Consider the following 456,033-nt stretch of genomic DNA (forward strand, 5'->3'; position numbering starts at 1 on the left):
TCGCCGTCCCGCACCCGGCGCCGCAGATCTTTCGCCTCGATCCGAATAGTCACCGGCATGACCGCGCTCGCAACATGGCTCAGGCGGCGCGAGATGGATTCGCGATCCGTCGCCAGCATCAGCCGCGGGTGATTGACGACCGGCCTTTCCAGGGAATCTGCGACATCGATAGCCGAAGCTATCACATCGAGCCCAAAGTCGGTTTCCGAAACGAGATTGACGACGACATCAACTCGATCGCTGCGAACTTGCGGGTCATTGCGATAACCACGCAAGATAAAGATCACCTCCGTGTCGAAGTAACTGTCTCTGATCAGATCCTCATAAGGCGTGTTGCCAGCTTCGGGTGAGAAGAGCAGGAGCACTCGAAACTTTGCGGGCTTCCTTGCCGCAGGATAGTTGCGGACCACGCCCATCTCGGCGACTGTCAGAAAACAAACATGCGCAGCCGCCGGATTTCCAAGCTTGAGCTCAAACTTTCCGCAAAGTATCAGTGCTTCGCGATCAGTCGGCTCGACACGCAGCGCCCGTTGAGCAGTGGCTAGGCCCTCGCGCCAACGCCCGGTCGCCTCCAGCGCTTGCGCCTTGTTGCAGAGGCAGTGGAAATCCTCCGGAAAGCGAGACAATCCTCTGTCATAGGCTGCTATTGCCCTGTCGAAATCGCCGGATTTCTGGAGAAGATCTCCAAGCCGCGACCACGATGTCGCGTCCTCGGGCGACTGATGGCAGTTGCGCAAAGCTTCCTGTATGGCATCTGGCACATTCCGCAGCGACTCGATGACTTGGCTGCGCTTGGAAAGAGCCTGGCTATAGTCGCTCTTGAGAGCGATTGCCCGCTCGAGACTCGAAAGCGCTTCGACCGATCGCCTCAGCTCCTGAAGCACAGCCCCCTGGTGGTACCAGGACGCCGCGTCGTCCGGCTGCGCGGCAACCACGCTCTCGTAGCACAGCAGCGCCCGTGTAAAATCGCCGGCATTTTGACATGCCATGCCAAGGCCGGACATCGCATGCACGTAATCGGGTTTGAGGCTGAGCGCTGTTTCGAACCACAAGATGGCATCCTGCGGCCTGCCGACATTCAGCAGCAAAAAACCCAGTGTGTTGCATGCAAGCGGTTCGCGGCTGACAAGCTCGCCAGCCGATAGAAACACATTGATAGCGTCCTCGTAACGACCGGCCCCCATCAAGGTCGCAGCCTGGACCAGGATGGAGGGAAGCGCTGATGCGTCGGGCGAAGGATAGGCTGGAGACTGGCTCATCTGGATCGATTTTCAAACAGAGAATCGGTTGGGCGATTGTTCCAGCCTCTCAGACGAGCCTTACCCGAGGATGACCCCTATTCGATCAGTTCCAGATCTCGCGTCTCACGATCCGCACAAACGGCCTCACAGCGCTGCTGCAGCCTTGATCAGGTTCTTTGCATCGTCGCTGTCCCACGCGGCTGGACCGTTCATCGCCGAGACGAGGCAGCCCTTGTCATCGATCAACAACGTCACCGGCAGACCGAAGGCGAGGCCCTGTTTCTTCAGTGCGTTGAAGACCCCCATGGTGCTGTCGCGATAATAACCGAGCTTGTCGATGCCGTAATCGGCGCGAAACGCCTTCGGCTTTTCGTCGTCGCCGGTGTCGATATTGACGGCAACGACCTCGAATTTGTCATTGCCCATACTTTTCTGCAGCGCATTCAGCGCCGGCATTTCCTCGCGACAGGGCACGCACCATGTCGCCCAGACGTTCAGCAGCAGCGTCTTGCCGGAGAAATTGCTGAGCGACAGCGGCTGGCCGTCCGGTCCTTTGAAGGAAACATTCTGCAGCGAGATCGGCGCTTGCGGCGCAGCCATTGCGGCGACCTGCCCCTTGGTGAACGGTGTCAGAGCCGCAGCGCGCTCCTTTGCCGTCTCACACTGTCCGGACGAGGCCATTTCACCGACGCCATTGCCATACCCCGCCTCCTTCACGTATACCGCTGCCGCACCGGCGACGATCCCGGCGACGGCGGCAAGCAGAACGAGTTTCACGGACGGCAGACCGAACGGCTTCTTTGCTGTCATTTCATTCTCCAGGTAGGCATCTCATGGCTGACGGCACGGACACCAAATCCTCCAACCAGATGTGGGGCGGACGCTTCGCCTCCGGCCCCGCGGCAATCATGGAGGAGATAAATGCATCGATCGGTTTCGACAAGAAGCTGTTTGCGCAGGATATCCGTGGCTCGATCGCCCATGCCGCCATGCTTGCTCATCAAGGCATTATTTCGACAGAGGATAAAGACAAGATCGTTCACGGGCTGAACACGATCCTGTCAGAAATCGAAGCCGGCAATTTCGAATTTTCCCGCCGCCTCGAAGACATCCACATGAATGTCGAAGCGCGGCTCGCGACCCTGATCGGTCCCGCTGCCGGACGGCTGCACACGGCCCGTTCGCGCAACGACCAGGTGGCGCTCGATTTCCGCCTTTGGGTCAAGGAAGAGCTGCAGAAATGCGAACAGGCGCTGACCGAGCTGATATCAGCTTTCCTCGACCGCGCCGAAGAGCACGCTGAAACCGTGATGCCCGGCTTCACCCATCTGCAGACCGCACAGCCGGTCACTTTCGGCCATCACTGCATGGCCTATGTGGAAATGTTCGGCCGCGACCGCTCGCGCGTGCGCCATGCCATCGAACATATGGATGAGTCACCCATCGGCGCCGCGGCACTCGCAGGCACTGGCTTCCCGATCGACCGCCACATGACGGCCAAGGCGCTCGGCTTCCGCGAGCCGACCCGCAACTCGATCGACACCGTCTCCGACCGCGATTTCGCCATCGAATTTCTGTCGATCGCCGCCATCGCCGGCATGCACCTGTCGCGGCTCGCGGAAGAGATCGTCATCTGGTCGACGCCGCAGTTCGGCTTCGTGCGCCTGTCCGACGCCTTCTCGACCGGCTCCTCCATCATGCCGCAGAAGAAGAACCCGGATGCGGCCGAACTGGTGCGCGCCAAGACCGGCCGCATCAACGGTTCACTGGTCGCGCTTTTGACCATCATGAAAGGCCTGCCGCTCGCCTATTCCAAGGACATGCAGGAAGACAAGGAACAGGTGTTCGACGCGGCCGAAAGCCTGGAGCTGGCAATTGCGGCCATGACCGGCATGGTGCGCGACATGACGATCAATACCGCCCGCATGAAGGCCGCCGCCGGCTCCGGTTATTCGACAGCGACCGACCTCGCCGATTGGCTGGTGCGCGAAGCGGGCCTGCCTTTCCGCGATGCTCACCACGTCACCGGCCGCGCCGTTGCGCTCGCCGAGAGCAAATCCTGCGATCTCGCCGAACTCTCGCTCGAAGAACTGCAGGCGATCAACCCGGCAATCACGGCCAAGATCTTCGACGTTCTGACCGTCGAAGCTTCCGTCGCCAGCCGCAAAAGTTACGGCGGTACGGCGCCGTCGGAAGTGCGCAAGCAGATCGCCTTCTGGCGCGCCCGCAACTGAGCAAATAGCGCAAAACACAATCAAACAATCAGGGTGCACAAGCCCCGGAAACTTCGCTATGAAGGACTGCTTCAGCGTTTGTCGCCCAAGAGGATTTCGATGCAGATCAACATGCCGCACATCATCCGCCTGACCGTCGTGCTTTCGGTCATCGGCCTTGCCGTCGTCGGATGTGGCCGCAAAGGCGAACTCGATCCGCCGAGCGCGGCAGCGACCAAGGGCGGCGACGTCAACAAGCCGGCAAAACAGCCGGGCACCGAAGACAAGAAGTTCTTCCTCGACCCACTTCTGTAAGGCCTCGACCGTGAATCACTTTCAATACCGCGACGGCATTCTCTATGCCGAGGACGTTCCCGTTCCCGAGATCGCCAAGGCTGTCGGCACGCCTTTCTATGTCTATTCGACGGCAACGCTCGAACGTCATTATCGTGTCTTCTCCGAAGCCTTCGGTGATGTCGATGCCATGGTCTGCTACGCGATGAAGGCCAATTCCAACCAGGCGGTGCTGAAGACGCTCGGCCGACTCGGCGCCGGCGTCGACGTCGTTTCCGTCGGCGAACTGCATCGCGCCCTGGCCGCTGGCATCCCCGCAAACCGCATCATGTTCTCCGGCGTCGGCAAGACCGCTCAGGAGATGGATGTCGCCCTCGAAGCCGGCATCTACTGCTTCAACGTCGAATCCGAACCAGAACTGGAAGTGCTGAACCAGCGCGCCATTCGCGCCGGCAAAATCGCTCCCGTCTCGTTCCGTATCAATCCGGACGTCGATGCCCGTACGCACGCAAAGATTTCGACCGGCAAGAAGGAAAACAAGTTCGGTATTTCCTGGGAGCGTGCCCGCGCCGTCTATGGCCGCGCCGCCAGCCTGCCGGGCATCAAGGTCACCGGCATCGACATGCACATCGGCAGCCAGATCACCGAGCTGCAGCCCTTCGAGGATGCCTTCAAGCTGTTGCGCGATCTCGTCGAGACGCTGCGCGGCGATGGTCACGATATTCATCACGTCGATATCGGCGGCGGCCTTGGCATTCCCTACCGCGACGACAACAACCCGCCGCCGGTCCCGGAAGCCTATGCCCATATCGTCAAAAACCAGCTGCGCGATCTCAATTGCAAGATCGTCACCGAGCCCGGCCGCCTGATCGTCGGCAATGCCGGCATCCTCGTGACGGAAGTCATCTATGTGAAGGACGGAGGCCATAAGACCTTCGTCATCGTCGACGCCGCCATGAACGACTTGATCCGCCCGACGCTATACGAGGCGTATCACGAAATTCGTGCCGTCGAGATCACCGCTGCCAATGCCCCACGCATCAAGGCCGATGTCGTCGGCCCGGTCTGCGAAACCGGTGACTATTTGGCCCTCGACCGCGAAATGGCGATGCCGAAGCCCGGCGATCTCCTGGCCATCAGCTCCGGCGGCGCTTACGGTGCGGTACAGGCCGGCACCTATAACAGCCGACTTCTGGTGCCTGAGGTGCTGGTTAAAGGCGGCGACTTCCACGTCATTCGGCCGCGCAAGACCTATGAAGAGCTGATCGGCCTCGATTCGATCCCGGCCTGGCTCAGCGCATAATTTCGGAAATCGGAACCGATTATCAGATGGAATTTGTCCATCACGCCCAGCCAACCGGCTTGATCACGTTTCGGCGAAATCCGATGAAAAACTGGCCTTGCCCTCGTCTTCGCCACAAAGAATGTTATCTTCTTGTGACGGGCGTCTCGCCGGGCGCCGTGATTGCGGGCGCATCGGACGCCCTATCGTCTCCAACGGGCAGATAGCCATCAACGTCAGATCGGGGAGAAAACCGGACCGATGATCAGCCCCAGCAGTCCAAAGAAGGGCGCTTTCGCCACCCGTCCGGCGCTGGCGCGGCTGGTTGCGGTCAAGCGTCTCTTTGCGCGGCTGGTATTGATCTCGGAACAGATCCTACCCCTGCTGTTGGTGCCGCTTTCCATCCTTGCCCTTTTCGTCTCGGCTGCCTGGTTCGGTATTTTCCGCATCGCGCCGGATGCGCTACGCTACGCCCTGCTCGCCGTTTTCGCCGTCGCCTTCGCCGTCTCCGTCTTCCCGTTCCGCCGCCTGCGCTGGCCAACGGTTGGTGAAGCCGACCGGATGCTCGAGGAGCGCAATGGCCTCGCTCACCAGCCAGTCACCGTGCAGGAAGACGAGCCGGCTGTCGACACGCCCTTCGGCCGGGCGCTGTGGCAGGAGCACCAGACCCGCATGGCGGCACGGATCGCGGCTCTGGACGCCGGCTTGCCGCGCCCTGACATCGCCCGCTACGATCGCTTCGCGTTGCGCACCATCCCGGCACTGCTGCTAGTGACGGCTTTCAGCTTCTCCATGTCCAACGGCGGCGGCTCGCTGAGCGATGCTTTCACCGCTCCAGCCGCGACGTCGAGCAATCCCGACGTTCGCGTCGATGCCTGGGTGACGCCGCCTTACTATACCGGCGAAGCACCGGTGTATTTGACCGGCAGTGCTGCAAACACGGGCGATAGCGTCAACGTACCGCAATTCTCCGAACTCACCGTGCGCGTCACGGGCGTCTCGACGGATGAAAAAGTACTGTTCCAGGCCGCTGGCAGCGACACGGACGCCGAGATCCCCGAGCAAGTCGCGGATGCCGGCAAGCAGACGCCGGCAAACGGCAATGCCGCCCCGCCGCCGGCCGTGCAGCCGGTGTCCGCTACCGGCACCGCTTCGGCCGGCGCCGACGCGATGATTGCCCGCACTCATGTGCTGAAACTCGAAAAAGGCGGCAAACTGACCGTCAACGGCAAGTCCTGGTCTTTCAAAGTGGTCACCGACAAGCCGCCGGAAATAACCTTCGACGGCATCCCGCACGCAATGCCCAACGGCGCACTCGAAATCGGCTTCAAAGTCAAGGACGACTACGGCGTTGAGGAAGCCCATGCCGAAATCGTGCCCGTCGACACCGATCCCAAGGCCACGCCGCTTTACGGTTTACCGGAATATAAGCTCGAAATTTCGCGTCGCGACCGCCGCAACGGCAAGGGGCTGGCAAACCACGACCTGACGCAGGACCCGCTTGCCGGCCAGCAGGTGCGCATCACCCTCGTCGCGCGCGACGGCGCCGGCCAGACCGGGCGCAGCGCGCCCTATGAAATGACCCTGCCCTCGCGCAATTTCAGCGAGCCTCTTGCCGCAGCCGTTGCCGAAGAACGCCAGGTTTTCGCGCTGGACACCCGCAAGATGCCGGAGGCGATCGAACTCAATCAGTCGCTGGCGATCCGGCCGGATGAAACGATCCCGGATCTCGGCAACTACCTGCTGATCCAATCGGCGCTGACACGCATGAAGCTCGCCAGCGGCGATGTCGCTCTGAAGGATACTGCCGACTACCTCTGGCAGATCGCGCTCGGCATGGAAGACGCGCAACTGACCGATGCGGAGAAGGCCCTGCGCGACGCGCAACAGAAGCTCTCCGACGCCCTGCAGCGCAATGCGCCCGACGCGGAAGTCAAGAAGCTGATGGACGAGCTGCGCAAGGCGATGAACAACTATATGAAGGAACTCGCCGAGCGCATGAAGAACATGCCGGCGCAGCCCAACCAGAGGTCGGCCAATATCCTGCGCCAGCAGGACTTGCAGCGGATGATGGACCAGATCGAGAATCTGGCCCGCTCCGGCAATCGCCAGGCGGCGCAGCAGATGCTGTCTGAGCTGCAGCAGATGATGAACAGCCTCCAGGCCGGCAGGCCGCAGCGCGGCCAGAACCAGCAGCAGAACGAAGCAAACGACAAGATGCGCCAGCAGATGGATAAGCTCGGCCGCATCCTGCGCGACCAGCAGAAGCTGATGGAGCAGACCTTCAAGCTGGACCAGGCCATGCGCGACCGCATGCAGCGCGGCGATCCCAACGAGGATGGTGACGACGCGCTGAACCAGCCGATGCCTGGCCTGAACGATCCGACACAGCCGGACATGGGGCAGCAGGATCAGGGCCAACAGGATCGGCAGCAAGGCCAGAATCAGCAGGGCCAGAATCAGCAAGGTCAACAACAGGGTCAAAAGCAGCAGGGCGACAATCAGACGGATAACATGACTGCCGATCAGCTACGCGATGCGCTGAAGCAATTGCGCCAGCAGCAGGATGAACTCGGCAAGCAGCTCGGCGAACTGCAAAAAAACCTGGGCTCAATGGGCATGAAGCCGAATCAGAATTACGGCAAGGCCCAACAGGAAATGAAAGGCGCCTCCGGAGATCTCGCCCAGGGTAATGGCGAAGCCGCCGTGCAGGGCCAAGGCCGCGCGCTCGACGCGCTGCGCAAGGGCACGCGCGATATGATGAACCAGCTTATGGCGCAGATGCAACAGCAGCAGGGACAAGGCCAGGGCCAGCAGCAAGGTCAGGCCGGCCAGGGTAATCAGAACGGCCGTGATCCGTTGGGCCGGCAACGCAGCGATGGCAATTTCTTTGATGAGACCAACGAAAACAAAATACCGGACACCATAGATCCACAGCGCGCTCGCGAAATCCTTGACGCCATCCGCGAGCGACTGAGCAACAATCCGTCTCTATCCGAAGAACGGCGCTATCTGGAGCGCCTGCTGGATACCGGGCAGTAAAAACCCACACCACCTCCGCCGATCCGGCGAAGGTTCTTTCCTGCCATTTGCGATCAGGCAGCCAGCGCGCGGGCAACCGCCTTGCGGATATCCGGCAGGGCGAAGGGCTTGGCGACGACATCGACGATCTTTTCCATGAGGTCGTCGGCGCGTTCGCGCTGCTCGGCATAGCCGGTCATCAGCAGGATCTTCATACCGGGGCAAGTCGAGGCAGCCTGATGCGCCAGTTCGATACCGTCCATAACCGGCATGCGGATATCGGAGAGCAGCAGGTCGTAAGCTCCCTGCTTCAGTTTTTCCAGACCTTCGGCGCCATCGGCCGCCTCTTCGGTTTCGTGGCCGTCCAGGCGCAACGCGCGGGCGACAAAGGTGCGAAGAGAGTCCTCGTCTTCCGTAATCAAAATTTTTGCCATGGTCTTGCTCCGTGGTCCGTCATGTTCCGCGACCGAAATCACCAGAATTCCGTTTGCGATCGGTAAACGACGGCGGTGCGATCCGGCTCCGTGGTTAATGAGTCGTCATCGCTGGAGCAAATTGGGACAGCTTGCGCAGGCATTGAATTGTCCCAAAACCGGCGGCCATTTTTGGGGGCCGATGCCTCATGCGTCCCCGGTAACGACACCCACGAAGGGCAGCTCGCGGAAGGCGTAAGCAACGTCCATGCCGTAGCCGACGACGAAATAGTCGGGGCATTCGAAACCGACATAATCGGCCTCCAGCTCTTCCTGGCGCTTGACGCTCTTGTCGAGCAACACCGCGAGCGTGACGTTGCGGGCGCCGCGCTCGTAGAGCAACTCCTTGGCGAACCGCAGCGTGCGGCCGGATTCCAGAATGTCGTCGATCAACAGCACATCGCGATCCCTGACATCGCTGTCGATGTCCTTGACGATGCGTACACCCTGAGAGACCGTTCCTGCCCCGTAGCTCGAGAGCGTAATGAATTCGACTTCCGGCGCCAGCCCCGTCTCATGCAGCGCGCGTAGCAGGTCGGCGGCGAAAATGAAGGAGCCCTTGAGGATCGCGATGACAAGGAGATCCTTCGTCGGCCCGCTGGCGATTTCCTTCGCCATGGCGCGATTGCGCTCCGCAATCTGCTCGGCGGTGAAAAGCGGCTCGATATTTTTCCCGCGTACGACAGGCATTGATTGGCATGCTCCATGGCTGTTGCGGCGCTTGTCCGCTGATCAAGCTTTAGCCCGTAGCACAATCACGAAGGCCGACACACCCCCTAAGGCATAAAGGAAAGGCGAACATCCGGCATTTTTCCACCGGGATGCTGTAATCGCGTGGAAAATCCGCGGCTTTCATGCGGTCCGATGCGGTTCACCGGCGGGTTCACCACAACACTTGTCAGCAATTGACCGCCGGAGAAGATATCCGCGCGGACAGGCGGCACTGAGAGTGTGGCGCCTGTTTCGTTCTCGATGATGCCGTTGACGGTGAGCACCCGCATGCCGTTTTCGTCGCGCGGTGTCAGCGTCACATGGGAGAACTGCAGCGGCTCCAACGTCGCCTGTGCCTGTGTGCCGGACAGCCCCGAGAAACCTCCGGCAAGACCGAAGACCAGGATGGCGAGAGCAGCGATGAGTGCCACGAAGCTGCGGCGCGAGGCCTGCTGCAGCCAGTCCTCGGCAAGACGCAGACCGACGAGTGCATGAAGGAGGGTACCTTTGGGAGCCGGCGACGGCTGCTGTCCGGATCGAGAAGCACCCTCGCCGGCGATGTTGGCCGAGGCATTCTTGATGCGGCTGGGGATGACCGTCACGAACTCGGCATCCACAACATCCGGCTTCGGCCCGAGGCGGCGTGACAGTCCCGAACCCAATCCGCGCTCGGGCGGCAGCAGGTCATAGATCAATCCCGCCTGTTGGCGGTGGCGAAAAGCGCCCATGACGATCTCCCTTTCCGGTGATCCACATGGTTTCCACGCCCACCTAAATTCTGGGCATTGAAACGAATCCTGCCCAGTCGTAAATTTTATTAGTTAATGCTTCGCAAAGATCGCCATGAATCGGGCGCCTTTCCAGCAAAATTTACCGGCTGTTAACGCCGTTGGTTAACAAGTCACCTGATTGAACACTGCGGAAGACTGGACACCCGTTGATTCATTTTGAGAACGTCGGTTTGCGTTATGGTATGGGTCCGGAAATCCTCCGCGACCTGACCTTCGACATTCCGAAGAAATCGTTCCAGTTCCTGACGGGCCCCTCGGGCGCCGGCAAGACAACGTTGCTTCGGCTGCTCTTCATGTCGCTGCAGCCGACCCGCGGGCTGATCCGCATGTTCGATCGCGAGATTTCTTCGATCCCGCGCAACGAACTGCCACTGCTGCGCCGCCGCGTCGGCATCGTCTTTCAGGATTTCCGGCTGCTGGAGCATCTCACGACATACGAAAACGTCGCCCTGCCGCTCCGCGTGCGTGGCAAGGAGGAAAGTTCCTATCGCACCGACGTATTGGAACTATTGAAATGGGTCGGCCTCGGCGAACGCATCAATGTGTTGCCGCCAGTGCTGTCGGGCGGCGAGAAGCAGCGCGCCGCCATCGCCCGCGCGCTGATCGACCGTCCGGAGATCCTGCTTGCCGACGAACCGACCGGCAATGTCGATCCACCCATGGCCAGACGACTGCTCAACCTGTTCCTCGAACTCAATCGCCTTGGTACGGCGGTCGTCATCGCCACGCACGACCTCACCCTCATGGATCAGATCGAGGCGCGGCGCATGATTTTATCGGGAGGGCATCTCGATATCTATGACTGAGCCCGCCCCCCGCAGGAGAGCCCCGAACGCCGGGGCCACCAACAACAAGGAAAGACCCGTCGCAACTGCGCCGGAGAGGAGACGGCCGGAAATGCGCGTGCGCCCGACCGGGCCGATCGTGCCCTCCTCCAATATCCAGGGCAACGCCCTGATCGTCGTCATCGCCATCATGGCTTTCCTGGCCTGTCTGACACTCGGCGCCGTCAGCATGGTGCGTTCGACGGCGGCAAGCTGGGAAAGCCAGATTTCCCGCGAAATCACCATCCAGATCAAGCCGGACGACAATCTCGACATGGACAAGGCGCTCGCCAGCGCCCGCGACATCGCGCTCGGTTTCGTCGGCACCAAAAGCGGCCAAATCGTCGACGAGGCGGCGACGGCTCGCCTGCTCGAACCCTGGCTTGGCGCCGGCCTCGACCTCAAGGAACTGCCCGTCCCGCGATTGGTGATCATTACTATCGACGAGACGCATCCCCCTGATTTTGAGGCGATGCGCAACCTTCTCAAGGATCAGATTCCGCAGGCGTCACTCGATGATCACCGCACCTGGGTCGATCGGCTGGTTTCGATGGCGCACACCACCGTCCTCATCGGCACCGGCGTCCTGCTGCTGGTGTTCACCGCCATGGTACTGACCGTGGTTTTCGCCACGCGCGGCGCGCTCTCCAGCAACCGCCACATCGTCGAAGTGCTGCATTTCGTCGGCGCCGAGAGTACCTTCGTCGCCACGGAATTCCAGAAGCATTTCCTGAAGATCAGCCTGAAGGGCTCGGCCGCGGGCAGTGCGCTTGCCGCCCTTTTCTTTGCCAGTGCCGGCTTTCTGCAAAGCCGCACGATCGCCACGCCGCAGACCGACCAGGCGACGGCCCTGTTCGGCACATTTTCGGTCGGCGCACTCGGCTATCTCGGCATTCTCGCCACCATGATCATCATCGCCCTGCTCACCACGGTCACGGCTCGTTTCACCGTCATGCGCACCATCTACGAGATCGATTTGATCCGCTCGGACCCGGGGAGGAGCGAAAGTGTGCAGAACTGACGCTACGGCAATGATTTTTTTCGATTTAGTGGCCCGTTCCTTGCCGCAATTTGCGGATAATGACGAATCATGAGCATGGAAATGACGACTCGCAAGACCGTGAGTTCGCAGACACTGCAGGAAGGCTCCTGCGGCGTCAGGCCCGTGCGGCGCAGTCTTTTCCGTCGCCTTCTGCGCTGGGGCGGCTTCGGCTTTATCTTCCTCGTCGCCATCGTTTTCGGCGGCTTCCTGCATTTCGCCGATTCGATCACTACACTGAAGCCGCCTCCGGAACCGAAGGCGGATGCCATCGTCGTGCTGACCGGCGGCTATCAGCGCATCGACCAGGCGGTGGAACTGCTGCGCACCGGCGCCGGCAACCGGCTGTTGATCTCAGGCGTCCATCCGACCACCACGCCGTCGCAAATCCGCAAGCTGACCCAAAGTCCCGTCAGTCTCTTCAATTGCTGCGTCGATATCGGCTACGATGCCATCGACACGATCGGCAATGCCCGTGAGGCCGCGAAGTGGATCCACGCCAAGGGTTACAAGAGCATATTGGTGGTGACCAACAACTATCATATGCCGCGCAGCCTGGCTGAGCTGAAATATGTCGATCCAGCCACGGATTTCATTCCCTACCCGGTGGTCAATTCCGATCTCAAGACCAAGAACTGGTTCACCGATCCCAATGCGCTGCGCACCATGGTCTCCGAATATGCCAAGGTTCTCCTCGCCGGCGCCCGCAATCTCACGGGCCTTGGACGCCCGCTCGGCCTGCGCTCTCGCGAACCGGGCGATGATCCGGGCTGAGATATTCGACGGCACGTGAGACTGACTTTTTATTGACAGCGTAATCGTGTAGGCAAGGCTTAGATGCCGGCGAAAGCCTGCGTGTTGGGAAAGCCTTGATGATTACCTTGCGTTCGATCCTGTTCAATACGATCTTCTATGCCAACCTGATCATTCGCATGATCGTGCTCTCACCCATCTATTTCCTGATGCCGCGCAAGGCCGCCTATGCGATCCCCAAAGCCTGGGCGAAATCCAGCGTCTGGCTGATGAAGAAAATCGTCGGCACCACCTGCGAAATCGAGGGCCTGGAAAATATTCCCGCCGGCAGCTACATCTTCGCCCCGAAGCATCAATCCTTCTGGGATACCTTCGCACTGCTGCCTTATCTCGACGATCCCGTATACATTCTGAAGCGGGAGCTGATGTGGATTCCGCTGTTCGGCTGGTACGCCAAGAAACAGCGCATGATCCCGGTCGACCGCAGCGCCCGCGGCAAGGTGATGTTCGATGTGTTGAAGCGCACGCGGGAAGAGCTTTCCAGCGGCCGCCAGTTGATTATCTATCCCGAGGGTACCCGCCGTCCCCCGGGCGCCGAGCCGGTTTACAAATATGGCATCGCCCGGATGTATCGCGATCTGAACATTCCCGTGGTCGCGGTGGCCATGCATCCCGGCCTCTTCTGGCCGCGCCGCACCTTCCGTAAATATCCCGGCCATTTCAAAGTCCGCATCCTGCCGCCGATCCCGCCGGGCTTGGACCCGGACGCATTCTTCGCACGATTGATGGAGGAGACAGAAAAGGCGAGCGACGAATTGCTGGTCGAAACCATCGCCAACAATCCGCATCTGCCGGTCCCGCCGACGGCGGCGCAGCGCCTGGCGGAGATTGCCAAGGCGAAGGTGGCAGCCACGGTTTAAGACGCTTCCCGCATCCGCTCGATCTCGCCCGCCACCTGCTCAAGCCATTGATCGCGAATCCTCATTTCGCGGAGATGCGTCAGCGTGTTGAAGACATAGGCATCGTTTGGCCCGGATTGGCCGATGGCGGATTCGACGATGCGCGCGGCCGCCGTAGCATCGAGCGCTCCGGCATATTGCTGGTGGTTGCGGTCAACGACATAAGCGACGGCGGTCACCCTCCGGCCATCCACAAGGCGAATCGGCAGCCTCTTTTCCAAATAGACGTTGGTGACTAGCTCTCTTTCGCGTAGATAAGCCAGCACGTCATCCCGCTCGGCAGCGGCTATGCTGAATGCCATGCCGCGGCAGGAGCCGCCGCGATCGAGGCCAAGCACCAGACCGGGCTTGCCTCCGTGCCGCGATGGACCCAGGAATGGACGCAAAGGGAGCGGCGATAGCCGAAAATCAGCGCCTCTGCTTTTTCAACATAGCTAAACCCCGGATTCCACATGAGCGATCCGTAGCCAAACACCCAAAATTCGTCCATATCCAACGCCAAATCACTGTGAACACCTCGGTTCAACCATTGGAGAACAACATGGCAGCGTCAAGCCAGAGCGTGGCGTCCGGCAAAGGCAAACGCATGTGGCTCATCGGGCTGGGGCTGATCGTAGTCCTCGCCGCGCTTTACACCGGCGGCTGGTTTTATGCGACCACCGTGGTGAAGGCGACCGTGTTGAAGGCGCTTGGCCAGCAGAACGCCGCAGGCATCTCGGGCGAATGCACCGACATGGGTTTCAGCGGCTTTCCCTTCGCCATTGGCCTCTCCTGCGCCAAGGTGACGGTTGACGATCATGTGAAGGGCGTTTCCGCCTCTTTCGACAATCTGCATGCGTCGGCGCCAGTCTATCAGCCGAACCATGTCGGATGGAACCTGAAGTCGCCGGCGGAATTCCGCACCGCGCAAGGCCTGACGGTGTCGGCCGAATGGACCAACCTGCAATCCAATCTCGTTGCCAAGGGCCGCGGCATCTCGCAGAGCGAGACCGTCATCGATGGGCTGAAGGCCAGCATCCTCTCCTCCTTCACCGGACAGAGCGCCGATGTGACCGCTGCCCACACAGAAATGCACGCACGCCAGAACGGCGACGACCTGGAGCTTGCGATCGGCATCCAAAACGCCAATGCAGTGATCAAGGATTTTCCGCAGACGCTGCCGACAGCATCGACAAGTGCCGATATCACCTTGACCGGCAAGGCCGGCTTGCTCGACGGCACCGATGGGCACGGCCTCTATGGTACAGCTGGCGTTCTCCGTCAGGTAACGATCGATATCGGCGACGGCCGCGTCATGACCCTTACCGGCCCCTTCAATTTCGACGATCAGGGCTTTCTCTCCGGCAAGTTCAAGCTGGAGATCAATCAGATCGAGCCGTGGGGAGAAAGCTTGAAAGCAACGATCCCGTCAGCCAAAAACATGATCGACACCGCCACTAAGCTCCTGAAATCGCTCGCAGCTGGCGGCGACAAAGTCTCCGTCGACCTCACCGCCGATCGTGGACGCCTGTCGCTGAGCGGCTTCATCCCGCTTGGGAAGATTCCGCCCCTTTGAGAATCAACACCTTCGCCCCAGCGGGGAGAAGGTGGACATGAACGGCGGAGTGAAACGAGGCCGAGAGTGGCCGGATGAGGGGGCTTCGGAGCAAAGCTTCGAAGGCCTTGAACGGACGTGAAGGGCAATTCTCTCCCAGTAACGCCCCCTCACCCCGCGCGTGCCGCGCGACCCTCTCCCCATTGGGGCGAGGGTATATAGATACTTACTTCTTGGCATCCAGTGCGTGACGGCCAAAATCCGGGGCGTCGACATCCTGGCCGGCCTCGACGATCGAGCGGCGGATGGCGCGGGTGCGGGTGAAGAGATCGAAGATCTTGTCACCCTCGCCCCAGCGGATGGCGCGCTGCAGATAGGCGAGGTCTTCCGAGAAACGCGCCAGCATTTCCAGAATGGCATCGCGATTGTGCAGGCAGACGTCACGCCACATGGTCGGGTCGGAAGCGGCAAGACGGGTGAAATCGCGGAAACCGGAGGCGGAATATTTGATCACTTCCGATTCCGTCACCGTCTCCAGATCATCAGCAGTGCCGACGATGTTATAGGCGATAAGATGCGGCAGATGCGAGACGATCGCCAGCACCTTGTCGTGATGGGCGGCATCCATTTCGTCGACACGCGAACCGAGCGTCTCCCAGAAATGGCGAAGCCGCTTGATTGCCTGTTCATCCGTGCCGGGGATCGGCGTGAAGATGCACCAGCGGCCCTCGAACAGCCCGGCAAAACCGGCGTCCGGCCCGGACTTTTCCGTGCCTGCGATGGGATGGCCGGGAATGAAATGCACATTGCTTGGCATATGCGGCTGCATCTGCGCGATGACGGAGGCCTTGGTCGAGCCGACATCGGTGACGATGGCGCCGGGCTTCAGATGCGCAGAGATTTCGGCAGCGACACTTCCCGAAGCGCCGACCGGCACCGAAACGACGACAAGATCGGCATCCTTGACCGCCTCGGCTGACGACGGCGTATAACGATCGCCGAGCTTGAGTTCCTCGGCGCGCTTCAACGTTTCCACGCTGCGCGTCGAGATCACCACTTCCTTGGCGAGGTCGAGCCGCTTGATATCATGGGCGATCGACGAACCGATCAGGCCGATGCCGATCAGCGCGATACGGTCGAACTGAACACTGCTCATGCCTTGCGTCCCATAAATTCGGTCAGCGCATCGATGACGCCCAGATTGGCCTCTTCCGTGCCGATGCTCATGCGCAACGAATTCGGGAAGCCGTAAGCACGCACCGCGCGCAGAATATAGCCGCGGTTGGTCAGGAACTCGTCGGCATCGGCGGCGCGCTTGCCATCGGTATCGGGAAAGTGGACGAGCACGAAATTGGCGACCGACGGCGTCACCTCGAGGCCGATCGATTCGAAGGCCCTCGTCACCTTCTCGATCCACAGCGTATTGTGCGCAACCGCCTGTGCAATGAAGGCCTGATCGCGCATCGCAGCGGCACCAGCGGCAATGGCGGCGCCATTCATGTTGAACGGCATGCGGACACGGCTCAGCGCATCGACGATATCGGCCGGCCCATACATCCAGCCGACGCGCAACGCCGCAAGACCATAGATCTTCGAAAAGGTGCGGGTCATGACAACATTGGGATTCGAAGAAACGAGCTCGAGGCCGGCCTCATAGTCGTTGCGGCGGACATATTCGGCATAGGCAGCGTCGAGCACGAGGATGACGTGTTTCGGCAAACCCGCCTGGAGACGACGGATTTCGCTGACCGGCACATAGGTGCCTGTCGGATTGGCCGGATTGGCAATGAAGACGATCTTGGTCTTGTCGGTAACGGCGGCGAGGATCGCGTCGACATCGACCGTGCGGTCCTTCTCCTTCACCGTGACCGGCGTAGCACCCGCGGCCATGATCTGGATCTTGTAGATCAGGAAGCCGTGCTCGGTGACGATGCCTTCATCGCCGGCGCCGAGATAGACGTGGCAGAGCAGAGCGAGCAACTCGTCGGAACCATTGCCGCAAAGGATATTGGCGGTATTCAGTCCGTGGACGTCGGCGATCGCCTGGCGAAGCTCCTTGGCCTGCCCGTCCGGATAGCGTTCCAAATGCTCGCCGGCAGCGCGGAAAGCTTCGATGGCCTTGGGGCTTGCGCCGAACGGGGTCTCGTTGGAGGAGAGCTTGAACACCCGCGCCACGCCTGGCGCATGTTCCTTGCCCGGCACATAGGCGGCGATATCGAGAATGCCGGGGCGCGGGACAGGTTTGCTCATTTCCATGCTCATGGGATCGACCTTGGGAAGGGCCGGAAAATTCCGGCTTTAGACACCCCGTGGCATTAATGCGGATTGACGAATTTGTCGAGTGTTTGCCGGTCCGCTAGAGCATCCCACCTTCAGGTAGAATCACCTGCAGGCGGATAAGATGCTCTAGATTCAAAAGATCAGAGCGACCTTTGTGCGTTCAAATGAACGCATGGCGCTCTGGTCAGATCACGCACCGTCGCGTGTCGTCGGTATGCCGCGCGGCGCCAGCACCGGTACGAAGACGCGGCGCGAGGCGCGGACGGCGACCGGCAGGCCCTGATAAAGCCGCTTCTGCGCCTCGACGATGATGACGCCGGAAAAAGCCGGCCAGAGGGTACGCCCGACCCGCTCGAAGGCACGTCTGAGCCGCAAGACGGCGCGCAGCTTTGAGGGAGGAAAGAACAGCGCCTCCGCCGTCGCCCCCGGCGTGAAATTGGTCTCGCGCAGCAGCGAGGTGAGCTGCCCGCGCGAATAGGGACGACCAGAACCGAAGGGCGTGTGCTCCATGCGCGCCCACACGCCTCTGCGGTTCGGCACGACGATGACGAGCCGACCGCCGGGCGCCAGAACGCGCCAAAGCTCCTTCAGCGTCTCGCGCGGGCTCTCGGCAAATTCCAACGAATGCACCATCAACACCCTGTCGATGGAACTGTCAGGCAACGGCAATTCCTCATCGAAGATCAGCGCCGTCGCCGACACCGAATCCACTGGCCAGTTCACCGCCCCCTGCCCCGCCGGCATGAAGGCGAAGGTGCGCTCGGTGTCGGCGCGGAAACGATCGAGATAGGGAACGACATAGCCCAGGCCAACAAGGCGCTCTTCCGGCAGCCGCGACCAGATCGAGGAAAGTGCCATAGCGATAGACTGCTCCGCCAAGCGACCGAGCTCGGAATGATAGAATTGGCGGAGATCGACGATATCGGCGTGCATCGCCATAAATGTTATCAGCCGCCCGTTGGACTTCAAGGCCGAACCGCCTACATTCCGACTCATCCCCGGAAGACAAGGACCACCCCCAATTATGAAGCCTTTGGAATTAGAGGTATTTCTGTGCCGCTCCGACAATTTCGGCGTACTCGTGCACGACCCTGAAACCGGCTATACGGCCTCCATCGATGCACCCGAAGCTGCGCCTATTCTAGCGGCCGCGAATCGGCGTGGCTGGACGATCACCCACATCCTCACCACCCACCATCACACCGATCATGTCGAGGCCAATCTGGCGCTGAAGGAGCAATTTGGCTGCGAGATCATCGGTCCGATCAACGAGGCCGTCGCCATTCCCGGCCTCGATCGTGCCTACGGCGACGGCGACACGTTCGAATTTGGCGATCACACCGTCGATGTCATCGAGACACCAGGCCATACGGCCGGCCATATCTGCTACCATTTCGTCGACGACAAGCTGCTTTTTGCCGCCGACACGCTGTTTGCGCTCGGCTGTGGCCGGCTGTTCGAACGGCCGGCGGCGGACATGTGGGCATCCCTGCAGAAGCTTGCCGTATTGCCGGACGAGACGGCCATCTATTTCGGCCACGAATATACCCTCTCCAACGCCCGCTTTGCCGTTACCATCGATCCCGGCAATGAAAGGCTGAAAGCGCGCGCCGCCGACATCGAGGCACTAAGGGCCCAAGGTAAATTCACCATCCCGACGACGCTCGCGCTGGAGAAGGAAACCAATCCCTTCCTGCGCGCCGCCGATCCGTCGATCCGCCGAAATCTACTGATGGAAAGCCGCAGCAACGAGGAAGTCTTTGCCGAAATCCGCAAGCGCAAGGATAATTTCTGATGCAGCCGAAGGAGATCATCGAGGCGCTTTCCATGCAGCCGCATCCGGAAGGCGGCTGGTATGTGCAGACATTCCGCGATGAGCATGGCGGCGCACGCGGCCACTCGACCGCGATCTACTATCTCCTACAGGCGGGCCAACGCTCGCATTGGCATCGGGTGCGCGATGCCGCGGAGGTCTGGCACTATTATGCCGGTGCGCCGCTGGCGCTCTATCGTTCCGCCGACGGCAAGACGAGCGAGACAATCGTTCTCGGCACCGATCTGCTAAGGGGCGAACGTCCCCAGGCGATCATTCCTGCAGACTGGTGGCAGGCGGCCGAAAGTCTCGGCGAATATACGCTCGTCGGCTGCACGGTCGCACCCGGCTTCGAGTTTTCGAGCTTCGAAATGGCAGCGCCGGGCTGGAAGCCCACTGCCTGAACCGAACGTCTATTCCGCCGCTTCCGCCTGCGCCGCTCTGCCGTCGCGACGCAGGATCATCCGGTGCGCCGCCAGCACGGCGCCGCCGGTCACCAGGAGGCAGGCAAGCGCGATGCCCCAACTCGGTTCGGCAAAGCCGAAGACGGTCAGGATCAGCGTCGAGAGCAACGGCGCGGCATAGCTGGCAGCGCCGAGAATCTGGATATCCCCATTCTTGACGCCGTAGTCCCAGGCATAGAAGGCAGCCCCCACTGGAAAAAGGCCAAGCCCGAGGACGGCGATCCATTGCGATGTCGTCTCCGGCCAGATCGTATCCTCCAGCCCGAGATGGCAAACCAGGGAAAGGGCTGACGTCACCAGGCAGAATATGGTGACGACATCGGTCGACACCGCCTCGAACCGGCGCGTGATCAGCGAATAGCCGGACCAGGTGAAAGCGCAGAGGAACGCCGCGCCATAGCCGACGGCATAGGCTCCCTCGAAGTGAAACCCGTTGCGTCCGACGATCAGCACCGTGCCGGCGAGCCCCATGAGCGCGCCGACGATGTGGTACCAGCGCAGCCGCTCGCTCGGCAAAAGCGCCGATCCGACCACGATCAGCAACGGCCAGAGATAGGCGATCAATCCCGCCTCGACCGCCGGCGCATGACGCAGCGCGGTGAAATAGAGGAAATGATAGCCGAACAGCCCGGCAATGCCCGTGATCCAGACCTTGGTCGGCTGACGCAGCAACCGCACGCGCTCCGGTCTCAATGCGAGAACAACGATGCCGGGGATGCTGCCGATGGCGAAACAGATGGCGAGCAATTGAAATGGCGGCATCTTACCCGACGCCACGGTCAATAAGGCCAGAAACGACCACATCACGATGGCCGCAAACCCTGTCAATGTTGCGCGAAACTTCACGTTAGCCCCCAGTCTGTCGCTGCGGGCTTTTCTGTAGTGGAAGCCCGTCTAGCTGCCGTATTTCACGGCGGTAATCGTCACTGTTCCATATTGCGTCGGGATACGGACGTAGACAGGTGCATATACATTCATGGTGTCGGCCTTGGCAAACCAGATCTCCATGCCGTCGCTCTTGGCGAGATAGAGATAATCCTTGCGCGTTCCCTTGTAACCGCTCTTCGGCGTGAAGCGTACGCCGCAGGCGATCGTCTTGCCCTTGAAACCATCCGTCGAAAACGGGTGCGATCCCTTCGGCGACAGTTTCAGATCCATGCGCATCTCGCCGTCGAAGACAGCCAGGTTCTGATTGCAGAGATTGAGATTGGGAGTAATCGGAAAGATCATGCCGGAAATCGGGTCGAGCACCGAATGCAGATCTCCGGCGCTGATCGGTATCCAGTTCTGCGGCCGCTTCGGCTCCGGCGTGATCGTATTCGACGTCACATTGCCATTGGCATAGGCGACATCATAGGTCCGTTCCTTTTTGCCGCTCTTGTAAAAGAGCCTGTAATGCGTCGCCTGCAGCTTGTTGTCGCCGACCGTGCCCGTCACGTCGGTCTTCGCATCGATCGACGTGACAAGATCCGCGAGGCCAGCCGACGTAATATCGCCGCGGATAGTAAACTGCTTGTCCTTGACCTCGGTCTTGAAATCCGCCCTCGCGATCGGAAAGCCCGCGAGCGCCACGCGGTATTGCGTTTCATGCCGCAGCTCCTCGGCCGATGCCGCAAGAGGCATCGACGTCATCAGGACCGAAATAAAAAGCCACCTTCGAAATTGAACCATGACCAGAGCCTTCAACAACAGCAGGCAGCATATATAGGCGCTTTATACGCCTGCTGCGACAGTCAGAAAACAGCAGCTTTTTGACGGAATTGCGGGAAAGCTCAAGGATTGGCTTGACGTAGCCGGCGGGGCTGACTATAGAACCGCAACTTTCCAATTATGGCCTGTTGGATTGCGCGCTGGGTTTTGCCCGGGATGACTATCCGATGGCCAAGAAAAACAAAAGTAGGTGTTTCATGTCCCGCATGTGCGAATTGACCGGCAAGGCCGTCCTCGTGGGCAACAATGTCAGCCACGCCAACAACAAGACCAAGCGTCGGTTCCTGCCGAACCTCTGCCAGGTCACGCTGATCTCCGACGTTCTTGGCCAGCGTTATCGTCTGCGCGTTTCCGCTGCAGCGCTTCGCTCGGTCGAACATCGTGGCGGCCTCGACGCTTTCCTGCTGAAGGCCAGCGAAAACGAACTCAGCATGCGTGCCCGCCTGCTGCGTCGTCAGATCGTCAAGAAGTCCGCTGAAGCTGCCGTAGCCGCCTAAGCTACAGCACTTTACGATATCATACGGGCTAAAAGGCTTGCACGGATAACCTCCGGACAGGCCTTTTTCCATGCCCGGTTTTCCCCTCCAACTGGTGGCATCACCCAGGATAAAAAAATGCTGACAGCACGCCATACCCTTATCTACGTTACGCTGATGACGCTGGTCGTCGTCGCCTCCAACATCCTCGTGCAGTATCCGCTGCAGGCGACTCTCGCCGGCATCAATCTTGCGGACATTCTGACCTGGGGCGCCTTCATCTATCCTGTCGCCTTCCTGATCACCGACCTGACCAACCGCCAGTTCGGCCCCAAGGCCGCGCGCAAGGTAGTGTTCGCCGGCTTCGTGGTCGGTGTCACCCTGTCCTTCTTCACTGCGCAGCCGCGCATCGCGATCGCCTCCGGCTCAGCCTATCTCGCCGGCCAGCTTCTCGATATCTCCGTGTTCAACCGCCTTCGCCGCATGGCCTGGTGGCGCGCGCCGCTGTTCGGTTCGCTGATCGGCTCGATGTTGGACACGGCGATGTTCTTCTCCTTCGCCTTCGCGCCGTTCTTCGTCTTCTTCGGCCCGAACGAGCCCTTCGCGATCGACTGGGCGCCCATCCTCGGTGTCTTCCAGACGTCGGCGCCGCGCTGGATTTCCTGGGCTATCGGCGATTTCTCGGTGAAGATGACCGTCGGCCTCGTCATGCTGCTGCCCTACGGCGCGCTGATGAACGTGCTGAAGCCGATGCAGCCGGTCCGCGCCGCCTAAACGGCGACCGGCAACAATTTCATGAAAGCCCGCACGTCGCGGGCTTTCTCATTTTTGGCTGACGAGACTGTCGTCCCTCAGCCGGAATTCCAGCATCAAGCTCCGCTGCAAGATCGAATGGTTATCATCCGACACCATGATCAGATGGATCGTGCCATCTTCGGCGCTGAAGGCGTCCAGCCCCTCCATATTGTCGATCTGATCGTCGGCATTGGCCTCGAAGATCACCTTGCCGTCCGCGACCGCGTCAGGCCGGATATCGGTGCCTGCAATGCGACGGATGCGCACGCCGATTCCGTGCGCCAGATCGAAACGCCGCTCCAACAGCAGCAGATCGCCATCGGGTAGAAAAACGCCGTCGCTGACGTCGAAGTCGTCATAGTGGCGCACGGTGAAGCGGCCCCTCAACGGTCCGTCCAGAATCGCCGCCAGCATGTTCCCTTGATCGTCCAGGCTGCGCTCCGCGACAGTCACCGTCGCCCCCGCCAGCGGGCTCGATTGCGGCGCGATCATCAGGGCTTCCAGGCTGCGGTTGGCACGCAATTGCTTCTTCGGGATCAGGATCGGAATGCTGCCATCGGGCGGCGACGTCTCGAAACCGGGATCGGGATAGGAGTCGACGCGATGATTCTGCTCATAGCTGACGAGCACGTGGTTGCCCCGTAGCACCAGCCCCTCCGCATCCATCGCGCCTGTGCCGGCGTCCGTCTCGCCGAAACGATCGATCATCGGCATGATGCGGGCGTCGACGACGCCCTTCAGCCTACCGTCCTCATCGCGCTCGATAGAGCCGGTCAGCCAATGGCCGGTGTCCAGGACCGAAACGAAATGACGCTGATCCGGACGGAAGCGGATGGCAGAGAGGGCGCCCAGGAGCGCATTGCTGGAGCTGAGTTCGAGGCCGCCGAGAAATTCAAGCGCCCCGAACCGTGTCTGCTCGGAACGAGGCTTGAACGCCGAAATCGCCGTTGCATGGATATCCGCAGACCCACCCTCCGGGGTATCCACAGGGCCACAGCCAGCGAGCAGCATTACAACAAGCATGGTCGCGCGGCAAAGGCGTTTCATGGGCTCTCACGCGGCCTTACAACTGACGGAAAAGCGACGGACGCAGCGGCCGCGGGGACCGATGCGCGTTTGATTATAGGATATTCAGCTTGCGCGACGCATGCGCGGCAGGCTCGCCTGATCCTCGAACAGCGATGCGAGCTGCTCGGTCATGGCGCCGGCCAGCTCGTCGGCATCGACGATCGTGACGGCGCGGCGATAATAGCGCGTCACATCATGGCCAATGCCGATGGCCAGCAGCTCCACCGGCGAGCGCGTCTCGATCTGTTCGATAACGGCGCGCAGGTGCCGCTCCAGATAATTGCCCGGATTGACCGACAGTGTTGAATCGTCGACCGGCGCGCCGTCCGAGATCATCATCAGGATGCGGCGCTGCTCACGGCGGCCGAGCAGGCGGTTATGCGCCCAGATCAGCGCCTCGCCGTCGATATTTTCCTTGAGCAGGCCTTCGCGCATCATCAGACCGAGGTTGGTGCGCGCGCGTCGATAGGGCTCGTCGGCGGATTTATAGATGATGTGGCGGAGATCGTTGAGCCGGCCCGGCGTCTGCGGCTTGCCGTTGGCCAGCCATTTCTCACGTGCCTGACCGCCCTTCCACGCCTTGGTGGTGAAGCCGAGGATCTCGACCTTGACGCCGCAGCGTTCCAGCGTGCGCGCCAGAATATCGGCGCAGGTGGCCGCAACGGTGATCGGCCGGCCACGCATCGAGCCGGAATTGTCGATCAGCAGCGTTACGACCGTGTCGCGGAACTGCGTGTCGCGCTCCATCTTGAAGGAAAGCGCTTGCATGGGATCGATGATCAGGCGCGTCAACCGTGCAGGGTCAAGATAACCTTCTTCCAGATCGAAATCCCAGGCGCGATTCTGCTGCGCCATCAGCCTGCGCTGCAGGCGGTTGGCAAGCCGCCCGACGGCACCTTGCAGATGCGCAAGCTGCTTGTCGAGGAAGGCGCGCAGGCGCTCGAGCTCCACCGTGTCGCAAAGTTCCTGCGCCGTGGTCGTCTCATCGAATTCCTCGGTGAAGACGTGATAATCGACCTTTTCGTTGAAGTCGGCGAAGGGCGTGTTCGGACGGCGGGTCTCGCCCGGCGTCTCCGAATCCTCTTCGCCCTCTTCGCTCATGTCGTCGTCGGAGATTTCGGCGCCATCCATCTCGCCGTCGTCCATTTGCTCGTCGGAGGCTTCGCTGTCCTCAGCAGGCGCGGAGTCGGAACCGTCATCGCTCTCGACATCCTGGTCGTCCTGGTCTTCGCCGCTCGGCTTGTCCTCTTCCGCAGACTCCTCGTCGGAATCCGGCTCCATTTCCTCGTCGCCGTATTCCTCGGCCATATCCATGGCCGTCAGCATATTGCGGACCACGCGGGCAAAAGCCTGCTGGTCGTTGATGGTGGAAAGCAGATGGTCGAGCTCGCCGCCGGTCTTGTCCTCGATGAAGGAACGCCAGAGGTCGAGCACCTTCCCGGCGCTGGCCGGCGGCTGCTGGCCAGTCAGCTTCTCGCGCACGATCATCGCCATGGCCTCGCCGAGGGGCGCGTCCTCCCGCCGCTCGATACCGGAGAAATTCGCCTTGGCATATTTCTCGGCATTCATCGAGTTGAGGTTGGCGGCCATACCGCTCATCCGCAGTGCACCGATCGATTCCACGCGCGCCTGCTCGACGGCATCGAAGACAGAGCGTGCATCGGCACCCTGCGGCGCCATGGTGGCATGCACGCGGGCGTCGTGGCAGGCAAGCCTCAGTGCCATCGAATCGCCGAGACCGCGAGTCACGGCCAGCTCATGCGCCGTCGGCCGCCTCGAAAGCTCCGGCAGACGAATGCGCTCGCCCGTCATCCCCGGGCGTTCGTTGGCAAAGGCTACCTCGACCTCGGCATCGCCGGCGATCGAACGCACGCAGCCGGTAATTGCCCGACGCAACGGCTCCATGTCCACCGGAGCGCCCGGCTTCGCTTTGGAATTGTCTCCGCGACCTGCCATGACTTGCTGGCTCTTCTTCTCTTAAGCTTCGAGCACGATGTTGGCGGCGCTTTCCTTCAGCTCGACGCCGAAAGCGCGCTGATATTGCTCGGCGACCAGCGGCCGCTCCAGCTCATCGCACTTGTTGAGGAAGGTCACGCGGAAGGCAAAGGCGACATCGCCGAAGATTTCCGCGTTTTCCGCCCAGGTGATGACCGTACGCGGGCTCATGACGGTGGAAAGATCGCCGTTCATGAAGGCCGCACGCGTCAGATCGGCAACGCGCACCATCTTGGACACGGTGTCGCGGCCTTTCTCCGTACGGAACGACTTCACCTTCGCCAGCACGATATCGACTTCGTTGTTATGCGGCAGATAGTTCAGCGTCGTCACGATAGACCAGCGGTCCATCTGCGCCTGGTTGATCTGCTGCGTGCCGTGATAGAGGCCGGTCGTGTCGCCGAGACCGATCGTGTTGGCCGTCGCGAACAGGCGGAAGGCGGGGTGGGGACGGATGACGCGGCTCTGGTCGAGCAGCGTCAGGCGGCCCGAGGATTCCAGCACGCGCTGAATGACGAACATCACGTCCGGGCGGCCGGCGTCGTATTCGTCGAAGACGAGGGCGACGTTGTGCTGGTAGGCCCAGGGCAGGATGCCGTCCTTGAATTCGGTAACCTGCAGCCCATCCTTGACGACGATGGCATCCTTGCCGACGAGGTCGATACGGCTGACATGGCTGTCGAGGTTGATACGCACGCAAGGCCAGTTGAGGCGGGCTGCGACCTGCTCGATATGCGAGGACTTGCCGGTGCCGTGATAGCCGGAGATCATCACGCGGCGGTTATGGGCAAAGCCCGCGAGAATGGCGAGCGTCGTCTCGCGGTCGAACAGATAGTCGGTGTCGAGGTCGGGCACATAGGCATCGCCCTTGCTGTATGCCGGAACGCGAATATCGGAATCGATGCCAAAGACTTCGCGGACCGAAACAGTGGTGTCGGGAAGCTCGGAAATATCAAGGTCAATCTTGCTCATCATGTCTCCAAGGCGGGTGACTGTCACCCAGCCATATCAATCTCAGCCATTTGTGTCCGTGACGCCGCAGCTTGTTGCCCGCATCCGTCCGGTCGGACATCGGCGATACTTCTCCGGGACTGAAGCGAAACCTCGGCGCGATGAAATGACCGCTTGCGAGCATTCTTGAACAGAGTCCCGGACAAGAAACGCCGCGTCCGGAAATTTGGCCGAGGTGCAGCCAGCCAAAAGCGCACCTTGCCGCAGTCGCCTGCGGCCTCAGCCGATTTGGACCATACCTGATTGAAGGCGGAGAGCAAGGACAGGAATTAACAAAAACCGTTCTGCTTCAACAATTGATAGGCCTGGATGACGGCGCGAAACCGTTCCTCCGACCCGCGATCGCCTCCGTTGGCGTCCGGATGGTGCTTTTTCACCAATTCCTTGTAACGGCTCTTGATCTCCGGCCCGGAGGCATTCGCACCCAGCCCCATCGTGTCGAAGGCCTTCGCCTCGAGCGTCTTCAGCTTGCGCTCCTGCGGGAAACGCGGGCCACGTCCCGGGCCCTGCCCTTCCTTGACGAAGCCGAAGGGATCGCGCACCCGGGCATAGGAACCAGAGCGGACGTCAGAATGCAGCGGACTGTTGCGCGCCGCCTTATTGACGCCGACGGTCCAGGTCGGACGATGGCCGGTGATGGCCTCCTTCTGGTACCGCGCGATCTCACCGTCCGAGAGGCCGGAGAAATAATTGTAGCCCTTATTGTATTCCTTGACGTGCTCGAAGCAGAACAAAAAGAACTGCCCTTCCGCATTGCGTCCGACAGGAGCGCGATGCGTGCCCTTTTTGTCGCAGCCGTCCCACTGGCACGTCGGCGGGGCCTGTTCGGCCTCCGGCTCGCGTTTGCGGCGGGTTCGAATGCGATCGAAGTATTTTGAATCGAGTCTCATGGCGGCCTAATTATGGGCCCTCAGCTACCCCACAACAAGAATTGACAAATCGGAATGTTGCAGGCTTTGTGGGAACCTTTTTCGCGAACAAGGTGATGGCGGGAAAATGGAAACGACACTTCAATCCCGCATTGAGAAAAAGCTTACCGACGCCTTCGCGCCCGAGCGTCTCATTGTCATCAACGAAAGTCACATGCACGCCGGCCATCAGCCCGGCATGACCGGAACGGGCGAAACTCATATAAGAGTTCGGATCGTCTCCGCCAAGTTCACCGGCATGCCGCGTCTTGCCCGCCACAGGGCGATATCAGAGCTTTTGAAGCCGGAACTGGATGCAGGGCTGCATGCGCTGGCCATCGAGCCGGCCGCACCGGGCGAAGCCGTGCGGTGGTAAGCCGCTATTGCGGCTTCCCTTCTTCCGTCTCCGCCGGCCTGATCCTGAGCTTGGTGATACGGTTCTTTTCCCGCTTCATGACGATGAAGCGCTTGCCGTAGAAGGTGAAGGCTTGGCGCTCTTCCGGAATGGTCATTGATTCGTGAATGACGAGGCCGGCGATCGTCGTCGCCTCCTCGTCGGGCAGATCCCAATCGAGAGCGCGGTTCAAGTCGCGAATCGGCACGACGCCGTCGACGACGATCGAACCATCGGCCTCCTGCCGCACGCCCTGGATATCGAGATCGTGCTCGTCGGCAATATCGCCGACGATCTCTTCCAGAATGTCTTCCAGAGTGACGATGCCCTGCACCTCGCCATATTCGTCGACCACGACGGCGAAATGCTGCTTGCGCCGCAGGAAGGCATTGAGCTGATCTTCAAGATTGGTGCTGTCGGGCACGAACCAGGGCTTTTGCGCGATCTTGGAGATATCCAGATTTTCCGGCTCGACATTCGGCTCAGCCAGCGCCCGCAGCAGATCCTTGGCGTGGACGACGCCGATGATGTTGTCGATCGTGCCGCGCCAGAGCGGCATGCGCGTATACGGACTGTCGAGAATGGCGCGCACGACGACCTCCGGCGGATCGTCGGAATTGATGGCGCGCATCGCCGTGCGATGCACCATGATGTCGGATAGCTCCAGCTCGCCAAGATCGAGTACGCCGCCCAGCCGATCCCGGTCGGCCTTGACCACCGAACCTTCGCGATGCAGCAGGTCGACGGCGCCGCGCAGCTCGTCATAGGCCGACAGCATCGACACCTCCTTGGAGAGATTGATGCCGAAGATGCCGAGAATCCGCCGGACAATGGCGTTGACAAAGCTCGATATCGGCCCGACTACGGCCACGAAGAGACGCACGGTACCGGCGACGCTGAGAGCAAAACGATCCGGCGACGAGATCGCCCAGCTCTTCGGCAGGACTTCCGCGAAGATGACGAGGATGACGGTCATGGCCGCCGTCGCCAGTGCGACGCCGGAACTGCCGAACAGGCCGAGGAACAGGCTGGTCGCAATCGACGAGGACAGGATGTTGGCGAGGTTGTTGCCGATCAGCAGCGCCCCGATCAGCCGGTCACGGCGCTCGATAAGTTGCCGCACGATCCCCGCCTGCTTGTCGCCATTCGCCTCCAGCGTATGGATGCGGCTGCGCGAGGCCGCCGTCAACGCGGTTTCCGAACCGGAGAAAAACGCCGAAAGCAGCACGAGCACGATGATCGAGATGATCTCAGGCCAATATTCCCACAGAACAGCCAGCGTGCCTTGAAGCGTCATTACGGATGTTTTTCCCTTAGGAAACTGAGAACTTCGGAGGAAGGAACGTCATCGGCGACGAAGGATTGCCCGATGCCGCGGGTGAGGATGAAGGTCAGCTTGCCGCTCTTGACCTTCTTGTCCTGCGCGATCGCGTCCATCAGCACCTCGGCCGGCGGCAGCTCACCCGGGATGTCGCCCATCCGCGTCGGCAGGCCGACTGCCTTCAGATGTGTCTCGACGCGCTTGGCATCATCCGGGCTTGCCAGATTGAGGCGCGAGGAAAACTCATGTGCCAGCACCATGCCGATCGAAACACCCTCGCCGTGCACCAGCCGGCGGCTGTCATAAGCGGTGGCGGCTTCTAACGCGTGGCCAAATGTATGGCCGAGATTGAGCAGCGCCCGCGGCCCGTTTTCACGCTCGTCAGCAACGACGACATCGGATTTCGCTTGGCAACTCGCGGCAATCGCCTCGATGCGCTGAGCACCACCGGAGAACACCTCTTTCCAGTTGGCCTCCAGCCATGCAAAGAAATCTGGCTTGTCGATCAGGCCGTATTTGGCGACCTCGGCGTAGCCGGCGCGAAATTCACGCTCGCTGAGCGTATTCAACACGTCGGTATCGGCAAGCACGAGATCGGGTTGATGGAAGACGCCGATCAGATTCTTGCCGTGATGGGTATTGATACCCGTCTTGCCGCCAACGGACGAATCCACCTGCGACAGCAGCGAGGTCGGCACCTGCACGAAACGGACGCCGCGGCGCACGATTCCGGCAGCAAAGCCAGAGAGATCGCCGATCACGCCGCCCCCGAGCGCGATGACGGCGTCGTTGCGCTCGACACGGGCTGTGAGCACGGCATCGCAGACGGCCATCAAATGCTCGAAGCTCTTGGTTTTCTCGCCGGCCGGCAGCACCAGCTTGGAAGGCTGAATACCGGCCTCTTGGAGGCTCGCAATCAGCGCATCGAGGTAGAGCGGGGCGACATTTTCGTCCGTAATGACTGCAGCCCGGCGACCTTTCAGTCTTGCTGCGATTTCCTTGCCGGCGCGCGCAATCAGGCCGGGGCCGATCAGAATGTCATAGGCGCGCTCGCCGAGGGGCACGCGGACGAGGCGCTCCGACGCCGGTGTGATCGCATTCATGGTGTCTTGCTTTCTTCTTTCCCCTCGACGATGGCGGCAAGGACTTCCTTGACCATGACATCTTTGCCCACATCGCGGGATAAGACCGTGAGATCGGCTTCCGCATAGATCGGATAGCGCGCGTTCATCAGATTTTCGAGGGTCTGTTTCGGATTCTCGGTTTTGAGCAGCGGCCGGGTGTCGCGCTTGCTGACGCGATCCCAGAGCACGTCGAGATCGGCCTTCAGCCAGATCGACAGGCCGCTCCGTTTGACGTGTCGGCGCGTACGCTCGTTGATGAAGGCGCCGCCGCCGGTGGAAACAACACGGGGGCCGCCCTTGAGCAACCGCTTGATCACCCGCGTTTCCAGCGCCCGGAACTCCGCTTCACCGTAAGCCTCGAACAGCTCGGCAATCGTCATGCGCGACACGCGTTCGATCTCGATATCCGTATCGACGAAGGGAATGCCGAGCTGATGCGCGACCAACCGGCCGATCGAGGATTTTCCCGCCCCCATCAACCCGACGAGGACAAGATTGCGCGTGCCCAAAACGACGCGCGCTCTGTCTCTAAGGCTTTCTGCAAGGGTCAGCACTTGTTCACTCATCGGGCCATTCACAATTTGTTTGGAAACGGTATCGTCAAATGCGCCTGTAGCGTCAAGACGCCGCAACATAAACATGTCTGCAATATCCTTCCGCTAACGGTTGGCAGATAGGATTACAATATATCGCCGGACCAATGATTGGGACGAGGAGAGTTTCTAAATGCCGACCCTGTTTCGCTTCCTTGTCATCTGTGCGGTGATCGCCGGATCGGTCTATGGAGCAATGTGGGCGCTCGTGCTCTTCGTCGACCCGCAGCCGCGCGATGTGACGATCCGCATACCATCGGAACGCATCAACCCGCCGTCTACCGGCTCTGTGAAGCCGTAAGCGCGGAGATCATGGTGAAGGATCTGAGCCGCGTCCATATGGAAGCCTTCCTGGAAATGATGAGCGCCGAACGTGGCGCGGCGGTCAACACGCTGCAGTCCTACGAGCGCGACCTCGACGATCTCCATTCCTTTTTGTCCGAGCGGAAGGTCCGCCTGACGGAAGCGGGATCGAACGATCTTGGCGCCTACCTCTCCGGCCTCTCGCGCCAGGGCTTCAAGCCATCGTCGCAGGCGCGGCGGCTGTCGGCCATGCGCCAGTTCTACAAATTCCTCTATGCCGAAGGTCTGCGCACGGATGATCCGACCGGCATTCTCGACGCGCCGAAGAAGGGGCGCGCATTGCCGAAAACCATGGGGATGGACGAGGTGACGCGTCTTCTCGCCCAGGCCGAACAGGAAGCGGCCGTGGAAGGCCCCGATCAGTTACAGCATCTGCGCATGCTGGTTCTGCTGGAGCTGCTCTATGCCACCGGCATGCGTGTCAGCGAGCTCGTTTCCTTGCCGGCCAAAGTGCTCGACCAGCAAGGGCGTTTCCTGATGATCCGCGGCAAAGGCAACAAGGAGCGGCTGGTGCCGCTGTCGCAGTCGGCCATCGCTGCACTGAAGATATACGGCCGGCGGCAGGCAGAGGTAGCGGCGAACGCCAAACAGCCGGTTCCGGAAAGCCCGTGGCTCTTCCCCGCAGCCTCCAAGCAGGGCTATCTGCCGCGGCAGGTTTTTGCGCGCGACCTGAAGGATCTCGCCATTCGTGCCGGGCTGACGCCCTCGATGATCTCGCCGCATGTCATGCGCCACGCCTTCGCCAGCCACTTGCTTGCCAATGGCGCGGACTTGCGCGTGGTGCAGGAACTTCTCGGCCATTCCGACATTTCGACCACACAAATCTACACACATGTGCTGGAAGAACGGCTTCACCAACTGGTGCAAACGCATCACCCCCTTGCCAAACAGGCCAAAAAACAGGAATAGGACCGGCACACAGGCTATACGTGCCGTCTCTCGTCACGGGCAAAAGGATCGGAAACGCACCTCATGCACAATTATCTCGACTTCGAAAAACCCATCTCGGATCTCGAAGGCAAGATTCACGAGCTGAAGAAGCTGGCAAGCGAAGACGAGAGCATCGACACGTCCGATGAAGTCGGCCGGCTCGAGATCCGCGTCCGCGAGGCCATGGCCGATATCTATTCCAAGCTCAACGCCTGGCAGAAGACGCAGGTTGCCCGCCATCCGCAGCGCCCGCATTTCGTCGACTATGCCGGAGCGCTGTTTACGGAATTCACGCCGCTGGCCGGCGACCGCAAATTTTCCGAGGATGCCGCCATCCAGGCGGGCTTCGCCCGCTTCCGCGGCCAGCCCATCGCCGTCATCGGCCAGGAAAAAGGCAACGACACCAAGACGCGCCTGAAGCACAATTTCGGGAGTGCCCGTCCCGAGGGCTATCGCAAGGCGATCCGCATTCTGGAAATGGCCGATCGCTTCGGGCTGCCTGTCGTCACGCTGGTCGATACGGCAGGCGCCTACCCCGGCGTCGGCGCCGAAGAGCGCGGCCAGGCGGAAGCGATTGCCCGCTCCACGGAAATGTGCCTGGGCGCCAAGGTGCCGATCATCTCCGTCGTCATCGGCGAAGGCGGCTCGGGCGGCGCGATCGCGATCGCCACCGGCAATCGCGTCTATATGCTCGAACATTCGATCTACAGCGTGATTTCACCCGAAGGTGCCGCCTCGATCCTCTGGCGCGATTCCACCCGCGCCAAGGAAGCGGCCACCAACATGAAGATCACCGCCGACGACCTGAAGGGGCTCGGCATTATCGACGGCATTATTCCCGAACCGCTCGGCGGCGCCCATCGCGATCCGCAGGCGGTGATTGCGGCAACCGGCGACGTGATTTCCAACGCGCTCGGCGAACTCTCCAGCCGTTCGGGCGAACAGTTGCGCAGCGACCGCCGTCAGAAATTCCTCAACATGGGTCGCAATCTGTAACTTAAGTTCGAGAATCGTGACCACCCAAAACGGGAATGAGGCCAAATCTTGGCCACATTCTTGTTATCGAAACGATTATGGCAAAGAAAAGCTTGCGGGTGCGCCGCGGGCGCGTCATAGGCTGGTAAGGAATTCTCAAGTATAAGCCGTCTATGATTCTGTTTCATGTTTCGATTGGGGCGGCGAAACAGTTCGTGCGGCCGCTCTTCGCATCTATGGGCTAAGTCAGAATGCGCATCCGTCACCTCGCCTACATATCCCTGATGGCGCTGGCTCTCGCTGGCTGTAACGACACGCTGGAATCGGCGTCGGTCGACCTGTCGACGGTTAAAAACAAGGTCGAGCAGCCGCTTCCTGCCCATATCATCGCCGACATGGCAAAAAAGGGGATGGACCGCAATTCGCCGATCATGATCCGCATCTTCAAGGAAGAGGGCGTGATGGAGATCCTCAAGGCGAACCAGAGCAATCGCTTCGAGGTGATCGCCAGCTACAATATCTGCGCCTGGTCCGGCCGCCTTGGCCCGAAGGTAAAGGAAGGCGACCGGCAAGCGCCGGAAGGCTTCTACATGCTGACACCGGCCAACCTCAACCCGAACTCCAAATATTATCTCGCCATCAACACCGGTTTTCCGAACCGCTATGACGCGGCCAATGGCCGCACGGGTGCCAATCTGATGATCCATGGCGCCTGCTCGTCGTCGGGCTGCTATTCGATGACCGACCAGGAGGTGTTGGAAATCTATGCCTTCGCACGCGACGCCTTCAAGGGCGGCCAGAAGGCAGTCCAGCTCGAGGCATTTCCTTTCCGCATGACGGCGGAAAACATGGTCAAGCATCGCCTCAGCCCCAACATCGAATTCTGGAAGATGCTGAAGATCGGCTACGACAATTTCGAAGTGACGAAGCGTCCGCCGGAAGTCGAGGTCTGCGAGAAGAAATACGTCTTCAACCAGGAGGCCAGTGGCCCCTTCAACGCCGGCGGCAAATGCCCTGTCATGACCACCCCACCGGCATTGCAGACTGCGCTTCTGACCCACGACAAGCAGTATGACGCCGACTACGCCACAGCGCTGAAGAAATATGACGGCATGGCGTGGTACGATCCGACCGAAGCCGAACGCAAGGCCGTCGTCGCCAAAACCCGCAAGGGCCACGATATCGCCTACGCTCCGACTGGTACCGCACTTGCCGCCGGCAAGATGATGAAGGTGGCCGATCTGGAGTCGATGGTGGCGAACCAGTCGGGCCAGCAGCTCGCCCGCGGCGCCACCGTCGCCAATCCGACCACTGCAAGCGTCCGTATGGCGACAGCCGCTCCGGGTCTCGCTGGACAACAGGGGGCTCAACCTGCCGGCATCGCCGTGGCAGCCAACGTCCCCGCGAATGTGCCGATCCCGATGGCAAACCCCATGGTCAATCCGCTCGCCTATGCAGTCCCGCCCGTGGAAACAGCAGAGACAGAGCCGGCCAAGAAGCCGCCCTTCTGGAAGTTCTGGGCCAAGAGTGAATAGCCTGACCGACGAGGTTTACGATCTGCGCGGGCTGAAATGCCCGCTCCCCGTGCTGAAAACGGAAAAGCGCCTGCGCGGCCTGCCGTCCGGGGCAATACTCACGGTCGAGACCAGCGATCCGCTGGCTATAATCGACATTCCACATTTCTGCAGTGAAAACGGCCACATCCTAGTCGCAAGCGAGAAGACCGAGACAGGCCATCGGTTCGTGATGCGCAAGGGTTGATCGGCTGCGGCCAACGGGCCATCCTCGTGGTTCGAGGGTCGCCCTTCGACAAGCTCAGTCCTCCCACCTCGCCATGAGGATGGCGCGAGCCTGGCTTTCCTTGGGCACACCTGACACTGCACTCTGATTATGGGCGGCAATGCACAAAGATCAGCCTCACCCTGAGGTGGCTCGCAGAGCCCTCGAAGGGCGAGGCGGGTTGCTTGATGTCGCCAGCCTCAGGACGTCAGCGTCTCAAAACCTCATCCCAGGCACAGCCAGCGGATTGTCCTCAAGTGCGGCGCGATCCGGCGTATCGACACGCGGCTTGCTGAGGAACGCGTCGAACAGGCCCTTCACGAAATCTTCGGTCAGGTCCTTGGTAATGATCACCATGCGCGTGCGCCGGTCATCAGGATTGGGCCAAGCGGGCAGGCGCATGGGCGGATGGAAGATATTCTGCACGCCATGCAGCACGACCGGACGCTCCGGCCTGTCGGACATGGCAACGATCGCCTTCATCCGTAGTAGCTTCTCGCCATGCGCGGAACGCAGGAGGTCGATGAACATTTCCAGCGCGATCGGATCGATTGGTTGGTTTTCGACAATCGAGAACGAGCGGATCGACTCGTCGTGACGGTTCACGTCATGGGCATGTTGATGCCGATGGCCATGATGATGGTGGCCGTGGCCGTGGTGGCCATGCCCGTCATGGTGATGATCGTGATCGTGCCCGTGTTCCTGCTCGTGATGCCCATGGTCGTCATGATGATGATCGTGATCATCCGCCTCCAGTTCGTCCCGCAGCCAGCGGCCGACATCGGCGATCTTGGAGGCCGGATCATAGAGGCCGTTGACGAGAATGGCGGCGCGGCCGGCCTCATCGCTGTCGGCATTCAGCATCTGCGCCCGCGGATTAAGCGACCTCAGCCGGCTTTCCAGCATACCGATGGAAGCCGCACCTTCCAGGCCGGTCTTGGATACGATCAACCGGTCGGCGACCGCCACCTGCTTGCGCGCCTCTTCGTGATTATCGAGCGTCTGCAGCCCATTCACCGCATCGACGACGGTGATCACGCCGTCCAGGTCGAAATTGGTGGCGATGATCGGATTGCCCATGATCGACTGCATCACTGGCGCCGGATCGGCAAGGCCGGTAGTCTCGATGACGACGCGCTTCAGCGGCCGAATACGGCCGGTCTGCATGGCGTCCATCAGGTTCGCCAGCGTATCCACCAGCTCGCCGCGCACTGTGCAGCAGAGGCAGCCATCCGAGAGCTCAATGATGGCATCGCCGGAGCTTTCGACCAGCAGGTGGTCGATGCCGACATCGCCGAACTCGTTGATGATAACAGCCGCATCCCGCATCTCTGCATCCTTGAGGATGCGGTTCAGCAATGTCGATTTGCCGGCTCCGAGAAAGCCTGTGAGGATCGAAACCGGCACTCTCTGCTGCGGAACGCTCATGGTTCAGGTCCGATCAGAAAGTGGGACGTGGCATTGGGATAGGTATGCCGACGACATCGCTCCTGGCGACAATTTTGTCTGCCTTTGTGGCCTTGTCGCCTTTCGCGGTCGTATCGTCCTGGTCGCCCTTGCTTGCAGTTGCGACGTCCTGGCCGCCGATCAGGCCGGCATAGACGAAATTTGGATCGTGATCCATTTCGTGGATATAGGGCGACAGCACTTTCGTGCGGCCCGTGGGGTCGCGTGTCTCGCTGCGAGCCTTTGCGCCCTTGGCGCTGCAGATATCGGCAGTGACGTCGGCGACCTCGTCCTGCGCCGGCCCATCCGGCTGCAGGCTTGCCAGCGTGTCCCGCCCTGGGAACTGGTTCTCGAAACCCTTTTCGAGGAAATTCGCGGAATCGTCGGCGCGTGCCGCAAGGCTATCCGTGCCGAGAACGACGGAGATCAGCGTGCGGCCGTTGCGGGTGGCCGAGGCGATCTGATTGAAGCCGGAAGCGCAGATGAAACCGGTCTTCATGCCGTCGGCGCCGTCGAAGCGGCCAATGAGCATGTTGATGTTCGGCACCTGCTTGACACCGTTGGTAAAGCCTTCCAGCGAGAAATAGCTGGCATATTGCGGGAACTCGCGGCGCAGCGCGACGCTCACGACCGCAAGATCTCGCGCCGTGGTGTACTGACCCTTGCCGGGCAAGCCGTTCGGATTGATGTAGTGCGTATCATGCATGCCGAGGCGAGCTGCTTCGGCATTCATGCGTGCCACGAAGCCCTGCTCGGAACCGCCGACCGTCTCGGCGATCGCCATGGCGAGGTCATTGGCGGATTTGACCAGCATCATCTTCAAGGCATTGTCGAGCGTCATCTTCTGGCCCGGCTTGAAATACATCTTCGCCGGCGGCTGCGACGAGGAAAGCTTGGACATGACGACGGGCGTATCGAGCGAGATCTGGCCGGATTGGATGGCGCGGAAGGTGACATAGACCGTCATCAGCTTCGTCAGCGAGGCCGGATACCACTTGCGAAAGGCTTCTTCATGATCGAGTACGCGGCCGGTGCTGACATCGACGAGAATATGCGGATTGGCTTCCGCCACATGCGCGGTCGACAGGAGAAGCATGGATGCGGCTGCGGCCATGGGAACAAGCCGCATGGCGGCATACAAACGATTTTGCTTCGTCGGCACGGTCTATCCTTCAGAAGTCCGGAATTTTCTCGAAAGCTCCGCCTATTTAACCTATATGGCTAGGAGAAGGCAAAGGCGATTGACGAGTTTATTACGAATGCATCACGGCCTTGTGATCGCGCGCACGGCATCAAAAGGTGCGATGTGACGTCCGAGGTTGTGCCAAACCAAATTGCTAGACCCGAATCCGATATTGAGCAGCAGGAAAAATCAGCATGCCGATTTTGAACAGAGCCGCCGAACTTCAGGACGAAGTGACCGAATGGCGCCGCCATATCCACACCAGGCCCGAGCTGATGTATGCGGTGGAAAACACCGCCGCCTTCGTCGCCGAGAAGCTCAGGGCGTTCGGTGTCGACGAAGTCGTCACCCGCATCGGCCGCACCGGCGTCGTCGGCCTGATCCGTGGCAAGGGTGAAGGCCGCACGGTCGGCCTGCGCGCCGACATGGACGCTTTGCCGCTCACCGAAATCACCGGCAAGCCCTGGGCTTCCACCACGCCCGGCAAGATGCATGCCTGCGGCCATGACGGCCACACTGCCATGCTGCTCGGGGCCGCGAAATATCTCGCCGAGACCCGCAATTTCAACGGCAATATCGCCGTGATCTTCCAGCCGGCCGAAGAGGGCGGCGCCGGCGGCGATGCCATGGTCAAGGACGGCATGATGGAGCGCTTCCGGATCGAGGAAGTCTACGGCATGCATAATCTGCCGGGCTTGCCGGTCGGCCAGTTCGCCATCCGCAAGGGCGCGATCATGGCGGCGACCGATGAGTTCACCATCACCATCAGGGGCCGCGGCGGCCATGCCGCCATGCCGCACAAGACCATCGACCCCATCGCCATCGGCGCACAGATCATCACCAATCTGCAGCTCATCGCCTCGCGCAGCGCCAACCCGCTGAAGTCGGTGGTCGTCTCCGTCACCAAGTTCAATGCCGGCAACGCATATAATGTCATTCCGAATGACGCCAGCTTCGCCGGCACCGTGCGGACCCTCGACCCGGAGATCCGCGATCTCGCCGAGCAGCGCTTCAGGCAGATCGTCAGCGGCATTGCCGCCAGTCATGACGCCGAAGCGGATATTCAGTTCCACCGAAACTATCCGGTTACCGTCAACCACGCCGAGGAGACCGAGCACGCGCTTGCCGCCGCGCGCGACATCGCCGGCCCGGCCAACGTCATCCCAGACGTCGATCCCATGATGGGAGGCGAGGATTTCTCCTATATGCTGAACGCCCGCCCCGGCGCCTTCATCTTCGTCGGCAACGGCGACACCGCCGGCCTGCACAACCCGGCCTATGACTTCAACGACGAAGCCATCGCCCACGGCATCTCCTACTGGGTGCGGCTCGCCGAGCAACGCCTGAACAACTGAGGCGTGACCATCTTCCCGTGCGCCTGATCATGGCGCACGGAGCATGCAAAAGCAGATTGTCTCCAAGACGCAAAAGGGCTTGGCTTCCGGCCCTTGCTTTTGTATGGATCAATGCGAGTGGTCCCGTAGCTCAGCAGGATAGAGCATCAGATTCCTAATCTGAGGGTCACGCGTTCGAATCGCGTCGGGATCACCATTAAATTCAGGAGCTTAACATTCATATTTCGCTCGTGACGTGTTGCATCTTGTTGCAATGCGCTTCCGTCGGTTTCCAGGCATCGCAATACGATGATGGTAAATCCAGCGACATGGACTGCAACACGTTGTCAGACCAAAGTCCGGCTGAGCTTCGGGCTTCAGTCCGATTTCATCCGCCCCAATAACAATTAATGTTCTGACTGATCTGAGTCGCAGAACCGCCCCATCCTGCGGCAAAGATTAAGGGCTTTCCTGGTCCGCCAACTAGGAAAGCCCTTTTTGCGTATGAGCATCGGCCTGGGCTTCCCAAGCGCGCGCGCATACATGTCGCGAAAAATGAAGGCATCGAAGCGAAGCCGCCCTTTGGCACAGGAAGCATATACAAGGCCATCAATTTGTTGCGCCCTCAATGCTCAACGACTCCACGCTGCGCTCGACCCAATTGGTACTCGCACTGGCATCATAAGAACCTGAAGGATACATAACCGCCTGACCCACTTAGCTTCCGCTTATGAGCGGAAAGCCCGACAAACCACTTCAGAGCTTTCCAAAGACAACGAGCAGCCAAACGGCCTTGCAGACAATATGAAGGGTCTGATCAAGGGCTAACGCCGTTTTACCCCTCACTTTCAGCTCATCGATGACGGTATGGGCCAGCCATTCCGCTAGGCCGAGCCAGACGTTACCGGTCACCAACGCCACTGCCGCCCCATGAATGCCGGCATGAGCGACGAGATGATAGAACCGCAGCGGTCCCTTGACCTTTGCTGTAGCAAGGAATTCACCTTGCAGCGGGTAATCGCAAACCCAATGCGCGCCGAGCAACATCAGCGCCGTGGTCAATATTTGTTCCATGCAAGGCCTACCTGCTTATTTCGCGAACCACCGTTTCGTCTGCCCCCAAGTACCATCAAGTAACAAATGAGAGAGGAACGCGTATAACGCGCATCATTGATTGAATATAACACTGTTATGTGCCTGATTGCTGCCAATGCTTAAACCTAAGCAGATCTGCCAGATCACTCGCTAATCGGAGGATTGCAAATGTCGAGAGTACCAGGCAGAGCTAGATTAAACAGTCCTTTTTTCGCCGGAGCCACGAGACCAACGCCACCGGCAAAACATTCGCAGGCGCATCCAGGTGTTAGCCCCCTTCATCCCGTAAGCCATCGCAATACCAGCTTTCAACCGCTTCCACGTCCCCTTGGCCTAGTTCCATACCATTATGATATCGCTGACCATTTCCCGGAAATTCAACAGGAGTGCACAAAAGCGGGCCGAATTATCTTTCATGTGGTAGGAGATAGTGGCGGCGTTCAGGACGGCGAGTTCCAAAACAATGTCGCAGCCTTGATGATTCGTGACCTCGCCAACCCCGCCGATGAAAGACCGCATTTCTGTTATCACGCCGGTGATCTTGTTTATTTTACCGGCGCAAGAGATGACTATTATGCTCAGTTTTACGAACCATATGCCCACTACGACATACCAATATTCTCCATTCCCGGAAATCATGACGGTGAGGTCGACGATCCCAGCACTGGGGCGTCACTGAACGGCTGGGTAAACTATTTCATGCAGGCTCAGCCAGACGTGGACCCGATCTCCAAGGATTGTCCACGGGTGCAAATGAACCTCCCAAACGTCTATTGGACCTTGATAACGCCCTTTGCGACGATCATCGGAATGTACACGAACGTACCTGAGGGCGGCTCGATCGACTCAGTTCAACAGCAATGGGTCACTCACGAATTCGCAACAGCTCCGCAAGATCGCGCTCTTATTCTTGCCCTGCATCACCCAATATATTCATTCGACGCCTATCACAGCGGCAGCTCGAAGATGGCTGACGTGCTCGAGAATGCTATTCGAGACACTGGCCGTGTGCCAAACCTGGTTCTTTCCGGTCACGTTCACGACTATCAGCGAATTGAGCAAAAAATCTCCGATGACGGGCCTACTCCTTTCATCGTCTGCGGCAATGGGGGATATCACAATCTCCATTCGGTCCATTCCAATGTGGGCGATGTTGCGCCAGATACAGGTGCCGTTCTTCGATATGCTGCCGACAAGAAATGGGGATTTTTGACGTTGACTGTCGACAAGGACAAGATCGCCGGCCAGACAACAGAAGTCGACCGGCACGATCAAGTCGTTGCTGGGGACAGTTTCAGTTACCCCACCGCGCCCGTGGTGCTGCCAAACCCAAAATCTGTTCCGACATTGTAGAAGCACAAAGCGTTGCGTGGTCGGCACTGTAGCGGGTGCCGGCCACCCCACTTCGACCTATCCATCAAGCAGCAGCGGTGGCTGAGCAAGCACGTCAAGCGCAGTAAAACACTTGAGCAGGCGCTCAACCCGGCTGATGCCTTCATTGCAGGACTGCGAAAAACGCGAAGTTCTTGGCATCGCTATGGAAAATGGTCGCCTCGACGGTTGGGAAATTTAATAAGCTCACCCCACCTCGATCCTATTCCACACCAGCCTCACCCCCGGGACCGCCTCGGCAACTGCGGTCGCGCGTTCGACTTCTTCCGGTGTCGCCACCGTCCCATGGAGCCGGATTTCCTGGCCTGCGGCGACGACTGTGACGTCGGACGCGTCGAGGCCGCCGGCGACGGCGAGAGCATTCGCGACGGCGGATTCCAGCGCCGAGCGCCTGGCATTTTCGCTTTCTATTTTGGGCTCGACACCATGAAACGTTGCCGCTTTGAAAACCATCGCCCCATCTCCAGGCACTTCTGCAGGACGGGGAAACGCGGTATCCGCCTATTGGTTCATAAGATGCCTGTAAATTACTGTTAAAATCAGTAATTTCGGGAGTGATGGACCGCGAGCGGAGCCTCGCCGTCGTGCCTGCGGACTTGCCGCCTTTTGCGATCCCCTGTAGAGCCATAGGCGAAGACAGCAAGATGCGGATACTTGGAAATGACAACCGGGAGCAAAGCGCCGCGGCGCCTGACGATATTGGGTTCGACCGGCTCGATCGGCCAAAACACGCTCGACGTCGTCGCCCAACTGGGCGGACGAGAAGCGTTCGATATCGCCGCAATCACCGGACACGACAATATCGATCTCTTGGCAAGCCAGGCGAAGGCCTGTGGCGCAGCACTTGCCGTGACCGCCAATGAAGACCGCTATCTGGCGCTCAAGGACGCGCTTGCCGGCACCGGCATCGCCGTGGCCGCCGGCAGAAATGCCCTAATCGAAGCCGCCTCCATTCCTTCCGACTGGGTGATGGCGGCGATCGTCGGCACGGCGGGGCTCGCGCCGACGCTGGAGGCTGCACGCCGGGGCGCCGACATCGCGCTCGCCAACAAGGAATGCCTGGTTTCCGCCGGCGATCTTTTCGTTCGTGCAGTCAGCGAAGGCGGCGGGCGATTGATCCCGGTGGACAGCGAACACAGCGCGATTTTCCAGGCACTGGAAGACGACCAGCAGCATGCGGTGGAGCGCATCATCCTGACTGCTTCGGGTGGCCCCTTCCGCACATGGACGCGAGAGCAGATGGCCAATGTCACGGCGGCGACCGCGCGCGCCCATCCAAACTGGTCCATGGGCCTGAAGGTCTCCATCGGCAGCGCTTCGATGTTCAACAAGGCACTGGAGATGATCGAGGCCAAGCATCTGTTCAATGTCGGTCCGGATCAGATCGAGGTTATCGTCCATCCGCAATCCGTGGTTCATTCGATGGTCGGCTATACGGACGGCTCGGTGCTGGCGCAGCTCGGCTGTCCGGACATGCGCACCGCTATCGGCTATGCGCTGACCTATCCGTCTCGGACAAAACTCAATGTCGACCGGCTGGATTTTGCGAAATTGGCCCGGCTGGATTTCGAAGCGCCGGACGAGGTTCGTTTCCCCGCACTGCGTCTTGCGCGCACCGCGCTGGAGCGCGGCGGGCTGCAGGGCGCCGTCATGAATGCCGCCGAAGAGATTGCCTTTCAGGCCTTCGTGGACGAACGCATCGGTTTCCTGGACATGGCCGACATCGCCGAAGCGGTCATGGACCAGATGATCGCTATCGGCAGCGCCGAAACGATGGATGCGGTCTTTGCCGCCGATGACGAAGCCCGCCGCCGCGCCGCCGCGTTTGTAAAGCAAAGGGAAAGGGCTGCGTAAGCCGGCCGCGAAAAGGTGCAAAGTCGGAAGCAGATGACCGCTCTCACCAGCAGCGGCGAATGTGTTGTTGGCGGGAAGCTTTCAACATATTCGGTAGGCCATCACCAACGTCGCATTCTGGACAGGGCCTCCTATGGCACTTCATCTCGAAACTCCGCTGCTCGAATCCCGTCCCCTAGCTAAGGTTCTGATCTGTCAAGAAGATAACGGCGGATCGGGCCAGCGAGCGATCTATCCGCCGAGCCCTTCCAGCACTTTAGTAAATCTCAAGCCGGTATGTTCGTATCCACAACGTTTATAGAGGCGATGCGCGTCGTCGCGGCGGGCGCTGGGTTTCACTGTCACGAGGCGGGCACCGCGGTCATAGAGCCAGCGCTCGCCGTGATCGATCAATAGTCCGCCGATCCCTCTGCCTCGGAAATTCGAGGAAACGACGAGGGCTACGATGGCGCCATCGAGATCATCTCGGTACAGCGTTGGAGAGAGAGATAGGCCAATCATACCCGCAAGCGAACCATTCTCATCGGCGACAAACGTGGCATACTCCTCCCGGCCACTTAGTCGCTCGAGTCGGGCAGCCATCTCGCCCGGCGAAGTCGGATAGCCCAGCTCGGCCATCAGCCGCGCCAACGCCACGACATCCGCTCCCGTTGCCACCTTGATTTCGATCCCGCCCATGGCCTATCCCTCAACCTGTTAAACGGACAGGACAATGCAAGAGGGAACGAGTCGGAGCAACCAAGCTTTTTATCTGGCACGTAACGGCCTTCAAAATATTTCAATCATCGCCGCCGAAACCGAGGGCGCAGCTTCCCTGGCCGTCTCCGTGAAAGCCGGCAAGATAACCGAATTACCCGCCATCACCAGCATCGCGACGTCGCTTGGCGCCCGAAAGGTCCGCCAGCGGGCCTTCGAGATTACGCAGACGCTGCCCGTTGATTGCGTAGTCGTGGATGACCAAGCTGCAGTCAACGCATGCATGCGCTTCCTTGACGATCATTGCGTGGTCGTGGAACCGGCCTGCGGCGCAGCTTGGCCGTCGCATATGCACATGCCTATCGATTGGCGCGTTATGAGCGAGTCCTGATCGTTGTTTGCGGCGGGGCGACGGCTCCCGTCGCTCAATTACAGGCCTGGCAAACATCCTGATCGTCGCCCGAAGTTTAAAAAGTCAGGGCGCGGAAACAGCATTTCCGCGCCCTGACTAAAATATGAAAACGTAAGCCGTGACTTATGCCACCGCGCGGGCCAGCGCGCAGCGCGACCAGAGCGCATGCAGCGCACCGACGAGATGCTCGATATCGGCATCGGAGTGCAGCGGCGTCGGTGTGATGCGCAGGCGCTCGGTCTTTTTCGGCACGGTCGGATAGTTGATCGGCTGAACGTAGACACCGCAATCGAGCAGCAGATCCGAGATCCACTTGCACTTGGCGGCATCGCCGACCATGACCGGCACGACATGGCTCGGGTTCGGCATATGCGGAATGCCGGACGCATCGAGCTGGGCGCGCAGCCTGCGGACGCGATCCTGATGTCGGGCGCGTTCGAACTGGCTGACCTTCAGATGCTGGATGGAGGCGACGGCGCCCGCAGCCAATGCCGGCGGCAGCGATGTCGTGAAGATGAAGCCGGATGCAAAGGACCGGATGAAGTCGCAAAGTGCGGCCGAGGCGGCGATATAGCCGCCCATGACGCCGAAGGCCTTCCCGAGCGTGCCTTCGATGATGGTCAGCCGGTCCATCAGCCCTTCGCGCTCGGCGATGCCCCCGCCGCGCGGGCCGTACATGCCGACGGCATGCACTTCATCAAGATAGGTCATCGCGCCATATTTGTCGGCGAGATCACAGATCTCCTTGATCGGGGCGATATCGCCATCCATCGAATAGACGCTTTCGAAAGCGATCAGCTTCGGCGCCTTGGGATCGGCCGCCTTGAGCTTGGCTTCGAGATCATGCAAATCGTTGTGCTTCCAGATGACCTTGTCGCACTTTGCGTAGCGGATACCCTCGATCATCGACGCATGGTTCAGCGCGTCGGAGAAGATGATCAAGCCGGGAATCTTCGCGCCGAGCGTACCGAGCGTCGCCCAGTTGGAGATGTAGCCGGAGGTGAAGATCAGCGCCGCTTCCTTGCCGTGCAGATCGGCGAGTTCCTGCTCGAGCAGAACATGGTAGTGGCTGGTGCCAGAAATATTCCGGGTGCCTCCCGCACCCGCGCCACAGTGATCGATGGCTTCTTTCATCGCCTCGATCACTTTCGGATGCTGCCCCATGCCGAGATAGTCGTTGGAGCACCAGACCGTTACATCCTTGGGGCCTTCGGGCGTATGCCAGGTCGCGCGCGGAAAGCTGCCACGCTGACGCTCCAGATCGGCGAACACGCGGTATCGGCCTTCGTTGTGTAGACCGTCCAGTTCACCTTTGAAAAATGCTTCGAAATCCATCATCTGCTCCAGAACCGTGCGACCGTTTTTTCATGATTGCCGGTCTGCACGTCAACCCCTCCGCATCGCTTTCGCACCTGCTGCGGCAAATGGCCCATAATTTTGAACAATTCCAGACAAGAATAGCCAATCACCGAGAATTGACAATCAAGTCTATGTCCAGAACGCACGAAACCGGAAGAGCGGGCGGCCCGCCCTTCCGGCCTTTTTGTGCGAGATTTATGCGACGGCCACAGCGCGCTTGGCCATGACTTTTATCAAATTGGCGCGGTATTCCGCCGTGGCATGCAGGTCGGACATCAGTGCCGACGAATCGACGACTGCATTGGCGAGCGCATCCGGCGACCAGTTCGCAGCAAGCGCCTGCTCCATGCCGGCATGACGGAACACCCCATCCGCACCCGCGCCGGTGACTGCAACCCGGGCGCCACCCGCTCCGCCGGTGGCGAAAACGCCGGTCATGGCATAACGCGAGGCAGGATTGGGGAATTTGGCGTAGCCCGCCTTTTCCGGCGCCTCGAAGGTGATGGCGGTGATCAACTCACCGTCTTCCAGCGCCGTCTCGAAAAGGCCGGTGAAGAAATCATCGGCCGCGATCTGACGCTTGTCGGTGACGATGGTGGCGCCCAAGCCCAGCATGGCCGAAGGATAGTCCGCCGCCGGGTCGTTGTTGGCGACCGAGCCGCCGATCGTGCCCATATGGCGGACATGCGGATCGCCGATCATGCCCGCGAGATCGCAGAGTGCTGGACAGACGGCGCGGATCGCCGCCGAAGAGGCGACCTCCGCATGCGTGGTTGCAGCCCCGATCGTCACTCTGCGGCCGTCGACGCGGATGCCTTTCAACGTCGGGATATGCCGGAGATCGACGAGATCGCTCGGCGAGGCCAGACGCTGCTTCATGGTGGCGATCAGCGTCATGCCGCCGGCGACATATTTGCCTTCAGGCGAGTCCGACAGAAGCTTGACGGCTTCGTCGACCGAGGAGGCGCGATGATAGTTGGTTGCATACATGGTTTTCTCCTCCTCTTGTCTCAGGCCACGGCCCGCGCCGCTTCCCACACCTTCAGCGGCGTGGCCGGCATGGTCAGGGCATTGTTACCGATCGCATCGGTGATCGCGTTGATCAGCGCCGGCGGCGAGCCGATGGCACCAGCCTCGCCACAGCCTTTGACCCCGAGCGGATTGTTCGGGCAAGGCGTGTTTTGGTGCGACAGGTTGAAGGATGGCAGGTCGTCGGCGCGCGGCATGGCGTAATCCATGAAGCTCGCCGTCAGCAACTGGCCATTGGCATCGTAATGCACGCCTTCCAGCAGCGCCTGACCGACCCCTTGAGCAATGCCGCCATGCACCTGACCTTCGACGATCATCGGATTGATAATATTGCCGAAATCGTCGGCGGCGACGAACTGGATGATTTCGGTCTTGCCGGTTTCCGGATCGACCTCGACTTCGCAGATGTAGCAGCCGGCCGGGAAGGTGAAGTTGGACGGATCGTAGAAGGCGGTTTCCTTCAGGCCCGGCTCTATGCCGGCGGGCAGGTTATGAGCGGTATAGGCAGCCAGCGCCACCTGGAACCAGGGCAGCGACTTGTCGGTGCCCGCCACCTTCACTTCGCCGTTTTCGATGACGATATCGCTTTCGTCGGCCTCCATAAGATGTGCGGCGATTTTCTTCGCCTTGGCCTCCACCTTGTCCAGCGCCTTGACCACCGCCGACATGCCGACGGCACCCGAGCGCGAGCCATAAGTGCCCATGCCCATCTGTACCTTGTCGGTATCGCCATGCACGACGGAAACCGTGTCGATCGACACGCCGAGCCGGTCGGCGACAAGTTGCGCGAAGGTGGTCTCATGACCCTGGCCATGGCTGTGCGAACCGGTCAGGACCTCGACCGTTCCGACCGCATTGACCCGAACCTCGGCCGATTCCCACAGGCCGACACCCGCGCCGAGAGATCCGACCGCCTGAGAGGGCGCAAGCCCGCAGGCCTCGATGTAGCAGCTCATGCCGATGCCGCGCTTCATGCCGCGCGCCGCTGCTTCCACCTTGCGGGCCGGGAAACCGTTCCAATCGGCCTGCTGCATGGCGGCGTTGAGGGAGGCCTCATAGTCACCCGCGTCATAATTCATGATCACCGGCGTCTGATGAGGGAAGGAGCGGACGAAGTTGCTTCGCCGCAGTTCCGCGGGCGAAACGCCGAGCTCGCGCGCCGCCGTTTCCATCGTGCGCTCGAGAAGATAGGTCGCCTCCGGACGCCCGGCGCCGCGATAAGCATCGACGGGCACGGTGTTGGTATAAACGGTGCGGACATTGGCGTGGATCGCCGGGATCGCATACTGGCCCGAAAGCAGTGTCGCGTAGAGATAGGTCGGCACGCATGAGGAGAAGAGTGACATGTAGGCGCCGAGATTGGCGATAGTGTCGACCTTGAGCGCCGTGATGCGGTTTTGTGCGTCGAAAGCCATCTTCACTTTCGAGACATGATCGCGGCCGTGGGCGTCGGTCAGGAAGGCCTCAGTACGGTCGGCGGTCCACTTGACCGGTACGCCCGTCTTTTTCGACGCCCAAAGACAGACGATCTCCTCGGGGTAGATATAGATCTTGGAGCCAAAACCGCCGCCGACATCCGGCGCAATGACGCGCAGCTTGTTTTCCGGCGCGACATTGTAGAAGGCGCTCATTACCAGCCGCGCCACATGCGGGTTCTGGCTGGTGGTGTAGCAGGTGTAATGATCGTCGCCGGCATCATAGATGCCGAGGGTCGCGCGCGGCTCCATGGCGTTGGGCGACAGCCGGTTGTTATGAAGCTCTATCTCGGTGACGTGCGCTGCCTCGGCAATCGCCTTGTCGGTCGCGGCGCCGTCGCCGAGCTCCCAGTCGAAAATCAGATTATCGGCAGCTTCCGGATGAATCTGCGGCGCGCCGGGCTTCAGCGCCTCGACCGCCTCGGTGACGGCGGGAAGCTCTTCATAATCCACCATGACCGCCTCGGCCGCATCGCGAGCCTCGCCAAGCGAATCTGCAACGACGATCGCCACGGCATCGCCGACATAGCGCACGGTATCGACCGCCAACGGCCGCCAGGCTCCCATTTTCATCGGCGAACCATCCTTGGAATGGATCATCCAGCCGCAGATTATGTTGCCGATGCCATCGGCCAGCAGTTGCTTGCCATCCAGCACGCCAATGACGCCCGGCATGGCCAGCGCCGCCGACACGTCGATGCCCGTGATCTTCGCATGCGCATGCGGGCTGCGGACGAAATAGGCATATTTCATGCCCGGCGCCACCATATCGTCGGTGTAGCGCCCCTTGCCCGTCAGAAATCGCTTGTCTTCCTTGCGCGCAACGCGCGCACCAATGCCTTCAACGCCCATGATATCCTCCCATTGGGGTTCCGGGCCTGGCAATCCGCCAAGATAAGCAGTCGTTGGCGTTCGCCAGACAATCTCGGTGAAATCTTATTCGGCCGCCTGCTTGGCAGCGTGCATCTCGGCATTGGCAGAAAGAACTGCCTTGACGATGTTGTGGTAGCCGGTGCAACGACAGATATTGCCGTCAAGTTCAGCCCGCACGGTCTTTTCGTCCAACGCGCCGCCGTGGCGGTTGATCATGTCGACGGCCGTCATCACCATGCCGGGTGTGCAGAAGCCGCACTGCAGGCCGTGATGCTCCTTGAAAGCGGCCTGAACGGGATGCAGTTCGCCATTGGCGGCCAAACCCTCGATGGTTGTAATATCGGAGCCGGATGCTTGCACGGCAAGGATCGAACAGCTCTTGACCGATTTGCCATCCATGTGAATCACGCAGGCGCCGCATTGGGTGGTGTCACAGCCGACATGGGTTCCCGTCAGACCGAGATTTTCCCTGATGAAATGGACGAGCAGCGTGCGATCCTCGCATTCGCGGCTGACCGTCCGGCCGTTCACCGTCAACGTCACTTTTGCCATATTTTCCTCCTCGCCTCTCCTCCAGAGGCAACAGCCATCATTTGACTTTTTGAAGTGCGATCAACCTCTACTTTAGGAAGAAGCTGGATTTTTCTCTCCGCCTCGTTTCTTTGTTTACCGAATGTAGACGCCGCCAGTTTAGCACCAAAAAAACCGCAAGTGCCCAATGGACAAACATATTTTGCACTGTATTTCTTCGTAGCTGCAGGACTGCAAGGACAGCCCATCGTGGTGGAGCTGAAAAATTTGGGACGGCGTTGGCCGGAGTGCCGGCTTAACTAACGTTGGAGAGAGTAAATGAAGAAAGCTCTTATGCTCGCATTGGTCGGCTTGTCTATCGCAAGCTGCACCCCGACTGAACAGGGCGCCGGCATCGGCGCTGCCTCCGGCGCCATCATCGGCGGCGCCGTCACCGGCAATGTCCGTGGTGCAGCCGTCGGCGCCGCGATTGGCGGTGTTTCGGGTGCTGTCATCGGCAGCGTCGCCGAACAGCCTGGCCAGTGCTACTACCGTGACCGCTATGGCCGTCGCTACATCGACGATTGCCCGCGCGGTGGCTATCGTCGCGGTGGTTACTACGGTGGCGGTTACTGATCGAGCACGCATCGACATGTCGGAGTCCCGGGCCTGAGGTCCGGGACTTTTTGATTCCAGCCATCGTTTTCTCATCTCTAAGACGATGCAAATCTGCCTTCGATCGGGCGGAAATGACGCAAATTTCAACGCTGGATCGAACGCGGCGATGATGGAAATGGCGACCATCACCTCCTCTGATTAGATCGCTGAGATAGCCCTAAGTCCCGGATGAAAATCCGGGATTTTTCGTTTCGGAAGCGGTCCCTTGTACGTTTTTTGACTCTAAAGTGGTACACGCGGGACGCTTTTGCCTCTATGGTGGCCGCGCGTTAACCCGGGGGAAACGCCAAACTGAGAAAATTCTTACATAACCGTAAAGCGGCGTATGCGTAAAAGAACGGGCCCGAGGAAGAGTATTGCGTATCGGCGAGCAGGCACCGTAGTGGCGGTTGCGGCAATGATTGCGCTCGGCCCGCTCTATGCTGGAAACGCACTTGCTTTCAAGCTGTTCGGCATGAGGCTCTGGGGCGAAGACGAGACGGTTAATGAGGTTTCTGACCCGGTTCATTACACCGTCGACTTCAAGACGGACAATCTCGATAAGGATCTCAAAGAGGCTCTGACCGAAAGCTCGATGCTGGTCTCCGACCAGAAGAAGCCCGTCTCCGGCGACCTCGGCGTCGTCATCAAGGCGCGCGACGATCGCGACCGGCTGATCGCCACCCTCTACGAAAAAGCGCGCTATGGTGGCGTGGTTACCATCACCGTTAACGGCACCAATATCGACGCGCTGCCGCCGAACCCCAGCTTCAGCCGTTCGCAGCCGGTGGCCGTGACCGTCTCGGTCGATCCCGGCCCGATCTTTACGCTTGGCAAGATCAGCCTGCTCGGCGATGCGAAAAGCCTCGACCCCGCACAATACGGGCTCGTGCCCGGCGGCGATGCCGGCTCGCTGACCATTCTCAAGGCCGGCGACAAGATCGTTGCCGACTTCAAGAATCAAGGCCATCCGCTTACAAAATTGACCAAGCGCGATGTCATCGCCGACCACGACACCCATCGGGTCGATGTGATGCTGAAGATCGACAGTGGCCCGATGGCGCCTATCGGCAATGTCGGCGTAACCGGCCAGAAGTCGGTCGATCCGGATTTCATCAAGCGCTATGCCCGCATCAACGAGGGCAAGCCCTATTCACCGGACGAACTGAAGAAAGCCTCCGACCGCCTTCGCAAGCTCGGTGTCTTTTCCAGCGTCACCATCCGCGAGGCCGACAAGCTGGCGCCGGACGGCAGCATCCCGATGACCATCGAAGTATCGGAGGGCAAGCAGCGCTTTTTCGGCTTCGGCGCACAATATTCCACCATCGACGGCTTTGGCTTGCAGGGCTATTGGGGCCATCGCAACTTGACGGGCAGGGCGGACTCGCTACGCATCGAAGGATCGGTCTCCCGCATCGGCGAAACGACCGATGTCGGCAAGCTCGACTATAGCGCCGGCATCACCTATGTCCGACCCGCGACCTTCTATCCCTCGGCAACCCTGACCGCCGGCCTGAAGATGCAAAGCCTGCATCCGGATGCCTACGATGCCGATACCATTACCGCGAGCGGCAGTCTTGCCTACGAGCTATCCGATCAGGATACCGTCTCCGGCGGCGGCGAAGTAAGCTATGAGAAAGACACCACCGACGCCTATGGCAAACAAACCTTTCTGACGCTGGCGATCCCGCTCGAATATGTCAGGGACACGCGCGACAACAAACTGGACCCGACCCAGGGCTACCGCGCCTCGATCGGCGCCACGCCTAGCTACGAAACTATGGGCGGCTCGGTGTTCAGTTCTTTCGAGGGTTCGATTTCTGGCTATCAGGGCATCGGCGCCAACAACAATGTCGTCTTCGCGGGCAAGCTTTCTCTGGGCTCGCTGATCGGCGCCAACAGCATCGCGGACATTCCAGCGACCCGGCGTTTCTATGCCGGCGGCGGCGGTTCGGTACGCGGCTACGCCTATCAGGAAATTACACCCTACGACGCCAGCGGCAACGCACTCGGTGGCCGCTCTTACGCCACCGCCTCTCTTGAAGCCCGCGTCAAGATCACCGATACGATCGGCATCGTGCCTTTCGTCGACATGGGCAGCGTCACCGGCAGCACTTTTCCTGACTTTTCCGATGTTCGCATTGGCGCGGGCGTCGGTGTGCGTTACGCTACGCCCTTCGGCCCAATCAGGCTCGACGTTGCCGTCCCACTCAACAAATATCCAAATGGCACGGCATACGGCATCTACGCCGGCATAGGCCAAGCCTTCTGACAAGCCGTACAGTCGGAGACGGTTCAGCACGCGGTTACAAAATTGAGGTTACTGTCGCTCTCATGAGCACGTTGATTCGAATTCTCGGCAGATTGGTGCGCCTCATCGCCTATGCGGTTGTGGCAATCCTCGCGCTTGCGATCGCCGCCGTGCTCATCGTCGGCTTCGTGCCCGCCGCGACCGATTATGCCGTCAATCAGGTGGCGAAACTCGTTTCGACGCCCGACCACACCATCACGATCACCGAGCCGTCGGGGCTCCTGACCGGCAACCTGCGGGTCGGCTCGATCGCGATTGCCGATACCAAGGGCACCTGCGCGAAGGTTCGGGATATCGCCATCGACTGGTCGCCGATCTCACTGCTGACGGGCACTTTCCGTGCCGATCGTGTTGCCGCCAGCGCCGTGGATTTTCAACGCTTGCCCGTCACGACCGCCAACGCCGCGCCCCAAGCAACGACGACTGAGAGCAAAGGCTTCTCGCTGCCCATCGCGGTCGATATCGGCGCCATCGCCTTGCCGAATCTGCGTATCGGGCAAGCCGTGGCCGGCCAGGATTTCGCGCTTGCCGCCAACGGCAGTGTCAAGGCCAACAGCAGCAGCATCGACCTTATCCTCGATGCCAATCGCCGGGACGTCCCTGACGCCAAGCTTTCCACCAATATTGCTTTCGCACCCGCGGAAAACCGGCTGAACCTGAAAGCCGAAATCGCCGAACCGCGAGACGGCATGCTCGCCGGCATGCTGCATCTGCCGGGCGGCCCAGCGATCAATATCAACCTTTCCGGCGAAGGCCCCTTGTCGAACTGGGCCGGCAAGCTACAAGCCGCGCTCGACGGCAAGCCGACGGTGTCGATCGAGGGCCATCACGCCATTTCCGCGGACGGGCTGCACCATATCGACGTCAAAGGCGGAGGCGACGTCGACTCGCTGTTGCCGCCGACCTTTCGCCCCCTCTTCACCGGCCAGACGACGATAGACCTTGCCGCCACCTTCGACGGCAAGGGCAAGATCGACATCCAGACCGGCAATCTCGCCACCGGCAGCGTCGTCATCGCCGCTTCCGGCACGCTTGATCCCTCAGGCAATAACAGCCTCAACGCCAACCTGCTCGGCACATCCGGTCCTGTCGATTTCCGCTGGCCGATGGAAAGCGGCGAAGTGCGGGCGATGATTTCGCGTGTCGATGTTGCGCTGACGGGCGCCGCGCAGTCCGTGAAGATCGATGCCAAGGCCTCGCTCGACAGCGCCAGCATGCCGCAAGGCCAGATCAGCCAGGTGAACCTCAGCGCCAAGAGCGACGCCTTCAACCTGACCAGTGGGTCCGGCCCGCTGCAGCTTCGCCTCGTCATCGGCCAGACCGCCTTCACCAGCCCCGATCTCAACCGCCTGATCCGTGCGCCGATCGCGCTGACTGCGCCTCTGCAGCTCTCGCCCGACACGATCGGCTTCAACAACACGACGCTGGAGAGCGCCAGCATCGGCGGCACCATCAACGGCAAATATACGCTGTCATCGAAGGCGCTGACCGGCAACTTCAAGATCTTCGCGCTGCCGGCCGTGCTGCCGGACGGCGTATCGGATAAATTCGAGGGGACGATCTCGCTGGAAGGTCAGGTTGCCGGTACCGTGCCGACGAAGATGAACCTCTCCAACCTGGCTCTGAAATCCAATGTTGGCGAGATCAGCGGCAATGCGGCACTCGATGGCCAGACGTTGACATCGAACATCACCGGCAGACTGCTCGATCTTTCCAAGCTTGTCCCGAATGCAGAGGGACAGGCGGATATCGGTCTGAAGACCAAGGGGCAGCTGAGCGCGCTCGGCATCGAAGCGACGGTGAAGGCTGTCAACGTCAAGCTCGCCGGCCGCCTGCTGGACACGCTCGATGTGGCGCTCACCGGAACGGCCGATCCGAATGCGCCCCAGGCAAGCATACAGGCAAACGGCGCAATCGAAGGCAAACCGATCAGCATTAACGCCAACGCCGCGTCTCAGAACGGCCGCACGAGCATCCCCGCCCTTGCCGTCGAAGTCGGCCCCAACAAGCTGCAGGGCAAGCTGGATTTATCACCGAGTTTCGAACCGTCAGGCGCGTTGAATTTCGATCTTCCCGACCTCAGCCTGCTCGCCGCCCTGGCCGGGCAGAAAGCTGAGGGTGATCTCAAGGGCTCGGTCGATCTCTCCAGCGCTAACAGCAAGATCGGCCTGAAGGTAGATGCCAACGGCAGCGGCATCCGCCGTGACGATCTTTCGATCAACAAGCCTTCCATCGCGCTGACGGTCGACGATCTCAAGGCCTTTTCCGCCAATGGCAGCATCCGCGCCGATGCCATCGCCTCGGGCGCCAACCGCATTGCCAATCTCGCGCTGACCTTCACGCAGCAGGGCAGCCGCACGGTTTTCGATCTCAAGTCCAACTATGACAACGCTCCGCTGACCGCCAGCGGCAATGTCGAGACCGGAGGTGGCCAGACGGTCGTCAGCCTCGACAATTTCGCCGGCGCACCGCGCACCATCCCGGTCAAACTGGCCTCGCCGACCAAAATCACCATCAAGGACGGCACGGCATCGCTGAACGGCCTAACTATTCAGACCGGCGGCGGTTCGGTGACGGTCAACGGCACGGCTGGGCAAGCGCTAAACATCACCGCCGAGATCGCCAACCTGCCCACCAGCCTCGCCAATGTCTTCGCACCGACGCTTGCCGCCGAAGGCACGATCTCCGGTAAGGTGACGGTGACCGGTAAGCCGGCCGCACCCGTTGTCGGCTTTCAGGCCAATTGGTCAGGGGCGGCGACCAGCCAGACGAAATCGGCCGGCCTCGGCCCGCTCGGCATCAAGGCAAATGGCCAGTTCGCCAACAATATCGTCACCATCGACACCAACTTGACCGGCCAGAATGGCTTGGCGCTCAATGGCGGCGGCACGGTTGCCGTTGCCGGCAACAAGGCCTTGGCGATGAAGTTCTCCGGCACTCTGCCTTTCGATGCGATGGCCGGACAACTCGCTGCCCAGGGGCTGAGCATGACAGGCGCAGCGAGGATCGACCTGCAGATCGCTGGTACGACCACGGCACCCGTCATCACAGGCTCGGTCTCCACCGACGGCGCGAAGCTCGTCGATGTCCGTCGCAACCTCACTCTCAACGGCCTTGCCGTCACCGTCACCCTCGACGGCAGGCAGGCGGTGATCTCGCGGCTCAACGGCAATCTCGCCAGCGGCGGCAGCGTATCTGCAAGCGGCACGGTCGGCATCGCTCCGAACAGCGGCTTTCCCGCCGATATCCAGTTGAGATTCAACAACGCCACCTATGTCGACGGCACGCTGGTGACCGCAACCATCAACGGCACGCTCAGCATCAGGGGACCGCTTCTGACCGCCCCGGTGCTCACGGGCAATCTGACGCTCGCGAAGGCGTCCATTACCGTGCCGGAAAAGCTGCCGGCCTCGCTCTCCGAGATCAACATCAGACACAGGAATGCGCCGGCCGCCGTCAGCGCCCAGTTCAAGGGCCGGCAGCCGCAAGGCCCGCGCAATAAGTCCACTACCCTCGGCATCGATCTGCAACTCGATGCACCTTCGCAGATCTTCGTTCGTGGCCGCGGCATCGATGCAGAACTCGGCGGCAGCATCACTGTCCGAGGCACCGCGGCCGATCCTATCGTCTCCGGCGGTTTCACCATGAGGCGCGGGCGCTTGACTATCCTCAGCCGCCGCCTGGATTTCACCAATACCAGCAAGATCACCTTCGGTGGCGACCTGACGCCTGCCCTCGACATGGAAGCCACGTCGAGCGTGAACTCCACTACCATTACCGTCGATGTCACCGGTTTGGCCACCGACCCGAAGATCAGTTTCTCCTCTTCCCCTGCCCTGCCGCAGGACGAGGTGCTGGCACAACTGATCTTCGGACAATCGATGTCGAAGCTCTCTGCCCTGCAGATCGCTCAGCTCGCCGATGCCGTAAGCCAGCTCGCCGGCGGCCGCTCCACCTCGTTGTTCGAAGGCCTGCGCAGCCATCTCGGCGTCGACGATCTCGACATCACGACGGACGCAAAGGGCCAGGCGCAAGTGGGCGCCGGAAAATATCTGAACAAGCGCACCTACATCGAGCTGCAGCAGGGTGCTTCCAACAACACCAAGGCGATCATCAATTTCGACGTCGGGCGCGGCGTCAAGCTGCGGGGAGCGGCCGGTTCGGACGGCGCGGGCGAAGCCGGCATCGTCTATGAGCATGAGTATTGACGAGATCACGCGACTTTCTACGCAAGCCAATACGCGGCTACCTCACCCTTCGAGGCCTTGCCGCTTCGCCGACGCTCAAGCATCAAAGCACCTCAGAGTGAGGTGGAGAGAGTTTTAGAACGCGTAAGAGATCAGCCCTCACCTGAGGTGCGGAAGCCTCTAGAGCTTGTCGAATGGGGCTGGAGCGTCGAAGGGCAAGCGCGGGTGGTGTCTCGCTGGAAGGGATGATCAAAATCCCATCTTGCTCGTCTTCAGCAAGATATTAGATTCAGTCGTGTTGATGCCATTGATCAGCCGGATACGACGCAGCGTTTCGTCAAAGGATGCGAGGTCGCGATCTTCCAGTTCAGCGATGAAATCCCATTTGCCGTTGGTGCTGTGCAGCGCCCTCACCTGAGGCAGGCCGCGAAGCTGTTCGGCAACCTTGTCCGCCATCTTGCCGAGCACCTCGATCATAACGATGGCGCGCACGCCGGCAGAACGGGCTTCATGGCCGGTTCTGATGGTGAAGGCGGTGATGGTGCCGTTGTCGACCAGCCGTTCGATGCGCGCGGTAACAGTGGCGCGCGAGGCGCCGGTTGCCGCCGCCAGCGATGAGACGGAAGTGCGGGCATTGTGGCGCAGCGCGCTCAGGAGGTCGCGATCGAGATCGTCCATGGACTTATCATTCTGCTAAATGGCACTATTCAATCTGTAAAAGACTAGTCAATTTTCGACAATTTTCCATCTTTTTGCTGTCATCTCCCCAGATGATAATTGAGATCGACAGCCGATTTGTATCTTGAGCCTTTCCGAAAAACATTTCGCATTTTTCAGGGGTTATACACCGATGGGAGCGCCGCCGATGAACGTAGAATCCACATCCATTACGCTGATTGGCGTACCGCTTGAGGAAGGCTCCGGCCGCCGTGGTGCCGGCATGGGCCCGACGGCCCTGCGTATCGCCGGCATCGAGACGATGCTGACCGAGCTCGACCACCGCGTCACCGACAGCGGCGACCTGCATCCGGCTCCCGCCGCCGATTTGCCGGATCATCCGAAGGCGCATAATTTGAAGATCGTCGGCGCCTTCACCCGTGCTCTGGAAGCCAAAGTCTACGAAGTCGCCTCATCCGGCAGCTTCCCGCTGATCCTCGGCGGCGATCACAGCCTCTCCATGGGCAGCGTCTCCGGCATGGCACGCTATGCGGCTGAGGTCGGCCGGCCGCTGTTCGTGCTATGGCTGGACGCGCATTCGGACTTCAATTCCCCGGCCACATCGCCCTCAGGCAATATTCACGGCATGCCCGTCGCCTTCTTCTGCGGCGAAGCCGAGATTGCCGATATCCTGCCAGCCAACCGGCCGCTGGTCGATCCGACGAAGGTTTTCCAGGTCGGCATACGCTCCGTCGATCCGCACGAACGCCGGGAAATCCAGGAGCACGGCGTCAATGTCTTCGACATGCGCTCCCTCGATGAACAGGGTGTGGCGGCCATCATGCGCCGGGTGCTCGACACGATCAGCGCCGCCAACGGCCTGCTGCATGTCAGCTTCGATGTCGATTTCCTCGATCCGGATATAGCGCCGGGTGTCGGAACGACCGTACCGGGCGGCGCGACCTTCCGGGAGGCCCATCTCATCATGGAAATGCTGTCCGACAGCGGCCTCGTCTCGTCGCTCGATCTGGTCGAGCTCAATCCGTTCCTCGATGACCGCGGCAAGAGCGCCCGCGTCCTGGTGGAGATGGCGGCGAGCCTGTTCGGGCGGCGCATTTTCGATCGTCCGACAAGGGCAGCATAGTTCTGGGGGGAAATTATCATGAGCGAACCAAGCGATCTCATTGCGACCGAGCAGCGCCTCGGCGCCCACAATTACAAGCCGCTCGACGTCGTGCTGACACGCGGCGAAGGCGTCTATGTCTGGGACACCGACGGCAAGCGCTACCTCGATTGCCTGTCGGCCTATTCGGCTGTCAACCAGGGCCATTGCCACCCGAAGATTCGCGAAGCGATGATCGAGCAGGCCGGCAAGCTGACGCTGACCTCACGCGCCTTCCGCAACGACCAGCTCGCCTACCTCTATGAGGAGCTGGCGGCACTGACCGGTTCGCACAAGATCCTGCCAATGAACTCCGGCGCCGAAGCCGTCGAGACGGCGATCAAAGCCGTGCGCAAATGGGGCTATGAGGTGAAGGGCGTCCCCGAAAACCAGGCGGAGATCATCGTCTGCTCTAATAATTTCCACGGCCGGACGCTCAGCATCATCAGCTTCTCCACCGATCCGGATGCCCGTACCGGCTTCGGTCCTTATACGCCGGGTTTCCGCATCATCCCCTTCGGCGATGCCGACGCTTTTGCCGCCGCAATCAACGGAAATACAGTCGCCGCGCTGATCGAGCCGATCCAGGGCGAGGCCGGCGTCATCATTCCCGCGCCCGGCTATTTCACCCGTGTGCGCGAGCTATGCACGGGCAATAACGTCGCCCTCATCCTCGATGAGATTCAGACCGGCCTCGGCCGCACTGGCAAGCTGCTCGCCGAAGAGCACGAGGGCATCGAGGCCGACGTGACGCTGATCGGCAAGGCGCTGTCCGGTGGCTTCTATCCGGTCTCCGCCGTGCTCTCCAATTCTGAAGTGCTCGGCGTCCTGAAGCCCGGCCAGCACGGCTCCACCTTCGGCGGCAATCCGCTTGCTTGCGCCGTCGCTCGCGCCGCACTGCGCGTCCTGACCGACGAAGGCATGATCGAGAACGCTGCCGTCATGGGCGATTATTTCCTCGAAGGCCTGCGCTCGATCCGCTCGAATATCGTCAAGGAGGTTCGCGGCCGTGGCCTGATGATGGCGGTGGAGCTGGTGCCGGAGGCAGGCGGCGCGCGGCAATATTGCTACCAGCTCAAGGATCTCGGCCTGCTCGCCAAGGACACGCACGACCACACGATCCGCCTCGCCCCGCCGCTGGTCATCACCCATAATCAGGTCGATTGGGCGCTGGAACAGATCGACAAGGTTCTGGCCAAATAAGCCGGAACCTTGGAAGTGGCCAAAGCAATTTCAGGAAAAGTGCTCAGCGGTTTTCCGTCCGAAATTGCGAAAAAACAAAAGGACAGAGCGGTTCTGAGATTCCGCCAAAAGCTGAACCGCTCTGAAGCGTATCGTGGCGAAATCTCTTTCCGGGGTTTAGGTTTGAGCAACATTCTTGCGCTATCGTCATCATAGCGCGCCAGTTTTGGCGCCATGCTCCAATGGGAAGAATGTTCATGGCCACGATCAATTCCACCAGCTTCAGCGGCGACACTTTGGAGATCATTGCCTTCCGGCTTCATGATCAGGAGTTCTGCGTTAAGACCACCACGATCCGCGAAATCCGCGGCTGGGCGCCGTCGACGCCGATCCCGCATGCGCCGGCCGATGTCATCGGCGTCATGAACCTGCGCGGCTCAGTCATCCCAATCATCGATCTCGCCTACAAGCTTGGCATGAAGAGCACGGTCGCCAATGAACGCAGCGCCATCGTCGTCGCCGAAGTTCATAATATGGTCATCGGCATGCTGGTCGACCGCGTCTCCGACATCCTGACGATTTCCTCGAGCCAAGTCCAGCCAGTCCCCGAAGTCACCGCTTCCTTCGATCGCGCCTATTGCGAAGGCATCATTGCCACCGAAAGCGGCATGATCTGCTTCCTGAACCTCGCCAAGATGTTCAAGGAAAACGAAGCGGAAGAACTCGCCGCTTAAGCGCCTGTTTTTCAATCCACTCTCCATGAATAAAACCGCCCGGTTTTCCCGGGCGGTTTTATTCATGCAAGCAGCATGCCATGAACGGCGCCGTAATTTAAGACCGGATCAGTCTTGCTTGACTGGCTCCGGCCTATGGATCAAGGACGCTGCCTCCAGCACCAGCGGATTCAACCCGCTGTCTCCATGATCGATCAGCTCGAAAAGCTGCCGCCGCATACGCGGTTCCCAGAATTTGTTGATATGCGTCGCAACGCCCGGCACCGCTTCATTGGCCGGCTGCGTCTTGAAGAAGGTGGCGATCTGGTTCGCCATGTAGACGAGCTTGGTCGCGGTCTTGCCATGAGGTGTGTCGTCAGGCGACATCGGCGATGCTCCCCGGAATAATACGCTGCGGATGGGTGAAAATCTCGAAATCGTCGCCGCGCACCAGCGCTACCAGCGTCATGCCCGCCTCCTCGGCCGTGCGGATGGCGAGTGCTGTCGGCGCGGAAATGGCGACGAGGACGGAGCTGCCCAATATCGCCGCCTTCTGCACCATCTCGACCGACAACCGGCTGGTGACTGCTACAAAGCCCTCTCCACCTTTGTGACCGGAGCGGATGACGGCGCCGCAGAGCTTGTCCAGCGCATTGTGCCGCCCGACATCCTCGCGCACGGCAAGCAGACCTTTGCTTGGAATATAAAGGCCCGCGCCATGTACGGCCCGCGTCTCGCGGTTCAATAGCTGTGCATCGGTCAGCAGCGCCACGGCTTTGATGATATCCTCATGCGCAACCGTCAGCGAAACGCCCGAAACATCGGGCACCTTGCGCACCGCCTGCTCGATCGATTCGATGCCGCAGAGGCCGCAGCCAACCGGCCCGGCCATATGCCGCCGCCGGACACGCAGCGCATCGGCGGCGTCATCGATCAAGGCAATCTGTACGTCGATCCCCCGCTCGTCCTCGACGGGCTCAACCGCCACGATCTGGTCGATATCGGTGATGATGCCCTCGGTCAGGCTGAAGCCGATGGCGAAATCCTCGATATCGGCAGGCGTTCCCATCATCACCGCATGCGAAGTGCCGCCATAGGAAAAAGCGATCGGTACTTCCTCGGGGACGATGCGTGATCCGGAGCGGACAATGCCGTTGCGACGGGCGGTTTCGGAGACGGTCACAGTGGGTTTGAAGTGGGTCATATGGCAACCCTTCCTTCTCCCCGACGGGGAGAAGGTGGCGCGAAGCGTCGGATGAGGGGGGCGAGGAGCGGTAGCTCCGAGCGGCCTGAGCGCAAGCGAAGGACAGTTCCTCCCGCGCGGAGAGCCCCCCTCATCCGCCCTACGGGCACCTTCTCCCCGAGGGGAGAAGGGATCAACCCATCCGCCATCACTCCGCAGCCTCCATCTTCCCCGCAATCCGGCGAGACTGCCGTGCCTGTTCGTCATAGTCGATCTGCCATTGCGACGGCCCATTGGAGGGCGAGACCTGCACGGCCGTTACCTTGTATTCCGGGCAGTTGGTCGCCCAGTCGGAATAGTCAGTGGTGATGACATTCGCTTGCGTGTCGGGATGGTGGAAGGTCGTGTAGACGACACCAGGGGCAACGCGGTCGGTAATCAATGCCCTAAGCGTCGTATCGCCGGAGCGGCTGGCGAGCTTGATCCAATCGCCATCGCGGATGCCGCGCTGCTCGGCATCGTGCGGATGGATCTCCAACCGGTCTTCGGCATGCCAGACGACATTGTCCGTGCGGCGTGTCTGTGCACCGACATTGTACTGGCTGAGAATACGCCCGGTGGTGAGCAGCAGCGGAAAGCGCGGCCCGGTGCGTTCATCGGTCGCGACATATTCAGTGCGGATGAATTTACCCTTGCCGCGCACGAAACCATCGACGTGCATGATTGGCGAGCCAAGCGGCGTCTTCTCATTGCAAGGCCACTGCACCGAGCCCATCTTTTCCAGATAGTCGTAGGAGACGAGGGCGAAGGTCGGCGTCGTCGCGGCAATCTCGTCCATGATCTCGGACGGATGCGTGTAGTTCCAGGCAAGCCCCATGGCTTGCGCCATCTTCTGCGTTACTTCCCAATCGGCATAGCCATTGCGAGGACTCATGACCTTGCGGACGCGGTTGATGCGTCGCTCGGCATTGGTGAAGGTGCCGTCCTTCTCCAGGAAGGTCGAGCCGGGCAGGAAGACATGCGCATAATTGGCGGTCTCGTTCAGGAAGAGATCGTGGACGACGACGCATTCCATCGCGGCAAGGCCGGCTGCGACATGTTTGGTATCTGGATCGGATTGCAGGATATCCTCGCCCTGGATGTAGAGGCCCTTGAACGTGCCCTCGACGGCGGCATCGAGCATATTCGGGATGCGCAGGCCTGGCTCCTTGTCGAGCTTAACACCCCAAAGCTTCTCGAAGATATCGCGCGTCGCATCGTCGGAGATGTGGCGATAGCCTGTCAGTTCGTGCGGGAAGGAGCCCATGTCACAGGAACCCTGCACGTTGTTCTGGCCGCGCAGCGGATTCACGCCGACGCCCGGACGGCCGATATTGCCTGTCGCCATGGCAAGATTGGCGATCGCCATGACCGTCGTCGAGCCCTGGCTGTGCTCGGTGACACCGAGGCCATAATAGATCGCGCCATTGCCGCCCTTGGCATAGAGACGGGCAGCGCCGCGCACGAGATCGGCGGGCACGCCGGTGTATTTTTCCGTTTCCTCAGGGCTGTGCTGCGGCTCGGCGACGAACGCGGCCCAATCTTCGAATTCGGACCAGTCGCAGCGCTCACGGATGAACTTTTCGTCGAACAGACCTTCGGTGACGATGACATGAGCCAGCGCCGTCAGCATGGCGACGTTGGTGCCCGGCTGCAGCGGCAAATGATAGCTCGCCTCCACATGCGGCGTGCGCACCAGATCGATGCGGCGGGGGTCTATGACGATCAGCTTCGCGCCCTGGCGCAACCGCTTCTTCAGACGCGAGGCAAAGACCGGATGGCCGTCTGTCGGGTTTGCGCCGATGACGACGACGACATCCGAATGCTCGACGCTGTCGAAATTCTGCGTGCCGGCCGAGGTGCCGAACGCCTGGCCAAGGCCATAGCCGGTCGGCGAATGGCAGACGCGGGCGCAGGTATCGACATTGTTGTTGCCGAAGCCGGCGCGCACCAGCTTCTGCACCAGGAACGTCTCTTCATTGGTGCAGCGCGAAGAAGTGATACCGCCTACGGAATCCCGACCATATTGATATTGGAGGCGCTTGAATTCGGTGGCGATATGCGCAAACGCCTCATCCCAGGTAACCTCCCGCCAGGGATCGCTGATCTTCTCGCGGACCATCGGATTGAGGATGCGGTCCTTATGGTTCGAATAGCCATAGGCGAAGCGGCCCTTGACGCAGGAATGGCCGCGATTGGCCTGGCCATCTTTCCACGGCACCATGCGCACTAGTTCCTCGCCGCGCATTTCTGCCTTGAAGGAGCAGCCGACACCGCAATAGGCGCAGGTGGTGACGACCGAATGCTCCGGCTGGCCGATCGATATCACCGATTTTTCGGTCAGCGTCGCCGTCGGGCAGGCCTGCACGCAGGCGCCACAGGAGACGCATTCCGAATTAATGAATTGCTCGTGCATGCCCGCGGAGACGCGCGAGCCGAAGCCGCGGCCCTCGATGGTCAGCGCAAAGGTGCCCTGCACCTCCTCACAGGCATTCACGCAACGAGAGCAGACGATGCATTTGGACGGATCATAGGTGAAATAGGGATTGGACTCGTCCTTCGGCATCCATTTCAGATTGATCTCGCCATTGTTGCGCGCCGTAACGTGATTGTCGCCGTCATAGCCGTAGCGGACGTCGCGCAGACCAACGGCGCCCGCCATGTCCTGCAATTCGCAATCGCCATTGGCGGCGCAGGTCAGGCAGTCGAGCGGATGGTCGGAGATATAGAGCTCCATCACGCCGCGCCGGATATCCTTCAACCGCCCAGTCTGTGTGTGCACCACCATGCCCGGCGCCACCGGCGTCGTGCAGGAAGCCGGCGTGCCCGCCCTTCCCTCGATCTCGACCAGACAGAGGCGGCAAGAGCCGAAGGCATCGATCATGTCGGTAGCGCAAAGCTTCGGCACCATGATCCCCGCTTCTCTCGAAGCGCGCATGACCGAAGTGCCTTCCGGCACGGTGATCTGCTGCCCGTCGATGGTCAGGGTCACCATGCTTTCGGAGCGGGAGGCGGGCGTGCCGTAGTCGATTTCGGAAACAAGGGACATCTGGTCTTACTCCGCCGCTTCAATCAAGGGAGCCGGAGAAAAGTCCTCCGGGAAATGGGTCATCGCGCTCATGACGGGATAGGGCGTGAACCCGCCGAGTGCGCAGAGCGAGCCGAATTTCATCGTGTTGCAGAGATCGGCAAGCAGCACCCGGTTCTTTTCCGGCTCGATGCCACGCGCGATCTTGTCTGCCGTCTCGACGCCGCGGATCGAACCGATGCGGCAGGGCGTGCACTTGCCGCAGCTTTCCACCGCACAGAATTCCATGGCAAAACGCGCCTGCTTCAACATGTCGGCGGTGTCATCGAAGACGACGATGCCGGCATGGCCGATCAGCCCATCCTTGGCCGCAAAGGCCTCATAATCGAAGGGCGTGTCGAAGAGCTTGCGTGGGAAATAAGCTCCCAACGGCCCGCCGACCTGCACCGCCTTCACCGGCCTGCCAGTCCTCGTGCCGCCACCAATCCTGTCGACGATATCTCCGAGCGACAGGCCGAAGGCCGTTTCATAGAGGCCGCCATATTTGACGTTGCCCGCGATCTGGAGGGGAATGGTGCCGCGCGAACGGCCCATGCCGAAATCGCGGTAGAAGGCAGCCCCCTTGTCCATGATGACGGGGACGGAGGCGAGCGAGATGACGTTGTTGATGACGGTCGGACAGTCGAACAGGCCCTTGTGCGCCGGCAACGGCGGCTTGGCGCGCACGACGCCGCGCTTGCCTTCCAGGCTGTTGAGCAGCGATGTTTCTTCGCCGCAGACATAGGCGCCGGCGCCGCTGCGGATCTCCATATCGAAAGCCTTGCCGGAGCCGAGAACGGAAGATCCGAGAATGCCGGCGGCTCTGGCAATCTCGACCGCTTCCGTCATCACGGCAATCGCATGCGGATATTCCGAGCGCGTATAGACGAAGCCCTTGGTGGCGCCAGTCGCCAGACCGGCAATCGCCATGCCTTCGATCAAGACGAAGGGATCGCCTTCCATGATCATGCGGTCGGCAAAGGTGCCGCTGTCGCCTTCATCGGCATTGCAGACGATGTATTTGCGGTCGCCCGGCGCGTCGAGCACCGTCTTCCATTTGATACCGGTCGGAAAGCCCGCACCGCCGCGACCGCGCAGGCCGGAGTCGGTAACCTCTTTCACGACGTCTGCCGCAGCCATACCAATGGCGCGGCGCAGCCCCTTGAGGCCGCCATGAGCTTCGTAGTCTTCGAGTGAAAGCGGATCGATGATGCCACAGCGAGCGAAGGTAAGGCGGGTCTGTTCCTTGAGGAATGGGAGGTTTTCAATCTCCCCAAGACAGAGCGCATGATCGCCGCCGGTGATCAGCCCGGCACCGAAGATATCAGCCACATCATTGGCCTTCACCGGCCCGTAACCGATACGCTTGCCTTCGACTTCGACCTCGACCAACGGCTCCAGCCAGAACATGCCGCGCGAGCCGTTGCGCACGATCCGCGCATCGAGGCCGCGGTTGGCGATCTCCTGCGCGACGGCCTTCGCCACTTTCTCGGCACCGAGGGAAAGAGCGGCCGCATCGCGTGGAATGTAAATCTTCACCGTCATCGGCGCGCCTCCATCACGAGCTCTTCGGCTGCCTCATTGTCCAGACGGCCATAGAGTTCGCCGTCCAGCATCGCAGCCGGCGAGCAGGCGCAGAGGCCGAGGCAATAGACCGGCTCCAGCGTCACGCTGCCATCCGGTGTCGTCTGGTGGAAATCAATGCCGAGCAGCCGCTTGATGCGCTCCGCCAGCTGGTCGCCGCCCATCGACTGACAGGATTCGGCACGACAGAGCTTAAGGACATGGCGGCCGGCGGGATGATCGCGGTAATCATGGTAGAAGGTCATGACGCCGTGAACCTCCGCGCGCGACAGGTTCAGGGCTTTGGCGATCAGTGGCAGCGTATCCTGCGGCACATAACCGAATTCCGCCTGGATCCCATGTAGGATCGGCAGGAGCGGGCCTTCCATCGACTTCATGCTGTCGATGATGACGCCGGCGCGGGCCACGATCTCGCCCGAGCCAAGATGCAAACTCATAAGCAGCCTCCCAAGCTTCTCCTCTGCGAACACGCCTCAATGCATGTTCACTCAGCAAAAATCGCAGGGAAGAACCGAGGGATCAATAATGCAGTCCCGTCACCCGATAGAAAATTTCTATCGATCTTTATCGCTTTCCGCGAGTAATCGCGCCTCATGCAACAAAGCCGATACTAATGGCGTAAAAGGTTCGCGGTGAGTGGCCACCAGGCCGACGAGATGTACGGCATCCGGCTCGGTGATCGGGATCTTGTGAATATCGGCGGGAAAGCCGAAGGAATCGGCAACATTTTTCGGCATGATGCTCGCCCAGCGCCCAGTCAAGACATGGGAGAACAGCACGATCATCGAGTTGGATTCCAGCGTCGGCCGGGCCGTTGCGCCGGCTTCGGAGAGATGCCGGTTGATGATCCGGCGGTTCTGCATGTCGGCAGTCAATAGACAAAGCCGAAGATTACCGACTTCCTTCCAGGTCACGCTTGTGCGCTCGGCCAGCGGACTGCCGGCCGCCGTAATCAAATGATAGCGCTCGGCGTAAAGCGGCACGCTGGTGACGCGGCCCAGCGGTTCGTTTTCCAGATAGGTGATACCGGCATCGATCTCGAGATTTTCAAGCAGACTCAGCACCTGCAGCGAATTGCGCGAAGTGATGGAGAAGGTGACGTCGGGATGCCGCTCCTGAAACGGCGCGGTGATCTTCGGCACCATGGCGAGCGCCGTCGGAATGGCGGCAATCCGAATATGGCCGGCAAGCCCCTTGCGCGCCGCCCGCATTTCTTCGCGCATGGTCCTGGTATCGCCGACGATGCGCCGCGCCCATTCCAGCACGCGCTGGCCCTCCGGCGTCAGCCCCTGAAAGCGCGAGCCGCGGCTGACGAGCATGACGCCGAGCTGATCCTCCAACTGCCTGATCGCCGCCGACAACGTCGGCTGCGTCACCCCGCATTCTTCGGCGGCACGGCCGAAATGCTTCTGGTTGGCAAGCGCGATAAAGAATTCCAGCTTGTCGATCATTCAACTCTCCCAAAAGAGACAGTTAAATGGGCGGGGGCATCAGCGCAACATTCGAGTTTCCTGTTCCTCTGACTGTATCCGCAGAAGATGGCGAGGCTGGTGGCGATCGACGGTGATGGTGAGCCGAAAGGGCTTGGTGGTCGAGGGTGATTGCACGCCGATGGATAAAATCACCACGGGATGAAGTTGCAGATCAGAATGTTGACGCAAATCAATTTGTGTCTTCTTGGGTCGGATATACTTGTTGTTGCTTTGGCGCTTAATGCGCAGAGCGGGAAAGGGGGTATATCATGATCAGATCATCTCAGATTGCGCCCGTTGTTATTGCGTTCTTCCTCAACCTTGCGATTCCGGTCCACGCCTCTGGCTTGACCGTCATTAAGGCGGAGCTATGGAACAAACCAGACGGTTCGCAAGGTGTCACACTAAGCACTGATCACGTCAAACCAGGCAAAGTTCAGTTCCAGGTAAAGAACGTGTCCACCGACGAAGATCACGAACTTCTGCTCGTCAAGACAGACCTTGCCCCAGCGGATTTTCCAACGGATGCAAGCGGCGCCCGCGTCGACGAGGACAAGTTCAAGGGTCTCAAAGAACTTGGCGATGTGCATCCGGGCAAGTCGCGTAATACCACCTTGACCCTCAAACCCGGTAAATACGTGCTGTTCTGCAACGAACAGGGGCACTTCAATGCGGGAATGTACATCGCGTTCACAGTCGAACCTTAGATGCATCGTTGCCTGCAATGACACGGCATCAGCCGACCGTAGCGACGACGGCTAGGACATAGAGTTCCGGTGTGAGCTTCATGGTTGGAGGCAGTGATCGTTCCGGCGCTGAGTACCGGCACGCCGGAGCAGTTGATTCCGGCTCTAGGACGGCTGGATATGGAGCTGGTCAAAGCGCAGTTGTTGAAATGGCATGCGGAAGGCGCGCAGATCGTCGCGTCCTGCATCGGGACGTTCTTTCTGGCGGAAGCCGGACTTCTCGATTATCGCGAGACGACGACGACTTGGTGGCTCGCACCGCTCTGTCCGCTTGGTACCTCAGAAAGACTCAGTGACCCACTTCGCCGCCAACAGATGGATGCTCGACGAAAACGCGAGGGATAAACGGTATTGCATTCTCTTCGACAGAGACTGCATTTCTTGCGTGGGCCGTTTTTTCCAGAAGCTTCGCAAATTCGCTCAACGATACCCGATCGGCACGGAGCATCTGCCGGATCATCGGATCGCGCAAAACTTCCGACATGGTCATTTCCCTGTGATACACGAGCTTATCCTCCTTCTTATCTTATGCCAGGAGTATTAGCGCCATTGCATAACACTGTCGTGTCAAGCAATTGACGATACGATGATGAATTGAAGGCTAAATCGAGGCTTCAGAAAATTCCGGACCTCCATTAGACCGAAAAGGCCCGGATGGGAGTATCCGAGCCTTTCCAGCGATCCTAGAACTGGATTTTTGAAGCAACGGGATTGCCATCCCGAGCATTCTGCCAGCATAGACGCGACTTCAGCTGTCCACGCAAAGGGCGTGTATTCGGTCAGTCGCCTTAGTGGTTTTTATTCGGCCCTTTTCCAGTGGCGAAGACGCAGGTCTTCACCTTGCAGTTCGGGTCATCTTTGGTCGGAACGCTGACACCTGCCATCGCCCCTTGCCCGATGCATGCCACCGAATTCGTGACATACCGATCGTACATCATCATATCGGGATGGATGTGCGAGGGATGTCGCAACACAATTGAGCCCTCTTGGGCCAACTTGTCATGAACGGATGAACAGGTAAGCGATTGGGAGTCGTACCTGGGCATCGCCACGGCGCTTGTGGAAAACAATCCAATTGCCGCGAGTAAAATGATCTTCTTCATGGGGGTTTCCTTTATTCAACCCTCCGACATCGCTGTCGGAGGAACCCCATCCTTAATCCCTCTGTGACATCGCGTTTGTGACAAAAAGCTAACTTACTGTCCACGTTTATTGAAATGACTGTTCGCATTTCAGAATAAACGGAAAGTCAGCCGACGGCCGCGGATGACGGATTCGCCGGCCTGGAACGAGCCTGCGGCAAAACGCATGTCCCGTTTATGACGGACATCTTGACCGACATGACCGATAAGGATCAGCAATTGGCCTTGCAGAAGACTTCCTGCAACGAATTGACCACGGAACAGATTTCGGAACTGGCGACGGCATAATAGACGAGCCGACCCTCACGGCGCGTATCGACCAGCTTTTCCAGCCGCAACCGCGCCAGGTGCTGCGAAACCACCGCCTGCTGCAAACCGAGCAGCTCCTCGATCTCGGTCACGGTCTTTTCGCGCTTGGCCAGCATGAAGAGAATGATCAGACGCGTCTCGTGCGACAGAGCCTTCAACAGGATGCTAGCCCTTTGAGCCTTCGCACTCAGTTCCTCAACATTATGCTCGGCAGCACCGCCAAGCGGTGAAGACAACGACATATGATAGCCTCTGGCGATAAACTCACATAGAGATATGCCTATAATATTATGGGTCCAGAAGCTGGTTCAAAAAGTCGCGGAGCACCAAAAAAGGTCCGATTTATCAGCAGATAAGCTGCCCGCCATTGATCTCGATCACCTGGCCGGTGATGTAGCCGGAAAGCGTGGGCGCGGCGAGGAAGAGATAGGCGGGTGCGCAGTCTTCCGGTGCGCCCAGACGTTGCAGCGGGATGGAACGGCGAGTCTGTTCAAGCTTTTCCTTCGACGAATAGCGCTCGTGGAAATCGGTGGCGATGGTTCCCGGCGATACGCAATTCACCCGGATACCGTCCGGCGCCAGCTCGCGCGCCAAAGCCTTCGAATAGGTGGCGACAAAGGCTTTCGAGGCGGAATAGATCGCCGATCCCGGACTGCCGCCGGTCAGAGCCGAAATCGAAACCGTGTTGACGATCGCCGCCTGACCCGCCGCCCGTAGCATCGGCAACAGCGCCCTCGTCACCTCGACGACGGAAGTCTGGTTGAGCTGGACGATCCGGTCATACCACTCGTCGGTCAATTCGCCGGCCGGAAAGCGGCCGACCATCGTGCCGGCATTGTTGACCAGCACATCGATGCGGTCGAACACGTCGGCAGCGGCGAGAGCAAAGTCCCTCGTGCCGCTCTCGCTCGTGAAATCAGCTGGAACGAGAAAGGCGCGGCGATCGAGTTCCGCCTCCATTAGAAAATCGGGCAGCTCACGCCCGGGGTCGCGGCCGACATGGACGAGAACGCGCGCGCTGCAGTCAAGGAACTGCCGCGCCACCTCCAGCCCGATGCCACGGCTGGCGCCGGTGACCACGACATTGCGATTTTCGAATAGCTTCGGATGAAACACGCTGACCTCCCCAAATCGCAGAATTCGCGCACCGGCAATTGCGGAATTTTCACTTTATCATATGATGACAGAAAAACGAAAGAAAGGGAGCGTCGACAATGTTCCTATCCGGACGCCAGACCGAGATTCTGGAAATCGCCAAGGCTGAAGGGCGCGTGCTGGTGGAGGAACTGGCGCTTCGCTTTTCGGTCACGCCACAGACCATCCGCAAGGACCTGAACGACCTCTGCGACGGCCGCGTTCTATCGCGCGTGCACGGCGGCGCGATCTTTCCGGGCGGTACGGAAAACGTCAAATACGAAGCGCGCCGCTCCATCGCCGCCCCCGAAAAGCAGGCTATCGGCCGTGCCGCCGCCGGCTTGATCCCCAACAATACCTCCCTTTTCATCAATATCGGCACGACGACCGAAGCGGTCGGCGAGGCCCTTCTCGGCCACCACGAATTGATGGTCATCACCAATAATATCAACGTTGCCAACAAGCTACGTATCTTTCCGTCGATCGAGGTCGTCATCGCCGGCGGTGTCGTGCGCGGCTCGGATGGTGGCATCGTCGGAGAGGCGGCGGTCGACTTCATCAAGCAATTCAAAGTGGACTACGCCATCATCGGCACCTCGGCCGTCGATGCCGACGGCGCGCTTTTGGATTTCGATTTCCGCGAAGTGAAAGTGGCACAGGCGATCATTGCCAACGCCCGCCATGTCATCCTGGTGGCCGACAGCACCAAGTTCGAACGCACCGCCCCAGTGCGCATCGGCCATCTCTCGCAAGTCCACACCTTCGTTACCGACGAATGTCGCGTCGAGTCCGTTCGCGCCACTGCGGCGGAGCATGGCGTTCGTTTGGTGGAAACCTCGCGCCGGCAGAATTGATCATCTCATTGCTTTCGTCACGAAACGTTCGTTTGACATTCGTATTGATTTCACTTTAGATGAATTAATTTTCGAATTTTCCATTTCCCAAAATGGCAATCCTTTCCAGAGAGGCGTGCGTGAGCGAGCAGATCTACGATATCTTCGTTATCGGCGGCGGCATCAATGGCTGCGGCATCGCTCGTGACGCTGCCGGGCGCGGTTACAAAGTTGCGCTTGCGGAAATGAATGATTTTGCATCCGGCACGTCTTCCGGCGCCACCAAGCTCATCCATGGCGGCCTGCGCTACCTCGAACATTACGAATTCCGCCTTGTGCGAGAGTCGCTGATGGAGCGCGAAGTGCTCTGGGCGATGGCGCCGCACATCATCTGGCCGTTGCGTTTCGTCCTGCCCTATCACAAGGGCGGCATCCGCCCGGCCTGGCTCATACGTCTGGGCCTCTTCCTCTATGATCACCTCGGCGGCCGCAAGCTGCTGCCGCCGACGGCGGTGCTGAACATGAAAACCGACCCAGCGGGAAAACCGTTGAAGGCGCTGTTCACCAAAGCCTTCGAATATTCCGACGGCTGGGTGGACGATGCGCGCATGGTCGTGCTCAACGCCAGGGACGCTGCCGATCGCGGCGCGACCATCATGCCGCGGACCAAGGTAATTTCCGCCCGTCGCGAGCGCGCCGCCTGGACAATTGAAACCCAGGACACCATTACTGGCGAAAAACGCGCGTTCCAGTCGCGCATGCTGGTCAACGCTGCCGGCCCCTGGGTTGACCATGTTCTGTCCGACGCCTTCGGCAAGAACCAGGTGCACAATGTCCGCCTGGTGCAGGGCAGCCACATTATCGTCCGCAAGAAGTTCGACGACCCACGGGCCTATTTCTTCCAGAATCCGGATAACCGCATCATCTTCGCCATCCCCTACGAACAGGATTTCACCCTGATCGGCACGACGGACCGCGACTACAAGGATGATCCGAAGGATGTGAAGATCTCCGAGGATGAGACCACCTATCTTTGCAATGCCGCCAGCGAATATTTCAAAGAGCCGGTTCGGCGCGAGGATATCGTCTGGACCTACTCGGCCGTACGTCCGCTCTATGATGACGGCGCCTCCAAGGCGCAGGAAGCGACGCGCGATTATGTGCTGAAGGTCGAAGGGGCTGAGGGGCAGGCACCGTTGCTCAACGTCTTCGGCGGCAAACTCACTACCTATCGTCGCTTAAGCGAACATGCGCTGGAAAAGATCGGGGAGGCCATCGGCCTCAAGGGCATGCCCTGGACAGCCAAGAGTTCCCTTCCAGGCGGCGATTTTCCGGTCCGGGGCTATGAGGCGGAGGTCGCCAAGCTGAAGGGGCGCTATCCTTTCCTCGCCGATCCGCATGCGCGCAGGCTCGTGCGCCGTTATGGCACCCGCGCCGCCATGATCCTTGGAGAAGCGAAGATGGCGGCCGATCTCGGCCGCAGTTTCGGCAGCGATCTCTACGAAGCGGAAGTCCGCTATCTCATGGCACATGAATGGGCCTACACCGCCGCCGACGTCCTCTGGCGCCGTTCGAAAAAGGGTCTCTATCTCTCCAAGGACGAAGCCGCCGCACTTGATGACTATATGGCTGGCACGCGCGTTCATGCCTGAGCAGGTGGGCGCGGTCCAGCCGGCTTCCTCGCAAGCGCGGCTGGCGCGGACCAACGGAAGTCATTAAAAGAGACCATCGCCCCCGATTTGCTGATAGGTTCGCCCGCATGACTGGCTCCGGCGCGGTAATCGACTGGCTTCTCAACTCTGACCCATCGATCCGATGGCAGGTGATGCGCGACCTGCTCGACGCCCCGGAAGCAGAGTGGATGGCGGAGCGGGCCAAAGTGGAGACCGAGGGCTGGGGAGCCAGGCTTCTTTCTTATCAGGACGCAGACGGGCAATGGGCAGGCGGCGCCTTCTTGCCACGCAACTTCGACTCTCGGGAGTGGCATGAACATGGTCAGCCGTGGACAGCCACGAGCTTCTCGTTGTCGCAGCTTCGGGAGTTTGGTCTCGATCCATCATCGGAGCGGGCAAAACGAACTGTCCAATTGATCGGTGCAAACTCGCGGTGGGATGAAGGCGGCCAGCCTTACTGGGACGGCGAAGTCGAAGAATGCATCAATGGCCGGACCGTTGCCGACGGTGCCTATTTCGGGATCGATGTCTCATCCATCGTCGACAGGCTCGTGGGCGAACGTCTCGAAGACGGCGGCTGGAATTGTGAGAGGATCAACGGCTCGGCTCGCTCGTCCTTCGCCAGCACCGTCAATGTGCTGGAAGGGCTCCTGGAATACGAGAAGGCGACCGGGGGCACCCCTGAATCCCGAGAGGCCCGCAGATCGGGCGAAGAATATCTCTTGGAACGCAACCTCTTCCGCCGTCTCGGCACCGGCGAGCCCGCAGACGAGCGCTTTCTGCGCTTCGTGCACCCCAACCGTTGGCGCTACGACATCCTGCGTGCGCTCGACTATTTTCGCTTGGCAGCGATACGGACTAGCGCCGCTCCGGATTCGCGACTCGGCGAGGCAATCGACCATGTTCGTTCCAGACGCCTGGAAAGCGGCAGATGGCCGCTCGACTGGAGCCCGACAGGGCGAGTTTGGTTCGAGGTCGACGACGGGCGGGGCAAGCCCTCACGCTGGGTCACCCTCCGGGCGATGCGGGTGCTCAGATGGTGGGAGCTTTGGCACTGAACCGGGCTAGGAGGACCGACGCGGCCCGCGGGCGCTCTTCCTTGACGAGCGCGTCGAGACGCGCGGCGATCCCCTCACCCGCCATGGCGGAAAGCAGCATAGGGCAGCCGCGACACCAGCCACGGCGCGGACACTCGGCCGGGATGCCAGCCTCGCCCTTCGGCTTGCACATGTTTCTTCTCCGGAAATTCTTGGGCGATGCTGCAGACGGAGATTCGATCCTCCGTCCGCAGTCGCTTTCTCAGGCCACCAGCTTCAGCGCGTCGGCAAGCTGGGCGAAGTCGATGGCCGAAAGACCCGGACGGACGGCGAAATCGATGACTGCCTGGAAGATTTCCGGCGGAGCATCCTTCTTCATGGCGCCCAAGAGTGCCGCGCGCTCCGCCGGATTAATCGCCGGGATCATGATGCGCATGAAGGCCATGCTCTTTTCCGGCGGCAGGGAGGCGATGATGTCCATCTCGATGCCGAGGATTTCGTTGTCGGTGAAGTTGCGCCACAGTAGAGGGCCGGTCACAGTCTCCTCCTCGTGCATATGCGCGAAGTCGTCGGCGATATAGGCGGCAAAGGCGAGATAAAGCTTGCGGCCGCAAGCGGCCTTGTGCAGCGGCCAGGCCTTTTCCCAGGCGACGATCAGCTCTTCCAGTTCGCGGAAGGCGGTGCGATGGTCGTCGTGCTGCTCGTCCAGCGTGACGGTCGAGACCCCCTTGGCGGCGAGCGCGACATGGATGTGGTCGTCCTCGTGACTGACGTGGGAAGCGGCGAGCATCAGGTAGTTGCGCAGGTCGCCGATCAGGAAGACCGCCTCCTCAGCATTGTGAAAATCGGCGGTGGCGAGGCGTCCGAGCAGGTCGCAGCCGGCCTTGCGCAGGCCCTTGTGTATCGCGCCGTAGATGTCGTAACGGCCGTTGAGATCGGGAATGCTGGTAAGCGAGAATTCGTGGCTCATGATGGTTTCCTCTCGGTTGGCCGGCGCCTCTCCCTGTGCGCCGGGCTGATCGCCGAGAGATAGCCGAGGCCTTTCCGAGGCGCTTCCTAAAACCATCCTAAGCAATTGGGACGATTGCTAAGAATATCCTAAGTAATTATCATCCTCGCATTTCAGGGGGAAAAGCATTGCTGGGGCGGGAACTCGCAGAATTTATAGAAAGTCCCGTCATGATCTTGTTCGCGACGCGCGACGAGGCCGGCCGGCCGATGATTGGCCGCGGTTCCGGCGTACGCTTCGACCGGCAGAGCGGACGTCTACGCTTTCTCGCGTCCCGCTGCCAATGGCCGAGGGCCGTGGGCGAGGCGCTGGCCGGCCGGCCGATTGCCACGACCTACGTGCGGGCAGCCGACTACAAGGCCTGCCAGATCAAGGGGCGGATCCTGGAGGCGGGGCCGGCGGATGCCGCTTGTCGGGCGTTGGGCCAGGCCTATGTCGCAGAACAGCTCGCGCGGATGCTGGCGCTCGGCGTTACCCGGATGCAACTCTCCAGCACGCTCTCTGACCGGGAACTCGTCTGCCTGACGATCGAGCCACAAGAAATCTTCGAGCAGACGCCGGGGCCAGGCGCAGGACGCAGGCTGACGCCGGAAGCCGTCGCATGATTCCGCTCGAAAGTCTGCGGGACAGTTTCGAGGGCGTCATTCCCTCCGTCATCGCCACGACCGATGCGGACGGAATACCCAATATCTCCTATCTATCGCATGTGCATTACGTCGACGGGACGCATGTCGCGCTCTCCAATCAGTTCTTCTCCAAGACCGCCGCCAATGTGGCGCGCAACGGGTTCGCGACCGTGATGGTGGTCGACGGTTATAGCGGTCAGCAGCACGTGCTCGACCTGGTGTTCGCGCGCTCCGAGACGGAGGGCGAGATCTTCGAGCGGGTGGCGATCCATCTGGCGATCCTGGAAGCCCGGATGAGCGGGATCATGAAGCTGCGTGCCGTCGACATCTACCGGGTGGATGACTGTCGGGCCGTGCCGGCCGCCAATCCGCTGGTCGAGCCGGAGCCGCTCGTGCTGCCCGACCTGATGGGCAAGGTGGCGAGGTTGACGGCGCGGATGTCGGACTGCGGCGATCCAGAAACGCTGCTCGACGCGACGCTTGAGGGCCTCGGCGAGCTCTTCGGCTACCGGCATTCCATGGTGCTGGTGCCGGACGGCGAACGCGGCGGGCTGACGACGATCGCCAGCCGCGGCTACGACCAGTTTGGCTTTGGCGCCGAGGTTCCGCTCGGGCGCGGCATTATCGGTGTCGCAGCCGAGCGACGGCGCAATGTGCGGATCACTGACCTCAGTCGCGGCCAGCGCTACATCCAGGCGGTGCGGGCCATGGCTGGGGTCGAGGATGCGACGCCGATCCCGCTTCCGGCGCTTGACAAGCCACTCAGCCAAATCGCACTGCCGCTTGCCTCGCGAGGAAGGCTCGTCGGCGTGCTGTTTTCGGAATCGACGGAGCGGTTCACCTTCCGCCATCGCGACGAGGAGGCGCTGACCGTCATCACCGCGCATCTCGCCACCGCGCTCTCCTTCCTTTCCGAGGAACGCGAGCGGGCGGAAACAGACCGGCGCGAGAAGACGGAGGCGTCGACCGACAAGGCCGGGAGCGTGTCCGAGGGTCGCCGCATCGCCGTGCGCTTCTATCCGCGCGACGGTTCGCTGTTCGTCGACGACGACTATCTCATCCGCGGCGTGCCGGGGCGGCTGCTCCTGCATTTCCTCGAAGACTATGTGCGCACCGGCAAGCAGGACTTTCTGAACCGCGAGATCCGCCGCGACCGGCGCCTGCAACTGCCGGATTTCAAGGACAATCTGGAGACCCGCCTGATCTTGCTGCGCCGGCGACTGGAGGAAAAGGCGGGCCCGATCATGCTTGAGCGCGCCGACCGCGGCCGCCTGCGGCTCACCCTTGCCGGTTATCCCGAGATTGAGGTGATGGAAGACTGACCGCGCCCCTTTACGCCACAAATGGCCATGGGGAGTCCATGAAACTTCACTGCAACCGAGGTTTTCACACCAAAAAGTGATCGCTTCCTCGCTGGGAGCCACCCTAAAGGATAATATCGCTTTCGGAGATTCATCATTATGATGCAACCTGGGGAAATGCGATGGCGCGTAGTCATTGCTCCCGGCGGCCTTGGACCAGCTTTGCAGGGCAGTTTTCGCGGAAGCTAAAGGTGTTGTGCTAGCCCCCGCGCTTGCTTCGGTCCGATTTAGTAGTCCCACTTCCCATGCCGCTCGAACTGGGCTGACCCAATAACTTTAAGGCCGTCCTGAGGGCGAGGACCGATGACATGCAAGCAGTGACGGATGAGCAAATTGCTGCAATTTACTGAGGATGGTCACCCCGGCACTGCTTGATCCTGTTGAAGAACCGTTCGGCCAGGATTGATCGTGAAGTTCGACCCCGTTGACCGAACTGCGTCACCGAAAAACGGGAGGACCCGATCGATGAAATTCGGACACACACACTAGCGCGTGGGCTGTTGGCGGGCTTGGCCGTCACGGCGCTGTCAAACATGCCGGCTTGGGCGCAGGAGCAGAAGCGACCCAACATCATTATGTTGATGACGGACGATACCGGCTGGAACGATTTCGGCGCATATTCAGGAGGAGGCGCCGCCCTCGGCCATCCAACCCCCAACGTTGACCGCATCGCCAAGGAGGGTGCGCTGTTCACCTCCTGGTACGGCCAGGCAAGCTGCACTGCGGGCCGCTCCTCCTTTATAACCGGCCGTATTCCGATCCGCTCAGCCCTCTCGATCGTGGTGGCTCCCGGCGATGAAAATGCCATCAAGAAAGAAACCCCGACCATCGCCGAGTTCTTCAAGAAGAACGGTTACTTGACCTACTTTTCGGGCAAGTGGCATCTCGGCGACAAGCCGGAGGCCTACCCGATCGAGCACGGCTTCGATGAGATGAAGGAGTTTGCCGCCTACTATCCTGGCGTCTACACCTACGCCGACACCACCAGATACTTTCATCCCTGGTTCCCGTCCTACAATCCAGAGTTCAAGAACGCCTATTTCGACGTCGTGAACATGTATGAGTGGGAGGGTACGGCCGGTCAGCCGGCAAGGAAAGTCAGCGAAATCACCTACGACTATCTGGCGACATTCGACACAAGGCAGACAGATTCCGCGATCGATTACATCAAGGAGCACGCCAAGGACGACAAGCCCTTCTTCATGGATGTGAATTTCATGAAGATGCACAATCCAACCAATCCCAACCCGAAATTTGCCGGCAAGTCGCACCTCGGCGATTACTCGGACGCGCTGTTGGAGCTTGACGACGATATTGGGCGCGTGATGGATGAAATCCGCCTTGAGGCGCCCAACACGATCGTCATCGTGACCGCAGACAACGGTGCGTGGCAGGACGCCTATCCCGACGGAGGCACCACGCCGTTCCGTGGTGAGAAAGGCACTGCTTTTGAGGCGGGTTGGCGCGTACCGGGGCTGATGTGGTGGCCCGGACACATCCCGGCCGGCGCGAAGTACGACGAAATGATGTCGCATATCGATTGCTGGGCAACGCTCGCCAAGATGGCGGGGTTGACCCCGCCGCCGCATGGCGCATGGACCGACAACGACGGCAAGCCGATCTATTTCGACAGCATCGACAATAGCGACTACATCCTCGGGAATGCAAAGCACTCGGCCCGACGGTCGTGGGTCTACATTGACGGCGAAAACTTCATGGGCGCACGCGCGGATGTCGCAGGCGATCCAAGCAACCCCGACCTCAACATCGCGTGGAAATATTTGTGGACGGCCAAGGACACTTGGCTTGGTGCAGAGCAGGATCTCGGCGCGACTGGCGCTGTCTACAATTTAACCATGGACCCGTTCGAGAGGTATGACATGTTGTTCAACGGTGCGGTTGCATCGCGCCTTGCCGGACCCTCGCCCGGAAAATGGGCGGGACAGGACAACGGCTGGGCCGCCGCGCTGATCGTTCCTGTCGTCATGGAGTTCAACAAATCAATTGTTGATTTCCCGAGTATCAAGCGCGTGCCCGGAGGAGCTTCGACCGACTGGCGGCCCGATCTCCAGCGGCCGGACAATCCAGTGCCCTTGATCGATATGAAGCGTCCGCCCAGGGTGTCGGTCACCGGCGACTAGCGGCCGCGCTTTAAGGCACATGTAGTTGAATAGATCTGTCGCCGCTCTACTACTCGGCGGGGCAAGCTGCAGGTGGGTCGATAGCTCGACCCACCTGCAGCTTGCCGACACCTGAATATTTGTCATTGCGTTGTCAAAAGACCGGTGCTAGCTTCCGCGCCGTTCACAGGGGAGCTCCGTAAAGCCGGGGCTGAGATGTGAGGCGACATGCCTCCGGACCCTTCAAAGCTGATCTGGGTAATGCCAGCGGAGCGAGGTTAAAATGTTCTCAGGCGCGCAAGTATCCCTGTATCCCATGTCCGGCAATTTCGCCGGCATCATTTTCGACGCCATCAAGGCGCTCGACCCCTACCGTGATGCGCTTCGTATCGAAACCGACGATATTTCCACGCTTCTGGTCGGCCCGCCCGATGTGCTGCTCGCGGCCATGCGCGATCTCTTCGTCTTTGCCGCACGCTCCGGCGAACATTGCGTGCTCTCGGCCGCCGTCTCGCGCGGCTGCCCCGGCGAACCGGACGATCCGATTTGCGGCGTCAATCTCGGGGACGGCATCAAGGCGTCGCTTGCCGAGCGTATTGATGCGGCGCTGACCGCCGTTGCCACGACACCGGTCACAGATCAGCCGTCAGCTGCGCAATTCTCGCTGTATGTCATGGGCACCGGCGACCATATGGACGAGATCTATGGCTGCATCGACTTCCTGAAACGGTCGGGCACCTTCGATAAGGCCAAGAACTTCTCCACCAAGCTGCGGGGCGATGCCGGCGCCATCTTCGCCACCCTGCAGCAGGCCTTCGTCAATTTCGGTCCGCCCGAAGGCCATGTCACCCTGGACGTCACGGTATCCGCAAACAGCCCGACCAGAGCCTGATCAGAGCTTATCGGTCATGTCACGACGCCTGCCCGCATTTGCGCCATCTGCGCTTCCCACTGCCATTATCGGCGCCTTGTCGGCGATTGCCGCTGCCGTGGGTTTCCTGGCCCTTTGGGAACTCTATGCCGATTTCTCCGGCATCCGCCCGTCGATCCTGCCGGCGCCCTCGCGCGTTCTGGCGCAAGGCTGGATCAACCGGCAGGCGCTGATCGACAACACATGGCCAACGCTCAGCGCCACGCTCGCAGGCTTCGGCTGCTCGCTCGGCGTCGCCTTCGTCTTTTCGGTGCTAATGGACTTCGCCCGGCCGGTGCGCCGCGCGCTGTTTCCGCTCTTCGTCGTCAGCCAAACCTTGCCGTTGGTGGCGATTGCGCCACTCATCGTGCTCTGGTTCGGCTTCGGCCTAGTGCCGAAGATCCTGCTCGTCGCCCTCGTCACCTTCTTCCCGATGCTGGTGGCGTTGCTTCAGGGCTATGAGGCGACGGACAAGGATATCCACGAGTTGCTGATCTCGATGAAGGCCTCGCGCTGGCGGATATTCTTCCTGGCCCGTCTGCCTTCGGCGCTGCCCTATTTCTTCGCGGGCTTGAGGATCGCGATCACCTATGCCGTCGTCGGCGCCATCTTCGCAGAATATGCCGGCGCCGCCAAAGGGCTGGGCATCTACATTCTCAACGCAAAGAACAATTTTCGCCCCGATCTCGTGCTCGCCGCGGTCTTCGTCAGCGCCGGCCTGACGCTCGCACTATTTGCGATCACCGTTCTGCTCGGCCATCTGGCGATGCCCTGGCGCCATAGCGAAAGGCCGACATCGCCATGACACTACAAGCAATGGCCTTACAGGCAATGACCGCGCACAGATTGGAATTCCGTGGGATATCCAAATCCTTCGGCACCATGACCGTACTGGACGACATCTCGCTCACCGTCAACGACGGCGAATTCGTTACCATCGTCGGCCCCTCCGGCGCCGGCAAATCCACCATCCTGCGGCTCTTGACCGGCACTGAGAAGGCGAGCAGTGGCGACATTGTCTTCGATCGCCAGCCGCTCTCCGAAAGCGCCGCCACCTTCGCCTTCATGCCGCAGCGCGACGCACTGATGCCCTGGAGCCGGATCATCGACAATGCCACGCTCGGCCTTCGCGTTCAGGGCATGGACAGGAAGGCGGCGCGGGCCATCGTCAAGCCATTATTCGAGCCCTTCGGTCTTGCAGGTTTCGAAAATTATTATCCGGCTCAGCTTTCCGGTGGCATGCGCCAGCGCGTCGCTCTACTGCGCACCGTCGTGCAGAAGCACGACATGCTGCTGCTCGACGAGCCCCTTGGTGCCCTCGATGCGCTGACGCGCACGCAGATGCAGGAATGGTTGCAGACCATGTGGGCCGATCACCGTTGGACCGCGCTGCTGATCACCCATGACGTCCGCGAGGCCGTATTCCTCTCCGACCGCATCTATGTGCTTTCACCGCGCCCCGCGCGGATCATCCGCGAAATCCACGTGCCCGTGCCGCGCCCGCGCAAGCTGGCCGATCTTGCCGACGCCTCCGTCCGCGATATCGAGGCCGACATTCTCGAAACCTTGCTTCATCGACCCTCTTGAAGGAGACCGCCATGCCGCTTCTGACGCGCCGCCAAGCCCTTGCCCTGACGCTTGCCTCCGCCACCCTGCCGTTCGCCCGCACAGCATTTGCGGCCGCCGAGCCGGCCCAGGTAAAGATCGCCCTCGACTGGACGCCGAACACCAATCACATCGGCCTCTATGTCGCCCAGGCGAAGAATTTCTACAAGGATGCCGGGCTCGATGTACAGATCCTGCCCTATACCGATACCGAGGCCGGTACGCTGGTTGCCAACGGCGTTGCCGATTTCGGCATCACCGGGCCGATCGGGGTCTTTACCCAACGCGCCGCCGGCGCCGACATCAAGGGTGTCTATGCCGTCGTGCAGACCGAGACCGGCCGCGTCATCTTCAACGACAGCCGTAAGGATATCCAGCACCCGAAAGATCTTGATGGCAAAACCTATGGCGGTTTCGGCAGCGCCTGGGAAAACGCCCTGATCTCCGCCATCATCCGCAATGACGGCGGAGAAGGCAAATTCAATACGGTCACGCTCGGCACCTCGGCCTACGAGGCGCTCGCCAACGGCTCGGTCGACTTCACGCTCGAGGTCTACACGTGGGAAGGGATCGAGGCTCAGCTCGAGAAGAAGGCGGTGCGCCGCTTCCGCTATAGCGACTATGGCGTTCCGGACGAGCAGACGACATTGATCGCCTCGAGTGACGCCTATATCGCCAAGAACCCCGAGGCGGCCAAAGCTTTCATCCAGGCGACGAAACGCGGGTTCGATTACTCTGTCGATCATCCCGACGAATCCGCAGATCTGTTGATCGCGGGCGCCAACGGTGCGCTCACCAACACGGATCTCGTCAAGGCATCCCTCAAGGAGCTCATCGCCGGCCACTACCTCAAGACTGCCGACGGCAAAAGCGGCGTCATCGATCCCGCCAAGACGCTGGCGCTCGGCGATTTCCTCTTCGCTCACGGCATCCTGCTGGACGGCCAGGGCGCAGTTCTCAAGGATAAGCCGGATTTCAGCACCTATTACACAAACGCGCTGTTCGGCTAAACTCACCCATACTTGCCGACACCTTCGCGATGCCCTAACCAAGTATCGAGGAAGGTGTCTGCGGGATGAGGATCGGGAAAGAGACACGTCTGGGAGGAGCGGATTTCATGCGCGCCGTGGCGTGCCTGATGGTGCTCGTCCATCATCTCGCGCTCCGGATGGATTTCAACAAAATCCCCCCGACGTTGGACCTAACCTTCATATTGGCGCGCTTCGGCAATCACGGCGTCTCGGTCTTTTTCGTTCTCAGCGGCTTTCTTCTCTCGCGCCCCTTCTGGCTGGCGTTGGATAGAGCCCAGCCGTTACCTTCATTGAAGATCTACACCATGCGCCGCGCCGCGCGCATCCTGCCGGGCTTCTGGGTCGCCCTCACAGTCGGCTTCGTGCTTAGTTTCACGATCTATGGATTTCCGCTCGATGGAGAGTTGACCGGCCGTTACATCGCCGGCTTCTTCCTGATGAGCCAATGGCATTGGCGCACCTTTTTTCCGGTACAGGGCGACGGGCCGCTATGGTCGATCCCTTTCGAGACAACCTGCTACATCCTTTTGCCGATCGGCTTCCTGCTGCTGTTCAATGCGATGCCGAGATCGCGCTCCGCTCTCCTCAGCCGCCTCCTCTGGATCGGCATTATCGCGGCCTCGCTGGTCGGCCATTGGCTGGTAGTGACTTATCTCCCGACAGACAGAGGCGGGCGGGGATGGCAATTTGGCTTCCAAGGCGGCGCCAAGGAATGGATGCCACGCTACAACCCCATCGGCTTCTTCGCGATATTTGCGATCGGCGCGCTGGCGGCCGGAATCCAGACGATTATCCCACCCCGCCGCTCGGTTATCTATGATGTCATCGGAGTGCTCGCGATGGTCATGGGCGCATGGCAGTTGCCGCAGTCCATCGGCGGCGCGGCGGAAGGCTATGCCTGGCTTGGCATTCCCTATCAATTCCCGCTGTTTCCCCTGGCGGTCGCCATCGCCCTCTGCGTTCTGCCGCAGTCGGCCTTTTTGGGAAGAGTCCTCGACAACCGTGTCACCCGCTATGTCGCCACCGTCTCCTTCGGTGTCTATATCTGGCAGGATATCGTGCTGACGCTGATGAAGACGATCTTCCCGTCGACCTTCGGCACCGGCTCTGACGACGTGCTTGGCGGATGGATCACATCGAGCCTCGTCGCAACCGTCATCATCTTCGCGATCGGCACCATCAGCTATTTTTTACTGGAACGCCCGGTCATTTACTGGGCCCGCGCCCGCGAGCGGGCGACACCGATAAAGCCTATATCCGACAAAAAAGCCGCCCAAGGGAAACCATTGGGCGGCAGATAAGGTGGGAAACGAAACTCGACCACGATGGCCGAGCATCAGGTCAGATGCGGGTGGCTTTCAGACGCTCTTCATCGAGAACAACGCCGAGGCCGGGAGATAGCCCCAAATCCAGCCAGCCCTCATCGTGCTTGAGCGGCATCGCCATCGGATAGTCACGACGGGCCTCGCTCCATTCCGGATTGTCATACGGATATTCAAGCCAAGGCGCGTCGCCGACACCCGCGGTCAAATGCGCGTTCGCCAGCACACCGATACCATTCGTCCATGAGTGCGGCGTAAATTGGACACCCGCCTCGCGCGCCTGGTAGGCGAGCCGCCGGCAACCGGTAATGCCGCCGACCAGCGCAACATCGGGCTGGACGACGTCAAAGGCGCGCTCTTCGATGATGTCCCGGAATTCATAGAGCTCGCGCGTCATCTCGCCGCCGGCGATACGCACTGAAGTCGCCTGCTTTAGCTCCTTCATGCCCTTGCGGTCGGAGCGGTGCAGCGGCTCCTCCATCCAGTAGATGCCGAGCCGCTCCAGCTCTTTCGCAACCGCCAGCGCGTCCTTGAAGGTCCAGGGCAATGTCGTGTCCCAGGGCATGCGCCAACCCTGGTTGCAGTCGACCATCAGCTCCAGCTTGTTGCCGACGCGGGCGCGGATCGCCTCCAGAGCCTTCACATCATCCCGCCAGCTGATGCGCCCGCCTGAGGATGAAGAAAAGCGAACCTTCATCGCCGGAAAGCCTTCTTCGAGATAACGTTCCGCCTGCTCCGCCATCGCAGCCGGCTCGCGCAGCACGCCGGAGGAAGCATAGAGCCGCACACGGCCGGCACGACCGCCGAGCATCCGCCAGACGGGCTCGCCGGTGATCTTGCCGGAGAGATCCCAGAGCGCCAGGTCCATCGGCCAGCAGCGGCCATAGTGGAAATTGATATGCGACAGGACTTCGTAGTGACGCTCCAGATGCCGCGGGTCCTCGCCGATGAATAGGTCCTCGTGCCCCTCGAAACCCTTCATGAGATCGCCGGAGCCGATGCCCTCGCGGCCCTCATCGTCTCTGACACGAACGATCGTCGCATCGAAATGCCGGCGCGGCCGCCCGTCCCAGCTCGCCTTGAACGGCGGATCGAGCGGCAGCCGATGGTGGGTGATCTCAATGGAAACGATCTTGCTCATGGTCGTGCCTCCCCGCAAACCTCAGCCGAACTGCTGCCAGATGGTCTTGTAGTCGCAATATTTGTCGATCGCATGCACCGAGCGGTCGCGGCCGAAACCGGATTGCTTGAAGCCGCCGAAGGGTGTCGCGAAATTCGACATATCGTACGTGTTGATCCACACCGTCCCCGCGTGGATCGCCTCGGAAAAGCGATGGGCGCGATCCATGTCCTTGGTGAAGACGGCGCCGGCCAGGCCGTAGATCGTGTCGTTGGCGATCTTGAGCGCCTCCTCCTCGGTTTCGAAGGGGATGGCGGCGAGCACCGGCCCAAAAATCTCCTGACGCGCCAGGCTCATATCGTTGGTCACATCGACGAAGACGCCGGGAGAGACATAGTAACCGCCGGTTTCGCTCAGCACCCGCTCGGCGCCGAACGCGCGTCGAGCCCCCTCCTTCTCACCTGCAGCGATCATGCCGAGCACCTTGTTCATATGCTCTTCCTCGATCAGCGCACCGATCTGGGCGGACGGATCGAGCGGGTGCTTGAGCGCGATATCGGACCGCGTCACCGCCTCGATCTTCGCAATCAGCTTTTCCTGCACCGAGCGCTGTACGATCAGCCGCGTCGAGGCATGGCAGGTTTCGCCGGAATTGTAGAAGCAACCCCAGGCGGCGGCACTCGCTGCCGCATCGAGATCGGCGTCTTCAAAGACGACCAGCGGCGACTTGCCGCCGAGTTCGAGCGCCACACGCTTGACGTTCGACTGTGCCGCATAGCCCATGATCAGCTTTCCAACCTCGGTCGAGCCGGTGAAGGCGATCATGTCGACATCCATGTGCAGTGCCAAGGGCTTGCCGGTTTCTTCGCCGTAACCGGTGACGACGTTGAGAACGCCGGCGGGCAGGCCAGCTTCGAAGGCGAGTTCAGCCAGGCGGATGGCCGAGAGCGAGGATTGTTCCGCCGGCTTCAGCACCACGGAGTTACCGGCCGCGATGGCCGGACCAAGCTTCCAGGCATCGATGATCATCGGATAATTCCACGGCGTAATTGCCCCGACGACGCCAATCGGCACCTTGCGCACCAAAGCACGGGCATTCGGCCCGGTCGGCGCGATCTCGTCATACATTTTGTCGATCATCTCGCCGTAGAACTGGATGCCGTCGGCGCAAAGGCGCACGTCGACGGTGAGCGAGGCCATGACCGGTTTGCCGACGTCAAGCGTTTCCAGCATGGCGAGTTCTTCGCCATGGGCGCGGATGAGCTCGGCCCAACGGAGCATAATCTTCTTCTTTTCCAGCGGCTCCTTTCTACGCCAAACACCGCTTTCGAAGGCGGCACGCGCGGCAGCAACGGCTGCGTCGACGTCAGCAGCATTGCCGCGAGCCAATTCCGCCCCCCGCTCGCCATCCATTGGACGGATGCGAGTGAAGGTCGCTCCGGAAGACGAGGCGCGATAGGCACCGTCGACGAAATGCCGTCCCTCGAGCTTGAGGCCGGACAGAACGTCTTCCCAATAGTCGCGTGTGTAAGTCTTGGTCATCTCAAATTCCTTTCGGCAGTGCCATGACGGCAGCGGCGAAGCGGTCGATATCGGCATCCGTCACATCGCGGATGGTCGAACGCCGCATTGGCTGGTTTTCCGGAGCGCGCATTTCTCGGGCGAGATCCGTCGTATCAAAGGGTTTGAAAGCTGCCGGCAAGGCGCGGACGACGCCGCAACGGTCCATCCAATCGGAGAAGAAGGCAGGCAGCGCCGCTGCGTTTTCGAGGCCGCAAGCTTTGGCGGCAGCGTTGAGGTCAACCGTATCCACCTCGGCCAGCCAGGGCAGCGCGGCTTCGAAACCGAGGGCGGTTGCGAGCCCATGGTGAACCGGTGCAAGACCCGCCAGCGCATGACTGATATTATGGGCAATTGCCGTGCCGCAATTGTCGATGGCGATGCCAGCGAGGCAGGACCCGAACAGGACATCGCCCCGCGCTTCGATATTGCCGGGCTCCTTCACGGCCGTTTCCAGCGCGCCGGTGATCAGCCGTAGCGCCTGATGTGCGTAGAGCTGCCCACCGCGATGCGTGTTGCGGTTCGTCGCCGCCTCGAAGGCATGGATGAAGGCGTCGAGGCCGCACCAGGCGGTGAGATCGGCCGGCAGCGTTGTCGTCAGAGCCGGATCAAGAATGACGAGATCGGCCTTGGTCTCTGCCCCCCAGATCCAGAGTTTCTTGCCCTCCGGGCCCGCGAAAATATTGGTGGCCGAGGTCTCCGAGCCGGTGCCGGCCGTCGTCGGCACCATGATCTTCTTCAGAGGACTCTTGGGTAGGGGATTGGCGGCGAGTGCGTAGAACATCGGGTCTTCGCCCGACGCCGCGCAACAGGCGACAATCTTGGCGATGTCCAGCGCCGAGCCGCCGCCAACGCCGATCACCATATCCGCGTCCTTCGCCGCCTCTATCGCCGCGCGGACATGCGCGAGCTTTGGCTCGCCGGAGAAATCGGAGAAGATCTGCGCGGTGATGCCAGCTTCCGCCAGATCGCCCTTGATCCTATCCGCAAGGCCCGACCGGGCCAGGAACGCGTCGATCACCAGGAGAGCGGCGGAAACGCCGTCGAAGGATTTAGCGGCTGCGGCGAGGCCGGACAGCGCGCCGCTGCCAAAGCGGATGTCTGGAATGGCGGAAATGGAAAAGGACATGAGGATCATCCTGGAAAGCGTAGCAAAATCGATGCCGTAATCCTGCATCACAATTTCAACTCTTCAAATCTGGCCATTTATCGGGAATATTGATGATCTGATATTATGGAGAGGCGATGCTCGAAAAAATACCGTTGGAGGCCTTCCGCGTGTTCGACGCCGCAGCCCGCGCGATGAACTTTTCCCGCGCCGGCCGCGAGCTCAACATCACCCAGGCCGCCGTCAGCCGGCGCATCAAGGGGCTGGAGGATCATCTGGGCGCCGCGCTCTTTACCCGGCGCGGCCGGAATCTCGCGCTGACGGCAGACGGCGAGCGCCTGTTCCAGCGCGTCCGCGCCACGCTCGAATATCTCGAAGAGAGCCTGGAACCTTTCCGCACCGGCACGGGCGAGATCATTTCGATCGCCGCTAGTGGCTCGGTCTCGCATCTCTGGCTCGGGCAGCGGCTCAAGGATTTCGGCAAGGAGAGCCCCGGCATCTCTGTGCGCCTGCTGACGACGGACTCGCCTTCGGAACTCGCTTCGGAGACCAACGACCTCGTCATCCTCTATTCTACCGGTGAGCATCCGCGATGGAACCTGACGCTGCTGATGAAGGAGGTGCTGGTGCCGATCGCCTCGCCGGATTATCTGGCGAGCCGCGGCCTGGAATCACGAGCGCTGACGTCGGCTGACATTGCCGGGCTGGATCTGATCGACTACGAGCGCTTCAACGCCCACTGGATCAGCTTCCGCCAATGGTTCGGCCGCATCGGCAACCCACTGAAGGGCAAGCTGCCACGACCGCGGCTTTCGTTCTCCACCTATATCATGGCAGTCGAGGCGGCCTTGCGCGGCGAAGGCATCGCACTCGGCAGCCTCGGGCTCATCGAGGAACACCTGCGCTCAGGTGCCTTGGTCACCATCGGCAACGATCGGGTCGAAAGTGGATTCGGCTACTACCTCGGCACCCCCCGCTTCCGCGCACTCTCGCCGGAAGCGGGCCAATTGCACCGGCATCTACTGGGCGGCTATCAAGGCTGATACAGACCAACGGTGCAATAAAGTCATAACCTCCACCAAAGGTGGAGGTTTGAAACGCTGCGCTTGAACCGCTAGAAGCGGTTTTGTTAGCGCTTAGTAGCTACGATTGAAGAGGTCGGCAAAGTCGGAAGCTTTGTCGGCCTTTTCCTGATTACGGATATATTGTCTGACGACCTGCTCGTTGTAGCCCGTCGTCGATACGAAATACCCGCGCGCCCAAAAGTGATAACCCTTGTAGCGGCGCTTGCGCGCATATTTGTTGGCAACGTAAAGGGCTGTCTTGCCCTTCAAAAAGCCGACAATATGCGCAACCGAGTATTTCGGCGGGATCGATATCAACATATGCACATGGTCGGGCATCAAATGACCCTCTTCGATCTGGCAGCCTTTCTGCTGTGCCAGCCGACGTAAGAGTTCTCCCAACTCACGCCGTACGTCCCCGTAGAGTCTTTTCGTTCGGTATTTGCTGCCAAAAACAACGTGATACTTGCAGTCCCACGTCGCATGCGAGAGCGTTTGCTCATCCATAGAACCTCCTTGTTCGAAGTCTGGGCCGCGCCAGCGGTTCAAGCAGGAGGTCTCTCAACTACCGTGTAGAACTCGTCCAGTCCTCCACCATAGGTGGAGGTTTATTTATGGGTATAAAAAAGCGGCCCCAAAAGGCCGCTCTCATTCGAAACCCAAACTACGTCTACCGGATTAATCTTGCCCGATTGCGCCGCGCAAACGCGTCATTTCCATGATGAAATGCTCAAGCCGCGACTTGTGCTCGTGATGTTCGACATTTTCGAGTTCTGCCTTGGCGGCATCGATACGACGCGTCAACTCGTCCTGTCTAAGGTCTTCAACCGGAATTGCGGATTCGGCAAGCAGCGTGCAGCCGGTCGGCAGGATGTCGGCGAAACCACCGAACACGACGTAGTCCTGCTTCTTGCCCGACGCCGCATGCACCTTGACGATGCCCGGCTTGATCGTGGTCATCGTCGGCGCATGATGGGCCATGACGGTCATCTCGCCTTCGCTGGCGGGGATGACGACATCGATGACGGATTCCGACAGAAGCAGACGCTCCGGAGACACGAGTTCGAAATTGAAATTGTCAGCCATGACCGGTCACTTCTCGATTGTCTTTATTTTAAGGCAACGGCGCACGAAGCCTCGCGCGCCGTTCGATTGGCCTTATCAGGCAGCCAGCTTCTTGGCCTTTTCGACCGCTTCTTCGATCGAGCCAACCATGTAGAAAGCAGCTTCCGGCAGATGGTCGTAGTCGCCGTTGACCAGGCCCTTGAAGCCCTTGATCGTGTCTTCGAGAGCGACGAGCTTGCCCGGCGAACCCGTGAACACTTCAGCGACGAAGAACGGCTGCGACAGGAAGCGCTCGATCTTGCGGGCGCGGGCAACGGCCAGCTTGTCGTCTTCGGAAAGTTCGTCCATGCCGAGGATGGCGATGATGTCTTGCAGGGCCTTGTAGCGCTGCAGCGTCGACTGAACCTTACGAGCAACTTCGTAGTGCTCTTCGCCGACGACCATCGGGTCGAGCATGCGCGAGGTGGAGTCGAGCGGGTCGACGGCCGGATAGATACCCTTTTCGGCGATCGAACGCGACAGAACCGTCGTAGCGTCCAGGTGGGCGAACGAGGTTGCCGGTGCCGGGTCGGTCAAGTCGTCGGCCGGAACGTAAATAGCCTGAACCGAGGTGATCGAGCCCGTCGTCGTCGTGGTGATGCGTTCCTGCATCTGGCCCATGTCGGTGGCCAGCGTCGGCTGATAGCCCACGGCCGAAGGAATACGGCCGAGCAGAGCCGACACTTCCGAACCTGCCTGGGTGAAGCGGAAGATGTTGTCGACGAAGAACAGAACGTCCTGACCTTCATTGCGGAAGTTTTCAGCAACCGTCAGACCGGTCAGAGCGACGCGTGCGCGTGCGCCCGGGGGCTCGTTCATCTGGCCGTAAACCAGGGCTGCCTTGGAGCCTTCACCGCCGCCATGCTTGTTGACGCCGGATTCGATCATTTCGTGATAGAGGTCGTTGCCTTCGCGGGTACGCTCACCGACGCCTGCGAACACCGAGTAACCGCCGTGCGCCTTAGCAACGTTGTTGATCAGTTCCATGATCAGAACGGTCTTGCCGACGCCCGCGCCGCCGAACAGGCCGATCTTGCCGCCCTTTGCGTAAGGTGCCAGGAGGTCAACGACCTTGATGCCCGTAACCAGGATCTGACCTTCGGTTGACTGCTCGACGTAAGCCGGAGCGTCTTGGTGGATGGCACGCTTATGGGCGGTCACCAGCGGACCGGCTTCATCGACCGGCTCGCCGATGACGTTCATGATACGGCCGAGCGTTTCGGGACCGACCGGAACCGAGATCGGCGCACCGGTGTCGGAAACCGACTGGCCGCGGACCAGACCTTCGGTGGAGTCCATGGCGATCGTGCGGACCGAATTTTCGCCAAGGTGCTGTGCGACTTCCAGAACAAGGCGGTTGCCGTTGTTGTCGGTTTCGAGAGCATTCAGGATCTTCGGCAGATCGCCATCGAAAGAAACGTCTACGACGGCGCCGATAACCTGCGTAACCTTGCCGACCGAACCTGCGGCCATAGCTGCGTCAGCCATAATCTTACCCTCTTTCCCTAACCTCAGAGCGCTTCCGCGCCCGAAATGATTTCAATCAGTTCCTTGGTGATCTGCGCCTGACGCTGACGGTTGTAATTCAGCGTCAGCTTGTTGATCATCTCACCAGCATTTCGCGTCGCATTGTCCATCGCGCTCATCTTCGCGCCCATCTCGCCGGCAACGTTCTCGAGGAGCGCGCGGAAGATCTGAACGGAGATATTGCGCGGGATCAGGTCCGCGAGGATCGAAGCCGCATCCGGCTCGTATTCATAAATAGCGCCCTTATGAGCGGTATCTTCTTCGACAACGTCCGGAGCCGAAGCCGGAATGAGCTGCTGCGCCGTCGGCACCTGGCTGATGACCGACTTGAATTCGGAATAGAACAGCGTGCAGACGTCGAACTCGCCGTTTTCGAACATCTCGATGACGCGCGTGCCGATGGCGTCCGCATTATCGAAGCCGATGCGCTTGACGTCGCGCAGCTCCTTGCGCTCGACGATCAGCGAGGCGAACTCACGACGCAGAATGTCGTAGCCCTTCTTGCCCACCGTGAAAATCTTCACGGTCTTGCCTTCGGCGATCAGCTTGCGGACGTGATCGCGGGCAAAGCGCGCGATCTGCGAGTTGAAACCGCCGCAAAGGCCGCGTTCAGCGGTGCAGACGATCAGCAAGTGTACATCGCTCTTGCCCGTACCGGTCATCAGCAGCGGCGCGGCGTCCGCGTCGCTGACAGCAGCCGTGATGTTGGCAAGAACGGCACCCATGCGTTGCGAATAAGGCCGTGCGGCCTCAGCCGCCTCCTGGGCACGCCGAAGCTTCGCCGCGGCGACCATTTTCATCGCCTTGGTGATCTTCTGTGTCGCCTTGACGGAGGCGATCCGGTTTTTCAGATCCTTAAGTGAAGGCATCCGGTATCCGTCCTAGAAGTGAGGCCCGATCAGGCGAAAGACTTGGCGTAGCTGTCGAGAGCAGCGATGAGCTTGCCCTTGGTCGCATCGCTGATGGTCTTTTCGGTGCGGATCGCGTCCAGGATGTCCTTGCCTTCCGACCGCAGGTACGAAAGCAGCCCCTGTTCGAATTTGCCGATCTGCGGAACGGTGATCTTGTCGAGATAACCGTTGACACCGGCAAAGATCACCGCAACCTGCTCCTCCGTCTTCAGCGGCGAGAACTGCGGCTGCTTCAGGAGCTCGGTGAGGCGGGCGCCGCGGTTCAGCAGGCGCTGCGTTGCGGCATCGAGATCCGAACCGAACTGAGCGAAGGCTGCCATTTCGCGATACTGGGCGAGCTCGCCCTTGATCGAACCGGCAACCTGCTTCATCGCCTTGATCTGCGCGGACGAACCGACGCGCGAAACCGAGAGACCGACGTTAACGGCCGGACGGATGCCCTGATAGAACAGATCGGTTTCAAGGAAGATCTGGCCGTCGGTGATCGAGATGACGTTGGTCGGAATGAAGGCCGAAACGTCGTTGCCCTGCGTTTCGATGACCGGCAGAGCGGTTAGCGAACCAGCGCCCTGCTCATCGTTCATCTTGGCGGCGCGCTCGAGGAGGCGCGAGTGCAGGTAGAAAACGTCGCCCGGATAAGCTTCGCGGCCAGGCGGGCGGCGCAGCAACAGCGACATCTGACGATAGGAAACAGCCTGCTTCGACAGATCGTCGTAGCCGATCAGGGCGTGCATGCCGTTGTCACGGAAATATTCGCCCATGGCGCAACCGGCGAACGGCGCCAGGTACTGCATCGGGGCCGGATCCGAAGCCGTTGCAGCGATGATGATCGAGTACTTCAGCGCACCGCGCTCTTCGAGCACCTTGACGAACTGGGCGACGGTCGAACGCTTCTGGCCGACAGCGACGTAGACGCAGAACAGCTTTTCGCTCTCCGGACCTTCATCGTGGATAGGCTTCTGGTTCAAGATCGTGTCGAGGATGATGGCGGTCTTGCCGGTCTGGCGGTCGCCGATGACCAACTCGCGCTGGCCGCGGCCGACCGGGATCAGCGCATCGATGGCCTTGAGGCCGGTCGACATCGGCTCATGAACCGACTTGCGCGGAATAATGCCCGGAGCTTTGATGTCAACGCGCGAGCGGCGAGTCGCATTGATCGGACCCTTGCCGTCGATCGGATTGCCAAGCGCGTCGACAACGCGGCCGAGCAGTTCCGGACCGACCGGAACGTCAACGATCGCACCGGTGCGCTTGACGGTGTCGCCTTCCTTGATGTCGCGGTCGGAGCCGAAGATAACCACGCCGACATTGTCGGATTCGAGGTTCAGCGCCATACCACGGATGCCGCCGGGGAACTCGACCATTTCGCCGGCCTGAACATTATCCAGACCGTAAACGCGGGCAATACCGTCACCGACGGAAAGAACCTGGCCGACTTCGGAGACTTCAGCTTCCTTGCCGAAGTTTTTGATCTGATCTTTCAGAATTGCGGAAATTTCCGCGGCGCGGATATCCATCAGCCGACCTCTTTCAATGCAAGCTTAAGGGTGGAGAGTTTGGTGCGAAGGGACGTATCGATCTGGCGGGAGCCGACCTTGACGATCAGGCCGCCGAGGATCGACGGATCGACAGTGACGACAATCGCCACGTCCTTGCCGGTGACGCCCTTCAGCGCCGCCTTCAGTTCATCTTCCTGCGCCGGTGTCAGCGCATGTGCCGAGGTGATCTCGGCGGAAACTTCGCCGCGATGCTGGGCAGCAATGACGCGGAAAGCCTTGATCATGCCCGGCAGCGCAAAAAGGCGCCGGTTGCCTGCCACGACCTTGAGGAAATTGGTGACGTAATTGCCGAAGCCCGCCTTTGTTGCCAGCGCCTGGACGGCACCGACTTGCTCTTCAGCCGAAAAGACCGGGCTCAGGACGAGACGCTTCAAATCATCGCTGTCATCCAGCATGGCTTGGAACCGATCGAGATCGGCGGTCACCGCCGGGACGGCGCCCTCCTCCAGAGCCAGCTCGAACAATGACGAGGCATATCGCTCTGCAACACCAGAAATATGCTGGGATGTGTCTGCCACGGGCAAAAAATTCCCTGATTTCAACCCAAGAATTAAGCTTCCGAAATACGGAAGCACATGCTCTTGAATTCGTTTTGATTTCCCCCAGAAATCAGCAGGGGCTTCCCCCTACCTCATCCGAAATTCGGGGTTCGTCTAACATAGGATATTGAGACTCGCAACACGCGTATTCGCCGAATACGCTATTCGGGCGAATTTATGATGGCAAAAATTGAAAACCATGGGGATAGAGCCGGCAATAGTTGCCGTAGTAAGAGCATTTTCGGCTCAAATATAGCCCAATCCGTAAAGAAGCGGTAGAGCCGCCAAGATCGCCTGGACAACCAGAAGTAACATGCTCACGATCACGCTCCCCCGATCCGACATCATGGAGAGGATTCGGCCAAAGGCGGCAACTGCGAAGGATGCCCCGAGCGCCAGATAGATCATCGGCTGGGCCAGCAGAATCGCGACCAATCCGAAACCAAGATAGAAGCCGCCTACCGAGCGCCCTTCGGCATAGGCTTCCGGCCGCCCTTCACGCACCTGCAGCTTGAGGAAACGATAGGTATATCCCGGTGCGAACATCGCGATGAGGCCGATGAGTGCCGTGAATGCCGCCGAGCAATAGGCAAGCCGCTCGCCGAGGTCAGTCGGAAAATAAAGCTCCATCGGTCGTCCCCAAATCACTTTTAATATTGTTGGCGTCTTATGACATGAAGCGGCGGAACAGGGGAAGACGCCGGGAAGGCATCGTTCTCGCGAAACTACAAGAAACTCTGCGGATCGATATCCAATTGCACATGCACGGACCCGCGCTCCTTCGGCGCCTGCGCCAGCATGGCTCTCAAAAAACCTTGCATGTCGGAATTGCGCTTGCCGTGTACCAGCAGACGGAAACGATGCCGGCCGCGCACCAGGGCAAGCGGCGCTTCGGCTGGCCCAAGAACGGAAATGCCCTGCACCTGCGGCGCAGCACTGCGCATGCCGCGGGCATGCGTCTCGGCATCCTGGCGCGTTTCGGCAGAAACGATGATCGAGGCGAGGCGCCCAAAGGGCGGCAACACAGCCCTCTCCCGCTCCGAAATCTCGCGCTCGTAAAATGCGCCGGCATCGCCGGAGACGATCGCCTGCATGACCGGATGCTGAGGCTGATAAGTCTGCAGCAATCCGTGGCTCTTCAGCCCCGTTCGCCCCGCGCGCCCGGTCACCTGCGACAGAAGCTGGAACGTTCGTTCGGCGGCACGGGGATCGCCATTGGCAAGGCCGAGGTCGGCGTCGACAATGCCGACCAGCGTCATCAGTGGGAAATTATGACCCTTGGCGACGAGCTGCGTACCGATAACGATATCCGCTTCACCCTTGGCGATCGCATCGAGCTCCAGCCGCAGCCGCTTGACGCCGCCCATGATGTCGGAAGAGAGCACGATCGTCCGTGCGTCCGGGAAATGCCGCTCCACCTCCTCGGCGATGCGTTCGACGCCCGGTCCGCAGGCGACGAGATGGTCGAACGTGCCGCATTCCGGGCAGGCTTCCGGCGTCCGCTCTGCATAGCCGCATTGATGGCACTGGATCTGGCCGCGGAAACGGTGTTCCACCAGCCAGCTCGAACATTGCGGACATTGGAAACGATGCCCGCAAACGCGGCAGAGTGTCAGTGGCGCATAACCGCGCCTGTTGAGGAAGAGGAGCGACTGCTCTCCCTTCTCCACCGTCTTGCCGATCGCCCGGATCAGCAGCGGCGACAGAAAGCCGCCGCGCTCGGGCGCATGCCGGCGCATGTCGATCAAATGCAGGTCCGGGAGAGCCGCATCGCCGAAGCGGGTCGGCAGATGGATGGTGCTGTAGCGCCCGCTCTGGCCGTTGACCTGGCTCTCGACAGAAGGTGTGGCCGAGACCAGCACCACCGGGAAATCGCCGATCCGGCCGCGCACGACCGCCATGTCGCGGGCATTGTAGTAGACCCGATCCTCCTGCTTGTAGGCGGGATCATGTTCTTCGTCGACGATGATCAGGCCGAGATCTTCGAAAGGCAGGAACAGTGCCGAGCGTGCGCCGGCAACGACGCGGACCTCGCCGGTCACCGCCTGCCGCCAGACCTTTTCGCGCATGCGCGGTGCCAGATCCGAGTGCCATTCGGCGGGCTTGGTGCCAAAACGATCCTGGAAGCGCTCGAGGAAACTGGCGGTCAGCGCAATTTCCGGCAACAGGATCAACACTTGCTTCCCGCGCTTCAGCGTCTCGGCGATCGCCTCGAAATAGACTTCGGTCTTGCCTGAGCCGGTGACGCCGTCGATCAGCGATACCGAGAATTCGCCCTTGCGCACCTCTGCAAGGATTTCATCTGCCGCTTCGCGCTGCGGACCTTCGAGTCGCGAGGCGATATAGTCCGGATCGGGCTTGGCGACGACGGGCGGCGGCGGCAGGAACACGGTTTCGAAAATGCCTTGCGTGATCAGTCCGTCGACTACACTGGTCGAAACACCAGCCGCGTGCGCCAAGCCAATGCGCGTCCAGGACAGCCGATCGGCGGCCGTCTCCATGACCCTTATGCGTGCTGGCGTCAGCCGCTCCGGCTGGCCACCGACTAAGCGCAATCCCTCGACCATCGGTTCGGGATCGAAGGCCGCCGGCGCGCGCAACGCCATGCGCGCCACCAGCCCTGGCGGCGACAGCGTATAGGCGGCAACCCAATCGACGAAGTCGCGCATTTCCTTCGTGAGCGGCGGGCAATCGAAGACATGGCTGATCGGCCGCAGCTTCTTCGGATCGACGCCGCCTTCGTCGTCGCCATCCCAAACGACGCCGATCACTTGCCTCGGCCCGAGTGGCACCTGCACGACCGAGCCGGGCTCGACTGCCATGCCTTCCGGCACCGCATAGGAATAGGCCTTCGGCGCCGGCATCGGCACCAAGACCGGGACCGCGCGGGTCATGGTCGGGTTTGCGGGCGCAGCCTCAAGAAGCGCGCCAAACAGATCGGACGAATCTTTACTCATCGCGCCAGACCATGCCCCGAGCGGTCGCAAAAAGAAACCCACGTTGCCATGTTGTTCCCGTTCTTCATTTCCGCTGTCGCTCGCTCCGCAACTGAACCGGTTACCCTCCATTTTCACCGATGAGCAGGTTCACGCCGACAATATCCATGCGGATCGAACTCAATCGAGCCGAAGGATATGTGAATAGCCATCACTACAAGCCTGCTGAAAGCCAAGTGCTTCCCAGAATGCCGGCGCGTCCTCAGTCGCGGCGTAAACAGTCAGCAAAGACGTCGCCGGCCGGGCCCGATCAATTAGGCTGCTTGCCAGCATTCGACCAATGCCCCGCCGCCGCATCGACGGATGGATATAAAAGCGGCGCATGCGCAGCGCACCGGCAATCCCGGGCTCAAAAGTCACACCGCCGACGCCCGCAAGCTTGTCGCCCGCATAAGCCGTCAACAGGCATTCGCCGCTCCGATCGAAGCGATTTCGACCATCGGACCACTCATCGATCAATCGATCGAGAAAGCGAAAGCCCTCGCTCCTCGCCTCGATTGCCAATGAATGGATTGCCTGCGGCAGGGAACCGAAGACTGGACGAATATCGATCTCACTTGCCATCGACATGCCGCGAAGGATGCTCGTCAAACGGAATGTTCCGCAACGACAGCGGCCATATCCTGGCCAGTAGCCGGAGTACTGACGGGCGTAAAAGTCGCATTGCCGTCCGCAGCCAGATCGAACACCGTGTGCTTTTCCAGCGCCTTCGTCACGTCGTTGACGTCGCCGTCCAGATGCTCGACCGGGATGAGATTGCCGATAAGGAAATCGAAGCGGTCACCGCGCTTGTTGAGGAGCTCGTGGAACACCGTCATGTCCCGCAGTTCCGTCGACCATTTCGCGAACCAATAGAACAGCCCGGAATTGCGCGCCGTCAGATGCACCGGCAGGATCGGTAGGTTGTATTTGCGCGCCAGCCCCACGGCCGATGTCTTCCAGGGTCGCTCGTTCAGCTTGCCGTTTGCCCAATAAGCGATGCGGCCGGAAGGGAAGAGCACGGTGACCTTGCGATCGGCAACGGCACGATTGGTGAGCTGCAGCGTTTCGCGCGTCTTCAGCTTGCTCTTATGTTCCTCGCGCCATTCGACCGGGATGATCATCTCTGCGAATCGCGGATTGACGCGAACGGCGTCGCGATTGGCGAAAACCATCATATCGGGCCGGCGCGTCTTCAGGAGATCGAAAACGGCGACGCCGTCGGCAATGCCGGTCGGATGGTTGCTGACCAGGATAAACCCGCCGGAAGCGGGTATGCGCTCAGCATTGGTAACCCCGATATCGAGTTTCAGCAGATCGCTCATATATTCGAAGCACTGGAAACCCGGCAGATTGGCGACATCGTTGGCAAATTCGATGGCCTTGCTGTAGCGCAGCAGCGTGTAGAGAAAGGGCCGCATCAGCGGCCAGAGCGGGTTGCGAACGATCTTCTGGCCACGCTCGGCGATCAGCGTATCGACAATATGTCCGGGCTGGCCCTGGGACACCAAAGCGATCGCTTCTGCAAGTTGTCCCAATGCAGTTATCGAACCGCGGCGTGCCATGAAATGTCCTGGGTGATTGGGTTATACTCTATCGCAATCGAATATGATCGAAGCATGACAAGCGCCTCGCGTATAACCCGCTTAAATCGAATTTTATTTAAGCAATGTCTTATACGCAGTTGAAAAGTACTACTGCGGTCTTTCCGCACGCAAAGGAGGCACGGCGCAGTAGGAATGTTAGCGATTCCATAACCTTCCCTCCTTCAAAGTGGCAGAAGGAATTTGAATTTCAAGGGGTTTTCCACTGAACGAGTTGCTGATTATCGCCGATCCCAAGCTGATGGCCGAACGCAGCCGCTGGTTGGATGCACTCGGCCAGGAGCGGCGGCTCTCCGCCCACACCCTGGATGCCTATGAACGCGACACGCGACAGTTCCTGACCTTTCTGACCGGCCATCTCGGCGGTCCGACGACGATCAAGGATATTCACGCGTTACGCCCCGCCGACTTCCGCGCCTTTCTAGCTGCGCGCCGCAAGGATGGCGCGGGCGCGCGATCGCTCGGGCGCAACCTCGCCGGCCTTCGTTCACTGTTGCGTTATCTCGAAAAGAAGGGTCTGGTAAATGCGGCCGGCGCCGGCGCCGTGCGATCGCCGAAGCAACCGAAATCGCTCCCGAAGCCGCTATCGGACACCCAGGCGATCACCGTCGTCAGCGATGAGGCGCAGATGCATGACGAACCATGGATCGCCGCGCGCGACACGGCCGTACTGACCCTGCTCTACGGCTGCGGCCTGCGCATTTCCGAAGCGCTCAATCTGACGCCGGAAGATGTGCGCCCCGGCGCGACGGCGCTGCGGATCACCGGCAAGGGCAACAAGACCCGGCTGGTGCCGCTGCTGCCCATCGTCGTCGAGGCGGTTGAGAAATACCGCGCCCTCTGCCCCTATCATCTCGACGCAGGCACTCCGCTCTTTCGTGGCGCGCGCGGCAACAAGCTGCAGGCCGGCATCATTCAGCGCGGCATGCAGAAGCTGCGCAGCGCCTTCGGCCTGCCGGACTCGGCGACACCGCATGCACTACGGCATTCTTTCGCCACGCATCTGCTCGCTGGTGGCGGCGACCTGCGCACGATCCAGGAATTGCTTGGCCATGCCTCCCTTTCGACGACGCAAGTCTATACCGGTGTCGATTCATCGCGGCTGCTGGAGGTCTATGATCGGGCGCATCCGCGGGCGTAAGAAAACATTAACCCCTCGTGTTAAGGGAATATGCGTGTCCGAAAGGTAGAGCAGAAGCATGTGTCGGCATATCTCGCGAAAGCCACGTTCGCGCTTTAGGAGTCGTGCCCTCTGCCAGCGGAAGGTTTAGATGATTTCTGCCCTCGAACCCAAGACGATGCGGTCGATGAAACCGGCAATCGGCGATCTCCTCCTTTGGCTCGCCACAGCTTTGCCGTTGATGCTGGCAGTCCTGTTGATCGCAACCATACTCAGCTTGCAGTTGGCGCATGCCGACGAGACACCATCCGACAGCTGCGGCGGCAAGAATCTGATGGCTGAACTGCAGAAAAGCGATCCCGTCAAATATGTTTCCATCATCGCAGCCGGCGACAAAGTGAAAAACGGTAAGGGTATCTTCTGGAAGATCGAAAAGCCCGGCCTGAAACCGTCCTGGCTGCTCGGCACCATGCATGTCAGCGATGTGCGCATACTGACCATGCCGAAGGGCGCAGCCGAAGCAAGTGCTGCCGCAGACACGATCGTCGTCGAATCCGATGAAATCCTGGACGATAAAAAAGCGGCGGCGGCTCTCTTCGTCAATCCGTCGTTGACCATGCTGACCGACGGCTCGACCATCAGTCAGCATTTGTCGCCCGAAGACAATGCCAAGCTGGAAGCGGGCCTGAAACAGCGCGGCGTGCCGCTTGCCGCCGTATCCCATATGCAGCCCTGGTTGATCTCGAGTTCCTTCGAACTGACCGCTTGCGAAGTCCGCCGCAAGGCGGCCGGCATGAAATTCCTCGATCAAAAACTAGCAACCGACGCCTCCGCCGCCGGCAAGCAGGTCAAGGGCCTGGAAACTCTGGCTGAACAAGCCAAAGCCATGAGCGATCTGCCGATCGAACTGCATCTGAAATCGCTGATCCAGACACTGGAACTTGGCGACAAGATCAATGACGTCAACGAAACGATGACCGATCTCTATCTTGCCGGCAATGTCGGAGCGATCGTACCGATGCTGAAAACTATCGAACCTGACGAGACCCTGTCCGACGAAGACACCGCCACCTTCGAACAGCGAATCATTCTCGACCGCAACAAGGTGATGGCGGAGCGCGCAGCGCCGATCCTCGCCAAGGGCAACACCTTCATCGCCGTCGGCGCGCTGCATCTGGTCGGCGATCAGGGTCTCGTGGAACTGCTGCGCAAGCAGGGTTTCACGATGACGGCGGTCGATTGAGCGAGTTTGGCGACGCCGGATAGGGTTGTTTCGAGGAGAATTTGTGCCCTGCCCCTCACCCTAACCCTCTCCCCGCCTTGCGGGGAGAGGGAACAGGCTCAACATTTGCCGTTCTCTCAAAGCGCTGATCTTGCACAGTAAATCCCCTCGCCCCGCAGAAGCGGGGAGAGGGTTAGGGTGAGGGGCCAGGCGTGAAATTGCCGCATCGGCGCACTCGCCTGACCTGCCCCCAATCCTCACATATGGATCGGCTTGAAGAAGGTCGCGAGCGCTGCTTCCTTCACGGCTTCCGACATGGTCGGATGCGCGTGGCAGGTGCGGCCGAGATCTTCCGACGAGCCGCCAAATTCCATCAGTACGGCAATCTCGTGGATCATTTCGCCGGCGCCGAAGCCGACGATGTGGCCGCCGAGAACGCGGTCGGTTTGCTTGTCCGCCAGGATCTTGACGAAGCCATCCGCCGCCAGCATGGCGCGGGCGCGGCCGTTGGCGGTGAAGGGGAATTTGCCGACCTTATAGGCGATACCCGCGGCCTTCAGCTCTTCCTCGGTCTTGCCGACAGAGGCGACTTCCGGCTGCGTGTAGACCACGCTCGGAATGACGTCGTAGTTCACATGGCCAGCCTGGCCGGCGAGGATCTCGGCGAGCGCCACGCCCTCGTCTTCCGCCTTGTGCGCCAGCATCGGGCCTTTTACTACATCGCCGATGGCATAGATGCCTGCGACATTGGTCCTGAAGTGGCCATCGATTTCGACGCGGCCGCGATTGTCGAGAACAACGCCTGCCTCTTCCAGGCCGAGACCGGCGGTGTAAGGCTTACGGCCGGTCGACACCAGCACGACATCGGCATCGAGCACCACCTTGTCGCCGCCCTTGACCGGTTCGAAGGTGACCTTGGCGCCATCACCGACCTTTTCGACGCCGGTGACCTTGGCGCTGAGATGGAAATCGATGCCCTGCTTGGCCAGCATGCGCTGGAACTGCTTGGAGACTTCGCCGTCCATGCCGCCTAAAATGGTGTCGAGATATTCGACGACGGTGACCTTGGCGCCGAGGCGCGACCAGACCGAACCGAGTTCGAGGCCGATGACGCCGCCGCCAACGACGATCATGTTGGCGGGAATCTTGTCGAGTGCGATGCCGCCGGTGGACGAAATGATCACTTTCTCATCGATTTCGAGGGATACGCCCGGAATGCCGGCAACGTCGGAGCCGGTGGCGATGACGATGTTCTTGCCTTCGATCTCGGTCACCTTGCCATCGTCGGTCGTGACGGAGACCTTGCCGGCAGCAACGATCTTGCCGGTACCCTGGAAGGCATCGATCTTGTTCTTCTTGAAGAGGAAGGCGACGCCGTCGACGTTCGCTTTCACCGTCGCATCCTTGTGCGCCATCATCTTTGAAAGATTGAGCGTGGGTGCGGCGACTTCGACGCCAAGCGCGTCCATGCCATGGCCGGCATGATGGAACATTTCGGAGGCGTGCAGCAGCGCCTTGGACGGGATGCAGCCGATGTTGAGGCATGTGCCGCCGAACGTGGCACGCTTTTCGACGACGGCCACCTTGAGGCCGAGCTGCGCGGCTTTGATGGCGCAGACATAGCCGCCGGGGCCGGTTCCGATAATGATCACATCGTAGGACATGGTTTTAATTTCCTTGTTTTCTATCTTTGTTAGTCAGTCGCCCGCGCCAATGCGAGGCGGATGCCGAAGCCGACAAGAGCTGCTCCGGTGATGCGGTTGAACCATTTGCCGCTGGCGATGAAGCGATCGCGGACCGGCTTGACGGTGAAGAAGATGGAAACGCCGGCGAACCAGGCGACGAGCGCCGTCGCCATGCCGATGCCGTAGCTGAACTGGATCAGTGCCGGTGTGTCGTGATGCACCAGCGTCGAAAACAGCGACAGGAAAAACAGCACCGGTTTCGGGTTGAGCGCATTGGTGATGAAACCCGTCGCCAGGCAGCGCCAGACGGAAACCGGCTTGCGGTCCTCATCGCCGATCTCGATCTCCTTCACCTTGAAGCCAGGTTGCCGGAAGGATTTGATGCCGAGATAGACGAGATAAAGGACGCCGGCCCATTTGATCAGGCTGAAAAGCATCAGCGATTTCGACACGATCAGGCCGAGGCCGAGAATGGTGTAGCTCACATGAAAGAGCAGCGAGAAGCCCATGCCGAGGCCAGTCATGACTGCCGCGCGGCGGCCATGCACAATGCTCTGGCGCAGGATGACGGCGAAATCAGCGCCCGGTGCAACGATGAAAATCGAAAACACCGCCATCAGGCCGAGGAATTCCAAAACATATTGCATGGTCACTGCCTTCTCAGATCAACGGCCGCCGCTCACATCGAGGATGGCGCCCGTTATATAGGATGCCTGAGCCCCCAACAGGTAGAGGATGGCGTCAGCGACTTCTTCCGCCGTCCCAGCCCTCTTCATCGGCAGTTGTGGAGCGATCTCGCGCGCCCGTTCAGGCAGGCCGGCGGCAGCGTGGATTTCCGTATCGATAATACCCGGCCGCACGGCGTTGACCCTTATCCCCTCGGCCGCCACCTCCCGCGCTAAGCCGAGCGTGAACGTATCGATCGCACCCTTGGACGCCGCATAGTCCACATATTGGCCGCCACCGCCGAGAGTGGCCGCCACGGAGGAGACGTTGACGATCGCACCGCCCTTGCCGCCATGGCGGGTGGACATGCGGCGGATAGCTTCAGCGGCTGCAAGCATCGAGCCGGTGATGTTGATGCGAAACATGCGGTCGAGCCGCTCCGGCGTCATTTCGTCCAGCCGCTGCACACGATCGACGATGCCTGCATTGTTGACGAGACCATCCAGCCGGCCAAAATGCTGGTCGACAGCGGAAAAGATGGATCCGATATCGTCGGCTGAGCCGACATCGCCCGCGATGGCAATCGCCTCGCCACCGGCATCACGGATCGCAGAGACGACCGTTTCCGCAGCCGCTTTGTTCGAAGCATAATTGACCGCCACGGCCCAGCCCTGCCGGGCAGCGGCGATCGAAACCGCCGCCCCGATACCGCGGCTGCCGCCGGTGACGAGAAGAACAGGAGATTTGCCAGTCATTCGCCGCATCCTTTCAAGGTCAAGACATCCCAGGGGGCGACGGTCGCTTTGCCTTTGCCCCAGATAGAGGACTCACGGATCGAAGGGCCGAGCGCCGGCAGGAACAACCGTTCCGCAGCCCCGGCACCCTCCGCCGGCAGGGCACTGATGTTGCCCGTCAGATCGGAGGCATAGATCATCCCCTGCCAGACGGTACAGGCGCGAAGATCGGCGCCCGTCACATCGCCTTCCGGGCAATTGAACATGATCATGCCATTAGCATGCAGCAGATCGTCCGAGCGCATCACGACGCCATCCGCCACGATCGGTGTGTTGCGCACGGTGAATTTGAACTGGTTGCTGACCGCCATCTGGGAACCGACTGGCTCGAAGCGCAGCTCATAGGCATCGTCCATGTCGCCATAAACAGCCTTTTCCTGCACGCATTCGTCCGCCAGCGCCGGCGCGGGAATGGCTGTAAACGCCATCATCGCCCAGTGAACGGGGGCCAATCGTGCCATCGCGCGGTTTGCCGGCATGATCACCCTTCCCCCGGTTCGTGCCGACCGTCTGCATTTTCGGTCACCCCGAAATCCGTGAACAGAACAAGCGGACGATCATTCGCATCGCAACCCCAGAACACCGGGTAGAAGCCATCCCCCCAGCCGCTCCAGAACACCGCGACATTGCCGCGTTTGCCGGCCACCGGCCGATGCATGACATATTTGTCGTCGTTTATCTTGATCTCGGGGGCCAGCACATCATCGTAATAGTTGATGTCTGAAGAGGACTTCTGGGTACGGACCTGCTGTTCTCGCTCCTGGATCAATGGGTAGGTATCCACATCCATGTAGCAACCGAGGCCGGCATCGACTGGATAGCCGAAGAATTCGTCGCCCTTCAACGACGCGATATCCTGGTCGGGAACGAGCGCCAGCTCCCAACGCGCGGGCTTGCCATCGGCAAAGCGCAGACTGGCGGCGGCGATGCGGCCGAAGGCTTCATAGAGCGTCACGGGGTAATTGCCAGGTGGAACGGTCCTAACGAAGGCCGAGCGATCCGGTCCGACCAGCGGATCGCTGGCAACGATGCGGCCAGACGTCAGTTCGAGATCGCCCATATGAAAGACGGTGATCGACCGGGCAGAGAGATCGGCGTCACTGAGCGACGCCAGATCGAGATTGCTGCTGAGCTTTGCTACGTCGAAGTCATCCGCGACGGCGGAAGATGGAATCCACGCGGCGACGGCGCACAAGAGTCCGCGCATCGTCCGCATGGGCCATTTCGACATGAGCCAACGCTCCCTTAGAGATCGAGAACCAGACGTTCCGGATCTTCCAGGCTTTCCTTGACGCGCACGAGGAACGTCACGGCTTCCTTGCCGTCAACCATGCGGTGGTCGTAGGAGAGCGCCAGATACATCATCGGGCGGATGACGACTTGGCCGCCGATGGCGACCGGGCGCTCCTGGATCTTGTGCATGCCGAGAATGCCCGACTGCGGCGCGTTGAGGATCGGCGAGGACATCAGCGAACCGTAGACACCGCCATTGGTAATGGTGAAGGTGCCGCCCTGCATGTCAGCCATCGACAGCGTGCCGTCGCGGGCAGCCTTTGCCAGACGGCCAAGCTCCTTCTCGACCTCCGCGATCGACATCTGGTCTGCATCGCGAATGACGGGAACAACGAGGCCCTTGTCGGTGCCGACAGCCATGCCGATGTGGCAGTAGTTCTTGTAGATAATGTCGGTACCGTCGATTTCGGCGTTGACGGCCGGCAGTTCCTTCAGCGCATGCGTGACGGCCTTGGTGAAGAAGCCCATGAAACCGAGCTTCACGCCATGCTTCTTCTCGAAGATGTCCTTGTACTTGTTGCGCAGGTCCATGACGGCCTTCATGTCCACCTCGTTGTAGGTGGTAAGCATGGCGGCGGTGTTCTGCGCATCCTTGAGGCGCTTGGCGATCGTCTGGCGCAGACGGGTCATCTTGACGCGTTCTTCGCGGCCGGCGTCTTCGACCGGCGTCGGTGCACGGGCGCTGACCGGAGCGGCGGGGACAGAGGCCGGAGCCGAAGCAGCCCTGGCGACGGCGGCAATGACATCACCCTTCAGGACCTGGCCGCGCTTGCCGCTGCCATCGACCTGATCGGCGGAGAGATTGTTTTCGGCGAGCAGCTTGGCGGCAGCAGGTGCCGGCGGCATGGCGGAAGCCGGAGCCGCAACGGCCGGAGCGGCAACCGGGGCTGCCACTGCCGGAGCAGCAGCAACGGCGGCCGGCGCGGCAGCCTGGCTCGGAGCAGCCGCAGCACCGTTACCGGCGGAGATCTGACCGAGCAGCGCGCCGAGGCCGACCGTTTCACCGGCCTGAGCAACGATTTCGGACAAGGTGCCGGCTGCCGGCGCGGGAACTTCGATCGTCACCTTGTCGGTTTCCAGCTCGAGAATCGGCTCATCGACCTTGATGGCATCGCCGACCTTCTTGAACCAGGTGCCGACGGTCGCCTCGCTGACGGACTCGCCGAGGGTAGGAACGCGGATTTCTGTGGCCATTGTTCAAATCCTGATTTTTCGTCGTTATTTGAGTTAGATAGAATTTCCGGCGGCGGACGGCCGCAGAATGATCGAGGGCATCGGCGAGATTTCGGTACGGAAACCGAGCTCGGCGAGAAGGACGGGATCGGCATCACCAAGCGCCTTGGCGGCATCGGCGTCTTCCGCGTCGACGATGGCTATGCCGAAAGCGCCATCGGCTGCGAAGACCGGACCGACGACAATTGCCGTTCCGGCGCTCGCGTGTTGGCGCCAATAGGTGGCATGTTGCTGCATGGCGGCCATCTCCTCCCCTGTGGCGTCATGCGGGAAGCTGGGGCGCGGCGGCACGAGTTTCAAATGAAAATAGGCCATCGCGCACCCCCTTTCCGGATCATGCCTTAACCGCCGAGCGCATCCTCAAGGAATGCAGCGAGCTGCGCCAGATGCTTGGACATCAGGCCGGTCGCCGGAGAGGCAGCAGCCGGGCGGCCGGTATAACGAACCCGCTGATACTTGGCATCGATATGGGCAAGCACCCATTCCAGATAGGGATCGATGAACGACCATGCGCCCATGTTCTTCGGCTCTTCCTGGCACCAGACCATTTCCGCATTGCGGAAGCGGCTGAGCTCGTTGATGAGCGCCTTGGCCGGGAACGGGTAGAGCTGTTCGATACGCAGCAGGTAGATATCGTCGATGCCGCGCTTCTCGCGCTCTTCGAGCAGGTCGTAATAGACCTTGCCCGAGCAGATGACGACGCGACGGATCTTGTTGTCCTTCTGCAGCTTGATCGGGCCGTCCTTGATGACTTCCGCATCGTCCCAGAGCAGGCGATGGAAGGAGGTTTCCCCCGCCATTTCCGGCAGGCCCGACACTGCACGCTTGTGACGCAGCAGCGACTTCGGGGTCATCAGGATCAGCGGCTTGCGGAAGTCGCGCTTCAACTGACGGCGCAGGATATGGAAGTAGTTTGCCGGCGTCGTGACGTTGGCAACCTGCATGTTGTCTTCGGCGCAGAGCTGCAGATAGCGTTCAAGGCGGGCCGAGGAGTGTTCCGGGCCCTGACCTTCATAGCCGTGCGGCAGCAGGCAGACGAGGCCCGACATGCGCAGCCACTTGCGTTCGCCCGATGAGATGAACTGGTCGAAGACGACCTGCGCACCGTTGGCGAAGTCGCCGAACTGAGCTTCCCACAGGGTCAGCGCATTCGGACGTGCGAGCGAATAACCGTATTCGAAGCCGAGAACTGCCTCTTCCGAAAGCATCGAGTTGATGACTTCGTAGCGGGCCTGGGTCGGCGACAGGTTGGCGAGCGGGATGTAGCGCTCCTCGGTTTCCTGATCGTAGAGAACCGAATGACGCTGCGAGAAGGTGCCGCGTTCGCAATCCTGTCCAGACAGACGGATCTTGTGGCCCTCGACCACGAGCGAACCGAAAGCGAGCGCTTCCGCCATCGCCCAGTCGATGCCCTCGCCTGTCTGTACCATGCTGGCGCGGTTTTCCATGAAGCGCTGGATGGTGCGATGCGCATGGAACCCGGCCGGGATTTCCGAAAGCTTCCGGCCGATGTCCTTCAACGTCTTCATCGGCACAGCAGTTTTGCCGCGGCGCTGCTCGTCGGCATTGTCGGCCGTGTGCAGGCCCGACCATTCGCCGTCCAGCCAATCGGCCTTGTTCGGCTTGTAGGACTGGCCGGCATCGAACTCCTGTTCGAGATGGGCGCGCCAATCGGCCTTCATCTTCTCGACTTCGCCCTCGGTCAACACGCCTTCGCCGACCAGCCGGTCGGAGTAAAGCTGCAGCACCGTCTTGTGGGCACGAATGACCTTGTACATCTTCGGCTGCGTGAAGGACGGCTCATCGCCTTCATTGTGGCCGTAGCGACGATAGCAGAACAAGTCGAGGACGACAGGCTTGTGAAACTTCATGCGGAATTCGGTAGCGATCTTGGCCGCATAGACCACAGCTTCCGGATCGTCGCCGTTGACGTGGAAGATCGGCGCTTCGATCATCTTGGCGACGTCGGACGGATAGGGCGACGAACGCGAGAAGGCCGGATTGGTGGTGAAACCGATCTGGTTGTTGATGATGACGTGCATCGTGCCGGCGACGCGGTGGCCGCGCAGGCCCGACAGGCCAAGGATTTCAGCAACCACACCCTGGCCGGCGAAAGCGGCATCGCCATGGATCAGCAGCGGCACGACCTTGGCGCGCTCGGTGAGCGGAATGATGTCGCCGTCCCAGACGGTGGCGCTCATGTCCTGCTTGGCGCGGGCCTTGCCCATGACGACCGGGTTGACAATCTCGAGATGCGACGGATTGGCCGTCAGCGAGACGTGCACCTTGGTGCCGTCGAAATCGCGATCCGAGGAGGCGCCGAGATGGTACTTGACGTCGCCCGAACCTTCGACCTCGTCCGGCGCGTAGGAACCGCCCTTGAACTCGTGGAAGATCGCGCGATGCGGCTTGCCCATGACCTGGGACAGCACGTTGAGGCGGCCGCGGTGGGCCATGCCGAACACGGCTTCCTTGAGGCCAAGCTGGCTGCCGCTCTTCAGAATCTGCTCCAGCGCCGGGATCAGCGATTCACCGCCGTCGAGGCCGAAACGCTTGGTGCCCTTGAACTTGACGTCGAGGAACTGCTCATAGCCTTCAGATTCGACGACCTTCTGCAGGATTGCCTTTTTGCGTTCCGCGCTGAAGGCAATACCCTTGTCGACGCCCTCGATGCGCTCCTGAATCCAGGCCTTTTCCTCCGGGTTGGAGATATGCATGAATTCGACGCCGAGGGTCGAGCAATAGGTGCGCTCAAGGATTTCCATCATTTCGCGCACGCTCGCATATTCGAGGCCGAGCACGTTGTCGATGAAGATCTTGCGGTCGAGGTCGGCCTCGGTGAAGCCATAGGCTTCCGGCGACAGCTCCTTGTAGTCCTCGACCGGGGCGGCGATGCCGAGCGGATCGAGCTTGGCGTGCAAATGGCCACGCATGCGATAGGCGCGGATCATCATGATGGCGCGGACGGAATCGCGCGTCGCCTGCAGGATGTCGGCTGTGTCTGTCGGCTTGCCAGCGGCTTCGGCCTTGGCTTTCACCTTGGTCTCGATAACCTTCTCGACGACGCCCCAGTTGCCGTCGAGTGCGGAGACAAGCTCGCCGTTCGCCTGGATCGGCCAGTTCTTGCGCTGCCAGGAGGCTCCCTTGGCCGCCCTCTTCACATCATCCGGACTGTCTTCCAACGCCTTGAAGAACGACCGCCACTCGTCGGATACCGACGACGGGTCGTCCTCGTAGCGCGCATAAAGCTGCTCGATGTAAGCAGCGTTGGCGCCGTCCAGGAACGAGGTAATCTGAAACTGCTCGTTGGCTTCTTGCCTTGCCATGGTGATATGCGGACGCTCTTGTCCGCCTCCCGACTTGTTTGCTTTGCCGGCTTATGGAAATCCGGCGACCATATTTGCTCGCGATCCTCGGACCGCATGTCTGCTTCTAAAATTCGAAAGCCGGACGGGATATGCGGATGCCGCTGCCCGTCCGGATCTTGCTACAGGTAGGATCAGCCCTTCAGGACTTCCACCAGCGTCTTGCCGAGACGCGCCGGCGACGGCGACACGCGGATGCCTGCCGATTCCATCGCAGCGATCTTGTCTTCAGCACCGCCCTTGCCGCCGGAGATCACGGCGCCGGCATGGCCCATGGTGCGGCCGGGAGGCGCCGTGCGGCCGGCGATGAAGCCGACCATCGGCTTCTTGCGGCCCTTCTTGGCTTCGTCCTTGAGGAACTGTGCGGCGTCTTCTTCCGCCGAACCGCCGATTTCGCCGATCATGATGATCGACTTGGTCTCGTCGTCGGCGAGGAACATTTCCAAGATGTCGATGAATTCCGTGCCCTTGACCGGGTCGCCGCCGATGCCGACAGCCGTGGTCTGGCCGAGGCCTTCATTGGAGGTCTGGAACACGGCTTCGTAGGTCAGCGTGCCCGAACGCGAGAGAACGCCGACCGAGCCCTTCTTGAAGATGGAGCCCGGCATGATGCCGATCTTGCATTCGTTCGGCGTCAGGACGCCCGGGCAGTTTGGTCCGATCAGGCGCGACTTCGACTTCTGAAGGCGATCCTTGACCTTGACCATGTCGGCAACCGGAATGCCTTCCGTGATGCAGACGATCAGCGGGATCTCGGCTTCGATCGCTTCGAGGATCGCAGCCGCAGCACCTGCCGGCGGCACGTAGATGACCGAGGCGTTGGCGCCGGTCGCGTCCTTGCCTTCGGCGACGGACTTGAAGATCGGCAGCTTTTCGCCGTCCTTGCCGGTCCAGGTTTCACCGCCCTTGGAGGGGTGGATACCGCCGACCATCTTCGTGCCGTGATAGGCGAGCGCCTGTTCGGTGTGGAAGGTGCCGGTCTTGCCGGTCAGGCCCTGAACGAGAACCTTGGTGTCTTTGTTGATGAGGATCGACATCTTGCCTCAGGCTCCCTTGACTGCCTTGACGATCTTCTGGGCGGCATCGTCCAGGTCATCGGCCGAGATGACATTGAGACCGGATTCGTTGATGATCTTCTTGCCGAGCTCGACGTTGGTGCCTTCGAGGCGAACGACGAGCGGAACCTTCAGACCGACTTCCTTGACGGCTGCGAGTACGCCTTCGGCGATGACGTCGCACTTCATGATGCCGCCGAAGATGTTGACCAGGATGCCCTGGACAGCCGGATCGGCAGTGATGATCTTGAAGGCGGCAGTAACCTTTTCCTTGGAAGCGCCACCGCCGACATCGAGGAAGTTCGCCGGCTCTGCGCCGTAGAGCTTGATGATGTCCATGGTCGCCATGGCAAGACCGGCGCCGTTGACCATGCAGCCGATGTTGCCGTCGAGCGCGACGTAGGCCAGGTCGTGTTCGTGAGCCTGGATTTCCTTCTCGTCTTCTTCCGTCGTGTCGCGCAGTGCGCGGATGTCGTCATGACGGAACAGCGCGTTGCCGTCGAAGGAGACCTTGGCGTCGAGAACGCGCAGGTGACCGTTGGTCATGACGATCAACGGGTTGACCTCGAGCAGGGCCATGTCCTTTTCGACGAAGGCCTTGTAGAGGATCGGGAAGAGCTTGGCGGCGTCTTCGCGGGCAGCGCCTTCGAGCTTCAGCGCATCGGAAAGGGCAGCCGAATTGGCAGCCGTGACACCGGCCGACGGGTCGATGTCGACGGTGATGATCTTTTCCGGCGTGTCGTGCGCGACGGTCTCGATGTCCATGCCGCCTTCCGTCGAAACGACGAAGGCAACCTGGCCGACAGTACGGTCAACCAGGATCGAGAGGTAGAGTTCGCGATCGATATCGGCGCCGTCTTCGATGTAGAGGCGGTTGACCTGCTTGCCGGCCGGGCCGGTCTGCTTGGTCACCAGCGTATGGCCGAGCATTTCCTTGGCGTTGGCAGCGACGTCCTCGATCGACTTGGCGAGGCGAACGCCGCCCTTGGCGTCGGGGCCGAGTTCCTTGAACTTGCCCTTGCCGCGACCGCCGGCATGGATCTGGCTCTTGACCACATAAAGCGGGCCTGGAAGCTGTTTTGCGGCGGCTTCGGCTTCATCGGCGGAGAAGATGGCAACGCCGTCCGCGACGGGTGCGCCATAGGTCTTCAGCAGCGCCTTGGCCTGATATTCATGAATGTTCATGGATTTATCCCTATTGGAACGCGGAAATTACTTCAGCGACGGCGCGATGGTCGCGCAGGCTTCGCAGAGGCCAGCGACGGCTGCGACCGACTTGTCGAAGGCTTCCTTCTCGGCCTTGTTCAGGTCGATCTCGATGACGCGCTCGATGCCGCCGGCGCCGATGACCGTGGGAACGCCGACATACATGTCCTTCACGCCGTACTGGCCGGAAAGGTAGGCGGCGCAGGGCAGAACGCGCTTCTTGTCCTTGAGGTAGGATTCAGCCATCGCGATAGCGGAAGCGGCCGGAGCGTAGTAAGCCGAACCGGTCTTCAGGAGACCGACGATCTCGGCACCGCCGTCACGGGTGCGCTGGATGATTTCTTCGAGGCGTTCCTTGGTGACCCAGCCCATGGTGACGAGGTCGGTCAGCGGAATGCCTGCAACGGTGGAGTAGCGAGCGAGCGGCACCATCGAGTCGCCGTGGCCGCCGAGAACGAAAGCCGAAACGTCTTCGACCGATACGTTGAATTCCTTGGCAAGGAAGAGGCGGAAGCGCGACGAGTCGAGCACGCCGGCCATGCCGACGACCTTGTTGGTCGGAAGGCCCGAAAACTTCTGCAGAGCCCAGACCATGGCGTCGAGCGGGTTGGTGATGCAGATCACGAAAGCGTCGGGGGCATATTTCTTGATGCCGGCACCGACCTGTTCCATGACCTTGAGGTTGATACCGAGAAGATCGTCGCGGCTCATGCCCGGCTTGCGGGGAACGCCGGCGGTGACGATGCAGACGTCAGCGCCTTCGATCGCGGAATAGTCGCTGGCGCCGGTGAGATTGGCGTCGAAGCCTTCGACCGGCGAAGACTGAGCGATGTCGAGACCCTTGCCCTGGGGGATGCCGTCCGCGATGTCGAACAGGACGATGTCGCCCAGTTCCTTCAGGCCGGCGAGATGCGCCAGCGTGCCACCAATCATGCCAGAACCAATAAGTGCGATCTTGTTGCGCGCCATTTCGGTGTATCCTTTGCGATCAAAATCCGTGGCGGGACACCTTGCAAGGCATCCACCATTGCCGCCAATCGCATAGACCCAAAGGCCGAAATTGGCAATTGATTATTTTGAGATCAGGAATTTCAATCGGTTAGATCAATAATGTCTTACGTAAACGTAAGACATTATGTCACCAAATTGTTACTCGGCGGCGCGCTTTCCGTGAGTCTGGGCAAGATATTCCGCACTGCGCATTTCGAAAAGTCGCGATGCCGTGCGGTCGAACTCGAAGCCTTCCGTACCGCGCCGTTCGATCAGAAGATCCTCCGGCATCGCCTCAGCCGAAACATAAAGCCGGACGGCATGATCGTAAAGCGTGTCGATGAGGATGATGAAGCGCTTGGTTTGGTTGCGCTTTTCCGGCCCGAGCTTCGGCACGCGATCGATAAAGATCGTATCGAACCGGTTGGCGATGGCCAGGAAATCGGCCGCACCCAGTGGTGCCTCGCAGAGATCGGCAAAGGAGAACCGCGCCATGCGATCGACGGCGAGTGGCACGTGGATAGAACGTCCCTTCATCGGAATGTCCAGCGGCTGTGCCTTGCGCCCATGCAGAACCTGTGTCCACGACGCATCCATCGCCATATCGGTGCGCTCGTTGATCGGTATCAGATAGACCGGCTGGCTGTTCAATTTCTCCAGGCGGTAGTCTGTCGGTGAATCCAGCGTGACGATATCGACATACCGCTTCAGGAGATCGATGAAGGGCAGGAACAGGCCGCGATTGAGGCCGTCGCGATAGAGATTGTCGGGCTCGACATTCGATGTGGCGACCAATACGCAGCCCAACGAAAACAGCTCGGAAAACAGCCGCGACAGGATCATCGCATCGGCGATATCGGTCACGGTGAATTCGTCGAAGCAAAGCAGTTCCGCCTGGCTATAAAGGTCGGCTGCAACCGGTGGCACCGGATCGGCCTGCTTGGTCTCGCCGTTCTTGAACTTCAGCCGGTGCGCGGCGATGCGGTTATGCACATCGGCCATGAACTCATGGAAATGCGCTCGGCGCTTCCTGCTGCATGGCGCCATCGCGAAGAACATATCCATCAGCATGGTCTTGCCGCGCCCGACACTGCCATGGATATAGAGGCCACGGACGATCTCGGCCGGCTTCTTGCGCGCGGCAAACATCCAACCGAGCGCGCTCGATTTGGTCGCCGGCCGCTTCCGCTTAAGAGCGGCAAGCACATGATCGAGGGATTTCGCCACATCCATCTGCGCCGAATCCACTTGAAGTGATCCGGAAGCCGTCAGCGCCTTCAAATGTTCGACGACGCTGATGGAATAGTCGGGCATGGGCTGCATGGGGAGATACCCGCCTGTGCAAGAGGGAAGCAACCAGATGGCCCAACCGCTTCAAAAAGGCTTTTATCGGCTGAGGCTCAGCGGCTGGCCGGACGCCGTGGAGCCGTCGAAACGCGAATCGGCCGTCTTGTAGAGCGAGCCGATCTGGCTGCCGTCACGGTTCTTGAGGATGACCTGCTTGCCGGAAACTTCCCACGAGCCCATGGTCGTCAGCTCACCCGCACAACCACGCGTCCCGCCGCGCGAGCCGCTGCCGAGATTGGTGAGCGTCAGGAACATGTCGCAGCTCGATCCGCCGTTGCTGACCTTCCAGCTGCCGACCATGGATTCCTTGGTCACGTCCTGCGCCGAAGCGGCCATCGCCTGCTGTTGCTGCGGATTGGCCGCATTGGGCGTATTCGTCGGTGCCGCCGGAAACTGCGAAGCGCCGGCGGTGGGCGGAAGCTGGCTGGATTGGACAGAGGGAACGGGCTGAGCCTGCAGTGGCGGGGGAGAATAATCGTCGTTGTATGCTGTGCGCTGGCAACCGGCAAGCGACAGACCTATCGCCGCAGCCGTCACTGCATATCTGAACTGCATCATCACACTCCTAATTATTTGTCCACCGCTGACATTTGCAAAGTGATGCTCAATGATGAGGGAATTAGCGTATTTCACTTTGGTTAATCAAGTCGATACCGCCACAAATTGGCGGAAGCCATTGCTGGACAAGAATCGGGTAGTTTCAAGGCGTCACCCGGCGAACCTCATCCAGATAGAAATGATCGGCAAATTCCTGCACCCGCTCATCGCACTCTCCGCCCTAACGGGGGCTTGTTTGAGAAATCGCAATAGCGTGCAAGCGAGGCCAATAAAAATTCCGTGAGCTGCAGCGGCGGCAGGCGTTTGCCTATCTCGCGAGTCTGCTTCTTAACCGCGAGCATTTTGAGGCATGATCCCGCTCCGGTCTGATATGAACGAAGCGGCGATCACTATGGTCAGGTCCTTATGACCCGCGGCACAGACGAACGATCGTCGGCGGGTCAGATCCGCCGCTCGACCATCATCTTCTTGATTTCGGCGATCGCTTTGGCCGGGTTCAGACCCTTGGGGCATGTCTGGGCGCAGTTCATGATCGTGTGGCAGCGGTAGAGGCGGAACGGGTCCTCGAGATTGTCGAGACGCTCGCCCTTGGCCTCGTCGCGGCTGTCGATCAGCCAGCGATAGGCCTGCAGAAGAACGGCCGGGCCGAGATAACGGTCGCCGTTCCACCAGTAGCTCGGACAGGAGGTCGAGCAGCAGGCGCAGAGAATGCACTCGTAGAGGCCGTCGAGCTTCAGACGATCCTCGTGGCTCTGCTTCCATTCCTTCGCAGGCGGCGGCGAAACCGTCTTCAGCCAGGGCTCGATCGAGCGGTGCTGCGCGTAAAAATTCGTCAGATCCGGCACGAGATCCTTGACGACGGGCAAATGCGGCAACGGATAGATCTTCACCGTACCGTTAATCTCATCCATGCCTTTGGTGCAGGCGAGCGTGTTGGTGCCGTCGATGTTCATCGCGCAGGAGCCGCAAATGCCTTCGCGGCAGGAACGGCGCAGCGTCAGCGTCGGATCGATCTTGTTCTTGATGTAGAGCAGCCCGTCGAGCACCATCGGGCCGCAATCGTCGACGTCGATATAATATGTGTCGATGCTCGGGTTCAGGCCGTCATCCGGACTCCAGCGATAGACGCGGAATTCGCGCGTATTCTTCGCGCCCGCCGGCTTCGGCCAGACCTTGCCTTCGCGCATCTGAGAGTTCTTGGGGAGAGCGAGTTCAACCATAGTCAGTTCCTCTCAGATCAATACACGCGTGCCTTCGGCTCGATCTTGTGCGGATCGATGCCTTCAGCAATCAGTTCGGTATGAACGGGGCGATAGTCCAGCTTGACGTCGCCCGCTTCGTTGATCCAGGCGAGCGTGTGTTTGCGCCAGTTTTCGTCGTCGCGGCCGCCGAACTTGCCTTCGGTGTAGTCCTCGCGGGCGTGCGAGCCGCGGCTTTCTTTGCGGGCTTCGGCGCCGTAGATCGTCGTGATGGCGTTGGCCATCAGGTTGTGCAGTTCCAGCGTTTCGACGAGATCGGAATTCCAGATCAGCGAACGGTCGGTGACCTTGACGTCAGGCAGTTCCTTCCAGATTGCCGAGAGGCGGCGGCAACCGGATTCGAGCGATTCCTGCGTGCGGAACACGGCGGCGTCTTCCTGCATTGCGCGCTGCATCTTTTCGCGCAGGGCCGCCGTCGGCGTTCCACCGCTAGCATGGCGCAGACGGTCGAAGCGCTCCATGATTTTGTCGCAGGCAGCAACATTGAGGGCCGGAACCGGGCTCGCCCGGTCGATAACCTGACCGGCACGGATGGCGGCGGCGCGGCCGAAGACCACAAGGTCGATCAGCGAGTTGGAACCGAGGCGATTGGCGCCGTGCACCGAGGCGCAACCGGCTTCGCCGACGGCCATCAGGCCCGGCAGAATGCGCTCCGGATTGTTGCCGTCGGCGTTCAATACCTCACCCCAATAGTTCGTGGGGATGCCGCCCATATTGTAGTGGACGGTCGGCAGGACTGGGATCGGCTCGCGGGTCACATCGACGCCGGCGAAGATGCGCGCGCTCTCGGAAATGCCCGGCAAACGCTCGTGCAGCACGGCCGGATCGAGATGGTCGAGGTGCAGGAAGATGTGGTCCTTGTTCTTGCCGACGCCGCGACCTTCGCGGATTTCCAGCGTCATGCAGCGCGAAACGACGTCGCGCGATGCAAGGTCCTTGGCGGACGGCGCATAGCGCTCCATGAAGCGCTCGCCTTCGGAGTTGACGAGATATCCGCCCTCGCCGCGCGCGCCTTCGGTGATCAGACAGCCGGAACCGTAAATCCCGGTCGGATGGAACTGCACGAATTCCATGTCCTGGAGCGGCAGCCCGGCGCGGGCAACCATGCCGCCACCGTCGCCGGTGCAGGTATGGGCCGAGGTCGCCGAGAAATAGGCGCGGCCGTAGCCGCCGGTCGCCAGCACCACCATCTTGGCGGCGAAGCGATGGATCGTGCCGTCGTCCAGGCACCAGGCGACGACACCGGTGCAGCGGCTGCCGTCATCGGACATGATCAGGTCGAGCGCGAAATATTCGATGAAGAATTCGGCGTTGTTGCGCAGCGACTGGCCGTAAAGCGTATGCAGGATAGCGTGGCCGGTGCGGTCGGCGGCGGCGCAAGTGCGCTGCACCGGCGGGCCTTCGCCGTAATTCTGCATGTGGCCGCCGAACGGGCGCTGATAGATCTTGCCTTCTTCGTTGCGCGAGAATGGCACGCCATAATGCTCGAGCTCATAGACCGCCTTCGGCGCTTCCATGGTGAGATACTGCATGGCGTCGACGTCGCCGAGCCAGTCGGAACCCTTGACGGTGTCGTAGAGATGCCACTGCCAGCTATCCGGCGTCATGTTCTGCAACGAGGCGGCGATGCCGCCCTGGGCTGCGACCGTATGCGAGCGGGTTGGGAATACCTTAGTGATGCAGGCGGTGCGGAAACCCTGCTCGGCCATGCCAAGCGTGGCACGCAGGCCCGCGCCACCGGCGCCGACGACGATCACGTCATAGGAGTGATCGACATATTTGTAGGCTTTCCCGTTCTGAGCGGGCCCATTCTGAGCGGATGAATTCGGTGCCATCTTACAATTATCCTACGAACGCGATCTTCAGAATGGCGAAGAGACAGAGCCCGGCCACGAAGATCGCGAAGAATGTGTTGAGCATGAGAAGGACGATTTTGCCGATCTCGCTGTGGACATAGTCCTCGATGATGACCTGCATGCCGATCCGCATGTGAATGACGCCGGAGATCACCATCAGACCCATGATGACGGCGACGAGCGGATTCGACAGTGCATGCACGACATCCGTATAGGGAGCGCCGGCATAGATCATCAGGAAGATGACGAAGAAGATGATGAGCGGAACATTGGCGACGGCGGTCAGACGCTGACGCCAGAAATGCTCGGTGCCTTCCTTGGCGGAGCCGAGGCCGCGGACTTTGCCCAAAGGGGTGCGCATATCCATGAGAAATATCCTCTAAAGCGATGATCTCGAACCGAAGGACCGCGAAACGAAAAATGGGAAGCGGCTTTCGGACAAGACCATGCCAATCAAATCAGCCGGATGACGATGCCGACGATCCAGACCAGCGCGGTAAGACAGAGCGAACCGACGAGCGTCGCCTTGGCCATCTTGGTCGAGACGGCGGGGTCGAAGCCGTATCCGAGGTCCCAAATGAAATGGCGGAAGCCGCCGAGCATATGGTGCAGCAGCGCCCAGGTGTAGCCGAGCAGAACGAGCCGGCCGATGATCGAACCCATGATCCAGTTGACCAGCTCGAAATAGCCCTGGCCGGTCGCCGCCGCGATCAGCCACCAGGCGACCAGCAACGTGCCGAAATAGAGCGCACCGCCGGTGATGCGGTGAACGATCGACATGACCATGGTGGGAATGAGCTTGTAGACTTGCAGATGCGGCGACAAGGGCCGGTTTTGTGTGACGTTCGCCATCAGAACCTCGCGGCGTTACGATACGCTTCGATCCCGGATCTCTCCGGGGCAACACACCTGGAGAAATGCAGTGTGCGTTGCATCAATTGCGACCATTAATCACGGAAAGGCATGTCGACAAGCACAATTGCAGTCTGCCTCGAATTTAATCGATTCGGATCGCGCAACACCTTTAGCGAGTGCGCAGAAACGACATTCTCCGATTGGCCGCCCCATACGATTTTCCCGTCCACCGAGTGGACTTAACGCCTTTCTTGCGGCACTCTGCTCTTCATATTTTGTTAAGGATTTAGAGCGCGAGGCGAACCCATGGGACGGCATCTTTTCACGGCAACAACGCTCGTTTTGGCGGCAGCCGCCGCTCTTTCGTCGGTATCGGCCTCGGCGGACGACTTTCGCCGCGGACACCGGCCGTTCCTCCCGTCGGGCCCCGTTTCGTTCCACCACTCCCGCCTTGTCGCATTCAATCATTCCCGCCTTGTTCCGTTCCACCATTCCCGCTTTGTTCGGTTGCAGGAAATCTCCTGGCCGCAGCGCTACGGGCAGCCGCAGCCAGCCAGAATCATTCTGATGGATCCGCAATATGCGGCAAGTGCGGGTACCTATGCCGGCACGACCAGTGTCTATCAGGCCGACGGCGGGACCTATGTCCTAGGCTATGGCGGAAATGGAGGCTATGGCGGATATCAGAGCCAACCCGCTACGCCGTTGAAGCCGCGGGCCAAAGTCATCAATGTCAGACTCGCCCGCAATGCCTGCTCCTATGAAGCAGGCGTCTGCGTGATTCGTCCCTGACGGTCGTTAACCGGCGAGAAATCGCCAGACCGTCGTCTTCTTCACTTCGCTATCCTCCAGTGCCCGCGTCACCGGCACCTGATACGTGGCACGGGCCTCCAAATGATCCTTGGGGAGGTAGGCTCTTCCCGGATCGCCCACCAGAACAAGATGGCCCTCTCTTGCCAGTTGCCGGAACCAGGGAATCAGGCGGTCGGTGAAATCGCGATCGTAAAAGACATCACCGGCAAGAATGACGTCGGCATTCGGCGTCCGGCCAATGAGATCGTCACCGGTGAAATCGAGCGTGACCCCGTTCTCCACGGCGTTCAACCGTATCGCCGTCTCCGCCCAGGGATCGATATCGGCGGCGAGCGCATGGCTGGCACCTGCAAGCTTCGCCGCAATCGCGACGAGGCCGGAGCCGCTGGCGAAATCCAAAACCCTTTTTCCGGCGACCTCATCGGGATGATCGAGGATATAGCGTGCAAGCCCCTGTCCGCCGGCCCAGGCAAAAGCCCAGAAGGGTGGCGGCAGGCCGATCTCTTCGAGTTCCTCCTCCGTTTTCAACCAAAGATCATGGGCTTCGCTCGCCAGGTGCAGCCGAATTTCCGGCACATGCGGCGGCGCCATGAGACTGGTGTTTGCACGGATGAAACTCTCAGGATCCGTCTTCAAATCGTCCTCGAGTCAGAGGTTTCAGACAGGAGGATTGTCGAGTTCGCCCATGCGGCAGACTTCAAGATATTCCTCCTCGGTCACCGGCTGCACGGAAAGCCGCATCGAGGTGACAAGCGCCATCTGCGAAAGCTTCGGATTGGCCTTGATGTCCTTCAGAGACACCGGCTTCGGCATATCGCGCACGGCACGAATATCCACGCAGTCCCAGCGCGGGTCGTCCTTGGCAGTCGAATCGGGATGCGACAACGCGCAGACCTCAACGATGCCGACAATCTCCAAACCCTCATTGGAATGATAAAAGAATCCCTTGTCGCCGAGCTGCATCGCCCGCATGTTGTTGCGGGCGAGATAGTTGCGCACGCCGGTCCACTCCGTGCCCTTTTCGCCGGCTCTTTTCTGCGCTTCCCAGGACCACGAGGCCGGTTCGGATTTATACAGCCAATGCGCCATGCTCATGCCTCCGGATTGTTGAAGACCCAGTTGAACGGCTTGATCTCGACGCTCTCGAACAAGCCGGCCTTTGTATAGGGATCGGAATCGGCAATCGCCTGTGCTGCTTCGATCGTTTCGACGCTGACGATGACCAGGCTGCCGTTGGGCTTGCCTTCGGCATCGAGGAAAGGACCCGCCATCTTCAAAATACCTTCGGCATTGAGCTTGTCCAAATGCGCAAGATGCGTGGGGCGGGTGTCCATACGGACATTCAGATGGCCGGGCTTGTCCTTGCAGACAAAAGCAAACAGCATGATTTTATTCTCCTATGCAAATCAGCAGATTATTGGGGACGATGGATAAAGCCTCATCCACCGAAGGTCATCTTGTTTCTGCGCGAATCGGATTGATAATATCGAGACCCCAAAAATCAGCCTCATTATGCGTGACGATGACGCATTCATTCGCGATTGCGACAGATGCGATCAACATATCCATCGGGTCACGCTGTCGCCCCGCCGTCCGCCCATCCGCCATAAGTTGCGCCCACATTAAGGCAGCACTCTCGTCGAAGGGAAGAATTCGCCCGGCAAAATACGCCAGCGGTCCTTGTGCGCCGAGAAACCAGGTTTCGAGGTCTTCGCGTTTACGCCCTGCCGGCATGATCAGAATACCGCGCCGAATCTCGGCGATCGTGGACGCTGCAATGAAGAGATCGTCATCCATTTGAACTTGAAGCCATTTGGCAAGATCAGGTGACGGCTCTGGTTTGATCGTATTGCTTATAATGTTGGTATCGAGCAAATAACGGGTCAAAGATCGATCTCGCGCACTTTGCCACGAACCCGTTCAAGATCGATATCCGCGCCGACGAGAGGCGAGCTGCGCAGCCAGGCATAAACGCCACCTGTCTTCGGCGGCTCGCCGGAGATCGTCCTGGTCACCACATCGCGGATGCGAGCCGACTCAGCCCCTCCTTCCGCCAAACGCCGCGCCAGCGAGCGAATGAGGGCGCGGTCGCCGTCAAGGCCAAGCACCTCGAAGCGAGCCAAACCACGCTCACCAAGACGGGAACGGTAATTCTGGATCGCGCGCTTTTGTGAGCTGCTCATCGTGGCCTCCGGTTATATCCAGTAATATATCCAGCGCGCCACAGATGTTCAAGTTTCCTATTCCGTCGTGATCGGCCGCGTCATCAATTGCTCGATTGCCGTTGGGATATCCAGCTTGCCGTCGATGATGGCCGAGACCGCTTCGGTGATCGGCATATCGACGCCGAGCCCCCGCGCCAGGCGTGCGGCGATGGAGGCGGCATAAGCGCCCTCGACCAGCTCTCCATGCGATGGATCGGCCGTCTCGCCGTGGCCGAGCGCGATACCGAAGCGCAGGTTGCGGGACTGGTGGCTGGTCGCGGTCAATACGAGGTCGCCGAGGCCGGAAAGCCCGCGCACCGTCTCCGCCTTGCCGCCCTTGGCGGAAACGAATCGCGACATTTCCGCCAAGCCGCGACTGATCAGCGCCGCGCGTGCCGAATCGCCGATGCCACATCCTTCGACAATACCGCAGGCGATCGCGAGCACATTCTTCAGCGCGCCGCCGAGCTGCACGCCGACGCGATCCGAAGACGCATAGAGACGGAATGTCGGCCCTGAAATCGCCTGTGCCAACCGTTCCGCCACCGCCATATCCGCAGCCGCGATCGCCATTGCCGTCGGCAAGCCCTTCGCAATGTCGCTGGCAAAGCCCGGTCCGGAGAGAACAGCGATGGCGTGGCGCGGCAATTCCCGCTCCAACATGTCGGTCAAGAGATCGCCGGAAACCTTGTCGATACCCTTGGCGCAGGTGACGACCACGGCATCCTGCGCGAGATAAGGCCCATAATGACGTGCCGCATCCGCCTGGGCTTGCGATGGCATGGCAAAGAGCACGATGCCGGCGCTTGAAATCGCGTCAGGCTCGGCGGAAAATTGCAGCGAATCCGGCAAATCGATGCCCGGCAACGCCGTGTCGTGCATCCGATCAGCCCTGAGATCGGCCATCAGCGCAGCATTGCGCCCGACCAGCGTCACCTGGCTCTTGCCGGTCAAGGTGATGACGGCGGCGAGCGCCGTGCCGAAGGCACCGGCGCCGACCACCGCGATGCGTTCATTATCGCTCATGCCTTCGCTCCTCGTTTGCCGTGCCCTAAAAGAGTTTCCGCCTTCTGATCGAGCGGCCAGCGCGAGCGCGGCTGCACATCAAGACCATCAGGCGCTGCACCCGTCGCCATGCGCTCCAGCCCCGCCCAGGCAATCATTACCGCATTGTCGGTGCAGAGCCTCAGCGGCGGCGCGATGAAGCGGAAACTATTGTGGTCGCAGAGTTCCTGCAGCGTGCGGCGCAGCTCGAGATTGGCAGCGACGCCGCCGGCAACCACCAGCGCCGGCTTGTCCGCCGTCTTCGGAAATTCCTTTTTGAAGCGCTGCAGGCCGCGCCCGATCCGGTCCTTCAACGTGCGCGAGATCGCCCTCTGAAAGGAGGCGCAGATATCGGCGATGTCCTGCTCGGTGACCGGCGCTATCGCCGTTGCCGCCTGTCGCACAGCAGTCTTAAGGCCGGAAAAGGAAAAATCGAGCCGAGTCTCGCCGACCAGCGGCCGCGGAAAATCGAACCGATCCGGATCGCCGTTCTTCGCGGCCTCTTCGACCGCCGGGCCGCCGGGATAGGGCAGACCGAGCAGCTTCGCCGTCTTGTCGAAGGCTTCACCCAGCGCGTCGTCGATGGTTGTACCCCAGCGCTCATATTCGCCGACACCGCGCACCAAAATCAGTTGCGTGTGACCTCCGGAGACGAGCAGCATGAGATAAGGAAAGGTGAGACCATCCGTCAGCCTTGCCGTCAGTGCATGGCCCTCTAAATGGTTGATTGCGTATAGCGGCTTGCCGGTTGCCCTCGATATCGCCTTGCCGGTCATCAGCCCGACGAGCAGGCCGCCGATCAGACCGGGACCGGATGTGGCGGCGATGGCATCGACATTGGAGAGCGACACATTGGCGCGCTTCAGGGCTTCGTCGATCAATGTATCCAGCGCCTCGACATGCGCCCGCGCAGCAATTTCCGGCACCACGCCGCCATAGGCGCTATGCTCGTCCAACTGGCTCAAAACCACGTCGGAGGCGACTGTGGCGGTGCCGTCATCCCGGCGTTCGACGATGGCCGCGGCGGTTTCGTCGCAGCTTGTTTCGATGCCGAGAATGCGAAGAAAGGGCGCCATGGAAGCTGTTCGTTGCCTGTTGGTCGATTGCGATGAAGCGAAAATATGGTTACGGGAACTGTCGGTAACAACGGATCAAAGCGGATGCAAACAAAACCTTTCCGGATTGGCACGCGCGGCAGCCCACTTGCCTTGGCGCAGGTGCACGAGGTCCGCGACCGCCTGATGGCCGCGCATGGCCTGCCTGAGGAAATGTTCGAGATCGTCGTTCTGACCACCAAGGGCGACCGCATCACCGATCGTTCCCTGGCGGCGATCGGCGGCAAGGGCCTGTTCACCGAGGAGCTGGAGCAGAGGCTGAGTTCGGGCGAACTCGATTTCGCCGTCCATTCCGCCAAGGATATGGCGACGAAGCTGCCGGAAGGACTAGCGCTATCGGCGTATCTTCCGCGGGAGGATATCCGCGACACCGTCATCGGTCGTACGGCGCCGAGACTGATCGATCTGCCGCACGGCGCAACCGTTGGTTCCGCGTCGCTGCGCCGCCAGGCGCTCATCCGCCGCCTGCGTCCCGATATCAACGTCATCACCTTTCGCGGCTCGGTCGAAACCCGCCTGCGCAAGCTGGAGGAAGGCCAGGCCGACGCGACGCTATTGGCGCTTGCCGGCCTGAAGCGGCTCGGCAAGGTGGATGTGATTACCGACATTCTCGATCCCGACGAATTCCCGCCGGCGCCGGCCCAGGGTGCGATCTGCACCGAAAGCCGCACGAGCGATGACAGGGTCAACGACCTGCTCTCCGCCATCAATGATGGTCCGACCTTCGACACCGTCTCCTGCGAACGCGGTTTCCTGGCGGCGCTCGATGGCTCCTGCCGCACGCCGATCGCCGGCTATGCCGTCTGCGAGGGGGACCATATCAGGTTCTTCGGCATGATCCTGACGCCCGATGGCCGGCAGGTGCACACCACCACCATCGAAGGCCATCGCCGGGACGCCGAGGCGCTTGGCACAAATGCTGGCCAGGCGATCCGTGCCGAGGCCGGCAGCACCTTCTTCGAAGATTGGACCTGACATCCAATGCGCGTCGTCGTCACCCGTCCCGCACATTCGGGTGAACGTACCGCCCGGCGGCTTGCGGAGATGGGTCATGAGCCGGTGCTTTTGCCGCTGGCAGAACCGGTGCACGATGCCGAGGCGGCTCTCAAGGCGTTGGAAGAAACAAACGGCTCTATCGTCATCACCAGCGCCGAAGTCACGCGTGTCCTGAAACATGTACAGCAGTCGTTAAAGCTGCTTTTCCACCGGCCGGTTTTTGCGGTCGGCGCCGCGACAGCACGGGCCGCCCGGGAGATCGGCTTCGAGGTCGTGGTGGGCGTTAGCGGCGGCAACGGTGCGCAACTAGCAGATCTGATTATCGAACACCCGCCCGAATTCAGAGAGTCGCCACTTCTCTATCTCGCAGGCTCCCCGCGCGCAGCCGGCTTCGAGACACAACTGACAGAGTTGGGGATCGCATTCCGAACAGTCGAGTGTTACCGGATGAAGGAAATCATACCCGACGCTGGGATGCTTACCCGTCTCCTTGTCGAGATTCCGGCGGACGCGATTCTCTTTTATTCCCGCGAAACCGCGCGCCGCTTTTTCGCCCTGCCCTTTCTGCACGAGCAGACCGATAGCTTGGCGCAGACGCGGATACTCTGCCTCAGCGAAGCGATTGCCGAAGTGGTGCCGGCGGCCCTGCGGTCTCTTGTGGAAATCGCCGCCGTGCCGGACGAAGACAGCCTTCTGGCGCTTCTGGCTGCGAAGTGAGGTCGCAATTTTGATCTAAGCTCTTTCCATAATCGACTTGTCTGTCTACTTTCGCTGCAGCGCATGAAAAGAGGACCTCATGGTATCGGGAAACCCGCCAAACCATTCGAAGCCCAACGACGAGCCGATCACGATCGACCTGGAAGCTGAGGAAACCACTCGGGCCGCGGCGTCCAAGGAGATGACGGAGCGCAATCATAGCGAGCCCGGCAACAGCCCGCCCGCCGATGAGGCAGAAGTGCCGCTGGAAGCCGAGAAGGAGCCGGCGAAGGAAGACATCGACGAGCCCGTCGCAGACGCTGCGGCAGATGAGCCCAAAGCCGCGGCCGAGCGGGAGCCCGAGCCTTCCCGCACCGAGCAAACCTCCGTTTCCCCGCGACAGCAGGGCACAACGTCAGGTCTGATCGCCGCAGGCATTGTCGGCGGCCTGATTTCCCTCATCTGCGTCGGCGCCATCCAGTATGCGGGCCTCTTGCCTGGTGGCAGGGCTGCGAAGGACAATGGGGCCAATATAGCCGCGCTCACAGCCGAAATCGACGGGCTGAAGCAGACGGTCTCCAATCTCGCTGCCGCCCCCGCGGCAACACCTGACGCCGCCCTTACCGCCCGCGTCGCCGCACTCGAAGCGGCGGCCACAAACAACACCGCCGCCGCAGGCGGATCGTCCAGTACCGGCAGTGCCGATACCGACCAGAAGCTCGCCGCACTCAGCGCCGAAGTGGAACAACTGAAGGCGAGCCTCGCTCAGGCGGTGCAAAGTCAGGCTTCGTCCGACGCCGATGTCAGCAAGCGCCTTGACGATGCCGAGAAGAAGCTGAACGCGCCGAGCCAGGAAAGCGCTGTCGCCCGCGCCATCGCGGCCGCGGCGCTGAAGGCGGCGATCGATCGCGGCGGTCCTTTTCAGCCTGAACTCGATACCTTCGCCAACGTCGCGCCCAATGACCCCGCCGTCGCCGATCTGAAAGCTTTCGCGCAGACCGGCATTCCCTCGCGCGCCGATCTCATTCGCCGCGTATCCGACGTCGCAACAGCCATCGTCGGTTCGGCACAGCAGGACGACCCGAACCAGAGCTGGAGCGACCGCTTGCTCACGAGCGCCAAATCCTTGGTGCAGGTGCGCCCGGTCGGCAATGTCTCCGGCGACAGTGTCGCGGCCATCGCCGCCCGCTTCGAGGACAAGGTCAAGAACGGCGATCTGCCCGGTGCCGTGACCGAGTGGAACAGCCTGCCGGATGCAGCCAAATCGGCCTCGGCCGCCTTCAAGCAATCGTTGGAAGCTCGTATCCGCGTCGAGGATCTGGTCGGCGAAGCGCTGTCGAAAGCTATCGCCGACACGGGAAAACAGAGCTGAGGACGGGGTGAGAGAATGTTCAGACTGCTTATTTTCGCCGTTCTCGTCCTAGCACTCGGCTATGGCTTTTCCTGGCTGGCGGATCGCCCCGGCGATCTTTCGCTGGTCTGGGGCGGCGAACTTTACCAGACCAAGCTCATCGTCGCAGCCGCCATCCTGATCGCGCTCATCGCCGCCGCCATGGTGGTCTGGTGGTTCATCCGGTTGATCTGGACCTCGCCCCAATCCGTCACCCGCTATTTCCGCGCCCGTAAGCGCGACCGCGGCTATCAGGCGCTGTCGACCGGGCTGATCGCTGCCGGGGCCGGCAATGCGCTGCTGGCCCGCAAGATGGCGGCGCGCACGCGCGGCCTCATCCGTGCCGACCAGGAGCCGCTGATCAACCTGCTTGAAGCCCAGGCAGCGTTGATCGAGGGCAAGCATGACGAGGCCCGCCAAAAATTCGAGTTGATGGCCAACGATCCGGAAACCCGCGAACTCGGCCTGCGCGGCCTCTATCTCGAAGCCAAGCGGCTTGGCGCTCACGAGGCAGCACGGCAATATGCCGAAAAAGCGGCCGACAAGGCCCCCTATCTGCCTTGGGCAGCGCAGGCGACGATGGAATACCGCAGTCAGGCCGGTGATTGGGACGAGGCCATCAAGCTTCTCGACCAGCAGAAGATTGCTCGTGTCATCGATAAGGACACCGCCAACCGCCAGCGCGCCGTGCTGCTGACGGCGCGCGCCAACGACAAGCTCGAAGGCGATCCGTCCGGTGCCCGAGACGATGCGCTGGCAGCGCTGAAACTGTCTCCCGATTTCGTGCCGGCCGCGCTGACGGCCGCCAAGGCATTGTTTCGCGAAGATAAAGTCCGCAAGGCCGCATCCATTCTCGAGCAGGTCTGGAAGACAGGGGCAAATCCGGAGATCGGCAAGGCCTATGTCCGCGCCCGCAGCGGCGATTCCGTTGGCGATCGCCTGAAGCGCGCCGAACGGCTGGAGTCGATCCGCCCGAACAATGTCGAAGCGCTGCTGATCACGGCAAAGGCGGCGCTCGACGCCCGCGACTTCGCCAAGGCCCGCGCCAAGGCCGAGGCCGCGGCCCGCATCGATGCCCGCGAAGGCGCCTTCCTGCTGCTGGCCGATATTGAAGAGGCCGAGACCGGAGATCAGGGCCGCGTTCGCCATTGGATGGCACAAGCACTGCGCGCGCCGCGCGATCCGGCCTGGGTCGCCGATGGCTTCATTTCCGACAAATGGCTGCCGCTGTCGCCGATCACAAGCAGGCTCGACGCCTTCGAATGGAAGGCGCCTTTTGGCCAGCTTGAGGGGCCGGTGGAAGAGGGTACGGCCGTCTCGGTCGATGCCGCGCTGAGATCGCTGCCCCCGGTGCGCGAGGCGGTATCTGCAACCACCGCGACAAAATCGGCCTCACCAACAGTTGCTTCGCCGGCTGCTGGTGCATCTGTTATAGAATTGGAACAGATCGTGACGAGGCCGGCGCCAGCCGCATCCGCCGCCAAATTCGAGCCGGCCAAGGAGCCGGAACCACGACCCTTCTTCGGCGGTGCGCCGGATGATCCGGGCGTGAAAGATCCCAAGTTTGAACCGGAACCCAAGACACGGCTCAAACTCTTCTAAGAATGGAACCGAATGTTCGAACGCTTTCAGGAATTCTTTCAGAACCTTACCAAGGACCACCCCAAATCCGGTTTTGCTCCAGACGATCCCCGCATCGCGGTTGCGGCGCTCTGTTTCCAGGTCATGGAGGCGGACGGCAAGATCGAGGAAAGCGAGAAGAAGCGGCTACGCAAGCTGCTGAAGACCCAATACGGTCTCGATGGCCGCCAGCTCGATGCGCTGATCGCGGCGGGCCAGCGGGCCGAGAGCGAGGCGGTCGATTATTATCGCTTCACCTCCGACCTGAAGCGTCACCTCAATAGCGAACAGCGCCTCGAGCTTCTCGGTATCCTCTGGGACATCGTCTATGCCGATGGCGAACGCAGCGAAATGGAGGACCATGCCATCTGGCGCATTGCCGATCTCATGGGCATCTCCGACCGCGAACGCGTTATGAAACGCCAGGAGGCAGCCGCCCGTGCGCCGGGGCGCAAGGTGGAGACCGGGGATGATGATTGAGGCCCCCGAGGGGAGCAGGCATCGCCCCGTATTGATCGTCTTGCACCAGGAGCGCTCCAGCGCCGGCCGCGTCGGCCAGATGCTGCTGGACAAGGGCTACAATCTCGACATCCGCCGGCCGGTGCTCGGCGACGGACTGCCGACGACGCTGGAAGGTCATGCCGGCGCGGTGGTCTTCGGCGGGCCGATGAGCGCCAATGATCCCGACGATTTCGTGAAGGCTGAGATCAATTGGCTCGACGTGCCGCTGAAGGAAAACCGCCCCTATCTCGGCATCTGTCTCGGCGCACAGATGCTCGCCCGCCACCTCGGCGCCAAGGTCAAGGCCCGTGACGACGGCAAGACCGAAATCGGGTGGTATCCGCTGCAGCCGACGGAAAAGGGGCGGCTTTTGATGCGCCACTGGCCACAGATGGTCTACCATTTTCATCGCGAAGGTTTCGACCTGCCGCACGGCGCCGATCTGCTGGCGACAGGCGAGACCTATCCCAACCAAGCCTATCGCTATGGCGCCAATGCCTGGGGTCTGCAGTTCCACGCGGAGCTCACCCGCGCCATGATGCAGCGCTGGGTGGTGCACGGCGAGCACCGCTTCTGCATGCCGAACGCCCAGAAGGGCCGCGAGCATCTGGAGGGCCGCATGATCTTCGATCCGCCGCTCAAAGCCTGGCTATCCGAATTCCTCGATTTTGTTTTCGAGGGCAAACAGGCGATGGCAGCCTGATCGGCAGGGTCTTAACCGGCCGCAAGAGCAAGGTCGAATTGATCGATCACATGGCGAACAGCCGCTGCATACCGCTTCGGCTTTTCCGCGTCAGCCACGAAAACATCCCTCATGTATCTCGGGATCTCAAGCTGGACGCCGACCTGCCACTTGCCACGATTGCAGATGTTGCCGATGGAAGTTCCCGCAAGCGCCTCGCCTTTCGCTCTCGCAGCGGCCGCAAAACCATCACGACGCAATGCCTCCACAATCCGGTCGCGAAGCAATATGTCGAGACCGCCAACCCAAGTTGTCTCCGGATCGTCACGATCAGTTCGGCCATGAATGGCAACGACAATCAATGACTTGAACACCAGGCCATCAGCTATCGGCTCGTCGAAACTCTCGGAAGTGACGTGCAGTTCGTGATGCAGCCTGTTCGCGTCCAATCCCTCGAAGCAATAGGACGAAAAGCTCCTGCCCGCGATCTCCAGAGCAATCTCGGAAGTGGCGGGCTCGATGAAGCCACCGTGGGGAGCGATGATGGCAACATGTGACGATCGATCCTCGATGCGGATTCGATAGTCGACGCCCTCGGTCTCGCGCTCGCTAAGCGCAGAAAACGAACTGTATCGATCCGCCTGCCTTGCCATTTCGCAACCCTCACGCCAGCTGCGGCTCGCCCTCGCGGTCCGGCGCGTTCAGACTGTCGATCTGGCGCAATTGCGGGAAGCCGCTCGCCCAGATGATGGCCACGGCCAAGGTGCCGATGCCGCCGATGACCACGGCAGGGACGGCGCCAAAATAATGCGCCATAGTGCCCGCACGGAACTCGCCGAGTTCGTTCGATGCGCCGACGAAGACCATGTTCACGGCATTGACGCGGCCGCGCACATGATCCGGCGTCCAGAGCGTGATCAGCGTTTCGCGGACATAGACCGAGATCAGATCCGACGCGCCCATGATGGCGAGCGCCGCAATCGACAACCACGGCGTATGCGAGATGCCGAAAATCAATGTTCCCAGCCCAAACATCCCGACGCCGATGAACATGCAAATCCCTGCCCGGTGCCGGATAGGATAGGTCGCCAGAAACAGGCCCATGGCAATGGCGCCGAAGCTCGGAGCAGCGCGCAACAGGCCAAGACCCCAAGGACCGAGCGTCAGGATATCGCGTGCGTAGACCGGCATCAGTGCCACCGCACCGCCGAGCAACACGGCAAAGAGATCGAGTGAAACGGCGCCGAGCACGACTTTTTCCGACCAGATGAAACGGAAGCCGGCGAGGATTTCGTTCAGGCTCCGCGCTTCATGGGCGGTGCGCTGCTGCGGTTTCGGAATGAGGAAAGTCAGCAGCGAGCCGGCGGCAAAGAACAGAACGGCAACGCTGTAAGAAATAGTGGGACCGATACCGTAGAGCAGGCCGCCTGCGACAGGGCCGAGAATGGCGGCCGCATCCCAGGACATGGAATTCCAGGTCACCGCGTTCGACAGGTCTTTGGGCGGAATGAGATTCGGCGCCAGCGATTGCGTCGCCGGCGTCATGAAGGCGCGCTCGACACCGAAGACGGCGAGGATCAGGAAAACCGGAAGCGGCGCGAAGGTGCCGGAAACAGTCAGAAACAGCAAAGCCGCCGTACAGATCGTGCCGACGAGAATGCAGACGGCCGCCACCATACGCCTGTTATAGCGGTCGGCGACCGTGCCGGTCACCAGGATCAAAAGGAGTGAGGGGAGGAACTGCACCAGACCGATCAGGCCGAGATAGATCGGATTGCCGGTGTGGTCATACATCTGCCAGCCGACGGAGACGCTGACAACCTGGGTGGCGAAAGCTGTCAGAAAACGGGCAAAGAAGAAATAGGTGTAGGCGATATGCCTGAATGCGGCAAACCGGTCTCCCCTGGCAACCAACGACATGAGATGAGACTCTCCGGCCAGGGTAAATGCGCAGAACGCGCGCCCGGCCTGTTAAACATGATTCAGCGTGCTTCAAAGCATGGGACTTGCCCGTTAAGTCGCCAATGTCTACATGTCTGTCAACCGCGAAATGGAGACGGATATGCTTGCCTTATTTCAAACCATTGATCTGGCTTTGAATCTTTATACCTGGGTGCTGATCGCGAGTGCCATTTTCTCGTGGCTCTATGCTTTCAACGTCATCAATTCGAGCAATCAGTTCGTCAACTCGGTTGGAAGTTTTCTCTACGCGGTCACGGAGCCTGCGCTGCGCCCGATCCGCCGCATATTGCCCGATCTCGGTGGCATCGACATTTCGCCCATCATCCTGCTGCTGATCATCTTCTTCTTCCGCTCCCTGATGTGGAACACGCTTTACCCGATCTTTGGCCGGTGAGTGGGGCTTGGCAGGTTTTTACCGACCACGTGCGGCTGTCCGTCCGGCTCACGCCCAATGGCGGGCGTGACGCGATCGATGGCGTCGAGACCGGCGCCGACGACGAGTCCTATCTCAAGGTACGCGTTTCCGCGGTGCCGGAAAAGGGCAAGGCCAACAAGGCGCTGATCGTGCTGCTTGCCAAGAAACTCGGCATTGCCAAATCCGCAGTCAGCCTGATTTCCGGCGATACGGCGCGTAAAAAAATCCTCCGGATCGACGGGGACCCGGAGGATTTGATCGGCAGACTAAAAGCTGTGCTGCAGAACTGATCAGGCCTTCGCCTTCTTGGCGCGCTCGATAGCTTCAAGAATGAGCTCACCGGCTTCCTTTGAGCCCTTCCAACCGTAGATCTTCACCCACTTGCCGGGCTCCAGATCCTTGTAGTGCTCGAAGAAATGCTCGATCTGCTTCAGCGTGATTTCCGGCAGGTCGGTGTGTTCCTTGACCTTCTCGTAGCGCAGCGTCAGCTTCGGCGAGGGAACGGCGATGATCTTTTCGTCCTTGCCGGAATTGTCTTCCATCATCAGCACGCCGATCGGGCGCACGTTGATGACGCAGCCCGGGACCAGCGGACGGGTGCTTGCGATGAGGACGTCGATCGGATCGCCGTCTTCGGAGAGCGTGTGCGGGACGAAGCCGTAATTGCCCGGATAGGTCATCGGCGTATAGAGGAAACGGTCGACGACCAGCGTACCGGCCTCCTTGTCCATTTCATACTTGATCGGATGACCGCCGACCGGAACTTCAACGATGACGTTGACGTCTTCGGGCGGGTTCTTGCCAATGGAAATCGCGTCGATGCGCATGCGTCTCCCCTAATAAGGATGGTTGCTGCAGCCAGATAATCGGATTCATGACGCAACGCAACAAGGCATTGGCGCGACGCGGGATTTTAATCGACCGTCGCGGAGAACGTCGCCGCAGGTGGCCTTAGCGCATGTCGCGCAAAAGTGCGCAGCGATTTTGCGATAACGACATGCGCAAAATCAAGAGCCTAAAGCGCAAGGAGCGAGTCTGAAAGACCGCGACACGCTTTAGGGCCAGACGAAGCCGATCTTCTTGAGCTGCTTGCGGTCGAAGGTCTCGATGCCCTCGCAGAAATCTACTCCACCCTGACCGCGATAGAAGTGGTCGGCATTCTCGTTTTCCTCAAGGCACCAGACGACCAGCCCCTTGCAGCCGAGCGATTTCAACAGCCGGCGCGCTTCGCCGAAGAGAAGCCGGCCAAGGCCGATGCCCTGATATTCCGGGCGAAGATAGAGTTCGTAGATCTCGCCTTCCTGCGGCAATGCGCGAGCGCGGTTGAGACCGAGCGTGGCGTAGCCGGCGATCTCGCCAGCAACATCGAGAACCAGAAGTGTGGCCGGGCCGCTGGTCGCCTTGCGCCACCAAGCTTCGCCGCGGCGCTCGATCATGTGGCTGAGCGCGCGATGCGGAATGATGCCGGTATAGGTGTACTGCCACGACAGGCGATGCACCTCGGAAATGGCCCGGGCATCATGCGGTTCAGCCCGCCGAACATCAATCGACAACGTCTTCATAACGGCTACTCTGGTCCCGCCAGCGAAAATTAACCATCCACGAATCATGCGGATCAGCAACTTGCCCACAATCTTTATCCGTGGACGGCTGCTGAAAATTAACGCATTTTTAACCTTTGCCACAAGGGCTCAAAAATCGAACACACAAAATAAAACCCCGGCACAATGGCCGGGGTCAATTCGTCCGAAGCGGTACAAGTCGCTCAATTATGCGTAGCGAGCCTTCTCGAAACGCTTACGCTCGTTCGGATCGAGGTACATCTTGCGCAGGCGGATCGACTTTGGCGTAACTTCGACCAGTTCGTCGTCTTGAATCCAGGAGAGCGCGCGATCGAGCGTCATGCGGATCGGCGGGGTCAGCTTTACGGCTTCGTCCTTGCCGGCGGCGCGGATGTTGGTGAGCTTCTTGCCCTTCAGAACGTTGACTTCGAGGTCGTTGTCTCTGGAGTGGATGCCGATGATCATGCCGGCATAGACCTTCTCGCCGGCGTCGATGATCATCGGGCCGCGATCTTCCAGGTTGAACAGGGCGTAGGCCACGGCTTCGCCGGCTTCGTTGGCGAGCAGCACGCCGTTCACACGGCCACCGATTTCGCCCTTGTATGGCTGATAGTCATGGAACAGACGGTTCATGACGGCCGTGCCGCGCGTATCCGTCAGAAGTTCCGACTGGTAGCCGATCAGGCCGCGGGTTGGGGCCAGGAAGACGAGACGAACGCGGTTGCCGCCCGAAGGACGCAGCTCGGACATTTCAGCCTTACGCTCGGACATCTTCTGCACGACGATGCCGGAATGCTCTTCATCGACGTCAATGACGACTTCTTCGATCGGCTCGAGAAGCTCACCGCTCTCGTCCTTGTGCATGACGACGCGCGGACGCGACACGGCAAGTTCGAAGCCTTCGCGGCGCATGGTTTCGATCAGAACGGCAAGCTGCAATTCGCCGCGGCCGGAAACGTAGAACGAATCCTTGCCTTCGGCTTCTTCGATTTTCAGCGCGACGTTGCCTTCGGCTTCCTTGAACAGGCGGTCGCGGATGACGCGCGAGGTGACCTTGTCGCCCTCGGTGCCGGCATAGGGGCTGTCGTTGACGATGAAGGACATGGTGACGGTTGGCGGATCGATCGGCTGGGCGATCAGCGGCTCGCTGACCTGCGGATCGCAGAAGGTGTCGGCAACCGTGCCTTTGGAAAGGCCCGCGATGGCGACGATATCGCCTGCCTGCGCTTCTTCGATCGGCTGGCGCTCGATGCCGCGGAAGGCGAGGATCTTCGAGATACGGCCGTTTTCGATGAGGTTGCCGTCAGCACCCAGAACCTTGACGGCCTGGTTCGGCTTGATGGAACCTGAATGGATGCGGCCGGTAATGATGCGACCAAGGAAGGGGTTGGCTTCCAGGATGGTGCCGATCATGCGGAACGGACCTTCGCCGACAGTCGGCTCCGGAACGTGCTTGACGACGAGATCGAGAAGCGGTCCGAGACCTTCGTCCTTCGGGCCTTCCGGCGAATAGTTCATCCAGCCGTTACGGCCGGAACCGTAAAGGATCGGGAAATCGAGCTGCTCGTCAGTTGCGTCGAGATTGGCGAAGAGATCGAAAACCTCGTTGATCACTTCGTCGGCACGGGCGTCCGGACGATCGATCTTGTTGATCGCGACGATCGGACGAAGACCGACCTTCAGCGCTTTGCCGACGACGAACTTGGTCTGCGGCATCGGGCCTTCGGCGGCGTCGACGAGAACGATCGCGCCATCCACCATCGACAGGATACGCTCGACCTCACCGCCGAAGTCGGCGTGGCCGGGGGTGTCGACGATGTTGATGCGGGTATCCTTCCAGACAACCGAGGTCGCCTTGGCGAGAATGGTGATGCCGCGTTCCTTTTCCAGGTCGTTCGAGTCCATGACGCGTTCGGCAACGCGCTGGTTCTCGCGGAAGGAGCCGGACTGCTTCAGAAGCTCGTCGACAAGGGTGGTTTTCCCATGGTCAACGTGCGCGATGATCGCGATGTTGCGAAGTGCCATATGTCTTAATCTCTGAGGCTGGGGCGCTGTATAAAGCAAACAGGCCAATTACATTTGGCGCGCTCATACCCTTTTTTTCGCGTTTGCGAAAGGGGGGAGGCGCGAAAGCGGCAGCAAGCTTGCCTTCAGCCTCTGCCAGCGGCTGAATTTCGCGTTGTTCAACAGCAAATGTCATCAACAGGAATCTCGGCAGCTACCCCATGCCCGCTGTTACGGTCACGCCGCTGCAATATTCTCCATCTGCTTGCGCACGCCGTTAAATACCTGCGCCGGCACGCGCAAACTGACATCCTCCTGATAGAGTGCCCGGACTTCGCCGAAACGTTCGTCCACTTCGATTGTCAGCGCAGCGAGTCGATCGAACAATGCCAAGCGAACCGGAGATATCTCTTCCTCAGGCCGCGGCATCGGCCCCCAGTTGTCCCAGGGAAGCATCTCCATTTTGTTGAGCGCGGCGAAGTCTCGGACAAGATTCATCGCAATGAACCAGAAGCCCGACTCGTCGAAGATGCCAAAGATGCCGGGATCTGCATTGCCGGCTCGGCAGCGTTGCCAGGCTTCGCCGGCCCTGAGGAATTTGCCCGGCGGCAGGTCAAGCGGCTCGAAATCGAGCTTCAATGCGGCACGCTGGAGATCGTCAATCTGGAAATCTGCAGACACCCAGCGTCGCCCGTCCCAATATTCCGTGATCCAGTGATCGATGCCCTTGCCAGCCTCGAAATACATTCCGAAGCCGCAGCGGGCGCGCGCTGGCACGCCCTGAGCCCGTAGCGCTGCGCACGCGAGCACCGCGAAATGGCGGCAAACGCCGATGCGCCGTTTGGCGGGCGGACGCGGGACGCCAAGCGGCGCGGGATCGATCTCCATGATAGCATCCAGTATCTCCCGCGCGGGCCTCGTGTGAGATTGCGCCCTCCGCGCCGGCGTGAGCTCCTGATGATATCGCGGCGCCCAGGCATCATGCAGCAGCACGCCGTGCACAGCCGCAGCAACGCCCTCGACTCCGTCGAGCGCCGCAAGGGCTTGAGCATGCGGCCCACCGGAGGTCATCTGGCCGGGCCGCATATAGTACTCGAAAAGGCCATCGGATCCGCTCATATCGCGCACCATGATTAAATTGCCGCATCGAGAGCAGGGGTCTATCGCCCAGGTCCTGCAGACGTATTTACCACCGAACAGCGCAATTTCGCAGGCCGGACATTCAGGCCGCCAGCCCCTTCTTGCGTAGCATCGCGTCCGGGCTCGGCAGCTTGCCGCGGAAAGCCTTGTAAGCATCTTCCGGGTCGATGGAGCCGCCCACGGAATAGATATTAGCCTTCAGCTTCGCGGCCGTCTCGGGATCAAAGGCGTGGCCGGTTTCCTCAAAGGCAGAGAAGGCATCCGCATCCAGCACCTCCGACCACATGTAGGAATAATAGCCGGCCGAATAACCGTCACCGGCAAAGACGTGCTGGAAGTGCGGTGTGGCGTGGCGCATGACGATCGATTTCGGCATGCCGATCTCCGACAGCACCTCGGCCTGCACGGCCATCGGGTCTTCGACGGGACCGCGGGTGTGGAACGCCATATCGACGAGCGCCGACGACGTGAATTCGACAGTGTTGAAACCGGCATTGAAGGTGCGGGCGGCGAGAACCTTGTCGAGCAGAGCTTGCGGCATCGGCGCGCCGGTCTCGTAGTGCACGGCATATTCCCTAAGGATCGCCGGTACCGTCAGCCAGTGTTCATAAAGCTGCGACGGCAATTCAACGAAATCGCGGGAAACGCCGGTGCCCGAAACCGAGGGATAGGTGACGTTGGAAAGCATGCCATGCAGCGCATGGCCGAATTCGTGGAACAATGTTCGCGCGTCGTCGAGCGACAGCAACGCCGGTTTGCCTTCGGCGGGCTTGGCGAAATTGCAGACGTTATAGATGATCGGCAGTTCGCCGATATGGCCGTTCTTCAGCGGCAATTTATGCTGCGACTGAAACGAGCTCATCCAGGCGCCGGAGCGTTTCGAGCTGCGGGCGAAATAGTCACCGAGGAACAGCGCCACCAGCTTGTCGGAGCGATCGCGGATCTCGAAGACCCGGACATCGGGGTGATAGGCTGGAACACCCTTCTGCTCGACGGCGCGGATACCGAAAAGGCGGCCGGCGACATCAAAGCAGGCGGCGATGATCTTTTCGAGCTGCAGATAGGGCTTCAGCTCCGTTTCCGAAAAATCGAATTTCCGCGTCCTGATTTTCTCGGCATAGTGCCGCCAGTCCCAGGGCATAACCTCATGATTGCGGCCCTCCTCGGCGATCAATGCGGCAATATCGCCCTCTTCCTCACGAGCACGTTCCGCCGCCTTTGCCCAAACCGCCATCAGGAGCTGGTTTACCGCCTCCGGCGTCTTGGCCATGGTGTTGTCGAGCTTCAGTTCGGCATAATTGCCATAGCCGAGCAGCTTGGCCTTCTCGGCCCTCAGCGCCAGCGTTTCCTTGATGATGTTGCGATTGTCGGTCCCGCTGCCATTCGCACCCCGCGCCACCCATACCTTGAAGGCCTGCTCGCGCAGATCGCGACGCTCGGACGACGTCAGGAACGGCTCTATGATCGAGCGCGAAAGGGTAACGGCATATTTGCCCTCTTCGCCACGTTCTCGTGCCGCCGCCGCCATCGCATCCCTCAGAAAATCTGGAAGGCCGGCAAGATCGGCCTCTTCGGAGAGGATCAGCGCCCAGCCCTTTTCATCGGCAAGAACGTTCTGCCCGAACTGCGCGCCGAGGCCTGCCAGCGTCTCGTTGATCTTCGCAAGCCGCTCCTGTTCCGCCTTCGGCAGCTTGGCGCCCGACTTCACGAAGCCCTTCCAATGCCGTTCCAGCACGCGGGTCTCTTCCAGCGTGAGGCCGAGGTCCTCGCGCGCTTCCCATAGCGCATCGATGCGGGCGAAAAGCGCAGCATTCATACCGATCTTCGAATAATGCCGCGACATCTTCGGTGCGATCTCACGCTCCAGGGCCTGGATGACCTCGTTGGTATGCGCCCCCGCCCGGTTCCAGAACAGAGAAGACACCCGCGACAGCTCGTCACCAGCGATTTCGAGCGCGGTGACGGTGTTGGCAAAGGTCGGCGCCTCGCCGTTGTCAGCGATCGCATCGATCTCCGCGTCATGGGCCGCAAGAGCGGCGTCAAACGCAGGCGCAAAATCGGAGTCTTTCACGGCGTCGAAACGCGGCAGGCCCTGATGTCCGGTCCATTCGACGAGCGCGGGGTTGACGGCGGTTTGGGAAGACATGCGAGAGGTCCTTTCGGCAGGCATCTGATCGAAGCACGATATAAGACCCTCGCCGCCAAATTGGTATGGCGAGGGCGGAACAAGTGATGAGGAATGGTCAGGCTTTACGCCAACCGAGCAAGCCGGGCGTCGCATGCCATAGCGCCTGCGCCGCAAAGCCCATAAACAGCACCCCAGAGCAGCGCACAATCAGTCGCTCGTGAGCTCTATAGAAACGCCGGACCGCGCCCGCGCCGATAATGCCGATAAGGATGATATCGGCGGTGATGAAGCCGACTAATGAAATGGCGAGCAACAGCGGCAGCGCGCTAAACGTCAATGCACCGGCCGAACCCGCCACCAGCGCGGTAAACGTCGCCAGCGCCACGGGATATCCTTTCGGATTGGTGACGCCGAAGATCAGGCCACGTCGGAAGGGGCGGTCGACATTAAGCAACGCCTTGCCATCCTTCTTCGGCTTGGCGGTGAAAGCACTCCAGCCGATCCAGGCGAGATAGAAACCACAGAGTAAGCCGAGCACGTCGAACACGACGGTGCCGATAGTTTTCGCGCCGACGATTGCAACCAACGCGAGCGATGACCAAATGATGTCCCCGACCAAATGACCGCACATGAAGAAAGCACCGGCCTTGCGCCCCTGCCCCGCACCGATGCCGAGCAGCGCCAGGAAAGCCGGGCCGGGAATGAGCACATAGAACAGCGCCGCCAGGAAGGCGCCGACGATAAGTGATTGTGTCATATTGGAAGTTCCCGCTGGTGATCGGGACAGATTAGCAACGCATCGAATCGGGTCAAGCTAAACAAGTCTCTTGAAAAAGGAAGAATCCGTTGAATTTGGGGGGCGAAATCACTAAAGATTGATCGGGGACCAAAAACAAGCGTAGGTAGGGAAGCGCTTATGAGCAGCAGGATAGATACGGATTCACTTGCCTTTCTTGTGGCGGATTGCGCCCGACTAATGCGAGCTGCATTCGAACGGCGCATTATGGCTGCCGGACTCGGTTTGACGGCAGGTGAAGCGCGCACGCTTATCCAGGTCGCCGCCGTCAACGGCAGCCGTCAGCTCGACATCGCCACACGCATGGGGCTGGAGCCGATGACGGTCAGCGCCTTTCTCGACAAATTGCAGGCGCGCGGCCTGATCGAGCGTCAGCCCGATCCGCTCGACCGTCGTGCCAAGCGCATCGTGTTGTCGGAAGCGGCGGGCGCCAAGCTGAAGCAGATCGGTTGCGAGATTTGCGCGGTGGAAAAGGATGCAATGCAAGGCTTCGACCACTGCCTGCAGGATGATTTGCATCATGCGCTCCGCACCTTCCGCAGCAATCTGCAGAACGCGGAGGTGCCGGCAGAGATGGAACGGGAATTGAGGGCCGTCGAGTAGTTCCGGCACTTCTCGAATCCATAAAAAAACCCGCCTCCGGCAATCGGAAGCGGGTCGTTTATTGCTGGAAATCTGATTATTTCAACAGATTGCGTTTGCCGAGCGTGCGCAGACGCAGAGCATTGAGCTTAATGAAGCCAGCCGCATCCTTCTGGTCGTAGGCACCCTGATCGTCTTCGAAGGTCACCAGCTTGTCGGAATAAAGCGACTTCGGGCTTTCGCGGCCAATGACCATGACGTTGCCCTTGTAGAGCTTCAGCGTCACTTCGCCTTCGACATGCTCCTGGCTCTTGTCGATCAGCGCCTGCAGCATTTCGCGTTCCGGCGAGAACCAGAAGCCGTAGTAGATCAGCTCGGCGTAACGCGGCATCAGCTCATCCTTGAGGTGAGCGGCGCCGCGATCGAGCGTGATGGATTCGATGGCGCGGTGGGCGGCGAGCAGGATCGTGCCGCCGGGGGTTTCGTAGACGCCGCGCGATTTCATGCCGACATAGCGGTTCTCGACGAGATCGAGGCGGCCGATGCCGTTGTCACGGCCGTAATCGTTGAGCGTCGCAAGCAGCGTTGCCGGGCTCATGCGCTGACCATTGATCGAAACCGCATCACCCTTTTCGAAGCCGACCTTGATGACGGTTGCCTTGTCGGGAGCGGCCTCCGGTGAAATCGTGCGCATGTGTACATATTCCGGCGCTTCCTGCGACGGATCTTCCAGAACCTTGCCCTCAGACGAGGAGTGCAGCAGGTTGGCATCGACCGAGAACGGCGCTTCGCCCTTCTTGTCCTTCGCGACCGGGATCTGGTGTTTCTCAGCGAATTCGAGCAGGTCGGTGCGGCTCTTGAACGACCAATCGCGCCACGGGGCGATGATCTTGATGTCGGGGTTCAGCGCGTAGGCCGACAGCTCGAAGCGAACCTGGTCGTTACCCTTGCCGGTCGCACCATGGGCGATCGCATCGGCCCCGGTCTTGCGGGCAATATCGATCAGATGCTTGGAGATCAGCGGGCGCGCGATGGACGTGCCGAGCAAATAGACGCCTTCATAAACGGCATTGGCACGGAACATCGGGAAGACGAAATCGCGCACGAATTCCTCGCGCACGTCCTCGATATAGATCTCCTTGATGCCGAGCATCTCGGCCTTCTTGCGCGCTGGCTCCAGCTCTTCGCCCTGACCGAGATCGGCGGTGAAGGTGACGACTTCGGCGCCGAGCTCCGTCTGCAGCCACTTCAGGATAATCGAGGTGTCGAGACCGCCGGAATAGGCGAGAACGACTTTCTTCACGTCTTTATGTGATGCCATGGTGATGAGGTCCGTTTCAATGCGAGCCCGCGGAGAGGCCCGCTAACCCTGTATCGCGGCACTTTTAGCGAGATTATCGCGAGGCGCAAGGGGAACGACAGTCGGTTCGTGTCGCCTTTATGACGAGGAAGGCGAGTGGGACCGATTTGGTTCTGGAACAGGCGATTTCGATTTGACACATCAAATCGAGGGATCATATCTCCAGTATGCAGACAACACTTTTGGGGAAGGCGACGCTCGTGACTGATATTCAAGAGATTTTCAAGAAGGCCAACGTTGCCGTCATCACCGGCGGCGCCTCCGGCATCGGGCTTGCGGCGGCGAAATATTTCGCAAAGCTCGGCATGAGCGTCGCCATCGCCGATCTCGGCCGCGATCGGCTAGCCGCCGCACGCGCCGAGCTCGTAGCGATCGCCGGCGACGACCAGGTCATGGCCGTGGAGACTGACGTTGCTCATAAGGAACAGTTGGAAGCCCTCGAACGTGCCGTCCTGCAGCATTTCGGCCGGGTGCATGTGCTGATGAACAATGCCGGCATCGGGCCGGAAACCTCGATCTTCAGCTCGCAGCCCGGCTGGGACAACATTCTTGGTGTCAATCTTTTGGGGGTCATCAACGGTACGCGCGTTTTCGGACCGGGCATGCTGGCCCATGGGAAGCCGGGCCTGATTATCAACACCGGTTCGAAGCAGGGCATTACCACGCCGCCCGGCAACCCGGCCTATAACGTCTCAAAGGCGGGTGTGAAGGTCTTCACCGAGGCGCTGCAGCACGAGCTGCGCAACACCGCAGGCGCCAAGATTTCCGCGCATCTCCTGATCCCCGGCTTCGTCTTCACCGGCCTCACCAAGGGCGATCGCCAGGAAAAGCCGGCGGGAGCCTGGACGCCGGAACAGACGGTCGATTTCATGGTGGAGAGCCTCAAGCGCGGCGACTTCTACATCCTCTGCCCGGACAATGATGTTGCGCGGCCGACGGACGAGCGCCGCATGCTCTGGGCCGCCGGCGATATCATCGAAAACCGCCCGCCGCTGTCGCGCTGGCATCCCGACTATGCCGACAAGTTCAAGGCATTCCTGGAAAAGAAGGATTGATTTGCAAAGTACAGAAAGCCGGATAAAAACGTTGATCCTTTTATCCGGCTTTCGGAGCATGTCATGGACTTCATTCCCAGCCTGCCGACCCTTCTCGCCTTTTCGGCAGCAAGCCTGCTGCTGGCGATGACGCCCGGCCCCGATATGACCCTGTCGATCAGCCGTGCCTTGGCGCAGGGCAAGAAGGCAGCACTTTTCGTGGTCCTCGGCACCAGTCTCGGCATCGTCGTCCACACATTCCTGGTGGCTTTCGGCGTTTCAGCGTTGATTACCGCATCGCCGCTTGCCTTCACCATTCTGAAAACCGGCGGCGCCGCCTACCTGCTGTGGCTGGCGATCCAGGCGATCCGTTTCGGTTCCAGCCTATCGGTCAAGAAGGTCGACGAGGCCAGGGGCACGCCGCTCACCAACGTCTCGACCGGCTTCTGGGTTAATCTGCTGAATCCGAAAGTCATCATCTTCTTCATGACCTTCCTGCCGCAGTTCGTCACGGCGGGCGATCCGGCCGTCACGCACAAGCTCCTGTTCCTGGGCTTCTTCTTCATCCTGATCGGCATGCCGGTCAACACGATCGTCGTCCTCGCCGCTGATGGCCTGGCTTCCTGGCTGCAGAAGAACCGCAGCGTGATGCGTGGCCTCGACTATACCTTTGCCAGCGTCTTTTCGATCTTCGCGGTGAAGATCTTCCTCACCCATTCCCGTTGAGAGCAGGGTTGTGTCCCGCAAACCGGCCAGCGATCCACCAATAGACAGTGGCACTGATGGCTCCAACAAAAGCAAAACAAACGACGACGGTGATCAGGTTCAGGGTCTGCGGCCCTTCCAGATTGCCCGAGATGAGAACCGACGCCACCGCCGACAGCAAGGCGCCATAGATGGCGTAGCCGTACCAACGGCGCATGCCGCGCCATTCGAAAATCGCAATGACGACGAGCGATGGCAGGATGCTGACTATGATTGCCAGCTTGGTCATCGCGACTGTCAGCGCGAACAATTCAGGAGCGGCCATCCCTGGCATCGTCCAGGCCGCAACGCAGGCCAGCACGAAGCCCATCAGAACACAGGCTCCGAGATAGCCCCAAAGGAGCCGCATCGGCCTGCGCAATCCGAGAAGCATCGATCTCAATCCTCGCCGTGGTTGGCGATCATCATCGCTTCGAAGGCCAGGCGTTCGGTCTTGCGCATGCGCTCCGATTCCGACTTCAACTGGCCGCAGGCGGCGAGGATATCGCGGCCGCGCGGTGTGCGGATCGGCGAGGCGTAGCCGGCCGCATTGATGAAATCGGCAAACTTCTCTATTTGCTCCCAGTCGGAGCATTGGTAATTCGTGCCCGGCCACGGATTGAACGGGATGAGATTGATCTTGGCCGGAATGCCTTTCAGAAGCTGGACCAGGCCCTTGGCATCTTCGAGGCTGTCGTTGACACCCTTCAGCATCACATATTCGAAGGTGATGCGCCGGGCATTCGAAAGGCCGGGATAGGCGCGGCAGGCATCCATCAGCTCCTTCAGCGGATATTTCTTGTTGATCGGCACCAGCATATCGCGCAGGTCATCACGCACCGCGTGCAGCGAGATTGCCAACATAACGCCGATCTCGTCGCCGGTGCGGTAGATTTCGGGCACGACGCCGGATGTGGAAAGCGTGATGCGGCGCTTGGAGAGCGACAGGCCATCGCCATCGGAGGCGATCAGCAGCGCCGTCTTGACGCTCTCGAAATTGTAGAGCGGTTCGCCCATACCCATCATCACGATGTTGCTGACCTTGCGGCCCTCGGCGGGCATGACCGTCCCTTGCGGCGCCTCACGGTCCGGAAAATCGCCAAGCCGGTCACGCGCGAGAAGCAATTGCGACAGAATCTCCTCCGCCGTCAGGTTACGGACGAGGCGCTGCGTACCGGTGTGACAGAACGAACAGGTGAGCGAACAGCCGACCTGGCTGGAAATGCAGAGCGTGCCGCGGCCCTCTTCCGGAATGTAGACCGTTTCCACTTCGACCGGCCGGCCGGCTCCGCGCGGCGGGAAGCGCAGCAGCCATTTGCGGGTGCCGTCGTTGGAAACCTGTTCCTCGACGATCTCCGGGCGAGCGATGGTGAAATGCGTCTTCAGCATTTCGCGCATGTCCTTGGAGACATTCGCCATGGCATCGAAATCGGAGACGCCGCGCACATAGATCCAGTTCCAAAGCTGGCTGACGCGCATCTTGATCTGCTTGTCGGCGACGCCCTTTTCCTTGAGTGCCGCACCCATTTCCTCGCGCGTCATGCCGATCAGCGACGGTTTCGGCGAAAGCTCGACCGGCTGCGACACGGGCATCGGCTTCAGCTTGGGTGAGGTCATGACATCGATCGCGGACATAGGATCATTCCAATGGTTGATATCGGCGATGCCGCCAAAAGCTGGAAAGCTGCGGGCGCGGACAAGGCACTGAGATCAGAAGGTTCATTTGGTGCGGAGCAAGGAAATTGCGAATACACCCGCTCATTGGCGCGGCCTTTAGCATTAATTTCAGCCCGCGTCATCCCTCCCAAGAAAAAGCAGAAGGCCAGCCACGCGGGCCGGCCTCATCGTTTCGGTCTCCAAAAAGCCTGCAATCACTTTGCCGTGATCAGACCCTATCGATCTTACTTGCAGCTTTCGATTTGCTTCAGGGCAGCGGTAACGCCCTTCAGCGAGTAGGTGTAGGAGGTGCCGGTGCCCTTCTTCGAGGTCGCGGTGACCTTCAGCGAATGGCCCGACTTGAGCGCTGCGACCAGCGCCGGCTCCTGTGCGGCATTCTCGACCCAAGCGGCCTTGTCCTTGGTGAACATCACGAAGGTCTTGTTGTCGATGACCACGTCGACCTTGGAATTCTCCTTGAGCGGATAGCCCATCATCGCCTGCGGTTCGTAGGAGATGTTCTGACCCGGACGCTGGGAAACGATGAAGAAGTTGTCGCCATGATCGATACCGGAGGCCGGCAACTTGGCTGTCGGCACGGAGAGAACGTAGCAGACCTTGCCGGCCCCGGACTGGTAGGAATAGGCGCCCCAGGCATCGAACTGCTGGATGCGCGTCGGAGCCGCCGGTGCCGCCGCCTGCGCCTGCGGTGCGGGCGCTGCCTGCTTCTTGGTCTTGGTCTGCGCGGATGCGATGCCGGTACCAGCCAGAACGAGCGAGAGGGCGATTGCGAAGCTTTTTACAAACATGGTTTCCTGCCGATTTCTTGCGGTCCAGAGCTCGAGGCGATTTGAGTAACGCACACCTATGCTCATGAGCTGCCCTATTTTGACTTTATTTAGGTTACCAAACCGTCAACGGGGCGGTGACTGCCCCTGGTCTGTGTCATTTCGATTCAAGGTGCCGCGCCAGGCCCGAAATACATCAGGAAGAATTGGAAAACCCGGATGGTGAAACACCACCCTACGGGATCGATTTAAGACAAAAAGATTCAGGCAAGAGTTTGACCTCTCTAAAATCAGGAAGACCTCATAAAAGTCTGGAAACCCGGCAAGAATCCGTCGCGGCTGATCGGACGGGAATTAAGCCGTCTTTGCGGCCTCGTGCTCGTTGGCCAAGGCCCGGTCGGCGGCGTCATAATGCTCCTGGCGGATGTGGCCTTTGACCATGCCGAACGCGAGCGTCAGCACCGCGACATCATCCGAATAGCCGATGACAGCAAAAAAATCCGGGATGATGTCGATCGGCATAACGAAATAGCCGAGCGCGGCCAGCAGAATGCCGCGAACACGTGTCGGCGTCTGTGGATCGAGCGCGCAATAGAAGGCTGCGACGACATCGCGGGAAAACGGAATATAGCGCGCAGCCTTGCGCAAGGTCGGCCAGAACTTGCTGCGCACCGTCTTCTCCTGCCGTTCCTGTGCCTCTTCGTCACCAGGCATCAGGATTTCCCCATACTTGATGTCATCCATTCCGCTCATCCCTATAGGAAGCCCTTCCCGGGCCGCATCAAACATATGGTGATAGGTACCAGCGATTCAATCGGCGCGCCGCGCCGCCGCCTTTTCCATCGCTTTGGCGAGTTTGATGTCCTGCTCCGTCAGGCCATTGGCGTCATGCGTCGTCAATGTCACGTCGACGCGGGAGTAGACGTTGAACCATTCGGGATGATGATTGAACTTCTCCGCCGCCAGGGCTGCCTCGGTCATAAAGCCGAAGGCTTCGACGAAATTGCGGAATTTGAAGCTCTTCGAAATCGACAGCCGGTCGGCCGCCAAAGTCCAGCCGCTGAGCCCAGCGACGTTTTCATCGATTGCCGCCGGTTCCAGCTTTTCGTATTTCATGACAAGATCACTCCTCTCAACCGGTTGAACGATACCATGGACCGTCACAGGATTCTTTTTGTTTGCGCTGGCAATATCTGCCGTTCACCGCTCGCTGAAGGCATCTTCCGGCATCTTGCCGCTGAAGCCCGCCGCAGCTCCGAGTTCGAGATCGATTCGGCCGGCACCGGCGGCTGGCATCAGGGCGAAAGGCCGGACCGCCGCTCCATAGCCGCCGCCGCAGATCATGGCGTCGACATTTCCGGCCAACGCGCTCGCCGTATCGAAGTCGCCGACTTCGATCGGTTCGACCTGATCCTGGCAATGGATCAAGACAATTTGAAGAATTTGCGCAAAATCGCGCCTGCCGATGCGCTCGGCAAGCTCTACCTCTTCAACGCCTTCACGCTTGGCAGCAACAAAGACATTCCCGACCCCTACTACGGAGGCCATGAGGATTTCGAAGCGGTCTACACCAAGCTCTTGGCTGGCTGCATTGCACTGTTGCCCATGGCGGGAAAAGCGCTACGAGCCTCGTGAAGCGGAAAGATCTCTTCGGTGAGATAGGGACCGCCGCCGACCGATTCGCGCGATGACAGCAGCACGAAGCGCCCTACGGTGAACGGTGCGGTGTGAAAGTTGCCGCGGCCGGAGAGATAATGCACGACATCGTCGACACGCGAAGACTTCAGCCGCGCGAGGGTGACATGCGGCGTGAACTTGCGCGGGTCCGGCGGCAAGCCGATGCGCTGGCAAATGCGTTCGATTTCGCCTTGCAGCGCGTACATATCAGGCGTCTGCGTAACGCCGGCCCAGACCGAATGCGGTTTCTTCGAGCCGAAGGAGCCGATACCTTCCAGCCGGAGCTGGAATTCCGGCCGATCGATGCGATCCAACCGCTCGACGATTTCATCCGCCGTGCGACCATCGACATCGCCGATGAAACGAAGAGTAATGTGGTAATTTTCAACGTCGATCCACCGGGCTCCGGGAAGACCGCCGCGCAACAACGAAAGGCTCATAGCCGCGTTGCGCGGAATTTCGAGGGCGGTAAAAAGTCTCGGCATAACGAGCACTCCCCGAATCTCTTGCAGATATCAATAGGGAATCATGCAATTGCAGCCGGTGCAAGCTCCTATTTCGCGCCTGCGGCAATCGTCCCTATGAAACTCGTCGCCACGGGCTGGAAGCGCTGCACCATGACATCGACACCCTGCGGGTTCGGATGCATACCGTCCTTCAACTGTAAGTCCGCATGCGTGGCAACGCCATCGAGAAAAAATGGATAGAGCGTGAGTTGGTACTTGTCGGCAAGTCGCTTGTACATCGCGTTGAATTTCACTGCAAAATCCGGACCCATATTCGGCGGCGCCAGCATGCCGGCGAGCAGGACGGGAATGTTACGCTCCTTCAGCCGGCTGATGATGGCCTCAAGGTTCTTTTCCGTTTGTTCGGGCGGAATGCCGCGCAATGCGTCGTTGGCGCCGAGCTCGAGGATAACGCCGTCGGTTCCATCCGGCACCGACCAGTCGACGCGCGACAAGCCGGCAGAGCTGGTGTCGCCGGACACACCGGCATCGGCAATCGCCACATCCAGCCCCTTGGCCTTCAGCGCCGCCTCGAGCTTGGCGGGAAATCCGTCGCCCGGCGGTAGCTGGAAACCGGCCATCAGGCTGTCACCGAGGCCGACCAATTGGATCGTCCGAGCATCGGCTGCATCGACAGCGCCAAACAAAAGACCGAAAGCAATGACAGCGAAGTGAAACGCGGCAACTTTAAAACTCATGATCTATTCCCTAAATTCGCCGTAAGGGCCAATTCGAGCCCGCCATGGTCTCTGATGTATATAGGGCGTTCGCTTTGGCAAAAACCATCATCGAGCTAAAGAAGGCGGATTTAACGCTCGGCAACGCCGCCGCCTCAGTCCATGTGCTGAAAGGCATCGACCTCACCGTCGGCGAAGGCGAATCCGTCGGCATTGTCGGTCCCTCCGGCTCCGGCAAGTCGACGCTGCTGATGGTGCTCGCCGGCCTCGAAAAGCTCGACAGTGGCGAACTGTTGATCCGTGATACTCCGCTGCATAGCCTGAGCGAGGACCGTGTTGCCGATTTCCGCGGCCGCAATATCGGCATTGTCTTCCAGTCGTTCCATCTCATTGCCAATATGACGGCGCTGGAAAATGTCGCCGTACCGCTGGAGCTGGCCAATGTCCGCGACGCCTTCGACATCGCCCGGCGCGAATTGCAGGCTGTCGGCCTCGGCGAGCGGCTGAGCCATTATCCCGGTCAGCTTTCGGGCGGCGAACAGCAACGCGTGGCGATCGCCCGTGCACTCGCCCCATCACCCGCCCTTTTGATAGCCGACGAGCCGACCGGTAATCTCGATACCGACACCGGCAGACAGATCGCCGACCTGCTTTTCGCCCAGCAGGCCGAACGCGGCACGACGCTGTTACTCGTCACCCATGATCCGGTGCTCGCCGCCCGCTGCTCGCGCCAAATCCACGTTCGCTCCGGCGAAATAGAGGGCGATAGCGCCCGCGCTCGGACCAATCAGGCGGCGATGGCATGACCGCGGCGGGAGCGCGTCTCACGCTTGCCTTTCGCCTGGCGCTGCGTGAATTGCGCGGCGGCCTCAGCGGCTTCTACATCTTTCTCGCCTGCATCGCTCTTGGCACCGGCGCGATCGCCGCAGTCAACTCCGTCTCACGCTCGATTACCGACGCTATCTCGACGCAGGGCCAGTCGCTGCTCGCCGGTGACGTCCGCGTCGAACTCACCAATCGCGAGGCGACGCCGGACGAACTGAGCTATCTAAACAGCCTCGGCCAGCTCTCGCAGTCCACCGGCATGCGCTCCATGGCCCGCCTGCCCGATGGCTCCGACCAAGCACTGGTCGAGGTCAAGGCAGTCGACGGCGCCTACCCGCTCTACGGCACCTTCGAGGCCGATCCGGATCAGCCGCTATCAACCCTGCTCGCCGCCAAGGACGGGACCTGGGGCGCAGTCGTCGCTCCCCTGCTGCTCGAGCGGCTGAATCTCAAAATCGGCAGCGAGCTGCTACTCGGCAATACCAGGCTTCGAATCACCGGCACCGTGAAGACCGAGCCGGATTCGGTGTCGGAGGGTTTCGGCTTTGCTCCGCGATTGCTCACCAGCCGCGACGCTCTGGTCGCCTCGGGCCTGATCACGACCGGAAGTCTCGTCGAGCAGGTCTACAAAATCCGCATGGACGATCCCTCCGGCAGCCTGAGCAACATCGCCGCCCGCGCCAATACCGCGTTTCCGCAGGCCGGCTGGTCGATCCGAACGAGCGACCGGGCAGCACCCGCCCTCGCCGACAATATCACCCGCTTCTCGCAATTCCTGACATTGGTCGGACTAACGGCTCTAATCGTCGGCGGCGTCGGCGTCGCCAACGCCGTACGCGCCTTCCTCGATTCCAAGCGGACCACCATCGCCACCTTCAAATGCCTTGGCGCACCGGCCCTAGTCGTGGTGATGATCTATCTCATTCAGATCAGCCTGATTGCGCTGGCCGGCATCGCCGTGGGTCTCGTCCTCGGCGCCATCGCGCCGTTGCTTGCCTCGCAGTTCATGGCCGAATTTCTGCCGATCTCGACCGCGCCGCAGCTCTACCCCGGTCCGCTGACGCTTGCGGCCCTTTTTGGCCTGCTGACAACGCTCGCCTTCGCCATCCTGCCGCTCGGCCATGCCCGCGAAGTACCGGCAACCGCACTCTTCCGGGAACAAGGTTTCGAGACCCGCCGCCTGCCGAGCTGGCCATACCTGCTCGCCGCCTGCCTGCTGATGGCGGCGCTTGCAGGGCTCGCGATCTTCACCGCCTATGACCGCTTCATCGCCGTCGTCTTCGTCGTCTCCATCGCCGCCGCCTTCGTCGTGCTGCGTGCCGTCGCCGCCCTGCTGTCGTGGCTTGCTCGCCGCAGCCCTCGCGTTCACTCTCCCGCCCTGCGATTGGCGATCGGCAACATCCATCGGCCGGGTGCGCTCACCGCCTCCGTCGTCCTCTCGCTTGGCCTTGGCCTGGCGCTCCTGGTGACCTTGACCTTAATCGACGGCAATATGCGCCAGGAGCTGACAGGACGCATGAGCGAGCAAGCGCCGAACTTCTTCTTCGTCGATATCCAGGGCTCGGAACTCGACGGCTTCCGCAAGGTCGTGCAGGCGCAAGCGCCAGAGGGCAAACTCGTCGAAGTCCCGATGCTGCGCGGTCGCATCGTCGCCTTCAATGGTCAAGACGTGACCCAGATGACGGTGCCCCCGGCCGGTCAATGGGTGTTGCGCGGCGATCGCGGCATCACCTATGCCGAAACCATCCCGGAGAACGCCGTCCTGACGGAAGGGCAATGGTGGGGCAAGGACTATAGCGGCGAGCCTCTGGTCTCCTTCTCCGACGAAGAAGGCAAGGCGCTTGGCCTGAAGCTCGGCGACGCCGTGACCGTTAACGTGCTCGGCCGCAACGTGACGGCCAAGATCGCAAGCTTCCGCAAGGTCCAATGGCAGTCGCTGTCGATCAATTTCGTCATGATCTTTTCGCCCAACACCTTCAAGGGTGCACCGCACGCGTGGCTTGCGACCCTCACCGATCCCACCGCTACGTCGGCGCAGGAAGCCGCGATCCTGAAGAAGGTCACCAACACCTATCCGACGATTACCAGCGTCCGCGTCAAGGATGCGCTCGACATCGTCAACACACTGGTCGGACAGCTTGCCGCCGCTATCCGGGCCGCTGCCTCCGTTGCGCTCATCGCATCCATACTGGTGCTTGCGGGCGCGCTCGCGGCTGGAAATCGCGCACGCACGCATGACGCGGTCGTGCTGAAGACGCTCGGCGCGACGCGGGCCATGCTGATCCGCGCCTTCAGTTACGAATATCTGATCCTGGGGGCAGCAACCGCCGTCTTCGCACTGCTGGCCGGTTCCGTGGCCGCCTGGTATATCGTCAGCCGCATCATGCACCTGCCCTCAACCTTCCTTCCCGACGTTGCCTTTTCTACCCTCATCATCGCGCTACTATTGACGGTCGGGATCGGACTCGTCGGCACCTGGCGTGTCCTCGGCCAGAAGGCAGCGCCTGTCCTGCGTGAACTCTGAGCCCGTGAAAGCCGGCGTGATTTTCGACAAGGCCTGTGCGCCCCCAGGATGCATCGAGCGTTAACCGAGCGTCCGGAAATTACCCGATATTACACCGATTTAACCCTGCCGCCGCCGCTTAGCCCTTGTGCACCCGGCTTGAAAGCCTCATATTCTCTGCAGGCATGCTGGAGCTCCGCAGCGGCGCCCGGGACCAAAGCGCCCGACACCGTACTCACATCGGAGCTTAAAAGAGGAAAACATGGCTGACTTTCGCAACTATCAAAACCGGACGCCGCAAGCAGGCGCGCAGACCGGCGCGATGATCGATGAGGGCCTTCGAGCCTACATGCTCAAGGTCTACAACCTGATGGCGCTGGGTCTGGCGATCACAGGTCTTGCTGCTTACGGCGCCTTCTCGCTCGCATTCGCTGACGGACAGCTTACGGCTTTCGGCCAAGCTATCTACGTGAGCCCGCTGAAGTGGGTCGTTATTTTCGCGCCGCTGGCGATGGTGTTCTTCCTGAGTTTCAGGATCAATCGCATGAGTGTGGCCGCCGCGACGACAACCTTCTGGGTATACGCCGCGCTGGTTGGCCTGTCGCTGTCGTCGATTTTCATCATCTACACCGGCCAGAGCATCGTGCAGGCCTTCTTCGTGACCGCTGCGTCTTTCGGCGCGCTGTCGCTTTACGGCTACACGACGAAGCGTAGCCTCTCGGCTATGGGCTCGTTCATGATGATGGGTCTCTTCGGCCTGATTATCGCCATGCTCGTCAACATCTTCCTGCAGTCTTCTGCGGTGCACTTCGCCATCAACGTTCTTGGCGTTGTGATCTTCGCAGGTCTCACCGCCTGGGATACGCAGCGGATCAAGGAAATGTACTATGAAGCCGACGACGTAGCCGTTGCTGGCCGCAAGGCGATCATGGGCGCACTGACGCTCTACCTGGACTTCATCAACCTGTTCATGTTCCTGCTGCAGTTCATGGGCGACCGCAAATAACTGCAGCGACATGATTGATCGTTCGAAAAGGCGGCTTTGGCCGCCTTTTCTGTTTGCCTTGCTCCCTCGCACACGGCTTTATATCTGCTTCTTGAAATCGCAGATCAGGCAATAAAAAGCAGATGTCCTTCCGCCTTCGCAACGCCATCCCGAGCGACCTTCCCTTCATCACCTCGATCTATCGCGACTCCGTCCTGAACGGCACGGCAAGCTATGAAATCATCCCGCCGAACGAGGAGGAGATGACAGGCCGCTTCCAGGCGATCCGCGACAAAGGCTATCCCTATATCGCCGCTGAAGACGAAGACGGAGCCTTCCTGGGCTATGCCTATGCCTCGGCCTTCCGCACGCGGCCGGCCTATCGCTGGATGGTGGAGGATTCGATCTATCTTGCGCCCGCGGCTCGCGGCCGGGGCATCGGCAAAGCGCTGCTGGCAACTCTGGTGGAAACCTGCCAGACCCTCGGCTTCCGCCAGATGATCGCCGTTATCGGCGGCGCCCACCCGGCCTCCGTCGCCCTCCACCGCGCTACAGGTTTTACAGAAACGGGCCTGCTGAAAGGCACCGGCTACAAGCACGGCCGCTGGCTGGACACGATGCTGATGCAGAAATCACTCGGCGAGGGCGCGCAGACCGACCCCGATCCATCGGTCTATCCGGGGACGTTGTTCAGCGAATAACGCGGCAGGAGGAGATCACTTCTCCACCAGCTTCAGCTGCTTATCGAAGACCTTCAGCACCTGGTTCAGGTCGTGGCCGCGCTTCAGGATCATGCCGTTGGTATTGATCACGGAAAACGAGCCCTGCTTGGCAGCGAGCTTGGGATTTTTCTCGATGCGGAAGAGCGGCAGTTCACCGGACCGTTTGAAGACCGAGAAAACCGCCTTTTCCCTCAAGTGGTCGATGGCGTAATCCCGCCACTCGCCCTCGCCGACCATGCGGCCGTAGATCCACAGGATCGCGTCCAACTCCCTGCGATGGAAGGTTACCGGCAGCGGGTCCTTGCTCTGCTTGTATTCTCTGAGATCAACGACGACGGAAGAAGTGGTGTCGACGGAACGGCTTTCGCCGTGTCGCAATTCCGGCTGATCAGTCATCAATCCCCCAGGGGTTGTGTCATGACAAGAAAGTGACAGTTTGCCTCAGCCACGCCAAATTGCAAGACCGGGGGCCACTCACAATTTCTTGCGCTCGGGGGAAAGCGTCTTTGCAGCGCCGTATTTCAGTCAAAACGACGCCCCATTTTCCGGAACTATAGACAGCTGTTTGGCGCCGCCGCGCCAAACAGCCCGGCCGGGGCGTATCGACCGAACCCCAGCCCCGAATGCGCCCTTGCCGGGCACCCCCCTCTTTTTGGCGGTAGCCAAAATAGAGGTCTTTTCGGCGCTAGCCGAAATAATGCTCGATCAGCCATCCGTGCCGATCGTCAGTACGGTCGCACCGATGATCGCCGCCGGGTCGCCCGACGGCGTCGAGGACTGCAGCAGAACCGCCAGGCCGCGCCGGCCAGCCTTGTCCATGACATTGGCAGGCAGCACAATATTCATTCCCTTGCCATCCCACATGCCAACGGTTTCAATGTCCGAAACCGCGTGCAGATAGGTGATCTGCTGGCCGTTGTTCTCGCCGGCCTTCGGAGAAACCTGCTGTTCCTTATCGAAATAGGCGACGACCACGTTGGCCCGGCCCTGGCCGGCGCCGATCTTGATCTCCAGCTCGTCACCTTTCATGGCGGCATTGACGGGAACCGTCAGGCCTTTGCCTTGGCGCTGGAAGTCGTCGATCTTCAAATTGATGGCGTCGAGATTAGCGCCGTTCAGATGGTCGCGGCCGTTGATGATCGCCTGCGGCGTATAGACCCCGCTGCGGCCGAGCGTACGGGCATAGGCATATTGCCGAGCTGTATTCTCCTTGGACCCCATCGTGTCGTTCCAGCCGAGATAGTTCCAATAGTCGACGTGATAAGCGAGCGCGACGACATCGCCCTGGCGGATCAGCTTCTCAAATGCAGCATCAGCCGGCGGACAAGAAGCACAGCCCTGAGACGTGAAAAGCTCGACGACACCCTTGATCTTGGCAAGCTCCTGCGCATGCAGCGAACTTGCCAGCGCGATGCCTGCTAGAAGTGAAACCAAAAACCGTAGGCGCATGCCCTTATACCTCTTTCTCAGACCTTGAAAGCCATGTACTGGCGCGGCCCCCGAAACCGCTCTGCGCTTCTCAGGGTATCCGTAAGGCCCTCATCAAGCCTGATAAATCTAAAACAAGAGATAATCGCTAAGCACGATGACGCAAAGTCACGAAGGGGTGAGACGAAGGCCCGGAGACGATAGCGTCGTACACATCGGCGTGAAAAACAAGACGCCGCCGGAGAGTATGCTCCGGCGGCGTGTATCAGCGGTTTTGGCACCAATTAGGCCGCGAGATCGCGCAGAACCGTCTGCAGGATGCCGCCATTGTTAACGTAGGCAACTTCATCCAGCGTGTCGATACGGCAGATGATCGGAATGTCCTTCACCGTGCCGTCGCCATAGGTAACCTTGGCGATTTTGCGCTCGCGCGGCTTGATGTTTTCCAGGCCCTCGATCGTCACTGTCTCGTCGCCCTTGAGGCCGAGGCTGGCCCAGGTCGTGCCGTCCTCGAAGACGAAGGGGATGACGCCCATGCCGACCAGGTTCGAGCGGTGGATGCGCTCGAAGGACTGGGCAACGACGGCGCGCACGCCGAGCAGGTTGGTGCCCTTGGCAGCCCAGTCGCGCGACGAGCCGTTGCCGTATTCGACGCCGGCGAAGATGACGAGCGGAACGCCTTCGGCCTTGTACTGCATGGCCGCATCATAGATCGACATCTCTTCCTTGGACGGATAGTGGATGGTGTAGCCACCTTCCTTGCCGTTCGGGCCGAGCATGTGATTGCGGATGCGGATATTGGCGAAGGTGCCGCGCATCATGACTTCATGATTGCCGCGGCGCGTGCCGTACTGGTTGAAGTCGGCAACGCCGACGCCATGGCCGATAAGGTAGGAACCGGCCGGTGAAGCAGCCTTGATCGAACCGGCCGGAGAAATGTGGTCGGTGGTGATCTTGTCGCCGAACAGACCGAGGACGCGGGCGCCCTTGATGTCGGAAACGCCAGCGCCGGTCTTGCCCATGCCGACGAAATAAGGCGGGTTCTGCACATAGGTCGAGTCGTCGTCCCAGGCATAGGTCTGGCCCGGAGGAACCTGCACGGCTTGCCAATTGGCGTCGCCCTTGAAGACGTCGGCGTACTTGGTCTCGTAGAGCTCGCGGGTGACGTATTTCAGGATGAATTCCTGCACTTGCTGTGCACTCGGCCAGATGTCCTTGAGGAAGACCGGCTTGCCATTCTGATCTTCGCCGATCGGCTCCTTGGTCAGGTCCATCTGCACCGTGCCGGCGAGCGCATAGGCGACGACGAGCGGCGGAGACGCCAGATAGTTCGCCTGGACGTCCGGCGAGATGCGGCCTTCGAAGTTGCGGTTGCCGGAGAGAACGCCGGAAACAATCAGGCCCTTGTCGTTGATCGTCTTCGAGATCGGCGCCGGCAGCGGGCCAGAATTGCCGATGCAAGTGGTGCAGCCGAAGCCGACCAGGTTGAAGCCGAGCTTATCGAGATCGGCCTGCAGGCCGGACTTGGCGAGGTACTCGCCGACAACCTGCGATCCGGGCGCCAGCGACGTCTTGACCCACGGCTTGGTCTTCAGGCCCTTGGCGACGGCGTTGCGGGCGAGCAGGCCGGCTGCGATCAGCACCGACGGGTTCGAGGTGTTGGTGCACGATGTGATGGCGGCGATCGCCACGTCACCATGGCCGAGATCGAAATCCGTGCCTTCGACGGCATAGTGGTTCGAAAGCTGGCCCGGCTTCTTGTATTCGGTGTCCATCGAAGTGGCGAAACCGGAAGCGATGTTTTCCAGCGAGATACGGCCTTCCGGACGCTTCGGGCCGGCCATGGACGGTACGACGTCGCCGAGGTCGAGTTCGAGCGTGTCGGTGAAGACGAGATCGGAACCATCGCCTTCGCGCCACATGCCCTGAGCCTTCGAATAGGCTTCGACCAGCGCGATACGATCCTTCGCACGGCCGGACATGTTGAGATAGTTCAGTGTTTCCTTGTCGACCGGGAAGAAGCCGCAGGTCGCGCCATATTCCGGACCCATATTGCCGATGGTGGCGCGGTCGGCGAGCGGCATATTGTCGAGGCCGGGGCCGAAGAATTCGACGAACTTGGAAACGACGCCCTTCTTGCGCAGCATCTGTACGACGGTCAGCACCAGGTCGGTCGCCGTGACGCCTTCCTTGAGCTTGCCGGTGAGCTTGAAGCCGATGACTTCTGGCAGCAGCATGGAGACCGGCTGGCCGAGCATCGCAGCTTCAGCTTCGATACCGCCGACGCCCCAACCGAGAACGCCGAGGCCGTTGATCATGGTCGTGTGCGAATCGGTGCCGACGCAGGTATCCGGATAAGCGATGGTTTCGCCGTCTTCTTCCTTCGTCCAGACGGTCTGGCCGAGATATTCGAGGTTCACCTGGTGACAGATGCCGGTGCCGGGGGGAACGACGCGGAAGTTCTTGAACGCCTGCTGGCCCCACTTCAGGAAACGGTAGCGCTCGCCGTTACGCTGATATTCGAGCTCGACGTTGCGGGCGAAGGCCTGCGGCGTGCCGAATTCATCGACGATGACCGAGTGGTCGATGACAAGATCGACGGGAACGAGCGGATTGATCTTTTCCGGATCGCCGCCGAGCGACACCATCGCGTCACGCATGGCGGCGAGGTCAACCACAGCCGGAACGCCGGTGAAGTCCTGCATCAGCACGCGCGCCGGGCGATAGGCGATTTCGTTCTCGACGGTACCCTTGTTGGTCAGCCATTCGGCGACCGCAACGATATGTTCCTTGGTGACCGACTGCCCGTCTTCGAAGCGCAGCAGGTTCTCAAGCAGCACCTTCATCGAATAGGGAAGCTTGGAAACACCGGCCAGACCATTGGCCTCAGCCTTGGGCAGGCTGAAATAGACATAGTCTTTCCCGTTCACGGTCAGCGTGGAACGACAATTGAAACTGTCAAGAGATTTAGACACGAGAGACCCCGTTTCTGATAGCCAACACAGTCGTGCGAACGCCTATGCACTTTATGCACATCAGGATGCGGGTACGGCCATTTCCGCTGTCCGCACGTAAGGCAGAAAACCTTATGTTCGGCGCAAGGATGAAATTCACGCCGACCGCTGGCGTGGTTGCGGGTCTTATAGATAATTTCGTAAAGACTTGCCAGAGTGACAGGGCGCAAATTTGGACAATTTTTTTGAGCCTGCGACGACGAAAACGGGCCGAAAACGGGGAAAGCCTGAGCGAATGCATCTATACGCTGAAAATCTGGCGGCGAGGCGGGGCGAAGACCTGATTTTCTCGAATGTTTCCTTTAACTTGGCGGGCGGCGACGCCCTCGTTCTGACCGGCCGCAACGGTTCCGGAAAATCAACACTTTTACGTGTTGTCGCGGGCCTTCTCAGGCAAGAAAAAGGCCGTGTCGTATTCACCGATTCCAAAGGCGAATCGGACCACCCGGCAGGCGAAGCCAGCCACTATCTCGGCCATCGCAACGCGATGAAATCCGAACTGACCGTAGTCGAAAATCTGGCCTTCTGGAAAACCTTTCTCGGCGACATGGCAGGCGGCCTCGGCTTGGATGTCGATGAAACCGCCGAAGCCGTCGGCCTCGCCGGCATCACCCATCTGCCCTTCGGCTATCTCTCCGCCGGCCAGCAGCGGCGAATCGCTTTCGCAAAACTCCTGGTTGCCTATCGCCCGATCTGGATCCTCGATGAACCGACAGCAGCATTGGATGCGGGGGCGGAACGGCTGTTTGTGGATCTGATCACGGCCCATCAGAAAAATGGCGGGATCGTGTTGGCGGCGACGCATCAACCTCTAGGCTTGGAGAACGTGCAGGAAATGCGGATGACTGGATTTGCCGGCATGAGTGCGGGGGTTTGGGGATGATCGGAATGACGATCCACTTCTTCTCCCCTCGGGGAGAAGATGCCCGAAGGGCAGATGAGGGGGGTGAGGAGCGGAGCGACGAGCACCTTGAGCGTGAGCGAAAGGTCAATTCTTTCGCTGAAAGAAGCCCCCTCATCCGACCCTTCGGGCCACCTTCTCCCCGAGGGGAGAAGGAGATTGGTGCCACATCATGACCGCCCTCTTCCTCCGCGACCTGAAACTTTCAGTCCGCGCCGGCGGCGGCGCTCTCATTGGCATTCTCTTCTTTCTCACCGTCGTCGCCGTCATCCCGTTCGGCGTCGGCCCCGACCTCAAGCTTCTCTCGCGAATCGGCCCGGCCATCGTCTGGATCGGCGCGCTGCTGTCCGCGCTACTCGGCCTCGACCGCCTCTTCCAGGCCGAACGGGATGACGGATCGCTTGATCTGCTGGTGATGCAGGAAACGCCCCTTGTACTGACCGTGCTCACCAAATGTGCTGCCCACTGGACGGCAACCGGCCTGCCGCTGGTCATTGCCTCGCCGCTGCTCGGCCTCTTCATGAATATGAACGAGACGGCAATCGGCGCCACGGCCCTGACTTTGCTCGTCGGCTCGCCGGCAATCACCTTCATCGGTGCGGTCGGCGCCGCGGTCGCAGTTGCGTTGCCGCGCGGCGGGCTGCTGGTATCGATCCTGGTGCTGCCGCTGACCATTCCCGTACTGATCTTCGGCGTCAGTGCCACCTATGCCGTGGTCGAAGGTCCGCAGCCCTTCCTGCCGCCCTTCCTGATCCTGATCGCGCTCACCTTGTTCTTCGCCGTGCTTGGCCCGGCAGCGGCGGCGCTCGCTTTGCGCAACACGACGGATTGAACGGCCTGAGACAATGCGATCGATTGCCGTAAACGGGATATCGGGGTAAACAAGCCGCATGAGCGATATCAGCCCCGCTATCAGCCGATTTTCCGACCTCGCCAACCCGACGCGGTTCCTGGCGCTTTCGGCGCGTCTGATCCCCTGGCTGGCGGCGATTTCTGCCGTGCTTTTCGCAATCGGCCTTTATCTCGCCTTCTCGACCGAGGGCGACTACCAGCAGGGCGACACCGTCCGCATCATGTATATCCACGTGCCGGCGGCCTGGCTGTCGATGATGTGCTATACGATCATGAGCATGTCGGCGATCGGCACCTTGGTCTGGCGCCATCCGCTTGCCGATGTCTCAGCCAAGGCTGCCGCTCCCCTCGGCGCTGCCTTCACGCTGGTCGCCCTCGTTACCGGCTCGCTTTGGGGCAAGCCGATGTGGGGAACCTATTGGGTCTGGGACGCGAGGCTCACTTCGGTTTTCATTCTCTTCCTGATGTATCTCGGCCTGATCGCGCTGAACCGTGCCATGGACGATCCGTCCAAGGCAGCGCGTCTCACCGCCGTGCTGATCCTTGTCGGCTTCGTCAACATTCCGATCATCAAGTTCTCCGTCGACTGGTGGAACACGCTGCATCAATCGGAAAGCATCATGCGCCTGGACGGCCCGACCATCGATGCGCAGTTCCTCTGGCCGCTTTTCACCATGGCGCTTGCCTTTACGCTGCTGTTCTTCACGCTGCATCTGATGGCGATCCGCAACGAGATCTGGCGTCGCCGCATTGCCGCGCAGCGCCGTCTCGCCGCCCGCATGGCTGCCCGAGAGGAATAGCATGACGCATCCTTTCTACGTCTACGGCTCCTATGGCTTTGCCGCCGGCATGATCATCGCTGTCATCGCCTGGACATGGATCGACGGCCGTCTGCGCCGCCGGGAAATGGCCGCGCTCGAAGCCTCCGGCATCCGCCGCCGGTCGCAGCGCGCGCCGGAAGGCAAGGCGAAATGAGCTTGGGAACGGAAGAAGGCAACAAACAGAAATCGGCTAGCACCGGTCGCTATCTGCTGGCGCTCATTCCTCTGATCGTCTTTGCCTGCATCGCTTTTGCCGTCGGCAAGGTGATGTACGATCAGGAAGTTCACGGCACCGATGTTTCCGCCATCCCCTCGGCCCTGATCGGTACGAAAGCCCCAACGCTGGCGCTGGCGCCGCTCGAAGGCTCCAATCTGCCGGCGCTGACCGACGATGCCATCCGGGGCAAGCTGACGCTCGTCAACGTCTTCGCCTCCTGGTGCCTCCCCTGCCGCGAAGAACATCCGCTCCTGAAAGAACTCGCCAGGGACGGACGGCTGAACATCGTCGCCATCAACTACAAGGACACGGGTGAAAACGCCCTGCGTTTCCTCGGTGAACTCGGCAATCCCTTTAGTGCCATCGGCATCGATCCGAACGGTACGGCCGCGATCGACTGGGGCGTCTACGGCATCCCCGAATCCTACCTTGTTTCCCCCGACGGTACGATCCTCTACAAGCAGGTCGGCCCGTTCACCGCCACCAGCCTCAAAGAAGGGCTGTATCCGGCGATCGAGAAGGCGTTGGCGAAGCCGGTATCTTGAATCCCTTCTCACCCTCGGGGAGAAGGTGCCCGAAGGGCGGATGAGGGGGCCGAGAAGCGAAGCGACGAGGGTCTTGAGCGGCAAGCGAAAGGCAATTTCCCGCAAGCGGCGCCATTATTCACTTTCCGCCGGCGGATTGACCGTGTGTTTCATGATCAACGGCATCTGCGACAAGGTGAAGATGATGGTGATCGGCATCGTGCCCCAGACCTTGAAGAGCACCCAAAGATTGTCCGCCGCCTTGACGTCGGGCAGGTAATACCAATTCGACCCGCGCCAGACGACTTCATTGAGCACGGCGAGAAACAGGAAGAAGATGCCCCAGCGCAGCGTAAGCTTGCGCCAGCCCTCGCTATCCAGCTGGAAAGCCGCGTTGAAGACATAACCGAGCAGCGATCTGCCGAAGGCAAGCCCGCCGAGCAGCACCACGCCGAACAGGGCATTGATGATGGTCGGCTTCATCTTGATGAAGGTCTCGTTCTGCAGATAGATGCCGAGCGCGCCGAACGTGACGACGACGATGCCGGAGACGAAGGGCATCAGCGGCAGATGGCCGAGCATGACCTTCGAGACGACAAGCGAGGCCACCGTCGCTGCCATGAACAAAGCCGTTGCAACGAAGAGCGGACCGCCGAGCGCCGCCAGCGCCGGAAAATGCTGTACCAGCCAGTCGCCACGCAAATTGCCGAAGAAGAAAACCAGCAGCGGCCCGAGTTCCAGCACCAGCTTCAAAAGCGGATGATGCTTGTCGGCAGCACTTGGGGTGAGATCACTGTCGCTGGTCGTCATCGCGGCACTTTCATTGTCATCGATTTTGGCATTGTCATCGAATTTGGTCTTGTCGTTCATTGACCGATCCCGGCGATGGCATGGGCAAAATCCTCGGCCTCGAACGGCTCGAGATCGTCTACACCCTCGCCGACGCCGATGAAATAGACCGGCAGCTTGTGCTTGGCCGAGATGGCCACCAGAATGCCGCCCCGCGCCGTGCCGTCAAGCTTGGTCATGATCAGCCCGTTCACTCCTGCGACATTACGGAAGATTTCCACTTGGTTGAGCGCATTCTGGCCCGTGGTCGCATCCAGCGTCTGCAGGACGGTATGCGGCGCATCCGGATCGAGCTTGCCGAGCACGCGGACGATCTTTTCCAGCTCCGCCATCAGCTCCGCCTTGTTCTGCAGCCGGCCGGCGGTGTCGATGATCAGCACGTCGCTCTTGCTGGCCTTGGCCTGCTGAAAGGCATCGAAGGCAAGGCCAGCGGCGTCGGCGCCGAGCTTGGTGCCGATGAATTCCGACTTGGTGCGGTCGGCCCAGATCTTCAACTGCTCGATGGCTGCGGCGCGGAAGGTGTCGCCGGCTGCGACCATGACCTTCAGCCCGGCGCCGGACAATTTCGCCGCCAGCTTGCCGATCGTCGTGGTCTTGCCGGTGCCGTTGACGCCGACGATGAGAATGACATGCGGCTTGTGGCTGAGATCGAGCTGCAACGGCTTGGCGACCGGCTTCAATACCTTCGCGATTTCCTGTGCCATGATCCGGCTGACATCCTCGCCGGTCACATCCTTGCCGTAGCGTTCCGAAGCCAGCGTATCGGTGACCCGCATTGCCGTCTCGACGCCAAGATCGGCCTGGATCAGCAGATCCTCCAGATCCTGCAGCGTCTGATCGTCAAGCTTGCGCTTGGTGAAAAGCGCCGTGATCTGCCCGGTGAGCTGCGACGAGGTGCGCGCGAGACCGGCGCGCAGGCGCTGGAACCATGAAAGCTTCTGCTTCGGCGCTTCCGGAGCAGGTGCTGGCGCGGAGACGGCCGTGGAGAAACCCTTGGGGAGCATGGGAGCGACGGCTGGGGTTTCGGTGTTTTCCGATGAAGGTTCTGAGTCTGTCGGAGCTTCGGTGATTTCCGACGAGAACTCCGAGCCAACCGAAGCTTCGTCACCCCCCTCTGTCCTATCGGACATCTCCCCCACAAGGGGGGAGATCGGTTCGATCGCGGTTGCGTCTGGCTCACCGCTAACTTCGATCGCCAAAGGATGCTCTGACGAAGAAGCCTCCTCGGCCTCGATCTCCTGAGCATTCAACTCAGCGCGAAGATCGTCTTCTGCTTGCTCATCGGCCTGCTCTTTTTGCGCAGCCGGCGCCTCGCTCTCCAAACGATCTCCCCCCTCGTGGGGGAGATGTCCCGAACGGACGGAGGGGGGTGACGCAGGCTCGGCAAATTCGGAGCCAACGGAAGACTCCGCAACAGGCGCTTCCTGCTCCGGAACAGCGGCCTCAACCGGCGTAGTCTCTTCCGGCGCCTGCTCTTCCACCGGCTTTTCGCGGCCGAAGGTGAAGACTTTCTTGATGAAACTGAGCGCCATGAAAATTCCGTGAGCGAGTAGGATCAGGCCGCGTCGGCGGCCGCAAGTTGCATATCGAGATGTTTGCCATTGTGGCCGGTGATCGTCACCTGCACAAGGTCGCGCGGCCCGAGGCCCGGCGCTGCGACAAGCGTGAAGTTTTCCGTATGCGCCAGCCCGTTGTTCTCCACAAGCAGCCACTGCCGCGTGCCGACCATCGTGTCGAGATGGGACTGATGCAGTTTTTGTCCAGCCAAACGCAGCCGTGCAGCGCGTTCCTTGATCAGCGTCCGGTCGAGCTGCGGCATCCTCGCGGCCGGCGTGCCGGGACGCGGGCTATAGGGAAAGACATGTAGATGCGCAATGCCCGTCTCTTCCGCAAGGTTTACGGCGTTTTCGAACATTGCTTCCGTTTCGGTCGGAAAACCGGCGATCATATCGGCGCCAAAGCTCATCTCCGGCCGAAGACGACGAACGTCCTCGACGAAACTGATAGCATCGGCGCGTGAGTGCCGCCGCTTCATCCGCTTCAGGATCATGTCGTCGCCATGTTGCAGCGACAGATGCAGATGCGGCATGAAGCGCGGCTCGTCGGCGATCAGATTCATCAGATGTTGGTCGGCCTCGATGCTGTCGATCGAGGACAGCCGCAGCCGGCGGATCTCGGGGATCTGCTTCAGCAGCGTCTTCGCCAGAAGGCCGAGCGTCGGCTGACCCGGCAGGTCGGAGCCGTAGCTGGTGGCATCGACGCCGGTCAAGACGATCTCGCGGTAACCGCTTTCGACGAGGCTGCGCGCCTGGCTCACCACGGCGCCCATCGGCACGGAGCGCGAATTGCCTCGGCCATAGGGAATGATGCAGAAGGTGCAGCGATGGTCGCAGCCGTTCTGTACTTGGATGAAAGCGCGCACGTGCCCGTCGATATGCCGGATCATCTGCGGCGCGGTCGCCCGCACGCTCATGATATCGTTGACGCGCAGCTTCTCTTCGGCCGATACGCCGAAATCCGGTAGCGAGCGATAGGAGGCGCTCGTCAGCTTCTCCTCGTTGCCGAGCACGGCATCCACTTCCGCCATTTCGGCGAAAGTCTGCTTTTCCGTCTGCGCGGCACAGCCGGTGACGATGATGCGGGCATGCGGATTGTCGCGCCGCGCGCGGCGGATTGCCTGGCGCGCCTGACGCACGGCCTCGCCAGTGACCGCACAGGTGTTGACCAGGATGGCATTGTTGAGCCCGGCGGTTTCTGCTTGCGACCTCATCACTTCTGATTCATAGGTGTTGAGACGGCAGCCGAAGGTGATGACCTCGACCCCGCTCACCGCGCCTGAGCCCCCTGCTCCTGATCGCGCGTCCAGCGACCCGTCGTGGGATCGACGGAGCCGGACCATTCCCATTCCGCCGGACCTGTCATCACGACGTGATCGTCGCTTTCCCGCCATTCTATGGTGAGCAAGCTCGGTGCCGGCGCCGAAGCAACATCGATCGTCACCTTGCGGCCGGTTCGACCTGTGCGCGCCGCGCTGACAGCAGCCGAACAGGCGGCCGAGCCACAGGCAAGCGTCAGCCCCGCGCCACGCTCCCAGGTGCGCGTGCGCAGCGTGGTCGGCGAAAGCACCTGTGCCAGCGTGATATTGGCACGCTCGGGAAACATCGGATGATTTTCGAGTAGCGGCCCGAAGCGGGCGAGATCGTAAGACATCGGGTCCTTGTCGACCCAGAAGATTGCATGCGGATTGCCCATGGACATGACTGAGGGCGAATGCAGCACAGGATTGTCGATCGGCCCGATCTGCAGCTCGATACGGCGCGTGTCGGCGAATTCCTCCGCGAGCGGAATCTTGTCCCACGCGAAGACCGGCTTGCCCATATCGACCGAAATCGCGCCATCCTCGTGCTCGACGGCATTCAGAATGCCGGCGACGGTCTGGAAGGTGAACATCTTCCTGCCGGTCTCGGCCGCAAGCGCCTGCACGACGCAGCGCGTGCCGTTGCCGCAGGCCTGCGCCTTCGTGCCGTCTGAATTCAGGATATCGATCCAGGCGTCGGTGCCTTGCGCCTTGGGATCGTGGATCGCCATGATCTGATCGAACTCAGTGGCCGGATCGGCATTCAGCGCAATCGCCGCCGCCGCCGTCACCACATCTTTCCGGCCGCGCATGTCGACGACCAGGATCTTGTTGCCAAGCCCGTTCATCCGCGCGAATTCGACCGTATTGCTCATCAGACCTTCCTGTTGTTGAGCTGTATATGGCGGAAATGCGGGGGAATTACCAGTGGGGCATGAACGACGCGTCGTTCAAGGCAAGCGCCGCTCATTCCGGGCCGCCCCGATCCTTCGAGGCTTCGCCCTAAGGGCTCGCACCTCAGGATGAGGCGGAGTTGGCCTCCCTGCCGCGGCCATAATCTTTCTTGCAACGGGATAAATGTCAGAAATGCGCGGCAGCCACAAAAAATTAACTCTCATGGTGAGGAGGCCCGCAGGGCCATCTCGAACCACGAGGGCGGGTGGCTCGCCTTTCTGTTGAATGTCTTGATATGATCTTGGGACAAATCCGACCGCGTGAGACTTGACGCAATTATTTCGGAAAAAATCGATCCAATGTCGGATTGCCGAAAGCTCGCTCGTCCTAGGCTCGTCCACTCCGTCAAATCAGAAGGATCATGACCATGCCGAATACCATACGTCTGCACCGCGTCCTGGCAACCAGCCCGGAGAAGGTCTATCGCGCATTCATCGAGGCGGACGCGCTCGCCAAATGGCTTCCGCCCAACGGCTTTGCCTGCACCGTGCATCACCTGGAACCGAGCGTCGGCGGTACGTTCAGAATGTCCTTCCGCAATTTCACCACGGGCCAAAGCCATGCGTTCGGCGGTGAATTTCGCGAGCTCGTCCCCGGCGAGCTGGTGCGCTACACCGACAAGTTCGACGACCCGAACCTGCCGGGCGAAATGGAAGTGACCGTGACGTTGAAGAAGGTCCTCGTCGGGACCGAAGTGAATATCACGCAGGCGGGCGTACCCGATCTCATTCCGCCAGAAGCCTGCTATCTCGGCTGGCAGGAATCGCTGATCAATCTGGCAAAGCTCGTCGAGCCTGAGATAAATCAGTAAGGCTCCAGACGCGACAAGACTTCCGGATACACCTTCTCCCCCCGGGGAGAAGGAGCTTTCGGCCCGGACGGCGGCGCTAAACCACCGGCACATCAAACACTTCCCCTGCCCTGAGCGGCCTGAAGCGATCCGCCTCCACGCCTTCCTGTCGAAGCGCCGCATCCAGAGCTTTGACCGGCGCATCGATCGCCTCGTCGGTGAGCTGGAAGGTCGCGAAATGGTGGCCAGCGACGTGCGCCGCGTTGCAGAGTTTCATACCTTGAACCGCTTCTTCCGGGTTCTGATGCTGTCCTTTCATGAACCAACGCGGTTCGTAAGCACCGAAAGGCAGGATGCCGAGACGGAAGCCGCCATGTTTTTGCCGCGCCGCTTCATAATTCAAGCCGCCATGAAAGCCGGTATCGCCGATATGGTAGATCTTGCCGGCGGGAGTCGTGATGACGAACGCGGCCCAGAGCGCCATGCGGCGGTCGCCGGCGCCACGCGCCGACCAGTGATGGCAGGGCTCGGCATCGACGGTCACCCCGTTGGTGACGGCGATGCGATCGCCCCAATCCATCGTCGCGATCCGAGCGTCAGGCACCCCACGGCGGATAATGGCATCGTTACCGAGAGGCGTGAGCATTTTCGGCGCATGCCTCTCGTGCAGCCGCGTCAGCGTTGCGAGGTCGAGATGGTCATAATGATTGTGCGAGACCAGCACGAGATCGATCGGCGGCAGATCTTCGAACCGGATGCCGGGCGGAACCGCCCGCTTCGGCCCGATGAAGGTGAACGGGCTCACGCGTTCCGACCATACCGGATCGGTCAATATATTGAGCCCGGCCGCCTGGATCAGCATCGAGGCATGACCGATCATGGTCACCCGCAAGGCGTCGCCGAAAACATGCTTGTCGGGCCTCGCCGGCGGAAACAGGCTGACGACCGGATTCGGCCAACGGGCGCGGCCACCGCTAAGTTTCCATTTCAACAGGTCACTGAGCCCGCCCGGCTCCACGCCGTCGGGATTGAAGAAGCGTAGCCCGTCGAAATGATCGGAGATTGGACCTTGATAATAACGGTTCGATGCCTTCCGGGAGCCGGATCTATCTGTCATGAATGCGCCGATGGATTTGTCTCTCGGCTCAGATGTGGGCCAAACATCGAGCTTTTGAAAGCCTTTCCGCCCGCTTGGCTTGACTTTCCCACCCGTTTCCTGTTTATCCCCGCCAATCTGCGACGAGCACAAGCCTCCGAGCCACCGACTGGGACCCGTTAAGGTATAAAGAGATCCCGGAGGTCAACACCCGACAGCGCGATGCGCCCTCGGGTGCTTTTTGGCTTTGCGTCTTGTTTTCGTCATGGAAAAGCACGACGTTTTCGGGCGAGGAGCCGCGCGGTTGCGCACGTCCAAATCCCGAGCGATCGATAAGGAAGAACTGATGTTTGAAAACCTCCAGGACCGTCTTGGTTCCATTTTGAATGGACTGACAGGCCGCGGCGCACTTTCGGAAGCCGATGTATCGGCTGCGCTGCGCGAGGTTCGCCGCGCGCTTTTGGAAGCCGACGTGGCGCTGGATGTCGTGCGCTCCTTTACCGACCGCGTCCGTGAAAAGGCCGTCGGCGCCGAGATCCTGAAGTCGATCAAGCCCGGCCAGATGGTCGTCAAGATCGTCCACGACGAGCTGATCGAGATGCTCGGCGGCGAGGGCGTCGGCATCGACCTCAACGCGCCGGCCCCGGTCGTCGTCATGATGGTCGGCCTGCAGGGTTCCGGTAAGACGACCACCACGGCGAAGATCGCCGGCCGCCTGACGAGCCGCGACCGCAAGAAGGTCCTGATGGCCTCGCTCGACACGCGCCGCCCGGCCGCGCAGGAGCAGTTGCGCCAGCTCGGCGTCCAGACCGGCGTCGACACGCTGCCGATCATCGCCGGCCAGTCGCCGACCGATATCGCCGCGCGCGCCGTACAGGCCGCCAAGCTCGGTGGCCATGACGTCGTCATCCTCGACACCGCCGGCCGTACGCATATCGACGAGCCGCTCATGGTCGAGATGGCGGACATCAAGAAGAAGTCCAATCCGCACGAAATCCTGCTGGTCGCGGACTCGCTGACCGGTCAGGACGCCGTAAATCTCGCCCGTAATTTCGATGAGCGCGTCGGCATCACCGGCCTCGTGCTGACCCGTATGGACGGCGACGGCCGTGGCGGCGCTGCCCTTTCGATGCGCGCCGTCACCGGCAAGCCGATTAAGCTGATCGGCGTTGGCGAAAGGATGGGCGAGCTGGAGGAATTCCATCCCCGCCGCATCGCCGACCGCATCCTTGGCATGGGCGACATCGTCTCGCTCGTCGAAAAGGCGGCTGAGAATATCGACGCCGAGAAGGCGGCCGCCATGGCCGCCAAGATGGCCAAGGGCAAGTTCGACCTGAACGATCTGGCCGACCAGCTCAAGCAGATGCAGAAGATGGGCGGCATGGGCGGCATCATGGGTCTGATGCCCGGCATGGCCGGCATGAAGGACAAGATGGCCGCTGCCGGCCTCAACGACAAGCTTTTCGGCCGCCAGCTCGCCATCATCTCCTCGATGACCAAGGCAGAGCGCGCCAATCCGGACCTCTTGAAGCATTCCCGCAAGAAGCGCATCGCCGCCGGCTCCGGTACCGATGCCGCCGACATCAACAAGCTTCTGAAGATGCACCGCCAGATGGCGGACATGATGAAGATGATGGGCGGCAAGGGCAAAGGCGGCATGATGAAGCAGCTGATGGGCGGCCTTGCCGGCAAGATGGGCCTTGGCGGCGGCATGGGTGGAATGGGTGGGATGCCCGATCTGTCCAATATCGATCCCAAGCAGCTTGAAGCCCTGCAGAAGCAGGCCGAAGCCGCCGGCCTCAAGCCGGGTGGCCTGCCGGGCCTTGGCGGCGGTGGTTTGCCGGGTCTGGGAGGCGCCAAGCTGCCCGGCCTCGGCGGTGGTTTCCCGGGGCTTCCCGGTTTGCCGAAGAAGAAGTGAGAAGGATCGTTGACCCCCCATGATTGATCCAGACGTCAAAGCCCAACTGGGCAACTACCGCCAGTCGATCGACAATATCGATGCCGCACTGGTGCATATGCTGGCCGAACGCTTCCGCTGCACGAAGGAAGTCGGTGTGCTGAAGGCCAAATACAATCTGCCGCCGGCCGACCCGGCGCGCGAGGAATACCAGATCGAACGCCTGCGCCGTCTGGCAAAGGATGCTCACCTGGACCCGGATTTCGCCGAGAAGTTCCTGAACTTCGTCATCAAGGAAGTCATCCGGCATCATGAACAGATCGCTGCTGATCTCAAAGCATGATCGCGAGCAGTGTGACGCGGTTTTCGCAAGAGATCATGCGGCACACAAAATCAGCAGCAGCAAATGAACATACCGCCAAAACGAAGCGGTCAAGAAAAGCCTAAGGAGTAGAAACATGGCACTGAAAATTCGTCTCGCCCGCGGTGGCTCCAAGAAGCGCCCGTATTATCACGTCGTCGTAGCCGACGCCCGTTCGCCCCGCGACGGCCGTTTCCTGGAAAAGCTCGGTTCCTGGAACCCGATGCTCGCCAAGGACGATGCCAAGCGCGTTGAACTCGACGCCGACCGCATCAAGCATTGGCTCGACAACGGCGCTCAGCCGACCGACCGCGTTCTGCGCTTCCTCGCCGAAGCCGGCATTGCTACGCGCGAAGCCAAGAACAACCCGGAAAAGGCAAAGCCGGGCAAGCGCGCCCAGGAACGCGCAGCTGAAAAGGCACAGAAGGCTGCTGACGCCGCCGCTTCTGCTGAATAATCGGCCACAGCGGCTATTTGAAACGGGTGGCATGGCGACATGCCACCCGTTTTTTGTTCCCATCGGCGAGCGTTCATCTTATGAGAGAACGCAATCGATCCTCTGGCAGTCGGCACAGGACCATGACGAAACTTGAAAACCCGGTATTGATGGCCACCATCGGCGCCGCGCAGGGCCTGCGAGGCGAAGTGCGCGCCCGCGCATTTACCTCCGATCCCTCAGCGCTCGGCGATTACGGCCATCTGCACAGTCTCGACGGCCGCAGCTTCGAGGTCCTGGAAATCCGCGAAGCCAAGAACGTAGTGATCGTCCGTTTTCGCGGCATCAACGACCGGAACGCCGCCGAGGCGCTGAACGGGCTCGAACTCTATATCGAGCGCGACAACCTGCCCGATGACGAGCTGGAGGACGACGAGTTCTTTTATGCCGATCTCGAAGGCCTGGAAGCGGTCGATGACAAGGGCACCGGCTACGGCACCGTCAGCGGCATCTATGATTTCGGCGCCGGAGACCTCCTGGAGCTGAAGGGGCCGGGCAAGCGCCCGGTGCTCATCCCCTTTTCAGAAGCCGCCGTGCTGGAAATCGATTTGGAAGGCGGCAAGATCCTGATCGACCCGATGGCGGCGGGCCTCATCGACAGCCCTGAGGATTTTCCCGGCAAGCCACCGAAGCGGCCCGGCAAAGCGAAGAAGTGATCCGCTCATGAGTTTCCGGGCGACCATACTGACGCTGTACCCCGAGATGTTTCCCGGCCATCTCGGCACTTCGCTCGCCGGCAAGGCGATGGAGCGCGGGCAATGGTCGCTGGACACCGTGCAGATCCGCGATTTCGCCACCGACAGGCATCGCACCGTGGATGACACACCGGCCGGCGGTGGCGCCGGCATGGTGCTGAAGCCGGACGTGCTTGCCCGCGCCATCGACCACGCCAGCGAAAACGACGACCGCCCCCGCCTGCTGATGAGCCCGCGTGGGATACCGCTGACGCAGAAGCGCGTTCGGGAACTCGCTGACGGCGACGGCGTTATCATCGTCTGCGGCCGTTTCGAAGGCGTCGACCAGCGGGTGATCGACGGACGTAATCTCGAAGAGGTCTCGATCGGCGACTACATCCTCTCCGGCGGTGAGCCTGCTGCCCTGATCCTGCTCGACGCCATCGTCCGCATCCTGCCCGGCGTCATGGGCAACGATCTTTCCGGCCTGCACGAGAGTTTTGAAGGCGGCCTGCTGGAGCATCCGCAATACACACGGCCGCAAGTCTGGGAAGATCGCGAAATCCCCACGGTCCTGACCTCCGGCAATCACGGTGCCATCGCTAAATGGCACCGGCAGGAGGCAGAGAAGCTGACGAAGGAGCGTCGGCCGGATTTGTTGGGAAAGCCGCAGACAAAATAGCGCATCGCGTTTTCCACTGACTGAGGCCGTATGAACGTTCAAAAGCGACGCCGAGCTCATGAAATTCCCCCGGCAAGGGGTGACAAAGCCGCAACAATAGGGTATGTGCGCGCCCGGAATGGGAAATTTCCCATCAACCAGCAAAGAAGAGCAGACGTATTCGCTCCTGCCTGAACGGGCATATATCCGAGGCGAGATCTCAGGGTCCGACCAAAGATAGATGGATGAGCGCTCTGGCTGTTGAACCAACAACGAGGTTGATAACATGAACATCATTCAGCAGTTGGAAGCCGAACAGGCCGCCAAGATCGAAGCCAAGCGCACCCTTCCCGAATTTTCCGCCGGCGACACCGTCCGCGTCAACGTGAAGGTCACGGAAGGCAACCGTACTCGCGTTCAAGCCTATGAAGGCGTCTGCATCGCCCGCTCCGGCGGCGGTCTGCAGGAAAACTTCACCGTTCGCAAGATCTCTTACGGAGAAGGCGTCGAGCGCGTATTCCCGGTTTATTCGCCGATGATCGAAAGCGTCGAAGTCGTTCGCCGCGGTAAGGTCCGTCGCGCCAAGCTCTACTACCTGCGCGACCTGCGCGGCAAGGCTGCCCGTATCGTCGAAAACACCGGCACCCGCGCCCGCAAGCTCAACGATTCCGAGCGCCAGGCTATTGCCGATGAGAAGGCTCGCATCGAAGCTGAAAAGGTTGCCGCAGCCCAGGCCCTCGCAGCCGAAAAGGCAGCAGCAGAAGCCGCCGAAGCAAAGGCAGCAGCCGAAGCCGCTGCAGCCGCCGCGGAACCGGCAGCAGAATAAGCTTTCCTCGCGGATTGCAGAGATCAAGGCGGCCCTCGGGTCGCCTTTTTTGTTGCGGCGCCCAAAAGGCGACATCGCACCTCTAAACTCTGAAACGCAATTGGTATAATCTGCCACCAGAGCCTGCTAGCGGTACACGCCGAATTTCCGCGAAATCGATGGCAGCGGTAATGCCTCCGGCAGGCGAGCGAATCCGAAACCTACCTGGTTCGGAATTCTTCCGCTTTTGCGGAAGGACCTTAAGCTCATGAGGCAACACCATGCACATCAGGCAATTCTTCCATCCAATGCCAGTGACCCTGGATGTCCGGGCAGGGCTTGTCGCCGGCTTCACCGCTGCTGTCGTCCTTTCCATCTTGATGATAGCCAAGAGTTCGGCAGGCTTGCTGCCGCAGCTCAATCCAATCGAAGATATCGCGCATGTAGCGGGCCTGCCGACAGGCACGATCTTAGCCCTATCGTTTGGGTGGATTGGCCACTTCGTCCTCGGGACAATCGCATGGGGCACCATCTATGCGGCACTACAGGCAAGCCTTCCAGGCACTCCGGTCGTCAGAGGCCTCATTTTCGGAGCTTTAGCCTGGCTCGCGATGATGATCATCTTCATGCCCCTGGCCGGCCATGGCTTATTCGCGCTGTCGCTCGGGGCTCCGGCGACGGTGGCGACGCTTGTTCTTCACCTCATCTACGGTGCGGTGCTGGGTGAGGCTTACACCAAAGTCGCCCATGAATAGCGTCCGCTAGGCTGAAGTCCACTGCCCGGTGCTGGCAGTAACTGACACTCACTCACGTTCTCATGGAGGCATTCATGGAAACGCAGATCAGCGAAGTCGCAGACGGTATCTATCGACTGTCGACCTATGTTCTGGACATCGCTCCCCCGGCAGGCTTCACTTTTAACGAATTCCTCGTCATCGGCGATGAACCGCTGATGTTCCATGCCGGCCTCAGGAAGATGTTTCCAATCAACTGCGAGGCTCTCAGCCGCATCATCCCGCCCGCGCGTCTGCGCTGGATCGCCTTCGGCCATTTCGAGGCCGACGAGTGTGGGGCGATGAACGAATGGCTCGCGGTCGCACCGGAGGCGACGCCTGCGCATGGACGCACGGGTTGCATGGTGTCGCTCAACGATTTCGCGGACCGCGCGCCGCGGGTTCTCTCGGACGGTGAGGTCATCGATCTTGGCGGCGGCAAGCGCGTCCGCTTCATCGACACGCCGCACACCCCGCATGGATGGGATGCGGGCGTGCTGTACGAGGAGTCGACGCAAACGTTGCTGTGCGGAGATCTGTTCAGTCAACTCGGCAACGACCGCGCGCTGACCGACCGGGACGTCGTCGGGCCGGCGATCGCAGCGGAGGACATGTTCCGCTATTCGAGCCTCAACCCCCACATGGGCGCGACGATCCGCAGCCTAAGTGCTTTTGCGCCGCGCACGCTCGCATTGATGCACGGGCCAACGTTCACGGGAGACGGCGCCGCCGCCCTGAATGCCCTCGCAGACGACTACGATCGCCGCGTTTTGAAGGATGCCGACGCTTTGCGGACGCTGTAGCTAGCAGACGTCACCGCATCACGCTGCGGCGAAACGCGGCGGCAAAATGCATCGGAAACAACACGAGAAACGCAGCGATCATCATTGCCGCAACGATGTTGAGCGACAGCGCGCTGCCGCCGCTGGCAACCTACGCCCCTAGGAGCTAGGCATAGGGTCCGGCCTAGTGGCAGTAGCTATTTAATTGCGGAAAATTCTCCGCAGGCCATTAGTTTTGGTGCGGCTTTTCTGTTTTTATCGTCATGGCGACGGCAATGGCCTTGCAATCCGCTTTCCAAATATGACAATTTTCCGTTGCGCTATTCGGGGAGATTTCCATGGCATTCCGTCGTTCGTTCCTTCTGGGCCTCACCGCCCTCGTGCTTGCACCATTTGCTTCCTTTGCCGGCGACCTGCCGAATCTCAACGGCAAGACCGTCGTCGTCGTCACCGAGAATGCCTATCCGCCGCTGCAATTCGTCGATCCCAAAACCGGCAAGGCGATCGGCTGGGAATATGACGCGATGAACGAGATCGCCAAGCGGTTGAACTTCAAGGTCGAGTATCAGAATACGAGCTGGGATGCGATGATCCAGGCCGTCTCCGATGGCCAGTATAACATCGGTATGACCGGCATCACCATCAAGGAAGACCGCAAGCAAAAGGTCGATTTCTCCGATCCCTACATGCGTTCGCAGCAGTTCATGCTGGTGCGCGGCGATGAAAAACGCTTCACCGATGCCAAGAGCTTTGCTGCCTTCAAGGATGGTTTGGTCGGCGCGCAGCCGGGTACGACTCCCTTCTACACCGCCGTCTACGAAGTGCTTGACGGCAACGAACAGAACCCGCGCATCAAGCTCTTCGAAACCTTCGGTGCCACCGTACAGGCTCTGAAGACCGGCGATGTGGACGTGGTTCTGACCGACGGTACGGCCGGCAAAGGCTATGTCGACGCCTCGAACGGTGCATTGAAGCTGATCGGCGATCCGCTCGGCACAGAGGATTTCGGCTTCATCTTTCAGAAGGGCTCCGATCTTGTCGCTCCGATCAACGCCGCCATCGCCAGTCTGAAGGCCGACGGCACGTTCGACGCGCTGAACAAGAAGTGGTTCCTCGACTACAAGATGGGCCAGTAAGCCTTATGCCACTACAGCCGGAAATGCCGTTCTGATGGCTCAGAACGGACAGCATATCAAAGACGACTATCCCTGGTGGCTAGTCGTCTTCATTTTGTTAGGCATCGCGATCGCTGTCGCCATTATCGTCAGCGATCTTTACACCCAGGTCTTCTTCACCGTCGTGCAGGGCGTCTACGTCACCGTCTTCGTGACGCTGGTCGCCTTCGCATTGGCTGTCATACTCGGCCTTTGCATTGCGCTGCTCGGCCTCTCCGACAATATCGTCCTGCGCCAGACAGCACGCTTTTATATCGAAGTCATTCGCGGCATCCCGATGCTGGTGCTGCTCTTCTACGTTGCCTTCGTGGGAGCCCCGGCGATCGTCGCGCTCTATAACACCGTGGCGGCCCCGCTGGTCGATGCCGGCTGGGCAAAGCCGATGCTGGTGCGCGATCTCTCCTTGATGTGGCGCGCCATCATCGCGTTGATGATCGGCTATGCCTCCTTCATTGCCGAAATTTTTCGCGCCGGCATCCAGGCTGTCGACCACGGCCAGATCGAAGCGGCGAAGGCACTCGGTCTGTCGCGCTACCGCCGCTTCCGCCACGTTATCGCGCCGCAGGCGATCCGCGTCATTTTCCCGCCGCTCTCCAACGATTTCGTCTCGATGGTGAAGGACAGCTCGCTGGTTTCGGTCCTCGGCGTCGCCGACATCACGCAGATGGGCAAGGTCTATGCCTCCGGCTCATTCCGCTTCTTTGAAACCTACTCGATCGTCACCTACATCTACCTCATCCTGACGGTCGGTTTGTCGCTATTGCTGCGCCGGGTTGAAAAACGGATGCGCAAGACCCACGAACGCTGAGAGACTAATCCGCGGCAATGTTGGCCAATGGCCACCATTGCCGAAGGTTTTGAAAATTGGTATGAGCATCGGCATGACTAGGATCATGAGCAAAGACGGGCAATTCGTCACGGCTTTCGTGCTGCAGGACCATAAGCGCCTGCCGGCCCGTTTCTTTGCGATGATTTCGGGCGCGCTCAACAGCCGACTTCGCTGATCACTCCCGAGGCCGGCGGTCCTGATCCGCCACCCCCATTTTCGACAATGCCAATATGGATCTGTAGCCATGAGCGCTCCACGCACCCTTTACGACAAAATCTGGGATGACCATCTCGTCGACGCCCAGGACGATGGTACCTGTCTTCTCTACATCGACCGTCACCTCGTTCACGAAGTGACGTCGCCGCAAGCCTTCGAAGGCCTGCGCATGACCGGCCGCAAGGTCCGCGCGCCGGAAAAGACCCTGGCCGTCGTCGACCATAACGTCCCAACCTCGGCCGACCGCCATCTCGGCATCAAGAACGAGGAAAGCCGCATCCAGGTCGAGGCGCTTGCCCATAACGCTGCCGAATTCGGCGTCGAATACTACTCCGAAAATGACAAGCGCCAGGGCATCGTCCACATCATCGGCCCCGAGCAGGGCTTCACGCTGCCCGGCATGACCATCGTCTGCGGCGACAGCCACACTTCGACGCACGGCGCCTTCGGCTCGCTGGCGCACGGCATCGGCACATCCGAAGTGGAACACGTTCTGGCGACCCAGACGCTGATCCAGAAGAAGGCGAAGAACATGCTGGTTCAGGTCGACGGCCAGCTTCCGCCCGGCGTCACCGCCAAGGACATCATCCTCGCCATCATCGGCGAGATCGGCACTGCCGGCGGCACCGGCTACGTCATCGAATATGCCGGCGAAGCCATCCGCGCGCTGTCGATGGAAGGCCGCATGACCATCTGCAACATGTCGATCGAAGGCGGTGCCCGCGCCGGCCTGATCGCGCCCGATGAAACCACCTTCGAATACATCAAGGGCAAGCCGCGCGCGCCGAAGGGCGAGGCGCTGGAGCAGGCAATATCCTACTGGAAAACGCTCAAGTCAGACGAAGGCGCGCATTACGATCGCATCGTCAAACTCGACGCCGCCAACCTGCCGCCGATCGTCTCCTGGGGCTCCTCGCCGGAAGACGTTGTCTCCATCCAGGGCATCGTTCCGAACCCGGACGATATCCGGGACGAGACCAAGCGCACGTCCAAATGGCGTGCGCTCGACTATATGGGCCTGAAGCCGGGCACGCCGATGACCGAGATCAACATCGACCGCGTCTTCATCGGTTCCTGCACCAACGGCCGCATCGAAGATCTGCGCGCCGTTGCCAAGGTCGTCGAAGGTAAGACGGTGGCATCCACCGTCGATGCGATGATCGTTCCGGGTTCCGGCCTGGTAAAGGAACAGGCGGAAGCCGAAGGCCTCGACAAGATCTTCAAGGCCGCCGGCTTCGACTGGCGCGAGCCGGGCTGTTCCATGTGTCTGGCCATGAACGACGACCGCCTGAAGCCCGGCGAACGCTGCGCTTCGACCTCGAACCGCAACTTCGAAGGCCGCCAGGGTTTCAAGGGCCGCACGCATCTGGTATCGCCCGCCATGGCCGCAGCCGCCGCAATCGCGGGGCACTTCGTCGATATTCGCGAATGGAATTGATCGGCTTCGATTGATTGAATGCGAAAGGCGGCTTGCGGGCCGCCTTTTTTGTCTGCTCCGAAAATTTCCCTCGGCTCGACCTTCTATCCTCTCGACGCGATTGCCGGGCGATCGGCTGGCGCTGATTTTCCTGCGGAGGGAACCTGCTGCGCGCGCTGGCTGAGCCAGACGCTGCCAAGCACGATGGCAATGCCCAGGAACTGTACCGGGCTGAGTTTCTGGTCCAACACCCACCAGCCAAGGATCACTGCGGTCGTCGGGCTCAAGAAGCCGAGCGGCGAGACGACGGACGGTTCCAGGCGCGACAGGCCACGAAACCAGAGAATATAGGTGAGCGCTGCTCCGATCAGGCCAAGATAGGCAAAACCCAGAAGATTGGCGGCGGTCGGAAAGGGAAGCGGCGGCTCCATCGCCAGGGTGAAGGGCAGCAACAACAAGCCTCCGGCCGTCAGTTGCCAGGCAGTGAAGGTGAGCGGCGAGACATCTGGCCGCCAGCGGCGGCTAAGCACGGTGCCGGTCGCCATGGAGACAGCGCCGCCGATACCAGCCCCAATGCCGACCGGATCAAGCGCTGCCTGCGGCGTGAGGATGAGAAGCGCGACGCCGACGATACCGGCCATCGCCGCGACGATGGAAAGGCCGCGGATCGGCGAGCCAAGCAAGAGCCGGGCCAGCACGATGACGATGAGCGGTTGGATCGCACCGACAGTGGCCGCTACTCCGCCCGGCAACCGGTATGCGGATATGAACAGCATCCACCAGAAAATCGAGAAATTCAGCGCGCCGAGGACGAGTGATCTCGCCCACCAGATGCCGCGCGGCAATCGCCGGACGATGGCAAGCAGAAGCAGTCCCGCAGGCAATGCGCGCAGCATGGCGACCGTCAGAGGATAGCCGGCCGGCAGAAGCTCGGTCGTCACCAGATAGGTGCTGCCCCATATCGTCGGCGCGATTGCCGTCACCAACAGATCGAAATTGCGCCTCACCTCACACCTCCGGAATTTATCTCGACCTCAAGGTAACTCAAAATATCTTGACGTCAAGATAAATTCATGGCGATGTCTCTGCATGGATCGCATCGACAAAATTCTCGCTCAGTGGAATAGGGAACGGCCCGATCTTAACACCGGCCCGATGGGCTTGATCGGCCGCATCAGGAACCTCGCGCACCACCTCAGCCGAGAAATGGACCGGACTTTCGCGCAGTTCGGATTGAACGGCGCAACCTTCGACGTGCTGGCCACCCTCCGCCGCTCGGGAGCGCCCTATGCCCTCTCCCCCAGCGATCTGATGGCCACCATGATGGTCGCCTCGGGCACCATGACCAATCGCATCGATCAACTGGAAAAGGCTGGTCTCGTCGCCCGCAGCACCAATCCGGAGGACGGCCGCAGCTTTCTGGTGTCGTTGACCGAAAAGGGGTTTGCACTGATCGATAGCGCGGTCGCCGCCCATGTCGAGACGCAGGCCCGTCTTGTGTCAGGCCTGTCGGAAGAGGAGAAAGCGGCATTGAACGCGTTGCTTGGCAAGTATTTAGCCGGCTTAGAGGCGTCGATGCTGGGGAAGTCTGCCCCGGTCTGAGCGACCGAAAATAGCCCGCAGATGACGGGCTATTTTCACGTTCAGTATTCCTGTTGGGTCGGCCTGAACAGGATCTCGTTGATGTCAACGTCTTCAGGCTGGCTCATCGCAAATGCAACCATGCTCGCGAAGGAGTCGGCGGGAATGGCGAGCTCATAGACCTTCCGGACACGCTCGGCGACGTCGGGTTCGGTGATGCTGTCGGGAAGCTCGGTCGCGACCGCACCGGGCGAGATGATGGTGGTCCGGATATTGTAAGGTTTGACCTCCTGCCGCAGCCCCTCGGAGATCACCCGCACACCATGCTTGGTCGCGGCATAGACCGCTCCTCCGGGATTGACCTTGTGGCCGGCCACCGAGGAGACGTTGATGATGTGACCGCTCTTCTGCTCCTTCATGTAGGGCAGCGCGGCGCCGATGCCGTAGAGCACGCCCTTCAGGTTCACATCGATCGTGCGATCCCAATCTTCGACCTTGCAGCGCTCCAGAGGGGAATGCGGCATCAGCCCGGCATTGTTGATGATGACATCGATACGGCCGTGCAGCTTTACCGCCTGATCCACGAGACGCTTGACCTGCTCGAACTGCGTCACATCTGTCTCCAGAACGGCTTGTTGATCCAGCGATAGCTCCTTGGCGAGAGCCTGCAGGCGGTCGAGACGACGCGCTCCGAGCACCAATTTTGCCCCGTCCTTCGCAAGGCGACGGGCAGCAGCCTCCCCGAGGCCGCTGCTTGCTCCGGTTATGACAACCACCTTGTCCTTGATACCTTGCGTCATGTCCTTTTCCTTTCCGGCTTGTATGCCGCCTATCGGTTGACCCTTGCTTGCAGGTGCGGAGGATAACGGTCCCCTTGGACAGCGATCTGGGAAAGTGCATCCTCGATAGTGCCGACATCCTCGGCGGTCAGCACGACGTTGGCCGCGCCGACGTTCTCTTCAAGCCTGTGCATCTTGGTGGTGCCGGGGATCGGCACGATCCAGGGCTTTCGAGCAAGCAGCCAGGCAAGAGCGACCTGAGCCGACGTCGCCTGTTTCTGCGCCGCGATTGCGCCAAGCAGATCGACAAGAACCTGGTTGGCTTTTCTGGCCTCCGGGGTAAAGCGCGGGACGATGTTGCGGAAGTCCTTGCTGTCGAATGTGGTGTTTTCGCTGATTGCACCAGTGAGGAAGCCTTTCCCCAACGGGCTGAAAGGAACGAAACCGATGCCAAGTTCTTCGAGGGTCGGCAGGACGTCCTGCTCAGGCTCCCTCGACCAGAGTGAATATTCGCTCTGAAGGGCTGCGACCGGCTGGACTGCATGGGCACGCCGGATCGTCTGCGCGCCAGCCTCCGACAATCCGAAATGCTTGACCTTGCCCTCCTGGATCAGGTCCCTCACTGTGCCGGCAACATCCTCGATCGGGACGTCCGGATCGACGCGATGCTGATAGAACAGGTCGATGACATCGGTCTTCAGACGCTTCAAGGCGGCCTCGGCGACTTCACGGATGTGTTCCGGTCGGCTGTTCATGCCGCTCTGGCCGCCGTTCGCATCGAATTCAAAGCCGAACTTCGTTGCGATCACCACCTTTTCTCGAATGGGCGCCAGAGCTTCTCCCAAAAGCTCCTCATTCTGATAAGGGCCATAGGCCTCAGCGGTGTCGAAGAATATAACGCCGCGCTCGAAGGCCGAACGGATCAGCTTGATCGCCTCTTGCGTGTCCGTTGCAGGCCCGTAGCCATAGCTCAGGCCCATGCATCCGAGACCAAGGGCTGAGACTTCGAGACCGCTGTTTCCAAGTTTACGCGTCTGCATGGTTTCTTCTCCCTCAGGCTTGATATTGCTCGTCGTTGACATGCTCCATCCAGTCGACGACCTTGCCGTCGAGATGTTCCTGGATGGCAATATGGGTCATGGCCGTCGTAGGCGAAGCGCCATGCCAATGTTTCTCACCCGGAGCGAAGCGGACAACGTCCCCTGGCCTTATTTCTTCGATCGGGCCGTCCTCACGCTGCACACGGCCCAAACCAGCCGTCACGATCAGCGTTTGGCCAACTGGATGCGTGTGCCACGCCGTGCGGGCACCCGGCTCGAATGTGACGCTGGCGCCGGCCGCGCGGGTCGGCCCGTTGGCTTGAAACAGTGGGTCCACACGGACCGTTCCGGTGAACCAGTCTGCCGGTCCTTTGCCCGACGGCTGCGAACCGTTTCGTTTGATTTCCATGATCTTCGTCCTCTACCCGAAAGGCAGCACGATGAATTCGGCCGCTGATGGGCGAAATTTAGCGCGTGTGATTGATCGCGATTAGATGGTAGAACTGGTAAAGGCCTATGAGAAAGATTCATGAATGCCACGTCAGCCCGTGAATGACCTGATTGCCTTCCTTGCCGTGGCGCGGGAACAGAGCTTCACCAAAGCGGCCGCAAAACTCGGGGTTTCGCAATCGGCGCTCAGCCATACCATCCGGGGGCTTGAGGCTCGTCTTGGGCTTAGGCTGCTGATGCGCACCACGCGCAGCGTCTCGCCGACCGAAGCGGGAGAGCGACTGCTCGTGACCATAGGTCCCCGGTTTGACGAGATCGAAAATGAATTGGCCGCGCTGAGCGAGTTTCGCGAAAAGCCTGCTGGCACCATTCGCATCACAGCCGGCGAGCACTCAGCCGAAACCATCCTCTGGCCAGCCCTGGAGACGCTGCTGCCGCAATATCCGGACGTCAATGTGGAGATTATCGTCGACTACGGACTGACCGACATAGTCGCCGAACGATACGATGCGGGCGTGCGACTGGGTGAACAGGTCGCGAGAGACATGATCGCGGTTCGCATCGGCCCAGATATGCGCATGGCTGTCGTCGGTAAGCCAGCGTATTTTGAGAATCGGCCGAAACCACAGACACCTCAGGACCTGACCGACCACAATTGCATCAACCTGCGTCTGCCGACCTACGGCGGCGTCTACGCCTGGGAGTTCGAAAAGGACGGACGGGAACTGAAGGTGCGGGTCGAGGGTCAGCTAGTGTTCAACAACATTGCACTCAGGCTGAATGCCGCCTTGGTCGGTTTGGGACTGGCTTACCTTCCGGAAGATGTCGTGCAGCCCTATCTTCGCGACGGCCGGCTCGTCAGGATTCTCGAGGATTGGTGTCCGCCATTTACGGGATACCATCTCTACTATCCGAGCCGACGGCAGGCCTCGCCGGCCTTCGCTCTGGTCGTCAACGCCCTTCGCCGCCGTGTTTGAGGAGATTTCAATTTTAGAGCCGCTATTGCCGATGCAATCTGTGCGGCCCTGCACGCGCGCTTTAATCCTAAAGAGGCCCGGAGTGTCAGCTCCGAGCCCCTGAACACCGCGCGGAGGGTGCCCCTTTGCAACTCCAACTATCAGAAGCTTGCCTTCAGCGGATCCGGCCCGATGCGCGCACCGGCGGAATCGAGCTTGGCAATTTCGGCGAGATCGTCGGCGTCGAGCTCGAAGTCGAACACCTTGAAGTTCTCCTCGATGCGGCTCGGCGTCACCGACTTCGGGATGACGATCAGGCCGTTGTCCATGTGCCAGCGGATGACGACCTGGGCCGGTGTGCGGCCATGCTTGGCGGCAACCTTGCCAATGACGGCATTGTCGAGGAGCTTGCCCTGGCCGAGCGGGCTCCAGGACTGCGTCTTGATGCCGAGCTTGTCGTGGACTTCGCGCAGGCCCTTCTGCTGGAAGGTCGGATGCAGCTCGATCTGGTTCAGCACCGGGGTGACGCCGGTTTCGCCGATGATGCGGTCCAGATGCTCCTTGGCGAAGTTGGAGACGCCGATCGAGCGTGCACGGCCTTCTTCCTTGATACGCAGAAACGCCTTCCACGTGTCGAGATAGCGGCCGCGATGCGGCGACGGCCAGTGGATGAGGTAGAGGTCGACATAGTCGGTCCCCAGTCGCTTGAGGCTTTCGTCGAACGCCTTCAGGGTCGAGTCGAAACCTTGGGCTTCGTTCCAGAGCTTAGTGGTCAGGAAGATGTCCTTGCGGGCGACGCCAGACTGGCGCAGGCCTTCGCCCACGCCGTCTTCATTAGCATAGATGGCAGCCGTGTCGACATGACGATAGCCGGCCTTCAAAGCCGTGCTGACGGCCATCGGTGCGACGTTTTCCGGCGTCTGCCAGACACCGAGGCCGACCTGCGGGATGGAATTGCCGTCGTTGAAAGTGATTGTCGGTTGAGTGGTCACAATATGTCTCCAAAAGACTTGGGAGTGGATGGAGTGAAGGCGTGAATTGAACCCGGGCGAAAGCCCCGGATTTCCCTGCGCGCATCGCAGCAGCTCGCGCCGGTCGCAAACCTATATAATATAGGATTGCAGGATTATCACCCCAGCACACCTATCAGATGACGCGAACTGTTGTTCCCCTGCGGAAAAAGCGGATGAGCCGCCGCATGTCCTTGAGGCTGACGGCCACACAGCCGGCGGTCGGCTCGTAGCCGGGTTTGATCAGGTGGAAGAAGATCGCGGAGCCGCGATGGCGGCGGCGCGAACTGATATTCCAGTCGAGCACGAGGCAGATGTCATAGAGCCCGTCACGCCGCAGCATCTCCTCATGGCTTGGCTTGAACGGTGCTTTGACGAGCCTATTGTAGTTGGCGTCCTCCGGCTGGTCGCACCAGAGCATGTCCTTTCGAATACGCCGCATCTGCAAAGGCGTCTGAATAAAGGGAACATGATCGCCGCGAACAAAGCCGTAAAGCAGTTTCATTGCAGCGATCGGCGTCGCACCATCCCCTTCCCGCTTTAGCACGCTGCGCCCCGACCGGCCGATTGCCGCCGGCATCGTCAGGGAGCCAATCTGCACGAGCGCGCGCGTCGATTTTCCCGGCGCGGGACGAACGACGATTGTCGAAACGGCCCGCCTGCCGCCCGGCCTTGCTTTTTCCATTATCCTCACATGTTTTTGCTTTGCGCGTGATTTCGTTTGAAATCATAGCAGTTTCAATTGGACGACCAAGCCTGAGCAGCCTCATGACTTGCTAAAAATGCAATTTGGCGTAGGACTTAGAGCTAGAGAACACGAGGACCGCAACGGCATGACCGCACGCACCATTCTGCTGGTGGACGATGACAACGACCTGCGCGAAATGCTGGTCGAGCAACTGTCGCTTTATGAGGAATTCACGGTTCTGCAGGAGGCGACCGCCGGCAAAGGCGTGCAAGCCGCCCGTGCTACCGCCGTCGATCTTCTGATCATGGACGTCGGGCTGCCCGATATGGACGGCCGCGAAGCGGTGAAGCTGCTGCGCAAGAATGGTTTCAAGGCACCGATCATCATGCTGACGGGTCACGACACCGATTCCGATACCATCCTCGGCCTGGAAGCCGGAGCCAACGACTATGTCACCAAGCCGTTCCGTTTTGCCGTGCTGCTGGCCCGCATCCGTGCGCAGTTGCGCCAGCACGAGCAGAGCGAAGACGCGACCTTCACCGTCGGCCGCTATCTCTTCAAGCCGAGCCAGAAGCTGCTGACCACCGACGACGGCCAGAAGATCCGCTTGACGGAGAAGGAAGCGGCGATCATCCGTTATCTCTACCGCGCCGACCAGAAGGTCGTCACCCGCGACATCCTTCTCGAAGAGGTCTGGGGCTACAATTCCGGCGTCACCACCCATACGCTGGAAACCCATGTCTACCGCCTGCGCCAGAAGATCGAGCGCGATCCCTCCAACGCCGAAATCCTGGTCACGGAAAACGGCGGCTACAAGATCATTCCATAGGCGACGAGATGGCGCTCAATGACGATATCCGTCTGCTGTCGCAACTGCCGCTGTTCCACGGCATGGGCGACGAGCCGTTGCGGCTGATCGCCTTCGGCGCCGACCGCCGGCATGTCGCGGCTGGCCTGACCCTCTTCCGGGAAAAATCGCCGGCCGAATGTGCCTATGTCGTCACTCGCGGCAGTTTCGAGCTGAGCACCGTCGACGCTGCGGGGCAACCGCATGTCGAAGCCACCGTGCAGGCTGGCACCATGCTCTCAGAGCTGGCGCTGGTGACGCTGGTGGAGCGCAAATATACCGCGGTGGCGCTGGAGGATTCCGATGTCATGCGCATTACGCGCGCGCTGTTTCTCCGGCTGATCGAGGAATATCCCGACGCCGGCCTTCTCATCCAAAACCGCGTCCGCGAAAATTTCGCCGTCCTCGCCAAGCAGGCAGCCGCCTTGCTTCACCGGTTTTCTTGAGAATCCGGCCTCGTAGCCCCGTGGCCGACGGCAGCTCTTGAACTCACCCGAATGTCTCAGAGATTGAAATGTGCCGTTACCGGCACATGGTCGGACGGGCGGTCCCAGCCGCGTGCGGCCTTCAGGATATCGATGCGCTGCAGGAGCGGGCCGATATCGGATGATGACCAGATATGGTCGAGACGCCGGCCGCGGTCGGCTGCTTCCCAATCCTTGGCGCGATAGCTCCACCAAGTATAGAGCTTTTCGTTTTCCGGCACCTGCTGGCGCATCAGATCGAGCCAGGCGCCGCGTTTCATCACCTCGATCAACCCGTCGGTTTCGACCGGCGTGTGGCTGACGATCTTCAGCAATTGCTTGTGCGACCAGACGTCATGTTCGAGCGGTGCGATGTTGAGATCGCCGACGAGGATTGCCGAGGTATTCAGCTCGGCATTGGCATGCAGCCTCTTCATCTCGTCGATGAAGTCGAGCTTGTGACCGAACTTGGGGTTGATCGTCCGATCCGGCTCGTCGCCGCCGGCCGGAACGTAGAAATTATGCAGCCGGATACGCCGGTTGCCACGATGGAAGATCGCCGAGATATGCCGGGCATCGCCGACGTTGCAATAATCCTGCCGATGATCCTCGGTCAACGGAATGCGCGAGACGATCGCGACGCCATGATAGCCCTTCTGTCCATGGACAATGATGTGCTCGTAGCCCAGCGCCCTCAAAGGCGGCAGCGGGAAAAGCTCGTTCGGGACCTTGGTCTCCTGCAGGCAGAGAATATCGGGCCGGTGCTGCATCACGAATTGCTCGATGATCGGCATGCGCAGCCGCACCGAATTGATGTTCCAAGTCGCAATCGAAAATCCCATGCCCAAACCCTTATCTTCAATCCCGCCAAAGCGTCCCGCTTTCAGGTGGAATCACCTGCAAGCGGATAAGATGCTCTAGATTCAAAAGATTAGAGCGACCTTTGTGCGTTCAAATGAACGCACAACGCTCTATGGGTTTAGCCCGGCAGGAAAGGAAAAGGAAGATCATTCAACCTCTTCTCCCCGCTCGTCATGGCCGGCGGGAGATCACCGGCTCGTGCCGGAATAATCGATCCGGAAGACGCTGTCGTCGAAGGAAAGATTGGTCTTCACATTGTTGACGATGACATCGGTCGTCTTGCCCTGAGGGTCGATGACCGTCCATTGGCGCAGATCGTAAGTCTTGGAATCGAAGATCATGGCGATGGTCGCATCACCGAAGACGGTGCGGTTGCCGAGTGTGATCTTGGTAAGGTCGGGCTGCGCATCGACATTGCGCACCATGTCGGCGGAGAGGTCGATCTTGTTGGCGAGCAACAGGCTCAGCGGCGTCTTCGAGAGCTGATACATGTTGTTCGTGTGCGTCTGGTCGTTGATGACCTGGACGTTGTTGCCGTCGCAGATGACGCGCATGCGTGACGGCGGATCATAGTTGAAGCGCAGCTTGCCGGGACGCTGGATGAAAAAGCTGCCGCTCAGCTGGTCACCGCGCGGTCCGATCTGCAGGAAGCCGCCCTTCATGGTCTTGATGGACGAGAAATGATCGGCGATCGCCTGTGCAATGTCGGGATTGAGAGCAACCGACTGCTGCGCGAAGGCCGCCGCGACGGGTGCCACGCTTGCCGCGCCCGCCACCACCATAGCGCCGAGGAAATGACGGCGAGTGAGGCTCAGGTGGGTCGAGGGCTGCGCATCAAACTTTTTCATCGAATTCTCCTTCATGCCTTGTCCATGGCGCGCAAAATCAGGCGTCTTCATGGCGCGGCGCCCCATGCTCTGTCACGAGCCGCGATCAAATCTCCGAAAGCATATTCGGGATATGTGACACGGGCTCATGACCGTCAGCGATCGAGAACGTCCGCTTCCGTCGGCACGAGAATCTCGCGCTTGCCGGCGTGGTTGGCCGGGCCGATCAGACCTTCCTGTTCCATGCGCTCGATCAGCGAGGCGGCGCGGTTATAGCCGATGCCGAGCCGGCGCTGGATGTAGGAGGTCGATGCCTTGCCATCACGCAGCACGATCGCCACCGCCTGATCGTACGGATCCTCCGAATCGGAGAGGTTGGCCGCACCTGCCGGACCGTGACCATCGTCGTCGTCCTCGTCGGCAGTGATCGCATCGAGATATTGGGGCGAACCCTGCGTTTTCAAGTAGGAGACGATATCTTCCACTTCGCCATCGGCGACGAACGGGCCGTGGACGCGCTGGATGCGTCCGCCACCGGCCATGTAAAGCATGTCGCCCATGCCGAGGAGCTGTTCGGCACCCTGCTCGCCGAGGATCGTACGGCTGTCGATCTTCGAGGTCACCTGGAAAGAGATGCGCGTCGGGAAGTTCGCCTTGATCGTGCCGGTGATAACGTCGACCGACGGGCGCTGTGTCGCCATGATGACGTGGATGCCGGCCGCACGTGCCATCTGTGCCAGACGCTGCACAGCGCCTTCGATATCCTTGCCTGCCACCATCATCAGATCGGCCATTTCGTCGATGATGACGACGATATAGGGCATGGGCTTCAGATCGAATTCCTCGGTCTCGTAGATCGCCTCGCCCGTCTGGCGGTCGAAGCCGGTCTGGACGGTACGGCTGATCGCCTCACCCTTGGCGACCGCCTGCTCGACGCGGGTATTGAAGCCGTCGATGTTGCGAACGCCGATCTTCGACATCTTCTTGTAGCGCTCTTCCATCTCGCGGACGGTCCATTTGAGAGCAACCACAGCCTTCTTCGGATCGGTGACCACGGGCGAGAGCAGGTGCGGAATGCCGTCATAGACGGAGAGTTCGAGCATCTTCGGATCGATCATGATCAAGCGGCATTGCTCCGGGGTCATGCGGTAGAGTAGCGACAGGATCATGGTGTTGATGGCGACGGATTTACCCGAACCGGTGGTGCCGGCGACGAGCAGATGCGGCATCTTGGCGAGATCTGCGATGACCGGCTCGCCGCCGATCGTCTTGCCGAGCGACATGGCGAGCTTGGCCTTCGAGCTTTCAAAATCCCGGCTGGCGATGAGCTCGCGCAAATAGACCGTCTCGCGGGTGGAATTCGGCAGTTCGATGCCGATGGCATTACGGCCGGGAACGACGGCGACACGGGCCGCGATCGCGCTCATCGAGCGGGCGATGTCGTCGGCTAGCCCGATGACCCGGGAAGACTTGATGCCCGGCGCGGGCTCCAACTCGTACAACGTCACGACCGGGCCGGGACGGACATGGATAATCTCTCCCTTGACGCCGAAATCCTCGAGCACGCCCTCGAGCATGCGGGCATTCTGCTCCAAGGCATCGGAAGAGAGCGTTGCGTCCCTGACGATCGTCTTCGGTTCGGCGAGCAGGTGGACGGCCGGAAGCTGGAAGCCATAGGGACGAATGAAGGAGGTCTGCGCCTCACGCTCGGCGCGGACGCTGGGCTTCGGCCGGGCGGCAGCGGGAACGACACGGTGGCCGGGAACCTTTGGCGAAGCAGGACGCAGCGCCCATTCGTCCTCCTCGTCATCCGGCAGGATGCCAGCGGGACGCGGCAACTCGCGCTCATAGGAGGGATCGTCGTCCTCATCCTCGTCATCGTCACCGATATTCATGGACGGAGGAGAAACGGCACGGCGCGGCGCCGGGCCGTCCAGCGACGGCTCGACGCGCTCGCCACGGACAACAGGCGCCTTGGCGCGCACCGGCTCGTTCAGCGTACCGAACTCATCATCATTGAAATCGTAGGGCGCATCGAAGGCCTGGTCGCGACGCTTACGCGGCCCCATGCCGAACAGGCGGCGAAGCCGCGCCTGTGTATTATACCAGGCGTGCATGAGGGCGCCGAAGGCCAGGAAGCCGCCGCGATCGTCATCCTCGTCGTCATCTCCGACATTGCGCGCGCGGCTCTGCGTGTTTTCATAGTCCTCTTCATCCTCCTCCTCGTCTTCCAGCAGGCTGCGGCCGACAATGCCGGCGGCAAACAGCATGAGCCAGGCGGCCGGGATCGCGAGAACGGAGCCGAACACGGTCGCGAAAACGCCGCTCGGATAGGTGCCGATGAAAAGAGCGGGAAAGCGCAGAAGGATGTCGCCGATGACGCCGCCGATACCGTTCGGAATCGGCCAGGTCGGAGGTGCGGGGAAACAGGCAATGGAACCGGCAGCGACGATGGAGCCACCGACCCAGGCACCGAGACGGGCCGGCACCCGATGAACCTTGCGGTTGGAAATCAACGCGAAAGCCCAGGCGACGACCGGTAGCAGCGCGACGACCGAGGCAAGACCAAGTGCCTGCATCATTATGTCTGCAAAGGCAGCGCCTGGAAAACCGAGTATGTTCGTCGGCGCGTTGCTGGTGGCGTAGGAATAGCTGGGGTCCATGACGTTCCATGTCGCCAGTGCCGCGACCGCGAGCGCCAGCAGGAACAGCAGCGCGAAGCCGCTGAGGCCCCTCACCTGCCGCCAAACGACCACCGAAAGCGAGAAGCGGTCGGGACGACCGCCCAACGCTGCCGAATTGCTTCTGCCCATAATATCCAGCCCGTTCGTTATCGAAAGCACAAGCGAATCGGCGTCATGCCACTCACCCAGTACGTCAGGTCTACCTAATCAGAGGAGGGTTAATGGCATGTTAACCATGCGAGCGAGGCAGGCGAATCAGTGAATTTATGGGCATGACGCGAGCGGTTGCGGGCATAAAAAAGGCCCGAACCAAGGTCCGGGCCAAGAGCGGCTTATTTTTGAATAAAATAGGCCGCGACGGGATGTTCAGCAGCGCCGGGAGCTTTGTCTCGGCGCCGCAATCTCCGGATTTAGGAGCTGTGGTAAGCGGCTTCGCCATGGGAGGCGAGGTCGAGACCTTCGCGCTCGGCTTCCGGCGTTACGCGCAGGCCGACGATGATGTCGACGATCTTGTAGAGGATCGCCGAACCGATGCCGGACCACAGCAGCGTCGTCAGCACACCCTTGAACTGGGCCAGCAACTGCGTTGCGGTGCCCGGATAGGAGGCTGCGAAGTCTGCCGTCGAATAATCGACGATGCCTGCGCCGCCGAGGGCCGGGTTGACCAGGATGCCGGTCATCAGGGCGCCGAAGATACCACCGATGCAGTGTACGCCGAAGACGTCGAGGCTGTCGTCGTAGTTGAACTTGTTCTTCACGACATCGACGAAGAAGTAGCAGATCGGCGAAACCAGAATGCCGAGGACGATGGAGCCCATCGGGCCGGCATAGCCGGCAGCCGGCGTGACGGCGACGAGGCCTGCGACGGCACCCGAAGCTGCACCGAGCATCGAAGCTTTGCCACGGGCGAAGGTTTCAACAACGCACCAGGAGAGAGCCGCAGCGGCGGTCGCAACGAAGGTGTTGATCATGGCGAGCGAAGCGTAGGCATTGGCTTCAAGGTTCGAGCCGGCGTTGAAGCCAAACCAGCCGACCCACAGCAGCGATGCGCCGACCATGGTGAGCGTCATCGAATGCGGCGCCATGATCTCCTTCTTGTAGCCGGTGCGCTTGCCAAGCATGATAGCGCCGACCAGACCGGCAATACCGGCATTGATGTGAACGACCGTGCCGCCGGCGAAGTCGATGGCGCCGAAGCCGAAGACCATGCCCGACGCAGCCGTGTAAGAGCTCGGACCACCCCAGTACCAAACCATGTGGGCGATCGGGAAGTAGACGAAAGTGACCCACAGGAAGACGAAGAGCATGACGGCCGAGAACTTGATGCGCTCGGCGAAGGCGCCGACGATCAGAGCCGGCGTGATGCAGGCGAAGGTCATCTGGAAGCAGACATAGGTAAGCTCAGGAATGCCGACACCCTTTGTGAAGGTTTCAACGAGATCCTTCGAATCGGTGCTGACGCCGGCCAGGAAAGCCTTGGAGAAGCCGCCGACGAAGCTGTTCAGCGAGCCGCCGTCGGTGAAGGCGAGCGAATAGCCGTAGACGCACCAGATGATCATGACCATCGCGGTGATCATGAAGACCTGCATGAGAACGGACAGCATGTTCTTGGCGCGGACGAGGCCGCCGTAGAACAAGGCCAGGCCCGGAATGGTCATCAGAAGAACGAGAACCGTGGAGACCAGCATCCAGGTATTGTCACCCTTGTCCATGGTGATCGCCGGAGCTGCGGCAGCGGCTGCCGGAGCTGCGGCCGGTGCGGCTTGCTGCGCAAAGGCAATCGCCGGCGCGAGCAAGGCCGCAGAAAGCGAACCTACCCGTGCAAGAGTGGAGGAAAGCTTAGTAGATGTCATCGCAAATAACTCCCTGATCGGCCGTGTCTTACAGCGCTTCTGAATCGGTTTCGCCCGTACGGATGCGCACGGCATGGTCAATCGAGTAGACGAAAATTTTGCCGTCGCCGATCTGGCCAGTCTTGGCGGACGACGCGATGGCTTCGACAGCCTTGTCGACAATTTCGGATGCGACCGCGACTTCGATCTTCAGCTTCGGCAGGAAGCTGACAGCGTATTCGGTACCACGATAGATTTCGGTATGCCCCTTCTGGCGCCCGTAGCCCTTCACTTCGGTCACAGTCAGGCCCTGGATGCCGACAGCCGTGAGGGCCTCACGGACCTCATCGAGCTTGAACGGCTTGATAATGGCCATCACAATTTTCATCTGGTTTCCCATCCTTTGTTTACCCTCGGCGCGGAGCCGATCTCCTTGCCGCTGACGAGTGTTTCAGCAGCGACCGGCCATACACATTCAAGGGGCGTGCCAGATTCATGACACACTTATAACAAATTGAATTTTAAGGGATTTAAGGAAGGCAGCTAATAAAGAGGCACGCCTCGGCGCGCCAGGCGCCCAAATTAATAGCAATTTTATAAATTTGCACAGTGTTTAGGCATTTGCCTTTTTACGAATCAACCCCTCCTGCGCAACCGACGCAATCAGGACACCGGATCTCGTAAAAAGACTGCCGCGGGCCAACCCTCGCGCGCCAGAAGCACTCGGACTATCCTGGGTGTAAAGCAGCCAGTCGTCGAGCTTGAACGGCCGGTGGAACCACATGGCATGGTCGAGGCTCGCCACCTGCAGCGCCGGGTCGAAGACCGACGTGCCATGCGCATGCAGCGCCGCATCGATGAGCGTCATGTCCGAGAGATAGGCAAGCACGGCATTCTGGTAGAGCCGGTCGTCCGGTACCGGTCCCGTTAGCCGAACCCAGATATCCTGCCGCTGGCTAGGCTGCGAACGGGAGAAATAATCATCGAGAGACACCGGACGGATTTCGATGGCCCGCTTCCGTTCCCAGTAGCGGCGGACATTCTCCGGCGCGTTGGCGATATAGCGTTCCTTGATTTGCTGTTCGTCCATCAGCTCTTCCGGAGCCGGCACATCAGGCATCTCGCCCTGATGCTCGAAGCCGGGCTCATCAATCTGGAACGAAGCCGTCATCGCAAAGATCGCCTTGCCATGCTGGATTGCCAGCACGCGGCGCGTATTGAAACTCGAGCCGTCCCGCAGGCGGTCGACCTGATAGAGAATCGGCACAGTGGGATCGCCGGGAAGCATGAAATAGGCGTGCAGCGAATGCACGAAGCGATCGTCCGCCACCGTTCGCTGCGCCGCGATCAGTGCCTGGCCGATAACCTGCCCGCCGAAGACGCGCTGCCAGCCGACCTGCGGACTGTTGCCGCGAAAGAGGTTCATCTCGATCGTTTCCAGATCCAGTGTCGCGAGCGTGACTTGCATGGCGGTCCGTTTCTCGTTTTCGCGCGACATTTTGAATGAACTCCGACGGTAGGAACGGCGAATGGGATGCTCTATATAGAACAGGAAATGATAGTCGGACACGGGGAAGCGCTATGTTGGACATGCTGGTAGTGGGTGGCGGTTATGTGGGTCTTGCCGCTGCGGTCGCCGTCAAGCAGGCAGCACCCCATCTTGACGTCATGGTCATAGAGGCAGCCCCGGAAACTGCCTGGAAAAAAGATATGCGTGCTTCGGCGATCATTGCCGCCGCCACGAAGATGCTGGAGGTGTTCGGCGTCTGGGAGGAGATCAAACCCGAAGCCGAGCCGATCACCAAGATGATCGTCACCGATTCGCGCACCGGCGACCCCGTGCGCCCGGTATTTCTCACCTTCGACGGCGAAGTGGCGGAGGGCCAGCCCTTCGCTCACATGGTCCCGAACCTTGCCATGGTCGGCGCGCTGCGTGGCGCCTGCGAACGCCTCGGCATCACGATTCGCCACGGTGTCAGCGCAACGGACTTCAAGACGGGGGACGCCAACGTCGCGCTGACGCTTTCGGACGGCAGCGTGCTGGAAGCACGGCTGCTGGTCGCCTGCGACGGCGTGCGTTCCAAGCTGCGCGATATGGCTGGAATCAAGACCGTGATCTGGGACTACGGCCAGTCCGGTATCGTCGTGACGGTCGAGCATGAGCGGCCGCACAATGGCTGCGCCGAAGAACATTTCCTGCCCTCCGGCCCCTTCGCCATCCTGCCGCTGAAGAATAATCGCGCCTCGCTCGTATGGACCGAGCGCACGCCCGATGCCGACCGGCTCGTCGCCTCCGACGACCTGGTGTTCGAAGAGGAACTGGAGCGCCGTTTCGGCCATAAGCTCGGCGCGCTGCACACGGTCGGGGACCGCCGCGCCTTCCCGCTCGGCCTGACGCTTGCCCGCGCCTTTGTCGCACCGCGCTTTGCGCTCGCCGGCGACGCGGCCCACGGCATCCACCCGATCTCCGGCCAGGGGCTCAATCTCGGCTTCAAGGATGTTGCGGCGCTGGCCGAAACCGTGGTCGAAGCCGACCGCCTTGGGCTCGATATCGGCTCGATCAACATTCTCGAACGCTACCAGACTTGGCGGCGTTTCGACACCTTCCGCATGGGTGTCACGACCGACGTGCTGAACCGGCTGTTCTCCAACGACATCACGCCGGTACGCATCGCCCGCGATTTCGGTCTCGGCCTCGTCGACCGGCTGCCGCAACTCAAATCCTTCTTCATCGGCCAGGCTGCGGGCACGGCTGCCAGGGACAATCCGCGGCTTCTCGCCGGAGAGGCGATCTGAGCCCGCGAGACCGAAATGAAGCATGACTGGCCGGGCACCTCTGCCATCGGCCTAGACGACGGAAATCACCGTTAAGTCAAAACTGCCGATTCCCACAACGGAAGCGTCTTATTCGAAGTTCCGCATTTCGATGTCCATCCAGCCGCAGAATTGCCGGACCGCTCTTTATTCCGAGCGTCGCTGGTAGCGATAGGTTCCGGCCTCGACCGGCTTACATCCGGGCAGGGTCACCAACGCGCCCGACTTCGTTTCCCTTCCGGTGAGAATCGTCGGCGCGAGCACCGTCCCGAGACCGGCAACACAGGCGTGAATGGCAGCGTCGTCCGTGTCGAATGCATGGGCGAAGGAAAGGCTCGCTAGCGAAATATTGAACGTCTCGCACCAGAGCTTCCAGTCCCAGTTGCCCACACAGCATTGAAGAGCCGGTACGTCCCGAACGGCAATCTCCTGACTATTGGCATCTCTTGCCAGCAAGCTCGGAGAAATGACCGGACGGCGCAGGTCGTGAGCAAGGAATTCCCATCCCTCGGCCGTCTCGCCTGTTCGGAAATGACGGATGCTGACATCGGAGTCGAGGGCGGTGGGAAAACCTCGCGCAGAACTCGTTTCCACGCGAACGCGCACTTGCGGACAGAGAGCGCGAAAACGATCCAGTGACGGGATAAGCCAACGCAGCGCAAGCGATGTCGTCGCATGGACGCTGATTTCGTTTTCGTCGCGATAGAGGGCATCGGCCGAACGCTCGATGAGCCTGATCGCCGGCGCGACCTCCTGATAGAACCGCCGCCCCACCTCGGTGAGAGAAACCGTGTTATTTCCTCGGCGGAAGAAGCTGACCCCAAGCTCGTCCTCAAGCTTTTTGAGCTGGTGGCTCACTGCACCGGAGGTAACGCCGAGTTCAGCGCCGGCGGCTGTCAGGCTTCCGGTGCGTGCCACGATCGCGAACACCCGAACGGCGTTGAGAGAGACGCGGTGTCTTTCCTGCATGAATTTTTCTCAATATCCCCTCAAATTACTCGTTTGAGTGTCATACGGAAATCGAGCACAAGCGAAGGCGAGAAGGCTGCCAAAGCACGCGATACGATCAAACCAATATCACACCAGCACCGGAGCCATAGCACGAGTAGTCGCTGGATCAGCATTATTTTCTCTAATCTTAGCTCGCTTAGGAAAGCGTCGACCTTTCCTCAATTCGGCAGAAACCAAAAGCTACTCCTGTCCAAAGGTCTTTGATGCTTTCCTTTCCACATCGCTACCGCGAATTGATCGTGCCTTCCGCGCCAATTGTCAGGATGTCCTTCCGCTCGCCCACAGTCCGTGCCGTCGCCGCCCTGTCGCTGACCCAGCTCATCGGCTGGGGCGCCACGTTCTGGTTGCCCGCGGTAACAGGACCTGCCATGGCCGGCGAGCTGGGCATGGCTCTGCCGATGGTCATGGCAGGACCGACGGTCATGCTTGTCGTCATGGCCACGGCGTCCTGGCCGATGAGCGGCATATTCGAGCGCCACGGCGCGCGCCCGATTATGGTCTTGGGATCGCTTTTGGGCGCAGCCGGCCTGCTGGTCATGGGCCTGGCCAACGATCCGATGTCCTATGTGCTGTCTTGGATTATGCTCGGCCTCGCCGGTACCTGCATGTTGACGACACCGGCGCAGATCGCGGTGACCGAGATCGCCGGCGAGAAAGCACGTCAGGCGCTCGGTGTGCTGATCCTGGCTGGCGGGCTGACATCAACGATCGTCTGGCCGCTGACGGGGCTTCTGCAGGCTCAGTGGGGCTGGCGCACGACGACGCTGGCCTATGCCACCCTCATGCTGCTTGTCTGCATGCCACTGCATTGGACCGCTCTTGCTCGGCGGCCCGGAAAAAAATTGTCTGTGAAGGCGACGGGCGAGCCCACCCCCATCGACAGGCCCAGCTTCGCCCTGCTGGCCACGAGCTTTGCCGCCAACGGCTTCGTAACCTGGGGCTTTGCCCTTACTATCATCATCCTGTTCGAGGCTGCCGGCCTTGATCACGCCAGCGCGCTGGCGGCCGCGGCCTTCATCGGAATTGCCCAATGGGCGGGGCGAATGGTCGATTTCCTCGGTGGCCGGCGCTGGTCGGGCTTCGTCACCGGACTTGCTGCCTCGGCCTTGTTTCCGTTGAGCTTCATCGCTCTTCTACTGACCAGTAACTTCGTCGGCGCCATGCTTTTCGCTACGCTCTACGGCATAGCCAGCGGTATCACCGCCGTCACCCGCACCACGCTGCCGTTGCAGATTTTCCCCACCGGCACCTATGCCCGCGCATCGGCGCAGCTGGCGATGCCGCTCAACCTGTCCTTTGCCGCCGCACCGCCGGTATTCGCCGCCATCATGACGTCTGCCGGTCCCCGCGCGGCCTTATGGCTGGCCTTTGCGATCTCGATCTTCGCCTTCTGCGCGCTTTGGCTGCTGCACCGCCGAATGAAGCGCGCGTCACAACAGAACTGAATCCAGAATGTCGATTGAACGCAACACCATCTCCATCATGGCGCAAAGTTGCCATCCCATCGATCTTTGAGAAACCTGGACAGCCTATGCCTCACAATTCTGGAAGAAAACCCGCCTCAGTCCTCTATACGACGCGCTTCCGAGATCAGCATGATCGGAATGCCATCGCGGATAGGATAGGCGAGCCTTGCTTTTTCCGACACCAGCTCGTTCTTCTCGCGATCGTAACTCAGGCGCCCCTTGGTGAGAGGGCAGACGAGCAGATCAAGCAGTTTCGGGTCCACCTTGCTGACCGTGATGTCCATCGCAAATCCCCTACTGCATTACGGAATCGGTATCACCGAAGCGGGCGAGCACGATCTCGATGATGGCGATGAAGGTTTCCGCCCTTGTCTTCAGGTCGGGCGCCTCAAGGAGCGCCTGTTTCTCGGCCGGATCAAAGGGCGCCATCATTGCCAGTGAATTCACCAGCGTCATATTGCTGGCGCGTTCGACACTTTCCCAATCCGCCTCCAGCTTGTTGGCGTCGAGATAGGCCCGGAAGGCGGACAGGAGCGACGAACGATCGACGCTGTCTTCCTCGTCGCGCGACTTGAGGTCGGAAATGAAGGGCGTGATCCGGAAGGTGCGGTAGGGATGATGGGTGATGATCTCGTCCATCAGCCGGAAGCGGCAGATACCCGTCAGCGAAGTGATATAACGGCCATCTCCGGTCTCGGCAAAAGACGTGATGCGCCCGAGGCAGCCGACACGCGAAAGATGCGCCGCTTCCTGCGACTCGCTGAGCGCCGGCTGCACGATGCCGACCAGCCGGTTGCCGGCGATCGCCGCATCGAACATGGAGAGATAGCGCGGCTCGAAGATGTTGAGCGGCAATTGGCCGGTAGGTAAAAGCAGAGCGCCTGAGAGGGGGAACACAACCACCGATTCCGGCAGATCGCTTGGCTTCAGATATCTGGCATTGCCGACTTGCATGATTTCCGTCCCGCTAGATCACTGCGTCGTGCATCTCGATTAGACACGCAGGAACGATACCTCCGCGGCGATTATCCCGTCACACGCCGCGCCAAAGGACAATGTGGACCGCTCTCCTGAAAACACAAGAGCATTTCCGGGCGAAACTTGGAAGCATTTTACCTTCAACTACATTAGAGGCAGGCGCGATTCTCCAAACGGAACAACCGCGCCGACTTCCGCCCCTCGAATGCGCCACGCCTCAAGAAAACAGGATCGATGAAAGCTTGCGACGCGCGGCGATGGTCGCCGGATCCTTCGGACCCCAAACCTCGAAGAATTGCAGCAACTGACGGCGCGCACCATCGTCGTCGAAGGCGCGGTCGCGGCGCATGATCGTCAGCAGATGCTCGGCCGCCTCGTCGCGCTTACCTTCGACATTGCGGATCTTGGCGAGTTTGACGCGCTGCTCGTGGTTGTCCGGATTGAGCGCCAGCTCATGCTCGAGCGCTACCGGATCGCCGAGCTTGCGAGCTTCTTCGATCTGATCGAGCTTCTTCACCACGGCCTGGATGCCGGCATCGTTGGCAAGCGTTTCCGGCAGATCCGTCAGCGCCTCGCGCGCCCGCTGGCTCTGGCCGGCGGCAATCATACATTCGGCCATGCCGGCAAGCGCCTTGGCATTTTCCGGGTCGGCCTGCAGCACCGCACCGAACAGCTCGGCGGCGCCATTGATATCGCCGCCCGCAAGAAGACCGGCTGCTTCTTCCAAAATCGCTTCGATTTCCGCCGCCTGATCGCCGGCTCCGTCAGCCGGGCCGCCCAGGCGATCGACGAACTGGCGAACCTGGCTTTCCGGAATGGCGCCCATGAAACCGTCGGCCGGACGGCCATTGACGAAGGCGATAACGGCCGGAATCGATTGGATGCCGAGCTGACCGGGAATGGCCGGATGATCGTCGATATTCATCTTGACCAGCTTGACGCGGCCCTTGCCTTCATTGACGACCTTTTCCAGAACCGGCGTCAGTTGCTTGCATGGGCCACACCAAGGCGCCCAGAAATCCACCAGCACCGGCTGGTTGCGGGATTCCTCGATAACGTCCCGGGCAAAATTCGCCGTCGTCGTGTCCTTGATGGGTGAGGGGCCGCCGGATGACACAGGTGCAGCACCGTATGATGCCGAGGCCGACATCTGGCCGCCGAAAGAAGCGTTATAGGGATTGTTTGAACCACTCATGAGTATCTCCCGCTTACCGGCACTCTGGACCTTTAAAGCATGATTCCAAAAAGAACGAAGCGAATCTTGGATAAAATCATGCTCAATGAAATAGCCTGAGCGACAGGACAATTCGAAGATAAGTCATCTCGCTCTAATCGCAGCGTTAAAATCGTATGTCAGCCCGTCACTTTCAAGACTAGCGGCGTATGACCGGTCGCTTCCATGAAGCGCAGGAGATCGCTGCTGGCAATCGAGGTCGTCGCATCGTTCGACAATGGATGGCAATTAACGACGTCGTGTTCCATCAACTCGGCATCGAGGATGAAGGTAACGTTCTTGCCGGTATCGTTGATCGCGCCGAATGCAGTCACCGAGCCCGGAATGACGCCCAGATATTCTAACAGTTTTTCGGGCTTGCCAAAGGAGACTTTGCTGGCCGCACCGATCAGCGTGTGCACTGTCTTCAAATCGACGGTGGCATTCTCCTCGACCGTCAGCAGGAAGAAATTATCCTTCTTGTCCTTCACGAACAGGTTCTTCGTATGGCCGCCGGGGATCTCGTCACGCAAGGACACCGATTCGGCAACGGTGAACACCGGCGCATGATCTTTGGTGCTATGGAAAATGCCGAGCCCATCCAGAAAACGGAAAAGATCGTCGCGGTTTTTCGAGCTGTTCTCTGTCATGGCGGTCTCGCGATAAAAAATGACCCGCCCCTGATACGTCGCTCGCAAATCCTTTGCAATCTTCGAAGCGACAAAGCCAAGCGTTCTCGGGCTTTCCGGCGGACGATTAAAAAAATGCGGACTTTTCTTCGCGACCTCGTCATTTCCCTGTTGCATTTGAAAAATGGTTAGGCCATATAGCGCCCGTCGCCGCAAGACGACGCCCAGCGGTCCAACACACTACCCCGGACTGTTGCGGATATGAGCGGGTGTAGCTCAGGGGTAGAGCACAACCTTGCCAAGGTTGGGGTCGAGGGTTCGAATCCCTTCGCCCGCTCCAGTTTTCCTCAAGGAAATCAGCATATTGCGGACACGACGCCTTTTGGGAAGCCCGAAGGGTTTTTCGCGTGTCGCCACCAGCGGAAAGCCATTTTGGGCTGCGTCACCACCGACTTGCGGAGTCGTGCGTGCCGGCCACGGCATTCGACTCGACTCCACATCTTTCCCGTTCAAATCGCCGGCCGCGTCCTGCCAATGGGCCATCGCTTGCCCGAATGGATGACGTGTATCAAATTACCTCGAGTGCTACTTTAAGCATGGGGTGGTGGCGGTGCTGGGAACAGCAGCGTCGATGGAGGAGGCGCGCGATGACTGCATTTAACGTCGTGAGATTTCAAACCAAAGTCGGTTTTGAAGAAGAGTTCGAGGAGCAGTATCGAAAACTTTCGCGCGAATTCGAAGGGCTTAGAAGAATAGTTTTAATCAAAACGGGGCCGCAGGCATATTGTGGAATCGGCGAGTGGGACGGTCTGGAGCACATGATAGCCGCACGGCCGTTGATGATCGGCAATTTGGATAACTTTCGGCACACGCTTCAGGAACTTGGGGGCGATATCGGTGTTACCGATGCGATTTCCGGTGAGGCGATTTATGAAAAGGCGCCCGCCAAACGAGAACGGTAAAGGGATTCGGCCGACACTTCTTCCGCCGCCACATTCTCGTAATCTGTTGAGAAACAGAAATTATTGGAGCATATTTTCTGTCTTGCATCTTTGGTTGCGCCTCGTCCGGCTGGCGCACGCCTTGCGCGCACCCCAATACGGCTTGTCCTTCTTGAGCCGCACGATCATCGCCTCGATCGGCTCAGGCAACTGATTGGCGTAGCGCACCGGTCGCCTGGAGCGATGCGTCAGGGCAGGCAATCGCGACGTCCGCATTTCTCGGCCAATGATCTGCGCATTCGCGACAACAGGTTCCCGCTCCATTCGGCCTTGATGCAGGATTTTGCGCTGCTCCGGTCCCTCCCCTATTCGTTCGGCGACAGCGTCTGACAGCAGGCAGCGGATTGACATTGGTTGCAAGCGCGAGCCTTCTTCTCGTGTGACGATCGTTTGGGAGGAGCGGTCAATGGCTCGGCAAGAAATAATAGACGCCATGAGGAAATACACGGATCCGTTCCGTGTCACCAACGGCAATGACTTTCGCCTGCTGGATTTCGATCCCGGCGACACGCTCGGGCTCAAAATGGGCAAGGAAGAAGCGGCGCAGCTTCTCGATCGCGGTTCGAAATGGCTCGCGATGGAGCAAGACATTCTCTATGCGCAGGATTCCTGGTCCGTGCTGCTGGTGTTCCAAGCGCTGGATGCGGCTGGAAAGGACGGTACGATCAAGCACGTCATGTCGCGGGTCAATCCGCAGGGGTGCGATGTGTCCTCGTTCAAACAGCCCTCCAGCAAGGAGATCTCGCACGATTTCCTCTGGCGCTATGCCAAGAAAATTCCGGAGCGGGGGCGAATCGGCATCTTCAACCGCTCCTATTACGAGGAAGTGCTGGTGGTGCGTGTGCACCGGGAGTTGCTCGACGCGCAAAAGATCCCAGCGTGCTTTGTCGGCAAGAACGTGTGGGAAGAGCGACTTGCCGACATCGCGCGTTTTGAGAACTACCTGACGCGCCAGGGCGTGGTGGTCCTCAAGTTCTACCTGAACCTCTCCCACGAGGAGCAGAAAAAGCGGTTCATGAGCCGCCTCGACAAGCCGGAGAAGAACTGGAAGTTCTCAGCGTCCGACGTTCGCGAGCGACGATACTGGAAAGACTACATGCAGGCCTATGACGACGCGATCCGCGCCACGGCCTCCGAGGGCGCACCGTGGTTCGTCGTGCCCGCGGACAACAAATGGTTTACGCGCCTCGTCGTCGCGGCTGCGATCGTGGAGGCGGTGGAGAAGCTAGACCTCGCATATCCCAAGGTCACGCCGGAGAAGATGAAGAATCTCGCGGCGGCGCGCCAGGAACTCGAGGCGGAAGGGACACACACTAGAAAGCACCGGGAGGAACAAAAATGAGATCGGATGAGACCTCAGGTTTGGGTACGGATCCGGTGTCGTGGCATGCGATGCCGGCGGATCAGGTGGAAAGCCAGCTTCGCGTGGATCCCGGGCGCGGCCTCGATGCGGCGGGGGCCGCCGAGCGGCTAAAGACCCACGGGCCGAACCGCCTGCCGCAAGGCAGGAAGAAGGGGCCGTTGATGCGGTTTCTCGCCCAGTTCAACAATATTCTCATCTATGTCCTGTTGGCGGCTGGCTTCGTCAAACTGATGCTGAGCCTATGGCTCGACGCCTCGATCATCTTTGCTGTCGTCATTCTCAACTCGCTCCTAGGCTTTCTACAGGAGGGACGGGCGGAAAAGGCGCTCGATTCGATCCGCGGCATGCTGTCGGCGGAGGCGCGCGTTTTGCGTGGCGGGGCGACGCGCCTCATTTCGGCCGAGGAGCTCGTTCCGGGCGACATCGTACTCCTGGAATCGGGCGACAAGATCCCGGCGGACCTGCGCCTTATCGATGCCAAGAACCTGCGTACCGAGGAGGCTGCCCTCACGGGCGAATCCGTCCCGGCCGAGAAGACCACGGCTGTGGTATCAGCCAAGGCCACGGTCGGCGACCGAGAGAATATGGCGTTCTCCGGCACCATGGTGGTGTCGGGGCGCGCGACCGGCATCGTTGTGGCGACCGGTAGCCAGACGGAACTCGGCCGCATCAACCAGATGCTCGCAGAAGTCAGTGCGCTCGAGACGCCGCTGCTGCGCCAGATCAAGAGGTTCGGTTACGTCATCACGGCAGCCATCGGCGTCATCAGCGTGTTGCTGTTCTCCTGGGGCCACTGGCTCGGACACATGTCCTTTGTCGAGCTGTTTCAGGCCGTTGTCGGCATCGCAGTGTCGCTGATTCCTGAAGGTCTGCCAGCTCTGATCACGATAACGCTCGCCATCGGCGTGCAGCGCATGGCTCAGCGCAATGCGATCATCCGCCGCCTCCCCGCGGTCGAGACGCTGGGGTCCGTCTCGCGCATCTGCTCGGACAAGACCGGAACGCTGACCCTCATGGAAATGATGGTGGCCTCCGTCGTGACTGCGGATGCAGCCTATGAGGTCAGCGGCGACGGCTACGCGCCTGAAGGAGAGGTCAAGACCGCCGGCAAGCCGGTCAGCGCCCTACCGGAAGCGCTCGCGCTGATGGGTCGCGTATCCGCACTGTGCAACGACGCTGAACTCTTCAAGGAGGAGGGAAAGTGGAAAGTGGAAGGAGACCCGACCGAGGGCGCGCTTTATCCCTTCGCGACCAAGCTTGGCATTGACCGTGCCGCGGAGACGACAGCCGCTCCCCGCATCGATGCGATCCCTTTCGAGTCCGAGCACAAGTTCATGGCAACCCTGAACCGTTCAGCGGACGGCGAAATGCTGCTGGTCAAGGGTGCGCCCGAAGTGATCCTCGATCATTGTGACCGGCAGCAGGCGGCGACCGGTCCGGCACCGCTCGATCGTGACCGCTTTGTTCGGGAGGGTGACCGGCTAGCGGCGCAGGGGGAGCGCGTTCTGGGCTTGGCATGGCTGCCGAACCCGGACCTCCGGGCCGGCAGCCTCCGGCCGGCGGACTTGCCGAAGACCCTAATTTTGATCGGTTTCGTGGGCCTCATGGACCCTCCCCGCAAGGAGGCCATCGAAGCCGTGCAGGAATGCCATGGCGGCGGGATCCGCGTGACGATGATCACGGGCGACCACAAGATCACGGCGGCGGCGATCGCCAAGATGCTCGGCATCGGCGATGGCAAGACTGCCATGGCGGGCACCGAGATCGAGGCAATGAACGATGCGGCACTGCAGGAATGCGTGCGCGACGTCGATGTCTTCGCCCGCGCCAGCCCCGAGCACAAGCTCAGGCTCGTGAAGGCGATCCAAGCCAATGGTCAAATTGTCGCCATGACCGGAGACGGCGTCAACGACGCGCCGGCGCTCAAAAAGGCCGATATTGGCGTTGCAATGGGTATCAAGGGCACCGAGGTGACGAAAGAGGCGGCGGGGATGATTCTCGCCGACGACAATTTTGCCTCGATCTCAGCGGCCGTGAAGGAGGGCCGCACGGTCTACAACAACATCGAGAAGGCGATGCTTTTCCTGCTGCCCACCAATATCGGCCAAGGCGCAGTGATCGCGATTGCGATCCTGTTCGCCTTCACGCTGCCGATCACGGCACCGCAGGTGCTGTGGGTGAACATGGTCACCTCCGTCGCGCTCGGCCTTGTCATTTCGTTCGAGCCCCATGAGGCGGACGTGATGGGGCGCCCGCCCCGCTCGGTCGACCGGCCGATCGTCACCGGCTTCGGTATCTGGCGCATTCTCTTCGTGGGTGCGGCGCTCGTCCTTTATACGCTGGCAGCCTTCTTCTGGATGAAGGGGCAAGGCGCTTCGGACCAGATGGCGCGCACGGCTGCCGTCAACGCCATCACGCTCGGACAGGTCTACTACCTTCTGAACAGCCGCTACCTGCTCGAGTCGTCTCTGTCCGTAAGCGCCCATTTGGGCAATCCCTATCTCTGGTACGGCATAGGCGGGGTCGTGGTGCTGCAACTCCTCTTTACCTATGCGCCCCCGCTCCACGCCGTCTTCGACACCGAAGCCTTGCCTCCTTCGGTCTGGCTCTGGCTCATCGCGGGCGGGCTTCTGTTTTTCCTCGTTGTCGAGATCGAAAAGCTCATCATTCGCTCCACGCCCGTGTTGAAAGACGCAGCGACCCGCCGGTAAAGGGAAATTGCGGCCGAGCGGCGATCATCGCCGCTACCTGACCACTCTCATGTTCGCCCTTACAAGATGCAGGAATAGAAAAATCGTCGCCCTGTCGTCAGGGCGTTTCGTTTGGTGTGGATGCATCCTGGGGAAAGCAGGAAGCACGGTCATATAACGACGGTTGATCATGCTCTGATGCGCGGGTTGGTTACCGCCGGACCTGATGCGTCGCGGAGCTTCCTCTGTCTAGTTCGCAGCGTCGGAATGTAACCGGCTGATAGTGGAATCGAGGGTTCTCCTGCCGTGACCGTGCCCCCAGCCTTGCCCAGGCGCATATGGCTTTTTGACTCTTCTGTCCTCCTTGTTGAGTTCAGGATTGAGCTATACTCAACGCGGTGAGACCTGGCATGCAATCGCCCAGACGAATCCGGATAATTCGCGAGCGATCGCCGTGGTTACGGTCGTTGCCGGCTTTCCGGCCTTCGTGAGCTTGCGATAGCGGCCGCACAGCCGCTCCTGCGCCTTCCATGCCGTGTCGCGGATCGCTTTTGGGAGCTGCTCCTGGCGGATCAACTGATCACGGCTGATCTTTGCGGGAAACCGATAACTCCAAGCGGCTTCAATCAGCATTCGACGCGCCGTTGTATTGCCTGCTTTTGTAATGCCGCCCTGCCGCCGAGTTCCACCGCTTGAATGCTCCGATGGTACCAGCCCGAGATAGGCCATTAATTGGCGCGGGTTTGTGAAGCGGCTGAGATCGCCCAATTCGGCAATCATCGTAGCGGCCGTCACCAGAGCCATGCCGCGCAGTGATTGCAGCGCGACGACCACCGGAGCCAATGACCAGTCACTCAACATGGTCTCGATCTGCTTCGTCAGCCGATCCCGCCGCTCAGTTGCCGCCTCGATTGTGGCGATGTGATCCTGGAGAACGATTTGGTGGATTGGCTGTTCAAAGCAAAGACCGGCCAACCAACGGCGGTGCATCTGCGTCCAGGCCGGCCGGCTGTAGTGAAAGCCATGACGAAGCAGAAATCCGCTGAGCTGCTGGCGCGCTTGCCGCAAGCTGCGCACAGCGGCAAGCCGTGCCCGAACCAGATCACGCATCGCCTCATGGGCTGTATCTGGTATCCAAACAGCGCTCAGTTCTCTAGCGCGATGAAGTCTTGCCAGATTGTTGGCATCCCGACGGTCTGTCTTGATGCGATCGCCTGGTTTGTGCGGGATCAAAGAAGGGGCGACGACCACGCAATCATGACCTGCGGCAGACAGTTGCCGCTGAATGCCGTAGCCGCAAGGTCCCGCTTCGTAGCAAAACTTCAATGTCCGACCCGGCTGCGAAAGCTTGGCCAGCATGCGGGTCAAGGCCGTTGGCGTATTGACGATCTGGCCAAACGCGCGCGCGTCACCGCGCCCACCGCCGTCAGCGAGCGCCACCGCGATCGTCTCTTTGTGAACATCCAATCCGACATATGTGATAGTCTCGTCCATGGCCCGTCTCCTATGCATGAGGCTCTACGAGGGCATCGCTCTCGCAACCCTCGATACCTGCATATTGTGAGACGGGTCACCCGGTCCCAGGCGAACATTTAGTCTAGATAATAGCAGGCGAGAAGATGACCGGCTCCGACCGCTTCGCCTAGTCCGGATCGTGCTCGCGCTTGAGAACTGCGACGATGGCAATCCTGAGACAATCGAAGCAGGGCTCGTAACGAAAGCGGCCGTGGCTGCACTTGTCGAAATTGTCCTTCACCCCGAGCACAGCTTCCTCGAAGCCGTCGCGCGGCCCGCCCTGCTTGTCCAGAAAGTCCAGCACCATCCTCAGGCCCGCGTCGAAACCGGCCTCAAACCTCTCGTCCTCGCTCATACCGCTTCCTCCTCGCGCTCTTCTGGCCAGCCGAGCACCCGGCTGACCGCCTCGCCTTCGCTGACGTCGGCGCGACCGGTGGTAGTTCCCTCTCGTTCAGCCCTTCGGCAACGGCTTCAGTGTAAACCCCAGCGGCCACATCGGCAGGATATCTTCGCGAATTTTTCGGCGCCAGCGTCTTCGCCCGCTTGGCCCTGGACAGGTCCACTGGTCACTCGCATCGACGTTATCTATCTTGCAACTGATCGTGGCGGCCTTTGCAATCTTCGGAGTCTCAAATCGGTCTCAATTGACGTTCAGGCCTTGGCGAGCTGCGGGACGAATCACGGTAGAGGCTGAATGAAACGACAAACGATTTCGTTGATCGCGATGCTGTCGCTCCTGCCTCTCCCGGCTCTTGCCCACCCGCATATATTCATCGACGCGAAATTCGAGGTGGTCGCGGCGCCCGATGGCTCCATCGCCGAGCTTCGCAACGTCTGGCGCTTCGATGAGGTCTTCTCCTCGTCGGTGCTGCTGGATTTCGACAAGAACGGCAACATGACGCTGGATCCCGGCGAGCTTAAGGCTGTGGGCAAGACGGTCAGGAATTCGCTTGCGCAGTACGATTATTATACGAACGTCACCAGCAACGGCAAAGCGGTTGCGATGGCGAAGCCAGAGGAAATACGGGCGGACTATAAAGACGACGCCCTGATACTCACCTTCTCGCTGAAGCCGCTGCAGAAGACATCTCTCAAGGGAACCACGATTTTCGGAATTTACGACAAGACGCTTTATACGGCGGTCGATTTCGCCGCCGACAGCGATATGGCAACCTCCGGTGAGGCATTTGCCCGCTGCAAGCGCAAGGTGGTGAGGCCCAATTCCGACGAGATCATCGCGCAGAACCAGGCAACGCTCACCAGCATGTTCTTCAACGACCCGATGGGAACGAATTATTCGCAGCTCGTAGCGACGAGGCTGGAAGTCCAGTGCTGAGATCGCAGTCGATCCAAGGAACCATCCCTCGCGCCCGATAGCACACCCCGATATGCAACCCTTGGGGACTGTGCTCGCCTGAACATCGTATGTCCTACATCACGGGATGGATGCTTGACACCGTCGTTCTGCCGGCTTTCGTCGTGGAATAATTGACCCTAACCTTCTCGCCTGCCTTGAAGCGTTCCACTTCAATCTTCTCCGGCAGCTTGAAAACCCTTCCGTTCATCAGCGTAATCGAATCGCCTTTTCTGTCGACGCTCCTGATCGTATCGGTAATTGCCTTTGCAAAGGCCCCGGTCGACGAAACGATTGCAAATATTGCCGCTGCGATGATGACAGATCTTTTCATCGTCTTGATCCTTTTCGAGTTGATTATTTCACCAAGGACCTCGCCGGCACCAGAACGGCCGAGCTGAAACCCATCGCCTTCAACCTCAATGGGCATCCGCACCGTGTGAGGCGACAAATCCAACGTGAACTCGCAATTTTGCAGCGAGATTGCCCGGAACATACGGATACGTAACTTCGCGGGCAGAAGCCGTTTGACGAGACCGAAATGAGTGGCGACCGCGCCAACCTTACGAAACCGTATTCTTGCGGCAAGGACGCTGTAGAGGCGCTGCGCTAGATCGCTTGCTCACCGGCGGAGAAACATTTTGCCGGTCCATCAATTTGGGCCTGCCGGCCCGCAGAAGCAAAGGAATCTTCCATGAAAAAGATTATCGCCGTCACCACTCTCACCGTCATTGCAAGCCTCGGCCTCGTCGCATCCCAAGCACACGCCGCCGCCGCACCCTGCGAAGAGATGTTGAAGAACATGCGCGCAGCCAAGACGACAGCCAAGCTCAGCGACGCCGACATGGCAAAGGTCAACGACCTCGAAGCCAAGGCCATCGAGCGCTGCAATGCCGACGACGACACCCGCTCCGACAAGTTTCTGGCCGACGCCATGAAGATCATGGGCAAATAAGCCGCAAACACCTGGAGAAATCCGATGACACATACTTACACGGCGACGGTTCAACAGAACCGGGTTCCCGAGGTCACTATCGATTTCTGGCTGATCAAGCTGATGGCCGTAACCATGGGTGAGACGGCTGCCGATTATCTCGCTGTCAATCTCGGTCTCGGCCTGACTGTCACCTCTCTGCTGATGACCGCAGTGCTGATTGTCGCCCTGGTATTTCAGTTTGCACAAAAGCGCTACGTTCCGCCCTTCTATTGGGCAGCCGTCGTCCTCATCAGCATCGTCGGCACGCTCGTTTCCGACAATCTCGTCGACAATCTCGGGGTTGCACTTCAGACCACGGCCATCGCCTTCACGATCGCGCTCGCTGTGACCTTTGCGGTCTGGTTTGCGGTCGAGAGGACATTGTCGATCCATTCCATCTTCACGACGCGCCGGGAAGCCTTCTACTGGCTGGCCATCCTGTTTACCTTCGCTCTCGGAACGGCGGTGGGCGATCTGGTGGCGGAAGTCTTCGCGCTTGGCTATCTCACCACCGGCATCCTCTTCGGAGGCATCATCGCCGCGATTGCGATTGCCTATTATGTCTTCAAGCTGGACGCCATCCTGGCCTTCTGGCTCGCTTATATCCTGACGCGGCCGCTCGGCGCCTCGTTCGGCGATCTGCTGTCGCAGCCGCAGGAATATGGCGGACTGGGCTTCGGCACGATCATTACCAGCCTGCTTTTCCTCGCCGTGATCGTTTGCCTGGTGATCTACATGACGATTGTTCAAAGACCTGCAGCTCAGGAGCCTATGGAGGCGGAACTCGGGGAGTCCCAGGAGACATGACCTCCTGCGCTTCAGGTTGGTGAAATGAGTTTGCAGTAATCGATATATTCGCACTCGCTTGACGCAATGGGGCGTCGGCGCGCGGCGGATGAGCTCCCTTCAACACGGCCGCCTCACTGCCGGAATAGGAACAGATCGTTTCATGCGCATACTGCTCATAGAAGACGACATCAAAATCGGGGAATTCGTCTCACGCGGTCTGCGGGAAGCCGGACACATATGCGACATACTGTCGGATGGGCAGGACGGACTTTTCCACGCCATCCGCGAGACCTATGACATCTTTATCATCGACCGAATGTTACCCGGTCTCGACGGCCTGTCGATCATGCGCTCGATGCGCGCCGCCGGCGTCAAGACGCCCGCGCTTTTTCTAACCGCGATCGCAGGCATCGACGACCGGGTTGAAGGTCTCGAGGCGGGCGCCGACGACTACCTCGTCAAGCCGTTTGCGTTCTCCGAACTTCTAGCGCGGGTCAACGCGCTCGCCCGGCGCCCGCCTGCCGTTTCCGAGAAAACCATGCTGCAAGTCGCCGACCTGACGATGGACGTGATGAAACGCCGCGTCACCAGGGCCGGAGTCGAGATCGAGCTGCAGCCGCGGGAATTCACGCTTCTGGAGGTGCTCGCCCGCAACGAAGGCAGGGTTCTCACCCGAACGATGCTTCTCGAGCGCGTATGGGATTTCCATTTCGATCCGAAGACAAGCGTGGTCGAAACGCACATCAGCAGGCTGCGCAGCAAGATCGATAAACCGTTCGACGTGCCGCTCCTTCATACGATCAGAAACACCGGTTATTCCTTGCATGCGCCGCGATAACATTCTGCGCAGCACATCATTTCGTCTGGCGCTGATCTTCTCGCTGATGTTCATCAGCGCGTTCATAGTGACGGGCTTGATCGTCTATCAGCTTGTCAAATGGGAGTTTCAGCAGCGTCAGGACCAGACCATCCAGGAGACCTTTGCCGTCATTGCCGCGGCCTACGGCGATCAGGACATCCAGGATCTGTTGGATACAGTTGAGACCTATACCAGGGCAAGCGGCGACCGCCAGCGCGTATTTTTGCTCGTCGATCCCTCCGGAAAGGTTCTTGGCGGCAATATCCCCGACCTCAAATTTCCGGATGGCTGGAGCGACGTCGATGGCGATGAGATGCAATTGACCGACGACGAGCAATACCGGATTTTTTCGGGCGCAGTTGACGGAAATCGCCTGACAGTCGGCCTCAGTCAGAGGGAAACCAAAAACATTGAAGCGATCATGCTGCAAAGCTTTGGTTGGGCCTCCATCATCGTGCTGCTGCTTGCAATTTGCGGCGGCGGATTGATTACCCTGCGTGTGCAAAGGCGTTTTGGTGCCGTTCGTGGCACGATGGAACATGTAGCGCGTGGAAACCTGGATGCGCGCGTCCCAATCGTCGGACGCGGCGATGACGTCGATTTGCTGTCCCATGACATCAATGACGCCCTTGCCCGCCTCGCGGCGACCGTCGATGGAATGCGGCAAGTCAGCACCGATATAGCCCATGATCTGAAATCCCCGCTCAACCGCCTCAAGATGACAATCGACGAAGCACTCGCGAAACAGGAAACCGGCCTGACGGTCATTCAGGAACTCGAGGCGGCAAGTTCGGAAGCCGACCGCATCAACGAAACTTTCGAGGCTTTGTTACGGATCGCGCAGATCGAAGCGGGAGCCCGCAAGTCCAGATTCGGCAAGGTCGACCTCGGCGATATGCTGCAGTCCCTTGACGACATCTATTCCAGCGTCGCTGAGGACAATGGCCAACGGCTCAAAACCAGCCTTGGCAAGCCCAACCAGGTCATTTTGGGAGATCGGGAGCTCCTGACGCAAATGTATGCCAACCTCATCGAGAACGCCATTTGCCATTGTCCGGCCGGAACCGATATCGTCGTCCGGAGTGCAGCAGATGCCGAGACGATAACGACGAGTGTCGAAGACAACGGCCCCGGCATTCCCGAGCAGGAACACGACAGCGTCTTCCGCCGTCTCTACCGGCTGGAAAAAAGCCGCACATCCCCAGGCAGCGGACTCGGACTCAGCCTGGTAAAGGCTATCGCCGACCTCCATGGCGCTGGGATACTGGTGGAAAACTCCCAGCCTGGTTTGCGGATAAAGGTCGTCTTTCCAAGGATCGGTCAATGAAGCTTCAAAGGCGCTACACCGTGTCTTCCGCGAAACACCTGCCGAGTACAGTGATAGCCTCTCAAGTTTTTTCTGTTTTTAAAACCGCAGGACGTGTTAGTAATGCCGCGGGGGCGATCTGCCTGTGAATCAGTGTCGGCGATCAGGGATGGGTATTGGCATAGTGTTCGGCGTCAAAACATCTTTCTTCACCAGGTTTCTGGTGCTTGCGGGGGCGGTTCTGCCTGCAACATCTGCGATCATCGCGGTTCCGGCATTGGCGGCGGATGCGGCGAAACCTGCTTCAACGACCTGGGTCGTTACGCTTGGCGGCACGGTGGAATACGGGCCTTCCTACGAGGGATCGAAGCATCTCTCCTTCAGCGGCATGCCATCTTTCGACGTTTATCGCCTCGGCGAAACTCCGGAGAATAGCGCCCCGGACGATAGCATCGACTATACCCTGTTCGAGTCCGGCGGTTTCGAAGCCGGCCCGGTCGTCGGCCTGAGGGGCGGGCGCTCGGCATTCGACGACTCCAATCTGAATGGCCTGCACAGGGTTCATTGGAATTTCGATGCGGGCGCGTTTGGACAATATTGGCTGATGGAAAATCAATTGCGGCTGCGGGCGGAGGTGCGCCAAGCGCTGTGGGGTGGCGATGGTCTTCTCGCCGACATATCGCTCGATTGGTTCCAGCCCGTCGGAGACAGATGGCTCCTGTCTGCCGGGCCGCGCATCGAGCTGGCAAACTCCACCTACATGAGCAACAATTTCGGGATATCCGCGAGCGAGTCGGCGAAGAACGGCCATCTCGCCGCCTTTGACGCCAGTGGCGGCCTGAAATCCGTCGGCTTCGCGGTGGCCGCAACCTATACCATCTCGCCGGCCTGGAGCGTGCAGCTCTACGACAAGTACAGCCGTCTGGTGAGCGACGCCGCCGACAGCCCGATCACTTCGCAGATCGGCTCACCCAACCAGAACATCATTGGCCTTACCCTCACCAGAAAGTTCAACATCCGGTTTTGAAGCTCGGCGGGCTTCGTTCCGAGCGATGTAATCTCGGGTAACCGGGACGACGTCGTTGCGCTTGCTCATCTGGATTTGGAAGACAACGAGGTCTTCGTAGCGGAACGCAGCCTCCGCAGTCGAAAGATAATATTCCCACATGCGGCAGAAGCGTTCGTCATAGAGCTTCGCCACCTCCGCCCAGCGTGCCATGAAACGCTCGCGCCAGTTGGCGAGCGTCCAGGCATAGTGCAGCCGCAGCACCTCGACATCGGTAACCGACAATCCCGCAGCCTCGATTTCCGGAACGATCTCCGAAAGTGCCGGAATATAGCCTCCTGGGAAGATGTATTTGTCGAGCCAGGGGGTGGTGAAGCCTGGCGTCGCCGCACAGCCGATGGTGTGCAGCACCATGATGCCGTCATCCTCCAGCAACTCGGCGCATTTGCGGAAGAAGGTTCGATAGGATGCCAGGCCGACATGCTCGAACATGCCGACAGAGACGATCCTGTCGAAATGACCCGTCAGGCTGCGGTAATCCCTGAGCGCAAACTGAACCTCCCCCTTCGATCGGTCGATGTTGGCCGGCACCCGTTTCGACGCATACTCGTGCTGTTCTTCCGACAGGGTGACGCCGAGCACATAGCCGCCCGGTGCCTGCTCGGCCAGATGCAGCGCAAGGCCACCCCAGCCGCAGCCGATGTCGAGAATGCTGTGGTCCGGTTCGATCAACAGCTTGGCCGCAAGGTGCCTTTTCTTGGCCAGCTGCGCCTCTTCGAGGGACTGATCGGGATGCTCGAAATAGGCGCAGGAATATTGCCGGTCCGCGTCCAGAAAAAGTTCGTAGAGCCGGCCGTCGAGATCGTAGTGATGCGCGACGTTGGTCTTCGAGCGCCCCGGCAGATTGCGGTGACGGAAAGTCCGCAGCCGGGTGCGAATATGGTCGATCACGCGGGCAATGAGCGGATGCGTGCTGTTCTGCGCCTCCCGCAGCATCATCGCGACGAAATCGTAGAGCGAGCCCTGCTCGACAAGGAAACGGTCATCCATGTAGAGTTCGCCGAGCCTCAGATCGGCGTCGACCAGAAAGGCCCATTGCGCGCGCGTATCGGTAAAGCGGACATGAACCGGCTGGCCGCTGCCATCGCCGAATGTCAGAACGCGACCACTTGCAGTCGTCACTGTCAGCGCCCCCCGCGTCACGATATGCGAGAGCGCACGCTTCAGGCTCCAGTCCGCAATGCCGGACGTGGCGGCAGCGCCCTTGTTTTGGCGACGATCTTCAGCTTGCAATCGGGACATTACCTATCCTTACCTGTGTCGACGCGTAGCGAATTGTGCTTCGTGTCCCAGCCATCCTGGCGTGATGCTTCACCGGCAGCGCTTGCGATCAGCCAGACGCCGGTCAGGATCAGCCCGCTTCCGACCACCTGCAGGCCGACGATCGGTTCGCCGAAGACGAACCAGCCGGTGGCGATGATCAACACATAGCTGATGCCGGAAAGGGGAAAGGCCCGGCTCAGGTCAAGTTCGGCGAGCACGTTCATCCATATGAAGAAGCAAGCGATTTCGGCGGCGATCGCCGCCAGAATCCAGTGCGATGCGAGCGCCTGCCAAAGCCAGTCCGCGCCGGCCGCGCCGTCCAATTGAGCGGCCCCGTGCTTGATGAAGAATTGGTACAGCGTGTTCAACACCGGCACGGCCAGCCACGATAAGCGCATGGACATCATTAGCCCGCCTCGTCTGCCGAAAACAGCGGCGAAGCCAACCGCAGTATTTTCTGGAGGATGGAATTGCGATGGCGGAAGAACATGGCGTTGGCGGTCAGCTTGCTGCCAAGCCGTACCTTGTTCTCATAATAGGCCTGGCCGCTCTGGTAACGGCCTATGCCGTGTTCCAGGCAATAGCGCAGATTGGTGAACCAGCTAAGGAAATAGAGATTGTATGGCCGCCCCTCTTCGCCATCCATGCAGAAGAATTTGTCGACGGCGACACGTCCGTCATGGACGATCAAATTGGCGGCGAGCAGCCTGTCCTCGACGAAATAGAAGGCGCAGTACGAGCGGCCGCGCATGCGGGCGAGGATTCCCTCGAAGTATTCGGCCGTGAGCTCCTCGAACTGCCATTCGCTGCGATTGCGGGTATCGTGGTAGAGCCTCATGACCTCGGGCAGGAAATCGCCAAAATCCGTGCGGATCTCGACCCTGACCTCGGCAAAGGATTTCAACTTGCGGCGCATGTCCTTGCGCGTGCCGGAGGAGAGCCTGGCGAGATATTCGTCGATCGTCTTGAAATCGATATCGAGCCAGGCGGTTGGCAAGCCGCCGATCATGGCGTAACGGCGAGCCGAGAGCGGGCCATCGAGCGCTGGTGCAACCGGCTGAGGAATGTCCTTGAGGCCCATCAGCGCGCAATCTTCCGTTACCGCAAGCTGTTCGAAGAACGCCAGCAGCTCGGCAAACAGCACTTCGCGACGCTCCGGCGAAACATCAGGATGAAAACCGACCGCGCCCGTTTCCGTGCAGGGCGAACCGAGACAGGCAAGGCGTAGCGTCAGGAAGCCTGGGAAGCGTTGCCGCACGCGACGCACCGCCCTGCGCAGCGCGCCTTCTTCCAGCGTCGTATCCAGGGCGTAAGGGCAGAGGAACGCCGGCATGGCGGCGCTGACCCGTCCGTCTTCAACGACCGTGATGTAACGCCATTCAAAGCCTTCGATGCCGGCCTCCTCGATGGCCAGCAAGCAATCATAGTCCTCGACCTCATCCTGAAAGCACGCATTCCAGGCATCGCGTCCAATGGCGCGGATGCTGAAATGCACCTCGGCAACCGGATCGCGGGCTGGCGCCGGCGAAGGACTAGGCGACAGCTGCAGCATGGCTCGCCTCGAAGAAATCCGCGGTGAAATTCGCGACCTGCCGATGCTGACGGTCGACATGGATCATGTGATAACTGTCCTTGATCCATCTGAGCTCGTGCGGGGCACCGATGTGGTCGGAAATGTAGCGTGCATGCCTGGGGTGGCTAAGATCGTCGTCCTCGGCGTGCAGGATCAGCGTGGGCGTCCTCATCTGCGGCAACCTATTCCTGAGGGTCTTGCCCAGCCGATGCATCTCGACGAGCCCTCTGCCGGGGAATTTCTCTAGAACGCCCTCCCCGCCCATGGCCTCTACCAGCCGGCGCAGCCGCTCATCCTTGATCCCGAGGGATGCCGTCTCTCGAAAATTGAGACGGTCGATTAAAGGAATGCGGCAAAGCCAGCCGATCTGCGACGACAGCAGCGGATAGTAGAAGGGGACGTCCCAGCCGTCATAATGAAAGCAGGGGGAATAGATGGCCACGGCACGGATCGTCTCCGGGCGCCTTTCGGCCGCCAGCATGGAAAGCTTGCCGCCGACGCAGATACCGGCTGCAAAGACCTGCTGCGTCCGCGCCGCAAGGAAATCCGAAGCCCGCTCGACGCTCTCCAGCCAGTCCTCCCACCGCGACCGCCGGAGGGTCCTGGCGTCGACCCCATGGCCGGCCAGCAACGGTGCATAGACGCTGTAGCCCTTGCGATGGAGATTACGGGCGACCAGCTTCATCTCGGCCGGAGCCCCGGTCAGCCCATGGATCAACAGGACGCCTTTTCCGTTTGAGCCTTCCCAAAAGAAGCTCAACCCATCATCTAGCTTCATGAGACAGCTCCGCCTGCCGGTTTTCCTTGGCCATGAAGCCAAGCGCGTGGCAGGTGCTGATGACGTGCGTGCCGCCCTTTTCCTGCTCTTCCTTGATCTGTTCGTGCAGCGTGTGCAGCTTCGTCCAGTGAGTCCGTGGCCGATAGTGATGCTCGGCATGATAGCCGTTGCCGAACCACAGCCAGTTGTAGAATGACTTGTAGCTGCTGACGCCCCAGGCGATCGGCTCCTCCGGGTCGCCATTCAGATGTTCGTAATAGCCGTTGAGCGACGACAAGCAGTTGCCGAAATAGTAGAAGGGCACGAAGAACAGCACGGCCTTCCAGTCGTAGATCAGCGCGATCGCGGCAAGCCCCAGGAAGAAGAAGAGTTCGAACCGGCCCCATTTCGCGTCGAATGGGCGGTTACGGGCAATGGCCTTGTGAATGTCGCCAAGGCTGTCGCGAAAGAAGCTCAGAAGCGTATAGGACCATACATTCTCCGGCTCGCCGTTGCGGCCGTGGCGATAGATCGACAGCAGATCGATCGTATCGCCCTTTTCGTCCGGCCGGTCGCTGTTGCCGGAATGATGGCGCATATGCACCCAATGATAGTAGGTCTGCGAAAAACCGATCGCGACCGATTCCAGCAGGCTGAACGCATAATTCATCCAGCGCGGCTTGAAATAGGGCGTATGGATGAAATTATGGGATATGCTGTTGATGTTCCACGAGATCGATACGGCGTACAGGCAGCCGAGGACAGCGGAAAGCCACAATGGCCGGCTCTCGAAACCCACGATCAGATAGACGTCGAAAACGAGATGTGCGACAGCGGCCAGAACCGGTGCCACATCCCATCTGGTATGAGCAAAGATTTTCATAGTCCGGTTACTCCCACGCAGGCCACGCCGGCGGTCACGAGAAAGACGCCCGTTGCGTGGCGGAGGTTAATGTTTTCCTTGAAGATTAAGGCTCCGGCGAAGACGATGACGACATAGCTCAACGCCATGAGCGGAAAGGCTATGGACAGAGGAACGTGCTCGAGCACGGCGGTCCAGGCCAAAAGCTCCACCGCCCAAAAGACGATACCCAGCCATGTGACAGGCTTGGTCAGCGCCGAGAGCAATGCGTTTTCGCTTGCCGCTTGCTTGAAGCAGACCTCGCGCGCCGTTTCCGCCAGCACGCAGAAAAGGATCAGCGCAAGCATGGGAAGGGTCAGGCTGCCGCTCATGCCATGTACTCCGCCAGGACCTCCAGCAACGCGTGATTTGCGGCACTGTTGATGTTCCTGGTTGTTTCGGGCTTCGGCCGGATATGTGGCTGGTCGATAAAAATCTCGGCCTTTTTCAAAAGCCGGGTTCTGAAATCGCCGGCATAGTTCGGGGCGGAATAGTCACCGATGACATCGGCGCCGATGATGCGATGGCGGCTGCCGATCTCGCTGATCAGCGCCAGCAGATAGGGCAGTCGCATCCGACCCTGGTCCCAGTTCGTCACGGCGTCGTCTGCGGCCAACACGTCCTTGTCGATCGTCACGTAGACGGCCTCGGTGCGAATTCGGCTCAGCATCCGGTCAATGAAATTTTCCTCGCCGATCTCGGAAATGGATCGCCAGTGCAGTGCCCCCTTCTCCTGTCGGTAGCTGGCGCCGCTGCCATAATCGGCCAGCACACGGCTCGGCGGGTGTTGGTAAGGGTAGAGTTCGAGCTTGCCGTCGCCGAGCCAATGTAGATTGGCTCCCTTGCGCTCGGGGCTGCGAAGGTCCCGGCTGCAAACGCCGATGGTGATGACCTTTTGGATATTGCGATGAGCAAGCGCGCTGTTGACCCAGGAGCCGCAATGCATGCCGCCGTTGAAGGTAACCCAGTCCGGATGATTGTCGAAATGAATGAGCGTCGCCGCAACGGACTGCCGCTCCAGAGCCCCGTCAAGAAGCAGCGCCGTCACATGATGAAAGTCGCCCGACCCCATGAAACAGAGCTGCGGATCCTTGCCAGCTGCGGGAGTGCTCTTGACAATATTGCGGCCGAGTTCGGCAAGCGCCTTCTGGTTGCTCCAGAGTCGTACCGCTGTGCCCGTTTCCTTGTCGACGTGCTGGCACGCGCCCGCAAGTTTGCAGGCGCGCACGAAATCCGGCTGCAACTCCAACGCATCATCGAGATGAAGAAGAAGGAGTTGCACCGCCTTATCTCCGAGCTGCGCGCGTGAGAAGCTGATCGAGCAGAGCGATCGCCAGATCGATCTCCTCGCGGGTGATCAGCAGGTTGGGCGCGAAGGTAATGACGTTCTTGTGGTAGCCGCCGACGTCGAGCACGAGGCCGTACATCTTGGAACCGACCTGGATGTCGCCCTTCATGCCCTCGTCGCAGAGCCAATCCATCGTAGCCTTGTCCGGCGTGTAGCTGTCGTCCTTGCAGATCTCCATTCGCAGGGCCAAGCCCAGCCCGTCGACTTCGCCGACGATGGCATGGCGCTTCTGCAATTGTTTCAGCCCATCGAGGAAATAGGCACCCTTGGCCATGATGGCCGCGCCGAAATCCTCCTCTTCCAACATCTTCATGGTTTCGAGAGCCACGGCGGTCCCCATCGGGTTGCTGGCGAAGGTGGAATGTGTCGAGCCGGGCGGGAAGATCTCCGGATTGATCATCTCTTCCCTTGCCCAGACGCCTGAAAGCGGGTTGAGTCCGTTGGTGATGGCCTTGCCAAAGACGAGAGCATCGGGCGAAACGCCGAAATGCTCGATGGACCAGAGCTTGCCGGTACGGTAGACGCCCATCTGGATTTCGTCGACGACGAGCAGAATGCCGTGATCGTCCAGCACCTTCTTGAGTTCGACGAAGAAATTCATCGGCGGAATGACGTAGCCGCCGGTGCCCTGGATCGGCTCGATATAGAAGGCGGCATATTCGGACTTGCCGGCCTTCGGATCCCAGACGCCGTTATATTCGCTCTCGAACAGGCGCGCGAACTTCTGGACGCAATGGTGTCCGTATTCCTCTTTCGACATGCCCTTCGGGCCGCGGAAATGATAGGGGAACTCGATGAACTGCGCCCGATCGCCGAAGTGGCCGTAGCGGCGGCGATAGCGATAGCTCGAGGTAATGGCCGAGGCGCCGAGGGTACGGCCGTGATAACCGCCCTCGAAGGCGAACATCAGACTCTTGCCGCCGGTGTAGTTACGTACGAGCTTCAGCGAATCCTCGACGGCCTGCGAGCCGCCGACATTGAAATGAACCCGACCCTTGCGCCCAAACTTGCGCTCTGCATCCTGGGCGATCATCGCTGCCAGTTCCACCTTTTCGCGATGCAGATATTGCGAGGCGACCTGCGGCAGCCGGTCGAGCTGCCGGTGTGCGGCGGCGTTCAGGCGTTCGTTGCGATAGCCGAAATTGACGGCGGAATACCACATCTGCAGATCGAGAAACGGCGTTCCGGCCTGGTCGTAGACGTAGGAACCGTCGCATTCCTCGAAGAATTTCGGTTTTGCCGCGTAGTGGACCGTATCACCATGGGAGCAATAGGCTTCCTCAAGGATACGCAACTCTGCCTCGGATCTGACGGGCAACTGCGTCTCGCCACTAAAGGCTTCGGCTACATTGGTTTTCATTAAATGCCTCTCGGTCTGTTTATGCGGTCTTGCAATTCAGCAGCGCGCGGCGCTCCTGTGCGACGCTGGGAAGGATGGCTTCCATTTTTGGAAGCAGGTCGGCGAAATTTTCGAAGCCGACAAAGGGAATGCCGCGGTCGTCGCAATAATCGGCGAGCTTGTCTTTTGCGAAGACAAGGTCGACCTTGTCGGCAACACAGAAATCGCTTCGCCCATCACCGATGTAGATCTGCAGTTCGGCGCTTTTGACAACCAGGCATTTGCAGACGCCTGAACCGGACATGCAGCCGGCTGCCGTGGGCGACGGAGAAAGAGAATACGAGTCTCGGCCAAGGGCGAAGCGATGGGTGAGGACGTTGGCGACAATCCGCAGGTCTTCGATGCCGTGGCGCGCCAGAATATGACGAATGAAATAGTCGACACCATCGCTGACGATCGTCACGGGCAGATCACTGCGGTCGCAGTAGGACAGGAAGTCCTCAAAGCCGGGGTCGATGGACACCGTGTTCAGGAGCGTGTCGAGGTCCGCCCGGCTCGCCTGGACGAGAGCGATCTGTCGGCGCATGCACTCCGCCGACCCGATCAACCCCTGCTTCCACTGCTGTTCTATGTCTTCCCACTCGGAACCGGCAAAACGAGACAACACCATATCCGTCGCGTCTTCGATGGATATGGTTCCATCAAAATCGCAAAACACCTGCATGAAAATGCCCTTTCGCCTTATCCCTGAGTTGCATCTAACAACTTCGGATGAGCCGGGCATGAGGGGAAGATGATGCGAAAATGAAAAACACGCGGAGTTGATTATCTGCTTTTGGGCAGTCGCAGATCAACCCGCAGACCCCCGCCCCAACGCGGCGTCGATAGCTCGATCGTCGCGGCGAGCCGGTCCGCGGTATCGGCGACAATTGCAAGACCAAGGCCTGCGCCATCGGTATGAAGCGTATCGAGCCGATAGAACCGCTGAAAGACTGCCGCACGCTCATCGGGTGGAATACCTGGCCCGCTGTCGCTGATCGATACCCGCCAAAGATCGCTTTCGGATGTGATCACCACTTCGATCCTGCCGGCGACGGGCGTGTATTTGATGGCGTTGTCCAACAGATTGCTGATCATCATGCGCAGCAGCGATTCATCGGTTTTGACCTGCGCCGTTTCACCACCGTCCAGCGAGACATCAAGCTGCCGGCTGGTGATGATGTTGCCGAATTCCGCCAGTACCGAGGCCACCAGATGGTGAAGCTGGACAGGGATCGGATTAAGGGGATGATGGCTTACTCGGGCCAGTCGCAACAATTGCTCGATCAGATGTATGGCGCGATTGTTGCTGGCCACGAGATCGGCGATGATCGTCTGTCGTTCCTGCTCGCTGTCGCTATTGCCCAGCATCTGCAGCAACAGCTTCACGCTGGCTTGCGGGGTACGCAACTGATGTGCGGCAAGATCGGAGAAGCGCCGCTCGAGCGTCAATGAGTGACCTAGTTTCTCGAGAAGCTGGTTGATCGAGCGGCCGAGCGGCAACAAGTCTCGCGGCAAACCTTCGACGGGGATGGCGGAGAGATCGTCGGGCGACCGGGTGCGGATCTGGCGCACCAGCCCGTGGATCGTCCGCAAGCCGCTGTTGATGCCGAGCCAGATGAGAAAGCCTATGACCGGCACGAGCACGAGCAGTGGAAAGAAGAGATTGAGCACGATGTTGGAAACCAGCGTTTCCCGAAGAGCGATCTTCTCGCCGATCTCCATGACCATGGTGGTGTTCGGTATCGGCAGGGAGTAGACCCGCCATTCCTCTCCGTTATAGGTGAGCGTGGTGAAGCCTTCCTTCTGTTGCGGCACGTCGGACGGGAACGCCGTGCTGCTGTAGAAGCGAATATGGCCGTCCGCCCAGGCACGAAACATGTGGGCATCGGCGTAGTCGTCGGCGTCCTCATTGAAGGCCAGCTGGTTGTCCATGTTGAAGTCGATGTCTTCGATCTGCTTGGGAGAGCGGTCCGGCGCTCTTTCCATCGGGCGGCGCAGCAGATTCCAGATAACGTTCGCATCGTCGATAAGCTGGGCATCGTAAATATTGTTGATTTCGCGCGTTGCGCTGTTGAACGCGAAGGCGCCGATCACGACGATCGTCACCACCACGACCGGCGCGATCCTGAAGAAGAGTTTGCGGGTTAGCGTGGAGTTGTTCATCGCTCGATCATATATCCAACGCCGCGGATCGATTTGATGAAATCTGTGCCCAGCTTCTTGCGCAGATTGTAGATCGTCACTTCGATCGCGTTGCTCTCGACGGTGTTCTCAGCATCATAAAGCGCATATTCGATATCGTTCTTGGTCACGTATCGGCCGCTGCGCTCCATCAGCAGCTTCAGCAGATGAAATTCCTTCGCGGTGGTATGAACCTGCGCATTCCCTTTGCGGGCGACCATCGCCGACGGATCGATCTCGACATCGCCGCATCGTATGAGGCTTTCGGTTCGCCCGTCGCGGCGACGGATCAGCGCGCGCAGGCGGGCCAGTAGCTCGTCGAGATCGAACGGCTTGACCAGATAGTCGTCGGCACCCTCGTCGAGCCCTTCCACTTTCTGGCGTACGGCGTCGAGCGCGGTCAGCAACAGGATGGGCACGGAATTGCCCCTCTGCCGAACGCGCCTCAATACCTCCATGCCGTTGAGCTGCGGCAGGTTGATATCGAGGATAACAGCCGCGAAATGCGAATGCTGCGCAGCTTCCAGGCCAGACTCGCCATCCCGCATCCAATCGACGCCGTAAGCATGCTTCTCCAAAGCCTTCTTGAGGGATGATCCAAGAATATTATCGTCTTCAACAAGCAGAACACGCACGGTCGATCTCATTCGTCAATAGGGATTGTGAAGCCGATGTGAACCGTAATTGAAGCGGCCTTGTGGCAGAGGTATAATACAATGTTTCGGTCCAACAAGACCTGCAAGAGCGTATCCGAGCTTCAGAGTGTCCGATTGTCTTTCCCATCTCTCTCCCGGCATTCGACCATATCCCGAAACGTTTGGCTTACACATTTTGTCCGCGAACTGCGAACCGGGCTGAGGGATGAAGGGACATGAAAACGCTCGCTCTTGTCGTTCCATCGCTTATATCAATCACTTTCGCCCTTTCCTTCAACGCCTTGGCCGCGAACACCGCAACCACCGGAAACAGCAATTCCGGACAATGCGCGAAAATGGTGAACAGCATCAATGACGGATTGAAGTCATCGTCGATTAGCGCCGCCGACAGAAAGCGAGCGCAAGCATTGGTGACCGAAGCTCTTAAGCGCTGCAAGGCCGACGACTATTCCGGCGCCGACAGTTATTTCATCGAGGCCTTGAAGTTGCTGCATAAGTAATGCCCCGGACGCATCACGTAAAATGTTTTCACTTGACATAGATAGGTTGAATGATAAGTATAGATTTTACAATCTATGCATGATTTTAATGATCAAAATTATCTAATCAAAAATTTATTTTGTAATCATTATGTATTATTTCTTTATTTATTGAGCCGACTTACCAAGACATAACACGAATAAATCGTTTCTGTTCATACTGGCAGGAAAGTTCTGAATGGAGGCGGTCGTTAAGCGGAAACGCAACTGGCGCGGCAAATAGAGGATTATGCGCCGCCGGGGATTGGTGGCTTTGATGGCGACGGTTTGGGAGAGGATCAAGCAATTTACAGTGAACCGGATTGTCTGGCGCAGCCTGCTCGCGATCTGTTGTATCGCGCTATTTATTCTTTTTGTCGTTCGCCCGTGGGAAGATGATACATCCGATATCGAAAGCAACGTCGCCTTGGCCTGGAACAAGGCCATCGATCGCCTCGGCATGGAGCCGCTCTATCCTCCTCAAGAAGATTTCTTCGTGGGCGACATCTACATCGTAGCGACACGATCCAAGGAAGCGCCCGTTCCCGATTATCCGTCCGAGGTTTTCGAAGGCAAGGGTTTCAAGATCGGCCATCTCGATCTTCGTGCGAAAATCAATGGCCGCGACCAGACCCCTCGTTTCGCCGTGACCAAGCTGGTGGCGACGGGTAACGCCGATAGTGATCAATCGAACGTCGAAATCTCAAGCTCGCCCGATGCCAACCTCGTTTCTCTGTCGGAAATCTCGTTTCCCGGCGTTTCGATCCGGCGCAGGCTGAACAGCGGTACGAGCTATAATCTCTTTGCGCTCGGACGCGATACCTCCATGGTTGAGGACATCACGATCTCAAAGGCCGAGACCTATTCGGTTCCGGTTCTCGACGCCTTATCCGCTCTGGGGCAATACTGCACGGATGAGGCGACCGAAAAATTGTGCGGTGACCGCTATGCGCGAAAAATATTCGAATTCGTGTTCGGCCGCGACATCAATGCCAAATATCAGGAAAAATTCATTTTCAACCTGAACATCAAGCTGATCAGCCAGGTTTACCTGACGCGACAGATTGACGTCGCGACCGGAGCAGCCGACGACGTGCGCTATTCGATTTCAAACGCAACCCCGCACAAAAAAGCTGCCAAGGACAGTGGAGAGGATCAAAGCGCGACTAACGATACCTCAGCCAAATCGGATTCCATCAGCGATGTCGGCAAGGATCCGCCACCGATCCCCCTCCCCTTGGAATTTATCCGCTACGCGGCGCAAAATGGCGCCTCAATCGCAAACAGGCAGACATTCGCGAAACCGCTCGCCTTCGGTTTCCGCTCCGTATCTTTCGCAATCGACCCCACTCCTTGAGGAGAGATGCCATGGTTACGCGTCTTGTTTTGGTGACGTTTCTGCTAATGAGCGGATCCATGATGGTGATGGCTCAGACGCAGGTGCCGGCCCCGGAAAAGCAGCCAGACACGCCGAAGCCAAAGCCAGCAGATTGCAAGCCGAAAGACTATTTGTGTCTGATCATTAGTAACAAAAACGGGACTTTTACGCCGGGCGCCGGAATTACCGCTGCGGAACGTCGGGACAATCTCGGCCTCGACAAATACGATCTCAACAAGAAACTGGAAACCCATATAGACCGGAGCCCAGGAGTTATGTGATCGCAACCACCGGCCATGAGGGAGCGCACGCCCGATCTTCTCTGCGTCACGCCTCGCCTAGGGGTTAGATCCTCACACCCAATGTCCGCATGGACGCCGCCAGCACGTCAAAAATCCGCGCATCCGTTGATTGCGCGACGTTGAAGCGCATGAAGCTACCTGCCGTATCCCTCTGGCTGAAGGCATTGCCGGGAGCGAGGATGACGCCTTTGGTCAGACAGGCACGGGCGACTTCGGCCGCGTCGAGACCTTCCGGCAGCCGGCACCAGAGGAACATACCGGCCTGCGGCTTCAGTCAAGGTGTGATGCCGATTGTCTCCAGTCGCGAAATGGTTTCGCTCATCGCCTTCGCAAGCCGGACCTGCAGCGCGTCGATATGCTTCCGATAGCCGCCGTCCTTCAGCGCCGAGAACAATAGCTCGGCCGTCAGTTGGCCGCCGCTGAAGTTGGTGGCGATCTTCAGATCGACAAGGCCGTCGATCCAGTCCCGCCGAGCGGCGACGAAGCCGCAGCGTATCGAGGCCGACAACGTCTTCGAGAAGCTGCCGATATGGATCACGCGGTCGAGCCCGTCATAAGCGGCGAGCCGCGGCGCCGGCGTGTACTCGAAATCGGCAAAAATGTCGTCTTCGACAATGATCAGGTTGGAGGCATCCGCCAGCTTCAGCAAGCGATGCGCCGTCATAGGCGACAATACGGCGCCAGTCGGGTTGTGAACGGCGGAATTGGTGATGTAGAGGCGTGGAGCATGTCTTTCTAGCGCTTGGCCGAACAGCTCGATGTCCGGTCCCGTCGGCGTGAAGGGCACGCCGACAATATTGGCCCGGTGCGCTCGCAAGAGGGCATGGAAATTGAAATAGCAGGGATCGTCCACCAATACGGTATCGCCGGGTTCGAGCAAGAACCGGCAGAGAAGATCGATCGCCTGCGTGCCGGATTCCGTCAACATGATCTGATCGGGCGATGCAGCGATACCGTGTTCGCCCATGCGCCTTGCCAGAAGCTGCCGCAACGGCGGCAGACCGAGCGGCGTTCCATAATTGGTGAGAACGCCGCTCCCCCCGCCCCGCGCCAGGCTTCGCATCGCGCGACTCAGCGCCGCTTCCGGCATCCAGGAGGGCGGAAGCCAGCCGCAACCGGGTATCAGCGCGTCGCCTCCCACCTCCAGAGATTGCCGCGAAATCCAGAGCGGATCGACCTCGCGCTCCAGCCTGGGGCCGATCTCCGACAGGGAAAGCGGCGCGAGCGGACCGCAGACATAAAAACCGGAACCGGGCCGCGAGCGGATCACGCCCTCGGCCGCCAGCCGCTCATAGGCTTCGACCACGGTGGAAACCGACACCTGCATGGTCTTAGCGAAGCTGCGTACCGAGGGAAGCCGCGCTCCCGGCGCCAGACTGCGCGCCGCGATGCGATCGGCAATCGCCGCCATCACACCTTCGATACGGGTGCCGCCGATCCCGCGGGTTGCGGTCACATCATCCATCCGTACTGCACCTCATACCATAACAGTTCTTAGAAATTGTACTGCACTGTCTCTGGAATGACCAGCCGGCTTTGCCGATACCGGCCGGCAAACCAGGAGCATGGACATGGACAAGACAATGGGCGGGTGGATCAATGGACTGATGGGCGTGCTGATCTTCAGCGGCTCGCTGCCGGCAACACGGGTGGCGGTGATGGATTTCGATCCTGTCTTCCTGACGGTCGCCCGTGCAGCGATCGCCGGCATCCTGGCGCTGTGCCTGCTGTTCGCCTTTCAGGAGAAACGGCCCGTCCGCGGCGATATCATTCCGCTTGCCATCGTCGCGCTCGGCTGCGTCGTCGGCTTTCCTCTGCTGACGGCGCTGGCGCTCAAGCATGTTACCTCGGCCCATTCGATCGTCTTCATCGGATTGCTGCCGCTTGCCACCGCCATATTCGGCGTATTGCGCGGCGGCGAACGGCCGCGACCGGCCTTCTGGATCTTTTCCGCCATTGGTAGCGCCTTCGTCTGCGGCTATGCCCTCGCACAGGGCATCTCGGCCTCGCCGGTCGGCGACCTGCTGATGCTGACGGCAATTCTCGCCTGCGGCCTTGGCTACGCCGAGGGAGCGGTGCTGTCGCGCCGGCTGGGCGGCTGGCAGGTTATTTCCTGGGCCCTGGTGCTATCGTTGCCGGTTATGATCGCGCTTTGCCTCTACACTATGCCGCAGGCGATCGGCGGCATCGGAGAGCCGGCCTGGATCGGCCTGATCTATGTCTCGCTCTTCAGCATGCTGATCGGCTTCATCTTCTGGTACCGCGGACTGGCGCAAGGCGGCATTGCCGCAGTCGGACAATTGCAGTTGCTGCAGCCCTTCTTTGGCCTCGCCCTCGCCGCGACATTGCTGAAAGAGAGCGTCAGCTGGTCCATGCTTTCGGTGACCCTTGGCGTTGTCGCCTGCGTGGTGGGTGCGAAAAAATTTGCGCGATAGCGGCTCTGCGATAGCGGCTCTTAAAAAAATATAAACGCCCTTGCTCTGATAGACCGATTGGTCTAGTTTGAACTTATTGGTATACAAAGGAGCAAATCATGACTACCCCACTCGTACCGCCGTTTACCCGCGAAACCGCTATCGCCAAAGTTCGACTGGCCGAAGACGGCTGGAACAGCCGCGATCCGGAGCGTGTCTCGAAGGCCTATACCGAAGACAGCCAGTGGCGGAACCGCGCCGAATTCCCGCGTGGCCGCAAGGAAATCGTCGAATTCCTCACTCGCAAATGGGCCAGAGAGCTGGACTATCGGTTGATCAAGGAGCTATGGGCCTTCGACGGCAACCACATCGCCGTGCGTTTCGCCTATGAATGGCGCGACGACAGCGGTCACTGGTTCCGCTCCTATGGCAACGAGAATTGGGAATTCGATGCTGAAGGAGTGATGCAGCGCCGCTTCGCCTCGATCAACGACATGCCGATCAAGGAAGAAGACCGGAAATTCCATTGGCCGCTCGGCCGCCGTCCGGACGATTATCCGGGGCTCTCCGATCTCGGACTCTAAAACAAGAGAGACCATGACGCGCACCATCTTCGAAAAATCGGATGCCATAACCCTCGTCGCCGAGGTCTTTCGCGAGCTCGGCTACGAGGGCGCGTCGATGAGCAACATCACGGCGCGCACCAAACTGTCGAAAGGCAGCCTCTATCATTTCTTCCCCGGCGGAAAGGAAGAGATGGCGGCAGAGATCATGGCCAATATCGATGCCTGGTTCGTCGATGAAATGTTCAAGCCGCTCGAAGAGGGCGAACCGCGTGCAGCCATTGCCCGAATGTGGGAGACGACGGACACTTATTTCCGCTCCGGCCGCCGCGTCTGCCTCATCGGTGCCTTTGCACTGGACGAAACGCGCGACCGTTTCGCGAGCGCGATCGAGGACTATTTCAAACGTTGGATCGAAGCGCTCGCTGGCGCATTGACAAGAGCCGGCGTCGAAGCGTCAGAGGCGAATGAGCTCGCCGAGGAAGCGGTTGTCGGCATTCAGGGCGCGCTGACACTTGCCAGAGCGCTCCAGGACGATGGGATTTTTGGGCGGACGCTTTTAAGGTTGAGAGAGCGGCTGGAGTTCAGGTTGAAGTGAGCCGACGGCTCTTATTGCTCTGCCGCCTGCTGGCGTATTTTTTCCGGATACCAACCCGTAAACCTGATCGCGCCGACAAGGGCCACGATGGTTGCGATGATTCCCACCGTGGCCGGCACATCAGGCGCATAGAGCAAGACCACATCCGCGGCTGCCATCACTGCCAAGGCGAATGCCCAGACCCAGGTGATCACATAGTTCGTCCTGATGAAGACCGGGCTGTCCCATAGTTCGCGTGCCACCTGTTCGCGGGCATATTGCAGCGTGAACGGGCGGCGGATGGCGACGGAAATCAGGACGATTGCAAACAGCCCCGCATCGACGGCCAGTCGGACAGCGAAAATTGATCCCATCAGACCGCCGAGCAGAGCATAAAGGGCAAGGCCGCTGAAGAGGATCGTCGTGCCGATGTCCAGAATTTTCGGTGCCTTGCCGAGCATGAGCCAATCACGAAGCAAGAGAATGAATGAGACGACGGCAGCCAGCAGCAGCGCCTCGGTTGGTCCGACGAACCGATCCACGACCGCAAAAACGATGAAAGGCAGAAATGCCAGGAGCAGGCCCATTGGTTTTTCCGTTCGCTGAAATGGGTGAAGCGAGACGAAAACCTCGTCCGTGCCCAAATATTGACAATGACAATATCTGGCAGGCCCCACTTGTCAACGGAAATGTTTCCATCGTAAACATTTGACATGAATCATGAAGCAATCGATGCCGCCCGTCGCCCCTATCACCATGGCGACCTGAAAGCGGCCCTGCTCGCCGAGGCGGAGGCAATTCTGGAAAAGCAGGGCATTCAAGCCCTTACGCTGCGCGCCGCGGCGCGAGCAGCCGGTGTCTCACATGCCGCACCCAAGAATCATTTCGGCGATCTGACGGGCCTGCTGAGTGAGCTGGCAGCGCTCGGTTTTGTCCGCTTCGGCGCCGCACTTGCCGATGCGATGGCTGCAGCCGGCGACGATCCGCGCCGGCGAATCAAGGCGATGGGCCGCGGCTATGTCGGCTTCGCTATCACTCATCCTGGCCTCTTCGCCCTGATGTTCCGCAGTGAAGTGCTCGACTACGACCGACCGGCACTGCGCGATGCTACCCTCGCCGCCCGCCAGGCGCTTGCCGCCGCCGTTCGGGCCCGCGCGCCCGACATGTCGGCGTCGCCACTGCAGATGGCGGCACAAGCGGCGGCGCTTTGGTCGCTGGTGCATGGCTTCGCCACGCTGCGGCTCGAGGGACGCTTGAACGGCATGATCGGATCGCTTCCCGGCAGCGAAACGGCGGATACATTGCTCGATGCGGTGCTGGCGGCCGTCCGTGTTGGAAGCGATTAGGCCAGGATATGCCACCGCGGAAATTGCCGGGACCGCCGTCTTCCTTGGAAGCGCCGACTGGTAAATCCGGCCTGCGCTCCCATCTTAAACAATCGTCCACAAAAACGTGGCAGTATCAATCATCTTTGATTTGCTACTGTCCAAGCTCCTGTGCTCCAGCAGAAACGGGAGCGTCGAGGAGATGGATAGACCATGCTGCAACAGACCAACGAAACCGACGATGCGCTGATCGACAGACTGCAACGTTCCGCTTTCGAGTATTTCATGCTGCACACCAACCCGGAAAACGGGCTGGTGGCCGATACCTCGATCAAGACGAGCCACTGCAGTATCGCGGCCGTCGGTTTCGCGCTGTCGAGCTATCCGGTCGCCGTAGAACGCGGCTGGATCAGCCGCGCCGACGCGGCACGGCGCGTGTTAACCGCACTCAATTTCTTTGCCGAAAGCCAGCAAGGCGACGAGCGCGGCGCCACCGGTCATCGCGGCTTCTACTACCACTTCCTCTACATGGCGACCGGCAACCGCGCCTGGAACAGCGAACTCTCGACCATCGATACCGGCCTGCTCCTCATCGGCGTGTTAACGGCAGCCGCCTATTTCAGCGGGTCCAGCCGGGACGAAAAGGACATCCGCAAGCAGGCGCAGTTTCTCTATGAGCGTTGCGATTGGCACTGGGCGCTGAACAAGGGCCAGACGATCAGCATGGGCTGGAAGCCGAGCAGCGGTTTCCTGCGCTGGCGCTATCAGGGCTACGACGAGGCGATCTTCCTCTATGTGCTGGCGCTCGCGTCACCCACCCATCCCGTGCCGTCATCGAGCTACGACGCCTTCGCCTCGACCTATACCTGGATGATGTTCAAGGACAGGCCCTATCTCTATGCCGGCCCGTTGTTCATCCATCTGTTCTCCCACGCCTGGATCGATTTTCGCGGCATCAGCGACCGGCATGTGGCCGACAAGGAAACCGATTATTTCCGCAACACCCAGACGGCGATTGCCGTTCAGCGCGATTACACCGACCGTAATCCCGGCCACTTCGTCGGATATGCCAAGGACATCTGGGGCCTGTCGGCCTGCGACGGCCCGAATCCGACCGGCACCAAGCACAGCCGTCGCTACAGCCCGAAAGTTCTCGGCTATGCCGCGCGCGGCGCCCCCCTCGGTCCCGATGACGGCACTATCGCGCCCTGGGGGCCGCTCTCCTGCCTGCCGTTCGACCGCCAAGCCGCGCTCGACGGCACCAAGGCCCTGCTCGCCACCTATCCGAACCTGTTGCTGGATGGCCGCTTTCCCGGCGGCTTCAACCCCAGCGTCAAAGGTCCCGGCCCGGAAGGCTGGATCGACGACCGCTCCGTCGCCATCGACCAGGGCCTGCTCGTCATGATGATCGAAAACGAGCGTACTGGCCTGATCTGGGATCTGATGCGGCAATCACCGATCCTGCGCCGTGGCCTGGAACGCGCCGGATTCACCGGCGGCTGGCTGGACGAAAAGCAGGCCACACCGGCGATCGCCTGATCTGTGGATCGCGGGTGACCGTCAGGTATCCTCGTCCAACAATGTGCCTAGCCCCTCACCCTAACCCTCTCCCCGCAATGCGGGGCGAGGGGACGACGAAGCCAAACATTGCGGGGAGAGGGGCCATGCGCGAGGCATGACAAACACATTCACCCGACCGTCATCTTCAGCGGCTCAAAGCCTCTCTATCGCAGCGATTACTTCATCCTCGACGATGAGGCCCTCACTCAGCGCAAGATGCCGTGAGCTCTGTCCGCGCCGACCCGGCAGGCGGACATTGGGATCGCGAGTGATCTCGCTTGCCAGCAACGCCAGCCGCTGCGCCGTGTCGACGGCGCTCGTCGCTGCCGGATTGATCGCGATGATCGTATGGCCGAGCGCCGGAGGCGGGCCCTTGTCGTCGAAGAGTGAAGAGGACTCGAAGGCATAGTTGGCACCGGTCAAACCAGCCGCCAATATTTCGACCATGAGGGCGAGTGCGGCGCCCTTCGATTCGCCGGCGGGGATCATCGTGCCAGCCAAGGCCTCTTCGGCATTGGTGGTTGGCCTTCCCTCGCTGTCGAAGGCCCAGTCGGATGGGATCGGCGCTCCCTTCTGCCGGGCGGCCATGACCTTGCCGCGCGCCACTTTCGAGAGCGCAAGATCGATAACGATGGGATCGGCATCCGGCAGCGGCGCGGCGAAGGCGATCGGATTGGTGCCGAAGACCGGCCTCTTGCCGCCCCAGGGCGCCATCGCGGCCGGCGCATTGGCGACCATCAACGCCACCAGCCCCTGATCGGCAAACCGCTCCACTGTCAGGCCCATCACGCCGGCATGATGCGAACGATTGATGGCGACGAGTGCAATCCCCTGTTCGCGGGCGACGACGGAAAGCTCGGCAACGGCAAGATCAAGAGCCGGATAGGCATAACCGTTGCCGGCATCGATACGCAGCACGGCAGGATAGGGCCGTGTCAGCTGCGGTTTGGCAAAGCCGTCGGTCTTGCCGATCTTCGCCTGCCCGGCATAAGCGGGCGCACGGCGCAGACCATGGCCAGCCTGCCCGGCAGCTTCCGCCGCAACGAGGGCAACGGCCACCGAGCGGGCATTTTCCGGACTGACCCGATTTCGCCCCAGCGCTTCCACAACCAGCGTTTCAGCTTCGGCGAGCGACAGATGCATGATGAAGGACCTTGGAATGAATAGGGAGGGCGAAGACGTTTCTACGCCCTCGCCCTCCCCATCGCAATGCAACAATTGTTCCGCTCGCCCTAGGCTACGTCGAACTTGACACCCTGGGCCAGTGGCAGCGTTCTGCCGTAGTTGATGGTGTTGGTCGCCCGCCGCATGTAGGCCTTCCAGGCATCAGAGCCCGACTCGCGCCCGCCGCCGGTCTCCTTCTCGCCACCGAAGGCACCGCCGATTTCAGCGCCGGAAGGGCCGAGATTGACATTGGCTATGCCGCAGTCCGAACCGCGCGCCGAGACGAAGGCTTCCGCCTCGCGCATGTCATTGGTGAAGATCGACGACGAAAGGCCTTGCGGCACGGCGTTATGCAGCGCCAATACCTCGTCGAAATCGCTGTACTTCATCACGTAGAGGATCGGCGCGAAGGTCTCGTTCTCGACCGGACCGGTCTGCGCGGGCATCTCCACCAAGGCGGGACGAACGTAGAAGGCATCGACCGAACCGTTTTCGACCCGCTCACCGCCGGTAACCTTGCCGCCAGCCGACTGCGCCTGGCCGAGAGCCGCCTGCATCTTGTCGAAGGCCTGCTTGTCGATCAGCGGGCCGACGAGTGTGCCCGTTTCCAGCGGATTGCCGATGGCGACCGAGCCGTAGGCCTTTTGCAGGCGCGGCACGAGCTGATCATAGACGCTTTCATGCACGAAGAGGCGACGCAGCGTCGTGCAGCGCTGGCCGGCCGTGCCCATGGCGGAAAAGGCAACGCCGCGCAGCGTCAGGTCGAGATCGGCCGTCGGGCAAACGATCGCGGCATTGTTGCCGCCAAGTTCGAGGATGGCGCGGGCGAAGCGACCGGCGAGACGCGGGCCGACAGCCCGGCCCATGGCGGTCGAGCCGGTCGCCGAAACCAACGGAATCTTCGGATGATCGACCAGCACTTCGCCGACATCACGGCCGCCGATGATCAGGGTCGAGAGATTGGCCGGCGCCTCACCGCCCTCGGCGACATAACGCTTCAGCGCTTTTTCGAACAAGGCCTGTACGGCAAGCGCCGTCAGTGGCGTCTTTTCCGATGGCTTCCAGACGGTGGAATTGCCGCAAACGATGGCGAGCGCCGCGTTCCACGACCAGACGGCGACCGGGAAATTGAAGGCGGAGATGATGCCGATCGGCCCCAGCGGATGCCAGCTTTCCATCATCCGGTGTTCGGAACGCTCGGTGGCAATCGTCAGGCCGTAGAGCTGGCGCGACAGGCCGACCGCGAAATCGCAGATGTCGATCATTTCCTGCACTTCGCCAAGACCTTCGGAGGTGATCTTGCCGACTTCGATGGAGACGAGACGGCCGAGCGCCGCCTTGCCGGCGCGCAACTCTTCGCCGAGCAGGCGTATCAGCTCGCCGCGCTTCGGCGCCGGCACGGCGCGCCAGGAAAGAAACGCCTCATGTGCTTTGTCGATCGCGGCTTTCGCTTCGGCAGCCGAGTGTTCTCTGAGCCGGCCGATTTCAGCGCCGGTTACGGGTGAGGTGACGGCAAGTGTTCCGCCCGTATAGCGATCGGCGGCAACGCCAAGTTCGGTCAGAATTGCCTTGGTCTCGGTGGCGAGATCGAGTGTGGCGGTCATGTCATCTTCCTCTTCTTGTTATGATGGTTCAGTTCCCGTCCCAGAACATCTAGACCCTTACGCCGATAAAATGCGCAGCCTGGGCGCCGGCTTCGTACCACATTTCCTTCAGCGCACGAAAGCTGGCCTCGCGAGGATCGGTCAGCGGCAGCGGCAAGTCGGCTTCGGAGAGCCGGCCGAGAATATGGTCCGACAATATCTTCCCGAACACCGTCCCCGGCGCGATGCCGCGTCCGTTATAGCCGGAAAAGCCAACGACATTCGGCGCGAACCTGTGGAAGCGCGGCAGGGCATTGTCGGTCATGCCGATTTTGCCGTACCACTCACTTTCAAAGGCGATGTCTCCGAGCTGCGGAAACAGCTTTTTCAGCGAACGCCGCGCCCAGCTCTTGTGGATGGTGAGCCCGGTATTGCGTAACGCCCCGACGCTGCCGAAGACAAGGCGGCCGGCCTGATCCATGCGGAAGGACGACAGGATCTCCTTCGTATCCCATGCACCCTCGCGGCCGGGCAGGATCGACTTGCGCAGGTTGTCGCCAAGCGGCACTGTGGCAAAATTGAAATAGGGCAGATGCACCTGCTCATTGCGCACCTGCTCCCAGGGACCGGTGCTGTAGGCATCCGTCGCGACGACGATCCAATCCGCACTGACGCTGCCGCCGGCCGTCCTGACGATCCATCGCCCGGTATTTTTCTCAGCTGCCGTCACGCGACTTCCGGTATGGATTACAACGCCGGCCTTGGCCGCCGCATGCGCCAGACCGCGGACATAAGCCAGCGGCTGCAGCGTGCCGGCGCGCATATCAAGCAGCGCCCCCGCATAAGCAGAACTTCCCACCCGCCGCGCCGTTTCGGTGGTGTCGAGCACGGTGACCGGGGCGCCGCGTTTGCCCCATTGACGGGCGCGCTCCTCGATCTCCTTCAGCCCCTCGGACCCGACGGCGCAGTGAAGCGTGCCGTTGCGCTCGAGCTCGCAGGCGATGCCGTGCTTCTCGATCAGCGCCATGACCAGCTTCGGCGCATTGCCCAAGAGGTCCAGCAGCCGTTCGCCATGGACCGGACCAAGCACGCCGGGCAGGTCGTCGGGCATGACCCACATACCGGCATTGATCAGGCCGACATTTCGTCCCGCGCCGCCAAAGCCGATTTCATTGGCTTCCAGCAGCACGACCCTGGTTCCGGATTCGGCCAGATGCAGCGCCGAGGACAGCCCGGTATAGCCGCCGCCGACCACCACCACATCAGCGGACACATCACCGACAAGCGGCTCCGTCGCAGGCGGCGCCGGTGCGGTTTTCTCCCAGAGTCCGTGAGAGCGAGGGTCATTCAGCATAGGGTCGATCCAATTGCGTAAAAGAATCCGGTCAATCTAGCGCCACCTTTCAACTTGCGGAAGCGGGCAGAGCGACATCCAGTGGACAGAGAAAAACTTGCATGCCCACGTCGGTTTCGACCATTATAGAGCGAAGCGCCGGCCGCCATCGCGGCCGCGACAGAGTCAGGACAGTCTCATGAAGCCCATTTTCGTTCAGCTCCAATGTGCTCCCGGCAAGACCTATGAGGTCGCCGACGCCATCTACCAGACGGAGCTGGTCTCGGAACTCTATTCCACCAGCGGCGATTACGACCTGCTGCTGAAAGTCTACATCAAGGACGAACAGGATATCGGCAAGTTCATCAACGACAATATCGCCAATATCCCCGGCATCGTCCGCTCGTTGACGACATTGACGTTCCGGGCGTTTTGAGAGGTCTGATTGATGGATAGGCATCGGCTTTGATGCCGCGCTTTCCGACATGGCCCCTCACCCCAACCCTCTCCCCGCTCATGCGGAGAGAGGGCGCTGACTGAGTTTTCTGATGGGGCCACGATGGGGCGGCGAACGCCGGAATAGTCCCCTCTCCCCGCCTGCGGGGAGAGGGCTAGGGTGAGGGGCTAAGCACAAACCCGAGGCGTCAAAATACTCGCCTGCCATGCCCAGCCTTCCCTAACGGAACGCTCGGATATTAACCCTCTTGCATGAAACCGCTTGGCCTTTCGCCCGCAATTAAGCTCATTTTAACCGGCAAAATGGTCAGGTTTGTGCGCTGATCAACGGACGGCGCTTTCGCGCGCCTGATCGCTGCGGCGTTGCGCGGCCCAAAGATCGAGGGCGGATCGATGACATCGGCTATTTCGGATATTCAGGCACAGAACCCGGCGGGACCGCTGATCGTTCATGTCGTGCGCCAGTTCCTGCCCAACAAGGGCGGTCTGGAGGATGTGGTTGCCAATCTCTGTCGGCAGTTGATTGGCCGCGGCTATCGTGTCCGCGTCGTCACCTGCAACAGCCTGTTCTCCGATCCCACTCGCGAACTTGCGCCGACCGAAACGATCGACGACATCGAAATCGTTCGCGTCCCCTGGTCCGGCTCCAGCCGCTATCCATTGGCGCCGCAGGTATTCAAGCACATCGCCGACGCCGACCTCATCCATGTCCATGCCGTCGACTTCTTCTTCGACGCGCTCGCCTGGGGTAAACTGTTTCACGGCCGTCCGATGGTCGCCACCACCCATGGCGGCTTCTTCCACACGCCGAAATATGCCGCAATCAAAAAGGTCTGGTTCAAGACGGCAACACGCCTTTCCGCCCTCGCCTACGCTGAACTGATCTGCTGCAGCCAGTCGGACGAACGATTGTTTTCCGGCATCGCCGCCCGCCGCACCCGCCTGATCGAGAACGGCGCTGATGTCGGCAAATTCGCCAATTGCGCCGCGCTCGAGGCTCGCCGCCGCATCGTCACCATCAGCCGCTTCTCCGTCAATAAGCGGCTCGACCGCATGCTTGATGTCATGAAGGTGCTCGCCGCCCGCGATCCGGATTGGCATCTCGATATTATCGGCGCTGTGTCCGACCTCGACCAACAGACGCTAGAGAGAGAGGTCGCCGCCCGCGATCTTGGCCGCCATGTGTCGCTGCATGTGTCGATCGACAATTGCGCCATCCGCAACGTCATCGCCCGCGCCTCGCTTTTCGCCTCGGCCTCCGAATATGAAGGTTTCGGACTGGTGGCGATCGAAGCGATGAGCGCCGGCCTCCTGCCGGTACTGCACACGAACGACGCCTATAAAGCGCTCGCCGAGACTCATCCGACGCTGATGCTTGCCGACTTTTCCAATCCGGAAGCCGCCGCCAACGCACTGACCGCGGCTTTCCTACGCCTGGAGGCCAAGGGCCTCACCCTAAGGGAAGAGCTCATTCACGATGCGCGCGCCTATGCGTGGGATGAGGTCGCGCAGCGTTATATCGACGTCTATGCCGAAGCCATGACGCCGAGAGGTAAACGGCATCAACCCCTGCCCCAACGCGGCCAGGTGGCATAACCTTCCAGAATGCCCACGAGCCAGGCGCGCTTGTAGCGCGCCGTATCGCCCTTGCGCCGCACCACCGCCGCCAGCCAACTGGCGACAGGCCTGCTCAGGCGGTAGCCGACATAGGCGAGCGGAAAGCGCTGCTTACGCATCAGCGCGCCGAAGCCGCGACCATATTTGCGCGCCCGTTCGATCTGCCGCGGGCCGTATTCGCTGGTGACCTGGTCGTGATGGACGATCAATTCCGGAAAGAACATCAGCCGCTTGCCCGCAGTGAGGGCACGCAGCAGGAAATCCGCCTCCTCACCGCTTTGGAACGGCGAGTCCGAGCCGACCCCAAGATTCTCGTCGAAGCCGCCAATGCCAGACAACGCCGCGCGACGGACGAAAATACTGTTGGAGTTGCCGCACTTCAGATAGTTCCAGCGTGTCACCGCCAGCGGCGCCTCACCCGTCGGGCTGACGGAGGTCACGCCGCCGGCATCCAGCGTGCGGCCGGTGACTATCGCAAGCTCCGGATGATCGGCAAACAGCCGCTCCGCCGTCTCCAGCGTATCGGGTTCATACCAGCAGTCATCATCGGGAAAGCAGACATAATCGCCGATCGCCGCGGCCATTCCATTGTTACGTGCCCGTGAAAGACCCTTGGCCGAGCGGATATGGCGGATCACGAAGAAGGGCGAAAAGCTTCCGATCAATTCCAACAGTCGATCGTCCGGATTCTGGTCGACGAGGATCACCTCGAAATCCCTGTGACGCTGATTCATCAGCGACAGAAACAGCCGTTCCAATTGATCGAAGCGGTCGATCGTACAGACGACGAGGCTGAACAAAGAAGACCCTCCGAACAAACGGCAAGACAGCCAACATCAGAAGGATTGAATATTAGCTGAAGTAAAAACGAAATTTACATTAGGAATAAGCGGTAAATATTAAGGCATATGAAATAGAGCACGCGCTATCTCCATGATGAGCCGGATATTTGCGGCCACTTTCTACGACCTGGGGAAACGGTAGTCTTCATGACGAAGAGCATCATGGCCAATTCGGCGTTGAACGCAGTGGCGGGATTGACTCTGTTGGCGACCGGCTTTGCCTGTTCGATCATCGCCGCCCGCCTGCTCGGGCCGGAGGCCAACGGCATCATCGCCTTCTCATTCTGGCTGACGACGACGGGAGCACTCGTCGCCGAACTCGGCACCGGGGTGACGCTGCTGCGCATCCTGCCGCAGTTGAAGGTGCAGGGCTACTCGACGGAGGAACGGCGCGGCTTCGCCGCCTATATGCTGCATCCGACCATCGTGTCGACGCTGATCCTGCTTGCCGGCTATACCGCCTATTACTGGGAGGCGGAGCGGATGCATTGGGCCAAGGACTCGTCGTCCATCATCGTCATCACCGGCGCGTTTTTCGTCCTTCAGTCGCTCGGCGCCTATAGCAAGAACTATCTGATCGGCGAACAGCAGCTCGGCGCTTTCCTCCGCCTAACCTTGACGAGCTCGGCGCTGCAGCTCGTCACCGTGCTCCTCGGCGCCATCTTCTTCGGCGTCAGCGGCGCACTTGCCGGCTATGCCATCGGCCAGCTCCCGATGTTCGTCTCGAGCCTGAGGATCGCGGTCGCTCGGCGAAACAGTTGCGGCATCGGCCTTGGCTATCTCGTCAGTTCCTCACTTATCCTCTCGGCCGAATTCATCAACAGTTCGATCTTCCTGAACCGCATCGAGCTGGTCTTCCTGCAGCACTACTGGGGCATCGAAGCAGTCGGCTTCTATGCCGTCGGCCTGTCGCTTGCCAACCTCGCGCTGCAGCTTCCAGTGCAGTTGAGCGGCAGCCTGCTGCCCTATTATTCCGAGCAGATGCATTCGCAGGCATCGGGCAAACTCCCGGTCCACCTCTTCGAAGGCGTCGTGCGCAGCATTTCCTATATCACCCTGCCGATGAGCTTCGGCCTTGCGGCCATCGCCCCCGAGCTGGTGGTGACGATTTTCGGTAAGCCCTTTGGCCCCAGCGGCGGCATGGTGGCGCTGCTGTCGCTGACGGCGGCTCCTTACGTCTTCATGCAGATCTGCACGCAATATCTCTATTCCATCGATCGCATGCGCGAGCGCACCATCATCGGCGGCGTCGCCAGTGCCATCATGGTCGTGGGTTGCCTGATCGCGGTGCCCTCTTATGGCGGCGAGGGTGCCGCCCTAGTGCGGCTGCTCGCCTTCACCGTCATGTGCGTGCTGATGGTGCGCCGCATGGAATTCGAAGGCTCGATGCGCAGCATGTTCGTCAACCTTGCCAAAGTGACCGCTGCGGGCATATTTTGTGCCGCCGCAGCTTATGGTTTTATTCACCTCCTGCCTGGTATTCCTGGCCTCGCCAGCGCCGTTATTGCCGGCGTTCTGGTCTATGGGTTGGCGCTCCGGCTGCTGAATGCGGTACCGCCGGAGGATATCGCCGTCCTGCAACAAATTGCTGCACGCCTGCCCGGGCGCGCCCATCCAATTGCCTTTCACGCGCTGGCATGGCTGGCGCCGCGCCGAATTTGAGGAGAATGCCATGGCTGCGTTGGGAGCCGCCGAAAACCAGGGCCCGCTTAAGGATGTCACCCCCTCCGCCACGCCGGTGACCTTCTCCGGAACTGTCGGTCTGTTCATGCCATCAGCCACGCCGTCGAGCCAGACGGCGGTATTGTTCCTCAGCCCCTGGGGTTTCGAGGAAATGTGCGCCCGCAAATTCTGGCGCATCCTTGCTGAGGATTTTGCCAAGGCGGGCATCGCCAGCCTGCGCTTCGATTATGCCGGCACAGGCGATGCGCTCGACGTTGAGGATCCAGGCGAAGGGCTGGCGCTCTGGGAAGGTACGGCACTCGATGCCGCCGCCATGCTGCGGTCGCTCTCCGGATGCGAGCGGCTTATCCTGGTGAGCCAGGGACTCGGAAGCGTCGTGGCCCTTGATATTGCCGCGCACCTCTCCGTCGTCGACGGTATCGCGTTGCTGGCCCCGACCATCTCCGGCCGCGCCTATCTGCGTGAATTGACCGTCTGGTCGAAGATGATCGACGAGGGCATGGGGCTCACCGAAGCGCAGCGCCGGACTGAGGGTGTCACTATCGCGAGTCTACGCATGCCGGACACCATTGCGGCTGCGGTCAAAAAACTCAACCTGATGACGCTTGCCCATGTTAACGCGCCGGACTGCCTTGTCCTGACGCGACCCGGCCGCCCTAGTGATGCCGATTTCGCTGCCCATCTCGAAACCCTCGGCCCGCGCGTCGAACGTGCGGCTTACGATGGCTATGACGAGCTGGTATCGAACCCGACCATCGCCACCATGCCGCTAGAGGCTGGCCGGAAAATTCTGGATTGGGTTCAGTCGATCGCGACGGAGCCCGCGACGGCACCGCGCAAGATCCTCCGCGCGCCCCGCGCCGAAGCGCTTGATGGCGACGGTTTTCGCGAAACGCCGCTGCGTTTCGGTGAAGGTGGTCGCCTCTTCGGCATTCTCTGCGAGCCCTCGGGCGCCCGTATGGGCGCGACGGCACTGCTCTTGACCACGGCCTATGACCGCCATGCCGGCTGGGGCCGGATGTCGGTGACCATGGCGCGGGCACTCGCCTGCGACGGCATTCCCTCGCTGCGTTTCGATACCGCCAACGTGGCCGACAGCCCGCCGCTTCCGGACGCACGGGAGCAGGTACTTTATTCCCGCGATCAGCATCAGGATGTCAGCGCCGCACTCGACTTCCTGGAAACCCAGAAGCTTCTGCCGGCCTTTGCCGTCGGCCGCTGCAGCGGTGGTTATCTCGCCTTTCAGAGCGCTATCCGTGACAGCAGGTGCAGCGGCCTGATCACCGTCAATCCCTATGCGTTCTTCTGGGACGAAACCCAGTCGGTCGACGAAGCCCTGCGCTTTGTGCCGCGATCGCTCGAGACCTATGGCCAGAAACTCCTCCAGTTTGAGACGCTGAAGCGGCTCTATGGCGGCCAGATCGACGCCAAGAGCGCGGCGCGTAACATCGTCGTGGCGCTCGCGCGGCGCGCCGTACGGCTTGGCCGCCCTCTGCTCGGCGTTCTCCCCTTCTTCGCCGGTGAGCACGAAACGGTCATCAACGGCTTCCGAGCGCTCGCCAAACGCCGGGTCGATATTTCGTTGATCTACAGTGCTCACGACATCGGTCTGGATCACTTTCGCGAACATTTCGGCGAGGACGCCGCCGGCCTGAAGAATTTCCCCGACATCCGCCTCACCATCATCCCTGACGCCGACCACAATCTAACGCCACCCTATGCGCGGAAAGTGTATTTGCGGGAGGTAAGAGAGATGGCATTGAGATTGGGAGAATAAAGGGCTCGCCCTTTGCGGGTGAGATGTCGGATATTGTCACGTGCCATCGAGAATTGGTTGTCGCGAGCGACAGAACCGCGCATTCCATCCGTAGTTTGGCAAGTTTTCATCGCAGCCGCCGAATAGAGCATCGCCGCACCGTCGGTGGATGTCTTCACGCGTCTTGTTTGTTCCTGGCTTGTAAGCCGAACACAAAATCGTGACCAGTAATGGACGCATCGGGCTGAACTTCAGTTCAAACATGAAGCAGCACAATAACTCCAAGACAATTCATCAGGCACAATGACAAATCCCTCAAAATCGAATGTATTCACTACCAGAATAATTCGACAAAGCGGCCAAGGCATTCAAATTATATTAAAGTTTTAAGCGACTATTAACCATAAAAGTAAGCCTTACTTACATAGTACGAGGCCTTGGTGTAGATCACAACCAGAGCGTTATTGCACATTCATTAGCCTGGTAAATTTTACAACCTAAATAAACAAAGACGCAATGTGATTGCGTTCATTGACGGATTTAGAAATGACACCGCTTCATACAGATGATTTTCCTGATCGACGCTGCTCCGTTATCACCGATATAAATCAGATGGCTGAGTTGGAAAGCGAGTGGAACGCGCTGTGGCTTAAAGCCAAAGGTTCCTTTATCAAAGCTATTCGGTTTCATATCATAGCTGGAACGAAATTTCCCGCCCAGCCGGACGTTCGCTCTTCTGCGTCGTCATTCGCGAAATGGGCAAGCTGGTTCTTGTCTTTCCTTTGGTAAGATATCGCAACGGTCCATGCTCGATGGTTCGCCCTCTCGGGCCAGATGCCGCGCAAACCACCGATGTACTGGTTGATCCACAGTCGGACTACCGACGGAACATCAGCTTGGCATGGCGGACGATCGAACGATCGTCCAAGGTCGACATCATCCGCATGCCATTCGTTAAGGTTGGATCAGCTCTTGATCAATTGATCAACAATAGGCGAAACCTTGCCAGCGAGGCCGGCATTGCGCCCTTTGCCGATTTGCGGGATCAGACGAGCTGGGACGCGTATGCCAAGATAATTGGTGCGAACTCCCGCCAGCAGCTTAGCCGGAAGCGGAAAAGGCTTTCCGAACTCGGCAACTTCGAGTTTGTCGAAGTCGATCCGGTTATCGATCCAACCCATGCAATCGAACTCATGGAGTGGATGTTCGCTCAGAAGAAGATATGGTCAGAGCGGGTCGGCAAGCAGGGACCCTGGATAACCTCCAAAGACTATCGAAACTTCATGGACAAGTGGATCACGGATCCCAACAATATCCAGAGGATGCGCATCTATGCCATCTTGATCGACAAAGCCCCGATCGCCATGAAACTGGCAGCTTATGGCCTATCCCATATGGATCTGATTATCGCCGCGTTCCATTCGGATCCGCAATACGCGAAATATTCGCCGGGGTTTGTGCTGGACGAGTTCTGGATGAAGATAGTCTTTGAAAAGCGTCTGAACGTTGATTTTGGCGCAGGCAATGAGCCCTACAAATTGTTCTGGTCGAGAAACGTCAAAAATGATCTCGCAAGCTATCATATCCCGCGAACGTTAATCGGAAACACGGCCACGCGATTGTGGCGCCTGAAGCGCGGGACCATGGCGCACCTCACCGAGCGCCGGAAGCGGCAAACTGAACTGCTAAAAGCAGCTTAGCTGATAGGTTTGCTATCATATTCCAAGATATTTGGGCGAGTGCGTCCGCCCCTGCCCCTCCGGCGCCTAATCCAGCGGCCAAGTGCTGGTTTTGGCGTCCCGCCCACGAGGGTGAAATAGACTTCAGGCAACCCAAAACGCTCGCAATATCCGGCACTTGCTATATACTCGCGGCCATGAGACTCCTGATCGTCGAAGACAACCGCGAACTGGCGTCCTGGCTCGGCAAAGCGCTGCGTCAGGCGCAATATGCCGTCGACATCGCCTATGACGGCGAGGATGCCGAACACATGTTGAAGGTGGCGACTTACGCAGTCGTCATCCTCGATCTGTCATTGCCGAAAATGGATGGGTTGACGTTGCTGAAGCGGTTGCGCCAGGGCGGCAACAAGGTGCCGGTTATCATCCTGACGGCCAATGCCAGCCTCGACGGACGGGTCGCCGGGCTCGATAGCGGCGCCGACGATTATCTCGCCAAACCCTTCGAAATCGCCGAGCTGGAAGCCCGCATCCGCGCCGCCGTCCGTCGCGGCCATGACCAGGCCGCGCCGGAGATCGCCGTCGGCAACCTGCTGTTCGACGGCGGGACACGGCAATTCTTTCTCGACGGCGAGATCCTGGCGCTCACCCCGCGCGAACATGCCGTGCTCGAACATCTCGTCATGAAAGCCGGTACGACGGTGACGAAGGCCGCGCTGTCGGAAAGCGTCTTCGGCTTCGATGATCTCGCCGATACCAGCGCCATCGAAATCTACGTGCACCGCGTCCGCAAAAAACTCGAAGGCAGCGCCGTGCAGATCGCGACGCTGCGCGGCCTCGGTTATCTCCTTCGCCATGCGCAATAATGACGTCCGCCCACGCAAAGGACGACTGCGCCGTGCCATCACGGGGCTGACCACCAGCCTGCGGGCGCAACTGTTTGCCTGGGTGGTGCTGACGCTGATCGGTGCGATTTGCATCAATCTCTATCTCAGTTTCCGCTCGGCGAATGCCACCTCGGACCTCGTCACTGACCACACGCTGCTTGCCTCGGCCCGCGTCATCGCCGAGGCCGTGCATGTCGACGCGAATGGCACCGTCCAGGTCGACATTCCCCCCGCCGCACTCGAGATGTTCGACACCGGCTATGGTGATCGCGTCTACTATCAGGTGGTGACCGCCTGGGGAAATCTCGTCGCCGGCTATCCTGATCTGCCGCAGCCGAAGAAACCGCAGGTCGGCGAAGACACAGCATTTCGCGCCGATCCGGTGCGGGTGATGATGCTGAACCATCCGATCGTCGGCCTCGGAGAGGAGAGCACGATTTCGGTCACCGTCGCCGTCACCCACAACAGCCAATATGCCATGCGCAGCAGGCTGTGGCTGTCGGATTTCACCAAGCAGCTCGTGCTCGTGCTGCTTGCCGGTCTCGTAACCATTATCGGTCTGCAGCGCGGTCTGACGCCGGTGCTGCGGCTGCGCGATGCTGTCCGCGAACGCGGCCGCCAGCGGCTGGATCCGCTGGAACCGGACATGGTGCAGAGCGAGCTGCGTCCCCTGGTCCATGCCCTCAACGATCATATGGAGCGGGTGCAGAACCAGATGGCGGCGCAGCGCCGCTTCGTCTCCAACGCCGCCCATCAATTACGCACGCCGCTCGCGCTGATCTCGACGCAGGCGAGCGTGGCGGCACGTGAGAATGATAATGCCAAGCGGGACGAAGCGCTGACAGCGCTGCGCTCCAGCACGAGGCAGGTGACACGGTTGGCAAGCCAGCTTCTCACCCTGTCGCGGGCCGAACCCGGCAGCCGCCGGCCGCGCAGCGACACGATCGACCTTGTCGCCACCGCCCGGCAAGTCCTGGAGAACCTGGCGGAAGAAGCCCTGAGACACAATATCGACTTGGGCCTGGAAGCCGATGACACACCGGTCAATGTCGAGGGCGACGGCACCATGCTGCGCGAGATGCTGGTCAATCTCGTCGACAATGCGCTGCGTTATACCCCTGCGAATGGCCGGGTCACGGTCGGCGTGCGGCACGACGACGGCGAGGCCATGCTGTGGGTGGAGGACAACGGCCCGGGCATTCCCGAGGCCGAGCGCGGCCAGGTATTCGAGCGCTTCTATCGTATCATCGGCACGGAGCCGGAGGGCAGCGGCCTCGGGCTTGCCATCGTCCGCGAAGTCGTCGACGGCGCCGGCGGCACGGTCGCGCTCGGCGATGCGGCCGGCGGCGGACTGCTCGTGACCGTAAGGCTGCCGGCGGTTTGACGGCTTCCCAACCGCCGGCAACTGAGAACAGGCGGGACCGCTATCCTCCCGCCCGAAGCTGGACTTCGCCCTTGTTCAGGAAAAATGTCTTGTCGAACAGCGCCAGATCCAGCGGATTGGGCAAGCGGACATCCCCCAGATCGGGATAGGCCTTCATCGACGGATCGTAGGATCGGTCGATCTGCGAAATGAAGACGATGATCAAACCTCTGTCACGCGCGAAGGATTTCAACGCCCTGACCTGCACCATCAATTCCGGCTTCCGCCGGTTCTGATCGAGTATTTGCAGGTAATCGATGACCACCAGCGTTCCCTTAGGCGCCGATGCCAGCTTCTCGACGATATAGTCGGCGCTGATCGCGTCCGAACTGTCGAATTCGAACAAGCCTTTGAAATGCTCGAACTCCGCACCGATCATCCGGAACCGGTCGAGAACGACTCTTTCGGTATCTTCCAGCGTGAAGAAGGCACCCCGATTGCCGGATTTCATCGCCTCGACCGCCAGCCTGAGGCTCATCAATGTTTTGCCGTGGCCGCGACGGGCGCCCATAAGCACCAGGTCGCCAGGGTCCAAATGTGCGAACATCTCTTCGGCGGGGGTCACCGCCTCCGCACGAGCTGCGAGCAAGCTCCAGCCGCGGAAACCTTCCTCTGCTGCGATTCGGTCCAGTGCTTCGTGCAAGGGGATATTCTCCCCGCGCGACATGAGCCGGGCTTTACGCTTCAAACGATAAACTGGGCCAGTAAGCCTCATGTGAAAAACCTCCTATTGCGAGCAACGACCGCAACCCCTCCTTATGCTTGGCGCTCGAACAGTCGGTTCGATGATCGATCAGCCCTGCATGAATGGATACTTTCCCGGATGGAGGGGGGAGGCATGGGCTTTGCCGTAACCGGACCATAAGCTGATTCGCGTCCGCAGAAAATTGCGCGATTGGGTAGCAACTGCCACCCGGCGGTTCCGGCGTATATGGACGGCAACTTCGCGCCCAAAGCGGCCTTGCCCCGATCCAATATCTGTCGTCGCCCTCATTCGACATCGTGCAGCAACGCTGGCAGACAGTTCGCTGCAGGTTAGCGTCCAAGGCCGCCCGCGGCGGCGATGATCTCCGCCGCGGTCGGGAAGATGGAGAGGCTGTTCGGTCCATCGAGCGACTCAATTTGTGCCCAGCCGATGGTGCCGTTCGCATCGACCAGGAAGTGCCCGACGAGTTGGGTAGCGTGGTTCGCGAAGATCGCATTATCGGCTTCATCAAGCTCGAAGCGGTCCTTGGCGTTGAGTACCGTGTTGGCTTCCATCGGGTGCAGCGGTTTCGGCAGCTCGCCCGTGGGGTTGATGCGTGCCGCCTGGAACTGCGCCATCGTTGCGCTATAAGGCCATTCTGGCTGCTCGCTGCTCCCATCGGGCAGGAACTCGGCATGCGGCACACCGTAGGCCCGATGCGTGTGGCAGTCCGGATCGCATAGGACCGTTACTGGCGTCGGACGGTGGCGGAAATACAGGCGGGCGCGTTCCACCGGGGTGTTGATAACAGCCACGGTCTCCACCCCGGCGGCACGCAGGGTGGGCTGTACGCCGGCAAGCTGTTCTACCTGACGCCGGCAGAACGGGCAGTGCAACCCGCGAAAGAAGCCGATCAAGAACGGGCGACCGCTCAAGTCGGCGAAGGAGACCGTCCCCTCGAAGTTGGCCGTGGCTAGTGCGAACGCGGGCGCAGCTTCTCCAGGTTGCAGCGGGCGCTTCTGGTCTCCCATGGAATAATTCCTTTCTCGTATCGTCTGGGTGAACGACCGGCATTTAACTATATCATTTGTCGCAAGAAGGCCCAGCGCTCGACGTTGAGATCACTGAGTGCGGTTCGGCATGCCATGCGCCGCTCTGACCGGCGTCAAAGCTGACTCCGCTTCTTGCCTCTCCGGCTGGTAGAAAGTCCAATAGCCCGCGAGGGGCCAAAATCGGTCCCCTCGCCCGTCTCGAATGCGCCAAAAGCCGCCATTCCGCCCCATGCGGGTGATTAGATCACGAATTCCTCCTCGTACGTCTGTGGCTCGGGAACGACCGTAACCTCCACCGGAACGATCCAATTGGCCGCGTAGCTCTCGCAGTCGGAACGCGGGAGGTCGGGCTGCACGCACCCCGCCCCATCGATCGCGCGACATCGCAGTTTATATCGCCCCACTTCTTCAGGGGTCCACATGTACTCCCACAAGCGCCATGCAAAGGGACGTTCTGTTTCGAGGAGCCTTCCCTCGCGCCAGCCCCTGCCATCTCCGGTGCAAACCTGCACCTGCCGGATAACAGCCTCTCCGCTCCAGGCGGCTCCGAAAATCCGATACGGTTGGCCGGCGATGAGATGCGCCCCTTGCACGGGACGCGCGATCTGCGCTTTGACCTCCATCTCCGCAAGGGGGACCAGCCTGGGTTCCCCGAGGCTGCGCTCCCAACGGAAATAGTCGCGCGCCTGCCAGTAGCCAAGGAACGGTTGCTCCACAACCGTGATATGCGTGATCCACTTGACCCAAGCCATGCCGAACCAGCCACCCACGACCGCACGTAGCGGGTAGCCGTGATCGCGCGTCAACGGCTCCTCGTTCATCGAATAGGCAAGGATCGTGCTGTGAGCGATGGCCTTCTCAAGCGGTAAACTGCGCGCAAAAGCGATGGGGCCTGGAGAAGCCGTTTTCTTGTTCGTGTCGACGACGCCGCTGTCGGCGCCTGCGAGCAGAACCTCACATGCGGTTCGCTTAACGCCCGCCATTTCCAAAATCTCGCGCAGAAGAACACCTGTCCACGTGGCATTGCCGACGGCTCCGTTCTGCCACTGCAACCCCTCCTTCGGCGGCACATAGTAGACGCGCCCGTTCCCTGCGCACTCGACCACGGCGGTGAAAGTCGTGCTCCGCATCGCCTTGATGCTGTCGAGGTCAAGTTCGATCGGCCGCTCCACCGCCCCGCCAACGCGCAATCTCCAGTCTCGCGCATCGAGGTCCGGCGACGGGAAATGGTTTCGCACGAAGAACAGCTCGGTTGGGATCAGCCAATCGGATAGCGACGCAAACGGAAACTCGATGTTCTGTGGGGATTTCTGTCGAACTATTAGACTGGGTTGCTCTGGTGTCGGCATCGTCCTCGTCTCCCCTTCCAAGACCACAACGTTGGCACTCGGTCGCGCGAATTCCGGTTCGATCACACCGCCCCTCGCAGTGCGTCTGTCGCGTTCCGCCTTCGGCCGCATTCTAGCACATACCGCACGTTCCTCGGATCGACATCGAACGGCAGCAAAGGGCCGCAAGCTGCCGTGAGAAGGCGTCTCCTTCACGCCAAGTTTTATCTTGGTGGCAGCTGCTACAGATTCCGGAAAATTGTCTCCGTAAGCGTCTCCGCATAGCCGTCGTCAACACCGTCGAGACGGCGGAGCAGCTCCTGACTGACGACAAAAAAAGAGGCCGGGTGGAGGTGCCCGGCCTTGGGAGTTACCGGGTGGGGGCACCCGGCCTTGGGAGTCAGAAATCTTGGCGGCTTATTGCACATCCATGTGCTGCTGCGGACGCCATCTGGTGATGCGATTTTCGACGAGCGTCATCACGTATTCGGCGCCAAGCGTCACCACCATCACCAGGATGATCGCAGCATAGAGGCCGGCTGCATCATAGGTGCCTTTGGCGATCGAGATCAGGTAGCCGATGCCGGCGAGCGAGCCGACGAATTCGCCGACGATTGCACCGATGATGGCGAACGAGAAGGAGATGTGCAGGCTTGCAAAAATCCAGCTCATCGCCGACGGCAGGATCACATTGCGGGTAACCTGCCAGTTCGAAGCGCCGAGGATGCGGGCATTGGCGATCATGTTGCGGTCGGCTTCACGCACGCCCTGGAACGCGTTGGCGAAAACGACGAAGAACACCATGATGAAGGCAAGCGCGACCTTGGAGGCAAGGCCGAGACCCATGATCATCACGAAGATCGGCGCAAGAACGACACGTGGGATCGAGTTGATCGCCTTGATGTAGATCGACAGGATATCGGAAGCCAGCCTGTTGCGGCCAAGCGCCACGCCGACGAGCACGCCGGTCACTGAGCCGATGACGAAGCCGATCAGCGCTTCTTCCATCGTGACGCCGAGATGATACCAGAGCGAACCGCTATCGGTGCCTTCTGTGATCCAGTCACGAAGGCGCAGCCCGATTGCATAGGGGCTGGAATAGAAGAATGGGTCGATCCAGTGCAAGTCCGAGGAAAGCTGCCACAGGCCGAGGATCGCCGCGAGGACCGCGATCTGCCAGAAGAGGACGACGTATTTGCGGCGCTTGATCGCTTTCAGTGCTGCCGCTTCGATTTCCGCGTCCGAGGTGCCGGCGCGAAAGATCGGAGCATTGCCTGCTTCAAGGGCTGTATTTGCCATGATCAATCCTCCCTTATGCCGCTTCGGCGGCGCGACGGTAGCTGGTTTCGACCTCTTCGCGCAGGTCGTCCCAGATCGTCTTGCAATAATCGATGAAGTTCTGCTCGTAGCGGATCTCCGAGACGACGCGCGGGCGCGGCAGGTCGATCGTATAGACCGACTTCACCGTTGCCGGCCCAGCCGTCAGCACATAGACCTTGTCGGCGAGCGCTACGGCCTCTTCGAGATCGTGCGTGACGAACACCACTGAAGCCTGTCGTTCGGCCCAAAGCTTCAGGAGTTCTTCGTGCATCACCGTGCGGGTCTGCACGTCGAGGGCCGAGAAAGGTTCGTCCATCAGCAGGATTTCCGGCTCGTTGATGAAGGTCTGGGCCAGTGAGACGCGCTTGCGCATGCCGCCCGAGAGCTGATGCGGATAGTGATGCAGGAATTTCGTGAGGCCGACGCGGGCGAGCCAGTCCGTGGCGCTCTTTTCCGCTTCCGCCTTGGACTTGCCGCGAAACAGCGGGCCGGACATGACGTTGTCGATGACGTTTTTCCAGGGAAAAAGCGCATCCGTCTGGAAGACGAAGCCGACGCGCGGATCGATGCCGCTGACGGGACCACCCATCAGGCGGACTTCGCCCGCACTCGGCCTCGCCAGGCCGGTGACGAGATTGAGCGTCGTCGACTTGCCGCACCCCGTCGGGCCGACGACGGCGACGAATTCGCCGCGCTCAACGGTCATGTTGAAATCGCGCAGCGCCGTCAGCGATTTGCCGGTCGGAGATACGAAACGGCGGCTGACATTAATGAGTTCGATCGCCGGCGTCCGGCGTTCATCCTGTTGCATGGTGCTGATCCTAACGCGTGCCTTTGGGCGTGCACGCAAAGCCCGGTGAACTGCCGCTTCCGGAACCGGCCGGAAGCGGCGTTATGACTGCTTACTTGACGTTCTTGACGAATTCCGTCGTGTAGGTCTTCGACAGGTCGATCGTCTTGCCCTTGACGTTCTTGGAGAACTGAGAGAGCACGGCGAGAACCGTCTTCGGACCATCTTCCGGCATCACGCCGTCGGCGGTGAACATCTCTTTGCCGGCATCGAGAGCCTTGATGTAGCCCTCCTTGTCGCCGACGTAGAAATCCTTCGGCATCTTCTCGGCGATCTCGGCACCGGAATGGGTATTGATGAAGCGCAGCGTCTTGACGAAGGCGTTTGCAAGCTTCTGCACATCTTCCTTGTGAGCAGCGACCCAGGCGGCGTCCATATAGAGCGAGGCTGCCGGATAGGTACCTCCGAGCGCGGCTTCAGTACCCTTCAGGGTTCTGAGATCGACGAGAACCGTAGCTTCTCCGGTCTTCAGCATGCGCGAGATCGTCGGTTCGGTGGTCATGCCGGCCTGGATGGCGTCCTGTTGCATGGCGGCGATGAAGGTCTGGCCGGCGCCGACCGGAACCGGGGTGACATCAGCTGGCGACAGTCCAGCCTTGGACGCCATATAGAGCGTCAGAAAGTTGGTGGAAGAACCGAGGCCGGTAACGCCGACGCTCTTGCCCTTCAAATCGGCGAAGGACTTAATTTCCGGATGCTTGGTCGACACCAGCTCGACTTCGCCCGGCGCCTGGCTGAATTGTACGACGGACTCAATGAACTTGCCCTTGGCCTGCAGGTCGACGCAGTGATCGTAGAAACCGACAACGCCCTGGACGGCGCCTGCGAGAAGCTGGTTTTCGGCGTCGACACCGGCTGATTCATTCAGAAGCTCGACATCGAGACCTTCATCCTTGAAGTAGCCGAGAGATTCAGCGAGCTTGGCCGGCAGATAGATCTGCTTTTCGTAGCCACCCACCATGATGGAGATCTTGTCGGCAGCATGAGCTGCCGTGGCGCCGAGGGAAGCGGCGGTCATGACGAGAGAAAGGGCTACGGTATGAAAAAGCGTGCGCGATGAACGCATAAATGTCTCCTCCTACTAAGGTGCCTGCGTCGCATTATCGTCGCATGGCAAATGCTTCCTCCAAGAAGCTAGGCGAACCTAGCGCGGGCAACCTTTCAGTCAGCTTTCATTGGGAAATCTCACAGGTTGTTATCGCGATTTTATTCACGCCGCCACCGGCAAGATCGCGTCGACCCCGCTGGGCCGAAATGGAAATTCCGAAACAAGACCGCCTCCGGCATTTGCCGGAAGCGGCGTGCTGAATCGCCCTACTTGGCGTTCTTGACGAACGCGGTCGTATAGGTCTTCGAAAGGTCGATTGTCTTGCCCTGGACGTTCTTGGAGAACTCGGAGAGTACGGCAAGAACGGTCTTCGGACCATCTTCCGGCATTACGCCATCAGCCGTAAACATCGCCTTGCCGTTTTCGAGCGCCTTCACGTAACCCTCCTTGTCGCCGACATAAAAGTCTTTCGGCATCTTGTCGGCGATTTCGGCGGCGGAATGGGTATTGATGAAGTGCAGCGTCTTGACGAAGGCATTCGCGAGCTTTTGCGTCTCCTCCTTATGGTCATCGACCCAGGAGGTCTGCATATAGAGCGAAGCGGCCGGATAGGTGCCGCCGAGAACGGCCTTGGTCCCGTCCATGCTGCGCATATCGATGAGTACCTTGGCTTCGCCGGTCTTCAACAGACGCGAGATCGTAGGCTCGGTGGTCATGCCGGCCTGAATGGCATCCTGCTGCATGGCGGCAATGAAGGTCTGACCGGCTCCGACCGGGACGGATGTGAAGTCACCAAGCTTCAAACCGTTTTTGACCGCCAGATATTGCGTCAGGAAATTGGTGGACGAGCCCAGCCCCGTCACGCCAAGGCTTTTGCCCTTGAAATCGGCAGGCGACTTGATCTCGGGATGTTTGCTGGACACCAGTTCCACTTCGCCAGGCGCCTGGCTGAACTGTACGACGGATTCGACGAATTTACCCTTGCCTTGAAGGTCGATGCAATGATCGTAAAAGCCGACGACGCCCTGAACGGCGCCGGCAAGCATTTCGTTTTCCGCATCGACGCCGGCCGGCTCGTTGAGAAGTTCGACATCAAGACCTTCATCCTTGAAGTAACCAAGGGATTCCGCGAGCTTGGCCGGTAAATAGATCTGCTTTTCATAGCCGCCCACCATGATGGAGATCTTGTCGGCAGCATGTGCCGCTGTGGCGCCGAGCGAGGCGGCAGTCATGACGAGAGAAAGGGCTGCGGTATGAAAAAGCGTGCGCGATGAACGCATTGGTGTCTCCTCCTGTTTGGATGCCGCGGCGGCATTTGATCACCGCGTCGGCATAGGCTTCCTCCACGAAGCCGAGCAAGCCTAACGTGGCCAACCTTTCAGCCAGCTTTCAGTAGGAAGCTCTCACAAGACAGTATTGCAGTTTTATTTCACCGCCGCCAACCACCAGCGCTTGATCGCCGTTTCGACCCATGCCTCTCCCGAAGCCGAGTAGATTTGCACCAACAACCATCCAGTGAACTGAAGGGCTATCGGCCACCTAGTTAAGCTGTAAATGAGCGTCCGCTCCCAATGCAAATTTTTGCACGCACAGGTATTTTGCAATGCTTGTGCGAGTTGCATCGATGGCAATTAACGCAGTGGTTTGTGGACGAGGGCAAAGTTCTGGTTGATCGTCTTGCGGCCGTGCTTGGACGGCCGGGGCTCGCTGACCCCCCTGCTTTGTAGGCATGGCGGGCCCCGCAGGAAATGAGAAGAAATGAAAAGAAAAAAGGACCCGCCGTTCTTGGTCCAGCGGGCCTAAAGATTCCAGCAACTTGTCCGGGCGCGGGCACGACCGAACAGGTGGCATTAAGACCATCTAATATAACAGGGTCAAGACGCGAATTCGACCAATTTTGGTTAGGTTTATCAACCAGGAATAGAGTTGGCGCCTGCGTAATACGCTAATCCGTTGATTTCACGATAATAAATATAACCAAGCCTTGTCAAAAAGAATGATGTCCCGAATAAAAAAATTTCTGCTTTCAGAATAGTTTGGCACCTCCAAACAATAATCAGTTTCCTTATCCACCTCGCGGAAAAGACTAACGTTACGTTAACTTAAGAAAATATTAATATGCAACGCACTGAGCGCAACAGGCTCACCTGGTAATAGTGCGAAAACGATCGTCGCCTGCTAAGTCGGCTAACGTGCACGTAATACGCTAATGTGCTATCAGTTTCCTCCGGCACTTGCGGGGTACCCGCCTTAGTGGGATCAGCTATTTTCAGCGAGGGGACAATCCATGAAAACCGTAGCCGTAGCCCTGCTTTTGTTGGCGATTGGTACCGCCGGTCCGGCGTTGGCAATCTCCCGCTACGATTCACTCAACCGAAGCTGCGCGTCGGTGCAGCAGATAATTTCGAGGGAGCGCTCAGTGCTGCTTCGTTATCCCTCGAGAAGCGGCAATATAGTCCTCTATGACCGTTACGTAGCTGGCGACGGGCAGTGCGGAAGCGGCTACTATGCGGCTTCCAGCAGCGTACCCACCAAGGACAATCCAAGGTGCCCTGTGTACAATTGCAGATCGTCTTCAGTCTTTAATCCACATTGACGCGAAGCTTCTTTTCTGCCGTTAATCTCCCTGCCGTGGGAGGGAAAAACGCCACTGTCAAGACTTTTGGTTGAAAATTACCGATATTTAATACACACTGAACGGGCAGATCGGGGACATGTTCTTGCCTCCTCCCCAGGCATCTGTAAGGTGGCGCCCGCTGGGTACCCCCGTTCGAATGAGGAGATTGCGCAGTGAGTGCAAAAGTACCAAATCCGATTGACGCCTATGTCGGCTCACGCGTGCGCATGCGCCGGCTCATGCTCGGTATGAGCCAGGAACGGCTTGCCGAACAGATCGGCGTCACCTTTCAGCAGGTGCAAAAATACGAAAAAGGCACCAATCGCATCGGCGCCAGCCGATTGCAGGCGATCGCGGGAGTTTTGGCGGTTCCGGTCGCTTTCTTCTTCCAACAAGACAACACACAGCCACTGACGACGGAAGGTCTGGGCGCAATCAGCGGCCTTGAGGACCTGTCCGAATTTCTGACGTCCAAGGAAGGTCTCAGCCTCAACAAGGCCTTCATGAAGATCAACGACCCCAACGTTCGCCAATCCGTGCTGACGCTCATCAAATCGCTGGCCAACGCTTCCGAGCCGGCGGTCACGCATGCGCCGCCTGCGGCCGAAGTTCCTTTCGGCCTCAGAAACTGATCTCCACGCCTCGCCCTATAAAATTGGGTGAGGCGCGGATCACGATCGAATGATAGGTTTGCCCCCACATCGACGATCGCGGCATCCGCAATCGCTGGAGAGACGAAAGCGCCATGCGTTCATTTGAGCGCGAAGCGGTTCCGGCTCTTTGGATCTAGAGCATCTTATCCCCCTGCGGGTTGATTCACCTCAATGCGGGATGTTCTAGCGATTGCGATAGGATAGCAGTCATCGTAGTATAAAATTCTTGATCGCAAATAACAGCTGCGATCACCAATGACACAGGTCATCGCAAGCGACACCGGACATCGAGATACCGGCAAGCTGCTGGATGCAGTGGGGACGCATGGATTTCAGGCTGCTGACATTCGGAGACCTGCGTCTCGTGGACGGAACAGGTACAACCGTGCCTTTTCCCGAAAAGGGCCTGCTATCGGTCTGCTTCCTGCTGACGAGTTCCTCGACGCAAAAGCCCCGTGCCGAGCTTGCTGAATTTCTCTGGGGCGATATCCCCATGGACAAGGCGCTGGCCAATTTGCGGCAGACGCTGTCGCGCGTCAAAAGCCGGCAAGACGAACTCGGAATCGAGCTGCTACGGATCGAGCAGGCGGCTGTCGGCGTGAATGTCCAAGCCTTCACCAACGATCTCGCATTCTTGAACGCAGTTTCGCAGACCGACCCTCACGCCGCGCTCAAGGAATTGCTGCAACTTGGCCGCTGGGATTTTCTTGCCCGTACCGAAGTCATCGGCGGCTTGGCTCGCATGTGGCTGCGCGCGCAGCGGGATCGTATCAAGGCACAGATGCTGGCGACGCTCCGCGATGCCATTGCGGCCATGAGCGAAGATGCGGACGCGACCATCGTCAAAGAGGCGGCGCTGCGGCTGTTCGAAGCCCATCCAGAAGATGAGGCGATCTACCAGTTACTGGGTGAGACCTATGCTGGCGAACCCCAACTCGAAAGCGCCCGTCACATTTTCGAGAGCCGCAGAAAATATAGATGGGGCGAATTGCCGGTTGATCCCGACCCGCAGACGCTCAGCGTCGCGCGGCGGCTGTTCGAACGCCAGCGCAGCGTCCCGGCACAGCCTCGGGAAGAAGCGGCCCAGCAGGTGGAAATCGCTCCGCCCGTGCTCCGCGGGCCGCCCAAGCTCGTATTGCTGCCGCCGGTGAACCTAACGAGAAATCATGAGCCGGCTATCTTCCTCGCCGCGGCGCTCCTGGAAGATATCACCGTCGGCCTTTGCGTGTTGAAGACCGTGACGATGGTGGCGCACTATACGGCGGAAAAGATCGCCCTTCATCTTGATCGGGCGGCAATGCTGGAAAAATACGCCATCAATTACGTGCTGGACACCAGGCTCAGCTTCGATGGCAGCGCCTATTGGCTTTTCGCGCAGTTGATTTACGCCGGCAATGATGAAGTCATCTGGGCGGAGCGCTTCGGCATGGAGGCGCGGGATCTGCCGCGTCAACATCGCGAAATTGCCCAGCGCATCGTCGCGTCGGCGGCCGGCCATATCGAGCGCAACGAATTCTCCCGCGACTATTTCGAGCGGAATCCGGAAGCCTATCGCCAATATCTGCTCGGCCAGCGCCACCTGAAGCATCTCGATCTTCCGGACATTCGCCGAGCCCGCAAGGCGTTCCAGACCGCCCTGAAGGAAAACCCCTATTTCTCGCCCGCCCTAAGCGGCATGGCCCGCACCTATCATCTCGAATGGCTGGTTACCGCGCAGGGCGACACAAAGCTGTTGAAGCTGGCCGAGGAAGAGGCCGGCAAGGCGATCGCCACCGGCCAGGACATCGTGGGAGGCTATCATCAATTCGGTGTCGCAAAGCTTTACCAGGGGGCCTTCGACGAAAGTATCGAAACCTTCGAGCTCGCTGAGACCATCAGCCCGCACTATGCCGATGTCATCGCCGATTATGCAGACACGCTGATTCACGCTTCGAAACCGGCCGAAGCTCTGGAAAAGGTCGAGCGCGCTATCAAGCTCAACCCACTGAGCCCCGATCTATATTTCTGGACCGCCGCCGGGGCCAACTACTGCCTAGAGCGTTACGACGACGCCAATGCCTATATCGAGCGGATGGCCGACCCCACTCAGGCGGCACGCCTTGCCGCGGCCAGTGCAGCCATGGCCGGCGACACACGAAAGGCCAAGACGCTGGCGCGCCGGGTCAAGGAAACCTATCCCGATTTTGAGATTGATACATGGCTCTCGATCGTTCCATTTCGTGAGCAATGGCAGAAGGACCTATATCGGGAAGGACTTAAACGGGCAGGATTTTAGATAACGTCACGTCGAAACAGTGCATGGCTTCCAAAATCTTGCTCTCGGGGTCATGCACAACTGGGGAAAGAAATTGAAGATGGGAAATTTCATAGTTTTCGGCATTCCTGGCGATACCCAACTTTACCTCGCCGATCTCGGCGCGGGAACCATATCTCCGCTCAATGTACCGACGGGCAGTGGCCTCGGTATGGCGGATCAACTGCGCAATTCTGGGGCAACGATCACCAAGGGCGTTAATCTTGCCGTTATGGTCGGCAGTACCGCCAGCGCCGGCGCAGGCAGAATGGATGAAGCTGCTGCGGGCATCAGGATGGATGAAGGCCCTGCAAGCGGCAGGATGGATGAAAGCCCCGCAGGCGGCAGGATGGATGAAGGCGCAGCAAGTGGCAGGATGGACGAGGATCCGACCAAACGATAACTGACACCGCTGTGGTGACAATCGCACCATTGATAGCCGCATCCCTGTCGGAATTCCTGGAGGGAAATTCCCACAGGGAGCGGATTGCAGCCGCCTCATCGCCTTATTCGGACCGCGCCTGTTCCGCCGAGGAGACCTTCCGGCGGATCGAGCCTTGCCTTGCCGCTCACGGCATCACTCGCCTCGGCCGCCTGACCGGGCTCGACAAAATCGGCATACCCGTCTGGCAGGCGGTCAGTCCGAATGCGCACTCGATCGTCATCAACAATGGCAAAGGCATCACCGATCTCGATGCCAAGGTCTCCGCAGCCATGGAAGCGCTGGAGCGGACCGTTGCCGGCGCGCCCGCCGTCAAAACCGTAACCACCAGTCGCCGGCAACTGATGGCTGAAGGACATGACGCCGATCCTCTGCCCTCACTGATTGCCAAAGGACAGGCGGATATTGCCGATGACGAGGACATTGCCTGGGCCGAGGGTTATGATCTCATCGCCGGCAGAAAAGCCTGGATTCCCTTCAATGCCGTGACGCTCGACCGCACCATCCGCAATCCGCGCTTCTGGCAATCCTCCGATGGTCTTGCCTCTGGCAATGTACTGGCCGAGGCCATCCTGCACGGCCTGCTCGAACGCATCGAACGCGACGCGGAAGTCCTCTGGGATATTTCCGAGCCGAAGTTGCGCATGGGGGCCTGTATCGATCCCGCCTGTTTCGCCGATCCGGTGCTGGACGAACTCATCATGAAGATCACGGCTGCCGGCCTGACGCTGCGGCTCTTCGATATCACCAGCAACATAGGCATACCGGTGATCGTGGCTCTCCTCGGTCCCGGGAAAATCGCACAAGCGCGGCGTATCCGCTACCTCGATGTCACTATCGGCAGCGGCGCGCATCCATCGCCGGTGCGGGCGGCTATCCGCGCCGTGACGGAAGCGGCGCAATCGCGCCTGACCTTCATCAGCGGCGCCCGCGACGACATCCGTCCGGAGAATTTCACGCGCGAACTGCCGGACAGCATCCGCCGCTGTTTCGATGCCATTCCCAAAACCGTCGTCGGATTGAATGCGATCCTGCCGGATGGCGCCGAGGCACTACTGCACTTTACTGTCGATCGATTGCGCCAGGCCGGCATCACTTCGGCCATCGCGCTTTCCCTCGGCCACGCCTCGCTTCCTTTTGCCGTCGCCAAACTCGCGGTGCCACAATTGGAAAATCCGGCCGGGGACCGCAAGCGCCGCTTCGGCTACCGCGCCATCTCGAAAACGTTGCAGCTGCTATGAAGATCCTGTTCGTTGGCCCCACGCTTCCCGACGCCGCCGAGATCGCCGATCCCGGTATTACCCTGCGCCCACCGGCGCAGAAGGGCGATATCGTCGAAGCCCTCGAAAATGGCGCGAACGTCATTGGCCTGATCGACGGACTTTTCGAAAATGTCGCGCCCGTCTGGCACAAGGAAATCCTCTTTGCCCTGTCGAAAGGGGTCCATGTCTATGGCGCGGCCAGCATGGGAGCGCTACGCGCCGCCGAATGCGCCGCTTTCGGCATGGTCGGCATCGGGCGCGTTTTTGAGGCCTATGCTTCCGGTACGGTTGTAGACGATTCCGCCGTCGCGCAGATTCATGGCCCGGCTGAACTCGGACACCTTCCGCTCAGCGAGCCGCTGGTCAACGTGCAGGCGACCTTGCGCGCTCTGGCCGAGACCGGCGCAATCAGTGAAGCCGAGCAAGCTGTCCTGCGGGCACGTGCAGAAGCTATGTTCTTCAAATCACTGACCTATCGCGCTCTGGCGAACACTGCGGATCTGCCGGATCCGGCGCGACGACAGGAAATTTCCGCTCTCCTGCGGGCCAATGCGGTCAATCAGAAACGCATTGACGCCCTGGAATTGCTTCACGCCGTTGCCGACTGCCCGAACGAGCGGCAGCAACCGCCGCGCGATTGGACCTTCAAAGCCAATAGTTTATGGCATTTCGCCTTCCACCGCCTTGAAATTGCATCGTAAAACCCGTTCGCAATCTCACCTCGTGTCACGCTGTATGTCACGCGCCAATGTGCGCGACTTAGGTTAAGCTCTTCTCATGTTCCTGGCGATGAGTATCTAGTTCTCCAGGAACTGTGGGCAAAGGGGCATGACATGACCGCAATTCTTCCTATCGAAATAGCAAGCCAGGATTCAGAGTCGTTGAAAGAACTGGCGTCGATTGCACGATTGATTACCTATGCGCGCCAGAGCGCAAAGAGTTTGAACGCCGATTTCCCGGTCTGGTGCCTGGATCTCGCACTCGGCGCCGTGTTGCAGGAAATGTACGCAAACGGCCTGCAGATGCCGCTTTTCGAAGAGGGCGCAGACAAAGTGAATAGGGCTGTCGCACACTAAGCGCAGTTTCTCGGATTTCTGGCGGGGGGCCGGAGAAAGATGCCGGTGTGGTTCTTCGGAGCCATGCCGGCATTGCTCTTTCTGGCCTACGGACTGAAGCCTACCGAACCCTCTCACGCACCTGCACGCCCGCCACAAAGATTGCGATGCATTGACGCAGGTGTCTCAGGCGGGTTTCGCGATCGGGCCAGTCGTTCGGCTTGCCGGGATGCGAAATCATCGCGCCAAAGATCATGTTCATCAGCATGCGTGCGCCGCTTGATGCATCGGCAATTTCGATCAGACCGCGTTTCTGCTGGAGGCTGAGCCAATCGGCCAGCAATTGCCTGGACTGCTCGGCGCCGTAGGTTCGCAACAGCGTTGCAATCTCCGGAAATCGCTGCGCTTCACTCATGATGAGATGAATGAAAGCCTCGCGGTCACGTTCCGCCGCTTCACCGATATTGATCATGAAAATCTGCTCCAGCGCCTCGTCGAGCGGCAGATTTTCTTTGGGATCGCGCGGCAGGGCCAGCATCGAGGCGCGATGCTTGGCGATAATCGCCATGAAAAGTTCCGTCTTGCTCGAAAACAAGCGATAGAGAGTTTGCTTGGAAATCCTGCACCGTGCCGCTACGAGATCCATGGTCGTACCGCCGTAGCCGAGCTCATGAAATGTCGCGCGAGCCTCGATGATGATCTCCACCCGCCTTGCATCGTCACTCACCGATTTTGGGCGGCCGCGCGGGCGGCGAGCGACAATTTCTTCTGCGTCCCTTCTCCTCCCCTCCGTCTGCACTTCCATCCTCACCTCAAAAAAGCCAAATGAGATTGACATTTACAACGGTACAAATATTTCTTGTACTACTTGGTACTGTAATTAAGACAATGGGAAATAGCAACGTGGCAAAGCGAGCCCCCTCCACCCCTGTAATCGTGCGTCCGGCGGCATTCAAACGCCTCCCAGCCGCACGCATGTCGTTGGTCGCAGCAGGGGTCGCCGCGACGTTGCTGCTAGCAAGCTGCAACGAGCAGAAGGCCGCTCAAAACAATGCGCCTGCCGTCAAGACCGAAGTCAGCGCCATGACGTTGCACCCGCAATCGGTTGCGATCACGGCAGAGCTGCCCGGCCGCACCAGCGCCTATCTTGTCGCCGAAGTCAGGCCACAGGTCGGCGGCATCATCCGCAGCCGCAATTTCAAGGAAGGCAGCGAAGTCAAAGCCGGCGACGTGCTCTACGAAATCGACCCCGCCACCTATCAGGCCGCCTATGACAGCGCCGCCGCCGCTCTGCAGAAGGCAGAAGGCGCTATACCGAGCGCGCAGGCCAAGATGGACCGTTACAAGGGCCTGAGCGCCCAGAACGCTGTCAGCCAGCAGGATTACGACAGTGCGCAGGCAACCCTCGTCCAGGCGCAGGCCGACGTCGCCTCCGCCAAGGCCGCGCTCGAAACTGCGCGCATCAATCTCGACTACACCAAGATGCGCGCTCCGATCGGCGGCCGCGTCGACGCCTCGGCGGTAACCGTCGGCGCTCTCGTCACCGCCGACCAGACGACGGCGCTGACCACCATCCGCCAGCTCGATCCGATCAATGTCGACGTCACGCAGTCGAGCACCAATCTGCTTGAGTTCCGTCGCGCCATTGCGCAAGGCCGTTTGAAGACCACCGGCGACAATGTCTCCGTCCACCTGACGCTGGAAGACGGTTCCGACTACAAGCAGACTGGCAAACTCCAATTTTCGGAGGCCTCTGTCGCCGAGACCGTCGGAACGATCACTGTGCGCGCCGTCTTCCCCAATCCGGAACGCGTGTTGCTGCCCGGCATGTATGTTCGGGCCAGCATTGAGGAAGCCGTCGCGGAAAACAGCTTCCTCGTGCCGCAGCGAGCGGTTACCCGCAATACGAAGGGCGAACCGGTCGCAATGTTCGTCAGCGACGACAACAAGGTTCAGCAGCGGGTGCTGAAGGTGCAGAGAAGCATCGGCAATAGTTGGCTGGTCAACGAAGGTATGAAGGATGGCGACCGGATAATCGTCGAAGGCGGCCAGCGCGTCCGTGCCGGCCAGGATGTCAATGTCGCTGCCGTGACCATCGACGATGCGACCGGCGAGCTGAAGCAAGCGGCCGCCGATATCAAGCCCGCCGAACAGGTCGAGCTGGAAAAGACCGATGGCAAAGCCGCCTCCGGCGCCCAGAAGTAAGGTGGTTTGATGTCTCGTTTCTTCATTGACCGGCCGATCTTCGCCTGGGTCATCGCCATTATTATCATGCTGGCGGGCGCGCTGTCGATCTTCACGCTGTCGATATCGCAATATCCGCAGATCGCGCCGACGACAGTGCGCATCAGCGCAACCTATTCAGGCGCCGATGCCCAGACGGTCGAAAACTCAGTGACAAAGGTCATCGAGCAGGGCATGACCGGCATCGACAATCTCGATTACATGGCCTCCACGTCGACGTCGACGGGCCAAGCCTCGATCTCGCTGACCTTCACCAACAAGGCCAATGCGGACGTGGCCCAGATGCAGGTGCAGAACAAGCTGCAGCTCGTCACCGCGCAATTGCCGCAGTCGGTCCAGAATACCGGTATCACGGTGTCGAAATCGACCTCGAACTTCCTGATGGTCATCGGCTTCGTCTCGACCGACGGCAAGCTCAATTCCAACGACCTTGCCGACTACGTCAACAGCACCCTGAACGACACGCTGAAGCGCGTCCCGGGTGTCGGTGACACGCAGCTCTTTGGCGCCGGTTACGCCATGCGCATCTGGATCGATCCTGACAAGCTTGCGAAATACCAGTTGATGACATCAGATGTCGTCTCGGCAATCCAGGCACAGAACACGCAGGTTTCGACCGGCCAGCTCGGTGCATTGCCACAAATGCCGGGCCAGCAGCTCAATGCGACGGTGACGGCCAAAAGCCGTCTGCAGACGCCCGAACAATTCAACAACATCATCCTGAAGAGCCAGTCCAACGGTTCGCTGGTACGCCTCAACGACGTAGCTCGCGTCGAACTGGGCGCCGACAGCTATACCAGCTCGAGTGCCTTCAACAATCAGCCGTCGGCCGGTCTCGCGGTGATGCTTGCCTCCGGAGCCAACGCCATCAACACGGCCGAGGCGGTGCAGTCGACGATCAACGGCCTGAAGCAGACGCTGCCGCCGAATGTGGAAGTCGTTTATCCCTATGACACGACGCCCTTCGTCAAGCTGTCGATCGAGGACGTGGTCAAGACGCTGTTCGAAGCCATCGTGCTCGTCTTCATCGTCATGTTCGTCTTCCTGCAGAACATCCGCGCCACCTTGATTCCGACACTTGCCGTTCCGATCGTTCTGCTCGGCACGTTCGGCGTGCTCTCGGCCTTCGGCTACTCCATCAATACGCTCACTATGTTCGGCATGGTGCTGGCGATCGGCCTATTGGTGGACGACGCGATCGTTGTGGTCGAAAACGTCGAGCGCGTGATGGAGGAGGAGGGTCTGTCGCCGCGCGAGGCAACGATCAAGTCGATGCAGGAAATCACCGGCGCCTTGATCGGCATCGCCACGGTTCTGTCGGCGGTGTTCATCCCGATGGCCTTCTTCTCCGGCTCGGTCGGCGTCATCTACCGTCAGTTCTCGGTGACGATCGTCTCGGCCATGATCCTGTCGGTCATTGTCGCACTCATCCTGACCCCCGCGCTTTGCGCCACCATTCTCAAGAGACCCGAGCACGGCGCCAAGGAGCGGGGCGTCTTTGGCTTGTTCAACCGGAACTTCGATCGCGGCGTCCGTGGATATCAGCGCAGCGTGCGCGGCATCATCAAGGGAGCGCCCTTCTTCCTTGTCCTGTTTGTGCTGATCGCCGGCGCCGTTGGTTACCTGTTCAACCATCTTTCCAGCTCGTTCCTGCCGGACGAAGACCAGGGCATCCTCATCACCAGCGTGCAACTGCCGCCCGGTGCAACGGACTACCGCACCAAAGACGTGCTGACGCAGGTCAGAAAGTACTATCTCGAAAAGGAAAAGCCCTATGTCGACGCTGTCTTCACCGTCGCCGGATTCGGCTTTAACGGACAGGGACAAAACGTCGGCCTTGCCTTTATCAAGCTGAAGGATTTCGCTGAGCGTCAGACAAAGGAAAGCAAGGCGCAGGCGATCGCCGGACGTGCCATGGGGGCCTTTTCGAAGATCAAGGATGGCAGCGTCTTCGCACTCGCGCCGCCGGCGATCCCGGGCTTTGGCAGCTCCTCAGGCTTCGACTTCTTCATCAAGGACATCAACAGCGCGGGGCATGATCAGCTCATTGCCGCCCGCAACCAATTGTTGGGCGCCGCCGGGAAAAACCCCAAACTGTTCGGCACGCGCCCGAACGGCCAGGAAGATACACCGCAATATTCGGTTGTGATCGACCAGGAAAAGGCAAGCGCCCTCAACATCAGCCTTTCCAATATCGACTCGACACTGTCGACGGCCTGGGGTGGCACCTATGTCAACGACTTCATCGACCGAGGTCGCGTCAAGAAAGTCTACGTACAGGCCGACGCCAGGTTCCGTATGCAGCCGGAGGATTTCGACCGCTGGTACGTGCGCAACTCCGATGGCGCCATGGTGCCCTTCTCGGCTTTTGCCACCGGCAAATGGACCTATGGTTCGCCACGCCTGGAACGCTATAACGGCTCGTCGGCCGTCGAAATTCAGGGTGCTGCCGCCCCAGGCGTTTCGTCCGGCGACGCCATGAACCAGATCGACCAGATCATGGCGAGCCTGCCACCGGGCTTCAGCCATGAATGGACGAGCCTCTCGGCCCAGGAAAAACTCTCCGGAAACCAGGCGAGCCAGCTTTACGCGATCTCCATCCTGGTCGTATTCCTGGCGCTGGCCGCCCTTTACGAGAGCTGGTCGATCCCGCTCGCCGTCATGCTGTCGGTTCCGATCGGCATCTTCGGGGCGCTGCTGGCGGCCACCCTCTTCGGACAGTCGAACGACGTCTACTTTAAGGTCGGCCTGCTCACCACGATCGGTCTGGCCGCCAAGAACGCCATCCTGATCGTCGAATTCGCCATCGAGCAGCAGAACAACGGCAAGGACCTGATCCCTGCGACGCTGGAAGCAGCCCGCCAGCGCCTGCGGCCGATTCTGATGACATCGCTCGCCTTCATCCTCGGCGTCATGCCGCTGGCTATCGCGAACGGTGCTGGCTCCGGCAGCCAGAATTCGATCGGCATCGGCGTCATGGGCGGCATGATCTCGGCGACCGTGCTCGGCATCTTCTTCATCCCGCTGCTCTTCGTCTCCGTCCGCCGCATCTTCAAGGGCGGAAAGCGACCGACAAGCACCACGGCATCGGAGCCAGCTCCAGACACGGCGCACTAAGAAGCATCACCTGTATGGTTTAAGGGAGGAGAATGCTGTGATCAGAGCTTTGATGATCGAGGCGGAAAACGTCACGCGCTTCCACGACATCGCGGAAGCGCCGCTCGCCGCCGGCCAGGTCCGCATCGGCGTCCGGCACATTGGCCTCTGCGGCAGCGATCTCAACACCTTCAAGGGCCTCAACCCGCTGGTGAAGCTGCCACGCGTCCCCGGCCATGAAATCGGCGGCGAGATCATTGCCGTCGGCCCCAGTGTCGATCCCGCCTATGCGCCCGGCCGCCGCGTCATCGTGATGCCCTATACCAATTGCGGCGAGTGCACCTCCTGCCGCAAGGGCCGGCTCAACGCCTGCCGCTACAACAAGACGCTTGGTGTGCAACAGGATGGCGGATTAGCCGAGGAGATCGTACTGCCGGCCGAAAAGCTGATCCTCAACGATACGTTGCCGCCACGCCATCTGGCTCTGGTCGAGCCGCTGTCGGTCGGCTTTCACGCCGTCGAGCGCGGCCGGGTGGCGAAAGGCGATCGCGTCGTCGTGCTTGGCTGCGGCATGATCGGCATGGGTGTCTTGATCGCTGCCGTCGCCCGTGGTGCGGAGGTCATCGCCGTCGATCTCAGCGAGGAAAAACGCGCGCTCGCCCGGCAGTTCGGCGCGGTCGAGACGATCGATGCGGGCAGCGAAGATACTGTCGCCAAGGTAAGCCAATTGACCGGCGATGATGGTGTCGATATCGCTTTCGAGGCCGTCGGTCTGCCTGCGACCTTTACGCAAGCCATCGATCTCGCCTGCTTTGGCGGCCGCGTCGTCTATGTCGGCTATTCCAAGGCGCCGGTCACCTACCAGACGCAGTTCTTCAATCTGAAGGAACTCGACATCATGGGCTCCCGCAACGCCCTGATGCGCGATTTTCAAAACGTCATCAGCCATCTCGAGGAAATCGGCGACAAGGCCGACGCGCTGATCTCGAAGGTTTTCCCCTTTGAAGAGGCCGAAAATGCGCTGCCCTACTGGGACAGCCACCGGAATGCGCTGAAGATCGTGATTGAGCGCGGCGCCTAGCGTTACGACATTTGTGTAGCGAGCCGCTCAAGTCGGCAGCGAAGATACCGGCGGCGTTGGCTGTTGCTTCGTCGACCATCTGCTGTGCAGCTTGGCCAGCATCAGGTAGATGATCGGCGTCGTGTAGAGCGTCAGCACCTGTGAGACGATAAGCCCGCCGACGATGGTAATGCCGAGGGGGCGGCGGAGTTCTGCGCCGGGGCCGGTGGCGATGATCAGCGGAATGGCGCCCATCAAGGCGGCGAGCGTGGTCATCAGGATCGGGCGGAAACGCTTCAGACAGGCTTCATAGATCGCCTCTTCCGATGGCAATCCAAGCATGCGTTCGCCCTGCAGCGCGAAATCCACCATCATGATGCCGTTCTTCTTGACGATGCCGATCAACAGGATGATGCCGATAAAGGCGATGATCGTCAGCTCCGTGCCGCTGATGACCAACGCCAGCAGCGCGCCGAGACCAGCTGATGGCAGCGTCGAAATGATCGTCAGCGGATGCGCCAGGCTCTCATATAGAATACCGAGGACGATATAGACCGTCAGCAGTGCCGCGAGAAGCAACAGCGGCTGGCTGCTCGCGGATTGGGTCACGTTGGCTGCATCGCCGGCAAAATCCGCATGCAGCGTATCCGGCAGATGCATTTCGAGCACCGCCTTCTGAATGGCATCATTTGCTGCTTCCAGCACGGTGTTGAGCGCCAGATTGTAGGAGATGGTCACCGACGGATATTGCCCCTGATGGTTGACCACCAGCGGCGCCAGCGTCCGATCGACCGACGCCACGGCACTCAGCGGAATCTGGATACCGCCCGATGCCGGCACGTAGAGCTTGGAGATATCGTTGGGATCGCGGGCGTAGCTGGGATCGGCCTCCAGCACGACGCGATATTGATTGCGCTGCGTATAGATGGTCGACACCTGCCGCTGCGCAAAGGCGTTGTTGAGCGCCGCGTCGATCGACTGGATGCTGACGCCGAGCCGCGAGGCTTCGCTGCGGTTGATATTGACCGTCGCTTGCAGGCCGTTGGGTTGCCGATCCGTGGCGACATCAGTCAGTTCCGGCAGGGTCTGCAGACGTTGGAGCACTTTCGGCGCCCATTCCACCAGCTCATCATAATTCGCGCCCCAAAGCGTGAACTGATATTGCGACTGAGACTGGCGCGCCCCGGCGCGGATATCGCCCGGCGAAAACAGGAAGGTGCTGAGCCCGGGCACGGCCGTCAGTTGCTTGCGCAACCGGTCTATCACCTCGTTGGTCGATACGCGCTCCGATGCGGGCTTCAGGGAAATGAACAATTGCCCGCGATTGATCGAACTCGAAAAGCCGCCGCCACCCACGGACGACCCGACACCGGAGACAGCCGGATCCTTGGCAACCATATCGGCCGCCTGCTGCTGCAGCTTGACCATAGCTGGATAGGAAATATCGGTTGCCGCCTCCGTGCCGCCCTGGATGTAGCCGGTATCATCCTGCGGAATGAAACCCTTCGGGACCTTGACATAGAGATAGCCGGACAGAACGACGCAGGCGAAGACGACGAGGACGGAGAGCACACGATGATGCAACACCGCTTTCAGCGTCCGGCCGTAGAAATTGGTGACCGCACTGAGCGTCCCTTCGATGATCCGGCCGAATAGGCCCGGCCGCGCGTCCTTGTCGTACGACCGCAGCCGATGGCCGCAGATCATCGGGGTCAGCGTCAGCGACACCAGAGTCGAGACGACGATGGTGAAGCCGAGCGTCAGCGAGAAGGTCTGAAAGAACCGTCCGACGATGCCGCCCATGAAGAACAGGGGAATGAAAGCCGCGAGCAGCGACAGGCTGATCGAAACAACGGTGAAACCGATCTGCTTCGCGCCCTCGAGCGCCGCCTTCATCGGCTTCATGCCGGTTTCGAGATTCGCGTAGATGTTCTCGATCATCACGATAGCGTCGTCGACGACAAAGCCGACGGAGACCGCAAGCGCCATCAGCGACAGATTGTCGATCGACAGCCCGAAGAGCCACATGGCGGCAAAGGTGCCGCAGAGCGACAATGGCACGGTGACACCGGCCGCAAAGGTCGTCGTGGCGCGCCGGAGGAAGATGAAGACAACGGCCATGACCAGGCAAATCGTGGCGAGCAGCGTCCATTGCATGTCGGTGACGCTGGCATGGATCGTCGTGGTGCGGTCCGAGAGAACCGCGATGTGGACGCCGGACGGGATCAGGCGCTGCAGTTCCGGGATCAACGCCTTCACGCCATCGACAGTGGCGATGACATTGGCGTCCGCTGCTCTGGTGATGTTGAGTAGCACCGACGGCTTGCCGTCATACCAGGCATCCGAGCGGCTGTTGCGGACGCCAGGCTCAACGGTGGCGATATCGGAAAGGCGTACAGCCGTGCCATCGCCGCTGCGCACGACAATCCGCCCATAAGCCTCAGGCGTCCGCAGCTGACTATTCAGGGAAATGGAAAAGGCGGCGCTGTTGCCGTCGATCGAGCCGATCGGGCCGAGCACATTGGCATTCACGATCGCCGTACGGATGTTGTCCAGCGACAGACCCATTGCGGAAAGACGGTCGGGATCGAGCCGGACACGCACGGCTGGCTGGTCGGCGCCGCTAACCGTGACACCGCCGACGCCATCCACTTGGGAGATGCGCTGCACCACCACCGTATCGGCAGCGTCATAGATGGCGCTCGGCGACACATTGTCCGATGTCAGCGCTAGGATCAGGACCGGCGCGGCCGCCGGGTTGATCTTGCGGAAGGAGGGCAATGTCGGTAGGTCGCCGGGCAGATCGGTTGCGGCAGCGTTCAGCGCTGCCTGCACGTCCTCCGCTGCGCCGTCCACGCTGCGCGACAGATCGAATTGCGCGACGATGCTGCTCGATCCGAGCGAGCTGACCGAGGTCAACTGCGTGATGCCGGCGATGGTGCCGAGATGTCGCTCGAGGGGTGCTGCGACGCTCGCCGCCATGCTGGCAGGGTCCGCGCCCGGGCGACTGGCGGATACGACGATCGTCGGCAGATCGACGGTCGGCAGGCTGGCGACCGGCAGGAAGCGGTAAGCGACGATGCCGAGGATCATCAACCCGATCGCCAGAAGCGTCGTTCCAACAGGACGTTTGATGAACGGCTCGGAGAGGCTCATGTCCCGCCACCTACAACTTCATCCAGTTCCGGAGCCGGTACGCCGGTCGGCCGTCCGACGACGCGGGCGCGCAGGCTTTCGAAGGCAAGATAGATCACCGGGGTCGTATAGAGCGTCAGAAGCTGCGACAGCACAAGGCCGCCGATGATGGTGATGCCGAGCGGAATGCGCAGCTCCGCGCCGGTACCATGCGCCAACGCCAGCGGCAGCGCACCGAAGAGCGCGGCAAGGGTCGTCATCATGATCGGACGGAAGCGGAGGATCGACGCTTTCAGGATCGCCTCCCGTGGCGCCAACCCTTCCTTGCGTTCGGCCTCCAGCGCGAAGTCGATCATCATGATCGCATTCTTCTTGACGATGCCCATCAGCAGCACGATGCCGATGAGGGCGATGATCGACAGATCCTGGCCGAACAGCATCAGCGCCAGCAGCGCGCCGACGCCCGCCGACGGCAAGGTCGAGAGGATCGTCACAGGATGCACGGCGCTTTCATAAAGCAGACCGAGGACGATATAGATCGTCACGACAGCCGCCAGGATCAGCCAGGGCTCACCCGCAAGCGAAGAGGCGAACTCCTGAGCATCGCCGGAATAATTGCGCCGAATCGAACTCGGCATGCCGATATCGCGTTCGGCCGTCTGGATCTCGGTGACGGCTTCGCTGAGCGACGCGCCCTTGGCAAGATCGAAACTGAGGGTCACGGCCGGGAACTGTTCGTCGTGGCTGATGACCAACGGCGCCGTCGTGAACGAAGCGGTCGTAAAGGCATTAAGCGGCACCTGCGTGTCGCCGGCGCCTGCGACGTAGAGCTTGTCGAGCGATTTCGGGTCCGACTGATATTGCGGCGCAGCCTCGAGGATGACGCGATACTGATTGGCCTGGCCGTAAATGGTGGCGATCTGGCGCTGGCCGAAAGCATCGTTCAGCGTGTCGCTGACGGCCTGCATCGAGACGCCGAGGCGCGAGGCAGTTTCGCGATCGACTTGGACGAAGATGCGGCCGCCGCCCATTTCGACCTCCGAAGCGACATCGATCAGCTTCGGGCTCTGCTGCAGCCGCTGCACCAGCTTCTCCGCCCAGTCCACCACCGTCGCCGTATCCGTGCCGGTCAGCGTGTATTGATAGGGCGCACGGCTGGCGCGCGTGCTGATCGAGATGCCGCGCACGCTCTGGAAGGTGACGTGGATGCCGGGCAGATCGGCCACTTCACCACGCATGCGGTCGATGATTTCGATCGCCGAAGCCGCGCGCTCGCTCCTCGGCTTCAATATGAGGCTGAGATTGCCGGTGTTGAGCGTCAGGTTGCTGGCGCTTGCACCGATGACCGAGACGATACCTGTTACATCAGGATCTTTGCGCAGTCGGTCGGCCACGGTCTCCTGCGTCTGCTTCATCGCTTCGAAGGAGGTGGTGGGCTCCGTCTCGACGACGGCGGTGATCAGGCCGGTATCCTGCGCCGGCAAGAAGCCTTTGGGAATGACGATGTAAAGAGCGATCGTGGCGGCAAGCGTCACCACCGTGACCAGCAGCATGAACGCGCTACGGTCCACCGCCCAGACGAGACTACGGCGATAGCCCTCGATCAGCCGGCCCATGACGCGGTCGGTGCCCGCCAGCAAACCGCCCCGATGCTCCTTCGGCTTGCGCAGGATGCGGGCGCTCATCATCGGCGTCAATGTCAGCGAGATCGCCGCGGACACCACAACCGCGATGGTCAGCGTCAACGCGAACTCGCGGAACATGCGCCCGACGATGCCGGTCATGAACAGCAGCGGGATGAAGACGGCGATCAGCGAGAAAGTCAGCGAGATGATGGTGAACCCGATTTCGCCGGCACCTTTCAGAGCCGCCTGCATAGGGTTCTCGCCCTCCTCGATATGGCGGGCGATGTTCTCGATCATCACAATGGCGTCGTCGACGACGAAGCCGGTGCCGATGGTGAGCGCCATGAGCGACAGATTGTCGAGGCTGAAACCGGCGAACCACATGACGCCGAAGGTCGCGATCAGCGACAGCGGCAGCGCCACGCCGGCGATGAAAGTCGCCGTCACGGTGCGCAGGAACAGCAAAACGACGAGGATGACCAGCCCGATGCTGACGACGAGCGTCCATTGCACGTCATGGATCGAAGCGCGGATCGTCTCGGTGCGGTCGTTGACAATGTCGAGCGAGATACCGGCCGGCAGCGCTTGCTTCAGCCGCGGGATCTGCTTCAGCACGCTCTCGACCGTTTGGATGACGTTGGCTCCCGGCTGGCGCATGATGTCGAGAATGACGGCTGGCTGGCCCTGGTACCAGGCGCCGACACGGTTGTTTTCCAGCCCTTCGACGACGGTGGCGACGTCCTTCAACTGCACCGGCGCATTGTTGCGGTAGGCGACGATGACAGATTTGTAGATGTTCGGATCGATGATCTGGTCGTTGGCAGCAAGCGTGAAGCTTTGCTGCGTGCCGTCGAGCGCGCCCTTGGCACCGGCAACACTGGCATTGGTGATCGCCGTGCGCAGATCCTCCAGCGCCAGACCATAGGAGGCAAGCCGCGGCAGGTCGGCCTGGATGCGAATGGCGGGTTTGACGCCGCCCTGGATGTTGACATTGCCGACCCCTGAGACTTCGCTGAGCCGCTGCGCCATCATCGTATCGGCGAAATCGCTGAGTTCACGGATCGAATAGCTGTTGGAGCGCAGAGCCAGCGTGACGATCGGCGTATCGGCCGGGTTCACCTTCGAATAGGTCGGTGGATAGGGCAGCGTGCGCGGCAGCGTCGAGCCGGCGGCATTGATCGCCGCCTGTACGTCCTGAGCCGCCCCGTCTATATCGCGGCCAAGATCGAACTGCAGGGTAATCTGGCTGATGCCGAAGGCGCTGGATGAGGTCATCGACGCCAATGACGGAATCTGGCCGAGCGGCCGCTCCAGCGGCGCGGTCACCAATGCCGCCATCGTATCCGGATCGGCGCCCGGCAACTGCGTCGTCACCTGGATCGTTGGAAAATCCACCTGCGGCAGCGGTGCGACCGGCAGGAACAGATAGCCGAGAATGCCGCCCAACAGAACGGCCACCCCGAGAAGCGAAGTGGCGATCGGCCTGGAAATGAAGAGCGACGAGACGTTCATTGCTGTCGTGTCGTTGAACTGGTGGCGGCAGCATCGCTGCCATCTCTATTGGTGTTGGAATTGGCGTTATTGCCGCCGGCACCGTCTGCGTTCTGTCGCCGGTGACCGCCGTTGCCGCCGCCCTGGCCGTTATGCTGACGGTGCGGCCGTTGGCCGTCACTGGCCGCATTGCCATTGGTTTGAGCCTGATTGTTTTGAGTTGCGTTTTCGGCAACCGGCTGCCCCTCGGTGACGGGGGTCGTCACAGCGGGTGCGGCCGTGCCGGCCGCGGCGGAAATCTGCACTTTCGAACCATCCTGCAGGCGGGCAAAGCCCGTCGTCACCACCTTGTCGCCGGGGACCACGCCATCGGCAATGACGGCCTGCACGTCGTCCTGCTGGCGCACCTTCACCGGCTTCATGGCAACAGTCTGATCCTGTCGGATGATGTAAACGAAGGTGCCGTTCGGTCCGCGCTGCACGGCGGCTGTCGGAATAACCGTCACGCCCTTCAGCGTCTCGACCAGCAAGCGGGCATTGACGAAGGCGCCCGGCCACAGCGCCAGCTTGTCGTTCGGGAAATTGGCCTTCAATCTCACCGTGCCTGTAGTCGGATCGACCTGATTGTCGACCACCGCCAGTGTGCCGTTGTCGATCACCGTCTGACCGTCGCTCGCTATCGCCTGGACGGAAAGGGCTCCCGTAGCACTTGCTGCGTTGACGCGGGCAAGCTGCTGCTGCGGAATGGAAAACAGGACGGAAATCGGCTTGATTTGCGACAGCGTCACGATGCCCGTCGCATCCGACGCGCTGACGAGATTGCCGACATCGACATTGCGAATGCCGGTGCGCCCGTCGATCGGCGCCTTGATCGTCGTATAATCGAGCGTCGCCTGCGCACTTTCAATGGCTGCCTGGTCGGACTGGAGCTGCGCCGTATATTGCGCGACAAGGGATGTCGAGGTATCGACCTGCTGTTGGGTACCGGAAGCGGTCGCCACCATGCGCTGAAAACGTTCGAGATCGCGTTTCGCGCCGGCCAACAACGCCTCGTCCTGCGCCTTCTTGCCGATGGCCTGGTCGAGCTGAGCCTTATAGACGGCATCGTCAATGCGGGCGATGACATCGCCCTTCTTGATGTCCTGGCCTTCGCCGAAACCGATTTCGACCACCTTGCCGCTGACCTGGGCGCGCACCGTCACCGTGTTCAGCGCCTTCACGGAGCCGACGCCGTCGATATAGACCGGCACATCGGCAGATTTTGCATCCGCCGCCAGCACCGGAACAGGACCGGAAAATTGCGAAAGGCCACCGCGCCGCCTTCCGCCGGCCTGGCTTGCACCCTGCCCTTGATTGCCACGGCGTTCACCCTGGGCCTGCTCATTGGGCGCAGCCGCGCTCTGATAGCCGAGCAGGCGCTCGGCGCTTCCAAGCCAGAGATCACGTGTCACATAGGCGCCATAGCCCACGGCGCCAATCACTGCTACCGACATCAGGACCCGAAATGTCCGAGCCATCAACATACCTTCCTTTACAGCTCCGGCCACAACGGTCTGCCGGCGCGATATTGGCGCGACTTTAGCTTGCAGCGGGTCGCTTAGGAATTTGGTATGCCCATTAAATTTTGTCCATTTTTGTGTGGCTTAGCGCAACAAACTGTTACATTGGACGAAAACTGGGATTGTGGTTGCAATTGAATGATCAGCAACGCACGCCCTCGCTGTCCTGCCCCGAGATCGGTCGAACGCATGGCCTTGAAAGACTACATCCGCACGATCAGGCGGCCGCGAACTTGCCCTGCCAGAATGGCCTTGGCCGCCGTCGGCAATTCGTGCAGCGTAATTTCCCTGACGAAACTGTCATAGGCCGAAAAATCGAACAATTCGGCGATACGTGCCCAGGCGGCGACACGCCGCTCATAAGGCTGCATGACACTGTCGATGCCGAGAAGCGCCACACCGCGCAGGATGAAGGGCAGGACATTGGTCTCAAACGTCACGCCACCGGCATTACCGATGGCAGCGACGGCGCCGTGATATCTGACCTGCTTCAGGAGTTTGCCGAGCATTGCCCCGCCCACCGAATCGACGGCTGCAGCCCAGCGAGCACTTTCGAGCGGCTTGTCGGCGGCAGCGAAGAACTCTTCGCGGCTGATGATCGTCTTTGCCCCGAGCGCCTTCAATTCCTCCGACAAATGCGGGCGGCCGGAGATTGCCGCGACTTCATAACCGAGCTTCGAAAGCAGATGGATCGCGACCGTGCCGACGCCACCGCCCGCGCCGGTGACCAGCACTTCGCCATCGCCGGGTTTCAGGCCGTTGGCCTCCAGCCGATCGACCGCCAGCATCGCCGTCAGCCCTGCGGTTCCCATGACCATGGCATCGCGTGTGGAAAGTCCTTCGGCAAGCGGCACCAGCCAATCGCCATAGATCCTGGCCTTCTCGGCATAGCCGCCCCAATGGCTCTCGCCGACACGCCAGCCCGTGAGCACGACCTTCTGGCCGGCGCGATAGCGCAGATCGGCGCTCTCGATCACCGTCCCGGAAAAGTCGACGCCGGCGATATGCGGATAGGTGCGGACGAGACCGCCGGCACCTGTCAGGCACAGGCCGTCCTTGTAGTTGACGTCGGCCCATTCCACCGCGACCGTGACATTGCCCTCAGGCAGGCGACCTTCGTCGAGCGACTGCACGGACGAGGAGACAACGCCCGCAGCATCGCGCTCGGTGACAAGAGCCTTGAAACTCATCCGACGATCCTTGTGTTCATAGGCGTAAAGTTAGGGCAGAACGACGACAAGTCATCCCACTCTGCCTCAAGCGGTCGCCGGCGTGGCGCTCCGCGGCGCAACCGGTATCGGATTGGGCTTTGCGAAGTGGCAAGCGGCAAAATGGCCGAGCACGGTCTGCGCGAGAGGCGGCCGTTGGGTCTTGCAGATCGCTTCGGCAATCGGGCAGCGCGTATGAAAGCTGCAGCCGGGCGGCACGTTGGCCGGGCTCGGCACGTCGCCCTTCAGGATGATACGGGTCTTCGGCGCGTCTGGATCGGGCTCGGGCACGGCCGAGAGCAGCGCTTGCGTATAGGGATGGCTCGGATGGTCGTAGACGCGATCCTTAGGCCCGATCTCAACGATGCGGCCGAGATACATCACCGCCACGCGATCAGCGATGTGACGCACAACGGAGAGATCGTGCGCGATGAACAGATAGGAGAACTTGCGCTGCTCCTGCAGGTCCTGCATCAGGTTGACGATCTGTGCCTGCACCGAGACGTCCAGTGCCGAAACCGGCTCGTCGGCGACGATGAACTGCGGATTGACCGATATCGCCCGCGCAATGCCGATGCGCTGGCGCTGGCCGCCGGAGAACTGCCGGGGGTAGCGATCCATGAAGGTCGGCGACAGCCCGACCCGGGTCAGAAGTTCTGCTACGCGATCGCGGGCCTGTTGTCGCGACTTGACCAGACCGAAGACTTCCAATGGCTCGGCAACGATCTGGGCGATTGAGCGGCGCGGGCTGAGCGACCCATACGGGTCCTGGAAGATCATCTGCATCTTTTCGCGCATCGCCCGCATGTCGCCGCGGCTGAATCCGGTGAGATCGACACCGTCCATCAGCACCTGGCCCTCGGTCGGCTCGATCAGCCTCAGAAGCAGCCGCCCCAGTGTGGACTTGCCGCAACCGGATTCGCCGACCAGCGCCAGGGTCTCGGCGCGCTTGACGGTGAAGGAGACGCCGTCGACGGCGCGCACGCCGGACGGCGTCTTGCCGAGCGTCAACCCGCCGGCATCGGAAAAGGTCTTGCCCAAATCCCTGACAGTAATCAGGTCGTCTCGTGCGTTCGTCTCGTTCATGAGGTCGCTCCCGCGCTGACCCAGCATGCTGTCTTCTGGCGGGTGGCCAGGGTGAACATCGGCGGCATCATTTGCGCGCATTTGTCGATCCGGTCCCCGCAGCGGGCATAGAAGGGACAGCCCTGCTTGACGGTACCGGCCAGCGGCACCGAGCCCGGAATCTGGTAGAGCCGCTTGCGGTCGTCCTTCAGCTTCGGCACGGATTGCAAAAGCCCGCGCGTATAGGGATGGCCGGGATTGCGGAAGATGGTGCGCACATCGCCGTCCTCCACCACGCGGCCGGCATACATGACGATCACCCGCTCGGCGATATCGGCGACGACGCCGAGATCGTGCGAGATCAGCAGCACGGCGGTGTTCAGCTCCCGCCGCACCTTCTTCATCAGCTCCAGCACCTGCGCTTGGATGGTGACGTCGAGCGCCGTTGTCGGTTCGTCGGCGATCAGGAGTTTCGGATTGCAGGCAACGGCCATGGCGATCATCACGCGCTGGCGCATGCCGCCCGAGAACTGGTGCGGATAGGCCTCGATACGCTTTTCCGGATCGGGCATGCCCACGAGCTTCAAAAGCTCGATGATGCGGGCGCGCCGCTCCTCGCGGCTCGATTTTTGATGCAGCTTGATCGCCTCGCCGATCTGGTCGCCGATGGTCATGACCGGATTGAGCGAACTCATCGGCTCCTGGAAGATCATTGCGATGTCACGGCCGCGAATCTCGGGCATTTTCGAGCGCGGCAGTTCCAGAAGATTGACGCCTTCCAGCTCGACCCGACCCTCCGCAATGCGGCCGGGTGGCATGGGGATCAGGCCCATGGTAGCGAGAGAGGTGATCGACTTGCCGGACCCGGATTCGCCGACGATGCCGACTGCGCCACCGGCGGCGATTTCGAAACTGACGCCGTTGACGACGCGGATTGGCCGGTCCTTGGGACCGAATTCGACCGAAAGGTTCTCCACCTTGAGAAGAGGCACCTGCTTGCCGGATCGGGATTGAGACTGGGACTGCCCCTGGCTTTGCTTGGACGATGTTTCTGTCATCATGATGCGGTCTCCGGATCGAGCATGTCGCGCACCGCGTCACCGGCAAGGTTGAACGAGAGCACCACGCAGGTAATGGCGAAGCCGGCGGCGATGATCGGCCATGGCGAACCGAAAAGATTGTTCAGGCCGTCGCGGATGATATTGCCCCAGCTCGGGTTCGGTGGGCGCGTGCCGATGCCGAGGAAGCTCAGCGACGCCTCGAGACGAATGGCGGAGGCGACCCAGAGCGTCATCAGCACGACGATGGGGGCGGCGATGTTCGGAATGATGTGGCGGAAGATGATGACCGGCGTGCTGAGCCCGATAGCGACGGAGGCTTCCACATAAGGCTCCTGCTTGACCGCCAGCGTAGAAGCGCGGGCGACGCGGGCAAAACCGGGCACGAAGGCGACCGTGATGACTGCGACAATATTCCAGAAGGCGCCGCCGAGCACCGCAGCGATCATAATCGCCAGCAGCAGCTCCGGAAAGGAAAGGAGCAGATCGATGACGCGGCTGATCAGGCGATCGACGATACCGCCGAAATAACCGGCGACGACGCCGAGCGCCGTGCCGCAAATGGCGGCGAGCGCGGGCGAGATGAGGCCGAACAGCAGCGAGTTGCGCGAGCCATAGATCATGCGCGACAGCACGTCGCGGCCGAACTGGTCGGTGCCGAGCCAATGCGCTGCCGACGGCGGCTTGTTGACGGCGAGAATGCTCTGCTGCAGCGGATCGTAAGGGGCAAGCAGCGGCGCGAAAACGGCGATCAAAAAGAAGGCCAACACGATGGCGAAGGCTAAGATGGTAGAGGGCCGGCCAAATATCATCTGGCGAAGCAAGATGCCGAAGCCCGGTGCGGGCGCCAGATGCGGCGTATCGGCCTGCGACCCGATGGGAGCGGTGATCGTGTTCATTATTTCACCCGAATGCGAGGATCGATGACGATATAGAGCAGGTCCATCATCAGGTTGATCAGCACGACGACTATGGCAAAGACGATGACGCCGCCCTGAATGACACCGTAATCACGCTCATTGATCGCCTGGATCAAAAGCCTGCCGATGCCGGGCCGGTTGAAGACCAGCTCGATAGCCACCGATCCGGAGAAAGTGGCGAGCAGACTGAGGCCCATGCCAGTCGACAGCGGCAAGAGCGCATTGCGCAGGCCGTGGCAATAGATGACCCTCGGCTCGCGCGCACCCTTGGCTCGCGCCGTGCGGACATAGTCCTTGCCAAGCACTTCCAGAAGCGACGCGCGCGTCAGCCGGCCGATGAAGGCCGCCTTGACCATTGCCAGCGTCAAGGCCGGCAGGAAGACATGATACATGCGGTCGGCAAAGCCGTTGCCGGCCCCATTGATCGGGAACCAGCGCAGATTGAGCGCGAAGATGATCAAGAGCAGCGCGCCGAGATAGAAATCAGGAACGGCATGACCGAACAGCGAGAAGGCGCGCACGCCATTGTCCGGCAGCTTGTCGCGATTGGTCGCCGCCATCACGCCGATCGGCACACCGGCACCGACACCCATGATCATCGCTACCGCAGTCAGTTCGATCGTATAGGGCAGGTTCCGGCCGATAAGGTCGAGCACCGAAGCGCCGTTCATGTAGGAGGTGCCGAGATTGAAGGTCACGACCCCGTACAGGAAGTTGAGGTATTGATGCCAGAGGGGCACATCGAGGCCCATCTTAGCGCGGAACTGGGCGAGCTGCTCCGGGAGAGCGGTGTCCCCCAGAGCAGCTATCGCCGGATCGCCGGGCAGAATGCGCATCGCAATGAAGACGAGCGTCAGCACCAGCCAGATCGTCGGTATGGCGTCTACGAGCCTTAGGAAGAGATATCTGCCCATTGCTTACTACCTGTATGACTACGCGGTCTTGGTGGCGCGATGGAAACGCCAGCGGGCGTAACCACTCTTGACGTCGTAGCCGAGATTGACGCGGGCATTGCGCGCCACGGTGAAGGACAGCGTCGACATGCCGATCAATGGCAAATCACGAAGCACCTGTAGTTCGATCTGTTTGCAATAATCGACGTAGCTCTTGAAGTCGGTGGACTGCAGCGCCTTGTCGAGCAACCCGTCGATGCCGGGCATGGCAACGCCATAGTGGCTGTAGTTGATGCCGCCCTTGCCGTCGGCCTTGACCTCGGACTTGGTCGAAAGCTGCTGGAAATAAAGCTGCGTCGGGATCGGCGGATAGCTCGACGAATGTAGCGCGAGCGTGTTCTTGTCCATGTGGTTGTCGGCATGATAGGCGGTGTGGTCGCCAATATGCAGGTTCATGCGCATGCCGACCGCGCGCAACTGTTCCTGTACGATCAGCATGATCGAGGAATAGTCCTCGCGCTGGCTGCAATTGCTGTCGAAATCGAAGCCGTTCGGGAAACCGGCTTCGGCAAGCAGCGCCTTCGCCTTGTCCGGATCGTAATTGTATTGCAGTTCGGGCGGCAGGTCCTCAGTCTTGAAGCCGGCCGGGAAGAAATCCGGCTGCAGGCCGGCCGTAAAACCGCCCATCGGCTTCAATGCATCGGCAACCGCGTGACGGTCGACGGCATACATGATCGCCTGGCGTACCTTGAGGTTGTCAAAGGGCTTGCGGTTGAGGTTGACGTGGAGCGTGTTGAACGAGCCCGGTGCAGTCATGTCGAATTTCAGCGTCGAGTCGCGCTGCAGCATGGAATCGACCCAGCCCGGCGCACGTACCGCCTCGATCATGTCGACATCGCCCGATAGCAGCGCCAGCGTACGCGCGGTGGTGTCGGCGATGTAGACACATTCGGCGCTGGCGATCTTGGCCTTGTTTTTCGTGTCCCAATAGCCCTCGTGGCGCTTCATCGCGACACCCCACTGATTGTCAAAGCGGGTGAGTTCGTAGGGACCGGTGCCGACGGCATCGGTGGCGAATTTTTCTGCGCCGATCTTGTCGAAGGCTTTCTTCGAGACGATCGAAGTGTTGTTGCAGAAGATCGACGTGCCAAGCAGGTTGACGTCAGGCGTCTTCAACTGGATATCGACCTCATAAGGACCCTTGGCAACGACATCGGCGATATTGGACAAGATCGTCGTGTTCGTGCCTTCCTTGATCGCGCGCTTGAAGGAGAAGACCACGTCGTCGGAGGTCATCTCGCCATAGCCTTTGTGGAACTGCACGCCCTGGCGCAGCTTGAACGTCCAGGTCTTGGCGTCCGGCGACGTCGTCCACTCGGTGGCGAGCGTCGGAACATACTGATCCGGCGTCGTGGCGAAAGTGCCGTCTTCAGGGCGGACAAGCTGTTCGTACATCTGCTCGGTCGCCCAGTTGTCGCCACCCTGCGTCGTCTGGTTCGGATCGCTGGTGCGCGGGCCCGTGGCGGCGATGCCGACGCGGATCACATCTGCACTCTGCGCGCGAGCCGCCCTTAGCCCGACCATGCTCATCGCCGCCGTCGCAGCCGCCAGCTCAAGGAATTCACGTCTTTTCAGGCTCATAAACTACCCTCCCAGGATATCAGCTGCGACGCTTGTTCAGTTCGGCGTCGTTGATTGAAAGGCCCAGCCCCGGGCCAGAAGGCACCACAAACTTTCCGTTCTGAGGCTTCGGCAGATTGTCGAAAGCGACATGCATGCGTGTCGACGGATCGGCGAATTCAGCCGGCTTGGTCAGGTGCATGATGGCGGAAAGGATATGCAGGTTGGCAACATGGCCGATCGTCGGTTGCGTCTGGTGCGGCACCAATTCGACGCCATGGGCGTGGCAGATCGCCATGCACTGCATCAGGCCGGTAATGCCGCCCATCTTTATGAGGTCGGGCTGCACCATGCGCACGCCGGCATTGATCATGTCGACGAGGGCTTGCGTCGTATAGGTCTGCTCGCCGGCCGAAACCGTGATGCTGAGGCGCTGGGCGATCTCGCCCATGGCGCGGACGTTGTAATGCTGCACCGGCTCCTCGAACCAGATGTAGCCTTCCTCCTCCAGTACGCGGCCGACGCGCATCGCTGTGCCGACGGAGTAAAGATTGCTGGCATCGAAAGCGAGCGGGAAACCATCGCCGACCAGTTTGCGCACCGCCTTGATCTTGGCGATATCACCGGGAACGTCGACATCCTGGCGCGACCGGTCGCCGTCCTGACGGAACTTGATCAGTGCCGGCGTTTCCGACTTGAAGCGTTCCTCGACCGCACGCAGCGTCTCGTCGAGAGTGCGGAAGGCGTTGTTGCCGACAGAGGAATAGAAGGGAATTTCCTTGCGCCAGGCACCGCCGAGCAATTGATGGATCGGCTGGTTGAAGAACTTGCCCTTGATATCCCAGAGCGCGATATCGAGTGCGGCGAGCGCACCGGTAACCGCGCCTTCCGGCCCGAGCTTGATATATTTGTGCATCAGCCGGTCGAAGATGATGGCGTGGTCGAGCGCGTCGAGGCCAACCAGGGATTCGGCGAAATCCCTGACGACGCCGAGCGAGTGCTCGCCGCCCATCATCGGTGATGCCTCACCATGGCCGACGATGCCGTCTGTGGTAGTGACGCGAATGAAGGCCGTACGGCGGCCCGGCGGCTCGTTGGGCTCCCAGCTTACTTGGAAAGCCTCGACGGATTTGATGGTTGTAGAAGTCGGCACGCCCAAAATCCTTACTGCAACGAAATGTTGAATGGCGGTCCGGCCTGGTGGCCGGAAAATGTGGGTCGGAGCTGGCGATACGCGGCAAATGGATCAATTTCTGTGCCTGCCACCCCGCTGAAAGGCACAGGTCTCCGTTCAGCCCAAACGGGCTGCCTTGCTCAGAAAATCCCCATTAACCTCCTGCGACCCTCGCCATACCTGCCACGTTCACCGGGCAGTCACTCTCTCCACGGAACGCACCATTACGCATTTTGCATCCGTATGCAATATCGCAAAACGGGCAAATTCGGAAAAACTATGCTGATTGGTAGGATGAATAAGCTAGCACGGGTCCATAGAGCCGCAAAGCCGCCTTTGCTGGCATGTTGTGGCAATACAGATATTCCCTAATGGAAAAAGCAGTTCAGGCGTAAGCGTAGATCGAAGTCCGAAGGAACCGGGCAACGAGCACACCATCGGCCATCATGAACTCCTCGCTCTCGAAATAATATTTACCTTTGCGCAGCGACGCATCGGTTATGCGTCCGGCTGTGGTCAGGCGCTGGCCGGGACGGACAAGGCCGAAATGCTGCGCCTCGGCACTGGTCAAAACCACCGGCGCCGGAAAGGCGAAGCTGTTGTTGGTGTCGCCCATGGCGAGCCGCATCAGGCAGCCGGAATGCACGAAACCGGAATTGCTGTAGAGCGGATGCCGCTCACTGAAAGCCGAAAGCGATTTGCGGAAATCCGTTTCGGTCAACACCCTGTCGGCTGTCGTCACCGGCATGCCCGGCCGCAACGCACCAGCTGCGACACGCGGCGGCGTCTCCGGCCGCGGCAATATCGCGAAGCCTGAAATATCCGGCGCGACAGGTTGCGCATCCCGCAACCCGACCCAGCCGGACGCGACCTCTTCGCCCTCCTCGTTGACGGCGCGGATCTCGGCCCGACGCATCTGAGGATCGTCCGTAAGTTCGCCGGCCTTGATGGTCAGCACATCGCCATTGTAGACGGGCCGGCGAAAGCGGGCACTCATGCCACCGCGCTCCGCCCATGCCTGCCCCCAGGCTTCGATCGCCACACGACTGATATGGCCATAGACGAAGGCCCCAGGCACCAGAGCCGCCTTATAACCTCGAGCCCGAGCCACATCGTCGTCATGGATCGACCCCCTGTAGCGGGGGTCATCATCGAGCTGAACATGAACAGCCAAACTGCGCGGGAAGAGTGCTTTATCGGTAGAGAGGGGCATATCAGGCTCACCCATCGGCAAATGGCACGGTCGCCGTCGCGGCGCTGGCCTGGAGTTGATCGATCTCTTCGTCTGACAGAGTCAGGATATCCCGGAGCACGCGCATATTGTCGCCGCCGAATTGCGGAGCCGCACTGCGCTGTGTGCCGGGCGTGCGGCTCAGGTGGATCGGCAGGCCCGGATACGGATGCCGCCCGGCATCGGGATGATTGAGTTCGGTGAAGAAACCGCGATGGGCGAGATAGTCGCTGCCGGCAAGATCGGCAGCGGTTGCGACCGGCGCCGCAGCAACACCAGCCTCCTGTAGCCGCCGCGCTACCTCATGCTTGCTGCGTCCACGCGTCCAATCCGCGATGATTCCGGTCAGCAGATCCTCATTGGCACGTCGCGCTGCCAGCGTCGCAAAGCGGCTGTCTTCGGCCAGATCGGGTCTTTCCATGACTGCACAGAGCGCCCGCCACTGCGTCTCGTCTTCCGCGGCAATCACCACCCATTGGTCTTCGCCGATAGCCGGAAACGCATCGTGCGGAGCCATATGGGCGACGTGATTGCCGTCGGGCACCGGATCGAGGCCGGTTTCGGTCGCAAGCAGCAGCTCCGCGCCGATGAGCTGCATCGCCGCCTCCACCTGCGGTACCTCGATATATTGACCCTCGCCGGTTCGCTGCCGGTAGTGCAGCGCGGTCAGAATAGCAGCCGCGGCATTGAAGCCGCCGATCGGATCGAGATAGGAAGGACCGGTATTCTCCGGCTGGCCATTGCGATAGCCCATCATTGCGGACATGCCGGTCGCCATTTCCATGGTCGGGCCCAGCGCCGCATAGCCGGACATTGGTCCATGCCGCCCGAACGCCGGCAGTTCCGCAACGATGATATCCGGCTTGATCTTAGTGAGATTGTCATAATCGAGCCCGAGCTTGGCAAGCGTTCCCGGCCGAAAATTACAGATCAGTACGTCAGCCACGGCCACCAGCCGCCGCAATGTCTGCCGCCCCTCCTCCGTCTTCAGATTGAGAATGCAGGAGAGCTTGTTGACGTTCTGCGAGTTGAACAGAAAAGATCGGTCGAAGAACCGCTCGCCCGGCTCGCCGTCCGGAAAATTGATCGGATTGGGCTTCTCCTTGTTCAATCGCCAGGAATTGACCCGGTTCGGCGACTCCACGTGGATCGATTCGGCCCCGAAATAGCAGAGCACCCGCCCTGCCATCGGCCCGGCCCAGGCTGTGGTGATCTCGATGACCCGGATGCCTTGCAGAGGGAGATGTGGAACTTCTGTCCCTTGCCTGCCCTCGTCCTTCGAGGCTCCGGCCTGCGGCCTCTGCGCCTCAGGATGAGGGCTATTCCCGAGCTTGGCCGTTGCTTCAATTCCTTTGATGGTTTGCCCTGACGCAACAGCGCCCTGTTTGCTTCTGCCTCCAGGCACAAAACCGGCTCCATCCTCATTCTGAGGTGGGAGCGCAGCGACCCTCGAAGGACGAGGGTGGCCCATAAATCCGTCCAGATCACGGTTCGCCTCACCCAGATCGGGCGCACCCGCCCGCACGCGGCGCGGCGTCTCGCTCATGCGAAACGGCGGCCCGAGGATGACCCGGCCGTCGACGCTTTCCCAATAATTGCGGCTGTTAAGATGGGCATTGCCGAATTGTTCGGACGGACGATAGGCTTTGGCGGCGATCACCTGCGCTTGCTGCAACCGTTCCACTAGGTCTTCGGCGGCAAGATCCGCAACCTTCTCTTGGATGATGGCAAACATGGCGTCCCAGTTTCGCCGCCGGATGGCCGGATCGGCGAAACGCGCATCGCGCTCCATTTCCGGCAGATCGAGAGCCGTACACACCGCATACCAGCGGTGATTATAGATCCAGATGCACACCCAGCCGTCGCGGCATTTCACCTGGCCTGCCGGGATGGTCTGATCATTGCGGCGATGGACCGAGCTATTGTAGATGTGCCGGAGCACATAGGGAAAACACATGGCAGCCGCCGTTTCCTCGATATCGACGCTGACCGCTTGCCCCTTGCCATCGGCGGAGCGCGCAGAAAGCGCCGCCATGATGCCGATATAGGCCGCCACGCCGGCGGCAAACGAAGCGCGGTCGCCGACGCCATACAACGGCTCGCGCCCGAATTCCCCGTTGTTGTTCATCATGCCCGACAGCGCCTGCAGCACGATTTCCGGTGCCTTCCAATCCTTCAGCGGCCCATCCTTGCCGAAGGGACTGACGGTGACGGCGACACATTGTGGATTGATCTTCTCCACCTCGGCCGCATCGAAATCCTCCGGCAGGATCGCGACGTCGGCACTTGCGAGCAGCGCGTCCAACCGGGCTCGACCTTCGCTGCCTTGGCGGTCGAGGCTGACGGAACGTTTGCCTGTGTTGAGATGCCAGAAGCGCTGCGAAAGCCCGCTGTCCTTCACCGGGAAGGGCGGCATGCGCCGGATCCGCGACCCGGCTTCCGGCTCCACCAGGATTACCTCCGCGCCGAAGTCGGCAAACAGGCGCGCGCAATATTGACCGCCCAAATTGTCCGAGAAATCGACGACTCTGAGATCGTCCAATGCACCGGGCATTCGAATTGCCTCCACCCATCATCATATCATTCGGCGCCCGATCTCCTCCCGAACGCCAGCACACACTAATATGACTTGCATACGCATGCAATATGAACTTCAATCCGAATGAACCGATTGAATGAAATCCATCGGAACGGTATTGACGGTGCAGGGGCGAGTAAAACCGCGAGACAAGCAATTCGGGGACGCAGATGGCGCGTGGCGTGGGACCGTCAGATGGAAAGAGAAGGCCGATCACCGCGCGCGAGCTGGCGCGAATGATCGGGGTCAGTCAGTCGGCTGTCTCACGCGCCTTCACGCCGGGCGCCAGCATTGCGCCGGAGCTGCGCGAAAAAATCCTGAAATTCGCCGAGGAGCAGGATTACCATCCGAACGCCATCGCCAGCATGCTGTCGAAGAGCCGCACCAACATCGTCGGCATCGTCGTTTCCGACATGAGTAACCCCTTCTATCCCGCGCTCATCCAGAAGCTCTCGCAGGGCCTGCAGCGCATCGGCCTGCAAAGCCTGCTGTTCAACATCACCAAGGGCTCGAATATCGAAGAGCAGCTCTCGGCGCTGCGACGCTACAACGTCGATGCCGTCATCGTCATTTCGGCAACCATGCTCTCGGGAGCGACCCTGCATTGGGCGACCGAGGGCCGTGCTGCGATCCTGATCAACCGCGTCGTCGACGACGCCGATATCAACTGCGTCTGTTGTGACAACGTCGAGGGCGCGCGCGCCATCGCCGATCATTTCCACGAACTCGGCCGCCGCCGCGTCGCCTATGTCTCGGGTCTCAGCCATACCACCACCAATCTGGAGCGGCAGAACGCCTTCATCACCCGCGTCGCCGAACTGGGCATGACGCTGACGGGCCGTGTCGACGCAGGAGAATATAGTTACGACGCCGGCCGCCGCGCGGCACTCGAAATCGCCGCCAAGAACAACACCGATGCTATCTTCTTTGCCAACGACATTCTCGCAATCGGCGGCATCGATGCGCTGCGCGAGGACAGCGGCAGGCGAGTGCCCGAGGATATTTCCGTCGCCGGCTTCGACGACATCCCCATGGCTAGCTGGCCGCATTATGCGCTGACGACGTTTCGCCAGCCGCTGGACGAGATCGTCACCGTCGTCGTCGGCATGCTGGAGGACGGTTCCTGCCAGCCAGGCCAGCCGTCGAGCATCAAGCGGATATCGGGTGGGCTGATCGTCAGGCAGTCGACGGGGCCGCTGGAATAGGCCTCACAGCCCTTCCACCAGTTCCAGCAATGCGCCATCACTGCCGCGCCGGCCGATGACCGACAGCCCCACAGGTCCGCCATCCATCTTCCCGGCCGGCATGGAAATCTGTGGCAGGCTGGCATGGCCGGCGACGGAGAGGATGCCGAGGGCCTGCTGGCGGTAGGCCTCGAATATCTCCCGCGATGAATCCCGGAGCGGAGCAGGACCAGGGGCCGTCGGGATGATCATGACCAGGCCGCCGGCAAGCTCTGCGTCCATTGTCCGGGCAATTTCGCGACGCGTTGCATCGACCCGGGCAAAGGTCTCGTCACTGATGGATCGGGCCACGGCGAAACGCGCGGCGATATCGGGACCGAGTTCGGCGTCATGCGCCTCGACCCAATTGCCCAGCACTTTCCATGCATCATAGCCCTGCCAGAAACGGTAGATTTCGGACCGTTCTTCCGGCCCGACGATCGGCAGCGGATCGGCGACGGTTTTGCTGAACCGCGCTGCGATCTTGTCCGCCATCGGCCGCAGCAGGGCGGCAAGTCCCGGATCGACACCCGTCCAGATGTCGGAAGGCAGCCACGCCACCGAAAAATCCATCTCACCGGCGACACCAAGAGTGCGGCCGACACGCGCCAGCGTTCGGGCATCGCGAGCGAACCAGCCGAGCGTATCGAAACCGGGGCCGAGCGGCACCACACCGCCCATGTCGATCATCCCATGACTCGGCCGCATGCCGAAAATGCCGTTGAAAGAGGCCGGCAGCCGCACCGAGCCGCCTGTATCCGTCCCGAGCGCGAAATCCACCAGGCCGGCGCCGACGGCTGAAGCGGAGCCGGAAGAGGAGCCGCCGGGCACGCGATCGGGCGCGGCACTATTCAGCGGCGTGCCGTAATGCGCGTTGGTGCCCATCAGGCTGTAGGCAAATTCATCCATATGCGTCTTGCCGGCGAGCACTGCCCCCTCGGCCAAGAGGCGGGCGACCACAGGCGCATGTGCCGCCGCCGGGCCATGCGCGCGCCGCCAGACCGGATTGCCGTTGCCGGTGATCCGCCCTTCGACATCGATATTGTCCTTGGCGGCAAAGGTCAGCCCGGCCAGCGAGCCGCTCTCCGCAGCGCGAACGGGCTGCGCGAAAAGCTCGATGAAAGCATTGGCGGTATCGATCAGGGGCATGGGTGCATTTCCGTGAGGTGGGAATACCAGGCTAGCCGCATTCCGCCGGGCGGACAACGGCGCGACCGTCAGATGAGCAATCTAGAGCTCGCTGCACTAAAGGATACCCCAGCCGCGGTAGCGCCCGCGTCCGGTCATCTCGCGCACGCCGAGTTCGGCCACCAGATTGAGCGCACCGCGGGAGGTAACGCCGACATGGCGGGCAACCATGCTGGCGGAGACGATAGGCCGGGAAAGCACAATCTCGATGACACCCGGCAGGCTACTGCTCGACCGCCGATCCTTCAACCGCCCCTCCATCTGTATCTTGGCAAGCGACAGGCGATCGAGCTCCTTCAGGCCCGCCTCGGCAGATAGCGCCATGGCTTCAAGAAAGGCGATCAATCGCGTGGTGCGATCCGACGCACGGCGGCGCTCATGCCGGACGGACTTCAGGCCGGTATTGAAGCAGAGGAGATGTGTGGTGACCTTACCGCGGCTGCGAAGATAGGTGCTGACGAGCTGACTGCCCAGCCAATGTTGCCGCCGCAGCGGTTCGAGCCGCTCCCAGGCGTCGAACAGCACGGCGGCCCCCAAAGCCGGCGGCAGGAGATCGGCCTGATGGATGACCGCGCGCCAGTTCTCCAGCCGCTCGTTTTCGTCCCAATCGTCATCTCGGATCAGGCCGAGCGGATTGTCCGTGTTCACCGCCTTGACCTCCGGAATCTTTCCATCCAGCACTTGGCCGGAGCGGGCGATAACGGCGTCGATCTCGGCAAAATCCATTCCGAAATCATCGTCGTCATCATCCTCCTCGTCCTCTTCAGTTTCCGACGTTTCGACAGGCATGGGACGTAAAGTGACGCTTTCCTCGGCATCGCCGATATCGCCGCGCAGGGCTGCAAGACCGGCGGTTCCCAGCCCCCAGGCCGGCTCGCCGTTCCATAGCCTTCGCCGAGCGCGCAGCACCGCGTGGGCAATGGTCAACTCATGTGTCGGCGCGCGGGCATCCAGATGCGCGTCATGCAGCACCAGATCTTCGATATGCACCAGCTCGCCACCAACCCAGAGCGCGGCGACAGCATCGAAAAAATGGCCCCGCTCACGAAAACCGTCGCCGACGACATGTCGCAAGACCCGCTCATCCAGACGCGCCAACATATCCTCTGACCTGGTCATCGCAGGAAGAAGCGTCGTCAGCGGCAGGGTGGCGAGATCATATCGCATTGGAATCACATGATTGATTCTGTCTTGCGGAAGGTAACACCGCCAATGGCGTCGCGATAGAAAGCGCCCTCTTTCAATTGTGGACCACCCTCACTATTTTTTCTCTTGACCTTCCAGTTACGGGAAGGTTCATAAACTCACCCGATGCTCGCTTCCGGGCACTGGAGTTCTCTATGACATTGCATGACGAACATGATCACAGCCGCCATGGCCACGATCAACAACACCATCATCATTACGGCGAGGCGCAGGATGCGGTTACCCGTGATCCCGTCTGCGGCATGACCGTCGATCCCAAGGCGGACAAACCGTCGCTGGACTATCACGGCCACACATTTCATTTCTGCAGCGAAGGTTGCCGCAACAAATTCGAGGCAACGCCTGAAAACTATCTGACCGCCAAGGACCCCGTCTGTGGCATGGACGTCGATCGCGCCACCGCGCGGCATTTTATGAAGCATGAAGGCGAGAAATTCTATTTCTGCTCGGCAGGCTGCAACGCAAAGTTCGAGGCGGATCCATCAGCCTATCTCAGTGGCAACCGACCGCCACCAAAGCCGATGCCGAAGGGCACGCTCTATACCTGCCCGATGCACCCAGAGGTCGTCAGCGACCATCCCGGTGATTGCCCCAAGTGCGGCATGGCTTTAGAACCGATGGGCGTGCCGGCCGCCGACGAGGGCCCGAACCCGGAGCTTATCGATTTCACGCGCCGCCTCTGGGTCAGTGCAGTGCTATCGCTGCCTCTGCTGATCCTCAGCATGGGGCCAATGTTCGGCCTCATGCTGCGCGACCGGATCGGCGAGCCAACCGCCACATGGGTCGAGCTGGTGTTGGCGACGCCGGTGGTGCTGTGGGCGGCCCTGCCCTTCTTCCGCCGCGCCTGGAATTCGCTCGTCAACCGCAGCCCCAACATGTGGACGCTAATCGGCCTCGGCGTCGGCACGGCCTATCTCTACAGCCTCGTGGCGACGCTGGCGCCTGGTATTTTCCCGATGAGCTTTCGCGGCCACGGTGAGGCTGTGCCAGTCTATTTCGAAGCCGCTTCAGTCATCGTCGCTCTGGTTTTTGTGGGCCAGGTGCTGGAACTGAAGGCACGCGAGCGCACCGGCTCCGCCATCCGCGCCTTACTCGACCTAGCGCCTAAGACCGCCCGCCGTATCGGCGCCGACGGCAGCGAGACTGATGTGCCCGTCGACGAGATCCGGGCCGGCGACCGGCTGCGCGTGCGCCCCGGCGAGCGCGTGCCGGTGGATGGCTCCGTTGCCGACGGACAGTCGACCATCGACGAATCGATGATCACCGGCGAGCCGCTGCCGGTTGAAAAGACCGAAGGCGATGCGTTGACCGGCGGCACGATCAACAAGAACGGCACGCTGATCATGATCGCCGAAAAGGTCGGCGCGGAAACGACGTTGTCGCGCATTGTCGAGCTGGTCGCCAAGGCGCAACGGTCTCGTGCACCGATCCAGACGATGGTCGATCGCGTTTCCGCCGTCTTCGTACCCGCCGTCGTGGCCGCCGCCATTATCGCCTTTGCGGTCTGGGCCTTTGTCGGACCCGAGCCGAGGCTGGCGCATGCCCTGCTTGCCGCCGTCGCCGTCCTGATCATCGCCTGCCCCTGTGCATTGGGGCTTGCGACGCCGATGTCGATCATGATCGCCACCGGCCGGGGCGCGCAGGAAGGCGTGCTGGTGCGCGACGCCGAGGCGCTGGAGCGCTTCGCCAAGGTCGACACGCTGATCGTCGACAAGACCGGCACATTGACCGAAGGCAAACCGAACCTGACCGATATCATCCCTGCCGCCGGCGTGGACGAGGCCCAGCTGCTGTCGCTCGCGGCAAGCCTGGAACGCGGCTCCGAACATCCGCTGGCCGAGGCGATCGTCGCCGGCGCACAGGAGCGCGGCGCAAGCCTTGTCGATATATCCGGCTTCGCGGCAAAGACCGGCAAGGGCGTGGAGGGCAACGCCGGCGATACGGCGGTCGCCCTCGGCAATGCCGCAATGATGGCCGATCTCGGCGTGTCGACTGACGCGCTGCAAGCGGAGACCGAGCGCCTGCGCGGTGATGGCAAGACCGTGATGTTCGTCGCCTTCGACGGTCAATTGGCCGGCCTCGTTGCCGTCGCCGACCGGATCAAGCCGACAACATCGGCCGCCATCAAGGCGCTGCACGACAGCGGCTTGAAAATCATCATGGCGACCGGCGACAATACCCAGACCGCCAAGGCCGTCGCCGCGCATCTCGGCATCGATGAAGTGCGGGCCGATATGTTGCCGGAAGGCAAGAAAGCGCTGATCGACGAGCTGCGGGCCAAGGGCAATGTGGTCGCCATGGCCGGCGACGGCGTCAACGACGCGCCGGCACTAGCGGCCGCCGATGTCGGCATTGCCATGGGCACCGGCGCCGATGTTGCCATGGAAAGTGCCGGTATCACCCTGGTGAAGGGCGACCTCAACGGCATCGTCCGGGCCCGGCATCTTTCGGAAGCCACGATCCGCAACATCAAGCAGAACCTTGCCTTCGCCTTCGGCTACAATGCACTCGGCGTGCCGCTGGCAGCAGGCGTGCTCTACCCGGTCTTCGGCCTGCTGCTGTCGCCGATGATCGCGGCGGCCGCCATGAGCCTGTCCTCGGTCTCGGTCATCGCCAATGCGCTGCGGCTGAGACTGGCCAAATAAGGAGAGTTCACATGAATATCGGCGAAGCATCGGGCCGTTCCGGCCTGCCGGCCAAGACGATCCGCTATTACGAGGATATTGGCCTAGTCCGCCCCGATCGCGGTGACAACGGCTACCGCGACTACGGCTCCGGCGACGTGCACAAGCTGCGCTTCCTGCACCGCTCCCGCAGCCTGGGCTTCTCCGTCGACGAGTGCCGGCAACTGCTGGCGCTTTACGAAGACAAGAGCCGCGCCAGCGCCGACGTCAAGGAGATCGCCACGTCGAAGCTCACCGAGATCGACCGCAAGATCCGCGAACTGACCGAACTGCGCCGCACGCTGGAGCATCTGGTGCATGCGTGCCATGGCAACGAGCGGCCGGATTGCCCGATCCTGGAAGAGTTGTCGGAAGGGTGAGGTCTTTTCTCGCCCTTGGCGGGCGAGAAAGCAAAAACTTGGGCTTAGATAAGGGCTCGTCCCTTGTCTAAGTCTTAGTTTTTGCAAGAGAGGGGGTAGGTGGGAACTCACCGAACTCCCCTGCAAAGTTGAGCAAGAAACAAACCCCCCGCTCTTGCAATTTCAATGGCTTAGAAATTGCGCCGGGTTTCGAGCATGTAGGACTTTCGGTATCGCAATTTCTAAACCAGTGAAATTGCTTTCTCGCCCGCCAAGGGCGAGATAGACCTGCGAATTCGCCGCCCTATCATTCGCACCAAATCAGTTCACCCGCTCCACCGCAATCGCCGTAGCCTCACCACCACCGATGCAGAGCGCGGCGATACCCCGCGTCGCGCCCTGGCGCTCCAGCGCATGCAGCAGCGTCACGATCAGACGCGCGCCAGTGGCGCCAATGGGATGACCGAGGGCACAAGCGCCGCCGTTGATGTTGAGGCGGTCGCGGTCGATGCCAAGATCCTTGGCGGCGGCCATGGCGACGACGGCGAAGGCTTCGTTGATCTCGAAAAGATCGACATCGCCGACCTTCCAGCCGGTCTTATCCAATACTTTGCGGATCGCCGGGATCGGCGCGGTTGTGTACCAGGCGGGCTCCTGGCTGTGGGTGGCATGTGCCTTGATCTCGGCGAGGATCGGCAGACCTTCGCGCTCGGCGATCGAGCGCCGCGTCAGGACCAGGGCGGCCGCACCATCCGCATTGGCCGATGCGCTGGCCGCAGTGATCGTACCGTCCTTGCGGAACGCGGGCTTCAGCGTCGGAATCTTTTCCGGTGAGACCTTCTGCGGATGCTCGTCCTTGGCAATTGTCACCGGGCCGCCCTTGGCAGCAACGGAAATCGGCGTGATCTCGGCCTCGAAGGCCCCGGTTTCGATCGCCTTGCGCGCACGTGTCAGCGTCTCGACAGCATAGGCATCCTGATCGTCGCGGCTGAACTGATAGGCTTCGACGGCCATCTCGCCGAAATCGCCCATCGAGCGGCCTTTTTCATAGGCATCTTCCAGCCCATCGAGCATCATGTGATCGAAGATGCGATCGTGGCCCACCCGGTAGCCGCTCCTTGCCTTGGCGAGCATGTAGGGTGCGTTCGACATCGACTCCATGCCGCCGGAGACCGCGATGGAGGCGGAACCGGCAAGGATCAGGTCATGCGCCAGCATGGTCGCCTTCATGCCCGAACCGCAAACCTTGTTGATCGTGGTGGCGCCCACCGCATCCGGCAATCCTGCGCCTCGGGCTGCCTGCCGCGCAGGCGCCTGCCCCTGGCCCGCCGGCAGGACGCAGCCGAACAGCACCTCGTCCACCTTTTCCGCGGACAATCCGGCACGTTCCAAAGCGGCACGGATGACATGGGAACCAAGCTCCGGCGCCTGCAACGGCGACAACTCACCTTGGAAACGGCCGAGCGGCGTACGGGTAGCGGAGACGATAACGACAGGATCAGCAACGGACATGACGGTTCCTCGCGGTCTGCAAGTTAAGTGATCGGGGTTATTGCTATCACGTTAAATGATGTTCGTCATGTAAATATGTTAGAAACATTTCTTCGGACAAAAACATCCGCTATTGCTCGACTTCGAATCGCCGGAATGATTGTCCTCGTCGTCGACATGAACTATGGATATCCACAACTCAATAAACGGATATCCCATGCCGCTTTACATCAAAGACGATGCCATCGACCGGTTGGCGCGGCGCTACCAGGCGCTGACGAAAACCTCCACCAAAACCGAAGCTGTGCGACTGGCATTGCAGAGAGCACTGGACGAGGAGCTTGCCAAGCCGTCGCTTGCCGATGTCGCCGTCGCTTTCTGTCGCAATCTGAAGCAAAAGGCAGCCGGCAAAGAGACGGCCGGTACTCTTCCGGGAGAAGATGCCTGATGTTCGTCGATGCTTCGGTGCTTTCCGCAATGATGACCGACGAGGAAGAGGCGCGTAACTTCGCCGCCCGCATGCAGGCTGTGACGACGCGCATGACGTCACCCTTGGCAGCCGCCCAGGCTGCAATCGAAGTCGCAGCCCGCCTCGGCATGACGCCCGCAGACGCCGGTGACGCGGTTCGGGCCTTTCTGGGACTGATGAATATTCAGCTTCTGGCAATTCCCCCACGCGCTGCGTTTCAGGCGATCGAAGTCCACGGGCGTTACGGAGAGGGCCGCCATCCGGCGGCTCTCAGCCTCAACGACTGCATGACTTATGCCTGCGCTCGCTATTATCGCCAAGCCCTGCTCTCTAGGAGTGACGGCTTCGCCCAAACCGATATCGAAGCGGCCTAAAGTGCGCGGCGGTTTTACGACAGCGACACGCCCAACATCGGGAGCCTAAAACGCAAGGTGCGAATCCTGAAGAACGCGATGCGCTTTAGGGCCGCCCGTGATGGTGTCGCGGTTACGGGCACCCTAGGGAGGAACTGTAGGTGTAAGCGCTTACCATCGCATTCGGCGTGGTGGCGCATTGCAACCGACTGATGTAATCGTCAGAACGGCCCGGGCCGATTACGGATGGGTCGGTATTGATTGTCCCATCCGGAAGGATCGCGTCCTTGGAATGGTCGATATTGCCGACATCGGCCTGGATTGCCTCCGCCTTGAAGTTGGTGGCGCGATGCTTGTGAACGGGGGCAGCCATAGCGGCACTGGACAAGCCAACGACGAGAGCTGAGATGGTGAGAGCCTTGAGCATGACACGCCTCCTATGAAGTTGAACCGATTTGATTTTATATGAGAATTGTAAAAGTAGTTTACACCCTCATATGGTCAGGCGTCACGCTAGTTTGATGGACGATCAGGCCACAATTACATCAGTGTGAACAAAATCATTACCCTTAAACAACAAGGGCAAATCGTAAGCCTGCGCGCAAGCATAGGCGAAGCAGTCGCCCATGTTCAAACTGGCCTCGTGGCGGCCTTTGCCGTAGCGCACGAACGCGGCAATCGCCCGGCGTCCGATATCCTCGTCGATCGCGATTATTCGCGCACGACACTCTTCAGCAAACCCGTCAACGAGTTCTTCGGCATAGTCCATGGGACAGGCTTTTTTTCGCGCCAATCCCAATTTTGCTTCATAGATCACGATGGGCGAAACAGTGATCGTGTCTGCGTGAGATGCGCGCTCAAAAAGCGACAGCGCATCTTCTTCATTGCCGATAATCGCAATGATGGCGGAGGCGTCGACGAACATCAGTCGCCATCACCCGAGAGATCATCGAAAAAAGCTTTGTCAGCCTTTAAACCAGTGTCAGGATAATCTCCGTAATGTCCCTGAAGCCGCCTCAGACGCTCGGCCAGAGGAATAGCGGCGCGGTCGCGTTGATATTCGTGTTCCACCGCCTCGCGAATAGTGTCCGTCAGGCTCTTGTTCTTCAGTTTGGCCAAGCGTCGCACCGCAGCGTCGGTAGCCTCGTCCTTGATCGAGAAGGCCATATCTATACCTCTCCGTCTATACCGATAGATGTAGATATATAGAACATCTTGCCCATATCAAGGACGCGTCGACTATGTTCGTGCGTTATGCCGCGACACTTCCGCGCCCGCATCGTGCGGCAGGTGGAGGAAGCGCAATGATGAGACGACGCCGATCAGCGCGACGACGATGAAGGCCCAGCGGAAATCGACCGGAGAGAGCGTCGCGCCGCCGTAAACCGTGCGCGAGAGGTTGAGCATTGCGGCACCGACAGCGACGCCCAGCAGCAGCGAAACCTGCTGCAGCATGCTCGAAAGCGTCGAAGCGGAACTGCGTTGCGTCGCGTGGATATCTGCGAAGGCAAGCGTGTTTAGTGCGGTGAAATTCATCGAGCGGGACAGGCCGGCGCAAAGCAGGAGGATATAGGTTAGCCAATCGGGAGTCGACGGCGACAGCAGCGCGAAGCAGGCGATACTCGCAGACGAGATCAGGCCATTGACGACGAGTACGCTACGGAAACCGAAAGCCTTCAGCGTCGGCGTCGTGATCGCCTTCATGCCGAGATTGCCAGCGAAATAAAACAGCAGATAAGTGCCGGCGTTGATCGCCGTCAGTCCGAAGCCGACCTGGAAGAGCAGCGGCAGCAGAAAGGGCGTGGCATTGATCGCCACGCGGCTCGCCGTGCCGGCCGAAAGCGTCGCCAATGCGAAGGTCTGGATCTTGAAGGCGGAGAGATCGAGCAGCGGTGCCTCGACTCTCAGAAAATGTCTGGTGGCGATGATGGAAAAGACGACGCCGGCGGCAATCAGGCCGACGCTGGCCGCGAGGCCGGTGGTCCCATGGACGACGAATTCGAGGCCGGCAAGCAGAAACGTCAGGCCCGCCGCCGACTGGAGGAAGCCGGCGAGGTCGAGCCTTGCGACCTTCTCTTCGCGCTGGTCCGGCACGAAACGCAGGACGAGGCCCAACCCGACGATGCCGATCGGGATGTTGATCAGAAAGTTCCAATGCCAGGTCAGATAGGTGGTGATGTAGCTGCCGAGGACGGGGCCGAGGACCGGCGCGGTCAATGCCGGCCAGGTGATCATCGACATGGCATGCACGAGATCGGATTTGCGAGCGCTGCGCAGGACGATGATACGGCCGACTGGCGTCATCAGCGCGCTGCCGACACCTTGCACGGCGCGGGCGAAGACGAATTCGGTCAGATTGCCGGACAGGCCGCAAAACAGCGACGCGACGGTAAAGATGGTGATCGATGCCAAAAATACCCGGCGGGCGCCGTAGCGGTCGCCGGCCCAACCCGCCAGCGGCACGAAGGCCGACATGGTCAGCAGATAGACCGTGATGCCGATGCTCATCGCGACCGGCTCGACGCCGAAGCTCGCTGCCATCTGCGGCAGAGAGGTCGTGACGATCGTGCCATCCAGGACCTGCATGAAGAAGGAGACGGCGACGACGAAGGCGATAATGCGGGATTGCCGGCCGAAACTTTCTTCGGATGGCTGCCCTGTGGTCTGAACGGCGGTCATAGCATCGGATTTCGGGGAATGGCGTTTGTGGCTCGCCGGATAAATCCGACATCATTCATATGATCAATGCATACGCCCATTGCCGCCGGTTGCAAAGCCGTAATCAACCTTTACGGTGTCAAAAATCGCGGAGCAACAGGCAACAGCCGAGACCTTAGTCGTCCGAATAGCGTTGCTCCCGCCAGGGATCGCCATACATGTGATAGCCGTTTTTCTCCCAGAAGCCGGCCCTATCGGCGCCGATGAGCTCGATGCGGCTCAGCCACTTGGCGCTCTTCCAGAAATAAAGATGCGGCACGACAAGACGCATCGGACCGCCATGCTCACGCGTCAGAGGCTGGCCTTCCCAGGCGGTGGCGAGGATCGCATCTTCGGCCGCAAAATCCGAAAGGGGCAGGTTGGTGGTATAGCCGTCAAAGCTCGTCAGCAGAACATGATGCGCCTCGGCCGTCGGCATGGCGAGATCCAGCAGATCGCGCGTCGAAACCCCTTCCCACCTGTTGTCATAACGCGACCAGGTCGTCACGCAATGAATATCACTGACACGGGTGCTTTGCGCGATCGCCTGGAAAACGGTCCAATCGAGGCTGAGCCGCGTTTCCACAAAGCCGAGCACATCGAGCCGCCAGCTCGACAAGGAAACTTGCGGCTGCACACCGAGATCGAGCACCGGCCAATTCTTGACGAGATGCTGCCCCGGCGGCAAGCGCTCGGCCTCGGGCCGGCTGATGCGCCCCGTCAGAAACTTGCCCTCGGCCGCCCAGCGGCGTTTGGACGTGGTGAGCTTGCTGTCGGCGGGGATATGATCGTCGCTCATACAGGTATCCTCTCTGCGGCGCGGGAATAGGATAACCGAGGTATGTCCGTGTCAAGTCAAAGAGCAGTTGATAGCCGACTATATTGCCTCAACAGCGATGCAAAATAGCTGCGCCTTGCCTGAGATCGAGCGCCGCGTGGCGACTTCGTTCGAGACAAGCAGGCAATCACCCGCGGCAAGCGCCGCACCATCGATCTCGACATCTCCGCGATGGCAAAGGACAAGGCTGGTCCCGCCCTTCAACTCGACTTCGCTGTTTCCATCAACAGAAACGCGCTGCACCGAATGCGTGAAGCGACCCCGCTGCGTCATCACGTTGAGATCCGTGATCTTCCCGTCGATCAAAGTTGCCGAAGTCGGCGCATCGGCGGGGAAAGATAGTGGATCGCTCTCCTGCACGAGCCGGACGGGCCTGTGCCCCTCGATGAAGAGGGTCATCCCCTCGCCATCGAGAATGGATAGCGTGCGATCTATGCCTGGAAAGACCGAGAACGGCCCGTCCGTGGCAACGGTCGCCATGCTGACGCGCCAGTCGAATTCGGCAAGCCCAGCGCCTTCGGGCGAAACGGCGATCTCCACCGTTTCGCCGCCGCCGTTTTTCCAGGGCATGCGCTTATGGTCACTGGCGCGCAGCAGCTTCATCTCAGTTCCCCAGGATTGCCGGCAGGCGCAGGCCCTGCTCCTTGGCGCAATCAATGGCGATCTCGTAGCCGGCATCGGCGTGGCGCATGACGCCGGTCGCCGGGTCGTTCCAGAGAACGCGCTCCAGGCGCCGCGCCGCATCATCCGTACCGTCGGCGCAGATGACCATGCCGGAGTGCTGGGAAAAGCCCATGCCGACCCCGCCGCCATGATGCAGCGACACCCAGGTAGCACCGGATGCAGTGTTCAGCAGCGCGTTGAGCAGCGGCCAATCGGAAACGGCATCCGAGCCGTCCTTCATCGCCTCCGTCTCGCGGTTCGGCGAGGCGACCGAGCCGGAGTCCAGATGGTCGCGGCCGATGACGACGGGCGCCTTCAGCTCGCCATTCCTGACCATCTCGTTGAAGGCGAGGCCGAGACGGTGGCGATCGCCTAGGCCGACCCAGCAGATGCGCGCCGGCAGGCCCTGGAAGGCGATGCGATCGCGTGCCATGTCCAGCCAGTTGTGCAGATGCTTGTTGTCCGGCAGCAATTCCTTCACCTTGGCGTCGGTCTTGTAGATATCCTCCGGATCGCCCGAGAGCGCGGCCCAACGGAAGGGACCGATACCGCGGCAGAAGAGTGGACGGATATAGGCCGGTACGAAGCCCGGGAAGGCGAAGGCGTTTTCGAAGCCCTCATCCTTGGCGACCTGGCGGATGTTGTTGCCGTAGTCGAGCGTCGGCACGCCGGCATTCCAGAAGGCGACCATGGCTTCGACATGCACCTTCATCGAGGCGCGAGCAGCGGCCTCCACAGCCTTCGGATCGCTCTCGCGTTTGGCCTTCGCTTCGGCCACAGTCCAGCCGATCGGCAGGTAGCCGTTCAGCGGATCGTGGGCGGAGGTCTGGTCGGTGACGATATCCGGACGCGGGCCGCCGGCCTTCATGCGCTTCACCAGTTCCGGGAAGATTTCGGCAGCATTGCCGAGCAGGCCGACAGACTTGGCTTCGCCGGCCTTCGTCCACTTGTCGATCATGGCAAGCGCTTCGTCGAGCGTCTTCGCCTTCTCGTCGACATAGCGAGTGCGCAGGCGGAAATCGATGCGGGTTTCGTCGCATTCGACGGCGAGGCAGCAAGCGCCGGCCATGACGGCCGCCAGCGGCTGCGCGCCGCCCATGCCGCCGAGGCCACCGGTCAGGATCCACTTGCCCTTGAGGTTGCCGCCGTAATGCTGGCGGCCGGCCTCGGCGAAGGTCTCGAAGGTGCCCTGCACGATGCCCTGCGTGCCGATATAGATCCACGAGCCGGCCGTCATCTGGCCGTACATGGCGAGGCCCTTCTTATCCAGCTCATTGAAGTGATCCCAGGTCGCCCAATGCGGCACCAGATTGGAATTGGCGATCAGCACGCGCGGCGCGTCCTTGTGAGTTCGGAAGACACCGACCGGCTTGCCGGACTGCACCAGCAGCGTCTCTTCCTCGGTCAGGGTCTTCAGCGTCGCGGCAATGCGGTCAAAATCATCCCACGTGCGGGCGGCGCGGCCGATACCGCCATAGACGACGAGCTCGTTCGGATTTTCCGCAACGTCAGGATCGAGATTGTTCATCAGCATCCGCAGCGGCGCTTCGGTCATCCAGCTCTTGGCGTTGAGTTCCGGGCCGCGCGGCGCACGGATTTCACGGATATTATGGCGTGGATTGGTCATGTCATATCTCCAGAGAGGGCAGGATGCCGGCGGATACGGATGCGTTGAGTGCGCCTGAGGCGATGAGGTCGCTCGCAGCCTTGAGGTCGTTTGCCATATAGCGGTCTTCATCGAGCGTGGGCACGGCGGCGCGGATGGTGGCGATGGCAAGCGTCAGTTCGGGGCTGGTGGTCAACGGCGCGCGCAGCTCGACGCCTTGCGCCGCGGTCAACGCCTCGATGCCGATGATGCCAAAGAGATTGTCGGTCATTTGCAGGAGCCGGCGGGCGCCATGACAGGCCATGGACACATGGTCTTCCTGATTGGCTGACGTCGGCGTCGAATCGACGGAAGCCGGATGCGACATCTGCTTGTTTTCGCTCATCAGCGCGGCCGACGTCACTTCGGCAATCATCAGTCCCGAGTTCAGACCGGGCTTTTTCGCAAGGAAGGCCGGCAGGCCATAGCTCAGCGCCGGGTCGACCAAGAGCGCGATGCGGCGCTGCGAGATGGCGCCGATCTCGCAGACGGCGATGGCAATCTGGTCGGCGGCGAAAGCCACCGGCTCGGCATGGAAATTGCCGCCGGACACAACGGAATTGTCGGACAGGACAAGCGGGTTGTCGGTGACCGCGTTGGCTTCGATTTGCAGCGTGCGGCCGACTGAGCGCAGCAGGTCAAGGCAGGCGCCGTCGACCTGAGGCTGGCAGCGGATGCAATAGGGATCCTGGACGCGCTCGTCGCCTTCGATATGACTCTCGCGAATGACCGAACCGGCGAGCAGGCCGCGAAGAGCAGCGGCGGTGTCGATCTGGCCCCTGTGGCCGCGCAGCGTGTGGATATCCGGATGGAACGGCGCGGATGACCCCATGGCGGCGTCGGTCGACATGGCGCCGGTGATCAGTGCTGCCTGCGCGGCGCGATGGGCGCGGAAGAGGCCGGCCAGTGCAAGCGCCGTTGACACCTGCGTACCATTGATCAGCGCCAAACCTTCCTTGGCAGCAAGCACGACCGGCGTCAGTCCGGCCTTTTTCAGCGCCGCGGCGCCATCCAGCCGCTCTCCGGCATAAAATGCTTCGCCATGGCCCATCATCACAGCCGTCATGTGCGCGAGCGGCGCGAGATCGCCGGAGGCGCCGACGGAACCCTTTTCGGGGATGACCGGCACGACTCCCTTCGCGAGCATCGCCTCGATCAACCTTACTAGCTCCAGGCGTACGCCGGAGGCACCGCGGCCGAGCGAGACCAGCTTCAGCGACATGATCAGGCGAACGACGTTCTCCGGCAACGGTTGGCCGACGCCGCAGCAATGCGAGAGGATGAGATTGCGCTGTAGGATGGCCACATCGGCGCTATCGATCTTGATCGAGGCCAGTTTGCCGAAGCCGGTATTGATGCCGTAGACCGGCGCATTGCCAGCGGCGATCCCGGCGATACGGGCAGCGGCTTTGACGATACCGGCATCAAAGGAGGCATCAAGCTTGGCAGGCTCGCCGGTCCAGTAGATTGCAGCCAATTGTTTCAGCGACACGGAGCCAGGATGGAGAGTGACGGTCATCGGTCGAATTTTTCTCCCTTGAAGACGCGGGCATGGAGCGGATTGAAGCCGATGCGATAGACAAGCTCGGCAGGACTTTCGATGTCCCAAATGGCGAAATCGGCAGATTTGCCAGCCCCTAGCGTACCGGTCTTGGAAAGCAGGCCGAGCGCCCGGGCGCCCTCACGGGTGGCGCCTGCGATGCATTCCTCGACCGTCAGGCCGAAGAGGGTCGCCGCCATGTTCATCGTCAGCAGCATCGAAGTCAACGGCGAGGTGCCCGGATTGCAGTCGGTAGCGATGGCGATCGGAACACCGGTCTCGCGCAGGGCTTTGACTGGCGGTTTCTGTTTCTCATGGATGGCATAGAAAGCGCCAGGCAAAAGAACAGCGACGGTGCCGGCCGCGGCCATGGCCTTCACGCCGTCCTCATCGAGATATTCGAGATGGTCGGCGGAGAGAGCGCCATAGGAGGCGGCAAGCTTGGCGCCGCCGAGATTGGAGAGCTGCTCGGCATGCAGTTTCACCGGGATGCCGAGCGACTTGGCAAGGTCGAAGACGCGGGCGATCTCGGCCGGCGAAAAGGCGATGCCTTCGCAGAAGCCGTCGACGGCGTCGACGAGACCCTTTGCACGCGCCTGTTCCAGACCGGATAGGACGACGTCAGTGATGTAATCGCCGTTGCGGCCCCTGTACTCAGCGGGCGTTGCATGCGCGGCGAGATAGGAGGTGACGACGCGAACAGGACGGGCATCTTCCAGCGCACGAGCGGCTTGCAGCATCTTCAATTCTGATTCGACGCTTAGGCCATAGCCGGACTTCACTTCGATCGTGGTGACGCCCTCGGCAAGCAGCGTATCGAGGCGCGGCAGGGCAGCCGCGATGAGATCATTGACGGATAGTGCTCGCGTCGCGTTGACGGAGGAGACGATACCGCCGCCGGCCCGCGCGATCTCTTCGTAGCTCGCGCCTTCCAGCCGCATCTCGAATTCGCGAGCACGGTTGCCGCCGTGGACGATGTGCGTGTGGCAATCGACGAGGCCAGGGGTGACCCAACGACCTTCGAGGTCGACGATTTCGGCATCACCGGTCTCAGGCACATCGCTTTCGCTACCTGCGAAAACGATGTGGCCATCCTTGATCAGGATCGCACCCTTCTCGACAATGCCGAGCCCAGGCCTGTCTTCTTTCAAGGTCGCGAGACGGGCATTGCGCCAAAGGCGGGTTTTGCCTTCGAATCTCACGCTATCTTCGGAAGAATTGTTCCCACTCATCAGCTTTACGCCTTTCCTTATGGGTCCATAATGTATATACATAATAAAAGACTGACAAGAGGGATTTTGGATTCTGCATCCAAAAGGAAAGGGTTGGACCATGACGAAACTTCACGCACGTTCGGCATTGCTTCGGGATGGCTGGCAACAGAATACCCGGCTAACCCTGGCAGATGGTCGCATCACCGAGATCGAGACTGATGTTGCGCCTGAGGTCGGCGACGAGCGCCATGACGTTCTGGTGCCTGCGATGCCGAATTTGCACAGCCATGCCTTTCAGCGAGCCATGGCCGGGCTTGCCGAAGTCCGAGGCCCGGCAAACGACAGCTTCTGGAGCTGGCGGACCGTCATGTACAAATTCGCGCTTTCGATGACCCCCGATCATGTCGAGGCGGTGGCCGCGCAGCTTTATATGGAAATGCTGGAAGCCGGCTTTTCCCGTGTCGGCGAGTTTCATTATCTGCATCACGACAAGGACGGCAGCCCCTATGCTGACATCGCCGAACTGGCCGGACGCATAGGCGCGGCAAGCGCTGAGACCGGTATCGGCCTGACGCTGCTGCCGGTCTTCTACGCGCATTCTGGCTTTGGCGGTGCCGCCCCCATCGATGGCCAGCGGCGCTTCATCAATTCGCTCGATCGGTTCGAAGCGCTGATGTCCGGCTGCCGGACGGTCGTTGACCGGTTGCCGGGCGCCGAACTCGGTCTTGCCCCGCATAGCCTGCGGGCAGTGACGCCCGAAGAGCTGACACAACTCGTATCGCTCGCCGGCGACGGGCCTATCCACATCCATGTCGCCGAACAGGTGAAGGAGGTCGAGGATTGCGTCGCCTGGTCCGGTGCACGGCCGGTCGAATGGCTGCTGGATCACGCCCCGGTCGACGCGCGCTGGTGCCTGATCCATGCGACCCACATGACCGACGACGAAACCCGGCGGATGGCTAAAAGCGGCGCGATTGCCGGTCTTTGCCCGGTAACGGAAGCCAATCTCGGCGATGGCACTTTTCCAGCACCCCTGTTCCTGGAGGAAGGCGGCCGCTATGGCATTGGCTCGGATTCCAATATCCTGATTTCCGTCCCCGAAGAACTGCGGCAGTTGGAATATTCCCAGCGCCTGGCGCTGAGGGCCCGCAATGTCGTCGCCACACCGGGCGGTTCGACCGCGCGCGCACTGTTTGGTCACGCGCTTGCCGGTGGCGGTACGGCATTGAATGCTCCGTCCGGGCTTTCGATCGGACACTACGCCGATATGGTTTCACTCGACGTGAGCAGCGCTCCCTATCTCTCCGGCGACCAGATCCTCGATCAGTGGATATTTGCGGGCGGCGTGGCCGTGGACAGTGTTTGGGCGCGGGGCCGCAAACAGGTCGAAGGCGGGCGGCACAACAGACGGGAAACAATTTCCGCACGATTCCGCGCTGCAATGACCGAACTAATCGGTTGAAAAAGAGCTTTTCCTCACGGCATACTGGAACCTAAACAATAAAGCGGCGAATCCCAGATCTCACGAGGAAGCGGTCGACGGCATGACCACAGGCAAAGAGGCGACCCTGCATCAGCGTATCCTGAGCGATATCGAGAGCCGGATCGTTTCCGGCGATTGGCCGCCCGGCCATCGGATTCCCTTCGAGCTTGCGCTGGCGGAACAATATGATTGTTCGCGCATGACGGTGAACAAGGTGCTGACGCAGCTCGCCCGGGCCGGGTTGATCGAGCGGCGCAAGCGCTCGGGGAGTTTCGTCACACAGCCGCAAGCGCAGTCGGCGGTGTTGGAAATCCACGACATCAAGTCGGAAATCCTGTCGCTGAATCTGCCCTACTCCCACAGGATCGTGAAGCGTGCCAAGCGCAAGGGTCGCCCCGAGGATGGGCGGCGACTGCAGTTTGCCGGCGCAGTCCCGGTATTGGAAATCACCTGCATCCACTATGCCGGTCAACGGCCCTTCTGTCTGGAGGACCGCGTAATTAATCTCAACGCCGTACCGGAGGCGGAGCAGGTCGATTTCGATGAATTACCGCCCGGGCCGTGGCTAATCAATCAGGTACCCTGGAGCACGGCCGAACACCAGATCCGCGCCATTCCCGCGGACAGCGAAGCGGCTGCCAACCTGGATATTGCCAAGGGCACCGCCTGCCTGGTCATCGAGCGACGCACCTGGAGCGGCCTCGGCCCAATCACCCATGTTCGTCTCACCTACCCCGGCGACCGTCATACGTTGGTGGCGCGTTTCACGCCGTCCAGCTGAAACCTGCGATGCTACTGACGCTGCGCAGGCTCGGCCTGCATGGGATAAGATTATCGGATTGACGGATAGGCCGCACGGGATTGACCAACAGGATGCTGAGTGCAACCAGCACCAGCGCCAGAATAAGGGTCAGGCCGATCAAAAGTGGACGAATCGCGATCATTTCGGTCCTCCAATCGTCCGAGTTCGACGTCTACAGATACAGCAAGGGGATTATCAGGCAACCAGCCTTATGGCTGAAACGTTGTATAAGGTTTGAAAGTTCCAACCGTAGCCCGAGAATTTCCAGGTTTCGTGAAGGCAAGAACAGCCGGTTCAAAAAACCGATGTCGCTGTACTCTCCCGGTGAGTTCGGTCTGCAGTTCTACAGGCTTGACAGGCACCCTACCAATAGGTAGGCAAAACGGATGAGCAATATTTCGACAAAAGCAGACGAAATCGTGCAATCGGCACGCGGCCTGATCATCGCGGGCGGCTACAATAGCTTCAGCTTCGCCGACATTTCCGCAGAGGTCGGCATTCGCAAGGCCAGCATCCATCACCATTTTCCGACCAAGGCCGATCTCGTTAGGATCGTCGTGGCGCGCTATCGGGAAGAGGCGCGGCAGGGCCTCGCCAGGGCTGATGCCAATATTGCCGATCCCATCGCCCGCCTTCGGGCCTATACAGGCTTCTGGGAAGCGTGCATCACAGACAACACCGCCCCCTTCTGCATCTGCGCCATGTTGGCCGCCGAGCTGCCGGTGCTGCCAGCCGATGTCGCCGTCGAAGTACGCGGCCATTTTCGCGATCTCGCAGGCTGGCTTGCGGCCGTGATGAAACAAGGGGAGGCCGAAGGCCGATTTGTTCTGCCGCGTCCGGCCGCGGAGGAAGCCCTCTCCTTCATGGCGACCGTACATGGCGCCATGCTCTCGGCGCGAGCCTATGGCGATCCCACAGTCTTTGCCACCGTCGTCGAACCGCTGTTCGACCGGCTAGAGCATCCCGCGTCAGGCGGAATCACCTAAAAGCGGATAAGATGCTCTAGATTCAAAAGATTAGAGCGACCTTTGCGCGTTCAAATGAACGCGCGGCGCTCTAGCAGTTCGCCATTAAAATTATCAATTTTCCGTTGTCTTAACGGGTAACGCTACTCTCACGCTTGTTTGATTGGCGGAGCTACCGAGTGGTAGATAGGATCTCGCCGTTGCATTGAGATGAGGATCTTTCCCAGTTCTCTCATGCAAGGAATTTTGTTGGCTGGCCTCGGCCGCTATCTCGAAAAGCCTACCGACTAGTAGGTATAGCAAGGGAGACTATTCATGGATCGCAAGCTTCTGACGAAGGGCGTATTGGCATTGGCAGCCGGCGCGGTCGTAACGCTCGCCGCCCTGCAGGGCGCCAACGCCGCCGATCGAGTCCGCGTACGCGGCACGATCGAAAGCCTCGATGGCGATACCCTCAAGGTCAAGTCTCGCGACGGCAAGGACGTCACCGTGATGCTGAAATCCGGCTGGGGCGTCACCGGCGTAACCAAGGCCTCGGCGGCCGACATCAAGTCTGGCGATTTCGTTGGCATTGCGAACGAGCCGACCGATAGCGGCGTTGCCGGCGCCATCGAGGTCGTGATCTTTCCAGCCTCGATGAAGGGCACCGGCGAGGGTGACCGCCCCTGGGATTCGAAGCCGAACAGCTCGATGACCAACGCGACGGTTGCCAACGCCGTAAAGTCGGTCAACGGCCCGACGCTGACGCTGACCTATAAGGGCGGCGAGAAGAAAATCAACATCCCGGACGGAACCCCTGTCGTGACCTTCGCATCGGCCACCAAGGACGATCTGAAGACTGGCGCCGGCGTCTTTATCACTGGCGAAACCGCAGGCGACGGCATGGTTTCCGCCGATCGCGTTGCCGTTGGCGTCAACGGCACCATTCCGCCGATGTAATCTTCCCGCCAAGGGAAGTTTGCAGGCCCGGCGGCACCCGCCCGCGAGGCTTGCCACGGCGCTCCGCATTCAGCTCTCTCGCTGACGGAGCGCCGCGCCTTCTCCGGTCGATTTGTGCTACTATGCAGCCTGGGTTCAGTGAAGATTTCGAGAGGAGCCTAGCGATGGCCGACATCGATGCGACCGGTGCGCCGCCTGTGCACCCCCGGACGATGTACATTCGTCGGCATTCGATCGTCACCCGCCTGACACACTGGCTGAATGTGCTCTGTCTTTCGCTGCTGCTGATGAGCGGCATGCAAATATTCAACGCCCATCCCGCCCTGTATTGGGGCCAATATGGCGCCAATGCCGATCCATCGTGGCTGCAGATATCGGCCACCGACGGCGACACCCAGCCCTATGGCACCTTCCGTATCGGCAGCCTGACGATCCCGACGACCGGCGTTCTCGGCGCCTCGAAAGAGGATGGTGAATGGACCGTGCGCGCTTTTCCCGCCTGGGCGACGATCCCGAGTTACCAGGATCTGGCAGCCGGCCGTCGTTGGCACTTCTTCTTCGCCTGGCTCTTCGTCTTCAACGGGCTGATCTATTTACTCTATGGCTTTGTCGCCGGTCATTTCCGCCGCGACCTGGCACCCTCGGGCGCCGAAGTCTCGCCGCGCAATCTCTGGCATGAGATCGTCGAGCATGCCCGCCTGCGCTTCCCGAAAGGCGAGAAGGCAAAGCGTTACAATGCATTGCAAAAGCTCACCTATCTGATCGTCATTTTCATTCTGTTACCGCTGATGCTGGCGACCGGGCTTACCATGTCGCCCGGCATCGATGCCGGCTACCCGTTTCTGCTCGATATTTTCGGCGGGCGGCAGACCGCGCGCGGCATTCATTTCATCACCGCCTGGACGATCGTGCTCTTCGTCCTCGTGCATGTGGCGATGGTCATCCTGTCCGGCCTCTGGAACAACATACGCTCCATGGTGACCGGCCGCTACGCCATCCGCACCGAAGGAGAGGACGCATGAGCAAGATCGTCAGCCGTCGCCGCTTCCTCATCGGCTCCGCCGCCAGCCTCGGCGCCATCGGTCTTACCGGCTGCGACGACATCACCGAGAACCAGAATGTCCAGAAGGTTCTGGCGCTGGCCGAAGGTCTGACCATGGGCACGCAACGCCTGCTCGTCTCGCCGCAGGCGCTTGCCCGTGAATATACCGACAAGGACCTCTCGCCGACCTTCCGCTCGAACGGCACGGATAACCCCGGCAGCGAGGACTATGCCGCCATGGTGGAAAACGGCTTTTCCACCTGGAAGCTGAAAATCGACGGCATGGTCAACAAGCCGATGGAGTTTTCGCTGGCCGACCTGAAGAAACTGCCGTCGCGCACGCAGATCACCCGCCATGACTGTGTCGAAGGCTGGAGCGCCATCGGCAAATGGACCGGCGTGCCGCTCGGCCTCATCCTCCAGAGCGCCGGGCTGAAACCGGGCGCGCGCTATGCGGTGTTCTATTGCGCTGACGAGTTGGAGCAGACGCTCGACGGCAGCGGCCGCTACTATGAAAGCATCGACCTGATCGACGCCTTCCATCCACAGACGATCCTCGCCTATTCGATGAACGGCAAGGATCTCGAAGTCGCCCATGGCGCGCCGCTGCGTCTGCGTGTCGAACGCCATCTTGGCTACAAGCATGCCAAATACGTCATGCGCATCGAAATCCGTGACAAGTTCAGCGACCTCTGGGGCGGCAATGGCGGCTTTTGGGAGGATCGCGGCTATGAATGGTATGCCGGAATCTGAACCGGAATTGCGTTAGTATGGTCTAATTTGTCGCAGGTCTTTCAAGGACGGAACACCTATGCCGCGAATGCGTTTGCTCAAAGGGCAATTAAGCCCAATCGGAGGAAATGCACATGCTGAGATCCATTTTGATCGCGGCCGCGTTTGCGGCTGCGGGCGTCGTGCCCGCCTATGCTGCATCCGCGGTGAAATGTGATGACGCTTCCATCACGGCCTTGCAGACCAAGGTGGATGGAATGACCGATCAGACGAAAAAAGCAGCCGCCACCAAACAGGTAGCCATGGCGAAGGATGCCATGAAGGCGCACAAGATCAAAACTTGTGTAACGCATATGGAAAATGCCTCAAAGGGCATGACCAAGATGTAACGGCGCACCCTGGCCTTGGTGGGATCAGAGCATGAGGCCCGGATGTCCGGGCCTTAAGTTTTTATGGCTGCGGCGAAACACCTACTTCGGCGGCTACCGAATCGGCAAGCGGACCGGCGTCTTGAAAGTCGCCACCAAAAGTAATACTTCTTTTTTGCCAATCATTAGCGGGACACTCATGAGTACGACCGTAACCGCAAAAGGACAGGTGACGATCCCGAAGGCCGTTCGCGATATCCTCGGAATCGGCCCCGGAGCCCGGTCGATTTTCGTCGTGCTGCCGATGGTAGCATCGTCGTGGTTCCACTGGAAGCGGATAAGCAGATTAGCCGCTTCGCCAAATTTCGAGGACATGCCGGAAAAGGCCTGAGCACGGACGAGATTATGGCTCTGACGCGTGGCGACGACTGAGGTGATTTTCGTCGATTCCAACATACTTCTGGATATCATCACGGATGATCCGGTTTGGTATGACTGGTCTGTCGACCAACTCGACAACGCATCGCTCGCCGGTCCCCTCTATATCAATGACGTTGTCCATGCCGAGGTTTCAGTTCGCTACGAACGGATTGAAGATCTCGACGATCTGCTTACAGGGACCGGTATCGGCATCCTGTCGATTCCACGGGCGGCACTTTTTCTTGCCGGCAAAGTTTTCGGCCAATATCGGAGAGCTGGTGGAACGCGCACCGGTGTCCTACCCGATTTCTTTATCGGGGCTCATGCAGCCGTCAGCGGTCTCCCGGTACTCACGCGCGACACGAAGCGCTTCCAGACCTACTTCAAGTCACTAACGCTCATCAGTCCGCCGGCTGCGTAAGTGCATCGGCCGGCCCTCTGTTATGGCCCAGAGCGCTCGACCGCGTCTCACCCCTGGATCGGCAGGCGAGTCCTCTTCCACAGATCCTTTGATTTACATCGTAAAAATGGCGCCCAACGGCGCCATCTCCAAAATCGATATTCGATTGCCGCACTTGGTCCCTACTCCGCCGCCTCAGCATGGCCGCGGCTGATCTCTTCCTCCTCGTCGTCCTCTTCCGGCTTCGGCTGTTTCCAGGCGATCAAGCGGTAGAACATCGGAATGAAGAAGGTGGCTATGAAGGTCGCCGCCAGCATGCCGCCGATGACGCCGGTACCGATGGCGTGGCGGCTTGCGGAGCCCGCGCCGGTGCTGATCGCCAGCGGCACGACGCCGAGAATGAAGGCGAGCGAGGTCATGACGATCGGACGGAAGCGCAGGCGCGCCGCCTCGAGCGCCGCCTCGCCGGCGCTCATGCCGTCCTTTCGTTTCAGGACCGCGAACTCGACGATCAGGATGGCATTCTTCGCCGCCAGACCGATGAGCGTCACCATGCCGATCTGGAAATAGACGTCATTGGTGAGCCCGCGCAGATAGGTGGCGAGCAGGGCGCCGAACAGCGCAAAGGGGATCGCGGTGATGACGGCGAGCGGCAGGCTCCATTTTTCGTACTGCGCGGCAAGAATTAGGAACACCATGATGATGCCGAAAACCATTGCCTGCGTGCCCGCGCCACCGGTTTCCAACTCCTGATAGGCCGAGCCCGTCCAGGCGATCTGGAACCCATCGGGCAGGGTCTGTGCCGCCACTTCCTGCATCGCCTTGATCGCGTCGCCCGACGTATAGCCCGGTGCCGGATTGCCGGTGATCTTGGCGGCGTTGAAGGCGTTGTAGCGTTCCAACTGATCCGGCCCGATGACGCGCGTCACCTTGATCAGCGTATCGAGCGGGATCATTTTGCCACTGTCGGAACGCACGAAGACCTGGCGCAGATCGTCGGGCGATTCACGGAACGGCGCTTCAGACTGCAGGTTGACCTGATAGTTACGGCCGTAAAGCGTGAAGTCATTGACATAGAGGCTGCCGAAGGTCGCCTGCATGGCGTCGAAAACCGAGTTGATCGGCACGCCGAGCGCCTTCGCCTTCTCGCGATCGAGGTCGGCACGGAACTGTGGCACGTTGGTGTCGAGCGTGGTGCGTACCGCCGCCAGCTCGGGCCGCTTGGAAGCGGCCGCCACCAGCTTGTTCGTCTGTTCGGCCAGCCCCTGAACGCTCTTGCCGGTGCGGTCCTGGACATAGACTTCGAAACCGCCCGTGGTCGAAAGGCCCTGGATCGGCGGCGGATTGAAGGCGAGCACCATGGCGTCCTTGATGCCCATATTGGCGCCGATCAAGGGACCTGCGAGATTGCGGGCGTCCAGCGCGGGCGTCGTGCGCTGGCTCCAATCCTTGAGCGTCACGAAGGCGACGCCGGCGCTGCTTTTCAGGCCGCCCGAAAGCAGGTCGAAGCCGGAAACGGCGAAGACGTCTTCGACCCCAGGGATCTTCTTGGTGTTGATCAGCGCCTGATCCATCACCGCTTGCGTGCGGGGCAGCGACGCTGCGGGCGGCAGGATGGCGAGTTCGAACAGCACGCCCTGGTCTTCATCCGGCACGAGCGATCCCGGCAGCGTATAGAAGAGATAGCCGGTCGCTCCGAGCAGGCCAGCGACGAGCACGCAGCCGAGCAGGGCACGCTTCAGGAAGAAGGCGACGCCCGCCGTGTAGCCGCGCGTCAGCCGGTCGAAGGCGCGATTGAAGATGCGGAACGGCAACACCGGCTCATGATGGCCGGGCTTCAGGATCAGCGCGCAGAGCGCCGGCGTCAGCGTCAGCGCCACGATACCCGACAAAGTGACCGAAATCGCGATGGTGACGGCAAACTGCTTGTACATCTGGCCTGCAAGGCCGCCCATGAAGGAGACCGGGATGAACACCGCGCAGAGTACGAGCACAATGGCGATGACCGGGCCGGTCACTTCGCCCATCGCCTTGATCGCCGCCTTCTTGGGCGACAGTTTCTCGGTCGACATCAGGCGCTCGACGTTTTCGAGCACCACGATGGCGTCGTCCACCACGATGCCGATGGCAAGCACTAGGCCAAACAGCGTCAGCAGGTTGATGGAGAAGCCGAGCGCATACATGCCGGCAAAGGTGCCGACGATCGAGATCGGCACGGCGATGACGGGAATGAGCGTCGCGCGCCAGTTCTGCAGGAAGACGAAGACGACGATGACGACAAGCAGGATTGCTTCGATGAAGGTGTGAATTACCTCCTCGATCGACACCTGGATGAACTTGGTCGTGTCATAGGGGATCTGGTAGGAGATCCCTTGCGGGAAGGATTTCTGCAGCTCGTCGAGACGCGCGCGCAGAGCCGACATCGTGTTCAGCGCGTTGGCACCCGGCTGCAGATAAACGGCGATCGGGATTGCCGGCGTGCCGTTCAGACTGCTCTGGATCGAGTAGCTCTTGGTGCCGAGCTCGATGCGCGCCACATCCTTCAGCCGCAGTGTCGCGGCATTGGCATCCGAACGCAGGATGATGTCGCCGAAAGCATCGACATCCGGCAGGCGTCCCTGCGTCGTCACTGTGTAGGTGAATGGCTGAGCATTGTTGTCGGGTTGGTCGCCGAACCTGCCGGCGGCAAATTGCGAATTCTGCTCCTGGATAGCGGTCGAGACATCACTCGGTGTCAGATTATACTGCGCCAGCTTGTCCGGCCGCAGCCAGATGCGCATGGAGTAGTCGATATCGCCGAGCAGGTTAACGTCGCCGACGCCGGGAATGCGCTTGAGATCATCGATGACATTGAGCAGCGCGTAGTTGCCGACGAATGCGCGGTCGTAGCGGCTGTCGGTCGAGTACATCGCAACGAAGCCGAGAATCGAGGTCGAGCGCTTGGTGACGACGACGCCGAGACGGGTCACGTCCTGCGGCAGCGTCGAGACGGCGCGCTGCACGCGGTTGTTGACGTTGATCGCCGCCTGATCCGGATCAGTGCCGAGCGCAAAGGTGACGGTGATCTGCATCGCGCCGCTGTTGGAGTTCGTCGACTGCATGTAAAGCATGTTTTCGACGCCGTTGATCTGCTGCTCCAACGGTGCGGCAACAGTCTGGGCCACCGTCTCGGCGCTGGCGCCGGGATAGCTGGCGGTGACGACCACCTGCGGCGGCGTCAGCTCGGGATATTGCGCGATCGGCAGGATGCGCAGGCAGACGATGCCCGCAAGCACGATGATGATCGAGATCACCGCCGCAAAAACGGGGCGATCGATGAAGAACCTGTTGCCCAACATCAGTTTTGCGCCACCTTGTTCGCATCATTAGGCGTTGCAGCTTCGGCCGCCTGCACCGGCGCGCCGGGGCGCACCTTGATGATGCCTTCCGTGATCAGCTTGTCACCGGCATTGAGGCCGGACAGCACCAGCCAGTTGCTGCCGACCTTCTGGCCAAGCGTCACCGGGTTAACACGCGCTTTGCCGTCCTTGTCGATCGTGTAGACGAACTGGCCCTGCGGGCTCTGCATCAGGGCCACTTCCGGAATGGTGATGGCATTGTCGAGCGAAACACCGGTGACGGTGGCGCGCACGAACTGGCCGGGCAACAGCCGGCGATTGGGGTTGTCGACCACGGCGCGGGCTTGCAGCGTGCCCGTCGAAACATCGATGGTGGACGAGGTGAAGTCGACAACGCCGTCATGGTCATAGGTCGTGCCGTCGCCGAAAGAGATCTTCACGCCAAGGTTAGGCGCTTGACCCTTGGCCTTCTTGAGGTCGATTAGCCGGCGCACTTCGGCGGCTTCCGTATCCGAGAACGAGAAGTTGACATAGACCGGATCGAGCTGCGTGATGCTTGTCAGCAGGCCAGTATCGCCCGTCGTGCCGATCAGGCTGCCTTCGGAGACCTGTTCCAGGCTGGTGATGCCACCGACCGGCGCCGTGACCTTGGTGTAGCCCAGATTGAGCTGTGCAGTCTGAACCTGCGCCTGCGCTGCCGCGACCGAAGCCTCCGCCAACTGCCGCGCCGACGTCGCATCGTCTCGCGCCTTTTGTGTGACGGCATTCTGGTCGAAGAGGTTGACGTTGCGCTTTTCCTCACGCTGCGCCTGGGTCAATTGCGCCTGGGCTTGCTGCAATTGGGCCTGGGCCTGGGCAAGGGCAGCCTCGTAGGGGGCGGGGTCGATCAGGAAAAGCACGTCGCCGGCTTTGACTTCGGCGCCTTCGACGAAGTTCCTTTTCAATAGGATACCACCGACACGGGCGCGGACGTCGACTTGCCTATAAGCCGAGATGCGCGCAGCATATTCGTAGGTGAGCGGCACGGTCTGAGGCTTGACGTCGACCACAGTCACTTGCGGCGGCGGCATTTGTCCGGCCTGCTGGGCTTGCGAGGAAAGCGCGCCGAAAAAGAGGACTCCGGCCGCAATGAGGCCGCTGCGCAAAAAGAAGGAGGAATGCGCCGTCATGGAAAATCACCGTGAGTTTTAACATTTTCTATTGCAGCGCAACATACAAACATGCATGAATGATTGTAAATATCAAATCGACGTGACCACTTGCATGACCGCTAAAACTGCCTGGCAGTTCTTGGAGAATATCATGTAAAATCAATGTGATGAGGCGAGATGAAATAATTTCTCGTCCGCCGGGAAATTCGGGGGGATAGCATGCGCAGAACCAAGGAAGATGCAGCCAAGACCAGGGAGGAGGTACTGGCTGCCGCTGCTCAAGTTTTTTACGAAAACGGCGTCAGCGGTTCCAGCCTCGACAAAATCGCCAAACGCGCCGGCGTGACGCGCGGCGCGATCTACTGGCATTTCAAGGATAAAGCTGAGCTGCTTACGGCGTTGCACAGCGAAATCCGCCTGCCGCAGGAGGCAATCGTCGACCACGCGCTGGAACATGGGCACGACGATCCGCTCGGCTTGATCGAGCAGGGCTCGATCGAGGTGCTGCATATCCTGGCAAATGACGAGCAACAGCAGCGCATCTTCGCCATCATGATTCTCGGCTGCGAATTCACCGAGGATCCCTCCGACGTCGCCCAGCGCATCGTCACCGCCAATGCCGAAATGTACGAAAAGCTGCAGAAGCTGATCGACATGGCCGATCGGCAAGGCAAGCTCGCTTCCGCCTGGACCGTCGACGCCGCCGCCCGCGCTTTCCAATGCTCCATGAACGGCCTCTTTGCCGAATGGCTCCGCTCGGGCAAGTCGTTTCCGGTGGTCGATGTCGGCGAGAAGCTGGTACGCAGCTTGATAGGCTCGATGCGGCTAAGCGCGGTTTAGCGGCTGCTCCCGATATGCCACGCCGCGTCGGCAAACGAGATGTCCGATTTGATCTCCCGCGTCGACATCGACGTCATCGTATGACGCACACCGGGCAGCCGGTTCAGTTCCTGGCGCAGCAACCGGTCTAGCGCTGCCATGTCGGCGGCCAGGATATGCAGGAGATAGTCGGCCTCCCCGGTCGTCGCGTGACAGCGCCAGATCAGCGGATGACGGCGCACGGCCGCTTCGAACGCCTCGAAAAGCTCGACATCGATCGACACCTGCACGAAGGCTTCCAGACCGAAGCCGAGCTGCGCCGGATCGAGGATCGTCCGGTAACCTTTGATCACGCCAGCCTCTTCGAGCGCCTTCACCCGCTTCCAGCACGGCGTCTTGCTGAGACCGACGAGATCGGCAAGCGCGGCAAAGGAGATGCGGGCGTCAGCTTCCAGAGCGGAAATGATTTTGTGATCGAGCGCATCCAAGTCCATCGTTCTCTCCATTACCCAAATTATAGCCGACCGTACTCCCGGTCCTCGATTTTGGATGACAATTAGGAACAATGTTCAAGCAGAAATTTCGTATCCTTCAATCAGGGCAAAGATGCTAGCGGCCGAAGGCCGGGACAAAGGGAACGAAGATGCAGAAAAAAGACTATTACACGCGCATCGAGGCGCCTGAATTGCGCGACTACGGCGTCTACCTGCAATGCGACAAGCTGCTTGCCTGTCAGAAGCCGTTGAACGAGATGGTCAATGGCGACGAATTGCAGTTTCAGATCGTCCATCAGGTGGAAGAGCTCTGGATGAAGCTCATCGCCTACACACTGGTCGATGTGATCGCCTTCATCGAAGAGAACAATACGCATCGCGTCGTGACGCTGATGGGCCGCGTGCATCGACTGATGAAGATGATGACAGCGCAGCTCGATCTGCTCGAAACCATGTCGCCAAAGGAATATCAGCAGATCCGCCTGCAGCTCGGCAATGGCAGCGGCCAGGAATCACCCGGCTTCAAGTTTCTGCTGCGCATGCCGCCGGATCTCTGGCGTGCCTTCAAGGCTCACTACCTCGACAAGCCGGGGCTGACGGTCGAAGATGTCTATGACGGCAAATACGATCACGGCGACAGCTATGTCGTCGCCGAAGCGCTGGCGGAGTTCGATGAGCTCTTCCAGAAATTCCGCGCCAACCACATCTATCTGATCCAGCGTTCGATCGGTCTTGGCTCGAAATCCCTCAAGGGCCGGCCGGTGGAATTGTTGCAGGCCGGCGCCCACCATCGCTTCTTCCCCGATCTCTGGGATATCCGAGCCGAGATGACCGACCGCTGGGGCAGCCAATACGGGGTGGTGCGCGATTCCATTTCCAAGCATGAAGACGCGGCGGAATAGAGTACTCGGCCCCCTGCCTATCCGTCGCGCTGCATGGTGCGGCGGAAGGCTTTCAGTGTTTCGGCGCTGACATGATGTTCCATCCCCTCGGCGTCGATCCGCGCCGTCTCGGCGCTGACCCCAATCCAGCGCAGGAAGGCTTCGACCGTCTGGTGGCGAGCACGGATTTCCTGGGCAATATTGTTGCCGGCATCCGTCAGGAAAACCCCGCGATAGGGCCGCCGCGACACGAGCCCGTCTTCGCAGAGCCGTGCCAGCATCTTGGCGACCGTCGGCTGCGACACGCCGAGCCTGGCCGCAATATCCACCTGCCGCGCCTCATTGCCGTCATCGATGAGATCGGCGATCAACTCGACATAATCCTCCACCAGAGCGCCGCGCGTGGCCTCTCGCGTATGCCGAAAACCCTCCGAATGCGTCTCGGCATCCGGCAACGGTTCATCGCGATGGATTGACAGTCTTTTCTTTGGCAATGCGTTCGGCTCCCTAAAGCATGTCGCGCAAAAGTGCGCAGCGGTTTTGCGATAACGACATGCGCAAAATCAAGGGCCTAAAGCGCAAGGAGCGAATCCCAGAGATCGCGATGCGCTTTAGAGGCGCGGATAAACTCATTTTAATCTTTATAGCACGGGCTTCAATCTTGAAAGCGGATGATGATTTCGCGGCGACTTCGTCATCGCATCACAACGCCGCATCTATAAAATATAGCCTATTGCATAATGTTGATATCCAGCATATTTCTTTAGTCATATCGTAATTCGATCCCGGAGTTCCGCATGACGCAGATTCAGGAAGTGGCCGCACCCCGCGCGTGGAAATTTGCCAGCGCGGATGAGGGTGCGCGGCCGAGCCTTCCGGAAGTCAACGCCACGGTTCACGTTCCGCACGCCGGCACCTGGATCCGACGGCTGATCGCCTTCCTCGGGCCAGGCTATATGATTTCCGTCGGCTATATGGATCCCGGCAACTGGGCGACCGATCTGGCTGGCGGTGCGCAATTCGGCTATACGCTGCTCACGGTCATCATGCTGTCGAACCTGATGGCGATCCTGTTGCAGGCGCTTGCCGCCCGGCTCGGCATCGTCACCGGCCGCGATCTGGCGCAGGCCTGTCGGGATCATTATTCGAGGCCGGTCAATCTGGCTCTGTGGTTTGCTTGCGAGCTCGCCATCATCGCCTGCGATCTCGCCGAAGTCATTGGCACGGCGATCGCGCTGCAATTGCTCTTTGGCATCCCATTGATTGGCGGCGCGCTGATCACCGCGCTGGACGCCTTCCTGCTCCTGCTCCTGATGAACAAGGGCTTCCGGTTCCTTGAAGCCTTCGTCATCGCGCTTCTGATCGTGATCGCCGTCTGTTTCGCCATCCAGATCGCCGCCGCCGCTCCTCCCGTCGCGGCCGTCCTCAAAGGCTTCATTCCGTCGCCGGAGATCGTCACCAATCACGAGATGCTCTACATTGCCATGGGCATCATCGGCGCGACGGTCATGCCGCATAACCTCTACCTGCATTCATCGATCGTGCAGACCCGCGCCTATAAGCGCACCGACGAGGGCCGCCGCGATGCGATCAAATGGGCGACGGCCGACAGCACCATTGCCTTGATGTTGGCGCTGTTCGTCAACGCGTCGATCCTGATCGTCGCAGCCGTCGCATTCCACGATAGCGGACACTCCGATGTCGCCGAAATCGGCCAGGCCTTCAAACTGCTCTCGCCTCTGCTTGGCCTCGGTATCGCCTCGACGCTGTTTGCCGTGGCGCTCCTTGCCTCCGGCCTCAATTCCACCGTGACGGCGACGCTCGCCGGCCAGATCGTCATGGAGGGCTTTCTCCGCCTGCGTATTCCACACTGGGCAAGGCGGCTTTTGACCCGTGGCCTCGCAATTATTCCGGTTGTTTTTGTTACTGCATTTTATGGTGAAAAAGGCACCGCGGATTTGCTCGTCCTGAGCCAGGTCATTCTGTCTATGCAATTGCCCTTTGCTGTTATCCCGCTGGTCCAATTCGTCACAGATCGCGAAAAAATGGGCAGATTCACCGTTTCAAGGGGCGTTGCCAGCCTCTCGTGGCTGGTCGCGGGCGTCATTCTGGCGCTGAATTTCAAGCTGCTTTACGACACGCTCTTCGGTTGACGAATCACCCGCAACGCGCGAATCTGCACCCGCGGAAGATCACGGTAATTAACAGGTTCGTAATATTTGCCCAGATTTTGCCATGATTTGCCCTAGTTTGGGCCCACCGCAGTTCTGCAGGGTTCCTCAATTCATGGCCGAAAGTCCATTGCGCGTCCAATTTCCTGCAGAGGCTGCGATTCAGGCGCGGCCACATCACGAATTTCATATCCCTTTTCTGCCCCGCTCCGCGCACCTTCGCCATCTGATCGCCATAAGCCTTGCGGGCACCGCCTCCTTCGGCCTGCTCGCCACCATTCTCTATCCGCTGCTTGGCCGCCACACGATCGAGCAGGCCGTGCCAGTGCACACGGCGCAGCTTATCCGGCCGCAGCCGGCCTTGCCCAAGGGCAATCGGCTCGCGACGAAACCCCGTTTCGATGGCGCCCGTTTTGCGCAGGTGGCGGAAAAGACCTCGAGTGGCGAAACCCGCATCTTCACCTATCACCGCACGACGCTGGTCTTTAAAGCCGAGAACACCGACCCCTCCGGCGGCGAAGACGCTACGGCCATCAATGCCGCCTATGGCGGCGATGCCCAATCCGAAGCCGGCCTGTTCTCGCCGCCTTCGCTCGCAGATATCCGCCAGGGCATCTATCCGCATGCCAATCGTTATGACTCGGTCCGGCGTTCGCGCTTCCCCGTCCGCGGCGTGCCGTTGAACGTCAGCGTTTCGAAAGCGACCACGGGCGAACCCGGCCGCGAATTCAAAAGACTGGTTTCCATGCCCAAGGACCGGCAGGACCTGCAGGATATCCTCGCCTCAGCCGGTCTTGGCGAAGACGCCGGCGACGAGCTGCAGCGGGCCTTGGAAACCGATACGGTTTCGCCCGGCGACAGCCTGGAACTGCTGCTGGAGAAAAAGACCGCCGACGCGCAGCCGAAACTGATCATGGCCCGCCTCAGCGGCGAGAAAACACCGGAGCGCATCGTCGCCCGCGACGACGCCGACGGCTTCGTGCCGCTCACTGACGACCGGCTGTTTTCCACGCTCTACAGCGAGAGCCAGGCCGACGCGCCTTCCTCCTCGGAAGTGGCCGCCGTCGACCTTAAGGGCGTCAATAGCGACGATCGGTCGACGATCCATATCAGGCTGCAGAAGGCGGGGCTTTCCGACGAATGCGCCGACCAGCTGATCAAGCTCGCCAAGGCAAATGACGTTTCACTGACGGGTGGCGACGCGCCCGACAGCGTCGATCTGCTGTTCCGCAAGGCAGACAATGGCAAAAGCGAACTGATGTTCATCGAGTTCCACACCGATGGCGACACGCATCGCTTCTATCTGCACAAAGAGGGCGGAGAAGGCCCCTCGGAGTTTTATGACGAGGGCGGCCACTCGGTCGCCAAGGTGCTGACTCACCGTCCTGTACCAAACGGCACGCTCGGTGACGGCTTCGCCTGGCGCGTCCATCCGATCCTCGGCGTCCGGAAATTCCATAACGGCGTCGATTTCCGCGCACCAATGGGCAGCCCCATCATGGCCGCAGGCGATGGTATCGTCGAAAAGATTTCCTGGGAAACGGGCTACGGGAAGTATGTCCGCATTCGCCATGACGGTGGCTACGAGACCACCTACGCCCATATTTCTTCGACGCCGTCGGACCTACATGTCGGTGAGCGCGTCAGCCAGGGCCAGGTGATCGCCTATGTCGGCTCCACCGGCTATTCCACCGGTCCGCATCTCTACTACGAACTGCGCGTCAACGGCCGCTATGAGAACCCGCTGACAGCTCAGTTGCCGGCCGGCACCAACCTCACCGGCAAGTCGCTGGACAGCCTGCGCTCGCAGGTCAGCCACGTCGACAACATCATGACCTATCTCGACGTACCGACGCAACAAAACGAGGCCCGCCCCTTCTCCGCTCTCGAGCAGGGACCAGAGCGAGGTCCAGGCGGCTTCGGCACGCCATGACTGGCGAATTTGTTAGCAAACTGCTCGCGAATAGGCTATCTACTGACTATCTGACTAGGTAGAAGCTATGAGTAAGCAAAATAGACATATCCCCAAGAGCGGGAAGGCTGGCGTTCACCAGAGCAGTCGATGGAGTCTGGAGGCCGCCAAAGCACGATTCAGCGAGGTCGTCCGGCATGCCCGCGACGAAGGCCCTCAGCACGTAAGCGTTCGTGGGCGTGAGGCTGTCGTGATAATGAGTGTCGAGGACTACGAACGTTTGACTCCAGCCAAGCCCAAGTTGCCCTTCGTTGAGTTCATGGAAAGCCTCAGCCTTTCTGACCTGAATGTGGAACGTGAAAGCGACAGCGGCAGGGATGTCGAGCTTTGATCGGCTGGCTACTCGATACAAATGTCGTTTCATCGCTGCTCAATCGAAATGGTGCGCCCTCTGTAAAAGAATGGGCTCGCAGTCAGCCCGAGGATAGCTTTTTCATCAGCGTTCTCACCATCGCTGAATACGATAAAGGCATTTACAATCTCCCGGATGACCATCCGGATCGCTCTCGTCATCTGGCTTCGCGCGACATGTTGTTGGAGCGCTTTGCCGATCGAATTTTGCCGGTCGGTAATCCGGTCATTCGGCGATGGGGTATGATTTCCGGAACGATCAAACGTCAGACGAAGCACTTTCCGTCCGTCATCGATACAATGTTGGCTGCCACCGCCATAGAATTCGATCTCTTTCTCGCTACTCGCAATATTGCCGACGTAAACCATGCAGGCGCGGCAGTTTTTAACCCATGGAGCGACGATCCATCGAGCTTCCCCATAAGTCAGAGGAAACGGCGATGAGCCGCGTTATTGTCCGCGCATCCGGAGTTGCCAATTGGCGCTCAACAAAAGCCGCTATGCACGGTGATCATCGCCAATAAGGCTTGACAAAACTAAGTTGCCTGTATTTTACTCAAGCCTGCAGATTAGGCAGAACTTATCTGCAATCACATGACTTTGATAGTCGCCGGGCAGTTTCGCCCCATGACGCCCCATCGCCGATGGGACCAGCGTCGTGGGGTTTTTCGTTTTTTGGCTGAGAGATGAACGACGCGCTGAAGATCGGTATCCTCTTTTCGACCTCTGGGCCTTATGGCTCCATGGGCCGCGATGCGCGCGACGGCGCGGAATTCGCCATCGAGGAGTTCGCGGCCGGCGGCGGACGCGCGATAGAGCCAACCTTTGTCGATCCGCATGCAGACATGGCAGCCTATCTCGAAGGTGCGAAACATATGCTGCGCAATGCAGGCTGCCGCCATATCATCGGCACGATCACCTCCGCGGCGCGCAAGGAGGTCATTCCGCTTGTCGAAAAGCATGACGGTCTGCTCTGGTACATGTGCCCGTATGAGGGCTTCGAGGCCAATGAGAATGTCATCTATGTCGGCGGCTGCCCCAACCAGCATCTGCTGCCGCTCTTCGAGCATCTGATTCCGCGCTTCGGCAAACGCCCCTATCTCGTCGGCGCCAACTATGTCTGGGGTTGGGAGATGAACCGGCTTGCCCGCGAACTCATCACCAATGCGGGCGGAGAGGTGCTCGGCGAGCGTTACCTGCCGCTCGAGGAAACAGCCGTTGAGCGCATCGTCGCCGATATCGAGAGCCGCCGTCCGAGCTTCATTCTCAACAATCTCATCGGCCCGTCGAGCTATGCCTTTCTCGAAGCGATCAAGCTGCTCGGCGACCGCGATCCCGCCTTCCGGCCGGAAAATTGCCCTGTCGTCAGCTGCGACCTGATGGAATGCGAGCTGGAGGACATCGCCGCCGGTGCGGCCGTCGGCCAACTCTGCGCCGCCTCCTATTTCGACACGATCGGCACATCTGACAATCTCGCTTTCAAGGCCCGTGTCGCGACGCGTTATGGCGCCGACCGCCGCGTTTCCAGCATCTTTGCCGGTGCTTACACCGCCGTCAAACTCTGCATTGAGGCCATCCTTGCCGCCGGGAGCGACGAGCCGCAGGCCGTGCGCCGCCAGCTTCACGCTGTGTCCTGGCCGACGCTGCTTGGGCCGCTGGCGATCGATCCCGAGACCAATCACGCCGCTCTTCCCTTTCATCTCGGCCGTATCAACAGCGGCAACGGCTTTGACGTCATCGCTTCGCGGCCAGCGCTCGCCGCTGATCCTTATCTCACCGGCCGCCGAGTCCCGAAATCGCCGAAGCTGAGGGTGGTGTCATGAGAAAGACGCCGAACTTCACCGGCTGGCACGCCGCAATCCTGCATCGGGAAGACAGCAACACCGAACGGCTCATCCGTCAGCTGAAGCTGCTTGGCCTGCGCACGTCCTTGCGCTGGGAGCCGATCGGCGCGCATGAGCTGCCGGATATGGTCATTGTCGATGCCGATCAGGGTTGGGACGACCTCCTGCCCTGGAGCGGCGGCAATCCGCCGCTACCGGTCGTGGCTCTGCTCGGCTCGGAAGCGCCCGGCCGCATTGCCTGGGCCCTGGAGCAGGGCGCCGGCGCAATCATCGCCAAACCGGTCAGCACATCCGCCGTCTATCCGGCCCTGGTCATGGCAGTCACGATCCATGAGGAACGCAAAGCGGTCGCCGAGAAGCTGCAATATCTCGAAGAGCGCGTACGGCTGCGCCCGCTCGTTCATGCCGCCGTCCAGAAGCTGATGGCGGCGCGCGGCCTGGATGAAGAACGCGCCTACGCCATCCTGCGCGATTGCGCCATGCGCCGTCGCCTGCCGATGGAACAGCTTTCGGCCTTCATTGTCGGCGGTGCCGAACCCCTGCCGGAGGCAAGCTGATGCATGTGATCAAGGCTATGCTGCGCCAGCCGGCGGCGCTGTTCGGGCTTGCGGTTGTCATTGTTGTCGTGGTGATGGCGATCGCCGCCCCGTGGATCGCCCCCTTCAGCCCCGATGACCAGATGTTCGACGGCCTGTCGATCGAAGGCGCGCCGTTGCCGCCGGACGGTCATTTCCTGCTCGGCACCGACACGCTCGGCCGCGACCTCTTCTCCCGCCTCCTTTTCGGCGCCCGGACCTCATTGATCATCGGTCTTGTCGCCAACGGCGTCGCCGTGGCGATTGGCCTCTTCGTCGGCATAGTCGCCGGTTATCTGCGGGGCATCATCGGCAATCTGATGATGCGCTTCACCGACCTGATGATGGCCTTCCCGGCGCTGCTGCTCGCCATCGTGCTGGCCGCCCTTCTGAAGCCGAGCCTGTGGATCGTCGCCATGGTGATCGCACTGGTCAATTGGGTGCAGGTCGCCCGCATCGTCTACACCGAGACCCGCGGCCTGGTGGAGCGCGACTTCATCATGGCGGAGCGTTCGCTCGGTGCCGGCCATTTCCGCATCCTCGTCCGGCATATTTTGCCGCATCTGATGCCGACGGCGATCGTGTGGGGCACTCTCGGCATCGCCACCACGGTGCTCTTGGAGGCGACCCTCTCCTTCCTCGGCATCGGCGTGCAGCCGCCGCAACCCTCCTGGGGCAACATCATCTTCGAGAGCCAAAGCTATTTCCAGGATGCGCCCTGGCTCGTTTTCATTCCCGGCGCGGTCATCCTCCTGACCGCCCTCTCCTTCAATCTCGTCGGCGACGCATTGCGCGACATTCTCGATCCGACGCAGCGGGGGAGAGGCTGAATGTTCTTTCTCATCATCCGCCGTCTGGTGCAGACTGTGCTCATTCTCCTCGGTGTAGCGGCGATCACCTTCCTGCTGCTCTATGCGCTTCCCGCGGATCCGGCCGTATTGATCGCCGGGCGCAGCGCCACGCCGCAAATGGTGGCCGGCATTCGCCATGAGCTCGGCCTCGACCAACCGCTGATCATACAGTTCCTGCACTATCTCGACGCTCTGCTGCATGGCGATCTCGGCCGCTCCTACACACAGAAGACTGCCGTTCTGCCGCTGATCCAGGCGCGCCTGCCGGCGACCATCATCCTGATGGCGGCCGGGATCGTCGTCGAGGTCGCCCTTGGCCTTACCTTTGGCATCATCGCCGCCATCAAGCGCGGCGGCCTCGTCGACCGCACGGTGATGATGCTCTCCTTCGTCGGCGTCTCCTCACCGCAATTCGTCGTGGCGCTGCTGCTGCTCTATGTTTTCGCCGCCACGCTCGGCTGGTTCCCGATGTCGGGCTTTGGCACGGCGCGCCATGTCGTGCTGCCGGCGCTGACGCTCGGCGTACTCGGCGCCGGCTGGTATGCCCGCATGGTGCGCTCGGCCATGATCGATGTGCTGAATCACGATTATGTCCGCACCGCACGCGCCAAGGGCCTGTCGTCAACGCGCGTCATCTTCCGTCATGTGCTGCCCAACGCCATCTTGCCGATCATCGCCATGATCGGCATCGATATCGGCCAGTTCATGAGCGGCGTTGTGGTGGTCGAGGCGGTCTATGGCTGGCCGGGCATCGGCCAGCTCGCCTGGCAGGCGATCCAGCAGGTCGACATCCCGATCATCATGGGCGTGACGCTGACCTCGGCGCTCGCCATCGTCCTCGGCAATCTCGTCGCCGACTTCATCGCCCCCTTCATCGACCCGCGCATCCGCGCGCAATAACCAAGCAAAACCAACAGAGGAGTTCTTTTCATGACCAAGACTTTCCTGCGGCGAGCGGCTTTGGCCGCCCTGCTCGCCACCAGCTCCCTCGTACCGGCGATCGCGGCCCATGCTGCCGACGAGCCGAGCAACAGCGGCACCATCACCGTCACCTACAAGGACGACATCGCCACGCTCGACCCAGCGATCGGCTACGACTGGCAGAACTGGTCGATGATCAACGCGATGTTCTCGCGCCTGGTCGACTACACGCCCGGCACGACCGAGCTGAAGCCATCACTCGCCGAAAGCTATGATGCCTCGCCGGATGGTAAGACCTATACGTTCAAGCTGCGCACCGACGCCAAGTTCACCAATGGTCGTGCAGTTACCGCCGCCGATGTGAAATATTCGATCGAGCGTGCTGTCAATCCGAAGACGCAGAGCCCTGGCGCCGGCTTCTTCCACTCGATCGTTGGCGCCGACGCGATGACGGCAGGTACAGCGCAGGCGCTGGACGGTATCAAGGTCATTGACGACCACACCGTCCAGATCAGCCTCGTTCAACCCGACGCCACATTCCTCAACGTGCTGGCGCTCAACTTCGCCTCGGCCGTGCCGAAGGAAGCGGTCGAAGCGGCAGGCGGCGATTTCGGCAAGAAGCCGGTTGGTTCCGGCGCCTTCATCCTGAAGGAATGGACGGTCGGCCAGCGCCTGGTTTTCGCGAAAAACCCCGATTACTTCATCAAGGATCGCCCGCATATCGACGGCTACACCGTTGAAATCGGCCAGGAGCCATTGGTGGCGCTGCTTCGTCTGCAGAAGGGCGAAGTCGATATTGCCGGCGACGGCATCCCGCCGGCGAAATTCCTGGAAATGAAGAAGTCACCCGAGTTCGAAGGCATGATCGTCGATCGCCAGCAGCTCGAAACCAGCTACGTGACACTCAACACCCAGGTAGCGCCCTTCGACAACGCCAAGGTACGCCAGGCCGTTAACATGGCGATCAATAAGGATCGCATCGTCCGCATCATCAACGGCCGCGCCACGCCTGCAAGCCAGGTCCTTCCGCCGATGATGGCCGGCTACGACAAGGACTACAAGGGCTATGCCTATGATGTCGCCAAGGCCAAGGCACTTCTCGCCGAAGCCGGCCTGAAGGACGGCTTTTCGACGACGCTCTACACCTCAAACACCGATCCGCAGCCGCGTATCGCCCAGGCGATTCAGCAGGATCTCGCAGCAATCGGCGTCAAGGTCGAACTCAAGGCGCTCGCCAATCCGAACGTGATTGCCGCCGGCGGCACCAAGGGCGAGGCACCGATGGTCTGGTCGGGCGGTCTCGGCTGGATCGCAGACTTCCCGGATCCCTCCGACTTCTACGGACCGATCCTCTCCTGCGGCAGCGCCGTTGCAGGCGGCTGGAACTGGTCGTGGTACTGCAACAAGGAGATCGAGCCGCGCGCCCAGGCCGCCGACGCTATGCCGGTGCCGGCAAAGGCCGCCGAACGTGCTGAAGCCTGGAAGAATATCTTCACGGAAATCCAGGAAAAGGATGCGCCGTGGATCCCGGTCTTCAACGAGCGCCGCGTTGTCGCCAAGTCGAAGCGCATGGGCGGCCCGGACGAAATCTACATCGATCCGACTCGCGTCATCGACTACGAAGCCGTCTACATCAAGAAATAAGCCGTCAAATCGGCAAGCTTCCCCGGCTACAGCGTGATCCCAGAAACTGCGTAGCGGTTTTTGGACAAGATCAAGCTCCGCCGGCCGGGGAAGCCCAATCCCCGGGAGAGACAGAGCATGTGCATCGTTTGCACCCATACCATCCACCGAGCCCAGCATAATTTCGGCTGGAACCGCGATTTTGAGCCGGCACTTGTCGCCAAGTCCGGCGAGACCATCCATTTCGAATGCCTTGATTCCTCCGGCGGCCAGCTCGGCAGGGATGCGACACTGCAATCGCTCGCCGATCTCGATTTCGGCCGGATCAATCCTGTCTCCGGTCCGGTCTATGTCGAGGGCGCTGAGCCCGGCGATGCGCTGAAGGTGACGATCCGCCGCTTTGTACCGTCAGGCCACGGCTGGACCGCCAATATTCCGGGCTTTGGCCTGCTCGCCGACCAGTTCAAGGACCCGGCGCTGCATATCTGGTCCTATGATGCCAGCAGCATGGCGCCGGCCCTCTACGGCCCCGGCGGCCGCGTGCCGCTAAAGCCCTTCGCCGGTACGATCGGCCTGGCACCCGCCGAGCCCGGCTTGCACTCCGTTGTGCCTCCGCGTCGCGTCGGAGGCAATATGGATATCCGCGACCTCACCGCCGGCGTGACGCTCTATCTGCCAGTCGAAGTCGAAGGCGCTCTATTCTCGATCGGCGACACCCACGCCGCACAAGGCGACGGTGAAGTCTGCGGTACGGCGATCGAAAGCCAGATGGAAGTCGAAGCAACGCTGGAGCTCGTCAAGGACGCCCGTTTGAAGAGCCCGCGCTTCACCACCACCGAACCTGTCACCCGCCATCTCGACGGCGCCGGCTACGAGGTCACCACTGGCATCGGTCCCGACCTGATGACCGGTGCACGCGAAGCCCTGATGCGGATGATCGACCTGCTCGGTGCCGAGCACGGCATGAGCGCCACCGATGCCTATCTGCTCTGCTCGGTCTGCGGCGATCTCCGGATCAGCGAAATCGTCGATGCCCCGAACTGGGTCGTCTCCTTCTATTTCCCGAGGATCGTGTTCGCGTGATGCAATCTGCCTCTGCCGCCCCGCCGGTGCTTTCGGTTCGAAATCTTTCTGTCGACGCCCGCACGCCCGAAGGGCGGAGGCGAGTACTGGACGATATCGGCTTCGAACTGACCGCCGGCGAGACGCTCTGTATCGCGGGCGAATCCGGCTCAGGAAAGTCCGTGACCTCGCTGGCGATCATGGGGCTCTTGCCAAAGGCGTCGTTGCAGGTGGCCTCCGGTTCTATCCTGCTCGGCGATCGTGACCTGGTGAAGCTTTCCAACAAGGCGATGCGCAGCCTGCGCGGCGGCGACATCGCCATGGTTTTCCAGGAGCCGATGACCTCGCTTAACCCGGTGATGTCGATCGGCGCGCAGCTTACCGAAGCGATCCGCGAACATCAGCGCAGCGAAGGCAATGCCGCCGAGACAATCGCGCGGCAGATGCTGGAAGCAGTGCAGATCACTGAGCCGGGCCGGCGCCTTTCGCAATATCCGCACGAGCTTTCCGGCGGCATGCGCCAGCGCGTGATGATCGCCATGGCACTGTCCTGCCGGCCGAAAGTGTTGATCGCCGACGAACCGACGACGGCGCTCGATGTCACCGTGCAGGCGCAGATTCTCAAGCTGATGCGCGAGCTGAAGCAGGAATTCGGCACCTCGATCATTCTCATTACCCACGATATGGGCGTCGTCGCCGAAATGGCCGATCGCGTCGTCATCATGCAGAATGGCAGGATCATCGAAGAGGGTGACGCGCTGTCGATCTTCGGCCGTCCGAAACAACCCTATACGCAGCAACTGCTCGCAGCCGTGCCCCGGCTCGGCGCCCATGCCGGCACCGACGGTCCGCCGCGCGTGACACAGCATAAGGTCGAGACCTTGCGGCCAGACCGCACGCCGGTGCTCAATGTCCGCAATCTCACCGTCACCTACGGCAGCCAAGGCAAGTGGCTTCTGAAGGGCAAGACGCCGGCACCGGCCGTGGATGACGTTTCCTTCGATATCCGGCCCGGTGAAACCCTTGGCCTCGTCGGTGAAAGCGGCTCTGGCAAATCGACCACCGGCAAGGCCGTGCTCGGGCTGATCCCCTTTGCCGGCGACGTCACGATCGATGGCCGCGCCATCGGCGGCCTTAGCCATCGCGACATGCAACCGGTGCGCCGCTCGGCGCAAATGATCTTTCAAGACCCCTACGCTTCGCTCGATCCGCGCATGGCGGTGGGCACGGCCATCGCCGAACCCATGGTCATCCACGGCATCGACAACAAGTCCGAGCGGCAGGACCGTGTGGCGGCGCTGCTTGCGCGCGTCGGCCTGACGCCGGATGCGGCGACACGTTATCCGCACGAATTTTCCGGTGGTCAGCGCCAGCGCATCTGCATCGCCCGCGCGCTGGCGCTGGAGCCAAAGCTGATCGTCGCCGACGAAAGCGTGGCGGCCCTCGACGTTTCGGTGCGCGCTCGTGTCCTCGATCTGCTGCTGGAGTTGCAGGAAACGATGGGCCTTGCCTACCTCTTCATCTCGCACGACATGGCGGTGGTGGAACGCATGTCGCACAAGGTCGCCGTCATGCGTTACGGCAAGATCGTCGAAGCCGGGACACGCCGCGAGGTCTTTGAGCACCCGCGGGATCCCTACACGCAGGCACTGATGGCTGCCGTGCCGATCCCCGATCCGCAAGCGCATCGCAAAACGGCGCTGAAAGCCTAATCTAGACGGTTAGCCGGCTCAGCAGGGCCGCTGTTCACATAGATCGCATAGAGCGAGGTCGTGGCGGTGATGTAGAGCCGGTTGCGCTTGGGCCCACCGAAACACAGGTTCGATATGCCTTCGGGAACGAGAATGCGGCCGATCAACGTGCCATCCGGTGCGTAGACCCGGACGGAATCGCCGCTGGAGGCAAAGATGTTGCCGTGGCGATCGACCCGGAAGCCGTCGAACATGCCGACTTCGCAGGTGGCAAAAACCCGGCCCTCACCGACGCCGCGCCCATCAGTATTGACGGAATAGGCCGTGATCGTCGGCGGCAGGCCGGGCACATGCGAACCGCCGGTATCGGAGACGTAAAGCACGCTTTCATCCGGCGAAAAGGCGAGACCGTTCGGCTTGACGCGGTCGCTGGCGACAAGCGTCACCGCGCCGTCGGCCGGATCGATGCGGTAGACATTAGACGCATTGATTTCAGACGGAGCCGCGAAGCCCTCATAGTCGCTGTCGATCCCGTAGGTCGGATCGGTGAACCAGATCGTGCCATCCGACTTCACCGCGACATCGTTCGGCGAATTCAACCGCTTGCCGTCGAAATGTTCGGCGAGCGGCCGCCAGCGGCCATCATGATCGAGCCTGCTCACACGCCGGCGTCCATGCTCGCAGGCGATGATCCGCCCCTGGAAATCGAGCGTATGGCCATTGTGATAGCCGACGGGCGCCTCGAAGACACCGGCTGCACCCGTCGCCTCGTCGTAACGCAGGATGCGGTCGTTCGGGATATCGGACCACACGACATGACGTGCGGCCGGCACATAAACCGGCCCTTCGGTCCAACGCCCACCGGTCCAAAGCTGCTCCAATTTCGCAGAACCGTTGATCAGCGCCTTGAAGCGCTGATCGAGAATTTCATACTGGCTCATATTGCTCCGCCCTGTTCCTCACAGCCGGCCAACCTCCGACCGGCTCCCATAGTCGGCGCTACTCTAGAGACAGCAATCAGCGACTGTCAAAAGCAAGCTAAGGACATGACACGCTTTTTACCGGCGCCATTCCGTCGCCAAGGCCGCGCTATGGTCTAAGCCGTCAGCTCTGCCACTTTCGTCGTCAGATCGGCGATATAGGCATCCGCCGAGAGGTCGGAACCAGTCGCGTCGATCAGGATTTCGCTGGGGCTCTTCGAGCGGCCGTGCCGGTGAACATTGTCGTTCAGCCAGGTCTTCAGCGGCGTATAGTTACCCTCATCGAGACCCCTCTCGACCGCGGCATTCTTGCGGGCGGCCGCAAAGAACTGCGACGACATGATGTTGCCGATCGTATAGGTCGGGAAGGAGCCGACCATGCCGGACGACCAATGCACGTCCTGCAGCACGCCCAGCGTGTTGTTCGGCACGTCGAGACCGAGATAGGATTTGATTTTGTCGCGCCAGATTGCCGGCAGATCGGCAACACGGATTTCTCCGGCGATCAGACCCGCCTCTATCTCCGAACGCAGCATGATGTGGAAGTCATAGGTCAGCTCGTCGGCCTCGACGCGGATGAAGTTCGGCCTTGCGGCATTCACCGCCCGCCAGAAGCCGTCGACGGAAACATCCTCGAGCTGGCTCGGGAAGGTCGCCTTCAGCTCGCCAAAATGCAGATCCCAGAAGCGGCGTGAGCGACCGACCCGGTTTTCCCAGAGGCGCGATTGCGATTCATGGGTGCCGAAGCTGGTGCCGCCGACCGCATAAAGATTGATGAAATCGGTGGTGAAGGTCGAGCGCGAGAACGCCTCGGCGATCCCCTGTTCGTACATGCCATGGCCCGCCTCGTGCCAGACGGCGAAGAGGCCGCCCGGCAGCCAGGTCTCGCGAAAGCGGCCGGTGATGCGCACATCGGACCGCGTGAAGGAAATTTCGAAGGGATGCACGGTGTCGTCCAGCCGCCCGCGGCCGAAATCATAGCCGAAGCGCGTGGAAATGGCGCTGGAGAAGGCCCTTTGGCTAGCGACCGGATAGGAGCGATCGAGAATGTCGCTTCGTACCGGCGCCTCTCTGGCCGCAGCCAGGAGCGGAATCAGCGCCTCCCTGAGGTCGCCATAGAGGCTGCGCAATTGCGACCATGTCATTCCGGGCTCGTAGGTGGAAACCAAGGCATCATAGGGATGTTCGTCATAACCGATAGCACCGGCGATCTGGCGCTGCATATCCATCGTCTGTTCGAGCAGCGGCGCAAAGCCGGCAAAATCGTCGGCGGCGCGGGCCTTCGCCCAAGCAGCCTGAGCGCGGGTCTTGAGATCGGCGGCGGCACCGACCAGATGCGCCGGAATGCGCGCCAATGTCGCAATCGCTGCCGCTGCCTGCTCCACCGCGATCTTACGGATATCGCTGTCAGGAGCATCGCCGAGCTCGGCGCGCGCACCTTCGATCGCCCGCTGCACCTTATCGCCTGTCGCAAGATCGCGCGCCAGACCGACGAGCGTCGCGATCTGCTTGCCGCGGGCCTCGACGCCGCCCGGGGGCATCATGGTGCGTGAATCCCAGGTCAGGAGATTCACGGCACAGAGAATATCGTTGACCCTGGCGATTTCCGTTTCGAAGGTCGCAAAACTCATGAGTGAATGCCTTCCATTGGGATAGCGGCGCTGTCTGCGCCGAACTCGGTCAGATGACAGGCGGCGCTCTGGCCGGCACCGCGTGGGGTTAGCATCGGCCTTTCGACCCGGCAGCGCTCAAAGACATAGGGACAGCGGCTGGCAAAAGGGCAGCCTGGCGGTACGTTCAGCGGACTGGGCAGTTCGCCGCGCGCGGCGACTACCTTGCTGCGTCGCGACGGATCGAGTTCAGGCGCCGCGTCGAGCAGCGCCTTGGAATAGGGGTGGCGCGGTGCAGTGAACAAGGCTTCGGCGGGGCTGAGCTCGACAACCTGTCCGAGATACATCACCGCCACCCGATGCGAGATGTGGCGCACAAGACGCAGATCGTGCGCCACGAAAATTACCGTCAGATGCAGTTTCTCCTGCAATTGCAGTAGCAGATTGACCACCTGTGCCTGCACCGAGACGTCGAGCGCCGACACCAGCTCATCGGCGACGATCGCATCGGGCTCGACGGCAAGCGCGCGGGCAATTCCGATGCGCTGGCGCTGGCCGCCGGAAAACTCATGCGGATAACGGCCCGCCGAGTCCTGGGACAGGCGGACGAGCTCCAGAAGCTCGGCGATGCGGGCCGGAATATCGGCAGAAGGGCGCATCTTATGGACGCTCAGCGCTTCGCCAATGATCTGCTTCACCGTCATACGCGGATTGAGCGAGCTGTAAGGGTCCTGAAAGATCATCTGGACACGACGGTTGAAGCCGCGCCGCTCGCCTGCCTTCAGATGCGAGATGTCCTTGCCCTCGAAACGAATGGCACCCTCGTCAGGATCGAGCAGACGCACGAGACAACGCGCCAGCGTGGACTTGCCGCAGCCGGACTCGCCAACGATGCCGAGCGTTTCGCCGCGATATACCTCGAGACTGACGTTGTTCAACGCATGCACGGCAAGCGGCGGCTTGCCGGAGAGGCGGCGCATCAGAGAGTGAGGGCCGGCAAAGCGCTTGGTGACGCCGTCGACAGAAATGATCGGAACGGCCGTATTCATAGAATGGCCTCCATGGCTGCGACATCGTCCTGATGGAAGCAGGCCGCCAAACGGCCTTCGGCCGTCCCAATGAGCGGCGGCCTCGCCTTGAGACACTCCTCCGTCGCAAATTGACAGCGCGGGTGGAAGGCGCAGCCCGCCGGCAGTGCGGTCAGGCTCGGCGGCGTACCGTCAATCGAATAAAGCATGGTGCGTGGCGCACCGCCGCTGGGTACCGAACCGAGCAGACCGCGCGTATAGGGATGGCGCGGACGGGCAAAGACATCGGCGACCGTGCCGGTCTCGACGATACGCCCGGCATACATCACCGCCATGCGATCGCAAGTCGCCGCGACGACGCCGAGATCGTGGGTGACGAGCACGACACTCATGCCGAAATTGTCGCGCAGCTCCAGAAGCAGCTTCAGGATCTGATCCTGGATCGTCACATCGAGTGCCGTCGTCGGTTCGTCGGCAAGCAGGAGTTTCGGCGAACAGGCAAGCGCGATGGCGATCATGGCGCGCTGGCGCATGCCGCCGGAGAACTGGTGCGGATATTCGTCCAGCCGGCGTTCGGCCGCCGGAATGCCGACGATATTCATCAGTTCCAGGGCGCGGGCCCGCCGTTCCCGACGGTTCAGCGTAGTATGCGCGATAAGGTTTTCCTCGATCTGCAAACCGACCGGCAGCACCGGATTGAGCGCCGTCATCGGCTCCTGGAAAATCATCGCGATCTCGCTGCCGCGGATGCGCCGAAGCTCTTCATCCGACATGGCAACGAGATCGCGACCGCGCCACTCGACACGGCCGCTCACGTGCCCTGGCTCGCGGATCAATCGCATGATCGAGCGCAGCGTCACGCTCTTGCCCGATCCGGATTCGCCGACCAGGCCGACCACCTCGCCCGGCGCAACGTCGAAATCCACGTCGGCGGCGGCGATCGCCAGCCCGCGCGAGGTATCGAAAGTCGTGGTCAGGCCGCGAACGACGAGGCCTGAATTTTTGCTCGCTGCCATCGTCATCGGCGCACCCTCAACAGTTCGGCCAGGCCGTCGCCCATCAGGCTGAAGCCAAGCCCGGTCACCACGATCGCAACGCCCGGGAAGACCGAGATCCACCAGGCGGTGTTCATGTAGTTCTTGCCGTCGGCGATCTGCACGCCCCATTCGGCAGCCGGCGGCTGGGCGCCGAGGCCGAGATAGCCGAGGCTGGAACCGAGCAGGATGGCGAGCGCCATGTCGGTCATCCAATAGACGATCGCCGGCGTGATGGCGTTGGGCAGCAGGTGGCGGAAGATGATGCGTCCCGGCGTATAACCCATGACGCGGCCGGCATCGGCATAATCGAGCCGTTTCTGCACCTTGATTTCAGCCGCCACCAGTCGCGCATAGAAGACCCAGCCCACCACGCCGACCGCAATATACATGTTGCCGAGACCCGGGCCGAGAACCGAGACGACGGCGATCACAAGCACCAGGAACGGGAAAGTCAGGACGGCATCGACGACACGCCCGAAGATCGCCTCGGCGACACCGCCGAGATAGCCGACGATTGCGCCGATCAGCGTGCCGAAAATGAAGGGTCCCACCGTGGCGAAAATCGCGATCTGCATGTCGATCGTATAGGCATGAATGACGCGCGAAAGAACGTCGCGGCCGAAACTATCAGTGCCGAAGGGATGTGCCCAGCTCGGCGCCTTCAGCAGCGCATTGTAATCGAAGGCAGTGGGATCATAGGGCGCAAACAGCGACGGGAAGAAGGCAATAGCCGTGCTGAGAATAAGGATGATGCCACCGGAAATCAGCGTGCGCGGCAGCGCTCGTGCACGAATACGCGATTTCCTCGAGGCGGCGGTTTCGGTGGCGACGGCACTCATCGGGCAATCCTCGGATCGAGCCAGGCCTGGACGATATCGGTGACGAGGAAGGTCAGCGACACCAGGATGGCGAGCGCAATGGTGAGCCCCTGCAGCACAGGATAGTCACGGCCGTAGATGCTGTCGATCATCAGCCGGCCGGCGCCGGGTACGGCGAAGACCGTTTCGGTGATGACGCCGCCGCCGAGCAGGGAACCGATCTGCAGGCCGAAAAGGGTGATGGTCGAGATCAGCGCATTGCGCAGCACGTGCCGGAACAGAATGATGCGGGTGCGCAGGCCCTTGGCACGGGCGAAATCGACATATTCTGCATTGATGACGCCGATGATGGCGGCGCGTAGGTTGCGCATCAGGATCGCCGCCAGACTGACGGCGAGCGTCAGCGCCGGCAGGAATAGGTGGTAGAGCTTCGAGCCAAACGTATCGCCAAAGCCGCCGACCGGGAACCACTTCAGATGTGCGGCAAACAGCGTCAGCAGCAGGATACCGATATAGAAGACCGGCATCGACAGGCCGACCTGGAAAACGCCACGGATGGCCGCATCCGAAGCCTGCTCGCGCTTCAGCGCGGCAACAAAGGCAAGGGGCACGGCGAGCAGCAGCGCGATGACGGCCGCCATGGTGATCAGCATCAGCGTCACCGGCAGGCGTTGCAGGATCAGCGTCATGACGGGCAGCTTCAGCGTGATGGAGTTGCCGAGATCGCCGGTGAAAACGCGTTCGACGAAATAGAAGAATTGCACGATGATCGGCTTGTCGAGACCGAGGCTTGCATTGATGCGTATCACGTCGGCATCAAGAGCACGGTCGCCGAGCATGGCGCTGGCGGGATCGCCAGGCAGGAGCCGGATCAGGACAAAGGTAATGACCAGGATGAACACCACGGTCGGGATCATCTGGAGAATGCGACGGACTACGTAACTGAAAAGTGGCAAATCGCCGCTCCCGCATTTCCGGTAAAACGAATATCGGTGCGGCAAGCCTCAGCTCGCCGCACCGATGATATCGAACTTTACTTGGCGAGCCAGGTCTTGGTGAAGATATTGTTGCCGAGAGGGATTTGCAGGAAGCCGTTCACCTTCTTGTTCAGAGCCACCGGATAAGGCGTCTGATAGAGCGGCACGATCGGGCCGTCGGCGTTGTAGATCTCCTGGATGCGCGCATATTCCTCGGCGCGCTTCTTCACATCGATCTCCTTCTGCGAAGCCTCGAACAGCTTGTCGGCCTCGTCGTTCTTCCAACCGGAATGCAGCGCCTGGATGTTCGGCGAATAGACGAAGTAGGAGGTGATCTCGTTCGGATCGGCAATATCGTCCGTCCAGGCGGCTTCGCGCATCGTAAAGGTGCCGTCGCGATATTGCTGCGTGCGGCTGGCATTGTCGACCTGCTGCAGCTCGAGCTTGATGCCGAGCGGAGCCCACATCTGCTGTAGCGCCGTGGCGATGCCGATTTCGTCCTGATTGCCCGCGAGAACGAGCAGGCTGGTCGAGAAACCTTTCTCGACGCCGGCGTCTTTCATCAGCGCCTTCGCCTTGTCGAGGTCATAAGGATAAAGCGGCTTGTCGCCCGAATGCAGCGGCGTCGCCGACGACATGAAAGAGGTCATCGGCGAACCAACACCGTGGGTGACGATCTGGATGATTGCATCCTTGTTGACAGCATAATTCATCGCCTGGCGCACCTTGGGATTCGACAGGGGATTGTCTTTGCCGCCGAGCTGCGGACGCACATTCAACGTGATGTATTGGACGCGCGTCGAGGGGAAAAGCTGCATGTTGAGATTGTCAGCCGACTTGAGCTCATCAACACGTGAATAAGGGATGAATTCTGCGCCGTCGAGTTCGCCGGAATTGAGCTTCAGGATGCGGGTCGCGTCATCCGGAATGACCTGAAAGTCGATAGTGTCGAGATAGGGCAGCGGCTTGCCGTCCTCACCCACGCCCCAGTAATTCGGGTTGCGCACCAGCTTCATGTCCGAACCGCGGTCCCAGGATTTCAGTACGAAAGGACCAGAACTGATTGGATGCTCGGCGAAAGCCTTGGCCTTGTCGGCATCGGTCGCGCCAGGCGAAGCTTCGAACGCCTTTTGCGGCAGGATCGCCGTGTTGAATACGGTCAACGCCGCCAGGATCGCCGGATCCGTGTGCTTCAGCTTGATGACGACGGTCTTGTCGCCCTGCGGCGTGACATCGTCAATCGAGCTGATGAGGAAGTTCCAGATACCATTCTTGGGATCGGCTGCACGCTTCAGCGACCAGCCGACGTCTTGAGGCGTGATCGGCGAGCCATCGGAGAACTTGATGCCGTCGCGCAGCGTCAGCGTCACGCTCAGGCCGTCATCAGCCATTTTCCAGGCCGTGGCGAGACCAGCCTGCACGCCCTTGCCATCGTCGGTCGGCAGCAGTAGCGTATCGTAGAGGTTGGACAGGACCCAGATATCGACGTTGGCGTCATTCAGCACCGGATCGAGGAACAGGCTGTCGGCATAGCGACCATAGGTCAAGGTGCCGCCGCGCTCGACGGCCAATGCTGAAAGGCTGGTGCTAAGCAGAAATGCGGCCGCAAGTGCCGCCTTGGCGATCGTTTTCATTGCATTCCCCTTGTTCTTGTGAACGCTTTTAAGTGTTATTATTGTGTATAACGATTTCACGCGTTCTTTTAGGTGTCAACAGCTTTTTCAGGCCCTTAAATGCGAAATCGGCCGGTATGATCCCGCCCCGGAAAAACTGCTTCATTCCTTTCCGGATCATGCCTCGGAACGGTTGACAGGCTCCGCCCGCCGCGTCAGGATAACTGTCACAATCGATTATAACAGCTAACTCGAACGGCATTCATGGAGTTCTTCGTCGATCGCGAGCTGCCCGTGCCATTGCGCACGCAGCTCCACGGCCTCATCGAATACGGCATTGCCTGCGGCGAGCTCACCCCGGGCGAGACGTTGCCGTCGGTGCGCGAGCTGGCGGAAAAAATCGGCGTCGCACCCATGACCGTAAGCCAGGTCTATGCCGATCTCAAGGCCGCAGGCCTGATCGATGCGCGGCCGGGCTCCGGCACCTTCGTCTCCGACAGCCTGCAGGCCCGTCTTGCCGGCCGGGCCGACGCTAGCGGATTGCATCGTCATATCGACCAGATGATCGATGAAGCCCGCGCGCTCGGCATCCGTTCGGCCGAACTCGTCTCGCTCGTCAGCGCCAGGGTCTTCTATCGCGACAGCATCGGCCCACGGATGCGCATCGTCATGGTCGGCCTCTTTCCCGATGCGACGGCAAGCTATGCCCGCTTCATTGCCGCCCGCCTTGGCCGTGGCGTCACCGTCGAGCCGCTGACCATCGCCGCCATCGAGCGTGAGAAGGATGCCAAGGCGCGGGCCAATTCCGCCGATCTAGCCATCACCTTTGCCAACCGCCACCGCGAAGTCGCGATGCTTCTGCCGAACACCAAGGTCGTGACGGTCAGCTTCACGCCGGCGGAAGAGACGCGCAGGGCGCTCGCTTCACTGGATTCGCTGGCCTCCATCGCCGTGATCTCCCGCTTTCCGGATTTCCTGCCGATCATGAAAAGCGGCGTGCAACGCTTTGCGCCGCATATCAGCGAAATTTCCGCCGGAACGCTGGAAACGCCGGGGCTGGACGCCCTGATCGCCCGCGCCAGCGTCGTGATCTATGCTTCGGGTGCGGAGGCCGTCATCGCGCATCTGCCGCAGGGCATGCCGGCGATCGAATACCGACATGCGCCCGACGTCGCCGATATCGAACGTGTGATCGTCCCCATCCTCCGCGCCGCCGGCATCCAGCCGCAGCCGGCCGATACGCCCGTCCCAAAACGAGCGTCCGATACTGCTACTGCGCCGCCTGTCCGCTCGGATGTCGAAGAGACGCAGTAACACTTTGAAAAAGCGCACGCATCCTCCCGGAGATTGGTGATTTTCGGGGTTGCGTCTCAATGAACAAGAACGGGAACAGGAGAAGACATCATGAGAGTTTCCGAATGCAACTGGCAGCAGATCGAAGCCTATTTGAAGAATGACGACCGCGCGATCCTGCCACTCGGCAGCACCGAGCAGCATGCGCAGCTTTCTCTTTCGGTCGATTCCATTCTGTCGGAGCGCGTCGCCGCCGAGGCGGCCGAACCACTCGGCATTCCGGTTTTCCCGGTCGTCGCCTATGGCATCACGCCCTATTTTCTCGCTTTTCCCGGCACGATCAGCCTGCGCCAGGAAACTTACATCCGCATCGTCCGTGATATCCTCGATGGCCTGCGCCTGCAGGGCTTTCGCCGCATCCTGATCGTCAACGGCCATGGCGGCAACCAGCCGGCCGGCAGCCTCGCCGTCGAATGGATGGCCGACAATCCGGACACATCCGTCAAGTTCCACAACTGGTGGAACGCGCCGCAGACCTTCGCGAAGGTGCAGGAGATCGACACCGTCGCCTCGCACGCATCCTGGATGGAGAACTTTCCTTGGACACGCCTGCCCGGCACCGTCTTCCCCGCGCAGCAGAAACCCATGGTCGACCTCGCCCGCATGCGCGCCATGTCGCCCGCCGGCGTCAAAACGCTGCTCGGCGACGGCAATTTCGGCGGTTACTACGAGCGGCCGGATGAGGAAATGCAGGCGATCTGGGATATTGCGGTCAAGGAAACTCGCGCTCTGCTCGAAGGAGCATGGGCATGACCAAACCGATCCTGATCTGGGGCGCTGGCGCGATCGGCGGCACTCTCGGCGCGTCCTTCATCCGCGCGGGGCATGAGGTGATCTTCGTCGACAGCGCCGCCGACCATGTCGCGGCCATCAACGCCAAAGGCTTGCAGATAGACGGTCCGATCTACCAGGACACCGTCAAGGCCAAGGCCTATCTGCCGGAAGAGCTGGAAGGCACGTTCGACCGCATCTTCCTCTGCGTCAAGGCGCATCATACCGCGGCTGCCGCCACCGCGCTCAAGCCGCATATCGCGGCCGACGGCTATGTCGTCTCGGCCCAGAATGGCCTGAACGAGAACGTCATCGCGGACATCATCGGCAAGGAGCATGTCATCGGCTGCTTCGTCAATTTCGGCGCGGACTATCTCGAACCGGGCGTGGTGCACTATAGCGGCTATGGTGCCGTCGTCGTCGGCGAGCTCGACGGAAAACGCACGCCGCGCATCGAGACGATCCATGCGCTGATGCTGCAGTTCGAGCCAAAGGCTGTTTTGACCGACAATATATGGGGCTATCTCTGGGGCAAGCTGATCTATGGCGCGCTGTTGTTCGGCACGGCGCTTACCAACGACAGCATTGCCGACGTGCTCGCCAACCCAGCCTATCGGCCGGTGCTGACGCAGCTTGCGCACGAAATCGGAAAGGTGGCGGAAGCGCAGAATATCGTGACCGAAGCCTTTAACGGTTTCGATCCGGCAGCCTTCGCCCCTTCCGCTCCGGCGGCGGAAACGGCGCGTTCCTTCGATGAGATGGTGGTGCATAACCGCAAGTCGGCGAAATCGCATTCCGGCATCTGGCGTGATTTGGCCGTCCGCAAGCGCAAGACGGAAGTCGATGCGCAGGTCTTGCCGGTGGTCGAAATCGGCAGGTCGCTCGGCGTTCCGACGCCTCTGGCGGCCAAGGTCGTCACCATGATCCACGAAATCGAGGACGGCAAACGGCCGCTCGATCTCGCCAATCTCGATGATCTCGCGAGGGCAGCGGCATGAACATCACCTTCGACGGCAAGACCATCATCGTTACCGGTGCCGCCCACGGGTTCGGCCGCGCCATTGCACAAGGCTTCGCCGCCCGCGGCGCAACGGTCCATATCTGTGACGTCAATGAAGCAGGCCTTCAGGAGACGCTGAAGCTCTGCGGCAGCAAGACCACGGCGCACATCCTCGATGTCGGCAATCGCACGGCTGTTCAAGAAACCGTCGCCAAGATCGCGGCCGCCTCCGATACGATCGACGTGCTCGTCAACAATGCCGGCGGCGTGCGCGGCCAGGTCGGTCGCCCCTTAGAGGAAATATCGGAAAGCGACTGGCAGACCATCTTCGATGTCAATCTCTCCGGTGCCTTCTTCATGTCCCAGGCGGTCGCGCCGACCATGAAGGCCCAGAAATCCGGCCGCATCATCAATATTTCCAGCGGCGCCGGCCTCGGCATTTCGCTGACCGGCATCCAGGCCTATGCCAGCGCCAAGGCCGGCCAGATCGGTCTGACGCGGCAGCTCGCCCATGAGCTCGGCCCCTGGAACATCACCGTCAACAACGTCGCTCCCGGCTTCGTCCGTTCCAACCCGACGACGGAACGGCAATGGGATGCGATGGGCGAGGAGGGCCAGGCGAAACTTCTCCAGAACATTGCCCTGAAGCGGCTCGGCAAGCCCGAGGATATCGCCGCCATGGTGATGTTCTTTGCGTCCGACTTCGCCGGCTGGGTCTCCGGTCAGATAATCAGCGTGGATGGCGGCAAATGAGCGGCGTCGAAACCTATCTCGATGAGCATTTCGGCGCGGCGCTGGAAGACCTCAAGGCCTTCTGCCGCATTCCGAGCGTCAGCACCGATCCGGCCCATGCTGACGGCATCACCAAGGCGGCGGCGTTCGTCGCCGAGCGATTGGCGCGGGCAGGTTTCACCAATGTCGAACAGCTCGCAACCGGCGGCCATCCCGCCGTCTTCGGCGAGATCATCACCGATCCCAAGCTGCCGACCTTTCTCGTCTACGGCCATTACGACGTGCAGCCGCCGGACCCGTTCGACAAATGGAAGACGCCCCCGTTCGAGCCGGACGAACGCGACGGCCGGCTTTACGCCCGCGGCGTCTCCGACGACAAGGGACCGCTATTGATCCCGATCCTGGTGGCAGAAGCCTATGTGCGTGCTGAAGGCCGCCTGCCGGTCAATCTCAAGGTGCTGATCGAAGGCGAGGAGGAATCCGGCAGCCCGCATTTCGAGGGCACGCTGCAGACCTACCGCGACCGCCTCGGCTGCGATCTGGTCATATCGGCCGACGGCGCGATGTGGCGTCCGGACCGGCCGTCGATGACGGTCGCAAGCCGCGGCCTTGTTGCTTTCGAAGTGACGGTGACCGGCGCCTCCAAGGATCTGCATTCCGGCCGCCATGGCGGCAGCGCGCCCAATCCGATCAGCGCGCTCTCCAAGCTCATCGCGTCGCTGCATGGCGAGGACGGCCGCGTTGCGATCGAAGGCTATCTCGATGGCACCAGCCCGCCGGATGCCCGCATCATTGCGGCGATCGAAGCGGCAGACTTCGATGCCAACGCCTATTACCGCGAGATCGGCTCGCCGAAGCCGGACCCGATCGAGACCGGCCGGGAACTGCTGATCCGGCAATGGCTGGAGCCGACGCTGGAGTTCAACGGCATCTCCGGTGGCTATCAGGGCAAGGGCACCAAGACGGTCATCCCGACGACGGCGAGCGTCAAGATCACCTGCCGTCTGATCGTTGGCCAGAAGCCCGATCATGTCGTCGATGTGGTGACCCGGCATCTGGAGGCCCGGCTGCCGGCCGGCTTCGCGCTCGACGTCCATCGCCATGGACCTGGCAGCGAAGCCTTTTTCATCGATCCCGACCTGCCGGCGCTGAAGGTGGCGGAAGAAGTGCTCGGCGAATTGCTCGGCCAGCCGCCGTTGCGGGTCGCAATGGGCGCGACGATCCCGATCGGCGCTTCCTTCCGCAAACATCTCGGCACGGAGGCGTTCTTCTTCTCTTTCTCGACGTCGGACGAAGACTATCACGCCCCGAACGAGTTCTTCCGCCTCGCCAACTTCCGCCTCGGCTTGACTGCCTGGGCAAAGCTGCTGCGGCGATTGGCGGAGGCAATGTAACGCAGCGCCCTACTCCGCCCTGCGTGGCCCGGCGGAGCGGCGCTCGATGATGCGGGACGCGATCTGCACGCGTCTCGCCGGCCCTTCGGGCAGTTTCGGCGTACGGATACGCTCCAATAACAATTGCAGGCCGACGACGCCGATCTCCTGCCCTTCCACACGTACCGTCGTCAGTTGCGGCGATATCTGCGTCGCAGGCGAAAAATCGCCGAAACCGATGACGGAAATCTCGTCGGGAATCCGATAGCCGAGGCCAAGCAGCTCCGACACGACGGTCAGCGCCAGCCCGTCATGGGCACAGAAGAAAGCGGTCGGATGTATTCCCTCCGTCTTCAGCGCCTTGAAGGCACCGACAAAACCGCCCTGCTCCTCGAACTCCATCACATGCAGCGTCACGTCATCCCGCTTTTCCATGATTTCGCGAGCGCCGTAGAACCGCTCCATCCGACCGCGATAGCCGGGCGTGCCGTAGACATAGGCGATGGTTCGGTGCCCAAGCTCGATGAGGTAGCGGGCGACCGCCTGTCCGGCTTCATGATCGGTGCCGGTCACCTGATCGGCCTGCTCCAGCGCATCCACCCAGCCGAGCCTGACGACCGGAATACCGGACGCATTCGCCGCCTCGATCGAGGCGCGTTCATGCGCGCCGACGAGCAGCAGCCCGCCACTCATACGCGCCAGCTCCGCCACTTGCGCCGGATCGTGCGTCCAGCGAATGCGGATCGGCAGGTCCAGCCTATGAGCCTCGCGCTGCACGCCATTCTGCAATTGCATGTGCAGCTCGCTGTTGATGACATCGAGATCATGGAAGATCAGAGAAATCTCCTGCCGATCGGGCTGTGACAGAGGTTTGATATAACCTAACCGCCGCGCCGTCTGTTTGATGCGTTCGCGCGTTTCCTCGCTGACGCCGCTCTTGCCGGCCAGCGAGCGCGAGACGGCGTATTTCGACAGCCCGACCTCATTGGCGATCCGCTGCAGCGTAATTCGGTCCTTGATTGCCATTTCCCCACCCTTTCGCGGGATTTTCCATGTCGAATCCGATACGATATAAAATCGGCTTCTCGTGCAACATAACGCTTTACCTAACAACAGCTAAAATATACTTCTTTGGTATCCAACCCGATAGGTAAAAAATAACGAAAACGGGATTGGCTCTCTGCTGCGCTACGCGTTCTACGGGCGCGCAAAGCATGAAAAGGAGGCGCATAAGCCTTTCCGAAAATCCGACGATTTTCGGGGTTATGCGCGAGGAGGAGACACATTGATGAAGATGAGACGTCGGGCCTTTTTGGCCGGGACCTCGGCCGTCCTCATTTTGCCGGCCCTGCCTACATTCGCCGCTGACTATCAGGAAGCGGATGCTCTGAAACAGAAAGTCGCGAGCGGCGCGCTGCCGCTCTTGAAAGATCGCCTTCCCGAAAATCCCCTTGTTATCAAGCCGGTCGAAGCGGTCGGCAAATATGGCGGCGACTGGAACATGGCGCTGGTCGGCGGCGGCTCGCTGTCGATGCTGTTCCGCTATCAGGCCTATGAGCCGCTGTTGCGCTACACGCCGGATTGGTCGGGCGTAACACCGAATGTTGCGGAATTCTTCCAGGGCGATGCCGATTCCAAGGTTTACACCATCCGCCTGCGCAAGGGCATGAAATGGTCCGATGGCCAGCCCTATACCACTGCCGACATCAAATTCTGGTACGACACGGTGCTGACGGACAATCGCGTCGCCTTCGTCGGCCAGGCGCATTGGAAATCCGGCGGCAAGCCCGCCAAGCTCGAGATCGTCGACGAGCAGACCTTCAAGGTCATCTTCGACAAGCCGAACGGCCTCTTCCCGCTGCAGGTCGCCTGGGCAAACAACGATCAGACGACGCGCTGCCCGAAACACTATCTGGAACAGTTTCATATCGACTACAATCCCAAGGCCAACGAGCTTGCCAAGCAGCGCGGCTTCGAAAGCTGGATCGCCTCCTTCCAGAGCGCCGCAGGCTTCCAGGACGACAATTCCTTCTTCCTGAATTCCTCGAAGAAGCCCTGCCTGAACGCCTGGATGTTCACCATTGCGCCGGGCGAAAACACCGAGCGGGCCGTGGCCGAACGCAATCCCTATTATTGGAAGGTCGATACGGCGGGCAATCAACTGCCCTATCTCGACCGCATCGTCTATCAGATGGTCGCAGATCCGCAGGTGCTTCTGTTGAAGATCATGCAGGGCGAGATCGATCTGATGGATCAATATATCGCCACGCCCAACAACAAGTCCGTGCTCTACGATGCGCGCGAACAGGGTGGCTACGATTTCTACACGCTGACCTCCACTGAAGCCAACGTGATGAACTTCATCCTCAACCTCAATCACAGTGACGAGACCAAACGGGCGCTCTTCCAGAACCGCGGTTTCCGTGCAGCGCTCTCGACCGCGATCGATCGCCAGACGCTGATCGATGCCGTCCTCGTCGGCCAGGGCGCGCCCGCGCAGCCTTCGATCAAGAAGGAAGATCCGCTCTATAACGAGCAACTGGCGACGCAGTTCACCGCCTATGATGTCGACATGGCCAACGCCATGCTCGACAAGATCGTGCCGAAGAAGGACGACCAGAATTTCCGCCTTGACGATAAGGGCCGACGCCTGACCATCGTCTTCGAGCTGGATCAGGCGCGTGCCGTCTTCCTCGATCTCTTCCAGTTGATTATCCCGATGTTCCAGGCCGTCGGCATCGACGCGCAGATGCGGACCATGGATCGCTCGCTCTGGGAAACCCGTGTGCGCCAGGGCCGCGATTTCGACGCCACCGCCCATCAATTCGGCGCCAACGGCGGCATCGCCGCCATGCTCGACCCGCGCTACTACGTCCCGACGGACAGCAACGCCATGTACGCACCGGGCTGGCAGCTCTGGTACCTCGACCGCGGCAATGCCAATGCGGTCGAGCCGCCGGAGGCGACCAAGAAGCAATACGAGCTCTACGACAAATTGAAGTCGACCTCCGACGCCGCCGGCCAGAACGCGATCATGAAAGACATCCTGCAGTCGGCCGCCGACGCCTTCTACGTCTTCGGCATATCGCTGCCGCCTGACGGATACGGCATCGTCAAGAACAACATGAAGAACGTCACCAAGACCATGCCGAATTCCTTCGGCTGGCCAACGCCTGCTCCGACCATGCCGGAGCAATATTTCAAGGCCTGATTTCGTTCAGGTCCCTCCCAGCAGTCGAAGCGCCGGTCCTCGTGGCCGGCGCGGCGGCTCCCTTTTGCCTAGAGCAAGCTCTAGGCGTTTGATGTCGCATGATCTTGTCCGAAAACCGTTTCACACTTTTCGGGATCATGCCTAGCGAACTGGATAAAACCGATGCTCGACGCCAGGAAACAGAATACCGATACGCTGAGAACGACGGACTGGTTCAAGACCGCGACCCGCTGGACGCAGTTGACGCTTGCCGAGGACGATCCGGAAAAATTCGATCCCGCCTTCTGGGTCGACGTCTTCAAGCGCACAAAATCCAACGCGGTCTGCCTTAGCGCAGGCGGTTATATAGCCTACTATCCAAGCGACGTGCCCTATCACTACGTGAGTAAGTTTCTCGGCGATCGCGACGTCTTTGGGGCGTTGGTCGATGCTGCCCGCAAGCTCGACATGCACGTCATGGCCCGCGTCGATCCGCATGCGATCCATAACGATGCGGCCAAGGCGCATCCGGAATGGGTGATGATCGACGCCGACGGCAAGCCGCGCCGCCACTGGGCCTATCCGGATGTCTGGGTTACCAACGCCTATGGCGACTACAACACCGTCTTCATGCCCGAGGTGGTGAAGGAAATCGTCCGCAAATACGATATAGACGCCGTCTTCGCCAACCGGTGGCAGGGCCATGGCGTCGACTATAGCGAAGACAGTGCCCGCCGCTTCAAGGACATGTTCGGCCATGCCCTGCCGCACAGTGCCGACGCCGAGGATCCGGCCTGGCAGGCCTGGCTGCAATGGCGCCGCCGGGTGCTGACCGACATGATCGCCCAATGGGACGATGCGGTGAAGGCGATCCGTCCGCATGCGAGCTTCATTCCCAACATGGGCGGCGCCTCGCTGATGGAGTTCGATCTTTCGGTCATATCGAAGCACTGCCCCTTCCTCGTCGTCGACCACCAAGGACGCCGCGGGGTGGAGCTCGGCTGGTCGGCGGGGCGTAACGGCAAACGCATCCGCGCCACCTTCCCCGATCGCCCGGTCGTGCTGATCACCTCGATTGGACCTGAGGAGGAGTATCGCTGGAAGGATGCCGTCACCTCCGGCGAGGAGATGCAGCTCTGGATCAATGACGGCACGGCGCACGGCCTTTATGCTTGGTTCACCAAGTTCAACGGCGTCGTGCCCGACGAGCGTTGGGTCGAGCCGGTAGCCGATGCCTTCGCCCTGCAGGCCGCCGTCGAGCCGGTCATCGAAAGCATGCATCCTACCGCCGAAATCGCCATCATAGACCCATCGACTACCCTGCGTCACTGGGCGCCTGAGGAACGGTCGAAGGCGGAGAAACACGATCTCGGCTTCTATCACGCCCTGGTCGAGGCCAGGCTGCCATTCGAGCTTCTCTCCGATCAGGTGCTGACGGCGGAAAGCCTCGATCGCTTCAAGTTGATCATCCTCGCCAATGCCTCCTGTCTCTCGGATGCTCAGAACGACGCGATCCGCGCCTATGTCAAAAGCGGCGGCAGCATCATTGCGGCGCATGAAACGTCGCTGCGCGACGAATTCGGCAAGAAGCGAGCGGACTTTGGTCTCGCCGACATTTTCGGCGCCAAGCTCGTCGCCGGCCCGCGCGGCATCGTCAAGAACACCTATGTGGCGCTCGCCGGCGAGCATCCGCTCAATGCCGGCTATGAAGGCGCCGCCCGCATCATGGGCGGCACGCATCTGATTGCCGTCGAAGCCGCCGACAAGGCCGAAACCCCGTTCCTCTACGTGCCGGATTTCCCGGATCTGCCGATGGAGGAGGTCTATCCCCGTGAGGGGCCGCGAGGGGCTGCCGTCATCGCTCGCGAGACCGGTAATGGCGGCCGCTCTGTCTACATTCCCTGGAACATCGGCGAGATATTCTGGGAAGTCATGGCCGTCGACCATGCCCGGCTGCTTGCCAATGCCGTGCGCTGGACACTCGGCAGGACGCCGCGCGTCACCGTGGAAGGCCCCGGGGTCGTCGATCTGGCGCTGCGTGAGAATGCCGAAGGGGTCGCGCTCTCCCTCTTCAACCTCACCAATCCGATGATGATGAAAGGACCGATCCGCGACAATTTCCCGCTGGCGAGCCAGACGGTTTCGTTCGAAATTCCCGAGGGTAAATCGGTGGCAAAAGCCTGGCTCGTGGTTGCCGACCGCGCCGCCGGCTTCAGCATCCGGGATGGCCGGGCAGTGGTGGAGGTGCCTGGCATCGACCGGCTGGAAGTCGTGCATCTGACCTGGAAATGAGGTTCAGTACATAAATTCGAGACTTTGCCTCCGGCCTGAAGGCCGGGGCAAGCAGTGATCCGACGAAGCGCCGGGGAGGGCGCTTTCAACGGGAGGAGCAGGCCGATGCTGGGCTATATCGTCAAGCGCATTCTCTACATGATACCGACCTTGATCGGCATGTCGCTGATCTCGTTCCTGATCATCCAATTGCCGCCCGGCGATTACCTGACCTCGATGCTCGCCACCATGAGCGACAGCGGTCAGACCGTGGATCCCGCGCAGATCGAGCGGCTAAAGCAGATCTACGGCTTCGACGATCCTTTCTACATACAATACCTGAAATGGATCTGGGGCATCGTCAGCCGCGGAGATTTCGGCTGGTCCTTCGAATGGAATCAGCCCGTCGCCGGCCTGATCTGGGCGCGTATGGGCTCGACGCTTGTGATTTCGCTCCTCAGCCTGCTCTTTGTTTGGGTCGTATCGCTGCCGATCGGCATCTATTCCGCCGTTCGCCGTCATTCGGTCAGCGATCATGTCTTCACCTTCCTCGGTTTCATCGGCCTCGCCGTGCCCAACTTCATCCTGGCGCTGACGCTGATGTATGTCGCCTACAAATATCTCGGCCAGAGCGTCGGCGGCCTGAACTCGCCGGAATTTGCCGACGCGCCCTGGAGCCTTGCCAAGGCCGGCGATTTCCTCGCCCATCTCTGGATCCCGATCATCATCATCGGTGCCTCGGGAACGGCGGCCCTGATCCGCATTCTGCGCGCCAACCTGACAGACGAACTGCACAAGCCCTATGTCATCACCGCCCGCGCCAAGGGACTGCCGGAATACAAGGTTATCCTCAAATATCCGGTACGCATCGCCCTCAATCCCTTCGTCTCGGCGATCGGCTGGGTGCTGCCGCACCTCGTCTCCGGCGTGACGATCACCGCCATCGTGCTGAACCTGCCGACTGCCGGCCCGCTGCTCTTTCGGGCGCTGGTGTCGCAGGACATGTATCTGGCGGGAAGCTTCATCCTCTTGCTCAGCGCCCTGACGCTCGTCGGCATGCTGGTTTCCGACTTGCTGCTTGCGCTGCTCGACCCGCGCATCCGGTTCAATTGAGGAGCGGCTGTCATGGGTAAGCAAGAGACATTTGGAAGCAATACCGGCGGAACCAAGATGGGCGGGACCGGGCCGGTCCTCGTCCTCGCCGACGGCCCTTCGATCAGCCCGCTCCGGCAGAACAAGACGGTGTCGACGGCCGCCGTCGGTCCGTGGCGCCTGATCGCCGGCAAGTTCTTCCGCCAGAAGGTCGCCGTCACCGCCGGGATCATCATTCTGATCCTCTATCTCATCGGCTTGTTCGCGGAATTCCTGGCGCCAGCTTTGCCCGACACGGCGCGGCCACAATACACCTACGCCCCACCGCAAAGCCTGAGTTTCTTTACAGCCAAGCCAGACGGCGGATGGGAGTTCAATTTTCACGTCAAGGGGTACACCATCGCCATCGACAAGGTGGCGCTGCGCCGCACCTTCGTCATCGATGACAAAAAGGTCGTGCCGGTCGGCTTCTTCGTCAAAGGCCCCGCCTACAAGCTCTGGGGCTTGATCCCGATGAACCGGCATTTGATCGGGCCGATCAATCCCAACGACCCGATGTACCTGCTAGGCGCCGACAGACTCGGCCGCGACGTCTTCTCGCGGCTCATCTACGGCACGCGCGTTTCCATGTCGATCGGTCTTGTCGGGGTCGCCGTCTCGCTCATCCTCGGTGTGGTGCTGGGCTCGATCTCCGGTTTCTACGGCGGTTGGGTGGATACGCTGATCCAGCGCGTCATCGAGGTCGTCAGCGCCATGCCGACCATTCCGCTCTGGCTCGGCCTTGCCGCCGCCATCCCGCTCGCATGGTCGCCGGTGACGGTCTATTTCGTCATCACTTTGATCGTCTCGTTGCTCGGTTGGACGAGCTTGGCGCGGGAAGTGCGCGGCCGCTTTCTGGCGCTCCGCAGCGAGGATTTCGTCACGGCCGCCCGCCTCGACGGATCGAGCGAGGCGCGGCTGATCTTCCGCCATATCCTGCCGTCGCTGACGAGCCACATCCTCGCGGTCGTGACGCTTGCCGTTCCGACGATGATCGTCGCCGAAACGTCGCTCTCCTTCCTCGGCATCGGCCTGAAGCCGCCGGTCGTCAGTTGGGGCGTGCTGCTGCAGGATGCCCAGAATATCCGCACGGTCGCCACCGCGCCGTGGCTGCTGATCTGGCCGGCCTTGGCTGTCGTCATCGCCGTGCTGTCCTTCAACTTCTTCGGCGACGGCCTGCGCGATGCGGCCGATCCCTACGACAACTGAGGAGGAGACCATGGCGATGCTTCCCGATGATGTCGTGCTTTCCGTTGAAAACCTGTCGATCGATTTCCGATTGCGCACCCATATCCTGCACGCGGTCGAAAAAGTCAGTTTCGAGCTGAAGCGCGGGCAGACGCTATGCCTGGTCGGCGAGAGCGGTTCCGGCAAAAGCGTGACGGCGCGTTCGCTGCTGCGCATCGTCGACAGGCCCGGCGAGATCGTCGGCGGGCAAATCCTGTTGCACAACGGCTCCGAGATCACCGACGTCACCGCGCTCAACCCATCGAGCCGCCCGATGCGCGCCATTCGCGGCCGCCGCATCGGCCTGGTCTTCCAGGAGCCGATGAGCTCGCTGTCGCCGGTGCATACGATCGGCTCGCAGATCGTCGAGGCGGTCCGCCTGCACAGCGATCTCGACAAGCGCGCCGCCATGCAGAAGACGATCGAGCTGCTTGCCCAAGTGGAAATTCCCGATCCCCAGAAGATGGCCGACCGTTATACGTTCGAATTTTCCGGCGGTATGCGCCAGCGCGCCATGATCGCCATGGCCTTGGCCGGCAACCCCGATATCCTGATTGCCGACGAGCCGACGACAGCACTCGATGTCACAACGCAGGCGGAAATTCTCGACCTGATCAAGCGCCTGCAGGTCAGCCGCGGCATGGCGATGCTCCTGATCACCCACGACATGGGCGTAGTGGCGGAGGTGGCCGACGAGGTCGCCGTCATGCGCTTCGGCAGGATCGTCGAGCGTGGACCGGTCGATGCGATCTATCATGCAGCAAAGCATCCCTACACGAAGCAGCTGCTCAACTCGACGCTGAAGCTCACGCACCACCAAGAGGGGAAGGTTCCCGCCGTCGCCAAGGCGGCCGAAAGCCCGCAGCCGATCCTTTCCGTGCGCAATCTCTCGAAGGTCTACGGCTGGGCCGGGCGCAATTCGAAGCCGCTGCGCGCCGTCGACGACGCCAGTTTCGACCTCCATCCCGGAGAAAACCTCGGCATTGTCGGCGAAAGCGGCTCAGGCAAGACGACGCTTGGCCGTTTGATCCTGCGCACCGTCGAGCCTACCTCCGGTTCCGTCACCTTTCGCGGCCATGACGGCCGGGAGATCAACGTTACGAAACTTGGCAAGCGCGAGCTCCGACATTTTCACCGCGAGGTTCGTCTGGTTTTTCAAGACCCCTTCGCCTCGCTCAATCCACGCCTGACGGTGAAGGAGGTGATCGGTGATCCGCTTGTCGTCAACGGCCTGGCCAAGGGCAAGGCGCTGGAGGCACGCGTTGGCGAACTCATGCGCTTGGTCGGCCTCGACCCGATGATGATGGAGCGCTATCCGCACGCCTTTTCCGGCGGCCAGCGCCAGCGCATCGGCATCGCCCGGGCCCTCGCACTCGACCCGAAGATCATCGTCGCCGACGAAGCGACCTCTGCGCTCGACGTCTCCATCCGCAGCCAGATCCTCGACCTTCTGCTCGATATCCGCCAGCGGCTGAACCTCAGCTTCCTGTTCATTTCGCACGACATTTCCGTGATCCGCTATTTCTGCGATCGGGTGGCTGTCATGCATCGCGGCAGAATCGTCGAAATTGGTGAGGCCGAACAGATTTGCACCTCGCCGAACGAGGCCTATACCAAGAGCCTCATATCCGCCGTTCCCAACCCCGATCCGCGCGACAAGCGCATGCTGCACCGGCATCGCTTCAACGCACCCGCTCTCTGAGGATGAAATACGTGCCGAAATTTTCCGCCAACCTCTCCTTCCTTTATCAGAATCTGCCTTTCCTCGACCGTTTTGCCGCTGCCGCGAAGGATGGCTTTCTAGGCCTCGAATATCTGGGCCCCTATGCCGAACCGAAGGAAAAGGTAGCAGATGCCTTGAAGGCCAACGGCCTGAGGCAAGTGCTCTTCAATCTACCATCGGGCGACTGGGCCGGCGGCGAGCGCGGCATAGCCTGCCTGCCTGACCGCGTGCAGGAGTTTCGAGACGGCGTGGCCACTGCGCTCGATTATGCGGCGGTCCTCGATTGCAAACGACTGAACGTCATCTCCGGCCTTATTCCTAAAGGTGCCGATCCCGAAACGCTTGAACGGGTGCTGGTCGATAATCTCCGCTATGCGGCGCCGCGGATGGCCGATGCCGGCATCAAACTCCTGATCGAGCCGATCAACCTCCGCGACATGCCGGGCTTCTTCCTGTCGACCACCGATCATGCCGAGCGCATCCTCGATAAGGTCGGCTCCGACAATCTCTATATCCAGTATGATTTTTACCACATGCAGATCATGCAGGGCGACCTGATCCGGACCTTTGAGCGATTGAAGGACCGCATCGCCCATGTACAGATCGCCGACAACCCGGGCCGCAACGAACCGGGTACGGGCGAAATCAACTACAGCTTCATCCTCAGCGAACTCGACCGCCTTGGCTATGACGGCTGGGTCGGCTGTGAATACAGACCTAAGGCCGGCACCAGCGAAGGTCTCGGCTGGATGAAACCCTACCGGACGTGAGGACGCGATGATGGTCAAGGAGACGCCGCCCTAACCCGGAACCTCCTTTAGGAAACAACCGCCCGCAAGACCAATTGCTGCTGAGCCGAAGCCAATCTTCGGACGGCGGAGCTTTGCCCGATAGACCGATTGAAGAAGGACCCGACCATGCTCAGAAACGATATTCAACTTCCCTATGGAGCCGTCTATTTCCGCAAGTCCAATCCGCCGCAGGCCGATTGGGAGCGCGATTACAAGGTCGCCGGCGAGGACGGGCTCAACATCTTCCGACACTGGTTCATGTGGAGCGCGATCGAGGTAGCGCCCGGCGTCTACGACTGGGCGGAATACGACCGCCAGCTCGATCTCGCCGCGCAGAACGGCATCAAGACCATGATCGCTGAGCTCATCCATGCCGTGCCGGATTGGGCCGTGCGCAAATACAAGCATGCCCTGCAAGTCAACGCCGATGGCTCCAAGCTCGGCTCCTATATGGGCGTTTCGGCTGCGACCGGCGGCTTTTCCAACAATGGCGGCGGCGCCGGTGCGCTGACATTGAACTGCCCGGAAGTGAAGGAAGCCGCCGGCCGCTTCCTGACTGCGCTCGCCACCCGCTACAAGGACCATCCGGCGATCTACGGCTACGACGTCTGGAACGAATGCAACTATTCCGCCGATGTCGACTACAGCGACTACGCCAAGGCCGCTTTCCGCAAATGGCTGGAGAAGAAATACGGCGACCTGAAAACGCTGGCGCTCGCCTGGCATCGCTACAGCTACACCGAATGGGATGATATCGAGCCGCCGGTCCACATGGCTCCCTATCCGGAGTGCATCGACTGGCTGAAGTTCAAGCGCGACAATTTCTATGATCAGATGCAGTGGCGCATCGACACCATCCGCGCCGTCGACCAGAAAAACGTCATCGCCGCACACGGCATTTCCGGGGCGATCCCAATCATGGCTTCCAACGGCTGTGACGATTGGCTGGCCGCTTCCAAGGTGGAGGTTTATGGCTTCACCTGGGTTCAGGCCCGCAAGGGCAGCGAAGCCTGGAAGAACTGGTACGGCGTCGACATCAACCGCGCCGCCGCGCGCGGCAAACCCTTCTGGCATGCCGAACGTCAAGGCGGGCCGCTGTGGCTGCAGCCGCAGGTGATCGGCCGCGACAAGCAAGACGGTCGCGTCGTCGATCCCGAGGATATCCGCCTCTGGAGCATGACCTCGCTTGCCGGCGGCGCCCGCGGCATCCTCAATTTGCGCTGGCGGCCGCTGCTCGACGGCCCGCTCTTCGGCGCTTTCGGCTCCTACGCCATGGACGGCTCGCGCACGTCGCGCTCCGACATGGCAAGCGCCATGGCGAAATGGGCGAACGAGCCGGCGCAGGCGGCCCTTTGGGAGGCGAAACCTGTGCGCGGCGAGATCGGCATTCTGGTCGTACCGGAAACGCAGGAATTCGAATATCTGCTGAGCTATGATCGCAAGGAAAAGCCTTATCCCGAAGCCATGTGGGGCGCCTACCGCGCCTTCCTCGAAAATGGCGTGCAGCCGGACTGGGTGCATATCGATGACATCGACGCCTATGACCTGCTCTATTTCCCCTACCCAATCATGTTCACCGCCGAACAGGCGGCGCGGCTGACCGCCTGGGTCGAAAAGGGTGGCACGCTGATTTCCGAGGCTTGCCCTGGCTATTTCGGTGATCGCGGTCATGTCGGCACCATCCAGCCGAACATGGGCCTCGACAAGGTATTCGGTGCTCTGGAAGACGAGGTCGAGTTCATGCCCGACATCGGCGACCGCATCCATTTCAAGCTGGATAGCGCAGCGGTCGACGGCGGCGGTCTGCTGCAGTCCTACAGGCTCGCCGGCGGCACGGCCCGCGGCAATTTCGACGACGGACGCCTGGCTGTCGTCGAACACCGCTTCGGCAAGGGCCGCACCCTGCTGATCGGCACCAATCCCTCCATCGCCTATTACCGCACCGAGGGCCGGGCAAATGGCGCCTTCTTTGCCGAGCTCTTCCGCTGGAGCGGCAAGGCGCGGCACGTGAGTCTCTCCAATACCGCTTTGTTTGCCCGTGTCCACCAGGGGGAAAAGGGTAGTTTCCTTTGGCTCGTCAATCCGACCCGCACCACACAGATGACGGAAGTCGAATTGGCGGTCGGACTGGGGACGCTCGGCGCGAGCAAGGCTGTCTGGCCGATCGGGGCCACGCATGGCGGCGGCCGCGTGGAGGTTCCGGCGCGCGATGTATTGATCCTGTCACTGGGGTGAGTGATCAAGTGGGGAATGGCCAGGCGAGCCTGATTGCGCCGCGCATGTTTGCCTGGCCCCTCACCCCAGCCCTCTCCCCGCCCGTGCGGGGAGAGGGGGCCCTGCAATGCCCATCGCCGCTTCTGTACATGTAGTGTAGTGAGGCCGATTATTTTGCGCTGTCGTCCCCTCGCCCCGCTTGCGGGGAGAGGATTAGGATGAGGGGCCAGGCACAAAAGTGCATCAGCGATCAGCGGCAGCGGGCCTCATAGCGACGACCGTACCGGTCGCGGTAGATGCAATAGCCGCGGTGCTCGTGCGAGCGGCCGATCAGATTGCCGATCACACCGCCGGCAACGGCACCGATAGCCGCACCGCCCCAACTATGGGACACGAGGCCGCCGATGACGGCGCCAGAGCCGGCGCCGATCGCCGTGCCCTTTTCCGTTGCCGTACATGACGCGAGTACACCAACGAGGGCGACAGCGAGGATGATCTTTTTCATGCTGTTTTTCCTGAAAGATGATGAAGTTTTTTGCCGGATCAGAACCGCTCGGTGTGTCTTCCTTCAACTGCCGCCATTTGCGCGCTCCTTTGCATCACAGAGCCGTGCCGTTCTGCCGGCGGAATGTTGGAAAAGTAGATGGACAACAACCCGATCGAATAGAAAACGTTGACAAGTGCGGGGGAGGTCAGTCCTGGATGTAGCAGCGCTTCGGTATACCCGGTGCCGGATCGCCGAAGGTGTCGTTGTCGCAGTCCACACCATCCTCGAAGACGTCTTCCGTGAAGCGGCCTTCGGCCCCATAGCGCACGCGCTTCCGGCCGTCGAAATCGCAGAAGCCGTTCTCGCTCGCGCATGGACGCCAATGGGCAGGACGATGGCCGTAACGGCGGTCACCGCCGTCACCATCGTCACCGCGGTAACCATTGTCGCCATCGCCGCCGCGATCACGGCTGACGATATAGCAGCTCTTGTGGACCCCTGGAGCCGGATCACCGAAAACATCATTCGAACACGGCACACTCGGACGATTTATGAACCGCGATGTGGTGTATCCCTCTGCTCCGTAGACGACCTCGGCGGGATAAGGCAGGCGGCAGATTTCGCCCTCTCTGGCGCAAGGTTGCATTTGGGCAGCCGAAGCTGTCGACGGGGCCAGCAGGGACACCGCCGTAATCAGTCCACTGAGAACACAAGACGCCAACGTGGCGCGGATCATGACCTTATTCAACACCATTCTTCCCCCATATCGCGGATGTTAATATTCCTATGCAAATTGCCTTTAGCTGCTGCAATGGTGCTCAATTGACCCGCCCAACTTGCCGCCAACCGGGAAAACCCCTCGCTCAGAGCATTGAGCGGAGATCTTTCCATCAACATATTCTCACGTAAGCGGCGAGGTCAGTTTCGGCGGAATCGGTACGGCGGCAACGCTTGAGACTACGATTTCTGGTTCCCGACGGCGTTGGTGCAAGGCTCAGGGATCGAGTGGATCCCGATCTTTGCAACATGTCCTCTTGGATATGCCCCATCGAACAAGCCGTCGGCAGGCTCAAACGCTTGAAACAAGTCACCCTATAATGCGAGAAGACGAAGCCAAATTTCGCATCCGTTGTCGCACTCACAGCAGACTTCATCTTGCTCAAATTCGTCCACACCGCCTGATACGATTGCATTTTGCAATCATATTCAGCTCTACAAATTGGTTGTGATCAGAGGATGTTTTCCATGTAATATTTCTATGAATATTTGGCAGATCCCCCGGCATATGCTTCCCACCTTAAAATTCATTCCAAGCATTGGTCAATGATGCGGGAATCTGTACATTGAGATGCGGTCTTCTGAGCAGAAGAATGGCCGCCCACAGACATTAATGAACCTGATTGGGCATGATGCAGCCGAGATTCTAGACATCATAACCGGCGTGCCCTTCGCACCTATCTTGAATCAAATCCTGTCGCAACTACTTACATACTGTAGCGTGAAGTTCACGCGAGATGAAGCCGTGGTAAGGCTTCATAAGTGGGAGGAGGTTGTTATGGCAATCACTCTGATGGAAGGAAAAAGGCCCCAGGATTGGGCAACGCTGGTCCTGGCAATATGTTTGTTCATCTCCCCGTGGATCTTCGGCTTTACAGCTGAGACAATACCCAGCTGGAACGCGTGGATCGTTGCCGTCGTGCTGGCTGCGTTGGCCACTGCGGCGCTCTCGGTTTTTGCCGAATGGGAAGAATGGGCAAATCTAGTGGTCGGTCTATGGTTGATTGCGTCTCCATGGCTGCTTGGCTTTGCTGCTGATACAAGCGCGAGATGGACGAACGTCGTTCTCGGTGTGCTCGTTGCTGTCGTATCGCTGTGGGCAGTCTGGGACGTTCATCATCCCCACGCGCACGCTTAGACGGAGACGCGGGCCTGGTACTGGATAGACCCGCCGCGTAAAGCGGCGGGATGTTGCAACTGTTTGAACGGCACTGCCAACTTAACTTGGTCGAACCGGCGCCGGGTAATAGGTCTATGGCGCTTTCGCCGGCGCGTGCGGCTTATAGGAAACGCCGGGGTAGACCGCGTTTTTGCCGTCGTTGATCCCCCAGTCAGACAGCAATGGCGTCCTGGCCCTTTATGAGATAACAATCCTGTGGTACTCAAGATTAAGCGGAGGCGCCTCCGTTTATAATCCTGGAGACTTGTTCGACATCGTCAAGTCGCAATCCGCATGGAGCGAAAATTGGCTTCCAGGCCATCGTCAAAGCTGAAGGACGACACGCCGACAGGCGCTAAAACCCTACGCGCGGATGCACGGCGCAATCGTGACAAGCTTGTCGAAGTCGCGGCCGAAGCCTTCGCCAGCCACGGAACCGCCGCCTCGCTCGAAGACATCGCGCGGCGCGCCGGCGTCGGGGTCGGTACGCTCTACCGTCATTTTCCGACTCGCGAACATCTGGTCGAAGTCGTCTATCGCCACGAGGTGGAAGCGCTCTGCAACGCAGCCGAGGAGCTTTCACGCGAGCGCGCGCCGGATCAAGCGTTGGAAGAATGGATGCACCGCTTCGTCGGCTACATCGCCACCAAGCGCGGCATGTCCGACAGCCTGCGCATCCTTTTCAACAGCAATTCCACACTCTTCGCCGACAGCTACGGCAAGGTGCCGATCGCGCTCAGCGGCCTGATCGAACGGGCAATGGCCGATGGCTCCATCCGCACCGACGTCGACAGCACCGATGTGCTGCAGGCGCTGTCCGGCACCTATTCCATGCCCAATTCACCGGAGTGGCATGACCGCTCCCGCCGCCTCGTCCGGCTGCTGATGGACGGCTTGCGCTGGGGCGCGTCGAAAACGCGGGTGCCATAGGACCTGATAATCGGCAGGATGCTTCCTATATGCTTTTGAGCTGAGATCGTCACCAAAGCCGAGGAGAGCAAGAATGTCCGAAAAGCTGGTCAAGATTCCCGGTCCCGATCATCCCATCGCGATCGAGAACAAGCAGGCCCATGTCACCGTTTCGGTCGCCGGCAAGGTCATCGCCGATACGCGTGAAGCGCTGTCCCTGAAGGAAGCCACCTATCCTGCCGTCATTTATGTGCCGCGCAAGGATGTCGACATGTCTGCGCTTCAGAGGACCGACCACGCCACCTATTGCCCCTATAAGGGTGATTGCTCCTATTACAGCATTCCAGCCGGCGGCGAGCGTTCGGTGAACGCGATCTGGACCTACGAAAATCCCTATGCCTCCGTCAGCCAGATCAAGGACTACATGGCCTTCTACCCCGACCGGGTCGACGCCATAAACGTCGACGCCATCAATATTGACGCTTAAAGCGCCAAACCGCTTCCGCTATCGAAAACATAGACCTGATCGGCATTGACGGTGACTTTCAATTGCTCGCCATAGCGAACCGGGGCTTCGCCGTCGACAACGGCCGTCACCTGTTCGCCGGCAAGCTCGAAGAGCACGTGGGTCTGCGCGCCTGTTGGTTCGACCAGCAAGGTCTGGCCGGTGAGCGCCGAGCCATCGCCCGTCAAACTGAGATGTTCCGGCCGAAGTCCGATCTTGACGTTCTGGCCGGGTTTCACTTTGCGCGCGCTCGCAATGCGCACCTGCGTGCCATCCTTCAGCCGTACGGCCGGTGAGCCGTCGACGCCATCTGCCACGCCATCAAGAAAATTCATCGCCGGCGAGCCGATGAACCCGGCGACGAAGAGGTTGGCGGGCCGGCGGTAAAGCTCGATCGGCGTGCCCTGCTGCTCGATCTTCCCCTGGTTCAGCACGACGATGCGGTCGGCAAGCGTCATCGCTTCGATCTGGTCGTGCGTGACATAGATCGAGGTCGTCTGCACCTTCTGATGCAGCGCCTTGATCTCCGAGCGCATCTGCACGCGCAGTTTCGCGTCGAGGTTCGACAAGGGCTCGTCGAACAGGAAGACCGCCGGATTGCGCACGACGGCGCGGCCCATGGCAACACGCTGACGCTGGCCGCCGGACAGCTGCGCCGGCTTGCGGTCGAGCAGTTTGGTAAGGTCGAGCATGCGCGCGGCCTCGTTGACCCGCTGCTCGATCACCTGCTTGGTCTCTCCCGACAGTTTCAGATTGAAGCCCATGTTCTGCGCGACCGTCATATGCGGATAAAGCGCGTAGGACTGGAAAACCATGGCGATGTTGCGCTCGCGCGGCGTCAACGCATTGACCACCTGGCCGCCGATCGACACATCGCCGTCGGTGATTTCCTCGAGGCCGGCGATCATGCGCAACAGGGTCGACTTCCCGCAGCCGGACGGGCCGACAAGGGCAATGAACTCGCCATCGCCGATCGCCAGCGAGACATCATGGATGACCGGCAGCGCGCCATAGGCTTTGTGAATATTGTGCAGTTCGACGGATGCCATGCTTTTTGCTCCGGTAGGGCTCAGGATTTCACGGCACCGGCGGTGAGACCCGCGATGATGTGCTTCTGTGCCAGGAAGAAAACGATGATGGTCGGCATAATGGTCAGCGTGATGAAGGCCAGCACCAGTTCCCATTCTGTGCCGAATTCGCCACTATAGACCATCATGCCAAGCGGCCAAGGGTAGATCGAGTCCGAATTCAGCATGATCAGCGGCAGGATGTAGCTGTTCCAGCTGCCGACGAAGGAGATGATGCTGACCGTGGCAACGATCGGACGGGAGAGCGGCAGCGAGATGTGCCAGAAGAAGCGGATATAGCCGCAACCATCGACGAAAGCCGCCTGAAACAATTCTTCCGGGAGGTTGCGAAAATAGTTTCTGAACAGAAGAATGCTCATGCCGAGGCCAAAAGCCACCTGCGGCAGCACTACGCCCCAGTAGGTATTGAGCAGACCGAGATCGCGGATGCGGATGAAAAGCGGCAGGATCGCGGTGGCCGCTGGGAACATCAAGCCGATCAGGAAATAATTCAGCAGGAAGTTCGAACCGAAGAACTTCACATGCGCAAAGGCGAAGGCTGCCATGGCCGAGACCGTGACCGTCAGGAACACGGTCAGAACGGCGATGATCAGCGAGTTCATCATCTGCCGCCAGTAACGGTCGCCGAACAGGATGCCGGTATAGTTCTCGAAATGCCACTCGGACGGCAGGCCGAACGGATGGGTTCTGAGGTCGCCCAGCGACTTGAAACCGCCGAGCGCCGTGGTCAACAGCGGGATCAGCACGATGGCGGCGATGATGGTCAGCGACGCGTAGAGATAGATCTTCGTGCCGGTGGTCATGCGAACGGATGAGGCCATATCAGTCATTGCGCATAAATATCCGTTTGTAACCGAAGGCGAGGGTGACGCAGATGACGAACAGCACGACGCCGACGGCGCTGCCGAGGCCGACCTGCATGCGGGTGACGCCGAAATTATAGAGGAAGGTCACCATCGTCTGCGTCGAGTTGAATGGTCCACCGCCGGTAAGCGGCATGATCAGATCGAAAAGCTGCAACGAGCCGACGACGGCGAAGAAGACCGACAGGCGCAGTGTTGAGCCGAGCAACGGCAAAGTGACGTAACGGAATTTCTGCCAGCCGGTGGCGCCGTCAATTTCGGCGGCTTCCAGCACGCTCTTGTCGAGGGACTGCAGGCCGGCGATGAACAGCATCATGTGGAAGCCGAAATATTTCCACACGATCACCGCCAGCACCGCATACATCGCCAGATTCTTGTCAGCGAGGACGTAGGGCGTGGCTGTGCCCAGGAAATGCGAGATCGCGGCGAAAAGACCATAATCGCCGTCATAGACGAAGCGCCAAATCAGGCCAGCGGCCACTTCCGCCAACACATAGGGCAGGAAGAAGATCAGCCGGAAGAGCACGACGCCGCGAATGCGGTTCGCCAGCATCGTCGCGAGCCAGATGGCAAGCGGCACCTGGATCGCGATCGAAACCAGGATGATCAGCGCATTGTTCTTGAGCGACGTCAAGAAGGCGTCGTTCTTGAAGAGAACCTGGAAATTGCGCAGGCCCACGAATTCCGTCGGCGGGCCGTAGCCATTCCATTTGTAGAGGCTATACCAGGCGGCTTCTCCCATCGGCAGGATGACGAAGATGGTGAAAAGCAGCAGCGCCGGCGGCAGGAACAGCAGGATGACAGGCATGCGACCGCGTGCGGCCGGCGATTTTCGCCGCGCTGCGGGTTTCGCTCTTGCGATGGGTATGGCGGTCGTTGCGCTGACATCGGTCATTGGCGGTCTCGACTTTGTAATTCAAAAGAAGAATGGCGCCGGCCAAGGTGAATTGCCGGCGCCCGTCGGCGGTTAGAGCTGATCCTGCTCGAAGGCGTCCTGGACCTGCTGTGCGCCATCCTTCGGCGTGATCTGACCCGAAACGATACCGACCGAGATGTCGTTGACGACGCGGCCGACGGAAGGACCGAGATCCTGGTCGAAGAAGTTCTGGTGCCAGGTCGAATGCGCCAATTGGTCGGCCGATGCATGCATCAGCGGGCTCTTGACGCCATCTTCCGAACCGATCGTCACCGGAATGATCATGCCGGCCTGCGCCATGATGCGCTCATTGTCCGGATTGGTCAGATAGGCCAGGAAGTCGAGCGCTTCCGGCGGTGCCTTCTTGGTCACGGCCCAGCCATTCAGGCCGCCGAGCGTATCGGTCGCAAGACCGGCGCCACCCGTGACCGCCGGGAAGGCGAAACGGCCGATATTGTCGTCGGCCAGACCCTTGCCGTCGCCGGCATTGGTGCGCTGGTTGGCGGCGGTGTTTTCAAAACCGAGGATCATAGCAGCCTTGCCGTCGCCGAAGACGCCGAGCGCCTGCGGCCAGGTGGTGCCGAGATAACCGGGCTGGAACGGATCGAGCTTGCCGAGGTCTGCGAGCTGCTCGCCGGCCTTGATGATCGCCGGGTCGTTGAAGCCGTTGCCCTGGCCGGTCTTGGCCGCGGTGAAGACCTGCTGGCCTCCGTCACGCATCACCAGATAGCTCCAGTAGAAGTGGATCGGCCACTTCTCGCCGCCACCGCCTGCGATCGGAACGATGCCGGCAGCCTTTATCTTCTTGACCGCGGCCAGATAGTCGTCCCAGCTCTTGATGGCTGTCGCATCGACGCCGGCCTTGGCGAAGAGCGCCTTGTTGTAGAAGAAGGAAACGGTGCCGAGCTTGAATGGCACGGCGCTGATTTTGTTGTCGAAGGTGAGGCCCTTTACGGCAGCGGGGTTGTAGGTCTTCAGCCAGGCGCCGCCATTGGCGTTCATCGCCGTGGTCAGGTCCATCAGCGTGCCGGTTTCTTCCTGCTGCTTCAGCACGCCGCCGCCCCAGCTATAGAAGAAATCCGGTGCGTCCTTCGATTGCAGCAGCGTCGGCAGCTTGGCCTTGAAGGCTTCATTCGCCAGGAACTGCATTTCGATCTTCACGCCCGGATGCTTGGCTTCGTATTGATCGGCGATCTTCCGCCAGATGGCGATGTAGTTCGGATCGAGCTCCAGGTGCAGCCACTTGACGACCGTATCCGCGGCCGCGCTGGTAGCACCGGCAAGGATCGCAAGCCCTGTGGCGGCGGCAATGGCGGCGATACGCGCACCGCGAAGGGCTTTCGCCCCACGTTCATACAGCATGATTTTCTCCTCCCAAGGGAACAAGAGCCTCAATTAATTTTTCCCTTATGCGGATTAATTCAACGGAGCTTTGCTGAAATGTCAACCACCATTCCCAAATTTTCCGCAAAGAGGCCGGAAAACGGCTTGACATAAGGCACTATGCATAGGCTATTTAATTCGCATCCCGTCAAAAATATCAGGCTCGCAGCCGAGCGGAAGCATCATTCGGCACCATTCTCATGAAAACAGCAGACCCCGAGCTTATGCGGGCGATAAACCGCTTCAACGTGCTGGATACCATCCGGCGGGCGGGTTCGATCGCACGTATTGAAATCAGCGAACGCACCCAGCTTTCGACTACCACGGTCTCGGCGATCACCGCTTCGCTACTCGATGACGGCCTGATCTTGGCGCGCACCGAAGGCGACTTGCGGGAAGCAGCAGCCCGTGGCCGGCCGCGCGTCATGCTGGAGCTAAATCCGGACGCCGCCCGCGTCGTCGGCGCAAAAATCGCCGCCAACCGCATGGTCTTCGTCGTCGCCGATTTCCGTGGCGAAGTGCTGTCGACGCTGACGCTCGCCCTTCGGGTCGACCGGCAACCGATCAGCGTCATCACTGATCTGATCGAAGACGGCGTGCGTCGCTGCGTGGTCGACGCCGATCTGGCGCTCGATGAAATTGATTCGGTCTGTCTGGGCCTGCCCGGCGTTATCGAACACCGCACTGGCCATGTGCGCTCCAGCCCGATCTTCCGCGAAAACGGCGTCGACTTCGCCAAAGACATGTCCGAGCGGCTGGGCGTCACCACCATCGTCGAGAGTGATGCGCATGCCATCACGCTGGCGCATCACTGGTTCGGCGAGGCGAGAGATCTCGACGACATGGTGCTGGTGTCGCTGGAACAGACCCTCGGCCTCGGCGTGCTTCATGGCGGCCAACTGTTTCGCGGTGCCGGTGGCTTGAGCCACAATCTCGGCGACCTCGCGCTTGGAATCGGGGCGCAAGGCATGATTAGGCTCGCGAGCCTGGCGGGCGAAAGTGCCATTCTCGGCGACCAGCCGAACGGTGGCCGCTTTGCTGAAGCCATCCGCCTCGGTCGCGGTATGGCCCATGCGAAAACATTGATTGCAGCCGAGGACAACACGCTGATCAGCGCGGCGATCCGGGCGGGCGAAGCCTGCGGCATGGCGCTTGCCAATATCGTCACCTTGTTCGCGCCGCCGCGCGTCATCCTCGTCGGATCGAGCCTGGCGCTTGGCCAACCCTTCCTCGACAGCCTGCGGGACGCCTATTCCCTGGCGATCCCGCCATCGATCAAGGGCGTCACCGAACTCGTCTTCGACCAGTCGACGGACGAAACCTGGGCGCAGGGCGCGGCTGTGGTCGCACTGCGCGAACTCTACGAATCTCCTTGGGGAACGACAGGGCCGGCACCGGCGCTCTAACCCCGTTAGGTAAGCACAGACACTTCATTTGGAGGAATTTTATGGAAAAGGTCGGTATTGGCATCATCGGTTGCGGAAACATTTCCGGCGCCTATCTCACCGCGATGAAATCGTTCCCCATTCTCGATATCAAAGGGGTCGCTGACCTCAATCGCGAACTCGCCGAAGCCAAGGCCGCCGAATTCGGCCTGAAAGCCGTTGACGTCGCTGCCCTGTTCGCAGACCCCTCGATCGAGATCATCGTCAACCTGACCATCCCGAAGGCGCATGTCGCCGTCGGTCTGCAGGCGCTCGAAGCCGGCAAGCACACCTATTCCGAAAAGCCGCTCGGCATCAATTTCGCAGAGGGCAAGAAACTCGCAGACGCTGCCGCCGCCAAGGGCCTGCGCATCGGCGCGGCTCCGGATACCTTCCTCGGCGGCGGTCATCAGACGGCGCGCGCCGTCATCGACGAAGGCGCGATCGGCATCCCGGTCGGCGGCACCGCTACCTTCATGTGCCCCGGCCATGAACGCTGGCATCCGAATCCGGCTTTCTATTACGAAGTGGGCGGCGGCCCGATGCTCGACATGGGTCCCTACTACATCACCGACCTCGTCAATCTGCTCGGTCCGGTTTCCCAGGTCGCCGGCTTTGCAGTGACCCCACGCAAGGAACGCATCATCACCAGCGAACCGCGTAACGGCGAGCGCATCCCGGTGCATGTGCCAACCCACGTCGCCGGCGTCATGGCTTTCGCCAACGGCGCCGTCGTGCAGATCGGCATGAGCTTCGACGTCGCCGGCCACAAGCATGTGCCACTCGAAGTCTACGGCACCGAAGGCACGCTGATCGTGCCCGATCCGAACCGCTTCGCCGGCCCGGTCGAATACCTCAAGAAGGGTGGCCAGTTCGAGGAACGCGAAGTCACTGCTCCCTATGCCGATGGCAACTATCGCTCGCTCGGTGTTGCCGATCTGGCGCATGCCATCCGCTCCAACCGGCCGCATCGCGCCAATGGCAGTCTGGCGCTGCACGTGCTCGAAGTCATGGAAGCCTTCCAGACCGCATCCGACACCGGCCGCACGGTCGCCATCACCACCAAGACAGAACGCCCGGCCCCGCTTTCCGAATCCCTCGTGGACGGCAAGATCGGCCGCTAATTGAGCTAATTCAGGAGGAGGTGGCATGAAAGAGGCCGCTCCCATCGAGAGAACGGATTTCTGAGATGCAGATGATCTTAGGACAGTCACGCTTTGCGCCGTTTGGCTTACCTTTGGTGGGTTTTCGCGAACTCAGTGAAGGAGAGCAAAGCGTGACTGCACCTTATGATTATCACATTGGGGTGGATTACCACAAAAGCTACAGCCACCTGGTCGTGCAGGATGGGGCGGGGAAGACGTTGCGATCCGGTCGAGTGAAGAACGATCGTCAGTCGCTCGGCTCGTTCCTGGAGCGGTATCGGGAGAACAGCCATGCGGTGGTGGAAGCCACCCGTAACTGGATGGTGATGTATGACTGGCTCGACGATATCTGCGACGATGTTGTCCTGGCGCATCCGCTGAAGGTGAAGGCGATCGCCGATGCGAAGATCAAGACGGACAAGATCGACGCGACGGTGCTGGCGCACCTGCTGCGCGCCGACCTGGTGCCGGAAGCCTGGGCGCCGAGCGAGAAATCACGGGAGCTTCGCGTGGCGCTGCGTGAGCGGATGTTTTACGTGCGGTTGCGGACGATGACCAAGAACCGCATCGTCACGGTGTTCGACCGTTACCCGGAGCAGATAGCCCAGCTGAAGAAGCTGGGCGACCTGTTCGGCAAGGCCGGGCGTCAGCAACTTGCCGCGCTCAATGTGTCGGAGATCGACCGCATTCAGATCAACCGGGGGCTGGAGTTCATCGGCGACATCGACGGGCGGATCAAACAGTCTGAAGCGACGATCCGAGCGATGACGAAGACCAACAGCAATGTGAAGCTGCTCAAGACCATCCCCGGTATTGGGGAGTTCTTCGCCCGGCTGATCGACGCCGAGATCGACGACATCTCCCGCTTCCGCAACCCGAAGAAGCTTGCCGCCTATGCCGGCCTGGTGCCCTCGACCTATTCCTCCGGCGGCAAGACCTATCACGGTAAGATCATCAAGCAGGGCAACAAGTGGTTGCGCTGGGCTTTTGTCGAGGCGGTCGCGCCGGCCGTCGCCACCGACCCGCAGCTTCGGGCTCAGTACGAACATCTGAAGTTCCGAGGAACGAATAAAGCGCGCGTCGCGATGGCGCGCAAACTTTTGACGATCGCCTTCCAGATCCTGCGTGACCAGCGCCCCTACGAGCGGCGCGGCGCAAACAGTGAGGAAGGTGCATCGTCGACGACATCCCGGCTGTCCTGATGACGGTTTAGCGAGCCCGGCAAGGCTGGGCTGCGCTCTTTCAGGAGAATGGGAAGCCGGGAGCCGAACGCCACTCTGTGACCGAAGCCGAAAAGCCGATCGGCGTTAGGGTCACGAATTGGAGAATGGTTCAAGACCGCAGGGCGGCAAAGCCCCGTCCAGCGAACGCGGAAGATTTAGCCGATCGGCCAAAACACCGATCAAGTCATAACCGAACCCAGGGAAAGCCACGCAAAACAAGCGTTTTTTGTCCTTGTGTTCTTTCATTGGAGAACCATCATGCGTGAAGCACTTATCGTCTGGGGCGGCTGGAGCGGCCACGAACCGCAGGAATGTGCCCATATCGTCCGCGACATGCTGGAAGAGGATGGCTTCAAGGTCTACCTCGAAAACAGCACCGAAGCCTTTGCCGATCCGTCGATCCATGACCTCAGCCTGATCGTGCCGATCGTCACCATGTCGAAGATCGAGAAGGAAGAAGTGAAGAACCTCGCCGCCGCGATCGAAAGCGGCGTCGGCATTGCCGGCTATCACGGCGGCGCCGGTGACAGCTTCCGCGAAAGCGTGGAATACCAGTTCATCATCGGCGGCCAGTGGGTCGCCCATCCCGGCAACATCATCGACTATACGGTCAACATCACCAAGTCGGACGACCCGATCATGGAAGGGATCACCGATTTCCCTTACACGTCCGAGCAGTACTACATGCATGTCGACCCGTCGAACGAAGTACTGGCAACCACGACGTTCACCGGCGATCACGCCTACTGGATCGACGGCGTGGTCATGCCGGTGGCCTGGAAGCGCAAATACGGCAAAGGCCGCGTCTTTTATTCCTCGCTCGGCCACCAGGCCAAGGAATTCAACGTGCCACAGATGAAAACCATCTTCCGCCGAGGCGCCAACTGGGCGGCACGTTAAGACCGTTTTCGCCCTTCTGAATGAAGGTCGCTCTCTTCCTGATCTTCTCCCCTCCCTTAGCATGGCAATTGCATATGAGATGAGGGCGCCGCGGCCACCTTCTCCCCCAGGGGAGAAGGAGCTTTCGGTGCTGATCCGCCCCCATATGCGATCGCCCTCCCTCCCTTAGGGAGAAGACAACGGCTCTTACACAGGCCCAAAAAGGCCGTCGCCGGTTTCAGACGTCGAGCCGCGTATTCGAACCGACATCCTTCCAAATTTCGAGATCAGCGAGCAACCGCTCCGCATGCTGGCGGACTGCATCGATTGCGTCATCACCCAATTGAAGCCGAAGGGGCGTGTTCTCGCTGGCCAATGCTAGGTCGATGGCGGCGGCGGCTTTCAAGGGATCTCCAGCCTGGGTTCCGTCCATATCAAGCATTGCTTTTCGCACACCGGCGAGCGTCTCGCGGTAGGCATCATGGCTCGGCATGAAGCGCTCGGCGTTGCTGACAAGTGATGTTCTGAAAGCACCGGGCTCGACGACGAGTACCTTGATCCCGAACGGAGCGACTTCCTGAGCGAGTGCTTCCGAAAAGCCCTCCAAAGCGAATTTTGTTGCGGAATAGGCTCCGACGCCGGCAAAGGACATCTGGCCTCCCATGCTGGAAATATTGACGATCGCGCCTTTTCCTCTTTTCCGCATGTGGGGAAGTGCCGCGCGGGTAACAGCCATGGCACCGAAAAAATTGGTATCCATCAGCGCGCGGATTTCGGCCTCCGGCGTTTCCTCCAGCGCCCCGACAATTGCATAGCCTGCATTGTTGATGAGGACGTCTATGCCGCCGAACGTCGCAATAGCGGTTGCAATGGCCTCATCCGCGGCGCCCGCGCGATTCACATCGAGTTCGACCGTCAAAAGCCGGTCGCCGCCCTCCGCCTGCAGCGATTGAAGTTTTTCTGTCGTCCTCGCGGTTGCGACGACATTGTAGCCCTTCGAGAGCGCATATCGAGCAAAGGCAAGACCAAATCCGGATGAGGCGCCGGTGATGAACCAGGTGGGTGTCGAGGTGGACATAGCGGTGATTTCCTGATCGCAGTTGATGTTGGCACCTACTATATCCGCGCGTGATAGATTGATAATATGGTTCTATCCGTACTCCTTATGCGATGGGATTCATGAATGGACCGCGATCTCCTTGCCCACTTGCCGGTATTTCTTGCGGTGGCGCGCCAAGGCAGTTTCGCGGGTGCTGCTGCAGAGCTGGGCCTAAGCCCCTCGGCAGTGAGCCACGCGATCCGCATGGTCGAGTCGCGGCTTGGCGCGACATTGTTTGCTCGCACCACCCGGAGCGTCGCCTTGACGGAAGCTGGGAACCATCTTCTGGGCATCATCGGGCCGGGGTTCTCTCAGATCGAAGACGGCCTTGATCAATTTCGCGCAAACACGGGCAATGTAACTGGCGTGCTGCGTCTCAACGTTCCGCGCACAGCGCTGGCATTGGCAATTACGCCGGTCATCGTCGAACTTTCGCAGCGTTTCCCCCAACTGACGGTGGAGATCGCCATCGACGATGCATCGGTTGATATCATCGCTCGCGGTTTCGACGCCGGAGTACGGCTCGGAGAAATGATTGCACAGGATATGATCGCCACGCGTCTGACCGCTCCCTTCAAGATGATCCTCGTCGCTGCGCCGGATTATCTGGCGCGAAAGGGCGAGCCACGATCCATACCGGACCTCGCAAATCACAATTGCATCGGATTTCGGCAGATCACCGCGGGCAGCCTCTACGACTGGGAATTAAGCGACGGCGGAACCATGGTCTCGGTTGCCGTCAAGGGAAGCTCGATCGTGACCGATGCCACCTATGCCAAGGAACTTGCCCTGGCAGGCGTCGGCATCACCTATCTCATGGAACCTCTGGCAAGAGCGGAAATCGAAAGCGGAAAGCTGAAGCAGCTATTGCCTGATACAGCAATCGAAGAGCCTGGCTTGTTTCTATACTATCCAAAGCGCGCCGCCACCGCGCCAAAGCTCCGTGCCTTCATCGACGTCGCCAAATATTGCCTGAAATTTCGTTCCGGAGACCAGACATCATCCGCAAGCCGTTCGACCCGGTAGGAGGGTACCAGAAGTGTCCGATCCCCATTCTGGTGAGCGGCCTTTTCGAGCCAACACTGCCTGCTTGCCACTTTAGCCTGACCTGATAAACTACAATCTGGCATGTCACAAGCTATTGTGCTGCTTGCGTTTTTGGCGCTCTAAAGCGCGGCGTGGATCAAGGCGCAATGGGAGCATCGAACACCTCTGCTGTGGCCTACGGCACCGAACCGGGATTGCGTTTCGCCTCCCTGCTCGACGGACATGGCGGTTGCAAGCAGCTCTGCATGGACGAGGTCTGTGCCTGGAAACCCGGAGAGGGCATCACCTGGCTGCATCTCGAGCGCGATCATCCCGCCGCCGCCGACTGGGTCACACACAAGAGCGGCTTCGACCCCTTCGTCATTGAAGCCCTGCTGCAGGAAGACTCCCGCCCTCGCGTCGAACCGGTGGGCGACGGGCTGCTGATTATCCTGCGTAGTGTCTGCGCCACCTCGCCGGATGGTGCGACACAGAATCCCGCCGATATCGACCTTGTACCCCTGCATCTCTGGGTCGACGGCAACCGTATCGTCTCCCTGCGCGACAGTGGGCATTACATCACGGCGCTGCGCGATATCCGTCTGTCGCTGGAGAAGCAAAAGGGGCCGCAGCGCACCGGCGACCTGCTTGCCCTGATCGGCGACAAGCTGGTGCGCGATCTCGAACCCGTGCTCGACGCCATGGATGAGGAGGTGGACGAACTCGACGAACTGATCTTTCATGGCGAAGCGAGTCAAGTGCGCGAACGGCTGAAGCTTTTGCGCCGGCGCGCCGTGCAGCTTCGCCGTTACCTTGCGCCGCAGCGCGATGCGCTGAACCGCATCGAACATGACGACGCGCCCTGGCTTGCCGAACGCGACAAGTTGCGCATGCGCGAGGTCATCGACAAGCTGATGCGCTATATCGAATATCTCGACGCCATCCGCGACCGCACCAGCATCCTGCACGATGACCTGTCAACCGTCATCAGCGAGCGCATTGCCCGCAATTCCAACCGCCTCGCCGCCCTTGCCGCCCTGCTTCTGCCGCCGAGTGTCGTGGCCGGCCTCTTCGGCATGAATGTCGGCGGCATTCCCGGCGTCAACGACACCTGGGCCTTCGTCATCATCGTCATCTTCGTCACGGTGAGCTCGGTCGCCACCCTCTGGGTGCTGAAGCGCATTAACTGGCTTTAGTAACTGCGTGCACTCGCCGGTCAGTCCCCCAGCCGCTTGCCCGTTTCGGCGTCGAATAGGTGAATATGGTCGGTTTCGACACCGATCTTCAGGATCTCGCCCGGCGCGTTGAGAATACGCTCGCGGAAGACGCCGATCAGGTCGTGGCCGCCGAGGCGCATGGCGACTTGGGTTTCCGAGCCCATCGGCTCGACCGTAACGATCTCGGCGGGAAGCCCTTGCGGGTCCAATCGCAAATGCTCCGGACGGATGCCGAGCGTGATCGGTTGGTCGCCGCGCGCGGCCGCGCCATTGACAGCGACCCGCGTCCCGTCGTCGGTGACGAAGCTGCCACCGTCCAGCCGCCCCTTGAGGATGTTCATGCTCGGCGAACCGATGAAGCCGGCGACAAAAAGATTGGCTGGGTTGTCATACAGTTCGAGCGGCGAGCCGATCTGCTCGACGATACCGCCATGCATGACGACGATGCGGTCGGCCATGGTCATGGCTTCGATCTGGTCGTGCGTGACATAGATCGTCGTGGTCTTCAGCCGTTGATGGTTCTGCTTGATCTCCGAGCGCATCTGCACGCGCAGCTTCGCATCGAGGTTCGATAGCGGCTCATCGAAGAGAAAGACCTTGGGATTGCGCACCATGGCGCGGCCCATGGCCACACGTTGGCGCTGGCCGCCGGACAGATGGCGTGGATAACGCTGCAAATAAGGTTCGAGGCTGAGCATGCGCGCCGCTTCCCCCACCCGCTTTGCGATCTCCGGCTTCGGCGCGCCGGCGAGCCGGAGCGAAAAGCCCATATTCGCCTCGACGGTCATATGTGGATAAAGCGCATAGGATTGGAAGACCATGGCGATGTCGCGCTCCTTGGGAGCGACGTTGTTGACCACCTTGCCGTCGATGGCGATCTCGCCGCCGCTGATGGCTTCCAGACCGGCAATCATGCGCAGCAGCGTAGACTTGCCGCAGCCTGAAGGCCCGACCAGCACGGTGAACTCACCATCGGCTATGTCGACGGAAACGCCGTGCAGCACTTCCAGCGCACCATAGCTCTTGCGTACCTCTGCAATTTTCACTGAGCCCAAAGATCTAACTCCGCCTATCGAGGAAAAGGGTCAATCGTCCCATCGGGGCGATTTTTCGGGATTGATGCGGCGATAGCCACGGTTGAGCGCTCGGATCTCGTTCATCTCCGCTTCGCTGAGCGAGACAGCGAGAGCGGCGTAATTGCCGCGCAGGTTCGTCTCGCTGGAGGAAGACGGGATGACAACATGTCCCTCGGCCATCAGGAAGGCGAGCGCGACCGCCGAGGCCGAAACGCCGTGGGCGGCGCCGATTTTTGAAAGCACTGGATCATCCCGGATTTCGCCCTTGGCCAGCGGCTGATAGGCCGTGAGCGTCAGGCCGATGCTGCGGGCATAGGCAACGAGTTTCGGCGCCTGCAGATAAGGATGGATCTCCACCTGGTTGGTGGCGATGGCGCCTGGACCCAGCAGCGCGCGGGTGCGTTCCAGCAAGGCGATCGGAAAATTGGAGACACCGATCAGCCGGGCATAGCCCTTCTGCTGAGCCTCGCCGAGCGCCAGCACGTAATCCTCGAACGGCACCGCATCCTTGTGTGACGGCCAGTGGATCAACAGCAGGTCGACCTGATCGACGCCGATCACATCGAGGCTGGCGCGAACGGAAGGCAGGAACTGAGCCTTGTTGAGCCTGGTGTCGGCAACCTTGGTGGTGATGAAGAAATCGCCGCGCGGCAAACCGGACGCCCGCACCGCCTTGCCGACAGAATCCTCGCTGTTATAGCTCTGCGCCGTATCGAGATGCCGGTAGCCGATCTCGATCGCCTTCAAGATGGCCGCCGCGCCGTCATCGCCAATGCGGCCGCCGGTGCCAAGACCCAGTTTCGGAATGGCCTTGTCCATGGTCATGATCCTATCCCTTGGTTGCGCCCGCGGTCAGACCGCCGACAAAGAGGTTTTGGAAAAACAGGAAGAGCAGCGCGATCGGCACTGTCATCACCATCGAGGCCGCCATCACCCCGCCCCAGTCGGTGTTGAACTCGGTCGAGAATTCGGCAAGGCCGATCGGCAGCGTTTTCACGGAACTGTCTGTCGCGAAGCAGAGCGCGAAGATGAACTCGTTCCAGGTGGTGACGAAGGCATAGACGAGCACCGCCACCAGCCCCGGCGTCGACAGCGGCAGGGTGATGCGGAAAAGGATGCCGAGGCGCGAGGCCCCATCGACGATTGCCGCTTCCTCGAGCTCGATCGGGATAGCCTTGAAATAGCTGGTCAGCATCCAGACGCTGAGCGGCAACGTGATGATCATGTAGACGAGGATCAGGCCCCAATAGGTGTTGACCAGATGCAGATAGCGCAGCGTGATGAACAGCGGCACGATGATCGCCGCCGTCGGTAGCAATTGTCCGACCAGCACGAAGGTCTGGAAGAACGGCTTTCCCCTGAAATCGAAGCGGGCGAAACCGTAGGAGGCGAAGATGGCAAGGATCAATGCCAGCAGCGTCGAGCCAACGGAGATGATGACGCTGTTCATGAAATAGCGCGGAATGTTGGAATTGAAGATCACCTTGACATAGTTGGCGATCGTCGGCGCGTCGGGTAGCCAATGCGGCGGCACGGTGTAGAGCTCTGGCAGCGCCTTGATCGACGACAGCGCCATCCAGGCGAAAGGGAAGAGGCAGACCAGCACGAGCACGATCGACGCGACGGCGATGATGATGGTCGCAGGCACGCTTCTGTTCATCGCGCTTCCCTCGCCGACATCGCCTGCATTTTCAGGTAGATCGCGACAATGATCGCCGCCACCACGAAGAAGATCACCGACAGCGCGGCCGCCTGATTGAACTGAAAGCTCTCAAAGGCGAGCTTGAAGATCTGAATCGGCGTGATCAGCGTCCGATTGGCCGGGCCGCCGCCGGTGATCGCATAAATGATGGTGATGGAATTCAGCCCCCAGATCACCAAGAGCAGCGTAACCGCCGTGATCACCGGCCAGACCTGCGGCAGCGTCACGAAACGGACTTCCTGCCAGAAGTTGGCGCCGTCGAGTTTGGCCGCCTCATAAAGATCGGCGGGAATGGCTTGCAGACCGGCCAGCACCATGATGGCAACGAAGGGAAAGAGCTTCCAGACGTTGATGGCGATCAGCACCGGCATCACCGTATCGCGATTTGTGAGCCAGCTAATGGGTGCCGGAATGACGCCCGAGCCGGTCAGCATATAATTGATGATGCCGAACTCCGTGTGGAACATCCAGGCCCAGGTGGTGGCTGCGACGATGCCGGGCACGACCCAGGGGATGAGGGTGATGGAGCGCAGCAGGCTGCGGCCGGTGAATTCCAGATTGAGCAGGATCGCCGCCGCGGTGCCGAGCACGACCTGGAAGACGATCGAACCGCCGACGAAATAGATGAGATTGATGAAAGCCTGCGTCGTGACCGCGGGCCGCAGCACATTGGCGTAATTCTTGATCGTCAGGGCGCCCTTGGCATCGGTGGCGCTGAGATAGCCGGTATAGAACACCGGATAGGCGATCAGCATCGCCAACACGATCATCGCCGGCAGTATGAAAAGAAGTCCCGTCGATTGACGGCCCATGGGTCAGCCTTTCTGGTGAACTGGGTGCCGGCTCCGAGGCTTCGGGGCCCTGCTTTGCTCGAACGAGGTGGGTGTCTCGGCGGCTAGTCAGGCAAGTTTGGCAATGCCGCAAGCCTGTGCCTGGCCCCTCACTCCAGCCCTCACCCCGCGATGCGGGAAGAGGGAGGTTTACCGCGCCAGATCAAAGCACTAACGCGCTGCAAACGCGGATTAGTCCCGTCTCCCCGCATTGCGGGGAGAGGGTGAGGGTGAGGGGCCATGCAAAAAGCTGCGGCAATCGGAAACTCACCTGTCTTTCCCCATCACCAATACGCATCGTTGAAGTACTTCCGAACCGCCCACTCTCAGCTATCCAGCAGCGCCTGGATTTCGTCATTGGCTTGGTCCATCGAGGCTTTCGGGTCCTGGTCGCCCGAAAGAACGCGTTGGACGCCATCGAACAGTGCCTGGCTGATCTGCACCCAATGCGGCGTGTTCGGAGACGGCCGGCCGTAGGGCAGGATCGCTGCGAACTGCTTCAGCATCGGATCCTGGAAGCGCGGCAGCTTGAGCGCCGAGACGCGGGCCGGGAAGGTGTCGGTGAAGAAGCCCTGATTGTCCGAAGTGTTCAGGAATTGCAGGAGCTTCTTGGCGTCATCCGGGTTCTTGGCGTCTTTCGGGATGACAAAGCTCCAGCCACCGATGACGCCGGCAGTCTGCTTGCCTTCCGGATGCGGCGTCGCCATGGCACCGAGATTGATCTTGGCGTTCGCCTGGCGGATCGGGGCAACGTCATACTGCCCGGTTTGATACATCGACACCTTGCCGGCGATGAAGAGCTGGCGGTTGGCAATGCCATCGTTTTGGAGCGTCGAATCCGGCGAATATTTATTCTTGTAGAAGTCGGTGTAGAACTTCACCGCCGCAATGGCTTCCGGCGAGTTGACCACGGCGGTCTTGCCGTCGGCGCTGATGACGTTGCCGCCATTCATCCAGATCAGCGGCAGCAGACGGGTGACGGTATTGCCGACTTCGCCGCCGCCGGTGATCGCCATGCCGAATTTGCCGCCGGTCGTCATTTTCTTGGCGGCGTCGGCCCATTGATCCCAGGTCTGCGGCGGGTTGGCCGGATCGAGCCCGGCAGCCTTGAAGTCATCGAGATTATACATCACGCCGACGCATTCGATGCGATAGGGGATGCCATAGAGCTTGCTGTCATAGGTGTCGTAGTTGATGGCGGCCTTGTTGTAATCGTCCTTGTCCTGAATGACGTCGTCGAGCGGCAATACGAGGTCCGACTGCGCATAGCCCTGCACCCAGGGATGCTGCACTTCAATGACGTCAGGTGCGGCGCCCGATTGCAGCGCGGTCAGGATGCGCTGCGGCAGGCCGTTGGAGGTGGTGATCTCAAGCTTGATGGTAATGCCTGGATTGGCCTTTTGGAAATCTGCGGCCAGTTTCTCGGCGCGCGGCTGCCCCCAGTTGGGCGTCCACCAGACGACTTCGCCGGCCATGGCCACGCTGCTCAAAAGCGACGCCGCCGAAAACGCGACAGCCGCGAAGGCCGCCATTCTGTATTTGCTCATCGTCTCCTCCTCTATAGACGGCACGATCGCCGCCGTTTTTCCTCTGGCCAGACACTGGCTTTGCTCTATGAAGCGGCCCTCTCCCCTTCAAATGAGGCCACCTCCCGCGACCGCGCCGGGCCGAGCGCATCGGCGTTCATCGTCAGGGCCTTCATGAAACCGACCGTATAGGCATGGCCTGCATGCCAGGGCGCCGGACAATCCAGCGCCGGCACATGATCGGGCACCATGACGCCCTCAAACCCTTCGTCGCGCAGCACCCGGACGATCTCGGCCATGTCGACGTCTCCATCATCGACAAAGGTCTCGACATAGTGCGGGACCTTGCCGCGCACGTTGCGGAAATGCACATAGGCGATAGCGCCGGCGCGGGCGAAATGCCGCGTCGTGCTGTAAATGTCGCCCTCGGCCATCTCGGCGAGCGAGCCGATGCAGAATTCGAGCGCATTGGCCGTGCTTGGCGCGAGCGCCAGCAGCCGTTCATATTTGGCGTGACTGTTGACGAGACGCGCCGTACCGCGCAACCGCTCCACCGGTGGATCGTCGGGATGGGCGGCAAGCCGCACATTGGCCTTCTCGGCAACCGGCACCAATTCCTTCAGGAACCAGGCGAACCGTGCCCAAAGCTCCGGCTCGCTGACCGTCACCGGCGCCACACCGGGGATTGCCGGACGATAGCGCATGTTCATGACCATGCCGTCCGGAAGCGGGCTTTGCGCATCGAATTCGTCCGCATCGAAGACGGCGGTCATGGCACCACCGCGGGCGATGCGCTTCTGTTGCCAGCCCCAGACGCCGGCGAGCGAAAAATTGTAGCCGATGACGGGAATGCCGGCCCGACCGGCATCGCGCACCAGCTGTTTCAACCCATCCATCTGCTCAAATTTCTTCGGCCCGTCGAGCAGGATATCCGACCAGAAATTCGGCGAGATGTTTTCCATCGCCGCGACCTTGAGGCCGTGGCGGGCGCACATCGCGACAATGTCGGACATGCGCTCATAGCTCCAACGCAGCGCGTCGATGCACTCGCCGTTGATCGGCCCGACGCCCTCGCGATAGGGATCGCCTTCCGAATTGCGGGCATAATCGGTGAGATGCACCACAACGTCACCAACCCCGAGCTGGGCGGCATAACGCGCACCCTCCTCGGTCAACCGATCGCCGCTGAGTGTCAGACCCACCCTCACCACGTCCTCCCAAGACGATGCTGGTATTCCCGACCAACTAGTTCAAATTTGAAACTCGTCAATTCTTTAGTAAACTTGCGACAAGAGCGGTTCACTGTCAATTCCCTGGCGTGGCTCACGTCTTCGGCGCATTCGAAAGTGTTGCCGCACCGGTCGCGACACCGCTGGTGTTCATGCTGCCGTCGAAGAGCGGCACGTTGTAGGGCGCGTAAGGATAACGCGCACAAGCCTCCTCGATCAGCTCGACGCCGAGGCCGGGCGCGGTCGGCGCGAGAATGGCGCCATCCTCGAATTGCAGCGTTTCGTTGACCAGCTCCTTTCGCCAGGGCACATCGACCGACACCGTCTCGAAGATCGAGAAATTCGGCACCGCCACCGACATATGCAGCGTCATGGCATTCATGACCGGGCCGACCGGATTGTGCGGCGCGACAGGGATGAGATGATGATGCGCCATATGCGAAATTCGCTTGGTCTCGCCCATGCCGCCGGCATGCGAAACGTCGGGCTGCAAGATGTCGATGGCTTTCTTGTTCAGGGCTTCCAGGAATTTGCCCGGCTCGAACCAGCGCTCGCCGGCGGCGATCGGCACGGGGCTGTGGGCACGGACGTCGACCAGCGCATCGATGCTTTCCGGCGGTGTCGGCTCTTCGATCCATCTAAGGTCGTAGGGCGCCAATTCCCGGCACATGGCGATCGCGGTCGGCACGTTGAGCCGACCATGCACGTCGAGCATCAGATCGACGTCGGGGCCGACGGCATCTCGAACGGCTGCGACGATATCGATGGTCTGGCGGCGCTGCTTGCGGTCCATTTCGAGGTCGGCGACATCGAACGGGTCCCATTTCAGCGCCCTGTAGCCCATGGCGACCGCCTTGCGTGCATTCTCGGCATATTGATCCGGCGTTGTCGCGCCGAAAAACCAATGGTTGGCGTAGCATTGCACGCGATCGCGATATTTGCCGCCCAGCAGCTCAAACACCGGCACACCGAGCGCCTTGCCCTTGATGTCGAGCAATGCCGCCTCAGTGGCGCCGAGCGCCGTGCGAAACACGGCCCCCGTACGCCAATAGGAGTCGCGATGCAGTTGCTCGATGATCGCATCGACCGCGAAGGGATCGCGGCCGATCAGCACGCGTTCCAACTCCTCCAGTGCCGAGACGACCGTCTTTGTCTTCCATTCGAGCGTCGCTTCGCCCACACCTTCATAGCCCTCGTCGGTGTAAAGCTTGACGAAGACGAAATTGGTGCGCGAGACGTTGGCGACGAAGACCTTCTGTGCCGTGATTTTCATGGCTCCTCCCCATACGCAAGCAAGGGCTTGCGTTGATGTCATGCTGTTTTCGCCTCAGAGCGGGATGCCGAAAACTGTGCGCGGTTTTCGGGCGACATCCCGCTCTAACTTTTTGATTTAGAGACGGCCGTATTTGGCATAGACATCGGCGACATCGCCGCCGGCGCGGATCTCGTTGCGGGAGCGATTTTCGATGGCGATCATTTCTTCGGCACGTGCCAGCACTGCGTCGACCTTATCGGCCGGGATGACAACCACGCCGTCCATGTCGCCGAACAACCAGTCGCCAGGGTTGACGCGGATCTGCGCGGTCAGCGTGCCGGTGACCGCAATCGGCACTTCGATGCCGCTGATGCGCGTGCGCGTGCGCGACTCGATCGGCGAGAGATAGCGGGTAAAGACCGGCCAATCCTCCATGCCGATCAGGATATTGCCGTCGCGAATGCCGCCGTCGACCACGATGCCGGTGGCGCCGCGGCTCTTCGAGCCCGTGCTCATCAGCTCGCCCCAATGGCCGGAATGACGTTCGCCTGCGCCCGCGATCAGCACCACGCAGCCCGGATACATCTTGCGGAAGAAGGTGAAGGTCTTCACTTCCTCGATATCGTATTCCTCGTCGGTGCGCACGTCGGCGCTGACCTTGACGGTGAAAGCCGGGCCGGCAATGCGCATCGAGCGGTCGAGCCCCCGAATGCCGAGGTCCATGCACTGATTGGGCAGGCCCATCTCGTCGAGAATGTCGTAGACCGCCGCGGTATAGAGCTTTTTGAAACGCGCGGCTTTGTCGGCAATCGCGGCCGTATCTCTTTCCATCGTGATTTTCCTCCTCGCATGGAACGGACTCTGACGGCGCCGCTCCCGGATAAAACGATCAGGTCGACTTATCCATATTTGAACTTCCTCTGTTCAATAATGCATGGTAATGGGATGACCAAAGAAATGTCAACGCCTGCGAGATCAAGTTTGAATGATTGATGATACGAATGAAACGGCAGGGTCGAAGCACACGATACCGGTCATTGACCGCATGATGGATGTGCTCGGCCAGCTCGAACGGCGATCGAACGGCGCAACGATCCGCGAGCTGACGGCGCAACTCTCCCTGCCGCGCACGACGATCTACCGTATCCTCAACACGCTGCAGGGCCACGACATGGTGCGCCGTGACGACAATGGCAGCTACACGCTTGGCCGACGACTGCTAACGCTCGCCTCGCATGTTGTCGCCAGCGTCAGCGACATCGATATCGCCGCCATCGGCCAGCCTTTCCTCGACCGGCTTTCGGCCGAGCTCGGCGAAGGCAGCAAGCTTTCGGTGATCGACCAGGACGGCATATTGGTGGTGGCAGCCTCGCAGGGGCGACGCGAATATGCACTGACCGTAGCCCCCGGCCAACGTATGCCGATCCATGCCGGCGCGGCCAGCAAGCTGCTGTTGGCGCATCTGCCGGCGGACGAGCTGGCCATCTGGCTGGCCAAGCCGCTGATCGGCTACACGCCGAAATCGATCACCGATCCGAAGCGGCTGGCAAGCGAGCTTGTCCGCATCAAACGTCTCGGCTGGGCACAGGATCGCGGCGAAAACGCCCCGAGCATCCACGCCTTTGCCGCCCCGGTCTTCACCAAGACGGGACGGCTGGCGGCAGCGATCAGCGTGCCGTTCCTGGCGGGGGCCGAACCGAGCCGCATGGAGGAAATCCGAATTGCTGCCATCGACGCAGCGCGGGCGATGAGCGAGGCCATGCCGGTCTAACAGCTACCAGCGCGTGATCCCAAAAACCGTGAAGCGATTTTTGGATCAGATCATGCGCCAAGACGAAACAGGAGGAGCAATGAAAATCGTCGACGTCAAATGCGCCATCATCGGCAAGAGCCCGATCGTGCGGATCGTCACCGATAAAGGCATTTCCGGCTACGGCCAGGCAGAGACCTGGAAGCCCTATCTGAAACCGCACATTCTCGCCTTTCGCGACGCGCTGATCGGCGAAGACCCGACGAATGTCGAACGCTGCGTGCTGAAGATCCGCCAGCGTGGCGGCTTTAAACCTTGGGGTTCGGCGGTCAGCGTCATCGAAATGGCGCTCTGGGATATCGCCGGCAAGGCGGCAGGCGTCGCCGTCCACAAGCTGCTCGGCGGCCGAGTGCGCGACCGCGTCCGCGTCTATAACGGCTCCATCCGCTTCCCGCTCGCCGGCCACCGCCCGGAAGACCTCGCGGACGATCTCAAGAAGATGATGGCCTTGCCTGAGGGTTTCACCATCATCAAACAACCGATCGGCTTTCATTCGCCGATGAAACGCGAGATTCCGAATTTTTACTACGGCGAACCGAACGCCAGCCCCTTCCACGGTGCGCTCGACCGCGGCCCGATCACGGAGAAAGGCTTGCGTCATTTCGTCGATTGCGTCGCCGCCATGAAAGAGGTCGCCGGCGACACGATCGGTCTGGCGCTAGATTGCGGCCCCGGCTGGATGCTGCCCGACGCCATCCGGTTGGCCCGCATGCTGGAGCCTTACAATCTGCTCTGGATCGAAGACCTCTTGACCGGCGACTATACGCCCTGGGTCAACGCCGGAGTCTACCGCGAACTGACCCGCGTCAGCACCACGCCGATCCACACCGGCGAGCAGATTTATCTGCGCCAGAACTTCAAGGAGCTGATCGAAACCCAGGCCGTCAACGTGCTCGGCCCCGATCCGGCCGACGTCGGCGGCATCGCCGAGCTCAAATGGATCGCCGAATATGCCGACCTGCATTCGATCCTGTTCGCGCCGCATGGCACCGCCAACGGCCTGCTCGGATTGGCCGCCTTGATACAGGTTTCGGCCACGCTTCCCGCCAACTTCATCGCCTTCGAATATACGACCGGCGATCCCGACTGGTGGTACGACATCGTCGAAGGACTGCCGGAGGTGATCGTCAAGAACGGCTTCATCGATGTCATCGATCGCCCCGGCATGGGCGTCGATCTCATCCCGGAAAAAGCCAAGCGCTATCTCGCCGAGGACGATCGCGACTTTTTCGCCTGATTTTCAGCCCTGCTCACAACGGGAAGGCCGAGCGCGCTAAGCACGATAAGCTCCCTCTCCCCGCTTGCGGGGAGAGGGTTGGGGTGAGGGGCCAGGCGAGGAGTTCCGACAAACCGGAAATCGCCTGACCAGCACCTATATAGCTAGCTATCGATTAGCTCCTTTTGAGCTTTGCCTTCCCCTCGTCCACCAGCTTCTGCGCTGCTTCGGCAACCGTGATCTTGCCGAAAGCGAGCTGATCTGCGACCGGGCGCATGACGTTCTGGTCGAATTCGGTCGAGCCGAGCGGTGCGGGCACGGGATAGGCACCGACCTGATCCTTCAATAGATCGACATATTTCACCGTCTGCTGCTCGGTCGGATTGAGCGTCGGCAGGATGGCGGCGCGAACGGCCGGCGACATCGGCACGCCACGCTCGACGCCGAGAATCTTGCCGGCGTCGATATCATTGACGAAGAAGTCGATGAATTTCGCAGCGGCTTCGCCATTCTTGGTGGTGGCGCCGACGCTCCAGATCAGAGCGGGGCGGTAGTAGTGGCCGGAAGGACCATCCTTCTTTTCGCGCGGCAGAAGCGTGATGGCGAGCTTGCTTTTGACTACGAGCTGATAGCCGATGAGCTGGTTGGAATAGGCCATGCCCATGGCCGATTTGCCAAGCGCCAGGCTATTGCTCTCGATGACGTTCTGGTCGAGCGTCTGCACATCGGCGGAAACCGTACCGCCACGCTGGCGCAGATCTTCCCAATAGGCATACCATTCCTTGGCATCGTCGACACCGAAGCCGAGACCACCCTCGTCCGTGTAGAGGCTCTTGCCGCGCTGGCGCAGCCAGGCATCGAAGACATAGTTGTAGCGCGCGCCGTAAGGGCCGCCCCAATAGCTGCGCTTGCCGGACGCCTTGGTCATTTCCACCGCCAGATCGGCATATTCTGCCCAGGTCGTGGTTGAACCGGGCGGCGTCAGGCCGGCCTTCTTGAAGGCGTCCTCATCATAGAACAGCGCAAAGGAATTCAAACCGAGGCCGACGCCGTAGAGCTTGTTGTCGACTGTCGTCAGCTTCAGCATATCCTTGCCGAAACTGTCCACCTTCAGCGTCGAGGGCACGAACTGGTCGAGAGGCAGGCATGCGCCTCGCTTCGAATAGTCCGATATTGTGCTCGGCTCGAGCTGGAAGACGTCGGAAATGTCCTGGCTGGCCATGGCCGTCGCGAGCTTGGTCCAGTAGCCGTCGCCGCTAATGCTTTCGCCGACAACGGAAATATCGGGATTCTTGGTGTGAAACAGCTCGGCGACAGCGACCGTACGCTTGTTACGATCGGCTGAACCCCACCATGTCGCCCGCAATCGCGTCGAGTCGGCGAAGGCGGGAAGTGATCCGCCGGCACCGAAAGCAAGGCCTGCGGCGGCTCCGGCGGTTCCAATCATGAATGAACGGCGATTCATGCGCATGAGATTCCTCCTTCTCTTGCGATACCCATGATTTGCTATCCGCGACGATCTCCCGACGCCTTCTGCGGATGCATTCCATATGAAGATATGCAATTTATTTGCGGAGCGCAATAAACAATCTTTTTCTTGCAAATTTGCATGATTTTGCATAACTATTGCTGCATGAGTGAAATTCGATCCAAACGCATCAGGCAAGCCGATATTGCTAGCAGGGCCGGCGTCTCCGTCTCGACGGTGTCGCGGGTACTGACCAATGAGCCTGGGATCAGCGACGCGATCCGCCAACACATCTTCAAGGTTGCGAGTGACCTCGGCTATCCCCTGAAACAGGCCGCGGAAACCATGTCGGCCGCGCTGGCGTTGATCGCCAGCGACAGCGTCACGGGCGGCCTGAGCGTCTTCTACGAAGGCATTGTCGAGGGCCTGCGCGCCGAAGCGGCCGAACGCGGCATGCCGTTCGACATCCGTCTCGTCCGCGAAGCGAGGACGGCGCCGGACAATGTCAGAGAGTATCTCCAGACGGCGGGAGCCGAGGGTCTGTTTCTCGTCGGTATCGACCCCTCCGACGAGCTGCGCATCTGGCTGGAGGACAGCGGCACGCCGGTCGTGCTCGTCAACGGTACCGATTCAAGACTGCGCTTCGACGGCGTCTCCCCCTCGAATTTCTTTGGCGCCTATGCGGCGACCCGCCGGCTGATCGACGCCGGCCATCGCCGCATCCTGCATCTGACCGGTTCGCATCGCCAGACCATTCTCGAGCGCATCCGTGGCTTTGAAGCAGCGATTGCTTCCGTCGAGGGTGGTGAGGGCCGGCTTGTCCCGCTGACGTTCCGAGGCAGTGCCAGCGCCGAAGCCCATGCCGCCACCATCGCCGCCCTAGCAGAGGATCGCAGCTTTACCGCGGCCTTCTGCATGAACGATTTCGTCGCGGTCGGCGTGCTCGAAGCGATCATGGAAACCGGTCTGCGCGTGCCGGATGATTTTGCCATAGTCGGCTTCGACGATCTGCCGTGCGCGCTGATGACCAATCCGCGCCTGGCCACCATGCGCGTCGACCGCGTCGCCATCGGACGCGAAGCCATTGGCGTGATGACCGCCCGCTTCCGCAATCGCGAGGCGCCCGCGCGCCAAGTTTGCCATGCCGTCGTACCCGTCCCCGGCGGTACCCTCCCGCCCGAAACCTGATCCCGCATCTTTAGCGGCAACGACCGAAGAAGAGCCAGACCGATGACCTACGACCCCGCCAGCACCAACCCGCTCGCCGGCAATCCGCTGGAAAACCGCACCGATATGCGCCGCGCGCTGATCGACCTGTTCTATCCACTTCTGCCTTATTTTTCGAAGGGCAATGCCCGCGTTCGCATCGATGCCGCCGGCGCGCATTTCGATCGCGCCGCCGCCGATCTCGAGGGTTTTGCGCGTCCGCTCTGGGGCCTCGCGCCGCTCGGCGCTGGCGGCGGCGACTTTGCGCATTGGGCGCGCTATGCCGAAGGGATCGCCAATGGCGTCGATCCCAGCCATCCGGAATATTGGGGTACCGTCAACGGCCGCGATCAGCGCATGGTCGAACTCGCCGCCCTCGGTTTTGCGCTTGCCCTGGTGCCGGACAAGATCTGGGAGCCGCTCGATAACAGGGCCCGCAGCAATCTCATCGCCTACCTCAAGCATGCGCGCACCTTCGACTATGCCGACAACAATTGGAAATTCTTCCGTGTCCTCGTGGATATCGCCCTCGACCGGCTCGGCGCTGAGTTCGATCGCAGGCTGACGGAGGACTACCTCAGGGAATTGGACGGACTTTATATCGCCGATGGCTGGTATCGCGACGGCAATGTCCGGCGCATCGATCATTACATACCCTTCGCCGTGCATTTCTACGGGTTGATCTATTCCAAGCTCGTCGACGACGACCGCGCCAAGCGCTACCGCGAACGCGCAGTCCTGTTTGCCAAAGATTTCCGCCACTGGTTCGCGCCTGACGGCGCCACCGTGCCCTTCGGCCGGAGCCTGACCTATCGCTTCGCCTGCGCCGGCTTCTGGTCGGCGCTCGCCTTTGCCGATGTCGAGGCGCTCCCCTGGGGCGAGATCAAGGGGCTTTGCCTGCGCCACCTGCGCTGGTGGGCCGACAAGCCGATCGCCAATCGCGACGGCACACTGCCGATCGGCTACGGCTATCCCAACCTCCTGATGTCGGAAAACTATAATTCCGCCGGCTCCCCCTACTGGGCCTTCAAGGCCTTCCTGCCGCTGGCCCTCCCCGAGACGCATCCCTTCTGGACCGCCGAGGAAAAGCCGCCGGTCACTGAGCCTGCAATCGTGCCGCTCAAGCATCCCGGCATGGTGATGATGCATGGCAAAGCGGATGTCGTGGCGCTGTCTTCCGGCCAGGAAAACCTGCAGATGCGCTTCGGCCCGGAGAAATACGCCAAATTCGCCTATTCCGCCCGCTATGGATTCAGCGTCGAAAGTGATGAGCGCGCCTTTGCCGGCGGCGCCTTCGACAGCATGCTCGCCTTCAGCGACGATGGCCTGCATTACCGCGTCCGTGAGTCCAATGGAGAGGCGAAGCTCGCCGGCGATACCCTCTACGCCAAGTGGTCTCCCTGGCCCGATGTCACCGTCGAAACCTGGCTAATCCCCGCAGCACCCTGGCATGTCCGCCTGCACAAGATCGTCACGCCGCGGCCGCTGCAGACCGCCGAAGGTGGCTTTGCCATTGCCCGGCGGGATTTCGAGGCCGATACGCTCTCCTCGCAGAAAGGCGCGGCCTACGTCGTCGGCGAGACGGATTTCAGCGGCATTCTCGATCTCGGCTCGACTGTCCCGCGCGAAGGCCTGGCGCAAAAAGCGCCGCCGAACACCAATCTGATCGTCGCAAAAACGTTGGTGCCACAGTTGCGCGCTGCGATTCCCGCGGGCGAAACCATTCTCGTTTCCGCCATCCTCGCCGAGCACGATCCCGCCGCCGTCTCCAGCGCCTGGACGAAGCCGCCGGCAAAACCTGATATCGATGCCTTGCGCGCGCTGATCGCCGAAAAGGGCGTCACCGTCAGCGCCATCGAAGCGCCGGGACGGCTGGCATGACACCACCTGCTTCCAATCGGCCCGCCATCGCCTTCGCCATGATGCCGTCGCGCACGCAGCATGTCCTGACATCGGAACTAGTCCAGCAGCTCGATACGGTCGGCCGCGTCCTCGATGCCGCGCCTATGGAGCGCTTTGACGACGAAAGAGCAAGAAAGCTGCTTGCCGAGACGGAGATACTGATCACCTCTTGGGGTTCGCCGCACATAGACGCCGCGGTGCTGGCGCAGGCACCGCATCTAAAACTGGTGGCGCATGCGGCCGGTACTGTGAAGGGCCTGATCGAGGACAGCCTTTTCAACAAAGGCATATCGGTAAGCCACGCGGCGCAGGCGAATGCCCTGCCGGTCGCCGAATTCACCCTTGCCGCCATCATCTTTGCAGGCAAACAGGTCTTCCGCTTTCGCGATGCCTATGTCGCCGACCGTCACCGCGGCCGCACGCAGTCGATGCAAAGCCAGGCGATCGGCAACTATGGCCGAACAATCGGCATCATCGGCGGATCCCGCATCGGCCGGCGGGTGATCGAACTGCTGGCGCCGTTCGATTACAAGATCCTGCTCTGCGATCCGATGGTCGGCGAGGCGGAGGCACGGCGCCTCGGCGTCGAAAAGACTGAACTCGACGGCTTGATGGCCCGCGCCGACATCGTTTCGCTGCACGCCCCTTCGCTACCCGCGACACGGCATATGATCCGCGACCACCACCTGTCGCTGATGAAGCAAGGCGCGACCTTCATCAACACGGCGCGCGGCGCACTGGTCGATGAGGAGGCACTGCTCGTGACGCTGAAAACCGGCCGCATCGACGCGATCATCGACGTCACCGATCCCGAAATCCCGGAGGCAAGCTCCGCCTTCTACGAGCTGCCGAATGTCTTCCTGACGCCGCATATCGCCGGCGCAGTCGGCCTAGAGCGCACTCGCCTTGGCGAGATGGCGGTCGACGAGGTCATCCGCTTCATCGAGGGCAAGCCCCTGCTCTACGAAATCCGCCGCGACGACCTGGCACGCATGGCGTAAAGCCTCGGAATCATCACCAAACCGCCCCATTTCGGCACGCGCGGAAAACCCGTTTTTAATCATTCTGGGCTAGCAATCTCTTTGCGCATGCTCCCCAAGATTTCGGCTTCGAATTTTTGGAAGGACCATGCGCCAACAAGTTGTTGCCGCGTTCTATTCGCGTCCACAAGACGCGCGGCGCAGCAATGAAGAGGCTCAGGTTCTAGTTATGCGTACCCGTATCCTATCCATCGCAGCTGTACTGCTGCTTGCAGTGTTGGCAGGCTGCGCCACGGCTCCGTCCCATACCCGCAATGTCTGCGCGATCTTCGATCAGCGCGACGGCTGGTTCAATAATTGGCAGCGCGCCGCCGAGCGCACGGAGCGGGAATACGGTGTGCCCGTGCCGATCCTGATGGCGACGATCTATGCCGAATCCGGCTTCCAGCCGCGCGCCCGGCCGCCGCGCAGGAAGCTGCTCGGCTTCATTCCTTGGACGCGGCCGTCGAGCGCCTACGGCTATTCCCAGGCCCTTGACGGCGCCTGGGATCACTATCAGCGAGACACAGGCCGCTGGGGCGCAAGCCGGACCAACTTCGCTGACGCGATCGAATTCATCGGCTGGTATCACGCCCAGAGCCATGAGCGGAACGGCATCGCACTGAACGATCCCTATAATCTTTACCTGGCTTATTATGTCGGCTGGAAGGGCTATCAGCAGGGAGCCTGGCGTGGCAATGCCGAGCTGCAGCGCACGGCACAGAAGGTCGCCAGCATGTCGGCCCTCTATGCCTCGCAGTTGCGCAATTGCAATTGAGCCGACGCTCAAGGCAAGCTGCTAAGGCCGCGCCTCGAGCAAGTTGAGCCCCTCATCCTGACCCCAGATATCGGCGATCGATACCTGCTGGCCGCTTCGGCTGCTTTCCAGCGCTGCAATGCCGCAGAGAACCGAGAGCGCGCCTGCGCGGGAGCCCGCGCGCTGTCTCAATTCGTCATTCGGCCCGGACCGCAGCAGCATGTTGCGCAACCGGTCGTCGCCGCCATAGTGGCCACCCGAGGAATAGGGCACCCAGATGCGCTCGACGTCGCCGAAATTCTTCATGACGACGATCTCGTCGGCAGGCGGCGTCGTCCAATGCTGTTTTTCGTATTGGCGCAGCTCGATACGGCCCTTGTGGCCATTGAAGGCGATATGGTGGCCCTCGATCGGCATGTAGGTGTTCAGCGAATAGGAAACATTGACACCGTTGCGGTAACGGATCGAAGCGACCATCGTATCGGGAATATCGATGTCTTCGCGGAAGACGCAGGCGTCGCGGACATAACCATCGACCGTCGAGGGCTCTTCATAGAGGCTTTCGAGCAGCGGTGTGGCGCTGATGTCGAGATAATAATCGCACTCGTCTTTGTACCTGCAGGTGCGACAGCGCTCGCCGCGGAAAGGGCCTTTGCGGCCGTAATGCTTGAGATCGGCAAAGGCGGACACCGTTTCCGGATCGGAATCGAGATACCAGTTCAGAAGGTCGAAATGGTGCGTCGCCTTGTGAACGAAGAGACTGCCGGAATTTTCGACAAAAGCATGCCAGCGCCGAAAATAGTCGGCGCCGTGACTGGTATCGAGATACCAATGAAAATCGACCGAGGTGACATCGCCGATGACGCCGGAATTGATGAGTTCCTTGATCTTCGCTGCTGTCGGCGCGAAGCGATAGTTGAAGGACACGTCGACCCGCTTGCCCGTCCGTGCCTCGGCGTTGAGGATGCGTTTGATCTTGTCGACCGTCGTCGTCATCGGCTTTTCGCTGATGACATTGGCGCCGGCTTCCAGCGCCTTGACGATCAGATCGTCATGGGTTGAATCGCGGGTGCAGATGATGACGAGATCCGGCTTTTCGACCCGCAGCAGCTCGTCGAAATCGGTATAGACGGGCACCGAGGCGCCGATATACTCCAGCGCGCGCTTGGCCCGCATCGCGTTGAGATCACAAACGGCGACCAGCTCGACCTCATTGTTCCAGCGCTCGACCAGATCCTTGCCCCACATGGTGGCGCCGCGATTGCCCGTGCCGACCAGGGCATAGCGTTTCTTCGATGACGGCATTTGTTCCTCCAGAGTCTGGTTTTTCCTTCTCCCCTCGGGGAGAAGGTGCCCGAAGGGCGGATGAGGGGGAGCGCGGCAGATTCGAGGGCAGCCTTACGGTGCAATGCCCCCTCAACCCGCGCTACGCGCGACCTTCTCCCCGGTGGGGAGAAGGTGAGTAAGACGTCTCCATCGCGCTCCAGTCCGGCTCGATCGACGAACCGAGGCCGATCGCGCCGATGACCGAACCGATGGCAATCCTCCCACCCTCGATCTTCAGCCGCGTCCGCCCGTCGCGAACGGCGTAAAGATCGGAATGAGCCTGTGCGAAAGCCGCTTGCTCAGTCTCGGGTGCACCGGCCATGCCGTCGACATAGTGGTGGCCGTTGCGCTCGATATGGGTCATGCCGATCAGCGAGGCGAGCGCCAGATCCTGTTGTACGGCGAGGCCGCCCTGCGTTGTCAGGTCCTCCGCCGACATGAAATAGGCTGTGCCGTCCTCGGCGCTCCACTTGGCGACACGCGCCCGGTTCAGCAGCGAACGGTAGAAGCCCTTGCAGGATTTAGAGGAGATGCCGGTATAACCAAGCCGTCTGGCCGTGACGAAGGCGTTGATATCGGCGTCGGATTCATCGATCTCGACCGGCTTGAACGCCCCAAGCGCTCCTACGGGCTTTTCGAAGGCATGCGCACGGGCAATCGGCTGCTCGACAAACAGGATCGAAGCCGCAAAACGGGCGAGCCGCGGCTCAGCCTGGATGCGCGCCAGCAGATCGGCGACCGCTTCGGCGGAAACAAATTGCTCGTTGCCATCGAGCGTCACGGAATAGGCCGGCATCTTGGCATTGATGACAGCAGCAATGTGGCAAAGCCGGTCGATATCGGCATTGGGAACACCCGATACCTTCACCTTGAAAAAGGTCAGGCCATAGGCGTCGATGGCCTCTTCGAAACTTTCCGGCAGGCCGTCGTTCAGACGGTCGGCAGCCGGGATGTCGCTCGTCCTGATGGCATCGACCAGACCGACCGTGTGGCGCGCTGCAAGGCTCGCGGCCGGCGCCAATCCCGAGAGGAACCTCGGCAGGTCGAAACCTGCCAGATCGGGCGCCGTCGATGCATCGATGCCGGGACGATTGGCCCTGATCGCCTGTTCGACCGGCAGCCCTTCCAGCCGGCAGAGCGCATCGAGGACCGCCCGGTTAGCGAGCGCCAAGCCGAAGGACGCGACCAGGCCGTTCAGCATCTCGGCCGCGGCCCGCGCATGGTGGGTTGCTTCGACGGCGGAATGCAACGAGAAAGCCGTGCCCAACCCCGCGCATTTCAAGGCGTCCAGCGCCAGCGCCAGCGAGCGGCGAAGCTGGTTTTCATTGTCGGCGTTGGAGAGCTCGGGCGATTTGTCGAACCATTTCGGCACCATCAGCTCTGCTGCCATGCCGCTCGCCGAGCCGCCGCGATTGTCTTCGATGCGGACACGCAGAAAAATCTGCCGCGCCTCCCGCAGCGTCGCCGCGCCGAACCGAAAAGGAAGCCGCAATGTCACCGGCCGCTCATAGGTCTCGGCCTCGACAAGTCTGATCTTCAAGGGGTCGATCATGGCTTCAGACGGCTCCTGTGATTGTCAGGCGAGTCCGCCCATGCCGCTTCTGCGTGCCTGGCCCCTCACCCCAGCCCTCTCCCCGCAAGCGGGGAGAGGGAGCTCTATCCTGCCAAAAGCAATCTTCCGCGAAAAACGCGAGCGGTTGCTTTGCTCCGTCGTCCCCTCTCCCCGCACAGGCGGGGAGAGGGCTAGGGTGAGGGGCCAGGCGCGTAGATGCGACACCCACGGGATATCCTGACCATCCCATTGCTTCAGGAGCTACCATCCTTCAAATCTCCAACGGCTCGACATCCAGCCAACGGCGCTCCGCCCAGCTCTTCAAACCGAGAGAGGCGAGCTGCACGCCCTTGGCGCCTTCCGTCAGCGTGTAGCGCCAGGGCGCGTCTTCGAGCACATGGCGCAGGAACATTTCCCACTGGATCTTGAAGCCGTTGTCATAGACCTGATTGTCCGGCACTTCGTCCCAGGTGTTGAAGAAGTTGATGGTCTGCGGCTGATCCGGATTCCAAACCGGCTTCGGCGTGTTGACGCGATGCTGGGTCCAGCAGCGCGTCAGTCCCGCTACCGCCGAGCCATGCGTGCCGTCCACCTGGAAGGTGACGAGATCGTCGCGGCGGACGCGGACGGCCCAGGAGGAATTGATGTGGGCGATGACACCGCCTTCCAGTTCGAAGGTGGCGTAAGCCGCATCGTCGGCATCCGCAATATAAGGGCGGCCGGCCTCGTCGACGCGTTCGGGAATGTGGGTGGCGCCCAGGCAACTGATCGCCTTCACCGGCCCGAAGAGGTTGTCGAGCACATAGCGCCAGTGGCAGAGCATATCGAGGATGATGCCGCCGCCGTCTTTCTTGCGATAGTTCCACGAGGGCCGCTGTGCGGTCTGCCAGTCGCCTTCGAACACCCAATAGCCGAATTCGCCGCGCACGGAGAGAATCTTGCCGAAAAAGCCGCTGTCGCGCAGCATGGCGATCTTGCGAAGGCCCGGCAGAAACAGCTTGTCCTGCACGACGCCGTTCTTCAGCCCGGAAGCCTTGGCCTTGCGGGCGAGTGCTATCGCGGTGTCGAGATCGTCGGAGATCGGTTTTTCACAATAGATATGCTTGCCGGCATCCAACGCTTTCGAAATCAGCTCGGCGCGCATCTGAGTCGTCGCTGCGTCAAAGAAGATCGTGTCGTTGGGGTCGGCGAGCGCTCCGTCGAGATCGGTGGTCCAGCGTTCGATACGGTATTTGCGGGCAAGCTCTTCCAGCCGCGCCGCATTGCGGCCGACGAGGACCGGATCGGGCATGACGCGTTCGCCGTTCGACAACAACACGCCGCCTTCAGCGCGAAGCGCCACGATCGAGCGGATGAGATGCTGGTTCAGCCCCATGCGTCCCGTCACGCCATGCATGATGATACCAACGCGCTTCATGATCCCTCCTGGAATTTCTGGCCCGACTCCCTCCAGAGTCAGGAAAAGCAAAGGCTTGGTTGATCAACCAATGTAACTATATAGTTACACGATCGCGCGATATCTCCGGATTTGTCAATCGCCTTTCGAAAATTTCTGACAGTCATTTGGCCTTGATCGAGGCTAGGGTCACCGAAACGATGTGCTCGCCCCAGGCCTTCAGCGCTGCCGGCGCCGTCAGCTTTCGGGCGAAAATCGTCGATAGCGTATGGCGATTGGATAGATAGAAGAAACCGAGCGCGGCGATGGTAAGGTAAACGGACACCGGATCAATGCCCGGCCGGAAGATACCGGCTGCTTCACCTCGTCGCAGCACGTCGGCGAGCTCGTCGATGAAATGCGAATGCATCGCCGAAATCTTGTCGGAACGCTTCAGATAACGTGCCTCATGCAGGTTTTCGGTAACAAGCAGGCTCAAAAATTCCGGATGGTCGAGAAAATGATGCCAGGTGAACAGCGCAAGCTCCCGCATCCCTTCCTCGGGATCCCGGTGGGCAAGATCGAGATTCTTCTCGGCGCTGCGGATCGCCGCATAGGTCGCTTCCAGCACGGCGAGGTAAAGCCCCTCCTTGTCGCCAAAATAGTGATAGAGCATGCGCTTGTTGGTCTGCGCCCGCGCCGCGATCGCGTCCACTCTGGCGCCGCCGAAGCCATGGGCAGCGAATTCCTCCGTCGCCGCCTCCAGGATCGTCGCGTGGGTGCGCTGCGGATTGCGCAGCACTTTCTTCGGCGTCGTTTCCGCACCCCCGTAAGCGCCTGCTTTCGCTGATTTTTCAAATCCTTGCGTTGCTCTGGCCACCATGGACATTCTCCCTCTCCGATCTATCTCTTTCGCAACGGACGCCTCCAGCCTCAGCGCGGGTCGTTTTGATTGTGATACGATTGGCGCTTGACAGCGGTCGCGTTTCTATCCAACTTGTAACCAAATAGTTATATCATGCAAAGCAGTTCGTAAATCACCGGTTAACTGGGGAGGAGACCAGGATGACTTTGACGATCGATCGCCGGCAATTGCTTGCCGGCATGGCGGCCACGGTTGCTTTCAGCAGCATCGGGCTTGGCCGCGCCAACGCGGCAACCTCGATGCGCTTTCTGTGGTGGGGTTCGAAGGAGCGAACCGATCGTACGCTAGCGGCCATCAAAGCCTATCAGGGCAAGAATGCCGATGTTTCCATCGCAGGCGAGTCCTTCGGCTGGGACAATTACTGGACACGTCTGGCCACCCAGACGGCCGGCGGCAATGCACCCGACCTGATCCAGATGGACTATCGCTACATCTTTGAATATGCGCGCCGCGGCACGTTGCTCGACTTCACACCCTATATGGGCAAGAGCCTGGCGATCGATGATTTCGGCGCTCCGAACATTGATTCCGGCAAGGTCGACGGCAAGCTTTACGGCGTCAATCTCGGCGTCAATTCCAGCATGGCCGCCGTCAATACTGTCGCTTGGGCGGAAGCGGGCGTCGAGCCGATGCATGACGGCATGACCTGGGATCAATTTGCCGAGGCTTGCGCCAAGGTGACGGCTGCCGGCAAGCGCCGCGGCTTCTACGGCTCTCAGGACGCGAGCGGCGTCGAACCCTCTTTCGAGTGCTGGCTGCGCCAGCGCGGCAAGGCACTTTATACCAACGACGGCAAGCTCGCTTTCGAGGCCAAGGACGCCGCCGATTGGTTTGCCTTCTGGGGCCATATGCGCGACATCAAGGCTTGCGTGCCGGCCGATGTTCAGGCGCTTGATCAGCTGACGATCGAGACGAACATGATTGCGCTGCGCAAGGCAGCCGTTTGCTTCGCCCATTCCAACCAGTTCATCGCCATTCAGGGCCTCGGCAAGGAAAAGCTCGACATCTTCGCCTATCCGAACCCCGGCCCCGGCGGCAAACCCGGCCAATATCTGAAGCCGTCGATGCTGATGTCGGTTTCGGCGACATCGGCCAACAAGGACGCCGCCGTCGCCTTCGTCAACTATCTGGTGGAAGACCCCGATGGCACCAAGGCACTCGGCGTCGAGCGCGGCGTTCCCGCTTCGTCCAAGATCCGCGGGCTGCTGACGCCGGATCTCGATGCCGCAAGCAAGCAGGTCGTCGACTATATCGGCCGCCTGACGCCGCAGGTCGGGGCGCTGCCGCCGTCCCCGCCGAACGGCGCCGGCGAAAATGCCTTCCTGCTGAAGAAGATCGCCGAGGAAGTGGCCTTCGGCAAAACCAGCGCACAGGACGCTGGAACGAAGTTCGTCGAACAGGCGGCGGCAAACGTAACGCGAGGCTGATACCGTGGGTACAAACCGCAACAGCGTTGCCGGTGGCTTGGCCATCGGCGCGAGCGCGCCAGTGCGCGTTGAAACCTATCAGAAAGCGCCGAGCGCCTTTGCGCGCAATGCGCCGGGTTATCTGTTTCTCCTGCCCTGGTTCATCGGCTTCTTCGGCCTGACCCTCGGGCCGGCGCTCGTGTCGCTGTATTTGTCCTTCACCGACTATAACCTGCTGCAGGCGCCGCATCTTGTCGGATTGGACAATTATGCGCGCATTGCCACAGGCGACGACAAGTTCATCTCCTCAATGAAGGTGACGCTGTTCTATGTCGTCTGCTCGGTTCCGCTGAAGCTGGCCTTCGCACTGATGGTGGCGCTGTTGCTCAACCGCGGCATTCGTGGCCTGCCGATCTATCGCGCCATCTTCTATCTGCCGTCACTGCTCGGCTCCAGCGTCGCTATCGCCGTGCTCTGGCGGCAGATTTTCGATGGCGACGGCGTCGTCAACACGCTGCTGTGGTACGTGCTCGGCATCAACGGCCCGAGCTGGATTTCCAACCCCAACTATTCGCTCTACACCCTCATCATTCTGGCGATCTGGCAGTTCGGCTCGCCGATGATCATCTTCCTTGCCGGCCTTCGGCAGATCCCGACCGATCTCTATGAGGCGGCCAGCCTGGACGGCGCGTCGAAGGCGCGGATTTTCTTCAAGATCACCCTGCCGCTGCTGACGCCGGTCATCTTCTTCAACGCCGTCGTGCAGACCATCGATGCCTTCAAGGCCTTCACGCCGGCCTATGTCATCTCCTCCGGCACCGGCGGTCCGATCGACTCGACGCTGTTCTATACGCTGTACCTCTACCAGGAAGCCTTCGGCTATTTCCGCATGGGCTATGCCGCCGCCCTTGCCTGGGTCCTGGTGATCATCATCGCGGTCTTTACTGCCTTCTCCTTCCTCTCCGCTCGTTATTGGGTCCACTACGATGACTGACGCGAAGCTCACCCACTTTCCCGACGATCTGAACCCGCCGCGCGAACGGCCCTGGTTCTTGTCCCTCATCATCCATGTTGCCCTGGTCGGCGCATCGATCGTGATGCTCTACCCGCTGCTCTGGATGCTGTCCGGCTCGATCAAAGACCAGAACGAAATCTTCGGCACCGCCTCGCTGATCCCGTCGCAGTTCGATTTCAGCTCCTTTGCCCGCGGCTGGTTCGGTGGACAGGTCACCTTTGGTACCTTCGTCTGGAATTCGGTGGTCATCGCCGTCCTCTCCGTCATCGGCAACGTGATCTCATGCTCGCTCGCCGCCTATGCCTTCGCGCGGCTGAATTTCTGGGGCAAGAATTTCTGGTTCGCGCTGATGCTGGGCACGCTGATGCTGCCCTATCATGTGACGCTGATCCCGCAATATATCCTCTTCCTCAAGCTCGGCTGGGTGAAAACCATGCTGCCGCTGGTCGTGCCGAAATTCCTGGCGGTCGATGCCTTCTTCATCTTCCTGATGGTGCAGTTCTTCCGCGGCATTCCGCGCGAACTCGATGAGGCGGCGATGATGGACGGATGCAGCCCCTGGCGCATCTATTGGCGCATCATGCTGCCGCTGTCGCTGCCGGTTCTCGCCACCGCCGCCATCTTCTCCTTCATCTGGACCTGGGACGATTTCTTCGGCCCGCTGATCTACCTCTCCGACATCAACACCTACACGGTGCAGCTTGGTCTACGCTCTTTCGTTGACTCGACGGGAAGCTCCGACTGGAGCAGCCTGTTCGCGATGTCGAGCATCTCGCTGATCCCCGTCTTCCTGATCTTCCTGTTCTTCCAGAGGCTGCTGATCGACGGCATCGCGACCGCCGGCCTCAAACGCTGACACGAACCGTACGGTCCCGAATGCCCAAGATTTGGGACCGTAACCAAAGAAACTTACTGAAAGGAAATGTCGCATGAGCGCTCTGCGCTTTGCCGCCATCGGCCTCAATCACGATCACATCTACGGCCAGGTCAACGTCATGTTGCGGGCCGGCGCCGAGCTGGTCGCCTTCCACGCCGTGGAGGACGATCTCGCTGCCGTCTTCGCCGGACGATTTCCCCAGGCAAGACGCGTCGCCAACAAAATGGAAATCCTGGAAGACAGCTCCATCGCGCTGATCGTCAGCGCGGCGGTTTCCAGCGAGCGGGCCAGCCTTGCCATCGAGGTCATGCGGCACGGCAAGGACGTGATGCTCGACAAGCCCGGCATGGTGACGCTGGATCAGCTCGCCGAAGTGCGCAGGGTACAGGTCGAGACCAAGCGCATTGTCTCCATCCTCTATTCCGAACATTTCGAGACTGCATCGACGGTCAAGGCGGGCGAGCTGGTCAAGGCCGGCGCCATCGGCAAGGTCATCCACACGACCGGTCTCGGGCCGCACCGGCTACGCAAGCCGACCCGGCCGGAATGGTTCTTCGACCGTAAGCGCTACGGCGGCATCATCACCGACATCGCTTCGCATCAATGCGAGCAGTTCCTGTTCTTCGCGGACTCCCTCGAAGCCGAGATTCTGTCGGCGACGGTTTCCAACCGCGCCAACCCCGACACGCCCGGCCTGCAGGATTACGGCGACTTCCATCTGCGCACGCCCGATGTCACCGGCTATGTCCGTGTCGACTGGTTCACACCGGACGGCCTTTCCACCTGGGGCGACGGCCGCCTTTTTATCGTCGGCACCGAGGGCACAATCGAGCTGCGCAAATATATCGACGTCGCCGGTCGCCCCGGCACCGATCATCTCTTCCTCACCGACCGCAAGGGCATGCAGCATATCGATTGCAGCGGTGTCGAGCTGCCCTATGGCCGGCAACTGGCTGCCGATATCAGGGACCGCACCGAAACCGCGATGGGACAGGACCATTGCTTCAAGGCCATGGAGCTGGCGCTCAAGGCTCAGGTCCTCGCCGAAGCGACAGCCCTCAACAGCGTACAAAGGTAATTTACACATGTCCCACGTAAAGAAAGTTGCGGTCATCGGTCTCGGCATCGGCCGTTCCCATATTGTCGAGGGCTATCTGCCACATCCCGACCGCTTCGAAGTCGCCGTGCTCTGCGATCTCAACGAAGAGCGCCTGAACGCCATCGGCGACGAATTCGGCATTACGAGGCGCCTCAAGGATTTCGTCGAGGTCCTGAACATGCCAGATATCGACATTGTCGATATCTGCACGCCACCCGGCTCGCATTTCGAGTTGATCCTGCAGGCACTCGCCGCCGGCAAGCACGTGGTCTGCGAAAAGCCGCTGGTCGGCTCGCTCGCCGACGTGGACGCGATCATCGCGGCAGAGAAGACGGCGAAGGGCAAGCTGATGCCCATCTTTCAATACCGCTATGGCGACGGCATCCAGAAGGCGAAGCGCATCATCGAAGCCGGTATCGCCGGCAAGCCTTACGTCGCCACCTCCGAAACCCATTGGGTCCGTACCGGAGAATATTATGCGGTTCCCTGGCGCGGCAAATGGGCGACCGAGCTTGGCGGCGTGCTGATGACGCATTCGATCCACCTGCACGATATGCTGACCTATCTGATGGGGCCGATATCAGGCCTCTTCGGCCGCGTCGCCACCCGCGTCAATGATATCGAGGTTGAGGATTGCGCCAGCGCCAGCCTGCTGATGGAGAACGGCGCGCTTGCGACGATCAGCGCGACGCTCGGTTCGCAGGAACAGATCAGCCGCCTGCGCCTCGCTTTTGAAAATGTCCTGATCGAGAGCAACCACGAACCCTACAGCCCCGGCCAGGATCCGTGGAAGATCGTTCCGGCGAATGACGAGATCGCCGCGAAGATCGATGCGCTGCTGGCCGATTGGACGCCGATCCCGATCCGCTTCAACACGCAAATGAAGCTGTTCCATGAAGCGCTGGTGTCGGGTGGTCCGCTGCCGGTCACAACAGTCGACGCCCGCCAGGCGCTGGAGCTTGTCACCGCATTTTATGAATCGTCGGAAACCCGCACCGAAGTCCGCTTTCCGGTCGGCCCCGAAAGTACGAAATACAAGAGCTGGAGGCCCGCATGACGACGGCCCTGCGAGCCATCAGGACGAACAAGGAGGAAGCGCCCATGGCGACAAGCGTCTCGCTGCAGAAGGTTATCAAGCGTTATGGCGAGCTCGAGGTCGTCCACGGCATCGACCTGGAAATCGAGCCCGGGGAATTCGCCGTTTTCGTCGGCCCGTCCGGCTGCGGCAAGTCCACGCTGCTGCGCATGATCGCCGGCCTGGAGCCGATTTCGGGCGGCGCGCTCTATCTCGACGGCAGCCGCATGAACGACGTCCCCGCCTCCAAGCGCGGCATCGCTATGGTCTTCCAGTCCTATGCGCTTTATCCGCACATGTCGGTGTACAAGAACCTTGCCTTCGGCCTGGAAACGGCGGGCATGAAGAAGCAGGAGATCCAGCCCCGCGTCGAAAAGGCCGCCGAGATCCTCCAGATCAAGCAGCTCCTGCAACGCAAGCCGAAACAGCTCTCGGGCGGCCAGCGCCAGCGCGTCGCCATCGGCCGCGCCATCGTGCGCGAGCCGAAGATCTTCCTCTTCGACGAGCCCCTATCCAATCTCGACGCTGAACTGCGCGTGCAGATGCGCGTCGAGATCGCCCGCCTGCATCAGAGGCTCGGCAATACCATGATCTACGTCACCCACGACCAGACGGAAGCCATGACCATGGCTGACAAGATCGTGGTTCTGAATGGCGGCAACATCGAACAGGTCGGCGCGCCGCTCGATCTCTACAACAAGCCACGGAACAAATTCGTCGCCGGCTTCATCGGCTCGCCGAAGATGAACTTCCTGGACGCAAAGATCGTCGCCTCCGACGACGGCTCCGCCGTCATCGACCTCAACGGCCAGACCATTCGCCTGCCGCGGCGGCTAGGCGGTCTCCAGCCCGGACAGGCCGTCACCCTCGGCGCCCGCCCGGAACATCTGAACGTCGGCAATCGCGGCCTAGCGCTTGGCGATGCCCGCGTCGACCTCGTCGAGCACCTGGGCGGCCAGACGATCCTCTACGCTACGCTGCATGGCGGTCAGTCGCTGACGGTCGCGCTCGAGGATCAGCAGGCCATCCGCGCCGGCGAGACAGTCAGTATCCATATCGATCCCGAGCGCTGCCATCTGTTTGGGCCGGATGGAAAGACATTGTAGTGCGAGCGAAAGCGGGGCTTATCTCGCCCCTGGCGGGCGAGAAAGCAATTTCACTGGTTTAGGAATTGCGATACCGGGGGGTCTACATCTTCTAAGGCCCAGCGCAATTTCTAAGCCATTGAAATTGCAAGAGAGGGGGTCCGTGTCTTGCACCGACATGCCGGGAGTCTCTTTCGTCCCTGCCTACCCCCGCTCTTGTAAAAACTAAGAATTAGACGAGGGACAGGCCCTCGCCTAATCCTAAGTTTTTACTTTCTCGCCCGCCAGGGGCGAGATAACCCTGCGCTTACCGTCCCTTGATCACACTTCGACTATCCGCCGGCCACCCAAGGTTCTGATCTGACCGGTCGGAACAGTCTCTACCGAAATTCCAGATCTCGGATAAAGCCTCAACCGCCGCGTCACACCTGGCGACAGGTGAAACCAGTCATCCTCCGCTCGATGGGCTTCGAAATCGATCTGCACCGATTGCGCCAGCCGGTCGCTGCGCAGATCAAGGAACCAATGATCGTCTTGCTGCGCGACGGAAGCGGTGATCTCGGCCTCGTGAAAGGCTTTCGTCCTGCCCAAAGGGAAATAGAAAGCCTCTGCAATCAGCGCCCCAGTCTCGGGCGCTGTAAGACGCGCCACCGTAACGTCATGCGACGGCGGGCCGAAGCGGAAGGCATAGGTCGTGTCGAAGAAGGCGCCGAAGAGATCGGTGCAGGCGATCTTGTGCTTGCCGCGGGCTTCGACCGACAATTCCCGCTTGCCGCTGACCACGGTCTGCCGGCCGTCGCGCAGGCAGACCACATCGAGATCGAGGTCGAGGGCTGCATCAGTCTCGTTGATGACATGCACATCGAGGCCATTGGTACCTTCGTCGGTGAGCAACACCTGCACCGGCCGGAAAGCTCGGCGGAGCGCATACCATATGGGTTTCGGTTCACCGGTCGAATCGATCACCCCCCAGCCGGGGCCGGGCAGCAGATCCTGCAGCGTCCAGACAAGGGCACCATTGCAGCCGGAGCCCTGCCGTCGCCATTCGGCATAGGTCTCTTCCGCGACTTCGCCGGTAACAGCCCGCGACAGATCGAGATAGAAATCTGGATCCTCCCGCCGCAGCCGGTCCGGCTCGAAGCCGTAGAGCTCGCGCAAATAGTGATCGCGCACATCCTCGAAATCCCAGGAAGCACCGCGGTCGCGCGGCACCCGCTCTTTCCATAGCGGGCTATGGACTGCCGGCACCGGCAAATGCCGCGCCAGCGTCCGGGCCTGCGGCACATGTGCGAAAGCCAGGCTCTCGGCCGCAAAGCGGACGTCGGCACGCCGCGCATCGCCAAGCGGCCGCATATAGGCGCCGACGCCATAGTAATGCGTCACCCCCGCATTCGGAGAAAAACGGCATGGCGCCACCCGAGGGAGAATTGACGACATAGGGTACATCGGGCCGCAGGGATTGAACGACCATCGGAATGATCTCCTCGACGATCGGGCTTGCCCAGAAGCGCTCCGGCAGGCCCATCATGGCCGCCTGCTGGTGGATCTCGCTGCCGCCGCAAAGCACGGCAATCGAAGGCGACAGGCGTGTGCCGGAAAGAAGCTGCGCCGCTTCCGCCTCGACATGGGCATTGAAAGCCTTGTCGTTCTTTGGATAGTCGAAATTGGCGAGCATGAAATCCTGCCAGACCAGCAGGCCAAGTTCGTCGCAGAGCTGGAAGAACTCGGAGGTTTCATAGGCCATGGTGCCGCCGATGCGGATCATGTTCATGCCGGCCTCTGCCGCCAGCCGCAGCCAAGGCTCGTAGTCGGCGCGACTACCCGGCAGGCGGGCGATATCAGCCGTCGTCCAAACGGCGCCACGGCAGAAAACGCGTTCGCCATTGACGACAAGTGCAAAATCCTGACCGTCCGCTCCGCGATCGACCGCGAGCCGGCGGAAGCCGGTGCGCCCGAGCGGATGCTCGACGCCATCGACGATCAGCGCGACATCATGAAGATAGGGCGTTCCGTGGGTGTGCGGCCACCATGGCGTCACGCCGGGGATTTTCAGGATCGCCGTGCAATGGCCGCTATTGTCTTTCTCGAAGGCCTGTTCGACATCGCCACAGCGAAGCACGATCTCGCCGACCTGCCCCTGGATCGAGAGCGAGCCATAAAGCCGGCCCTCGCCGTCCTCCAGGAGGTCCGGACGCAGCGAAAGATCGCGAATGACGGGACTATGCGGACGCTGCAGCGAAATCGGACGCCAGGGGCCGACAGCATGGATCTCCGGGCACCAACCGGGCATGTGGCCGAGCAGAGTCGTGCGCACCAGGCGCAGCCCCTGCGGCGTGATCATCTGCGGCCGCCACCGGGCTCTTGGGCCTGGTTCGGCAAGGCGCGGCTCCAGGGCACGAAAGCACAGTGCCAGTTCGTCGCCGCCAAGCAGATGGACGGCAAGTTCATGTGACTCGAACATGCTCTCGGAGACCAGGATTTTTCTGCCGTTCAGAAAGACTTCGCAAAGTGTCGCCAATCCCCCGAGCCGCAGAACGGCGTTGCCGGGGTCGGCGTCGACCAATCGGCAAAGATACCAGGCGTCCTTGTCGTTCAGCGGATGGGGGTGCTCTCGGTTGAAAAGCCCCGCCTTTTCCAACGCCCCAGCCACGGTGCCCGGCACCAGTGCCGGGATGAACCCGGCCGAAAACGGCACGTCCGACGGCGAGGCGCAGGCGCCAGCATCCGTCAGAACCAGGTTCCACCCTTCGCTTAGCAGCGTCTCGCCGCCAAAGCTTGCCAAACGCCCGTGCATTGGATCTCCCAGCTCAAAACATGATCCCAAAAAGTCCAAAGCAATTTTTGGACAGGTTCATGTGCGACTAAAGCTTTTGTTCAAGCAGCCTCATCATGGAATCCCATGCATCTGCGGCCGGATCAAGGGCTGTCAGCAGCGGCTCGAATTTCTTGCGCGTTATGGCGCGGGCAAGCTGGAACTGCACCGATTTCGCCACCTCCGAAATTCGCCGCGCCTCACCGGCCGCCTCGGAAAAATCTGCCGATAGCCAATCGAGATGACTGCCCGCCAGCTCGAAATTGGCGCCGAGCTGGCGCAGCGTATTGAAGGCATATTTATGGAAGAAGCCGAAGGGCCGTTCGGCCACCGCTTCCACCTGCGCCGGAAAACCCGCTGCAAAGGCACGGACGGGATTGGAGGTGGGGCGACGGCGGAAATGGAAGGCCAGAAGTTGCCGGGATGTCTGCCGGATGGCAGCCTCGCCAGGCACCTTCTCAGGAAACTTCGCGAACTCCGTATAGGGCAGGAAGGGCAGATCGTCTTCCGTCAGATGCAGTTGGAACAGCCCGTCGAAATCCTCGCCCGACAGCCTGAAGAAGCCGCCATTGTGGAAATAGTCGAGCTCACGGCCCGCCATATTCAAGCTGTTGACGGCGACGGTCGTCTTGCCGTGCTCGCGGCGATAGCCGACGCCCTGCGTGTCGGGCATGTAGAAGGAATCCATCTCGACCAGGCAGAGCCGGCCGCGGCCGATCTGCTCGGCGACATGGCTCTGGATCTTGTCATAGATCGCAAGCTCGGTGCAGCGGACGCCGTAGAGCGCCTCGAGGTCTTCGAGCGGCACCTTGAAGAAGGTGAACTGATCGCCCTCGAAATCCTGGCCCATGGTGAAGCCAAGCATGGCTTCCGGCGGCAGCTTCAGGCTTGCCAGTACTTCGATCCAGAGATCGATGTAGCAATTGGTTTCCGGCCACATGCGCTCGCTGTCGTGCAACGCATGGGGCTTGTAGGCGATGGGATCGAGTCCTGCGAATACGGCAGCCATGGAGACGATCAGCCCCACAGCGCCTTGCGCACGCTCTCCGGCCATTCCTTGACGTCAAGACCGTGGGTGTGGAACAGCGCCAGCGCGATGCGCTCCAGGCCAAAGCCGACACAGGCCGTATGGACGACACTGCCGTCCTCGAAGTTTAGTCCCCACTTCGTGCCGAAGGCATCCTGGTGGTAGTTGAAGCTCATGCAGGCTGTCGGCTTGGCGGTCGAGGTGATCGGGATCAGCAGCTCGAACTTCAGGTTCTGATCGCGCTGGTTGTTGGCAAGCATCTTGCCCGCACGGCCGAAGAAGGGATCGTTGGCGACGTCGATGGCGACGTCGAGACCGACGGCCTTCATCATCTCAACACCGCGATCCATCCAGCTCTGGCGGAAATCCGTCACATGCTTTTCGCTGCCCATGCAGACATATTCGCGCATGCGGAAGAGCTGCTGGCGGGCCGGATCCTTGGAGGGCTCGTGGCGGAAGCAATAGGACTGCAGGTCGAAGAGTGCACCATCATCAGGCAATGCGCCGCGCTTGGCGACCGTCGGATAAAGCGGGTAGCAGGCCGCCGGCGTCAGCACGATGTCGGTCGCTTCCTGATCCTTCGTCCAGTCCTCGCCGACCTCCATGCATTTCAAGAGGCTCATGTGATCCAGCTCGCTGCCGCAGAAGCTGTGCACGGTGCCGGCAAGCTGCGGGAAGCTCTTCATGTAGCCGCTCTTTTCGAAGAAGGCGCGGTTCATGCCGGGCGGAAAGCGAATGGCTTCGGCTCCATCGGCGCCGCCGAACTTGTCGATCAGCCTCTCGAAAGCGGCGATGACATCTTCGAACTGGCCGCTGCGGCCATAGAGACCGTCGACACCGGTGTCGATCAGAAGACCGGATTCGAAAAGGCGGTCGAGAAACGAGGTCTGCATATCCATGACGATTATCCCAATAGGCTGGTATCTTGTTTGTGGACGAGCAGCATGGTCGACGTATTGCCGAGAATGCGGTCGTTCGAGATCATCAGTTGAGCGGAATGGGCGTCGCGCAGGTGACGGCCGAGGCTGTAGGGCGTCCCATTCTTGTAGCCCATGATGCCGCAGATCAGCATGGCGTGGTTGATGATCGGCAGGATCATCTCCGACGATGCGATCTTGACATTGTTCATGGCGACGGCGAAGGCCATCGAGGAGAGTCGGTCGGCATCGACCTTGGCCTCTTCATAGATTTTCAGGCCGGCGACGACGTTCGATTTGACCATCTGCAACAGGCTTGAAACTTCCGCGAGCCGCAACGCGCCGGGCGGCTGCGTGCCGGGCGACTTGCGGGCCGCGGCGCGCACGAATGCCTGGGCGCGGGCCACCGCATCGGCCGCGATGCCATACCAGACGCCGCTCCAGAGCAGATGCGAGCTTGCCAGCATCGACTGCGCAGCAATCTCGGCGAACGGTTTCGGCAAGATCTGCACCGCCGGCGCTTCGCCTTTGAACAGGAAGCCGTCGGAGCAGGTACCGCGCATGCCGAGCGTGTTCCACTCGATGGTGCGCTCCAGCGTGTATTGGTCCTTCAGGAAGACCGTCATCACCTGATCGGAAGAGGCCGCCTCGGCATGGCTGCGCGAGGTGATGAGAATCGCGTCGGCATGGGCGCCGTAGGAAATGACCGTCGCGTCCTTCTCCAGGAAGCAGCGGTCGCCTTCCACCTTGATGGCGCAAATGCTGTTGCGGAGATTGCCGCCGATACCGCCTTCCGTCGTCGCCGAGGCCAGCAGAAGCTGTTCCTTGGCAATACGGCGCATAAATTCGCGGTGCCATTCGCTGCCGGCGCCGTGCTCGACCAGGCTCGATAGCTTGATCTGATGCATGGCGAAAACCATGGCGCTCGCCGCACAGGCCTGGCCAAGGATCGAGCAGAGCTCGGCTATTTCGGTTGTCGACGCACCCTCGCCGCCAAGATCGGCGGGAATCTGGATCGACAGCAGCCTCTCGGCACGCATCGCATCAACAGCCTCGCGCGGGAACCGGCCTTCGGAGTCCACTGCATCAGCATATTTGCCGGCGATTGCCGCGACACGGGCGGCACGCACCGCGGCTGCGTCTCCGGCTTCAACCAAAGCGACCGACATGTTCATCAGGCAACCTTTCGGCCATCCAGGATCATGCCGACCGTCTTTTCGATGGCGGCGATGCTGGCAAAAGATTTGCGGTTCAGCAGATTGTCGGGAAACTCGATGTCGAAAGCCTCTTCGATGCCGAGCATGAGTTGCACCGACGCAAAGGAAGACAGCCCCGCCGCATAGAGATCGGCATCATCGGCAATCTGATCCATCGTGACGGGGAGCGCACCAAACTTGGCCAGCAAATCGCGAATCGTCTCATTCATTCCGTAGTCCCTCCAGGCAATCGTAAACACGACGGCAGTAACACCACCCTATCCTGAGCCGAGAAGTAACAGGGAAAATAGAACATTCCGCTAAGCGACGTGGTAAATATAACTAGGATATACTTAGCAATAAAATCTTATATTTTAGAGTTATCTGAATAAAATTTACAATTTTTAAGCCATATAACGTGTCGTTTCCAGGATAATATCTTATGAGCCTAAAATTTGTACGAAATGATGCGCGGAAGAATGAGACTTGGCAGCAAGGTTAACGTGCCAAATTTTCCAGCAAAATTCATTTACAAAAGCGACGCCATATACATCCTGAAGTGGCAGAAACGGGTATGGAGCAGACCCTATCTCTCGGGCGGATAGACATGTGCGCCGCCGCGATAATCCGAGATGGAATAGCAGCCTTCGCCGAGCTCGCGGAGGGCGTTTCTGCCGATGTCCGCCTTGCCATGGCCCCCCGGAATATCGAGGACGTAGGTGGGCTGGCAGAGGCCGGAAATGCGGCCGCGCAATGCCGCGACGATCTCCCGTCCCTCCGCTATCGTCAGGCGAAAATGGCTGGTGCCGGGGGCAAGATCGGGGTGATGCAGGTAATAGGGCTTGACCCGCGTCTCGACGAAAGCCTTCATCAGCGCTGCCAGCACATCGGGATCGTCGTTGACGCCCTTCAGCAGCACGGACTGGCTGATCAGGACGATGCCGCCATTGATGAGCCGGGCGCAAGCGTCACGCGCCTCGGCGGTCAGCTCGCGCGGATGGTTGGCATGCAGCGCCACATAAGCCGTCTTGCCGCTCGCCTTCAGTGCCGTAATCAGCGCTTCATCGACCTTCAGCGGATCGACGACGGGTACACGGGTATGAAACCGGACGATCTTCACATGTTCGATATCGGCGAGCGCCCTTAGTATCTCCTCCAGCCGGCGAGGCGACAGCACCAGCGGATCGCCGCCCGTCAGGATGACTTCCCAGATCTCCCGGTGATCGCGGATATAGGCAAAGGCGGCATCGAGTGCCGCTGCATCCAGCGTCCCAAGCCCCTGCGGCCCGACCATCTCGCGACGGAAACAGAAGCGGCAATAGACCGGGCAGACATGCACCGCCTTCAGCAGCACGCGATCGGGATAGCGATGAACGATGCCTTCGACGGGACTATGGGCATGATCGCCGATCGGATCGGCTCGCTCTTCCGGTGTGATCATGAGTTCGGCTAGGTCCGGCACGAATTGCCGGGCTATGGGATCGGCGGGATCGGCGCGGTCGATCAGCTTTGCCATAGCAGGCGTGAGCGCAATGGCATAACGATCCGACACCGCCTCCAGCGAAAGAGCTTCACCGGCGTCGATCAGACCGGCTTGTTCGAGGTCGTCGACATTTCTGATCGGACGCATCACATTCATGAACCAAACTCCGAAACCGGCGCCCAGAGCACCTGTTCGATCCGCGATGCGCCGGTCGCCAGCATCACCAGCCGGTCGAAGCCGAGCGCTATGCCGCTTGCTTCCGGCATGACGGCAAGAGCTTCAAGAAATTCCTCGTCCAGCGGATAGGTCTCGCCATAGATGCGCTCTTTTTCGGCCATCTCGATCTTGAATCGCCGCCGCTGTTCGTCGGCATTGGTGAGTTCGCCGAAAGCATTGGCGAGCTCCACGCCGCAAGCATAGAGCTCGAAACGCTCGGCGACACGATGATCGCGCGCCGAAGGCCGGGCAAGGGCGGCTTCCGAAACCGGATATTCGTCGAGGATCGTCACCCGGCCGAAGCCGAGATAGGGCTCGACCTTCTCGACCAGCACGCGGCTGAAAAGATCGGGCCAGTGATCGTCCTTTGCAACGCGCATGCCGATGCGCCGCATCTCGCCTGCCAGATGCTCGCGATCCGTCGATCCGTCGAGGCCGATCGACCCGAACAGATCGATCCCGGCATAACGTTCGAAGGCGGCACCGACGCTGATGCGCTCTGGCGCAAGGAACGGATCGGTTTCGGCACCGCGATAGCTGAGTTTCTTTGCCCCTACCGTCTTTGCCGCCAGCGCCAGCAGCGCGGCACAATCGGCCATCAGTGCCTCGTAGGTTTCCCCCGCGCGATACCATTCCAGCATGGTGAATTCCGGATGGTGCAGCGGCCCCCGCTCGCGGTTGCGATAAACATGGGCGAAACAGGCGATTCGCTCCTCGCCGGCAGCCAGCAGCTTCTTGCAGGCAAACTCCGGCGAGGTGTGGAGATAAAAAGGCGCCTTCTGGCCATCCGTCGTCAGCGCCTCGGTCGCGAAGGCATGAAGATGCGCCTCATTGCCCGGCGACACCTGCAGCGTCGGCGTGTCGACTTCGATGAAATCATTGCGGATGAAGAACTGACGGAGCGCCGCCTGGATGGCATTGCGGCCAATGAGGAACGGCCGCCGGTCCGCGTGGACGGTGCGGGTCCACCAGGGGGACGCTTTGCTGCTTGTTGGCTCCATTGCACGCTTTCTTCTCGGGATCGCCAGGGTTGGGGGTGGCTATTTCTGCTGATTTAGGGTAGTTGCGCCCCAAGCAAACAATAGCTGCGTCTCGAGGTGTATTTCGACAGTCCTCTACGACGCGACAAGCCGAGTTACAAGGAAGTCTTATGGTCAAGGTCATCGCCTCTTCAGTCCGCAAGGGCAACGTTCTCGACGTCGACGGCAAGCTCTACGTCGTTCTCACCGCTCAGAACTTTCATCCGGGCAAGGGCACGCCGGTTACCCAGGTTGACATGCGCCGCATCGTCGACGGCGTGAAGGTGTCTGAGCGCTGGCGCACCACCGAGCAGGTCGAGCGCGCCTTCGTTGAAGACGTGAACTTCCAGTACCTGTACGAAGACGGCGAAGGCTTCCACTTCATGAACCCGGCCACCTACGATCAGGTCGTCGTCGACGTCGAAACCATGGGTGACCAGAAGGCCTATCTCCAGGAAGGCATGACCTGCGTCCTGTCGATCCACGAAGGCGTTCCGCTGGCCATCGAACTGCCGCGCCACGTCACGCTGGAAATCACCGAAACGGAACCGGTCGTGAAGGGCCAGACGGCTTCGTCCTCCTACAAGCCCGCCATGCTGGCGAACGGCGTGCGCACCATGGTTCCGCCGCACATCAATGCCGGCACCCGCGTCGTCATCGCCACGGAAGACAATTCCTATGTCGAACGCGCCAAAGACTGAGTGATCGGCCTATCGTTTTGCGGGAAACGCCCTGTCCTTGCGGATGGGGCGTTTTTTGTTTGGGTAACGATCGGGTAAGCGTTTCGGCACTACGACGACGTGCCTGACATCGCCGCAAACTACCGCGATGGTGCATTCGCCTTCTTGGGGGTCGCGTCCGGTACCGCTGCCGCCGGCGGCACAGCTGCAGCGACGACCTCTTCGTGCTCTTCGGACGACACCAACGCCTGAAGATGCAGGACGCGCGGCGACATCGCCTGGATATAGGCTTCCGAACGGCCGATATAGACCACGGTGGCGTCGGTGAATTCCGTCAGCAGCGCCGAGAACTTGGTCTGCATATCCGGCTCCAGCCCCTCCATGACTTCGTCGAGGATGATCCATTTCGGCTTCGACAGCAGCAGATGCGCGAAGGCGACGGCCCTTTGCTCGTCATTGTCTAAAAGCCGATCCCAGCGGGCCTGCGTATCGAGCCGGCTCTTCAATCGGCCGAGGCCGACCTTGTCCATCGCGGCTTCCACTGCGGCATCGTCATAGGCATCCCGATCCTCGGGAAAGCAGATCGCTTCGCGCAGCGTGCCGCCCGGCACATAGGGCGTATGCGGCATGAACAACATGTCTTCCATCGGCGGCAGGCTGATCTTGCCGGAGCCGCAATTCCATTGATGCGCCAGCGACTGGAACAGCAATCTGCGGTTCACGCCATGATCGCCGTTGACCATGATGTGTTCGCCGGCGGTGATCGTCACCGTGCCCTCGCGGATACGGAAGCCGTTCTCGATGGCATCCTCGCTGGTCTTGGTGGAAATCTCCATGTCGGTCCAGGCCATCGTGCCCGGCGCAGCCTGATCGAAAGCGATAGTGTGCGGCATGACCGTGCCGTCATCCATCTCCGTCAGCGCCTGACGGAAATCGGTGACGCGCATCAGCGTGGCGCGCCATTCGGCGATCGGGCCGAAATTGGCGACATACCAGCGCAAAGCGGAATTGACCTGATTGAAGGCACCGACCGCCACCATCAACTGGCCGAAGGTCAATCCACCGGAGAAATAGGCAGGCGCGGCCACCAGGATCGGAATGATCAGCACCAGCCAGCCATAACCGGCCGAGACCCAGGTCAGATTGGTATTGGCAATGGCAAGCTGGCGGATAACGGCGAGCACGGCTGAGATGTCGACATTGATCCGCCGGCGCTCGTTCTCCTCGCCGCCAGCAATGGTGATCGCCGGCATATGTTCGTTGGCATGCATCAGCGCAAAGCGCAGCTCGGCTTCCTTGGAATAACGGTCGGCATTCAGCCGCACCAGCCGGCGGCCGACGAATTGGCTCAGGAACGAGGCCGAACCGGCATAGAGGATCGCCGCCCAGACCATATATCCGGGGATGGAAAAGCTCATGCCTTTGAAATTGAAGACCATGCCGCTGGACAGTTCCCACAGCACGCCGATGAAGCTGAGCAGCAGGATCGTTGCCTGCACCAAGCCGATCGCCAGTCCTGTCGTGCTTTCGGCGAGATTGCGTGCATCCTCGTGCAGACGCTGGTCCGGGTTGACGCCGATCAGGCCGGAGGAAGCAAGACGGAGAGCACGCTTGGCCTGCAGCCATTGGTCGACCAGATCACGCGCCAGGCCCTCGCGCATGTAGAGCGCGGCCATCTGGTTAAGCCAGGCCTGCACGACGTTGAGGACCAAAAGCAGGCCGGCAATGATGCCGAAGACGCCGAGCTGATGGAAGAACGCGCCGGTATCGCGCCGCGCCAGCGAATCATAAAAGGCGCATTCCAGTTGTTGAGCAGGACCTGGACATAGGCCGTGACCAAGATAATCGCGAACAACGCAATCGTAAGAGAAATAATCTTGACGCGAACGGCGGAATTCCAAAAGGCGGAAACCATCATCCGCAGCCGATAGAGAACACTCAAATCGTAACCGACCTGATCAGCTCCCCGGATATTCGGCTTGGCTTGCGTTTCAACTGCCATCAACACTTCCCTGCAACGCACTTAATCCTCAGTTAATCATGACCCGCTCACATGTCCATCCATGCGATACATCAGCGTGATCACGTTCGGTATATACACCGTTTCACGCCTTGAACCGAGTAAGGCCAAGGACTAGCTTGCGCCCCAAAGATTGATGAAAGCCTTCCAATGCAATTTCAGGGAACCGCAGACTATATCGCCGACAAGGATTTGATGGTCGCTGTCAACGCCGCCATTCGGCTGGAACGGCCACTTTTGGTGAAGGGCGAACCTGGTACCGGCAAGACGGAACTGGCCCGTCAGGTCGCCTCAGCCCTCGGTCTCGACCTCATCGAATGGAATATCAAATCGACCACCAAGGCGCAGCAGGGCTTGTACGAATATGACGCAGTCTCGCGCCTGCGCGACAGCCAGCTGGGTGATGCACGCGTCAACGACGTCAGGAACTACATCCGGCAAGGCAAGCTCTGGCAGGCCTTTACGGCAGCGGAGAAATGCGTGCTGCTGATCGACGAGATCGACAAGGCGGACATCGAATTCCCGAATGATCTTCTGCAGGAACTCGACCGCATGGAGTTCCACGTCTACGAAACCGGCGAAACGATCCACGCCGCCGTCAGGCCGATCGTCATCATTACCTCCAACAATGAAAAGGAACTGCCGGACGCCTTTCTGCGCCGCTGCTTCTTCCACTATATCCGCTTCCCCGATGTTGAAACGCTGACGCGCATTGTCGAGGTGCACTATCCCGGCATCAAGCAGACGCTGGTGCGGGCCGCACTCACTCAGTTCTTCGAAATCCGCGATGTACCTGGGCTCAAGAAGAAACCCTCGACTTCCGAAGCGCTCGACTGGATTCGCCTCCTTGTTGCCGACGACGTCGATCCGGCCACCTTGCGCGGGGACGCAAAGAGCGCCCTGCCGAAGCTGCATGGGGCCTTGCTGAAGAATGAGCAGGACGTCCATCTTTTCGAACGCCTAGCCTTTATGGCGCGCGGGCAAGGGAAATGATGCAGCCGGATGCCGTGAAGGTCTTGATCTACGCGCTGAGCGGCCGGTGCTTGCTGGTATTCGATGAACCCGATTTTCCTCCGTCGAACTGCAGATTCCCGGCGGCACCGTAGAACCCGGTGAGGATGTTGCGATCGCGGCAGCGCGCGAATTCGAGGAAGAGACCGGTTTTGCGCCGGATGAACTGCATCCACTCGGCGTTCACGAGTATCGGTTCGAAAAGGACGGGCGCGAACACCATCACCAACGACACTATTTCCGCTGCCGCATCTCCGCGATGGCGCCCGCCACGTGGCTCCATTACGAAATGACGCCGTTCGGCGGCGGCGATCCGATTGGCTTCCGCTTCTTCTGGCTGCCGATCGAGGACGCCAAGCAGCGCCTGGGCTATGGTATGCAGGCGCTTCTTGAATATCTGTAAGTAACAACCGACATCAGGGCGCGGCCGCCAGCCTTCCTTCAACGCTTGCCCCATTGACCCGCCGGGGTAGCAGGTCTATTGAAATCCTCCCGTGGTGATTTGGCCGGCCGGCTTGCAGCCACGTTAAAAAAGTCGCTAAAGGGCCGCGTGCGGACCGGTAGCGATTCTTATCGCGGCCGGTTTTTTGTTTTTAGTGGTGTAAAAAGATGCCCATCAAGATTCCCGATACGCTGCCCGCGTTCGAAGCCCTCCAGAGCGAAGGCGTGCGGGTGATGACCGAAACGGTGGCGATCCGTCAGGATATCCGCCCCCTTCAGATCGGGCTTCTCAATCTCATGCCGAACAAGATCAAGACTGAGGTGCAGATGGCGCGCCTTGTCGGCGCTTCGCCGCTGCAGGTGGAATTCTCGCTGATCCGCGTCGGCGGCCACAGGGCCAAGAACACGTCGGAAGAGCATCTGCTCGCCTTCTACCAGACCTGGGAGGAGGTGAAGCACCGCAAGTACGACGGCTTCATCATCACCGGCGCACCGATCGAGCTGCTGGATTATGAGGAGGTTACCTACTGGGACGAGATGCAGCAAATCTTCGACTGGACGGCGACCAATGTCCACTCGACGATGAACGTCTGTTGGGGCGCGATGGCGGCAGCCTACCATTTTCATAGTGTGCCGAAATATACGCTGAAGGAGAAAGCCTTCGGCGTCTATCGCCACCAGAACCTGAAGCCGTCCTCGGTCTATCTCAACGGTTTCTCCGATGATTTCGCCATTCCGGTCTCGCGCTGGACGGAAGTGCGCCGCGCCGACATCGAAAAGGTGCCGGGACTGCAGATCCTGATGGAATCCAGCGAGATGGGCGTCTGTCTGGTCCACGAGCAGGCCTGCAACCGTCTCTACATGTTCAATCACGTGGAGTATGATTCGACCTCGCTGGCGGACGAATATTTTCGGGACGTGAATGCGGGCGTGCCGATCAAGATGCCGCACAATTATTTCCCGCATAACGACCCGGAAATCCCGCCGCAGAACCGCTGGCGCAGCCATGCGCATCTGTTCTTCGGCAACTGGATCAACGAAATCTACCAGACGACGCCCTATGATCTCGAGGAGATCGGCCAAGAGAGGTTCTAAGCTTGTTCATTCCCTTCTTCCTGAAGCTGAAGGAAGCGAAGGTTCCGGTGACGCTCCGGGAATTCCTGTCGCTTCTGGAGGGGATGGAAGAAGGGATCGCCGATTACGACGTCGAGGCCTTCTATTATCTGGCCCGCGCGGCACTGATCAAGGACGAGCGCTTCATCGACCGCTTCGACCAGGTCTTCGCCGACTACTTCCGTGGTGTCGAGGCAGTGGGTGGCGATATGGAGCCGGCCGAGGCGGTTGCCATCCCCGAGGAATGGCTGCGCAAGCTCGCCGAAAAGCATCTGACGGACGAGGAAAAGAAGCTGGTCGAGGCGCTCGGCGGCTTCGAAAAACTGATGGAGACGCTGCGTGAGCGTCTTGCCGAGCAGAAGGGCCGGCACCAGGGCGGCTCGAAATGGATCGGCACGGCGGGCACCTCGCCGTTCGGCGCGCATGGCTACAATCCCGAAGGCGTGCGCATCGGCCAGGAGACATCCCATCACCGTAAAGCAGTGAAGGTCTGGGACCGTCGCGAATTTCAAAATCTCGACGACAGCGTCGAGCTCGGCACCCGCAATATCAAGGTGGCGCTGAAACGGCTCCGCCGCTGGGTGCGCGAAGGAGCGGCCGAAGAGCTCGACCTTTCCGGCACGATCCGTTCCACCGCCGAACATGGCTATCTCGACGTCCAGACCCGGCCGGAGCGGCGCAATGCCGTTAAACTGCTGATGTTCTTCGATGTCGGCGGCTCGATGGACGATCATATCCGCGTTGTCGAGGAGCTATTCTCGGCGGCGCGCGCCGAATTCCGGCACATGGAGTATTTCTATTTCCACAACTGCCTCTACGAAGGCGTGTGGAAGGACAATCGCCGCCGGCGTGTCGATGCCACCGCAACGACCGATCTGATCCGCACCTTCGGGCCTGACTACCGCGTCGTCTTCGTCGGCGACGCCTCGATGAGCCCCTATGAGGTCACCCATCCCGGCGGCTCGGTTGAACACTGGAACAGGGAGGCCGGCGAGGTCTGGCTCAGCCGCATCACCGGCCATTTCCGCAAATGCGTCTGGCTCAATCCCGTGCAGGAAGGCTATTGGAGCCACACCACTTCGATCTCCATCATCCGCCGCCTGCTTGCCGACCGGATGTACCCACTGACCCTCGGCGGTCTGGAGAAGGCGACGAGGGAATTGTCGCGTTAGCAGCAGGCACTTTTGCCCTTAGCCCCTCACCCCGACCCTCGCCCCGCTCACGGGGAGAGGGAGTTCGACAGCGCCCGAAACTTTCACCGCAAACCGATCGGCCAATCGTCTGGCACGGTCGTCCCCTCTCCCCGCAAGCGGGGAGAGGGCTAGGGTGAGGGGCCGGCATAGGAGAATGCACCGGCCTGTCGTACGCATTGCACACTTCCGGCGCAGTGTGGCAACTCCGAAGCCAAACCGAGGCTTGATCGACCGTCGGTCGCCCCTAAATTTCGCAATCGAACGATTGCAGATCACTGCGAATGGGGGCAGGGTCAGGCCTCGAATTTTCAATAGGAATGGATAGCTGATATGACGGACAATGGTTTGGAACGCGAAGTTTTCGGAACGACAGCGAGTGGGGAGACGGTCTATCGCGTCAAGATCGTCGGCGGCGGCCTGATGGCCCACATCATGACCTGGGGTGCCGTCATCCAGGATCTGCGCCTGGACGGTCACGGCCCTGCCCTTCTGCTCGGCTTCGATAACTTCGCCGACTATCCCGCTCATTCCTCCTATTTCGGCGCCACGCCCGGCCGCTGTGCCAACCGCATCGGCGCCGGCCACTTCACATTGGACGGCAAGGAATATCAGCTCGAACTCAACGAAAAAGGCGTCACCCATCTGCACGGCGGCAAGGACAATATCGCCAAGCGCAACTGGACGATCGTCGAACATGCCGCCGACCGTGTCGTGCTGAAGATCGTCGATCCTGACGGGCGCGCCGGCTATCCCGGCAATTGCACGATCCAGGCGACCTATTGGGTGCATGGCAACGGCGAATTCTCGATCACCTACGAATCGACCACCGATAAGCCGACGCTCGCCAATGTGTGCCAGCACGCCTATTTCAACCTCGATGGCCGCGACGACGCGCTCGGCCACGACATCATGATCGCCGCCGATCACTATACGCCGACCGACGAGAAGCAGGTGCCGACAGGCGAGGTTCGCCCTGTTGCCGGCAGCGTTTTCGATTTCCGCGAAATGGCACCGATGAAGCGCTTCGATGGAGCCGAACAGGCGCTCTACGATCATAATTTCTGCCTGTCTTCCGAACGCACCGCCAAGCGCTCGGTGGTGCTGGCGCGCAGCGTCAATTCCGGCGTCTCGCTGGAAGTGCGCACAACCGAACCCGGCGTACAGTTTTATGCCGGTTTCAAGCTCGATGTTCCCGTTCCCGGTCATGACGGCCGCAAGATCGGCCCCTTTGCAGGTTTCTGCCTGGAAACCCAGGTCTGGCCGGATGCCATCAACCATGAGGGCTTCCCGAACGCCGTTCTTCGTCCCGGCGAAGTGCTGCGACAGGAAACGGATTACATCTTCACCAAAAATTGAGCTGAAGGCACCCCATCCCGGAATTGTCGGCGAGTAACATTCCGCTTTCAGGTGGGAACACTTGAAAGCGGATAAAATGCCCTAAATCCAAAAGACTAAAGCGACCTTTATGCGTTCCAATGGGCGCACGACGCTCTAGGCGCACATCGCGCCCAGCCAATTCGTTTTTGGCCTGCAGATAATTTCACCTTGCGAATTGGTTCTAAATAGGTTCTACAAAGGACCCATGGATAGAACCAGTTTAATCGCTGAGCTGAACAGCCGTGGTCTGCGCGACGAGGCCATGACCGGGCCGTTGTACAAACGCCTGGCACAGGCGCTGACCGGCCTTATCCAGGAAGGCCTGCTGAAAGCGGGAACGGCACTGCCGGGCGAGCGTGATCTGGCCGAGGCCTTGCAGGTCGGCCGCGTCACGGTCCGCACCGCCTATCGTGATCTGCTGGCCTCCGGTGCGATCGAGTCGCGTCATGGCAGCGGCACATTCGTGTCGGAGCGCGTCGAGCGTATCGAACAATCGCTCTGGCGCCTCTCCTCTTTCTCCGCCGATATGCGCTCACGCGGCCGCGAGCCGGCCGCAAAGATCCTGTCGCGTACCGTGAGCCCGCCCGCACCGGAAGAATCCTTCCTGCTCGGTCTCGGCCTGGATGAGCCGGTACTTAGGCTCGACCGCCTGCGCCTTGCGGACGGGCAGCCACTTGCGATCGAGCGCGCGGTCGTTCCGATCAAATTTCTGGGTGAGGATGCGGTTTCCGAAGGTTCGCTTTATGATGCACTGACTGCGAATGGCTTCAAGCCAGTCCGGGCTCTGCAGCGGCTGACGGCGGTGACGCTCGATCCGACCTCCGCGTCGATCCTCAACGTCAAGGCCGGCGCGCCGGCGCTTTTGATCGAACGTATTTCACGCCTGGAAGACCAGCGCGTCGTTGAATATACCCGCTCGCATTATCGCGGCGATGCTTATGATTTCGTTGCTGAATTGAGAATTGGAGATGACCTATGAGCGAGACCCAATCCCTGATGCTGACGGAGGCCGGCCAGTCGCCTGACGTGGTCGCGACCCTGCTCGAGAAGGAAAAACCCGTCTTTGCCGAAATCGCAAAGCTCTTCTCCTCCACCCGTCCCTCAATGATCACCACGGCGGCGCGCGGTTCTTCCGATCACGCCGCCACCTTCTTCAAATATCTCTTCGAAATCTCCCATGGCGTGCCCGTCGCCTCCGTCGGCCCTTCGATCGCCTCGGTCTACGGCGCTCCTCTCCACCTGAAGGGCGGCATCCACTTCACTGTATCGCAATCCGGCGGCAGCCCCGACATCGTCGCGCTGCAGGCGGCCGCTAAGCAGGGCGGCGCCACGACGATTGCCGTCGTCAACGTCACCGACAGTCCGCTCGCCAAGGAGGCCGACATCGTGCTCGGCCTCAATGCTGGCCCGGAAAAGAGTGTCGCTGCCACGAAATCCTTCATTGCCTCCGCCGCCGCACTTGCGGGCGTCACCGCAGCAATCTCGGGAGACCAGGCGCTTGCCGCCGGCCTCGCCAAATTGCCGGAAGCACTCGCTGCGACATCGGGGATCGACGGCAAGGCGGCCGAAGACGTGCTCTTCAATGCCTCATCGCTTTACACCGGCGGCCGCGGACCGGCCTTCGCCATTGCGCTGGAGGCAGCGCTGAAGGCCAAGGAAACCTCCGGCCTGCATGCCGAAGCCTTTTCGCTCGCAGAATTGATGCATGGACCGATGCGGCTGGTTCAGCCGGGTTTCCCGATCGTCGCTTTCGCGCCGGACGATGCCGCCTTCGCCAACAATGCCAAGGCACTAGAGCGCCTGCAGAAGCTTGGCGCCACGGCCGTATCCTTCTCTACCGCCGCACTCCCCGGCATCAACCTGCGCATGCCCACCACCGGCAATGGTCTGCTGGACCCGCTGGTATCGCTGCTCTGCTATTACCGTCTTGCCGAGTCCGTGACCCGCCGCAAGGGTTTCGATCCGGACAAGCCGGCCAATCTTCTCAAGGTAACGGAGACCATGTGATGGACTACAAGGTCTTTACCGGCGCCCGCATCTTCGACGGCGAGCGCTTTCATGAGGATAGCGCGCTGGTGACGGGCAATGGCCGTGTACAGACCATCACCGCCGCCAACAATGTGCCCGGCAATGCCGAAGTGATCCGCCTTCAAGGCGGCGTGCTGTCCCCCGGCTTCATCGACGCACAGGTGAACGGCGGCGGCGGCCGCATGCTGAATGACGAGCCCTCTGCCGAATCCATGTATATGATCGCCGATGGGCATCGTCCCTATGGCACCACTGCGCTGCTGCCGACGCTGATCACCGATGTCGCTGCGGCAACGACGGCGGCGATCGAAGCGGCAACCGAAGCCGTCAAGGCCAACCGTGGCGTCGCCGGCCTGCATCTCGAAGGCCCGCATCTGGCGCCGGCCCGCAAGGGCGCGCATCTGGCCGAGCTGATGCGCCCCGTCGAAGACAGCGACGTCAAGACCTTCGTCCGCGCCCGCGAGGCGATCGGCACCCTGCTGATCACCATGGCGGCGGAGCAGGTCACCGAACGCCAGGTACAGGCGCTGAACGAAGGCGGCGTCATCGTCAGCATCGGTCACAGCGACAGCACGGCGGAGGCGGCCGATGCCCGCTTCGACGCCGGTGCCCGTGGCGTCACCCATCTCTTCAACGCCATGAGCCAGATGGGCCATCGCGCTCCGGGCCTCGTGGGGGCTGCGATCGACCATCCCGCGCCCTGGTGCGGCATCATCGCCGATGGCCACCATGTCGATCCGCGGGCGCTGCGCATCGCCCTTCGCGCCAAGCGCGGCGAAGGCCGGCTGTTCTTCGTCACTGACGCCATGTCGCTGGTCGGTACCGATCTTCCGAGCTTCACCTTGAACGGCCGCACCGTCTACCGCACCAAGGGTGGCTATTGCTCGAAGCTGACGCTCGATGACGGCACGCTCGCCGGCTCCGACGTCGATATGGCCTCGACGATCCGCTACGGCGTGAACGTCCTCGAATTGCCGCTGGCGGAAGCCTTGCGCATGGCGACGTCCTATCCGGCCCGCTTCCTGCGGCTCGCCGATCGTGGTCACCTGACGCCTGGCGCCCGCGCCGATCTCGTCCATATCAACGACGGCATCGAAGTCACCGGGACATGGATCTCGGGCCAGCCGTCAGCCTGAAACCGTAGAGAGGCACGGAATGACCGCAGTCACGGACAGCTATTTCTCCGCCCTCATCGGCCGGCTGGAAACCTTGCGCGAAACGCTCGCCGAACCGATGGCGAAGGCCGCCGAGGTCATTTGCGCGGCGGCACGAGCCGATCGCCGCGTCTATGTCTTCGGCACCGGTCATTCGCATATGCTGGCGGAAGAGGTGCACTACCGCGCCGGTGGTCTGGCCTTTACCATCCCCGTGTTGGTCGGCTCGGCCATGCTGCATGAAGGCGCCGTGATCAGTTCGGTCTATGAGCGCACCGAGGGTCTGATACGGCCGATCTTCGAGCGCTACGGCATGCAGCCCGGCGATGTCCTGGTCATCGCCTCCAATTCCGGTGTCAACGCCGCCCCGATCGAGGCCGCCGATTACGGCCGCGAGATCGGTGCGACTGTCATTGCCATCACCTCGCTCGCCTACTCCACGGCCATCGCCAACGGCCGACGTCGTTTGGCCGATATCGCCGATATCGTCTTCGACAACGGCCTGCCGCCGGGCGACGCCATTATCGGTCTGCCGCGCAGTGATTTCAGGGTCGGGCCGGCATCGACGGCAATCGGCACCACGGTGCTGAACGCCATCTTCGCCGAAGTCGCGGCCGAGCTTAGCAAGGACGGCGATCCGCCGGTCTATCTCAGCGCCAACATGCCAGGCGCCAAGGAGATCAATCAGCGGCTGGTAAAAAAATACCGGCCGCGCAATCCTCATCTTTGATCAGATGCTGTCTCGCCCTTCTAAACTTATCGAAAGCGGGCCGAGAACCAAAAAGCTTGGATTCCGCCGAGGCTCAATCCCGAGTCTGGAACTGTTCAATTTTCACGGAACCGCCCACTGACAAAGAGCTCCTTTGCCCGCCTGCAGGCAATGCCGCCGAATGCGCGATGCTCCTAGCGATATTCCGATGTGCTCCCTTGACGTGCACTTCACTCACCAGCATAGTGCCCGAATAGCAATCTTATATCAGATCTGATTTTATGCTGAAGCCTTGGGAGGGGCGACAAGGTCGAGCGCATAGGATTGTCTGAGCGGCCGGTCGCATCGATCCTCGCACGGTCCGAACTGCGAAGATGGAGCACAGGGAGATCTCGATAGGCGGCTGATAATCATTCGAACGCATCTGGGAGGAAAACAGGATGAGCGTTTCGCGCAGAGAGTTTCTCGTTCAAACCGGATTGGTGACAGCCGCAGCCGCCTTGGGCTCCAGTGTCACCAGCGTACCGAGCTTTGCAGCGGACAGCGACACCATCACAATCGCGCTTGCCGCCCGCGGCCCCGTCGGCCTCAATCCACAACAGACCGGTCTGAATGGCGGCGACAACTGGGGCATTGACCAGATGTACGATACTCTGGTGAAAGCACCCGATGGTCGCTGGGCGGTGAAGCCGGAAGAGTTTCTGCCCAGTATCGCCGAAAGCTGGGAATCGTCGGCCGATGCCAAGACCTGGACCTACAAAATCCGCAGCGGCGTGAAATTTCACAAGGGCTACGGCGAAGTGACTGCCGACGACGTCGTCTTCACATTCGGCCGCCAGCTCGATCCGAAACTGCCGACGGCAAATAAGGTGTTCTATTCCAACATTGCCACCTGCGAGGCCGTAGATCCGATGACGGTGCGCTTCACGCTGAAAAGCCCGGATCCGCTATTCAACGGCAGTTGCGCTTCGACGCTCAGCGTCTCAATTCTTTGCAAGAAGGCGTTCGGGGAGAAGGGCGACGGCTACAACACCGACCCGATCGGCACCGGTCCCTATCAAGTGAAATCCTTCAGCCAGACGGACGGTATTCAATTCGTAGCCTTTCCGGATCATTTTGAAGGCCCTCCGGTTACGCCCAATCTGCAGGTCTCCTATATCGCCGATACGACTGCGCGGACCCTCGCCTTTGCGTCCGGTCAGGTCGATATGATCGAAGGGGTGCGTGCGCCGGGCTGGATCGACTCGATGAAGCAGCGCTTGCCGCAGACGATCTTCGATGCGACGGCGCCGGGCAGCCACAATACGCTCAATATCAACCTGACCCGCAAGCCGCTGGACAATCTCAAGGTGCGGCAGGCCATACGCTACGGCATCGACAATGCGGCGATCGCCTCTGCCTTCAACGGCATTGCGGCGCCCATGGTCGGGGTGATTGCTTCGGAGTTTGCCGGCTCCGTGAAGCTCGCCGATCTGCCGCCGGAACTGCAATACAAGCCCGATCCGGAAAAGGCGAAGGCGTTGCTCGCCGAGGCAGGCTATCCCGACGGCGTGACGATTCCCTGCTATGTCAGCCAGCGCGAGGACTACTCCTCGATCATGCTGATGATACAGGAACAGTTGCGCGGAGCGAACATCAAGCTCGATCTCAGCATGATCGACCACAACGCCTTCCATGCGGACAACCGCCTCGACAAGAATGCGCTCGCCCTCTACTCATCGAGTTTCCCGCCGGTACCGACACTGACGCTCTCCTCCCAGCTTGCCGCCGCCGCCGAAGTCAAGGCCGACGGCAAGGGACAGGGCAACTACAGCCACTACGGCGTCGCCATTCCCGGCATCGATGATCTTCTTACTCAGGCCCAGAACGAACCTGATTTTAACAAGCGCATCGCAATCATCCAAGCGGCTGAAAAGAAGGTATTGACCGATCTGCCCTTGCTCGGCGTTATCACGCTGTCCTATGTGATCGCCCGAAATCCGCGCATCGATATCGGCTACAAGGTCGAGTCGGGCCCAGCCTATTGGTCGCTGGCGAAGGCCAAGCGCATCGCCTAGAGCGGCGTACGTTCTATTTAATCCGCAGCACTCTATCCGCTTCCAGGTGATTCCACCTGAAAGCGGAATGCCTCTAGTGCGTTTCCGTCTTGGTTGCCGTCCTCAGGGGCTCCACCGACGCGTCCTCGACGGCCTCCGGCTGCCGACGCCGCCTGCGCAGCACGACATAGAAGACCGGGGTCAGGAACAGGCCGAACAGCGTTACGCCGAGCATGCCCGAGAAGACCGCGGTGCCGAGCGACTGGCGCATTTCCGCGCCGGGGCCGGTGGCGATCATCAGCGGCACGACACCGAAGATGAAGGCGAAGGCAGTCATCAGGATTGGCCGCAAACGCAGATGGCTGGCCTCGATCGCCGCTTCGACGGCACTCTTGCCCTCCAACTGCGCCTGTCGGGCGAATTCCACAATCAGGATCGCGTTTTTCGCCGCAAGGCCGATCAGCACGATGAGGCCGATCTGCGTCAGGATATTGTTGTCCATGCCCCTGAGATGCACGCCGATCAGAGCAGCGAGCACCGCCAGCGGCACGATCAGGATGATGGCAAGCGGCAGGATCCAGCTTTCATATTGCGCCGAAAGCGCCAGGAAGACGAAGATGACCGACAGCGCAAAGATATAGACCGCCGTATTGCCGGTATTCCGCTCCTGATAAGCAAGTTCCGTCCATTCGAACGTCGTGCCCGGCGGCAGCAGATTCTTCGCCAGTCCTTCCATCGTATCGAGCGCGGTGCCGGTCGAAACACCCTGCCCCGGATTGCCCTGGAGGGGAACCGAGACATACATATTGTAGCGTTGAACGAGTGTCGGCCCGGTCGTATCCCTGATGTCGACCAGCGTACCGAGCGGCACGAGCGCACCGGTGGCCGAACGAACCTTCAGCGCGAGAATATCGTCGCGGTCCATACGGAATTGCTGGTCTGCCTGCGCCCGCACCTGATATACGCGGCCGAAGGCGTTGAAGTCGTTGACATAGGACGTGCCGAGATTGATCGACAAAGTCTCGAAGATATTCGGGATCGGCACGTTCAGCGCCCGCGCCTTATCGCGATCGATCGCCAGGAAATATTGCGGGCTATTGGCCGAGAAAGTGGTGAAGACGCCGCTAACGCCCTTGTTCTGTGCGGCCACGCCCATGAGCTGATAGGCAAGCGGCAGAATACGGCGCATATCGGGATTTTCCCGATCCATGATCTGCATTTTGAAGCCGCCGGAATTGCCGACGCCGCGGATGGAAGGCGGCGGAATGGCAATGATGAAGGCTTCCTGGATGCCTTGAAGACTGCCGTAAAGCTGACCGATGATCTTGCTCGCCGATTCTCCGCTCTTCAGTCTTTCCTCGAACGGCTTGAACGGCGTGAAGATGACGCCGGAATTCGAGGCATTCGTGAAGGTCGCGCCATTGAAACCGGCAAAGGCGACGGCATTTTCGACGCCCGGTGTTTTCCGGATGATCTCCGTCGCCTTCTGAATGACCGCGTTGGTACGCGCCAACGACGCGCCATCCGGAAGCTGCACGACGACGATGGCATAGCCCTGGTCCATGGTCGGGATGAAGCCTTGCGGCACGATCCTGCCCATGTACAACGTCGCGCCAAGCAGCCCTACGAAAACGAGAAGGGCACAGCCGCGCGCGACCCAGGTGGTGACCAGATGGCGGATGATCCAGGAATAGCCGCGGCTCATCCGATCGAAACCCTGGTTGAACCCATTGCCCAGAGCGCGGCCAAAGCGTGAGAAGATGCTGTTCGACTTCTTATGGTCGTGCGGACGCAATACGATCGACGCAAGCGCCGGCGACAGCGTCAGCGAATTCAGGCAGGAGATCGCCGTCGCGACGGAAATGGTCACCGCGAACTGCCGGTAGAATTGCCCCGTTATGCCGGGAATGAAAGCCGTCGGCAGGAAGACGGCGATCAGAACCAGCGAGATCGCCAGCACGGCGGTGCCGACCTCGTTCATGGTCACATGCGCGGCTTCTCTCGGTGTCATTCCGAGTGCGAGATTGCGCTCGACATTTTCGACGACGACGATCGCATCGTCGACGACGATACCGATGGCCAGCACCAGGCCGAACAGCGTCAGCATGTTCAGCGAAAAACCGAGCGCAAGCAGAAACGCGAAGGTGCCGATCAGCGATACCGGAATTGCAACGATCGGAATGATCGCCGTTCGCCAGGATTGCAGGAAGACCAGCACGACGATGGCGACGAGGATGGCGGCCTCGAAGATCGTCTTGTACACCTCGTTGATCGATTCTGAGATGAAGTCGGTCGGATTGTAGACGATGCGATATTCGAGGCCCTGGGGGAAATCCTGCGCCAGATCCTTCATCGTCTTCTGGATGGACGCGGCGGCGTCGAGCGCATTGGTGCCAGGCCGCGCAAAGATGCCGAGCGCAACGGCGGGGGCGCCGTTCAGATAACTATTGGTGACGTAGTCCTGGGCACCGAGCTCGATGCGCGCCACGTCCTGCAGCTGCACGAGCCTGCCACTATCCGTCGCCTTGACGATGACATAGCGGAATTGCCTGGGATCGGAAAAACGTCCCTGGGTCGTCACCGTATATTGAAAGGCGTTGGTGCCCGAAATCGGCGGCCCGCCGATCGAGCCGCCCGATACCTGCACGTTCTGATCCCTTAGCGCCTGGACGATATCGCCGGCGGTCATGCCGTAGGCGGAAAGCTTTTCCGGGTCGAGCCAGATGCGCAGCGAATATTGCCGCTCGCCAAAGAGCTGGACGTCGCCGACACCGTCGAGGCGGACGAGAAGGTCGCGGATACGCGTGCGGGCGTAGTTGGAGATATAAAGCTGATCATAACGATTGCTGGGCGAAAGCAGATGCACGACCATCATCAGATCGGGCGAGCTTTTGACCGTGGTGATGCCGATGCGCCGAACATCGTCCGGCAGGCGCGGTTCGGCGATAGCGACGCGGTTCTGGACCAGCACCTGCGCCTTGTCGAGATCCGTACCGAGCTTGAAGGTGATGGTCAGCGACATCGAACCATCGGCGCTGGAATAGGAGGACATATAAAGCATGTCCTCGACACCGTTGACCTCCTGCTCGATCGGTGTCGCCACCGTATCGGCGATCGTCTGCGAATCCGCGCCCGGATAGGACGTTCGCACCACGATGGTCGGCGGCGCGACCTCGGGATATTGCGCGACCGGAAGCTGGAAATAGGCGATGCCGCCGACAATCAGCAGCACGATGGAAAGAACCGACGCGAAAATCGGCCGGTCGACGAAGAAATGGGAAAATCTCATTGGTCCGACCCCTGAACCGCTGCCTGGGCCGGCGCCTCCTCGTTCGCCGCTTCCTGCGGAAGCTGGATCAATTGCGGCGCGACCTTTACACCGGGCCGGATGCGCATCAGCCCGTTAACGACGATGGTCTCGTCACCGGTCATGCCGCTTCGAATGACGCGATAGCCGTAAAGCTTCGGCCCAAGCCGCACGGACTTCGGCGTAATACCGCCATCGGCACCGACGACGTAGACGACGCGTTGATCCTGATCGGCACCGATGGCTTCATCGGGAACGAGGATCGCCTTGTAGCTGTTGGAACCCGCGACCTGAATGCGCCCGAACAGGCCGGGCTGCAGGACGAAATTCGGATTGGGAAAACGGGCGCGCACGCGGATCGTGCCGCTTTCGTTGTCGACGCGGTTTTCTGCGAAATCGAGCTTGCCCTTGAACGGCTGCTGGTGCGGGTCGGCGATCGTGACGGTGACATCGAGGCCACCGCCGCCCTGCTGGAGGGCGCTGCCGTTCTTGCGCGCCTCGTCGGCATAGGACAGCAGCCGGCGTTCGTCGACGTCGAAATAGAAATCGATCGGATCGAGCGCGACGATCGTCGTCAACACCGTCTGATCCGCCTGGACGAGGTTGCCGACGGAAATCAGGCGTCGGTCGATACGACCACCGAGCGGCGCGGTGATCTTGGTATATTCCATGTCGAGCGAGGCGCGATCGACAGCCGCCTGCGCGCCGCGGACATTTGCCTGCGCCGAGATCAGGTCGCGGCGGCGATCGTCGAGATTGGACGCGGAGAGACTGCCGGTGCCCGCCAATGCCTGCGTCCGCTGAAATTGCGCATCGGCGTTCGTGAGCGTCGACTTCGCGACTTCCAGGGAAGCCGTGGCTTCATTCAGTGCGTTGACGTAGGGCCGCTGGTCGATGACGAAGAGCAGGTCTCCCTGCTTCACCATTGTACCGTCCTGAAAATGCACTTCCTGCAGATAGCCGCCGATGCGCGAGCGGACGGAGACCTCGTCGACCGCCTGGAAGCGGCCGATGAATTCATCGCTATCGATCACGTCCCGGACGATGGGCTTGGCGACCGTCACGGGTGCCGCGGGCGGCGCACTCTGCGCCAGCGCCTGAGCCCCCGTAAGAACAGTAATTGCACAGCTCAATAAAGCGACACGCGCCAGCGTCATCGGCATGAAGGACCCCCTAAACAATAGATCACCCACGGCAAAACTGCCGCGTTAAGCGTTCGTCATGTCTGCCTGCAGCCTTCCGCGAAGGACCTGCCACCGCCGATAACGGATTCCGGCCAGGTCTCTTCGGACTTCCCAAATGCGTCGCGGATGACTGACGATCCGCGACGTCCTCCAGCTCTAGAGCGCCGCGTTCGCTTGAACGTACAAAGGTCGCTCTGGACTTTTAGCCTGTAGCATCTTGTTCGCCTGAAGGGTGATTTCACCCGAAAGCATGATACTCCAGTCTGGCACTTTCAACACAATGTATAAACAGTTTATCGATTTCGACAACAGGGAATAGCTGCAGCGTGTCGGCTGCAACTATTTGTTTTTTTTAATATACCGATAGCGATGAAGGGTTGATGACACGGTATGGACCGGTCCTCACCCTTCAAGCTCTTCCCGCAGAATCTCGAGTTCCAACCATTCCTCTTCCATCTTGGTCAGGCCGTCGCGCAGCTTTTCCATTTCGGCGGCGAGGCGGTTGAAGCTCGCCGGATCCTTGGCGAAGAGGTTGGGATCGGCCATTTTCCTTTCGCGAGCGGCGATATCAGCCTCGGCCTTCGCCATCTCCTTCGGCAGGTTCTCCAAAGCGAATTTCTGCTTGTAGGAGAGCTTGCCCTTGCCCTTCGAAGGCTCGGCAGCCGCTACCGACGTTTCTGCGGCCCTCGGCTTCTCGGCCGTCTTTTCAGCGCGCCGGCGTTCTTCGATCGCGCCCTTGCGCTGAGCGAGCATGTCGGAATAACCGCCGGCATATTCGATCCAACGACCGTCGGGCTCCTCGGGATTGGCTGGAGCGATCGTCGAGGTCACGGTGCGGTCGAGGAAGTCGCGGTCGTGGCTGACGAGGATAACGGTGCCATTGAAGCCGGCGACAATCTCCTGAAGCAAATCCAGCGTCTCGATATCGAGATCGTTGGTCGGTTCGTCGAGGATCAGGAGATTGGTCGGCCGCGACAGGATGCGGGCCAGCATCAGCCGGGCGCGCTCACCACCGGAAAGATTCTTGATCGGCGTACGCGCCTGCTCCGGCTGGAAGAGGAACTCCTTCATATAGCCGGTGACATGCCGTTGCTCGCCATTGACCAGCAGGTTTTCGCCGCGGCCATCGGTCAGATAGTTGGCGAGCGTATCCTCCGGATTAAGGTCTTCGCGCTTCTGGTCGAGCGTGGCAATCTCCAGATTGGTGCCGAGCTTGACCGTACCGTTGTCCGGCGCCAATTGACCGGTCAACATCTTCAGCAATGTCGTCTTGCCGGCGCCGTTCGGACCGACAAGGCCGATGCTATCGCCACGATGCACACGGATCGAAAACGGCGCGACGATGAGACGCTCGTCATAAGTTTTGGTGATCTTGTCAGCCTCTATCACCAGCTTGCCGCTCTCCTGCGCGTCGGCGGCAGCCGCCTGCACAGTGCCCTGCGGCCCCTTGTGGCCGCGATGGCGCGCGCGCATGTCCTGCAATTCTCCAAGGCGGCGCATGTTGCGCTTGCGCCGCGCGGTCACGCCGTAGCGCAACCAATGCTCTTCGCGTTCGATCGCCTTGCCGAGCTTGTGCTGTTCCAGCTCTTCGGCCTCCAGCACTTGGTCGCGCCAGGCTTCGAAAAACGCAAAGCCGCGATCGAGCCGCCGCGACGTGCCGCGATCGAGCCAGACGGTCGCCGTCGATACTTTTTCCAGGAAGCGACGGTCGTGCGAGATGAGCACCAGGGCGCTGCGGCTCTTCTGCAGCTCGCCTTCCAGCCATTCGATGGTCGGCAGGTCCAGATGGTTGGTCGGCTCGTCCAGCAGCAAGATATCCGGCTCCGGTGCCAGAACGCGGGCCAGAGCCGCGCGGCGGGCCTCACCACCCGAAAGGTTTTTCGGATCTTCCTCGCCGGTCAGGCCAAGATGGGAGAGCAGATAGGTGACGCGATAGGGATCGTCGCCCGGTCCGAGCCCGGCTTCGGCATAGGCGGCGACGGTCTTGTAATCGGCGAAATCCGGTGCCTGTTCAAGATAACGCACCGTCGACGACGGATGGCGGAAGACTTCGCCGGATTGCGCCTCGACGAGACCGGCGGCGATCTTCAGGAGAGTCGACTTGCCCGAACCATTGCGGCCGACAAGGCAGATCTTGTCGCCCGGCTCCACCTGCAGCCCGGCGCCGGCCAGGAGCGGCGCGCCACCGAAGCTCAGGAAGATGTCGTCAAGTTTCAGGATGGGAGGGGCCAAGATCAGACTCCACTGAGATCATAGGGGCGGGCAAGGACGATGGCCCTGCCGCTGCCGAGCGAAAGGCGCACAGGACCTTCCGCCACATTGGAAATGGTGCGCGATGCGCCAAAGGGCAGATGGAAATCGCGCAAGGGATAGCGGGCGTTGTGAATGAAGAGACCCGTCAGATCGCTGAAGCCGAGAATCGAAAACAGCGAGCCGGCCGGCAATGCCAGTTCCAGATCGCCCGGCAGCAGCGGCACGGCCTCTTCGTCGCCGGAGGTCAGCAGGACGTCAAAACCTTTTTCAGCGAGTTGAATGCCATAGAGCAGATGCTGGATCGCGTGATCAGAACGCTCGCCACCCATGGCCCCGGCAAGGATCAACCGTTTCGCGCCGCGGTCGATCGCTTCCGATATGGCAATCTCGCCATCCGTCGCCGCCTTTGCCGCCGGATAGGGCTGCTTGGGCACATCCGGGAACGCGCCCAGCAGATCCTCCGGCGTCGAGTCGAAATCGCCGACCCAGAGCTCGGGCGCCGCGTTGAGCACCACGGCATGACGCATGCCGCCATCCGCTGCGATGAAACGGCTGCCGGCCGTGGCGGCACGCAGCCGGTCCGTCAAGCGAAGCTCGCCGCCGAGAAGGATGGTGAAGGTGGTGGATTGGCTCATGTGCCAAGCCCATAGCGCAAAGACGCATCACTAGGGAAGAGCGCTGTTTAGCGCCCGACCGGCATTCAGCCGTCGGTGTCCTTGAGACGCGTCTGAAAAGCATGTTCATAGCCGCCGATAAAACGGTCGAACAACCGCGAAAAGGCCTCGACATCCTCGGCCGACCAATCAGCCACGATGCTCTCGATCAAGGCGAATTTCTGCGCTTGGATCTCGGCGAGCAACCTCTGGCCGAGTGCGGTCAGCACAACGATGATGCGGCGCGCATCCGCCTGCGACGCCTTGCGACGCAGCACGCCGCGGGTGACCATCTCAGCGACGATACGGCTTGCCCGCGACGGATCGATACGCAAGATCTCGGCAATCGTCCCGACCGTGACTTCGCCGGACCCTTCCGCGCGCCTCACGGTATCGATGACGTCGAGATGCGAAAGCTCCAGGCCCGGCGCGACATTCTGGATGGCAAGCCGGCCGATCATGCGGCGGCCCGTCATCACGCGCATGCGCGTCATAACTTGCCCGATACGCAACAGGTTTTCATCTTCAGGCAATGGCGAGGCTTCAACTTCTCGTGTGTTCGTTGCTGTTGTCATCATTCCAACATATCAGAGACGGAGAAGAATTAAAATATGCAAACAGCATTCGTTTGTCATTGACAATTATATGCTGATAGCACATATGTTGTCGCGAAACATCCGCTTTCGAATAATTGCCCGAAAGCGCCATGTTCCGCATTCAGGAACCGGGGCGTTCCCATGCGTTCGATCGAACGCGTAGCGTTCCGGGCAAGCTCGGATTTCTCGTTCCATGGATATGCAAACTACGCCCGCGCCACTCGTGGCGGACCACCGCCGCAGGCTTATTCTCTTCTTTTTCCTGATGACCGCCATGTTCATGGCAACACTGGACAACCAGATCGTATCGACGGCGTTGCCAACCATCGTCGGGGAATTTGGGCATCTGGAACGCTTCGGCTGGATCGGCTCCGCTTATCTGCTCGCTCTGTCCGCCTCCATGCCGGTGTACGGCAAGCTCGGCGACCTCTTCGGCCGCAAATATGTGATGATGGCCGCAATCGCCATCTTCACCATCGGCTCGACCGTCTGCGGCCTTGCGATTTCGATGAACACGCTGATCGCCGCCCGCGTCCTGCAGGGCCTTGGCGGTGGCGGCATCCTGGTGTCGATCTTCGCGGTCAACGCGGATCTGTTCGAGCCTCGGGAACGCGCCCGCTATCAAAGCTATTCCAGCCTGGTGCTGATGGCCTCCGGCGCCATCGGCCCCGTTCTGGGCGGCACGATGAGCGACCTCTTCGGCTGGCGCTCGATCTTCCTCGTCAACGTGCCGATCGGCTTCGTCGTCCTCGCCGGCCTCGCCTTCATGCTGCCTTACCGCAAGCCGGCCCGCCGGCCGAAAATCGATTACGCCGGCGCGATCCTCCTTGCGCTGACCACCACCAGCATCGTGCTCGCCGCCGACGGCACTGAGCTCTTCGGTTCGCTGCTCGCGCCGCAATGCCTCGGCATCATCGCTTTTGGCGTGTTGTGTGCGCTGGCCTGGGTCTTCGTCGAACGCCGGGCGTCGGAGCCGATCGTGCCGCTAACGCTGTTCCGCAACCCGACCTTCGGCCTGCTCCTGATCATTTCGGTCACCAGTGGCGCGGTCGCCATCGGCATGGTCAACTACTTCGCGCTCTTCCTGCAGACGACCACCGGCCTGTCGCCGTCGATGGCCGGCCTGCTGTTCATCCTGTTGACGGGCGGTATCGTCTGCGGCTCGCTCTCGGCCGGCCGGCTGATCTCGATGAGGGGCCGCTACAAGCCCTTCGCCATCGCCAGCGCCGCCTGCAGCACCATTGCTTTCGTCACGCTGGCGCAGGTTCATGCCGGCACGCCGATCGTTTTCATCGGCGCCCTGATGCTGCTGCACGGCATCGGCATCGGTCTGGCGCAGCAGGTCCCGGTCATCGGCGTGCAGAACGCCGCCGCCAGCCGTGACGTCGGTGCCGCCACCGGCGCCGTGACGCTTTCGCGCATGGGCGGCGCCTCGATCGCCATTTCCATTTACGGCGCCATCATCGCCGCCAAGCTCGGCAATGTCGGCGTCTCCATTCCCGGCGTCACCAATATCGAGGAACTGACGCCGAAGATGATGGCCGCCTTGCCGGATGCCACGCGCGAAGGCGTTGCCAATGCCTATGCCAGCGCCTTCAGTCCGCTGTTCATGACGGCCGCCGCCATCTGCTTCCTCGGCCTGCTGACCTCCATTGCGCTGAGGAATGTGCAACTGCCCAACGCTGCCAAGAAACTCGACAGCTCGGCCGCCGCCCACGCGGCCGAGTAAGACACGAACCCTGCAATCGACAGGGGAATCCCCCCTTGTCATCCTTCCGTCACAGGACTAAACCTTCCGACGCTCTAACGGGGTGCCTTATGTCTTGGAAGACATCTGGCTGAGAGGCCTTCACCAGCCAACCCGCGGAACCTGATCCGGCTAACACCGGCGGAGGGATTAGACGCGTGACGAAATCATGGCGCCCTTTCCCGCTCGAGACGAAACTAACGAGGAGGAGGCGCTGTCATGCCCAATAGATCGCTGTTATCACTGTTTGCCGGCCTGGTTCTCGCCGCCGGTGCTACGCTTTTTGCCGCGCACGGCGCCGAAGCCGCTGACAAGACGCTCACGATCTACACCTATGAAAGCTTCACCGCCGACTGGGGTCCGGGCGCCAAAGTCAAGGCCGCTTTCGAGAAGACCTGCGGCTGCACGGTCAATTACGTCAGCGTCACCGACGGCGTGGCCCTGCTCTCCCGCCTGAAGCTGGAGGGCGCGGGCACCAAGGCAGACATCGTTCTCGGCCTCGACACCAATCTCGTCGACGAGGCCAAGGACACCGGCCTGTTCGATGCCAGCGGCATCGACACATCGGGCCTGAAGGTCCCCGGCGATTTCAAGGATGACGTCTTCGTTCCCTACGATTTCGGTCATTTTGCCGTGGTCTACGACACGCAGGCGATCAAGAACCCTCCGAAGAGCATGAAGGATCTGGTCGAAGGTGATCCGTCACAGAAGATCGTCATCGAGGACCCGCGCACATCGACGCCGGGCCTCGGGCTGCTGCTCTGGGTCAAGTCCGTCTATGGCGACAAGGCGGCGGATGCCTGGACGAAGCTGAAGGGTCGCATCCTGACCGTGACGCCCGGCTGGTCGGAAGCCTATGACCTCTTCACCAAGGGTGAGGCACCGATGGTGCTCTCCTATACGACGTCGCCGGCCTATCACATGATCACCGACAAGACTGACCGTTATCAGGCAGCAGCCTTCTCCGAGGGCCATTACATCCAGATCGAAGTGGCCGGCCTGATCAAATCCTCGCCGAACAAGGAGCTTGCCCGCGACTTCCTGAAGTTCATGGTCTCCCCGGGCTTCCAGGATACGATCCCAACCAACAACTGGATGATGCCGGCCGCGGCCACTTCCGAGCCTCTGCCGGATGCCTTCAGCAAGCTGGTCGTTCCGTCGAAGACCTTCCTGATGAGCCCCGACGTGGTCGATAAGAACCGCAAGGCCTGGATCGACGAATGGCTGGCGGCCACCAGCACGAACTGACATCGGGATGATACTGACGGCATCCGAGAGAAGACGTGCCATTGCCGGCGGGGCATTCGGTCTCGCCGGCATTGCGCTTTTCATCGGCCTTGCCATCGTGACCTTGCTTTCGGCCGGCATCGTATCTACCGGCGGCAATCCGCTCACCGATCCCTATCTTCTGCGCGTGCTGCGCTTCACGCTGCTCCAGGCAACGCTGTCCACCCTTCTTTCCGTTGTCCTCGCAATTCCGGTCGCCCGCGCTCTGGCGCGGCAGCCCCGCTTTCCCGGCCGGCTCTGGCTGATTCGGCTGATGGCCGTGCCCATGGGCCTGCCGGTGCTGATTGGCGCGCTTGGCCTGCTTGGCATTTGGGGACGCCAGGGCATCTTCAACCAGGCGCTCACGGGCCTCGGTCTGTCGCAGCCGGTCAGCATCTATGGGCTGACGGGCATCCTGCTGGCGCACGTCTTCTTCAACCTGCCACTGGCGGCCCGTCTGATGCTTGCCGGGCTGGAACGCGTGCCGGCGGAATATTGGCTGATGGCCGGCGGGCTCGGCATGCGTCCGACCTCTGTCTTCCGCTTTATCGAATGGCCAATGCTGCGCGGCCTCATCCCCGGCATATCGGGTCTGATCTTCATGCTCTGCGCCACCAGTTTCACGCTGGTGCTGATCCTCGGCGGCGGCCCGGCCGCCACTACGCTCGAGGTGGCAATTTACCAAGCGCTTCGCTTCGATTTCGACCCCGGCCGCGCCGTGGCCCTGTCCCTGCTGCAAATCATAGTGACCGCCGCCATTCTCGCCGCGATGGCTTTACTTCCGGCGCCGGACGATCACGGCCTGACGGCAGGCCGTGCCGTACGGCGGATCGACGGGGCATTGCCCGGCGCCAAATTGATCGATAGCGCACTGCTCCTGCTCGCCACTCTGTTCGTCGGCCTGCCGCTCGCCTCGGTGGTCATCACCGGCCTCAAGGCCGATCTTCTCAGGCTTGTCGGCCAGACGATCTTCCTGCAGGCGATCTTGACAAGCCTCTCAATCGCCCTTGGCGCCGGCATGCTGGCGATCTTGGCCTCCTTCGCCATTATTCGCGCTCGCTCGGTCATATCGGCCGAACGCCGAAAAGCGCCAGGCTTGCGCGGTCTGGCGATCGCCTTGAGCGGCACCTCCTCTCTGGTCCTGCTGGTGCCGCCGATTGTGCTGGCGACCGGATGGTTCCTGGCGCTCAGGCTGTTTGGCGATCCAACCCGCTTCGCTGCCCTTCTGATCATCGTCATCAACGCCCTCATGGCGTTGCCCTTCGTCATCCGCGTCATCGAGCCGGCCTATGCCGTCCATCGCCGTCGCACCGAACGTCTGGCGGCAAGTCTCGGTCTTCAAGGGCTGTCGCGACTGCACCTGATCGACTGGCCCGGTCTGCGCAAGCCGTTCTTCACTGCTCTCTCCTTTGCCATGGCGCTGTCGCTCGGCGATCTCGGCGCCGTCGCCCTCTTCGGCTCCGACAGCCTGATGACGCTGCCCTGGCTGGTCTACAGCAAGCTCGGCAGCTACCGCACCAATGACGCCGACGGGCTTGCATTCATTCTGGGGCTCGTATGTCTTCTCCTGACCATCGCCGGCACTGCCGGCCAAGGCGGGCATGAGGATGAAGGCAGACGGAATGACCGATAATCAGGGCATGGCGGATCGAGGCATTGCGATGACCGGAGTCGAACTGCGGCTCGGCACGCATGATTTTCGCTTCGACTGCGACCTGCCGCGGGGCAAGATCATCGCCATCACCGGTCCGTCCGGATCGGGAAAGTCCACCTTCCTCAATCTCCTTGCCGGCTTCGAGACACCGGATCATGGTTGCATCATGCTTGCCGGGCGGGATGCGACCAGGCTGCACCCCTCGGAGCGGCCTGTGTCCCTGGTTTTCCAGGATAACAATCTTTTTGCCCATCTCGATCTCTTCACCAATGTCGGATTGGGTATCAGTCCATCGCTGAAGCTCTCGGCGGACGACCGGCAAAGGATTTCGGGGGCCTTGGCGCGGGTGGGGCTCGCCGGTTTCGACAGACGTAAACCGGGCACCCTCTCCGGCGGCGAGCGGCAACGCGCCGCCTTCGCCCGGGCGCTGGTGCGCGACAAGCCGATCCTGCTGCTCGACGAGCCCTTCGCCGCACTTGATCCCGGCCTGCGCTCCGGCATGGCAGAGCTGCTGACCGCGCTTCACCGCGAGACCGGCAATACGGTGCTGATCGTCTCGCATGATCCGGCCGAAGTCCGGCGCCTCGCCGACCATGCCGTCTTTATCGACGATGGAACAATTCGGCTTTCAGCCCCTATCGAACATTTCCTGAAGCAGGACGGCATTCCGGCGCTGACCACATTTTTGCAACATTGAGTGCGCGGCCGCATTTTGGTCCGTTTTTGCCTTATTTTCGTCGCGGCGGGCGGCTGAAAGTGCAGCGAAATGCTTGCTAAAATACAACGCTGCTACAATTAAACAGAGTCTCGCTATGCAACTGCTGCCGAAATCGGCTACAGCAAAAGGCAGAGACCACCCGGGTGAACTCAGGTCCGATCGGGGTGGATGCAACCTTTGACGAAACGCGGTGATGATCGGCTTAGCCATGATCAACCGCGTTTGGCGGCCGGCCGGCATGGCAGCGAAATGAGTGGGACACAGGCACTGAAGCAGAGCAAGCAGGCAGGACGAAGGATCGGCGCGACTGTCGCTGCACGTATGCGCCCTCTCACCCCCGTCCTCATTGCAGCGATGGTGCTCAACGGCTGTCAGTCGGTGCTGGATCAATCCTATCAGCCGAATGTTTCGCCTTCCGCCAACCCGCAGATCGTTTCCGAAGTGCAGAAGAACGATCCGCGTGCGCAGATGGGCGCCCGCGAACATCCGCGCATCCTTGCAAGCTATGGCGGCGAGTACAAGGACGCCAGGACCGAGCGGCTGGTGGCCCGCATCGCCGGTGCACTGACCAGCGTGTCGGAAAATCCGCAGCAGTCCTACCGCATCACCATTCTGAATTCGCCATCGATCAACGCCTTCGCGCTGCCTGGCGGCTATCTCTACGTCACCCGCGGTCTGTTGGCGCTCGCCAACGACGCCTCGGAAGTCGCCGCCGTGCTGTCGCACGAGATGGCGCACGTCACCGCCAATCATGGCATCGAGCGGCAAAAGCGTGAGGAAGCTGAAGTCATAGCCAGCCGCGTCGTCTCGGAAGTTCTGTCGAGCGATCTTGCCGGTAAGCAGGCACTCGCGCGTGGCAAGCTGCGTCTTGCCGCCTTTTCCCGCCAGCAGGAGCTGCAAGCCGACGAGATCGGTATCCGCACGCTCGGCCAGGCCGGCTACGACCCCTATGCTGCAGCCCGCTTCCTCAATGCGATGGAAGACTACAGCCATTTCATGACGGCCAATTCCGACGCCGACCAGAGCCTCGACTTCCTATCGAGCCATCCGAGCACGCCGCAGCGCATCGACCTTGCCAAGATGCATGCCCGCGAATTCGGCGAAGAGGGTAAGGTCGGCGATACCGGCCGCGATTACTACCTCAACGGTATCGACGGCCTGCTTTACGGCGACAGCCCGGAAGAAGGCTACGTGCGTGGCCAGACCTTCCTGCACGGCGGCCTCGGCATCCGCTTCGACGTGCCGCCCGACTTTCACATCGACAACAAGGTTGAGGCGGTCATGGCGACCGGCCCCGGCGACATCGCCGTTCGCTTCGATGGCGTTGCCGACAGCCAGAACCAGAATTTGATGAATTATATCTCCAGCGGCTGGGTCACCGGCCTCGATCCCTCGACTATCAGGTCGATCACCGTCAATGGCATGGACGCGGCAACCGCGCGTGCCTCGGCCGATCGCTGGGATTTCGACGTCACGGTTATCCGCGACCGCTCACAGATCTTCCGTTTCCTGACAGCCGTGCCGAAAGGCAACATTACCGCGCTGGAGCAGACGGCCGACGTGCTTCGCTCGAGCTTCCGGCACATGACGCCGGAGGAAGCCTCATCGCTGAAGCCGCTGCGCGTGCGCGTCGTCACCGTCAAGGCGGGCGACAACATCACCACGCTCGCCGCCCGGATGATGGGCACCGACCGCAAGCTCGACCTGTTCAAGCTGATCAACGCCTTGCCGACGGGCGCAACGGTTGCACCCGGCGACAAGGTCAAGATAATTTCGGAATAGACGGCTTTTCACCTTCCCCGATTGGCGAGGAGGAATTCTCCGCTTCAAGCATAACTCGCCATGCGCGGATCGGCGTCAACCAGGGCGCTGCGGAGCTTCTCCATGGCTCGGCTTTCGATCTGGCGTACACGTTCCTTGGAAATGCCGAGATCAGCGCCCAGCTCTTCCAGCGTCGCGCCATCCTCGACCAGACGGCGCGCGCGGATGATCTTCATTTCGCGCTCGTTCAGGTGCTTCAACGCCGAGGCCAGCCAGACGCGGCGGCGCTCGCCGTCGATCATGTTGGAGACCTGTTCGTCCGGCAGAGGTTCGTCGCTGATCAGGAAATCCATGCGTTCCGCGCTTTCGGCATCACCGGAAATCGATGGCGCCTGCAGGGACGCGTCGTTGCTGGAGAGGCGCGCATCCATGGTCTGCACGTCGGCAAGGCTGACGCCGAGAGCGACGGCGATTTCCTCGTGGATGGACTGCACCGTGACGCCGCTATTACCCCGGGCGAGCTTGGCACGCAGCCGGCGGAGATTGAAAAACAGCGCTTTCTGCGCCGAGCTCGTACCGCCGCGCACGATCGACCAGTTACGCAGGATATAGTCCTGGATCGACGCCCGGATCCACCAGCTCGCGTAGGTCGAGAATCGCACCTCCCGCTCCGGTTCGAACCTTGCCGCCGCCTCCAGGAGACCTACATAGCCTTCTTGTACCAGATCGCTCATCGGCAAGCCGAAATTGCGGAATTTGCCCGCCATCGAAATAACAAGGCGCATATGGGCTGTGGCGATCTTGTTGCGAGCGCTGCGGTCGTCGTGATCCTTCCAGCGGATGGCGAGGTCGTGCTCTTCGTCGCGGTCGAGATAGGGGGCGGCCATCGCGATCTTAATCATGCGTCGATCTGCAGACATATTTTTCATATACATATCCCCTAAATCCTACCCCAAAATCGTTTCAGTGCGACGGTCAACGGAAAAGGCAGCAAACTTCGTTTCCGGACATCGCTGCGCGGATGAAAATCTATGAATTGAATGCAATTGGAGACCGGCCCGATGTCCGGACGGTCGGTTAAGGGTCTATTTCGGCTTCACCGAAATGACCTAGCGAACGAAATGGCTTCAGATCGCCGGGAAATTTCCAATCAAAACGCATGGGGTCCGGTCCTCGTGAACGTTAAGGGAAACGGCTGGCTGAGAAACTCATATCACGAGAGAACTCACACCGGCCGCGAATACGAGGCATAAACGCAGCAGACGGAAAAAGGTTCCAAAGAAAAACCCGGCACGATGGCCGGGTTTTTTGGACGTGGTGTCTTGTCCTGTGACTTTATGCGGCTTCGTCCTGGGAATCGTCGTCTTCGACGACCTTGCCGCGCTTCGGGCCCTTGTTCAGATTAATCTCGACAAGGCGAACGGCCTCGGTCTCGGACATCTTGTTGACGGCGGCAATTTCGCGCGCCATACGATCAAGTGCAGCTTCATAGAGCTGACGTTCGGAATAGGACTGCTCAGGCTGGTTCTCGGCGCGATAGAGATCGCGAACCACTTCGGCAATCGAGATCAGATCGCCCGAATTGATCTTGGCATCATATTCCTGGGCGCGACGCGACCACATGGTGCGCTTGACGCGGGCCTTGCCCTGGACAACCTTAAGCGCCCGATCGACGAAATCCGTCTCGGAAAGCTTACGCATTCCGATGCTCATGGCCTTTGCCACGGGCACCTTCAGACGCATCTTGTCTTTTTCGAAGTCGATTACAAAAAGCTCAAGCTTCATGCCTGCGACTTCTTGCTCTTCAATCGCGGTGATCGTACCCACGCCGTGAGCGGGATATACGATCGATTCACCGGTCTTGAAGCCATGGCGTGCTGCTGAAGGTTTTTTCTGCTGGATCGTCATTCTTTTCAAAAACTCCCTGTTACGCACCCGGCGTAAACCGGGGCCGGGTCAGTCAGGCCCGGATGAGACGGAAGCACCGTCGGGGTGACTTCATCCTGGTCCAGCCAGACGCATGCAAAAAGAAATCCGTTCATCGCGATCCCAGACCCGACAACTCAAAATGTTGATATGTCAAGGAAACCGCGTGCGGATTGCTTATTTGCTTTCGTGATGGTTTGGGGCACACATAATGCCGCAGTGGATCAGTGTGAGGAAGCTATCACAAAAATCTGAGGAAATCAATAATTTGCTTTACGCACACCAAATCGGCCACGTTGACCGCTCATGCGGCCAACGGCATTGATTCGTCTTGATGCGTTATCGACTACACCTTTATCGACGGCCTGTCACGGCCTTCGATCAGTCGCCGGAACCGGGGTTGGCCGAGAAATACTTCTCGAACTTGCCCTGTTCGCCGTCCATTTCCTTGGCCTCCGGCAGCGGATCGCGCTTGACCGTGATGTTCGGCCAGATGGAGGCATAATCCGCGTTGATTTTCAGCCACTTGTCGAGGCCCGGCTCCGTATCGGGCTTGATCGCCTCGGCAGGACATTCCGGCTCGCAAACGCCGCAATCGATGCATTCATCGGGATGGATGACGAGAAAGTTCTCGCCTTCATAGAAGCAATCGACAGGGCAGACTTCCACGCAGTCGGTGTATTTGCAGCGAACGCAATTGTCGGTCACGACGTATGTCATGAAGCACTCCAGGGATATCTATCGTTTTCCGTGGATGCGCAACCTGGAACGTCGCGCCTTTCCCTCGGAAGCCGGCGGGCAACGGATGCGCTATGCGCAGGCATGCCGACCGACTGGTTACCAGCGGGTTGACCGTGAGGTATCGACTTTGCTGGCCAATTTCAAGGACAAACAATCCCCAAAACCATGGAGGTCGGATAGAGTTTTCTAATCATCCTCTGACGTCAGCCGGTCGATCGCGCGCCGATCGCGTTTCGTCGGCCGTCCAGTGCCCGGCGCGCGGCTAGCCTGCTCGAACGGAGTGAGACGTTTTGTCTCATCCGGCGGCGGCGTCAGGTCCTCGTAAAGCAGCTTCGCCTCTTCGAAAGGACCTCTCCGGTCGCCTGGGAGACGCACGATCAGGACGACGTCCCGCCGCTCCAGCGAAAGTTCGATCCGGTCGCCGGCCTTGACGCCATAGCTCGGCTGCACGACCCGCTCGCCATTCACCCGCACGCTGCCGTTTTGGACATAGACCTGCGCCAGCGAGCGGGATTTTACCATACGGGCAAAGAACAGCCACTTGTCGATGCGCTGGCGCGAACCGGAAGATGGCTGCCTCTCGTCCGTCATGGCCTATTTCTTCATCTGCTCCTTAAGCGCTGCGAGCTTGGCGAAAGGAGAATCCGGATCGATCGGCTTTTCCTTGCGCGGCGGCTTGGCTTCGAAACGCAGTGGCTGCGATACGCCGCGATTGTTGCGGTCGTTCCGGTCATTGCGATCATTGCGCTCTTTCCGATCACCGCGATCCTGGCGATCGTTGCGTTCGGATCTGTTGCCCTGATGCTGCGGACGACCGCCATCGCGATTGCCGCGCGGCCCCCTGTTATCGCCACGGGCTTCGCGCCCATCACGATTATCCCGGCCTTCGCGATTGCCTTCGCCATTCGCCTGCTGCTCACCGCCGCCGTTGCGGCGATTGCCCTGATGACCACGTCCCTCGCCCTGGCTGTGCTGGCCGCGACGATGATCGCCATGGCCGCGTCCGCCCTGGCGCTGCTGGTTGTCACCGCGTCCGCCAAGACGCCAAAGCAGAACCGGCTTCGGCTCGACCGGCTCGGCAGCAACGACATCGGCACCCGGAAGTTCGGTTGCCGCAACAACGGCTTCCGCAGGCTCGGCGGCTGCAGGCGGCTCAGCCTGAACTTCGGCTGCAGGGGTCGCATCCTGTGCGACGGCTTCACCTTCCGTAGCCGGCTCATCGCTGTGGCCATCGGCATCGTCATGGTCAGCCTTATCGGCAGCTGCTTCAGCAGCCTGCGCCGCCGGAGCGGGTGCCGAAGTGGCATCCTGCTGCGCGAGGAAGGCCAACGCATCTTCCGCCTTCACGGCGTCGGCGCGATAGCCGAGACCCTTCAGGATCTCTTCCATATCTTCCAACGTTGCGCCGAGGATGGAGAGCATCGACGTCGTCGTCGTGAAGCGGCGGCCGTCATAAGCACCTTCCGGACGCGAGGCCTGACCGGGCTTCCACTGCAGCAGCGGACGGATGATGTCCGCCAGCCGTTCGAGAATGTCGATGCGCACCGCACGCTTGCCGAGGAAACGGAAACCGGCGAGCTTGTAGAACATGCGCTCAAAGCTCGGATCGGTGGCGACGGAGGTGCGGCCGGCGGCCAGAACCGGGATTAGGTCGCCATACCCCGGCTTGTCGAGGCCGTCGTTCTTCAGCGCCCAAAGCAGGGTGATGAGCTCGGCCGGAGCCGGCTTCAACAGGGCAGGCACGAAAATGTGGTAGGCACCGAAGCGCACGCCGTAGCGGCGCATCGAGGCACGCGCGTCCTGGTCGAGCGACTTCACCTCCTCGGTGACGTCGCGGCGGAAGAGCACGCCGAGACTTTCGACGAGCTGGAAGGCCAGCCCCTTGGCAAGACCCTGCAGGTCCTCGGCGCGCGACAGATCGTCGAGCGGCTTTAGGACCGTGCTGATATGATGATTCACGAAGCGCTCGATGCGCGCCGCAACATGGTCGCGCGCATTGCCGGTCAACTGCTCGTCGGCAAGCAGGATGACGCGCGGACGCATGACGTGATCGCTGCCCGAGAGCCGCGCCACGGGATCGCCGAGCCAACGGACGAGGCCATCGGCGCTGATCGCCAGATCGCTGTTGCCGGCCGCGTGGATACGGGCGGCGCGCGCCTCGAACTCCAGCGCGAGCGCCTTCTGCGAGGCCGTCTGGACAGCCTTGGCGTCCGGCCCCTCGGTTCCCGCGATAGGCGTGAACCGGAAACCGGTCAACTGTCCCACATGATGCCCCTCAACGAAGACATCCCCATTCACACTGATTTCAGCTTCCAGCATCGCATTCTCTCTCAGGCGCTTCATGAGCACAGATGTCCTGCGATCAACAAAGCGTTTCGTCAACCTTTCATGTAACGCATCGGACAATCGATCTTCGATTTCCCGCGTCTTTTCTTGCCAGTGTGTCGGATCGGCAAGCCAGCCGGGCCGGTTCGACACATAGGTCCAAGTCCTTATCTGCGCGATTCGCGCCGAAAGCGTGTCAATCTCGCCATCCGTCCGATCGGCACGATGCACCTGTTCGGCAAGGAAGTCTTCCTTTACCGTGCCATAGCGCACGAGGTCGGAAAAGAGGGTGGCGATAAGATCGGCATGCTGGGCGGGCGTAATCCGCCGATAATCCGGAAGCGCGCAGGCTTCCCATAATTTTTCGACCCGCGCCGCATTGTTGGCGAGATCGGAAATCTCGAGATCGCGCGACAGATATTCCAGCGCCTGCTGATCAACCGCCGGCAACGCGCGCGTCAGGCCCTGTACGCGCGGCGCACTCTCAAGGCTCGCGCGCAGCGAAGCGATCGAGCAAAAATCGAATTCCTTGGTGCGCCATTGTAGCACTTTAACCGTATCGAACTCATGACCCTCGATGCGCCGCACCAACTCGTCGTCGAACGGATCGACCTGACCGGTCACACCAAAAGTGCCGTCCTTCAGGTGACGGCCGGCGCGGCCGGCGATCTGGCCGAGTTCGCCCGGATTGAGATTGCGAAATTGATAGCCATCGAACTTGCGATCCTGGGCGAAGGCGACGTGATCGACATCCAGATTGAGGCCCATGCCGATCGCATCCGTCGCAACCAGATATTCGACATCGCCGGCCTGGTAGAGTGCCACCTGCGCATTGCGGGTCCGTGGGCTGAGCGCGCCGAGGACAACCGCCGCTCCGCCGCGCTGACGGCGGATGAGTTCGGCGATGGCATAAACCTCGTCGGCGGAGAAGGCGACGATCGCCGTGCGTTGTGGCAGGCGCGTGATCTTCTTCTGCCCGGCATAAAAGAGATGCGACAAGCGGGGCCGCTCGACGACGGTGATCCCCGGCAACAACTGCTCGAGAATCGGCCGCATCGTGCCCGCGCCAAGCAGCAGCGTCTCGTCGCGCCCGCGCAGATGAAGGATACGGTCGGTGAAGATATGGCCGCGCTCCAGATCGCCCGCGAGCTGCACTTCATCGATGGCAACAAAGGACGCGCGCGTCTCTCGCGGCATGGCCTCGACAGTGCAGACGGAATAACGCGCATTCGGCGGTGAAATCTTCTCTTCCCCGGTGACCAGCGCGACATACTGCGCCCCGACCTTTTCGACGACACGGGTATAGACCTCGCGCGCCAGCAGCCGCAGCGGCAGGCCGATGACGCCGTTGCCGTGCGCCACCATGCGCTCGATGGCATAATGGGTTTTGCCGGTATTGGTCGGTCCGAGCACCGCGGTCACGCCGCGTCCGCTCAGGATCATTGGCTGCGAGGTCTGAGTCATAGGTCCATGCATGGGCGAGAAACCGCTGTCTTCCGATCAACAAGCTCCCCAGGGAAGAGAAGAAGAGATGACGACCATATGTGACAAAGGCAAGACCTGAATGAAAAAACAACGGTCGCAATATGCGATTTCCTCATTGGCGGCCTCAACCAAAAGCTACATTGTCCCTGCATCCCAAGCGAGTCCCGACGAGTCCGGAACAGCTTGAGAACGAATCGGCGACGAATCGCTGACTCACTGTAGTTCCCTTTCTGTTCACCACTATATATGGATTTTGATTCGCAGAATCCCACCAAATACTGATTCATATCTAGACCCCTTTTTACGTGAATTGGAGTCATGTGACGAATCCGGCAGGATGGCACCCGCGTTTGAAAAATATAATTAACCATTTGTTAATTATATGAATTTCCATGAGAATCCAGCCAGGAAACTTTCGAATTAAGAATTGGGTCAAAGCCGGAACGAATCGGCGACGAATCGCTGACTCCGGCCGATTCTGTATTTGTTCTACACAACATCTAGCGTGATTCCGAGCAAAACGCGCAGGACTCCGGATGGTTGAAACGCAGAATCCTGCCGAATCAGGGATTGCGATTAATTTTTAAGCGAAGCCGCACATGATAAATCCATAAATTCGCGCAGAAATTGAACCCGTTAACACATCGACCAAAGCCGGAACGAATCAGCGACGAATCGCTGATTCGTTCACGTACTCTATTTGTTCTCAGCTAGATATAGCTTTCGGGTAGGGCGGCTCATCCAAATGGAGAATGAAGAGGAGATATGGATAGCCTCGGAATTCGCCGGAATTAACTATTTCGCTAGCGAAGTACCACTTTTCGGCGATTGAACTTAAGTCTACCTCATCGAAAGAGGTAGATCTTCCGATGAGCCGATCATCCCGACGTTAACCAAAGCCCAAATGCAGAACGAATCGCTGACGAATCACGGACAGGTCCATTTTCCCGTTTCGTTCACCGCAACATATTGTATTTAAAGCAATTTTTAACCATATACAAAGGTCGCCGGCGGGCATTTTCCGCATGCATCAGGTGCGTGCGTTAACATTCTTGCGCAGCTTGCCGGCTCAACCCGATGAGTTGTTATTTCTGAGCCGGAACAATTTCTCGCGAAATAAGTTTCTATTCACAGCGACACTGGTGCGCTACTCATTAGAGGGGGACGGGTAAAGAACGCATCGGGACTATCAACTTAGCGCATCTGATATGCTTGTGTGACGACGTCACTCCGGCGGGATGCTCTAGGCGCTTGACGCGGAGGAAATACGCCATGCTTGGTACGATATTACTCGTGATTTTGATTCTGTTGCTGATCGGCGCACTTCCGAACTGGGGTTACAGCCGGGGTTGGGGTTACGGTCCATCAGGTGGTCTCGGACTCGTTCTTGTCATCATCCTCATACTGCTGCTGATGGGCCGGATCTGATCCGGCCGATATTGTTGAAGACCTCACACACTAGGGAGCATTATCATGAAGAAAATCATCGTCGCGATCGCACTTGTCGGCGCACTTGCCTCCTGCACCGCAACCGAAAAGGGAACAGCCATAGGCGCCGGCACGGGCGCGATCATAGGCGGTGTCGCCAGCAATAGCTGGGGTGGTGCCGCAATCGGCGCCGTCGCTGGCGGTGCTGTCGGCTACCTGATCGGCCGCTCCCAGGAGCATCCTGGCTATTGCATCTATCGTGACCGCAATGGCCGCCGCTATGAGGCTCGCTGCCGCTAAGGCGGTTACAGGCGAAGATCGATTTCTGTCGGCCGATCGTCAACGCGCTGTCGACGATCGGTCTTAAAAGACAAATCCTCGCGCCGACAACCTTGGACCGACATTTTTCTTGAGACGAAGATACCCACGCCGGTCTGGCGGGGGTCGGGTTAACGTTTTTGGAAAGGAACGGCGCCATGACCGAGATCATTGCAAGCATCGCAGGGCTCGCTTTTGTCGGCACCACGTTTATTGTGCTGGGTTATGCCGCATGGATGCGGGACAAGGAAATGCGCCGCATGCCCGTGGAGGCGGTCGTCTTGGATTTCAAACCCCGGCAACGGCGATCCGCAAATTCAAGCCGGCGATGATTGCCGGGCATTCCGGCAATCATCGGGTATTTACCTACCAGATCAAACGACGAATTGGCCGCCATTGGCGCTGATTGTCGATCCCGTGATGAATCCGGCGTCATCGCCGACGAGGAAGACGACGATACGGGCAATTTCTTCGGGGTCGCCCAGACGGCCGACGGGGATCTGCGGGATGATCCGTTCGTTCAAGACCTTTTCCGGCACCGCAAGCACCATCTCGGTACCAATATAGCCAGGGCAGATGGCATTGACCGTGATATTCTTGGCGGCACCCTCCTGGGCAAGCGCCTTGGTGAAGCCGAGATCGCCGGCTTTGGCGGCGGAATAATTCGCCTGACCCATCTGGCCCTTCTGGCCGTTGATCGAAGAGATATTCACGACGCGGCCAAAGCTGCGGTCACGCATGCTCTGCCAGACATGGTGCGTCATGTTGAACAGGCCGGTGAGGTTGGTGTTGACGACCTCGTGCCATTGCTGCGGCGTCATCTTGTGGAACATGGCATCTCGGGTAATCCCGGCATTGTTGACGAGAATCTCGATCGGACCGAGTTCGTCCTTAATCGCGGCGATGCCCTTACCGCAGGCTTCGTAGTCGGACACATCCCACTTATGGACGGAAATACCCGTCACTTCATGGAAAGCCCGCGCCTTCTCGTCATTGCCGGCATAGGTTGCCGCAACCCGGTAGCCCGCATTGCGCAACGCCATCGAAATGGCTGCTCCGATGCCGCGCGTACCCCCTGTCACCAACGCCACTCTGCTCATATTCCACTCCCCTCTGTTATCGCCAAAGCGGATCAGCACTCTCGAATCGCTTGATCCTTCTCTCGCTATTTACTTTAGCACGACCTTATTAAAAACCATCTCGTACCATTTTGGGGACGGAGCGAAGCGCCCTAGAGCGCTGTGCGTTCACTTGAACGCACAAAGATCGCTCCAGCCTTTTGAATCCAGAGCATCTTGTCCGCTTTTCAGGTGATCCCACCTGAAAGCGGAATGCTTTAGAGCGCTTCGAAACACATAGCGACGCCCATGCCGCCGCCGATACAGAGCGTGGCGAGGCCCTTCTTGGCGCCGCGGCGCTTCATCTCGAACAACAGCGTGTTGAGGATGCGGGCGCCGGAAGCGCCGATCGGGTGGCCGATGGCGATGGCGCCGCCGTTGACGTTGACAACAGACGTATCCCAGCCGAGGTCCTTGTTGACGGCGCAGGCCTGCGCGGCAAAGGCTTCATTGGCCTCGATGAGGTCGAGATCGCCGACGGACCAGCCCGCCTTTTCCAGCGCCTTGCGCGAGGCCGGGATCGGGCCTGTACCCATGATCTGCGGGTCGACGCCGGCGGTTGCCCAGGAAACGATGCGGGCGAGCGGCTGAATGCCTCGGCGCGAAGCTTCAGCCTCGGTCATCAGCACGGTAGCCGCCGCGCCGTCATTAAGGCCGGAAGCATTGCCCGCCGTCACCGTCCCTTCCTTGTCGAAGGCGGGGCGCAGCTTGGTCATGCCGTCCAGCGTCGCACCGTGACGGATGAATTCATCGGCGTCGACACTGACGTCGCCCTTGCGGGTCTTGACGATGAACGGCACGATCTCGTCCTTGAAGCGGCCGGCGAGCTGGGCGGCTTCGGCCTTGTTTTGCGAGGAAACGGCGAACTGATCCTGGTCGTCGCGCGAAAGCTGCCACTGACGGGCGATGTTTTCCGCCGTGATGCCCATGTGATAGCCGTAGAAGGCGTCCGTCAGGCCGTCCTTGATCATCGTGTCGATCATCTTCATGTCGCCCATCTTTGTACCGCCGCGAAGATGCGCAGCATGGGGGGCCATGGACATGGATTCCTGGCCGCCGGCGACGATGATCTTCGCATCGCCAGAAGCGATCTGCTGCATGCCGAGCGCAACGGCGCGCAAGCCGGAACCGCAGAGCTGATTGACGCCCCAAGCGGTGGCCTCCTGCGGAACGCCGGCCTTCATGGCGGCCTGGCGAGCCGGATTCTGCCCTTCGCCGGCCTGCAACACCTGACCGAGGATCACCTCGTCGACTTCCCTGGCCTCGACACCAGCGCGCTCCAACGCGCCCTTGATCGCAGCCGCGCCGAGCTCATGAGCCGGAATGGTCGCAAAGGCGCCGTTAAAGGAACCGACAGCAGTGCGAGCTGCACTGGCGACGACGATGGATGGATTGCTCATGGAAGCCTCCTCAAAGGTTGAACATATATAAGCCGAAACTGTCAAAGCTTTGCGCCCGAGTCAAACGACAAGAATTTTGGTCTTCCAGATTTCACGAAGTCGTCATCACCCGGCAAAAAATACAATCAAAGGAAAGGGCTTGCCGCATCGCACAAACCGATTGTCACCAAGCTTCTTTTGCGTCTACACTTGGCAGTGGAGGAGTTTCCATACAATCAGACGGGGCCAGGAGACTGATAATGGCAAAAAATGAGGGCCAGATCGTAATCAAGAAATATGCCAACCGCCGCCTATACAATACCGGCACCAGCACATACGTGACGTTGGATGACTTGGCGGAGATGGTAAAAAAGGGAGAGGAATTTATCGTCCAGGATGCGAAAAGCGGTGAGGAGATCACGCATTCGGTGCTGACGCAGATCATTTTCGAACAGGAATCGAAGACCGGAAATACGTTGCTGCCGATTTCGTTCCTGAGGCAACTGATCACCTATTACGGCGATCAGATGCAGATGGTCGTGCCGAGCTTCCTCGAACACTCCATGCGCGCCTTTACCGAGCAGCAGACGCAGATGCGCGAGCAGATCAATCGCGCCTTTGGCGAAACGCCGCTCGGCAAGAACCTGCAACTGCCGATCCAGATGGTCGAGGAACAGGTCCGTCGCAATACCGAAATGTTCCAGCAGGCCATGCAGATGTTCTCGCCCTTCATGAAACCGCCGGCGAAAGAAAGCCGCAAGGCGGAGGCAAAGGACATCGACGAGCTGAAAGAACAGCTCCGCGCGATGCAGAACAAGCTGGATAGTTTGTGAGCATCTCACCCTCTCCCCAGCGAGGCTATTAGATTCACACATAGTCGCAAGCGGAGAGGAGAAGGGATACGCCGCGCTTGGCTGCTTGGAACTGTTGCCAGCCGTCGAGCATGACGATTGGGCCCGGCTTGCCGTAGTAGCCGGTCCAACCGCCGAGGCGGGCGCAGACCCAGGCGGCATAGGCCAGCGAGCCTTTGGGATGAGGGTTCTTCTGTCTGGCGGTCGTGCCCTCCAGCTTGGCGCTGAAGGCTTCCAGAAGCGGCCGGTCGCTCGGCTCGAAGGCGTCTTCGATGGGGCGCAAGGCGCCGCCCGGAGGAGCGCCGTCGCGCGAATGCACCAGTTGCTGCACAATCACGGCCGCGACGAAGGCGGCCATCACTAGATTGCTCAGCGGCACCTCGTCCTCGATGCGCAGGGCTTCGATATCAAAGCCCTGCGTCTTCAGGGTGCGGAACAATTGCTCGATTGCCCAGCGGCGGCGATAAAGGGCGATGACCGCCGCCGCCTGGCCTGCATCCGACACCTCGTAGGTTGTCAGCAGCCGCCAATGGATCGGCGTCTCGCCCGGCGGCGGTGCGCCCTCGCGCACATCCACCAGAAAGAGGCGCACACCATCCGGGACGTTGTTGTAGATGCCATTCTTCGGGCGCGGCAATGTCACCGCACTGAAGCGGATCGCCAACTGCGCGTCGCGCTCTTTGCGGCCCGGCTTGGCCGGCAGCGTGAAGGCCAGGCTTGCCGCAACCGGCAAGGCGTCCGCCATGGCCAACAGCGACGGCTGGTCCTTACCGAAGCTGCGATCCCAAGCCATCCGGATGACGAGATCGACATTGGCGGGCCGTCGGGTGAAGGCCTCGTAGATATCGCTTTCGCGGTCGGCGATGACGGTGATGTGGCGCGCGGCCGCGCAAACCTGCGCGGCGCGGTCGGCGCCCTCCAGCCAGCGATAGCTTTCCTTCTCCTCGATCGGACGCGCGCGCTGCGTGCCGCGCTTGCCTTTGTCGCGGCTTAAAAACTGCCCATGGATCGCGCCGATGATCGCGCCATCATCCGCATCGACCCCGATCATCGCATGCAGGTAAAGACCGCCACCGCCGCCGGAGCGCACCACCGTCGTATCCTGAATGGCCAAGATATGCCGATCCGCGCAACGGCTGGCCGTGCGCAACGCCGCCGCATCGATCATCGCCTGCGGATCAACCGCATCATTGCGCAAAAACCGGCTCAAGCGGATCTCTCCAGCCCGATTGCCGCCGAGCTTGCGCACCCGCATCCCCCGGCCAGCCGTCTCAACAAGGCGCTCCAGCAAGAACACCCCCCTTTTTCCAAGCGACGGTCGCCAAACCGTCCCAGGCTCAAATCACCCATCGCTTAATTCTCCTGCTTTTTGCAGAAGAATCAGAACTCCACTCCATAGGCAATTCTAAATGTGTGAATGCCATAGCCCCAGCGAGGAGAGGGGGCATCCTAAATCCGTGCTCCGCACAACCTTCTCCCCGCTGGGGAGAGGGTAAAAAGCCTTATAGCCCGATCGAAACATCCCGCCCGGCCGAGCGGATCGAAATGGTGAATCCGCCGATGACGTCGATGAAGGCGATGGTCATCAGAACGAAAAACGTCTGCGTCGCCGCATCCTTGACCAGCAGGAATTCGACCAGATAGGCGATGAACACCAGCATCGACAGCATGTGATTGAGCAGCGAGCCAGAACCGTTGCGCGTCGCCTTCAGTATTTCGAAAAACAGCATGACCAGCGCGATGACGATGAAGAAATCGCCGAGCTGCAGCGTCCATGTCGCGCTCGAAAGCATGGCGAGCGTAAGCAAGACATCGTTGAGGGAAGCGATGCCGCCGGCGCCCATCAGACCCAACGTCGCCAGATTATAGAGCACGAGGGGAACGATCATCAGCGGGAAGGCAACAACCATAATCAAGAAAATCTCTTCGAAATTGAAGTCGCCGCGAGTTTTACCGCAAAGGGTCTGAAGTGCGAAGCAGTTTTCGGGCGCGAGCCAGCAGAACCAAAATGCGCAAACAGAAAAAGGCCGGCGAAACGCCAGCCTTTGAATCTCAACTCCAAGGGAGCGCTAGAATTATGCGCTTTCCTTCGGCGTCAGAACCTGACGGCCGCGATACATGCCGGTCTTCAGATCGATATGATGCGGGCGACGCAGTTCGCCGGAGTTCTTGTCTTCGACATAGGTCGGAGCCTTGAGCGCATCAGCCGAGCGGCGCATACCGCGCTTGGACGGGCTCGTTTTTCTCTTCGGTACAGCCATTCTCGTTACTCCACTTTGCGGACGAAACATATCAGCGGCCAGCCAGGCGGCCGAAACAGATATGCATCAATTTCGGAAATTGGGCGGGCTTATACATGGCTAAAGGGACTTTGACCAGTCCCTTCCCGCATTTTTTGCCCGCACCACCTGATTCGGATCGATGGAAGCCGAATCAGTGATCAGGCTTCGTCTTCCGGCACGATCCACGGCTCCTCACGTGCGGCTTTTTCCCATTTCTGCCAGGCGGGCAGTGCTTTCATCGCAGCCATGTAGTCCAGCGTGTCGGCGGCGCTGACGAGATCATAAACCTCAAGACGGTTGACGACCGGCGCAAACATCGCATCGGCACCGGAGAAAGCGCCAAACAGGAAGGGACCGCCGGAATGGGCGCGCATCTCGCGCCAGATCGTCTCGATGCGCGCAACATCGTCCATGACACCCTCGGGCAGATCGAGCCGGCTGACGGGACGACGGATGTTCATCGGGCAGGCATTGCGAAGCGCGCGGAAGCCCGCCAGCATCTCCATCGAGATCGAGCGCGCCGTGGCGCGCGCCTGCCGATCCCTGGGCCAAAGGCCGGCATCCGGGAAAAGCTCGGCCGCATATTCGATAATGGCGAGCGATTCCCAGACCTTGAAGCCGTCATGGACCAGCATCGGCACCTTGCCCGTCGGCGAAACCTCGCGGATGCGCGGATTGCCGGCCGGAAAATCGAAGGGGATCAGCACCTCTTCGAAAGAGATGCCGCAACCCTCCAAGGCAATCCATGGCCGAAAGGACCAGGAGGAATAATTCTTGTTTCCGATATAGAGGGTCAGCTTGTCCATGGT

At 60.5% G+C, this 456,033-nt stretch carries 421 protein-coding genes, 2 tRNA genes, 7 pseudogenes and 3 riboswitches (1 of these 433 running past the window's edge); of the genes and pseudogenes, 203 read left to right on the plus strand and 227 right to left on the minus strand.

Annotated elements, in window-relative coordinates; genetic code table 11:
* Both CCGE525_RS19290 and tlpA read right to left on the minus strand, forming a co-directional pair.
* A protein-coding gene (locus tag CCGE525_RS19290) for a tetratricopeptide repeat protein (protein WP_120705688.1) crosses the window boundary here: on the minus strand, positions 1-1,259 show its 5' portion. It extends 595 nt beyond the left edge of the window; only the first 1,259 of its 1,854 coding nucleotides appear in the window; the start codon lies at positions 1,257-1,259; its stop codon lies off the left edge, out of view.
* A 126-nt stretch (positions 1,260-1,385) separates the two neighbouring features.
* Positions 1,386-2,051 (minus strand): thiol:disulfide interchange protein TlpA, encoded by a 666-nt coding sequence (gene tlpA / locus CCGE525_RS19295; RefSeq protein ID WP_120705689.1) that lies wholly within the window; start codon positions 2,049-2,051, stop codon positions 1,386-1,388.
* A gap of 23 nt (positions 2,052-2,074) precedes the next feature.
* Between tlpA and argH the strand changes: the two genes are divergently transcribed.
* The 4 genes from argH (at position 2,075) to CCGE525_RS19315 (ending at position 8,072) form a co-directional block, all read left to right on the plus strand.
* Positions 2,075-3,475 carry an argininosuccinate lyase gene (gene argH / locus CCGE525_RS19300; RefSeq protein WP_120705690.1) on the plus strand — a complete coding sequence of 467 codons (1,401 nt, stop codon included), beginning with the start codon at positions 2,075-2,077 and terminating at the stop codon, positions 3,473-3,475.
* 99 nt (positions 3,476-3,574) lie between these two features.
* The gene (lptM, locus tag CCGE525_RS19305; protein WP_120706500.1) at positions 3,575-3,769 is read left to right on the plus strand and encodes an LPS translocon maturation chaperone LptM; all 195 of its coding nucleotides are present in this window, start codon (positions 3,575-3,577) and stop codon (positions 3,767-3,769) included.
* A 10-nt stretch (positions 3,770-3,779) separates the two neighbouring features.
* The gene (gene lysA, locus CCGE525_RS19310) at positions 3,780-5,051 is read left to right on the plus strand and encodes a diaminopimelate decarboxylase (RefSeq protein ID WP_120705691.1); all 1,272 of its coding nucleotides are present in this window, start codon (positions 3,780-3,782) and stop codon (positions 5,049-5,051) included.
* Positions 5,052-5,291: 240 nt separating this feature from the next.
* A complete protein-coding gene (locus CCGE525_RS19315; RefSeq protein WP_120705692.1) occupies positions 5,292-8,072 on the plus strand; it encodes a TIGR02302 family protein in 2,781 nt (926 codons plus the stop codon).
* Between the two features lie 53 nt (positions 8,073-8,125).
* Here the strand turns inward: CCGE525_RS19315 and CCGE525_RS19320 are convergent, their stop codons facing one another.
* The 3 genes from CCGE525_RS19320 to CCGE525_RS19330 all read right to left on the minus strand — a co-directional run bounded on the left by CCGE525_RS19320 (position 8,126) and on the right by CCGE525_RS19330 (position 9,963).
* Entirely contained in the window at positions 8,126-8,485 is a 360-nt protein-coding gene (locus CCGE525_RS19320) for a response regulator (protein WP_104824522.1), read from the minus strand.
* A 186-nt stretch (positions 8,486-8,671) separates the two neighbouring features.
* Positions 8,672-9,214 (minus strand): hypoxanthine phosphoribosyltransferase, encoded by a 543-nt coding sequence (gene hpt / locus CCGE525_RS19325; protein ID WP_120705693.1) that lies wholly within the window; start codon positions 9,212-9,214, stop codon positions 8,672-8,674.
* A gap of 86 nt (positions 9,215-9,300) precedes the next feature.
* On the minus strand, positions 9,301-9,963 hold the full coding sequence (locus CCGE525_RS19330) for a hypothetical protein (RefSeq protein WP_120705694.1): 663 nt from the start codon (positions 9,961-9,963) through the stop codon (positions 9,301-9,303).
* Between the two features lie 209 nt (positions 9,964-10,172).
* Between CCGE525_RS19330 and ftsE the strand changes: the two genes are divergently transcribed.
* From ftsE to CCGE525_RS19350, 4 genes are all read left to right on the plus strand, one after another.
* On the plus strand, positions 10,173-10,832 hold the full coding sequence (gene ftsE / locus CCGE525_RS19335) for a cell division ATP-binding protein FtsE (protein WP_028754819.1): 660 nt from the start codon (positions 10,173-10,175) through the stop codon (positions 10,830-10,832).
* 91 nt (positions 10,833-10,923) lie between these two features.
* A complete protein-coding gene (locus CCGE525_RS19340) occupies positions 10,924-11,871 on the plus strand; it encodes a cell division protein FtsX (RefSeq protein ID WP_120705695.1) in 948 nt (315 codons plus the stop codon).
* A gap of 75 nt (positions 11,872-11,946) precedes the next feature.
* Positions 11,947-12,663, plus strand: coding sequence for a YdcF family protein (locus tag CCGE525_RS19345; RefSeq protein ID WP_120706501.1), 717 nt, complete (start codon positions 11,947-11,949; stop codon positions 12,661-12,663).
* Positions 12,664-12,761: 98 nt separating this feature from the next.
* Positions 12,762-13,562: a lysophospholipid acyltransferase family protein gene (locus CCGE525_RS19350; protein ID WP_120705696.1), complete on the plus strand. Its 801-nt coding sequence runs from the start codon at positions 12,762-12,764 to the stop codon at positions 13,560-13,562.
* Here CCGE525_RS19350 and CCGE525_RS19355 read toward each other — a convergent pair.
* Positions 13,559-14,091 (minus strand): annotated as a pseudogene (locus tag CCGE525_RS19355) (gamma-glutamylcyclotransferase). The gene CCGE525_RS19350 and the pseudogene CCGE525_RS19355 overlap by 4 nt on opposite strands.
* Before the next feature lie 51 nt (positions 14,092-14,142).
* Between CCGE525_RS19355 and CCGE525_RS19360 the strand changes: the two are divergent.
* Positions 14,143-15,156, plus strand: a complete 1,014-nt coding sequence (locus CCGE525_RS19360) for a DUF2125 domain-containing protein (protein ID WP_120705697.1) — start codon at positions 14,143-14,145, stop codon at positions 15,154-15,156.
* Between the two features lie 205 nt (positions 15,157-15,361).
* Here the strand turns inward: CCGE525_RS19360 and CCGE525_RS19365 are convergent, their stop codons facing one another.
* The 3 genes from CCGE525_RS19365 to CCGE525_RS19375 form a co-directional block, all read right to left on the minus strand.
* Positions 15,362-16,291, minus strand: a complete 930-nt coding sequence (locus tag CCGE525_RS19365; RefSeq protein WP_120705698.1) for a prephenate/arogenate dehydrogenase family protein — start codon at positions 16,289-16,291, stop codon at positions 15,362-15,364.
* Entirely contained in the window at positions 16,288-17,397 is a 1,110-nt protein-coding gene (gene hisC, locus CCGE525_RS19370; protein WP_120705699.1) for a histidinol-phosphate transaminase, read from the minus strand. Before hisC ends, CCGE525_RS19365 begins: the two co-directional genes overlap by 4 nt.
* Positions 17,398-17,604: 207 nt before the next feature.
* On the minus strand, positions 17,605-18,384 hold the full coding sequence (locus CCGE525_RS19375) for a class I SAM-dependent methyltransferase (RefSeq protein ID WP_120705700.1): 780 nt from the start codon (positions 18,382-18,384) through the stop codon (positions 17,605-17,607).
* A gap of 55 nt (positions 18,385-18,439) precedes the next feature.
* Between CCGE525_RS19375 and gloB the strand changes: the two genes are divergently transcribed.
* Both gloB and CCGE525_RS19385 read left to right on the plus strand, forming a co-directional pair.
* Positions 18,440-19,210 carry a hydroxyacylglutathione hydrolase gene (gloB, locus tag CCGE525_RS19380; RefSeq protein WP_120705701.1) on the plus strand — a complete coding sequence of 257 codons (771 nt, stop codon included), beginning with the start codon at positions 18,440-18,442 and terminating at the stop codon, positions 19,208-19,210.
* Positions 19,210-19,632 carry a cupin domain-containing protein gene (locus CCGE525_RS19385; RefSeq protein ID WP_120705702.1) on the plus strand — a complete coding sequence of 141 codons (423 nt, stop codon included), beginning with the start codon at positions 19,210-19,212 and terminating at the stop codon, positions 19,630-19,632. The genes gloB and CCGE525_RS19385 overlap by 1 nt, the downstream gene beginning before the upstream one ends.
* Before the next feature lie 9 nt (positions 19,633-19,641).
* Here the strand turns inward: CCGE525_RS19385 and yddG are convergent, their stop codons facing one another.
* Positions 19,642-20,538, minus strand: a complete 897-nt coding sequence (gene yddG, locus CCGE525_RS19390) for an aromatic amino acid exporter YddG (RefSeq protein WP_120705703.1) — start codon at positions 20,536-20,538, stop codon at positions 19,642-19,644.
* A 48-nt stretch (positions 20,539-20,586) separates the two neighbouring features.
* Positions 20,587-21,363 (minus strand): DUF3108 domain-containing protein, encoded by a 777-nt coding sequence (locus tag CCGE525_RS19395; RefSeq protein WP_120705704.1) that lies wholly within the window; start codon positions 21,361-21,363, stop codon positions 20,587-20,589.
* A 236-nt stretch (positions 21,364-21,599) separates the two neighbouring features.
* Between CCGE525_RS19395 and rpmB the strand changes: the two genes are divergently transcribed.
* Positions 21,600-21,899 carry a 50S ribosomal protein L28 gene (gene rpmB, locus CCGE525_RS19400; protein ID WP_069612914.1) on the plus strand — a complete coding sequence of 100 codons (300 nt, stop codon included), beginning with the start codon at positions 21,600-21,602 and terminating at the stop codon, positions 21,897-21,899.
* Positions 21,900-22,016: 117 nt separating this feature from the next.
* Positions 22,017-22,652 (plus strand): queuosine precursor transporter, encoded by a 636-nt coding sequence (locus tag CCGE525_RS19405; protein ID WP_120705705.1) that lies wholly within the window; start codon positions 22,017-22,019, stop codon positions 22,650-22,652.
* A gap of 48 nt (positions 22,653-22,700) precedes the next feature.
* Here CCGE525_RS19405 and CCGE525_RS19410 read toward each other — a convergent pair whose 3' ends face one another.
* The 4 genes from CCGE525_RS19410 to CCGE525_RS19425 all read right to left on the minus strand — a co-directional run bounded on the left by CCGE525_RS19410 (position 22,701) and on the right by CCGE525_RS19425 (position 27,637).
* Positions 22,701-23,720 carry an esterase-like activity of phytase family protein gene (locus CCGE525_RS19410; RefSeq protein ID WP_120705706.1) on the minus strand — a complete coding sequence of 340 codons (1,020 nt, stop codon included), beginning with the start codon at positions 23,718-23,720 and terminating at the stop codon, positions 22,701-22,703.
* Positions 23,721-23,804: 84 nt separating this feature from the next.
* Complete coding sequence (cobT, locus tag CCGE525_RS19415; protein WP_120705707.1) at positions 23,805-25,697, minus strand: cobaltochelatase subunit CobT; 1,893 nt, start codon at positions 25,695-25,697, stop codon at positions 23,805-23,807.
* Positions 25,698-25,718: 21 nt separating this feature from the next.
* Positions 25,719-26,708 carry a cobaltochelatase subunit CobS gene (gene cobS / locus CCGE525_RS19420; protein ID WP_104824541.1) on the minus strand — a complete coding sequence of 330 codons (990 nt, stop codon included), beginning with the start codon at positions 26,706-26,708 and terminating at the stop codon, positions 25,719-25,721.
* 308 nt (positions 26,709-27,016) lie between these two features.
* Complete coding sequence (locus CCGE525_RS19425) at positions 27,017-27,637, minus strand: J domain-containing protein (RefSeq protein WP_120705708.1); 621 nt, start codon at positions 27,635-27,637, stop codon at positions 27,017-27,019.
* Positions 27,638-27,743: 106 nt separating this feature from the next.
* On the opposite strand from CCGE525_RS19425, the gene CCGE525_RS19430 reads away from it, so the two are divergent.
* The gene (locus CCGE525_RS19430; protein WP_120705709.1) at positions 27,744-28,031 is read left to right on the plus strand and encodes a BolA family protein; all 288 of its coding nucleotides are present in this window, start codon (positions 27,744-27,746) and stop codon (positions 28,029-28,031) included.
* Between the two features lie 4 nt (positions 28,032-28,035).
* On the opposite strand, the gene CCGE525_RS19435 is transcribed toward CCGE525_RS19430, so the two are convergent.
* From CCGE525_RS19435 to CCGE525_RS19445, 3 genes are read right to left on the minus strand one after another with little or no spacing between them, the layout of a single operon-like run.
* Positions 28,036-29,346 (minus strand): HlyC/CorC family transporter, encoded by a 1,311-nt coding sequence (locus tag CCGE525_RS19435; RefSeq protein WP_120705710.1) that lies wholly within the window; start codon positions 29,344-29,346, stop codon positions 28,036-28,038.
* Positions 29,346-30,473 carry a 3-dehydroquinate synthase gene (gene aroB, locus CCGE525_RS19440; protein ID WP_120705711.1) on the minus strand — a complete coding sequence of 376 codons (1,128 nt, stop codon included), beginning with the start codon at positions 30,471-30,473 and terminating at the stop codon, positions 29,346-29,348. The genes CCGE525_RS19435 and aroB overlap by 1 nt, the downstream gene beginning before the upstream one ends.
* On the minus strand, positions 30,470-31,060 hold the full coding sequence (locus CCGE525_RS19445) for a shikimate kinase (protein ID WP_120706502.1): 591 nt from the start codon (positions 31,058-31,060) through the stop codon (positions 30,470-30,472). Before CCGE525_RS19445 ends, aroB begins: the two co-directional genes overlap by 4 nt.
* 160 nt (positions 31,061-31,220) lie before the next feature.
* Here CCGE525_RS19445 and CCGE525_RS38370 point away from each other — a divergent pair, with 160 nt between their 5' ends.
* From CCGE525_RS38370 to CCGE525_RS19465, 5 genes are all read left to right on the plus strand, one after another.
* The gene (locus CCGE525_RS38370) at positions 31,221-31,388 is read left to right on the plus strand and encodes a hypothetical protein (RefSeq protein WP_162950222.1); all 168 of its coding nucleotides are present in this window, start codon (positions 31,221-31,223) and stop codon (positions 31,386-31,388) included.
* 14 nt (positions 31,389-31,402) lie between these two features.
* Positions 31,403-32,359, plus strand: a complete 957-nt coding sequence (xerD, locus tag CCGE525_RS19450) for a site-specific tyrosine recombinase XerD (protein WP_120706503.1) — start codon at positions 31,403-31,405, stop codon at positions 32,357-32,359.
* 63 nt (positions 32,360-32,422) lie between these two features.
* Positions 32,423-33,376 (plus strand): acetyl-CoA carboxylase carboxyltransferase subunit alpha, encoded by a 954-nt coding sequence (locus CCGE525_RS19455; RefSeq protein ID WP_120705712.1) that lies wholly within the window; start codon positions 32,423-32,425, stop codon positions 33,374-33,376.
* 230 nt (positions 33,377-33,606) lie between these two features.
* Positions 33,607-34,890 carry a L,D-transpeptidase family protein gene (locus tag CCGE525_RS19460; protein WP_120705713.1) on the plus strand — a complete coding sequence of 428 codons (1,284 nt, stop codon included), beginning with the start codon at positions 33,607-33,609 and terminating at the stop codon, positions 34,888-34,890.
* A gap of 1 nt (position 34,891) precedes the next feature.
* Complete coding sequence (locus CCGE525_RS19465; protein ID WP_205587479.1) at positions 34,892-35,116, plus strand: sulfurtransferase TusA family protein; 225 nt, start codon at positions 34,892-34,894, stop codon at positions 35,114-35,116.
* A gap of 234 nt (positions 35,117-35,350) precedes the next feature.
* Here CCGE525_RS19465 and CCGE525_RS19470 read toward each other — a convergent pair whose 3' ends face one another.
* Complete coding sequence (locus CCGE525_RS19470) at positions 35,351-36,562, minus strand: CobW family GTP-binding protein (protein ID WP_120705715.1); 1,212 nt, start codon at positions 36,560-36,562, stop codon at positions 35,351-35,353.
* A 13-nt stretch (positions 36,563-36,575) separates the two neighbouring features.
* Entirely contained in the window at positions 36,576-37,742 is a 1,167-nt protein-coding gene (locus CCGE525_RS19475) for a D-alanyl-D-alanine carboxypeptidase family protein (protein WP_120705716.1), read from the minus strand.
* Positions 37,743-37,957: 215 nt separating this feature from the next.
* Here CCGE525_RS19475 and CCGE525_RS19480 point away from each other — a divergent pair, with 215 nt between their 5' ends.
* On the plus strand, positions 37,958-39,118 hold the full coding sequence (locus CCGE525_RS19480) for a M20 aminoacylase family protein (protein ID WP_120705717.1): 1,161 nt from the start codon (positions 37,958-37,960) through the stop codon (positions 39,116-39,118).
* 119 nt (positions 39,119-39,237) lie between these two features.
* A tRNA-Arg gene (locus tag CCGE525_RS19485) sits at positions 39,238-39,314 on the plus strand.
* A gap of 539 nt (positions 39,315-39,853) precedes the next feature.
* Here the strand turns inward: CCGE525_RS19485 and CCGE525_RS19490 are convergent.
* Complete coding sequence (locus CCGE525_RS19490; RefSeq protein ID WP_245472045.1) at positions 39,854-40,171, minus strand: DUF3307 domain-containing protein; 318 nt, start codon at positions 40,169-40,171, stop codon at positions 39,854-39,856.
* Between the two features lie 189 nt (positions 40,172-40,360).
* Between CCGE525_RS19490 and CCGE525_RS19495 the strand changes: the two genes are divergently transcribed.
* A complete protein-coding gene (locus CCGE525_RS19495; RefSeq protein ID WP_120705718.1) occupies positions 40,361-41,545 on the plus strand; it encodes a metallophosphoesterase family protein in 1,185 nt (394 codons plus the stop codon).
* A 225-nt stretch (positions 41,546-41,770) separates the two neighbouring features.
* Here the strand turns inward: CCGE525_RS19495 and CCGE525_RS19500 are convergent, their stop codons facing one another.
* Positions 41,771-42,037 (minus strand): BON domain-containing protein, encoded by a 267-nt coding sequence (locus CCGE525_RS19500; RefSeq protein WP_120705719.1) that lies wholly within the window; start codon positions 42,035-42,037, stop codon positions 41,771-41,773.
* Between the two features lie 207 nt (positions 42,038-42,244).
* On the opposite strand from CCGE525_RS19500, the gene dxr reads away from it, so the two are divergent.
* Positions 42,245-43,438, plus strand: a complete 1,194-nt coding sequence (gene dxr / locus CCGE525_RS19505; protein WP_120705720.1) for a 1-deoxy-D-xylulose-5-phosphate reductoisomerase — start codon at positions 42,245-42,247, stop codon at positions 43,436-43,438.
* Between the two features lie 231 nt (positions 43,439-43,669).
* On the opposite strand, the gene CCGE525_RS19510 is transcribed toward dxr, so the two are convergent.
* Positions 43,670-44,116, minus strand: coding sequence for a GNAT family N-acetyltransferase (locus CCGE525_RS19510; protein WP_120705721.1), 447 nt, complete (start codon positions 44,114-44,116; stop codon positions 43,670-43,672).
* Positions 44,117-44,150: 34 nt separating this feature from the next.
* Here CCGE525_RS19510 and CCGE525_RS19515 point away from each other — a divergent pair, with 34 nt between their 5' ends.
* Positions 44,151-44,525, plus strand: coding sequence for a pyridoxal-phosphate dependent enzyme (locus tag CCGE525_RS19515; protein WP_245472046.1), 375 nt, complete (start codon positions 44,151-44,153; stop codon positions 44,523-44,525).
* Positions 44,526-44,669: 144 nt separating this feature from the next.
* Here CCGE525_RS19515 and hemA read toward each other — a convergent pair whose 3' ends face one another.
* From hemA to CCGE525_RS19535, 4 genes are all read right to left on the minus strand, one after another.
* Positions 44,670-45,881: a 5-aminolevulinate synthase gene (hemA, locus tag CCGE525_RS19520; RefSeq protein WP_120705722.1), complete on the minus strand. Its 1,212-nt coding sequence runs from the start codon at positions 45,879-45,881 to the stop codon at positions 44,670-44,672.
* 219 nt (positions 45,882-46,100) lie between these two features.
* Positions 46,101-46,895, minus strand: coding sequence for an FAD binding domain-containing protein (locus CCGE525_RS19525; RefSeq protein WP_120705723.1), 795 nt, complete (start codon positions 46,893-46,895; stop codon positions 46,101-46,103).
* Positions 46,896-46,915: 20 nt separating this feature from the next.
* Entirely contained in the window at positions 46,916-49,261 is a 2,346-nt protein-coding gene (locus tag CCGE525_RS19530; RefSeq protein WP_120705724.1) for a xanthine dehydrogenase family protein molybdopterin-binding subunit, read from the minus strand.
* An 84-nt stretch (positions 49,262-49,345) separates the two neighbouring features.
* The gene (locus CCGE525_RS19535; RefSeq protein ID WP_120705725.1) at positions 49,346-49,834 is read right to left on the minus strand and encodes a (2Fe-2S)-binding protein; all 489 of its coding nucleotides are present in this window, start codon (positions 49,832-49,834) and stop codon (positions 49,346-49,348) included.
* A 297-nt stretch (positions 49,835-50,131) separates the two neighbouring features.
* On the opposite strand from CCGE525_RS19535, the gene CCGE525_RS19540 reads away from it, so the two are divergent.
* The 3 genes from CCGE525_RS19540 (at position 50,132) to CCGE525_RS19550 (ending at position 56,968) form a co-directional block, all read left to right on the plus strand.
* The gene (locus CCGE525_RS19540; protein WP_120705726.1) at positions 50,132-50,428 is read left to right on the plus strand and encodes a YMGG-like glycine zipper-containing protein; all 297 of its coding nucleotides are present in this window, start codon (positions 50,132-50,134) and stop codon (positions 50,426-50,428) included.
* A gap of 367 nt (positions 50,429-50,795) precedes the next feature.
* Complete coding sequence (locus CCGE525_RS19545; protein ID WP_120705727.1) at positions 50,796-52,721, plus strand: autotransporter assembly complex protein TamA; 1,926 nt, start codon at positions 50,796-50,798, stop codon at positions 52,719-52,721.
* A 62-nt stretch (positions 52,722-52,783) separates the two neighbouring features.
* Positions 52,784-56,968 (plus strand): translocation/assembly module TamB domain-containing protein, encoded by a 4,185-nt coding sequence (locus CCGE525_RS19550; protein ID WP_120705728.1) that lies wholly within the window; start codon positions 52,784-52,786, stop codon positions 56,966-56,968.
* 228 nt (positions 56,969-57,196) lie between these two features.
* Here the strand turns inward: CCGE525_RS19550 and CCGE525_RS19555 are convergent, their stop codons facing one another.
* Positions 57,197-57,625 carry an Lrp/AsnC family transcriptional regulator gene (locus tag CCGE525_RS19555; protein WP_120705729.1) on the minus strand — a complete coding sequence of 143 codons (429 nt, stop codon included), beginning with the start codon at positions 57,623-57,625 and terminating at the stop codon, positions 57,197-57,199.
* Between the two features lie 187 nt (positions 57,626-57,812).
* On the opposite strand from CCGE525_RS19555, the gene rocF reads away from it, so the two are divergent.
* The 3 genes from rocF (at position 57,813) to CCGE525_RS19570 (ending at position 60,682) form a co-directional block, all read left to right on the plus strand.
* The gene (rocF, locus tag CCGE525_RS19560) at positions 57,813-58,748 is read left to right on the plus strand and encodes an arginase (RefSeq protein WP_120706505.1); all 936 of its coding nucleotides are present in this window, start codon (positions 57,813-57,815) and stop codon (positions 58,746-58,748) included.
* 18 nt (positions 58,749-58,766) lie between these two features.
* On the plus strand, positions 58,767-59,969 hold the full coding sequence (gene rocD, locus CCGE525_RS19565) for an ornithine--oxo-acid transaminase (RefSeq protein WP_120705730.1): 1,203 nt from the start codon (positions 58,767-58,769) through the stop codon (positions 59,967-59,969).
* A 236-nt stretch (positions 59,970-60,205) separates the two neighbouring features.
* Positions 60,206-60,682 carry a chemotaxis protein CheW gene (locus CCGE525_RS19570; protein WP_120705731.1) on the plus strand — a complete coding sequence of 159 codons (477 nt, stop codon included), beginning with the start codon at positions 60,206-60,208 and terminating at the stop codon, positions 60,680-60,682.
* A 108-nt stretch (positions 60,683-60,790) separates the two neighbouring features.
* Here CCGE525_RS19570 and CCGE525_RS19575 read toward each other — a convergent pair whose 3' ends face one another.
* The 6 genes from CCGE525_RS19575 to CCGE525_RS19605 all read right to left on the minus strand — a co-directional run bounded on the left by CCGE525_RS19575 (position 60,791) and on the right by CCGE525_RS19605 (position 67,985).
* Positions 60,791-61,048 carry a formate dehydrogenase subunit delta gene (locus tag CCGE525_RS19575; RefSeq protein ID WP_120705732.1) on the minus strand — a complete coding sequence of 86 codons (258 nt, stop codon included), beginning with the start codon at positions 61,046-61,048 and terminating at the stop codon, positions 60,791-60,793.
* Positions 61,038-61,865, minus strand: a complete 828-nt coding sequence (gene fdhD / locus CCGE525_RS19580) for a formate dehydrogenase accessory sulfurtransferase FdhD (RefSeq protein ID WP_120705733.1) — start codon at positions 61,863-61,865, stop codon at positions 61,038-61,040. Before fdhD ends, CCGE525_RS19575 begins: the two co-directional genes overlap by 11 nt.
* 187 nt (positions 61,866-62,052) lie before the next feature.
* A complete protein-coding gene (fdhF, locus tag CCGE525_RS19590) occupies positions 62,053-64,932 on the minus strand; it encodes a formate dehydrogenase subunit alpha (protein ID WP_120705735.1) in 2,880 nt (959 codons plus the stop codon).
* A 6-nt stretch (positions 64,933-64,938) separates the two neighbouring features.
* The gene (locus CCGE525_RS19595) at positions 64,939-66,495 is read right to left on the minus strand and encodes a formate dehydrogenase beta subunit (RefSeq protein WP_120705736.1); all 1,557 of its coding nucleotides are present in this window, start codon (positions 66,493-66,495) and stop codon (positions 64,939-64,941) included.
* The gene (locus CCGE525_RS19600; protein WP_120705737.1) at positions 66,492-66,971 is read right to left on the minus strand and encodes a formate dehydrogenase subunit gamma; all 480 of its coding nucleotides are present in this window, start codon (positions 66,969-66,971) and stop codon (positions 66,492-66,494) included. Before CCGE525_RS19600 ends, CCGE525_RS19595 begins: the two co-directional genes overlap by 4 nt.
* Positions 66,972-67,088: 117 nt before the next feature.
* Positions 67,089-67,985: a LysR family transcriptional regulator gene (locus CCGE525_RS19605; RefSeq protein WP_120705738.1), complete on the minus strand. Its 897-nt coding sequence runs from the start codon at positions 67,983-67,985 to the stop codon at positions 67,089-67,091.
* Between the two features lie 290 nt (positions 67,986-68,275).
* On the opposite strand from CCGE525_RS19605, the gene CCGE525_RS19610 reads away from it, so the two are divergent.
* Positions 68,276-68,713: a plastocyanin/azurin family copper-binding protein gene (locus tag CCGE525_RS19610; protein ID WP_120705739.1), complete on the plus strand. Its 438-nt coding sequence runs from the start codon at positions 68,276-68,278 to the stop codon at positions 68,711-68,713.
* Positions 68,714-68,797: 84 nt separating this feature from the next.
* Positions 68,798-69,097, plus strand: a complete 300-nt coding sequence (locus CCGE525_RS19615) for a type 1 glutamine amidotransferase family protein (protein ID WP_205587406.1) — start codon at positions 68,798-68,800, stop codon at positions 69,095-69,097.
* Positions 69,098-69,540: 443 nt separating this feature from the next.
* Here the strand turns inward: CCGE525_RS19615 and CCGE525_RS19620 are convergent, their stop codons facing one another.
* From CCGE525_RS19620 to CCGE525_RS19630, 3 genes are all read right to left on the minus strand, one after another.
* Entirely contained in the window at positions 69,541-69,855 is a 315-nt protein-coding gene (locus CCGE525_RS19620) for a hypothetical protein (protein ID WP_120705740.1), read from the minus strand.
* 251 nt (positions 69,856-70,106) lie between these two features.
* Positions 70,107-70,445 carry an ArsR/SmtB family transcription factor gene (locus CCGE525_RS19625; protein WP_120705741.1) on the minus strand — a complete coding sequence of 113 codons (339 nt, stop codon included), beginning with the start codon at positions 70,443-70,445 and terminating at the stop codon, positions 70,107-70,109.
* 103 nt (positions 70,446-70,548) lie between these two features.
* The gene (locus CCGE525_RS19630) at positions 70,549-71,319 is read right to left on the minus strand and encodes an SDR family NAD(P)-dependent oxidoreductase (protein WP_120705742.1); all 771 of its coding nucleotides are present in this window, start codon (positions 71,317-71,319) and stop codon (positions 70,549-70,551) included.
* A 98-nt stretch (positions 71,320-71,417) separates the two neighbouring features.
* On the opposite strand from CCGE525_RS19630, the gene CCGE525_RS19635 reads away from it, so the two are divergent.
* The 3 genes from CCGE525_RS19635 to CCGE525_RS19645 all read left to right on the plus strand — a co-directional run bounded on the left by CCGE525_RS19635 (position 71,418) and on the right by CCGE525_RS19645 (position 74,901).
* On the plus strand, positions 71,418-72,191 hold the full coding sequence (locus CCGE525_RS19635) for a DeoR/GlpR family DNA-binding transcription regulator (protein WP_120705743.1): 774 nt from the start codon (positions 71,418-71,420) through the stop codon (positions 72,189-72,191).
* Between the two features lie 119 nt (positions 72,192-72,310).
* On the plus strand, positions 72,311-73,822 hold the full coding sequence (glpD, locus tag CCGE525_RS19640; protein WP_120705744.1) for a glycerol-3-phosphate dehydrogenase: 1,512 nt from the start codon (positions 72,311-72,313) through the stop codon (positions 73,820-73,822).
* A 107-nt stretch (positions 73,823-73,929) separates the two neighbouring features.
* Positions 73,930-74,901, plus strand: coding sequence for a squalene cyclase (locus CCGE525_RS19645; RefSeq protein WP_120705745.1), 972 nt, complete (start codon positions 73,930-73,932; stop codon positions 74,899-74,901).
* Positions 74,902-75,142: 241 nt separating this feature from the next.
* On the opposite strand, the gene CCGE525_RS19655 is transcribed toward CCGE525_RS19645, so the two are convergent.
* A complete protein-coding gene (locus tag CCGE525_RS19655; RefSeq protein WP_120705747.1) occupies positions 75,143-75,850 on the minus strand; it encodes a hemerythrin domain-containing protein in 708 nt (235 codons plus the stop codon).
* A gap of 167 nt (positions 75,851-76,017) precedes the next feature.
* On the opposite strand from CCGE525_RS19655, the gene CCGE525_RS19660 reads away from it, so the two are divergent.
* The 8 genes from CCGE525_RS19660 to CCGE525_RS19695 all read left to right on the plus strand — a co-directional run bounded on the left by CCGE525_RS19660 (position 76,018) and on the right by CCGE525_RS19695 (position 84,843).
* On the plus strand, positions 76,018-76,494 hold the full coding sequence (locus CCGE525_RS19660) for a hypothetical protein (protein ID WP_120705748.1): 477 nt from the start codon (positions 76,018-76,020) through the stop codon (positions 76,492-76,494).
* On the plus strand, positions 76,491-77,837 hold the full coding sequence (locus tag CCGE525_RS19665) for a GAF domain-containing protein (protein WP_120705749.1): 1,347 nt from the start codon (positions 76,491-76,493) through the stop codon (positions 77,835-77,837). The genes CCGE525_RS19660 and CCGE525_RS19665 overlap by 4 nt, the downstream gene beginning before the upstream one ends.
* Positions 77,838-78,409: 572 nt before the next feature.
* On the plus strand, positions 78,410-80,017 hold the full coding sequence (locus CCGE525_RS19670) for an arylsulfatase (RefSeq protein ID WP_120706506.1): 1,608 nt from the start codon (positions 78,410-78,412) through the stop codon (positions 80,015-80,017).
* A gap of 157 nt (positions 80,018-80,174) precedes the next feature.
* A riboswitch (TPP riboswitch) is annotated at positions 80,175-80,289 on the plus strand.
* Complete coding sequence (locus tag CCGE525_RS19675; protein WP_120705750.1) at positions 80,280-80,888, plus strand: YkoF family thiamine/hydroxymethylpyrimidine-binding protein; 609 nt, start codon at positions 80,280-80,282, stop codon at positions 80,886-80,888. Its footprint overlaps the riboswitch before it by 10 nt.
* A 16-nt stretch (positions 80,889-80,904) precedes the next feature.
* A complete protein-coding gene (locus CCGE525_RS19680) occupies positions 80,905-81,711 on the plus strand; it encodes an ABC transporter permease (protein WP_120705751.1) in 807 nt (268 codons plus the stop codon).
* Between the two features lie 26 nt (positions 81,712-81,737).
* Positions 81,738-82,493 (plus strand): ABC transporter ATP-binding protein, encoded by a 756-nt coding sequence (locus tag CCGE525_RS19685; RefSeq protein WP_120706507.1) that lies wholly within the window; start codon positions 81,738-81,740, stop codon positions 82,491-82,493.
* Between the two features lie 11 nt (positions 82,494-82,504).
* Complete coding sequence (locus tag CCGE525_RS19690) at positions 82,505-83,521, plus strand: ABC transporter substrate-binding protein (RefSeq protein ID WP_120705752.1); 1,017 nt, start codon at positions 82,505-82,507, stop codon at positions 83,519-83,521.
* Between the two features lie 71 nt (positions 83,522-83,592).
* Entirely contained in the window at positions 83,593-84,843 is a 1,251-nt protein-coding gene (locus tag CCGE525_RS19695; protein ID WP_120706508.1) for an acyltransferase family protein, read from the plus strand.
* Positions 84,844-84,883: 40 nt separating this feature from the next.
* Here CCGE525_RS19695 and CCGE525_RS19700 read toward each other — a convergent pair whose 3' ends face one another.
* The 3 genes from CCGE525_RS19700 to CCGE525_RS19710 are packed head-to-tail and all read right to left on the minus strand — an operon-like array spanning position 84,884 to position 88,673.
* Positions 84,884-86,005: a mandelate racemase/muconate lactonizing enzyme family protein gene (locus CCGE525_RS19700; protein ID WP_120705753.1), complete on the minus strand. Its 1,122-nt coding sequence runs from the start codon at positions 86,003-86,005 to the stop codon at positions 84,884-84,886.
* Positions 86,006-86,026: 21 nt separating this feature from the next.
* Positions 86,027-87,526, minus strand: coding sequence for an aldehyde dehydrogenase (locus CCGE525_RS19705; protein ID WP_120705754.1), 1,500 nt, complete (start codon positions 87,524-87,526; stop codon positions 86,027-86,029).
* Between the two features lies 1 nt (position 87,527).
* Positions 87,528-88,673: an iron-containing alcohol dehydrogenase gene (locus CCGE525_RS19710; protein ID WP_120706509.1), complete on the minus strand. Its 1,146-nt coding sequence runs from the start codon at positions 88,671-88,673 to the stop codon at positions 87,528-87,530.
* Positions 88,674-88,789: 116 nt separating this feature from the next.
* Between CCGE525_RS19710 and CCGE525_RS19715 the strand changes: the two genes are divergently transcribed.
* Complete coding sequence (locus CCGE525_RS19715) at positions 88,790-89,695, plus strand: LysR substrate-binding domain-containing protein (RefSeq protein WP_120705755.1); 906 nt, start codon at positions 88,790-88,792, stop codon at positions 89,693-89,695.
* A 93-nt stretch (positions 89,696-89,788) separates the two neighbouring features.
* Here CCGE525_RS19715 and tnpA read toward each other — a convergent pair whose 3' ends face one another.
* From tnpA to CCGE525_RS19765, 10 genes are all read right to left on the minus strand, one after another.
* Entirely contained in the window at positions 89,789-90,223 is a 435-nt protein-coding gene (tnpA, locus tag CCGE525_RS19720; RefSeq protein ID WP_120663694.1) for an IS200/IS605 family transposase, read from the minus strand.
* A gap of 171 nt (positions 90,224-90,394) precedes the next feature.
* Entirely contained in the window at positions 90,395-90,802 is a 408-nt protein-coding gene (locus CCGE525_RS19725; RefSeq protein ID WP_120705756.1) for a F0F1 ATP synthase subunit epsilon, read from the minus strand.
* A 75-nt stretch (positions 90,803-90,877) separates the two neighbouring features.
* A complete protein-coding gene (atpD, locus tag CCGE525_RS19730) occupies positions 90,878-92,308 on the minus strand; it encodes a F0F1 ATP synthase subunit beta (RefSeq protein WP_120705757.1) in 1,431 nt (476 codons plus the stop codon).
* 23 nt (positions 92,309-92,331) lie between these two features.
* Positions 92,332-93,216 carry a F0F1 ATP synthase subunit gamma gene (locus tag CCGE525_RS19735; protein ID WP_120705758.1) on the minus strand — a complete coding sequence of 295 codons (885 nt, stop codon included), beginning with the start codon at positions 93,214-93,216 and terminating at the stop codon, positions 92,332-92,334.
* A gap of 29 nt (positions 93,217-93,245) precedes the next feature.
* Complete coding sequence (atpA, locus tag CCGE525_RS19740) at positions 93,246-94,775, minus strand: F0F1 ATP synthase subunit alpha (RefSeq protein WP_120705759.1); 1,530 nt, start codon at positions 94,773-94,775, stop codon at positions 93,246-93,248.
* On the minus strand, positions 94,775-95,341 hold the full coding sequence (locus CCGE525_RS19745) for a F0F1 ATP synthase subunit delta (RefSeq protein WP_120705760.1): 567 nt from the start codon (positions 95,339-95,341) through the stop codon (positions 94,775-94,777). The genes atpA and CCGE525_RS19745 overlap by 1 nt, the downstream gene beginning before the upstream one ends.
* A gap of 261 nt (positions 95,342-95,602) precedes the next feature.
* Positions 95,603-95,986: an AGROH133_08824 family phage infection protein gene (locus CCGE525_RS19750; RefSeq protein WP_120705761.1), complete on the minus strand. Its 384-nt coding sequence runs from the start codon at positions 95,984-95,986 to the stop codon at positions 95,603-95,605.
* A gap of 95 nt (positions 95,987-96,081) precedes the next feature.
* On the minus strand, positions 96,082-98,313 hold the full coding sequence (locus CCGE525_RS19755) for a primosomal protein N' (protein WP_120706510.1): 2,232 nt from the start codon (positions 98,311-98,313) through the stop codon (positions 96,082-96,084).
* 159 nt (positions 98,314-98,472) lie between these two features.
* Positions 98,473-98,943 carry a GNAT family N-acetyltransferase gene (locus CCGE525_RS19760; RefSeq protein ID WP_245472047.1) on the minus strand — a complete coding sequence of 157 codons (471 nt, stop codon included), beginning with the start codon at positions 98,941-98,943 and terminating at the stop codon, positions 98,473-98,475.
* Complete coding sequence (locus CCGE525_RS19765) at positions 98,940-99,896, minus strand: GNAT family N-acetyltransferase (RefSeq protein WP_120705762.1); 957 nt, start codon at positions 99,894-99,896, stop codon at positions 98,940-98,942. Before CCGE525_RS19765 ends, CCGE525_RS19760 begins: the two co-directional genes overlap by 4 nt.
* A 244-nt stretch (positions 99,897-100,140) precedes the next feature.
* Between CCGE525_RS19765 and CCGE525_RS19770 the strand changes: the two genes are divergently transcribed.
* Positions 100,141-101,076, plus strand: coding sequence for a tyrosine recombinase XerC (locus CCGE525_RS19770; protein ID WP_120705763.1), 936 nt, complete (start codon positions 100,141-100,143; stop codon positions 101,074-101,076).
* Positions 101,077-101,206: 130 nt separating this feature from the next.
* Entirely contained in the window at positions 101,207-102,298 is a 1,092-nt protein-coding gene (locus tag CCGE525_RS19775) for a TraB/GumN family protein (protein WP_120705764.1), read from the plus strand.
* A gap of 236 nt (positions 102,299-102,534) precedes the next feature.
* Here CCGE525_RS19775 and lpdA read toward each other — a convergent pair whose 3' ends face one another.
* The 17 genes from lpdA to sdhC all read right to left on the minus strand — a co-directional run bounded on the left by lpdA (position 102,535) and on the right by sdhC (position 120,436).
* Positions 102,535-103,941 carry a dihydrolipoyl dehydrogenase gene (lpdA, locus tag CCGE525_RS19780; protein WP_120705765.1) on the minus strand — a complete coding sequence of 469 codons (1,407 nt, stop codon included), beginning with the start codon at positions 103,939-103,941 and terminating at the stop codon, positions 102,535-102,537.
* 29 nt (positions 103,942-103,970) lie between these two features.
* A complete protein-coding gene (locus CCGE525_RS19785) occupies positions 103,971-104,609 on the minus strand; it encodes a LysE family translocator (RefSeq protein ID WP_120705766.1) in 639 nt (212 codons plus the stop codon).
* 18 nt (positions 104,610-104,627) lie between these two features.
* A complete protein-coding gene (locus CCGE525_RS19790; RefSeq protein ID WP_120705767.1) occupies positions 104,628-105,383 on the minus strand; it encodes an SDR family oxidoreductase in 756 nt (251 codons plus the stop codon).
* Positions 105,380-105,883 carry a hypothetical protein gene (locus CCGE525_RS19795; protein WP_120706512.1) on the minus strand — a complete coding sequence of 168 codons (504 nt, stop codon included), beginning with the start codon at positions 105,881-105,883 and terminating at the stop codon, positions 105,380-105,382. The genes CCGE525_RS19790 and CCGE525_RS19795 overlap by 4 nt, the downstream gene beginning before the upstream one ends.
* A gap of 20 nt (positions 105,884-105,903) precedes the next feature.
* A complete protein-coding gene (locus tag CCGE525_RS19800) occupies positions 105,904-106,653 on the minus strand; it encodes a DUF4241 domain-containing protein (RefSeq protein ID WP_120705768.1) in 750 nt (249 codons plus the stop codon).
* 14 nt (positions 106,654-106,667) lie between these two features.
* The gene (gene odhB, locus CCGE525_RS19805) at positions 106,668-107,909 is read right to left on the minus strand and encodes a 2-oxoglutarate dehydrogenase complex dihydrolipoyllysine-residue succinyltransferase (RefSeq protein WP_120705769.1); all 1,242 of its coding nucleotides are present in this window, start codon (positions 107,907-107,909) and stop codon (positions 106,668-106,670) included.
* A gap of 33 nt (positions 107,910-107,942) precedes the next feature.
* Complete coding sequence (locus CCGE525_RS19810; RefSeq protein ID WP_120705770.1) at positions 107,943-108,263, minus strand: YciI family protein; 321 nt, start codon at positions 108,261-108,263, stop codon at positions 107,943-107,945.
* A gap of 26 nt (positions 108,264-108,289) precedes the next feature.
* A complete protein-coding gene (locus CCGE525_RS19815) occupies positions 108,290-111,274 on the minus strand; it encodes a 2-oxoglutarate dehydrogenase E1 component (protein WP_120705771.1) in 2,985 nt (994 codons plus the stop codon).
* 173 nt (positions 111,275-111,447) lie between these two features.
* Positions 111,448-112,350 carry a succinate--CoA ligase subunit alpha gene (gene sucD / locus CCGE525_RS19820; protein WP_120705772.1) on the minus strand — a complete coding sequence of 301 codons (903 nt, stop codon included), beginning with the start codon at positions 112,348-112,350 and terminating at the stop codon, positions 111,448-111,450.
* Between the two features lie 6 nt (positions 112,351-112,356).
* Positions 112,357-113,553, minus strand: a complete 1,197-nt coding sequence (sucC, locus tag CCGE525_RS19825) for an ADP-forming succinate--CoA ligase subunit beta (protein ID WP_120705773.1) — start codon at positions 113,551-113,553, stop codon at positions 112,357-112,359.
* Between the two features lie 27 nt (positions 113,554-113,580).
* On the minus strand, positions 113,581-114,543 hold the full coding sequence (mdh, locus tag CCGE525_RS19830) for a malate dehydrogenase (protein ID WP_028751288.1): 963 nt from the start codon (positions 114,541-114,543) through the stop codon (positions 113,581-113,583).
* 180 nt (positions 114,544-114,723) lie between these two features.
* On the minus strand, positions 114,724-115,887 hold the full coding sequence (gene zapE / locus CCGE525_RS19835) for a cell division protein ZapE (protein ID WP_120705774.1): 1,164 nt from the start codon (positions 115,885-115,887) through the stop codon (positions 114,724-114,726).
* A 63-nt stretch (positions 115,888-115,950) separates the two neighbouring features.
* Complete coding sequence (locus CCGE525_RS19840) at positions 115,951-116,466, minus strand: protease inhibitor Inh/omp19 family protein (RefSeq protein ID WP_120705775.1); 516 nt, start codon at positions 116,464-116,466, stop codon at positions 115,951-115,953.
* Between the two features lie 443 nt (positions 116,467-116,909).
* Positions 116,910-117,689: a succinate dehydrogenase iron-sulfur subunit gene (locus tag CCGE525_RS19845; protein WP_120705776.1), complete on the minus strand. Its 780-nt coding sequence runs from the start codon at positions 117,687-117,689 to the stop codon at positions 116,910-116,912.
* A 17-nt stretch (positions 117,690-117,706) separates the two neighbouring features.
* Positions 117,707-119,563, minus strand: a complete 1,857-nt coding sequence (gene sdhA / locus CCGE525_RS19850; protein ID WP_120705777.1) for a succinate dehydrogenase flavoprotein subunit — start codon at positions 119,561-119,563, stop codon at positions 117,707-117,709.
* 7 nt (positions 119,564-119,570) lie between these two features.
* Positions 119,571-119,951 carry a succinate dehydrogenase, hydrophobic membrane anchor protein gene (sdhD, locus tag CCGE525_RS19855; protein ID WP_120705778.1) on the minus strand — a complete coding sequence of 127 codons (381 nt, stop codon included), beginning with the start codon at positions 119,949-119,951 and terminating at the stop codon, positions 119,571-119,573.
* Between the two features lie 86 nt (positions 119,952-120,037).
* Positions 120,038-120,436 carry a succinate dehydrogenase, cytochrome b556 subunit gene (sdhC, locus tag CCGE525_RS19860; protein ID WP_120705779.1) on the minus strand — a complete coding sequence of 133 codons (399 nt, stop codon included), beginning with the start codon at positions 120,434-120,436 and terminating at the stop codon, positions 120,038-120,040.
* A 309-nt stretch (positions 120,437-120,745) separates the two neighbouring features.
* On the opposite strand from sdhC, the gene CCGE525_RS19865 reads away from it, so the two are divergent.
* A complete protein-coding gene (locus CCGE525_RS19865; protein ID WP_120705780.1) occupies positions 120,746-121,231 on the plus strand; it encodes a hypothetical protein in 486 nt (161 codons plus the stop codon).
* A 6-nt stretch (positions 121,232-121,237) separates the two neighbouring features.
* Here CCGE525_RS19865 and CCGE525_RS19870 read toward each other — a convergent pair whose 3' ends face one another.
* The 7 genes from CCGE525_RS19870 to tsaD form a co-directional block, all read right to left on the minus strand.
* Complete coding sequence (locus CCGE525_RS19870) at positions 121,238-121,888, minus strand: class I SAM-dependent methyltransferase (RefSeq protein ID WP_120705781.1); 651 nt, start codon at positions 121,886-121,888, stop codon at positions 121,238-121,240.
* A gap of 21 nt (positions 121,889-121,909) precedes the next feature.
* Positions 121,910-122,341, minus strand: coding sequence for an EVE domain-containing protein (locus tag CCGE525_RS19875; RefSeq protein WP_120705782.1), 432 nt, complete (start codon positions 122,339-122,341; stop codon positions 121,910-121,912).
* 2 nt (positions 122,342-122,343) lie between these two features.
* Positions 122,344-122,637 carry a YciI-like protein gene (locus CCGE525_RS19880; protein ID WP_120705783.1) on the minus strand — a complete coding sequence of 98 codons (294 nt, stop codon included), beginning with the start codon at positions 122,635-122,637 and terminating at the stop codon, positions 122,344-122,346.
* Between the two features lie 67 nt (positions 122,638-122,704).
* Complete coding sequence (locus CCGE525_RS19885) at positions 122,705-123,139, minus strand: PIN domain-containing protein (protein WP_120705784.1); 435 nt, start codon at positions 123,137-123,139, stop codon at positions 122,705-122,707.
* Positions 123,136-123,435, minus strand: a complete 300-nt coding sequence (locus CCGE525_RS19890; RefSeq protein ID WP_120705785.1) for a hypothetical protein — start codon at positions 123,433-123,435, stop codon at positions 123,136-123,138. Before CCGE525_RS19890 ends, CCGE525_RS19885 begins: the two co-directional genes overlap by 4 nt.
* Positions 123,436-123,492: 57 nt before the next feature.
* The gene (locus tag CCGE525_RS19895; RefSeq protein ID WP_120705786.1) at positions 123,493-124,482 is read right to left on the minus strand and encodes an NAD(P)H-dependent glycerol-3-phosphate dehydrogenase; all 990 of its coding nucleotides are present in this window, start codon (positions 124,480-124,482) and stop codon (positions 123,493-123,495) included.
* The gene (gene tsaD / locus CCGE525_RS19900) at positions 124,479-125,576 is read right to left on the minus strand and encodes a tRNA (adenosine(37)-N6)-threonylcarbamoyltransferase complex transferase subunit TsaD (RefSeq protein WP_120705787.1); all 1,098 of its coding nucleotides are present in this window, start codon (positions 125,574-125,576) and stop codon (positions 124,479-124,481) included. The genes CCGE525_RS19895 and tsaD overlap by 4 nt, the downstream gene beginning before the upstream one ends.
* 84 nt (positions 125,577-125,660) lie before the next feature.
* Between tsaD and hemC the strand changes: the two genes are divergently transcribed.
* The 6 genes from hemC to CCGE525_RS19930 all read left to right on the plus strand — a co-directional run bounded on the left by hemC (position 125,661) and on the right by CCGE525_RS19930 (position 131,521).
* Entirely contained in the window at positions 125,661-126,590 is a 930-nt protein-coding gene (gene hemC, locus CCGE525_RS19905) for a hydroxymethylbilane synthase (RefSeq protein WP_120705788.1), read from the plus strand.
* Positions 126,591-126,596: 6 nt separating this feature from the next.
* On the plus strand, positions 126,597-127,328 hold the full coding sequence (locus CCGE525_RS19910) for a uroporphyrinogen-III synthase (RefSeq protein ID WP_120705789.1): 732 nt from the start codon (positions 126,597-126,599) through the stop codon (positions 127,326-127,328).
* Between the two features lie 79 nt (positions 127,329-127,407).
* Positions 127,408-128,679, plus strand: a complete 1,272-nt coding sequence (locus CCGE525_RS19915; RefSeq protein ID WP_120705790.1) for a COG4223 family protein — start codon at positions 127,408-127,410, stop codon at positions 128,677-128,679.
* A gap of 15 nt (positions 128,680-128,694) precedes the next feature.
* Positions 128,695-130,299 (plus strand): heme biosynthesis protein HemY, encoded by a 1,605-nt coding sequence (locus tag CCGE525_RS19920; RefSeq protein WP_120705791.1) that lies wholly within the window; start codon positions 128,695-128,697, stop codon positions 130,297-130,299.
* Positions 130,300-130,311: 12 nt separating this feature from the next.
* A complete protein-coding gene (locus CCGE525_RS19925) occupies positions 130,312-130,797 on the plus strand; it encodes a tellurite resistance TerB family protein (RefSeq protein ID WP_120705792.1) in 486 nt (161 codons plus the stop codon).
* Complete coding sequence (locus CCGE525_RS19930) at positions 130,790-131,521, plus strand: glutamine amidotransferase (protein ID WP_120706513.1); 732 nt, start codon at positions 130,790-130,792, stop codon at positions 131,519-131,521. Before CCGE525_RS19925 ends, CCGE525_RS19930 begins: the two co-directional genes overlap by 8 nt.
* An 11-nt stretch (positions 131,522-131,532) precedes the next feature.
* Here CCGE525_RS19930 and CCGE525_RS19935 read toward each other — a convergent pair whose 3' ends face one another.
* Both CCGE525_RS19935 and CCGE525_RS19940 read right to left on the minus strand, forming a co-directional pair.
* On the minus strand, positions 131,533-132,153 hold the full coding sequence (locus tag CCGE525_RS19935; protein WP_120705793.1) for a poly-gamma-glutamate hydrolase family protein: 621 nt from the start codon (positions 132,151-132,153) through the stop codon (positions 131,533-131,535).
* 10 nt (positions 132,154-132,163) lie between these two features.
* Positions 132,164-133,420, minus strand: a complete 1,257-nt coding sequence (locus CCGE525_RS19940) for an MFS transporter (protein ID WP_120705794.1) — start codon at positions 133,418-133,420, stop codon at positions 132,164-132,166.
* Positions 133,421-133,532: 112 nt separating this feature from the next.
* On the opposite strand from CCGE525_RS19940, the gene CCGE525_RS19945 reads away from it, so the two are divergent.
* Both CCGE525_RS19945 and CCGE525_RS19950 read left to right on the plus strand, forming a co-directional pair.
* Positions 133,533-133,856: a YggT family protein gene (locus CCGE525_RS19945; RefSeq protein ID WP_120705795.1), complete on the plus strand. Its 324-nt coding sequence runs from the start codon at positions 133,533-133,535 to the stop codon at positions 133,854-133,856.
* Entirely contained in the window at positions 133,853-134,167 is a 315-nt protein-coding gene (locus tag CCGE525_RS19950) for a DUF167 domain-containing protein (protein WP_120705796.1), read from the plus strand. The genes CCGE525_RS19945 and CCGE525_RS19950 overlap by 4 nt, the downstream gene beginning before the upstream one ends.
* Here the strand turns inward: CCGE525_RS19950 and ppa are convergent, their stop codons facing one another.
* The 7 genes from ppa to CCGE525_RS19980 all read right to left on the minus strand — a co-directional run bounded on the left by ppa (position 134,168) and on the right by CCGE525_RS19980 (position 141,468).
* A complete protein-coding gene (ppa, locus tag CCGE525_RS19955) occupies positions 134,168-134,704 on the minus strand; it encodes an inorganic diphosphatase (protein WP_120705797.1) in 537 nt (178 codons plus the stop codon).
* A 228-nt stretch (positions 134,705-134,932) separates the two neighbouring features.
* Positions 134,933-135,439: a GNAT family N-acetyltransferase gene (locus tag CCGE525_RS19960; protein WP_120706514.1), complete on the minus strand. Its 507-nt coding sequence runs from the start codon at positions 135,437-135,439 to the stop codon at positions 134,933-134,935.
* A gap of 207 nt (positions 135,440-135,646) precedes the next feature.
* A complete protein-coding gene (gene typA, locus CCGE525_RS19965) occupies positions 135,647-137,464 on the minus strand; it encodes a translational GTPase TypA (RefSeq protein ID WP_120705798.1) in 1,818 nt (605 codons plus the stop codon).
* Entirely contained in the window at positions 137,427-137,642 is a 216-nt protein-coding gene (locus CCGE525_RS38375; protein WP_162950223.1) for a hypothetical protein, read from the minus strand. The genes typA and CCGE525_RS38375 overlap by 38 nt, the downstream gene beginning before the upstream one ends.
* Positions 137,643-137,680: 38 nt before the next feature.
* On the minus strand, positions 137,681-138,562 hold the full coding sequence (locus CCGE525_RS19970) for a transglutaminase-like domain-containing protein (protein ID WP_120706515.1): 882 nt from the start codon (positions 138,560-138,562) through the stop codon (positions 137,681-137,683).
* Between the two features lie 103 nt (positions 138,563-138,665).
* Positions 138,666-140,729 (minus strand): M3 family metallopeptidase, encoded by a 2,064-nt coding sequence (locus tag CCGE525_RS19975; RefSeq protein ID WP_120705799.1) that lies wholly within the window; start codon positions 140,727-140,729, stop codon positions 138,666-138,668.
* Positions 140,730-140,826: 97 nt separating this feature from the next.
* The gene (locus tag CCGE525_RS19980) at positions 140,827-141,468 is read right to left on the minus strand and encodes a LysE family translocator (protein ID WP_120705800.1); all 642 of its coding nucleotides are present in this window, start codon (positions 141,466-141,468) and stop codon (positions 140,827-140,829) included.
* Positions 141,469-141,627: 159 nt separating this feature from the next.
* Here CCGE525_RS19980 and CCGE525_RS19985 point away from each other — a divergent pair, with 159 nt between their 5' ends.
* A complete protein-coding gene (locus CCGE525_RS19985) occupies positions 141,628-142,110 on the plus strand; it encodes a MarR family winged helix-turn-helix transcriptional regulator (RefSeq protein WP_120705801.1) in 483 nt (160 codons plus the stop codon).
* 76 nt (positions 142,111-142,186) lie between these two features.
* On the opposite strand, the gene CCGE525_RS19990 is transcribed toward CCGE525_RS19985, so the two are convergent.
* The gene (locus tag CCGE525_RS19990) at positions 142,187-143,410 is read right to left on the minus strand and encodes an argininosuccinate synthase (protein ID WP_120705802.1); all 1,224 of its coding nucleotides are present in this window, start codon (positions 143,408-143,410) and stop codon (positions 142,187-142,189) included.
* Between the two features lie 239 nt (positions 143,411-143,649).
* On the opposite strand from CCGE525_RS19990, the gene CCGE525_RS19995 reads away from it, so the two are divergent.
* Both CCGE525_RS19995 and CCGE525_RS20000 read left to right on the plus strand, forming a co-directional pair.
* Positions 143,650-144,504, plus strand: coding sequence for an SDR family NAD(P)-dependent oxidoreductase (locus CCGE525_RS19995; protein WP_120706516.1), 855 nt, complete (start codon positions 143,650-143,652; stop codon positions 144,502-144,504).
* Positions 144,505-144,567: 63 nt separating this feature from the next.
* Positions 144,568-145,209, plus strand: a complete 642-nt coding sequence (locus tag CCGE525_RS20000; RefSeq protein ID WP_120705803.1) for a LysE family translocator — start codon at positions 144,568-144,570, stop codon at positions 145,207-145,209.
* On the opposite strand, the gene CCGE525_RS20005 is transcribed toward CCGE525_RS20000, so the two are convergent.
* Together CCGE525_RS20005 and rlmN are read right to left on the minus strand one after the other, a co-directional pair.
* Entirely contained in the window at positions 145,193-145,621 is a 429-nt protein-coding gene (locus CCGE525_RS20005) for a hypothetical protein (RefSeq protein WP_120705804.1), read from the minus strand. The genes CCGE525_RS20000 and CCGE525_RS20005 overlap by 17 nt on opposite strands.
* Before the next feature lie 5 nt (positions 145,622-145,626).
* Positions 145,627-146,862, minus strand: coding sequence for a dual-specificity RNA methyltransferase RlmN (gene rlmN, locus CCGE525_RS20010; protein WP_120705805.1), 1,236 nt, complete (start codon positions 146,860-146,862; stop codon positions 145,627-145,629).
* Between the two features lie 12 nt (positions 146,863-146,874).
* On the opposite strand from rlmN, the gene CCGE525_RS38380 reads away from it, so the two are divergent.
* Positions 146,875-147,183 (plus strand): hypothetical protein, encoded by a 309-nt coding sequence (locus tag CCGE525_RS38380; RefSeq protein WP_162950224.1) that lies wholly within the window; start codon positions 146,875-146,877, stop codon positions 147,181-147,183.
* Here CCGE525_RS38380 and CCGE525_RS20015 read toward each other — a convergent pair.
* The 3 genes from CCGE525_RS20015 to CCGE525_RS20025 all read right to left on the minus strand — a co-directional run bounded on the left by CCGE525_RS20015 (position 147,129) and on the right by CCGE525_RS20025 (position 148,787).
* A complete protein-coding gene (locus CCGE525_RS20015; RefSeq protein ID WP_120705806.1) occupies positions 147,129-147,692 on the minus strand; it encodes an invasion associated locus B family protein in 564 nt (187 codons plus the stop codon). The two genes, CCGE525_RS38380 and CCGE525_RS20015, sit on opposite strands and share 55 nt — an antisense overlap.
* A gap of 333 nt (positions 147,693-148,025) precedes the next feature.
* Positions 148,026-148,415, minus strand: coding sequence for a YkvA family protein (locus CCGE525_RS20020; RefSeq protein ID WP_120705807.1), 390 nt, complete (start codon positions 148,413-148,415; stop codon positions 148,026-148,028).
* A 66-nt stretch (positions 148,416-148,481) separates the two neighbouring features.
* Complete coding sequence (locus CCGE525_RS20025) at positions 148,482-148,787, minus strand: 4a-hydroxytetrahydrobiopterin dehydratase (protein WP_120705808.1); 306 nt, start codon at positions 148,785-148,787, stop codon at positions 148,482-148,484.
* A 36-nt stretch (positions 148,788-148,823) separates the two neighbouring features.
* On the opposite strand from CCGE525_RS20025, the gene CCGE525_RS20030 reads away from it, so the two are divergent.
* Positions 148,824-149,306 (plus strand): low molecular weight protein-tyrosine-phosphatase, encoded by a 483-nt coding sequence (locus CCGE525_RS20030; protein ID WP_120705809.1) that lies wholly within the window; start codon positions 148,824-148,826, stop codon positions 149,304-149,306.
* On the opposite strand, the gene thpR is transcribed toward CCGE525_RS20030, so the two are convergent.
* Both thpR and CCGE525_RS20040 read right to left on the minus strand, forming a co-directional pair.
* A complete protein-coding gene (gene thpR, locus CCGE525_RS20035; RefSeq protein WP_120705810.1) occupies positions 149,237-149,833 on the minus strand; it encodes an RNA 2',3'-cyclic phosphodiesterase in 597 nt (198 codons plus the stop codon). The two genes, CCGE525_RS20030 and thpR, sit on opposite strands and share 70 nt — an antisense overlap.
* 68 nt (positions 149,834-149,901) lie before the next feature.
* The gene (locus CCGE525_RS20040; protein WP_120705811.1) at positions 149,902-150,552 is read right to left on the minus strand and encodes an arylesterase; all 651 of its coding nucleotides are present in this window, start codon (positions 150,550-150,552) and stop codon (positions 149,902-149,904) included.
* Positions 150,553-150,626: 74 nt separating this feature from the next.
* Between CCGE525_RS20040 and CCGE525_RS20045 the strand changes: the two genes are divergently transcribed.
* The 4 genes from CCGE525_RS20045 to CCGE525_RS20060 all read left to right on the plus strand — a co-directional run bounded on the left by CCGE525_RS20045 (position 150,627) and on the right by CCGE525_RS20060 (position 155,545).
* On the plus strand, positions 150,627-151,337 hold the full coding sequence (locus tag CCGE525_RS20045; RefSeq protein WP_120705812.1) for an ABC transporter ATP-binding protein: 711 nt from the start codon (positions 150,627-150,629) through the stop codon (positions 151,335-151,337).
* Positions 151,334-153,880, plus strand: coding sequence for an ABC transporter permease (locus tag CCGE525_RS20050; RefSeq protein ID WP_120705813.1), 2,547 nt, complete (start codon positions 151,334-151,336; stop codon positions 153,878-153,880). Before CCGE525_RS20045 ends, CCGE525_RS20050 begins: the two co-directional genes overlap by 4 nt.
* Before the next feature lie 241 nt (positions 153,881-154,121).
* Entirely contained in the window at positions 154,122-154,865 is a 744-nt protein-coding gene (locus CCGE525_RS20055; protein ID WP_120705814.1) for a Bax inhibitor-1/YccA family protein, read from the plus strand.
* 122 nt (positions 154,866-154,987) lie between these two features.
* Positions 154,988-155,545, plus strand: coding sequence for a GNAT family N-acetyltransferase (locus tag CCGE525_RS20060; protein WP_120705815.1), 558 nt, complete (start codon positions 154,988-154,990; stop codon positions 155,543-155,545).
* 15 nt (positions 155,546-155,560) lie between these two features.
* Here the strand turns inward: CCGE525_RS20060 and CCGE525_RS20065 are convergent, their stop codons facing one another.
* From CCGE525_RS20065 to acnA, 3 genes are all read right to left on the minus strand, one after another.
* Positions 155,561-155,962: a DUF2794 domain-containing protein gene (locus CCGE525_RS20065; RefSeq protein ID WP_120705816.1), complete on the minus strand. Its 402-nt coding sequence runs from the start codon at positions 155,960-155,962 to the stop codon at positions 155,561-155,563.
* 309 nt (positions 155,963-156,271) lie between these two features.
* Positions 156,272-157,015 (minus strand): DUF1223 domain-containing protein, encoded by a 744-nt coding sequence (locus CCGE525_RS20070; protein ID WP_120705817.1) that lies wholly within the window; start codon positions 157,013-157,015, stop codon positions 156,272-156,274.
* 263 nt (positions 157,016-157,278) lie between these two features.
* Positions 157,279-159,969 (minus strand): aconitate hydratase AcnA, encoded by a 2,691-nt coding sequence (gene acnA, locus CCGE525_RS20075; RefSeq protein WP_120705818.1) that lies wholly within the window; start codon positions 159,967-159,969, stop codon positions 157,279-157,281.
* Positions 159,970-160,243: 274 nt separating this feature from the next.
* Here acnA and ccmA point away from each other — a divergent pair, with 274 nt between their 5' ends.
* The 5 genes from ccmA to CCGE525_RS20105 all read left to right on the plus strand — a co-directional run bounded on the left by ccmA (position 160,244) and on the right by CCGE525_RS20105 (position 163,344).
* A complete protein-coding gene (gene ccmA, locus CCGE525_RS20080; protein ID WP_120705819.1) occupies positions 160,244-160,891 on the plus strand; it encodes a heme ABC exporter ATP-binding protein CcmA in 648 nt (215 codons plus the stop codon).
* 190 nt (positions 160,892-161,081) lie between these two features.
* Positions 161,082-161,741, plus strand: a complete 660-nt coding sequence (gene ccmB / locus CCGE525_RS20090; protein WP_120705821.1) for a heme exporter protein CcmB — start codon at positions 161,082-161,084, stop codon at positions 161,739-161,741.
* Positions 161,742-161,799: 58 nt separating this feature from the next.
* Positions 161,800-162,561 carry a heme ABC transporter permease gene (locus CCGE525_RS20095; protein ID WP_120705822.1) on the plus strand — a complete coding sequence of 254 codons (762 nt, stop codon included), beginning with the start codon at positions 161,800-161,802 and terminating at the stop codon, positions 162,559-162,561.
* Between the two features lies 1 nt (position 162,562).
* Complete coding sequence (gene ccmD / locus CCGE525_RS20100) at positions 162,563-162,736, plus strand: heme exporter protein CcmD (protein WP_120705823.1); 174 nt, start codon at positions 162,563-162,565, stop codon at positions 162,734-162,736.
* A complete protein-coding gene (locus CCGE525_RS20105) occupies positions 162,733-163,344 on the plus strand; it encodes a DsbE family thiol:disulfide interchange protein (protein ID WP_120705824.1) in 612 nt (203 codons plus the stop codon). The genes ccmD and CCGE525_RS20105 overlap by 4 nt, the downstream gene beginning before the upstream one ends.
* Positions 163,345-163,458: 114 nt before the next feature.
* On the opposite strand, the gene CCGE525_RS20110 is transcribed toward CCGE525_RS20105, so the two are convergent.
* Genes CCGE525_RS20110 through dapF form a run of 4 tightly spaced genes read right to left on the minus strand, consistent with a single transcriptional unit; the run spans position 163,459 to position 167,904 of the window.
* Positions 163,459-164,133, minus strand: coding sequence for a septation protein A (locus CCGE525_RS20110; protein WP_245472181.1), 675 nt, complete (start codon positions 164,131-164,133; stop codon positions 163,459-163,461).
* A gap of 56 nt (positions 164,134-164,189) precedes the next feature.
* Complete coding sequence (ftsY, locus tag CCGE525_RS20115) at positions 164,190-165,704, minus strand: signal recognition particle-docking protein FtsY (protein ID WP_120705826.1); 1,515 nt, start codon at positions 165,702-165,704, stop codon at positions 164,190-164,192.
* Positions 165,705-165,727: 23 nt separating this feature from the next.
* Positions 165,728-167,002, minus strand: a complete 1,275-nt coding sequence (gene mtaB, locus CCGE525_RS20120; RefSeq protein ID WP_120705827.1) for a tRNA (N(6)-L-threonylcarbamoyladenosine(37)-C(2))-methylthiotransferase MtaB — start codon at positions 167,000-167,002, stop codon at positions 165,728-165,730.
* Positions 166,999-167,904, minus strand: coding sequence for a diaminopimelate epimerase (gene dapF / locus CCGE525_RS20125; RefSeq protein WP_120705828.1), 906 nt, complete (start codon positions 167,902-167,904; stop codon positions 166,999-167,001). Before dapF ends, mtaB begins: the two co-directional genes overlap by 4 nt.
* Before the next feature lie 446 nt (positions 167,905-168,350).
* Here dapF and CCGE525_RS20130 point away from each other — a divergent pair, with 446 nt between their 5' ends.
* Positions 168,351-168,794, plus strand: a complete 444-nt coding sequence (locus tag CCGE525_RS20130; RefSeq protein ID WP_162950225.1) for an SRPBCC family protein — start codon at positions 168,351-168,353, stop codon at positions 168,792-168,794.
* 76 nt (positions 168,795-168,870) lie between these two features.
* Here the strand turns inward: CCGE525_RS20130 and CCGE525_RS20135 are convergent, their stop codons facing one another.
* Complete coding sequence (locus CCGE525_RS20135; RefSeq protein ID WP_120705830.1) at positions 168,871-169,890, minus strand: MBL fold metallo-hydrolase; 1,020 nt, start codon at positions 169,888-169,890, stop codon at positions 168,871-168,873.
* A 325-nt stretch (positions 169,891-170,215) separates the two neighbouring features.
* Here CCGE525_RS20135 and ffh point away from each other — a divergent pair, with 325 nt between their 5' ends.
* The 12 genes from ffh to leuC all read left to right on the plus strand — a co-directional run bounded on the left by ffh (position 170,216) and on the right by leuC (position 179,976).
* Positions 170,216-171,787 (plus strand): signal recognition particle protein, encoded by a 1,572-nt coding sequence (gene ffh / locus CCGE525_RS20140; RefSeq protein WP_120706517.1) that lies wholly within the window; start codon positions 170,216-170,218, stop codon positions 171,785-171,787.
* Positions 171,788-171,806: 19 nt separating this feature from the next.
* Entirely contained in the window at positions 171,807-172,109 is a 303-nt protein-coding gene (locus tag CCGE525_RS20145) for a chorismate mutase (RefSeq protein ID WP_120705831.1), read from the plus strand.
* Positions 172,110-172,224: 115 nt separating this feature from the next.
* On the plus strand, positions 172,225-172,584 hold the full coding sequence (gene rpsP, locus CCGE525_RS20150) for a 30S ribosomal protein S16 (RefSeq protein ID WP_120705832.1): 360 nt from the start codon (positions 172,225-172,227) through the stop codon (positions 172,582-172,584).
* A 122-nt stretch (positions 172,585-172,706) separates the two neighbouring features.
* Positions 172,707-173,279 carry a ribosome maturation factor RimM gene (rimM, locus tag CCGE525_RS20155; protein ID WP_120705833.1) on the plus strand — a complete coding sequence of 191 codons (573 nt, stop codon included), beginning with the start codon at positions 172,707-172,709 and terminating at the stop codon, positions 173,277-173,279.
* 7 nt (positions 173,280-173,286) lie between these two features.
* A complete protein-coding gene (gene trmD / locus CCGE525_RS20160; protein ID WP_120705834.1) occupies positions 173,287-173,979 on the plus strand; it encodes a tRNA (guanosine(37)-N1)-methyltransferase TrmD in 693 nt (230 codons plus the stop codon).
* Positions 173,980-174,244: 265 nt separating this feature from the next.
* A complete protein-coding gene (rplS, locus tag CCGE525_RS20165; RefSeq protein WP_120705835.1) occupies positions 174,245-174,784 on the plus strand; it encodes a 50S ribosomal protein L19 in 540 nt (179 codons plus the stop codon).
* A 260-nt stretch (positions 174,785-175,044) separates the two neighbouring features.
* Complete coding sequence (locus tag CCGE525_RS20170; RefSeq protein WP_245472048.1) at positions 175,045-175,518, plus strand: DUF6789 family protein; 474 nt, start codon at positions 175,045-175,047, stop codon at positions 175,516-175,518.
* A gap of 74 nt (positions 175,519-175,592) precedes the next feature.
* Complete coding sequence (locus CCGE525_RS20175; RefSeq protein ID WP_120705836.1) at positions 175,593-176,339, plus strand: oxygen-binding di-iron domain-containing protein; 747 nt, start codon at positions 175,593-175,595, stop codon at positions 176,337-176,339.
* A 317-nt stretch (positions 176,340-176,656) separates the two neighbouring features.
* Positions 176,657-177,454 (plus strand): basic amino acid ABC transporter substrate-binding protein, encoded by a 798-nt coding sequence (locus tag CCGE525_RS20180; RefSeq protein ID WP_120705837.1) that lies wholly within the window; start codon positions 176,657-176,659, stop codon positions 177,452-177,454.
* 34 nt (positions 177,455-177,488) lie between these two features.
* Positions 177,489-178,301: an amino acid ABC transporter permease gene (locus tag CCGE525_RS20185; RefSeq protein WP_120705838.1), complete on the plus strand. Its 813-nt coding sequence runs from the start codon at positions 177,489-177,491 to the stop codon at positions 178,299-178,301.
* A gap of 73 nt (positions 178,302-178,374) precedes the next feature.
* A complete protein-coding gene (locus tag CCGE525_RS39585; RefSeq protein ID WP_281024658.1) occupies positions 178,375-178,497 on the plus strand; it encodes a hypothetical protein in 123 nt (40 codons plus the stop codon).
* Between the two features lie 69 nt (positions 178,498-178,566).
* Positions 178,567-179,976, plus strand: coding sequence for a 3-isopropylmalate dehydratase large subunit (gene leuC / locus CCGE525_RS20190; RefSeq protein ID WP_120705839.1), 1,410 nt, complete (start codon positions 178,567-178,569; stop codon positions 179,974-179,976).
* A gap of 83 nt (positions 179,977-180,059) precedes the next feature.
* On the opposite strand, the gene CCGE525_RS20195 is transcribed toward leuC, so the two are convergent.
* The gene (locus tag CCGE525_RS20195) at positions 180,060-180,962 is read right to left on the minus strand and encodes an EamA family transporter (protein ID WP_120705840.1); all 903 of its coding nucleotides are present in this window, start codon (positions 180,960-180,962) and stop codon (positions 180,060-180,062) included.
* Between the two features lie 82 nt (positions 180,963-181,044).
* Between CCGE525_RS20195 and CCGE525_RS20200 the strand changes: the two genes are divergently transcribed.
* The gene (locus CCGE525_RS20200; protein ID WP_120705841.1) at positions 181,045-181,557 is read left to right on the plus strand and encodes a MarR family winged helix-turn-helix transcriptional regulator; all 513 of its coding nucleotides are present in this window, start codon (positions 181,045-181,047) and stop codon (positions 181,555-181,557) included.
* A gap of 41 nt (positions 181,558-181,598) precedes the next feature.
* Here the strand turns inward: CCGE525_RS20200 and CCGE525_RS20205 are convergent, their stop codons facing one another.
* Genes CCGE525_RS20205 through CCGE525_RS20215 form a run of 3 tightly spaced genes read right to left on the minus strand, consistent with a single transcriptional unit; the run spans position 181,599 to position 183,764 of the window.
* A complete protein-coding gene (locus CCGE525_RS20205) occupies positions 181,599-182,336 on the minus strand; it encodes an SDR family oxidoreductase (RefSeq protein WP_120705842.1) in 738 nt (245 codons plus the stop codon).
* A 29-nt stretch (positions 182,337-182,365) separates the two neighbouring features.
* Positions 182,366-183,355: an aldo/keto reductase gene (locus tag CCGE525_RS20210; protein ID WP_120705843.1), complete on the minus strand. Its 990-nt coding sequence runs from the start codon at positions 183,353-183,355 to the stop codon at positions 182,366-182,368.
* Between the two features lie 13 nt (positions 183,356-183,368).
* A complete protein-coding gene (locus tag CCGE525_RS20215) occupies positions 183,369-183,764 on the minus strand; it encodes a (R)-mandelonitrile lyase (protein ID WP_120705844.1) in 396 nt (131 codons plus the stop codon).
* 124 nt (positions 183,765-183,888) lie between these two features.
* Here CCGE525_RS20215 and CCGE525_RS20220 point away from each other — a divergent pair, with 124 nt between their 5' ends.
* Positions 183,889-184,782 carry a LysR family transcriptional regulator gene (locus tag CCGE525_RS20220; RefSeq protein ID WP_120705845.1) on the plus strand — a complete coding sequence of 298 codons (894 nt, stop codon included), beginning with the start codon at positions 183,889-183,891 and terminating at the stop codon, positions 184,780-184,782.
* A gap of 140 nt (positions 184,783-184,922) precedes the next feature.
* On the opposite strand, the gene CCGE525_RS20225 is transcribed toward CCGE525_RS20220, so the two are convergent.
* Together CCGE525_RS20225 and CCGE525_RS20230 are read right to left on the minus strand one after the other, a co-directional pair.
* The gene (locus CCGE525_RS20225; RefSeq protein ID WP_120705846.1) at positions 184,923-185,753 is read right to left on the minus strand and encodes an aldo/keto reductase; all 831 of its coding nucleotides are present in this window, start codon (positions 185,751-185,753) and stop codon (positions 184,923-184,925) included.
* Positions 185,754-185,907: 154 nt separating this feature from the next.
* Positions 185,908-186,456 (minus strand): L,D-transpeptidase family protein, encoded by a 549-nt coding sequence (locus CCGE525_RS20230; RefSeq protein WP_120705847.1) that lies wholly within the window; start codon positions 186,454-186,456, stop codon positions 185,908-185,910.
* A gap of 148 nt (positions 186,457-186,604) precedes the next feature.
* Here CCGE525_RS20230 and CCGE525_RS20235 point away from each other — a divergent pair, with 148 nt between their 5' ends.
* Both CCGE525_RS20235 and CCGE525_RS20240 read left to right on the plus strand, forming a co-directional pair.
* Positions 186,605-187,288, plus strand: coding sequence for a response regulator transcription factor (locus tag CCGE525_RS20235; RefSeq protein WP_120705848.1), 684 nt, complete (start codon positions 186,605-186,607; stop codon positions 187,286-187,288).
* Between the two features lie 8 nt (positions 187,289-187,296).
* Positions 187,297-187,752: a cyclic nucleotide-binding domain-containing protein gene (locus CCGE525_RS20240; RefSeq protein WP_120705849.1), complete on the plus strand. Its 456-nt coding sequence runs from the start codon at positions 187,297-187,299 to the stop codon at positions 187,750-187,752.
* 56 nt (positions 187,753-187,808) lie between these two features.
* On the opposite strand, the gene CCGE525_RS20245 is transcribed toward CCGE525_RS20240, so the two are convergent.
* The 6 genes from CCGE525_RS20245 to tesB all read right to left on the minus strand — a co-directional run bounded on the left by CCGE525_RS20245 (position 187,809) and on the right by tesB (position 195,472).
* Positions 187,809-188,612 carry an exodeoxyribonuclease III gene (locus tag CCGE525_RS20245; RefSeq protein WP_120705850.1) on the minus strand — a complete coding sequence of 268 codons (804 nt, stop codon included), beginning with the start codon at positions 188,610-188,612 and terminating at the stop codon, positions 187,809-187,811.
* Between the two features lie 207 nt (positions 188,613-188,819).
* On the minus strand, positions 188,820-189,479 hold the full coding sequence (locus tag CCGE525_RS20250; RefSeq protein ID WP_120706519.1) for an outer-membrane lipoprotein carrier protein LolA: 660 nt from the start codon (positions 189,477-189,479) through the stop codon (positions 188,820-188,822).
* 134 nt (positions 189,480-189,613) lie between these two features.
* Positions 189,614-192,271 (minus strand): FtsK/SpoIIIE family DNA translocase, encoded by a 2,658-nt coding sequence (locus CCGE525_RS20255; RefSeq protein WP_120705851.1) that lies wholly within the window; start codon positions 192,269-192,271, stop codon positions 189,614-189,616.
* 281 nt (positions 192,272-192,552) lie between these two features.
* Complete coding sequence (locus CCGE525_RS20260; RefSeq protein ID WP_120705852.1) at positions 192,553-193,995, minus strand: ammonium transporter; 1,443 nt, start codon at positions 193,993-193,995, stop codon at positions 192,553-192,555.
* A 28-nt stretch (positions 193,996-194,023) separates the two neighbouring features.
* A complete protein-coding gene (locus CCGE525_RS20265) occupies positions 194,024-194,374 on the minus strand; it encodes a P-II family nitrogen regulator (RefSeq protein ID WP_162950226.1) in 351 nt (116 codons plus the stop codon).
* A gap of 213 nt (positions 194,375-194,587) precedes the next feature.
* On the minus strand, positions 194,588-195,472 hold the full coding sequence (gene tesB / locus CCGE525_RS20270) for an acyl-CoA thioesterase II (protein WP_120705853.1): 885 nt from the start codon (positions 195,470-195,472) through the stop codon (positions 194,588-194,590).
* An 83-nt stretch (positions 195,473-195,555) separates the two neighbouring features.
* Here tesB and CCGE525_RS20275 point away from each other — a divergent pair, with 83 nt between their 5' ends.
* Entirely contained in the window at positions 195,556-196,770 is a 1,215-nt protein-coding gene (locus tag CCGE525_RS20275; protein WP_120705854.1) for a ubiquinone biosynthesis hydroxylase, read from the plus strand.
* A 165-nt stretch (positions 196,771-196,935) separates the two neighbouring features.
* On the opposite strand, the gene CCGE525_RS20280 is transcribed toward CCGE525_RS20275, so the two are convergent.
* On the minus strand, positions 196,936-197,757 hold the full coding sequence (locus CCGE525_RS20280; RefSeq protein ID WP_120705855.1) for a LysR family transcriptional regulator: 822 nt from the start codon (positions 197,755-197,757) through the stop codon (positions 196,936-196,938).
* A gap of 245 nt (positions 197,758-198,002) precedes the next feature.
* Between CCGE525_RS20280 and CCGE525_RS20285 the strand changes: the two genes are divergently transcribed.
* Positions 198,003-199,244, plus strand: coding sequence for an MFS transporter (locus tag CCGE525_RS20285; protein ID WP_245472049.1), 1,242 nt, complete (start codon positions 198,003-198,005; stop codon positions 199,242-199,244).
* Between the two features lie 116 nt (positions 199,245-199,360).
* Here CCGE525_RS20285 and CCGE525_RS20290 read toward each other — a convergent pair whose 3' ends face one another.
* The 4 genes from CCGE525_RS20290 to CCGE525_RS20305 form a co-directional block, all read right to left on the minus strand.
* On the minus strand, positions 199,361-199,549 hold the full coding sequence (locus CCGE525_RS20290) for a Trm112 family protein (RefSeq protein WP_120705856.1): 189 nt from the start codon (positions 199,547-199,549) through the stop codon (positions 199,361-199,363).
* A gap of 10 nt (positions 199,550-199,559) precedes the next feature.
* Positions 199,560-200,219, minus strand: coding sequence for an LON peptidase substrate-binding domain-containing protein (locus tag CCGE525_RS20295; protein ID WP_120705857.1), 660 nt, complete (start codon positions 200,217-200,219; stop codon positions 199,560-199,562).
* A 241-nt stretch (positions 200,220-200,460) separates the two neighbouring features.
* Positions 200,461-201,438, minus strand: a complete 978-nt coding sequence (gene trxA, locus CCGE525_RS20300; RefSeq protein WP_120705858.1) for a thioredoxin — start codon at positions 201,436-201,438, stop codon at positions 200,461-200,463.
* Between the two features lie 158 nt (positions 201,439-201,596).
* Positions 201,597-202,106 carry a prolyl-tRNA synthetase associated domain-containing protein gene (locus tag CCGE525_RS20305; RefSeq protein WP_120706522.1) on the minus strand — a complete coding sequence of 170 codons (510 nt, stop codon included), beginning with the start codon at positions 202,104-202,106 and terminating at the stop codon, positions 201,597-201,599.
* A gap of 244 nt (positions 202,107-202,350) precedes the next feature.
* Between CCGE525_RS20305 and CCGE525_RS20310 the strand changes: the two genes are divergently transcribed.
* Together CCGE525_RS20310 and CCGE525_RS20315 are read left to right on the plus strand one after the other, a co-directional pair.
* Positions 202,351-202,425: transfer RNA gene (locus CCGE525_RS20310), tRNA-Gly, on the plus strand.
* A 307-nt stretch (positions 202,426-202,732) separates the two neighbouring features.
* The gene (locus CCGE525_RS20315; protein ID WP_120705859.1) at positions 202,733-203,047 is read left to right on the plus strand and encodes a DUF718 domain-containing protein; all 315 of its coding nucleotides are present in this window, start codon (positions 202,733-202,735) and stop codon (positions 203,045-203,047) included.
* 120 nt (positions 203,048-203,167) lie between these two features.
* On the opposite strand, the pseudogene CCGE525_RS20320 reads toward CCGE525_RS20315, so the two are convergent.
* Positions 203,168-203,287 (minus strand): annotated as a pseudogene (locus CCGE525_RS20320) (IS481 family transposase); the annotation flags it as partial.
* Between the two features lie 232 nt (positions 203,288-203,519).
* On the opposite strand from CCGE525_RS20320, the gene CCGE525_RS20325 reads away from it, so the two are divergent.
* Entirely contained in the window at positions 203,520-204,428 is a 909-nt protein-coding gene (locus CCGE525_RS20325; protein ID WP_245472050.1) for a polyphosphate kinase 2 family protein, read from the plus strand.
* A complete protein-coding gene (locus CCGE525_RS20330; RefSeq protein ID WP_120705861.1) occupies positions 204,425-207,160 on the plus strand; it encodes a cation-transporting P-type ATPase in 2,736 nt (911 codons plus the stop codon). Before CCGE525_RS20325 ends, CCGE525_RS20330 begins: the two co-directional genes overlap by 4 nt.
* 369 nt (positions 207,161-207,529) lie before the next feature.
* On the opposite strand, the gene CCGE525_RS20335 is transcribed toward CCGE525_RS20330, so the two are convergent.
* Both CCGE525_RS20335 and CCGE525_RS20340 read right to left on the minus strand, forming a co-directional pair.
* Positions 207,530-208,633 carry an IS110 family RNA-guided transposase gene (locus tag CCGE525_RS20335; RefSeq protein ID WP_120703768.1) on the minus strand — a complete coding sequence of 368 codons (1,104 nt, stop codon included), beginning with the start codon at positions 208,631-208,633 and terminating at the stop codon, positions 207,530-207,532.
* Positions 208,634-208,781: 148 nt separating this feature from the next.
* Positions 208,782-209,009, minus strand: coding sequence for a hypothetical protein (locus CCGE525_RS20340; protein WP_120705862.1), 228 nt, complete (start codon positions 209,007-209,009; stop codon positions 208,782-208,784).
* 339 nt (positions 209,010-209,348) lie between these two features.
* Here CCGE525_RS20340 and CCGE525_RS20345 point away from each other — a divergent pair, with 339 nt between their 5' ends.
* Positions 209,349-209,990, plus strand: a complete 642-nt coding sequence (locus CCGE525_RS20345) for a DUF1007 family protein (RefSeq protein ID WP_120705863.1) — start codon at positions 209,349-209,351, stop codon at positions 209,988-209,990.
* A gap of 94 nt (positions 209,991-210,084) precedes the next feature.
* Here the strand turns inward: CCGE525_RS20345 and CCGE525_RS20350 are convergent, their stop codons facing one another.
* Positions 210,085-210,504, minus strand: coding sequence for a DUF1344 domain-containing protein (locus CCGE525_RS20350; RefSeq protein WP_120705864.1), 420 nt, complete (start codon positions 210,502-210,504; stop codon positions 210,085-210,087).
* 198 nt (positions 210,505-210,702) lie between these two features.
* Between CCGE525_RS20350 and CCGE525_RS20355 the strand changes: the two genes are divergently transcribed.
* The 5 genes from CCGE525_RS20355 (at position 210,703) to CCGE525_RS20375 (ending at position 214,965) form a co-directional block, all read left to right on the plus strand.
* Positions 210,703-210,963 carry a hypothetical protein gene (locus CCGE525_RS20355; protein ID WP_120705865.1) on the plus strand — a complete coding sequence of 87 codons (261 nt, stop codon included), beginning with the start codon at positions 210,703-210,705 and terminating at the stop codon, positions 210,961-210,963.
* 24 nt (positions 210,964-210,987) lie between these two features.
* Complete coding sequence (locus tag CCGE525_RS20360; RefSeq protein ID WP_120705866.1) at positions 210,988-211,791, plus strand: COG4705 family protein; 804 nt, start codon at positions 210,988-210,990, stop codon at positions 211,789-211,791.
* 142 nt (positions 211,792-211,933) lie between these two features.
* Complete coding sequence (locus CCGE525_RS20365; protein ID WP_120705867.1) at positions 211,934-212,611, plus strand: winged helix-turn-helix domain-containing protein; 678 nt, start codon at positions 211,934-211,936, stop codon at positions 212,609-212,611.
* Positions 212,598-213,959, plus strand: a complete 1,362-nt coding sequence (locus tag CCGE525_RS20370) for a sensor histidine kinase (RefSeq protein WP_120705868.1) — start codon at positions 212,598-212,600, stop codon at positions 213,957-213,959. The genes CCGE525_RS20365 and CCGE525_RS20370 overlap by 14 nt, the downstream gene beginning before the upstream one ends.
* Positions 213,960-214,107: 148 nt before the next feature.
* Positions 214,108-214,965, plus strand: coding sequence for a MipA/OmpV family protein (locus CCGE525_RS20375; RefSeq protein WP_120705869.1), 858 nt, complete (start codon positions 214,108-214,110; stop codon positions 214,963-214,965).
* Here CCGE525_RS20375 and CCGE525_RS20380 read toward each other — a convergent pair.
* From CCGE525_RS20380 to CCGE525_RS20430, 11 genes are all read right to left on the minus strand, one after another.
* Complete coding sequence (locus CCGE525_RS20380) at positions 214,906-216,246, minus strand: SAM-dependent methyltransferase (protein WP_120705870.1); 1,341 nt, start codon at positions 216,244-216,246, stop codon at positions 214,906-214,908. The genes CCGE525_RS20375 and CCGE525_RS20380 overlap by 60 nt on opposite strands.
* Positions 216,246-216,674: an EamA family transporter gene (locus CCGE525_RS20385; protein ID WP_120705871.1), complete on the minus strand. Its 429-nt coding sequence runs from the start codon at positions 216,672-216,674 to the stop codon at positions 216,246-216,248. Before CCGE525_RS20385 ends, CCGE525_RS20380 begins: the two co-directional genes overlap by 1 nt.
* The gene (locus tag CCGE525_RS20390) at positions 216,674-217,819 is read right to left on the minus strand and encodes a GNAT family N-acetyltransferase (protein WP_120705872.1); all 1,146 of its coding nucleotides are present in this window, start codon (positions 217,817-217,819) and stop codon (positions 216,674-216,676) included. The genes CCGE525_RS20385 and CCGE525_RS20390 overlap by 1 nt, the downstream gene beginning before the upstream one ends.
* Entirely contained in the window at positions 217,800-218,618 is an 819-nt protein-coding gene (locus tag CCGE525_RS20395; RefSeq protein WP_120705873.1) for an alpha/beta hydrolase, read from the minus strand. Before CCGE525_RS20395 ends, CCGE525_RS20390 begins: the two co-directional genes overlap by 20 nt.
* Positions 218,605-219,480 (minus strand): fatty acid desaturase family protein, encoded by an 876-nt coding sequence (locus tag CCGE525_RS20400; protein WP_120705874.1) that lies wholly within the window; start codon positions 219,478-219,480, stop codon positions 218,605-218,607. Before CCGE525_RS20400 ends, CCGE525_RS20395 begins: the two co-directional genes overlap by 14 nt.
* Positions 219,477-219,830, minus strand: a complete 354-nt coding sequence (locus tag CCGE525_RS20405; RefSeq protein WP_120705875.1) for a DMT family transporter — start codon at positions 219,828-219,830, stop codon at positions 219,477-219,479. The genes CCGE525_RS20400 and CCGE525_RS20405 overlap by 4 nt, the downstream gene beginning before the upstream one ends.
* Positions 219,827-220,780, minus strand: a complete 954-nt coding sequence (locus CCGE525_RS20410) for an arginase (RefSeq protein WP_120705876.1) — start codon at positions 220,778-220,780, stop codon at positions 219,827-219,829. The genes CCGE525_RS20405 and CCGE525_RS20410 overlap by 4 nt, the downstream gene beginning before the upstream one ends.
* Positions 220,781-220,784: 4 nt before the next feature.
* Entirely contained in the window at positions 220,785-222,206 is a 1,422-nt protein-coding gene (locus tag CCGE525_RS20415) for an aspartate aminotransferase family protein (protein WP_120705877.1), read from the minus strand.
* A gap of 19 nt (positions 222,207-222,225) precedes the next feature.
* Positions 222,226-222,909 carry an MtnX-like HAD-IB family phosphatase gene (locus tag CCGE525_RS20420; protein ID WP_120705878.1) on the minus strand — a complete coding sequence of 228 codons (684 nt, stop codon included), beginning with the start codon at positions 222,907-222,909 and terminating at the stop codon, positions 222,226-222,228.
* 101 nt (positions 222,910-223,010) lie between these two features.
* On the minus strand, positions 223,011-224,390 hold the full coding sequence (locus CCGE525_RS20425; protein ID WP_120705879.1) for a sensor histidine kinase: 1,380 nt from the start codon (positions 224,388-224,390) through the stop codon (positions 223,011-223,013).
* Positions 224,387-225,043: a response regulator transcription factor gene (locus tag CCGE525_RS20430; RefSeq protein ID WP_120705880.1), complete on the minus strand. Its 657-nt coding sequence runs from the start codon at positions 225,041-225,043 to the stop codon at positions 224,387-224,389. The genes CCGE525_RS20425 and CCGE525_RS20430 overlap by 4 nt, the downstream gene beginning before the upstream one ends.
* 236 nt (positions 225,044-225,279) lie before the next feature.
* On the opposite strand from CCGE525_RS20430, the gene CCGE525_RS20435 reads away from it, so the two are divergent.
* From CCGE525_RS20435 to CCGE525_RS20445, 3 genes are all read left to right on the plus strand, one after another.
* Positions 225,280-225,564: a hypothetical protein gene (locus CCGE525_RS20435; protein WP_120705881.1), complete on the plus strand. Its 285-nt coding sequence runs from the start codon at positions 225,280-225,282 to the stop codon at positions 225,562-225,564.
* 295 nt (positions 225,565-225,859) lie between these two features.
* Positions 225,860-226,939, plus strand: a complete 1,080-nt coding sequence (locus tag CCGE525_RS20440; protein ID WP_162950227.1) for a hypothetical protein — start codon at positions 225,860-225,862, stop codon at positions 226,937-226,939.
* Between the two features lie 11 nt (positions 226,940-226,950).
* A complete protein-coding gene (locus CCGE525_RS20445) occupies positions 226,951-227,241 on the plus strand; it encodes a hypothetical protein (RefSeq protein WP_120705883.1) in 291 nt (96 codons plus the stop codon).
* 64 nt (positions 227,242-227,305) lie between these two features.
* Here CCGE525_RS20445 and CCGE525_RS20450 read toward each other — a convergent pair.
* Positions 227,306-228,727, minus strand: a pseudogene (locus tag CCGE525_RS20450) (aminotransferase-like domain-containing protein).
* Between the two features lie 106 nt (positions 228,728-228,833).
* Here CCGE525_RS20450 and CCGE525_RS20455 point away from each other — a divergent pair.
* The 3 genes from CCGE525_RS20455 (at position 228,834) to CCGE525_RS20465 (ending at position 230,837) form a co-directional block, all read left to right on the plus strand.
* A complete protein-coding gene (locus CCGE525_RS20455) occupies positions 228,834-229,697 on the plus strand; it encodes a DMT family transporter (RefSeq protein WP_120705884.1) in 864 nt (287 codons plus the stop codon).
* Between the two features lie 98 nt (positions 229,698-229,795).
* Positions 229,796-230,260 (plus strand): nuclear transport factor 2 family protein, encoded by a 465-nt coding sequence (locus CCGE525_RS20460; RefSeq protein ID WP_120705885.1) that lies wholly within the window; start codon positions 229,796-229,798, stop codon positions 230,258-230,260.
* Positions 230,261-230,273: 13 nt separating this feature from the next.
* Positions 230,274-230,837 carry a TetR/AcrR family transcriptional regulator gene (locus CCGE525_RS20465; RefSeq protein ID WP_120705886.1) on the plus strand — a complete coding sequence of 188 codons (564 nt, stop codon included), beginning with the start codon at positions 230,274-230,276 and terminating at the stop codon, positions 230,835-230,837.
* 11 nt (positions 230,838-230,848) lie between these two features.
* Here the strand turns inward: CCGE525_RS20465 and CCGE525_RS20470 are convergent, their stop codons facing one another.
* Positions 230,849-231,403 carry a hypothetical protein gene (locus CCGE525_RS20470; protein WP_120705887.1) on the minus strand — a complete coding sequence of 185 codons (555 nt, stop codon included), beginning with the start codon at positions 231,401-231,403 and terminating at the stop codon, positions 230,849-230,851.
* Positions 231,404-231,529: 126 nt separating this feature from the next.
* On the opposite strand from CCGE525_RS20470, the gene CCGE525_RS20475 reads away from it, so the two are divergent.
* Positions 231,530-232,162 (plus strand): TetR/AcrR family transcriptional regulator, encoded by a 633-nt coding sequence (locus CCGE525_RS20475; protein ID WP_120705888.1) that lies wholly within the window; start codon positions 231,530-231,532, stop codon positions 232,160-232,162.
* Positions 232,163-232,354: 192 nt separating this feature from the next.
* Positions 232,355-233,680 carry a glucoamylase family protein gene (locus tag CCGE525_RS20480; protein ID WP_120705889.1) on the plus strand — a complete coding sequence of 442 codons (1,326 nt, stop codon included), beginning with the start codon at positions 232,355-232,357 and terminating at the stop codon, positions 233,678-233,680.
* A gap of 174 nt (positions 233,681-233,854) precedes the next feature.
* On the opposite strand, the gene CCGE525_RS20485 is transcribed toward CCGE525_RS20480, so the two are convergent.
* The 3 genes from CCGE525_RS20485 to CCGE525_RS20495 all read right to left on the minus strand — a co-directional run bounded on the left by CCGE525_RS20485 (position 233,855) and on the right by CCGE525_RS20495 (position 237,802).
* Complete coding sequence (locus CCGE525_RS20485; protein ID WP_120706523.1) at positions 233,855-234,844, minus strand: Ldh family oxidoreductase; 990 nt, start codon at positions 234,842-234,844, stop codon at positions 233,855-233,857.
* Positions 234,845-234,933: 89 nt separating this feature from the next.
* Entirely contained in the window at positions 234,934-236,469 is a 1,536-nt protein-coding gene (amaB, locus tag CCGE525_RS20490; protein WP_120705890.1) for an L-piperidine-6-carboxylate dehydrogenase, read from the minus strand.
* Positions 236,470-236,518: 49 nt separating this feature from the next.
* Positions 236,519-237,802, minus strand: coding sequence for an NAD(P)/FAD-dependent oxidoreductase (locus CCGE525_RS20495; RefSeq protein WP_120705891.1), 1,284 nt, complete (start codon positions 237,800-237,802; stop codon positions 236,519-236,521).
* 178 nt (positions 237,803-237,980) lie between these two features.
* On the opposite strand from CCGE525_RS20495, the gene CCGE525_RS20500 reads away from it, so the two are divergent.
* Positions 237,981-238,217 carry an Lrp/AsnC ligand binding domain-containing protein gene (locus tag CCGE525_RS20500; RefSeq protein WP_034522129.1) on the plus strand — a complete coding sequence of 79 codons (237 nt, stop codon included), beginning with the start codon at positions 237,981-237,983 and terminating at the stop codon, positions 238,215-238,217.
* A 413-nt stretch (positions 238,218-238,630) separates the two neighbouring features.
* Positions 238,631-239,833, plus strand: coding sequence for a glycosyltransferase family 4 protein (locus CCGE525_RS20505; protein ID WP_120705892.1), 1,203 nt, complete (start codon positions 238,631-238,633; stop codon positions 239,831-239,833).
* Here the strand turns inward: CCGE525_RS20505 and CCGE525_RS20510 are convergent.
* On the minus strand, positions 239,800-240,654 hold the full coding sequence (locus CCGE525_RS20510; protein ID WP_120705893.1) for a glycosyltransferase family 2 protein: 855 nt from the start codon (positions 240,652-240,654) through the stop codon (positions 239,800-239,802). The two genes, CCGE525_RS20505 and CCGE525_RS20510, sit on opposite strands and share 34 nt — an antisense overlap.
* Positions 240,655-240,843: 189 nt before the next feature.
* Here CCGE525_RS20510 and CCGE525_RS20515 point away from each other — a divergent pair, with 189 nt between their 5' ends.
* The 5 genes from CCGE525_RS20515 to CCGE525_RS20535 all read left to right on the plus strand — a co-directional run bounded on the left by CCGE525_RS20515 (position 240,844) and on the right by CCGE525_RS20535 (position 248,085).
* On the plus strand, positions 240,844-242,358 hold the full coding sequence (locus CCGE525_RS20515; RefSeq protein ID WP_120705894.1) for a lipopolysaccharide biosynthesis protein: 1,515 nt from the start codon (positions 240,844-240,846) through the stop codon (positions 242,356-242,358).
* Positions 242,359-242,368: 10 nt separating this feature from the next.
* Complete coding sequence (locus CCGE525_RS20520; RefSeq protein WP_120706524.1) at positions 242,369-244,156, plus strand: alpha/beta hydrolase family protein; 1,788 nt, start codon at positions 242,369-242,371, stop codon at positions 244,154-244,156.
* Between the two features lie 734 nt (positions 244,157-244,890).
* On the plus strand, positions 244,891-245,835 hold the full coding sequence (locus CCGE525_RS20525; RefSeq protein WP_120705895.1) for a GNAT family N-acetyltransferase: 945 nt from the start codon (positions 244,891-244,893) through the stop codon (positions 245,833-245,835).
* A 176-nt stretch (positions 245,836-246,011) separates the two neighbouring features.
* Entirely contained in the window at positions 246,012-246,680 is a 669-nt protein-coding gene (locus CCGE525_RS20530; RefSeq protein ID WP_120705896.1) for a response regulator, read from the plus strand.
* Positions 246,670-248,085 (plus strand): sensor histidine kinase, encoded by a 1,416-nt coding sequence (locus CCGE525_RS20535; protein ID WP_120705897.1) that lies wholly within the window; start codon positions 246,670-246,672, stop codon positions 248,083-248,085. Before CCGE525_RS20530 ends, CCGE525_RS20535 begins: the two co-directional genes overlap by 11 nt.
* A gap of 40 nt (positions 248,086-248,125) precedes the next feature.
* On the opposite strand, the gene CCGE525_RS20540 is transcribed toward CCGE525_RS20535, so the two are convergent.
* From CCGE525_RS20540 to CCGE525_RS20570, 7 genes are all read right to left on the minus strand, one after another.
* Positions 248,126-248,839: a DNA helicase gene (locus CCGE525_RS20540; protein WP_120705898.1), complete on the minus strand. Its 714-nt coding sequence runs from the start codon at positions 248,837-248,839 to the stop codon at positions 248,126-248,128.
* Positions 248,840-249,159: 320 nt separating this feature from the next.
* A complete protein-coding gene (locus CCGE525_RS20545) occupies positions 249,160-249,840 on the minus strand; it encodes a redoxin domain-containing protein (protein WP_120705899.1) in 681 nt (226 codons plus the stop codon).
* Between the two features lie 260 nt (positions 249,841-250,100).
* Positions 250,101-251,210 (minus strand): sulfite oxidase, encoded by a 1,110-nt coding sequence (locus CCGE525_RS20550; protein WP_281024637.1) that lies wholly within the window; start codon positions 251,208-251,210, stop codon positions 250,101-250,103.
* A 396-nt stretch (positions 251,211-251,606) separates the two neighbouring features.
* Positions 251,607-252,488 (minus strand): ABC transporter permease, encoded by an 882-nt coding sequence (locus tag CCGE525_RS20555; protein ID WP_120705901.1) that lies wholly within the window; start codon positions 252,486-252,488, stop codon positions 251,607-251,609.
* Positions 252,489-252,501: 13 nt separating this feature from the next.
* Positions 252,502-253,320: an ABC transporter ATP-binding protein gene (locus tag CCGE525_RS20560; RefSeq protein ID WP_120705902.1), complete on the minus strand. Its 819-nt coding sequence runs from the start codon at positions 253,318-253,320 to the stop codon at positions 252,502-252,504.
* Positions 253,321-253,411: 91 nt separating this feature from the next.
* Positions 253,412-254,425: an ABC transporter substrate-binding protein gene (locus tag CCGE525_RS20565; RefSeq protein ID WP_120705903.1), complete on the minus strand. Its 1,014-nt coding sequence runs from the start codon at positions 254,423-254,425 to the stop codon at positions 253,412-253,414.
* A 248-nt stretch (positions 254,426-254,673) separates the two neighbouring features.
* The gene (locus CCGE525_RS20570) at positions 254,674-255,687 is read right to left on the minus strand and encodes an ABC transporter substrate-binding protein (RefSeq protein ID WP_120705904.1); all 1,014 of its coding nucleotides are present in this window, start codon (positions 255,685-255,687) and stop codon (positions 254,674-254,676) included.
* A 1,510-nt stretch (positions 255,688-257,197) separates the two neighbouring features.
* On the opposite strand from CCGE525_RS20570, the gene CCGE525_RS20580 reads away from it, so the two are divergent.
* From CCGE525_RS20580 to CCGE525_RS20605, 6 genes are all read left to right on the plus strand, one after another.
* The gene (locus CCGE525_RS20580) at positions 257,198-257,656 is read left to right on the plus strand and encodes a helix-turn-helix domain-containing protein (protein ID WP_120705906.1); all 459 of its coding nucleotides are present in this window, start codon (positions 257,198-257,200) and stop codon (positions 257,654-257,656) included.
* 346 nt (positions 257,657-258,002) lie between these two features.
* On the plus strand, positions 258,003-259,952 hold the full coding sequence (locus CCGE525_RS20585; protein ID WP_120705907.1) for a BTAD domain-containing putative transcriptional regulator: 1,950 nt from the start codon (positions 258,003-258,005) through the stop codon (positions 259,950-259,952).
* A gap of 79 nt (positions 259,953-260,031) precedes the next feature.
* Positions 260,032-260,373 carry a hypothetical protein gene (locus tag CCGE525_RS39040; protein WP_245472051.1) on the plus strand — a complete coding sequence of 114 codons (342 nt, stop codon included), beginning with the start codon at positions 260,032-260,034 and terminating at the stop codon, positions 260,371-260,373.
* 56 nt (positions 260,374-260,429) lie between these two features.
* Entirely contained in the window at positions 260,430-261,653 is a 1,224-nt protein-coding gene (locus CCGE525_RS20595; protein WP_425375905.1) for a YcaO-like family protein, read from the plus strand.
* Positions 261,650-262,375 carry a TfuA-like protein gene (locus tag CCGE525_RS20600; protein WP_120705909.1) on the plus strand — a complete coding sequence of 242 codons (726 nt, stop codon included), beginning with the start codon at positions 261,650-261,652 and terminating at the stop codon, positions 262,373-262,375. Before CCGE525_RS20595 ends, CCGE525_RS20600 begins: the two co-directional genes overlap by 4 nt.
* Before the next feature lie 132 nt (positions 262,376-262,507).
* Positions 262,508-262,750: a hypothetical protein gene (locus CCGE525_RS20605; protein ID WP_120705910.1), complete on the plus strand. Its 243-nt coding sequence runs from the start codon at positions 262,508-262,510 to the stop codon at positions 262,748-262,750.
* 100 nt (positions 262,751-262,850) lie between these two features.
* Here CCGE525_RS20605 and CCGE525_RS20610 read toward each other — a convergent pair whose 3' ends face one another.
* Entirely contained in the window at positions 262,851-263,534 is a 684-nt protein-coding gene (locus CCGE525_RS20610; RefSeq protein ID WP_120705911.1) for a TetR/AcrR family transcriptional regulator, read from the minus strand.
* 83 nt (positions 263,535-263,617) lie between these two features.
* On the opposite strand from CCGE525_RS20610, the gene CCGE525_RS20615 reads away from it, so the two are divergent.
* From CCGE525_RS20615 to CCGE525_RS20625, 3 genes are read left to right on the plus strand one after another with little or no spacing between them, the layout of a single operon-like run.
* Entirely contained in the window at positions 263,618-264,934 is a 1,317-nt protein-coding gene (locus CCGE525_RS20615; RefSeq protein ID WP_120705912.1) for an efflux RND transporter periplasmic adaptor subunit, read from the plus strand.
* Positions 264,935-264,943: 9 nt separating this feature from the next.
* Positions 264,944-268,090, plus strand: a complete 3,147-nt coding sequence (locus CCGE525_RS20620; protein WP_120705913.1) for an efflux RND transporter permease subunit — start codon at positions 264,944-264,946, stop codon at positions 268,088-268,090.
* A 37-nt stretch (positions 268,091-268,127) separates the two neighbouring features.
* A complete protein-coding gene (locus CCGE525_RS20625; protein WP_120705914.1) occupies positions 268,128-269,150 on the plus strand; it encodes a zinc-binding alcohol dehydrogenase family protein in 1,023 nt (340 codons plus the stop codon).
* A 27-nt stretch (positions 269,151-269,177) separates the two neighbouring features.
* On the opposite strand, the gene CCGE525_RS20630 is transcribed toward CCGE525_RS20625, so the two are convergent.
* The 12 genes from CCGE525_RS20630 to CCGE525_RS20685 form a co-directional block, all read right to left on the minus strand.
* Entirely contained in the window at positions 269,178-272,285 is a 3,108-nt protein-coding gene (locus CCGE525_RS20630; protein WP_120705915.1) for an efflux RND transporter permease subunit, read from the minus strand.
* Positions 272,282-275,401 carry an efflux RND transporter permease subunit gene (locus CCGE525_RS20635; protein WP_120705916.1) on the minus strand — a complete coding sequence of 1,040 codons (3,120 nt, stop codon included), beginning with the start codon at positions 275,399-275,401 and terminating at the stop codon, positions 272,282-272,284. The genes CCGE525_RS20630 and CCGE525_RS20635 overlap by 4 nt, the downstream gene beginning before the upstream one ends.
* Positions 275,398-276,897, minus strand: coding sequence for an efflux RND transporter periplasmic adaptor subunit (locus tag CCGE525_RS20640; protein ID WP_120705917.1), 1,500 nt, complete (start codon positions 276,895-276,897; stop codon positions 275,398-275,400). Before CCGE525_RS20640 ends, CCGE525_RS20635 begins: the two co-directional genes overlap by 4 nt.
* Before the next feature lie 245 nt (positions 276,898-277,142).
* The gene (locus CCGE525_RS20645) at positions 277,143-278,129 is read right to left on the minus strand and encodes an acrylyl-CoA reductase family protein (protein ID WP_120705918.1); all 987 of its coding nucleotides are present in this window, start codon (positions 278,127-278,129) and stop codon (positions 277,143-277,145) included.
* Positions 278,130-278,195: 66 nt separating this feature from the next.
* Positions 278,196-279,233, minus strand: coding sequence for an ABC transporter ATP-binding protein (locus CCGE525_RS20650; protein WP_120705919.1), 1,038 nt, complete (start codon positions 279,231-279,233; stop codon positions 278,196-278,198).
* Complete coding sequence (locus tag CCGE525_RS20655) at positions 279,230-280,204, minus strand: ABC transporter ATP-binding protein (RefSeq protein WP_205587483.1); 975 nt, start codon at positions 280,202-280,204, stop codon at positions 279,230-279,232. The genes CCGE525_RS20650 and CCGE525_RS20655 overlap by 4 nt, the downstream gene beginning before the upstream one ends.
* Positions 280,205-280,269: 65 nt before the next feature.
* Entirely contained in the window at positions 280,270-281,169 is a 900-nt protein-coding gene (locus tag CCGE525_RS20660; RefSeq protein ID WP_120705920.1) for an ABC transporter permease, read from the minus strand.
* Positions 281,169-282,104 (minus strand): ABC transporter permease, encoded by a 936-nt coding sequence (locus CCGE525_RS20665; RefSeq protein WP_120705921.1) that lies wholly within the window; start codon positions 282,102-282,104, stop codon positions 281,169-281,171. Before CCGE525_RS20665 ends, CCGE525_RS20660 begins: the two co-directional genes overlap by 1 nt.
* An 18-nt stretch (positions 282,105-282,122) precedes the next feature.
* Positions 282,123-283,724: an ABC transporter substrate-binding protein gene (locus tag CCGE525_RS20670; RefSeq protein ID WP_120705922.1), complete on the minus strand. Its 1,602-nt coding sequence runs from the start codon at positions 283,722-283,724 to the stop codon at positions 282,123-282,125.
* A gap of 19 nt (positions 283,725-283,743) precedes the next feature.
* On the minus strand, positions 283,744-284,856 hold the full coding sequence (locus CCGE525_RS20675) for a mandelate racemase/muconate lactonizing enzyme family protein (protein ID WP_162950228.1): 1,113 nt from the start codon (positions 284,854-284,856) through the stop codon (positions 283,744-283,746).
* 406 nt (positions 284,857-285,262) lie between these two features.
* Positions 285,263-286,090 carry a MaoC family dehydratase gene (locus CCGE525_RS20680; protein ID WP_162950229.1) on the minus strand — a complete coding sequence of 276 codons (828 nt, stop codon included), beginning with the start codon at positions 286,088-286,090 and terminating at the stop codon, positions 285,263-285,265.
* 7 nt (positions 286,091-286,097) lie between these two features.
* Positions 286,098-288,662: a CaiB/BaiF CoA transferase family protein gene (locus CCGE525_RS20685; protein ID WP_120705925.1), complete on the minus strand. Its 2,565-nt coding sequence runs from the start codon at positions 288,660-288,662 to the stop codon at positions 286,098-286,100.
* A gap of 194 nt (positions 288,663-288,856) precedes the next feature.
* Here CCGE525_RS20685 and CCGE525_RS20690 point away from each other — a divergent pair, with 194 nt between their 5' ends.
* A complete protein-coding gene (locus tag CCGE525_RS20690; RefSeq protein WP_120705926.1) occupies positions 288,857-289,891 on the plus strand; it encodes a LacI family DNA-binding transcriptional regulator in 1,035 nt (344 codons plus the stop codon).
* Positions 289,892-289,894: 3 nt separating this feature from the next.
* On the opposite strand, the gene CCGE525_RS20695 is transcribed toward CCGE525_RS20690, so the two are convergent.
* Both CCGE525_RS20695 and CCGE525_RS20700 read right to left on the minus strand, forming a co-directional pair.
* The gene (locus tag CCGE525_RS20695; RefSeq protein WP_120705927.1) at positions 289,895-291,058 is read right to left on the minus strand and encodes an amidase; all 1,164 of its coding nucleotides are present in this window, start codon (positions 291,056-291,058) and stop codon (positions 289,895-289,897) included.
* Between the two features lie 96 nt (positions 291,059-291,154).
* Complete coding sequence (locus tag CCGE525_RS20700; RefSeq protein ID WP_120705928.1) at positions 291,155-292,264, minus strand: RHE_PE00001 family protein; 1,110 nt, start codon at positions 292,262-292,264, stop codon at positions 291,155-291,157.
* Positions 292,265-292,437: 173 nt separating this feature from the next.
* On the opposite strand from CCGE525_RS20700, the gene CCGE525_RS20705 reads away from it, so the two are divergent.
* Positions 292,438-294,948, plus strand: a complete 2,511-nt coding sequence (locus tag CCGE525_RS20705) for a heavy metal translocating P-type ATPase (RefSeq protein WP_120705929.1) — start codon at positions 292,438-292,440, stop codon at positions 294,946-294,948.
* An 11-nt stretch (positions 294,949-294,959) separates the two neighbouring features.
* The gene (gene cueR / locus CCGE525_RS20710) at positions 294,960-295,346 is read left to right on the plus strand and encodes a Cu(I)-responsive transcriptional regulator (RefSeq protein WP_120705930.1); all 387 of its coding nucleotides are present in this window, start codon (positions 294,960-294,962) and stop codon (positions 295,344-295,346) included.
* Between the two features lie 300 nt (positions 295,347-295,646).
* On the opposite strand, the gene CCGE525_RS20715 is transcribed toward cueR, so the two are convergent.
* A complete protein-coding gene (locus tag CCGE525_RS20715) occupies positions 295,647-296,837 on the minus strand; it encodes an acetyl-CoA C-acyltransferase (protein ID WP_120705931.1) in 1,191 nt (396 codons plus the stop codon).
* Positions 296,838-297,033: 196 nt separating this feature from the next.
* Between CCGE525_RS20715 and CCGE525_RS20720 the strand changes: the two genes are divergently transcribed.
* Both CCGE525_RS20720 and CCGE525_RS20725 read left to right on the plus strand, forming a co-directional pair.
* Complete coding sequence (locus CCGE525_RS20720) at positions 297,034-297,264, plus strand: type II toxin-antitoxin system VapB family antitoxin (RefSeq protein ID WP_120705932.1); 231 nt, start codon at positions 297,034-297,036, stop codon at positions 297,262-297,264.
* Positions 297,264-297,659, plus strand: coding sequence for a type II toxin-antitoxin system VapC family toxin (locus tag CCGE525_RS20725; protein WP_120705933.1), 396 nt, complete (start codon positions 297,264-297,266; stop codon positions 297,657-297,659). Before CCGE525_RS20720 ends, CCGE525_RS20725 begins: the two co-directional genes overlap by 1 nt.
* Before the next feature lie 112 nt (positions 297,660-297,771).
* Here CCGE525_RS20725 and CCGE525_RS20730 read toward each other — a convergent pair whose 3' ends face one another.
* The 9 genes from CCGE525_RS20730 to hutI form a co-directional block, all read right to left on the minus strand.
* Positions 297,772-298,065: a hypothetical protein gene (locus tag CCGE525_RS20730; RefSeq protein WP_120705934.1), complete on the minus strand. Its 294-nt coding sequence runs from the start codon at positions 298,063-298,065 to the stop codon at positions 297,772-297,774.
* A gap of 102 nt (positions 298,066-298,167) precedes the next feature.
* The gene (locus CCGE525_RS20735; RefSeq protein WP_120705935.1) at positions 298,168-298,563 is read right to left on the minus strand and encodes a type II toxin-antitoxin system VapC family toxin; all 396 of its coding nucleotides are present in this window, start codon (positions 298,561-298,563) and stop codon (positions 298,168-298,170) included.
* Positions 298,563-298,805 (minus strand): type II toxin-antitoxin system VapB family antitoxin, encoded by a 243-nt coding sequence (locus tag CCGE525_RS20740; protein ID WP_120705936.1) that lies wholly within the window; start codon positions 298,803-298,805, stop codon positions 298,563-298,565. The genes CCGE525_RS20735 and CCGE525_RS20740 overlap by 1 nt, the downstream gene beginning before the upstream one ends.
* A gap of 72 nt (positions 298,806-298,877) precedes the next feature.
* Entirely contained in the window at positions 298,878-300,317 is a 1,440-nt protein-coding gene (locus CCGE525_RS20745) for an MFS transporter (RefSeq protein WP_120705937.1), read from the minus strand.
* 154 nt (positions 300,318-300,471) lie between these two features.
* Entirely contained in the window at positions 300,472-301,134 is a 663-nt protein-coding gene (locus tag CCGE525_RS20750; protein ID WP_120705938.1) for a sulfite oxidase-like oxidoreductase, read from the minus strand.
* A 78-nt stretch (positions 301,135-301,212) separates the two neighbouring features.
* Positions 301,213-301,776 (minus strand): HutD/Ves family protein, encoded by a 564-nt coding sequence (locus CCGE525_RS20755; RefSeq protein ID WP_120705939.1) that lies wholly within the window; start codon positions 301,774-301,776, stop codon positions 301,213-301,215.
* 1 nt (position 301,777) lies between these two features.
* On the minus strand, positions 301,778-303,463 hold the full coding sequence (gene hutU, locus CCGE525_RS20760) for a urocanate hydratase (RefSeq protein WP_120705940.1): 1,686 nt from the start codon (positions 303,461-303,463) through the stop codon (positions 301,778-301,780).
* A 1-nt stretch (position 303,464) separates the two neighbouring features.
* A complete protein-coding gene (gene hutH / locus CCGE525_RS20765) occupies positions 303,465-305,000 on the minus strand; it encodes a histidine ammonia-lyase (RefSeq protein ID WP_120705941.1) in 1,536 nt (511 codons plus the stop codon).
* Complete coding sequence (hutI, locus tag CCGE525_RS20770; RefSeq protein ID WP_120705942.1) at positions 304,997-306,253, minus strand: imidazolonepropionase; 1,257 nt, start codon at positions 306,251-306,253, stop codon at positions 304,997-304,999. Before hutI ends, hutH begins: the two co-directional genes overlap by 4 nt.
* Before the next feature lie 100 nt (positions 306,254-306,353).
* On the opposite strand from hutI, the gene CCGE525_RS20775 reads away from it, so the two are divergent.
* Together CCGE525_RS20775 and hutC are read left to right on the plus strand one after the other, a co-directional pair.
* The gene (locus CCGE525_RS20775; RefSeq protein ID WP_120705943.1) at positions 306,354-307,697 is read left to right on the plus strand and encodes a formimidoylglutamate deiminase; all 1,344 of its coding nucleotides are present in this window, start codon (positions 306,354-306,356) and stop codon (positions 307,695-307,697) included.
* Between the two features lie 82 nt (positions 307,698-307,779).
* Positions 307,780-308,499 carry a histidine utilization transcriptional repressor HutC gene (gene hutC, locus CCGE525_RS20780; protein WP_120705944.1) on the plus strand — a complete coding sequence of 240 codons (720 nt, stop codon included), beginning with the start codon at positions 307,780-307,782 and terminating at the stop codon, positions 308,497-308,499.
* Here hutC and CCGE525_RS20785 read toward each other — a convergent pair.
* A complete protein-coding gene (locus CCGE525_RS20785; RefSeq protein WP_120705945.1) occupies positions 308,483-308,662 on the minus strand; it encodes a hypothetical protein in 180 nt (59 codons plus the stop codon). The genes hutC and CCGE525_RS20785 overlap by 17 nt on opposite strands.
* 244 nt (positions 308,663-308,906) lie before the next feature.
* Between CCGE525_RS20785 and CCGE525_RS20790 the strand changes: the two genes are divergently transcribed.
* The 7 genes and pseudogenes from CCGE525_RS20790 to CCGE525_RS20820 all read left to right on the plus strand — a co-directional run bounded on the left by CCGE525_RS20790 (position 308,907) and on the right by CCGE525_RS20820 (position 313,407).
* Positions 308,907-309,506, plus strand: a complete 600-nt coding sequence (locus CCGE525_RS20790) for a TetR/AcrR family transcriptional regulator (RefSeq protein ID WP_120705946.1) — start codon at positions 308,907-308,909, stop codon at positions 309,504-309,506.
* A gap of 294 nt (positions 309,507-309,800) precedes the next feature.
* Entirely contained in the window at positions 309,801-310,424 is a 624-nt protein-coding gene (locus CCGE525_RS20795) for a single stranded DNA-binding domain-containing protein (RefSeq protein WP_120705947.1), read from the plus strand.
* A 164-nt stretch (positions 310,425-310,588) separates the two neighbouring features.
* On the plus strand, positions 310,589-311,446 hold the full coding sequence (locus CCGE525_RS20800; RefSeq protein WP_120705948.1) for a cytochrome b/b6 domain-containing protein: 858 nt from the start codon (positions 310,589-310,591) through the stop codon (positions 311,444-311,446).
* A complete protein-coding gene (locus tag CCGE525_RS20805) occupies positions 311,443-312,219 on the plus strand; it encodes a molybdopterin-dependent oxidoreductase (RefSeq protein ID WP_120705949.1) in 777 nt (258 codons plus the stop codon). The genes CCGE525_RS20800 and CCGE525_RS20805 overlap by 4 nt, the downstream gene beginning before the upstream one ends.
* A 113-nt stretch (positions 312,220-312,332) precedes the next feature.
* A complete protein-coding gene (locus CCGE525_RS20810) occupies positions 312,333-312,587 on the plus strand; it encodes a hypothetical protein (protein ID WP_120705950.1) in 255 nt (84 codons plus the stop codon).
* A gap of 178 nt (positions 312,588-312,765) precedes the next feature.
* A pseudogene (locus tag CCGE525_RS20815) lies at positions 312,766-312,998 on the plus strand (AbrB/MazE/SpoVT family DNA-binding domain-containing protein).
* 1 nt (position 312,999) lies between these two features.
* Positions 313,000-313,407, plus strand: coding sequence for a type II toxin-antitoxin system VapC family toxin (locus CCGE525_RS20820; RefSeq protein ID WP_120706526.1), 408 nt, complete (start codon positions 313,000-313,002; stop codon positions 313,405-313,407).
* A 161-nt stretch (positions 313,408-313,568) separates the two neighbouring features.
* Here CCGE525_RS20820 and CCGE525_RS20825 read toward each other — a convergent pair whose 3' ends face one another.
* Positions 313,569-316,724, minus strand: coding sequence for an efflux RND transporter permease subunit (locus CCGE525_RS20825; protein WP_120705951.1), 3,156 nt, complete (start codon positions 316,722-316,724; stop codon positions 313,569-313,571).
* Complete coding sequence (locus CCGE525_RS20830; RefSeq protein WP_120705952.1) at positions 316,724-317,893, minus strand: efflux RND transporter periplasmic adaptor subunit; 1,170 nt, start codon at positions 317,891-317,893, stop codon at positions 316,724-316,726. The genes CCGE525_RS20825 and CCGE525_RS20830 overlap by 1 nt, the downstream gene beginning before the upstream one ends.
* Positions 317,894-318,094: 201 nt before the next feature.
* Between CCGE525_RS20830 and CCGE525_RS20835 the strand changes: the two genes are divergently transcribed.
* A complete protein-coding gene (locus tag CCGE525_RS20835) occupies positions 318,095-318,715 on the plus strand; it encodes a TetR family transcriptional regulator (protein WP_120705953.1) in 621 nt (206 codons plus the stop codon).
* Here the strand turns inward: CCGE525_RS20835 and CCGE525_RS20840 are convergent.
* The gene (locus CCGE525_RS20840) at positions 318,712-319,188 is read right to left on the minus strand and encodes an Lrp/AsnC family transcriptional regulator (protein WP_120705954.1); all 477 of its coding nucleotides are present in this window, start codon (positions 319,186-319,188) and stop codon (positions 318,712-318,714) included. The genes CCGE525_RS20835 and CCGE525_RS20840 overlap by 4 nt on opposite strands.
* A 149-nt stretch (positions 319,189-319,337) precedes the next feature.
* Between CCGE525_RS20840 and CCGE525_RS20845 the strand changes: the two genes are divergently transcribed.
* A complete protein-coding gene (locus CCGE525_RS20845) occupies positions 319,338-320,090 on the plus strand; it encodes a tryptophan 2,3-dioxygenase family protein (protein ID WP_120705955.1) in 753 nt (250 codons plus the stop codon).
* A 17-nt stretch (positions 320,091-320,107) separates the two neighbouring features.
* On the opposite strand, the gene mntR is transcribed toward CCGE525_RS20845, so the two are convergent.
* On the minus strand, positions 320,108-320,563 hold the full coding sequence (gene mntR, locus CCGE525_RS20850) for a manganese-binding transcriptional regulator MntR (protein WP_205587407.1): 456 nt from the start codon (positions 320,561-320,563) through the stop codon (positions 320,108-320,110).
* Positions 320,564-320,866: 303 nt separating this feature from the next.
* Between mntR and CCGE525_RS20860 the strand changes: the two genes are divergently transcribed.
* From CCGE525_RS20860 to CCGE525_RS20910, 11 genes are all read left to right on the plus strand, one after another.
* A complete protein-coding gene (locus CCGE525_RS20860) occupies positions 320,867-322,222 on the plus strand; it encodes an Nramp family divalent metal transporter (protein WP_120705957.1) in 1,356 nt (451 codons plus the stop codon).
* Positions 322,223-322,355: 133 nt separating this feature from the next.
* Complete coding sequence (locus CCGE525_RS20865) at positions 322,356-324,173, plus strand: M23 family metallopeptidase (protein ID WP_120705958.1); 1,818 nt, start codon at positions 322,356-322,358, stop codon at positions 324,171-324,173.
* Positions 324,174-324,240: 67 nt separating this feature from the next.
* Positions 324,241-324,543 carry a type II toxin-antitoxin system Phd/YefM family antitoxin gene (locus tag CCGE525_RS20870; RefSeq protein WP_120705959.1) on the plus strand — a complete coding sequence of 101 codons (303 nt, stop codon included), beginning with the start codon at positions 324,241-324,243 and terminating at the stop codon, positions 324,541-324,543.
* On the plus strand, positions 324,540-325,007 hold the full coding sequence (locus tag CCGE525_RS20875; protein WP_120705960.1) for a type II toxin-antitoxin system VapC family toxin: 468 nt from the start codon (positions 324,540-324,542) through the stop codon (positions 325,005-325,007). Before CCGE525_RS20870 ends, CCGE525_RS20875 begins: the two co-directional genes overlap by 4 nt.
* A gap of 242 nt (positions 325,008-325,249) precedes the next feature.
* Positions 325,250-326,386, plus strand: coding sequence for a transporter substrate-binding protein (locus CCGE525_RS20880; RefSeq protein ID WP_120705961.1), 1,137 nt, complete (start codon positions 325,250-325,252; stop codon positions 326,384-326,386).
* Positions 326,383-326,964 (plus strand): ANTAR domain-containing response regulator, encoded by a 582-nt coding sequence (locus CCGE525_RS20885; RefSeq protein ID WP_120705962.1) that lies wholly within the window; start codon positions 326,383-326,385, stop codon positions 326,962-326,964. The genes CCGE525_RS20880 and CCGE525_RS20885 overlap by 4 nt, the downstream gene beginning before the upstream one ends.
* Positions 326,964-327,812 (plus strand): ABC transporter permease, encoded by an 849-nt coding sequence (locus tag CCGE525_RS20890; protein WP_120705963.1) that lies wholly within the window; start codon positions 326,964-326,966, stop codon positions 327,810-327,812. Before CCGE525_RS20885 ends, CCGE525_RS20890 begins: the two co-directional genes overlap by 1 nt.
* Positions 327,813-328,733, plus strand: coding sequence for an ABC transporter permease (locus CCGE525_RS20895; protein ID WP_120705964.1), 921 nt, complete (start codon positions 327,813-327,815; stop codon positions 328,731-328,733).
* A gap of 30 nt (positions 328,734-328,763) precedes the next feature.
* Positions 328,764-330,398 carry an ABC transporter substrate-binding protein gene (locus CCGE525_RS20900; protein ID WP_120705965.1) on the plus strand — a complete coding sequence of 545 codons (1,635 nt, stop codon included), beginning with the start codon at positions 328,764-328,766 and terminating at the stop codon, positions 330,396-330,398.
* A gap of 117 nt (positions 330,399-330,515) precedes the next feature.
* A complete protein-coding gene (locus CCGE525_RS20905) occupies positions 330,516-331,460 on the plus strand; it encodes an acetamidase/formamidase family protein (protein ID WP_120705966.1) in 945 nt (314 codons plus the stop codon).
* Positions 331,460-333,151, plus strand: a complete 1,692-nt coding sequence (locus CCGE525_RS20910) for an ABC transporter ATP-binding protein (protein WP_425375878.1) — start codon at positions 331,460-331,462, stop codon at positions 333,149-333,151. Before CCGE525_RS20905 ends, CCGE525_RS20910 begins: the two co-directional genes overlap by 1 nt.
* On the opposite strand, the gene CCGE525_RS20915 is transcribed toward CCGE525_RS20910, so the two are convergent.
* From CCGE525_RS20915 to CCGE525_RS20945, 7 genes are all read right to left on the minus strand, one after another.
* Positions 333,148-334,071 (minus strand): SMP-30/gluconolactonase/LRE family protein, encoded by a 924-nt coding sequence (locus tag CCGE525_RS20915; protein ID WP_120705968.1) that lies wholly within the window; start codon positions 334,069-334,071, stop codon positions 333,148-333,150. The two genes, CCGE525_RS20910 and CCGE525_RS20915, sit on opposite strands and share 4 nt — an antisense overlap.
* 155 nt (positions 334,072-334,226) lie before the next feature.
* The gene (locus CCGE525_RS20920; RefSeq protein WP_120705969.1) at positions 334,227-335,741 is read right to left on the minus strand and encodes a gluzincin family metallopeptidase; all 1,515 of its coding nucleotides are present in this window, start codon (positions 335,739-335,741) and stop codon (positions 334,227-334,229) included.
* A complete protein-coding gene (locus CCGE525_RS20925) occupies positions 335,738-336,769 on the minus strand; it encodes an ABC transporter ATP-binding protein (protein ID WP_120705970.1) in 1,032 nt (343 codons plus the stop codon). The genes CCGE525_RS20920 and CCGE525_RS20925 overlap by 4 nt, the downstream gene beginning before the upstream one ends.
* On the minus strand, positions 336,766-337,764 hold the full coding sequence (locus CCGE525_RS20930) for an ABC transporter ATP-binding protein (RefSeq protein ID WP_205587408.1): 999 nt from the start codon (positions 337,762-337,764) through the stop codon (positions 336,766-336,768). The genes CCGE525_RS20925 and CCGE525_RS20930 overlap by 4 nt, the downstream gene beginning before the upstream one ends.
* A 2-nt stretch (positions 337,765-337,766) precedes the next feature.
* Positions 337,767-338,624 (minus strand): ABC transporter permease, encoded by an 858-nt coding sequence (locus tag CCGE525_RS20935; RefSeq protein ID WP_120705972.1) that lies wholly within the window; start codon positions 338,622-338,624, stop codon positions 337,767-337,769.
* Entirely contained in the window at positions 338,621-339,559 is a 939-nt protein-coding gene (locus CCGE525_RS20940; protein WP_120705973.1) for an ABC transporter permease, read from the minus strand. Before CCGE525_RS20940 ends, CCGE525_RS20935 begins: the two co-directional genes overlap by 4 nt.
* A gap of 77 nt (positions 339,560-339,636) precedes the next feature.
* The gene (locus CCGE525_RS20945; RefSeq protein ID WP_120705974.1) at positions 339,637-341,214 is read right to left on the minus strand and encodes an ABC transporter substrate-binding protein; all 1,578 of its coding nucleotides are present in this window, start codon (positions 341,212-341,214) and stop codon (positions 339,637-339,639) included.
* A 243-nt stretch (positions 341,215-341,457) separates the two neighbouring features.
* Here CCGE525_RS20945 and CCGE525_RS20955 point away from each other — a divergent pair, with 243 nt between their 5' ends.
* The 5 genes from CCGE525_RS20955 (at position 341,458) to CCGE525_RS20975 (ending at position 346,443) form a co-directional block, all read left to right on the plus strand.
* Positions 341,458-342,507 (plus strand): GntR family transcriptional regulator, encoded by a 1,050-nt coding sequence (locus CCGE525_RS20955; RefSeq protein WP_120705976.1) that lies wholly within the window; start codon positions 341,458-341,460, stop codon positions 342,505-342,507.
* A 90-nt stretch (positions 342,508-342,597) separates the two neighbouring features.
* The gene (locus CCGE525_RS20960; protein WP_120705977.1) at positions 342,598-343,299 is read left to right on the plus strand and encodes a creatininase family protein; all 702 of its coding nucleotides are present in this window, start codon (positions 342,598-342,600) and stop codon (positions 343,297-343,299) included.
* The gene (locus CCGE525_RS20965; protein WP_120706528.1) at positions 343,296-344,315 is read left to right on the plus strand and encodes a ketopantoate reductase family protein; all 1,020 of its coding nucleotides are present in this window, start codon (positions 343,296-343,298) and stop codon (positions 344,313-344,315) included. The genes CCGE525_RS20960 and CCGE525_RS20965 overlap by 4 nt, the downstream gene beginning before the upstream one ends.
* Complete coding sequence (locus CCGE525_RS20970) at positions 344,312-345,070, plus strand: SDR family NAD(P)-dependent oxidoreductase (protein WP_120705978.1); 759 nt, start codon at positions 344,312-344,314, stop codon at positions 345,068-345,070. Before CCGE525_RS20965 ends, CCGE525_RS20970 begins: the two co-directional genes overlap by 4 nt.
* On the plus strand, positions 345,067-346,443 hold the full coding sequence (locus tag CCGE525_RS20975; RefSeq protein ID WP_120705979.1) for a dipeptidase: 1,377 nt from the start codon (positions 345,067-345,069) through the stop codon (positions 346,441-346,443). The genes CCGE525_RS20970 and CCGE525_RS20975 overlap by 4 nt, the downstream gene beginning before the upstream one ends.
* A 9-nt stretch (positions 346,444-346,452) precedes the next feature.
* Here CCGE525_RS20975 and CCGE525_RS20980 read toward each other — a convergent pair whose 3' ends face one another.
* Positions 346,453-347,448, minus strand: a complete 996-nt coding sequence (locus tag CCGE525_RS20980) for a LacI family DNA-binding transcriptional regulator (RefSeq protein WP_120705980.1) — start codon at positions 347,446-347,448, stop codon at positions 346,453-346,455.
* A gap of 259 nt (positions 347,449-347,707) precedes the next feature.
* On the opposite strand from CCGE525_RS20980, the gene CCGE525_RS20985 reads away from it, so the two are divergent.
* The 7 genes from CCGE525_RS20985 (at position 347,708) to CCGE525_RS21015 (ending at position 358,990) form a co-directional block, all read left to right on the plus strand.
* Positions 347,708-349,633, plus strand: a complete 1,926-nt coding sequence (locus CCGE525_RS20985) for an ABC transporter substrate-binding protein (RefSeq protein WP_120705981.1) — start codon at positions 347,708-347,710, stop codon at positions 349,631-349,633.
* Between the two features lie 162 nt (positions 349,634-349,795).
* Complete coding sequence (locus tag CCGE525_RS20990) at positions 349,796-351,904, plus strand: alpha-amylase family protein (RefSeq protein ID WP_120705982.1); 2,109 nt, start codon at positions 349,796-349,798, stop codon at positions 351,902-351,904.
* A 105-nt stretch (positions 351,905-352,009) separates the two neighbouring features.
* On the plus strand, positions 352,010-352,996 hold the full coding sequence (locus CCGE525_RS20995; RefSeq protein ID WP_120705983.1) for an ABC transporter permease: 987 nt from the start codon (positions 352,010-352,012) through the stop codon (positions 352,994-352,996).
* A 12-nt stretch (positions 352,997-353,008) separates the two neighbouring features.
* On the plus strand, positions 353,009-354,223 hold the full coding sequence (locus CCGE525_RS21000; RefSeq protein WP_414128265.1) for an ABC transporter permease: 1,215 nt from the start codon (positions 353,009-353,011) through the stop codon (positions 354,221-354,223).
* Positions 354,224-354,233: 10 nt separating this feature from the next.
* Positions 354,234-355,943: an ABC transporter ATP-binding protein gene (locus CCGE525_RS21005; RefSeq protein ID WP_120705984.1), complete on the plus strand. Its 1,710-nt coding sequence runs from the start codon at positions 354,234-354,236 to the stop codon at positions 355,941-355,943.
* Positions 355,944-355,954: 11 nt separating this feature from the next.
* The gene (otnI, locus tag CCGE525_RS21010; protein ID WP_120706530.1) at positions 355,955-356,734 is read left to right on the plus strand and encodes a 2-oxo-tetronate isomerase; all 780 of its coding nucleotides are present in this window, start codon (positions 355,955-355,957) and stop codon (positions 356,732-356,734) included.
* Positions 356,735-356,881: 147 nt separating this feature from the next.
* A complete protein-coding gene (locus CCGE525_RS21015) occupies positions 356,882-358,990 on the plus strand; it encodes a beta-galactosidase (protein WP_120706531.1) in 2,109 nt (702 codons plus the stop codon).
* A gap of 229 nt (positions 358,991-359,219) precedes the next feature.
* Here CCGE525_RS21015 and CCGE525_RS21020 read toward each other — a convergent pair whose 3' ends face one another.
* Both CCGE525_RS21020 and CCGE525_RS21025 read right to left on the minus strand, forming a co-directional pair.
* On the minus strand, positions 359,220-359,474 hold the full coding sequence (locus CCGE525_RS21020; RefSeq protein WP_120705985.1) for a YMGG-like glycine zipper-containing protein: 255 nt from the start codon (positions 359,472-359,474) through the stop codon (positions 359,220-359,222).
* A gap of 187 nt (positions 359,475-359,661) precedes the next feature.
* The gene (locus CCGE525_RS21025; RefSeq protein ID WP_342637429.1) at positions 359,662-360,210 is read right to left on the minus strand and encodes a hypothetical protein; all 549 of its coding nucleotides are present in this window, start codon (positions 360,208-360,210) and stop codon (positions 359,662-359,664) included.
* 801 nt (positions 360,211-361,011) lie between these two features.
* On the opposite strand from CCGE525_RS21025, the gene CCGE525_RS21030 reads away from it, so the two are divergent.
* From CCGE525_RS21030 to CCGE525_RS21040, 3 genes are all read left to right on the plus strand, one after another.
* Complete coding sequence (locus CCGE525_RS21030; RefSeq protein ID WP_120706533.1) at positions 361,012-361,371, plus strand: SPW repeat protein; 360 nt, start codon at positions 361,012-361,014, stop codon at positions 361,369-361,371.
* 315 nt (positions 361,372-361,686) lie between these two features.
* A complete protein-coding gene (locus CCGE525_RS21035) occupies positions 361,687-362,322 on the plus strand; it encodes a TetR/AcrR family transcriptional regulator (RefSeq protein ID WP_120705986.1) in 636 nt (211 codons plus the stop codon).
* 73 nt (positions 362,323-362,395) lie between these two features.
* Positions 362,396-362,788 (plus strand): DUF427 domain-containing protein, encoded by a 393-nt coding sequence (locus CCGE525_RS21040; protein WP_120705987.1) that lies wholly within the window; start codon positions 362,396-362,398, stop codon positions 362,786-362,788.
* Here CCGE525_RS21040 and CCGE525_RS21045 read toward each other — a convergent pair.
* From CCGE525_RS21045 to CCGE525_RS21055, 3 genes are read right to left on the minus strand one after another with little or no spacing between them, the layout of a single operon-like run.
* Complete coding sequence (locus tag CCGE525_RS21045) at positions 362,785-363,855, minus strand: ABC transporter ATP-binding protein (RefSeq protein ID WP_120705988.1); 1,071 nt, start codon at positions 363,853-363,855, stop codon at positions 362,785-362,787. The genes CCGE525_RS21040 and CCGE525_RS21045 overlap by 4 nt on opposite strands.
* 20 nt (positions 363,856-363,875) lie before the next feature.
* Complete coding sequence (locus CCGE525_RS21050) at positions 363,876-364,724, minus strand: carbohydrate ABC transporter permease (protein ID WP_120705989.1); 849 nt, start codon at positions 364,722-364,724, stop codon at positions 363,876-363,878.
* Positions 364,717-365,565, minus strand: coding sequence for a carbohydrate ABC transporter permease (locus tag CCGE525_RS21055; RefSeq protein WP_245472053.1), 849 nt, complete (start codon positions 365,563-365,565; stop codon positions 364,717-364,719). The genes CCGE525_RS21050 and CCGE525_RS21055 overlap by 8 nt, the downstream gene beginning before the upstream one ends.
* Between CCGE525_RS21055 and CCGE525_RS39045 the strand changes: the two genes are divergently transcribed.
* A complete protein-coding gene (locus CCGE525_RS39045) occupies positions 365,564-365,728 on the plus strand; it encodes a hypothetical protein (RefSeq protein ID WP_245472054.1) in 165 nt (54 codons plus the stop codon). The two genes, CCGE525_RS21055 and CCGE525_RS39045, sit on opposite strands and share 2 nt — an antisense overlap.
* On the opposite strand, the gene CCGE525_RS21060 is transcribed toward CCGE525_RS39045, so the two are convergent.
* Positions 365,725-367,035 carry an extracellular solute-binding protein gene (locus CCGE525_RS21060; protein WP_120705991.1) on the minus strand — a complete coding sequence of 437 codons (1,311 nt, stop codon included), beginning with the start codon at positions 367,033-367,035 and terminating at the stop codon, positions 365,725-365,727. The genes CCGE525_RS39045 and CCGE525_RS21060 overlap by 4 nt on opposite strands.
* 221 nt (positions 367,036-367,256) lie before the next feature.
* Here CCGE525_RS21060 and CCGE525_RS21065 point away from each other — a divergent pair, with 221 nt between their 5' ends.
* From CCGE525_RS21065 to CCGE525_RS21080, 4 genes are all read left to right on the plus strand, one after another.
* Entirely contained in the window at positions 367,257-368,462 is a 1,206-nt protein-coding gene (locus CCGE525_RS21065) for an ROK family transcriptional regulator (protein ID WP_120705992.1), read from the plus strand.
* A 41-nt stretch (positions 368,463-368,503) separates the two neighbouring features.
* Positions 368,504-369,604: a Gfo/Idh/MocA family protein gene (locus CCGE525_RS21070; RefSeq protein WP_120705993.1), complete on the plus strand. Its 1,101-nt coding sequence runs from the start codon at positions 368,504-368,506 to the stop codon at positions 369,602-369,604.
* 152 nt (positions 369,605-369,756) lie between these two features.
* A complete protein-coding gene (locus CCGE525_RS21075) occupies positions 369,757-370,827 on the plus strand; it encodes an IS110 family RNA-guided transposase (protein ID WP_120705994.1) in 1,071 nt (356 codons plus the stop codon).
* Positions 370,828-371,106: 279 nt separating this feature from the next.
* Positions 371,107-371,748, plus strand: coding sequence for a ThuA domain-containing protein (locus tag CCGE525_RS21080; RefSeq protein WP_120705995.1), 642 nt, complete (start codon positions 371,107-371,109; stop codon positions 371,746-371,748).
* Positions 371,749-371,965: 217 nt separating this feature from the next.
* On the opposite strand, the gene CCGE525_RS21085 is transcribed toward CCGE525_RS21080, so the two are convergent.
* The gene (locus tag CCGE525_RS21085; protein WP_120705996.1) at positions 371,966-372,805 is read right to left on the minus strand and encodes an oxidoreductase; all 840 of its coding nucleotides are present in this window, start codon (positions 372,803-372,805) and stop codon (positions 371,966-371,968) included.
* Between the two features lie 105 nt (positions 372,806-372,910).
* Between CCGE525_RS21085 and CCGE525_RS21090 the strand changes: the two genes are divergently transcribed.
* Both CCGE525_RS21090 and CCGE525_RS21095 read left to right on the plus strand, forming a co-directional pair.
* Complete coding sequence (locus tag CCGE525_RS21090; RefSeq protein WP_120705997.1) at positions 372,911-373,852, plus strand: LysR family transcriptional regulator; 942 nt, start codon at positions 372,911-372,913, stop codon at positions 373,850-373,852.
* A gap of 167 nt (positions 373,853-374,019) precedes the next feature.
* Positions 374,020-375,048, plus strand: coding sequence for a CorA family divalent cation transporter (locus CCGE525_RS21095; protein WP_120705998.1), 1,029 nt, complete (start codon positions 374,020-374,022; stop codon positions 375,046-375,048).
* Positions 375,049-375,068: 20 nt separating this feature from the next.
* Here the strand turns inward: CCGE525_RS21095 and CCGE525_RS21100 are convergent, their stop codons facing one another.
* The 8 genes from CCGE525_RS21100 to CCGE525_RS21135 form a co-directional block, all read right to left on the minus strand.
* On the minus strand, positions 375,069-376,124 hold the full coding sequence (locus CCGE525_RS21100) for an ABC transporter ATP-binding protein (RefSeq protein ID WP_120705999.1): 1,056 nt from the start codon (positions 376,122-376,124) through the stop codon (positions 375,069-375,071).
* A gap of 30 nt (positions 376,125-376,154) precedes the next feature.
* Positions 376,155-376,970 (minus strand): aldo/keto reductase, encoded by an 816-nt coding sequence (locus CCGE525_RS21105; protein WP_120706000.1) that lies wholly within the window; start codon positions 376,968-376,970, stop codon positions 376,155-376,157.
* A gap of 4 nt (positions 376,971-376,974) precedes the next feature.
* A complete protein-coding gene (locus CCGE525_RS21110) occupies positions 376,975-377,805 on the minus strand; it encodes a carbohydrate ABC transporter permease (RefSeq protein ID WP_120706001.1) in 831 nt (276 codons plus the stop codon).
* Positions 377,802-378,659 carry a carbohydrate ABC transporter permease gene (locus CCGE525_RS21115; protein WP_120706002.1) on the minus strand — a complete coding sequence of 286 codons (858 nt, stop codon included), beginning with the start codon at positions 378,657-378,659 and terminating at the stop codon, positions 377,802-377,804. The genes CCGE525_RS21110 and CCGE525_RS21115 overlap by 4 nt, the downstream gene beginning before the upstream one ends.
* A 344-nt stretch (positions 378,660-379,003) precedes the next feature.
* Positions 379,004-380,224, minus strand: coding sequence for an ABC transporter substrate-binding protein (locus CCGE525_RS21120; RefSeq protein WP_120706003.1), 1,221 nt, complete (start codon positions 380,222-380,224; stop codon positions 379,004-379,006).
* A gap of 65 nt (positions 380,225-380,289) precedes the next feature.
* Positions 380,290-381,411: a mannonate dehydratase gene (locus tag CCGE525_RS21125; protein ID WP_120706004.1), complete on the minus strand. Its 1,122-nt coding sequence runs from the start codon at positions 381,409-381,411 to the stop codon at positions 380,290-380,292.
* A 115-nt stretch (positions 381,412-381,526) separates the two neighbouring features.
* On the minus strand, positions 381,527-382,705 hold the full coding sequence (locus CCGE525_RS21130; protein WP_120706005.1) for a mandelate racemase/muconate lactonizing enzyme family protein: 1,179 nt from the start codon (positions 382,703-382,705) through the stop codon (positions 381,527-381,529).
* Positions 382,706-382,822: 117 nt separating this feature from the next.
* Positions 382,823-383,518 (minus strand): RraA family protein, encoded by a 696-nt coding sequence (locus CCGE525_RS21135; protein WP_120706006.1) that lies wholly within the window; start codon positions 383,516-383,518, stop codon positions 382,823-382,825.
* A gap of 154 nt (positions 383,519-383,672) precedes the next feature.
* Here CCGE525_RS21135 and CCGE525_RS21140 point away from each other — a divergent pair, with 154 nt between their 5' ends.
* Positions 383,673-384,458 (plus strand): IclR family transcriptional regulator, encoded by a 786-nt coding sequence (locus tag CCGE525_RS21140; RefSeq protein ID WP_120706007.1) that lies wholly within the window; start codon positions 383,673-383,675, stop codon positions 384,456-384,458.
* A gap of 79 nt (positions 384,459-384,537) precedes the next feature.
* On the plus strand, positions 384,538-385,734 hold the full coding sequence (locus CCGE525_RS21145) for a mandelate racemase/muconate lactonizing enzyme family protein (protein ID WP_120706008.1): 1,197 nt from the start codon (positions 384,538-384,540) through the stop codon (positions 385,732-385,734).
* Positions 385,735-385,888: 154 nt separating this feature from the next.
* Here the strand turns inward: CCGE525_RS21145 and CCGE525_RS21150 are convergent, their stop codons facing one another.
* Positions 385,889-387,184 carry an ABC transporter substrate-binding protein gene (locus CCGE525_RS21150; RefSeq protein WP_120706009.1) on the minus strand — a complete coding sequence of 432 codons (1,296 nt, stop codon included), beginning with the start codon at positions 387,182-387,184 and terminating at the stop codon, positions 385,889-385,891.
* Between the two features lie 162 nt (positions 387,185-387,346).
* Here CCGE525_RS21150 and CCGE525_RS21155 point away from each other — a divergent pair, with 162 nt between their 5' ends.
* From CCGE525_RS21155 to CCGE525_RS21170, 4 genes are all read left to right on the plus strand, one after another.
* A complete protein-coding gene (locus CCGE525_RS21155) occupies positions 387,347-388,369 on the plus strand; it encodes a LacI family DNA-binding transcriptional regulator (protein WP_120706534.1) in 1,023 nt (340 codons plus the stop codon).
* 42 nt (positions 388,370-388,411) lie between these two features.
* Positions 388,412-390,268 carry a DUF2264 domain-containing protein gene (locus CCGE525_RS21160; protein ID WP_120706010.1) on the plus strand — a complete coding sequence of 619 codons (1,857 nt, stop codon included), beginning with the start codon at positions 388,412-388,414 and terminating at the stop codon, positions 390,266-390,268.
* A complete protein-coding gene (locus CCGE525_RS21165) occupies positions 390,265-391,290 on the plus strand; it encodes a hydroxyacid dehydrogenase (protein ID WP_120706011.1) in 1,026 nt (341 codons plus the stop codon). Before CCGE525_RS21160 ends, CCGE525_RS21165 begins: the two co-directional genes overlap by 4 nt.
* A 208-nt stretch (positions 391,291-391,498) precedes the next feature.
* Positions 391,499-392,086, plus strand: coding sequence for a transglycosylase SLT domain-containing protein (locus tag CCGE525_RS21170; protein WP_120706535.1), 588 nt, complete (start codon positions 391,499-391,501; stop codon positions 392,084-392,086).
* Positions 392,087-392,107: 21 nt separating this feature from the next.
* On the opposite strand, the gene CCGE525_RS21175 is transcribed toward CCGE525_RS21170, so the two are convergent.
* The 4 genes from CCGE525_RS21175 to CCGE525_RS21190 all read right to left on the minus strand — a co-directional run bounded on the left by CCGE525_RS21175 (position 392,108) and on the right by CCGE525_RS21190 (position 397,201).
* The gene (locus CCGE525_RS21175; protein ID WP_120706012.1) at positions 392,108-393,370 is read right to left on the minus strand and encodes a Gfo/Idh/MocA family protein; all 1,263 of its coding nucleotides are present in this window, start codon (positions 393,368-393,370) and stop codon (positions 392,108-392,110) included.
* Positions 393,371-393,491: 121 nt separating this feature from the next.
* Positions 393,492-394,943, minus strand: a complete 1,452-nt coding sequence (locus CCGE525_RS21180) for an enolase-like domain-containing protein (RefSeq protein WP_120706013.1) — start codon at positions 394,941-394,943, stop codon at positions 393,492-393,494.
* 271 nt (positions 394,944-395,214) lie between these two features.
* On the minus strand, positions 395,215-396,360 hold the full coding sequence (locus tag CCGE525_RS21185) for a Gfo/Idh/MocA family protein (RefSeq protein ID WP_120706014.1): 1,146 nt from the start codon (positions 396,358-396,360) through the stop codon (positions 395,215-395,217).
* A 142-nt stretch (positions 396,361-396,502) separates the two neighbouring features.
* Positions 396,503-397,201 carry a TetR/AcrR family transcriptional regulator gene (locus tag CCGE525_RS21190; protein ID WP_120706015.1) on the minus strand — a complete coding sequence of 233 codons (699 nt, stop codon included), beginning with the start codon at positions 397,199-397,201 and terminating at the stop codon, positions 396,503-396,505.
* A gap of 182 nt (positions 397,202-397,383) precedes the next feature.
* Here CCGE525_RS21190 and CCGE525_RS21195 point away from each other — a divergent pair, with 182 nt between their 5' ends.
* The 6 genes from CCGE525_RS21195 (at position 397,384) to CCGE525_RS21220 (ending at position 403,821) form a co-directional block, all read left to right on the plus strand.
* The gene (locus CCGE525_RS21195) at positions 397,384-398,670 is read left to right on the plus strand and encodes an ABC transporter substrate-binding protein (protein WP_120706016.1); all 1,287 of its coding nucleotides are present in this window, start codon (positions 397,384-397,386) and stop codon (positions 398,668-398,670) included.
* Positions 398,671-398,707: 37 nt separating this feature from the next.
* The gene (locus CCGE525_RS21200; protein ID WP_414128284.1) at positions 398,708-399,643 is read left to right on the plus strand and encodes a carbohydrate ABC transporter permease; all 936 of its coding nucleotides are present in this window, start codon (positions 398,708-398,710) and stop codon (positions 399,641-399,643) included.
* Positions 399,636-400,520, plus strand: coding sequence for a carbohydrate ABC transporter permease (locus tag CCGE525_RS21205; RefSeq protein ID WP_120706018.1), 885 nt, complete (start codon positions 399,636-399,638; stop codon positions 400,518-400,520). The genes CCGE525_RS21200 and CCGE525_RS21205 overlap by 8 nt, the downstream gene beginning before the upstream one ends.
* A gap of 73 nt (positions 400,521-400,593) precedes the next feature.
* Positions 400,594-401,619 carry a Gfo/Idh/MocA family protein gene (locus CCGE525_RS21210; RefSeq protein WP_120706019.1) on the plus strand — a complete coding sequence of 342 codons (1,026 nt, stop codon included), beginning with the start codon at positions 400,594-400,596 and terminating at the stop codon, positions 401,617-401,619.
* 7 nt (positions 401,620-401,626) lie between these two features.
* On the plus strand, positions 401,627-402,697 hold the full coding sequence (locus tag CCGE525_RS21215; protein ID WP_120706020.1) for a Gfo/Idh/MocA family protein: 1,071 nt from the start codon (positions 401,627-401,629) through the stop codon (positions 402,695-402,697).
* Between the two features lie 44 nt (positions 402,698-402,741).
* Positions 402,742-403,821: an ABC transporter ATP-binding protein gene (locus tag CCGE525_RS21220; RefSeq protein ID WP_120706536.1), complete on the plus strand. Its 1,080-nt coding sequence runs from the start codon at positions 402,742-402,744 to the stop codon at positions 403,819-403,821.
* A gap of 300 nt (positions 403,822-404,121) precedes the next feature.
* Here CCGE525_RS21220 and CCGE525_RS21225 read toward each other — a convergent pair.
* From CCGE525_RS21225 to epmA, 7 genes and pseudogenes are all read right to left on the minus strand, one after another.
* Positions 404,122-406,594 (minus strand): annotated as a pseudogene (locus CCGE525_RS21225) (glycoside hydrolase family 2 protein).
* Between the two features lie 67 nt (positions 406,595-406,661).
* The gene (locus CCGE525_RS21230; RefSeq protein WP_120706537.1) at positions 406,662-407,621 is read right to left on the minus strand and encodes a DUF1839 family protein; all 960 of its coding nucleotides are present in this window, start codon (positions 407,619-407,621) and stop codon (positions 406,662-406,664) included.
* Positions 407,622-407,629: 8 nt separating this feature from the next.
* Positions 407,630-408,538 carry an amino acid--[acyl-carrier-protein] ligase gene (locus CCGE525_RS21235; protein ID WP_120706021.1) on the minus strand — a complete coding sequence of 303 codons (909 nt, stop codon included), beginning with the start codon at positions 408,536-408,538 and terminating at the stop codon, positions 407,630-407,632.
* A gap of 5 nt (positions 408,539-408,543) precedes the next feature.
* Positions 408,544-409,731: an acyl-CoA dehydrogenase family protein gene (locus CCGE525_RS21240; RefSeq protein WP_120706022.1), complete on the minus strand. Its 1,188-nt coding sequence runs from the start codon at positions 409,729-409,731 to the stop codon at positions 408,544-408,546.
* Complete coding sequence (locus CCGE525_RS21245) at positions 409,731-409,982, minus strand: acyl carrier protein (protein WP_120706023.1); 252 nt, start codon at positions 409,980-409,982, stop codon at positions 409,731-409,733. Before CCGE525_RS21245 ends, CCGE525_RS21240 begins: the two co-directional genes overlap by 1 nt.
* A gap of 356 nt (positions 409,983-410,338) precedes the next feature.
* Complete coding sequence (locus CCGE525_RS21250; protein WP_120706024.1) at positions 410,339-411,391, minus strand: lysine-2,3-aminomutase-like protein; 1,053 nt, start codon at positions 411,389-411,391, stop codon at positions 410,339-410,341.
* On the minus strand, positions 411,388-412,452 hold the full coding sequence (gene epmA / locus CCGE525_RS21255) for an EF-P lysine aminoacylase EpmA (protein ID WP_120706025.1): 1,065 nt from the start codon (positions 412,450-412,452) through the stop codon (positions 411,388-411,390). The genes CCGE525_RS21250 and epmA overlap by 4 nt, the downstream gene beginning before the upstream one ends.
* A 149-nt stretch (positions 412,453-412,601) precedes the next feature.
* Between epmA and efp the strand changes: the two genes are divergently transcribed.
* The gene (efp, locus tag CCGE525_RS21260; RefSeq protein ID WP_120706026.1) at positions 412,602-413,171 is read left to right on the plus strand and encodes an elongation factor P; all 570 of its coding nucleotides are present in this window, start codon (positions 412,602-412,604) and stop codon (positions 413,169-413,171) included.
* A 119-nt stretch (positions 413,172-413,290) separates the two neighbouring features.
* On the opposite strand, the pseudogene CCGE525_RS21265 reads toward efp, so the two are convergent.
* Positions 413,291-415,152, minus strand: a pseudogene (locus CCGE525_RS21265) (ABC transporter ATP-binding protein/permease).
* 168 nt (positions 415,153-415,320) lie between these two features.
* Here CCGE525_RS21265 and CCGE525_RS21270 point away from each other — a divergent pair.
* The 10 genes and pseudogenes from CCGE525_RS21270 (at position 415,321) to CCGE525_RS21315 (ending at position 426,253) form a co-directional block, all read left to right on the plus strand.
* Positions 415,321-416,163: an AAA family ATPase gene (locus CCGE525_RS21270; RefSeq protein WP_120706027.1), complete on the plus strand. Its 843-nt coding sequence runs from the start codon at positions 415,321-415,323 to the stop codon at positions 416,161-416,163.
* Positions 416,163-416,584 (plus strand): annotated as a pseudogene (locus CCGE525_RS21275) (NUDIX hydrolase). The gene CCGE525_RS21270 and the pseudogene CCGE525_RS21275 overlap by 1 nt, the downstream one beginning before the upstream one ends.
* A gap of 81 nt (positions 416,585-416,665) precedes the next feature.
* A riboswitch (SAM riboswitch) is annotated at positions 416,666-416,743 on the plus strand.
* 47 nt (positions 416,744-416,790) lie between these two features.
* Positions 416,791-417,717, plus strand: a complete 927-nt coding sequence (gene metA, locus CCGE525_RS21280; protein WP_120706028.1) for a homoserine O-acetyltransferase MetA — start codon at positions 416,791-416,793, stop codon at positions 417,715-417,717.
* Positions 417,718-417,719: 2 nt separating this feature from the next.
* Positions 417,720-418,907 (plus strand): vWA domain-containing protein, encoded by a 1,188-nt coding sequence (locus CCGE525_RS21285; protein ID WP_120706029.1) that lies wholly within the window; start codon positions 417,720-417,722, stop codon positions 418,905-418,907.
* A gap of 351 nt (positions 418,908-419,258) precedes the next feature.
* Entirely contained in the window at positions 419,259-420,284 is a 1,026-nt protein-coding gene (locus CCGE525_RS21290; RefSeq protein WP_120706030.1) for an aldose epimerase family protein, read from the plus strand.
* Between the two features lie 226 nt (positions 420,285-420,510).
* Entirely contained in the window at positions 420,511-421,284 is a 774-nt protein-coding gene (locus tag CCGE525_RS21295; RefSeq protein ID WP_120706031.1) for a GntR family transcriptional regulator, read from the plus strand.
* The gene (locus tag CCGE525_RS21300; RefSeq protein WP_120706032.1) at positions 421,281-422,312 is read left to right on the plus strand and encodes an SIS domain-containing protein; all 1,032 of its coding nucleotides are present in this window, start codon (positions 421,281-421,283) and stop codon (positions 422,310-422,312) included. Before CCGE525_RS21295 ends, CCGE525_RS21300 begins: the two co-directional genes overlap by 4 nt.
* Entirely contained in the window at positions 422,312-423,469 is a 1,158-nt protein-coding gene (gene nagA / locus CCGE525_RS21305) for an N-acetylglucosamine-6-phosphate deacetylase (RefSeq protein ID WP_120706033.1), read from the plus strand. The genes CCGE525_RS21300 and nagA overlap by 1 nt, the downstream gene beginning before the upstream one ends.
* Positions 423,470-423,488: 19 nt before the next feature.
* Complete coding sequence (locus tag CCGE525_RS21310; protein WP_120706034.1) at positions 423,489-424,217, plus strand: SIS domain-containing protein; 729 nt, start codon at positions 423,489-423,491, stop codon at positions 424,215-424,217.
* Between the two features lie 419 nt (positions 424,218-424,636).
* A complete protein-coding gene (locus CCGE525_RS21315; protein WP_120706538.1) occupies positions 424,637-426,253 on the plus strand; it encodes an ABC transporter substrate-binding protein in 1,617 nt (538 codons plus the stop codon).
* Between the two features lie 73 nt (positions 426,254-426,326).
* On the opposite strand, the gene CCGE525_RS21320 is transcribed toward CCGE525_RS21315, so the two are convergent.
* The 5 genes from CCGE525_RS21320 to CCGE525_RS21340 form a co-directional block, all read right to left on the minus strand.
* Entirely contained in the window at positions 426,327-429,521 is a 3,195-nt protein-coding gene (locus CCGE525_RS21320; protein ID WP_120706035.1) for an efflux RND transporter permease subunit, read from the minus strand.
* Positions 429,518-430,702 (minus strand): efflux RND transporter periplasmic adaptor subunit, encoded by a 1,185-nt coding sequence (locus CCGE525_RS21325; RefSeq protein WP_120706036.1) that lies wholly within the window; start codon positions 430,700-430,702, stop codon positions 429,518-429,520. Before CCGE525_RS21325 ends, CCGE525_RS21320 begins: the two co-directional genes overlap by 4 nt.
* A 423-nt stretch (positions 430,703-431,125) precedes the next feature.
* Positions 431,126-432,955, minus strand: coding sequence for an ABC-F family ATP-binding cassette domain-containing protein (locus CCGE525_RS21330; protein WP_120706037.1), 1,830 nt, complete (start codon positions 432,953-432,955; stop codon positions 431,126-431,128).
* Positions 432,956-432,957: 2 nt separating this feature from the next.
* On the minus strand, positions 432,958-433,611 hold the full coding sequence (locus tag CCGE525_RS21335) for a thiamine diphosphokinase (protein ID WP_120706038.1): 654 nt from the start codon (positions 433,609-433,611) through the stop codon (positions 432,958-432,960).
* Between the two features lie 65 nt (positions 433,612-433,676).
* Positions 433,677-434,204, minus strand: a complete 528-nt coding sequence (locus CCGE525_RS21340; RefSeq protein WP_120706539.1) for a MarR family winged helix-turn-helix transcriptional regulator — start codon at positions 434,202-434,204, stop codon at positions 433,677-433,679.
* A gap of 214 nt (positions 434,205-434,418) precedes the next feature.
* Between CCGE525_RS21340 and CCGE525_RS21345 the strand changes: the two genes are divergently transcribed.
* The 5 genes from CCGE525_RS21345 to CCGE525_RS21365 all read left to right on the plus strand — a co-directional run bounded on the left by CCGE525_RS21345 (position 434,419) and on the right by CCGE525_RS21365 (position 441,392).
* The gene (locus CCGE525_RS21345) at positions 434,419-435,954 is read left to right on the plus strand and encodes an MDR family MFS transporter (protein WP_120706039.1); all 1,536 of its coding nucleotides are present in this window, start codon (positions 434,419-434,421) and stop codon (positions 435,952-435,954) included.
* A gap of 68 nt (positions 435,955-436,022) precedes the next feature.
* Positions 436,023-436,139, plus strand: a riboswitch (TPP riboswitch).
* A gap of 52 nt (positions 436,140-436,191) precedes the next feature.
* On the plus strand, positions 436,192-437,220 hold the full coding sequence (gene thiB, locus CCGE525_RS21350; protein ID WP_120706040.1) for a thiamine ABC transporter substrate binding subunit: 1,029 nt from the start codon (positions 436,192-436,194) through the stop codon (positions 437,218-437,220).
* A 7-nt stretch (positions 437,221-437,227) separates the two neighbouring features.
* Positions 437,228-438,871 (plus strand): thiamine/thiamine pyrophosphate ABC transporter permease ThiP, encoded by a 1,644-nt coding sequence (thiP, locus tag CCGE525_RS21355; protein WP_120706041.1) that lies wholly within the window; start codon positions 437,228-437,230, stop codon positions 438,869-438,871.
* Positions 438,861-439,589, plus strand: coding sequence for a thiamine ABC transporter ATP-binding protein (locus CCGE525_RS21360; RefSeq protein WP_120706042.1), 729 nt, complete (start codon positions 438,861-438,863; stop codon positions 439,587-439,589). The genes thiP and CCGE525_RS21360 overlap by 11 nt, the downstream gene beginning before the upstream one ends.
* 342 nt (positions 439,590-439,931) lie before the next feature.
* Positions 439,932-441,392, plus strand: coding sequence for a M48 family metalloprotease (locus CCGE525_RS21365; RefSeq protein ID WP_245472188.1), 1,461 nt, complete (start codon positions 439,932-439,934; stop codon positions 441,390-441,392).
* Positions 441,393-441,436: 44 nt separating this feature from the next.
* Here the strand turns inward: CCGE525_RS21365 and CCGE525_RS21370 are convergent, their stop codons facing one another.
* From CCGE525_RS21370 to CCGE525_RS21390, 5 genes are all read right to left on the minus strand, one after another.
* Complete coding sequence (locus CCGE525_RS21370) at positions 441,437-442,300, minus strand: RNA polymerase factor sigma-32 (RefSeq protein WP_120706043.1); 864 nt, start codon at positions 442,298-442,300, stop codon at positions 441,437-441,439.
* Positions 442,301-442,706: 406 nt separating this feature from the next.
* A complete protein-coding gene (locus tag CCGE525_RS21375) occupies positions 442,707-443,279 on the minus strand; it encodes a CarD family transcriptional regulator (protein WP_120706044.1) in 573 nt (190 codons plus the stop codon).
* A 399-nt stretch (positions 443,280-443,678) separates the two neighbouring features.
* A complete protein-coding gene (gene fdxA, locus CCGE525_RS21380; protein WP_107109816.1) occupies positions 443,679-444,017 on the minus strand; it encodes a ferredoxin FdxA in 339 nt (112 codons plus the stop codon).
* Between the two features lie 207 nt (positions 444,018-444,224).
* Positions 444,225-444,629, minus strand: coding sequence for an RNA-binding S4 domain-containing protein (locus CCGE525_RS21385; RefSeq protein ID WP_120706045.1), 405 nt, complete (start codon positions 444,627-444,629; stop codon positions 444,225-444,227).
* A 3-nt stretch (positions 444,630-444,632) separates the two neighbouring features.
* Entirely contained in the window at positions 444,633-447,827 is a 3,195-nt protein-coding gene (locus CCGE525_RS21390) for a helicase-related protein (protein WP_120706046.1), read from the minus strand.
* 1,293 nt (positions 447,828-449,120) lie between these two features.
* On the opposite strand from CCGE525_RS21390, the gene CCGE525_RS21395 reads away from it, so the two are divergent.
* From CCGE525_RS21395 to CCGE525_RS38385, 3 genes are all read left to right on the plus strand, one after another.
* Complete coding sequence (locus tag CCGE525_RS21395; protein ID WP_120706047.1) at positions 449,121-449,276, plus strand: DUF3309 family protein; 156 nt, start codon at positions 449,121-449,123, stop codon at positions 449,274-449,276.
* Between the two features lie 45 nt (positions 449,277-449,321).
* Complete coding sequence (locus CCGE525_RS21400; RefSeq protein WP_120706048.1) at positions 449,322-449,576, plus strand: YMGG-like glycine zipper-containing protein; 255 nt, start codon at positions 449,322-449,324, stop codon at positions 449,574-449,576.
* Positions 449,577-449,752: 176 nt separating this feature from the next.
* Positions 449,753-449,926, plus strand: coding sequence for a hypothetical protein (locus CCGE525_RS38385; protein WP_162950230.1), 174 nt, complete (start codon positions 449,753-449,755; stop codon positions 449,924-449,926).
* Between the two features lie 42 nt (positions 449,927-449,968).
* On the opposite strand, the gene phbB is transcribed toward CCGE525_RS38385, so the two are convergent.
* Positions 449,969-450,694: an acetoacetyl-CoA reductase gene (gene phbB / locus CCGE525_RS21405; protein ID WP_120706049.1), complete on the minus strand. Its 726-nt coding sequence runs from the start codon at positions 450,692-450,694 to the stop codon at positions 449,969-449,971.
* Between the two features lie 236 nt (positions 450,695-450,930).
* A complete protein-coding gene (locus CCGE525_RS21410; protein WP_120706050.1) occupies positions 450,931-452,112 on the minus strand; it encodes an acetyl-CoA C-acetyltransferase in 1,182 nt (393 codons plus the stop codon).
* 239 nt (positions 452,113-452,351) lie between these two features.
* On the opposite strand from CCGE525_RS21410, the gene phaR reads away from it, so the two are divergent.
* Entirely contained in the window at positions 452,352-452,924 is a 573-nt protein-coding gene (phaR, locus tag CCGE525_RS21415) for a polyhydroxyalkanoate synthesis repressor PhaR (protein WP_107109823.1), read from the plus strand.
* Positions 452,925-452,958: 34 nt separating this feature from the next.
* Here the strand turns inward: phaR and CCGE525_RS21420 are convergent, their stop codons facing one another.
* The 4 genes from CCGE525_RS21420 to CCGE525_RS21435 all read right to left on the minus strand — a co-directional run bounded on the left by CCGE525_RS21420 (position 452,959) and on the right by CCGE525_RS21435 (position 456,030).
* On the minus strand, positions 452,959-454,239 hold the full coding sequence (locus tag CCGE525_RS21420) for an IS4 family transposase (protein ID WP_245472055.1): 1,281 nt from the start codon (positions 454,237-454,239) through the stop codon (positions 452,959-452,961).
* Between the two features lie 205 nt (positions 454,240-454,444).
* Positions 454,445-454,852 (minus strand): hypothetical protein, encoded by a 408-nt coding sequence (locus CCGE525_RS21425; RefSeq protein WP_120706051.1) that lies wholly within the window; start codon positions 454,850-454,852, stop codon positions 454,445-454,447.
* Between the two features lie 165 nt (positions 454,853-455,017).
* Positions 455,018-455,203 carry a 50S ribosomal protein L32 gene (rpmF, locus tag CCGE525_RS21430; RefSeq protein ID WP_003543812.1) on the minus strand — a complete coding sequence of 62 codons (186 nt, stop codon included), beginning with the start codon at positions 455,201-455,203 and terminating at the stop codon, positions 455,018-455,020.
* 179 nt (positions 455,204-455,382) lie between these two features.
* Positions 455,383-456,030, minus strand: coding sequence for a glutathione S-transferase family protein (locus CCGE525_RS21435; RefSeq protein ID WP_120706052.1), 648 nt, complete (start codon positions 456,028-456,030; stop codon positions 455,383-455,385).
* Between the last annotated feature and the right edge of the window lie 3 nt (positions 456,031-456,033).

The sequence above is a fragment of the Rhizobium jaguaris genome (genome assembly GCF_003627755.1).
Taxonomy (GTDB): Bacteria; Pseudomonadota; Alphaproteobacteria; order Rhizobiales; family Rhizobiaceae; genus Rhizobium; species Rhizobium jaguaris.

Excerpts from the sequence above, each read along its gene's own strand:
- ftsY (WP_120705826.1), bottom strand. The coding sequence starts at position 165,704 with ATGGCGCTCAGTTTCATCAAGAAAGTCTTCACCTTCGGCCGCGAAAAG.
- ccmB (WP_120705821.1), top strand. The coding sequence starts at position 161,082 with ATGACCGCCCTCTTCCTCCGCGACCTGAAACTTTCAGTCCGCGCCGGC.
- CCGE525_RS21120 (WP_120706003.1), bottom strand. The coding sequence starts at position 380,224 with ATGAGCAAATACAGAATGGCGGCCTTCGCGGCTGTCGCGTTTTCGGCG.
- CCGE525_RS21295 (WP_120706031.1), top strand. The coding sequence starts at position 420,511 with ATGGATAGAACCAGTTTAATCGCTGAGCTGAACAGCCGTGGTCTGCGC.
- sucD (WP_120705772.1), bottom strand. The coding sequence starts at position 112,350 with ATGTCGATCCTCATCAACAAAGACACCAAGGTTCTCGTTCAGGGCCTG.
- CCGE525_RS19620 (WP_120705740.1), bottom strand. The coding sequence starts at position 69,855 with ATGAAGAAGATCATTTTACTCGCGGCAATTGGATTGTTTTCCACAAGC.
- CCGE525_RS20260 (WP_120705852.1), bottom strand. The coding sequence starts at position 193,995 with ATGACATCTACTAAGCTTTCCTCCACTCTTGCACGGGTAGGTTCGCTT.
- CCGE525_RS19935 (WP_120705793.1), bottom strand. The coding sequence starts at position 132,153 with ATGGCAAGGCAGGCGGATCGATACAGTTCGTTTTCTGCGCTTAGCGAG.
- CCGE525_RS20660 (WP_120705920.1), bottom strand. The coding sequence starts at position 281,169 with ATGAACACGATCACCGCTCCCATCGGGTCGCAGGCCGATACGCCGCAT.
- CCGE525_RS20205 (WP_120705842.1), bottom strand. The coding sequence starts at position 182,336 with ATGACGCAAGGTATCAAGGACAAGGTGGTTGTCATAACCGGAGCAAGC.
- CCGE525_RS20370 (WP_120705868.1), top strand. The coding sequence starts at position 212,598 with ATGCGCCGCGATAACATTCTGCGCAGCACATCATTTCGTCTGGCGCTG.
- CCGE525_RS20230 (WP_120705847.1), bottom strand. The coding sequence starts at position 186,456 with ATGGAAAAAGCAAGGCCGGGCGGCAGGCGGGCCGTTTCGACAATCGTC.
- CCGE525_RS20455 (WP_120705884.1), top strand. The coding sequence starts at position 228,834 with ATGGACAAGACAATGGGCGGGTGGATCAATGGACTGATGGGCGTGCTG.
- CCGE525_RS19395 (WP_120705704.1), bottom strand. The coding sequence starts at position 21,363 with ATGGTTCAATTTCGAAGGTGGCTTTTTATTTCGGTCCTGATGACGTCG.
- CCGE525_RS20890 (WP_120705963.1), top strand. The coding sequence starts at position 326,964 with ATGCATGTGATCAAGGCTATGCTGCGCCAGCCGGCGGCGCTGTTCGGG.
- CCGE525_RS20630 (WP_120705915.1), bottom strand. The coding sequence starts at position 272,285 with ATGAGCCTCTCCGAGCCGTTCATCAAACGTCCTGTTGGAACGACGCTT.
- CCGE525_RS20640 (WP_120705917.1), bottom strand. The coding sequence starts at position 276,897 with ATGGCTCGGACATTTCGGGTCCTGATGTCGGTAGCAGTGATTGGCGCC.
- CCGE525_RS20135 (WP_120705830.1), bottom strand. The coding sequence starts at position 169,890 with ATGACAGATAGATCCGGCTCCCGGAAGGCATCGAACCGTTATTATCAA.
- CCGE525_RS21370 (WP_120706043.1), bottom strand. The coding sequence starts at position 442,300 with ATGAAAAATATGTCTGCAGATCGACGCATGATTAAGATCGCGATGGCC.
- ffh (WP_120706517.1), top strand. The coding sequence starts at position 170,216 with ATGTTTGAAAACCTCCAGGACCGTCTTGGTTCCATTTTGAATGGACTG.
- CCGE525_RS21400 (WP_120706048.1), top strand. The coding sequence starts at position 449,322 with ATGAAGAAAATCATCGTCGCGATCGCACTTGTCGGCGCACTTGCCTCC.
- CCGE525_RS21230 (WP_120706537.1), bottom strand. The coding sequence starts at position 407,621 with ATGGCTGCCGTATTCGCAGGACTCGATCCCATCGCCTACAAGCCCCAT.
- atpA (WP_120705759.1), bottom strand. The coding sequence starts at position 94,775 with ATGGATATCCGCGCCGCGGAAATTTCCGCAATTCTGAAAGATCAGATC.
- amaB (WP_120705890.1), bottom strand. The coding sequence starts at position 236,469 with ATGACCGCCACACTCGATCTCGCCACCGAGACCAAGGCAATTCTGACC.
- CCGE525_RS20005 (WP_120705804.1), bottom strand. The coding sequence starts at position 145,621 with ATGCTTCTCGGATTGCGCAGGCCGATGCGGCTCCTTTGGGGCTATCTC.
- CCGE525_RS38370 (WP_162950222.1), top strand. The coding sequence starts at position 31,221 with ATGCCGACCCTGTTTCGCTTCCTTGTCATCTGTGCGGTGATCGCCGGA.
- odhB (WP_120705769.1), bottom strand. The coding sequence starts at position 107,909 with ATGGCCACAGAAATCCGCGTTCCTACCCTCGGCGAGTCCGTCAGCGAG.
- CCGE525_RS19490 (WP_245472045.1), bottom strand. The coding sequence starts at position 40,171 with ATGGAACAAATATTGACCACGGCGCTGATGTTGCTCGGCGCGCATTGG.
- CCGE525_RS20715 (WP_120705931.1), bottom strand. The coding sequence starts at position 296,837 with ATGTCCGTTGCTGATCCTGTCGTTATCGTCTCCGCTACCCGTACGCCG.
- CCGE525_RS20305 (WP_120706522.1), bottom strand. The coding sequence starts at position 202,106 with ATGACAGAGAACAGCTCGAAAAACCGCGACGATCTTTTCCGTTTTCTG.
- CCGE525_RS21095 (WP_120705998.1), top strand. The coding sequence starts at position 374,020 with ATGGGAGCATCGAACACCTCTGCTGTGGCCTACGGCACCGAACCGGGA.
- CCGE525_RS20825 (WP_120705951.1), bottom strand. The coding sequence starts at position 316,724 with ATGTTGGGCAACAGGTTCTTCATCGATCGCCCCGTTTTTGCGGCGGTG.
- CCGE525_RS20545 (WP_120705899.1), bottom strand. The coding sequence starts at position 249,840 with ATGGGAGACCAGAAGCGCCCGCTGCAACCTGGAGAAGCTGCGCCCGCG.
- CCGE525_RS20000 (WP_120705803.1), top strand. The coding sequence starts at position 144,568 with ATGGACTTCATTCCCAGCCTGCCGACCCTTCTCGCCTTTTCGGCAGCA.
- ccmA (WP_120705819.1), top strand. The coding sequence starts at position 160,244 with ATGCATCTATACGCTGAAAATCTGGCGGCGAGGCGGGGCGAAGACCTG.
- CCGE525_RS19975 (WP_120705799.1), bottom strand. The coding sequence starts at position 140,729 with ATGTCTTCCCAAACCGCCGTCAACCCCGCGCTCGTCGAATGGACCGGA.
- CCGE525_RS21320 (WP_120706035.1), bottom strand. The coding sequence starts at position 429,521 with ATGAGATTTTCCCATTTCTTCGTCGACCGGCCGATTTTCGCGTCGGTT.
- CCGE525_RS21360 (WP_120706042.1), top strand. The coding sequence starts at position 438,861 with ATGACCGATAATCAGGGCATGGCGGATCGAGGCATTGCGATGACCGGA.
- CCGE525_RS21150 (WP_120706009.1), bottom strand. The coding sequence starts at position 387,184 with ATGCGCATGAATCGCCGTTCATTCATGATTGGAACCGCCGGAGCCGCC.
- CCGE525_RS20865 (WP_120705958.1), top strand. The coding sequence starts at position 322,356 with ATGGCCGAAAGTCCATTGCGCGTCCAATTTCCTGCAGAGGCTGCGATT.
- cobS (WP_104824541.1), bottom strand. The coding sequence starts at position 26,708 with ATGAGCAAGATTGACCTTGATATTTCCGAGCTTCCCGACACCACTGTT.
- CCGE525_RS21080 (WP_120705995.1), top strand. The coding sequence starts at position 371,107 with ATGCGTGAAGCACTTATCGTCTGGGGCGGCTGGAGCGGCCACGAACCG.
- CCGE525_RS20400 (WP_120705874.1), bottom strand. The coding sequence starts at position 219,480 with ATGAAAATCTTTGCTCATACCAGATGGGATGTGGCACCGGTTCTGGCC.
- CCGE525_RS19645 (WP_120705745.1), top strand. The coding sequence starts at position 73,930 with ATGACTGGCTCCGGCGCGGTAATCGACTGGCTTCTCAACTCTGACCCA.
- lpdA (WP_120705765.1), bottom strand. The coding sequence starts at position 103,941 with ATGTCCTACGATGTGATCATTATCGGAACCGGCCCCGGCGGCTATGTC.
- CCGE525_RS20990 (WP_120705982.1), top strand. The coding sequence starts at position 349,796 with ATGCTCGACGCCAGGAAACAGAATACCGATACGCTGAGAACGACGGAC.
- hutU (WP_120705940.1), bottom strand. The coding sequence starts at position 303,463 with ATGACCAATCCACGCCATAATATCCGTGAAATCCGTGCGCCGCGCGGC.
- CCGE525_RS19970 (WP_120706515.1), bottom strand. The coding sequence starts at position 138,562 with ATGAGCGGATCCGATGGCCTTTTCGAGTACTATATGCGGCCCGGCCAG.
- CCGE525_RS20995 (WP_120705983.1), top strand. The coding sequence starts at position 352,010 with ATGCTGGGCTATATCGTCAAGCGCATTCTCTACATGATACCGACCTTG.
- CCGE525_RS20530 (WP_120705896.1), top strand. The coding sequence starts at position 246,012 with ATGAGACTCCTGATCGTCGAAGACAACCGCGAACTGGCGTCCTGGCTC.
- CCGE525_RS21215 (WP_120706020.1), top strand. The coding sequence starts at position 401,627 with ATGTCCCACGTAAAGAAAGTTGCGGTCATCGGTCTCGGCATCGGCCGT.
- CCGE525_RS20210 (WP_120705843.1), bottom strand. The coding sequence starts at position 183,355 with ATGCAGACGCGTAAACTTGGAAACAGCGGTCTCGAAGTCTCAGCCCTT.
- CCGE525_RS19890 (WP_120705785.1), bottom strand. The coding sequence starts at position 123,435 with ATGAGCAGCTCACAAAAGCGCGCGATCCAGAATTACCGTTCCCGTCTT.
- CCGE525_RS21340 (WP_120706539.1), bottom strand. The coding sequence starts at position 434,204 with ATGACAACAGCAACGAACACACGAGAAGTTGAAGCCTCGCCATTGCCT.
- CCGE525_RS20755 (WP_120705939.1), bottom strand. The coding sequence starts at position 301,776 with ATGAAGCTGCTGCGCGCCAGTGACCATAAGCGCATGCCCTGGAAAAAC.
- CCGE525_RS21410 (WP_120706050.1), bottom strand. The coding sequence starts at position 452,112 with ATGAGCAATCCATCCATCGTCGTCGCCAGTGCAGCTCGCACTGCTGTC.
- CCGE525_RS21170 (WP_120706535.1), top strand. The coding sequence starts at position 391,499 with ATGCGTACCCGTATCCTATCCATCGCAGCTGTACTGCTGCTTGCAGTG.
- CCGE525_RS20750 (WP_120705938.1), bottom strand. The coding sequence starts at position 301,134 with ATGAGCGACGATCATATCCCCGCCGACAGCAAGCTCACCACGTCCAAA.
- CCGE525_RS20730 (WP_120705934.1), bottom strand. The coding sequence starts at position 298,065 with ATGCTCAAGGCTCTCACCATCTCAGCTCTCGTCGTTGGCTTGTCCAGT.
- CCGE525_RS21325 (WP_120706036.1), bottom strand. The coding sequence starts at position 430,702 with ATGCCGATGACGCTGGCGCGTGTCGCTTTATTGAGCTGTGCAATTACT.
- CCGE525_RS20650 (WP_120705919.1), bottom strand. The coding sequence starts at position 279,233 with ATGAACGAGACGAACGCACGAGACGACCTGATTACTGTCAGGGATTTG.
- CCGE525_RS20735 (WP_120705935.1), bottom strand. The coding sequence starts at position 298,563 with ATGTTCGTCGACGCCTCCGCCATCATTGCGATTATCGGCAATGAAGAA.
- CCGE525_RS20795 (WP_120705947.1), top strand. The coding sequence starts at position 309,801 with ATGGATCGCAAGCTTCTGACGAAGGGCGTATTGGCATTGGCAGCCGGC.
- CCGE525_RS20680 (WP_162950229.1), bottom strand. The coding sequence starts at position 286,090 with ATGCCCCTCTCTACCGATAAAGCACTCTTCCCGCGCAGTTTGGCTGTT.
- CCGE525_RS19530 (WP_120705724.1), bottom strand. The coding sequence starts at position 49,261 with ATGGGCGTTGAAGGCATTGGTGCGCGCGTTGCGCGCAAGGAAGACAAG.
- CCGE525_RS20885 (WP_120705962.1), top strand. The coding sequence starts at position 326,383 with ATGAGAAAGACGCCGAACTTCACCGGCTGGCACGCCGCAATCCTGCAT.
- dapF (WP_120705828.1), bottom strand. The coding sequence starts at position 167,904 with ATGAGCAATACGGTCGAATTCGCGCGGATGAACGGGCTTGGCAACAAG.
- CCGE525_RS20525 (WP_120705895.1), top strand. The coding sequence starts at position 244,891 with ATGGGCAAGCTGGTTCTTGTCTTTCCTTTGGTAAGATATCGCAACGGT.
- hisC (WP_120705699.1), bottom strand. The coding sequence starts at position 17,397 with ATGAGCATGGAAATGAGCAAACCTGTCCCGCGCCCCGGCATTCTCGAT.
- CCGE525_RS21190 (WP_120706015.1), bottom strand. The coding sequence starts at position 397,201 with ATGGTGGCCAGAGCAACGCAAGGATTTGAAAAATCAGCGAAAGCAGGC.
- CCGE525_RS19980 (WP_120705800.1), bottom strand. The coding sequence starts at position 141,468 with ATGACACAATCACTTATCGTCGGCGCCTTCCTGGCGGCGCTGTTCTAT.
- CCGE525_RS20440 (WP_162950227.1), top strand. The coding sequence starts at position 225,860 with ATGGCGACGGTTTGGGAGAGGATCAAGCAATTTACAGTGAACCGGATT.
- CCGE525_RS19800 (WP_120705768.1), bottom strand. The coding sequence starts at position 106,653 with ATGTCGAAATGGCCCATGCGGACGATGCGCGGACTCTTGTGCGCCGTC.
- CCGE525_RS19670 (WP_120706506.1), top strand. The coding sequence starts at position 78,410 with ATGCCGGCTTGGGCGCAGGAGCAGAAGCGACCCAACATCATTATGTTG.
- CCGE525_RS21425 (WP_120706051.1), bottom strand. The coding sequence starts at position 454,852 with ATGGTTGTTGCCTTCCCGCTGATGATCGTTCCCCTCGTGCTCTATAAT.
- CCGE525_RS20705 (WP_120705929.1), top strand. The coding sequence starts at position 292,438 with ATGACATTGCATGACGAACATGATCACAGCCGCCATGGCCACGATCAA.
- CCGE525_RS20280 (WP_120705855.1), bottom strand. The coding sequence starts at position 197,757 with ATGCAGGAAAGACACCGCGTCTCTCTCAACGCCGTTCGGGTGTTCGCG.
- CCGE525_RS20960 (WP_120705977.1), top strand. The coding sequence starts at position 342,598 with ATGAGAGTTTCCGAATGCAACTGGCAGCAGATCGAAGCCTATTTGAAG.
- CCGE525_RS19515 (WP_245472046.1), top strand. The coding sequence starts at position 44,151 with ATGCAAGAGGGAACGAGTCGGAGCAACCAAGCTTTTTATCTGGCACGT.
- CCGE525_RS20335 (WP_120703768.1), bottom strand. The coding sequence starts at position 208,633 with ATGGACGAGACTATCACATATGTCGGATTGGATGTTCACAAAGAGACG.
- CCGE525_RS20325 (WP_245472050.1), top strand. The coding sequence starts at position 203,520 with ATGAGGAAATACACGGATCCGTTCCGTGTCACCAACGGCAATGACTTT.
- CCGE525_RS20070 (WP_120705817.1), bottom strand. The coding sequence starts at position 157,015 with ATGCGCCTACGGTTTTTGGTTTCACTTCTAGCAGGCATCGCGCTGGCA.
- CCGE525_RS20360 (WP_120705866.1), top strand. The coding sequence starts at position 210,988 with ATGACACATACTTACACGGCGACGGTTCAACAGAACCGGGTTCCCGAG.
- CCGE525_RS20040 (WP_120705811.1), bottom strand. The coding sequence starts at position 150,552 with ATGAGTTTTAAAGTTGCCGCGTTTCACTTCGCTGTCATTGCTTTCGGT.
- CCGE525_RS19625 (WP_120705741.1), bottom strand. The coding sequence starts at position 70,445 with ATGTCGTTGTCTTCACCGCTTGGCGGTGCTGCCGAGCATAATGTTGAG.
- CCGE525_RS21375 (WP_120706044.1), bottom strand. The coding sequence starts at position 443,279 with ATGACGATCCAGCAGAAAAAACCTTCAGCAGCACGCCATGGCTTCAAG.
- hemA (WP_120705722.1), bottom strand. The coding sequence starts at position 45,881 with ATGGATTTCGAAGCATTTTTCAAAGGTGAACTGGACGGTCTACACAAC.
- CCGE525_RS19845 (WP_120705776.1), bottom strand. The coding sequence starts at position 117,689 with ATGGTTGAACTCGCTCTCCCCAAGAACTCTCAGATGCGCGAAGGCAAG.
- CCGE525_RS21235 (WP_120706021.1), bottom strand. The coding sequence starts at position 408,538 with ATGGATATGCAGACCTCGTTTCTCGACCGCCTTTTCGAATCCGGTCTT.
- zapE (WP_120705774.1), bottom strand. The coding sequence starts at position 115,887 with ATGCAGCCCATGCCCGACTATTCCATCAGCGTCGTCGAACATTTGAAG.
- CCGE525_RS21165 (WP_120706011.1), top strand. The coding sequence starts at position 390,265 with ATGACACCACCTGCTTCCAATCGGCCCGCCATCGCCTTCGCCATGATG.
- mdh (WP_028751288.1), bottom strand. The coding sequence starts at position 114,543 with ATGGCGCGCAACAAGATCGCACTTATTGGTTCTGGCATGATTGGTGGC.
- CCGE525_RS19470 (WP_120705715.1), bottom strand. The coding sequence starts at position 36,562 with ATGAGCGTTCCGCAGCAGAGAGTGCCGGTTTCGATCCTCACAGGCTTT.
- CCGE525_RS20945 (WP_120705974.1), bottom strand. The coding sequence starts at position 341,214 with ATGAAAACGATCGCCAAGGCGGCACTTGCGGCCGCATTTCTGCTTAGC.
- CCGE525_RS20465 (WP_120705886.1), top strand. The coding sequence starts at position 230,274 with ATGACGCGCACCATCTTCGAAAAATCGGATGCCATAACCCTCGTCGCC.
- CCGE525_RS20050 (WP_120705813.1), top strand. The coding sequence starts at position 151,334 with ATGACCGCGGCGGGAGCGCGTCTCACGCTTGCCTTTCGCCTGGCGCTG.
- CCGE525_RS19525 (WP_120705723.1), bottom strand. The coding sequence starts at position 46,895 with ATGTATGCAACCAACTATCATCGCGCCTCCTCGGTCGACGAAGCCGTC.
- CCGE525_RS19495 (WP_120705718.1), top strand. The coding sequence starts at position 40,361 with ATGTCGAGAGTACCAGGCAGAGCTAGATTAAACAGTCCTTTTTTCGCC.
- CCGE525_RS21025 (WP_342637429.1), bottom strand. The coding sequence starts at position 360,210 with ATGGTGTTGAATAAGGTCATGATCCGCGCCACGTTGGCGTCTTGTGTT.
- CCGE525_RS21060 (WP_120705991.1), bottom strand. The coding sequence starts at position 367,035 with ATGCTGTATGAACGTGGGGCGAAAGCCCTTCGCGGTGCGCGTATCGCC.
- rocF (WP_120706505.1), top strand. The coding sequence starts at position 57,813 with ATGAACGTAGAATCCACATCCATTACGCTGATTGGCGTACCGCTTGAG.
- CCGE525_RS20425 (WP_120705879.1), bottom strand. The coding sequence starts at position 224,390 with ATGAACAACTCCACGCTAACCCGCAAACTCTTCTTCAGGATCGCGCCG.
- CCGE525_RS20835 (WP_120705953.1), top strand. The coding sequence starts at position 318,095 with ATGCGCAGAACCAAGGAAGATGCAGCCAAGACCAGGGAGGAGGTACTG.
- CCGE525_RS20975 (WP_120705979.1), top strand. The coding sequence starts at position 345,067 with ATGAGCGGCGTCGAAACCTATCTCGATGAGCATTTCGGCGCGGCGCTG.
- CCGE525_RS19960 (WP_120706514.1), bottom strand. The coding sequence starts at position 135,439 with ATGAAGACGTTGTCGATTGATGTTCGGCGGGCTGAACCGCATGATGCC.
- tesB (WP_120705853.1), bottom strand. The coding sequence starts at position 195,472 with ATGTCGCGCGAAAACGAGAAACGGACCGCCATGCAAGTCACGCTCGCG.
- CCGE525_RS20055 (WP_120705814.1), top strand. The coding sequence starts at position 154,122 with ATGGCTGACTTTCGCAACTATCAAAACCGGACGCCGCAAGCAGGCGCG.
- CCGE525_RS20385 (WP_120705871.1), bottom strand. The coding sequence starts at position 216,674 with ATGATGTCCATGCGCTTATCGTGGCTGGCCGTGCCGGTGTTGAACACG.
- CCGE525_RS21115 (WP_120706002.1), bottom strand. The coding sequence starts at position 378,659 with ATGGGCCGTCAATCGACGGGACTTCTTTTCATACTGCCGGCGATGATC.
- phaR (WP_107109823.1), top strand. The coding sequence starts at position 452,352 with ATGGCAAAAAATGAGGGCCAGATCGTAATCAAGAAATATGCCAACCGC.
- CCGE525_RS21210 (WP_120706019.1), top strand. The coding sequence starts at position 400,594 with ATGAGCGCTCTGCGCTTTGCCGCCATCGGCCTCAATCACGATCACATC.
- cueR (WP_120705930.1), top strand. The coding sequence starts at position 294,960 with ATGAATATCGGCGAAGCATCGGGCCGTTCCGGCCTGCCGGCCAAGACG.
- CCGE525_RS21090 (WP_120705997.1), top strand. The coding sequence starts at position 372,911 with ATGGACCGCGATCTCCTTGCCCACTTGCCGGTATTTCTTGCGGTGGCG.
- CCGE525_RS20910 (WP_425375878.1), top strand. The coding sequence starts at position 331,460 with ATGCAATCTGCCTCTGCCGCCCCGCCGGTGCTTTCGGTTCGAAATCTT.
- CCGE525_RS21195 (WP_120706016.1), top strand. The coding sequence starts at position 397,384 with ATGACTTTGACGATCGATCGCCGGCAATTGCTTGCCGGCATGGCGGCC.
- typA (WP_120705798.1), bottom strand. The coding sequence starts at position 137,464 with ATGGCACTTCGCAACATCGCGATCATCGCGCACGTTGACCATGGGAAA.
- CCGE525_RS19735 (WP_120705758.1), bottom strand. The coding sequence starts at position 93,216 with ATGCCTTCACTTAAGGATCTGAAAAACCGGATCGCCTCCGTCAAGGCG.
- CCGE525_RS19345 (WP_120706501.1), top strand. The coding sequence starts at position 11,947 with ATGGAAATGACGACTCGCAAGACCGTGAGTTCGCAGACACTGCAGGAA.
- CCGE525_RS19435 (WP_120705710.1), bottom strand. The coding sequence starts at position 29,346 with ATGACGCTTCAAGGCACGCTGGCTGTTCTGTGGGAATATTGGCCTGAG.
- CCGE525_RS20930 (WP_205587408.1), bottom strand. The coding sequence starts at position 337,764 with ATGGCAGCGAGCAAAAATTCAGGCCTCGTCGTTCGCGGCCTGACCACG.
- CCGE525_RS19990 (WP_120705802.1), bottom strand. The coding sequence starts at position 143,410 with ATGGCATCACATAAAGACGTGAAGAAAGTCGTTCTCGCCTATTCCGGC.
- CCGE525_RS20570 (WP_120705904.1), bottom strand. The coding sequence starts at position 255,687 with ATGCGTTCATCGCGCACGCTTTTTCATACCGCAGCCCTTTCTCTCGTC.
- tsaD (WP_120705787.1), bottom strand. The coding sequence starts at position 125,576 with ATGGCGCCCTTTCTTCGCATTCTCGGCATCGAAACAAGCTGCGACGAA.
- CCGE525_RS20315 (WP_120705859.1), top strand. The coding sequence starts at position 202,733 with ATGACTGCATTTAACGTCGTGAGATTTCAAACCAAAGTCGGTTTTGAA.
- CCGE525_RS20620 (WP_120705913.1), top strand. The coding sequence starts at position 264,944 with ATGTCTCGTTTCTTCATTGACCGGCCGATCTTCGCCTGGGTCATCGCC.
- CCGE525_RS19705 (WP_120705754.1), bottom strand. The coding sequence starts at position 87,526 with ATGACCAAGACTTACACACGCGACTATTGGGAAGACGTTCTGTCCGGC.
- CCGE525_RS19535 (WP_120705725.1), bottom strand. The coding sequence starts at position 49,834 with ATGGCAAAAGTGACGTTGACGGTGAACGGCCGGACGGTCAGCCGCGAA.
- CCGE525_RS21185 (WP_120706014.1), bottom strand. The coding sequence starts at position 396,360 with ATGAAGCGCGTTGGTATCATCATGCATGGCGTGACGGGACGCATGGGG.
- CCGE525_RS21395 (WP_120706047.1), top strand. The coding sequence starts at position 449,121 with ATGCTTGGTACGATATTACTCGTGATTTTGATTCTGTTGCTGATCGGC.
- CCGE525_RS19765 (WP_120705762.1), bottom strand. The coding sequence starts at position 99,896 with ATGGCACGCCGCGGTTCGATAACTGCATTGGGACAACTTGCAGAAGCG.
- tnpA (WP_120663694.1), bottom strand. The coding sequence starts at position 90,223 with ATGGATGAGCAAACGCTCTCGCATGCGACGTGGGACTGCAAGTATCAC.
- CCGE525_RS19930 (WP_120706513.1), top strand. The coding sequence starts at position 130,790 with ATGATTGAGGCCCCCGAGGGGAGCAGGCATCGCCCCGTATTGATCGTC.
- CCGE525_RS20805 (WP_120705949.1), top strand. The coding sequence starts at position 311,443 with ATGAGCAAGATCGTCAGCCGTCGCCGCTTCCTCATCGGCTCCGCCGCC.
- CCGE525_RS20025 (WP_120705808.1), bottom strand. The coding sequence starts at position 148,787 with ATGAAATACGAAAAGCTGGAACCGGCGGCAATCGATGAAAACGTCGCT.
- hutC (WP_120705944.1), top strand. The coding sequence starts at position 307,780 with ATGACCACAGGCAAAGAGGCGACCCTGCATCAGCGTATCCTGAGCGAT.
- CCGE525_RS21300 (WP_120706032.1), top strand. The coding sequence starts at position 421,281 with ATGAGCGAGACCCAATCCCTGATGCTGACGGAGGCCGGCCAGTCGCCT.
- CCGE525_RS20905 (WP_120705966.1), top strand. The coding sequence starts at position 330,516 with ATGTGCATCGTTTGCACCCATACCATCCACCGAGCCCAGCATAATTTC.
- sdhC (WP_120705779.1), bottom strand. The coding sequence starts at position 120,436 with ATGGCGAACGTCACACAAAACCGGCCCTTGTCGCCGCATCTGCAAGTC.
- CCGE525_RS20275 (WP_120705854.1), top strand. The coding sequence starts at position 195,556 with ATGTTGGACATGCTGGTAGTGGGTGGCGGTTATGTGGGTCTTGCCGCT.
- CCGE525_RS19340 (WP_120705695.1), top strand. The coding sequence starts at position 10,924 with ATGCGCGTGCGCCCGACCGGGCCGATCGTGCCCTCCTCCAATATCCAG.
- CCGE525_RS20445 (WP_120705883.1), top strand. The coding sequence starts at position 226,951 with ATGGTTACGCGTCTTGTTTTGGTGACGTTTCTGCTAATGAGCGGATCC.
- CCGE525_RS20895 (WP_120705964.1), top strand. The coding sequence starts at position 327,813 with ATGTTCTTTCTCATCATCCGCCGTCTGGTGCAGACTGTGCTCATTCTC.
- CCGE525_RS20840 (WP_120705954.1), bottom strand. The coding sequence starts at position 319,188 with ATGGACTTGGATGCGCTCGATCACAAAATCATTTCCGCTCTGGAAGCT.
- CCGE525_RS20645 (WP_120705918.1), bottom strand. The coding sequence starts at position 278,129 with ATGAGTTTCAAGGCTCTTGTCACCGAGCGCGATGCTGCGGGCGTTGTC.
- CCGE525_RS21070 (WP_120705993.1), top strand. The coding sequence starts at position 368,504 with ATGGAAAAGGTCGGTATTGGCATCATCGGTTGCGGAAACATTTCCGGC.
- CCGE525_RS21250 (WP_120706024.1), bottom strand. The coding sequence starts at position 411,391 with ATGAATGTGATGCGTCCGATCAGAAATGTCGACGACCTCGAACAAGCC.
- CCGE525_RS20245 (WP_120705850.1), bottom strand. The coding sequence starts at position 188,612 with ATGGGATTTTCGATTGCGACTTGGAACATCAATTCGGTGCGGCTGCGC.
- CCGE525_RS20685 (WP_120705925.1), bottom strand. The coding sequence starts at position 288,662 with ATGCCCGGTGCATTGGACGATCTCAGAGTCGTCGATTTCTCGGACAAT.
- CCGE525_RS19315 (WP_120705692.1), top strand. The coding sequence starts at position 5,292 with ATGATCAGCCCCAGCAGTCCAAAGAAGGGCGCTTTCGCCACCCGTCCG.
- CCGE525_RS20860 (WP_120705957.1), top strand. The coding sequence starts at position 320,867 with ATGACGCAGATTCAGGAAGTGGCCGCACCCCGCGCGTGGAAATTTGCC.
- cobT (WP_120705707.1), bottom strand. The coding sequence starts at position 25,697 with ATGGCAGGTCGCGGAGACAATTCCAAAGCGAAGCCGGGCGCTCCGGTG.
- CCGE525_RS19725 (WP_120705756.1), bottom strand. The coding sequence starts at position 90,802 with ATGGCTGACAATTTCAATTTCGAACTCGTGTCTCCGGAGCGTCTGCTT.
- CCGE525_RS20015 (WP_120705806.1), bottom strand. The coding sequence starts at position 147,692 with ATGTTTGTAAAAAGCTTCGCAATCGCCCTCTCGCTCGTTCTGGCTGGT.
- CCGE525_RS19500 (WP_120705719.1), bottom strand. The coding sequence starts at position 42,037 with ATGGTTTTCAAAGCGGCAACGTTTCATGGTGTCGAGCCCAAAATAGAA.
- CCGE525_RS21020 (WP_120705985.1), bottom strand. The coding sequence starts at position 359,474 with ATGAAAAAGATCATCCTCGCTGTCGCCCTCGTTGGTGTACTCGCGTCA.
- CCGE525_RS20350 (WP_120705864.1), bottom strand. The coding sequence starts at position 210,504 with ATGTTCCGGGCAATCTCGCTGCAAAATTGCGAGTTCACGTTGGATTTG.
- CCGE525_RS20480 (WP_120705889.1), top strand. The coding sequence starts at position 232,355 with ATGCTGCAACAGACCAACGAAACCGACGATGCGCTGATCGACAGACTG.
- CCGE525_RS20880 (WP_120705961.1), top strand. The coding sequence starts at position 325,250 with ATGAACGACGCGCTGAAGATCGGTATCCTCTTTTCGACCTCTGGGCCT.
- CCGE525_RS20235 (WP_120705848.1), top strand. The coding sequence starts at position 186,605 with ATGACCGCACGCACCATTCTGCTGGTGGACGATGACAACGACCTGCGC.
- CCGE525_RS21035 (WP_120705986.1), top strand. The coding sequence starts at position 361,687 with ATGGAGCGAAAATTGGCTTCCAGGCCATCGTCAAAGCTGAAGGACGAC.
- CCGE525_RS20920 (WP_120705969.1), bottom strand. The coding sequence starts at position 335,741 with ATGAGTTTTGCGACCTTCGAAACGGAAATCGCCAGGGTCAACGATATT.
- phbB (WP_120706049.1), bottom strand. The coding sequence starts at position 450,694 with ATGAGCAGAGTGGCGTTGGTGACAGGGGGTACGCGCGGCATCGGAGCA.
- CCGE525_RS21065 (WP_120705992.1), top strand. The coding sequence starts at position 367,257 with ATGAAAACAGCAGACCCCGAGCTTATGCGGGCGATAAACCGCTTCAAC.
- CCGE525_RS19945 (WP_120705795.1), top strand. The coding sequence starts at position 133,533 with ATGTCTGTCAACCGCGAAATGGAGACGGATATGCTTGCCTTATTTCAA.
- CCGE525_RS19690 (WP_120705752.1), top strand. The coding sequence starts at position 82,505 with ATGCCGCTTCTGACGCGCCGCCAAGCCCTTGCCCTGACGCTTGCCTCC.
- CCGE525_RS20540 (WP_120705898.1), bottom strand. The coding sequence starts at position 248,839 with ATGAGGCTTACTGGCCCAGTTTATCGTTTGAAGCGTAAAGCCCGGCTC.
- CCGE525_RS20600 (WP_120705909.1), top strand. The coding sequence starts at position 261,650 with ATGAAGATCCTGTTCGTTGGCCCCACGCTTCCCGACGCCGCCGAGATC.
- CCGE525_RS20955 (WP_120705976.1), top strand. The coding sequence starts at position 341,458 with ATGGAGTTCTTCGTCGATCGCGAGCTGCCCGTGCCATTGCGCACGCAG.
- hutH (WP_120705941.1), bottom strand. The coding sequence starts at position 305,000 with ATGACCGTCACTCTCCATCCTGGCTCCGTGTCGCTGAAACAATTGGCT.
- CCGE525_RS21140 (WP_120706007.1), top strand. The coding sequence starts at position 383,673 with ATGATTGATGATACGAATGAAACGGCAGGGTCGAAGCACACGATACCG.
- CCGE525_RS20060 (WP_120705815.1), top strand. The coding sequence starts at position 154,988 with ATGTCCTTCCGCCTTCGCAACGCCATCCCGAGCGACCTTCCCTTCATC.
- CCGE525_RS20095 (WP_120705822.1), top strand. The coding sequence starts at position 161,800 with ATGAGCGATATCAGCCCCGCTATCAGCCGATTTTCCGACCTCGCCAAC.
- CCGE525_RS21240 (WP_120706022.1), bottom strand. The coding sequence starts at position 409,731 with ATGAACATGTCGGTCGCTTTGGTTGAAGCCGGAGACGCAGCCGCGGTG.
- CCGE525_RS19365 (WP_120705698.1), bottom strand. The coding sequence starts at position 16,291 with ATGAGCAGTGTTCAGTTCGACCGTATCGCGCTGATCGGCATCGGCCTG.
- CCGE525_RS19425 (WP_120705708.1), bottom strand. The coding sequence starts at position 27,637 with ATGAGACTCGATTCAAAATACTTCGATCGCATTCGAACCCGCCGCAAA.
- CCGE525_RS20915 (WP_120705968.1), bottom strand. The coding sequence starts at position 334,071 with ATGAGCCAGTATGAAATTCTCGATCAGCGCTTCAAGGCGCTGATCAAC.
- dxr (WP_120705720.1), top strand. The coding sequence starts at position 42,245 with ATGACAACCGGGAGCAAAGCGCCGCGGCGCCTGACGATATTGGGTTCG.
- leuC (WP_120705839.1), top strand. The coding sequence starts at position 178,567 with ATGAGCGCTCCACGCACCCTTTACGACAAAATCTGGGATGACCATCTC.
- CCGE525_RS19790 (WP_120705767.1), bottom strand. The coding sequence starts at position 105,383 with ATGACTGGCAAATCTCCTGTTCTTCTCGTCACCGGCGGCAGCCGCGGT.
- CCGE525_RS20555 (WP_120705901.1), bottom strand. The coding sequence starts at position 252,488 with ATGGCAAATACAGCCCTTGAAGCAGGCAATGCTCCGATCTTTCGCGCC.
- CCGE525_RS21270 (WP_120706027.1), top strand. The coding sequence starts at position 415,321 with ATGCAATTTCAGGGAACCGCAGACTATATCGCCGACAAGGATTTGATG.
- CCGE525_RS19940 (WP_120705794.1), bottom strand. The coding sequence starts at position 133,420 with ATGTCGTTGGTTGCCAGGGGAGACCGGTTTGCCGCATTCAGGCATATC.
- CCGE525_RS20965 (WP_120706528.1), top strand. The coding sequence starts at position 343,296 with ATGACCAAACCGATCCTGATCTGGGGCGCTGGCGCGATCGGCGGCACT.
- CCGE525_RS19895 (WP_120705786.1), bottom strand. The coding sequence starts at position 124,482 with ATGAGCGATAATGAACGCATCGCGGTGGTCGGCGCCGGTGCCTTCGGC.
- gloB (WP_120705701.1), top strand. The coding sequence starts at position 18,440 with ATGAAGCCTTTGGAATTAGAGGTATTTCTGTGCCGCTCCGACAATTTC.
- CCGE525_RS20145 (WP_120705831.1), top strand. The coding sequence starts at position 171,807 with ATGATTGATCCAGACGTCAAAGCCCAACTGGGCAACTACCGCCAGTCG.
- CCGE525_RS20110 (WP_245472181.1), bottom strand. The coding sequence starts at position 164,133 with ATGACGACCAGCGACAGTGATCTCACCCCAAGTGCTGCCGACAAGCAT.
- CCGE525_RS21315 (WP_120706538.1), top strand. The coding sequence starts at position 424,637 with ATGAGCGTTTCGCGCAGAGAGTTTCTCGTTCAAACCGGATTGGTGACA.
- CCGE525_RS20485 (WP_120706523.1), bottom strand. The coding sequence starts at position 234,844 with ATGCATCTGTCGCTCGCCGAAGCTGAAACGCTGGTTGTGGAAGCGCTG.
- CCGE525_RS20380 (WP_120705870.1), bottom strand. The coding sequence starts at position 216,246 with ATGTCCCGATTGCAAGCTGAAGATCGTCGCCAAAACAAGGGCGCTGCC.
- CCGE525_RS21180 (WP_120706013.1), bottom strand. The coding sequence starts at position 394,943 with ATGATCGACCCCTTGAAGATCAGACTTGTCGAGGCCGAGACCTATGAG.
- CCGE525_RS19320 (WP_104824522.1), bottom strand. The coding sequence starts at position 8,485 with ATGGCAAAAATTTTGATTACGGAAGACGAGGACTCTCTTCGCACCTTT.
- CCGE525_RS20560 (WP_120705902.1), bottom strand. The coding sequence starts at position 253,320 with ATGCAACAGGATGAACGCCGGACGCCGGCGATCGAACTCATTAATGTC.
- CCGE525_RS20605 (WP_120705910.1), top strand. The coding sequence starts at position 262,508 with ATGACCGCAATTCTTCCTATCGAAATAGCAAGCCAGGATTCAGAGTCG.
- CCGE525_RS20670 (WP_120705922.1), bottom strand. The coding sequence starts at position 283,724 with ATGAGCCTGAAAAGACGTGAATTCCTTGAGCTGGCGGCTGCGACGGCG.
- rimM (WP_120705833.1), top strand. The coding sequence starts at position 172,707 with ATGACGAAACTTGAAAACCCGGTATTGATGGCCACCATCGGCGCCGCG.
- CCGE525_RS20740 (WP_120705936.1), bottom strand. The coding sequence starts at position 298,805 with ATGGCCTTCTCGATCAAGGACGAGGCTACCGACGCTGCGGTGCGACGC.
- fdhD (WP_120705733.1), bottom strand. The coding sequence starts at position 61,865 with ATGACCCACTTCAAACCCACTGTGACCGTCTCCGAAACCGCCCGTCGC.
- CCGE525_RS19655 (WP_120705747.1), bottom strand. The coding sequence starts at position 75,850 with ATGAGCCACGAATTCTCGCTTACCAGCATTCCCGATCTCAACGGCCGT.
- CCGE525_RS21145 (WP_120706008.1), top strand. The coding sequence starts at position 384,538 with ATGAAAATCGTCGACGTCAAATGCGCCATCATCGGCAAGAGCCCGATC.
- CCGE525_RS19685 (WP_120706507.1), top strand. The coding sequence starts at position 81,738 with ATGACCGCGCACAGATTGGAATTCCGTGGGATATCCAAATCCTTCGGC.
- CCGE525_RS19405 (WP_120705705.1), top strand. The coding sequence starts at position 22,017 with ATGCTGACAGCACGCCATACCCTTATCTACGTTACGCTGATGACGCTG.
- CCGE525_RS20295 (WP_120705857.1), bottom strand. The coding sequence starts at position 200,219 with ATGCAAGTCGGCAATGCCAGATATCTGAAGCCAAGCGATCTGCCGGAA.
- CCGE525_RS19385 (WP_120705702.1), top strand. The coding sequence starts at position 19,210 with ATGCAGCCGAAGGAGATCATCGAGGCGCTTTCCATGCAGCCGCATCCG.
- CCGE525_RS19610 (WP_120705739.1), top strand. The coding sequence starts at position 68,276 with ATGATCAGATCATCTCAGATTGCGCCCGTTGTTATTGCGTTCTTCCTC.
- CCGE525_RS19755 (WP_120706510.1), bottom strand. The coding sequence starts at position 98,313 with ATGAGTAAAGATTCGTCCGATCTGTTTGGCGCGCTTCTTGAGGCTGCG.
- hemC (WP_120705788.1), top strand. The coding sequence starts at position 125,661 with ATGCAAACAAAACCTTTCCGGATTGGCACGCGCGGCAGCCCACTTGCC.
- CCGE525_RS19920 (WP_120705791.1), top strand. The coding sequence starts at position 128,695 with ATGTTCAGACTGCTTATTTTCGCCGTTCTCGTCCTAGCACTCGGCTAT.
- CCGE525_RS19715 (WP_120705755.1), top strand. The coding sequence starts at position 88,790 with ATGCTCGAAAAAATACCGTTGGAGGCCTTCCGCGTGTTCGACGCCGCA.
- CCGE525_RS21385 (WP_120706045.1), bottom strand. The coding sequence starts at position 444,629 with ATGACGGACGAGAGGCAGCCATCTTCCGGTTCGCGCCAGCGCATCGAC.
- CCGE525_RS21290 (WP_120706030.1), top strand. The coding sequence starts at position 419,259 with ATGACGGACAATGGTTTGGAACGCGAAGTTTTCGGAACGACAGCGAGT.
- CCGE525_RS39585 (WP_281024658.1), top strand. The coding sequence starts at position 178,375 with ATGACTAGGATCATGAGCAAAGACGGGCAATTCGTCACGGCTTTCGTG.
- CCGE525_RS21310 (WP_120706034.1), top strand. The coding sequence starts at position 423,489 with ATGACCGCAGTCACGGACAGCTATTTCTCCGCCCTCATCGGCCGGCTG.
- CCGE525_RS20435 (WP_120705881.1), top strand. The coding sequence starts at position 225,280 with ATGAAAACGCTCGCTCTTGTCGTTCCATCGCTTATATCAATCACTTTC.
- CCGE525_RS19360 (WP_120705697.1), top strand. The coding sequence starts at position 14,143 with ATGGCAGCGTCAAGCCAGAGCGTGGCGTCCGGCAAAGGCAAACGCATG.
- CCGE525_RS19480 (WP_120705717.1), top strand. The coding sequence starts at position 37,958 with ATGCCGATTTTGAACAGAGCCGCCGAACTTCAGGACGAAGTGACCGAA.
- CCGE525_RS20695 (WP_120705927.1), bottom strand. The coding sequence starts at position 291,058 with ATGCCCCTGATCGATACCGCCAATGCTTTCATCGAGCTTTTCGCGCAG.
- CCGE525_RS20725 (WP_120705933.1), top strand. The coding sequence starts at position 297,264 with ATGTTCGTCGATGCTTCGGTGCTTTCCGCAATGATGACCGACGAGGAA.
- CCGE525_RS20745 (WP_120705937.1), bottom strand. The coding sequence starts at position 300,317 with ATGACCGCCGTTCAGACCACAGGGCAGCCATCCGAAGAAAGTTTCGGC.
- CCGE525_RS19915 (WP_120705790.1), top strand. The coding sequence starts at position 127,408 with ATGGTATCGGGAAACCCGCCAAACCATTCGAAGCCCAACGACGAGCCG.
- CCGE525_RS20290 (WP_120705856.1), bottom strand. The coding sequence starts at position 199,549 with ATGGACATCACGGTCAGCAAGGTGGACCCGAAACTGCTTGATCTGCTC.
- CCGE525_RS20395 (WP_120705873.1), bottom strand. The coding sequence starts at position 218,618 with ATGAAGCTAGATGATGGGTTGAGCTTCTTTTGGGAAGGCTCAAACGGA.
- CCGE525_RS21005 (WP_120705984.1), top strand. The coding sequence starts at position 354,234 with ATGGCGATGCTTCCCGATGATGTCGTGCTTTCCGTTGAAAACCTGTCG.
- CCGE525_RS20345 (WP_120705863.1), top strand. The coding sequence starts at position 209,349 with ATGAAACGACAAACGATTTCGTTGATCGCGATGCTGTCGCTCCTGCCT.
- thiP (WP_120706041.1), top strand. The coding sequence starts at position 437,228 with ATGATACTGACGGCATCCGAGAGAAGACGTGCCATTGCCGGCGGGGCA.
- rpmB (WP_069612914.1), top strand. The coding sequence starts at position 21,600 with ATGTCCCGCATGTGCGAATTGACCGGCAAGGCCGTCCTCGTGGGCAAC.
- rplS (WP_120705835.1), top strand. The coding sequence starts at position 174,245 with ATGAACATCATTCAGCAGTTGGAAGCCGAACAGGCCGCCAAGATCGAA.
- CCGE525_RS19680 (WP_120705751.1), top strand. The coding sequence starts at position 80,905 with ATGTCACGACGCCTGCCCGCATTTGCGCCATCTGCGCTTCCCACTGCC.
- CCGE525_RS19665 (WP_120705749.1), top strand. The coding sequence starts at position 76,491 with ATGATTCCGCTCGAAAGTCTGCGGGACAGTTTCGAGGGCGTCATTCCC.
- atpD (WP_120705757.1), bottom strand. The coding sequence starts at position 92,308 with ATGGCTGACGCAGCTATGGCCGCAGGTTCGGTCGGCAAGGTTACGCAG.
- CCGE525_RS20215 (WP_120705844.1), bottom strand. The coding sequence starts at position 183,764 with ATGGAAATCAAACGAAACGGTTCGCAGCCGTCGGGCAAAGGACCGGCA.
- CCGE525_RS21435 (WP_120706052.1), bottom strand. The coding sequence starts at position 456,030 with ATGGACAAGCTGACCCTCTATATCGGAAACAAGAATTATTCCTCCTGG.
- CCGE525_RS20220 (WP_120705845.1), top strand. The coding sequence starts at position 183,889 with ATGCCACGTCAGCCCGTGAATGACCTGATTGCCTTCCTTGCCGTGGCG.
- CCGE525_RS20585 (WP_120705907.1), top strand. The coding sequence starts at position 258,003 with ATGGATTTCAGGCTGCTGACATTCGGAGACCTGCGTCTCGTGGACGGA.
- CCGE525_RS19350 (WP_120705696.1), top strand. The coding sequence starts at position 12,762 with ATGATTACCTTGCGTTCGATCCTGTTCAATACGATCTTCTATGCCAAC.
- CCGE525_RS20250 (WP_120706519.1), bottom strand. The coding sequence starts at position 189,479 with ATGAAAAAGTTTGATGCGCAGCCCTCGACCCACCTGAGCCTCACTCGC.
- CCGE525_RS21040 (WP_120705987.1), top strand. The coding sequence starts at position 362,396 with ATGTCCGAAAAGCTGGTCAAGATTCCCGGTCCCGATCATCCCATCGCG.
- CCGE525_RS21155 (WP_120706534.1), top strand. The coding sequence starts at position 387,347 with ATGAGTGAAATTCGATCCAAACGCATCAGGCAAGCCGATATTGCTAGC.
- CCGE525_RS20365 (WP_120705867.1), top strand. The coding sequence starts at position 211,934 with ATGCGCATACTGCTCATAGAAGACGACATCAAAATCGGGGAATTCGTC.
- sdhD (WP_120705778.1), bottom strand. The coding sequence starts at position 119,951 with ATGGATATGCGCACCCCTTTGGGCAAAGTCCGCGGCCTCGGCTCCGCC.
- CCGE525_RS19880 (WP_120705783.1), bottom strand. The coding sequence starts at position 122,637 with ATGCTGTTTGCTTTTGTCTGCAAGGACAAGCCCGGCCATCTGAATGTC.
- CCGE525_RS21160 (WP_120706010.1), top strand. The coding sequence starts at position 388,412 with ATGACCTACGACCCCGCCAGCACCAACCCGCTCGCCGGCAATCCGCTG.
- trxA (WP_120705858.1), bottom strand. The coding sequence starts at position 201,438 with ATGAGTGGTTCAAACAATCCCTATAACGCTTCTTTCGGCGGCCAGATG.
- CCGE525_RS19710 (WP_120706509.1), bottom strand. The coding sequence starts at position 88,673 with ATGTCCTTTTCCATTTCCGCCATTCCAGACATCCGCTTTGGCAGCGGC.
- CCGE525_RS20495 (WP_120705891.1), bottom strand. The coding sequence starts at position 237,802 with ATGCTGAATGACCCTCGCTCTCACGGACTCTGGGAGAAAACCGCACCG.
- CCGE525_RS19510 (WP_120705721.1), bottom strand. The coding sequence starts at position 44,116 with ATGGGCGGGATCGAAATCAAGGTGGCAACGGGAGCGGATGTCGTGGCG.
- CCGE525_RS20900 (WP_120705965.1), top strand. The coding sequence starts at position 328,764 with ATGACCAAGACTTTCCTGCGGCGAGCGGCTTTGGCCGCCCTGCTCGCC.
- CCGE525_RS19750 (WP_120705761.1), bottom strand. The coding sequence starts at position 95,986 with ATGGAGCTTTATTTTCCGACTGACCTCGGCGAGCGGCTTGCCTATTGC.
- CCGE525_RS19575 (WP_120705732.1), bottom strand. The coding sequence starts at position 61,048 with ATGTCGCCTGACGACACACCTCATGGCAAGACCGCGACCAAGCTCGTC.
- CCGE525_RS19605 (WP_120705738.1), bottom strand. The coding sequence starts at position 67,985 with ATGATCGACAAGCTGGAATTCTTTATCGCGCTTGCCAACCAGAAGCAT.
- CCGE525_RS20665 (WP_120705921.1), bottom strand. The coding sequence starts at position 282,104 with ATGGGCAGATATCTCTTCCTAAGGCTCGTAGACGCCATACCGACGATC.
- CCGE525_RS20265 (WP_162950226.1), bottom strand. The coding sequence starts at position 194,374 with ATGGGAAACCAGATGAAAATTGTGATGGCCATTATCAAGCCGTTCAAG.
- CCGE525_RS21390 (WP_120706046.1), bottom strand. The coding sequence starts at position 447,827 with ATGACTCAGACCTCGCAGCCAATGATCCTGAGCGGACGCGGCGTGACC.
- CCGE525_RS19445 (WP_120706502.1), bottom strand. The coding sequence starts at position 31,060 with ATGAGTGAACAAGTGCTGACCCTTGCAGAAAGCCTTAGAGACAGAGCG.
- CCGE525_RS20470 (WP_120705887.1), bottom strand. The coding sequence starts at position 231,403 with ATGGGCCTGCTCCTGGCATTTCTGCCTTTCATCGTTTTTGCGGTCGTG.
- CCGE525_RS20200 (WP_120705841.1), top strand. The coding sequence starts at position 181,045 with ATGGATCGCATCGACAAAATTCTCGCTCAGTGGAATAGGGAACGGCCC.
- CCGE525_RS20690 (WP_120705926.1), top strand. The coding sequence starts at position 288,857 with ATGGCGCGTGGCGTGGGACCGTCAGATGGAAAGAGAAGGCCGATCACC.
- rpsP (WP_120705832.1), top strand. The coding sequence starts at position 172,225 with ATGGCACTGAAAATTCGTCTCGCCCGCGGTGGCTCCAAGAAGCGCCCG.
- CCGE525_RS21045 (WP_120705988.1), bottom strand. The coding sequence starts at position 363,855 with ATGGCATCCGTCGAACTGCACAATATTCACAAAGCCTATGGCGCGCTG.
- CCGE525_RS20475 (WP_120705888.1), top strand. The coding sequence starts at position 231,530 with ATGAATCATGAAGCAATCGATGCCGCCCGTCGCCCCTATCACCATGGC.
- CCGE525_RS19595 (WP_120705736.1), bottom strand. The coding sequence starts at position 66,495 with ATGACGGTGAAGATTTACATTCCACGCGATGCGGCCGCTCTTTCCCTC.
- CCGE525_RS20020 (WP_120705807.1), bottom strand. The coding sequence starts at position 148,415 with ATGGATGACATCAAGTATGGGGAAATCCTGATGCCTGGTGACGAAGAG.
- CCGE525_RS19925 (WP_120705792.1), top strand. The coding sequence starts at position 130,312 with ATGTTCGAACGCTTTCAGGAATTCTTTCAGAACCTTACCAAGGACCAC.
- CCGE525_RS20615 (WP_120705912.1), top strand. The coding sequence starts at position 263,618 with ATGGGAAATAGCAACGTGGCAAAGCGAGCCCCCTCCACCCCTGTAATC.
- rpmF (WP_003543812.1), bottom strand. The coding sequence starts at position 455,203 with ATGGCTGTACCGAAGAGAAAAACGAGCCCGTCCAAGCGCGGTATGCGC.
- CCGE525_RS20810 (WP_120705950.1), top strand. The coding sequence starts at position 312,333 with ATGCTGAGATCCATTTTGATCGCGGCCGCGTTTGCGGCTGCGGGCGTC.
- CCGE525_RS20845 (WP_120705955.1), top strand. The coding sequence starts at position 319,338 with ATGCAGAAAAAAGACTATTACACGCGCATCGAGGCGCCTGAATTGCGC.
- thiB (WP_120706040.1), top strand. The coding sequence starts at position 436,192 with ATGCCCAATAGATCGCTGTTATCACTGTTTGCCGGCCTGGTTCTCGCC.
- CCGE525_RS21050 (WP_120705989.1), bottom strand. The coding sequence starts at position 364,724 with ATGACTGATATGGCCTCATCCGTTCGCATGACCACCGGCACGAAGATC.
- CCGE525_RS19910 (WP_120705789.1), top strand. The coding sequence starts at position 126,597 with ATGCGCGTCGTCGTCACCCGTCCCGCACATTCGGGTGAACGTACCGCC.
- CCGE525_RS21085 (WP_120705996.1), bottom strand. The coding sequence starts at position 372,805 with ATGTCCACCTCGACACCCACCTGGTTCATCACCGGCGCCTCATCCGGA.
- CCGE525_RS19815 (WP_120705771.1), bottom strand. The coding sequence starts at position 111,274 with ATGGCAAGGCAAGAAGCCAACGAGCAGTTTCAGATTACCTCGTTCCTG.
- aroB (WP_120705711.1), bottom strand. The coding sequence starts at position 30,473 with ATGAATGCGATCACACCGGCGTCGGAGCGCCTCGTCCGCGTGCCCCTC.
- CCGE525_RS19330 (WP_120705694.1), bottom strand. The coding sequence starts at position 9,963 with ATGGGCGCTTTTCGCCACCGCCAACAGGCGGGATTGATCTATGACCTG.
- CCGE525_RS21365 (WP_245472188.1), top strand. The coding sequence starts at position 439,932 with ATGCGCCCTCTCACCCCCGTCCTCATTGCAGCGATGGTGCTCAACGGC.
- CCGE525_RS20420 (WP_120705878.1), bottom strand. The coding sequence starts at position 222,909 with ATGCAGGTGTTTTGCGATTTTGATGGAACCATATCCATCGAAGACGCG.
- CCGE525_RS19550 (WP_120705728.1), top strand. The coding sequence starts at position 52,784 with ATGAGCACGTTGATTCGAATTCTCGGCAGATTGGTGCGCCTCATCGCC.
- lptM (WP_120706500.1), top strand. The coding sequence starts at position 3,575 with ATGCAGATCAACATGCCGCACATCATCCGCCTGACCGTCGTGCTTTCG.
- CCGE525_RS21000 (WP_414128265.1), top strand. The coding sequence starts at position 353,009 with ATGGGTAAGCAAGAGACATTTGGAAGCAATACCGGCGGAACCAAGATG.
- CCGE525_RS19460 (WP_120705713.1), top strand. The coding sequence starts at position 33,607 with ATGCGCATCCGTCACCTCGCCTACATATCCCTGATGGCGCTGGCTCTC.
- CCGE525_RS20500 (WP_034522129.1), top strand. The coding sequence starts at position 237,981 with ATGAAGCCCATTTTCGTTCAGCTCCAATGTGCTCCCGGCAAGACCTAT.
- CCGE525_RS19785 (WP_120705766.1), bottom strand. The coding sequence starts at position 104,609 with ATGCAATATGTTTTGGAATTCCTCGGCCTGATGGCGGTGTTTTCGATT.
- CCGE525_RS21105 (WP_120706000.1), bottom strand. The coding sequence starts at position 376,970 with ATGACCATGGACAAGGCCATTCCGAAACTGGGTCTTGGCACCGGCGGC.
- CCGE525_RS19795 (WP_120706512.1), bottom strand. The coding sequence starts at position 105,883 with ATGGCACGATTGGCCCCCGTTCACTGGGCGATGATGGCGTTTACAGCC.
- CCGE525_RS20340 (WP_120705862.1), bottom strand. The coding sequence starts at position 209,009 with ATGAGCGAGGACGAGAGGTTTGAGGCCGGTTTCGACGCGGGCCTGAGG.
- efp (WP_120706026.1), top strand. The coding sequence starts at position 412,602 with ATGGTCAAGGTCATCGCCTCTTCAGTCCGCAAGGGCAACGTTCTCGAC.
- CCGE525_RS19865 (WP_120705780.1), top strand. The coding sequence starts at position 120,746 with ATGGGACGGCATCTTTTCACGGCAACAACGCTCGTTTTGGCGGCAGCC.
- CCGE525_RS38385 (WP_162950230.1), top strand. The coding sequence starts at position 449,753 with ATGACCGAGATCATTGCAAGCATCGCAGGGCTCGCTTTTGTCGGCACC.
- CCGE525_RS20535 (WP_120705897.1), top strand. The coding sequence starts at position 246,670 with ATGCGCAATAATGACGTCCGCCCACGCAAAGGACGACTGCGCCGTGCC.
- CCGE525_RS21220 (WP_120706536.1), top strand. The coding sequence starts at position 402,742 with ATGGCGACAAGCGTCTCGCTGCAGAAGGTTATCAAGCGTTATGGCGAG.
- sdhA (WP_120705777.1), bottom strand. The coding sequence starts at position 119,563 with ATGGCACCGAATTCATCCGCTCAGAATGGGCCCGCTCAGAACGGGAAA.
- CCGE525_RS20185 (WP_120705838.1), top strand. The coding sequence starts at position 177,489 with ATGGCTCAGAACGGACAGCATATCAAAGACGACTATCCCTGGTGGCTA.
- CCGE525_RS20515 (WP_120705894.1), top strand. The coding sequence starts at position 240,844 with ATGACGAAGAGCATCATGGCCAATTCGGCGTTGAACGCAGTGGCGGGA.
- ppa (WP_120705797.1), bottom strand. The coding sequence starts at position 134,704 with ATGCGCATCGACGCGATTTCCATTGGCAAGAACCCGCCCGAAGACGTC.
- CCGE525_RS39045 (WP_245472054.1), top strand. The coding sequence starts at position 365,564 with ATGCGACCGCGTGCGGCCGGCGATTTTCGCCGCGCTGCGGGTTTCGCT.
- CCGE525_RS21245 (WP_120706023.1), bottom strand. The coding sequence starts at position 409,982 with ATGAATGAGACGATTCGCGATTTGCTGGCCAAGTTTGGTGCGCTCCCC.
- CCGE525_RS19775 (WP_120705764.1), top strand. The coding sequence starts at position 101,207 with ATGATTTCTGCCCTCGAACCCAAGACGATGCGGTCGATGAAACCGGCA.
- CCGE525_RS21055 (WP_245472053.1), bottom strand. The coding sequence starts at position 365,565 with ATGCCTGTCATCCTGCTGTTCCTGCCGCCGGCGCTGCTGCTTTTCACC.
- CCGE525_RS20105 (WP_120705824.1), top strand. The coding sequence starts at position 162,733 with ATGAGCTTGGGAACGGAAGAAGGCAACAAACAGAAATCGGCTAGCACC.
- CCGE525_RS20980 (WP_120705980.1), bottom strand. The coding sequence starts at position 347,448 with ATGGCAATCAAGGACCGAATTACGCTGCAGCGGATCGCCAATGAGGTC.
- rlmN (WP_120705805.1), bottom strand. The coding sequence starts at position 146,862 with ATGTCCGCGATCGATGTCATGACCTCACCCAAGCTGAAGCCGATGCCC.
- CCGE525_RS20635 (WP_120705916.1), bottom strand. The coding sequence starts at position 275,401 with ATGAACGTCTCGTCGCTCTTCATTTCCAGGCCGATCGCCACTTCGCTT.
- CCGE525_RS19675 (WP_120705750.1), top strand. The coding sequence starts at position 80,280 with ATGTTCTCAGGCGCGCAAGTATCCCTGTATCCCATGTCCGGCAATTTC.
- sucC (WP_120705773.1), bottom strand. The coding sequence starts at position 113,553 with ATGAACATTCATGAATATCAGGCCAAGGCGCTGCTGAAGACCTATGGC.
- CCGE525_RS20720 (WP_120705932.1), top strand. The coding sequence starts at position 297,034 with ATGCCGCTTTACATCAAAGACGATGCCATCGACCGGTTGGCGCGGCGC.
- CCGE525_RS20130 (WP_162950225.1), top strand. The coding sequence starts at position 168,351 with ATGCCGAATACCATACGTCTGCACCGCGTCCTGGCAACCAGCCCGGAG.
- CCGE525_RS20330 (WP_120705861.1), top strand. The coding sequence starts at position 204,425 with ATGAGATCGGATGAGACCTCAGGTTTGGGTACGGATCCGGTGTCGTGG.
- CCGE525_RS19545 (WP_120705727.1), top strand. The coding sequence starts at position 50,796 with ATGCGTAAAAGAACGGGCCCGAGGAAGAGTATTGCGTATCGGCGAGCA.
- fdhF (WP_120705735.1), bottom strand. The coding sequence starts at position 64,932 with ATGTCCCTTGTTTCCGAAATCGACTACGGCACGCCCGCCTCCCGCTCC.
- CCGE525_RS20935 (WP_120705972.1), bottom strand. The coding sequence starts at position 338,624 with ATGAGTGCCGTCGCCACCGAAACCGCCGCCTCGAGGAAATCGCGTATT.
- CCGE525_RS19430 (WP_120705709.1), top strand. The coding sequence starts at position 27,744 with ATGGAAACGACACTTCAATCCCGCATTGAGAAAAAGCTTACCGACGCC.
- CCGE525_RS19600 (WP_120705737.1), bottom strand. The coding sequence starts at position 66,971 with ATGAGTTTGCATCTTGGCTCGGGCGAGATCGTGGCCCGCGCCGGCGTC.
- CCGE525_RS19455 (WP_120705712.1), top strand. The coding sequence starts at position 32,423 with ATGCACAATTATCTCGACTTCGAAAAACCCATCTCGGATCTCGAAGGC.
- rocD (WP_120705730.1), top strand. The coding sequence starts at position 58,767 with ATGAGCGAACCAAGCGATCTCATTGCGACCGAGCAGCGCCTCGGCGCC.
- argH (WP_120705690.1), top strand. The coding sequence starts at position 2,075 with ATGGCTGACGGCACGGACACCAAATCCTCCAACCAGATGTGGGGCGGA.
- fdxA (WP_107109816.1), bottom strand. The coding sequence starts at position 444,017 with ATGACATACGTCGTGACCGACAATTGCGTTCGCTGCAAATACACCGAC.
- CCGE525_RS19810 (WP_120705770.1), bottom strand. The coding sequence starts at position 108,263 with ATGGCCTATTTTCATTTGAAACTCGTGCCGCCGCGCCCCAGCTTCCCG.
- thpR (WP_120705810.1), bottom strand. The coding sequence starts at position 149,833 with ATGCCGAGACTTTTTACCGCCCTCGAAATTCCGCGCAACGCGGCTATG.
- CCGE525_RS20870 (WP_120705959.1), top strand. The coding sequence starts at position 324,241 with ATGAGTAAGCAAAATAGACATATCCCCAAGAGCGGGAAGGCTGGCGTT.
- CCGE525_RS38380 (WP_162950224.1), top strand. The coding sequence starts at position 146,875 with ATGGTTGATATCGGCGATGCCGCCAAAAGCTGGAAAGCTGCGGGCGCG.
- hpt (WP_120705693.1), bottom strand. The coding sequence starts at position 9,214 with ATGCCTGTCGTACGCGGGAAAAATATCGAGCCGCTTTTCACCGCCGAG.
- CCGE525_RS20030 (WP_120705809.1), top strand. The coding sequence starts at position 148,824 with ATGGACCGTCACAGGATTCTTTTTGTTTGCGCTGGCAATATCTGCCGT.
- CCGE525_RS20390 (WP_120705872.1), bottom strand. The coding sequence starts at position 217,819 with ATGCTGCAGCTGTCGCCTAGTCCTTCGCCGGCGCCAGCCCGCGATCCG.
- CCGE525_RS20700 (WP_120705928.1), bottom strand. The coding sequence starts at position 292,264 with ATGCGATATGATCTCGCCACCCTGCCGCTGACGACGCTTCTTCCTGCG.
- CCGE525_RS20065 (WP_120705816.1), bottom strand. The coding sequence starts at position 155,962 with ATGACTGATCAGCCGGAATTGCGACACGGCGAAAGCCGTTCCGTCGAC.
- CCGE525_RS19410 (WP_120705706.1), bottom strand. The coding sequence starts at position 23,720 with ATGAAACGCCTTTGCCGCGCGACCATGCTTGTTGTAATGCTGCTCGCT.
- CCGE525_RS20830 (WP_120705952.1), bottom strand. The coding sequence starts at position 317,893 with ATGACGGCGCATTCCTCCTTCTTTTTGCGCAGCGGCCTCATTGCGGCC.
- CCGE525_RS20415 (WP_120705877.1), bottom strand. The coding sequence starts at position 222,206 with ATGAAAACCAATGTAGCCGAAGCCTTTAGTGGCGAGACGCAGTTGCCC.
- CCGE525_RS19635 (WP_120705743.1), top strand. The coding sequence starts at position 71,418 with ATGTTCCTATCCGGACGCCAGACCGAGATTCTGGAAATCGCCAAGGCT.
- CCGE525_RS20175 (WP_120705836.1), top strand. The coding sequence starts at position 175,593 with ATGGAAACGCAGATCAGCGAAGTCGCAGACGGTATCTATCGACTGTCG.
- CCGE525_RS20550 (WP_281024637.1), bottom strand. The coding sequence starts at position 251,210 with ATGCCGACACCAGAGCAACCCAGTCTAATAGTTCGACAGAAATCCCCA.
- CCGE525_RS21030 (WP_120706533.1), top strand. The coding sequence starts at position 361,012 with ATGGCAATCACTCTGATGGAAGGAAAAAGGCCCCAGGATTGGGCAACG.
- CCGE525_RS20405 (WP_120705875.1), bottom strand. The coding sequence starts at position 219,830 with ATGAGCGGCAGCCTGACCCTTCCCATGCTTGCGCTGATCCTTTTCTGC.
- CCGE525_RS19875 (WP_120705782.1), bottom strand. The coding sequence starts at position 122,341 with ATGGCGCATTGGCTGTATAAATCCGAACCGGCCTCGTGGTCCTGGGAA.
- tlpA (WP_120705689.1), bottom strand. The coding sequence starts at position 2,051 with ATGACAGCAAAGAAGCCGTTCGGTCTGCCGTCCGTGAAACTCGTTCTG.
- CCGE525_RS19700 (WP_120705753.1), bottom strand. The coding sequence starts at position 86,005 with ATGAGCAAGATCGTTTCCATTGAGATCACCCACCATCGGCTGCCGCTC.
- CCGE525_RS20375 (WP_120705869.1), top strand. The coding sequence starts at position 214,108 with ATGGGTATTGGCATAGTGTTCGGCGTCAAAACATCTTTCTTCACCAGG.
- CCGE525_RS21205 (WP_120706018.1), top strand. The coding sequence starts at position 399,636 with ATGACTGACGCGAAGCTCACCCACTTTCCCGACGATCTGAACCCGCCG.
- CCGE525_RS21015 (WP_120706531.1), top strand. The coding sequence starts at position 356,882 with ATGCTCAGAAACGATATTCAACTTCCCTATGGAGCCGTCTATTTCCGC.
- CCGE525_RS21110 (WP_120706001.1), bottom strand. The coding sequence starts at position 377,805 with ATGAACAGAAGCGTGCCTGCGACCATCATCATCGCCGTCGCGTCGATC.
- CCGE525_RS19570 (WP_120705731.1), top strand. The coding sequence starts at position 60,206 with ATGGCCACGATCAATTCCACCAGCTTCAGCGGCGACACTTTGGAGATC.
- CCGE525_RS20255 (WP_120705851.1), bottom strand. The coding sequence starts at position 192,271 with ATGGGCAGAAGCAATTCGGCAGCGTTGGGCGGTCGTCCCGACCGCTTC.
- hutI (WP_120705942.1), bottom strand. The coding sequence starts at position 306,253 with ATGAGTGGGAACAATTCTTCCGAAGATAGCGTGAGATTCGAAGGCAAA.
- CCGE525_RS21345 (WP_120706039.1), top strand. The coding sequence starts at position 434,419 with ATGGATATGCAAACTACGCCCGCGCCACTCGTGGCGGACCACCGCCGC.
- CCGE525_RS20170 (WP_245472048.1), top strand. The coding sequence starts at position 175,045 with ATGCACATCAGGCAATTCTTCCATCCAATGCCAGTGACCCTGGATGTC.
- CCGE525_RS19555 (WP_120705729.1), bottom strand. The coding sequence starts at position 57,625 with ATGGACGATCTCGATCGCGACCTCCTGAGCGCGCTGCGCCACAATGCC.
- CCGE525_RS21130 (WP_120706005.1), bottom strand. The coding sequence starts at position 382,705 with ATGAAAATCACGGCACAGAAGGTCTTCGTCGCCAACGTCTCGCGCACC.
- CCGE525_RS20775 (WP_120705943.1), top strand. The coding sequence starts at position 306,354 with ATGACGAAACTTCACGCACGTTCGGCATTGCTTCGGGATGGCTGGCAA.
- CCGE525_RS20800 (WP_120705948.1), top strand. The coding sequence starts at position 310,589 with ATGGCCGACATCGATGCGACCGGTGCGCCGCCTGTGCACCCCCGGACG.
- CCGE525_RS20520 (WP_120706524.1), top strand. The coding sequence starts at position 242,369 with ATGGCTGCGTTGGGAGCCGCCGAAAACCAGGGCCCGCTTAAGGATGTC.
- CCGE525_RS20925 (WP_120705970.1), bottom strand. The coding sequence starts at position 336,769 with ATGAATACGGCCGTTCCGATCATTTCTGTCGACGGCGTCACCAAGCGC.
- CCGE525_RS39040 (WP_245472051.1), top strand. The coding sequence starts at position 260,032 with ATGGGAAATTTCATAGTTTTCGGCATTCCTGGCGATACCCAACTTTAC.
- nagA (WP_120706033.1), top strand. The coding sequence starts at position 422,312 with ATGGACTACAAGGTCTTTACCGGCGCCCGCATCTTCGACGGCGAGCGC.
- CCGE525_RS21135 (WP_120706006.1), bottom strand. The coding sequence starts at position 383,518 with ATGGAAAGAGATACGGCCGCGATTGCCGACAAAGCCGCGCGTTTCAAA.
- CCGE525_RS21175 (WP_120706012.1), bottom strand. The coding sequence starts at position 393,370 with ATGCCGTCATCGAAGAAACGCTATGCCCTGGTCGGCACGGGCAATCGC.
- CCGE525_RS20460 (WP_120705885.1), top strand. The coding sequence starts at position 229,796 with ATGACTACCCCACTCGTACCGCCGTTTACCCGCGAAACCGCTATCGCC.
- CCGE525_RS20285 (WP_245472049.1), top strand. The coding sequence starts at position 198,003 with ATGCTTTCCTTTCCACATCGCTACCGCGAATTGATCGTGCCTTCCGCG.
- CCGE525_RS20790 (WP_120705946.1), top strand. The coding sequence starts at position 308,907 with ATGAGCAATATTTCGACAAAAGCAGACGAAATCGTGCAATCGGCACGC.
- CCGE525_RS20240 (WP_120705849.1), top strand. The coding sequence starts at position 187,297 with ATGGCGCTCAATGACGATATCCGTCTGCTGTCGCAACTGCCGCTGTTC.
- CCGE525_RS20180 (WP_120705837.1), top strand. The coding sequence starts at position 176,657 with ATGGCATTCCGTCGTTCGTTCCTTCTGGGCCTCACCGCCCTCGTGCTT.
- CCGE525_RS21335 (WP_120706038.1), bottom strand. The coding sequence starts at position 433,611 with ATGAGCCAATCCACCACCTTCACCATCCTTCTCGGCGGCGAGCTTCGC.
- CCGE525_RS20610 (WP_120705911.1), bottom strand. The coding sequence starts at position 263,534 with ATGGAAGTGCAGACGGAGGGGAGGAGAAGGGACGCAGAAGAAATTGTC.
- CCGE525_RS20565 (WP_120705903.1), bottom strand. The coding sequence starts at position 254,425 with ATGCGTTCATCGCGCACGCTTTTTCATACCGTAGCCCTTTCTCTCGTC.
- trmD (WP_120705834.1), top strand. The coding sequence starts at position 173,287 with ATGAGTTTCCGGGCGACCATACTGACGCTGTACCCCGAGATGTTTCCC.
- epmA (WP_120706025.1), bottom strand. The coding sequence starts at position 412,452 with ATGGAGCCAACAAGCAGCAAAGCGTCCCCCTGGTGGACCCGCACCGTC.
- CCGE525_RS19840 (WP_120705775.1), bottom strand. The coding sequence starts at position 116,466 with ATGCAGTTCAGATATGCAGTGACGGCTGCGGCGATAGGTCTGTCGCTT.
- CCGE525_RS20785 (WP_120705945.1), bottom strand. The coding sequence starts at position 308,662 with ATGATCGCGATTCGTCCACTTTTGATCGGCCTGACCCTTATTCTGGCG.
- ccmD (WP_120705823.1), top strand. The coding sequence starts at position 162,563 with ATGACGCATCCTTTCTACGTCTACGGCTCCTATGGCTTTGCCGCCGGC.
- CCGE525_RS20505 (WP_120705892.1), top strand. The coding sequence starts at position 238,631 with ATGACATCGGCTATTTCGGATATTCAGGCACAGAACCCGGCGGGACCG.
- CCGE525_RS19540 (WP_120705726.1), top strand. The coding sequence starts at position 50,132 with ATGAAGAAAGCTCTTATGCTCGCATTGGTCGGCTTGTCTATCGCAAGC.
- CCGE525_RS20970 (WP_120705978.1), top strand. The coding sequence starts at position 344,312 with ATGAACATCACCTTCGACGGCAAGACCATCATCGTTACCGGTGCCGCC.
- CCGE525_RS19985 (WP_120705801.1), top strand. The coding sequence starts at position 141,628 with ATGAGCAGCAGGATAGATACGGATTCACTTGCCTTTCTTGTGGCGGAT.
- CCGE525_RS20355 (WP_120705865.1), top strand. The coding sequence starts at position 210,703 with ATGAAAAAGATTATCGCCGTCACCACTCTCACCGTCATTGCAAGCCTC.
- metA (WP_120706028.1), top strand. The coding sequence starts at position 416,791 with ATGCCCATCAAGATTCCCGATACGCTGCCCGCGTTCGAAGCCCTCCAG.